General features: G+C 40.2%; 451 protein-coding genes, 2 tRNA genes, 1 other RNA gene, 15 pseudogenes and 5 riboswitches (2 of these 474 running past the window's edge). Of the genes and pseudogenes, 227 read left to right on the top strand and 242 right to left on the bottom strand.

The features are described from left to right. The 9 genes from B0185_RS02525 to B0185_RS02485 all read left to right on the top strand — a co-directional run. Positions 1-19, top strand: the 3' portion of a protein-coding gene (locus B0185_RS02525) for a phage tail-collar fiber domain-containing protein (protein ID WP_005705568.1). It extends 1,271 nt beyond the left edge of the window; only the last 19 of its 1,290 coding nucleotides appear in the window; its start codon lies beyond the left edge, outside the window; it ends in the stop codon at positions 17-19. Positions 20-21: 2 nt separating this feature from the next. Continuing rightward, positions 22-390, top strand: a complete 369-nt coding sequence (locus B0185_RS02520; protein ID WP_005705573.1) for a hypothetical protein — start codon at positions 22-24, stop codon at positions 388-390. Between the two features lie 8 nt (positions 391-398). Beyond that, positions 399-746, top strand: a complete 348-nt coding sequence (locus B0185_RS02515) for a hypothetical protein (RefSeq protein ID WP_005705537.1) — start codon at positions 399-401, stop codon at positions 744-746. Next, the gene (locus tag B0185_RS02510; protein ID WP_005705446.1) at positions 706-1,014 is read left to right on the top strand and encodes a hypothetical protein; all 309 of its coding nucleotides are present in this window, start codon (positions 706-708) and stop codon (positions 1,012-1,014) included. The genes B0185_RS02515 and B0185_RS02510 overlap by 41 nt, the downstream gene beginning before the upstream one ends. Positions 1,015-1,019: 5 nt before the next feature. Then, positions 1,020-1,868 carry a hypothetical protein gene (locus B0185_RS02505; protein WP_005705566.1) on the top strand — a complete coding sequence of 283 codons (849 nt, stop codon included), beginning with the start codon at positions 1,020-1,022 and terminating at the stop codon, positions 1,866-1,868. Between the two features lie 31 nt (positions 1,869-1,899). Then, on the top strand, positions 1,900-2,628 hold the full coding sequence (locus tag B0185_RS02500; RefSeq protein WP_147286455.1) for a hypothetical protein: 729 nt from the start codon (positions 1,900-1,902) through the stop codon (positions 2,626-2,628). Further along, positions 2,609-3,229 (top strand): baseplate complex protein, encoded by a 621-nt coding sequence (locus B0185_RS02495; RefSeq protein ID WP_005705491.1) that lies wholly within the window; start codon positions 2,609-2,611, stop codon positions 3,227-3,229. The genes B0185_RS02500 and B0185_RS02495 overlap by 20 nt, the downstream gene beginning before the upstream one ends. 1 nt (position 3,230) lies before the next feature. Beyond that, a complete protein-coding gene (locus B0185_RS02490) occupies positions 3,231-4,832 on the top strand; it encodes a hypothetical protein (RefSeq protein ID WP_005705518.1) in 1,602 nt (533 codons plus the stop codon). 297 nt (positions 4,833-5,129) lie between these two features. Further along, positions 5,130-5,345, top strand: a complete 216-nt coding sequence (locus tag B0185_RS02485; protein ID WP_005705469.1) for a hypothetical protein — start codon at positions 5,130-5,132, stop codon at positions 5,343-5,345. A 457-nt stretch (positions 5,346-5,802) separates the two neighbouring features. Here the strand turns inward: B0185_RS02485 and moaE are convergent, their stop codons facing one another. The 4 genes from moaE to moaA form a co-directional block, all read right to left on the bottom strand. Beyond that, entirely contained in the window at positions 5,803-6,258 is a 456-nt protein-coding gene (gene moaE / locus B0185_RS02480; RefSeq protein ID WP_005705529.1) for a molybdopterin synthase catalytic subunit MoaE, read from the bottom strand. A 1-nt stretch (position 6,259) separates the two neighbouring features. After that, positions 6,260-6,505 (bottom strand): molybdopterin synthase sulfur carrier subunit, encoded by a 246-nt coding sequence (gene moaD / locus B0185_RS02475; protein WP_005705581.1) that lies wholly within the window; start codon positions 6,503-6,505, stop codon positions 6,260-6,262. Between the two features lie 9 nt (positions 6,506-6,514). After that, complete coding sequence (gene moaC, locus B0185_RS02470; protein ID WP_005705570.1) at positions 6,515-6,991, bottom strand: cyclic pyranopterin monophosphate synthase MoaC; 477 nt, start codon at positions 6,989-6,991, stop codon at positions 6,515-6,517. Positions 6,992-7,058: 67 nt separating this feature from the next. After that, on the bottom strand, positions 7,059-8,096 hold the full coding sequence (gene moaA / locus B0185_RS02465; protein ID WP_005705572.1) for a GTP 3',8-cyclase MoaA: 1,038 nt from the start codon (positions 8,094-8,096) through the stop codon (positions 7,059-7,061). Beyond that, a riboswitch (molybdenum cofactor riboswitch) is annotated at positions 8,089-8,235 on the bottom strand. (Overlaps the previous gene by 8 nt.) Positions 8,236-8,395: 160 nt before the next feature. Between moaA and B0185_RS02460 the strand changes: the two genes are divergently transcribed. The 8 genes from B0185_RS02460 to B0185_RS02425 all read left to right on the top strand — a co-directional run bounded on the left by B0185_RS02460 (position 8,396) and on the right by B0185_RS02425 (position 15,654). After that, the gene (locus B0185_RS02460; protein ID WP_005705502.1) at positions 8,396-8,794 is read left to right on the top strand and encodes a DUF423 domain-containing protein; all 399 of its coding nucleotides are present in this window, start codon (positions 8,396-8,398) and stop codon (positions 8,792-8,794) included. Further along, on the top strand, positions 8,794-9,879 hold the full coding sequence (rlmM, locus tag B0185_RS02455; protein WP_005705464.1) for a 23S rRNA (cytidine(2498)-2'-O)-methyltransferase RlmM: 1,086 nt from the start codon (positions 8,794-8,796) through the stop codon (positions 9,877-9,879). The genes B0185_RS02460 and rlmM overlap by 1 nt, the downstream gene beginning before the upstream one ends. 105 nt (positions 9,880-9,984) lie before the next feature. Beyond that, positions 9,985-10,794 carry a 4-hydroxy-tetrahydrodipicolinate reductase gene (gene dapB, locus B0185_RS02450; RefSeq protein ID WP_005705564.1) on the top strand — a complete coding sequence of 270 codons (810 nt, stop codon included), beginning with the start codon at positions 9,985-9,987 and terminating at the stop codon, positions 10,792-10,794. 174 nt (positions 10,795-10,968) lie between these two features. After that, the gene (locus B0185_RS02445; RefSeq protein ID WP_005705578.1) at positions 10,969-12,105 is read left to right on the top strand and encodes a methionine biosynthesis PLP-dependent protein; all 1,137 of its coding nucleotides are present in this window, start codon (positions 10,969-10,971) and stop codon (positions 12,103-12,105) included. A 151-nt stretch (positions 12,106-12,256) separates the two neighbouring features. Next, positions 12,257-13,138 (top strand): metal ABC transporter substrate-binding protein, encoded by an 882-nt coding sequence (locus tag B0185_RS02440; protein WP_005705588.1) that lies wholly within the window; start codon positions 12,257-12,259, stop codon positions 13,136-13,138. A gap of 18 nt (positions 13,139-13,156) precedes the next feature. Next, positions 13,157-13,939 carry a metal ABC transporter ATP-binding protein gene (locus B0185_RS02435; RefSeq protein ID WP_005705484.1) on the top strand — a complete coding sequence of 261 codons (783 nt, stop codon included), beginning with the start codon at positions 13,157-13,159 and terminating at the stop codon, positions 13,937-13,939. A 3-nt stretch (positions 13,940-13,942) separates the two neighbouring features. Then, on the top strand, positions 13,943-14,827 hold the full coding sequence (locus B0185_RS02430; RefSeq protein WP_005705511.1) for a metal ABC transporter permease: 885 nt from the start codon (positions 13,943-13,945) through the stop codon (positions 14,825-14,827). Next, positions 14,827-15,654, top strand: a complete 828-nt coding sequence (locus tag B0185_RS02425; protein WP_100208011.1) for a metal ABC transporter permease — start codon at positions 14,827-14,829, stop codon at positions 15,652-15,654. The genes B0185_RS02430 and B0185_RS02425 overlap by 1 nt, the downstream gene beginning before the upstream one ends. Before the next feature lie 71 nt (positions 15,655-15,725). Here B0185_RS02425 and B0185_RS02420 read toward each other — a convergent pair whose 3' ends face one another. The 3 genes from B0185_RS02420 to B0185_RS02410 are packed head-to-tail and all read right to left on the bottom strand — an operon-like array spanning position 15,726 to position 18,473. After that, on the bottom strand, positions 15,726-16,469 hold the full coding sequence (locus B0185_RS02420; RefSeq protein ID WP_005705486.1) for an ABC transporter permease: 744 nt from the start codon (positions 16,467-16,469) through the stop codon (positions 15,726-15,728). 11 nt (positions 16,470-16,480) lie between these two features. Beyond that, positions 16,481-17,656, bottom strand: a complete 1,176-nt coding sequence (locus B0185_RS02415; protein ID WP_005705488.1) for an ABC transporter substrate-binding protein — start codon at positions 17,654-17,656, stop codon at positions 16,481-16,483. Positions 17,657-17,681: 25 nt separating this feature from the next. After that, on the bottom strand, positions 17,682-18,473 hold the full coding sequence (locus tag B0185_RS02410; RefSeq protein WP_005705567.1) for an ABC transporter ATP-binding protein: 792 nt from the start codon (positions 18,471-18,473) through the stop codon (positions 17,682-17,684). A 210-nt stretch (positions 18,474-18,683) separates the two neighbouring features. Here B0185_RS02410 and B0185_RS02405 point away from each other — a divergent pair, with 210 nt between their 5' ends. Both B0185_RS02405 and B0185_RS02400 read left to right on the top strand, forming a co-directional pair. Next, entirely contained in the window at positions 18,684-19,760 is a 1,077-nt protein-coding gene (locus B0185_RS02405; RefSeq protein ID WP_005705477.1) for an acyl-CoA dehydrogenase family protein, read from the top strand. A 255-nt stretch (positions 19,761-20,015) separates the two neighbouring features. Then, a pseudogene (locus B0185_RS02400) lies at positions 20,016-20,336 on the top strand (threonine/serine exporter family protein); the annotation flags it as partial. A gap of 210 nt (positions 20,337-20,546) precedes the next feature. On the opposite strand, the gene glnS reads toward B0185_RS02400, so the two are convergent. Beyond that, positions 20,547-22,217 carry a glutamine--tRNA ligase gene (gene glnS, locus B0185_RS02395; RefSeq protein ID WP_005705522.1) on the bottom strand — a complete coding sequence of 557 codons (1,671 nt, stop codon included), beginning with the start codon at positions 22,215-22,217 and terminating at the stop codon, positions 20,547-20,549. A 247-nt stretch (positions 22,218-22,464) separates the two neighbouring features. Here glnS and B0185_RS02390 point away from each other — a divergent pair. The 10 genes and pseudogenes from B0185_RS02390 to B0185_RS02345 all read left to right on the top strand — a co-directional run bounded on the left by B0185_RS02390 (position 22,465) and on the right by B0185_RS02345 (position 38,853). After that, positions 22,465-22,541, top strand: a tRNA-Met gene (locus B0185_RS02390). A gap of 193 nt (positions 22,542-22,734) precedes the next feature. Continuing rightward, complete coding sequence (gene rimP / locus B0185_RS02385) at positions 22,735-23,196, top strand: ribosome maturation factor RimP (protein WP_005705444.1); 462 nt, start codon at positions 22,735-22,737, stop codon at positions 23,194-23,196. A 30-nt stretch (positions 23,197-23,226) separates the two neighbouring features. Beyond that, positions 23,227-24,723 (top strand): transcription termination factor NusA, encoded by a 1,497-nt coding sequence (gene nusA, locus B0185_RS02380; RefSeq protein WP_005705551.1) that lies wholly within the window; start codon positions 23,227-23,229, stop codon positions 24,721-24,723. A 21-nt stretch (positions 24,724-24,744) separates the two neighbouring features. Continuing rightward, positions 24,745-27,297 (top strand): translation initiation factor IF-2, encoded by a 2,553-nt coding sequence (gene infB, locus B0185_RS02375; RefSeq protein WP_005705514.1) that lies wholly within the window; start codon positions 24,745-24,747, stop codon positions 27,295-27,297. Between the two features lie 521 nt (positions 27,298-27,818). Further along, positions 27,819-30,455 carry a site-specific DNA-methyltransferase gene (locus B0185_RS02370; RefSeq protein ID WP_232610040.1) on the top strand — a complete coding sequence of 879 codons (2,637 nt, stop codon included), beginning with the start codon at positions 27,819-27,821 and terminating at the stop codon, positions 30,453-30,455. A gap of 139 nt (positions 30,456-30,594) precedes the next feature. Next, positions 30,595-33,888, top strand: coding sequence for a DEAD/DEAH box helicase family protein (locus B0185_RS02365; protein WP_005705530.1), 3,294 nt, complete (start codon positions 30,595-30,597; stop codon positions 33,886-33,888). Further along, a pseudogene (locus tag B0185_RS02360) lies at positions 33,885-36,354 on the top strand (SNF2-related protein). Before B0185_RS02365 ends, B0185_RS02360 begins: the two are co-directional and overlap by 4 nt. Before the next feature lie 85 nt (positions 36,355-36,439). After that, the gene (gene rbfA / locus B0185_RS02355) at positions 36,440-36,820 is read left to right on the top strand and encodes a 30S ribosome-binding factor RbfA (protein WP_005705552.1); all 381 of its coding nucleotides are present in this window, start codon (positions 36,440-36,442) and stop codon (positions 36,818-36,820) included. 2 nt (positions 36,821-36,822) lie between these two features. Further along, a complete protein-coding gene (gene truB / locus B0185_RS02350; protein ID WP_005705546.1) occupies positions 36,823-37,740 on the top strand; it encodes a tRNA pseudouridine(55) synthase TruB in 918 nt (305 codons plus the stop codon). Positions 37,741-37,776: 36 nt separating this feature from the next. After that, positions 37,777-38,853: a lytic murein transglycosylase gene (locus B0185_RS02345; protein WP_005705592.1), complete on the top strand. Its 1,077-nt coding sequence runs from the start codon at positions 37,777-37,779 to the stop codon at positions 38,851-38,853. A gap of 59 nt (positions 38,854-38,912) precedes the next feature. Here the strand turns inward: B0185_RS02345 and dld are convergent, their stop codons facing one another. The 3 genes from dld to B0185_RS02330 form a co-directional block, all read right to left on the bottom strand. Beyond that, a complete protein-coding gene (gene dld / locus B0185_RS02340; protein ID WP_005705452.1) occupies positions 38,913-40,607 on the bottom strand; it encodes a D-lactate dehydrogenase in 1,695 nt (564 codons plus the stop codon). A gap of 177 nt (positions 40,608-40,784) precedes the next feature. Beyond that, positions 40,785-42,923: a phosphate acetyltransferase gene (gene pta, locus B0185_RS02335; RefSeq protein WP_005705590.1), complete on the bottom strand. Its 2,139-nt coding sequence runs from the start codon at positions 42,921-42,923 to the stop codon at positions 40,785-40,787. A gap of 57 nt (positions 42,924-42,980) precedes the next feature. Then, a complete protein-coding gene (locus B0185_RS02330; RefSeq protein WP_005705523.1) occupies positions 42,981-44,189 on the bottom strand; it encodes an acetate kinase in 1,209 nt (402 codons plus the stop codon). Between the two features lie 306 nt (positions 44,190-44,495). Here B0185_RS02330 and B0185_RS02325 point away from each other — a divergent pair, with 306 nt between their 5' ends. Continuing rightward, positions 44,496-44,786 (top strand): hypothetical protein, encoded by a 291-nt coding sequence (locus B0185_RS02325; protein WP_039862948.1) that lies wholly within the window; start codon positions 44,496-44,498, stop codon positions 44,784-44,786. A gap of 117 nt (positions 44,787-44,903) precedes the next feature. Here the strand turns inward: B0185_RS02325 and B0185_RS10255 are convergent, their stop codons facing one another. Next, complete coding sequence (locus B0185_RS10255; RefSeq protein ID WP_039862950.1) at positions 44,904-45,086, bottom strand: hypothetical protein; 183 nt, start codon at positions 45,084-45,086, stop codon at positions 44,904-44,906. 154 nt (positions 45,087-45,240) lie between these two features. Between B0185_RS10255 and B0185_RS02315 the strand changes: the two genes are divergently transcribed. From B0185_RS02315 to B0185_RS02290, 6 genes are all read left to right on the top strand, one after another. Next, on the top strand, positions 45,241-46,386 hold the full coding sequence (locus tag B0185_RS02315; RefSeq protein ID WP_005705532.1) for a phage/plasmid replication domain-containing protein: 1,146 nt from the start codon (positions 45,241-45,243) through the stop codon (positions 46,384-46,386). Between the two features lies 1 nt (position 46,387). Then, the gene (locus B0185_RS02310) at positions 46,388-46,567 is read left to right on the top strand and encodes a hypothetical protein (protein ID WP_005705466.1); all 180 of its coding nucleotides are present in this window, start codon (positions 46,388-46,390) and stop codon (positions 46,565-46,567) included. Between the two features lie 5 nt (positions 46,568-46,572). After that, positions 46,573-46,905, top strand: coding sequence for a DNA-binding protein (locus B0185_RS02305; RefSeq protein WP_005705579.1), 333 nt, complete (start codon positions 46,573-46,575; stop codon positions 46,903-46,905). Positions 46,906-47,161: 256 nt separating this feature from the next. Further along, positions 47,162-47,653 (top strand): rRNA maturation RNase YbeY, encoded by a 492-nt coding sequence (gene ybeY / locus B0185_RS02300; RefSeq protein ID WP_005705487.1) that lies wholly within the window; start codon positions 47,162-47,164, stop codon positions 47,651-47,653. Positions 47,654-47,665: 12 nt separating this feature from the next. After that, positions 47,666-49,588: a tRNA(Met) cytidine acetyltransferase TmcA domain-containing protein gene (locus B0185_RS02295; RefSeq protein ID WP_005705557.1), complete on the top strand. Its 1,923-nt coding sequence runs from the start codon at positions 47,666-47,668 to the stop codon at positions 49,586-49,588. Positions 49,589-49,668: 80 nt separating this feature from the next. Beyond that, positions 49,669-50,865, top strand: coding sequence for an amino acid aminotransferase (locus tag B0185_RS02290; RefSeq protein ID WP_005705479.1), 1,197 nt, complete (start codon positions 49,669-49,671; stop codon positions 50,863-50,865). A 55-nt stretch (positions 50,866-50,920) separates the two neighbouring features. Here B0185_RS02290 and B0185_RS02285 read toward each other — a convergent pair whose 3' ends face one another. From B0185_RS02285 to B0185_RS02215, 15 genes are all read right to left on the bottom strand, one after another. Further along, complete coding sequence (locus B0185_RS02285) at positions 50,921-53,098, bottom strand: transglycosylase SLT domain-containing protein (RefSeq protein WP_005705453.1); 2,178 nt, start codon at positions 53,096-53,098, stop codon at positions 50,921-50,923. Between the two features lie 91 nt (positions 53,099-53,189). Then, positions 53,190-53,732, bottom strand: a complete 543-nt coding sequence (hpt, locus tag B0185_RS02280; RefSeq protein WP_005705584.1) for a hypoxanthine phosphoribosyltransferase — start codon at positions 53,730-53,732, stop codon at positions 53,190-53,192. An 83-nt stretch (positions 53,733-53,815) separates the two neighbouring features. After that, on the bottom strand, positions 53,816-55,102 hold the full coding sequence (gene pepP / locus B0185_RS02275; RefSeq protein WP_005705503.1) for a Xaa-Pro aminopeptidase: 1,287 nt from the start codon (positions 55,100-55,102) through the stop codon (positions 53,816-53,818). Positions 55,103-55,121: 19 nt separating this feature from the next. Next, positions 55,122-55,571 (bottom strand): transcriptional regulator NrdR, encoded by a 450-nt coding sequence (nrdR, locus tag B0185_RS02270; RefSeq protein WP_005705531.1) that lies wholly within the window; start codon positions 55,569-55,571, stop codon positions 55,122-55,124. A gap of 266 nt (positions 55,572-55,837) precedes the next feature. Next, entirely contained in the window at positions 55,838-56,353 is a 516-nt protein-coding gene (locus B0185_RS02265; RefSeq protein ID WP_039862970.1) for an NlpC/P60 family protein, read from the bottom strand. Between the two features lie 55 nt (positions 56,354-56,408). Then, complete coding sequence (locus tag B0185_RS02260) at positions 56,409-56,702, bottom strand: integration host factor subunit alpha (protein WP_005705559.1); 294 nt, start codon at positions 56,700-56,702, stop codon at positions 56,409-56,411. Between the two features lie 18 nt (positions 56,703-56,720). Further along, the gene (pheT, locus tag B0185_RS02255; protein WP_005705473.1) at positions 56,721-59,108 is read right to left on the bottom strand and encodes a phenylalanine--tRNA ligase subunit beta; all 2,388 of its coding nucleotides are present in this window, start codon (positions 59,106-59,108) and stop codon (positions 56,721-56,723) included. 174 nt (positions 59,109-59,282) lie between these two features. Beyond that, positions 59,283-60,266, bottom strand: coding sequence for a phenylalanine--tRNA ligase subunit alpha (gene pheS, locus B0185_RS02250; RefSeq protein WP_005705521.1), 984 nt, complete (start codon positions 60,264-60,266; stop codon positions 59,283-59,285). Positions 60,267-60,480: 214 nt separating this feature from the next. Then, positions 60,481-61,140 (bottom strand): HEPN domain-containing protein, encoded by a 660-nt coding sequence (locus B0185_RS02245; RefSeq protein ID WP_005705540.1) that lies wholly within the window; start codon positions 61,138-61,140, stop codon positions 60,481-60,483. A 105-nt stretch (positions 61,141-61,245) separates the two neighbouring features. After that, positions 61,246-61,527, bottom strand: a complete 282-nt coding sequence (locus B0185_RS02240) for a YkgJ family cysteine cluster protein (protein ID WP_005705497.1) — start codon at positions 61,525-61,527, stop codon at positions 61,246-61,248. Next, positions 61,521-63,044 (bottom strand): GTPase, encoded by a 1,524-nt coding sequence (locus B0185_RS02235; protein WP_005705538.1) that lies wholly within the window; start codon positions 63,042-63,044, stop codon positions 61,521-61,523. Before B0185_RS02235 ends, B0185_RS02240 begins: the two co-directional genes overlap by 7 nt. 9 nt (positions 63,045-63,053) lie before the next feature. Continuing rightward, on the bottom strand, positions 63,054-64,778 hold the full coding sequence (locus tag B0185_RS02230) for a dynamin family protein (protein ID WP_005705574.1): 1,725 nt from the start codon (positions 64,776-64,778) through the stop codon (positions 63,054-63,056). Between the two features lie 8 nt (positions 64,779-64,786). After that, positions 64,787-65,221: a hypothetical protein gene (locus B0185_RS02225; protein WP_005705560.1), complete on the bottom strand. Its 435-nt coding sequence runs from the start codon at positions 65,219-65,221 to the stop codon at positions 64,787-64,789. 17 nt (positions 65,222-65,238) lie between these two features. Continuing rightward, on the bottom strand, positions 65,239-66,048 hold the full coding sequence (locus B0185_RS02220; protein ID WP_005705525.1) for a GTPase: 810 nt from the start codon (positions 66,046-66,048) through the stop codon (positions 65,239-65,241). Between the two features lie 32 nt (positions 66,049-66,080). After that, a complete protein-coding gene (locus tag B0185_RS02215; protein ID WP_005705524.1) occupies positions 66,081-66,884 on the bottom strand; it encodes a WYL domain-containing protein in 804 nt (267 codons plus the stop codon). A gap of 384 nt (positions 66,885-67,268) precedes the next feature. On the opposite strand from B0185_RS02215, the gene B0185_RS02210 reads away from it, so the two are divergent. Further along, on the top strand, positions 67,269-67,922 hold the full coding sequence (locus B0185_RS02210) for an NAD(P)H-dependent oxidoreductase (protein WP_005705455.1): 654 nt from the start codon (positions 67,269-67,271) through the stop codon (positions 67,920-67,922). A 47-nt stretch (positions 67,923-67,969) separates the two neighbouring features. Here B0185_RS02210 and B0185_RS02205 read toward each other — a convergent pair whose 3' ends face one another. Together B0185_RS02205 and B0185_RS02200 are read right to left on the bottom strand one after the other, a co-directional pair. Beyond that, complete coding sequence (locus tag B0185_RS02205) at positions 67,970-68,386, bottom strand: ClpXP protease specificity-enhancing factor (protein WP_005705515.1); 417 nt, start codon at positions 68,384-68,386, stop codon at positions 67,970-67,972. Then, positions 68,386-69,030, bottom strand: coding sequence for a glutathione S-transferase N-terminal domain-containing protein (locus tag B0185_RS02200; protein WP_005705513.1), 645 nt, complete (start codon positions 69,028-69,030; stop codon positions 68,386-68,388). Before B0185_RS02200 ends, B0185_RS02205 begins: the two co-directional genes overlap by 1 nt. Before the next feature lie 203 nt (positions 69,031-69,233). Between B0185_RS02200 and purE the strand changes: the two genes are divergently transcribed. The 3 genes from purE to purK are packed head-to-tail and all read left to right on the top strand — an operon-like array spanning position 69,234 to position 71,827. Beyond that, the gene (purE, locus tag B0185_RS02195) at positions 69,234-69,731 is read left to right on the top strand and encodes a 5-(carboxyamino)imidazole ribonucleotide mutase (RefSeq protein WP_005705548.1); all 498 of its coding nucleotides are present in this window, start codon (positions 69,234-69,236) and stop codon (positions 69,729-69,731) included. Between the two features lie 2 nt (positions 69,732-69,733). Continuing rightward, positions 69,734-70,699: an asparaginase gene (locus tag B0185_RS02190; RefSeq protein ID WP_005705443.1), complete on the top strand. Its 966-nt coding sequence runs from the start codon at positions 69,734-69,736 to the stop codon at positions 70,697-70,699. A 21-nt stretch (positions 70,700-70,720) separates the two neighbouring features. Then, entirely contained in the window at positions 70,721-71,827 is a 1,107-nt protein-coding gene (gene purK / locus B0185_RS02185; protein WP_005705565.1) for a 5-(carboxyamino)imidazole ribonucleotide synthase, read from the top strand. Positions 71,828-71,856: 29 nt separating this feature from the next. On the opposite strand, the gene tsaB is transcribed toward purK, so the two are convergent. The 5 genes from tsaB to rnd all read right to left on the bottom strand — a co-directional run bounded on the left by tsaB (position 71,857) and on the right by rnd (position 78,560). Further along, positions 71,857-72,552 carry a tRNA (adenosine(37)-N6)-threonylcarbamoyltransferase complex dimerization subunit type 1 TsaB gene (gene tsaB, locus B0185_RS02180; protein ID WP_005705478.1) on the bottom strand — a complete coding sequence of 232 codons (696 nt, stop codon included), beginning with the start codon at positions 72,550-72,552 and terminating at the stop codon, positions 71,857-71,859. Positions 72,553-72,646: 94 nt separating this feature from the next. Beyond that, on the bottom strand, positions 72,647-73,729 hold the full coding sequence (gene aroG, locus B0185_RS02175) for a 3-deoxy-7-phosphoheptulonate synthase AroG (protein ID WP_005705571.1): 1,083 nt from the start codon (positions 73,727-73,729) through the stop codon (positions 72,647-72,649). A gap of 224 nt (positions 73,730-73,953) precedes the next feature. Beyond that, positions 73,954-76,929 carry a DNA translocase FtsK gene (locus B0185_RS02170; protein ID WP_005705510.1) on the bottom strand — a complete coding sequence of 992 codons (2,976 nt, stop codon included), beginning with the start codon at positions 76,927-76,929 and terminating at the stop codon, positions 73,954-73,956. A gap of 14 nt (positions 76,930-76,943) precedes the next feature. Next, positions 76,944-77,426, bottom strand: a complete 483-nt coding sequence (lrp, locus tag B0185_RS02165; RefSeq protein ID WP_005705549.1) for a leucine-responsive transcriptional regulator Lrp — start codon at positions 77,424-77,426, stop codon at positions 76,944-76,946. 15 nt (positions 77,427-77,441) lie between these two features. Further along, a complete protein-coding gene (gene rnd / locus B0185_RS02160; RefSeq protein WP_005705541.1) occupies positions 77,442-78,560 on the bottom strand; it encodes a ribonuclease D in 1,119 nt (372 codons plus the stop codon). Between the two features lie 153 nt (positions 78,561-78,713). Between rnd and B0185_RS02155 the strand changes: the two genes are divergently transcribed. Both B0185_RS02155 and bioD read left to right on the top strand, forming a co-directional pair. Continuing rightward, the gene (locus tag B0185_RS02155; protein WP_005705544.1) at positions 78,714-79,916 is read left to right on the top strand and encodes an ROK family protein; all 1,203 of its coding nucleotides are present in this window, start codon (positions 78,714-78,716) and stop codon (positions 79,914-79,916) included. A 103-nt stretch (positions 79,917-80,019) separates the two neighbouring features. Further along, on the top strand, positions 80,020-80,739 hold the full coding sequence (gene bioD / locus B0185_RS02150; protein WP_005705475.1) for a dethiobiotin synthase: 720 nt from the start codon (positions 80,020-80,022) through the stop codon (positions 80,737-80,739). A 98-nt stretch (positions 80,740-80,837) separates the two neighbouring features. Here bioD and B0185_RS02145 read toward each other — a convergent pair whose 3' ends face one another. Both B0185_RS02145 and glnE read right to left on the bottom strand, forming a co-directional pair. Beyond that, the gene (locus B0185_RS02145) at positions 80,838-81,215 is read right to left on the bottom strand and encodes a YacL family protein (RefSeq protein WP_005705561.1); all 378 of its coding nucleotides are present in this window, start codon (positions 81,213-81,215) and stop codon (positions 80,838-80,840) included. A gap of 59 nt (positions 81,216-81,274) precedes the next feature. Next, positions 81,275-84,136, bottom strand: a complete 2,862-nt coding sequence (gene glnE, locus B0185_RS02140) for a bifunctional [glutamate--ammonia ligase]-adenylyl-L-tyrosine phosphorylase/[glutamate--ammonia-ligase] adenylyltransferase (RefSeq protein WP_005705554.1) — start codon at positions 84,134-84,136, stop codon at positions 81,275-81,277. A 201-nt stretch (positions 84,137-84,337) separates the two neighbouring features. On the opposite strand from glnE, the gene rpsO reads away from it, so the two are divergent. Both rpsO and B0185_RS02130 read left to right on the top strand, forming a co-directional pair. Then, on the top strand, positions 84,338-84,607 hold the full coding sequence (gene rpsO, locus B0185_RS02135; RefSeq protein ID WP_039851642.1) for a 30S ribosomal protein S15: 270 nt from the start codon (positions 84,338-84,340) through the stop codon (positions 84,605-84,607). A 71-nt stretch (positions 84,608-84,678) separates the two neighbouring features. Then, positions 84,679-85,533: a DUF808 domain-containing protein gene (locus tag B0185_RS02130; protein ID WP_005705465.1), complete on the top strand. Its 855-nt coding sequence runs from the start codon at positions 84,679-84,681 to the stop codon at positions 85,531-85,533. A gap of 144 nt (positions 85,534-85,677) precedes the next feature. Here B0185_RS02130 and yciH read toward each other — a convergent pair whose 3' ends face one another. The 8 genes from yciH to B0185_RS02090 all read right to left on the bottom strand — a co-directional run bounded on the left by yciH (position 85,678) and on the right by B0185_RS02090 (position 92,212). Further along, a complete protein-coding gene (yciH, locus tag B0185_RS02125; RefSeq protein WP_005705527.1) occupies positions 85,678-85,989 on the bottom strand; it encodes a stress response translation initiation inhibitor YciH in 312 nt (103 codons plus the stop codon). A 73-nt stretch (positions 85,990-86,062) separates the two neighbouring features. After that, positions 86,063-86,755 carry an orotidine-5'-phosphate decarboxylase gene (pyrF, locus tag B0185_RS02120; RefSeq protein ID WP_005705509.1) on the bottom strand — a complete coding sequence of 231 codons (693 nt, stop codon included), beginning with the start codon at positions 86,753-86,755 and terminating at the stop codon, positions 86,063-86,065. A gap of 11 nt (positions 86,756-86,766) precedes the next feature. After that, positions 86,767-87,963, bottom strand: a complete 1,197-nt coding sequence (gene lapB / locus B0185_RS02115; protein ID WP_005705493.1) for a lipopolysaccharide assembly protein LapB — start codon at positions 87,961-87,963, stop codon at positions 86,767-86,769. Next, entirely contained in the window at positions 87,963-88,250 is a 288-nt protein-coding gene (locus B0185_RS02110; RefSeq protein WP_005705517.1) for a LapA family protein, read from the bottom strand. The genes lapB and B0185_RS02110 overlap by 1 nt, the downstream gene beginning before the upstream one ends. An 18-nt stretch (positions 88,251-88,268) precedes the next feature. Further along, positions 88,269-88,550, bottom strand: a complete 282-nt coding sequence (locus B0185_RS02105; protein WP_005705501.1) for an HU family DNA-binding protein — start codon at positions 88,548-88,550, stop codon at positions 88,269-88,271. A 129-nt stretch (positions 88,551-88,679) separates the two neighbouring features. Beyond that, positions 88,680-90,344 carry a 30S ribosomal protein S1 gene (gene rpsA / locus B0185_RS02100; RefSeq protein WP_005705476.1) on the bottom strand — a complete coding sequence of 555 codons (1,665 nt, stop codon included), beginning with the start codon at positions 90,342-90,344 and terminating at the stop codon, positions 88,680-88,682. Positions 90,345-90,440: 96 nt separating this feature from the next. After that, entirely contained in the window at positions 90,441-91,112 is a 672-nt protein-coding gene (gene cmk / locus B0185_RS02095; protein WP_005705471.1) for a (d)CMP kinase, read from the bottom strand. Positions 91,113-91,138: 26 nt separating this feature from the next. Continuing rightward, positions 91,139-92,212 carry a trypsin-like peptidase domain-containing protein gene (locus tag B0185_RS02090; RefSeq protein WP_005705547.1) on the bottom strand — a complete coding sequence of 358 codons (1,074 nt, stop codon included), beginning with the start codon at positions 92,210-92,212 and terminating at the stop codon, positions 91,139-91,141. 166 nt (positions 92,213-92,378) lie between these two features. Here B0185_RS02090 and mazG point away from each other — a divergent pair, with 166 nt between their 5' ends. From mazG to B0185_RS02070, 4 genes and pseudogenes are all read left to right on the top strand, one after another. Continuing rightward, the gene (gene mazG, locus B0185_RS02085) at positions 92,379-93,182 is read left to right on the top strand and encodes a nucleoside triphosphate pyrophosphohydrolase (protein ID WP_005705558.1); all 804 of its coding nucleotides are present in this window, start codon (positions 92,379-92,381) and stop codon (positions 93,180-93,182) included. An 80-nt stretch (positions 93,183-93,262) separates the two neighbouring features. Further along, positions 93,263-93,997 (top strand): response regulator, encoded by a 735-nt coding sequence (locus tag B0185_RS02080; RefSeq protein ID WP_005705589.1) that lies wholly within the window; start codon positions 93,263-93,265, stop codon positions 93,995-93,997. A 53-nt stretch (positions 93,998-94,050) separates the two neighbouring features. Further along, complete coding sequence (gene cpxA, locus B0185_RS02075) at positions 94,051-95,454, top strand: envelope stress sensor histidine kinase CpxA (protein ID WP_005705562.1); 1,404 nt, start codon at positions 94,051-94,053, stop codon at positions 95,452-95,454. A 109-nt stretch (positions 95,455-95,563) separates the two neighbouring features. Continuing rightward, a pseudogene (locus tag B0185_RS02070) lies at positions 95,564-97,485 on the top strand (MacB family efflux pump subunit). 48 nt (positions 97,486-97,533) lie between these two features. On the opposite strand, the gene pmbA reads toward B0185_RS02070, so the two are convergent. Further along, positions 97,534-98,883: a metalloprotease PmbA gene (gene pmbA / locus B0185_RS02065; RefSeq protein WP_005705499.1), complete on the bottom strand. Its 1,350-nt coding sequence runs from the start codon at positions 98,881-98,883 to the stop codon at positions 97,534-97,536. A gap of 100 nt (positions 98,884-98,983) precedes the next feature. Here pmbA and yjgA point away from each other — a divergent pair, with 100 nt between their 5' ends. Together yjgA and B0185_RS02055 are read left to right on the top strand one after the other, a co-directional pair. After that, positions 98,984-99,514: a ribosome biogenesis factor YjgA gene (gene yjgA, locus B0185_RS02060; RefSeq protein WP_005705459.1), complete on the top strand. Its 531-nt coding sequence runs from the start codon at positions 98,984-98,986 to the stop codon at positions 99,512-99,514. Continuing rightward, positions 99,514-99,888 carry a SirB2 family protein gene (locus B0185_RS02055; protein ID WP_005705519.1) on the top strand — a complete coding sequence of 125 codons (375 nt, stop codon included), beginning with the start codon at positions 99,514-99,516 and terminating at the stop codon, positions 99,886-99,888. The genes yjgA and B0185_RS02055 overlap by 1 nt, the downstream gene beginning before the upstream one ends. Before the next feature lie 34 nt (positions 99,889-99,922). Here B0185_RS02055 and B0185_RS02050 read toward each other — a convergent pair whose 3' ends face one another. From B0185_RS02050 to B0185_RS02035, 4 genes are all read right to left on the bottom strand, one after another. Continuing rightward, on the bottom strand, positions 99,923-100,516 hold the full coding sequence (locus tag B0185_RS02050) for an SGNH/GDSL hydrolase family protein (RefSeq protein WP_005705555.1): 594 nt from the start codon (positions 100,514-100,516) through the stop codon (positions 99,923-99,925). Between the two features lie 181 nt (positions 100,517-100,697). Beyond that, positions 100,698-105,215, bottom strand: coding sequence for a S6 family peptidase (locus B0185_RS02045; protein ID WP_005705508.1), 4,518 nt, complete (start codon positions 105,213-105,215; stop codon positions 100,698-100,700). A 44-nt stretch (positions 105,216-105,259) separates the two neighbouring features. Further along, positions 105,260-107,866: an aminopeptidase N gene (gene pepN, locus B0185_RS02040; protein ID WP_005705569.1), complete on the bottom strand. Its 2,607-nt coding sequence runs from the start codon at positions 107,864-107,866 to the stop codon at positions 105,260-105,262. Between the two features lie 31 nt (positions 107,867-107,897). Then, positions 107,898-108,842 (bottom strand): Kdo(2)-lipid IV(A) acyltransferase, encoded by a 945-nt coding sequence (locus B0185_RS02035; protein ID WP_005705577.1) that lies wholly within the window; start codon positions 108,840-108,842, stop codon positions 107,898-107,900. A gap of 170 nt (positions 108,843-109,012) precedes the next feature. Between B0185_RS02035 and hpf the strand changes: the two genes are divergently transcribed. Continuing rightward, positions 109,013-109,297: a ribosome hibernation-promoting factor, HPF/YfiA family gene (gene hpf / locus B0185_RS02030; protein WP_005705542.1), complete on the top strand. Its 285-nt coding sequence runs from the start codon at positions 109,013-109,015 to the stop codon at positions 109,295-109,297. A gap of 70 nt (positions 109,298-109,367) precedes the next feature. Here the strand turns inward: hpf and truA are convergent, their stop codons facing one another. Continuing rightward, a complete protein-coding gene (gene truA, locus B0185_RS02025; protein WP_005705587.1) occupies positions 109,368-110,153 on the bottom strand; it encodes a tRNA pseudouridine(38-40) synthase TruA in 786 nt (261 codons plus the stop codon). 6 nt (positions 110,154-110,159) lie between these two features. Then, positions 110,160-110,834, bottom strand: a complete 675-nt coding sequence (folE, locus tag B0185_RS02020; protein ID WP_005705485.1) for a GTP cyclohydrolase I FolE — start codon at positions 110,832-110,834, stop codon at positions 110,160-110,162. Positions 110,835-110,933: 99 nt separating this feature from the next. Between folE and B0185_RS02015 the strand changes: the two genes are divergently transcribed. Beyond that, entirely contained in the window at positions 110,934-111,638 is a 705-nt protein-coding gene (locus B0185_RS02015; RefSeq protein WP_039862956.1) for a 3-deoxy-D-manno-octulosonic acid kinase, read from the top strand. Positions 111,639-111,667: 29 nt separating this feature from the next. Here the strand turns inward: B0185_RS02015 and B0185_RS02010 are convergent, their stop codons facing one another. The 18 genes from B0185_RS02010 to glmU form a co-directional block, all read right to left on the bottom strand. Beyond that, positions 111,668-112,354 carry an LrgB family protein gene (locus tag B0185_RS02010; RefSeq protein ID WP_005705534.1) on the bottom strand — a complete coding sequence of 229 codons (687 nt, stop codon included), beginning with the start codon at positions 112,352-112,354 and terminating at the stop codon, positions 111,668-111,670. A gap of 8 nt (positions 112,355-112,362) precedes the next feature. Beyond that, positions 112,363-112,674 carry a CidA/LrgA family protein gene (locus B0185_RS02005; RefSeq protein WP_370447475.1) on the bottom strand — a complete coding sequence of 104 codons (312 nt, stop codon included), beginning with the start codon at positions 112,672-112,674 and terminating at the stop codon, positions 112,363-112,365. 176 nt (positions 112,675-112,850) lie between these two features. After that, positions 112,851-114,773: a DNA repair helicase YoaA gene (yoaA, locus tag B0185_RS02000; protein ID WP_005705449.1), complete on the bottom strand. Its 1,923-nt coding sequence runs from the start codon at positions 114,771-114,773 to the stop codon at positions 112,851-112,853. Positions 114,774-114,859: 86 nt separating this feature from the next. Next, on the bottom strand, positions 114,860-115,657 hold the full coding sequence (locus B0185_RS01995; protein WP_005705545.1) for an ABC transporter ATP-binding protein: 798 nt from the start codon (positions 115,655-115,657) through the stop codon (positions 114,860-114,862). 2 nt (positions 115,658-115,659) lie between these two features. After that, a complete protein-coding gene (locus tag B0185_RS01990) occupies positions 115,660-116,592 on the bottom strand; it encodes an ABC transporter permease (RefSeq protein ID WP_005705553.1) in 933 nt (310 codons plus the stop codon). Between the two features lie 261 nt (positions 116,593-116,853). Further along, the gene (locus B0185_RS01985; protein WP_005705536.1) at positions 116,854-119,514 is read right to left on the bottom strand and encodes a lactoferrin/transferrin family TonB-dependent receptor; all 2,661 of its coding nucleotides are present in this window, start codon (positions 119,512-119,514) and stop codon (positions 116,854-116,856) included. A 19-nt stretch (positions 119,515-119,533) separates the two neighbouring features. Then, positions 119,534-121,348 carry a transferrin-binding protein-like solute binding protein gene (locus tag B0185_RS01980; protein ID WP_050855293.1) on the bottom strand — a complete coding sequence of 605 codons (1,815 nt, stop codon included), beginning with the start codon at positions 121,346-121,348 and terminating at the stop codon, positions 119,534-119,536. Positions 121,349-121,842: 494 nt separating this feature from the next. Then, positions 121,843-122,313 (bottom strand): hypothetical protein, encoded by a 471-nt coding sequence (locus B0185_RS01970; protein WP_005705495.1) that lies wholly within the window; start codon positions 122,311-122,313, stop codon positions 121,843-121,845. A gap of 4 nt (positions 122,314-122,317) precedes the next feature. Further along, positions 122,318-122,836 carry a hemerythrin domain-containing protein gene (locus B0185_RS01965; protein WP_005705498.1) on the bottom strand — a complete coding sequence of 173 codons (519 nt, stop codon included), beginning with the start codon at positions 122,834-122,836 and terminating at the stop codon, positions 122,318-122,320. 1 nt (position 122,837) lies between these two features. Then, positions 122,838-123,620, bottom strand: coding sequence for a zinc ABC transporter permease subunit ZnuB (gene znuB / locus B0185_RS01960; RefSeq protein WP_039862977.1), 783 nt, complete (start codon positions 123,618-123,620; stop codon positions 122,838-122,840). Between the two features lie 68 nt (positions 123,621-123,688). After that, a complete protein-coding gene (locus B0185_RS01955; RefSeq protein ID WP_005705457.1) occupies positions 123,689-125,026 on the bottom strand; it encodes a replication-associated recombination protein A in 1,338 nt (445 codons plus the stop codon). Positions 125,027-125,037: 11 nt separating this feature from the next. Further along, a complete protein-coding gene (mreD, locus tag B0185_RS01950; protein WP_005705445.1) occupies positions 125,038-125,526 on the bottom strand; it encodes a rod shape-determining protein MreD in 489 nt (162 codons plus the stop codon). Next, positions 125,526-126,590 (bottom strand): rod shape-determining protein MreC, encoded by a 1,065-nt coding sequence (gene mreC, locus B0185_RS01945; RefSeq protein WP_005705583.1) that lies wholly within the window; start codon positions 126,588-126,590, stop codon positions 125,526-125,528. Before mreC ends, mreD begins: the two co-directional genes overlap by 1 nt. A gap of 90 nt (positions 126,591-126,680) precedes the next feature. Continuing rightward, positions 126,681-127,733: a rod shape-determining protein gene (locus tag B0185_RS01940; protein ID WP_005705490.1), complete on the bottom strand. Its 1,053-nt coding sequence runs from the start codon at positions 127,731-127,733 to the stop codon at positions 126,681-126,683. A gap of 135 nt (positions 127,734-127,868) precedes the next feature. Then, positions 127,869-128,495: a LysE/ArgO family amino acid transporter gene (locus B0185_RS01935; RefSeq protein WP_005705481.1), complete on the bottom strand. Its 627-nt coding sequence runs from the start codon at positions 128,493-128,495 to the stop codon at positions 127,869-127,871. An 80-nt stretch (positions 128,496-128,575) separates the two neighbouring features. Beyond that, a complete protein-coding gene (locus B0185_RS01930; protein ID WP_005705467.1) occupies positions 128,576-130,567 on the bottom strand; it encodes an exoribonuclease II in 1,992 nt (663 codons plus the stop codon). A 74-nt stretch (positions 130,568-130,641) separates the two neighbouring features. Then, the gene (gene fabI, locus B0185_RS01925) at positions 130,642-131,430 is read right to left on the bottom strand and encodes an enoyl-ACP reductase FabI (RefSeq protein WP_005705539.1); all 789 of its coding nucleotides are present in this window, start codon (positions 131,428-131,430) and stop codon (positions 130,642-130,644) included. 58 nt (positions 131,431-131,488) lie between these two features. Beyond that, positions 131,489-132,856 (bottom strand): bifunctional UDP-N-acetylglucosamine diphosphorylase/glucosamine-1-phosphate N-acetyltransferase GlmU, encoded by a 1,368-nt coding sequence (gene glmU / locus B0185_RS01920; protein ID WP_005705458.1) that lies wholly within the window; start codon positions 132,854-132,856, stop codon positions 131,489-131,491. Between the two features lie 237 nt (positions 132,857-133,093). Here glmU and B0185_RS01915 point away from each other — a divergent pair. Further along, positions 133,094-133,526 (top strand): annotated as a pseudogene (locus tag B0185_RS01915) (IS1595 family transposase); the annotation flags it as partial. A 28-nt stretch (positions 133,527-133,554) separates the two neighbouring features. On the opposite strand, the gene B0185_RS01910 reads toward B0185_RS01915, so the two are convergent. Continuing rightward, positions 133,555-134,628 (bottom strand): leucine-rich repeat domain-containing protein, encoded by a 1,074-nt coding sequence (locus B0185_RS01910; protein WP_005705451.1) that lies wholly within the window; start codon positions 134,626-134,628, stop codon positions 133,555-133,557. Positions 134,629-134,810: 182 nt separating this feature from the next. Next, positions 134,811-135,599, bottom strand: coding sequence for a DNA adenine methylase (locus B0185_RS01905; RefSeq protein WP_078208073.1), 789 nt, complete (start codon positions 135,597-135,599; stop codon positions 134,811-134,813). Positions 135,600-135,843: 244 nt separating this feature from the next. Here B0185_RS01905 and B0185_RS01900 point away from each other — a divergent pair, with 244 nt between their 5' ends. Both B0185_RS01900 and B0185_RS01895 read left to right on the top strand, forming a co-directional pair. Next, entirely contained in the window at positions 135,844-136,017 is a 174-nt protein-coding gene (locus B0185_RS01900; RefSeq protein WP_005706378.1) for a YoaH family protein, read from the top strand. Further along, a complete protein-coding gene (locus B0185_RS01895; protein ID WP_005706377.1) occupies positions 136,014-136,484 on the top strand; it encodes a hypothetical protein in 471 nt (156 codons plus the stop codon). Before B0185_RS01900 ends, B0185_RS01895 begins: the two co-directional genes overlap by 4 nt. 218 nt (positions 136,485-136,702) lie before the next feature. Here B0185_RS01895 and fghA read toward each other — a convergent pair whose 3' ends face one another. Beyond that, positions 136,703-137,530: an S-formylglutathione hydrolase gene (fghA, locus tag B0185_RS01890; RefSeq protein ID WP_005706383.1), complete on the bottom strand. Its 828-nt coding sequence runs from the start codon at positions 137,528-137,530 to the stop codon at positions 136,703-136,705. 8 nt (positions 137,531-137,538) lie between these two features. Then, complete coding sequence (locus B0185_RS01885) at positions 137,539-138,675, bottom strand: S-(hydroxymethyl)glutathione dehydrogenase/class III alcohol dehydrogenase (RefSeq protein WP_005706384.1); 1,137 nt, start codon at positions 138,673-138,675, stop codon at positions 137,539-137,541. Positions 138,676-138,796: 121 nt separating this feature from the next. On the opposite strand from B0185_RS01885, the gene B0185_RS01880 reads away from it, so the two are divergent. Beyond that, a complete protein-coding gene (locus tag B0185_RS01880; RefSeq protein ID WP_005706375.1) occupies positions 138,797-139,204 on the top strand; it encodes a MerR family transcriptional regulator in 408 nt (135 codons plus the stop codon). Between the two features lie 102 nt (positions 139,205-139,306). Here B0185_RS01880 and B0185_RS01875 read toward each other — a convergent pair whose 3' ends face one another. Further along, entirely contained in the window at positions 139,307-140,020 is a 714-nt protein-coding gene (locus tag B0185_RS01875; RefSeq protein ID WP_005706379.1) for a UTRA domain-containing protein, read from the bottom strand. A 206-nt stretch (positions 140,021-140,226) separates the two neighbouring features. Between B0185_RS01875 and glgP the strand changes: the two genes are divergently transcribed. The 5 genes and pseudogenes from glgP to B0185_RS10105 form a co-directional block, all read left to right on the top strand. Continuing rightward, positions 140,227-142,494, top strand: a complete 2,268-nt coding sequence (gene glgP / locus B0185_RS01870; protein ID WP_005706380.1) for a glycogen/starch/alpha-glucan family phosphorylase — start codon at positions 140,227-140,229, stop codon at positions 142,492-142,494. A 9-nt stretch (positions 142,495-142,503) separates the two neighbouring features. After that, a complete protein-coding gene (locus tag B0185_RS01865) occupies positions 142,504-143,295 on the top strand; it encodes an endonuclease/exonuclease/phosphatase family protein (RefSeq protein WP_005706374.1) in 792 nt (263 codons plus the stop codon). Between the two features lie 9 nt (positions 143,296-143,304). Next, on the top strand, positions 143,305-144,969 hold the full coding sequence (locus B0185_RS01860) for a PTS transporter subunit IIBC (protein WP_005706381.1): 1,665 nt from the start codon (positions 143,305-143,307) through the stop codon (positions 144,967-144,969). An 87-nt stretch (positions 144,970-145,056) separates the two neighbouring features. Then, positions 145,057-145,290, top strand: a complete 234-nt coding sequence (locus B0185_RS10450) for an IS3 family transposase (protein ID WP_005706376.1) — start codon at positions 145,057-145,059, stop codon at positions 145,288-145,290. Positions 145,291-145,307: 17 nt separating this feature from the next. Then, positions 145,308-145,774, top strand: a pseudogene (locus B0185_RS10105) (IS3 family transposase); the annotation flags it as partial. Between the two features lie 107 nt (positions 145,775-145,881). On the opposite strand, the gene mepA reads toward B0185_RS10105, so the two are convergent. The 6 genes from mepA to B0185_RS01820 form a co-directional block, all read right to left on the bottom strand. Continuing rightward, a complete protein-coding gene (gene mepA / locus B0185_RS01845; protein WP_005706755.1) occupies positions 145,882-146,709 on the bottom strand; it encodes a penicillin-insensitive murein endopeptidase in 828 nt (275 codons plus the stop codon). Between the two features lie 121 nt (positions 146,710-146,830). Continuing rightward, positions 146,831-147,592, bottom strand: a complete 762-nt coding sequence (locus B0185_RS01840; protein WP_005706752.1) for a Zn-ribbon-containing protein — start codon at positions 147,590-147,592, stop codon at positions 146,831-146,833. Further along, positions 147,592-148,485 (bottom strand): cation diffusion facilitator family transporter, encoded by an 894-nt coding sequence (locus B0185_RS01835; protein ID WP_039863285.1) that lies wholly within the window; start codon positions 148,483-148,485, stop codon positions 147,592-147,594. The genes B0185_RS01840 and B0185_RS01835 overlap by 1 nt, the downstream gene beginning before the upstream one ends. 68 nt (positions 148,486-148,553) lie before the next feature. Continuing rightward, a complete protein-coding gene (gene frr / locus B0185_RS01830) occupies positions 148,554-149,111 on the bottom strand; it encodes a ribosome recycling factor (RefSeq protein WP_005706753.1) in 558 nt (185 codons plus the stop codon). Between the two features lie 45 nt (positions 149,112-149,156). Continuing rightward, entirely contained in the window at positions 149,157-149,870 is a 714-nt protein-coding gene (gene pyrH / locus B0185_RS01825) for a UMP kinase (protein ID WP_005706757.1), read from the bottom strand. Positions 149,871-150,094: 224 nt separating this feature from the next. Continuing rightward, a complete protein-coding gene (locus B0185_RS01820; protein WP_005706750.1) occupies positions 150,095-151,021 on the bottom strand; it encodes a hypothetical protein in 927 nt (308 codons plus the stop codon). 63 nt (positions 151,022-151,084) lie between these two features. Here B0185_RS01820 and B0185_RS01815 point away from each other — a divergent pair, with 63 nt between their 5' ends. Further along, entirely contained in the window at positions 151,085-151,843 is a 759-nt protein-coding gene (locus B0185_RS01815; RefSeq protein ID WP_078208072.1) for an IS3 family transposase, read from the top strand. Positions 151,844-151,879: 36 nt separating this feature from the next. Here the strand turns inward: B0185_RS01815 and B0185_RS01810 are convergent. Next, positions 151,880-152,119 (bottom strand): annotated as a pseudogene (locus B0185_RS01810) (hypothetical protein); the annotation flags it as partial. A gap of 76 nt (positions 152,120-152,195) precedes the next feature. Here B0185_RS01810 and B0185_RS01805 point away from each other — a divergent pair. Both B0185_RS01805 and B0185_RS01800 read left to right on the top strand, forming a co-directional pair. Then, complete coding sequence (locus B0185_RS01805) at positions 152,196-152,486, top strand: BrnT family toxin (protein ID WP_005705812.1); 291 nt, start codon at positions 152,196-152,198, stop codon at positions 152,484-152,486. Continuing rightward, positions 152,483-152,698, top strand: a complete 216-nt coding sequence (locus tag B0185_RS01800) for a BrnA antitoxin family protein (RefSeq protein ID WP_005705669.1) — start codon at positions 152,483-152,485, stop codon at positions 152,696-152,698. Before B0185_RS01805 ends, B0185_RS01800 begins: the two co-directional genes overlap by 4 nt. 42 nt (positions 152,699-152,740) lie before the next feature. Here B0185_RS01800 and B0185_RS01795 read toward each other — a convergent pair whose 3' ends face one another. Beyond that, positions 152,741-153,307 carry a tail assembly protein gene (locus B0185_RS01795; protein WP_005705652.1) on the bottom strand — a complete coding sequence of 189 codons (567 nt, stop codon included), beginning with the start codon at positions 153,305-153,307 and terminating at the stop codon, positions 152,741-152,743. 88 nt (positions 153,308-153,395) lie between these two features. On the opposite strand from B0185_RS01795, the gene B0185_RS01790 reads away from it, so the two are divergent. Then, complete coding sequence (locus B0185_RS01790; protein ID WP_005705805.1) at positions 153,396-153,755, top strand: type II toxin-antitoxin system RelE/ParE family toxin; 360 nt, start codon at positions 153,396-153,398, stop codon at positions 153,753-153,755. A gap of 1 nt (position 153,756) precedes the next feature. Next, complete coding sequence (locus B0185_RS01785) at positions 153,757-154,065, top strand: helix-turn-helix domain-containing protein (protein ID WP_005705848.1); 309 nt, start codon at positions 153,757-153,759, stop codon at positions 154,063-154,065. On the opposite strand, the gene B0185_RS01780 is transcribed toward B0185_RS01785, so the two are convergent. The 25 genes from B0185_RS01780 to B0185_RS01670 form a co-directional block, all read right to left on the bottom strand. Then, positions 154,062-154,805: a C40 family peptidase gene (locus tag B0185_RS01780; RefSeq protein ID WP_039863041.1), complete on the bottom strand. Its 744-nt coding sequence runs from the start codon at positions 154,803-154,805 to the stop codon at positions 154,062-154,064. The genes B0185_RS01785 and B0185_RS01780 overlap by 4 nt on opposite strands. 58 nt (positions 154,806-154,863) lie before the next feature. Then, a complete protein-coding gene (locus B0185_RS01775) occupies positions 154,864-155,622 on the bottom strand; it encodes a hypothetical protein (protein ID WP_005705809.1) in 759 nt (252 codons plus the stop codon). Next, entirely contained in the window at positions 155,623-155,853 is a 231-nt protein-coding gene (locus B0185_RS01770) for a hypothetical protein (protein ID WP_005705685.1), read from the bottom strand. It abuts the gene before it with no gap. Between the two features lie 120 nt (positions 155,854-155,973). After that, positions 155,974-156,687: a phage minor tail protein L gene (locus tag B0185_RS01765; RefSeq protein WP_005705787.1), complete on the bottom strand. Its 714-nt coding sequence runs from the start codon at positions 156,685-156,687 to the stop codon at positions 155,974-155,976. Next, positions 156,684-157,010, bottom strand: a complete 327-nt coding sequence (locus B0185_RS01760) for a phage tail protein (protein WP_005705626.1) — start codon at positions 157,008-157,010, stop codon at positions 156,684-156,686. The genes B0185_RS01765 and B0185_RS01760 overlap by 4 nt, the downstream gene beginning before the upstream one ends. Next, complete coding sequence (locus tag B0185_RS01755) at positions 157,010-157,312, bottom strand: phage tail assembly chaperone (RefSeq protein WP_314739795.1); 303 nt, start codon at positions 157,310-157,312, stop codon at positions 157,010-157,012. The genes B0185_RS01760 and B0185_RS01755 overlap by 1 nt, the downstream gene beginning before the upstream one ends. A gap of 38 nt (positions 157,313-157,350) precedes the next feature. Further along, positions 157,351-157,752, bottom strand: a complete 402-nt coding sequence (locus B0185_RS01750; protein ID WP_005705631.1) for a hypothetical protein — start codon at positions 157,750-157,752, stop codon at positions 157,351-157,353. A gap of 53 nt (positions 157,753-157,805) precedes the next feature. Then, the gene (locus B0185_RS01745; RefSeq protein WP_005705634.1) at positions 157,806-158,819 is read right to left on the bottom strand and encodes a phage tail tube protein; all 1,014 of its coding nucleotides are present in this window, start codon (positions 158,817-158,819) and stop codon (positions 157,806-157,808) included. A gap of 2 nt (positions 158,820-158,821) precedes the next feature. Then, positions 158,822-159,220, bottom strand: a complete 399-nt coding sequence (locus tag B0185_RS01740) for a phage tail terminator-like protein (RefSeq protein WP_005705727.1) — start codon at positions 159,218-159,220, stop codon at positions 158,822-158,824. 8 nt (positions 159,221-159,228) lie between these two features. Next, a complete protein-coding gene (locus B0185_RS10325; protein ID WP_232610046.1) occupies positions 159,229-159,465 on the bottom strand; it encodes a hypothetical protein in 237 nt (78 codons plus the stop codon). Next, a complete protein-coding gene (locus B0185_RS10320; RefSeq protein ID WP_005705781.1) occupies positions 159,383-159,625 on the bottom strand; it encodes an HK97 gp10 family phage protein in 243 nt (80 codons plus the stop codon). The genes B0185_RS10325 and B0185_RS10320 overlap by 83 nt, the downstream gene beginning before the upstream one ends. Beyond that, the gene (locus B0185_RS01730; protein ID WP_005705651.1) at positions 159,618-159,977 is read right to left on the bottom strand and encodes a hypothetical protein; all 360 of its coding nucleotides are present in this window, start codon (positions 159,975-159,977) and stop codon (positions 159,618-159,620) included. The genes B0185_RS10320 and B0185_RS01730 overlap by 8 nt, the downstream gene beginning before the upstream one ends. Continuing rightward, on the bottom strand, positions 159,977-160,414 hold the full coding sequence (locus tag B0185_RS01725; protein ID WP_005705789.1) for a DnaT-like ssDNA-binding protein: 438 nt from the start codon (positions 160,412-160,414) through the stop codon (positions 159,977-159,979). Before B0185_RS01725 ends, B0185_RS01730 begins: the two co-directional genes overlap by 1 nt. A gap of 14 nt (positions 160,415-160,428) precedes the next feature. Then, on the bottom strand, positions 160,429-160,575 hold the full coding sequence (locus B0185_RS10200) for a hypothetical protein (RefSeq protein WP_005705846.1): 147 nt from the start codon (positions 160,573-160,575) through the stop codon (positions 160,429-160,431). 84 nt (positions 160,576-160,659) lie between these two features. Then, positions 160,660-161,610: a major capsid protein gene (locus B0185_RS01720; protein ID WP_005705714.1), complete on the bottom strand. Its 951-nt coding sequence runs from the start codon at positions 161,608-161,610 to the stop codon at positions 160,660-160,662. Positions 161,611-161,675: 65 nt separating this feature from the next. Continuing rightward, on the bottom strand, positions 161,676-162,416 hold the full coding sequence (locus tag B0185_RS01715) for a DUF6651 domain-containing protein (RefSeq protein ID WP_232610044.1): 741 nt from the start codon (positions 162,414-162,416) through the stop codon (positions 161,676-161,678). Between the two features lie 97 nt (positions 162,417-162,513). Continuing rightward, on the bottom strand, positions 162,514-162,933 hold the full coding sequence (locus B0185_RS01710) for an HD domain-containing protein (protein WP_005705703.1): 420 nt from the start codon (positions 162,931-162,933) through the stop codon (positions 162,514-162,516). Continuing rightward, positions 162,933-163,151, bottom strand: a complete 219-nt coding sequence (locus B0185_RS01705; protein WP_005705827.1) for a hypothetical protein — start codon at positions 163,149-163,151, stop codon at positions 162,933-162,935. The genes B0185_RS01710 and B0185_RS01705 overlap by 1 nt, the downstream gene beginning before the upstream one ends. Further along, a complete protein-coding gene (locus B0185_RS01700; protein ID WP_005705786.1) occupies positions 163,151-164,008 on the bottom strand; it encodes a DUF2513 domain-containing protein in 858 nt (285 codons plus the stop codon). Before B0185_RS01700 ends, B0185_RS01705 begins: the two co-directional genes overlap by 1 nt. Before the next feature lie 50 nt (positions 164,009-164,058). Then, positions 164,059-164,418 (bottom strand): hypothetical protein, encoded by a 360-nt coding sequence (locus B0185_RS01695; RefSeq protein ID WP_005705602.1) that lies wholly within the window; start codon positions 164,416-164,418, stop codon positions 164,059-164,061. Then, a complete protein-coding gene (locus B0185_RS01690) occupies positions 164,403-165,797 on the bottom strand; it encodes a minor capsid protein (protein WP_005705860.1) in 1,395 nt (464 codons plus the stop codon). Before B0185_RS01690 ends, B0185_RS01695 begins: the two co-directional genes overlap by 16 nt. Beyond that, complete coding sequence (locus B0185_RS01685; protein ID WP_005705700.1) at positions 165,763-167,151, bottom strand: DUF4055 domain-containing protein; 1,389 nt, start codon at positions 167,149-167,151, stop codon at positions 165,763-165,765. The genes B0185_RS01690 and B0185_RS01685 overlap by 35 nt, the downstream gene beginning before the upstream one ends. A gap of 9 nt (positions 167,152-167,160) precedes the next feature. Then, positions 167,161-168,432, bottom strand: coding sequence for a PBSX family phage terminase large subunit (locus B0185_RS01680; RefSeq protein ID WP_039862991.1), 1,272 nt, complete (start codon positions 168,430-168,432; stop codon positions 167,161-167,163). Then, the gene (locus tag B0185_RS01675) at positions 168,392-168,796 is read right to left on the bottom strand and encodes a hypothetical protein (protein ID WP_005705660.1); all 405 of its coding nucleotides are present in this window, start codon (positions 168,794-168,796) and stop codon (positions 168,392-168,394) included. The genes B0185_RS01680 and B0185_RS01675 overlap by 41 nt, the downstream gene beginning before the upstream one ends. After that, a complete protein-coding gene (locus tag B0185_RS01670; protein WP_005705763.1) occupies positions 168,789-169,220 on the bottom strand; it encodes an ASCH domain-containing protein in 432 nt (143 codons plus the stop codon). The genes B0185_RS01675 and B0185_RS01670 overlap by 8 nt, the downstream gene beginning before the upstream one ends. A gap of 143 nt (positions 169,221-169,363) precedes the next feature. Here B0185_RS01670 and B0185_RS01665 point away from each other — a divergent pair, with 143 nt between their 5' ends. From B0185_RS01665 to B0185_RS01655, 3 genes are read left to right on the top strand one after another with little or no spacing between them, the layout of a single operon-like run. Further along, the gene (locus tag B0185_RS01665) at positions 169,364-169,759 is read left to right on the top strand and encodes a hypothetical protein (RefSeq protein ID WP_005705606.1); all 396 of its coding nucleotides are present in this window, start codon (positions 169,364-169,366) and stop codon (positions 169,757-169,759) included. Continuing rightward, entirely contained in the window at positions 169,747-169,983 is a 237-nt protein-coding gene (locus B0185_RS10410) for an HTH domain-containing protein (protein ID WP_039862992.1), read from the top strand. The genes B0185_RS01665 and B0185_RS10410 overlap by 13 nt, the downstream gene beginning before the upstream one ends. A 1-nt stretch (position 169,984) precedes the next feature. Then, on the top strand, positions 169,985-170,242 hold the full coding sequence (locus tag B0185_RS01655; protein WP_005705748.1) for a hypothetical protein: 258 nt from the start codon (positions 169,985-169,987) through the stop codon (positions 170,240-170,242). A gap of 24 nt (positions 170,243-170,266) precedes the next feature. Here B0185_RS01655 and B0185_RS10405 read toward each other — a convergent pair whose 3' ends face one another. The 8 genes from B0185_RS10405 to B0185_RS10250 form a co-directional block, all read right to left on the bottom strand. Beyond that, the gene (locus tag B0185_RS10405; RefSeq protein ID WP_005705605.1) at positions 170,267-170,392 is read right to left on the bottom strand and encodes a hypothetical protein; all 126 of its coding nucleotides are present in this window, start codon (positions 170,390-170,392) and stop codon (positions 170,267-170,269) included. A 184-nt stretch (positions 170,393-170,576) separates the two neighbouring features. Further along, entirely contained in the window at positions 170,577-170,801 is a 225-nt protein-coding gene (lysC, locus tag B0185_RS10445) for an Rz1-like lysis system protein LysC (protein ID WP_419471355.1), read from the bottom strand. After that, positions 170,755-171,096 (bottom strand): DUF2570 family protein, encoded by a 342-nt coding sequence (locus B0185_RS01645; protein ID WP_005705840.1) that lies wholly within the window; start codon positions 171,094-171,096, stop codon positions 170,755-170,757. The genes lysC and B0185_RS01645 overlap by 47 nt, the downstream gene beginning before the upstream one ends. After that, positions 171,069-171,623: a lysozyme gene (locus tag B0185_RS01640; RefSeq protein ID WP_005705704.1), complete on the bottom strand. Its 555-nt coding sequence runs from the start codon at positions 171,621-171,623 to the stop codon at positions 171,069-171,071. The genes B0185_RS01645 and B0185_RS01640 overlap by 28 nt, the downstream gene beginning before the upstream one ends. Further along, a complete protein-coding gene (locus tag B0185_RS01635; RefSeq protein ID WP_005705820.1) occupies positions 171,610-171,855 on the bottom strand; it encodes a hypothetical protein in 246 nt (81 codons plus the stop codon). Before B0185_RS01635 ends, B0185_RS01640 begins: the two co-directional genes overlap by 14 nt. Before the next feature lie 141 nt (positions 171,856-171,996). Beyond that, positions 171,997-172,386 (bottom strand): hypothetical protein, encoded by a 390-nt coding sequence (locus B0185_RS01630; protein WP_005705737.1) that lies wholly within the window; start codon positions 172,384-172,386, stop codon positions 171,997-171,999. After that, entirely contained in the window at positions 172,379-172,957 is a 579-nt protein-coding gene (locus tag B0185_RS01625) for a recombination protein NinG (RefSeq protein ID WP_005705657.1), read from the bottom strand. Before B0185_RS01625 ends, B0185_RS01630 begins: the two co-directional genes overlap by 8 nt. Next, positions 172,950-173,114, bottom strand: a complete 165-nt coding sequence (locus tag B0185_RS10250; protein ID WP_005705635.1) for a hypothetical protein — start codon at positions 173,112-173,114, stop codon at positions 172,950-172,952. Before B0185_RS10250 ends, B0185_RS01625 begins: the two co-directional genes overlap by 8 nt. A gap of 100 nt (positions 173,115-173,214) precedes the next feature. Here B0185_RS10250 and B0185_RS10095 point away from each other — a divergent pair, with 100 nt between their 5' ends. The 5 genes from B0185_RS10095 to B0185_RS01600 all read left to right on the top strand — a co-directional run bounded on the left by B0185_RS10095 (position 173,215) and on the right by B0185_RS01600 (position 175,558). Then, on the top strand, positions 173,215-173,388 hold the full coding sequence (locus B0185_RS10095) for an mRNA interferase (protein WP_100208013.1): 174 nt from the start codon (positions 173,215-173,217) through the stop codon (positions 173,386-173,388). 59 nt (positions 173,389-173,447) lie between these two features. After that, the gene (locus tag B0185_RS01620) at positions 173,448-173,882 is read left to right on the top strand and encodes a type II toxin-antitoxin system HicB family antitoxin (protein ID WP_005705607.1); all 435 of its coding nucleotides are present in this window, start codon (positions 173,448-173,450) and stop codon (positions 173,880-173,882) included. A gap of 97 nt (positions 173,883-173,979) precedes the next feature. Further along, a complete protein-coding gene (locus B0185_RS01615; protein ID WP_005705597.1) occupies positions 173,980-174,285 on the top strand; it encodes a type II toxin-antitoxin system RelE/ParE family toxin in 306 nt (101 codons plus the stop codon). A 15-nt stretch (positions 174,286-174,300) separates the two neighbouring features. Continuing rightward, positions 174,301-174,624, top strand: a complete 324-nt coding sequence (locus B0185_RS01610; RefSeq protein WP_100208016.1) for a HigA family addiction module antitoxin — start codon at positions 174,301-174,303, stop codon at positions 174,622-174,624. Positions 174,625-174,925: 301 nt separating this feature from the next. Further along, positions 174,926-175,558 carry a BRO-N domain-containing protein gene (locus B0185_RS01600; protein WP_005705858.1) on the top strand — a complete coding sequence of 211 codons (633 nt, stop codon included), beginning with the start codon at positions 174,926-174,928 and terminating at the stop codon, positions 175,556-175,558. A 28-nt stretch (positions 175,559-175,586) separates the two neighbouring features. Here B0185_RS01600 and B0185_RS01595 read toward each other — a convergent pair whose 3' ends face one another. The 5 genes from B0185_RS01595 to B0185_RS01575 all read right to left on the bottom strand — a co-directional run bounded on the left by B0185_RS01595 (position 175,587) and on the right by B0185_RS01575 (position 178,653). Further along, positions 175,587-176,039, bottom strand: a complete 453-nt coding sequence (locus B0185_RS01595) for a DUF1367 family protein (protein ID WP_005705767.1) — start codon at positions 176,037-176,039, stop codon at positions 175,587-175,589. Next, positions 176,039-176,881: an ATP-binding protein gene (locus B0185_RS01590; protein WP_005705766.1), complete on the bottom strand. Its 843-nt coding sequence runs from the start codon at positions 176,879-176,881 to the stop codon at positions 176,039-176,041. The genes B0185_RS01595 and B0185_RS01590 overlap by 1 nt, the downstream gene beginning before the upstream one ends. Further along, the gene (locus tag B0185_RS10310) at positions 176,878-177,657 is read right to left on the bottom strand and encodes a helix-turn-helix domain-containing protein (protein ID WP_005705855.1); all 780 of its coding nucleotides are present in this window, start codon (positions 177,655-177,657) and stop codon (positions 176,878-176,880) included. The genes B0185_RS01590 and B0185_RS10310 overlap by 4 nt, the downstream gene beginning before the upstream one ends. Next, on the bottom strand, positions 177,654-178,400 hold the full coding sequence (locus tag B0185_RS01580; RefSeq protein ID WP_005705770.1) for a Rha family transcriptional regulator: 747 nt from the start codon (positions 178,398-178,400) through the stop codon (positions 177,654-177,656). Before B0185_RS01580 ends, B0185_RS10310 begins: the two co-directional genes overlap by 4 nt. A gap of 67 nt (positions 178,401-178,467) precedes the next feature. Next, on the bottom strand, positions 178,468-178,653 hold the full coding sequence (locus B0185_RS01575; RefSeq protein WP_005705808.1) for a Cro/CI family transcriptional regulator: 186 nt from the start codon (positions 178,651-178,653) through the stop codon (positions 178,468-178,470). A gap of 118 nt (positions 178,654-178,771) precedes the next feature. On the opposite strand from B0185_RS01575, the gene B0185_RS01570 reads away from it, so the two are divergent. From B0185_RS01570 to B0185_RS01560, 3 genes are all read left to right on the top strand, one after another. Further along, the gene (locus tag B0185_RS01570) at positions 178,772-179,428 is read left to right on the top strand and encodes a LexA family protein (RefSeq protein ID WP_005705604.1); all 657 of its coding nucleotides are present in this window, start codon (positions 178,772-178,774) and stop codon (positions 179,426-179,428) included. Between the two features lie 9 nt (positions 179,429-179,437). Further along, a complete protein-coding gene (locus tag B0185_RS01565) occupies positions 179,438-179,827 on the top strand; it encodes a hypothetical protein (protein WP_005705731.1) in 390 nt (129 codons plus the stop codon). Positions 179,828-179,960: 133 nt separating this feature from the next. Further along, on the top strand, positions 179,961-180,671 hold the full coding sequence (locus B0185_RS01560) for an Abi family protein (protein WP_005705625.1): 711 nt from the start codon (positions 179,961-179,963) through the stop codon (positions 180,669-180,671). Positions 180,672-180,709: 38 nt separating this feature from the next. On the opposite strand, the gene B0185_RS01555 is transcribed toward B0185_RS01560, so the two are convergent. Continuing rightward, entirely contained in the window at positions 180,710-181,306 is a 597-nt protein-coding gene (locus B0185_RS01555; protein ID WP_005705756.1) for a type VI secretion system-associated protein TagO, read from the bottom strand. Positions 181,307-181,549: 243 nt separating this feature from the next. Between B0185_RS01555 and B0185_RS01550 the strand changes: the two genes are divergently transcribed. From B0185_RS01550 to B0185_RS01470, 21 genes are all read left to right on the top strand, one after another. Continuing rightward, positions 181,550-181,732: a hypothetical protein gene (locus B0185_RS01550; protein WP_005705847.1), complete on the top strand. Its 183-nt coding sequence runs from the start codon at positions 181,550-181,552 to the stop codon at positions 181,730-181,732. Further along, positions 181,729-181,854 (top strand): hypothetical protein, encoded by a 126-nt coding sequence (locus B0185_RS10400; protein ID WP_256595140.1) that lies wholly within the window; start codon positions 181,729-181,731, stop codon positions 181,852-181,854. The genes B0185_RS01550 and B0185_RS10400 overlap by 4 nt, the downstream gene beginning before the upstream one ends. A gap of 709 nt (positions 181,855-182,563) precedes the next feature. Then, positions 182,564-182,758 (top strand): hypothetical protein, encoded by a 195-nt coding sequence (locus B0185_RS01545; protein WP_005705822.1) that lies wholly within the window; start codon positions 182,564-182,566, stop codon positions 182,756-182,758. Positions 182,759-182,854: 96 nt separating this feature from the next. After that, entirely contained in the window at positions 182,855-183,058 is a 204-nt protein-coding gene (locus tag B0185_RS01540) for a hypothetical protein (protein ID WP_005705715.1), read from the top strand. Beyond that, positions 183,048-183,482, top strand: a complete 435-nt coding sequence (locus tag B0185_RS01535) for a hypothetical protein (protein ID WP_005705659.1) — start codon at positions 183,048-183,050, stop codon at positions 183,480-183,482. The genes B0185_RS01540 and B0185_RS01535 overlap by 11 nt, the downstream gene beginning before the upstream one ends. A gap of 352 nt (positions 183,483-183,834) precedes the next feature. Continuing rightward, the gene (locus B0185_RS01530; RefSeq protein WP_005705776.1) at positions 183,835-184,467 is read left to right on the top strand and encodes a P22AR C-terminal domain-containing protein; all 633 of its coding nucleotides are present in this window, start codon (positions 183,835-183,837) and stop codon (positions 184,465-184,467) included. A gap of 115 nt (positions 184,468-184,582) precedes the next feature. Continuing rightward, positions 184,583-184,729 (top strand): hypothetical protein, encoded by a 147-nt coding sequence (locus B0185_RS10245; RefSeq protein WP_005705718.1) that lies wholly within the window; start codon positions 184,583-184,585, stop codon positions 184,727-184,729. A gap of 243 nt (positions 184,730-184,972) precedes the next feature. Further along, entirely contained in the window at positions 184,973-185,203 is a 231-nt protein-coding gene (locus tag B0185_RS01525) for a hypothetical protein (protein ID WP_143413713.1), read from the top strand. A gap of 97 nt (positions 185,204-185,300) precedes the next feature. Continuing rightward, the gene (locus B0185_RS01520; RefSeq protein ID WP_005705620.1) at positions 185,301-186,242 is read left to right on the top strand and encodes a recombinase RecT; all 942 of its coding nucleotides are present in this window, start codon (positions 185,301-185,303) and stop codon (positions 186,240-186,242) included. Beyond that, positions 186,214-186,885 (top strand): translocation protein TolB precursor, encoded by a 672-nt coding sequence (locus tag B0185_RS01515; RefSeq protein ID WP_039862998.1) that lies wholly within the window; start codon positions 186,214-186,216, stop codon positions 186,883-186,885. Before B0185_RS01520 ends, B0185_RS01515 begins: the two co-directional genes overlap by 29 nt. Next, complete coding sequence (locus tag B0185_RS01510; RefSeq protein WP_005705824.1) at positions 186,886-187,272, top strand: AP2/ERF family transcription factor; 387 nt, start codon at positions 186,886-186,888, stop codon at positions 187,270-187,272. Between the two features lie 148 nt (positions 187,273-187,420). Then, positions 187,421-187,672 (top strand): hypothetical protein, encoded by a 252-nt coding sequence (locus B0185_RS01505; RefSeq protein WP_005705804.1) that lies wholly within the window; start codon positions 187,421-187,423, stop codon positions 187,670-187,672. An 88-nt stretch (positions 187,673-187,760) separates the two neighbouring features. Next, complete coding sequence (locus B0185_RS10435) at positions 187,761-187,928, top strand: hypothetical protein (RefSeq protein WP_005705732.1); 168 nt, start codon at positions 187,761-187,763, stop codon at positions 187,926-187,928. Positions 187,929-187,946: 18 nt separating this feature from the next. Beyond that, positions 187,947-188,222, top strand: coding sequence for a hypothetical protein (locus tag B0185_RS10430; RefSeq protein ID WP_332834996.1), 276 nt, complete (start codon positions 187,947-187,949; stop codon positions 188,220-188,222). Beyond that, entirely contained in the window at positions 188,140-189,036 is an 897-nt protein-coding gene (locus B0185_RS01495) for a recombination-associated protein RdgC (protein ID WP_039863000.1), read from the top strand. Before B0185_RS10430 ends, B0185_RS01495 begins: the two co-directional genes overlap by 83 nt. Further along, on the top strand, positions 189,033-189,242 hold the full coding sequence (locus B0185_RS01490; RefSeq protein ID WP_039863001.1) for a DUF551 domain-containing protein: 210 nt from the start codon (positions 189,033-189,035) through the stop codon (positions 189,240-189,242). Before B0185_RS01495 ends, B0185_RS01490 begins: the two co-directional genes overlap by 4 nt. A gap of 312 nt (positions 189,243-189,554) precedes the next feature. Continuing rightward, positions 189,555-190,397 (top strand): phage antirepressor N-terminal domain-containing protein, encoded by an 843-nt coding sequence (locus tag B0185_RS01485; protein ID WP_005705653.1) that lies wholly within the window; start codon positions 189,555-189,557, stop codon positions 190,395-190,397. Between the two features lie 68 nt (positions 190,398-190,465). Further along, positions 190,466-190,591 (top strand): hypothetical protein, encoded by a 126-nt coding sequence (locus tag B0185_RS10395; protein WP_005705830.1) that lies wholly within the window; start codon positions 190,466-190,468, stop codon positions 190,589-190,591. A 160-nt stretch (positions 190,592-190,751) separates the two neighbouring features. Then, positions 190,752-191,075: a hypothetical protein gene (locus tag B0185_RS01480; protein WP_005705665.1), complete on the top strand. Its 324-nt coding sequence runs from the start codon at positions 190,752-190,754 to the stop codon at positions 191,073-191,075. Continuing rightward, positions 191,065-191,259 (top strand): hypothetical protein, encoded by a 195-nt coding sequence (locus B0185_RS01475; RefSeq protein ID WP_039863003.1) that lies wholly within the window; start codon positions 191,065-191,067, stop codon positions 191,257-191,259. The genes B0185_RS01480 and B0185_RS01475 overlap by 11 nt, the downstream gene beginning before the upstream one ends. A gap of 45 nt (positions 191,260-191,304) precedes the next feature. After that, positions 191,305-191,613, top strand: coding sequence for a hypothetical protein (locus B0185_RS01470; protein ID WP_005705663.1), 309 nt, complete (start codon positions 191,305-191,307; stop codon positions 191,611-191,613). On the opposite strand, the gene B0185_RS01465 is transcribed toward B0185_RS01470, so the two are convergent. The 8 genes from B0185_RS01465 to B0185_RS01430 all read right to left on the bottom strand — a co-directional run bounded on the left by B0185_RS01465 (position 191,610) and on the right by B0185_RS01430 (position 198,771). Beyond that, complete coding sequence (locus tag B0185_RS01465) at positions 191,610-192,608, bottom strand: tyrosine-type recombinase/integrase (RefSeq protein WP_005705769.1); 999 nt, start codon at positions 192,606-192,608, stop codon at positions 191,610-191,612. The genes B0185_RS01470 and B0185_RS01465 overlap by 4 nt on opposite strands. A gap of 200 nt (positions 192,609-192,808) precedes the next feature. Continuing rightward, positions 192,809-192,894 (bottom strand) — tRNA-Leu (locus B0185_RS01460). 12 nt (positions 192,895-192,906) lie between these two features. Continuing rightward, entirely contained in the window at positions 192,907-193,236 is a 330-nt protein-coding gene (gene secG, locus B0185_RS01455) for a preprotein translocase subunit SecG (RefSeq protein WP_005705740.1), read from the bottom strand. Positions 193,237-193,341: 105 nt separating this feature from the next. Then, the gene (locus B0185_RS01450; RefSeq protein ID WP_005705826.1) at positions 193,342-195,276 is read right to left on the bottom strand and encodes a DNA topoisomerase III; all 1,935 of its coding nucleotides are present in this window, start codon (positions 195,274-195,276) and stop codon (positions 193,342-193,344) included. 31 nt (positions 195,277-195,307) lie between these two features. Further along, entirely contained in the window at positions 195,308-195,616 is a 309-nt protein-coding gene (locus B0185_RS01445) for a YcgL domain-containing protein (protein WP_005705719.1), read from the bottom strand. Position 195,617: 1 nt separating this feature from the next. Then, a complete protein-coding gene (locus tag B0185_RS01440) occupies positions 195,618-197,084 on the bottom strand; it encodes a replicative DNA helicase (protein WP_005705818.1) in 1,467 nt (488 codons plus the stop codon). 17 nt (positions 197,085-197,101) lie between these two features. Further along, entirely contained in the window at positions 197,102-198,109 is a 1,008-nt protein-coding gene (epmB, locus tag B0185_RS01435) for an EF-P beta-lysylation protein EpmB (protein ID WP_005705684.1), read from the bottom strand. A 59-nt stretch (positions 198,110-198,168) separates the two neighbouring features. Continuing rightward, the gene (locus tag B0185_RS01430; protein ID WP_005705836.1) at positions 198,169-198,771 is read right to left on the bottom strand and encodes a hypothetical protein; all 603 of its coding nucleotides are present in this window, start codon (positions 198,769-198,771) and stop codon (positions 198,169-198,171) included. Between the two features lie 145 nt (positions 198,772-198,916). Between B0185_RS01430 and efp the strand changes: the two genes are divergently transcribed. Then, the gene (gene efp, locus B0185_RS01425) at positions 198,917-199,483 is read left to right on the top strand and encodes an elongation factor P (RefSeq protein WP_005705817.1); all 567 of its coding nucleotides are present in this window, start codon (positions 198,917-198,919) and stop codon (positions 199,481-199,483) included. 388 nt (positions 199,484-199,871) lie between these two features. Next, the gene (locus B0185_RS01420) at positions 199,872-200,921 is read left to right on the top strand and encodes an ABC transporter substrate-binding protein (RefSeq protein ID WP_005705849.1); all 1,050 of its coding nucleotides are present in this window, start codon (positions 199,872-199,874) and stop codon (positions 200,919-200,921) included. 49 nt (positions 200,922-200,970) lie between these two features. Here the strand turns inward: B0185_RS01420 and B0185_RS01415 are convergent, their stop codons facing one another. From B0185_RS01415 to glpX, 3 genes are all read right to left on the bottom strand, one after another. Then, complete coding sequence (locus B0185_RS01415; RefSeq protein ID WP_005705795.1) at positions 200,971-202,014, bottom strand: ATP-binding cassette domain-containing protein; 1,044 nt, start codon at positions 202,012-202,014, stop codon at positions 200,971-200,973. Position 202,015: 1 nt separating this feature from the next. Continuing rightward, the gene (locus B0185_RS01410) at positions 202,016-204,001 is read right to left on the bottom strand and encodes an ABC transporter permease (protein WP_005705760.1); all 1,986 of its coding nucleotides are present in this window, start codon (positions 203,999-204,001) and stop codon (positions 202,016-202,018) included. A 192-nt stretch (positions 204,002-204,193) separates the two neighbouring features. Beyond that, complete coding sequence (gene glpX / locus B0185_RS01405; protein ID WP_005705702.1) at positions 204,194-205,189, bottom strand: class II fructose-bisphosphatase; 996 nt, start codon at positions 205,187-205,189, stop codon at positions 204,194-204,196. A 193-nt stretch (positions 205,190-205,382) separates the two neighbouring features. On the opposite strand from glpX, the gene zapB reads away from it, so the two are divergent. Continuing rightward, on the top strand, positions 205,383-205,601 hold the full coding sequence (gene zapB / locus B0185_RS01400) for a cell division protein ZapB (protein WP_005705723.1): 219 nt from the start codon (positions 205,383-205,385) through the stop codon (positions 205,599-205,601). Between the two features lie 64 nt (positions 205,602-205,665). After that, positions 205,666-206,247 (top strand): thymidine kinase, encoded by a 582-nt coding sequence (locus B0185_RS01395; RefSeq protein WP_005705612.1) that lies wholly within the window; start codon positions 205,666-205,668, stop codon positions 206,245-206,247. Between the two features lie 54 nt (positions 206,248-206,301). On the opposite strand, the gene uvrA is transcribed toward B0185_RS01395, so the two are convergent. After that, complete coding sequence (gene uvrA, locus B0185_RS01390) at positions 206,302-209,130, bottom strand: excinuclease ABC subunit UvrA (protein ID WP_005705678.1); 2,829 nt, start codon at positions 209,128-209,130, stop codon at positions 206,302-206,304. 148 nt (positions 209,131-209,278) lie between these two features. Here uvrA and B0185_RS01385 point away from each other — a divergent pair, with 148 nt between their 5' ends. Then, the gene (locus B0185_RS01385) at positions 209,279-209,824 is read left to right on the top strand and encodes a single-stranded DNA-binding protein (RefSeq protein WP_005705802.1); all 546 of its coding nucleotides are present in this window, start codon (positions 209,279-209,281) and stop codon (positions 209,822-209,824) included. Between the two features lie 28 nt (positions 209,825-209,852). Further along, positions 209,853-210,062 (top strand): TOBE domain-containing protein, encoded by a 210-nt coding sequence (locus B0185_RS01380; RefSeq protein WP_005705596.1) that lies wholly within the window; start codon positions 209,853-209,855, stop codon positions 210,060-210,062. Positions 210,063-210,371: 309 nt separating this feature from the next. Here the strand turns inward: B0185_RS01380 and apaH are convergent, their stop codons facing one another. The 5 genes from apaH to pnp all read right to left on the bottom strand — a co-directional run bounded on the left by apaH (position 210,372) and on the right by pnp (position 216,937). Continuing rightward, positions 210,372-211,187 carry a bis(5'-nucleosyl)-tetraphosphatase (symmetrical) ApaH gene (gene apaH / locus B0185_RS01375; RefSeq protein ID WP_005705791.1) on the bottom strand — a complete coding sequence of 272 codons (816 nt, stop codon included), beginning with the start codon at positions 211,185-211,187 and terminating at the stop codon, positions 210,372-210,374. 1 nt (position 211,188) lies between these two features. Next, positions 211,189-211,722: a tRNA adenosine(34) deaminase TadA gene (tadA, locus tag B0185_RS01370; RefSeq protein WP_005705828.1), complete on the bottom strand. Its 534-nt coding sequence runs from the start codon at positions 211,720-211,722 to the stop codon at positions 211,189-211,191. 78 nt (positions 211,723-211,800) lie between these two features. Continuing rightward, a complete protein-coding gene (locus tag B0185_RS01365) occupies positions 211,801-213,600 on the bottom strand; it encodes a DEAD/DEAH box helicase (RefSeq protein WP_005705743.1) in 1,800 nt (599 codons plus the stop codon). A gap of 178 nt (positions 213,601-213,778) precedes the next feature. Next, positions 213,779-214,711, bottom strand: a complete 933-nt coding sequence (nlpI, locus tag B0185_RS01360; RefSeq protein ID WP_005705616.1) for a lipoprotein NlpI — start codon at positions 214,709-214,711, stop codon at positions 213,779-213,781. 102 nt (positions 214,712-214,813) lie between these two features. Further along, positions 214,814-216,937 carry a polyribonucleotide nucleotidyltransferase gene (pnp, locus tag B0185_RS01355; RefSeq protein ID WP_005705697.1) on the bottom strand — a complete coding sequence of 708 codons (2,124 nt, stop codon included), beginning with the start codon at positions 216,935-216,937 and terminating at the stop codon, positions 214,814-214,816. Between the two features lie 301 nt (positions 216,938-217,238). Here pnp and parC point away from each other — a divergent pair, with 301 nt between their 5' ends. Then, positions 217,239-219,479 (top strand): DNA topoisomerase IV subunit A, encoded by a 2,241-nt coding sequence (parC, locus tag B0185_RS01350; protein ID WP_005705668.1) that lies wholly within the window; start codon positions 217,239-217,241, stop codon positions 219,477-219,479. 53 nt (positions 219,480-219,532) lie between these two features. Here parC and B0185_RS01345 read toward each other — a convergent pair whose 3' ends face one another. After that, the gene (locus B0185_RS01345) at positions 219,533-221,815 is read right to left on the bottom strand and encodes a TonB-dependent hemoglobin/transferrin/lactoferrin family receptor (RefSeq protein ID WP_005705807.1); all 2,283 of its coding nucleotides are present in this window, start codon (positions 221,813-221,815) and stop codon (positions 219,533-219,535) included. Between the two features lie 143 nt (positions 221,816-221,958). Here B0185_RS01345 and B0185_RS01340 point away from each other — a divergent pair, with 143 nt between their 5' ends. Genes B0185_RS01340 through hutZ form a run of 3 tightly spaced genes read left to right on the top strand, consistent with a single transcriptional unit; the run spans position 221,959 to position 223,931 of the window. Further along, complete coding sequence (locus B0185_RS01340; RefSeq protein WP_005705691.1) at positions 221,959-222,870, top strand: transferrin-binding protein-like solute binding protein; 912 nt, start codon at positions 221,959-221,961, stop codon at positions 222,868-222,870. 21 nt (positions 222,871-222,891) lie between these two features. Then, positions 222,892-223,386 (top strand): heme utilization cystosolic carrier protein HutX, encoded by a 495-nt coding sequence (hutX, locus tag B0185_RS01335; RefSeq protein ID WP_005705856.1) that lies wholly within the window; start codon positions 222,892-222,894, stop codon positions 223,384-223,386. A gap of 23 nt (positions 223,387-223,409) precedes the next feature. Beyond that, positions 223,410-223,931 carry a heme utilization protein HutZ gene (hutZ, locus tag B0185_RS01330; RefSeq protein WP_005705750.1) on the top strand — a complete coding sequence of 174 codons (522 nt, stop codon included), beginning with the start codon at positions 223,410-223,412 and terminating at the stop codon, positions 223,929-223,931. Positions 223,932-224,038: 107 nt separating this feature from the next. Here the strand turns inward: hutZ and B0185_RS01325 are convergent, their stop codons facing one another. From B0185_RS01325 to B0185_RS01295, 7 genes are all read right to left on the bottom strand, one after another. Next, positions 224,039-224,842 carry a MetQ/NlpA family ABC transporter substrate-binding protein gene (locus tag B0185_RS01325; RefSeq protein WP_005705722.1) on the bottom strand — a complete coding sequence of 268 codons (804 nt, stop codon included), beginning with the start codon at positions 224,840-224,842 and terminating at the stop codon, positions 224,039-224,041. 90 nt (positions 224,843-224,932) lie between these two features. Continuing rightward, entirely contained in the window at positions 224,933-225,763 is an 831-nt protein-coding gene (locus B0185_RS01320) for a MetQ/NlpA family lipoprotein (protein WP_005705823.1), read from the bottom strand. 41 nt (positions 225,764-225,804) lie between these two features. After that, positions 225,805-226,482 (bottom strand): methionine ABC transporter permease, encoded by a 678-nt coding sequence (locus B0185_RS01315; RefSeq protein WP_005705603.1) that lies wholly within the window; start codon positions 226,480-226,482, stop codon positions 225,805-225,807. Beyond that, positions 226,472-227,509, bottom strand: a complete 1,038-nt coding sequence (gene metN, locus B0185_RS01310; protein ID WP_005705854.1) for a methionine ABC transporter ATP-binding protein MetN — start codon at positions 227,507-227,509, stop codon at positions 226,472-226,474. Before metN ends, B0185_RS01315 begins: the two co-directional genes overlap by 11 nt. Before the next feature lie 214 nt (positions 227,510-227,723). Further along, a complete protein-coding gene (locus B0185_RS01305; RefSeq protein WP_005705647.1) occupies positions 227,724-230,843 on the bottom strand; it encodes an efflux RND transporter permease subunit in 3,120 nt (1,039 codons plus the stop codon). 12 nt (positions 230,844-230,855) lie between these two features. Further along, on the bottom strand, positions 230,856-232,061 hold the full coding sequence (locus B0185_RS01300; protein WP_005705609.1) for an efflux RND transporter periplasmic adaptor subunit: 1,206 nt from the start codon (positions 232,059-232,061) through the stop codon (positions 230,856-230,858). A gap of 36 nt (positions 232,062-232,097) precedes the next feature. Then, complete coding sequence (locus B0185_RS01295; RefSeq protein ID WP_005705707.1) at positions 232,098-232,739, bottom strand: TetR/AcrR family transcriptional regulator; 642 nt, start codon at positions 232,737-232,739, stop codon at positions 232,098-232,100. Positions 232,740-232,854: 115 nt separating this feature from the next. Here B0185_RS01295 and B0185_RS01290 point away from each other — a divergent pair, with 115 nt between their 5' ends. Together B0185_RS01290 and B0185_RS01285 are read left to right on the top strand one after the other, a co-directional pair. Beyond that, positions 232,855-233,076: a YejL family protein gene (locus B0185_RS01290; protein WP_005705632.1), complete on the top strand. Its 222-nt coding sequence runs from the start codon at positions 232,855-232,857 to the stop codon at positions 233,074-233,076. A 3-nt stretch (positions 233,077-233,079) separates the two neighbouring features. Further along, positions 233,080-234,792, top strand: coding sequence for a DUF3413 domain-containing protein (locus B0185_RS01285; RefSeq protein ID WP_005705797.1), 1,713 nt, complete (start codon positions 233,080-233,082; stop codon positions 234,790-234,792). 49 nt (positions 234,793-234,841) lie between these two features. Here B0185_RS01285 and dcd read toward each other — a convergent pair whose 3' ends face one another. Further along, positions 234,842-235,423: a dCTP deaminase gene (dcd, locus tag B0185_RS01280; protein ID WP_005705661.1), complete on the bottom strand. Its 582-nt coding sequence runs from the start codon at positions 235,421-235,423 to the stop codon at positions 234,842-234,844. A gap of 1 nt (position 235,424) precedes the next feature. After that, positions 235,425-236,078, bottom strand: coding sequence for a uridine kinase (gene udk / locus B0185_RS01275; protein WP_005705799.1), 654 nt, complete (start codon positions 236,076-236,078; stop codon positions 235,425-235,427). Positions 236,079-236,243: 165 nt separating this feature from the next. Between udk and msbA the strand changes: the two genes are divergently transcribed. Next, on the top strand, positions 236,244-237,992 hold the full coding sequence (gene msbA / locus B0185_RS01270; RefSeq protein WP_005705650.1) for a lipid A ABC transporter ATP-binding protein/permease MsbA: 1,749 nt from the start codon (positions 236,244-236,246) through the stop codon (positions 237,990-237,992). 464 nt (positions 237,993-238,456) lie between these two features. Here msbA and purH read toward each other — a convergent pair whose 3' ends face one another. After that, positions 238,457-240,046, bottom strand: coding sequence for a bifunctional phosphoribosylaminoimidazolecarboxamide formyltransferase/IMP cyclohydrolase (gene purH, locus B0185_RS01265; protein ID WP_005705752.1), 1,590 nt, complete (start codon positions 240,044-240,046; stop codon positions 238,457-238,459). A 131-nt stretch (positions 240,047-240,177) separates the two neighbouring features. On the opposite strand from purH, the gene B0185_RS01260 reads away from it, so the two are divergent. After that, positions 240,178-240,447, top strand: a complete 270-nt coding sequence (locus tag B0185_RS01260; protein ID WP_005705736.1) for a GNAT family N-acetyltransferase — start codon at positions 240,178-240,180, stop codon at positions 240,445-240,447. Between the two features lie 58 nt (positions 240,448-240,505). Here the strand turns inward: B0185_RS01260 and rplT are convergent, their stop codons facing one another. The 3 genes from rplT to infC form a co-directional block, all read right to left on the bottom strand. Further along, positions 240,506-240,859 carry a 50S ribosomal protein L20 gene (rplT, locus tag B0185_RS01255; RefSeq protein WP_005596075.1) on the bottom strand — a complete coding sequence of 118 codons (354 nt, stop codon included), beginning with the start codon at positions 240,857-240,859 and terminating at the stop codon, positions 240,506-240,508. Positions 240,860-240,923: 64 nt separating this feature from the next. Then, entirely contained in the window at positions 240,924-241,121 is a 198-nt protein-coding gene (gene rpmI / locus B0185_RS01250) for a 50S ribosomal protein L35 (protein ID WP_005596065.1), read from the bottom strand. A gap of 289 nt (positions 241,122-241,410) precedes the next feature. After that, positions 241,411-241,953, bottom strand: coding sequence for a translation initiation factor IF-3 (infC, locus tag B0185_RS01240; RefSeq protein WP_078208069.1), 543 nt, complete (start codon positions 241,951-241,953; stop codon positions 241,411-241,413). Positions 241,954-242,162: 209 nt separating this feature from the next. On the opposite strand from infC, the gene B0185_RS01235 reads away from it, so the two are divergent. Both B0185_RS01235 and recB read left to right on the top strand, forming a co-directional pair. Then, positions 242,163-243,554 (top strand): MATE family efflux transporter, encoded by a 1,392-nt coding sequence (locus tag B0185_RS01235; protein WP_005705792.1) that lies wholly within the window; start codon positions 242,163-242,165, stop codon positions 243,552-243,554. A 3-nt stretch (positions 243,555-243,557) separates the two neighbouring features. Then, complete coding sequence (gene recB / locus B0185_RS01230; protein ID WP_005705733.1) at positions 243,558-247,196, top strand: exodeoxyribonuclease V subunit beta; 3,639 nt, start codon at positions 243,558-243,560, stop codon at positions 247,194-247,196. Here recB and fdhD read toward each other — a convergent pair. Next, positions 247,189-248,001, bottom strand: coding sequence for a formate dehydrogenase accessory sulfurtransferase FdhD (gene fdhD, locus B0185_RS01225; protein WP_005705598.1), 813 nt, complete (start codon positions 247,999-248,001; stop codon positions 247,189-247,191). The genes recB and fdhD overlap by 8 nt on opposite strands. Positions 248,002-248,266: 265 nt before the next feature. On the opposite strand from fdhD, the gene fdnG reads away from it, so the two are divergent. From fdnG to fdhE, 4 genes are all read left to right on the top strand, one after another. After that, positions 248,267-251,344 carry a formate dehydrogenase-N subunit alpha gene (gene fdnG, locus B0185_RS01220; RefSeq protein ID WP_078208068.1) on the top strand — a complete coding sequence of 1,026 codons (3,078 nt, stop codon included), beginning with the start codon at positions 248,267-248,269 and terminating at the stop codon, positions 251,342-251,344. After that, on the top strand, positions 251,344-252,267 hold the full coding sequence (fdxH, locus tag B0185_RS01215; protein WP_005705636.1) for a formate dehydrogenase subunit beta: 924 nt from the start codon (positions 251,344-251,346) through the stop codon (positions 252,265-252,267). The genes fdnG and fdxH overlap by 1 nt, the downstream gene beginning before the upstream one ends. Beyond that, positions 252,260-252,940: a formate dehydrogenase subunit gamma gene (locus B0185_RS01210; RefSeq protein ID WP_005705615.1), complete on the top strand. Its 681-nt coding sequence runs from the start codon at positions 252,260-252,262 to the stop codon at positions 252,938-252,940. The genes fdxH and B0185_RS01210 overlap by 8 nt, the downstream gene beginning before the upstream one ends. 68 nt (positions 252,941-253,008) lie before the next feature. Further along, positions 253,009-253,920: a formate dehydrogenase accessory protein FdhE gene (gene fdhE, locus B0185_RS01205; protein ID WP_005705745.1), complete on the top strand. Its 912-nt coding sequence runs from the start codon at positions 253,009-253,011 to the stop codon at positions 253,918-253,920. Positions 253,921-253,953: 33 nt separating this feature from the next. On the opposite strand, the gene folC is transcribed toward fdhE, so the two are convergent. Together folC and accD are read right to left on the bottom strand one after the other, a co-directional pair. After that, positions 253,954-255,246 (bottom strand): bifunctional tetrahydrofolate synthase/dihydrofolate synthase, encoded by a 1,293-nt coding sequence (folC, locus tag B0185_RS01200; RefSeq protein WP_005705677.1) that lies wholly within the window; start codon positions 255,244-255,246, stop codon positions 253,954-253,956. 59 nt (positions 255,247-255,305) lie between these two features. Then, the gene (gene accD / locus B0185_RS01195; protein ID WP_005705852.1) at positions 255,306-256,193 is read right to left on the bottom strand and encodes an acetyl-CoA carboxylase, carboxyltransferase subunit beta; all 888 of its coding nucleotides are present in this window, start codon (positions 256,191-256,193) and stop codon (positions 255,306-255,308) included. A gap of 352 nt (positions 256,194-256,545) precedes the next feature. Here accD and B0185_RS01190 point away from each other — a divergent pair, with 352 nt between their 5' ends. From B0185_RS01190 to B0185_RS01175, 4 genes are all read left to right on the top strand, one after another. Continuing rightward, positions 256,546-259,074, top strand: coding sequence for a type I restriction-modification system subunit M (locus B0185_RS01190; RefSeq protein ID WP_005705774.1), 2,529 nt, complete (start codon positions 256,546-256,548; stop codon positions 259,072-259,074). 255 nt (positions 259,075-259,329) lie between these two features. Beyond that, the gene (locus B0185_RS01185) at positions 259,330-260,568 is read left to right on the top strand and encodes a restriction endonuclease subunit S (RefSeq protein WP_078208083.1); all 1,239 of its coding nucleotides are present in this window, start codon (positions 259,330-259,332) and stop codon (positions 260,566-260,568) included. Positions 260,569-260,763: 195 nt separating this feature from the next. After that, positions 260,764-261,339 carry a restriction endonuclease subunit S gene (locus B0185_RS01180; protein WP_100208015.1) on the top strand — a complete coding sequence of 192 codons (576 nt, stop codon included), beginning with the start codon at positions 260,764-260,766 and terminating at the stop codon, positions 261,337-261,339. A gap of 149 nt (positions 261,340-261,488) precedes the next feature. Then, positions 261,489-264,506 (top strand): type I restriction endonuclease subunit R, encoded by a 3,018-nt coding sequence (locus B0185_RS01175; RefSeq protein ID WP_005705801.1) that lies wholly within the window; start codon positions 261,489-261,491, stop codon positions 264,504-264,506. A 54-nt stretch (positions 264,507-264,560) separates the two neighbouring features. Here the strand turns inward: B0185_RS01175 and B0185_RS01170 are convergent, their stop codons facing one another. The 11 genes and pseudogenes from B0185_RS01170 to B0185_RS01125 form a co-directional block, all read right to left on the bottom strand. Beyond that, entirely contained in the window at positions 264,561-265,490 is a 930-nt protein-coding gene (locus B0185_RS01170; protein WP_005705717.1) for a site-specific integrase, read from the bottom strand. 126 nt (positions 265,491-265,616) lie between these two features. Beyond that, positions 265,617-266,090 (bottom strand): N-acetylneuraminate anomerase, encoded by a 474-nt coding sequence (gene nanQ / locus B0185_RS01165; protein WP_005705821.1) that lies wholly within the window; start codon positions 266,088-266,090, stop codon positions 265,617-265,619. Positions 266,091-266,151: 61 nt separating this feature from the next. Further along, positions 266,152-267,297 carry an N-acetylglucosamine-6-phosphate deacetylase gene (nagA, locus tag B0185_RS01160; protein ID WP_005705643.1) on the bottom strand — a complete coding sequence of 382 codons (1,146 nt, stop codon included), beginning with the start codon at positions 267,295-267,297 and terminating at the stop codon, positions 266,152-266,154. A 123-nt stretch (positions 267,298-267,420) separates the two neighbouring features. After that, positions 267,421-268,233, bottom strand: a complete 813-nt coding sequence (gene nagB, locus B0185_RS01155) for a glucosamine-6-phosphate deaminase (protein ID WP_005705710.1) — start codon at positions 268,231-268,233, stop codon at positions 267,421-267,423. Between the two features lie 147 nt (positions 268,234-268,380). After that, the gene (nanA, locus tag B0185_RS01150) at positions 268,381-269,262 is read right to left on the bottom strand and encodes an N-acetylneuraminate lyase (protein ID WP_005705654.1); all 882 of its coding nucleotides are present in this window, start codon (positions 269,260-269,262) and stop codon (positions 268,381-268,383) included. Positions 269,263-269,279: 17 nt separating this feature from the next. Next, positions 269,280-270,146, bottom strand: a complete 867-nt coding sequence (locus B0185_RS01145) for a MurR/RpiR family transcriptional regulator (protein ID WP_005705670.1) — start codon at positions 270,144-270,146, stop codon at positions 269,280-269,282. 16 nt (positions 270,147-270,162) lie between these two features. Continuing rightward, entirely contained in the window at positions 270,163-271,062 is a 900-nt protein-coding gene (locus B0185_RS01140; protein WP_005705627.1) for an N-acetylmannosamine kinase, read from the bottom strand. 11 nt (positions 271,063-271,073) lie between these two features. Further along, positions 271,074-271,763, bottom strand: a complete 690-nt coding sequence (locus B0185_RS01135) for a putative N-acetylmannosamine-6-phosphate 2-epimerase (protein ID WP_005705673.1) — start codon at positions 271,761-271,763, stop codon at positions 271,074-271,076. Between the two features lie 201 nt (positions 271,764-271,964). Next, positions 271,965-272,150 (bottom strand): annotated as a pseudogene (locus B0185_RS10390) (IS3 family transposase); the annotation flags it as partial. Then, a pseudogene (locus B0185_RS10280) lies at positions 272,129-272,245 on the bottom strand (transposase); the annotation flags it as partial. The pseudogenes B0185_RS10280 and B0185_RS10390, both read right to left, overlap by 22 nt. A gap of 52 nt (positions 272,246-272,297) precedes the next feature. After that, positions 272,298-273,323 (bottom strand): TrmH family RNA methyltransferase, encoded by a 1,026-nt coding sequence (locus tag B0185_RS01125; RefSeq protein ID WP_039863059.1) that lies wholly within the window; start codon positions 273,321-273,323, stop codon positions 272,298-272,300. 242 nt (positions 273,324-273,565) lie between these two features. Here B0185_RS01125 and rpoE point away from each other — a divergent pair, with 242 nt between their 5' ends. From rpoE to pdxY, 9 genes are all read left to right on the top strand, one after another. Then, complete coding sequence (gene rpoE, locus B0185_RS01120) at positions 273,566-274,141, top strand: RNA polymerase sigma factor RpoE (RefSeq protein ID WP_078208066.1); 576 nt, start codon at positions 273,566-273,568, stop codon at positions 274,139-274,141. A 52-nt stretch (positions 274,142-274,193) separates the two neighbouring features. Beyond that, entirely contained in the window at positions 274,194-274,781 is a 588-nt protein-coding gene (locus B0185_RS01115) for a sigma-E factor negative regulatory protein (protein ID WP_005705794.1), read from the top strand. 174 nt (positions 274,782-274,955) lie between these two features. Next, positions 274,956-275,900 (top strand): MucB/RseB C-terminal domain-containing protein, encoded by a 945-nt coding sequence (locus tag B0185_RS01110; protein WP_005705693.1) that lies wholly within the window; start codon positions 274,956-274,958, stop codon positions 275,898-275,900. 10 nt (positions 275,901-275,910) lie between these two features. Further along, positions 275,911-276,360 (top strand): SoxR reducing system RseC family protein, encoded by a 450-nt coding sequence (locus B0185_RS01105; protein WP_005705629.1) that lies wholly within the window; start codon positions 275,911-275,913, stop codon positions 276,358-276,360. A 6-nt stretch (positions 276,361-276,366) separates the two neighbouring features. Further along, positions 276,367-278,055, top strand: coding sequence for a long-chain-fatty-acid--CoA ligase FadD (fadD, locus tag B0185_RS01100; protein WP_005705725.1), 1,689 nt, complete (start codon positions 276,367-276,369; stop codon positions 278,053-278,055). Positions 278,056-278,079: 24 nt separating this feature from the next. Next, entirely contained in the window at positions 278,080-278,706 is a 627-nt protein-coding gene (gene upp / locus B0185_RS01095; protein ID WP_005705829.1) for a uracil phosphoribosyltransferase, read from the top strand. An 88-nt stretch (positions 278,707-278,794) separates the two neighbouring features. Beyond that, positions 278,795-280,813 carry an excinuclease ABC subunit UvrB gene (gene uvrB, locus B0185_RS01090; RefSeq protein WP_005705716.1) on the top strand — a complete coding sequence of 673 codons (2,019 nt, stop codon included), beginning with the start codon at positions 278,795-278,797 and terminating at the stop codon, positions 280,811-280,813. A gap of 153 nt (positions 280,814-280,966) precedes the next feature. Continuing rightward, positions 280,967-281,185, top strand: coding sequence for a hypothetical protein (locus B0185_RS01085; RefSeq protein WP_005705613.1), 219 nt, complete (start codon positions 280,967-280,969; stop codon positions 281,183-281,185). 413 nt (positions 281,186-281,598) lie between these two features. After that, a complete protein-coding gene (gene pdxY / locus B0185_RS01080) occupies positions 281,599-282,462 on the top strand; it encodes a pyridoxal kinase PdxY (RefSeq protein ID WP_005705751.1) in 864 nt (287 codons plus the stop codon). A 63-nt stretch (positions 282,463-282,525) separates the two neighbouring features. Here pdxY and kdsB read toward each other — a convergent pair whose 3' ends face one another. The 4 genes from kdsB to glpE form a co-directional block, all read right to left on the bottom strand. Continuing rightward, positions 282,526-283,278, bottom strand: a complete 753-nt coding sequence (kdsB, locus tag B0185_RS01075; RefSeq protein WP_005705837.1) for a 3-deoxy-manno-octulosonate cytidylyltransferase — start codon at positions 283,276-283,278, stop codon at positions 282,526-282,528. A 3-nt stretch (positions 283,279-283,281) separates the two neighbouring features. Further along, entirely contained in the window at positions 283,282-284,235 is a 954-nt protein-coding gene (gene trxB / locus B0185_RS01070; RefSeq protein WP_005705649.1) for a thioredoxin-disulfide reductase, read from the bottom strand. A 76-nt stretch (positions 284,236-284,311) separates the two neighbouring features. Next, a complete protein-coding gene (locus tag B0185_RS01065) occupies positions 284,312-285,157 on the bottom strand; it encodes a co-chaperone YbbN (protein ID WP_039863060.1) in 846 nt (281 codons plus the stop codon). A gap of 48 nt (positions 285,158-285,205) precedes the next feature. Further along, entirely contained in the window at positions 285,206-285,529 is a 324-nt protein-coding gene (gene glpE / locus B0185_RS01060) for a thiosulfate sulfurtransferase GlpE (protein WP_005705682.1), read from the bottom strand. 162 nt (positions 285,530-285,691) lie between these two features. On the opposite strand from glpE, the pseudogene exbB reads away from it, so the two are divergent. From exbB to B0185_RS01045, 3 genes and pseudogenes are all read left to right on the top strand, one after another. Then, positions 285,692-286,140: pseudogene (exbB, locus tag B0185_RS01055) on the top strand (TonB-system energizer ExbB). A 30-nt stretch (positions 286,141-286,170) separates the two neighbouring features. Next, on the top strand, positions 286,171-286,557 hold the full coding sequence (gene exbD, locus B0185_RS01050) for a TonB system transport protein ExbD (protein ID WP_005705711.1): 387 nt from the start codon (positions 286,171-286,173) through the stop codon (positions 286,555-286,557). Between the two features lie 6 nt (positions 286,558-286,563). Beyond that, positions 286,564-287,400 carry an energy transducer TonB family protein gene (locus B0185_RS01045; RefSeq protein ID WP_005705762.1) on the top strand — a complete coding sequence of 279 codons (837 nt, stop codon included), beginning with the start codon at positions 286,564-286,566 and terminating at the stop codon, positions 287,398-287,400. Between the two features lie 116 nt (positions 287,401-287,516). Here B0185_RS01045 and pckA read toward each other — a convergent pair whose 3' ends face one another. Then, positions 287,517-289,127: a phosphoenolpyruvate carboxykinase (ATP) gene (gene pckA / locus B0185_RS01040; RefSeq protein ID WP_005705667.1), complete on the bottom strand. Its 1,611-nt coding sequence runs from the start codon at positions 289,125-289,127 to the stop codon at positions 287,517-287,519. Between the two features lie 231 nt (positions 289,128-289,358). Between pckA and ftsB the strand changes: the two genes are divergently transcribed. The 3 genes from ftsB to ispF are packed head-to-tail and all read left to right on the top strand — an operon-like array spanning position 289,359 to position 290,819. Then, on the top strand, positions 289,359-289,640 hold the full coding sequence (gene ftsB / locus B0185_RS01035) for a cell division protein FtsB (protein WP_005705645.1): 282 nt from the start codon (positions 289,359-289,361) through the stop codon (positions 289,638-289,640). 1 nt (position 289,641) lies between these two features. Beyond that, positions 289,642-290,319 (top strand): 2-C-methyl-D-erythritol 4-phosphate cytidylyltransferase, encoded by a 678-nt coding sequence (gene ispD, locus B0185_RS01030; RefSeq protein WP_005705844.1) that lies wholly within the window; start codon positions 289,642-289,644, stop codon positions 290,317-290,319. Between the two features lie 23 nt (positions 290,320-290,342). After that, positions 290,343-290,819, top strand: a complete 477-nt coding sequence (gene ispF, locus B0185_RS01025; RefSeq protein ID WP_005705800.1) for a 2-C-methyl-D-erythritol 2,4-cyclodiphosphate synthase — start codon at positions 290,343-290,345, stop codon at positions 290,817-290,819. Positions 290,820-290,998: 179 nt separating this feature from the next. On the opposite strand, the gene fis is transcribed toward ispF, so the two are convergent. The 3 genes from fis to sixA all read right to left on the bottom strand — a co-directional run bounded on the left by fis (position 290,999) and on the right by sixA (position 292,956). After that, positions 290,999-291,292, bottom strand: a complete 294-nt coding sequence (gene fis, locus B0185_RS01020; protein ID WP_005705819.1) for a DNA-binding transcriptional regulator Fis — start codon at positions 291,290-291,292, stop codon at positions 290,999-291,001. 13 nt (positions 291,293-291,305) lie between these two features. Next, on the bottom strand, positions 291,306-292,271 hold the full coding sequence (gene dusB / locus B0185_RS01015) for a tRNA dihydrouridine synthase DusB (RefSeq protein WP_005705773.1): 966 nt from the start codon (positions 292,269-292,271) through the stop codon (positions 291,306-291,308). A 196-nt stretch (positions 292,272-292,467) separates the two neighbouring features. Beyond that, the gene (gene sixA, locus B0185_RS01010; protein ID WP_005705600.1) at positions 292,468-292,956 is read right to left on the bottom strand and encodes a phosphohistidine phosphatase SixA; all 489 of its coding nucleotides are present in this window, start codon (positions 292,954-292,956) and stop codon (positions 292,468-292,470) included. A 125-nt stretch (positions 292,957-293,081) separates the two neighbouring features. Between sixA and pyk the strand changes: the two genes are divergently transcribed. Both pyk and ffs read left to right on the top strand, forming a co-directional pair. Continuing rightward, positions 293,082-294,521, top strand: a complete 1,440-nt coding sequence (pyk, locus tag B0185_RS01005; RefSeq protein WP_005705779.1) for a pyruvate kinase — start codon at positions 293,082-293,084, stop codon at positions 294,519-294,521. Positions 294,522-294,760: 239 nt separating this feature from the next. Further along, an RNA gene (gene ffs, locus B0185_RS01000) (signal recognition particle sRNA small type) lies at positions 294,761-294,858 on the top strand. A 13-nt stretch (positions 294,859-294,871) separates the two neighbouring features. Here ffs and B0185_RS00995 read toward each other — a convergent pair. After that, positions 294,872-296,853: pseudogene (locus B0185_RS00995) on the bottom strand (LTA synthase family protein). 148 nt (positions 296,854-297,001) lie between these two features. On the opposite strand from B0185_RS00995, the gene xseB reads away from it, so the two are divergent. Both xseB and ispA read left to right on the top strand, forming a co-directional pair. Then, the gene (xseB, locus tag B0185_RS00990; protein WP_005705698.1) at positions 297,002-297,223 is read left to right on the top strand and encodes an exodeoxyribonuclease VII small subunit; all 222 of its coding nucleotides are present in this window, start codon (positions 297,002-297,004) and stop codon (positions 297,221-297,223) included. A 1-nt stretch (position 297,224) separates the two neighbouring features. Next, complete coding sequence (gene ispA, locus B0185_RS00985) at positions 297,225-298,118, top strand: (2E,6E)-farnesyl diphosphate synthase (protein WP_005705768.1); 894 nt, start codon at positions 297,225-297,227, stop codon at positions 298,116-298,118. Between the two features lie 35 nt (positions 298,119-298,153). Here the strand turns inward: ispA and recQ are convergent, their stop codons facing one another. The 4 genes from recQ to B0185_RS00965 all read right to left on the bottom strand — a co-directional run bounded on the left by recQ (position 298,154) and on the right by B0185_RS00965 (position 302,339). Further along, complete coding sequence (gene recQ / locus B0185_RS00980) at positions 298,154-299,959, bottom strand: ATP-dependent DNA helicase RecQ (protein WP_005705706.1); 1,806 nt, start codon at positions 299,957-299,959, stop codon at positions 298,154-298,156. Between the two features lie 158 nt (positions 299,960-300,117). Further along, complete coding sequence (gene cyaY / locus B0185_RS00975; RefSeq protein WP_005705676.1) at positions 300,118-300,426, bottom strand: iron donor protein CyaY; 309 nt, start codon at positions 300,424-300,426, stop codon at positions 300,118-300,120. 46 nt (positions 300,427-300,472) lie between these two features. Continuing rightward, positions 300,473-301,501, bottom strand: a complete 1,029-nt coding sequence (tsaD, locus tag B0185_RS00970; protein WP_005705619.1) for a tRNA (adenosine(37)-N6)-threonylcarbamoyltransferase complex transferase subunit TsaD — start codon at positions 301,499-301,501, stop codon at positions 300,473-300,475. A gap of 64 nt (positions 301,502-301,565) precedes the next feature. Further along, positions 301,566-302,339 (bottom strand): outer membrane protein assembly factor BamD, encoded by a 774-nt coding sequence (locus tag B0185_RS00965; RefSeq protein ID WP_005705785.1) that lies wholly within the window; start codon positions 302,337-302,339, stop codon positions 301,566-301,568. Positions 302,340-302,497: 158 nt separating this feature from the next. On the opposite strand from B0185_RS00965, the gene rluD reads away from it, so the two are divergent. Beyond that, the gene (gene rluD, locus B0185_RS00960) at positions 302,498-303,475 is read left to right on the top strand and encodes a 23S rRNA pseudouridine(1911/1915/1917) synthase RluD (RefSeq protein ID WP_005705843.1); all 978 of its coding nucleotides are present in this window, start codon (positions 302,498-302,500) and stop codon (positions 303,473-303,475) included. 108 nt (positions 303,476-303,583) lie between these two features. On the opposite strand, the gene B0185_RS00955 is transcribed toward rluD, so the two are convergent. After that, positions 303,584-304,129 carry a carboxymuconolactone decarboxylase family protein gene (locus B0185_RS00955; protein WP_005705834.1) on the bottom strand — a complete coding sequence of 182 codons (546 nt, stop codon included), beginning with the start codon at positions 304,127-304,129 and terminating at the stop codon, positions 303,584-303,586. A 169-nt stretch (positions 304,130-304,298) separates the two neighbouring features. Here B0185_RS00955 and ycaO point away from each other — a divergent pair, with 169 nt between their 5' ends. From ycaO to B0185_RS00915, 8 genes are all read left to right on the top strand, one after another. Beyond that, positions 304,299-306,062: a 30S ribosomal protein S12 methylthiotransferase accessory factor YcaO gene (ycaO, locus tag B0185_RS00950; RefSeq protein ID WP_005705778.1), complete on the top strand. Its 1,764-nt coding sequence runs from the start codon at positions 304,299-304,301 to the stop codon at positions 306,060-306,062. A gap of 221 nt (positions 306,063-306,283) precedes the next feature. Further along, positions 306,284-306,724: an HvfX family Cu-binding RiPP maturation protein gene (locus tag B0185_RS00945; protein ID WP_080349510.1), complete on the top strand. Its 441-nt coding sequence runs from the start codon at positions 306,284-306,286 to the stop codon at positions 306,722-306,724. Positions 306,725-306,758: 34 nt separating this feature from the next. Further along, complete coding sequence (gene hvfA / locus B0185_RS00940; RefSeq protein WP_005705726.1) at positions 306,759-307,046, top strand: oxazolone/thioamide-modified RiPP metallophore HvfA; 288 nt, start codon at positions 306,759-306,761, stop codon at positions 307,044-307,046. Between the two features lie 77 nt (positions 307,047-307,123). Next, positions 307,124-308,044 (top strand): HvfB family MNIO-type RiPP peptide maturase, encoded by a 921-nt coding sequence (locus tag B0185_RS00935; RefSeq protein WP_005705672.1) that lies wholly within the window; start codon positions 307,124-307,126, stop codon positions 308,042-308,044. Beyond that, positions 308,034-308,750, top strand: a complete 717-nt coding sequence (locus tag B0185_RS00930) for an HvfC family RiPP maturation protein (protein WP_005705863.1) — start codon at positions 308,034-308,036, stop codon at positions 308,748-308,750. Before B0185_RS00935 ends, B0185_RS00930 begins: the two co-directional genes overlap by 11 nt. Before the next feature lie 195 nt (positions 308,751-308,945). Then, the gene (gene cmoB, locus B0185_RS00925; RefSeq protein WP_005705788.1) at positions 308,946-309,908 is read left to right on the top strand and encodes a tRNA 5-methoxyuridine(34)/uridine 5-oxyacetic acid(34) synthase CmoB; all 963 of its coding nucleotides are present in this window, start codon (positions 308,946-308,948) and stop codon (positions 309,906-309,908) included. A 45-nt stretch (positions 309,909-309,953) separates the two neighbouring features. Continuing rightward, complete coding sequence (gene aroA / locus B0185_RS00920; RefSeq protein ID WP_005705857.1) at positions 309,954-311,258, top strand: 3-phosphoshikimate 1-carboxyvinyltransferase; 1,305 nt, start codon at positions 309,954-309,956, stop codon at positions 311,256-311,258. Positions 311,259-311,412: 154 nt separating this feature from the next. Continuing rightward, positions 311,413-312,018, top strand: coding sequence for a TIGR04211 family SH3 domain-containing protein (locus B0185_RS00915; RefSeq protein ID WP_005705754.1), 606 nt, complete (start codon positions 311,413-311,415; stop codon positions 312,016-312,018). A gap of 37 nt (positions 312,019-312,055) precedes the next feature. Here B0185_RS00915 and B0185_RS00910 read toward each other — a convergent pair whose 3' ends face one another. Beyond that, positions 312,056-312,982, bottom strand: a complete 927-nt coding sequence (locus B0185_RS00910) for a Slam-dependent surface lipoprotein (RefSeq protein ID WP_005705831.1) — start codon at positions 312,980-312,982, stop codon at positions 312,056-312,058. A gap of 127 nt (positions 312,983-313,109) precedes the next feature. Between B0185_RS00910 and B0185_RS00905 the strand changes: the two genes are divergently transcribed. Continuing rightward, positions 313,110-313,475 (top strand): helix-turn-helix domain-containing protein, encoded by a 366-nt coding sequence (locus tag B0185_RS00905; RefSeq protein ID WP_005705666.1) that lies wholly within the window; start codon positions 313,110-313,112, stop codon positions 313,473-313,475. Between the two features lie 124 nt (positions 313,476-313,599). Here the strand turns inward: B0185_RS00905 and B0185_RS00900 are convergent, their stop codons facing one another. Further along, a complete protein-coding gene (locus tag B0185_RS00900; protein WP_005705633.1) occupies positions 313,600-314,757 on the bottom strand; it encodes a chorismate mutase in 1,158 nt (385 codons plus the stop codon). A gap of 114 nt (positions 314,758-314,871) precedes the next feature. Beyond that, on the bottom strand, positions 314,872-316,182 hold the full coding sequence (gene argA / locus B0185_RS00895; RefSeq protein ID WP_005705694.1) for an amino-acid N-acetyltransferase: 1,311 nt from the start codon (positions 316,180-316,182) through the stop codon (positions 314,872-314,874). 192 nt (positions 316,183-316,374) lie between these two features. Here argA and dapA point away from each other — a divergent pair, with 192 nt between their 5' ends. The 3 genes from dapA to dxs all read left to right on the top strand — a co-directional run bounded on the left by dapA (position 316,375) and on the right by dxs (position 320,121). Next, a complete protein-coding gene (gene dapA, locus B0185_RS00890) occupies positions 316,375-317,265 on the top strand; it encodes a 4-hydroxy-tetrahydrodipicolinate synthase (RefSeq protein WP_005705675.1) in 891 nt (296 codons plus the stop codon). A gap of 132 nt (positions 317,266-317,397) precedes the next feature. Further along, the gene (suhB, locus tag B0185_RS00885; RefSeq protein WP_039863033.1) at positions 317,398-318,207 is read left to right on the top strand and encodes an inositol-1-monophosphatase; all 810 of its coding nucleotides are present in this window, start codon (positions 317,398-317,400) and stop codon (positions 318,205-318,207) included. Between the two features lie 60 nt (positions 318,208-318,267). Beyond that, the gene (dxs, locus tag B0185_RS00880; protein WP_005705705.1) at positions 318,268-320,121 is read left to right on the top strand and encodes a 1-deoxy-D-xylulose-5-phosphate synthase; all 1,854 of its coding nucleotides are present in this window, start codon (positions 318,268-318,270) and stop codon (positions 320,119-320,121) included. Positions 320,122-320,186: 65 nt separating this feature from the next. On the opposite strand, the gene B0185_RS00875 is transcribed toward dxs, so the two are convergent. The 6 genes from B0185_RS00875 to B0185_RS00850 all read right to left on the bottom strand — a co-directional run bounded on the left by B0185_RS00875 (position 320,187) and on the right by B0185_RS00850 (position 328,392). Continuing rightward, the gene (locus tag B0185_RS00875; protein WP_005705680.1) at positions 320,187-321,011 is read right to left on the bottom strand and encodes a 5'-nucleotidase, lipoprotein e(P4) family; all 825 of its coding nucleotides are present in this window, start codon (positions 321,009-321,011) and stop codon (positions 320,187-320,189) included. A 110-nt stretch (positions 321,012-321,121) separates the two neighbouring features. Then, on the bottom strand, positions 321,122-322,750 hold the full coding sequence (locus B0185_RS00870; protein ID WP_005705810.1) for an FAD-binding protein: 1,629 nt from the start codon (positions 322,748-322,750) through the stop codon (positions 321,122-321,124). Between the two features lie 146 nt (positions 322,751-322,896). Further along, positions 322,897-323,706 carry an ABC transporter ATP-binding protein gene (locus B0185_RS00865; RefSeq protein ID WP_005705671.1) on the bottom strand — a complete coding sequence of 270 codons (810 nt, stop codon included), beginning with the start codon at positions 323,704-323,706 and terminating at the stop codon, positions 322,897-322,899. Between the two features lies 1 nt (position 323,707). Then, positions 323,708-325,693 (bottom strand): dipeptide/oligopeptide/nickel ABC transporter permease/ATP-binding protein, encoded by a 1,986-nt coding sequence (locus B0185_RS00860; RefSeq protein WP_005705644.1) that lies wholly within the window; start codon positions 325,691-325,693, stop codon positions 323,708-323,710. Continuing rightward, complete coding sequence (locus B0185_RS00855) at positions 325,693-326,646, bottom strand: ABC transporter permease (RefSeq protein WP_005705614.1); 954 nt, start codon at positions 326,644-326,646, stop codon at positions 325,693-325,695. The genes B0185_RS00860 and B0185_RS00855 overlap by 1 nt, the downstream gene beginning before the upstream one ends. 147 nt (positions 326,647-326,793) lie before the next feature. Beyond that, on the bottom strand, positions 326,794-328,392 hold the full coding sequence (locus tag B0185_RS00850) for an ABC transporter substrate-binding protein (protein WP_005705739.1): 1,599 nt from the start codon (positions 328,390-328,392) through the stop codon (positions 326,794-326,796). Between the two features lie 338 nt (positions 328,393-328,730). On the opposite strand from B0185_RS00850, the gene nagE reads away from it, so the two are divergent. Then, positions 328,731-330,197 (top strand): N-acetylglucosamine-specific PTS transporter subunit IIBC, encoded by a 1,467-nt coding sequence (gene nagE / locus B0185_RS00845; protein ID WP_005705623.1) that lies wholly within the window; start codon positions 328,731-328,733, stop codon positions 330,195-330,197. Positions 330,198-330,521: 324 nt separating this feature from the next. On the opposite strand, the gene tdeA is transcribed toward nagE, so the two are convergent. From tdeA to gpt, 3 genes are all read right to left on the bottom strand, one after another. Beyond that, positions 330,522-331,910, bottom strand: a complete 1,389-nt coding sequence (gene tdeA, locus B0185_RS00840; RefSeq protein ID WP_005705775.1) for a toxin/drug exporter TdeA — start codon at positions 331,908-331,910, stop codon at positions 330,522-330,524. Positions 331,911-331,987: 77 nt separating this feature from the next. Then, complete coding sequence (gene gmk / locus B0185_RS00835) at positions 331,988-332,611, bottom strand: guanylate kinase (RefSeq protein WP_005705813.1); 624 nt, start codon at positions 332,609-332,611, stop codon at positions 331,988-331,990. An 81-nt stretch (positions 332,612-332,692) separates the two neighbouring features. Next, on the bottom strand, positions 332,693-333,166 hold the full coding sequence (gene gpt / locus B0185_RS00830; protein ID WP_005705687.1) for a xanthine phosphoribosyltransferase: 474 nt from the start codon (positions 333,164-333,166) through the stop codon (positions 332,693-332,695). Positions 333,167-333,356: 190 nt separating this feature from the next. On the opposite strand from gpt, the gene B0185_RS00825 reads away from it, so the two are divergent. From B0185_RS00825 to rho, 6 genes are all read left to right on the top strand, one after another. Continuing rightward, a complete protein-coding gene (locus tag B0185_RS00825; protein ID WP_005705814.1) occupies positions 333,357-334,802 on the top strand; it encodes an aminoacyl-histidine dipeptidase in 1,446 nt (481 codons plus the stop codon). A 103-nt stretch (positions 334,803-334,905) separates the two neighbouring features. Continuing rightward, positions 334,906-335,490 carry a LemA family protein gene (locus B0185_RS00820; RefSeq protein ID WP_005705839.1) on the top strand — a complete coding sequence of 195 codons (585 nt, stop codon included), beginning with the start codon at positions 334,906-334,908 and terminating at the stop codon, positions 335,488-335,490. 73 nt (positions 335,491-335,563) lie between these two features. Then, complete coding sequence (locus tag B0185_RS00815) at positions 335,564-336,013, top strand: TPM domain-containing protein (protein ID WP_005705686.1); 450 nt, start codon at positions 335,564-335,566, stop codon at positions 336,011-336,013. Continuing rightward, on the top strand, positions 336,010-336,813 hold the full coding sequence (locus B0185_RS00810; protein WP_005705771.1) for a TPM domain-containing protein: 804 nt from the start codon (positions 336,010-336,012) through the stop codon (positions 336,811-336,813). The genes B0185_RS00815 and B0185_RS00810 overlap by 4 nt, the downstream gene beginning before the upstream one ends. A gap of 62 nt (positions 336,814-336,875) precedes the next feature. Then, complete coding sequence (locus B0185_RS00805) at positions 336,876-337,433, top strand: YtfJ family protein (RefSeq protein WP_005705696.1); 558 nt, start codon at positions 336,876-336,878, stop codon at positions 337,431-337,433. Between the two features lie 398 nt (positions 337,434-337,831). Next, positions 337,832-339,094 carry a transcription termination factor Rho gene (gene rho / locus B0185_RS00800; RefSeq protein WP_005705735.1) on the top strand — a complete coding sequence of 421 codons (1,263 nt, stop codon included), beginning with the start codon at positions 337,832-337,834 and terminating at the stop codon, positions 339,092-339,094. Positions 339,095-339,150: 56 nt separating this feature from the next. Here the strand turns inward: rho and metF are convergent, their stop codons facing one another. Beyond that, positions 339,151-340,029, bottom strand: coding sequence for a methylenetetrahydrofolate reductase (metF, locus tag B0185_RS00795; RefSeq protein ID WP_005705608.1), 879 nt, complete (start codon positions 340,027-340,029; stop codon positions 339,151-339,153). Between the two features lie 240 nt (positions 340,030-340,269). Here metF and citD point away from each other — a divergent pair, with 240 nt between their 5' ends. The 7 genes from citD to rplY all read left to right on the top strand — a co-directional run bounded on the left by citD (position 340,270) and on the right by rplY (position 347,741). Beyond that, a complete protein-coding gene (gene citD, locus B0185_RS00790; RefSeq protein ID WP_005705747.1) occupies positions 340,270-340,557 on the top strand; it encodes a citrate lyase acyl carrier protein in 288 nt (95 codons plus the stop codon). A gap of 8 nt (positions 340,558-340,565) precedes the next feature. Continuing rightward, positions 340,566-341,441: a citrate (pro-3S)-lyase subunit beta gene (gene citE, locus B0185_RS00785; RefSeq protein WP_172461634.1), complete on the top strand. Its 876-nt coding sequence runs from the start codon at positions 340,566-340,568 to the stop codon at positions 341,439-341,441. Positions 341,442-341,453: 12 nt separating this feature from the next. Then, positions 341,454-342,956, top strand: coding sequence for a citrate lyase subunit alpha (citF, locus tag B0185_RS00780; RefSeq protein ID WP_005705758.1), 1,503 nt, complete (start codon positions 341,454-341,456; stop codon positions 342,954-342,956). Between the two features lie 20 nt (positions 342,957-342,976). After that, on the top strand, positions 342,977-344,365 hold the full coding sequence (citG, locus tag B0185_RS00775) for a triphosphoribosyl-dephospho-CoA synthase CitG (protein WP_039863061.1): 1,389 nt from the start codon (positions 342,977-342,979) through the stop codon (positions 344,363-344,365). Positions 344,366-344,392: 27 nt separating this feature from the next. Next, a complete protein-coding gene (locus tag B0185_RS00770) occupies positions 344,393-345,844 on the top strand; it encodes an anion permease (protein WP_005705621.1) in 1,452 nt (483 codons plus the stop codon). A 152-nt stretch (positions 345,845-345,996) separates the two neighbouring features. Then, on the top strand, positions 345,997-347,265 hold the full coding sequence (locus tag B0185_RS00765) for a malic enzyme (RefSeq protein WP_005705841.1): 1,269 nt from the start codon (positions 345,997-345,999) through the stop codon (positions 347,263-347,265). 188 nt (positions 347,266-347,453) lie between these two features. Continuing rightward, on the top strand, positions 347,454-347,741 hold the full coding sequence (rplY, locus tag B0185_RS00760) for a 50S ribosomal protein L25 (protein WP_005705838.1): 288 nt from the start codon (positions 347,454-347,456) through the stop codon (positions 347,739-347,741). A 337-nt stretch (positions 347,742-348,078) separates the two neighbouring features. On the opposite strand, the gene B0185_RS00755 is transcribed toward rplY, so the two are convergent. The 3 genes and pseudogenes from B0185_RS00755 to B0185_RS00750 form a co-directional block, all read right to left on the bottom strand. Beyond that, a complete protein-coding gene (locus B0185_RS00755; protein ID WP_005705683.1) occupies positions 348,079-349,104 on the bottom strand; it encodes a phage integrase in 1,026 nt (341 codons plus the stop codon). Between the two features lie 58 nt (positions 349,105-349,162). Next, positions 349,163-349,336, bottom strand: a complete 174-nt coding sequence (locus B0185_RS10195) for a hypothetical protein (RefSeq protein ID WP_005705832.1) — start codon at positions 349,334-349,336, stop codon at positions 349,163-349,165. A gap of 290 nt (positions 349,337-349,626) precedes the next feature. Next, positions 349,627-350,414: pseudogene (locus B0185_RS00750) on the bottom strand (hypothetical protein). A gap of 244 nt (positions 350,415-350,658) precedes the next feature. After that, a riboswitch (TPP riboswitch) is annotated at positions 350,659-350,747 on the top strand. 129 nt (positions 350,748-350,876) lie between these two features. Here B0185_RS00750 and thiM point away from each other — a divergent pair. The 7 genes from thiM (at position 350,877) to B0185_RS00715 (ending at position 355,904) form a co-directional block, all read left to right on the top strand. Next, positions 350,877-351,668 (top strand): hydroxyethylthiazole kinase, encoded by a 792-nt coding sequence (thiM, locus tag B0185_RS00745; protein WP_005705919.1) that lies wholly within the window; start codon positions 350,877-350,879, stop codon positions 351,666-351,668. Next, on the top strand, positions 351,661-352,470 hold the full coding sequence (thiD, locus tag B0185_RS00740) for a bifunctional hydroxymethylpyrimidine kinase/phosphomethylpyrimidine kinase (protein ID WP_005705923.1): 810 nt from the start codon (positions 351,661-351,663) through the stop codon (positions 352,468-352,470). Before thiM ends, thiD begins: the two co-directional genes overlap by 8 nt. A gap of 10 nt (positions 352,471-352,480) precedes the next feature. Then, positions 352,481-353,161 (top strand): thiamine phosphate synthase, encoded by a 681-nt coding sequence (gene thiE / locus B0185_RS00735; protein WP_005705892.1) that lies wholly within the window; start codon positions 352,481-352,483, stop codon positions 353,159-353,161. Beyond that, complete coding sequence (locus B0185_RS00730) at positions 353,145-354,452, top strand: MFS transporter (RefSeq protein ID WP_005705887.1); 1,308 nt, start codon at positions 353,145-353,147, stop codon at positions 354,450-354,452. Before thiE ends, B0185_RS00730 begins: the two co-directional genes overlap by 17 nt. Positions 354,453-354,523: 71 nt before the next feature. After that, a complete protein-coding gene (gene rdgB / locus B0185_RS00725) occupies positions 354,524-355,126 on the top strand; it encodes an RdgB/HAM1 family non-canonical purine NTP pyrophosphatase (protein ID WP_005705908.1) in 603 nt (200 codons plus the stop codon). After that, complete coding sequence (locus B0185_RS00720) at positions 355,123-355,443, top strand: YbjQ family protein (protein WP_005705916.1); 321 nt, start codon at positions 355,123-355,125, stop codon at positions 355,441-355,443. Before rdgB ends, B0185_RS00720 begins: the two co-directional genes overlap by 4 nt. 5 nt (positions 355,444-355,448) lie before the next feature. Further along, positions 355,449-355,904, top strand: coding sequence for a YcgN family cysteine cluster protein (locus B0185_RS00715; protein WP_039863074.1), 456 nt, complete (start codon positions 355,449-355,451; stop codon positions 355,902-355,904). A 39-nt stretch (positions 355,905-355,943) separates the two neighbouring features. Here the strand turns inward: B0185_RS00715 and sucD are convergent, their stop codons facing one another. Beyond that, on the bottom strand, positions 355,944-356,813 hold the full coding sequence (gene sucD, locus B0185_RS00710; RefSeq protein WP_005705890.1) for a succinate--CoA ligase subunit alpha: 870 nt from the start codon (positions 356,811-356,813) through the stop codon (positions 355,944-355,946). Between the two features lie 26 nt (positions 356,814-356,839). Next, positions 356,840-358,006, bottom strand: a complete 1,167-nt coding sequence (gene sucC, locus B0185_RS00705; RefSeq protein WP_005705899.1) for an ADP-forming succinate--CoA ligase subunit beta — start codon at positions 358,004-358,006, stop codon at positions 356,840-356,842. Positions 358,007-358,168: 162 nt separating this feature from the next. Here sucC and pepB point away from each other — a divergent pair, with 162 nt between their 5' ends. The 3 genes from pepB (at position 358,169) to B0185_RS00690 (ending at position 361,616) form a co-directional block, all read left to right on the top strand. Beyond that, positions 358,169-359,464: an aminopeptidase PepB gene (pepB, locus tag B0185_RS00700; RefSeq protein ID WP_039863077.1), complete on the top strand. Its 1,296-nt coding sequence runs from the start codon at positions 358,169-358,171 to the stop codon at positions 359,462-359,464. An 8-nt stretch (positions 359,465-359,472) separates the two neighbouring features. After that, a complete protein-coding gene (gene greB, locus B0185_RS00695; protein ID WP_005705891.1) occupies positions 359,473-359,961 on the top strand; it encodes a transcription elongation factor GreB in 489 nt (162 codons plus the stop codon). Between the two features lie 161 nt (positions 359,962-360,122). Next, complete coding sequence (locus B0185_RS00690) at positions 360,123-361,616, top strand: PTS transporter subunit EIIC (protein ID WP_005705872.1); 1,494 nt, start codon at positions 360,123-360,125, stop codon at positions 361,614-361,616. Between the two features lie 64 nt (positions 361,617-361,680). Here the strand turns inward: B0185_RS00690 and priA are convergent, their stop codons facing one another. Together priA and gyrA are read right to left on the bottom strand one after the other, a co-directional pair. Beyond that, positions 361,681-363,894 (bottom strand): primosomal protein N', encoded by a 2,214-nt coding sequence (gene priA / locus B0185_RS00685; protein ID WP_005705881.1) that lies wholly within the window; start codon positions 363,892-363,894, stop codon positions 361,681-361,683. Positions 363,895-363,950: 56 nt separating this feature from the next. After that, positions 363,951-366,638 carry a DNA topoisomerase (ATP-hydrolyzing) subunit A gene (gene gyrA, locus B0185_RS00680; protein ID WP_005705922.1) on the bottom strand — a complete coding sequence of 896 codons (2,688 nt, stop codon included), beginning with the start codon at positions 366,636-366,638 and terminating at the stop codon, positions 363,951-363,953. Positions 366,639-367,098: 460 nt separating this feature from the next. On the opposite strand from gyrA, the gene galT reads away from it, so the two are divergent. The 7 genes from galT to cysS all read left to right on the top strand — a co-directional run bounded on the left by galT (position 367,099) and on the right by cysS (position 376,084). After that, positions 367,099-368,151, top strand: coding sequence for a galactose-1-phosphate uridylyltransferase (gene galT / locus B0185_RS00675; protein WP_005705912.1), 1,053 nt, complete (start codon positions 367,099-367,101; stop codon positions 368,149-368,151). 11 nt (positions 368,152-368,162) lie between these two features. Then, positions 368,163-369,320: a galactokinase gene (galK, locus tag B0185_RS00670; RefSeq protein WP_005705915.1), complete on the top strand. Its 1,158-nt coding sequence runs from the start codon at positions 368,163-368,165 to the stop codon at positions 369,318-369,320. Between the two features lie 248 nt (positions 369,321-369,568). Continuing rightward, positions 369,569-370,537 carry a galactose-1-epimerase gene (locus tag B0185_RS00665; protein ID WP_005705876.1) on the top strand — a complete coding sequence of 323 codons (969 nt, stop codon included), beginning with the start codon at positions 369,569-369,571 and terminating at the stop codon, positions 370,535-370,537. Positions 370,538-370,931: 394 nt separating this feature from the next. Beyond that, entirely contained in the window at positions 370,932-371,693 is a 762-nt protein-coding gene (gene udp / locus B0185_RS00660) for a uridine phosphorylase (protein ID WP_005705880.1), read from the top strand. A 123-nt stretch (positions 371,694-371,816) separates the two neighbouring features. Continuing rightward, a complete protein-coding gene (metC, locus tag B0185_RS00655) occupies positions 371,817-373,013 on the top strand; it encodes a cystathionine beta-lyase (protein ID WP_005705903.1) in 1,197 nt (398 codons plus the stop codon). A gap of 134 nt (positions 373,014-373,147) precedes the next feature. Further along, a complete protein-coding gene (locus B0185_RS00650; protein ID WP_005705911.1) occupies positions 373,148-374,539 on the top strand; it encodes a DASS family sodium-coupled anion symporter in 1,392 nt (463 codons plus the stop codon). A 165-nt stretch (positions 374,540-374,704) separates the two neighbouring features. Beyond that, positions 374,705-376,084, top strand: a complete 1,380-nt coding sequence (cysS, locus tag B0185_RS00645) for a cysteine--tRNA ligase (RefSeq protein ID WP_005705904.1) — start codon at positions 374,705-374,707, stop codon at positions 376,082-376,084. On the opposite strand, the gene B0185_RS10275 is transcribed toward cysS, so the two are convergent. From B0185_RS10275 to B0185_RS00620, 6 genes are all read right to left on the bottom strand, one after another. After that, positions 376,065-376,241 carry a hypothetical protein gene (locus B0185_RS10275; protein WP_005705914.1) on the bottom strand — a complete coding sequence of 59 codons (177 nt, stop codon included), beginning with the start codon at positions 376,239-376,241 and terminating at the stop codon, positions 376,065-376,067. The genes cysS and B0185_RS10275 overlap by 20 nt on opposite strands. A 223-nt stretch (positions 376,242-376,464) precedes the next feature. After that, entirely contained in the window at positions 376,465-377,652 is a 1,188-nt protein-coding gene (locus tag B0185_RS00640; protein WP_005705879.1) for an aspartate aminotransferase family protein, read from the bottom strand. Between the two features lie 199 nt (positions 377,653-377,851). Further along, positions 377,852-378,706, bottom strand: coding sequence for an acetylglutamate kinase (argB, locus tag B0185_RS00635; RefSeq protein WP_005705893.1), 855 nt, complete (start codon positions 378,704-378,706; stop codon positions 377,852-377,854). Between the two features lie 8 nt (positions 378,707-378,714). After that, a complete protein-coding gene (gene argC, locus B0185_RS00630) occupies positions 378,715-379,656 on the bottom strand; it encodes an N-acetyl-gamma-glutamyl-phosphate reductase (protein ID WP_005705921.1) in 942 nt (313 codons plus the stop codon). A gap of 144 nt (positions 379,657-379,800) precedes the next feature. Then, the gene (deoD, locus tag B0185_RS00625) at positions 379,801-380,517 is read right to left on the bottom strand and encodes a purine-nucleoside phosphorylase (protein WP_005705910.1); all 717 of its coding nucleotides are present in this window, start codon (positions 380,515-380,517) and stop codon (positions 379,801-379,803) included. 126 nt (positions 380,518-380,643) lie between these two features. Further along, entirely contained in the window at positions 380,644-381,906 is a 1,263-nt protein-coding gene (locus B0185_RS00620; RefSeq protein ID WP_005705909.1) for a NupC/NupG family nucleoside CNT transporter, read from the bottom strand. Positions 381,907-382,137: 231 nt separating this feature from the next. Between B0185_RS00620 and yczE the strand changes: the two genes are divergently transcribed. Both yczE and msrA read left to right on the top strand, forming a co-directional pair. Then, complete coding sequence (yczE, locus tag B0185_RS00615) at positions 382,138-382,782, top strand: membrane protein YczE (RefSeq protein WP_005705918.1); 645 nt, start codon at positions 382,138-382,140, stop codon at positions 382,780-382,782. 51 nt (positions 382,783-382,833) lie between these two features. After that, positions 382,834-383,343, top strand: coding sequence for a peptide-methionine (S)-S-oxide reductase MsrA (gene msrA, locus B0185_RS00610; RefSeq protein WP_005705873.1), 510 nt, complete (start codon positions 382,834-382,836; stop codon positions 383,341-383,343). Between the two features lie 48 nt (positions 383,344-383,391). On the opposite strand, the gene ybaK is transcribed toward msrA, so the two are convergent. Continuing rightward, complete coding sequence (gene ybaK / locus B0185_RS00605) at positions 383,392-383,865, bottom strand: Cys-tRNA(Pro)/Cys-tRNA(Cys) deacylase YbaK (RefSeq protein ID WP_005705897.1); 474 nt, start codon at positions 383,863-383,865, stop codon at positions 383,392-383,394. Positions 383,866-383,932: 67 nt separating this feature from the next. On the opposite strand from ybaK, the gene B0185_RS00600 reads away from it, so the two are divergent. The 3 genes from B0185_RS00600 to B0185_RS00590 all read left to right on the top strand — a co-directional run bounded on the left by B0185_RS00600 (position 383,933) and on the right by B0185_RS00590 (position 388,198). Then, entirely contained in the window at positions 383,933-384,919 is a 987-nt protein-coding gene (locus B0185_RS00600) for an oxidoreductase (protein WP_005705869.1), read from the top strand. Between the two features lie 14 nt (positions 384,920-384,933). After that, positions 384,934-386,229 (top strand): NCS2 family permease, encoded by a 1,296-nt coding sequence (locus B0185_RS00595; RefSeq protein ID WP_005705906.1) that lies wholly within the window; start codon positions 384,934-384,936, stop codon positions 386,227-386,229. Between the two features lie 389 nt (positions 386,230-386,618). After that, positions 386,619-386,731, top strand: a riboswitch (glycine riboswitch). Positions 386,732-386,833: 102 nt separating this feature from the next. Beyond that, positions 386,834-388,198, top strand: coding sequence for an alanine/glycine:cation symporter family protein (locus B0185_RS00590; RefSeq protein WP_005705920.1), 1,365 nt, complete (start codon positions 386,834-386,836; stop codon positions 388,196-388,198). A 128-nt stretch (positions 388,199-388,326) separates the two neighbouring features. On the opposite strand, the gene B0185_RS00585 is transcribed toward B0185_RS00590, so the two are convergent. Further along, positions 388,327-389,100, bottom strand: a complete 774-nt coding sequence (locus B0185_RS00585; RefSeq protein ID WP_269771020.1) for a Nif3-like dinuclear metal center hexameric protein — start codon at positions 389,098-389,100, stop codon at positions 388,327-388,329. An 87-nt stretch (positions 389,101-389,187) separates the two neighbouring features. Continuing rightward, positions 389,188-389,697, bottom strand: coding sequence for a primosomal replication protein PriC (priC, locus tag B0185_RS00580; RefSeq protein WP_005705886.1), 510 nt, complete (start codon positions 389,695-389,697; stop codon positions 389,188-389,190). A 447-nt stretch (positions 389,698-390,144) separates the two neighbouring features. On the opposite strand from priC, the gene B0185_RS00575 reads away from it, so the two are divergent. From B0185_RS00575 to B0185_RS00555, 6 genes and pseudogenes are all read left to right on the top strand, one after another. After that, positions 390,145-391,230, top strand: coding sequence for a porin (locus B0185_RS00575; RefSeq protein WP_005705870.1), 1,086 nt, complete (start codon positions 390,145-390,147; stop codon positions 391,228-391,230). A 98-nt stretch (positions 391,231-391,328) separates the two neighbouring features. After that, positions 391,329-391,454: pseudogene (locus B0185_RS10075) on the top strand (IS3 family transposase); the annotation flags it as partial. Positions 391,455-391,587: 133 nt separating this feature from the next. Next, positions 391,588-393,423 (top strand): excinuclease ABC subunit UvrC, encoded by a 1,836-nt coding sequence (gene uvrC, locus B0185_RS00570; RefSeq protein ID WP_005705901.1) that lies wholly within the window; start codon positions 391,588-391,590, stop codon positions 393,421-393,423. Positions 393,424-393,470: 47 nt separating this feature from the next. Beyond that, on the top strand, positions 393,471-394,436 hold the full coding sequence (gene menC / locus B0185_RS00565) for an o-succinylbenzoate synthase (RefSeq protein WP_005705913.1): 966 nt from the start codon (positions 393,471-393,473) through the stop codon (positions 394,434-394,436). 42 nt (positions 394,437-394,478) lie between these two features. Then, a complete protein-coding gene (rsuA, locus tag B0185_RS00560) occupies positions 394,479-395,171 on the top strand; it encodes a 16S rRNA pseudouridine(516) synthase RsuA (protein ID WP_005705878.1) in 693 nt (230 codons plus the stop codon). Further along, positions 395,171-396,361, top strand: coding sequence for a Bcr/CflA family multidrug efflux MFS transporter (locus B0185_RS00555; RefSeq protein ID WP_005705898.1), 1,191 nt, complete (start codon positions 395,171-395,173; stop codon positions 396,359-396,361). The genes rsuA and B0185_RS00555 overlap by 1 nt, the downstream gene beginning before the upstream one ends. A gap of 102 nt (positions 396,362-396,463) precedes the next feature. Here the strand turns inward: B0185_RS00555 and msrB are convergent, their stop codons facing one another. Then, the gene (msrB, locus tag B0185_RS00550; protein WP_005705885.1) at positions 396,464-396,859 is read right to left on the bottom strand and encodes a peptide-methionine (R)-S-oxide reductase MsrB; all 396 of its coding nucleotides are present in this window, start codon (positions 396,857-396,859) and stop codon (positions 396,464-396,466) included. Between the two features lie 226 nt (positions 396,860-397,085). Between msrB and gap the strand changes: the two genes are divergently transcribed. The 3 genes from gap to B0185_RS00535 all read left to right on the top strand — a co-directional run bounded on the left by gap (position 397,086) and on the right by B0185_RS00535 (position 399,628). Beyond that, complete coding sequence (gene gap / locus B0185_RS00545; protein ID WP_005705874.1) at positions 397,086-398,090, top strand: type I glyceraldehyde-3-phosphate dehydrogenase; 1,005 nt, start codon at positions 397,086-397,088, stop codon at positions 398,088-398,090. Positions 398,091-398,450: 360 nt separating this feature from the next. Then, positions 398,451-398,825: a transposase gene (locus B0185_RS00540; RefSeq protein ID WP_005705882.1), complete on the top strand. Its 375-nt coding sequence runs from the start codon at positions 398,451-398,453 to the stop codon at positions 398,823-398,825. Beyond that, entirely contained in the window at positions 398,822-399,628 is an 807-nt protein-coding gene (locus B0185_RS00535; RefSeq protein ID WP_158077816.1) for an IS3 family transposase, read from the top strand. The genes B0185_RS00540 and B0185_RS00535 overlap by 4 nt, the downstream gene beginning before the upstream one ends. A gap of 37 nt (positions 399,629-399,665) precedes the next feature. Here the strand turns inward: B0185_RS00535 and B0185_RS10070 are convergent, their stop codons facing one another. The 8 genes and pseudogenes from B0185_RS10070 to B0185_RS00500 all read right to left on the bottom strand — a co-directional run bounded on the left by B0185_RS10070 (position 399,666) and on the right by B0185_RS00500 (position 406,226). Next, complete coding sequence (locus B0185_RS10070; RefSeq protein ID WP_005707003.1) at positions 399,666-399,824, bottom strand: hypothetical protein; 159 nt, start codon at positions 399,822-399,824, stop codon at positions 399,666-399,668. A 238-nt stretch (positions 399,825-400,062) separates the two neighbouring features. Then, positions 400,063-400,613 (bottom strand): annotated as a pseudogene (locus B0185_RS00530) (tetratricopeptide repeat protein). A 303-nt stretch (positions 400,614-400,916) separates the two neighbouring features. Continuing rightward, positions 400,917-401,564, bottom strand: a complete 648-nt coding sequence (gene tenA / locus B0185_RS00525; protein WP_005659923.1) for a thiaminase II — start codon at positions 401,562-401,564, stop codon at positions 400,917-400,919. A 9-nt stretch (positions 401,565-401,573) separates the two neighbouring features. Then, positions 401,574-402,518, bottom strand: a complete 945-nt coding sequence (locus B0185_RS00520) for an ABC transporter substrate-binding protein (RefSeq protein WP_005656350.1) — start codon at positions 402,516-402,518, stop codon at positions 401,574-401,576. Positions 402,519-402,539: 21 nt separating this feature from the next. Next, on the bottom strand, positions 402,540-403,277 hold the full coding sequence (locus B0185_RS00515) for an ABC transporter permease (RefSeq protein ID WP_005656346.1): 738 nt from the start codon (positions 403,275-403,277) through the stop codon (positions 402,540-402,542). Beyond that, complete coding sequence (locus tag B0185_RS00510) at positions 403,277-403,996, bottom strand: ABC transporter ATP-binding protein (RefSeq protein ID WP_005656344.1); 720 nt, start codon at positions 403,994-403,996, stop codon at positions 403,277-403,279. Before B0185_RS00510 ends, B0185_RS00515 begins: the two co-directional genes overlap by 1 nt. Positions 403,997-404,069: 73 nt before the next feature. Next, positions 404,070-404,158, bottom strand: a riboswitch (TPP riboswitch). Positions 404,159-404,304: 146 nt separating this feature from the next. Continuing rightward, positions 404,305-405,387, bottom strand: a complete 1,083-nt coding sequence (leuB, locus tag B0185_RS00505; protein WP_005707379.1) for a 3-isopropylmalate dehydrogenase — start codon at positions 405,385-405,387, stop codon at positions 404,305-404,307. A 95-nt stretch (positions 405,388-405,482) separates the two neighbouring features. Continuing rightward, on the bottom strand, positions 405,483-406,226 hold the full coding sequence (locus B0185_RS00500) for a YdcF family protein (protein WP_005707365.1): 744 nt from the start codon (positions 406,224-406,226) through the stop codon (positions 405,483-405,485). A gap of 141 nt (positions 406,227-406,367) precedes the next feature. On the opposite strand from B0185_RS00500, the gene B0185_RS00495 reads away from it, so the two are divergent. The 7 genes from B0185_RS00495 (at position 406,368) to B0185_RS00465 (ending at position 414,056) form a co-directional block, all read left to right on the top strand. Next, positions 406,368-407,339 carry a polysaccharide pyruvyl transferase family protein gene (locus B0185_RS00495; RefSeq protein ID WP_005707296.1) on the top strand — a complete coding sequence of 324 codons (972 nt, stop codon included), beginning with the start codon at positions 406,368-406,370 and terminating at the stop codon, positions 407,337-407,339. 46 nt (positions 407,340-407,385) lie between these two features. Beyond that, entirely contained in the window at positions 407,386-408,519 is a 1,134-nt protein-coding gene (locus B0185_RS00490; protein WP_005707294.1) for a lipopolysaccharide biosynthesis protein, read from the top strand. A 1-nt stretch (position 408,520) separates the two neighbouring features. Next, positions 408,521-409,291 carry a glycosyltransferase family 25 protein gene (locus B0185_RS00485; protein WP_005707334.1) on the top strand — a complete coding sequence of 257 codons (771 nt, stop codon included), beginning with the start codon at positions 408,521-408,523 and terminating at the stop codon, positions 409,289-409,291. After that, a complete protein-coding gene (locus B0185_RS00480; RefSeq protein ID WP_005707321.1) occupies positions 409,291-410,493 on the top strand; it encodes a hypothetical protein in 1,203 nt (400 codons plus the stop codon). The genes B0185_RS00485 and B0185_RS00480 overlap by 1 nt, the downstream gene beginning before the upstream one ends. Further along, positions 410,486-411,367 (top strand): glycosyltransferase family 2 protein, encoded by an 882-nt coding sequence (locus B0185_RS00475; protein ID WP_005707279.1) that lies wholly within the window; start codon positions 410,486-410,488, stop codon positions 411,365-411,367. Before B0185_RS00480 ends, B0185_RS00475 begins: the two co-directional genes overlap by 8 nt. Continuing rightward, positions 411,367-412,167: a glycosyltransferase family 2 protein gene (locus tag B0185_RS00470; protein ID WP_005707268.1), complete on the top strand. Its 801-nt coding sequence runs from the start codon at positions 411,367-411,369 to the stop codon at positions 412,165-412,167. Before B0185_RS00475 ends, B0185_RS00470 begins: the two co-directional genes overlap by 1 nt. A gap of 113 nt (positions 412,168-412,280) precedes the next feature. Next, positions 412,281-414,056 carry an AMP-dependent synthetase/ligase gene (locus tag B0185_RS00465; RefSeq protein ID WP_005707353.1) on the top strand — a complete coding sequence of 592 codons (1,776 nt, stop codon included), beginning with the start codon at positions 412,281-412,283 and terminating at the stop codon, positions 414,054-414,056. A gap of 225 nt (positions 414,057-414,281) precedes the next feature. Here the strand turns inward: B0185_RS00465 and thrS are convergent, their stop codons facing one another. The 3 genes from thrS to rapA all read right to left on the bottom strand — a co-directional run bounded on the left by thrS (position 414,282) and on the right by rapA (position 420,007). Beyond that, positions 414,282-416,213 (bottom strand): threonine--tRNA ligase, encoded by a 1,932-nt coding sequence (thrS, locus tag B0185_RS00460; protein ID WP_005707277.1) that lies wholly within the window; start codon positions 416,211-416,213, stop codon positions 414,282-414,284. Positions 416,214-416,426: 213 nt separating this feature from the next. After that, complete coding sequence (gene rluA, locus B0185_RS00455; RefSeq protein ID WP_005707293.1) at positions 416,427-417,095, bottom strand: bifunctional tRNA pseudouridine(32) synthase/23S rRNA pseudouridine(746) synthase RluA; 669 nt, start codon at positions 417,093-417,095, stop codon at positions 416,427-416,429. Positions 417,096-417,097: 2 nt separating this feature from the next. Next, complete coding sequence (rapA, locus tag B0185_RS00450; RefSeq protein WP_005707320.1) at positions 417,098-420,007, bottom strand: RNA polymerase-associated protein RapA; 2,910 nt, start codon at positions 420,005-420,007, stop codon at positions 417,098-417,100. Between the two features lie 150 nt (positions 420,008-420,157). On the opposite strand from rapA, the gene yefM reads away from it, so the two are divergent. Genes yefM through rlmD form a run of 3 tightly spaced genes read left to right on the top strand, consistent with a single transcriptional unit; the run spans position 420,158 to position 422,008 of the window. Beyond that, positions 420,158-420,409 carry a YoeB-YefM toxin-antitoxin system antitoxin YefM gene (gene yefM / locus B0185_RS00445; RefSeq protein WP_005707332.1) on the top strand — a complete coding sequence of 84 codons (252 nt, stop codon included), beginning with the start codon at positions 420,158-420,160 and terminating at the stop codon, positions 420,407-420,409. Beyond that, positions 420,406-420,660 (top strand): Txe/YoeB family addiction module toxin, encoded by a 255-nt coding sequence (locus B0185_RS00440; RefSeq protein WP_005707339.1) that lies wholly within the window; start codon positions 420,406-420,408, stop codon positions 420,658-420,660. The genes yefM and B0185_RS00440 overlap by 4 nt, the downstream gene beginning before the upstream one ends. 13 nt (positions 420,661-420,673) lie before the next feature. Then, entirely contained in the window at positions 420,674-422,008 is a 1,335-nt protein-coding gene (gene rlmD / locus B0185_RS00435; RefSeq protein ID WP_039863408.1) for a 23S rRNA (uracil(1939)-C(5))-methyltransferase RlmD, read from the top strand. Between the two features lies 1 nt (position 422,009). Here the strand turns inward: rlmD and B0185_RS00430 are convergent, their stop codons facing one another. Further along, complete coding sequence (locus B0185_RS00430; protein WP_039863409.1) at positions 422,010-422,900, bottom strand: ATP-grasp domain-containing protein; 891 nt, start codon at positions 422,898-422,900, stop codon at positions 422,010-422,012. A gap of 14 nt (positions 422,901-422,914) precedes the next feature. Next, entirely contained in the window at positions 422,915-424,294 is a 1,380-nt protein-coding gene (gene radA / locus B0185_RS00425; protein ID WP_005707288.1) for a DNA repair protein RadA, read from the bottom strand. A 191-nt stretch (positions 424,295-424,485) separates the two neighbouring features. Between radA and B0185_RS00420 the strand changes: the two genes are divergently transcribed. From B0185_RS00420 to yacG, 6 genes are all read left to right on the top strand, one after another. Beyond that, positions 424,486-424,953 (top strand): pilin, encoded by a 468-nt coding sequence (locus tag B0185_RS00420; RefSeq protein ID WP_005707325.1) that lies wholly within the window; start codon positions 424,486-424,488, stop codon positions 424,951-424,953. Positions 424,954-425,020: 67 nt separating this feature from the next. Continuing rightward, the gene (locus B0185_RS00415; RefSeq protein WP_005707356.1) at positions 425,021-426,406 is read left to right on the top strand and encodes a GspE/PulE family protein; all 1,386 of its coding nucleotides are present in this window, start codon (positions 425,021-425,023) and stop codon (positions 426,404-426,406) included. Beyond that, entirely contained in the window at positions 426,399-427,595 is a 1,197-nt protein-coding gene (locus tag B0185_RS00410) for a type II secretion system F family protein (RefSeq protein ID WP_005707359.1), read from the top strand. The genes B0185_RS00415 and B0185_RS00410 overlap by 8 nt, the downstream gene beginning before the upstream one ends. Positions 427,596-427,601: 6 nt before the next feature. Beyond that, complete coding sequence (locus B0185_RS00405) at positions 427,602-428,246, top strand: A24 family peptidase (protein ID WP_005707389.1); 645 nt, start codon at positions 427,602-427,604, stop codon at positions 428,244-428,246. A gap of 20 nt (positions 428,247-428,266) precedes the next feature. Continuing rightward, entirely contained in the window at positions 428,267-428,893 is a 627-nt protein-coding gene (gene coaE / locus B0185_RS00400; RefSeq protein ID WP_005707349.1) for a dephospho-CoA kinase, read from the top strand. After that, positions 428,881-429,066, top strand: coding sequence for a DNA gyrase inhibitor YacG (gene yacG, locus B0185_RS00395; RefSeq protein ID WP_005707322.1), 186 nt, complete (start codon positions 428,881-428,883; stop codon positions 429,064-429,066). Before coaE ends, yacG begins: the two co-directional genes overlap by 13 nt. Before the next feature lie 109 nt (positions 429,067-429,175). Here the strand turns inward: yacG and clpB are convergent, their stop codons facing one another. Next, positions 429,176-431,749, bottom strand: coding sequence for an ATP-dependent chaperone ClpB (gene clpB / locus B0185_RS00390; protein ID WP_005707373.1), 2,574 nt, complete (start codon positions 431,747-431,749; stop codon positions 429,176-429,178). Positions 431,750-432,076: 327 nt separating this feature from the next. Between clpB and B0185_RS10065 the strand changes: the two are divergent. After that, positions 432,077-432,187, top strand: a pseudogene (locus B0185_RS10065) (OmpW family protein); the annotation flags it as partial. Positions 432,188-432,626: 439 nt separating this feature from the next. Here the strand turns inward: B0185_RS10065 and bamE are convergent. Genes bamE through greA form a run of 3 tightly spaced genes read right to left on the bottom strand, consistent with a single transcriptional unit; the run spans position 432,627 to position 434,584 of the window. Next, positions 432,627-432,986, bottom strand: a complete 360-nt coding sequence (gene bamE / locus B0185_RS00385; RefSeq protein WP_005707282.1) for an outer membrane protein assembly factor BamE — start codon at positions 432,984-432,986, stop codon at positions 432,627-432,629. 58 nt (positions 432,987-433,044) lie between these two features. Then, a complete protein-coding gene (yejK, locus tag B0185_RS00380; RefSeq protein ID WP_005707363.1) occupies positions 433,045-434,049 on the bottom strand; it encodes a nucleoid-associated protein YejK in 1,005 nt (334 codons plus the stop codon). A 58-nt stretch (positions 434,050-434,107) separates the two neighbouring features. Next, a complete protein-coding gene (gene greA / locus B0185_RS00375; protein ID WP_005707342.1) occupies positions 434,108-434,584 on the bottom strand; it encodes a transcription elongation factor GreA in 477 nt (158 codons plus the stop codon). A gap of 238 nt (positions 434,585-434,822) precedes the next feature. On the opposite strand from greA, the gene hemA reads away from it, so the two are divergent. Next, entirely contained in the window at positions 434,823-436,124 is a 1,302-nt protein-coding gene (gene hemA, locus B0185_RS00370) for a glutamyl-tRNA reductase (protein ID WP_005707384.1), read from the top strand. Between the two features lie 38 nt (positions 436,125-436,162). Here hemA and rnt read toward each other — a convergent pair whose 3' ends face one another. Then, a complete protein-coding gene (gene rnt / locus B0185_RS00365; RefSeq protein WP_078208080.1) occupies positions 436,163-436,822 on the bottom strand; it encodes a ribonuclease T in 660 nt (219 codons plus the stop codon). 65 nt (positions 436,823-436,887) lie between these two features. Next, a complete protein-coding gene (gene gloA / locus B0185_RS00360; RefSeq protein WP_039863410.1) occupies positions 436,888-437,295 on the bottom strand; it encodes a lactoylglutathione lyase in 408 nt (135 codons plus the stop codon). Positions 437,296-437,376: 81 nt separating this feature from the next. Between gloA and B0185_RS00355 the strand changes: the two genes are divergently transcribed. Genes B0185_RS00355 through B0185_RS00345 form a run of 3 tightly spaced genes read left to right on the top strand, consistent with a single transcriptional unit; the run spans position 437,377 to position 441,134 of the window. After that, entirely contained in the window at positions 437,377-438,198 is an 822-nt protein-coding gene (locus B0185_RS00355; RefSeq protein ID WP_005707327.1) for a hypothetical protein, read from the top strand. Between the two features lie 12 nt (positions 438,199-438,210). Then, complete coding sequence (locus B0185_RS00350; protein ID WP_005707370.1) at positions 438,211-440,940, top strand: intermembrane phospholipid transport protein YdbH family protein; 2,730 nt, start codon at positions 438,211-438,213, stop codon at positions 440,938-440,940. Then, positions 440,937-441,134, top strand: coding sequence for a YnbE family lipoprotein (locus B0185_RS00345; RefSeq protein WP_005707364.1), 198 nt, complete (start codon positions 440,937-440,939; stop codon positions 441,132-441,134). Before B0185_RS00350 ends, B0185_RS00345 begins: the two co-directional genes overlap by 4 nt. 33 nt (positions 441,135-441,167) lie before the next feature. Here B0185_RS00345 and ribH read toward each other — a convergent pair whose 3' ends face one another. The 11 genes from ribH to B0185_RS00290 form a co-directional block, all read right to left on the bottom strand. Continuing rightward, entirely contained in the window at positions 441,168-441,629 is a 462-nt protein-coding gene (gene ribH, locus B0185_RS00340; RefSeq protein WP_005707357.1) for a 6,7-dimethyl-8-ribityllumazine synthase, read from the bottom strand. Positions 441,630-441,778: 149 nt separating this feature from the next. Continuing rightward, positions 441,779-442,978 carry a bifunctional 3,4-dihydroxy-2-butanone-4-phosphate synthase/GTP cyclohydrolase II gene (locus B0185_RS00335; RefSeq protein WP_005707311.1) on the bottom strand — a complete coding sequence of 400 codons (1,200 nt, stop codon included), beginning with the start codon at positions 442,976-442,978 and terminating at the stop codon, positions 441,779-441,781. Between the two features lie 26 nt (positions 442,979-443,004). Next, positions 443,005-443,547 carry a cysteine hydrolase family protein gene (locus tag B0185_RS00330; RefSeq protein WP_005707386.1) on the bottom strand — a complete coding sequence of 181 codons (543 nt, stop codon included), beginning with the start codon at positions 443,545-443,547 and terminating at the stop codon, positions 443,005-443,007. Positions 443,548-443,556: 9 nt separating this feature from the next. Further along, complete coding sequence (gene ribE, locus B0185_RS00325; protein WP_005707374.1) at positions 443,557-444,204, bottom strand: riboflavin synthase; 648 nt, start codon at positions 444,202-444,204, stop codon at positions 443,557-443,559. Further along, positions 444,204-445,289 carry a bifunctional diaminohydroxyphosphoribosylaminopyrimidine deaminase/5-amino-6-(5-phosphoribosylamino)uracil reductase RibD gene (gene ribD, locus B0185_RS00320; RefSeq protein WP_005707290.1) on the bottom strand — a complete coding sequence of 362 codons (1,086 nt, stop codon included), beginning with the start codon at positions 445,287-445,289 and terminating at the stop codon, positions 444,204-444,206. The genes ribE and ribD overlap by 1 nt, the downstream gene beginning before the upstream one ends. Positions 445,290-445,471: 182 nt before the next feature. Next, positions 445,472-445,595: riboswitch (FMN riboswitch) on the bottom strand. Between the two features lie 169 nt (positions 445,596-445,764). After that, positions 445,765-446,865 carry a histidinol-phosphate transaminase gene (gene hisC / locus B0185_RS00315; protein WP_005707361.1) on the bottom strand — a complete coding sequence of 367 codons (1,101 nt, stop codon included), beginning with the start codon at positions 446,863-446,865 and terminating at the stop codon, positions 445,765-445,767. A gap of 87 nt (positions 446,866-446,952) precedes the next feature. After that, positions 446,953-447,987, bottom strand: coding sequence for a peptide ABC transporter ATP-binding protein (locus B0185_RS00310; protein ID WP_005707274.1), 1,035 nt, complete (start codon positions 447,985-447,987; stop codon positions 446,953-446,955). Between the two features lie 20 nt (positions 447,988-448,007). After that, positions 448,008-448,916: an ABC transporter permease subunit gene (locus B0185_RS00305; protein ID WP_005707362.1), complete on the bottom strand. Its 909-nt coding sequence runs from the start codon at positions 448,914-448,916 to the stop codon at positions 448,008-448,010. Beyond that, positions 448,913-449,875: an ABC transporter permease subunit gene (locus tag B0185_RS00300; RefSeq protein WP_005707318.1), complete on the bottom strand. Its 963-nt coding sequence runs from the start codon at positions 449,873-449,875 to the stop codon at positions 448,913-448,915. Before B0185_RS00300 ends, B0185_RS00305 begins: the two co-directional genes overlap by 4 nt. Before the next feature lie 12 nt (positions 449,876-449,887). Beyond that, positions 449,888-451,570, bottom strand: a complete 1,683-nt coding sequence (locus B0185_RS00295; RefSeq protein WP_005707336.1) for an ABC transporter substrate-binding protein — start codon at positions 451,568-451,570, stop codon at positions 449,888-449,890. A gap of 8 nt (positions 451,571-451,578) precedes the next feature. After that, a complete protein-coding gene (locus tag B0185_RS00290) occupies positions 451,579-452,538 on the bottom strand; it encodes a sigma 54-interacting transcriptional regulator (RefSeq protein ID WP_005707323.1) in 960 nt (319 codons plus the stop codon). A 194-nt stretch (positions 452,539-452,732) separates the two neighbouring features. On the opposite strand from B0185_RS00290, the gene lpcA reads away from it, so the two are divergent. From lpcA to B0185_RS00270, 4 genes are all read left to right on the top strand, one after another. After that, complete coding sequence (lpcA, locus tag B0185_RS00285) at positions 452,733-453,317, top strand: D-sedoheptulose 7-phosphate isomerase (protein ID WP_005707372.1); 585 nt, start codon at positions 452,733-452,735, stop codon at positions 453,315-453,317. Between the two features lie 220 nt (positions 453,318-453,537). Then, on the top strand, positions 453,538-454,407 hold the full coding sequence (locus B0185_RS00280) for a DMT family transporter (protein ID WP_005707340.1): 870 nt from the start codon (positions 453,538-453,540) through the stop codon (positions 454,405-454,407). A 6-nt stretch (positions 454,408-454,413) separates the two neighbouring features. After that, positions 454,414-456,258 carry an ATP-binding protein gene (locus B0185_RS00275; protein ID WP_005707381.1) on the top strand — a complete coding sequence of 615 codons (1,845 nt, stop codon included), beginning with the start codon at positions 454,414-454,416 and terminating at the stop codon, positions 456,256-456,258. Positions 456,259-456,487: 229 nt separating this feature from the next. Further along, positions 456,488-456,979, top strand: coding sequence for a dihydrofolate reductase (locus B0185_RS00270; protein ID WP_005707354.1), 492 nt, complete (start codon positions 456,488-456,490; stop codon positions 456,977-456,979). Positions 456,980-457,016: 37 nt separating this feature from the next. On the opposite strand, the gene trpCF is transcribed toward B0185_RS00270, so the two are convergent. Continuing rightward, positions 457,017-458,429: a bifunctional indole-3-glycerol-phosphate synthase TrpC/phosphoribosylanthranilate isomerase TrpF gene (trpCF, locus tag B0185_RS00265; protein WP_005707366.1), complete on the bottom strand. Its 1,413-nt coding sequence runs from the start codon at positions 458,427-458,429 to the stop codon at positions 457,017-457,019. Positions 458,430-458,545: 116 nt separating this feature from the next. Here trpCF and B0185_RS00260 point away from each other — a divergent pair, with 116 nt between their 5' ends. Continuing rightward, on the top strand, positions 458,546-458,857 hold the full coding sequence (locus B0185_RS00260) for a YqcC family protein (protein ID WP_039863411.1): 312 nt from the start codon (positions 458,546-458,548) through the stop codon (positions 458,855-458,857). 1 nt (position 458,858) lies between these two features. After that, complete coding sequence (gene truC, locus B0185_RS00255; RefSeq protein ID WP_005707341.1) at positions 458,859-459,584, top strand: tRNA pseudouridine(65) synthase TruC; 726 nt, start codon at positions 458,859-458,861, stop codon at positions 459,582-459,584. A 302-nt stretch (positions 459,585-459,886) separates the two neighbouring features. Here truC and B0185_RS00250 read toward each other — a convergent pair whose 3' ends face one another. Then, positions 459,887-460,591: a phage integrase Arm DNA-binding domain-containing protein gene (locus B0185_RS00250; protein ID WP_005707358.1), complete on the bottom strand. Its 705-nt coding sequence runs from the start codon at positions 460,589-460,591 to the stop codon at positions 459,887-459,889. Positions 460,592-460,765: 174 nt separating this feature from the next. Between B0185_RS00250 and B0185_RS00245 the strand changes: the two are divergent. Continuing rightward, a pseudogene (locus tag B0185_RS00245) lies at positions 460,766-461,373 on the top strand (basic amino acid/polyamine antiporter); it runs 788 nt beyond the window's last position.

Genomic DNA, 461,373 nt, shown 5'->3' with positions numbered 1-461,373 from the left:
TTGTTTAGTGAGGATTTAAAGATGACAACAACCAACCAACTACCACAACTCAACATCTCACTCTATCAAGGCGATGACGAAACGGCAATCATTGAAGTGATTGATGAGCGGGGAAAATATGCGGATTTTAACGGCTACCGTATTGATGCAGATTGTTACGATGTTATAACAGACGAGCTTGTTTGGCATCTTTCAAGCAAAACAGGCGAGATAACCACGGCAAAAGGCAGAATCTTCATCCATATACCGCATCATTACACCGAGAAAGCAGATTGGGAGAAATTAGCGTTTGACTTACAGCTAACCGACCCCAACGGCAAAATTAAAACGATTGCTCAAGGTGTGTTTAGCCTTGAGAACGATATTACCCAGGCTTACGGGCAGAATTAGGAGGAAAGATGGAAAAACTATATTCACGCCCTAGCTTCACGGCAACCAACGGCACGAGTAGCGAGCATCATTGCGACTGTGAACAACCGATCCCGAAAAATGTCGGGAAATGCCCAGAACGTAATAAGTTCAGAGTGCAGTTAAAAGGCAATCAGGGCTTAACGGGTGCGGATGGCTTGAGTGCTTATCAGTTAGCTGTGAAAGCAGGCTTTACAGGCACAGAATCAGAATGGCTGATGAGCCTTGAGCCGCCTCAATTGGCAGACTTGCCAGCGTATATTACGCAATTATTCCGTGTTGAAGAAGGAGCACAAAATGACACAACCGACAGAGAACGCACAAGCGACCAACATTAAAAAAGCCTTTGAAATCGTGGTTGCTGAAATCAAAGCGTTAAAATTAAAAGTGGGCAATAACATTACCGAATTGGGCGAAAAAATTACCGCTTTAGGCAGCCGATTAACGCAAGCAGAAGCCAACCACACAGCACTTGAGCAACGTGTGCAAGCCAACGAAGGCGGCATTACCACGCTTAAAGCAACCGATCAAGAAATCAAAGATTTCTTAGGCACAACAAGCGGTAATGACCTTGCAGCCGTGATGGCTAAATTAAATGAGGAGTAATAAGTATGACAAAGAAGATGACAAATGTTGAAGCATTAACATTGTTAGCGGAGAAAACCGTTGAAAGCACAAAAGCGATTAAATCATTAACAGAGGTTATAGGGCAATTATCCAATAAGCCGACCACGGAAACGAATCAAACCGCACAGATTAAAGATGGCGTTTGGTGGGTGGATGGTGTCAATACTGAAATCCCTGTGATGGGCGATAAGTCTGTTGTTTGCTTTGATGTGATGATCGGCACGGGTGAAGTTCGTGAGAAAGACAAAGTGAAATTTGAGCAGGGTGATATTATACAGGACGGCAACCAGGTGGAAGCCTCTGTTGATGTGGGCAAAGCTTATGCTGGTTGGAAGACTAAAGACGGGAAAACGGTTTCTGAAGAAGGCATCTTAACATTCAGTGGGTATGAATCAAGTGCGGTTAAAGTCGAATTATGGAATTATCAGCCTATTCAAGCAAAAGCTTATAAGAACACAAGAATCGTAGATTGGAAAAAAATCGTTAAAATTACCGATGTAACCTTCACAAGAGAAGGCAATATTTTGCGTGATTTCATGATTTCGGGGGAATTGGAAAATGGTCGAAGCATTTCTAGACTAATTAATAGTGATTATGAAGCTATGCAGTTGAGACTTATGAAAACTGATGAAAATGAAGAACACGAATTCATTGACTCAAGCTACCCTGCAGAACCAAATCGCAGAATTTGGGTAAATGGTGATGAAACACAAGCCCCTGGCGTGTTAGATCTTGAAAAGGTTGCTGAAAACATAGGGGGCACACCGAAGAAAATGGAAATCGGCATTGCCATTAATAATGGGGAATATAAAGCGTTTACTTTCAATTTGTAGAATGAATATGTGGCAAAGATGTAATTTACAATTGCCGACAACAAACACAAGAGGCGGTAACGCCTCTTTTTTGTTATCTGGCACTAAAATCGCCGTGCATAACTGGACACACGGCAAACAAGAGGCATCGGGGAAATACCTTTCCCCCGAAAATGCGGCGAAGGTGATTGCGGCAAAATTTGGCGATTATGCCGACCCTTTTCGCCCTAAAGAGACGGTGCAAGTGGTGGGCGTGTTGGTGACCACAACCACGGCGGAGATTTTCATTGAGCAATTGGCACAGCTTGCCCATATTCTGGATTATAGCGAAGTGAAGCAGGCGTTAAGCTATGCCAAAGCCTATGAAAACCTGCAGACCACGAAAATGGTGAAAATGCCCGTAGTTAGCTCGCCCGCATTCGGTGCTGTGAGCGATTTAACCCCCACAATTGGGCGAATGATGGAACAGACACTTGGGCGAATGATGGACAGTCTTCACACCGATGTGCTTGATCCGTTCGCCCTGATTACCCAATTACAAGCGGTGAAAAAAGCCCGTGAACAAGCCAATGCCGACTTTTTGCAAAAGGTCAGCGAAATGCGACCGCTTGAGATATGGGCATTTCAAGCACAAGGGCAGTTAGATGTGATTGCACAGAATTTACAACAGAATATCCCCACGGCTGAGAATGTTTACAGTTTTTTAATGTTTTTCGTGGGGGAAAATTTGAGTGGGCTACAACAACTTTTGAGGGCAACAGATGAGCATAACAACAGGTAGCGAAATCAGAAAACAGAATGAGAAAGACAACTTGCCAGCCATTCAGTTGGCATTAAACGGTCAGCCGATTTACTTACGGGAGTTTCGGGCGAATGTCAGCGTAAACCGTGAAAACGAGGATATGAGCGGGCAGAAATCCACGACTAAAAAAGCCGAAAAAGGTGTGAAAAGCAAAACGCTTTCGGTGACGGGGGTGATTCCTTACCGTAATGCAGATTGGCTGAAAACCTTGTTTAAACTTGCCGAAGCCGAGGGTAAGGGCGGACAGGTAAAATACCGCATCAGCAATATTACCGCACAGGCGGTGAATATGCGTGAAGGGGTGTTTGATGGCGAAGTTTCCGCACAAGAGCAAGATGTGATGGGCTGGCGTGTGTCGTTTAGTTTGAAAGAGGTTAACTCTGTAGCCGAGAAAACCGCAAACCGTCAGGCGAAGCCGAAAACGAAAAAGCAAGTAGATAGCAAGGCGAAAAGCACGGGGGCAGGTGCAAGCGGTGGAAATGCGGGCACAAGTAGCAATGCTGGCGTTACGCAAGACACAGGGGCAACACGTTCAGGCTTTGATATTTGGTTAGAGAAAACAGGCGTAGTAGGTCAATAAGATGCGGATTCTTAAAAATGTGATTTTAGACGGCAACCCCGTGCATTTTGTTGATGAGCGGTTAGTGCTGGAGCTTTCCAACAGCGGGCGGGGCTTTATTACCGTGGAAACGACAGCCCCTTGCGTAGGGAAATTAGTCGAATTTGAATTAGGCACAGAAGAGGACTATTACACCTGGTTCACAGGATTTGTGGAAAATGAGCATACGGCACAAAATGGCTACAAGCGGTTATTCGTTCGTGAACGGGTAGCAATTTTTGAGCGAGATTTTTACTATTCTGCACGCCATTGCACGCTGGCTGATGTTTGTACTGAATTAAGCCGTCGTAGCGGGCTGAATTTCCGTTACCCTGATAAACCTTACTCAACGACCCCGATCCCGAATTTCACCCATTCGGGCAACGGCTATCAGATGTTGAATAATTTAGGGCGGTTGTTCAATATTCCCGATTATGTTTGGCAACAGGATAACGACGGGGGCGTATTTGTGGGCAGTTGGCAAGATTCACAATGGGCAGAGTTTGAAATTGAGCTAGACCACCGTGAAACCCTCGGGCAGAGTGCTACTGCGGTGCAGATTGCGATTGATGCAGAAATTCGCCCGGGTACGGTAATCAATGGCAAACGGGTGCATAAAATCACGCTAGAGGGTGAAAATTATTTGCTGGAATGGCAAGACTTAAACCAAGCGGGCAAGCCAAAACAGAAAAGCCCAGAACGCAGAGCAATGGAGCGGGAATTCCCAGAATTGGCAGGTGGTTATCACTTGCCGAAAATGGCAAAAGTGATCGGAATTGCCGACCCCTCCCAAGCGGGTGATGTATCCGACCCATTCCGTCCAAAATATGCGGTTGATGTGCAACTGTTAGACGAAGACGGCAACGAGGCGGGCAGCGTGCCCATTTATTCGGCGGTGCCTTTGCCCGTGACCTCTACCGCTTCACAGGGTGGGGATTTCGCCTTTCCAGAAGTCGGCACGGTGGTAGAACTTGGCTTTGTAAACGGCAGACCCGATCAGCCGATTGTGCGAAATTTCTACCCACAGGGCAAAACCTTGCCGAATGTGCAACAAGGCGAAATGCTCAGACAGCAACGCCCCGAGGTATTTGAACGCACTGATAGCGCAGGGAATATGCACAAAGAGACCGATCAGACGATTAGCGAGAAATCTTACCACCGCACAATTAAAACCGACAGCGAGCAGAAAGAGATTGGGCAAGCGGTCAAAACTGTAGAAGGCAACGCCAAAACTACGGTAGGCGGGAAGAAAACCACGCACGTGTTAGGTGATAGCGAATGCGTGACGGCAGGCAATACGGTGCAAGGCACAGGCGGGGATTTTACTCAACGTGTGCAAGGTGTTGCCTCACTTATCGCTAAAGGGAAGTTAGAGCAGAAAGGGCAGACCGTGTGGACGGGCTCAGAGGGTGTGAACGGTTGGGCTATTCTAGAAGAATTATTGCAGATTGTAGCAGATATGGGACAAACACTGGCAAGCCATACGCACAGGGGTTCGCCTCCTCCAGACCAACAAGGACAGGCACGAAGTCAAGCCCAACGGGCAAATAATGCAAAGGCGAGGTTGTCGCCAATTGTGGCATAGGTGCGACAAAACAAAACCGTAAATACGAAAATATTTACGGTTTTTTTGTAAAAATTGCTTGTTTCATTTATATCATATGATATAATAGCAACCATCTAGCAAGGTGCTAGAAACAAGAAAGCCCCGACTTGTTCAGCTACGGGGCAATCATAAAAGGGAACAGAAAGATGAAAGCGTATCAAATCATCATTCTCGTTGTTCTGCTTTTAGTAAGTCAATACGCTTACTAGAGTAAACAAAAGCCTAGCGAGTTCGCATCTCGCTAGGTGTTCCCAAATATAAAACAAAGGTAAAAAGATGTCAAATTCAAATACAGAGCATAGCAAACAATTAAGAGCCAAAACGGCTGCAGAATGGCGAAGAAAGCAAAAAGAGGAAGGGGGCAAGAAACAGATCTCAATGTTAGCTGATGCAGAAGAGGTTGAAGAATTCAAAGCATTATGCGAACAGATGGGATTGTCTAAACCTAAAGCGTTAAAAGCCTTGATGGATTTCTACAAGAATAATCAATAAAAATAAAAGCCGTGAGGTTTACCCCCTTGCGGTTTTTTCTTTTAGCTGTGTGTCGCTTGCCTTCGTTCGCTGTTTGCCCTTTGCTATTCCTTTGCTCGCTGCACTCTTAACCATTCCCACGTAAAGAAACCACGCCCACGTAAAAGGGACGTAAAACGCACTCCCCTCCACGCGAAATTTATTGCGTTTTTTTACAGTATTTCAGCTAATTTACAGCTCAAAAAGTTGTTAAAGCCTTGCGGGGCTTGGTGGCGTGAAACGGATCAAAATCGTAAAAATTGAAACGAATTACACACTTTTACACGTAAAGGCGATCAAAAAATAAGGCTTGATATTTCTCAAGCCTTATATTGCAACGTTAGCCGTTATTTTTCGTGGGATTTTTGGCTATTGTAATTTTACAAACAAAGCCGATCACCAAAAACAAAACAGCCACCAAACAGCCACCACTAAAATTCTATTTCCATTTTTCAGCTGCTTGCTGATCGCTCTCACGCCCTTCAATCCAGCGTTCGCCGTGTGTTGTGGTTTCTCTTTTCCAGAACGGAGCTTTGGTTTTTAGGTAGTCCATAATAAATTCGTTGGCAGCGTAAGCGTTGCCGCGGTGAGCAGAACTCACACCTACAAGCACGATTTCATCGCCTGTGTAAAGTTGTCCGATGCGATGAATTACTGCAATGCGTTGTAATTCCCAACGGCTACGGGCTTCTTCGACAATTTCGTGCAAGGCTTTTTCGGTCATAGCAGGGTAGTGTTCCAGATATAAGCCTGACACATCATCGCCTAAATTCATTTCTCGCACTTTACCGACAAAAATGGTACTTGCCCCAACTGAGTGGTGTTCGCTAAGCCAGTGGTAAACTTCGTTTTGATCGAAAGGTTCAGTTTGTACTTTTACGAGTGTGCTGTTCATTTTAGCCTCCAGTCACAGGCGGAAAGAATGCCACTTCATCACCCTCTTTGATTTTAGCTGAAAGCGGGGCAATACTTTGATTAATAGCGACTAATAATTTACCTGCTTTTAAGGCTAATGCCCATTTGCCGCCTTGTTCAGCTAAGTGATGTCGTAATGCTTCTGCGGTCTCAAATCGTGCTTCGACTTCTAATTTATCTACGCCTACCAATTCACGAGTTTGGGCGAAAAAAAGTATGGTAATCATCTGTTTCTCCTATTTCGCGACAAAATTGCCCGATTTTCCGCCACTTTTACTGAGTAAGCGAACTTGCTCAATTACCATATCTTTTTGCACCGCTTTGCACATATCGTAAATGGTCAGTGCTGCTACGCTTGCCGCGGTTAAAGCCTCCATTTCTACGCCTGTTTTGCCTGTGAGTTTGCAAAGCGATTCAATACGAACTTGGTTGGTTTCGGGTAAGGCTTCAAGTGAAATTTCCACTTTCGAAAGCATTAGTGGATGGCAGAGCGGAATTAAATCCCAAGTGCATTTTGCTGCTTGAATGCCTGCAATGCGAGCCGTGGCAAAAACATCGCCTTTATGGTGGTTGCCAGAAATAATCATTTGTAATGTTTCAGGGTTCATTCGGATAAAGGCTTCAGCACGAGCTTCACGCACGGTTTCTTGCTTCATTGAAACATCGACCATATTGGCTTCGCCGTTTTGATTGATATGAGTAAATTGTGTCATAGTAAGAATTTTATTTAAAAATAATATAGCTGTTGTAAGGGCGTAGCAACACGTTCCTACAAGGGAATCAACCGCCAATCGAGGCTAAATTATTGCGAATGCCACTATCGCCAATGTGCAAATAGTGATGTTCTCGCTTGCCTTGCAAGGCAGATTTTAAACGCATTTCAAGCTGTAATTTTTGCTCATCAGATTGCAATAAATCGCGAATATCCACGCCTTCCTCGCCAAATAAACAGAGGTGCAATTTGCCTGTCGCAGAAACGCGTAGGCGGTTACAGCTGGCACAAAATGATTTTTCATAAGGCATAATCAAACCGATTTCGCCCATATAATCGGGATGCGATAATACTTTCGCTGGCCCATCAGAAAGCGATTTTGGTTGTAATGCCCAACCTTCTTGTAAAAGGCGTTGTAGTATAGATTGCCCAGAAAGATGCTGCGTTTTGAAAAAATGATCCATCTCGCCCGTTTCCATCAGTTCGATAAATCGCATTTGAATGGGTTGATGCTTGATCCAAGCAAGGAATTTGTCCAACTCTGGCAGAGTATATTGCTTCATCAGCACCGCATTCACTTTGACTTTTTTGTAGCCTACGGCAAAGGCTTTATTGATCCCTGTTAAGATTGATTGCAACTTGTTTTCGCCGGTAATCAGTTGGAATTGACGAGGATCGAGGCTATCTACGCTCACATTAATGTCGGTGATGCCTGCTTCTCGCCAAAAGGAAACATCCTTTTCCATACGGTAACCGTTAGTGGTTAGTGCTACTTTGCGGATGCCTTGTGTTTGGGCGATAGTATGGGCAATTTCGAGGAAATCTTTGCGTAAGGTTGGTTCGCCGCCTGTAATGCGGATTTTTTCTGTGCCAAGTGATGCAAACGCATTCGCCACCCGTTGAATTTCAGAGAGTGTTAAAAACGTTTGTTTATGAGCAGGGGGCTGGTAGCCATCAGGTAAACAGTAGGTACAACGAAAATTACAGACATCCGTAATTGAAAGTCGCAGATAGGTATATTGACGCTGGAAGCGATCAACTAAGCCAGAAATCACATTTTCGCCGTCATTACCTACATTTTTAATAGGAATAATCGGACTTTGCATAAAAAAGACACCTTTCTAAACACGAGTGGCTCGTTCATTTCTTTGCGAACCATTGAGCAATTTCTTGCTACTGGCGAGTTTGCCATATCCAATATTAGGTATAGAACTTAGGCAAGCAAGCTCGGAGTCATAAAAAATATAAAAGTAAAAATTAGCCGTATTCTAATAGAGTTGAGAAATAATGCAATAGCCACAAGCGGTAGGTTTTGAAAAGTTTTTTGCAAAAGGTAGATTCGCAAAGAAAAAGCGTTTTATAATACGGACGTTTATTGGTTTAACAAAAACTTAACGAGAACCCGATGAAAAACAAATTTTTAGCTTTTAGTGCCTTTAGTGGCTTTTTCTGTGTCGCACTGGGTGCGTTTGCCGCTCATAGCTTACAAAATGTGCTTGAATCCAAAGAACTTGCTTGGATTCAAACAGGCATTCAATATCAAGTTTTCCACACACTCGCCTTGCTTGCATTAGGCTTATTCCAAATTGCAAATCAAGTGCAAAATCCGCCCGCTTGTCGTGCCAAAGCTTTCAACATTATTGGCGGAAGTTGGATTTTAGGCATTTTGCTTTTCAGCGGTAGCCTTTACAGCCTTGCATTTACTGGCGTAAAAGGTTTGGCGTGGTCAACCCCGATTGGCGGTATTTTCTTTATGATCGGTTGGGCGGCTCTTTTTTACATTAGCGTGAGAACTCGAAAATAATGAACAAACTTGCGTTATATTGCCGTGCTGGCTTTGAAAAAGAGATGGCGGGCGAAATTACCGAAAAAGCGGCGGAATTAGGCGTGTTTGGTTTCGCCAATTTAAAAGAGAATAGCGGTTATGTGATCTTTGAATGCTATCAAGCAGGCGATGCTGACAGGTTAGCACGTGAACTAAAATTTAACCAACTCATTTTCGCCCGCCAAATGATTGTTGTGGGCGATTTGTTGCAGAACTTACCCGAAAATGACCGCATTTCTCCCATTCTTGAGCAATATCAGGCGTTAAACCCTCGCAACAGTAGCGATATTTTTGTGGAAACGCCAGACACAAACGAAGCGAAAGAGCTTTTGACTTTCTGTCGAAAATTTACTGTGCCGTTGCGTAATCAGCTTAAAAAACAGGGCTGGTTAGGGAAATTGGAACAGGCAAAGGGTAGTGTGAGCTTGCATATTCTGTTTATACGTTCGGGTTGTTGTTATGTGGGCTATGCCTATAATGATAACCGTTCACCGTTTTTTATGGGTATTCCGCGTTTAAAATTCCCTGCTGATGCACCAAGCCGTTCCACCCTGAAATTAGAAGAAGCGATCTTAACTTTTGTGCCACAAGCAGAAGAGAAAAAACGCTTTACTGAAGAGATGACGGGCATCGATTTAGGTGCTTGCCCAGGTGGTTGGACGTATCAGCTTGTCAAGCGAGGCTTGTTTGTTTATGCCGTCGATCACGGGAAAATGGCGGCAAGCCTGCACGATACGGGGCGGATTGAGCATTGTGCCGAAGATGGCTTTAAATTCCAACCACCAAAACGCAAGCAAATTGATTGGCTGGTGTGCGATATGGTGGAACAGCCAATACGTATCAGCAAATTGATGGCGAAATGGCTAGTGAATGGTTGGTGTCGTGAGACGATTTTCAACCTTAAATTGCCGATGAAAAAACGTTATCAAGAAGTGCAACTTTGCTTGAATTACTTGGAAGAAGAGCTCACCAAACAAGGGTTCTGGTTTAAGATTCAGGCGAAGCATCTTTACCACGATCGTGAGGAAATTACGGTACACGTGGCGGTTTTAGGCAAAAAATAGAGACAGTTTTACAAAACAAGCGGGCGATTTTTCACAATGTTTTGCAAAATTTCTGTAAAATTCGACCGCTTACTCGCACTTTCAAAACAATAAAAGGAAGCAAATATGACATTAAAAATCGGGATCGTCGGTGCTGGCGGTCGAATGGGTCGTAATTTAATTCAGGCGGTTCACCAATTTGAGGGGGTTGAACTGACTGCAGCTTTTGAGCGTGCAGGTTCATCACTCATCGGTGCAGATGCGGGCGAATTAGTTGGCTTGGGCAATTTAGGCGTGGCAATTAAAGCCACATTGGCAGAAAACCCAAATTTTGACTTACTCATTGATTTTACCCGTCCAGAAGGCACGTTGGAACATATCGCCTTTTGTGTGGCGAATCATAAGAAAATGGTAATCGGCACGACAGGTTTTGATGATGCTGGCAAGCAAGCTATCAAAGCCGCTGCAGAAAAAATCAGTATCGTATTTGCCTCTAACTACAGCGTTGGCGTGAACTTGGTATTCAAACTGTTAGAAAAAGCAGCAAAAGTGATGGGCGATTATTGCGATATTGAAGTGATTGAAGCACATCACCGCCATAAAGTTGACGCACCATCTGGCACAGCGTTATCTATGGGCGAACATATTGCGAAAACGTTAGGACGTGATTTAAAAACTCACGGCGTGTTTGAACGCAACGGCATTACAGGCGAACGTAAACGTGATGAAATCGGCTTTGCAACTATTCGTGCAGGCGATGTGGTGGGTGAGCATTCTGTCTGGTTTGCTGATGAGGGTGAACGTGTGGAAATTGCCCACAAAGCATCTAGCCGTATGACTTTCGCCAACGGTGCCGTGCGTGCTGCAAAATGGCTTGAAAGCAAACAAAATGGTCTGTTTGATATGACGGACGTGTTAGATTTAAATAATTTGTAAGAATTTATTGTAAACGCAATGATGTTGATGCGTTAAAGAAAGTCCCTCTCTTTTGTAAAGAGGGGTTAGAGGAGATTTAGGTGATATTAGAAGTTCCTCTGACCGAATTAACACCGCATCAAATCTCCCCCAGCCCCTCTTTTCTAAAGAGGGGAGCTATATAGGAAATATAAAATGACCAAATTCAACAATATCGAAACCACTTTAGTGCAACTGGGCAATCGTACTGACCCTAGAACAGGTGCCGTGGCAACACCTATTATTTTATCGACCGCTTACGGACGTGATGGCTTGGGCGAATCAACAGGCTTTGACTACACTCGAACCAAAAACCCAACTCGTGCCGTGTTAGAGCAGGGGATTGCTGATTTAGAAGGCGGTGATGCAGGTTTTGCAACCGCTTCAGGTATGGCGGCGATTCAGCTGATTATGTCGTTATTCAAATCGCCAGATGAATGGATTATTTCTAGCGATGTTTACGGTGGCACTTACCGCTTGTTAGATTTTTGCTATAAAAACAATCACACCGTAAAACCTGTGTATGTGAACACCGCAGACGTGGCGGCGATTGAAGCGGCGATCACACCAAACACCAAAGCAATCTTCATCGAAACCCCATCAAATCCGTTAATGGAAGAGTGTGATGTGGACGAGATCTCAAAAGTGGCGAAAAAACATAACTTGATTTTGATCGTCGATAACACCTTCTTAACCCCTGTGTTATTTCGCCCAATTGAACACGGTGCAGACATCGTGATTCACAGTGCGACCAAATACCTTTCAGGGCATAACGATGTGTTGGCAGGTTTAATTGTGGCAAAAGATTCTGAAGCAACCAAAAACGAAGCAGGTCAGAACCTGAGTGAACGTTTGTACTATATCCAAAACGGGGCTGGTGCAGTGCTTTCGCCATTTGATTCTTATCTTGCTGTGCGTGGTTTGAAAACACTTGCGTTGCGTATGGAACGTCACCAATCTAACGCGACTGAATTGGCGAAATTTTTAGCAGATCAGCCAGAAATTGAGAGCGTGCTGTATTCAGGCAAGAGCGGTATGCTTTCTTTCCGTCTGCAAAAAGAAGAGTGGGTGCCGAAATTCTTGAAAGCGATTCAGTTGATTACCTTTGCCGAAAGTTTAGGCGGCACGGAAAGTTTCATTACTTACCCTGCAACCCAAACGCATATGGATATTCCTGAACATGAGCGTATTGCACGCGGGATTACGAACACCTTGTTGCGTTTCTCAGTAGGGCTTGAGCATATCGATGATTTAAAAGCAGATCTTCGACAAGCCTTCAATCAATTGAAATAATATGTAAAAGCGTATTTCTTTGAATATTAAAAAGAAGTACGCTTTTTTCACATAATAAATTAAATTGATAAGATAAGAAATCATTTGCATTTAAATATAATCGGATTAGAATATCCTTGCCAATTAACCATATTTTTAAAAGGAGAATCAGATGAAAAAGTTTTTGGCTGTATTAAGTGCTGTGGCACTTTCAATGGGTTCAGTTTATGCAAAACCGCTTAAAGTGGTAACTACATTTACTGTTATTCAAGATATTGCACAAAACGTAGCAGGGGACTCTGCTGTTGTTGAGTCAATTACCAAACCTGGTGCGGAAATTCACGAATATCAACCAACCCCGCAAGATATTGTGAAAGCACAATCTGCAGATTTGATTTTATGGAATGGGATGAACCTTGAAATGTGGTTTGAACGTTTCTTTACTAATATCAAAGATAAGCCTGCCGTTGTGGTAACAGAAGGCATTGAGCCGATGTCTATCTTTGAAGGTCCTTACAAAGATAAACCAAATCCGCACGCTTGGATGTCGCCAAAAAATGCGTTGGTATATATCGAAAATATCCGCAAAGCGTTGGTGAAATACGATCCTGAAAATGCAGAAAAATATAATGCAAATGCGAAAGCCTATGCGGATAAAATTATGGCATTAGACCAACCGCTACGCGAACGTTTAGCGAAAGTGCCTGAAGGTCAACGTTGGTTAGTAACCAGTGAAGGGGCATTTAGCTATTTAACTCGTGATTATGGCTTCAAAGAGCTTTATCTCTGGGCAATTAACTCAGATGAACAAGGCACACCAAAACAAATTCGTAAAGTGATTGACGGTGTTCGTAAACATCATATTCCTGTTGTATTTAGTGAAAGTACTGTTTCTGACAAACCTGCAAAACAAGTAGCGAAAGAAACAGGAGCAAAATACGGCGGCGTGCTTTATGTTGACTCACTTTCAACCAAAGATGGTCCTGTTCCAACTTATATTGACTTATTAAAAGTCACTGTTGGTACCGTCGCAGATGGATTTGACCGTAAATAGAAGGAATAAATAACCAAAATGAATACTCCTCAGACTTCACTCATCGTAAAAGATGTTAGCGTGCGTTATAACAACGGGCACATAGCGTTACACGATGTCACCTTTTCTCTTGAGAAAAGCACCATTTGTGCCTTATTAGGTGTGAATGGCAGTGGTAAATCAACGTTATTTAAGAGCATTATGGGGTTAATTAACCCGAAAGGCTCAATTGAATTATGTGGTTTATCTGTGAAACAAGCACTTAAGCAAAACTTAATTGCTTATGTACCACAAAGTGAAGAAGTAGACTGGCAATTCCCCGTTTCTGTGTATGACGTGGTAATGATGGGGCGTTATGGTTATATGAACTTTTTGCGTATTCCTTCTGCAAAAGACAAACAAAAAGTCCAAGAGGCGATGGAGCGAGTGAGTATTGCTCATCTTGCTGATCGCCAAATTGGTGAACTTTCGGGCGGTCAGAAAAAGCGGGTTTTTCTGGCGCGCTCGCTTGCTCAAGAGAGCAAAATTATTCTATTAGATGAGCCGTTCACAGGTGTGGATGTGAAAACAGAAAATGCGATTATTGAGCTACTTAAACAGCTTCGTGATAGCGGGCATCTCATTTTAGTTTCTACTCATAATTTAAGCACTGTGCCAAGTTTCTGTGATCAAGCAGTAATGATTAACCGTACCGTGCTGGCAACAGGTTCTATTGAACAAACCTTTACACCAGAAAATTTAGAACGAGTGTTTGGTGGTGTGTTGCGTTATCAATTCCAAACTTCATATTTTAATCAAAATCAAAGTCAAAAAGCGGAGTAGAGTATGTTGGAATTATTACTCGAACCCTTTAGTTACGACTATATGTTTAAGGCTATTGCTCTAAGCGGTGTGATTGGGGCAGTGTGTGCGTTTCTTTCTTCCTATTTAATGCTCAAAGGTTGGTCATTGATTGGCGATGCGTTATCGCACGCAGTTGTACCAGGTGTTGCTCTGGCGTATGCTTTTTCTCTACCTTATGCGATGGGTGCTTTTTTCTCTGGATTTTTTGCTGCGCTTGCGATTCTTGCTGTGAAATCAATAACTAAACTCAAAGAAGATGCGGTAATTGGCTTTATTTTTACCACCTTTTTTGCCTTGGGCTTATTTATTATTTCCATTCATCCAACTTCGGTAGACGTGCAGTCGATCATTCTCGGCAATATTTTGGGTATTGCAGATGAAGATGTAAACCAAGTATTGATTATTCTGGGCGTCACTATCGTGCTTTTACTCTTTTATTGGAAAGATCTCTTGTTGGTTTTTTTTGATGAAGTACAAGCCAAAGCAGTTGGGATTTCACCGCTTAAGTTAAAAATCATCTTTTTTAGTTTGCTCAGTGCTTGTGTGGTGACTGCATTGCAAAGCGTAGGGGCGATTTTAGTGATCTCCATGGTGGTTACTCCAGGGGCGACAGCCTATCTTCTAACAGATCGCTTCGGTAAATTGTTGATTATCTCATCACTATTAGGCGGTATTACCAGCGTTGTTGGGGCTTATGTCAGCTATTACATTGATGGTGCAACAGGTGGTTGTATTGTCGCATTGCAAACGTTGATTTTCTTAATCGCATTTTTCTTCTCGCCAAAATATGGCTTGATTCCACGACGATTTGCAAATCAATCCGCAAAAACCATCGCTTGTGAAGCAGGTCAAGGGGGCAGTCTATGATGAATGCGATTTATCAATGGTTTGCTGAACCGCTTGCGTTTCCTTTTATGCAACAGGCGTTGATTATCGGGCTGGTTGTAGCGATTATCTGTGCGACGTTATCTTGCTATTTAGTGCTAAAAGGCTGGTCTTTGATGGGCGATGCGATTTCCCACGCGGTGTTACCCGGGATTGTACTTGCTTATATGCTCTCTATCCCGCTCGCAATTGGCGCGTTTTTCTCTGGTGTTTTCTGTACTATTGCCGTAGGCTATTTGAAAACAAATAGCCGAATTAAAGAAGATGCTGTGATGGGCATAGTGTTCTCAGGGATGTTTGCTATCGGTTTGGTCATGTTTACCAAAGTAGAAAGCAACCAGCATTTGATGCATATTTTATTTGGCGACTTGCTCGGCATCACAGCCCACGAGTTCTATCAAAGCTTGATTATTTCCGCCTTTGTGTTCCTTGTGATTGTGCTCAAACGTCGTGATTTCTTGCTTTATTGCTTCGATACAATGCACGCCCGTACAGTGGGTTTAAACACTACATTCTTGCATTACAGCTTGTTGGTATTATTAGCGTTAGTCATCATTAGTGCTATGCAAGTAGTTGGCGTAATTTTGGTAGTCGCTATGCTTATTACCCCTGGGATTACGGGCTATATTCTTACCAAACGTTTCGAACGAATGATGCTCATCGCAATTTTAACCTCAGTAAACAGCGTTTTTTGGGGCATTTTCCTCAGTTTCCATTTTGATGCCGCAACAGGACCTTTCATTGTGCTCATCCAAGCGGTCGTTTTCTTAACGGCATTAGCAGTGGTGCAGTTGAAGTTGAGGAAGTAGGAATAATTATGTAATTTCTTCGTTTATCTACTCCCCTCTTTGCTAAAGAGGGGGATTATTAACTGGAAAAGTTATTTTCCCCCTTTCACCAATGCCCATCTAATTAAGCTATCTAGTCCCCAGCCGATTAAGCCAATAATGACCACAACTGCCATCAATTCGGAGTAGGCGAGGCGATCTCGGGTATCAAGGATAAAATAGCCTAGCCCTTCATTCACGCCAAGCATTTCACACGGTACGAGAATAACCCACGCAATGCCCATTGAAACACGTAAGCCTGTGAGAACGTATCCTGCAATGGCTGGGACGACAATTTTGCAGAGTGTCTCTTGTTTAGAGGCAGAGAGTGAGCGGGCAAGTAAAAGCCATTGCGGATCGATGCTTTTCACACCTGCACTGGTGGAGATGATCAGCGACCAAACGGAAGCGAAGGCGAGTAGAAAATAGATTGGCAAGTCGCCTACACCGAGTAGCATCACGATAATTGGCATCCAAGAAAGTGGGGAGATCATTCGTAGCAGTTGAAACGCGGGCGTGCACCACATTTCTAGTTTTTTGGAGAAGCCTAGCAATAAACCGATAGGTACGCCGATAATAAGGGAAAAGCTTAATCCGACGAAAATGCGTTGTAGGCTAGCGAATAGATGCGGGAAAATTTCGCCCGAGCTAATAAGCCAGATAAAGCTATCAAGTGTAGGCAGAGGGGCGAGTGTGCTGGCAAGCGAGATGCGTTGTGAAAGCCAATATGAACTAAGTTGCCAGATAATTAGTAGGGAGAGTAGTCCACCTGCACCAAGTAATGTTTTTTGTTTCATTGTTGTTCCTTTTATACATCAATTTCTTCAACACGCTCAAAACCATTTTGTAATCCAAAAACGGTTAGATAATCACCTTGTTCTAAGGATTTTTTCACAAATTGAGGGGCATTCAATTCACGTGCAACCTGCGTTGGATTGAGTTCAGCAAGAAAACCGTTATTGCCCGCTAATTTCGTGGTTTGTAAAAATTCAACCAACTTTTCCATATAAGAATCAAACGGATAAGGCTGGAAGCCAATGCGTTGTTGATGCCCGTGCGTGTGCCACTCAGGGTGTTTTACCGCACCGCGAGCCAGATATTCCGCCCATTGCTGTTCGCTAGGGGCGAGCACTTTTTCCAAAACCTCTTGGCTGTGCGGTGTGTAGCCATTACCACGTGCAAGAGTTTTTGCTACCTCAAGCGGTTGATTTACACAGAAAACTTGCGATTCGGTTAGGGCATTCACGACTTTTTGTGTCCATTCTGGGCGTTCTGTCACATCTTGTTCGTGCATCATCGTTAAGCAGCAAGCGTGATCTCGCCAAACATCAGCACTAAATCGCAAAATTTTTCCAACGCCTTTGGCTTCTGCCAATGCGTTAAAAGGTTCAGCAACAATAAATCCAGCAATCACGCCGTTTGCTAAGGCAGTTACCATATCAGAAGGTGACATTACTATTAATTTCACTTCGTTTTCTTTCGGTTTTTTAGTGGTTACACTTAGATTATTTGCTTGCAACAGCTGTTGCACCACAATATTATGGATAGAATACCAGAACGGAATAGCAACAGTTTTTCCATCAAGATCAGAAATTCGTTCAATCTGTGGTTGCACGGTAAGAGCGGAACCTGCCAAGTGATTCCACATAACCGCTTTCACAGGTGCATTTGCGGCATATTTTAGCCAGAGCGACATCGGTGAAAGTAGATGGACGAGATTCACTTCACCACTTAAAAAAGCTTCGACCAGTTGCGACCAACTGCGAAATATTATAGGTTTTTCGGCTTTGATGCCCTGTTTCTCAAACAATTTTTGAGCGTGAGCGACAAGCAGAGGAGTGGCATCCGTAATCGGTAAATAGCCAATGCGGACAGGTTGTTCGGGCTGATTAGTTCGTTTTAGCTCTTGTGCCTGCAAAAGCGGTGCACTTCCTGCAAAGCTAAACAGACTGAGAAGTTTTAGAAAATCGCGACGACTGTTCATTTTTTATTCCTCGTTTATTATTTTACTAAATCACAAATTCAACAGTTTGCTCTTGTTTTTTATTATTTTCGTTTCGTTGTAACGTTTTTAGAATGTCAATACGAATTTCATTAAGCAGTAATAAATTCTCGCGTGGATAAGAGCTGACAATATCCCAACGCCCAACAATATTGGCAGGGCGGTTACCAAGCAGAATAACCTGATCAGCAATCGCTAGGGCTTCGTCAATATCGTGGGTAATCATCACCACGCTGGTATGATGGCGGTCGATAATCTCTCGTGTCATCAGTTGCATTTGTTGGCGAATAATGGGATCAAGTGCTGAGAAAGGTTCATCCATCAAAATTAACTTGGGCTGACGAGCTATCGCACGGGCTAAATTTACCCGTTGTGCCATTCCGCCAGAAAGTTCGTGTGGCATCGCATTGATGGCATGCGTTAAGCCAACTTCTGCAATGGCATTGTCTACCTTTTGCGAAATTTCAGCTTTATTTGACCGCTTGTGGCAGGTGAAATCTAAACCAAAGGCAACGTTCTGCTGTACATTAAGCCAAGGCAAGAGATTGGCAGATTGAAACACAAAACTCACTTCGGGTTGCGGTTCGGTAATCGATTTATCGAAGAGCATAATTTTCCCAGCAAGTGGTTTATCTAACCCTGCAATAACGCGGAGTAGGGAAGATTTTCCTATGCCACTTGGGCCAAGAATGCAAGTTAGCGATTTTTCAGGCACATCAAAAGAGACATCTTGTAAAATTACATTGGTTTGATCATTTTTGCGGTAGCCTAAGGCGATATTATTAACAGTAAGAGCCATATCATTTGTTAAAAAGTTGTTGTAGATGGCGTTACAATAAAAGATAAGTGCTTATGAGGGAAATATCCTTGCTTAATCCTTTATAATTTTTTGTTCTAATAGTTTTCAGAACAAAAATGAATAATAAGTAGGTTTTTATTATTTCTCAATCGTTTGCTTTTTGTCTAATATCGCTCCAACTTCATTTTTTAACGACTAAAGGGGCATTTTATGGCTAAATATCTATCAACTGAATTTGTTGAATGGTTAAACCAACACGCAGCAGAGATTGATCAATCAAATCAATATGCTGATGAGTTATTTAAACGAGTGGCACAAGAGGGTATTTTTAAAATTGGTGTGCCTGAAGTATTGGGTGGTAAAGGTGGTTCATTCCAGCAAGCGATTGAAGCGGTGCGTGAAATTTCGACTTATTCCTTAACGGCAGGTTTTATCTCTTGGGGGCATCGTACCTTAATCCAAAATTTATTAAGTAGCAAAAATAGCTTGCCGCGTGAACGTTGGCTGGATGATTTATTAAATGGAGAATTATCAGGTGGCACGGGCTTATCAAATGCAGTGAAATTTCTTTCAGGCATTGAAGAATTACAAGTAACAATTGTAGAAGAAAGCGGAAAACGCTATTTACAAGGTCGCTTGCCGTGGATTACCAATCTGAAAGAGAGCGGATTTATCACAATTTTTGCTGCAGAATATGCAGATAGAAGCAAACCACCTGTGATTATTGTATTACCGTATAACGCAAATGGTGTGACCCGCACGAAAGAATTATCGCTTGTAGCACTACAAGGCAGTAATACGGTGGCGATAGAGTTAAATCACGTGGAGCTCGATCCTGATTGGATCATCGCAGAAAATGCGGGGGAATATTTAGCCCAAGTGCGCCCAACTTTCCTAGGACTGCAATGTGCAATGGCATTTGGTTTGGCAGCACGTAGCCTTGCGGAAGTGAAAAAATCACTGGATTACGTGGATAATCGTTCTGTGCTAAAACCAGAATATGATGAACAGGTACAAAAGTTAGCTAATTTAGAGCACCGTTTAGCGGAAGGATTAAATCAATCCAATTTCTTTATCGACAATCCAAAAGCCTTATTTGATGTACGTATTGAAATTGTAGATGTGGTTGCCTCAAGTTTATTGCTTGAATTACAGGCTTCTGGCGGTCGTGGCTACTTGCAAAATGCAGGTTCAGACTTTATCCGTCGTTGGCGCGAAGGGGCATTTTTGCCTGTAGTGACACCGAGTGTGTTGCAACTAAAAACCATTTTGCAGGCAGCGAAATAAAGTTATTGCAAATTCTAATAAAAAATCAACCGCTTGTAGCAGAGACGCTACAAGCGGTTTGTTTTTGGGAATTTTTTGCGATTATATCAATTTTCTTATCTTTTGACCTAGATCATAACTTAAGTTCATTTTCTAATCACATTGAAGCATTAGGATTATAATTCGGGCAGTTTGATTTTTGTGCGAGGTTCAATATGGAACAGGAACATCAACGGGCGGTAACAAGGGCGTGTGTTCAAGCGGCGTTATTGTTGTTTACTGCAAATTCATATTCCTATTGTCTTTGCTACTTTTTTTGCTACTTGCGTGATTGGCTTTATTGGTGTGCATTTATCTCACCGTTATTTAGCACATCCAAAAGCATTTACTGTTGCGGCAATTATTCCGATGATTCCTGGAGTATATGCCTATAAGGCAATGATTGGGATGGTGCAGCTTCATCATTTCGGCTTCTCTGAAATTAGGTTTGAAAATGCGATTAGTGCATTTTTGAATACCACATTTATTCTGGGGGCTATTGTATTTGGATTGGCATTGCCGGGTTTGTTGTTTTATCGGGAGAGACCTGTGGTGTGATATTAGCGTAGGGACGGGTTATCCCCGCCCAACTTTTTACTACATTCCGATTGTACTCCATTAAATAACCAAGCTCCATCAGGTTGTTTTATAGCGAGATAGCGTCCAATATGTGTTTCTTGATTTGTTGTAAGACATTTGGCGGGGTAGGGCATTCCTATATAAAATAAAAGGGCTAATATGATTAGCCCTATGTAATTTATCGTCTAATTAAAACGCTACACTCTCTTTTAAACTTACAGTTAAGTTGAAGATTAAATGTTCTGGGTGGCTATCTTTGCTATCTAAGCAGTAGTAGCCTTCGCGTTCGAATTGGTAACCTTGTTCTGCTTTTGCGTTTGCTAAACTTGGTTCAACAAAACCGTGTTTTACTACTAAAGAATTTGGGTTTAAGACGCTTTCGATCTCTTCTTCCGCACCGGGATTCGGTACAGTGAATAAGCGATCGTATAAACGGAATTCTGCAGGTTTGGCGTGTATTGCAGAAACCCAGTGGATTACACCTTTCACTTTACGACCGTCTGCAGGGTTTTTACCCAAGGTTTCAGGATCGTATGTGCAATAAATGGTAGTAATTTTACCGCTTGCATCTTTTTCTACTCGTTCTGCTTTGATCACATAAGCATTACGTAAACGCACTTCTTTACCTAATACTAAGCGTTTGTATTGTTTGTTTGCTTCTTCACGGAAGTCAGCCTCGTCAATGTAAAGCTCCTTCGTGAAAGGCAATTCGCGAGAGCCTAATTCTTCGCGGTTTGGATGATTTGGTGCTTTTAACCACTCTTCGCCTTCGAAGTTTTCAATCACTACTTTAACAGGATTAATTACAGCCATTGCACGTGGTGCATTTTCGTTTAAATCTTCACGAATGCAGGCTTCAAGGGCAGAGTATTCCACCACGTTATCTTGTTTGGTTACACCAATACGACGACAGAATTCACGAATAGATGCTGGTGTATAACCGCGGCGGCGTAAACCAGAAATGGTTGGCATACGCGGATCGTTCCAACCATCTACAATTCCGTCGTTTACTAATTTCAATAATTTACGTTTAGAAGTTAAAGTACCTTCTAAATTTAAACGTGAGAATTCGTACTGATGCGGTAATGGGCGTTCAATACTGATATTGTCTAACACCCAGTCATATAAACGACGGTTGTCTTGGAATTCTAATGTACATAATGAGTGAGTAATACGCTCAATTGCATCTGAAATACAGTGCGTGAAATCGTACATCGGATAAATGCACCATTTATCGCCTGTTTGATGGTGGCTGGCAAATTTAATGCGATATAACACAGGGTCACGCATTACCATAAATGGCGAAGCCATATCAATTTTTGCACGCAAGCTCGCTTTACCTTCTTCAAACTCACCGTTTTTCATTTTCTCGAATAAGGTTAAGTTCTCTTCCACAGAGCGGTCACGATATGGGCTGTTTTTACCTGCTTCGGTTAATGTACCGCGATATTCACGCATTTCTTCTGGTGAAAGCTCATCTACATATGCCAAGCCTTTTTTGATAAGCTCAATCGCATAGCCGTAAAGTTGGTCAAAATAATCTGAGGCATAACGCGGCTCACCTTCCCATTTAAAGCCTAACCATTCAACGTCAGCTTTAATAGAATCAACATATTCCACATCTTCTTTTACTGGGTTGGTGTCGTCAAAACGTAAGTTACATAAACCTTTGTAATCTTCGGCAATACCGAAGTTTAAGCAGATTGATTTGGCGTGACCAATATGTAAATAGCCATTTGGCTCAGGCGGGAAACGGGTGTGAACGCTAGTGTGTTTACCCGATGCTAAATCTTCATCAATAATATGGGTAATAAAATTCGCACGAACATCATTTTCTTGCGTTAAAATTTCTTCGCTCATAGTTCTCTCTGTTTTTATCTTATTAAAAGGGGAATTATAATTAACGTAGGGATGAGGTTTATCCGCACCCAAAAGCAATAATAATTTTCATCGGGAGGGGATAAACCCCTCCCCTACGATAGTACATATACCATATACTGTTAATCTTATGCATTTTACACTTTATTTGTTATGAATTAAAGGTGCAGATAATTTTCAAAAACCATTTGACATCTCCCGTCAAAGGTCTATAATACGCCTCATCAGACGCGGGGTGGAGCAGCTTGGTAGCTCGTCGGGCTCATAACCCGAAGGTCGTTGGTTCAAATCCAGCCCCCGCAACCAGTTTTATCGGCTCACATTCCTGATAAGGTTTGTGAGCTTTGTTTTATGTATATTTACAATCTATTTATTTGCGAAATATTACATAAAACAAACCGCTTGTATTGCTTGCATTTCAAAGAATATAGGTGGCGGATACAATTTATTCGTATCATAAGGGCTGGTTAAGCCCTTTTTTTACATCTGGAGAAAACCTTTGGCTACTTTAGAGCAGAAATTAGAAGAGCTAACTATGGACACCATCGAATCTATGGGCTGTGAGTTAGTGGGCATTGAATGCCAACGTGCAGGACGTTATTTAACCGTCCGTTTATTTATTGATAAAGAAGGTGGCGTAACAATTGATGATTGTAGCGATGTTAGCCGCCAAGTGAGTGCGATTTTAGATGTTGAAGATCCTATTACAGACAAATATAACCTTGAAGTATCTTCGCCTGGTTTAGATCGTCCATTATTCACATTAGCTCATTATGAGCGTTTTGTAGGGCGTGATGTAGTGATTCATTTACGCATTCCAATGTTTGACCGTCGTAAATGGCAAGGCAAATTAGAGAGCGTTGAAGGTGATTTAATTACCTTAATTGTAGATAATGAGCCACGTCAGTTCGCATTTGGCAATATTCAAAAGGCAAATTTAGTGCCCGTATTTGATTTTTAACCCATTATTGATAACTGAAAGAGAAATCCAATGAGTAAAGAGATTCTTTTAGCCGCTGAAGCGGTATCAAACGAGAAACAATTACCAAAAGAAGCGATTTTCGAAGCTTTGGAAACCGCTTTAACTATTGCAACGAAAAAAGGTAGCGATTTAGATATTGATGTGCGTGTGGTGGTTGATCGTAAAACAGGTGCATTCCAAACTTTTCGTCGTTGGTTAGTGGTAGAAGAAGTGCACAATATGACACGTGAAATTAGCTTAGAAGCAGCACAATTCGACAATCCTGAAATCCAATTAGGCGATGCGGTTGAAGATGAAGTGGAATCTATTGAATTCGGTCGCGTGGCAATTCAAACCTTCGGTCAAGTGGTAAAAACGAAAATCCGCGAAGCAGAGAAGAGCAAAATCATTGATGAGTTTCGCCCAGATGAAGGCAAAATCATCAGTGCAACCGTGAAGAAAGTGACTCGCGATAACATATTCCTTGAGCTTCAAGGTAAAACCGAAGATATTAAAGGCGAAGCGGTAATTGTGCGTGAAGATATGCTTCCGCGTGAAAACTTCCGACCAGGCGACCGTGTACGTGGCGTGTTATATGCAATTAAACCTGAATCTAAAGGCCCTCAAATCTTTATGACACGTTCAAAATCTGTGATGTTAGAAGAGTTATTCAAACTGGAAGTGCCAGAAATTGGTGAACAAGTCATCGAAATTAAAGGTGCTGCACGTGATCCTGGTTCACGTGCGAAAATTGCCGTGAAATCACATGATAAACGTATCGACCCAGTTGGTGCTTGCGTAGGTATGCACGGTTCACGCGTTCAAGCAATCAGCAATGAGCTTGGCGGTGAGCGTGTGGATATTGTGCTTTGGGATGATAATCCAGCACAATTCGTGATCAATGCAATGGCGCCAGCAGATGTGAGCTCAATCACAATTAATGATGAAACTCATTCTATGGACATTGCGGTTGAAGCGAAGAACTTGGCACAGGCGATTGGTCGTAATGGTCAAAACGTACGCTTAGCGACCCAATTAACAGGCTGGACATTAAACGTAATGACGGTTGAAGAGCTTGATAAGAAAGCACAAGAAGAAGATGGTAAAGTAATTAACCTTTTAACTTCTGCATTAGAAATTGATGATGAATTCGCACAAGTGTTAATTGATGAAGGCTTTACTTCTTTAGAAGCGATTGCCTATGTGCCAGTTGATGCCTTAACAGCAATTGATGGCTTGGAAGATGAAGACTTAGTCGAAGAGTTACAAGCTCGTGCGAAAAATGCAATCACTAAGAAAGCCCTTGAAGAAGAAGCCGCTTTAAAACAAGCTCAAATCGATGAGAAATTATTAAACCTTGATGGTATGGAACGCCATATCGCATTCAGATTAGCAGAAAAAGGCATTACCAACCTTGAAGAATTAGCTGAACAAGGCACAGACGAATTAGCAGATATTGAAGAATTATCTGAAGAGAAAGCAGGCGAATTGATTATGGCTGCTCGTCAAATTTGTTGGTTTAGCTAATCACATTGCGAGGAATTTATAATGACAGAAAAAACTGAGAAAAAAACGCTTTCATTAGGCGGTGCTCGTAAAACGAGTAAAGCAAATGCGACGACTACAGGCGGTAAAACTAAAGCCGTTGAAGTAAAAGAGAAAAAAGCACCTATTGATGCGAAAGCACTAAAAGAGAAAGCAGAGCAAGAAGCTAAATTAGCTTTAGAAAAAGCAGCAAAAGAAAAAGAAGCAGCAGAGAAAGCAGCTCGTGAGGCAGAGGAAAAAGCGAAAGCTGAAGCCGATGCAAAAGCAGCCGAGGAGGCGAAAAAAGCCGAAGAAGCTAGAGCTGCGAAAAAACCTGCTGCACCTGTAATGCCAAATAAAGTGGCAAAACCAGCTCAACCAAAAGTGGAAACACCAAAACAAGAGAAAGCGGTTGATCCTGGAAAAGAAGCGAAGAAAAAGGAAGAAGCTGAGCTTCGTCGTAAGCAAGAAGAGTTAGCTCGTCAAAAAGCAGAAATGGATGCAAAACGTGCGGCAGAAAACGCACGCCGTTTAGCAGAAATTGAACGTGAAGAAGCGGGAGATAACAATAACGAAGACTTCGAAGATGAACGCTTTACTTCAAGCTATGCGCGTGATGCAGAGCGTGATAACGACCGCCGTAGTGAAGGTGGTAATCGTCGTGGTGGTAAGAATGGCGTAGTGAAAGCGAAAAAAGGCCGTGAAGACGACAAAAACGAACGCAGTGCAGATCGCCGTAACCAACGTGATCAAAAAGGTAAAGGGAAAGGCAAAAAAGGTGCCGCATTGCAACAAGCCTTTACTAAACCTGCTCAAGTGATGAAAGCGGATGTTGTGATCGGCGAAACTATTACCGTTGCAGAACTTGCGAATAAAATGGCAGTGAAAGCAACAGAAATCATCAAAACTCTGATGAAAATGGGTGAGATGGTAACCATTAACCAAGTGATCGACCAAGAAACCGCACAATTAGTAGCGGAAGAAATGGGGCACAAAGTGATTCTTCGCAAAGAAAATGAATTAGAAGAATCGGTAATGAGCGATCGCGATACCGATGCTGAGTTAGTGACTCGAGCACCAGTGGTTACCATTATGGGACACGTAGACCACGGTAAAACATCACTACTTGACTACATCCGTAAAGCGAAAGTGGCAGCAGGTGAAGCGGGCGGTATTACTCAGCACATCGGTGCATACCACGTCGAAACCAACGACGGTAAGATGATTACCTTCTTAGATACTCCAGGACACGCAGCGTTTACCTCAATGCGTGCACGTGGTGCGAAAGCAACAGATATCGTGGTGCTTGTAGTTGCAGCAGACGATGGCGTGATGCCACAAACTATCGAAGCGATCCAACACGCGAAAGCGGCGGGTGCACCTTTAGTGGTTGCGGTGAACAAAATTGATAAACCAGAAGCAAACCCAGACCGCGTAGAACAAGAATTACTCCAATATGAAGTAATTTCTGAAAAATTCGGTGGCGATGTGCAATTCGTACCAGTTTCTGCAAAAAAAGGAACAGGTATTGATGAATTATTAGACGCTATCGTATTGCAATCTGAAGTGCTTGAATTAACTGCCGTGAAAGACGGTATGGCAAGCGGTGTGGTGATCGAATCTTACTTAGACAAAGGTCGCGGTCCTGTGGCAACCATCTTGGTTCAATCGGGTACCTTACACAAAGGTGACATCGTACTTTGCGGTTTTGAATATGGTCGTGTACGTGCAATGCGTGATGAAAATGGCAAAGAAGTGGACGAAGCTGGTCCTTCATTACCAGTGGAAGTATTAGGTCTTTCAGGCGTACCAGCTGCGGGTGATGAAGCAACCGTAGTGCGTGATGAGAAAAAAGCACGTGAAGTCGCGTTATACCGTCAAGGTAAATTCCGTGAAGTGAAATTGGCTCGTCAGCAAAAAGCGAAACTTGAAAATATGTTTAGTAATATGACTGAAGGCGATGTGTCTGAATTGAACGTGATTGTGAAAGCAGACGTACAAGGCTCGGTAGAAGCGATTGTTCAAGCATTAAATGAGCTTTCAACCGAAGAGGTTCGCGTGAAAGTAGTGGGGTCAGGTGTAGGTGGTATTACCGAAACAGACGCCACTTTAGCGGCAGCATCAAATGCAATTATCGTCGGCTTTAACGTGCGTGCAGATGCAACAGCACGTCGTGTGATTGAAAACGAAAATATCGATTTACGTTACTACTCAATCATTTACGAATTGTTAAACGAAATCAAAGCAGCGATGAGTGGTATGCTTCAACCTGAATTCAAACAAGAAATCATCGGCTTGGCTGAAGTACGTGATGTGTTCCGTCATCCGAAATTCGGTGCAATCGCTGGTTGTATGGTAACCGAAGGTGTGGTGAAACGTAACAACCCAATCCGCGTATTGCGTGACAACGTGGTTATTTTTGAAGGTGAGTTAGAATCGCTCCGCCGTTTCAAAGACGATGTGTCTGAAGTTCGTAACGGTATGGAATGTGGTATCGGCGTGAAAAACTACAACGATGTAAAAGTTGGCGACCAAATCGAGGTATTCGAAGTGGTTGAGGTTAAACGTTCGATTTAATCGGTAGGGTGTGTGGAATAACATTCCACGCACGTAAGTTAAATAATTTCCGTGCGTGAATTCTTGGTTCACATACCCTACAAGCGGTTTAATTTTGCAAATTTTTGCGAAATGAGACCGCTTTTTTTATGGATATATAACCTATTGATTTCACAAGAAAAAACACCTAATTTCATCAGAAATAACTTGACAGATAGATTTTAAAAGGACAAAAATATGCCTCACCTCACCTTGCACAACTTATATCTAAACTCAAGGAAATTTTTCAAATTAATCAACCGGAATTAGATTTCGGGATCTATCGCATCCTCAATTCTCGTGCAACAGAGATTGCCTCTTTTCTAGAAACCACACTTCCGCAAAAAATTCAAACCGCACTGGCGGGCAATACCGAGCAAGAAACTGCCGTTTATAACCACCTTTTCACCTTCTTTTCCCGCTATTACGACAACGGCGATTTTATCAGCCAACGCCGCTATAAAGGCGACACTTACGCCATTCCCTATGCTGGCGAAGAAGTGATGTTGCACTGGGCAAATAAAGACCAGTACTACACCAAATCAGGCGAAAGTTTCAGTAATTATGCTTTCACATTAGAAAACGGCAAAAAAGTACAATTCCGCCTAGTGGAAGCGGATACTGCAAAAGATAACCGCAAGGATAATGAACAAGCTCGAGTATTTGCCTTAATTGAACCTCAAATTAAAACCGAAACGGATGAAAATGGAGATGAAATTCAAACGGATATTTTACCGTTTGATATCCAAGGCGATTTACTTACTCTTCGTTTTGAATACAAAGCGGTAAATAAAAAAGAAAAACAATCGGATTACATCACGCAAGCGGTGGAAAAAATCCAAAACTTTGCAATTTCCGATGAATTTCAAGGTATTTTCAACGCAATGCCAACGGAGAAAAATAAAAATCGTACGCTGCTTGAAAAATATCTCACTGACTACACCGCGAAAAATACCGCCGATTATTTTATTCACAAAAATCTCGGAAAATTTTTAAATCAAGAGTTGGATTTTTATATCAAAAATGAAGTGATGAACTTGGACAATATTCAAGACAGCACTGATTTTTCACATATTGAGCAAAACCTCCAGACGATTAAAACGATAAAAACGGTAGCAAAAGAAATTATCGCCTTTCTTGCTCAATTAGAAGATTTCCAAAAGAAATTGTGGCTGAAAAAGAAATTTGTGGCAGGCTGCTATTATTTGATTACACTCGATCATTTAAATGAAGCTCAAATACAGGCTGCATTAGATAACCCAAAACAAACCGCGCAATGGCAAGCTTTGTTTCATGTGAATACAAGCGATCTCAATACGGCAGAACTTTGCAAAAACTATCCGTATTTGGTGGTGGATACGTCCTTGTTTGAGCCGAAATTCCAAGCTGATGTATTGAGAGAAATAGAACATTTGGATGATAAAACTAACGGATTACTCATTCATTCCGATAATTTTCAAGCCCTGAATTTATTGCAAGAAAGATATAAAGAACAGGTGAAATGTATTTATATTGATCCGCCGTATAACACTAATGCATCAGAAATTATCTATAAAAATGGATATAAGCATTCTAGTTGGTTGAGTTTGATTCATAGCCGATTGGAATTATGTCATAAGTTACAATCAAATAATGGGATTATTTCTGTTGCGATTGATGACTACGAAGTAACAAAACTAGTTGAGTGTATGAACACTATATATGGACAAGATAATCAATTAGGTATTGTTGCGGTAAGAATAAATCCAAAAGGAAGAATGACTACAAGAAAAGTTAGCTTAGTTCATGAATATTCTATTTTTTATGGAAAAAGTGAATTATCAATAATTCAAAAACTTCCAGAAAACCCAGAAGATAAAACACATAATTATAAGAAAGATGAAAATGGAGAATGGTATTTGCCAGTTAATTTAAGAAAGCAAGGCGTTGATAGTGATGCTAAAAAATCAGATGGTAGCTATTACGATCGTTTTTATCCTATCTATTTTTGCCCTAAAACAAAGAAGGTATCAACAAAAGAAATTTTAGATATTCAAATTTTACCAATAGATAATAGTGGACAAGAGCGTATTTGGAGACGATCAAAAGATGTTATTGATGATATGTTTAACTCTGGTGATATTTGGGTAAACGAAACTTCAAATGGTTATCAAGTTTATTTTAAATTTAAAGGTGGTCTGTCAGGGAAAATGGTTCAAAGCATTTGGTATGACTCTAAATATTCAGCTAGCGATTATGGAACTAAAATTTTAGATAATACTATTGGAGTAAGAGAGCTGTTTTCCTATCCTAAATCTCCATTTACTGTAATTGATAATATTCGTTCTATTTCATCAGAAAATACAGGAATTGTGCTTGATTTCTTCGCAGGCTCTGGCACAACCGCCCATGCAGTGATCAATCTTAACCGAGAAGACAAAGGCAACCGCAAATATATCTTGGTAGAACAAGGTGAGTATTTTGACAGCGTACTTAAACCACGCGTGCAAAAAGTGATTTTTGCTAAAGAGTGGAAAGACGGCAAACCGCAAGCAGACAATGGGGTATTTGGTGGTGTGTCACAAATCGTCAAAGTGCTAAAACTGGAAAGCTACGAAGATACGCTCAACAATTTGGAATTGCGTAAACCAATACAAGATTTGGCGGATATGGGGTTATCGGAGACGGTACAAAACGACTATTTATTGTACTATATGCTAGACGTAGAAAGTCGTGATTCACTGCTTAACACGCAACATTTTACCAAACCGTTTGACTATCAACTCAACATCGCCACCACATCCGCAGGGGCGTATGAAGCGAAAACCATTGATTTGGTGGAAACCTTTAACTATTTGATTGGCTTGCGAGTAAGCGAAATCAACGATAAACGTGAAAATGGCTTAGTCATGGTGCAAGGCATAAATACAAGCGGTGAAAAAACGTTAGTGATTTGGCGTGATTGTGAAAAATATGATTACGACAAGCTCAATCGTTATTTGGACAGCCGAGATATTAACCCACAAGATAGCGAATTTGAGGTGGTTTACATCAACGGCGACCATAATGTGCCAACCGTTTTCACTGACAGCGATGATAGCGTGAAAACGCTTAAAGTGCGGTCGATTGAAGCAGAGTTTTTGAGCAGAATGTTTGGGTGACAAATCTCCCCTCCCCCTCTTTACTAAAGAGGGGAATAAGCTGGTAGAAAATTGGCGATCGTTATTCTTCATCAAGATCGCCTCCCTCTTTTGTAAAGAGGGCTGGGGGAGATTTAAAACAATGTCAAAAGGATAAAAAATGAAACGCACTTTCCACGATAACTTAATTCTAAATCGCTATTTGTTGTCGCTGTTTAACCAAGACAATTTAGAAAAATTCAAGCAACGCTTGGGTGACGATCGCTTTGAAGGCATTGATAACGACGGGCAAACAAAATTTTTCCACGAACTCACTGGTGGGCAGTTATTTCAAAGCGATTTGATTTCGGAAAACGATTTACGCCGTTATGATTTAAATATTGTCAGACATTGGCAACAAATTACTGAGCATCGTAATAACGCTGAAGGATATATTTTAAAACTAAAATACTTCCAATATCTTTCTTTGTTATTTACTGAAATTTATTTGGATTTTTATTTTAATCGTCCAAATGAACTGTTAAATCAATTAAATGAACAGCTGGTTTCGCTCAAAGAGAACGATAACGCTTTTCCTGATTTTGATTTATATGAATTAAGTGACTTAAATAAATTAGCGTTTTGGAATGCGACAGGCAGTGGTAAAACGTTGCTAATGCACGTCAATATTCTGCAATATCAGCATTATCAAAAAAACAAAGACTTAACGGTGTTTGTGATTACGCCTAATGAAGGACTTTCAGAGCAACATTTAGCGGAATTTACCGCTTCAAGCTTGCCAGCAAGTCTTTTTGATAAAAATAAGCCTTTTCAAGGGACAGGCTTGTTTAATGATATTCAGATTATGGATATTAACAAACTGGCAGATAAAGATGGCGAACTGACAGTAGCGGTCGATCGCTTTTTGGATTTAAATAAATTAGTGCTGGTGGATGAAGGACATCGTGGCTCTTCGGGCGATCAATGGATTGCTCGCCGTCAAAAATTGATTGGTGATGGTTTTGCCTTTGAATATTCTGCGACGTTTGGGCAAGCAGTGAAAGACGGCAAAACGGTGAAAGACTGTTTGTTTGATGTTCAGAAAAAGATCGGTAAAGCAAATGGTATAAGCAAGAAAACAGACGTACAAAAAATTCCGACTAGCTTTGTGGATAAACAAGAGGCCAAACAAAAAGCGGTATTTGAAACTTATGCTAAATGCGTGCTGTTTGACTATTCTTACAAGTTTTTCTATGCCGATGGCTATGGAAAAGAGTTTTCCATTTTAAATATGAAAGCGGATGATTACGGTGTTGCCGATAATGATCGTAAATATTTTTTGGCAAGTTTGCTTTCGTTTTATCAGCAACTTTATTTATTTGCAAAAAATCAGGAAAAATTAGTCGCTTACAATCTGCATAAACCGCTGTGGGTATTTGTGGGTAATACGGTAAATGCTGAAAATAGTGATATTTGGGCAGTCGTAGAACAGTTAGCCTATTTTTTAAATGGCAAAAATCGTTCGCAAATTTTAGCGTGGTTAAACGATTTGCTGTGTGATGAACCACTGTTACTGGATAGCAAAGGCAATGCGATCTTCCGCCATCGTTTTTTGCCGCTAGCAAATTTTAAAGGTGATTTAAATGCCCTTTATAGCGATATTCTGAAAACCTTATTTAACACAGAAAGTGCCTCACATCTCTATTTGCATAATATTAAAAAAGCCTCGGGCGAAGTGGCACTAAAAGTGGGCAATAACGATTATTTTGCGTTGATTAACGTAGGTGATAGCAGTGAATTGCTTAAAAGTGCAGTGGAATTAGAGAATGTATCGGTTGAACAAGACGAATTTTCAGACGGCTTGTTTGGTAAAATCAATCAAGACAGTTCAACACTCAATTTACTGATTGGTTCTCGAAAATTTACCGAAGGTTGGTCTAGCTGGCGAGTTTCAACGATGGGCTTGTTGAATATGGGCAGAGGGGAAGGCTCGCAAATTATTCAACTTTTTGGACGTGGCGTACGTTTGAAAGGACGTAATTTTTCACTACGAAGAACGCCGATAAACGAAATGCCGAAAGGTTTGGGGTTAGATAAATTAGAAACGCTCAATATTTTCGGTATTAAAGCCGATTATATGGCGAAATTCCGCGAATACTTACAAGATGAAGGCATTCAATCACCTGATGAAGTGCTGCAATTGGATTTTCCTGTGCAGAAAAAACTGCCAGCTAATGTCGCATTGAAAACCTTACGATTAAAAGATGGCTATAAAGACAACCAAAAAATGGGCTTTAAACGCCAAGAAATGGTGCAGCTTTATGAACTGCCTAAATTTGCCCAGGGTAAAATCAAGCCGATTTTAGCGGTGTTGGATCTGTATCCAAGATTAGAGGCGTTAAGTTCTAAAGCGATTCGTCAAAGCGATCATGATGCGCGCCAAAGCAATAAATTCAAGCGAGAAATTTTTGCCTTATTCGATTGGGACAAACTTTATTTAGCATTACAGCAATACAAGATGGAACGCACTTGGTCAAATTTGCGTGTTAGCCGTGATGGATTGCGTAAATTTGTCGAAAGTCGAGAGGATTGGTATTTGCTCTATGTGCCAGATTCAGCGATGGAGATTCGTTGTTTTGCCGATGTTCAAACGCAACAGGATATTTTGCTCCAGCTGTTGAAAGAATATACCGACCAATTTTACCGCCGTTTGAAAGCCGCCTATGAACAGCAATTTATGGAAACAACGATTGTGACCGAAGAAAACGGTTCATTCTTTGACGAATACAAAATGTTGTTTTGTGAGGAAGAAAATGTTCCTTATGAGCGTGAACAAGCGGTTAAAAAAATCGAAGAATTGGCTGATTTAATTCGAGATAAGAAAATTGAGCAGGCGATGAATTGGCAATCCCCACTGGCCGAATTTAAGGCGATTTGTTTTAATAGCCATTTGTTTTATCCTCTTATTTCCTTTGATAAATCAACAGGTTTGCCGATAAAGATTTCCCCGTTACTATTTGACGCAGAAAGTGAAGTGAAATTTATCCATGATTTAATGATTGCCGAAAAATCAGGTGAATTGGCGACATGGCTTGGCGGTAAATCGCTTTATTTAATGCGCAATGCCGCTCGTAAAGACAAGGGCTTAGGTTTTGCCTTAGCAGGCAATTTTTATCCTGACTTTTTACTGTGGGTGGTGGATCACGCAAACGGTAAGCAATGGCTGAACTTTGTTGATCCGAAAAGCATTATCAGGATGGACTTACACGATCCAAAATTAGGTCTCTATAAAGAAGTGAAAGAATTAGAAACCAAAATAGCGGATCCGAATTTGGTGCTAAATAGTTTTATTTTGTCGATTACCAAATTGAAAGATTGGGTCAATATGGAATTAACCGCAGAAGAGCTTGCCGAACGACACATTTTATTTATGGAAAACAATTATTTACAGCAAATGTTTGAGAAAATGCAATGATGAATATCACACCTTATCACGCCCGTTATTTTGCTAATGAAATCACGTGCCGCCGAACAGATGAGAACCGTTTATCGCAATCACTATTTGATGCAAAGGTAGATTTAAATCCCCATCAAATTGATGCGGCATTGTTTGCACTTAAAAATCCGCTACAAGAAGGTGTTTTACTTGCTGATGAAGTTGGCTTAGGAAAAACCATTGAAGCGGGCTTAGTAATTTGCCAAATGTGGGCAGAGCGGAAACGCAAACTGCTGATTGTGTGCCCTGCGATTTTACGGAAACAGTGGGCAAATGAACTAGCCGAGAAATTTAATTTGCCGACATTGGTCGTTGATAAAGCGGTGGTGATGGCAGAAATGCGGCAAAAGAGCGGTTCAAAATTGCTTCATTTTTGCAAAAACCATCTAGAACAACAGGTGATGATCGTTTCGCACCAATATGCTACCAAAGAGATGGCGACCTTTAAGCAATTTGATTGGGATTTGGTGGTGATTGATGAAGCACACAAAATGCGTAACGCCTACAAAACCGATAACAAAATGGGTAAGGCAATGCGTCAAGCCTTTGGCGGCAAGCGGAAATTGTTGCTGACGGCAACACCATTGCAAAATTCATTGATGGAGCTTTATGGCTTATCAACATTATTAGATGAGCATTTATTCGGCGATAAAAAATTCTTCCAAAAAGAGTTTGTGCGAAAAGGGAATTTAAGCGAGCTGAAAAGCCGCATGGCGAAGTTTATTAAGCGGACGTTGCGGAAAAATGTGTTGGAATATGTGCGTTATACGGAGCGGAAAACCATCACTCAGGAATTTATGCCGAGTGATACGGAACAACAACTTTATGAGGCGATTTCCGATTTTCTACATAAAGAGACGATTTACGCTTTGCCGAAACAGCACAAACATTTGACAGCATTGATTTTGCGTAAATTGTTGGCTTCCAGTCCACAGGCGGTGCTCGGCACTTTGCGTGCGATTTTAGACCGCTTGTTATCGTTGAAAAATACAGGCGAGCTTTCTTCTGAACTTGCTGTCGTTGATGAATTATTAGCTGATGAAAGCGTAAACGATGAGGATTTAGATGCTGACGAAGAAACGCCAGAAACGGGCGACACGTTAAATCTCAATGCGTTAGATAAAGAGATTCGCGAAATTGAAGGCTTTATTCGCTTAGCAGAAAGTTTAGTCGGCGACAGTAAACTCAATGCGTTATTAAAAGCCTTGCAAACAGGCTTTGGCGAAATGGCGAAACTGGGGGCAGCACAAAAGGCGATTATTTTTACGGAATCAGTTCGCACGCAGCATTATTTGTATGATTTTTTGCTAAAAAATGGCTATGCCGATCAGGTGGTCATGTTTAGTGGGACGAATAACGATGCACAATCTACCCAAATTTACCATGATTGGTTAGTCCGCAATGCGGGGACGGAAAAAGTAACAGGGTCTGTTGATGTAGATAAACGTTCCTCCTTGATTGCGTATTTCAGCGAAAATGCACAGATTATGATTGCTACGGAAGCTGCGAGCGAAGGGGTGAACTTGCAGTTCTGTTCGCTGTTGAAAAAGTGATGGCACGGGAGCGGTTAAGTGCGATGGAGCAGTGGTTCTGGGGGGTAACACAATTTGCGTTGGCGGATAAAGCCACTTTTAACCATTCCGATTGGTATTTCTTGCTGAATGATTCGCCTGTGGGTGGGGTTTCGCTCGGGCGTTATTTGTTGCCGAAGAAAAACCGTTCTCAACAGATTGCAGGGCAAGAATATCGCCTTCATCAACCGTTGGGGCAATATTGTGTTCAGACGGCACTCAATGCCCAAACGCCTGATGCGGCTTTGGTGTTCGATTATGCTCATTATCCTGAAAAAATCAGTTTGTTAGAACGTTATCAAGGGCAATCTGGCTGGCTGAAATTAGATAAAATTTGCGTCACATCTCCTGTGGAAAAACAAGATGCGTTGGTGTTTAGTATTTGTGATCAAAATGGAAATGCGATTACCGATAGCGAATTTAGCCAACGTCTGTTTTCTCTTTCTGCAAAAGTGCAAAGTTTGACAGAAAATCCACCGCTTGCTTTTGCAGATTTAATCTATCAACAAATTGGGCATGCGAAGCAACAGATTCAGGTGAAAAATGATGCTTTATTGAAAACGGAAATGTTGCGTATTCAGGCTTGGGCAAAAGATCAAATGCAAGCAGCGGAAGATTTGATTTTAGAGATTAAAGAGGAAATGCGAGCAAAAGAACGTGAGTTAGTGACGGAAAATGACTTAGCTCGCCAAATTAATTTGCAAGAATCCATTTCTAAATTACGCAAACAGCTTCGCAAAGCACGCAATGAGCTTGATGATGTGCAAGATGAAATTCAAGATGAGGAAATGAGCCTGCTGAAGCATTACGTGCTAAAACGCAGCAAACGATGGAAGAAGAGAAAGTCTTTTTGATTCAATGGCGGATTGTCTAACGTAGTGGTTGCTGTGATTTTTCGTGCTAATTTCCGTAAATTCCAGTAAAATGTCGCACTTTTACGATTTTATAGGATAAAGATAATGAGCAGAGAATTTAAACGTAGTGACCGTGTTGCCCAAGAGTTAAAAAAAGAGGTGGCAGTGATTTTACAACGAGAAGTAAAAGATCCACGTATCGGTATGGTAACGGTATCGGATGTGGAAGTGTCGCGTGATTTGGCATATGCCAAAATTTTTGTCACTTTCTTATTTGATAACGATCAAGAAGCGATTAATCAAGGTATGAAAGGTTTGGAGAAAGCTAGCCCATATATCCGTTCTTTAGTGGGTAAGGCGATGCGTTTGCGTATTGTGCCAGAGTTACGCTTTATTTACGATGAATCGTTGGTGGAAGGGATGCGTATGTCTAACCTCGTTTCTAACGTCATTCGTGAAGACGAAGCCAAGCATAAAGAGGGCTAACTGTGTCTAGACCGCGTAAAAAAGGGCGTGATGTACACGGTGTGTTCTTGCTTGATAAACCGCAGGGGGTTTCGAGCAATGATATCATGCAGAAGGTCAAGCGTCTGTTTCGTGCCAACAAAGCAGGACATACGGGTGCATTAGATCCTCTTGCTACGGGGATGTTACCGATCTGTTTGGGCGAGGCGACTAAGTTTTCGCAGTTCTTGCTAGATTCAGATAAACGTTATTTTGTAACGGCGAAACTGGGCGAACGCACCGATACTTCCGATGCCGAAGGGCAGGTGGTGGAAACCCGTGAAGTGAATATGCTTGAAGCGGATATTTTGGCTGCATTGCCGCAATTCCGTGGCGATATTTTGCAAGTGCCGACGATGTTTTCGGCATTAAAACATAATGGTAAACCGCTGTATGAATATGCACGCCAAGGCATTACCGTAGAGCGTGAGGCTCGTCCGATTACTATTTTTGAGCTGAAATTTGTTGAATATCAAGCCCCTTATTTGTCGCTTGAAGTGCATTGTTCAAAAGGGACTTATATCCGCACATTGGTGGATGATTTGGGCGAAGTGCTGGGTTGTGGTGCACATGTATCCGTACTACGCCGTTTGGCGGTGGCAGATTATCCTGTTAAAGAAATGATGCCAATTGAAGAATTACAATTATTGGCGGAGAGTTTTCCACAACAAGAATTAGACCGCTTGTTATTACCAATGGATACTGCAGTGGCAAGTTTGGCAGCATTAAATCTGACGGAATCGCAAACTAAAGCGGTTAAATTTGGTCAAAGAGTGAAGTTTGAAAATAGTGAGCAAATTTATGGACTTGTGCGACTTTTTTCAAATACACAACAATTTTTGGGCGTGGCGGAAATTACCTCAGATAATGTGATTCGCCCTAATCGTATGATCAATATTTAACTTGAGAAAAAAATGAGATTGAAGAAAGTTTGTGTGATGCCGCTAACGCTTCTTACACTGGCGTTGGTAAGTTGTTCAACGAATAAACATAATGTGCATTACGAACCGTTAGTGATGGATGCAACGTATTCAAAAGCACGTACGTTGAATAATTTTAATGACTATGTGCAGTTCCTCAAACAAAAAGCGGCGGGTGCAGGCGTTCCTGAGCAACTTCTTAATCAGCAAGGATTGATCAACTACAATGCTCGTGTGGTACAGTTAGATCAGGAACAAGCTGCTCGCAAGCACAATCCTAATACGCCACCTCCACCACCTAACCCCAATGGTGTAACGAATTATCTCAACAAAGTGCTTACCCAAACCAAAGTAAATATGGCGGTAGAGCGTTGGTATGACTACCATTTGCCACTGGCTAAAGCAAGCAAGAAATTTGGTGTACAGAAAGAGTACATTTTAGCATTATGGGGAATGGAGAGCAGTTTCGGAAATTATCAAGGCAATTTCGATGTGCTTTCAGTATTAGCGACACTAGCATTTGATGGACGTCGCGAGAAATTATTCACCCAAGAGTTTGTTAATGCGATGAAGATGTTGGATAACGGCATGCTTAAACGCTCGGAAATGAAAGGCTCTTGGGCAGGTGCGATGGGGCAAACTCAATTTATGCCAACCGCTTATTTAGCTTATGCAGCCGATGGCGATAATGATGGTAAAAAAGATATTTGGAACAATGAATATGATGCTTTTGCTTCTATTGCTTCTTATCTTTCGACCGTTGGCTGGGATAATCAATTACCTTGGGGCGTAGAGGTAAAATTCAATAATTCTATTGATCTCTCTTTCTCAGGGCTTGAGGAAAATAAAGCTAAAAATCTAGGAGAGTGGCAGGCTTGGGGTGTTTATCTTGCTTACCCGACTGACCAAGAGATTGAAAAGCTAGATAAGATGAAAAATACTAATCTCTGGCTCATTCGCCCTGATAAAGAAGCGGGTAGAGCATTTTTAGTGACTAACAACTTTCGCACTCTGATGGATTGGAATCGTTCAAATAATTTCGGTGTCAGCATTGGAAAATTTGCGGATCGAATTTTGGTGGGTGTGGGGCAGTAATGAGATAAGGATGAGTAAAAAAGCGGTCAAATTCGACCGCTTATTTGTAATTGAGAAGATTATTCCGCCCAATATTTTTTCTTCGTGGTTTTACCAATACCAGGGTTGAAACTGTTAGTTGGATCTAAGGCTTTATAGAATTTTTTAAGCGTTGGTTTAGCTTCGTATAAATGCCCTACGTTATGTTCGGCAGGGTATTGTGCACCACGCTTGTCGAGCAATTTCAACATTTTGTGTTCTAACTCTTCACAATCGTAACCTTTTTTTACTATGTAATCTTGGTGGAAAACGTGGCACATAAAGTGTCCGTAGTAAAGTTTATGGCTGATTTTGTTATCAATTTCTGGCGGTAACACTTCGAACCAATCTTGGTCATTACGGCGTAAAGCTACATCTAAGGCAACAATATCTTCTACTTCTTTTTCGTGAATCGCACGGTAGCGAATTGCCGCACTAGCTACCGCAAAACGGTGGAGCATCGCCGCTTGAGTTTCGACTGCGTTACACTCAAAATAACCACCTTTTGTATTATCCGCAAAGTAAGATTTTAAGTATTCACGAGCCTCTTGTACGCCTTTACCACCCATTTTTACAATAAGATGATGTTCATATTTATCGCGATAATCCCACAAACTTTTCGGCAAGTGTTCTGGAATAAATTTAGAGACAGTTTGCATAAATTTATCGCTTAAATGTTGTGGTAAGAACGCAAATTTTTTGCCAATACGATCCACGTTTGCTTTTAAGGCAAAGAGTTTCGGTAGCCAATGTGTCCCGAATTTTTTAATGACCCAGAAGGTATCTTTGCCATATTTTGCAGCGATGTCGAATGCCTCACGATGGATATATTCGCCTGAAATTGGCAAAACTTCAAAATTCGCTAACATATGGCGACGAATATCGTTTAATACGGATGTTTGATTGGTGCCGATATAGAAAACAGCGGTCTCTTTTTCAAGTTGGAAGGTATCTAAACGTACAGCAAAAATGGCAAGTTTACCCGCACTGCCTGAAGCTTCGTAGTGGCGAGCTGGGTCTGCATTGAAGCGAGCAGGGGAGTCCTCATCGACTTGGCGAACGTGGTTGCAGTAGTGATTGTCGTGTCCACGTCCACAATCTTGTTGGATATCTTTAACCTGATAACGTTTTTCTTGTAGGTTAGTTAAGATTTCTTCTGGTGTTTCGCCTAAATCAATGCCTAAATGGTTTTTTAGTTCTAACTCGCCTTTTTCATTGAGCTGAGCGAAAAGTGCCATTTCTGTATAAGCAGGTCCGCGTTGGACTAGAGCTCCCCCTGAGTTGTTACAAATCCCGCCGATAACAGAAGCACCGATGCAAGATGATCCGATAACGGAGTGTGGTTCACGACCAAATGGTTTAAGTTGATTTTCTAATTCGTTGAGGGTAGAGCCTGGCAAGCAGACGACTTGGGAAGCATTGTTGATGAGTTGAATGCCATCAATTCGCATTGCATTGATGATGACAATATCTCGGTCGTAATTATTGCCGTCCGGTGTAGAGCCGCCTGTCAAGCCTGTATTTGCCGCTTGGTTGATAACAATAACGTCATGTTCAACGCAAGCTTTTACGATATTCCAAAATTCAAGTAGCGTAGCAGGGCGAACCACAGCAATGGCATTCCCCGTACCAAATCGGTAACCACTTCGATAAGCTTCTGTTTTCGTTGGGTCAGTAATAATATGATGAGCACCGACGATGTCGGTAAGTTGTGAAATGAGTTGTTGAACAGACATTTTGTTATCCTCTTGTGATAAGAATTAACAACATCATAACAGAATAATTCTTATTTGGATAAGGATATTTTAGGTTGCAAGCGGTGTTTTTTTAGAATTTTTTTGCATATAAAAACAGCCCCAAAGGGGCTGAATTATACCTAACCTAGGGTAACTTAGTTACCTAGGAAAAAACAATTAAGCTTGTGTTGCTTGAATTGCAGTTAATGCGATAGTGTAAACGATATCGTCTACTAATGCACCTCGAGATAAGTCGTTTACTGGTTTACGCATACCTTGAAGCATAGGGCCGATTGAAACGAGATCTGCAGAGCGTTGTACCGCTTTATAAGTAGTGTTCCCTGTATTCAAGTCTGGGAATACAAACACAGTTGCTTTACCTGCCACTGGTGAGTTAGGTGCTTTAGAGCGAGCCACATCTTCCATTACTGCTGCGTCATATTGTAATGGACCATCAATGATTAAGTCTGGGCGTTTTTCTTTCGCAATACGAGTTGCTTCTTTCACTTTCTCAACGTCTGCACCAGAACCAGATGTACCTGTAGAGTAAGAGATCATCGCAACACGCGGGTCGATACCAAAGGCTTTCGCAGAATCAGCTGATTGGATTGCGATTTCTGCTAATTGTTCTGCATTTGGATCTGGGTTTACCGCACAGTCGCCATACACCAATACTTGGTCTGGTAATAACATAAAGAAGATAGAAGAAACAATTGAGCTACCTGGTGCAGTTTTGATGATCTGCATTGGTGGGCGAATGGTATTCGCTGTAGTGTGAACCGCACCTGATACTAAACCATCTACTTCATTTGCTTCTAACATCATTGTACCTAATACAACGGTATCTTCTAATTGCTCACGAGCTGACTCTTCAGTCATACCTTTTGCTTTACGTAACTCAACTAAACGAGCTACATAGTTTTCACGTACATCGGCTGGGTTGATGATAGTAATGCCTTTACCTAAGGTTACGCCTTGAGCTTCAGCCACGCGTTGAACATCCGTTGGATTCGCAAGTAAGATACATTCTGCGATACCACGTTCTGCACATAATGCAGCAGCTTTAATTGTACGAGGTTCATCACCTTCTGGTAATACGATACGTTTTTTCGCTGAACGTGCAAATTCAGTTAATTGATAACGGAATGCAGCTGGAGATAAACGACGTGCACGGGTTGCACCTCTCGCAACTTCTTCAATAAAGCTAGCATTTAATGAAGCTGCTACGTATTCTTTAATTTCATTGATACGCTCTTTGTCATCAGCAGGTACTTCTAAGCTGAAGCTTTGGAGGTTGAGAGCTGTTTGCCAAGTGTTGCTTTCAACGCGGAATACTGGCACACCTGTTTCGAATGCTTGTTGGCAAAGTTTTGCGATGTTATTTTCGATTTTGTAACCACCAGTTAATAAGATTGCACCGATTTCTACACCATTCATTACCGCTAATGATGCTGCAACTAATACTTCAGGACGGTCTGCAGAAGTTACTAATAAATTGCCCGCTTTGAAGTGATCTACCATATGTGGAAGGCTACGAGCACAGAAACTTACACCGCGAATACGACGAGTATTTAATTCGCCTTCGTTGATGATTGAAGCGTGTAAGTGTTTTGCAAGGTCGATAGCACGGGTTGCGATTAAATCAGCTTTCCATTCAATACAGCCAAGTAGTTGGATTGGGCTTTTTTCGAATAATGCTTCAACTTCAGCCACATTTTGAGTGCTGTGTTGGAAAGAGTCGAAGATTTCAGTTAAATCAGGGCGAGTACGACCTGATTCATCCACAGGTGCGTTGAATTTGTTGATTACCACCCCTAAAAGATTAGGGTTGTGACGGCCACCAAATTCTGATGCAGCTGCTTCAACACGTTCTTTTAATTGTGTTGGTTTGTCTGAGCCTGGAGCAGCTACTAATACGATTTCTGCATCTAATGCTTGAGCTACTTCGTAGTTTACGCTATTAGCATAAGCATTTTTACGTGTTGGAATTAAACCTTCTACCACGATCACTTCATTATTTTTTGATAATGCTTGGTGACGTTCTACGATTTTCTCTAATAATACATCCGTTTGATTTTGACCGATTAGCGTTTCTGCTTCGCTTAACATAAACGGTTCGCCAACTTCAATTGTGCGGGTTGCTTTGATAATTGAAGTAGAGCGGTCTAAGGTATCTTCGCCTGTGATTGGTTGTGCAATTGGTTTTAAGAAACCCACTTTGGTACCTTTTTGTTCAAGAGCATGAACAAGACCTAAGGTCACACTTGTTAAACCTACACCAGTAGTAGTAGGGATTAAGATAATTGTTCTAGACATTTTATTTCTTCCAAGTTGATATAAAAATGAAAGGGCAGAGTAGTCTGCCCTTAGAGATTATAGTGCTAATTCAGCAGTATCTTGTGCAATCACTAATTCTTCATTGGTTGGAATAACCATTGCTTTGAATGCAGAATCGTCAGTTGTAATCACACCTTCTTTACCGAAGCGTGCTGCAAGGTTGCGTTCATTATCTAATTTTACACCGAATAATTTTAGGTGATTTAATGTTAATTCACGAACGTGTGCAGAGTTTTCACCGATACCACCTGTAAATGCGATAGCATCTAAGTGAGAGTCTCCTAAGATTGCCATATATGCACCGATGTATTTCGCTAAACGGTAGCTGTAAACGTCTAATGCACGTTTTGCTTCTGGTTTAGACGCATCATCGTAGTTGTCTTCCGCATAACGGCAGTCACTAGTTACTTCAGTTAAACCTAAAAGACCTGATTTTTTCACTAAGGTATCTTCGATTTGCTCCATTGACATACCTAAGTTTTTATATAGATAGAATACGATTGCAGGGTCGATGTCACCACAACGTGTTCCCATTACTAAACCTTCTAATGGTGTTAAGCCCATTGAGGTATCAATACATTTACCATTACGAACCACAGAAACAGAACCACCGTTACCTAAGTGGCATACGATAACATTTGTTTGGTCAACTGGTTTGCCAACACGCTCAGCCACTTCACGAGAAATGAATAAATGGCTTGTTCCATGTGCTCCATAGCGACGAACACCGTGTTCTTTATATAAAGAGTATGGAAGTGCATATAAGAATGCTTCTTCAGGCATGGTTTGGTGGAATGCTGTGTCGAATACAGCAACGTTTTTCTCTTTTAATTCAGGGAAGATACGGAATGCTTCTTTGATACCGATTAGGTGAGCAGGGTTGTGAAGTGGTGCGAATTGGATTGCTTCTTCAATACCTTTAACAACATCATCATTGATCACTACAGATGAAGTGAATTTCTCACCACCGTGAACGATACGGTGACCGATAGCACCAATGCTTGCTTTTAATTCTTCTGATAATAACTCATTAGCGATGAAGTTTAATGCTTCGCTGTGTGCAGCACCTGCACCTAATTCTGCATTACCTTTTTCTCCGTGTAATTTCCATTTGATGCGTGCATCTTCTAAATGGAATGCTTCTGCTAAACCAGATAATTTTTCATCACCTGTTTTAGGATCTAAGATAGCGAATTTTAAAGATGAGCTACCACAGTTAAGGATAAGAATTAAATTTTTAGACATGTCAAATACCTTAGTTTTTCGTTTTAAGAAAGATAAATTAGACACGCAAAGCGTGAACTATGGAGTATAGAATATCACGTTTCATTAGATGAATTAAAGCGTAAATGCAAAAAATTTGATTTAGGTTAGTAAAATGTGATTAAAGAGTTAAATAAACAATAAATTAACATATTTTTTACACTTTATTTAATTTCGCATAATAGCCTAAAGGTTATGTTGAATTTGAGGGCTGTATACTTTTCAAACAGCCCGAAAATTTACACATAACCTTTTGTTATGCGAAGTTTTGTAAAGTAAGTTTATAAAATGGCTGATATAACTTTATCCCACATCACACCCAAGCATTTTTATGAGACTGTAAAGCTACTTAAAATGAACGAACATAAAATTTACTTATCTGTTAATTCGATTGAAGTCCGTTTTGATTACAGTGAAACCGAAAGCAGAGCAGTAACTTCTAAAAGATTTGAACAGCTTGAGCATTTTATGCATTTTTTGGAAGATTTAGTAAATTCAGATGTTCCTATAGATTTAGACGAATTCATAAAAATGTATCGTAAAAATCCTGGCGTAAGGTACTTTTCTAAGCGGCGTTAATCTGGTTAAAAAACGCTCATAGAAGTTCGGGAGTTCTATTACATCCGAACTTTGGTGCAATATTCTGCACTTTTTTCAGTTTTTAGGGCTGGACCTTGGTATCAAACTTGATACTTTTTACTTCAATTTTTTCTGTATATAGTTCATATAATCTTCATCAGTTATATGTTCTAGTCCTTTTTTGATCAGTATTTTTAATACTTCCGTATCTTTTAAGCTTGTTCTTGTCAAGATTACAGCTTTGACGGTCTCGTCTTGTACTTTTTTCCAAGTTAGTTCATCTATGTGTTTAGATGGCATGATTTTCTCCTTTCGTTGTTCTTCTAAGTGTGATCTGTGTCGAGAATTTTAAACATTTCTTAGAAAAATAGAAATTTTATTATTGATATCTAATATTCTTATAAATTAGTATTTCATTAATTTATCATTTCTAAGTTTCTAAGTTTATTTTGCTATGTTTATTGATTGGTTAAGTATTGAACAAAATTTCGGGTTTGAAATATCCGATTCTGTGCTTGCTTCGCTTTTCGATTTTGGAATGATTGGCATTCATTTAGATACAGGCGAATTACAAACAGGGATTAGAACAGGGAAGTATAGACACAAGGGCAGTTACTGTGATGAAGTATCTATTCGTATTTCTGGTTCAGTAATTAGAATGGAAGGCAACCCAAGTAGATGGGGTAAAAGTGAGAATCTATTTGGTTTTACTTCCATTGATGCTTGCGTAGGTTGTTTTAACAATATTCTCGCATCTCTTAAATTGCCTACATTTACAAGATGTACGGAGCTCTTTCATAGACAAACAAAGGAAAATGAACGAGCTGTAACATTTTCTAACGGGGCCATTATTAAACGCCTCGACATCACAACGAATAAGGCAGTAGGGAAGGGTAACGAACGCACTTTCTTAAAAGCCCTTTCACAAATGCGTTATCGTAATTCAATCGGCAGATTACATACTAACGGCTGTACGGCTGACTGGTTAAGCCAAAAAGGTAACGCGAACCTTATTTATCCATCCTGTTATATCAAACATGAAGAGCTAAAACTTCATTCTTACGACAAAATCAAAAATAAGTTTGGTGAGCTGTCGGAGGAATTTCAGTATTACAAAAAAGTTTATGAATACTGCAAAGAACATGGCGTAGTCCGCTTTGAACAGAAATTAAAATCCCGTTTTTTACAAAAGGAAGGTTTATGTTATTGGGGTTTAAGTGATTTTTCAAAGCTAGAGCCATTACAAGAGGAATTTATCAATATGCATAAAAAACTAAGCGTAAGCAAAATTGAGCTAAATACTATTGCAGAGCAGTTAGTTAATAAAGGCATTGTAGATACGTTACGTAAAGCAAATGTAACAGCATTCTATGCGATGAAATGGGCAAGTGGCGAAGAATTAGGATTAGCAGAACGGCAATTTAAAACGCATAGAGCTAGATTAAGAAAAATCGGTATAGATATTGCTAACCCTTGCGATGTAGAAAAATTCCAAGCGGTACAAGTTATCAGCTGCGAACAGATCTTTGTAAGACCGTTTAAAGCCCCTGATTTCTACCGTTTCCCAAGTAACTTACCATCATTACGTTTAGTAGCATAACATGGACAATCAAGAATATTTAAAAATTGCAGTAACAGCAATCAGATCACGCTTTCAAATGTTAGACCTCATGCTATCAAATGAGCTTACCCAACCAAGCAAAGAAGGCTTGCAAAGCGTGGTAAATCTAACAGAAATGGATTTAAACGTTATTAAATCAATCATTGAAAATAAGGAGTAATGATAATGCGTACAGGCTTTTATGTTGTTGGTAAATTGTTAGGTTACAAAAATAACGCCTTTACCAATCGTGATACAGGCGAAATCAAAGAACGTCATACAATGGGGATTCAAATGCAAGATCCTGACGGCTACGGCGGTTACAACACCACAACACAAGATTTAAAAATTGATGACCGTGCAGTAAATGAAGTATTAAAACGCACAATCGAACAGAATAAAGGAAAATTAGTAATGGTGCTAGTTTATCCACGTGAATGGGCTATGGAGGGTGGACGAAAAGGGATCACATATAACTTTGACGAAAACTCAACAATTGAAGTGATTGAAGGAAAATAATTCTTTATATATCAATAGTTTACATATTCACAATTTCGCATAATGTAGATTATGTTAAATATATTATAGAAGTAATAAAAATAACTATACTCCATACGTTTTTATAACCTCTCCTCTATAAAGAAAAAAGAAAAAAACTGACTTGCACATCTGCCTAAAATCTTGATTTTTACCGTTTTCTCTAATTGCCTTAAGAAATTTTACAAATAGTGATAAAATCACGAAAATTCTCTCTCACAATATTAGGAAAATAAAGATGACTACCCCATTTATTGATCTGCAAATTGCCAGCGAAAACCAAGAAGGTTTACCAACGGTTGAGCAGTTTACCCACTGGGTGCAAACTGCCCTTGCTTTCGAAGCTCAAACTGATAATTTCTCTGAAACGGAAATGACTATCCGCATTGTAGATGAAGAAGAAAGCCACCATTTGAACCTCACTTATCGTGGTAAAGATAAACCAACCAACGTACTCTCTTTCCCATTTGAAGTGCCTGATGAAGTAGAGCTTGCCTTATTAGGCGATTTAGTTATCTGCCGCCAAGTAGTTGAACGTGAAGCCGAAGAGCAACAAATTAGCCTTGAATCACATTGGGCTCACTTAGCAATACATGGTACGTTACATTTGCTTGGCTATGATCACATTGTGGATGCAGAAGCTGAAGAAATGGAAGGATTAGAAACGGAGGTTATGCAAAAACTTGGTTTTGACGATCCTTATCTTTCTGAAAAAACGATTGGAGAATAATTAGCAAGCTGTATGCGTAAACTGGTTATTCTTACTCAAATCCCTTCTTGGCTATACGATAATTTTAGAAAAATCGTTACAACGCATCGAAATAATGTTATTCAAGAAGGGATTTTCTTGCCTCATTTTTTAAATACCCAAACAAAATATCAATTCATTCCTTTTTCTAATGCCAAAAGCTTGCTCGGTTCAGAACACCCTTTCGCTTTTTATTTTACAGGCACAGACTCTCTTCATTTCAATCTGGATGCTTTTGCTATTTTAGCGGGTACTATTGAACAACAAGGCTGTTTATATTTAATTTGCCCAAATTGGAATAAAATTGAAACCGTCACCGATTATAATACGTTACGTTGGAACGAAAATCACGCTATCCCCTGCCCTACTTTTTTCCAACATTTTAAAAGATTAGTAGAACATTTTAATTTTTATGTCAAAAATACATTAACGCTAAATGATTTACCAAGTGCTCAAAACAGAACGACATTTTACAAACTGACAGCTACAAATTTAACAAAAGAACAGCAAAACATTTTCCAAAATCTACCGCTTGCAAGTGAAGATATCCATCTGATCACCGCACCGCGTGGACGAGGAAAATCCACCCTTGCTGGAAAATTAGCTGAGCAAATTGCACAAGAATACAATGTCGTAATTACCGCTCGAAGTCGCTCAGCATTGACTAATTTCTGGAAAATTTCAGATGAAGCACAAGTGACATTTTTCTCCCCTGATACGTTATTGCAGAAAGTAAAAGAACAATCGATTTCTCCTCATCAATGGCTTTTTATTGATGAGGCGGCAAGTCTACCCTTGCCATTCTTGCATCAATTTTGTCACTATTTTGACAAGATTGTTTTAACGACAACAACGCATAATTATGAAGGTACGGGCAGAGGTTTTTCGCTGAAATTCTTACCTCAACTTCACCGAAAAGTAAAACATTGGCAATTAACCGAGCCACTTCGCTGGAAAGTAAATGATCCTCTTGAAGCCTTTGTAAATACGCTGTTGCTACTAGATGAAGATCTTTCATCTGATTTGCAGAATGTAAGGTCCTACAATCCCCACTACTCTTCAACTCTAATGAGTTTAGATGAGAAAAAAGCCTTTTATACCCTGCTCGCACAAGCACATTATAAAACGACACCGACAGATCTACGCCGTCTGTTTGATGGTGGTAATCAGCAATTTTTCCGAGTATTACATCATCATAGGCTACTTGGTGGCATTTGGGCGATAAATGAAGGTGGTTTAAAGCCAGAACTCTCTCAAGCGATTTGGCGAGGAGAACGTCGCCCGCAGGGTAGCCTAGTAGCACAATATCTTTGCTTTCAAGCCAATTTACCCGAAGCATGCAAACTCAATTCAGTGAGAATTTCGCGGATTGCTATCTCTCCAAAGTTACAAAACCAAGGCATTGGCAAGCGGTTAATTTCTGAGTTTATTTTGCACATCCGCCAACAAAAACACCCGCTTGTGGATTTTGTATCGGTAAGTTTTGGGATGTCAGGTGAATTATTGCACTTTTGGCAACAAGCAGGCTTTAAGTTAGTTCAAATAACACCGAATAAAGAGGCTAGCAGCGGTTACCCAAGTGCAATGATGCTCTACCCTTTAACGCAACAGGGTAACATTTTTTGTAAAAAAGCAGAACAACGTTTCCAAGCAGATCAAGCGGTGATTTTTGGAAAAGAAAATGCAGATTTTGCTTTTAGAAAGGAAGATCTTCAAAACTTAAACGGATTTGTCAATCATCAACGAACGTTAACCGCTTGTTATGCAAGCCTCAAGCGGTTGTATTTGTCTGATACTTTGCAATTCGCCGAGCTTGCTGAGATTTTATCAAGCCCTTGGAATGCAAAATATAGTAAATCACAAATTGAGCAATGGCGGAAAATTGTTCAACAAAAAATATTCTATGCAAACGTTTAATTTCACTTGCAAAAATACCTATTTAGTTTTATAAATCAAACACTCTAACTTTTGATCAAACACAACTTGAGAGGTAAGAAATGTCAATGTTTAACCATATCCAAGCAGCTCCAGCAGACCCCATTTTAGGCTTAGGTGAAGCATTCAAAGCAGATACCAGAGAAGGTAAAATCAACTTAGGGATCGGCGTTTATATGAATGCGGAAGGCAAAACAACGATCGTTAAAGCGGTAAAAGAAGCCGAACGCCAATTATTAGCCAATGAAACAACTAAAAATTACTTAACCATTGACGGTGTGCAAGCTTACAACGCCTACACGCAAAAATTGCTTTTCGGTGAAAATGCGGAAGTAATTACCTCAGGTCGTGCAAAAACAGCACAAAGTTTAGGGGGCACAGGCGCATTACGCATTGCTGCTGAATTTATCAAACGCCATACTTCTGCCAAAAACGTTTGGATTTCAAACCCAACTTGGCCAAACCACAATGCGATTGTAAACGCTGTGGGTTTAACCGTAAAACATTACCGCTATTATAACGAAGCAACAAAACGTTTAGACTGGGATAATTTAATCGCCGATTTAAGCCAAGCAGAAGCAGGCGATGTCGTGTTATTCCACGGCTGCTGCCATAATCCAACAGGAATTGATCCAACCCACGAACAGTGGGAGCAACTTGCGAAAATGTCGGCTGAAAAAGGTTGGTTACCTCTATTCGACTTCGCGTATCAAGGCTTCGCAAATGGTTTAGAGGAAGACACCTACGGATTGCGTGCTTTCGTGAAAAATCACCGCGAATTATTAGTCGCAAGTTCTTATTCGAAAAACTTTGGTTTATACAACGAACGTGTAGGTGCTTTCACACTGATTGCAGACAATGCCGAAGTGGCAAATAAAGCCTTCACGCAAATTAAAGCGATTATCCGCACGCTCTACTCTAACCCATCATCGCACGGGGCAAGTGCAGTGGCAACTGTATTAAGCAACCCAGAATTAAAAGCCTCTTGGGAAGCAGAATTAACTGAAATGCGTAACCGCATCAAATCAATGCGTAGCCGTTTGGTGGAATTATTAAAAGAGAAAGGCACAACTCAAGACTTCTCATTTATCAACGAGCAAAACGGGATGTTTTCTTTCAGTGGTTTAACCTCAGAACAAGTCGATAAACTCCGCGAAGATTTTGCTATCTACGCCGTTCGTTCAGGACGTATTAACGTGGCAGGTATCGTTGATAGCAACATTGAAAAATTAGCAGAAGCGATTGTGAAGGTGTTGTAAGGTAAGTTTTAAAGGAATATGAAAAAGCCAGCAACCGCTGGCTTCTCTCTAGCGTTTAATATTTCCGTTCAATCTCTTCAGGATTAAACATCTTCCGCTTTTCTACTCCTTGCAATAACTGGTAGTAGTAATCATAAGTTAATACATTTTGCACATAGCCTCGAGTTTCCAAAAATGGAATAGATGCGATAAACTCATCCATTGCCAATCGCCCGCCTGCACGTTCTAACCAACGAGTAACACGGCTTGTACCTGCGTTATAGGCGGAAGCAATCAGAATACGGTTTTGTGGATACTTCTCATTTAATTCTGCCAAATGTGCAGTGCCGAGCATGATATTGCGGAAAGGCTCGATTAAATCACGTTCTCCAGTGTAAATTAATTCATTCCCTTTCGCTGTATTACTTGCTGTGCTTGGTAACATCTGCATTAAACCGATCGCATTGGCGTGTGAGCGTGCTTGTGGGTTCCACGCACTTTCTTGGCGAGAAATTGCCATTGCAAAAGTTTGCGTTATTGGTTTTCCTTGCAAATTCATCGCAAACCAATCGGCATAAGCATTCGGCAAGCGAAGCGGAATGTAATCCCACGCTTTGGCTTGAATGGTGCCTTCCACCGCTAAGTCATACCAATTTTGTGCTAAAGCAAACTGGCTCAACGCTAATTTTTCCTCAAAATTGACCACTTGTAACAGCTCAATCCAAGCCGTTTTAGCCTGTGCCATACGGTTCAATTCACGTAGTTCGGCAATGCGTTCAAGCGGTTGTTTCCATTGTAATTTTTGCAAATCTGTCAGTGGTGCAACCGTTGGCATTTCAACTTGGTAGGCTTGTCCTAATTGCTCGGCGGATAACATTGGATAGAAACCTCGCTCTTTAGCTAATGCAGCCAACACCTTTTGTTGTTCTTCTTTTGGTAAGGTCTTTGCCTGCCAATAACGCCATTCCGCCTTATTTTTCCCTTCATCGCTAAGTAATGCTAGCCAAGGTTTGAGATCGCTTTGTTGCCAAATTGCCATTCGTAAACGACGCTCAGTGAGATTATCCGCCTTAAGTTCCTTCAATTGTGTATCTCGCCACAGTTGGAAACTCGGATCTGAATGGTCAAACAGACGGCTAATAAAACCGATTTTCCAATCCCGAATTTCATCTGCTGACAGTTGCCATTTATCCGCCCATTGCTGATAAAGTGCAAAACTTGGGTTTGGCATTTGCTCACTTAAAGTGTTTATCCATTTTGGGAAAACGGCTAGCACAATTCGTTTGTTTTCAGCGGTAAGCGGTTGATTTTCGATAAAATTCTGCAAGCTGTTTGGATTGTTCTGTAATGCTTGAACCGCAGTTAACCAAGTTTGCAATTCAGGATCTTGAGTTTGAGTGAGCAAATTTACTAAACCTTGTTTTGCTTCTAAATGGAAAAAATTGACCGCTTTCTGTTTGATTTTCTCAGACGTTCGTAAGTTTTGATCTCGCCAATAAGCCTCAATTCCTGCACATTCTAATGGCAATTGTCCGTTTGTCTTCCAATAATTCGGCTCTACATTGCTTGGTGTCATCCAAAAATCATTATTTTCAGGGTTATTGCCTTGCCAAAACTGATCAAATTTTGTCAGTAATTTACTCATCTCCTCTGAATTTGGCTCTGCGGTTTGATTAGCTTGAGCTGCTTCAGGATTGACTTGTAACTGCTCGGCTAACAATTGAAATTGAGCAGAAAACAGGCGACATTGATTAAGTACGCTTGTTGTACTTACCGTTCGTCCATAAGCCAACAATTCTGCCCATTTTTGTTGTTGATAAAGCGTTTCAAACGGGCGTTGTGCAAGCTGATTACGTTTCGCGATGTTCGGATATTGTGTAATAAACTGCTGCAATTCCTCATCAGTCAGTATGTTTGCCTTAATTTTGGCTCTTACCAATGCCCATTGAGCATCTTCATATAATGGATATCCAACTAAAGTCATCTGAAGTTGCTGAACCAATGCCAAAATATTTGGCGATAAATTCTTTTGTTGTTCACTGGCTTTAAGTAATCCTTCAAGTTGTAGAAAATTATTACGTTGCATCAGCCTTGTTCGTTGCTCGGATTGTTGAGCCTGCTTCCAACCTTTTTCCCAATCCGCAATATTGATAGTCGCGATATTTTGTATTTCAGTTGAAGAGTGAGGTTTGGGATTATTTGCCCAAACCAAGGAGGTTGCCAAGCAAAGGGCAAGATAGCTTTTTTTCCACATTTTATCTCTTTCCTTAAAAATAATTTCTTTTCTTTGAATACAAAAAACGCTTGAAGTTGCAAGCCTCAAGCGTTTTCTTTGGTAGAACAGATTACTCGTCAATAACCACTTTACCAATATAATCTAAATTGCGGTAATGCTGTGCGTAATCGATGCCAAAGCCAACCACAAATTCATCAGGAATAGTGAATCCAACCCATTCTACAGGCACTTCTACTTCTCGGCGAGATGGTTTGTCTAAAAGAGTACAAATAGCAATTGAACGTGGCTCACGAAGTTTTAAAATTTCACGCACTTTATTAAGCGTAAAGCCTGTATCAATAATATCTTCCACGATTAATACATCTTTACCTTGAATTTCGCTGTCTAAGTCTTTTAAGATTTTGACATCACGACTTGATTCTGTGCTTAATCCATAGCTAGAAGCGGTTAAAAAATCTACTTCAACAGGTAAGTCGAGATAACGAACTAAATCTGCCATAAACATAAAAGAACCGCGCAATAAACCGACAACCACCAAGTTTTGGCAATGCTCAAACTGTTGATAATGACGGTTAATTTCTTGTGCCAACTCTTTTACGCGAGATTGAATATCTTCACGAGAGATTAGCGTTTCAATGTGATGTTTTTTCATAAAATGCTCTCTTTAAAAATTTTTGCTACTCTAGCAAAATTCAATTCATTTTACTAGCTGTTTGCAAACGTTTGCAATTTTATTTAGGCTGCAGACATTATCTCTTCAATATCCTCAATCTCTTTCGGGCAACCGCTGGTCAGGTTTTTGTTTCCGTACTCGGTCATCAGTAAATTATCTTCAATACGAATACCAATGCCTTTATATTGCTCTGGCACATCTGCATCACTGGCGATATATAAACCAGGTTCGACAGTAATTACCATACCGATTTCTAATGGGCGACTACGTTCGTTACTGTAATCGCCAACATCGTGTACATCTAAACCAAGCCAATGACCTAAACCGTGCATATAAAATTGGCGGCACGCTTTTTGTTCAATCAAGGTGTGTACATCACCTTTTAAAATACCGAGTGCGACCAAGCCTTCAGTAAAAATTTCTATCACACGATCATTTACGATTTTTATGGAATTATTCGGCACTAACAGCTTAATTGCCTCTTTTTGGGCTTTTAAAACCAATTCATAAATCGCTTTTTGTGGTTCGCTAAATTTTCCATTTACAGGGAAAGTGCGGGTAATATCACCTGCGTAATAAGCAAACTCTGCCCCTGCATCAATTAACAACAAATCGCCCTCTTTCATTACCGCACTATTCTCATCATAGTGAAGTACACACGCATTTTCACCGCTTGCAACAATCGAATTATAAGAAGGAAAACGTGCTCCAAAGCGGTTAAATTCGTGCTGAATTTCGCCCTCAATTTCCATTTCGTAGCGATTTGGACGCGTTTGTTTCATTGCACGAATATGAGCTAATGCTGAAATATGGCAAGCCTGTTGAATAAGTGCAATTTCCGCGGTTGATTTAATTAAACGCATCTCTGAAAGCATTGGTCGCCAGTCAATCACTTCTTTAAACTGAGCAGAAACAACCTTATCACCCCACGCTTGATACCCTTGGGCATAGTAGCAAGCGGTCAAATTTTGTGTTTTTTCTGCAAAAGTTTTATCAAGATGTTCAATTTCAAACGCAGCATCAACCTTTAAGGTTTCTGGTGCAGCTTCTACACCTAAGCGACGACCTGTCCAAATCTCTTTTTCGCGATCTTTTTTGCGTAAGAAAATGGTACTTTCATATTCTCCATCTCGCTTAATTAACAACAACGCTGACTCTGGCTCCGCAAAACCCGTGAGATACCAGAAATAGCTATCTGGACGGAAGTGGTAATTGCAGTCGTTATTACGGCGTTTTTCGGTTTCTGTAAAAATAATAAAGGCGGAATTGTCTTGCATTTGAGCAAAAACTTTTTTGCGGCGGATAATGAATTCTTCTCGTGGAAGTTCAGCAAGATAGGCGAGATCCATAGTTCCTCTCTTAGCCCTATTAGGCTTTTAACTGTTCAATTTCTTTAATAAATTCGTCAATATCTTCAAAACTGAGATAGACAGAAGCAAAGCGGATATAAGCCACTTTATCCAACTCTTTTAATGCATTCATTGCTAACGTACCTACCAATTTACTTGGCACTTCACGTTCGCCAGTGGCTCGCAGTTGCATAATAATCTGGTTAATAGCACGCTCTTGGTCATCAGTACTCACTGGACGCTTTTCCAATGCTTTGACTAAACTAATACGTAATTTATTGACATCAAAAGGCTCGCGGTTACCATTATTTTTTACAATATAAGGAATAAAAAACTCAGCTGACTCAAAAGTGGTAAAGCGCTCTTTACAACTTGTACATTTACGACGACGGCGAATTTGATAACCATCTTCCGCCAAGCGCGAATCAATCACTTTAGTCTCTTCTTTACTACAAAATGGACAACGCATAATTCTCTCTCATGTTCTAAAATGTGTTTTTATTTAGTATAAAAACATTCAAATAAATAAAAAAAGCCCCTTGAAAGGGGCTACTCGGAAAGCAAATTTATGAAATAGGTTGTTGAACACAACTCTAGTTTTTGTTGCTTGCAAAGATACTCGAAAATTTTTGCTTTTTCAAACGCATTTTACAAAAACAGAAAACCAATGTTTAAATTTGTGATCGAGTTCAAATTTTTACCTTTAACTCGATCATTTTTTAATCAAATTAAACACTATAAACGGCGTGCTTGCCAATAAGCTTTTGTCCAAAATGGCGTATTCATACTGGAATAAATGACCCCACCTTTGGTTGAGGCGTGTAAGAATTGTCCGTTTTTTACATAAACTCCGACGTGCTTACCATTTGGTCCTCGCCCCGTATTGAAGAAAACCAAATCGCCCGTTCTGATTTCGTGTTTCTCGATTTTTCTACCCACCTTCGCTTGATCAACCGTCATTCTTGGCAAATCAATGCCAAACAAGTCTCTAAACGTGATTTGCATAAAACCAGAACAATCAACCCCGCTACGAGAATTTCCACCTAGCTTATAACGTGTGCCTTTCCAAGCTTGTTGATGCTCGCTTAAATTCTCCATGACCATAATGGGATCACCTAAGCTGGTTTTATGTGTGCGATAAATTTTATTTGCTTGCGATTGAGATGATGGACCTGAAGAACAAGCAGTCAAAATGGCTGCTAAACTTAGCATCATCGCTTTCGATAAATTTTTTTTAAAAAATGCTTTCATAGCTCCGCCCAATGAAATGCCCAAAAACATTTGAGCACCTTTTAGTTTTGGCTCTCTACTTACTCTTTTTTGCTGAACTTACACGATCACGCATTTTTTGTCCCGCTTTGAAAACTACCACACGACGAGCAGAAATCGTCACACTTTCACCCGTTTTCGGATTGCGACCTGGACGTGCTTTTTTCTCACGTAAGGTAAAATTACCAAAACCAGATAGTTTTACCTCTTCACCTGAGGCCAATGTTTTTCTAATTTCGTCAAAAAATTGATCAATAAACAATTTTGCGGCTTGTTTGTCAAATCCTTTTGCCATCAATGCTTCCGCAAGTTCAACTTTAGTGAGAGCCATAGAATATCCTTTTACGAATTAGTCACGAAGTACTGCATTAAAGCGTTTTGCAAGTGTTGCTAACACAGCTTGCATTACCGCGTTAATTTCGTCTTCTTCTAAGGTTTTTTCGGTATCTTGAATCGTTAAGCTAATCGCTAAACTTTTCTTACCTTCTGCAAGATTTTTGCCTTGGTAAACGTCAAATAAATTCACGCCAACCAATTTTTCCCCACCTGCTTTACGACAAGTTTCAAGCACTTCACCCGCTGCAACAGTTTCATCAACTACTACCGCAATGTCTCGATTATTCGCAGGGAATTTAGAAATCTCTTTTGCGGCTGGCACAGGGCGTTCTGAAATTGCTGAAGCTAATAATTCAAACACTACAGGTTTGCCTCTAATGCCCAGTTTTTGCACTATTGAAGGATGAACCGTACCAATAAAGCCGATTTCTTTACCATCAAGCATAATTGCAGCCGATTGACCTGGGTGTAAGGCTGGGAATGGTTTTGCTACAAATTGCAGATCTTGACGTACCGCTGTTAAAGAAAGCACGCGCTCTAAATCGCCTTTTAAGTCGAAGAAATCTACCGCTTCAGCTTTATTTTCCCAATGGATTGCACGTTTATCGCCTACGATTGCTGCTGCAAATACAGGTTCTTGACGCACGCCTAATTCTGCATTTACATCAGGAATAAAACGTAATCCTGCTTCAAAAATACGCACTCGGTTTTGTTGGCGGTTTTGGTTGTAAACGATCGTTTCAAGCAAGCCCGTTAAGAGCGACACTCGCATTGCCGACATTTCGCTTGAAATTGGGTTCGGCAGAATTAACGCTTCTTGATCTGGATGTAAAAGCTGTTGGATTTTCGGGTCAACGAAGCTATAAGTAATCACTTCTTGATAATCGCTATCTACTAACGCCGTACGCACACGAATGGCCTCCAATAATTTCTCTGGCATGCCTTTCATTTTAAGGTGTGCCAGTGGTGAATTATTTGGAATGTTGTTGTAGCCATAAATACGCGCCACTTCTTCGATCAAATCTTCTTCAATTTCAATATCAAAACGCCAGCTTGGGGAAACCGCTGTCCAAGTGTTATTCGCGAAGGTAACATTCAAGCCTAAGCGAGTGAGAATATCGGTCACGATTTCATCTTCGATATGGTGTCCGATCACCGCATCTAATTTGCTACGGCGTAGGCTCACGGTTTGACGAGTTGGTAAATGTTCTTTTGCAACGGCTTCCACAATTTCACCCGCTTCACCGCCACAAATTTCTAATAATAACGCGGTTGCACGTTCCATTGCTTGACGTGTTAATTCAGGATCAACCCCTCGCTCAAAGCGATGTGAAGCATCGGTGTGTAAGCCGTATTGACGTGCACGTCCCGTAATCGCAAGTGGTGCAAAGAATGCGGCTTCTAATACCACATCTTTGGTTTCTTCATTCACGCCACTGGCTTCACCGCCGAAAATTCCCGCCAGTGCTAATGCGCCTTTGCTATCAGCAATTACAAGTGTATTCGACTGTAATTTTGCCGTTGTGCCGTCTAATAACACTAATTCTTCGTCTGCTTTCGCCATACGTACTTGAATTGCACCATCAATTTTAGCCGCATCAAAAGCGTGCATTGGCTGACCTAACTCAAGCAAGCTCAAGTTTGTGATGTCTACAATTGGATCGATAGAACGAATACCACAACGGCGTAATTTTTCCTGTAACCATAATGGCGATGCAGCCTTCACGTTCACGTTTTTTACCACACGAGCTAAATAACGTGGGCAAGCCTCTGGGGCTTGTAATTTAACTGCCACTTTATCGGCAATGGTTGCAGGCACAGCTTCAATTGCTGGTGCTTTCACTTCTGCACGGTTAATTACGCCCACTTCACGTGCAATACCTGCAATGCTTAAGCAGTCTGCTCGGTTTGGTGTTAAGCTAATTTCGATTGCCACATCGTTTAAGTTTAAGTATTCACGGAAATCTGTGCCGATTGGTGCATCTGCTGGTAATTCAATAATACCACTATGATCTTCTTTAATCCCTAATTCAGAGAACGAGCAAAGCATCCCTTCCGATGGCTGACCGCGTAATTTGGTTTTTTTAATTTTGAAATCACCAGGTAGCACCGCGCCTTCTGTCGCACACGCTACTTTTAAGCCTAAACGGCAATTTGGTGCACCACACACGATATCTAATAAACGTTCACCGCCCACGTTCACTTTTGTTACGCGTAATTTATCTGCATCAGGGTGTTGTGCACATTCCACTACTTCACCAATCACCACACCTGTGAACACACCTGCCACAGGCTCTACACCATCTACTTCTAAACCTAACATCGTAATTTGGTCGCACAGCTGTTCCGTTGAAATCGCAGGGTTTACCCACTCACGCAACCAAGATTCATTGAATTTCATTTTATATCCTTTCCAATTTTGTAAAATCTTTGCGGAATTTTACCGCTTGTATATGATAAACATCGTTATCAAATCTCCCCTACCCCCTCTTTTCTAAAGAAGGGGATCAGATAATCTGAAATTTCAGATCCCCTCTTTGAAAAAGAAGGATTGGGGGGAGGTTTTAGTGAAGCGTTATTTAAACTGTTTCAAGAAACGCAGATCGTTCTCAAAGAATGAACGTAAATCAGTCACGTTATAGCGTAACATTGTTAAACGTTCCACGCCCATACCAACGGCAAAACCGCTGTATTCTTCAGGGTCAATCCCTACGTTACGCAACACATTCGGGTGAACCATACCGCAACCTAATACTTCCAACCATTTACCATTTTGACGCATCACATCCACTTCGGCTGAAGGCTCTGTGAATGGGAAGAATGACGGACGGAAACGCACTTGTAAATCTTCTTCAAAAAACGCTTTTAAGAAATCATGGATTAAACCTTTTAACTCGGTAAAGTTCGCTTTTTTATCTACATAAAGCAATTCGATTTGGTGGAACATTGGCGTATGAGTTTGGTCGTAGTCGTTACGATAAACACGACCAGGTGCCACAATGCGAAGTGGTGGTTGGACTTTTTCCATCGTACGGATTTGCACGCCAGAAGTTTGGGTGCGTAATAGACGGTTTGCATCAAACCAGAAAGTATCGTGATCAGCACGTGCTGGGTGGTGTGCAGGAATGTTTAACGCATCAAAATTATAGTAATCGCTTTCTACTTCAGGGCCGTTCGCCACGGTAAAACCTAATTCAGAGAAGAACTTGACCACACGCTCAATCGTAATGGAAACAGGGTGTAAACCGCCTAACTCGGTTTTACGACCAGGTAAAGAAACATCAATGCTTTCGTTCGCTAATTTTGCGTTTAACTCTGCCGTTTCTAACGCTGCTTTTTTCGCATTTAACGCATTTTGTGCAATTTGTTTTGCATCATTGATTTTTTGCCCTACCGCAGGACGCTCTTCTGCAGGCACATCACGCAAGCCTTGCATTAACGATGTGAAATGTCCTTTTTTGCCAAAATATTCTACTTTTAATGCTTCAAGTGCAGCCACATCTGAAGCTGCATTCACCGCTTCAACTGCTTGTGCTACCAAACTTTCTAAGTTTTGCATTCTATCCTCTAAAATTGCTGATGAAAAATTGTAGAGATAATAATACTTTGCAGGCGGAATGTAAACGTGAAGATAAGTTCAGGCAAAAAATTTTCCTTTTAAATCAAGGGTTCTTTGCGTTTAAGCGAACCTTCAAGCGGCCAGCTTTTTAACAAAATTTGTAAATGCTAAAAGAAAAAAGTCGATAGAGTTAAATACTCTACCGACTCTATTGTTATTGTTGAACATAAGGATAATACGGCTTACCCCAAGTAGGCTCATCATCATTACGCAGCATAATTTTCACCATCGCAGGCACAAATAAGGAAAGCAATGCACAGGCATCTTCCAATTGCTTGCGGTTCGCACTGCTATCATAAGTTGAACCTCCATGGATAAGCTGATTTCTGAGCGTATATAAATGCCCAAAGACAACTTCTAACACCTCTGCTGTTTCTTGCTCTTCAAATGCAAAATTCGCTTTTTTCTTTGCAGCCGCAAACATTATTTTCCACTCTTTGCCTGCTAGCAAGCCATTATGTGCATCCCAAAATGGCTGAAATGTGTAAGGCGTATCCAACAATGTTCTTACTGCACCGGGAAATTCATCCCAAATAATCCCATAAAGCAAACGTTCGGTATCCAATTCGCAAAGGCGTGTAATAAACTGGTGAAACACCTTACGCTCAACCTCTTCTTTGTTTAACTCATCAGCATACGCTGCATTAAAAGCAATCCAAAGGGCAATAAATTTGAAATCCAAATTTTCTTCTTCATTGGCTTTTTTCAGCCAACTTAACGTACGGTGCATTTTTAAGCGAAAGTTATCATTAAAATCAGCACGATTTTCTTTATAATAAGCGGTCAGATTTTCGAGTTGTTCTGCAAGTAACATAATAGGCTCCGATATAGTCAAAATTGAGCTATTATGGTATAGATTGGCAAGTTTGTAAATTTTAAAAGCAAGCCGACCACTTGGGTCGGTTTTTGTGGTGTGATTTTATAGCTTTTGGCAGATTTCTAAATTAAGTTTAACAAATTCTTCCCATTCATAGATTTCTTTTAAATAGGTTTGATAATACTGCTCTACTCGACAAACAAGTGGTCGATTTTCGTAGATTAAACATAATTTAGTGTTCTCATCAAAATGGTAACAAGTGCCATCGCCGCGATCTAAAAATTTTGTTTGCTCACTTTTATCTACGTTTTGACAGCATTTGCCGCAGGCTGTGCAGGGGAAAGGCGAAAGTATTTTTTCGCCTTTTAAACTTGAAATTACCATTGAATTGCCAACATTGCTGTTTGGCTTTGAGTAACAGTTTTCAATGCGTCATCTAAAGCACTATTTTCCGACTTTAATGAATCAAGCTGTTGTTGAATTTCGTCAATTTGCTGATCAAAGAATGGATTAATTGCTTCTCCCACAGCTTGATAAGCATCATTGATAAAATCAGTAGTTATATTTTCAACCGCTTGATTTAATTCAAGTATTGCTCTACGTTGCTGAGCATTTCTTTCTTCCTCTTCTTTTTGTGATGAGTAAATATCCCAGATTGCCGAGGCAACTTGCAACACAACCGCAGCTTTCCCAGCCCAACTACCTAAAGTTTTTTCCCAGCGTCCTTTCAATGGTGGAATTTTTAGTTTACGACCGATAAGCAATCCTTCTTTAAGCATATTTTGATCCGTCAATAAATTTTTCCCCATATCTTTCATTTTATCTGCAAGGGCATTGCTAGGTACTAAATCGCCTGTAGGTACAGAATAATTAGTACTAAAACTAAAATTAAAATCTGACAATCCTTTTTGCATTGTTTGTTCAATCGATGAACTCATTTTTTGAAAAATATGGCTCATTTCAGATTGTACCTGAGATTCACTACTACAATTTTGTAATATTGTAGAGATTGCTTCTCTATTTGATGTAGATTGCATGCGAATAGCATCAGAAACACGATTAAAAATGATATTCTTACGTTCATTTAATTCATTTTTCTGATCAATCAATTCTCTTGCTTTTTCTTGATCTTGAGCCGATTTTAAACTCGTGATCTTTTCAAGCAATGGAGAATACCAACGTTCATTAACAAAGTTCTTAAAGCCATTAAAACGTTGGCGTTCGCTATTTTGTTGTGCAGTCCAAGCATTAAAACGTTCAATAAATTCACTATAGCAGGAATGTACTAATAATGGTTCTTTATTAAGTTCTTTGCCTTTCAATGCAGTTCGTAAATTCATAGGCAAAATTTCGACTTCACCTAATTTATCCAAATTAACTTGATGATTTGGAGCAAATTTTACTAGAAGATCTCGAATGTGCTGGGCAGCTTGATATTTATCTTCTTCATTACTTAACTGATTGTTTAACACAATAAAGATTTTTTTATCTTTGCGTAATAAATCGAATAAACGATCATAAACATCTTTTGAGTCCATGTCGCCATCGCGAATAACAAAGAGAATAACAGAACAGCGACTTAATTGTTCAAGAGTTACATCTTCATGTTGGATTGGTGCATTCACACCTGGCGTATCCAGTAATATGTAGTCTCCCCAAGAATAACGATCCACTTTATCGGTTTTGGGAATATCCGCAACAGGTGCAACCTCTTTACCCGAAAGCACATTAATTAATGTACTTTTACCGGCATTATATGCCCCATAAAGCATAATATTTAATACGCTGTTATCCATTTCTTTCTGAATTTCGCTTAACGAGGCAGAGGAAAATTGATATGAATTTGCTATTTGTTTAGTTTGCGTTACCAACTCAAATACTTGTGAATATTGATTCGCCATATAAATTCCTTATCTTTGAAATTCTTTAATAAGTTTATTTACTTCGCTTTCTAAGTGGTTACAGGTTTCTTGAAGCGGTTGAATTTGAGCAATAATACTATTTAGCTGACGATCTACGGTTTGTTTAATACCATTTGAAATCTGCTCTTTTAAACTTTTTTCCATTTGCTCGGTATCAACTCCAACAATTTCGGTAACAGTTTCAATATCAATCATTGCAGAACCTGCAGCACCACCAAGGAAACCACCAAGCAATCCTCCTACAACGCCACCAATCGCTGTACCAACACCTGGTAAAATCGCCGTTCCAATAGCCGCACCAGCAGCCCCCCCACCAGCTGCTCCACCTGCTTGTGCTAATGATTTTTTACTCGCACCACGTTCTTGTTGATAAGTAATTTTTCGATCTTCAAAATCTTTAATGCTAGAACTATCAAGCTGTACAGAAATTTGACTTAATGAAGAAACAAAACCCTCTAAACGCTTAGCAATTTCTTGACCAAGAGCCTGTGAAATAAGGCTATTTATATCTTGTACAATCGCATTCTTATCCCGTGATTTTCTATGTTTATTCACTATTTCATAAGTATGGTTATGTGCATTACCTTCTACAAGATCGGTAATCATTTTTCGATCTTTTTCTAACTTACTAAGTACATTCTCTGTTTGAATAGAAATTGATGAAATCTGCGTTTTAATTTCACTATTTAAAAATGAAAGTACATTTTTATTGATAAAATTCTCAATTTGTTTATTCGCCTTTCCACCTTTATAATTTGCAGCTTTCTTCACGAGTTCTGCCATTTCATTAAATAAACGAGCAAAACCAGCTTTATTTAAATCTTGATGAGATTTAAAAGTATAAACTGAAATAGAAATAGGTTTTCTCGTCTCTTTTATTTTTATTGTACCTTCGCTTTTCTGCTTTTGTTCAAGACGTCCATACACATCCTTTTCTTGTAACTTGCGATTATCAGGTGTTTTATCTTTAACAACAGCAATAATATCCTGAGCAACTTCATCCCAATCTTCCTCTGTTTCATCAGATCGAGTAATTACAGGTAATAATGGCTTACCTTTTTCAAGTTCATACTTAAGCTCATCTAACTCTTGAACTTGCCCTGGAGAGCTTGAAGGTGTAAGCCATAACACAGCATCGGCACTATCCACAAATTGCTTAGTTAAATTTCCGTTTTTCTCCTCGGTGGAATGTAATCCTGGAGAATCTAACAATACAAAGTATTTGCCTAATTCTACACCTTGAATTTGAGCTGTAGTTTCAGTAAAGCCTTCAGCAAAATCGCCCTCAATAGTTACTATCTTATTATCTTTTAATGCAAAGCGGCGAATATGATCGTTAGGGAAAAGAGAGCGATACAAGTCTACGACTTGATTACTAAAAGAACTTTTTCCTGCATTGACTTTACCAAATACTAAGAAAATAATTTTATCTTCAAAAGTTTTCGATAAATTTTGCATTGGTGAAGTTGCGACAATTTTTTTATCCCATTCGGTAAATTTAACTTTTAAACTATTTGTCAATTCGGCAATTAATGCTGTTAACTGATGTTCATTTGTTAATGCTTTATTATCGAAATGACTTGAATTGCTTAATAAATTTTTGATGTACTCAACCTTTTGCTTTAACTCACCTTCTTTTTGATGGTTTTTATTCATTTTACTTGCAAATTGGTTAAGCTCATCAAAAAATTGTTTTAATGAGCCTTGTTGCATACTAACCTCTACAATCCTAATTGAAATTTACGTAATCCATGAAGTTTATTAGTAAGATCTTCTATCTTTTGTTGATCTTGCTTTTCATCCCAAATCTCTAAAATTTGTCTTTTAGCATCATCTACACCAATGTTCTTGATTATAGAAATAATTCTAGAGTCAAAACTATTAACGCCATATTCATTACATAAACTATTCAAACGATTAAGAATAGCCTCTTCTTTTGCTTTTTGAGCGGCTTCTTGACGTTGTTTTTCTATTTCTCTAGCACGTCTAGCTTCTGCCTCGCGTTTTTCAGCTTGTTCTTTTTCTAATCGAGCTCTCTCTTCCTCTCTGCGGCGACGCGCTCTACGCTCCTCTTCCTCTCTATCATCACTAATTGATTTTGCAACTGCGCCTGCGATGCCTACAACTGCTGCACCAATAATCCAAGGTAATGCCATAATTTAGTCCCTCTCTGTTAGATTGATTTTAAAATTTGATCAAGTTGATGTGAAAATGCTTGGCGTTTTGCTTTTCTCTCATTTTTTATTAATGAGATCTCGCTATTTATTTCTGAAATACGATTATTTAATAAACCATCTAATTCAGTTTTAAGTTTATTTATTTCAGTTTCTCGTTGTTTCTGTACCGTTTTTGTTAAACCTAAAATCTTTTGATTTAATTCAGGTATTCCACTTCGCTCCATTAATTGGGGTTGTTGTTTCTCTATACCAGTTAGATAACGTTTCGCAGATACCAAAATTGGTTCGAATAGAGGTACTTGCTCTCTAATACGCTTAACAGCCTGCACTTGCTGTTCTGCATTTGTTTCATCGATTTGGGTAAGTACCAATAATTTATTATCATTTTTAGAGGTATTTAATAGACGTTTAATGTGTTCAACTTCCTCCTTATCTAACTCACCTGCTTTCAATGTATGAATAATTAACACAATATCCGCAGAAACAAAGACCCCTTTATTTGCTTCGAAATCATCTATTCCGTGAACATCAGCACCTAGTCCTGGCGTATCAAGCCACGCTAAATTATTCTTTTGATCTAAGAATACTTTATTAACTTGCGTTTCTCGTTTATCAGATGCTTTAAAATAATTATTTTGATTGATTAAAGCATTGAGCAATGTGCTCTTGCCGTGGTTATATTTACCAAAGACCGCAACACAAGGTTTATCACTTGTCGATGTCAAGTGAATATACCGCTCAATTTTTTCCCGATAATTTGGGAATTGATTAATGAATGCTTGAGTTTCTTTCTTGCTAAAAGCCATTTTTATTTTCCTTATTAAAGAGTAGATAAAATTTATTTAAATTTGGTTATATATTGCTGCAAACTAACAATTATCTTCTCTTGCAACTCTGCAGGACTCACAATCGTCAAATGCGGAATCCAATACTGAACTACTGGCACAATATCCAGCTCGTTTACATTCTTGCAAGAAAGCAATAACTCACCGTTTTCGAGTTTTCGAACCAGATCTTGATTTGGCAATAGATTTCGACGTGTAAAATACGGTGCTGCAAAACTTGACACTTTAATCACGACTTCACTAAGCTGATTGCCGTGCGAAATGCTATCATTAGTTTTAATCTCTTCGATAAATTGTTGGTTTGGTTCGAAAGTTTCATTTAACGTTTTGAGCATTCGCATTTGGGTGAAACAGAAGGTCTTTTTCTTGCCTTCGTCTGTACCGATGAGATACCACACGCCGTTTTTATTAATCAGGCTGTAAGGTGCAATTTTGTAAAACTTTCCTTCTTTTTGACCGCTTTTAGTGTAGTTAAAATCGATCATTTTATGGTCGTCAATCGCTTTTTTCAGCAAGTCGAATTCTTTTTTAAGTTGGCTAATATCTTCATATTGCACACCTTTCACTTGCACGCTTTCGGTAAGCTTTTCTTGGTAAAACTCGCGGTTAATTTTGTAATACCGCGGCCCTTTTTCTTCCCAATCGAGGAAATCAAGGCGTTCATTAAAATCGCGTTGTAATGTGCGTAGCGACATTCCGAATTTTTCTGCCATTTTTTGTAAATCAACCCGTTCACCTTCATTCAAAATAAATAGAATTTCGACAAACCGTTGCTTTGAGCTTATACTGTTTTTCATTAGATTCTCCTATTTGATGAGGCGAATTATAAGAATGCAGAACGACAAAGTTTGTCGTGTTGGAATTTATTTAAAAATTTTGACAAGAAAAAAGCCATAAAATTGACATATTGGCAATACGTCAATTTTATGGCTTTTATTTGGAAAGCAAAAAATAAAGGACTACAATCCTGATTGATTAATTGATTGATTGATTGATTGATTGATTGATTGATTGATTGAGCAGCATTATATCTTCCGAGGTTTCATATGCAAATGAATAAAGTCTATCGAATTTATGATACAACTTCAATAAACAAGCGGTTAAAATTCGGGAATTTTTTGCAAATCAACAATATGCGTGTATGATACAGCTACTCTTTTGGTAATAAAGGAATTGATACAATGAACAAACAACAAGTTTTAGACGCTTTTCATTTTCGTGCAGCGTGCCGTGCTTACGATCCTACACGCAAAATTAGCCGTGAAGATATGAATTATATTTTAGAACTCGGTCGCCTTTCGCCAAGTTCGGTAGGTTCTGAACCGTGGAAATTTTTGGTACTACAAAATGTGACAATTCGAGAGAAAATCGCACCTGTTTCGTGGGGCATTAAACACCCAATGAATGAAATGAGCCATTTAGTCGTGATTTTAGCGAAGAAAAATGCCCGTTTTGATAGCGAGTTTTTCTGCACTTCGCTAGAAAAACGTGGCCTAACGCCTGAGCAGATGAGTGCAACCATTGCTCGTTATAAAACTTTCCAAACTGATGATATTCAAATCTTAGAAAGTGAGCGTACTTTATTTGATTGGTGTAGTAAACAGACCTATATTGCATTGGGTAATATGATGACAGGGGCAGCACTGATTGGCATTGATTCCTGTCCAATTGAAGGATTTAGTTACTCTGAAGTGAATCGTATTCTAGCCGAAGAGGGCTTGTTCGATCCGAATGAATGGGGTGTTTCTTGTATGGTTACTTTTGGTTATCGTGCCAAAGAGATTAAGAAGAAATATCGCAAGCCTACTGAAGAAGTGATTGAGTGGGTTGAGTAAGGAAATTGTACAGAAAAGCGGTCAAAAATGACCGCTTTTTTACTTATTTATTTTACCAACTTCAAATGTGTTGGTTTTTTCTTCACGATTTTTTTCGGTTTCTCTTCTTCCGATTTTTTAGCAGTACGAGCAAGATAACTTTCTTCGCTGTAATATTCTTCCTCTTGGAACATTGTGCCGTCGCCTGTTTCTTGAGCATAAAGTGCTTCAGCTGCACCAAATGGAACGTACAAATCGCGAATCATTCCTTGAAATCTCGCACTAAATGAAATGCCTTCATCATCTACCACATAATTACCAATGGAACGTGGCGAAATGTTTAAGATGATTTTTCCATCGCGGATAAACTCAATCGGTACATCCACATCAGGATAATCGCAATTAACCAACAAATAAGGAGTGTTGTTGTTATCGCAAATCCAACTGTAATAAGCGTAATAAATATAAGGGCGTAATGGTTTCATTAATCTTTATCATCCATTAAATGTTTAGGGGCTGCACCGCCCACAGATTGCATAAAACTATCGCGCTTAAATACACGGTTCATATAGTTTTTCACAGGTTTTGCTGCAGGACCAGTAAACTCTACGCCTAAGTTAATCATACGCCAGAGTAATGGGGCAATATAACAATCAGCTAAACCAAACTCTTCGCTCATAAAATAAGGCATCGCATCAAAAACAGGGGCTAATGCTAAAATTTCTTCACGAAGTTGAGCTAATGCTTTTTTACCTTGGGCTGAAGCAGGATCTTTATTTACGATATCAATTAAAGAGTACCAATCTTGTTCAATACGGAACATGGTTAAACGGCATTTCGCACGTAAAACGGGATAAACAGGTAAAAGTGGCGGATGAGGAAAACGCTCATCAAGATATTCCATAATGATGCGAGAATTGAATAATACTAAATCGCGATCAACCAATGTCGGCACGCTACCGTATGGGTTTACTTCCATTAAATCTTCCGAAATAGCATCTGGCGTGATATTTTCAATTTCATAAGGCACAGCTTTTTCTGCTAGCACGATGCGAACTTGGTGGCTATAAATATCACTTTTTTCTGAAAATAAGGTGGTTACCGAACGTTTATTTGCACTACTCGTCATTTATCTTTCTCCAATAATTCAAGCTCATTAAATCTGCTAAAAATAGTAGCGTATTATAGCATAACAGCTTGATAAAATCACAGGTTTTATTTTTTGTACTTTTTGGGGAAAGGACGATAAAATCTCACCGCTTGAAAAAGCAAAGCAACCGTTTGCTTTTTGTGGTATCCTACGAAAACTTTTAATTCAAATAGAGAAAAAATATGACTAATAAAGCTGAAATTGCCATTGTTATGGGCTCTAAAAGTGACTGGGCAACGATGAGCGAAGCAACCCAAATTTTAGACCAATTTTCATTACCTTATCACGTTGAAGTGGTTTCTGCTCATCGTACGCCAGATAAACTGTTCACTTTTGCGGAAAATGCAGAAAAAAATGGCTATAAAGTGATTATTGCAGGTGCAGGTGGTGCGGCTCATTTACCAGGAATGATTGCAGCGAAAACGATTGTACCTGTGCTTGGTGTGCCAGTAAAAAGCTCTACGCTAAGTGGGGTTGATAGCCTCTACTCTATCGTGCAAATGCCAAAAGGCATTCCTGTTGGCACGCTAGCAATTGGCCCTGCTGGTGCCGCTAATGCGGGTTTATTAGCTGCTCAAATTTTAGCTGCATTTAATCCTGAACTTGCTCAAAAACTCCACGCTTTTCGCCAAGCTCAAACTGAGCTCGTGCTAAATAATCCTGATCCACGAGCGGAATAAATATGGCAAAACGATTACTGATTTTACACACTGGCGGTACGATTTCAATGAAAGAAGGCGAAAATGGTAAAGTATCGCCTTCAGCTCGTAATCCATTGTTAGATGCGTTAGAACGCCTTAATCACCCTGCTGAATTACATCAAGAATCTATTTTTAACGTGCCTTCTCCACACATCACGCTCGATCACTGGCTTGTACTAAAATATCGTATTGAAAAAGCAGCCAATGAAGAACATTTCGACGGCATCGTGATTACTCACGGTACAGACACGCTTGAAGAAACAGCTTATTTCCTTGATTTAGCCCTCAATATCAACGTGCCGATCGCTATTACTGGTGCAATGCGCTCAAGCAATGAACTCGGTTCAGACGGGTTAATTAACTTGCAAAGTGCTATTTTGGTGGCATTAAGCAAGGATTCGAAAGGCAAAGGCGTATTGGTGGTCATGAATGATGAAGTCCATCATGCAAAATTTGTGACCAAAACGCACACCACGAATGTGGCAACGTTCCAAACACCTACTTTTGGACCTTGCGGATTGATTACTAAAAACAACGTAATCTATTTCCAAAAATTAACCGCTTACGAAAGTTTCCCAGTACAAAAAATTACCAAAAATAATATTCAATTAGTTAAAGCCTATGCGGGAATGGATAGCTTTTTACTTGAGCAGCTTGCCCATCACGGCTGCGATGGCGTGGTTATTGAAGCACTTGGAGCGGGAAATCTTCCACCAACTTCACTTAAAGGCGTGCACGCATTACTTGAGGCGAATATCCCCGTTGTACTCGTATCACGAGCTTTCCACGGTGTAACTCAAGATGTATACGACTATCTTGGTGGAGGTAAAGAACTCAAGCAACAAGGGGTGATTTTTACTACAGGTTTAAGCGGACAAAAAGCACGCATTAAATTGTTGGTTTTACTCAACCAACAACGCGAAAAACCACTTTCTCACTATTTTTAACTCTGATTTAGGTTCACTATTATGAAAAAAATGATGCAAACTCAAAGCACAATCTACCCTCCTATTTATGTGCTTGGCAACGGACAATTAGGCAGAATGCTACGTTACGCGGGGGCACCACTGGATATTGATGTTATCCCTCTCGCCTTTGATGCACCTGTCTTTGAACTGGCAGAAAACGGCATTATTACCGCAGAAATCGAACGTTGGACAGATACACCGCTGACGCAACTGCTTAGCAATCACAAAAACTTCGTGAACCTCAATGTGTTTGGGCGATTAGCCGATCGTTTCACGCAAAAATCATTACTTGATCAGCTTCATCTTTCTACTTCGCCTTGGCAATTACTAGAAAACCCTAATCAATGGGAGCAAATTTTCAAAAATATTGGTGAAAAAGTCGTGGTTAAGCGACGTACTGGTGGCTATGACGGACGAGGGCAATGGATTGTCACCAAAGAAAATATCGAACAAATCACGCCAGATCTGTTTGGTGAAGTGATTGCGGAGAAATTTATTCCGTTCGATGGCGAAATTTCGATTGTTGGAGCAAGATTTAGAGATGGTTCAACCCGTTTCTACCCTATTACTCATAACCTACAACAAAATGGTATTTTGCGTTACAGCGTGTCAGATGTCACGCTGCCTAAACAAGTCATTTTCCAACAACAAGCCGAACAAATGCTCGGCAACATTATGCAAGAACTAGAATATATCGGCGTAATGGCAATGGAATGTTTTGTAGTAGGTGATAAATTACTCATCAACGAACTGGCTCCACGCGTTCATAATAGTGGACATTGGACGCAACTAGGCTGTTCAATTTCTCAATTCGAATTACATTTAAGAGCATTATTAAATCTCCCAACGCCAGAACTCAAAACCACCGCTCCAAGTGTAATGGTAAATCTCATCGGTATTGAGCATAATAATGAATGGCTAAATCTACCATTCTCACAAGTACATTGGTATGGCAAAGAAGTACGTGTAGGACGTAAAGTCGGACATATTAATCTTACCCATCCTGATAAAGCAGAGCTAACAAAATTACTCGAACAACTCCGTCCAAATTTGACAGAAGATTTTAACTCTGGATTGGATTGGGTTATTGAAAAATTGAGTGGATAAAAAAGAGCAGGCAAATGCCTGCTTTCTTATTACTGCTTATGCGGCAACTTCTTCCAAGTGACTTCATTACGTAAATAAACAGGTTCGATTTCATCAACCGATTTTACATTCCCTTTCTCAATTTCTTGTTTGGCTAAAGCAAGCATATATTTTGCTGAAGGCAAGGTAATTTCACTGATTACAAGCAGTAGATTTTGCTCAGCAAATTGCGGATAAGCAGCCCAACCTGTACCCACCACGGTAATCTTTTCGTCATCTAATTGAAACTGCTCTAACGCACGTTCTGGCGAGCAAACTTGCTCTTTTACTTTCTCCATCCAACCGTTTTCAGTACGAATTAATTGCGAAAAATAGACCTCATTCATTCTGGCATCAATCAAGGCAATCACTTCTGTTGCACCTAGCTCTTGATAAGCCTGCTCTGCCATTGTGGTCAGATTTGAAATCGGCACAACATCAAGTTCTGCACCCAGTGCCAGACCTTGAGCTACCCCCACGCCTACACGTACGCCTGTAAAACTGCCAGGGCCTCGACCGAAGACTAAATAATCCAACTCTTTGATAGAAAGATGAGCATTTTTTAATAAACCATCTACCATCGGTAAAATGCGTTGCGTGTGCGTTCTTGGGCTAAGTTCATCTTCAAAAGTGATGTCGCCTTGATGCAACAAAGCCACCGAACAAGCTTCAGTGGCAGTATCTAAAGCGAGAATGGTATGATTCATTCTAAACTCTCTAATTTGTACGTAGAAGCAAGGTTTATCCCTGCCCTTATAAAATGAAAATAGGACGGGGGATAAACTCCGCCCCTACGATTGATTATTTTTGATGTTTACGACGACGTTCTTCAACTGCTTCTGCTAAAGCGAATAGTGCTTTTTCGCTATCTTCCCAGCCGATGCACCCGTCGGTGATGCTTTGTCCGTAAACTAAATCTTCAAGCGTTTGTCCTGATTTCAGATCTTGGCGACCTTCGACTAAATGACTTTCGATCATCACGCCTGAAATTAAATCTGAACCGCCAGCAATTTGTTTGCAAACATCTTCACATACATCCATTTGACGCTTAAACTGCTTACTGCTGTTCGCGTGGCTGAAATCCACCATTACGTGTGGGCGATGACCTGATTTTTCGATCTCTGCACACACTGTCGCAACTGATTCTGCATCGTAATTTGTGCCTTTATCACCACCTCGTAAAATGATGTGGCAATCTGGATTACCTTCAGTCGATACGATTGCCGAATGACCAAATTTGGTTACGGATAAGAAATGGTGTGGCGATTCTGCTGATGCAATTGCATCTAATGCAATTTTTACGCTGCCATTGGTACCATTTTTGAAACCTACTGCACAAGATAAACCAGAGGCTAATTCACGATGTACTTGTGATTCTGTCGTACGAGCACCAATTGCCCCCCAACTCATAAAGTCTGCCATATATTGTGGCGTGATCATATCCAAAAATTCACCCGCTGCTGGCACACCTAAATCGTTAATATCTGAAAGCACTTTACGACCTAAACGTAAACCATCGTTTAATGCGTAAGTTTCATTCAAATATGGGTCATTGATTAAGCCTTTCCAGCCCACAGTGGTACGTGGTTTTTCGAAATATACACGCATCACCACTTCAAGATTTTGGTTAATTTTTGGATTTGCACGCATGGCTTTAATTCGATTAGCATACTCAAGTGCAGCTTTTGGATCGTGGATCGAGCAAGGCCCAATCACCACTAATAAGCGATCATCTGCACCGTGAATAATTCTGTGAATTGCTTGGCGTGTTTTTTCCACTGTTTCTGCTGCAAAATCGCTTGCAGGAAAACGCTCTAATAAAGCAATCGGTGGTAAAAGTTGTTCAATATTTTTAATACGAAGATCGTCATTTTTATAAGACATTGTGTTTCTCTCTTGTTGTGTTATGAGTAAGTGGCTATAAAGGTAGTAGAATCAAATTAAAATGTCAAACGGTTTGTACTATTAAAGTAGTACAAAATTACTTTGATCAATAAAATTTATACAAATGATGGATAGATATTCATTGAAAGCAATAAACAAGCGGTGATTTTCGCAAGATCTTTTGCAAAATACTCAGCAAAAATCGCCGCTTATTTCTACTAACGTTAAATAATTTCACGCTTACCGCGTTTATCTGGTGAGGACAAAATCCCCTCGCGTTCCATCTGGTCTAAAATACGTGCTGCACGGTTAAAACCTAAACGAAGATGACGTTGCAAACCACTAGCCGAAGTAATGCCTGTTTCTTGTACAAAAGCAACTACCTCATCAAAACGCTCATCTAAATCGCCACTACCGCCCGTCTCTCCTACCTCTTCATCGGCAGGCGACTCCAAAATACTCTCAATATATTCTGGCTTGCCTCGTGCTTTCCAATTATCCGCCACATTCACGACATCATCATCGCTCATATAAGCCCCATGCACACGAACCAACTCCGGATTGCCTGCTTTGGAATAAAGCATATCGCCTCGACCTAGCAAATTTTCCGCACCAATGCTATCTAAAATAGTGCGAGAATCGTAAGGGCTTGCCACCGTAAACGCAATACGGCTTGGAATATTCGCTTTAATCACGCCTGTAATGACATCGGTTGATGGGCGTTGCGTTGCCAAAATCAGATGGATACCAATTGCACGTGCTTTTTGTGAAATACGCATAATGTATTCTTCCACCTCTTTGCCTGCAGTCATCATAAGATCAGCAAACTCATCCACCACCAAAACAATGTAACTGAGTTTGCCCAACGCAGGCGGCATTTTATCCATTGAACCGCCCTCTTTCCAACTTGGATCCGCAATTGGCATTCCCATTGCTTCAGCTTCATCAATTTTATTATTGTAGCCTGTAATATTACGCACATTTAAATGAGTCAGTAAGGTGTAGCGACGCTCCATCTCATCCACAGCCCAACGCAAGGCATTTGCCGCTTTTTTCATATCGGTTACCACTGGCGTTAGCAAGTGCGGAATATCGTTATACACCGAAAGTTCAACCTGTTTCGGATCAATCATAATCAAGCGAACTTGTTCAGGTGTGAGCTTATAAAGCAAGCTCAAAATCATCGTATTAATCCCAACCGATTTACCACCGCCCGTTTGCCCTGCCACAAGTAAATGTGGAGTGTCCACCATATCCATAATCACAGGTTTATTCGCCAAATCTTTACCCAAAATCATCGGCAATTTGGCTTGGGTATAACGGAATTCATCGCTTGCGATCAAATCTCGCAACCACACAATTTCACGATGCGGATTCGGCACTTCAATCCCCATATAAGGCTTACCTGGCACCACATCGGTAATCCGAATAGTAGACATCATTTCGCGGGCTAAATCACTCGCCAACGAGGTAATTTTCGCTGCCTTTACGCCCACTGCGGGTTTAATCTCATAACGGGTAACCACAGGACCCACTAATACATCCTCAACCGTCGCTTTCACGCCATAATTTGCCAATGCAGTTTCAATGCGGCGAGATGTTGCAATAATTTCGCCCTCGGTCATCTGCTGACCGCTTGGATGATGCTCTTCCAACAAATCCAATGTGGGTAAGGGGGTCGTCGGTTTTTCTAATTTTTTACTCCCTTGCAACAACGGATGAATTAAGGTTTCACCGTAGCCTCCTCTGGGATAGTCGGGGGTTTTATGCCCTTCCGCACCCACGGCTGCTTTTAACGGTGTAGTGAATTTTGACGGTGTAGGTTCAGTACGAATTTGCACATTGGTTGGCAAGTCCGTTTCAAAATAGCTTGAACCTTCCGTAATCTTATTAAAAGTATGCTCTAAGCCTACCGCTTTTGCTCGAGCCTCAAGTTCTGCTAAACGCTGGCGTTCCATTTCCGCAAACTCACGTTCACGAATCGCATCAAAATCTTCATCTTGCTCTTCGCTTTCTTCCGTCTCCGCCATCACTTTAATCACAGGTGACGATTGCATAAAATGCGGCATTTCAGGCTCAAATGCCACTTGCTCAGCCATATCAAGTTCAGGATCTTCATTTACTAAACGCACGCTAATTTGGGGTTGAGCGGTCGGATTTGCGAGATTTTCTGCAAAATCCACCGCTTGTTCTACTCTCTCCGCTTGTGGTTCAATCGGATTTAAACGCACTTTGGGTAGTTCAACATTCAACCCAATCTTATTTTCGGTTTGGGCTGGCAGTACTTCCGTTTCAATCTCAGGTAAATTAATTTTCGGCAGTGGAAGCTCTGTATGAATATCGGCAGGATTAAACAGATGCATCTCCGCTGTTTCCACAACCATCGTTGGTTTCATTTCAGAAGAAGGCTCAGCGGAAGCTTTTTCAATAGAAGATTGATGTAGCCCACTGATATTGGGGCGTTTAAATATTGTAAGATCTGTTAACTGTTCATCTATCGAAATGACAGTGTCTACACGCTCGTCTGTTGGTTCTTCAGCTGCAAGCGGTAAATTTTCATTACCCAATTGCAAATCATCTTCGGTTGGCTTAACTTCGGCTACGGATTTAACTTGCAGAGGTTTTTCTTCCGCTGTGGTATCTTTTGCATTTACCCAATCATAGAAATGAATTAATAATGGAATAAGCGTTTGACCTGAGCAAAAATAGAACCCGATTGCGGTCAGTAGCATTGCCACAAATAAACTACCGAATTGTCCAATATGCTCACTCATCAAGCCTTGACTCATCGCCCCTACAAAACCGCCCGCCAGATAATTCGGCGAGTTCGATAAAATCGTATTCGCTAAGCCTGCTAAACCAATCATCAGCATAAAGAAGCTCAAACTACGGAGCAAAATGCCTTTCAAGGTTGCATTTGCTGCCCCTTGTGTGAGTAACATATAAGCAGAAAATCCTGTTAAACTAAACGGCAAGAGAAAGGCGACTTTGCCAAAAAAAGCATAAAGCAAATCGATCACCCACGCCCCAAACATACCCGTTTTGTTTAATGGCTCGCTGGTAGCGGTACTCGCCACCGACCACGCATTATCTAACGGGCTATAGCTTGCCCACGCGAGAATAAGATAAATCCCAAACAAGCCACAAAAGGCAAAAAGAAAATTAAAGGCAGTTTCTTTTCCTTTAAGTCGTCTAATCACAATGTTTCCTTTTTTTATTTAAGCAATAAATAATTTGTCTGTTTCACTTCTTCCATTACCACATAAGTGCGAGTATCGTTCACACCAGGTAAACGTAACAGCGTTGTACCAAGTAATTTACGATAAGCCGCCATATCGGCAACTCTCGTTTTGAGTAAATAGTCGAAATCGCCCGAAACTAAATGGCACTCTTGGATTTCATCTAGCTGCTGCACCGCTTGGTTAAATTCCTCAAATACATCAGGCTTACCACGCACTAGCGTAATTTCCACAATAACTAAAAGCGGTGCTTCCAGCAGTTCAGGGTTCAACAAGGCACGATAGCCCATAATCACGTTCTGTTTTTCTAAACGTTTAACCCGTTCAAGACAAGGCGTTGGCGAAAGCCCTACTCGTTTAGAAAGTTCGATGTTAGAAATTTTGCCATTGCGTTGAAGTTCGTTCAGGATTTTTAAATCAATTGCATCTAATGCACGGGGTAATTTTTTTGCTTCCATAATGTTTATCTCATTTTAATTAAATACATTCACCAATTGCTCGCCATATTCTTTTCGCCAACCGCATAATAACTCTGGCAAACGATCAGAAGATCGCCCTTTGATATGCCAACTAAATAGCTGATTTAACTGACGCTTGCTTGCCACCAGTTCAGCAGGCAGATCAAGCGGTCGAATTTCGGCAAGCTTTTGCTGCAAGGCTTTTAAGCTATATTTGTAATTAGGCTCATCCACTAAACGTACAATTTTGGCAGGATGAAGCTCCGTAGGGGTATTCAAGCCTTGCTCTACTAAACGTAAGATTTTTTTGCCATGTCTACGTACTTCATTCGGGTGCATAAAATCTAACAATTGCGAAGGATTTTTTGGCAAAATACGAGCAATTTCATATAAATTCGATTCTTTTACCACAAAATTCAAAGCTAAATTGCGACTTTGTGCCTCTTCCGCCCGCCATTTTGCCAGTAATTTTAACACAGCTAGCTGCTGCGGTTCTAACCGCCACGCATTTGAAATTTTGATGTAAGCTTTGTCTAAATCTTCCTCGCATTCACGCTTCGTTAAAAAAGCGGAACACTCTTCATTCACGGCATTTTGCCAATTTGTTTGAGCCAATTCTGCCTGCATTTTCTGATAAATCGGCAATAAATACCACACATCCGCCGCGGCATATTGCAACTGGGTTTCGCTTAATGGACGCACAAGCCAATCTGTACGCGAAGCTCCTTTGTCGAGCTCAACATCTAAATAATGCAACACCAATTTTGCAAAACCAACGGATGTGCCTAAATTTAAGAAAGTTGCCATTACTTGCGTATCTACCAACGGTGTAGGCAATTGGTTAAAAGCACATTCAAACACTTCCAAATCTTCACTGCAAGCATGTAATACTTTGGCAACGTCTTGATCGGCAAGTAACGCAACAAAAGGACTGAAATCTTTAATCGTCGTTGGATCAATCAAACTGACTTGCTTGCCATCAAATAGCTGAATTAGTCCCAGTTTCGGGTAAAAAGTTCGCTCACGGATAAATTCCGTATCCAACGCTACTACAGGTACTTGGCGGGCACTTTGACAAACTTCAGCTAATTGCTGCTCATTTTCCACCCAAAGGTAGTGAATTGATGAATTCATTTCGGCTTTTCTCGTGATTTTCTTTAAATTTAAAAATAAATATGTGAACTAGATCACATTATGCGTATAAATTGGTTGTACTTCTACAAAATTCCCGCAAAATATAAAAACAAATGGAGCAAATAAAAAATAAATTATGGAGAACGTCAATTAATGATTACTGGCAATAAAATTCAAAATATAGGCAATATTTACCGTCTAACCGAACAGTTTGAACTCATTTCTCGTACCGATCTTGCTAAACTCTCAGGGCTTGCCCCCGCTTCAATTACCAACATTACAAAACTGTTGATTGATAAACAATTTATTTTAGAACGTAGCGTGCAAGATTGTAACTCTCGCGGCAGACCAGCAGTCGGGCTTTCTGTTTCTACTTTTTTCTGGAAACAGCTCTGCCTCACGATTTTTGCAGACCATCTTACCATTTCGCTTTGTAAATTAGATGGCTCAGTCATTCACCGCCAAGATTATACCTTTTCTTTAAGCGATTATCCTAACTTAGATGAGATTATTGCCGAAAACTTGCAAACTTTCCGTCAAAATCAACCGCTTAATGATGCACAAATTCTCGCACTTTCCATTGCTGTCGTTGGACGCATTAACGCTGAGAAAAACACCATTGTTCAACTTGGACAGCATTCGTTGAAATGTCGCATCGTAGAGAAATTACAAGTGGTTTATTCTCAACCAATTTTGCTCAATGAGCATTTCCACCTCTGGTTATTAGCAGAATCTACGCTAGGTAGTTTAATTGGCGATGATAATGTGATCTTCTTACAAATTGACGATGCCATCCGTCTCAGCATTCTGTTGCGAGGTGCATTATTACACGAGCAAAATATGAATGTAGATCATATGCTAATGCCTCGTTTTAGTGCATTAAGTGATGAGATTTACCCTGAATTAGACAGCATCGAACGCTATCAACTCAACAATCAAGCAAGTTTACAGGCGTTAATTCAATTGATCGACAAACATCTACCCAAAAACTGCGAGATGGATGACGAGCATTTGAAAGAGACAAAAATCACCCATTTCTGCGAACAAGTGGAAGCAAAAAATCCAACAGCACTGGCTATTTTAGAGCATATTAGTAGCAATTTAGCCTATATGTTAATGAATTTAGTCAATATTTTCTCTACCGAAAAAATTTTGTTTGATTCTCCACTGCTACGCATTAAAGCCCCTCTCTTTGAGCAAATCACACAAAAATTGAATGAAAAAATGATCAATCGCGATCTCAATGTGCAATTAGTGACAAGCCATTTTGATAAAAACTGCACTTTGATCCCGTGTGCAATGATAAAACAGGGAATTTATGAAGGAAGTTTGATCAAGAACATAATCCCTGATTAAAAAATTCGATAGACTAAAGGGTATTCATCCGGTGGGTCTTAAGCCCACCATTTTCTATTTTATTTCTTGGTGAATTAAAAACCAGCTAACCAAAGGATACCCTATGCCCTCTTTATTTATTACAGGCACAGACACCGACGTGGGCAAAACGATTGTAACCCGTGCATTATTGCAAGTTTTGACCGCAAATAATATCGTGGCTGTGCCTTATAAACCAATCGCTTGTGGGGGAGCAGAAGAATTACCCACAGAGCCAAATTTAGATGACTATGCAAGCGAAGATAATAGCGATGTTGTCACGCTTTTAAACAGCACTGCAGTGCCTGTTGGCTATCGTGAAATCAACAGCTACACCTTTATTCATTCTAGCACCCCTGTTTTTGCTGCCCTTGATGCAGTTCGAAATATTCACGTGGAAAAATTGGATGTTGATCTCGCACGCTTACAAAATAGCTACCACAATATTTTAGTGGAAGGCACTTACGGCTGGCTTACTCCGATTAACAAAGATTTGAGTTTTGCTGACTGGGTACAAAAAAATAATATGCCTGTGATTTTAGTTGTCGGCATCAAAGAAGGCTGTGCCAACCACGCTTTACTGACCGCTCAAGCAATTAAAGATAGCGGCGTTCCGCTTTTAGGTTGGGTCGCAAACCGCATCAACCCTGGATTACGACACTATATGGAATTAATTAAAATGCTTAAGCAAAAAATCCACGCCCCGCTTCTCGGACAAATTCCCTATATCGGGCATCCAGAACAGAAGGATCTGTCACAGTACATTCAACATCCTGAAACATTGTTAGCGTTTTTCAAGGAATAATAAAAAGAGCGTTTTAAATGATCAGCATCCCAAAAGGTTGGGCTAAATTTCTCACTGATTAAAGATTAGATCAAGCTAAACGCTCTTTTTTATTTTCCTTAATGATAGGTCTTCATAAATTTGTGATACGCTTTCAAAAAGGCTTCAAAATCATCTAGCCCGCAAAAGGCGATGCTCTCTTCGTTATAGAAATTAAAGCCCTCTTCCATCAGAGATTCATCAAAATCATCTTCTAAATTATTCGCCTTCACCATCACTTCATCGTTAGTGAAATAGAGGCTGTATTCCTTACCTTCAAATACAAATTCATACTGATTTGGATAAACTACTCTGCAACGTTCAATTTCAGTTAAAATAGCATCTAAAGCTTTATGATCGCCTGCGATTTCATTGTTTAGCCAACGGGCAAATGCTTCGTAATCCATTGAGCAACGGGCAATCACACCGTGCATCGTATGGGTAAATTGATATTCCATCTTTCCTCCGTTTAAAATTGGCTTATTATACGCTACTTATCTACTTCAAGCGGTTGTTTTTACTGAAAAATTTGCGACCATATTTCCCCGACAAAATCCCGTTCTGCTTCAAATTCACTCATCGGTACGCAACTTGGTTGGCGTAATAAATTCAAGTGATGAATACGGTTTCGCATTGCCGTGTAACAATGTTTGAGCTGTTCACCTGCTGGTTCAGTTAAAATGCCGTACGCCATTGCCGTGTCGAAAATGCGGACATTATCCGACCAAACCGCCATTTCTGGCGAGGTTTCTGCATTTGCTAACACTAAATATTGGGCGATAAATTCAATATCAGTAATGCCACCTTTGTCGGTTTTTAAGTTAAATTCGACCGCTTGCGGTTGGGTTAAATGCTGATACATTTTGGCTCTCATTCCTGTAATTTCTGCTTTAAGCGTCACCTTATCACGTTTTTGTGCTAAAGTTGATTGACGAATTTGATCAAATTCAGCTTTTAGATTTTCTGTACCATACACGCATCTTGCTCGCACAAGTGCTTGGCTTTCCCACGTCCACGCCTCGTTTTTCTGGTAGAAATCGTAGGCATTGAAAGTACTGACTAAAAGCCCTGCTTCGCCTGATGGTCGCAACCGCATATCCACTTCGTATAACACACCTGCACTGGTGTTGAGGTTAAAAATAGAGTTAATTTTTTGAGCTAATTTCAAGTAAAACTGATGGCTAGAGACCGATTTCCGTCCGCCAACTGTTTCACTATTTTCAGGGGCATTGTGTAGGAAAACCAAGTCTAAATCGGAATTGTAGCCCAACTCAATACCGCCCAATTTTCCGTAGCCAATCACCGCAAAACCTTTTTCATTTTCGCCCAAATACTCTGGTACGCCAAACCGTTGGCTCATAGCTTTCCACGCCATATTTACTACCGCTCCGATAATCGCTTCGGCAAGGTACGTGAGATGGTCGCTAATTTTCATTACAGGCAACACGCCCATAATATCAGCTGAGGCGATACGTAAAATCTGGCTCTGTTTGAATTGTCGCAACGCATCAATCAACGCCTCTTCGTCCTCTTCAGGAATACGAACCAAATAGTCGTTCAATGCAGGCTCATAATCACGGAAATCAATCACCTGCGTAAGCCCTTTATTGCTCATCAATTCATCCAATAACATTGGATAACGGGCAATCTGCTCGGCAATCATAATCGACTGACCACAAAGTGTAATCAGCTGTGGCAAGATCTTCTCTTTTTCCGTAAGGAGCTCCAAATAGGTAGTTCGGGTCGTGATTTTATCCAAAATCTTGAGCAATCGAGGCAGTAAAATTAGATAATTCGGTTGGCTGAAAATCTTATCAAGCATTTTCGGCAACAAGACTCTCAGCACTTCACGCCCACGCACGCCAATCGGTTTACGGCTCCAATCTTGTAGCGTTGTGGTAAGCCAGCGGAAAATCTCCGCATAATCCGCATCTTGCACAGCATACTCTTTCAGCACGCTTACCAAATCTTCTTCGCTCATTTCTAGATGCAAAATATCTCGCCATAAGGTAATTTGCTCGTTTACAAGCGGTGGATTTTCTTCTTCATCTTTCCCAATCAGTGCATTAAACACCGCCCGCACTTTTTCCTGATATTGCCCCAACACCTGCAAGAAATCCGCCCAATTTTGGATCGCGTGCTCTAGCCACATTTCTCCTTGTTCAGTTTCAATCAAATATTTCTGCGTAGCTAACATCAGGCATTGCTGAGCTTGTTCATCCGTTGGCAAGGTTTGGGTTTGCTTATCATCAATCGCCTGTAACACATTCTCCACTTGGCGGAAGAATAGGTATGCGGTACGTAAATCTGTTACTTGTTCTATAGTCAGTAAATTTAGCTCTGCCAAGCGAGGTAACACAGTCAATAGACTGCGTTCTTGCAAGATTTTATCGCGACCACCTCGCATCATTTGAAAGGTTTGCACGATAAATTCGACTTCACGAATGCCACCTGCACCCAGCTTGATGTTATCTATCAGATTACGACGAACCACCTCACGGCTGATTTTCTCTTTCATTTCTCGTAGCGATTGGATCGCACTAAAATCCAAGTAGCGGCGATAAACGAATGGGCGTAACATCTGCTTTAAATAGCGATGGTTGAGATTGCTCAAATCTTCACCCAAGATTTTCGCTTTAATCATCGCATAACGTTCCCAATCTCGCCCCTGCTCTTGGTAATAGTCTTCCATTGAGGCAAAACTAAGCACTAATGCTCCGCTATCGCCAAACGGGCGCAACCGCATATCGGTACGATATGCAAAGCCCTCGGCAGTTATTTCATCTAATGTCCGAATTAAACGCTGCCCAAGTCTGGTAAAAAACTTGCTATTTTCGACCGCTTTCCGCCCACCCACGGTTTCGCCTGCATCAGGGTAGACAAAAATCAGGTCAATATCTGACGAGAAATTTAGCTCCCGTCCGCCCAATTTTCCCATTCCTAAAATCAGCAACTCTTGTGGCTCATTCAGACTATTCATTGGCACGCCATATTCCGCACAGCAACGCTGATAGAGCCAATCACGAGCCTGTAAAATAATCGCCTCCGCCAAATCAGAAAGGGCTTGAAAAACAAACTCAACGCTGGCTAATTTGTTCGATTGAATAAAGCTAAGTGTTGCCATTTCACGATGGCGAAACAATCGAAGTTCCTTGCCTAATTGCGCCTCATCTTGCACATTTTGCAGCACTTGATCTAAACGCTCAGTATAATGTGTGCAATCTTGTGGACTAGGCAAATGTTCAAACCATTGATTTAATAATTCAGGCTGAGATAAAAGCGTGCGTTTTACAAAACTAGACATTGAAATCGCATTCATAAGCGGTAGATTTTCTGCGATTTTTTGCGAAAGTGCTGGAGGGAATAGGGATAGTGGCATAAAAGCTCCGAGATTTGGTCAAATTCGATGCTTAATTTACTGCTTGTAAAACAAAATCGCAACGCTTACTTTCTTACTCTTCTAGTTAATTTAGACTTGCATTGTTAGACATTTCACATTAGAATGTGTACCTCTTATCATAGCTGAGTTAGAGATCGGCTATTGATGTATGTTCAACCCTTAACAAAAAGGAAAATTAAGATGTCTCTAAGCGTAGAAGCAAAAGCACAAATCGTTGCTGAATTTGGTCGTGATGCAAAAGATACTGGTTCTTCAGAAGTTCAAATTGCATTATTAACTGCTCAAATCAACCATTTACAAGCTCACTTTGCTACACACAAAAAAGATCACCACGGTCGTCGCGGTTTATTACGTATGGTTTCACGTCGTCGTAAATTATTAGACTACTTAAAACGTACTGATCTTGCTAAATATTCAGAAATCATTGCACGTTTAGGTTTACGTCGCTAATTTCCGAAATTTGGAATTTGAAGACCGAGCAATTTTGCTCGGTTTTTTTATAAATTTATTTAAGGAATACTATGGCTTTTAGCTCTCTCTTTACCTTATTAGATGATATTGCTGCTGTATTGGACGATGTTTCTATTATGACTAAAATAGCAGCAAAGAAAACTACTGGCGTGATTGGCGATGATTTAGCCTTAAATGCAAACCAAGTCAGCGGGAAAAATATCTTACCTGAACAAGAATTACCGATTGTTTGGGCGGTTGCAAAAGGTTCGATTCTTAACAAGGCGATTTTAATTCCACTTGCTCTTCTGCTATCTATCTATTTACCGCAAGCCATCACAGTATTATTGATAATTGGCGGTGTTTATCTTTGTTTCGAAGGCGTGGAAAAATTATTGCATAAATTCTTACACGCAGAAAGTGCCGAAGACGAAAATAGCGTTTCAAAAGAAGATAAAATCAAAGGGGCAATCCGTACTGATTTTATTCTTTCAGCTGAAATTATTATCATCGCCCTCGGAGTATTACAAGAAAGTAATACAATAACCAAAATCCTTTCACTTTCTGCGGTTGGAATCGGTATTACTGTATTTGTTTATGGCTTTGTGGGTTTAATCGTGAAACTTGATGACATCGGTTTATGGTTGATGAAAAAGAAAGGCTCGTTATCGCAATTCATAGGACGCAGCTTACTCTTTATTATGCCGTGGTTTATGAAATCATTATCTATGATTGGCACCATTGCTATGTTTTTGGTCGGTGGCAGTATTTTCTCGCATAACGTACCTGCAATTCATCACTGGATAGAACATTTTATGGTTCCAGCATCATTCTCTTCTGTCATTGATTTTGTGATTGGAATTATCATTGGCACTATCGCTTGTGCGGTAATTTTACCTACGATGAAGTTGTTCAGTAAGAAATAGAAAATTAGATAGACTTTATACATACCCAACTAATCCCATAATAGTGAAATGGTTAAGTCTCAAAAACCGTTTGTAGCTTTCACTACAAGCGGTTAAATTTCGGCTAAATTTTACATTTAGCTTTTTAATATTTTCAGGCTAACATCAACCTCCAGCTAATTTCACCTTAAAACCTTTCTGCTCTAAAACTTGCTTGAGTAACTCTCGGTTATCGCCTTGAATTTCGATTGTACCGTTTTTGACTGAACCACCTACGCCGCTACGTTTTTTTAATTCTGCAGCAAGGAGTTTTAATTCGGTATCTTCTAAATCCAAACCTGTAATAATGCAAACGCCTTTGCCTTTTCGACCGCTTGTTTGGCGTTGAATACGAACGATGCCATCACCCTTTGGGCTTTCTTCTTTGGTCTTTTCTGGCTTAATTCTACCTGTCTCTGTTGAATAAACTAATGTCATAATAATTCCTATAAATAGCTCAGATAAAAATCCCCTCAAACGAGGGGATAAATAAGTTTTTGATTATGCGAAATTACGCAATACTTGCGTTAATTCTTTTAAGTACCGCAAGCGGATCTTCTGCTTGTGTGATTGGACGACCGATTACAAGGAAATCTGAGCCTGTTTCAATTGCTTGTTTTGGAGTCATTACACGGCGTTGGTCACCAAAATCACTTCCTTCAGGACGAATACCTGGAGTCACAAGTTTGAAATCTTTACCACAGTGAGTACGTAATACTTCTACTTCTTGTGGCGAACAAACTACGCCATCACAACCCGCACGTTGAGCCAGGTGAGCAAGACGAATTACTTGCTCCATTGGTGAAGCATTGATGCCGATTTGTAACAAATCTAAATCTTCCATACTAGTTAATACAGTTACTGCAATCAATAATGGTGCATCTTTACCGTACGGTTCAAGAATTTTACGAGCTTGTTCCATCATCGCTAAACCACCTGATGCGTGAAGATCAACCATCCATACACCTAAATCTGCTGCCGAACGTACAGCACGAGCTACAGTGTTTGGAATATCATGATATTTTAAATCTAAGAACACATCAAACTTACGTTCGTGGAGTTGTTTTACAAAATTTGTGCCAAGCGTAGTAAACATTTCTTTGCCCACTTTAAGGCGACAAAGCGAAGGATCAACCTGCTCCACAAAATTCAGTGCTTCACGCTCTGTTTCATAGTCAAGTGCAACGATAACTTTATTATTCATAAAAACTCCAATTAATGGGATTGTGGTTCAATACTGTGTATAGCTTTAATCGTTTCCCAGTGACGACAAGATGGGCAATACCAACTTAAACGGTAACTCTGGTAGCCACAATTTGAACAACGATACTTAAAACTTTTTCTAATCTGCTCGCCTACCATATTATATAGCAAAATCAGACTCTCTTTACCACTGCCCTCTTCCGCTTCGTTAATTTGGTAATAAATAAAACGATGGAAAGTGAGCATATTCGGGAATTGGCGTAACTGTTGATATAACTTGGATTGTGCAGCAATTTTACCATCTTTTTCATCAATAAACTGCGTTAATGCTAAATCAACGTTTGGGTTCTGTTTTACCTGATTTGCTTTAATTAAAAAGAGCTCATAGCCAGAGAGATCATTTAATGTTAAATAACAATGTTTAATCTTATCTAGTACTTCACCAATATAATCTACATTTTGACTAAGCACCGCTTCGTAATAATCTGCGGCTAAACGAAATTGCTTATTCTCTAGGTGAAATTCTCCTAACAACATAGAAGCTCTAGAACAACTTGGCAAATGAAATAATGCTTTATTTAAGGCATCTAAGAAAGCTTTTTGATCATCATTTTTTACTGCTTGAGCATATTCACAATAATAATGAGCTAGAGGTTTTTTGTCTGTGTCAGGAGAAATTTGCAGTAATTTTTCCGAAACATTTATTGCTTTTTTCCACTCTTTGGTTTTTTGATATATGACCATTAATTGTGTAAGAGAATTTACTGCAAAATCAGGCTCATCAAGCAATAAAATATAGTAATTTTCTGCACGATCATAAAAACCTGCCGCTAAAAAATCTTTAGCAAGTTGCTGCTTTGCTAATAATTTCTGCTCAATAGAATAATCTGGACTGGAATCTATGGCTTGATGGATTCGTAAAGCACGATCAACTTCGCCACGTGAACGGAATAAATTACCTAATGTTAATTCTGCTTCGAATTGTGATTCTTGAGAAATTTGATTTTCAGACTCTTGCTTTTGCAACATTGAAAGAAAAAGATCGACCGCTTTTTCTTGTTGATTAGATAATAAGAAATTTAATCCCGTTACATAATCACGGGAAAATTGATTTTGAACAGTCTCTTGATCCTTTTTAGCACTTCTCCGCCCCATATACCAACCATAGAGAGCTGCAACTGGAAGTAAAAGGAACAATAATTCAAGCATTATTCAGCCTTAGGCGAGGTCAGTTCTGTAATTTGCTGAGATTGACGTTTCACACGGCGGTTTAATGCAATATTTTGCAATTTGATTTTAAGGTAGAAAATACCTGTGATTAACCAACCTAAAATTAATCCAAATCCAAACAAGATGGCAACAAGAGTAGATAAGCGTAATTCGCTTTGTGCAATAACATAGTTGAATGTGATGAGCTGATCGTTATTCGCTCCAATAGTAATGCCAACTAAAATTACCGCTACTGCAATCACAAAACCTAAAATATACTTAATCATCTCTACCCTCATTAAAAATTAGACTAAATCCACACACTCTTTAAGTTTTTTTCCTGCTTTGAAATATGCCACTGTTTTGGCTTCAAGTGTAACACTCTCCCCATTTTTAGGATTACGAGCAACACGTTCTTCTCTATCACGAATGGAAAAACTACCAAATCCTCGAATTTCAATACGCTTCCCCATTGCTAATGCAGAAACAATTTCTTCTAAAATTTCATTAGCCCCCTCTTCGATTAAATTAGAAGGAATTAATGGATTAAGTGTTGTTAAGTTAGCCACTAATTCTGACTTAGTCATATTTTCTATCCTATGAACTAATTATATTTAAATATCCTTCCTTTACTTAAATATAATCAGACAATATAACATCATAATAAGCGGATATGCTTAAACACATACCCGCCTTAATTACACTAGAAGCGTGAATTATTCACCTTTAGCTTGAGCAAACGCTGCTGCCATTGCACTTGGTACTTCAACTTCTTGTTTATTCACTTGAGCAATTGCTGCTGATTCTTCAGCTTCAGCTTTTGCACGAACAGATAAGTTAATTACACGCGCTTTACGATCAACGCCTGTGAATTTCGCTTCAATTACATCACCTACAGAGATTACTGAAGTGATATCTTCTACGCGGTCAAGTGTTGCTTCGTTTGCACGGATGAAACCTTCAACGCCACCTTCTAATTCAACAGAAACACCTTTAGCATCTACTGCTGTTACTTTACCTGCAACGATTGCACCTTTTTTGGTTGAATCGATGAAGTTAGTGAATGGATCTGAGTTTAATTGTTTGATACCTAAAGAGATACGCTCTTTTACTGCATCAACTTGTAAAACGACCGCTTCTACTTCGTCACCTTTTTTGTAGTTACGAACTGCTTCTTCACCTTGAACATCCCAAGAGATGTCAGATAAGTGTACTAAACCGTCAATACCACCTTCTAAACCGATGAAGATACCGAAGTCTGTGATTGATTTGATTTTACCTGAAACTTTATCACCTTTGTTGTGAGTTTCAGCGAAGTGTTCCCATGGGTTAGCTTTGCATTGTTTTAAACCTAATGAGATACGACGACGTTCTTCATCTACTTCAAGTACCATTACTTCAACCACATCACCGACGCTTACTACTTTAGATGGGTGGATATTTTTGTTTGTCCAATCCATTTCTGAAACGTGAACTAAACCTTCAACACCGTCTAAAATTTCAACGAAGCAACCATAGTCTGTTAAGTTAGTTACTTTACCAGTTAATTTGCTGTTTACTGGGTGGTTCTGTGCAATTGCACCCCATGGATCTTGACCTAATTGTTTTAAGCCTAATGATACACGAGTTTTCTCTTTGTCAAATTTAAGAACTTTAACAGTTACTTCTTGACCTACTGTAACCACTTCACTTGGGTGTTTAACACGTTTCCATGCCATATCAGTGATATGTAATAAACCATCAACGCCACCTAAATCTACGAATGCACCGTAGTCAGTTAAGTTCTTAACGATACCTTTAACTTCTGAACCTTCAACTAAGTTCGCTAATACTTCTTCACGATCAGCTGAATTAGTTGTTTCGATTACTGCACGACGTGATACAACCACATTGTTACGTTTTTGGTCTAACTTGATCACTTTAAGTTCTAAAGTTTGACCTTCAAGATTTAAAGAATCACGAACTGGGCGAACATCTACTAATGAACCTGGTAAGAATGCACGAACACCGTTTAATTCAACAGTGAAACCGCCTTTCACTTTACCATTTACGTAACCTGTAACAGTTGCTTGTTCTTCAAATGCTTTTTCTAATGCAATCCAAGCTTCGTTACGTTTTGCATCACCACGAGAAACAACTGTTTCACCGAAACCGTCGTCTGTTGCTTTTAATACAACATCAACTTGATCGCCAACTTGAACTTCTAATTCACCTTGTGCGTTCGTGAATTCTGATGCTTCGATACGTGATTCAGATTTGAAACCAGTATCAACGATTACATAACCTTTTTCGATAGCGACTACGGTACCATTAACAACAGAACCTAAACGAGCTTCGTTTGAAAAGAATTCTTCAAGTAGTTGAGCAAAATTTTCTGACATAATTTTCTTCTTAAATAAAAATGAACTTCCACTTAACATCATGTTAAATGGGGTTAGTAATAAAAGTAAAACAATCCGTGTTTTACTCAGGAAAAATTAAAAACCTTTGGAAGAAATATATTCCAAGGCTTGATTAATAACTTCACTAATCGACAAATGCGTTGAGTCCAATACTAACGCATCTTTCGCTGGAACGAGAGGTGCAACCGCTCGATTTCTGTCACGATAATCACGCTCTCTAATTTCATCTAAAATTTCATCAAAGTTAGCATTAAATCCTTTGAATTGCAACTGTTTTACACGTCTTTTTGCACGTTCTTCTGCACTAGCATCTAAAAAAAGCTTAATTTGAGCTTCTGGAAAAACTATTGTGCCCATATCTCGTCCGTCCGCTACCAAACCTTTTGAGCTTGCAAAATCACGTTGGCGTTGTAACAATGCTTCTCGCACTTTTGGGAAAGCTGCTACTTTAGAAGCATTCTGACCCGCTTCAGCAGTACGAATTTGGTCACCCACATTTTCGCCATCTAAAATTACATTCACCTCTCCATTATTAGGCACAAATTGCACATTCAAATTTCGCCCAATTTCCGCTACCGCATTTTCATCTTCTAAATTCACTTGTTTTTTTAGTGCATCTAATGCCGTAATACGATAAATCGCCCCAGAATCTAAAAAATCAAAGCCTAATTTTTCGGCTAAAGCGTAGCAAAGTGTTCCTTTACCCGCCCCACTCGGACCATCCACAGTAATAATTACATTTTTCATCATCATTGCCTTTTTAACTTTTTAAATTATTCATCAACGGGTTGATACTCAGGAAACTCACCCACTACTACATTAAATTCTAGCTCTTTACCTTGTCGAAGTAATAATACTCTCACTTTCGTATTTGGGCTAATATTTCCCAAAGCTTCCATCATTTGCGAAGCCGAAACAGCCTCAATATTATCAATTTTTAAAATGATATCACCCACATGGATGCCAGCCTTTTCAGCAGGACCATTCGGATTCACGCCTGTAATCAAAACGCCCTTTTCTACTCCCATTTGTTGAGCACTAAAGAAAATATCGCTTCGCACGCCAAAGTAGCCACGAATAACGCGCCCATCTTTGATGATTTTATTCATAATTTCGACCGCTTGACTGATTGGGATAGCAAAATTCAAGCCTTCTGCAATTGAATCTGAGCCTGTCACACTAAGTTCACGAATTTCCCCACTATTTTTCAGGCTAATCGTATTGATTCCAATCAACTCACCTACAGTGTTGATCAGCGCCCCACCTGAATTTCCTTTACTAATCGGTGCATCAGTTTGAATAAAGTTCTGTCTTGTGCGGTCAGAAATCGTATTCCGCCCTTTAGCACTAATAATACCTTGAGTAACACTCTGCCCTAAATTATAAGGATTACCAATTGCCAACACTACGTCCCCTACTTTGGATTCTCGTTGAGGATTTTGAGGAATAGTAGGTAATTTTCCGCCATCGATTTTCAGTACCGCCAAATCAGTTAATACATCGAATCCAACCAAGGTTGCCGAATAGCCTTTACCCGATTGCAAATAAACATCAATTTGATAGCCATCTTTAATGACATGGTTATTGGTTAATACATAACCGTTTTCTGTCATAATCACGCCCGAACCTAAATTCAATCGAGAGCCGTTGCTGCTAGATTGATCTAAAATCTGCGTATAAATATTTACCACGGCAGGCGAAGCTTTTTGTACGGCTTCCGAATAGCTAAAAACATCAGGCTGAAATACACTCAATTGTTTTACTTGTTTTCCAACCCAAGGAAAAAGCAAAATCAGCCCTGCAAAACAGAGCCCAAATATCACCGCTTGTATGAATTTCTTTAGCATTTATTCTTCTCATCTAATTTCACTTGTTTTTCTTTAGTATATCATTTTCTTTTCCTAAAAAAAGAATCCATTTTTATTTCCGCATTTAAAGTTGATATATTTTCTGTTTTAGGCACATTATGCTAAAATTGATAAAAATCATCCAAATATATTATGATTTGTACTTATGAAAATAGAAAATTATCAACAGCCAACTATGTTTCAATTTTTAAACCTCGTAGCTCAACTTCGCAATCCTAAAGGAGGCTGCCCCTGGGATCTTGCCCAAAACTTCAATACGATGCTTCCGCATTTATTAGAAGAAACCTATGAAGTTGCAGAAGCAATTCATACGCAAGATCGCACCGCTTTACGTGAAGAATTAGGCGATTTGCTCCTTCAAGTTGTTTTCCTCAGTCAACTAGCTAAAGAAGAGGGATCTTTTGATTTTAATGATGTGCTGACTGATATTCATAATAAGCTGATTTATCGCCATCCACACGTTTTTGGCGATAAAAAAGCGGCAAACAGCGAAGAAGCATTAAAAACGTGGGAAGAACAAAAAGCGAATGATGAGAAGCATCAAGCTCATAATTCAATTTTAGATGATTTACCTTTCGCCTTACCTGCACTGACACGAGCATATAAATTACAAAAACGTTGTGCTAAAGTGGGGTTTGACTGGGATAACCCACAATCAGTCTTTCATAAAGTTGAAGAAGAATTACAAGAAGTCTGGAACGAAATGGTACAATCGCCCGTTCAAGCCGAGAAATTAGAAGAAGAACTAGGTGATTTATTATTTGTTAGCACTAACCTTTGTCGCCATTATGGCATTGATGCCGAGAGCTGTTTACGTAAAGCCAATGCTAAATTTGAACGCCGTTTTCGTGGCGTGGAACAATTGGTTAAATCTCAACAAAAACAAGTTTCAGATTGTAGCTTAAATGAATTAGATGTATTGTGGAATGAAATCAAATCTTGCGAATAATTTTACAATTTAATATAAAGTTATACATTATTCGCCGAATTTAAATGGATAAACGCTGAAATATACAAAAGGTGATAATTATGCCTGAAATTTTGCTTGTCGATGATGATTTAGAACTGACAGAACTCTTAGCAGAATTACTTTTACTAGAAGGATTCAACGTAACCGTTGTCCATAACGGTCAGGAAGCTCTTTCGCTTTTAAAAACCCAATCTTTTGATCTGATGTTGTTAGATATTATGATGCCAGTATTAAATGGTACAGAAACACTCAAACAACTGCGTAAGACTTCAAATATGCCCGTACTAATGCTGAGTGCTCGAGATGATGATATTGATCGTGTCCTTGGGTTAGAATTAGGTGCTGATGATTATTTACCTAAACCATTTAATGATCGTGAATTGGTCGCACGTATTAAAGCGATTTTACGCCGTTCTACATCTTCGCTTACTCCACAACCAATTACACAGCCAATTAAAACAAACAATAGTCCAGAAGAACATAAAGGAAAACCACTTTCCTTTAATGGGATAGAATTACATTCAGGTCGTCAACAAGCTATTTATAACGGACGGGATTTAGAACTAACTGGAACAGAGTTTTCATTACTCCAAATTCTTATTCAGAATCCAGGTGTCATTCTGTCTCGTGAACTATTAAATCTTGAAATTCTAGGAAAAACATTAAACCCTTATGATCGTGCTATTGATATGCATATATCTAATTTACGTAAGAAATTACCTGAGCGTGAAGATAATTTACCGTGGTTTAAGACTTTACGTGGGCGTGGCTACTTACTAGTAACAGGAAAATAATTATTTTCCCTCGCTAAATCATTACTAGCGAGGGTTCTTATTTGAGAGATTATATGCCAAAAAAATCCGTTTTCTTATTTCCATTAGTTAATAATTACCTATTTTTTCAACTTTTTTTCTACTTCAGTGGCATTTTTATTTTCATTCTATTTCTAACTTTTTTTCTTTCTAGTCTTGACGACCGAAAATTAATTCCTCTTGTTGAAAATGATATTACTTTTCTTAATAACGAAATTGCTAAACTTAAACATCGCTATAACTTTGATGAGGTTTTTGAAAAAGATCTTTCCATTCACACGCCTAGTGGCTTAGAGCTGATTTTAGTTGACCAACAAACAAATATTGTAAGTGGAATGGAACAATCTAATATTCGCCCTCTACTTTCATTCTTATATCAAACTGAAGACAATAGTGTTCCAATGGCTCGTAGCTTTGATGATTTACGTATTAATGGGCCATTTTTATTAGGCACAGAACACCGTACATATAAAGCCTACTTTCTATACCAAATTCAAGCACAAAAAGAGTGGTTAAACAACCTATATGACAACCCCATTCAAATAATTATTTTCTTAATTATTTTGGTGCTTCCAACAATTTTTATCTTATCTTGGATCATTACTCGACCATTAAAAAATCTCCGAATCACTGCGAATGCTGTTGCTCGTGGTTCACTGATAATCGATCCTAAGATTGAATCTCTAGGAATTAAAGAATTTAGAGAAGTTGGTCGTAGTTTAAATTATATGATTCGTTCATTGCAAACTTCAAATAACCATCAACAACAATTACTTTCAGATATTTCACATGAACTTAAAACACCATTAGCACGCTTACAACTTGCCACTGCTATTTTAAAAAAGAAAAATGGCGAAACAAAAGAAACAGAGCGAATTGAAAATGAAATTCAGAAAATGAATAGCATGGTGCTTGATTTACTCTCACTTTCTCGCTTGGAATTAAATCAACATATTTCCCGAAAACTCTTTCAAGCCGAAGATATATGGAAAAATATATTAGAAGATACTCGCTTTGAAATCGAACAATATGGTTTGAAATTATTTATCGAAGATCAGATTAAAAATAAAGAACTTTATACGTTAAATGGCAATGTCAACTTATTATCAAGTGCACTAGAAAATATTATTCGTAATGCACAAAAATATGCAAAAAGTATCATAAAAGTCCAAATATCCATTACTCAAGAGCAAGAGCAGGATCTTCTATTTATTGTAGTAGATGATGATGGCGAAGGCGTACCAGATCACGAATTAGAACATATTTTCCGGCCGTTCTATCGTGTTGATGAAGCACGAGCAAGACAAACAGGGGGAACAGGATTAGGCTTAACAATCGTAGCTAATGCGGTTCAACAACACCAAGGTAAAGTCAGGGCAATAAAAAGTGAGTTAGGTGGTTTACGTGTCGAAATTCGCCTACCGCTCTGGATAGAATAAGCTGAACTTATTGCTTTTTTGTTAGTCGAATAAGCAAGTTTTTCTCTATTTTTGACCGCTTGTGGCAACTCACAAGCGGTTAATTTTTCCTAAATTTTTACAAACACTTATGAACGTAATCGAAATTGAACAGCTCAACAAATACTTTGGCGAAGGTGAAAACCGAGCACACATTTTAAAAGATGTGAATGTTAGTATTCAGCAAGGCGATTTTGTGGCGATTATCGGAGCCTCAGGTTCAGGTAAATCACGCTAATGAATATTATTGGCTGCCTTGATACTGCAAGTTCTGGTATTTGTCGCATTGCAGGCAAAGAAACCAAATTAATGACTACGGATGAACTTTCAGAACTCCGCCAACGTAAATTCGGCTTTATCTTCCAACGCTACAATCTCTTGAGTTCCTTAAATGCGAATGAAAATGTTGCTCTGCCAGCTATCTATGCAGGAATGGAAAGTACTGCCCGTAAAGCACGAGCCAACCAGCTGTTAGACAAACTTGGGCTTGCAGATAAAACTGAAAATCGGCCAAATCAACTTTCAGGCGGACAACAGCAACGGGTAAGTATTGCCCGTGCATTGATGAATGGCGGTGAGATTATTCTTGCTGATGAACCTACGGGGGCACTGGATTCGCATAGTGGTCAAGTTGTGCTTGGCATTTTACAAGATCTACATAAAGAAGGGCACACCATTATTATGGTAACTCACGATCCTAAAATTGCCGCAACCGCAAGCCGTGTGATTGAAATCAAAGATGGGCAAATCATTCGAGATGAACGCCAACGACCTTATGCCGTAGAACCGCAACCAACTTCTCCCCCGCATAAAAAACCTCGCTTTTTTGATCAACTGGCTGAATCGTTCCAAATGGCAATTAGTGCTATTTTCGCTCATAAATTACGTGCACTATTAACGATGTTGGGGATTATCATTGGTATTACGTCTGTTATTTCCGTAGTGGCATTAGGGCGTGGGTCACAAGAGCAGATTTTATCCAACATCAATAATCTCGGTACTAATACAATGACGATCATGAATGGTACAGGCTTTGGTGACCGACGAGCTAATCTGACTAAAAACCTTACGATTAGCGATGCAGTGATGCTAGGTAAACAGAATTTCGTGGATAGTACGACTCCTTCTAGTTCATTTAGCACAACATTGATTTATGGCAATACGAATGTAACAGGCTCCGTAAATGGCGTAGGCGAGCAATATGCCGACGTACGAGGCATTAAAATGCTCTCAGGGCGTTTTTTCAGTGAAGAAGAAGTGAACGAAACGGCTCAAGTGGTAGTGATTGATGCCCACACACAGAAAGATCTTGGATTACCTTCACCTGTTGAAGGTAAAATTATTCTGGTTGGTAAAAAGCCGCTTCGCATTATCGGCTTGGCGGAAGAGTCTAACAATATGAACCAAACCAGTCTGAAGCTCTGGACACCTTACACAACGCTAATGCAACGTATTTCTGGCGAGAAGTCTATTGACTCGCTCACTGTCAAAATTAAAGATAATGTGGAAAGTCAGACGGCTGAGAAAAGCATTACCGAGTTGCTTACAGCTAAACACGGCAAAAAAGATTTCTTTATTATGAACTCAGACACCATCAAACAAACCATTACCAGCACCACTAACACAATGACGCTACTGATCTCCTCGATTGCGTTGATTTCGCTTATTGTGGGTGGGATCGGTGTGATGAATATAATGTTAGTTTCAGTGACCGAACGCACGAAAGAAATTGGCGTGCGGATGGCGATTGGGGCGAAACAGAGTAACATTCTACAACAATTCTTGATTGAAGCGATGCTAATCTGCTTACTTGGTGGTGTAATTGGTATTCTTTTTGCCGTTGCCATTATCACAGCATTTAACACACTTGGCAGCGATTTTAAAATGGTGCTCTCGCCTGAATCCGTTATACTTGCCGTATTCTGCTCTACCTTAATCGGCGTAGTGTTCGGTTATATGCCAGCCAAAAACGCCTCGAAGTTAAATCCGATTACAGCGTTATCTCAAGAATAATATGTACAAGCGGTCAAATTTGACCGCTTATTTACGATTATGAAATCACTACTCCCCCGAAATCTTCATTTTTTCAATCAAAATCGAGCCAGTTTGGATATTGGAGCGATGCTCCACATCATCAGCTACCGCAACGATATTGTTAAACATCTCTTGCAATTGACCTGCGACAGTAATTTCTGCTACAGGGTATTGAATTTTACCCTTTTCTACCCAAAAACCTGCAGCCCCACGCGAATATTCGCCTGTAACTGGGTTAATTGCCGAACCTAAGAATTCAGTTAAAAGCAAGCCTGTATCCATCTCTTTTAAAAGAGTATCCAAGCCACCTGCACGATTTGGTTTCACGAGCCAGTTATGAATACCGCCTGCGTGCCCTGTGCTTTTCAACCCCATTTTACGGGCTGAATAACTGGTCATTAAATAGGTTTGTAACACGCCATCAGTAATGATTTCACGGTCTTGCGTTATCACACCTTCGCTGTCAAATGCAGTTGAAGCAAGCTGACGTAAAAGATGTGGACGTTCGGAAATTTCGAACCAATCAGGTAGCACTTGTTTTCCTAAATGGTCAAGTAAAAAGCTTGATTTGCGATACAAAGCACCACCACTAATCGCCCCTGCTAAATGCCCAATTAATCCTGTTGCCACATCGTTGTAGTAAATTACAGGCACTTCACACGTTTTGATCTTTTGCGGATTAAGGCGATCAACCGCTTTAAATGCCGCTTGCTGCCCTACCCATTGTGGAGCTTGTAACTTATCAAACTCACGTGAAATGGTGTATTCATAATCACGTTCTAGCTGTTCGCCATGAGCAGCAATCACGCTACACGAAAGCGAATAACGGCTGGAAAGGTTACTTTGCAACATTCCATGCGTATTGCCATACACGCGAACGCCACTGTGTGAATTGAAAGTTGCTCCTTCGCTATTGACGATTTGTTCATCGGCATTAAGTGCTGCATTTTCGGTTTCAATCGCTAAGGCTAATGCTTGGTCTACCGATAAATCTGCTTGATGATAAAGCTCTAAATCAGGAGCATCAAATGCCATTAATTCTTTATCTGCCAAGCCTGCACAATCATCTTCTGAGGTATGTTTTGCAATGGCTAAAGCAGATTCGACCGCTTGTTGAATTGATTTTGATTGTAAATCTGATGTGGAAGCATTGCCCTTACGTTTACCTAAATAGACAGAGATACCGAGTGAGCCATCGTTGTTAAATTCAATATTTTCCACCTGCTCCAAACGGCTAGAAACTGAAAGCCCTGCTACTTTGGTTACGCCAACTTCGGCTTCTGCCCCTGCTTTTTTCGCAAAATTTAAGGCAAATTCGACCGCTTGACGAAGTTCTTGCTCTTGAGTTTGTAATTCTTGTTTAGTAATAAAGGACATAGTTTTACCTTATTATGAATGGAATAAGGTATATTCTACCTGAAAATTTTGATAAAATAACGCCATTTTAACTGCTCGAACGAGCGATAATGGAGAGGTAATGGCTAAAAAACGTCATAATGAAATCGACTGGACAGATGAAGAAGAGGAAATCATCTGGGTCAGTAAAAGTGAAATTAAACGAGATTCGGAACAATTGAAGAAATTAGGTGCGGAGTTAATTGAACTTAGCCCGCAGAATTTAGCGAAAATTCCTCTTGATGAGGATTTAAAAGAGGCAGTTCGCCAAGCACAAAGCTTCAAATTGGAAGCTCGTCGCCGTCAAATCCAATTTATCGGCAAACTACTCCGCAACCGTGATCCTGAGCCAATTCAAGATGCATTGAATAAAGTAAAAAATCGGCACAACCAACAACAGGCATTATTACATAAACTGGAACTTGTGCGTGATCAACTGATTGCAATGGGTGATAATGCGTTAAATCATTTAATGAACGAATATTCGCATTTAGATCGTCAACATTTACGTAATTTGATACGTATTGCTCAAAAAGAAAAAGAAACGAATAAACCGCCTAAAGCGTATCGTGATATTTACCAATACTTAAAAACTGAAATTGCGGAGGCATAATGCTTGATATTTTACCAAAACTTATTCACAGCCACGCAGGCTTTGCTTATTTAAGCCTGATTTTGCTTTTAACTCGAGGGGCGTTGAGTGCAAGAAAAGTCGACTGGCGACAATATAAAATATTAAAAATCTCCCCGCATATTATCGACACCTTGTTGTTATTAAGCGGTGCAACGGTGGTTTATACTTATACTTCTGAAGGCATTTACACTTTTTCTGAATTAAGTTGGTTACTTGGAAAATTTTTATTTATTGTGCTTTATGTGATTTTTTCCACAAAAGCCTTTAAGAAAAACCAACCTTATTCCATCAAATTCTATCTGCTTTCAGTCGTGAGTTTTATGCTCGCTATGTTTATTGCAGCACATCATTAAAAGAAAGGCGTGGAAGAAAATTCACGCCTTCATCTTACAAATAAGTTTCTAAAATCTCTCTTAAAATTGCATACCCTTTCTCGTTATAATGCAATCCATCTATAGTCAAACAGCGATCCAAATTTCCCTCATTATCCAAGAACTTTTCATAAGTTGGAATAAAGGTTAAAGGTGCGGGACAATGAGCTTTGAAATAAGTATTCATTGCCTGAATGTCTGTATTAGCTACGGTTTCAATATGGTTTACTGGGGTTGCTTCTAATAAGAAATACCGTGTATTAGGCACTGCAAACGGTTCTGTTTCTTGGATAATTTGTGAAATCCAATCCAAAACTTGCTGTGGCGAATAATTGGGTTCTTTCACAATATCGTTTACACCCAAAAAGATAAACACTGTTTTACCTAGATGTTGAATATGTTTTGGCTTGGCAATCACATCTAAATATTGCCGTGTACTCGTGCCAGAAAGCCCTAAATTCGCCACACTCAGCCCTTTTAATGTTAGAGTTTTCTCAAAACCTTCCCACATATCAAACAAAGAATGTCCAATTAACGTGACATTAGCTCGTTTTTTAAACTCAACTTGTTTGGTTTTATAACGATTGAAAATATCTTGATCGTTCAGCATAACTCTCTCCTGAGAAATAGGAATATACACCCAATTATTATAATGCATCTAGCGTATTGCTCTAGAACGAAATTCCAATTTTGTGAGCGGGGTCACAGTTTAGACAAATTACTTACTAAATTTTACCGCTTGTAAAAAATAAAACCCAGTCGAAACTGGGTTTTAATTAAAAATGAGAGATCTACCAAGTAAAGCCTACTTTCACAGCCCCAAATTTCTGCGGAGCAACATCAGAGCCTTTTAGCATACCGATATGGGTGCTGATATTCCATCTATGGAATTGGGCACTTAAGCCAACTTCATGAGTAAAATATCGTCCGAATTGTTGCTTCATTACTACATTATTTACGCTTAATGCACCATCAATCGCTAATTTATGTTGCGTTGCATCATAGTAGTTTATTGTGAAACTTGGCGTTACTTTCACACCGTTAATATCGAAGGTTTTATCCAACAACACGCCTACACGATAAGTGGTTAAACGCAAAGCTTTGCTGGCGATTTTCGCTTCAGAGAGATTATAAGTTACTCCAGATAAACGGTAATAACGTACACCAATAGAGGGTTGCACGTTTAACCAACCACTGAGATCCCAATTTGCTCCTAAGTTTCCACCTACATTAAAAATATTGCGGTGAAATACGTTATCCTTACCGTCAAATGTTACTGTATTGCGACTACGACCATAACCTAAGTCAACACTTGCAAAAATACCGTTCTCCCAGTTACCTTTCGTAAATGCATTTACTGATGTAAAACGATGTTTACCAGAAACATTCTCATTAAACTCATTATTTGCACGAGAATGAGAAAGTACTGCACCAATTTTTACATTATCTGACACATCTTGAGCAACACCAATTTGGGTGAGCGTCATTGTCTGTTTATAAGGACGATAATAATCAGAACGATAAGTCTGTTTAGTTGATTCTGTATTCATCCACACATTTGATGGATCTCCGCTCGATAAATGGCGATCTAAATTACGCCCTATTTGCAATGCCCCATTTACATTAGCTGAAAGCTCAGATAATGCCGTGTTTGAATAACGGCTGATCAACTGTGATTGAACTGGTATGGACACTGTTCCTGATTGCGTGCTTAAAAATTGTTGAATTTCTTGCTCAGTTTGGTAAGCCTTATTAAGGCTATCTAATAATGCTAATACCGACTCATTTAAGGAAGACTGTGCAATATCCTTCTCACCTTGGTTACCTTGAGCATTAGCTAATGCTTGTTGAGCCAACTCTATACGTTCAATACTTGCATCAATTTCCTCTTCAAATAAAGTAACATTACCTTCATTCGCTACTTTAGCCACTTTCCGACATATATCAGAAGATAAATTCTGGGCTTCGCAAAGCTGTTGAGCTCGAGCTATACTACTAGCCAAACCAGCCTGTAAACGATTCATTTCCTCCAATACATTATCTTGGCGAGATTCAATTGAATGCAAATCTGTTTTTGTTTGATTGACTAGATTCAATAACTTTTGAACTTCCTGTTGGCTACGTTTCTCTTGCTCACTCAAGCCACGATATTCATTGCGTTGTCTTTCTAATAAAACCTTTAATTGAGTAAATTGTTTATATAGTCTACCACGTTTAATAAAACGAATACGGGCTGTTCGATTATACTCTGAAGTAGCTTGGTTGTAGCTATTAGTTGTATTGTGAATCTCCTCTAATAGACGACTTGCACGATTCTGATCTATTTTATTCACACCTTCCGCTTGTGTATATGATCTTTCTAAACGTGCTAATTCATGCTCCTTATCTACTAAAGCTTGATGTACAACATTAAACTCACGCTGGCTATTTGCTACTAGCTCCGAATTACTGCCAAAATGTAATTCAGCATCACGCAATGGATTATATAAACGGTAATCATTGTTGAAGTTAGCTAAAATATAGCGATACGCACCTAAATCCACGAAACCATTTTCCAAAGCAAAATGTGCATTTTGACGATGCTGGTTAGGATGATTCAGTTTTACCAAACTTAATGGAGCCACATTTTTCGGCTCTTCCCCTGTATTTTTCAGTGATAATAAATAATTCCCAGAGGCTAATCCATTGACAACCACATTATCACCGCGGCTTTCCGCTAGATTCGCTAAGAAACGAAAATGCCCATTACCTGTTAATTGCCCATCCACCACTAACTGATTGAATTTCACCCATCCTTTGTAAGTAGAACTCATCTCATCATATAAACTATTGAGCGTTATCTGGCTATTAGGTGCAAGAAATAAATTTCCAACCACACTATTATTATTTAACGTCCATTCACTATGTGGTAACAAATTAACTTGTGTTTCTGCACCTACTGAATTAATACGCCCCATTAAATGAGCTTTGCCTAAACTAAACTGGCTTTGATGTTCTAATGAAACATCACCATATACACTTGTTACAGGTACGCTATTAAATACAGTTTGAGAAATAACGGCCTTTTCTGAACATTTTGTTGTACCACTATAACTTTCTCGGATACATTCATCAGATTTACCTTGTGCAAATCCAAGTTGAATTTGAGCTTGATGGCGTGCATTAAAGTTACCTTCTAATACACTAACATTACGACTGCTTTCAAGTATCGCATTGCCTGCCACATCAAATTCATTTGCCTTGAATTGACGATTAATCCAATTTCCTTCTTCAATAACTTCTTTTTTATTAAGATGGTCATAGGCGTGAGGAACCGGAACACCTGATAATAGTAATTTCCCGTTTTCTACATAAATATTACCATTAAGATTCGTTCCTCCTGTCAAAGACAAAATACTGTTTGCAACTTGAGGACGATAAGCAATTGATAATCTTCCATTGTGATATCGCTGATCAGTTTCACCCAAAAATCCGCTATACGTATCTAGATGTTTTCGGGCATTAGCTTCTGCTAATACTCTCTGAATAACCTCAGATTTATTATTTCCTAAAAATTCCCAGTCATTTGTGGTTTCCATATCCCAAGGGAAATAGGCTCTAGGATTTTTTCCTTCTTTTAAACGAAAATAATCTAATCGGTTATTCCTATAGTTATTTTTGTATTCATAAATTGCTAATGATGTCGTTGGGTGTTGCCCCCAATTTACCCATTCAATATCTTGTTGAGCAAAATTATCACGCCCAATAATGTTAATTTCGGCTGCTTGGGTACGGCTATTATTAACAATTCTTGCACCATCATCCGAATTTTGAATTCTGTGGAAAGTAAGATTGTGACCATTTACATCTAAACGTCCACCACGAAAACCGAAGTAGATATTATCAGGGTTCACTTGTTTATCGTTCGCTAAAACTACCGTGCCACGTCCACTAGTAATCCCCACTTGGTTAAAGGCTTGTTGCTGACCATTTAAAGATTTTTGGTTAAGAACAACTGTGCCCTCGCCTACACTAATATCCCCTAAATTTTTGCCTTGACCATCGACATAAAGCGTACCTGTACCGAGTTTTGACAAGCGGTCATTTTTAGGATTTTTTACACGCCAATTAACCGTTTTATTGCCATTAACTACAACCCCAGCCCCAAGCCAAGTCACATCATTACTATCAGTTCTAACTATCGCATTTTGGTTAAAATGCAAGGCACCTGCACCTTGGTTAATACTCTCTTTTAACACAAGAGTTGAACCATCACGTCCAGTAAAATGCACCGTTTTTCCATTATCTAAAGACGGACGTTGGCGATTTTCATCTTTAGACGCCACATTTACATTTGTAACAGGAATTTCGACCGCTTGATTACCACTTTGTAGTACGCTCTTACCCACACCTCGATTTTGCCATGAGTAAGTTGAGCCGTTTAGGCTTACTGTCATTTCATCATTTTCAAATGCACGATGAATAGAATCAGGCTGTATAATTGTATAAATATTATTTTTACCATCATAGCCATTGAAGGTAGAAAGTACGCCCGCTAATACCCAACGCTGCTCTTTAGCATCATAAGCAAGTAAAGCCGATCCACTATCACCTGGTAAGCCATAGGTACCCAACGTTTCATAAAGATCACCACTAAATAATACCCAATTATCCATTGAACTATTTGGTTTAAGTGGGGTACCTCCTGTAAGATAATTATAAGCGGAAGTAAGAGATGTCTTTTCTTTACCATCTTTACTACGTAAATATTGACGCCCAGATCCCACTCGTACAAAATACGGGTAACGCTCTTTATCTAAAAACGCACCATTTTTCGGTCCTGTTTTTCTATTGTTATCAAAAGCGATATTATTCAATGGAATTGGGGTAACTTCAGTAACCAGTTTATGCAAACGAGGGGAATGGAAGTCGTATTTATCGTGATTATTGCGATCAGTAATCAAATAATCAAAGTGATGGCTATCTGGATTATTACTATTTTCACCAAATTGCACAGAGCCATAGCCACCATTGTGTTTAACACTAGCGATATATTGAGGATTAAACAAGGTTGCTACACCACTTACTCGGCTAGCTACGTGTAAATCTGGCATTGGTAAATTCGGTAACATTGTACCTACTGATTTACCTTGTTTATCAAAGATAGGAATATTTTTTGCTCCAATAAAGAATTGTCCTTTATTCTCAGCAAAATCGCGGAAATATTGATAGTCCACATCATTGCGAACCATTGAGGCTTGCGTCCCTGCACACATCACAGCAACATTTAACGCAATAAAAGTTGGACGAAAAATGTTTGATTTAGACATAAGAAAACCCTCAGAATCTGGCTATTACTGAGGGCTATTGTAAATTATTGTAAAGATTTGTCAATTTTCTCAAACAAATCACGGGCTAAATTATCAAGCCCTTTCAGGCGTTCTAAACCACGACGCATCAAGGTTTGACGTTGCCCATCATAACGAGAAAGTTTGATCAACGGCTCAATCAAGCGTGAAGCTACTTGTGGGTTGCTATCATTAAGTTTAATCAACATATCCACCAAGAAGCGATAACCTGAGCCATCAATGTTGTGGAAGGCTTTAGGATTCTGGCTAGCAAATGCTCCCACGACTGCACGCACGCGATTTGGGTTGTTGAAATTGAAACTTCTATGATTTAACAAGCCTTGAACGACATTCAATACATCTTCATCAGGACGAGTTGCTTGCAATGCAAACCATTTATCCATTACTAAGCCATCTTGATACCATTGTGCTTCAAAGTCAGCTAACAATTCATCTCGGCACTCTAATTCTGCTTTGGTTGCAGCAGAAAGTGCCGCAAGCGTATCAGTCATATTATTCGCTTGATCGTAGTGAGTTTTAACCAATTTCTCACCTAAATCAGTAAAGGCAAGGTAAGACAAACAGACATTACGCAATGCACGTTTTGCGATATCTTGTTCGCAAACACGATATGTACCGCATTTATTCGCATTGTAAAGTTTGTATAAACGGTCTTCAAAATAAGCCGCAATTGACTCAATGAGGAACTCACGTACTTTCGCAATACCCACAGGATCAATCGTATCGAATAACTCGGCAAAATCGGTTTCTTTCGGCATCGTCACCATTAATGCGGTAAGTTGCGGATCTTCCACATTATCAAGCAACATCTCAATCGCAGAACCAAACTCGTGCGAGAATTGCATCATTCCGCCTTGTTGCAAGCGGGTTAAATTCTCTTTTAATTCGCCATTAAAGAGCAATTGAATCGCATCCCAACGTACAAAATCGTTTTTCGCAAATTTCAGTAAACTAATCAATTGAGATTTGCTATAGCTGAAATCTAACTTCACGGGGGCAGAAAAATTGCACAATAACGCAGGCACTGGCTGCGTTTTCACGCCAAAAAACTCAAACGTTTGTTGGCTTTCAGTCACATTTAACACATCCGACATTTCCGCAGCTTCGCTTCTTAGCGGTAAATTTTGACCGCTTGTCGGATCAATCAATGCCACTTTAAGCGGAATATGCAAGCTGAGTTTTTCGACTTGGTCTGCTGTTGCTGGCGTATGTTGGCTTACGTGTAAGCGATAAACTTGACGAGCTTCATCATATTCATCAGTTACCGTTAAAATTGGCGTACCTGATTGGCTATACCAGCGGCGGAATTGGGCTAAATCCACGCCAGAAGCACGTTCCATTGCAGAAACAAAATCTTCACACGTCGCTGCTGTACCATCGTTTTCTGCCACATAAAGTTGCATTCCTTTTTGGAATTTCTCTTCACCTAAAAGCGTATGAATCATTCTAATAACTTCCGCCCCTTTCTCGTAAACGGTCACAGTATAGAAGTTGTTCATCTCAATCACTTTTTCAGGGCGAATTGGGTGTGCCATTGGGCTCGCATCTTCGGCAAATTGTACGGTACGTAACAAACGCACATCTTCAATACGTTTTGCGGGGCGAGACCACAAGTCAGAGGTAAATTCTTGATCGCGGAATACGGTTAAGCCCTCTTTTAAACTTAACTGGAACCAATCTCGACAAGTAATGCGGTTACCCGTCCAATTATGGAAATATTCGTGTGCAATAACACTTTCGATATTGATGTAATCTTCATCAGTTGCGGTTTCTGGTTTTGCTAATACGAACTTAGAGTTAAAGACATTCAAGCCCTTATTCTCCATTGCACCCATATTGAAGAAATCAACTGCGACGATCATATAGATATCCAAATCGTATTCTAAACCGAAACGATCTTCATCCCATTTCATCGCACGTTTTAAACTTTCCATCGCCCAGCCTGCACGGTCTAAGTTACCTTTATCAACATAGATCTCAAGTGCCACTTCACGCCCGCTTTTGGTAACAAATTTATCTTGCAATAAATCAAAATCACCTGCCACCAACGCAAACAGATAGCTTGGTTTAAAGAACGGATCTTCCCACTCTACCCAATGGCGACCGTCCGCTAATTTACCTTGTGCAATGCGGTTACCGTTCGACAGTAAGAACGGATATTTTTCCTTGCTAGCGGTAATTTTTGTACGATATTTTGCAAGTACATCTGGTCTGTCTAGCATATAAGTAATTTGACGGAAACCTTCCGCTTCGCACTGAGTACAAATTCCATCACCCGACTGATACAAGCCCTGCAATGAAGTGTTTTGTGCTGGATTTAAGGCAGTTTCAATCTGCAATTGGAATTTATCCGCTTGCTCTGCTACATTCACCGTTAATGATTCCTCATCTCGTTCAAACTCAACGTGTTCTTGCCCATTCAGTTTTAACGAGAGAAAATCAAAACTATGCCCATCTAATTTCAGATGAGTAGCTCCTTCAGTTTTACGCTCAACATTGAGCACAGAAGTCACAAATGTTCTGTCTGCATCAAGTTGAATATCTAAATAAATCTCCGTGATCGTGAAATCAGGAGCACGATAGTCCTTACGGAATTTTGCTTTTGGTTGCATATATTGTCCTTTCATTTATTAAATCAACCACTTACGCTTCATATAGATTGAGATCACTCTCATTCAGTCGTGTTTTAAACCGACGGTGCAACCACATATATTGTTCGGTTGCATTGAGAATTTCGCCTTCTACTACTTTATTCATTTTAGTTGCAGTTTGAACATCATCTTCACAATCTGAAAAATCAACTGCTGGGCTGATTTTTACAGTATAACCCGAAAAATCCTCATTTCGTATTGGCGAAAATGGCACAACCTTTGTTTGTGGAGCAGATTTTAAAAGCATTCTTGTTCCTGCTGTCGTGCAAGCTTCTTTTACCGCAAAAAAGGGAACAAATACGCTGTTTTTTCGACCGTAATCGTGATCTGGGGCATACCAAATGGTTTCTCCAGCTTTTAATGCTTTAATCATTCCACGTAAATCGCTACGATTGAGCATTGCTTTATTTGAGCGAATTCTACCCCGAAATTGGATCCAATCAAGTAATGGATTATCATTAGGGCGATAAACGCCTATCCCTTGATGATGTAATCCAACAATTCTTGCACCTAGTTCGAGTGTTAAAAAATGCACACCGACGAAAAGAATCCCTGTATTTTTAGGTACATTTTTTAAATGCTCTATGCCTTCCACTTTCGACCATTTTAAAATACGTTTATCTGACCAGAACCACGCCATTCCTGTTTCAATAATTGCCATTCCAACGGATTCAATGTTTTTCGCTAAAATTTGTTCAATTTGCTCTTGAGGATAATCAGGAAAGCACAATTCAAGATTACGTTTAGCGATACAAATACGACGTTTTCCAAAGCCAAGTTTGGCAAATAGTTTACCTAATCCTTTACCTAAAAATACCAATACGGGGTAAGGCAGTGCTAAAATAAGCTTAAAAATACCAAGCCCAAACCATAAGCCCCAATATCGAGGTTTTAAGAAAGCAGACTGAAAAGGAGGAAGTTGTTTGTTTTCTATCATAGATTATGTATGTTGATTTCTGTAGTGCTAAATTATAGCCAAAAGACAATAAAAAATGTTAAGTTGATCACAAATTTGAAATTTAATGAAAAATTATTCTTGAAAGGTTGGAGCAAAAGGCATATTTTAAAACCATCAAGAACAACTAAACTAACGAAGAGGAAAACGTTATGTCACTCAATATCTCTAGCAAACAAATGGACATTACCCCTGCAATCCGTACTCATATTGAGGAGCGTTTAGCGAAATTCGATAAATTTCAACTCCAATTGATTAACCCACATTTCATTATTATTAAACAGCCTAATAGCTATGAAGTGGATGCAACCATTGGTTCGCCTCTAGGTGATTTAGTTGCTAAAGCAGAAAATGAAGATCTGTATAATGCAATCAATGATCTTACGAAAAAATTAGAAGCTCAACTCATTAAATTGAAAGAGAAAAAAGAGCACTAATCTTTAATCGATAAAATAAAATACAAAAGCCAAGTGGCAAAATAAAATGCCATTTGGCTTTTTTGTATCTTTACTCTGGTAAAAATAACGGCCCTAGTGCAGTTTTAGGAATACCAAAATGCTCAGGATAATGCACATCGACCAAATATAAGCCTTCTGCTTTTGCCGTTGGCGCAGCTAACTTGCGATCTTTTTGTTCAAGCAACCACTTAATCCATTCGATAGGCTGAGCCCCTTTACCCACCTCAATCAAACTGCCTACAATATTACGCACCATATGATGCACAAAAGCATTCGCTTGAATATCCACGATAATATAATTTCCCATTCGAGATACATTGAGATGATGAATATTTCGCCAAGGCGTATGTGACTGACATTTGGCTGCACGGAAAGACGAAAAATCATTTTCACCCAATAAAAATTGCCCAGCTTCGTGCATTTTTTCGTGCTCAAGGTCACAGTGATAATGGGAAACACCGTGCGGTAAAATCGCAGAACGTAGTTTGCGACTTAAGATAATATAACGATAACGACGAGCAATTGCACTAAAACGTGCATGAAAATCTTCAGGTACATCCACCGCCCACTTCACCGAAATATCATCAGGCAGATGTGCATTTGTACCGAAACACCAACTTTCTAAAGGACGTTGCACCTCAGTTTCGAAATGCACGACTTGCCCCGTACCGTGCACACCAGAGTCCGTTCTTCCTGCACAAAAAACTTCAATCGGAGAATTCGCAATAACGGATAATGCCTCCTCTAGTTTTTGTTGTACGCTTAATACACTCTCTTGACGCTGCCAACCAAAATATTGGCTGCCATCATACTCAATCCCTAACGCGATTTTCATTTGAGTTTATTTTTTAATTAATGTTAAAAATTCTTTGCGAACATCACGATCGTCTAAAAAAACACCGCCAAAGGCCGATGTTACTGTATAGCTGTTCGTATCTTTCACACCACGACATTTCACGCAGAAATGGGTTGCTTTTACATACACCGCCACATCTTCGGTTTCCAAAATCGTCTGAAAGGCAGTTAAAATCTGCTCAGTAAAACGCTCTTGCACTTGCGGACGTTGTGCAAAAAATTGCACCACACGATTGATTTTTGATAACCCGATCACCCATTTTTTCGGATAATATGCCACAGCCACTTTACCATCAATGGTCACAAAATGGTGTTCACAGGTAGACGTCAAAGTAATATCATCCACCAACACCATTTCGCTCACCTTCATACGGTTCTCAATGTTAGTAATTTTCGGGAAAGTTGCATAATCCAAACCACTGAAAATTTCATCAACATACATCTTCGCTAAACGATTTGGTGTTTCTTCAAGGCTATCATCTTGCAAATCCAAACCAAGCAATTCCAATACTGAACGCATATGATCTTGAATTTCAGCACGACGGCTGTCTTTATCTTTGGTGTGTGGCACAGTGGGGGTTTCAATACCTTTGGCAAGCAACGCATTACGCACTTTCTGTGCTTCGTCTGAAAGACCTAAAATAGGTGAGATCGTTGTCATTTGGTTTCCTCTCAATTTAAGGTGGGAATTCTAACAAATTGACATCGAAAAAAATAGCTCTAAAATCTAGGGAATTGATTTAATAGCCTTATTCTTCCTATGTTTTACTACCGTTTTAACGCAAACCTAGTTCCAAAGAATCAACAAAATTTGATCAAACAACTATTCACTTGCAAAAATTTTGAAAAATCAGACCGCTTGCTCGGTTTTTCCAAAGGGCGAGGTATTACATGGTTTTTAAATACTCAAGCGGAATTAGGAGTAAACTGCGTTCTGCGTCATTATCGAAGAGGCGGATTATTTGGCAAAATCATCAAAGACCACTACTTTTTCAACGGTATTGAACACACACGAGCTTTTCAAGAATTTAACTTGCTAGAAAAAATGCACGCTTGGGGGCTTCCTGTTCCTCGCCCAATTGCTATTCAAATTGAGAAAAAGTATTGCTGTTACCGTGCCGATATTATGATCGAAAAAGTTGAAAACACACGTGATTTAAGTCAGATTTTGCGAGAGAGAACACTGACTGATGAACAATATCAGCAAATCGGAAAACTTATCCGACAACTGCACAATCATCAAGTGCACCATACAGATCTTAATATTCACAATATTTTACAAGATACAAGCGGTCAATTTTGGCTTATCGATTTTGACAAGTGCTATATTCAGCAAGGCGATACCTGGAAACAACACAATTTAGACCGCTTGTTAAGATCGTTTCACAAAGAGCAAAACCGACTAAATATTCACTTTAGTGAACAAAATTGGCAGGCTTTGATGAATGGGTATCAAAAAGCATAAAAGATAGATACCCCATCTTTTACTCTCTACTAATAGAAAAGCCATATAGCTAATTTATACATCATTGGAGCAAAAATAGAAGAAAGTACACCGCAAGCCACTAGTGCGATTGAGCTATAACTCCCTGTTTTTACACTGTATTCCATACAACGCCCTGTACCTAATGCGTGGGAAACTGATCCCATCGTTAAACCGATTGCACGTACATTTCGTACGCCCAACCAATGTAAAATAGAGAAACCAAAAACAGAACCCAATAAACCTGCAATCATTACACCCACAGCAGTAATCGCAGAGCTTCCGCCGATTTGTCCTGCAATCGCAATCGCAATCGGTGTTGAAACGGATTTAGGAATAATAGTCGCTAAAATATCTTGATGTGCCCCCAGAATTACAGCAAAGAATACCCCTGTGAACATTGCTACAAAGGTACTAAAAAGTAATACTGCCACAATAGGCTTCCATTTTTTGCGAATTTGTGGGAGCTGTTCATAAAAGGGTAAAGCTAAAGCAACAACCGAAACACCAAGTAAATTATTTAGTGGGAAATTACCTTGATAGTAAAAATGATAGGGAATATCCAAAAAATAGAGCAATGTCACCACAATCACCAACGCAATCAGGAATGGATTTAGCACGCTGGAACGCAGTTTTCTACTGATTTGTTGCCCTGCAAGAAAAGCAAAAATGGTTAGGAGAGAAAAGAGATAAATCATAGCTGCCTCTATTTATATCGATGGAACATTTTTTGTGCGAATAAACCAATTAACACTAACGATAAAGTAGTGCTAAGGATATTAGCGAGCAGGAATGAGACTGCGTGCGAATATAACACATCCACGTGTTCAATAATTTCTGCACAGACAGGAATGAAAAATACGGTCATATAACGTGTTAATGGACGAGCACTCGGCGTAACCCACTCCACTTTAACCACACCAATCACAAGGCAAGCGAAGAGTAATAACATTCCCCAGATGCTATCTGAAATACCTATTGGAATTAAGTAGGCAATCAGCTTTCCTAGATAAAGCATTCCAAAGAGCAAAGCAAGTGAGAGTAAAAGGCGAATGACTTTGAAAATCACAGTTCCTCCTAAAAACAAGCGGTATCATTTCACTTACTTTTTGCAAATCACAATCGAATTTTTTTATGATTTGTAAAAAATAAGCCAAATTATACCGCTTTAGAAGTAAGAAAATTTGATTTAGCTTAAAGTTCTTTCAAAAAATCTACCACTTTCCCTAAATCCCTTGTGCGTTTTGAGGGCGGTAAACTCTTGAGGAAGGTTGCACCATAGTTACGCATGACCAAACGGTTATCACAAATAATCACTACCCCGCGGTCAGTAACGTCGCGAATCAATCGACCAACCCCCTGTTTTAAGGTAATAACTGCTTCGGGAATTTGAATATCGTTAAACGGATCACCTCCTTGTAAACGGCAATCTTCCATTCTAGCTTTAAATAGCGGTTCATCAGGCGAGGTAAACGGCAGTTTATCGATGATCACCAAAGACAAATCATCGCCTCGCACATCAATGCCTTCCCAGAAACTTTGAGTAGCCACCAGCACAGAGTGCTCTTCTTTGACAAATTTCTCAAGCAGTTTTGCTTTGCTAGTTTCGCCTTGCAGTAATACATTCAGGTTGGTATGCTCACGCAAATAATCGGCAAATCCTCGCATCATATAATAAGAAGTGCAAAGTAAAAAACAACGCCCTTTGTTGGCTTCAATCACAGGCTTAAGCATTTCACCAAGCGTTGTCAGCGTATGCGATTTATTGCTATCCGGCAGATAACGAGGCACGCAAAGCAGCGATTGTTGTTCATAATTAAACGGGCTTTGCAACACCAGTTGTTCTGCATTTGAAATACCTAAACGATAGCAAAAATGGTCGAAACTTCCGCCAACTTCAAGCGTTGCAGAAGTAAAAACCCAGCCCGATTGCAATGTTTTCATCTGTTCACTGAATTTATCTGCCACTGTTAATGGAGTAATATGTAAGCCAAATGAACGCCCATTAGCTTCATACCAGTAACAATAGCCTGTTACTGTCGTATCGCCAAATTTTTTGAGCAAAATTTTCACTTCGGCAAGGCGCTCAAACATTTTATCAAGCATTTCTGAACGACTAAGCGATTTTTTGATGACTTCACTCAAGAAATCGATATTTTCACTGATTTTGGTTAAGCCATTTACCACTTTTTGATCGGTAAAGAGTTCACGTAAATTGCCACGAACTTGCCCATCTGTTCCCATTAAAAGACGAAAATCTTGTACCGTTTTCTGCAAATGATCGGCTGCTTTACCAAGCTGTGCTAAATCTTTTAACTCCGAGCGGTAAACGATGTTGCAATCTTTGCAAAGATCAAACAGCAAGCGAGACGTTAGCGATTGTCCAAAATATTGGCTGGCAATATCAGGCAGCTGATGCGCTTCATCAAAAATAACCAACTCAGCTTCAGGAATCAACTCACCGAAGCCTGTTTCTTTCACTGCCATATCCGCACAAAAAAGGTGATGATTGACAACTACAATATCCGCATCCATCGCTTTTTTGCGTGCTTGCACCACGTGGCAATCTTTATAATTCGGGCAGTCTGAACCTAAACAGCTTTCTGTTGTGCTAACCAATTGCGGTAAAATCGGGCTATCTTCGGCAATCGTCGTACATTCACTTAAATCGCCCGTTTTAGTGGATTGATGCCATTTTCGCACTTTTGAAAGATCATTAAGCACCGCACGATCGCCTGCCACTCCCATCGCAATCAGCTGATCTAAACGTTCTAAACAGAGGTAATTCGCACGCCCTTTCAGTAAGGCGACCTTGCCTTTATATTTCAAAGCTTTTTGAATGGTAGGTAAATCGCGATTAAACAACTGATCTTGTAAGTTTTTTGAGCCTGTAGAAACAATCGTTTTCTTGCCCGAAAGCAAGGCAGGCACTAAATAGGCAAAGGTTTTTCCTGTGCCTGTCCCAGCCTCTACCACCGCAGGAGTTGCAAATTTTACTGCTCTTCCGACCGCTTGTGCCATTTCAAGCTGGGCAGCCCGTGGGCGAAAACCTTGAATATTGGTACTTAACCAGCCATCTTTACTGAAAGCATGGTCAATTTTGTCTGTGTATTTCATCGTATTTATCTAGATCACAAAAGGGCGTGTTCAACACGCCCCTACGCTAAGAGCAACACAGTTGCTACAATTTTTTAATCAGTAAATTAAACGCCCAACAGCAATCCATCATCCGCTAATTGTTCGTGGCGGTTTTGTTGGAAAAGTTGCAACAGATCGGGCACATCCATTTGTTTACGCTTTTCACCAGACACATCAAACGCAACTTGCCCTTGATGCAACATCACAGTGCGATCCCCATATTCTAGTGCTTGTTTCATTGAATGAGTTACCATCAAAGTGGTTAGTTTCTGTTCTCGAACAATTTTATCAGTCAGTTGCATCACAAAATCGGTTGTTTTTGGGTCAAGTGCTGCGGTGTGTTCGTCCAGCAAAAGAATGCTTGAGGGTTGAAGCGAAGCCATCAATAGGCTCACGGCTTGCCGCTGACCACCCGATAAACGCCCCATTCGGTCAGTTAAGCGGTTCTCTAAGCCTAAACCTAACAGAGCCAATTTTTCACGGAAAATTTCACGTTGTTGGCGTTTAATGGCAAATGAAAAACCACGTTTTTGCCCGCGTTGATAAGCTAGTGCCATATTCTCTTCAATGGTAAGATCTTCGCACGTACCCGCCATTGGGTCTTGAAACACGCGAGCAACACGATTCGCACGTTGCCAGCTGCTACTTTGATTCACATTTTGACCTTGAATTAAAATCTCACCGCTATCCACCGAACAATCGCCACTAATCGCATTCAGCATAGTAGACTTCCCCGCTCCGTTGCTACCAATAACGGAAACAAATTCGCCTTGCCCAACTGTTAATGACAAGCCTTTTAATACTGAATTTTCAATTGCCGTGCCTTTATTGAAGGTAATGAATACATTTTTTAGCTCAATCATCATTACCCCCGTTTTGCCAAAAAGCGTTGTTTTAATTTTGGTAATACTAACACAAAAACGACCAAAAGTGCGGTGATTAAATTCAGATCTTGCGGCCCAAAACCAATCGAATTTAACGCCTCATTATTCAAGGCTAATGCAATAAAACCACGATACAACACTGAACCAATTAACACTGCAGTGGTTAGCCAGATAATACGTTTTGCTGAGAATAATGCTTCGCCGATAATGACCGCCGCCAAGCCAATTACAATTGTACCCACGCCGATAGAAATATCCACTCCACCATTGCTTTGTACATACAATGCTCCAGCTAAAGCAATCAAGCCGTTAGAAATTGCCATCCCTAAAATGGTCATTTTATTGATGTTAATCCCTTGTGCTTTTGCCATTCGGGTATTGGTGCCTGTCGCTCTTACAGCCAAGCCGATTTGAGTTGAGAAGAAAAGGTCAAATAAAATTTTGGCAATAATCACCACAAAAAACGCCATCAACAAACGCACTAATGCAAGTTGCACATCATCTTCAATTGGCATCACATCATAAATTGTCGCTTCGCCAAGCAAGGCAAGATTTGGCATTCCCATAATGCGTAGATTGATGGAATAAAGGGCAATCATCATTAAAATACTGGAAAGCAATTTTTCGATTTTAAAGCCAATGTAAAGGCTTGCCGTAATCACACCTGCCAATGCACCTGCGAATGTGCCCAAAAGTGTCGCAATCCAAGGATTTAGACCTTGCAAGATACAAACCACACAAACTGCTCCGCCTAAAGGAAAGGAGCCATCCGCCGTTAAATCAGGGAAATCTAAAATTTTATAAGAAATCAACACGCCCAAAGCAACAAGAGCATAAATCAAACCAAGCTCCAACGCTCCAATCCAAGCGATATTGCTTAAAAACTGCTGAAGAAAGTGAACGAAAATATCCATTGTAAAATTATTTTGCAAATTACACTACTAAACTAGTACGGTGATTTTAAGGGATTTCACAGAAATTTGCAATTTTTCTCGCAAATTTAGCCTCTTTTAGCCCTAAAAAGTATAATTTTTTTACAATCAGTATGATTGTTACAATGAAACGATTAGATTGATTCTCTTGTAAAGGCAGAAGTTATTCCCTTTCAAAACCATTAAAAACAATCATTTTCAAATAAAATAAAACCTGCACAGTAAAGGCAGGTTTTATACAATTTAGAACTTCATTTCTAACGTCATCGTATAGTTACGACCAGGAGCAGCATAACGAGTATAGTTACCTACATTTTGGTGTTGATTAACAGCACCTTGTGCAGTTTGTCTTATCGCCTCCCAAGTTACATAACGATAATTGAATACATTATATACGCCCAAACGTAATAGCATATATTTATTCAGAGAAACATAACCTGAAAGATCTAAAGTGTGCCAAGCACGGGTACGTTTATTTGTTGCTTTAATCTCTTTAGTATTTTCGCCTAATAATTTATTTCCGACTAATTCTTGAGAAGATTTTGCTTTAGATTGCGTAAACATTGCATTTATTCCCCAACTATTGCTAGGGTGATCATAACCTAACCCAATCACATATCGACTAGGCTGAATCGCATCAAAGAGAGAATTATTCACGGATGCAAGAGCAGGATTGACTTGTTTATCTTTTACTTTTAAACGATTATAAGCAAAGGTAGAATAAAATCCATAAGGAATTTTTTGCCAGATCCCATTCCAATCTAGTTGTGCGGTAATGTTTACACCAACAAGTTTTACATTCTGTGCATTATGGTAGCCATAGTTCCCCTTACCTTTACCATCAGTACCCAGCTCTTCTGCGAAAGCAATTAAGTTTTTATACGCATTATTAAAATAGCTTGCTTCAATATTCCCAAAGTTACCTTTAAACGAGATACCAAATTCTTGATTACGAGAGGTTTCAGGTTTAAATTTACCAACATAAACATCGCTTCCACCATAACGCCAACCATACATCTCTGAAAAACTTGGATTTCTGAATCCTGTCGAAATACGATATGAGAAATCTACCCAATCTGTTGGTTTAACAACAATACCACTATTCCAAGAGAAATTTTTAAATTGTCCTGTACTAATTTGGGATTCATTGGCTTTGGTTCGATAAACATCGTAACGAACGCCTATACCTAAATCAATATATTTCCCTAATGACATATTGTCTCGAGCTGCAACATAATAGTTTTTGCCTGATATTTTTCTAATATTGCATGCCCGATAGTTAGAAGATGCACCACTATAATCACAAAAATCCTGTCCTGCGAGATACGCTTTAGGACTCGGGTAAAAATAAGGCTTGTCTTTATACCCATTTCTACCTTTTTCATAAATACTACTTGCTGAAGCAATGACACGCTGAGTCAAATAATCTTTATGTTGAAGTGTTGAATTAAAATTATCAAAACCAAGATTAAACGCAATCTGATGAGTAATCTGATCAGTTGTTACTTTTTTCTCTAGATCAAGCTGAATCAAATTATGTTTTTCTTTATAAACATGTCGGTCTGAATGATAGAACGAGAATGGTTTTGTCAGTTCAGGCCTACACGTTTTGCTAGGATTTGGATAAGTACTACAATGAGTATGCTGTAGATAACTATCAAGATCAATAGACTGTTGGTTAACACTTAACTTCGCTTTATCTAGCAAACCTTCCTTAGTTGGATGCGTATAAACATACTCAATACCCAAACGTTGTTTTTGATGATGTTCGTCAAAAAAAAGACCGCTTGCATAATTTAAGCCTCGCCCATCTCCAGTATGTTGATACTCTCCGTAGTTATTACCATGATAAAATGGTGCATTATCATCAGAACGTGCCACATTTGTGCTTAAATAAGCAGGCATTGTCATATCTCGTATATCAAATTTTTGTTTAGTGTGTTCAAAAATACCACCAAGATAATGACTTTCAGAAAAATGATATCCCCCTCTTAAAAACCAAGAGTCACTTTGATATTGCATCGGATTAGGTTTAATTCGATTCGCACCCGTGTAATCAGATGCATTCGCGGTTTCTTGTTGCGAGCTAATAATAGCTGGCATTTTGGCATTATTTTTACATTGTTCGTAATCAGAACACTCATCTTGTAAAACAAAATAAGAATTCTGTTCGGAAGGTTTTGCAACAAGGCGATGATAGTGATGCACACCTTTTAAGGCATCTTTATGCACTTGTGTTTCTGATCCATTACGATAAGTATAAATCGCCACACCTTCTACTTTCTCATTTTTTCCTGCCATAGCCAAAGAATGTGTGAACCCTTTATTCTTACTTGAATAAGCATTTTTAGTACGCACACCCCAGCTATCTCCCTCTTCAAGCACATCCTCTGCAGATTTGCTTTGGAAAGTCACAGAACCCGCTAACGCACCATTTCCATATTCTGAAGAACTTGATCCTTTACTGATTTCAACATCTTTAATATTTTCATATTCAATTTCATTTATAGCACCTGTTCCAGCATATCCAGAACTTGCTACAAGAGGGCTTTGTGCTACATAAGATTGTGTTTGAGGTAAACCATCTACAAGTAAAGCGACCCGGTTTCTATCCATTCCTCGAATTGAATAGCCAGAACTTGCTCCTCTTCCTTGTTCTACTACTGAAATACCAGGATCATAACGAGTAAGATCGCGAATATTAAGCACCTGTTCCCAATTCATTGTTTCCGTGGTCTTAACAATTTTACCTAGCCCCGTTACTTCATTATCTTTACGCGTTTTTATTTTCTTTGAGATAACATTTACAGTATCTAATGTTATGGATCCCGTTTCTTCTGCTAAAGCATAACTAGAGAATAAAAGGCAAGTCATTACATTTAAACAAAATTTTGGTGTATTCATTTTCTTTATTCCTTAAAACTTATTGAGCTGTCACTTCAACTTGACGTTTGGCTCCAAATACAACAGCAGCTTTGGCTTTGTTACTATCATCTAGTGTGTTAGCACTAAATGCCCCCCCTAATTCAGATCCTTTTGCTCCATAAAATGCCCCTTTTACCTCAGTATTAATACGAACTTTTGTAGAATCTAGCGTATTTTTAGTATCGAGTGCAAAGCCATCACCCTTTGTTGAAGCCATACCACTAAAACTATTTCCATCTAATTTACCGTTAATATCAAAAACAGTATTAAGGCTACCTGCTTTTTTCAATTCGCCAGTCAGGGTTTTATTATCAAAATTCACCGTAAACTCAGCTATATCTCCGGTACTCTTATTTGTTGCAGAAGCTGTGTAAGAGGTTTCCCCATTAGTGATATAACCATCCCAAGTACCACGATAAAATGCTGGTCCTTTTAAAGCCTCAATTTCTTTAGTCGAACTTCTCTGCCCTATAAGGAATTGATGATACTGCTTACGTTCTTTATTATCTTTATCATAGTAAAGACCAAATTTTACGCTATTCAGATTTTGGCAGCAAACAACTGTCTCTATCGTTTTCTCAGCTGTGTTCTCTTTTACGTGGTGTTCTGATGTTGTTGTAAAGGCAGAAGTTGTTGAATCGCTGGCTAAAAGAGGAAGACGTTGGTTGCCAACCACTAGATAATTTACCTCACCAAATGTAGTGGTATCTTTTATGTTAAAATCGTCTCCAACATTCCCATTTCCTACTGCAGAAAAGGAAATTTGTTTTGCATCAAACTGTGTTTCGGCTGTTAATGATTCATCATTTCGTTTTGCACTAAATACAGTGAAGACTCGCTTGTCATCTGTCAAAAATTTTCCACCTAACTCCTCACCATGAGGGCCATAAAATCCTCCTTCTAACGCATCTTTTGCATCAGAAGTAAATGGATAATCTTGACTTATTTTATCGGTAGCGACAGCATTTCCAATAAAACGATTACCGTGAAGCGTTGCGTTTAAATCATAAACTTTTTCTTTTTTAGCTGACGAATTTGCAAGCGTTTGACGTTTATTTCGATATAACTGCCCAGTTAATGTTTTATTGCCAAAGTTAACGTCAAACTCACTGCTTAAACCAAAATCAGTTGAATTAGGATCAACCGCATCATTTTTATTCGTTAGCAAATCATCAATATCATTTGGCACAGCACTTCTCTTATTGCCTGCCTGACTTCCAAGTAATGGATAAGTTCTACCATTTTTAACATTCGTAATAAAGTCCCAAGTCCCTTTATAATGAGCATTACCCTCTACTGGTAACGCTCTTGATGGGTTTTCACCAAAATAAAATGCATAGCCATAAAAACCAGATAAAAAACGTTTATTAGGTATATCTCTTTCTCTCCAGCTATCATTGTAATAAACTCCTGAACGAACATATTTCAAAAGCCGAGTAAAATAAGGACTGGATCCATCATTACTATCCACAATAGAGCCATCAGCTGTTGATGCTGCGACTCTTGCTTTTATCATATTGAAGTCTAACGTTTCATATTCTTCTTCTGAAAAAAGATTCTCCTTTCCACTGCGATCAAATAAATTATGTGCTTTTAATTTCATTGCGGTACCTAATGTTGGGCTTTGCAATGCAGAAAGATTCTTACTTGGCACAGGTGTCAATTGAGACTCTTCATCTTTAAATTGTTTTTTACTTGGTGTAGGGGAATCTTTTGACACCGTATCGACATCAAAAGATCCTCCGCCACTTGAACACGCATTTAATAAGAAAGGGGAAGTAATAAAAAACCATTTTTTGTTAAAACACATCATCTACGATACCTCGCTTTATAAAAAAGATAATGAGAATCATTATAGTTCAATTTTGATTATTATGGAATATTAATTTACCTCATTTTTCTAGAGTAATTAAATTTAAAAGATATTATCTAGAATCTTCTAGATTTAAAATTGGCTTTTCTATAGGGATAATTGAAGAGATTTTGATCATTCATTCTATATTTGAAAGGAGACTATTTTTTGTCCAAACGAGGTAGAGCCTGTAGTTTTAAAAAGAATAACGAGGGGAATATTTCCTTTTTTTCTAAGATAAAAATATTCTCCTCATCGCACAATAATTCAATATCTCGCACACTTTCTTGACGAAGAAGAAGAATAACGTGACAAGGTCTCACATAAGTCCTGCTCTTTTTTTTAAAGAACAATAGTGGCATTGGACAAAGATATTCCGTTAAATCTAATTGGTAGTTTCGCATAATTCTGGCAAAAAATAACCGCTTCATCTGGAGCGATCAAGCGGCCGGGTTCTATTCCTTTTCAGTTAATGTCGTTTTATCACTAAATACAATCAATCTTGCCACTTTATATACTTCAATTTTTTCTTGGGTATTTAAAAAAGCAGGACGATATTTTTCTTCAATTTTCGCAAAAGGAATTTGTAAATTGAGAGACAATGACTGTTTAGGCTGTAAGGTATTTTCTAGATCTAACTGCATATCTTGACTATAAACGACTTGGCGATTATGAACATAAACACTGATCCATTGAATGTTAGCCATAGGTTTATCCGTATTATTCGTAATCTTATATTTAAATTGAGATAATGCCTGCCCATTTTGATCAATAATCATCTCTCGTTCTTGTGTTGTAATCGTCAAAGCATTTTGCATAGAATATGAGGCTTGATTTTCTTTTACTTCACTCTTTTTAGGTGCTGCAATAGCAAAAGAAACATTAAAAATAAATGTTGATAAGGCTATCCAGTTTAATAATTTCATTTAATTACCCTTTTATTTTTCTGCGTTCTGCCATTACTTGCCCTATTTCCGCTAATTTTTCTTGAGAGAGATATTCCTTTCCTAATTCAAATAATGGCTCCTCAAGTGGAATATGCAAATCATAGCCCGAAATAAACCGCTTGATTAACGCCTCATCCACAGAATTTCGTTTATCCTCTAATAATTCTTTCAATTGAATCGCCAGTGCATCCCAACTCTGATGCAAATGAATATGCTGACTTTCCAGTGCATCAATCTGTTCTTGCGCTTGGGGATAAACAGCCACCAATGCAGGGAAGAAATCCCGTTCTTCGTCCTCATGATGCAACGGTGCAGAAACGTTAAAGTAGGTCAAAATCTGTTGTACATCATTTTTTACCGCCTGATTCACACCATGCTCAGCCAAATAAGCAGGTAAAATTTGTAACTGCTTGCAAAAGCGTTTTACCTTACTATGACAAGCATAAAGCATATCAACTGGCTCTGCCCAAGTTGCGAATTGTTGTGGTTCAAATTGTTGCATATTATGCCTCTTTTTTAAATAAACTTAACAAAAACAATGCCCCCGCACACACTACTACTGATGGTCCTGCAGGGGTATCTTTAATCCCTGAAAATAGCAGTCCGAGAGAGACCGCAATAATACTAAAAACAGTGGCATAAATAACCATTGCTTCTGGTGTGCGAGCGAAACGTCTTGCCGTTGCCGAGGGAATAATTAAAAGTGAAGTAATAATTAACGCCCCAACAAATTTCATACTCAAGGCAATTGTTAATGCGGTAAGTAGCATCAGTAATAATCGCACACGAGCAACATTCAATCCTTCAACTTGTGCCAATTCTGGGCTAATGGTAATAGAAAGTAGTTTAGACCAGAAGAAGGCTAAAATTCCACCAATCACAATGACACCAATGCCGATAAAAATAACATCGTTAAAGTTGATCGCCAAAAGATCACCAAAGAGGTAAGACATTAAATCTACACGGACATTATCAAGCAAACTAATCGTAATCACCCCAAGTGAAAGGCTACAATGGGCGATAATACCGAGAACGGTATCAACTGAGTAGTTGGTTTTGTGCTCAAGCCAGACTAAAGCCATTGCGAGAATAACTGTCATCACGATCACAGCAATATAAGGATCAACCTCAAGGAAGATACCAAGTGCCACGCCAAGCAGTGCCGAGTGAGAAAGCGTATCACCAAAATACGCCATTTTCCGCCAAACAACAAAAGCACCAAGCGGTGCGGTAATCAGTGAGAGTAATAAGCCTGCAAGCCAGGCAGGAAGTAAAATATCAAGCATAATGTTACAGGCGGTCAAATTTGCAAATATTTCTGCAAATCCCACCGCTTTTCTCTATTTATATTGGACTATCTATATCGTTTCTGTGGACTTTGAGCATCTTGAGCCTTCAGCCACGCCATTTTTTCTTTGATCTGTTTTTCCATTCCACGCTCAGTTGGAAAATAGAATGCTGTATCTTTCAACTCAGGTGGGAAATAATTTTCACCTGCGGCATAAGCGTTCAATTCATTGTGAGCATAACGATACTCATCGCCATAACCCAGTGATTTCATCAACTGCGTTGGTGCGTTACGTAAATGCTCTGGCACATCATAATCTTTCTCCTCTTTTGCCAAACGTTTTGCCTCATTGAACGCCGTATAAACTGCATTGCTTTTTGGGGCAACAGCCAAATAAATGACCGCTTGTGCAATAGCTCGCTCGCCTTCATAAGCTCCTACTCTGGTATAGCAATCCCAAGCATTAATCGCAATTTGCATCGCACGTGGATCAGCATTCCCAATATCTTCAGAGGCAATGGCTAATAATCGGCGTGCAACATAAAGTGGGTCACAGCCTGCAGTTAAAATGCGGGCATACCAATATAATGCACCATCAGGCGAAGAGCCTCGAATAGATTTATGCAAGGCTGAAATCAGATCGTAATAGCGATCACCGCCTTTATCAAAACGGGCTTGTCGTTCGCCTAGAATTTCTGTTAACAAGGATTTATTGAGTAACTTGCCTTTTGCGGTTGTTTCCGCCATATCCGACATTAACTCTAAGCAATTCAACGCATAACGTGCATCACCATTCACATAATCGGCAAGTAAATCAAGTACTTCATCTTCAAGCACAAAAGTCTCGTTGCCCAAACCTCGCTCTTTATCGGTCAAAGCTTGCTCTAATACGCTTAAAATATCTTGCTTTTGAAGTGGTTTGAGAATGTAAATTCGAGCCCGAGAAAGCAATGCATTATTTAATTCAAAGGATGGATTTTCGGTTGTTGCACCAATAAAAATAATTGTGCCATCTTCAATATGGGGCAAAAACGCATCTTGTTGGCTTTTGTTAAAACGATGCACTTCGTCCACAAACAGTACCGTTCTTCTACCTGTTTGCTGATTTAATTTTGCTTTATCAATGGCTTCGCGGATCTCTTTAATACCAGACGTTACTGCTGAAAGACGCTCTACTTCTGCATTCAAATGATGTGCAATAATCTCTGCTAATGTGGTTTTACCCGTGCCAGGGGGCCCCCAGAAGATCATTGAATGTGCCCGTTGCATTGAAATCGCTTTTTGCAAAGGCTTACCTTCAGCAATTAAGTGCGTTTGCCCGCGATACTCTGCCAGTGTACGAGGTCGCATTCGGGCAGAAAGTGGTCGAAAATCTTCGGCAAAATCAAAAGAGAAAGTGCTCATTTTTCCCTCCTCTAACGTAAACGTAATTGACGACGAATTTGTCTCATGAGCAAGAAGACCCAAGGCCAGAGAATACCGCTAATTACTGCTCCGATAATTTCTTGACTATTGAAAGTAGCAGAATGCAACAGTGTACCAATTAAATAGATAAAAATGCGAATGGCAATAATATAAGCGATTACAATTATACCTTGTAACCAAAGAGAGAGATTTCGCAAAATAAGATGGTATTTTGCAACAAAATAGAGCGCTATAGAAAGCACAAGTGCGTGAACACCAAGCACTGAACCTAAAATCAAATCCCAAATGATACCAGCTACAAAAGCCGTACCTACACTAACTTTATCAGGCAATGCTAATGCCCAATAAATCAACACAAGAATAAGCCAAGAAGGGCGAAAACCTTGCAAACCAACAGGCCAAGGCATAATTTCTAAAATCAGGGCGACCACAAAAATAAACGCCAACACAATAATTTGGAAAAGTGGATGCTGTCGCATTATTCTGCTCCCTGTTCAGTATGGTGTTCTTGATCTTGCACGGGTTCTGGTTGGGCTGCAGGGTTATCCGAAGCTTCATCTGTTTGATCAAGAACCTCTAGTTTCTCTTCTGCTTTATCCTCAACCTGCTCTTTCTTATTTGTTAAATTACGCAATCGATCAATTGGGCTAACGCTACGGCGACGCTCTTCAACCACCTCTCGTACTTCTTGAGGTGAGAGCGCTTGAGCTTTTCGCATTTCATCGTTAATTGGCCACAATAAAAGCAAATAACGCAAGCGATCTAAAGAGGCAAGCGGTTTGGCAATAATGCGAGCAAATTGGCTTTTAGTATCGTTGGTAACGCTTTCCACAATGGCTACGGGATAGCCTTCAGGAAAGCGGCTACCTAAGCCCGAAGTAACAAGTACATCGCCTTTCACAATATCAGTCGAACGAGGCAGATTATCGATAACAAGCTCGTCATTATGCCCCGTGCCATTTGCAATGCCTCGCACATCGTTACGTAATACCTGCACAGGTACGGCGTGCGTGATGTCGGTAATTAGCAACACTCGACTTATATTTTCACCTACCGAGATCACCTGTCCTACAACACCTCGCTCATCAATCACAGCCTGCCCAACATAAGCACCTGTTTTTTGCCCTTGATTGATAACTACTTGCTGGCGATAAGCATCCATCTCTGAGGTTAAAACTTCAGTGATTTTCTTATATTCATCTTGACGTAATGGTGAGCCTAACAGCAAACGCAGACGTTGGTTTTCAACTTTTAACTGATCGAGTAACAACAAATCGGCATTTTTCTCGCGAAGTTGCTCTTTTAACACTCGGTTCTCAAGCTGCAATTTGTTAGTATCAATAAAATTATCACTGATGCCATCTAATACAGAGCGAGGTGTATTGGCAAAATAATACAAGCCACTGACTGCGGTTTCGAGCATATTACGGATTTGAATCATCGCACTGCTTCGACCATCTAATGTAATCAGCATGATTGAAATACAAATTGCAAAGAAGAGGCGAACCCCTAAAGAGGGGGCTTTCGCAAAAATTGGCTTCATAGAGTTGCTAATAAAATGAAAAGAGTTGGGGTTAAATAGAAAATGGACATAAGCTGATGTCCATTTCTATTTTTGAATAATTAGCCGATATTACTCATCATGGCTGAAAACATCGCCACCGTGCATATCGATCATATCTAATGCTTTACCGCCACCACGAGCCACACAAGTTAAAGGCTCTTCAGCTGTAACCACCATTACGCCCGTGCTATCTGATAAAAAGCGGTCTAAATTTCTTAATAAAGCACCACCACCAGTTAATACCATACCACGTTCGAAAATGTCAGCTGCTAATTCTGGTGGGCATTGTTCTAACACAGCTTTTACTGCATCTACAATTCCTGTTAATGGCTGTTCGATTGCTTCTAACACATGTTTTGAATTTAAAGTGAACGTACGAGGAGCTCCTTCTGCAAGGTTATGACCGTGTACTTCCATCTCTACAATATCATCATCATTTTCAATTTTCGCTGTTGCGATCTCTTTTTTGATACGTTCTGCGGTAGCTTCACCAATCGCCGAACCGAAATGACGGCGCACATAAGCAACAATCGCTTCATCTAATTTATCACCACCGATGCGCACAGAGCTTGAATACACAATACCATTTAATGAAAGCACAGCCACTTCGGTTGTACCACCACCAATATCAATAACCATCGAACCTGTTGCTTCATGAACTGGCAATCCAGCACCAATAGCTGCAGCCATTGGCTCTTCAATTAAGTAAACTTCGCGAGCACCTGCACCAATTGCAGACTCTTTAATTGCACGGCGTTCAACCTGCGTTGCACCTGCTGGCACACACACTAACACACGAGGGCTTGGACGCATAAAATTATTGCTATGCACCTGTTTAATAAAATGCTGCAACATTTTTTCTGTTACAAAAAAATCAGCAATTACACCATCTTTCATCGGACGAATCGCCATAATACTTTTTGGCGTACGACCAAGCATCAATTTTGCATCTGAACCAACAGCGGCAATACTTTTTAACGATCCCATTCTATCCTGACGCACCGCCACTACAGAAGGTTCATCAAGCACAATACCCTGCCCTTTTACATAAACTAACGTATTTGCTGTACCAAGATCGATTGATAAATCGTTAGAAAATAATCCAAGAAATTTTTTAAACATAAAAAGAAATCCGTTATTTATTGTTATTCACGCACCACCGACCGCTCCAAAGCGATCCAAAAATTGCCGTATAATATAGCAAAAAATAGGCATTTATTTCAACGAATAATTTGGACGTTTTAAGATAAACTTTACTTAAAGTTGCATTATTAAACGCCAAGCATACATGACAAGACTTGCTGCAATCACAAACATTATCACACCCGTAATAAAATCTAGTATCTGCCAAGTACGGCGTTTAGCAAGGTAAGGAGCAAAAAATCCCGCTCCATAACCTATCCCAAAAAACCAAATGAATGAGCAACTTAATGCTCCAAATAAAAAAGCAATTTTCTCGCTGAAAGCGAGTTTTCCTCCAATCGCACCTAAAATCGCTACCGTATCAATATAAACGTGCGGATTTAAAAACGTAACCGCAAAAGTAACCATCAAGATACGTTTTAAACTTGTTATATTTTCACTACTCTGCGTTAAAGCTCCATCTGCTTTAAATATATTTAGAAAAGATCGACTTCCATACGTAAAAAGAAAAACAGCTCCAAGAATAGCTAGAAGCAAGCTCACAACAGGTAATCGACTAATCAATTCTCCAAGCCCTAATACACCAACCGTCATCAAAAACACATCGCCTAGAAAACAAATTAATGCAACAGCAAAAACGTGCTGTTTTAAAATGCCTTGCTTAAGTAAAAAAGCATTTTGTGCCCCAATGGAAACAATCAAACCGAAGCAAACAATTAGACCTTGAATAAAAAACTCCATTATACTCTCCAAAAAATAAGCGGTTCATTTTCGTAAAACTCTTACAAAAATCAACCGCTTGTATATTTTAAATCAACTTATTACTCAACTACTTGCCCTACAATTGAGCGGGTATCTAATCGTACTTCGGTGAGTTTTACTCTCACTTTCTGCCCGATTTGGTAAGCTTTCTCCCCTTTAATGTAAATCGCTAATTCCTCAGGGCGGAAATCCATTTCAGTTTTCTCATCGTGAAGTGTTGAAAATGGCACGAAAATAGAAGCCCCGTTGTCAATTACTTTTGCACGTAAGCCACCACGTGAAACATCTGCAAGTTCGCACTCAAATTCGACCGCTTGTTCCACCATCGGATGTAAGTAGCGAGCGTATAACCAATCGGCAATATCACGCTCGACCATTCGATTTTGCTTACGTGCTTCTTGCAAGCGGTCTAAAATACTCTGCTCAACGCAATTGATCTCTTTGCCTGCCAACACTTGCTTAATTAAACGGTGGTTTACCATATCGCCATATTTACGGATTGGCGAGGTCCAAGTCGCGTAATGGCTGATTCCCAAGCCAAAGTGCGGAGCAACTTCCGCTTTAAATTCTGCAAAAGTGAGATAACGGCGCAAACGTAGCTCCAAGAAGTTTTCTGGGAACTCACGCACATCACGTTGCATTGCACAGTATCCTTCTAATGTTGCCAATTTTTCTGCAGAATAACGATCATTAAGCTCAGCAAGTTGATCCTCTGCTGTGGTCTCATCAGTTAAAGTATTTAACAAGAAGGTTCTAACGGCTTCCATATTTTTTGGTTCAAACCCTGCATGGGTGTTGAATACACCCGTTTTGGCGTGATTTGCCAAGAATTGTGCAGCACAGATGTTAGCAATAATCATCGACTCTTCAATGATTTGGTTGGCGATACGACGGAAGTCAAGGTGAATTTCACGCACAGAACCATCTTCATTTAGCTCAAATGAATAATCGCCTTGCTCATTGAACATCAAGGCATTTTCTTTACGCCAGTTAATGCGAGCCTGCGTGAATTGATGCAACCAGTCAATCTGCTGTTTCACGTGTTCATTTTCAGGCTGCCACGCATTTTCAACGCCTTCTAAATAGTCTGAAACATGGTCATAGACCAATTTTGCTTTGCTCTCCACCCAAGCTGAAACAAACTCCACTTCTTTGTTAATATTGCCCGCTAAATCGGTTTCGATATAACCCACCAACGCTGGGCGTTTCGCATTAGGCACAAGCGAACAAAGGTCATCCGATAATTCACGCGGTAACATTGGAATGTTAAAACCAGGTAAGTAGTTGGTAAAACAACGTTGGCGAGCCGCTTTTTCAATCGCTGAATCTTCTGGAATATACGCTGTTGGATCGGCAATAGCTACCACCAAACGCCAGCCCGTTTGTGTACCATTCTCTTCAATTGGCTTGATAAACAAAGCATCGTCCATATCTTGCGTACTTTCGCTGTCAATGGTGGTGAAATAAAGATCGGTTAAATCTTGACGTGTTAATTCATCATTTAAACTATAACGTTTCTCGGTTGCCACAGGCTCACGCGGTTGTTCGTGGCGAGCCAACGTTACCCACCACGGGGCGAAATTATCGCTTTCGTGGCAAATAAATTGCGTCACTTGAGCAAAGAAAAAGCGATCATCACGCAATGGGTGGGTTTTAAGTTGTGCCACAACCCAATCACCGTTTTCCAATTTTTCTTTTACACTTTTGTGTGTATTGGCTGAAATGATATTTTTAATGCTTGGATGATCCACTACAAGCTGTAATTTACCCTCGCGATTGTAGCGAACTTGAGCAATAAAGCGGTCTAACATTGGTTCAATTAAGCTATCAATTTCTACTGAAGCCTTATCACCCTCACGTTTTACCACCGCTTTTACAGTATCACCGTGCATCACTTTTTTCATTTCCGTAGGCGGAATAAAAAAGCTCTCTTTTTCGCATTCTAAAAAGCCGTAAGATTTATCGGTCGCTTTAACGCGTCCTTCTGCATATTCTTTATTAGCTTCCATTTGCTGTTTTAATTGAGTCAAAAGGGGATTGTTTGAAAACATAATTCTCTCTTAATAAAAAGCCCACCCTGTACAAGGGCGGGCAAAAATGGTTAATTTTAGTTCAACTTAGGCAATTATTCCGCACTAATATCACCCATTGCCACGATGCTAAAACCTGCATCTACGTGAACCACTTCACCTGTGATACCACCAGCTAAGTCTGAACATAAGAATGCAGCTGAGTTACCCACATCTTCAATCGTTACAGTACGGCGTAAAGGAGCTGTTTTCTCAAAATTAGACAACATTTTTTTGAAGTCTTTAATACCAGAAGCTGCTAAAGTACGGATTGGACCTGCAGAAATCGCATTTACACGAATACTTTCTTTACCTAAATCTGCTGCCATTACGCGTGTGCTTGCTTCTAATGACGCTTTTGCTAAACACATTACGTTGTAGTTAGGAATTGCACGCTCAGCACCTAAGTATGAAAGGGTTAATAATGCTGAGTTAGGGTTTAAGAATGGGCGAGCCGCTTGTGCCATTGCCACAAAGCTGTATGCACTGATGTCATGTGCAATGCGGAAACCTTCACGCGTTGCTGCTGCCACATAGTCGCCATCTAATTGGTCTGCTGGTGCAAAACCAATTGAGTGAACGAAACCGTCAAATTTTTCCCAACGTTGGCTTAATTGTGCGAAACAATCTGTGATGTTTTGATCTTCTGACACGTCCATCGGTAAAATGATGTCTGAACCGAACTCTTTTGCGAACTCTTCTACACGACCTTTTAATTTATCGTTTAAATAAGTGAACGCAAGTTCTGCCCCTTCACGGTGCATCGCTTGTGCAATACCGTATGCGATTGAACGATTGCTTGCTAAACCTGTAATTAAAATGCGTTTACCAGTTAAAAAACCCATAATTTTTCCTCTTTAAAAAATTTTGCAAATTATATAGAAAATTCGACCGCTTGGGGGATTATTTCTGTTTGGTCGGACGTTTCCAACCTTGAATATGTTTTTGTGCCACACGGGTAATCACTAATTCGCCTTCACCCACGTTTTTGGTGATGGTTGCACCGGCACCAATGGTTGCACCTTTGGCAATTTCAACAGGGGCAACTAATTGGCTGTCTGAACCAACGAATACATCATCGCCGATGATGGTTTTAAATTTGTTTGCACCATCGTAGTTGCAAGTAATCACACCAGCACCTACATTTACATTGCTACCAATTTCTGCATCGCCAATGTAAGTTAAGTGGTTCACTTTTGAGCCTTTGCCGACGATCGCTTTTTTGATCTCCACGAAGTTGCCCACGTGTGCTTCTTCGGCTAACTCTGCCCCTGGGCGTAAGCGTGAGAATGGACCAATCGCTGATTTCGCACCCACCACAGAATCTTCCAACACAGAATAAGGTTTGATTTCCACGTTATCGCCAATTACTACGTTTTTCAGCACACAACCTGCACCGATTTTCACGTTGTTACCCAGTTTCACCGAGCCTTCTAAAATCACGTTCACATCAATGGTTACATCTTTGCCGTGTTCAATCGTTCCGCGAATATCAAAACGGTTTGGATCAAGTAAAGTCACACCTGCAAGCATCAATTTTTCAGCTTGTTTTTTCTGATAGAAACGTTCTAATGCAGCTAGTTGCAAACGATTATTTGCACCTTCTACTTCCATATATTCTGTAGCTTGAACAGCCTGCACTTGGAAGCCCTCTGCATTTGCCATTGCAATCACATCGGTAATGTAATACTCACCTTGTGCGTTGTTATTATTTAAATTGCCCAACCATTTTTTGAAACTCGCACCGCTTGCCACCATCACGCCTGTATTCACTTCTTGGATTTTCAGCTGCTCTTCATTGGCATCTTTTTGCTCCACAATCGCGACCACAGAACCATTTTCGCGAATAATACGACCGTAGCCCGTCGGGTTGTCTAATTTCACCGTTAAAAGTGCGATCCCATTTTCAGGTTTTGCTGCAATTAAGCGTTCTAATGTTTCTTTTTGGATTAACGGCGCATCGCCATAAAGCATTAACACATTTTCATCATCAGCAAAGAAAGGGGCGGCTTGTTGCATTGCGTGTCCTGTGCCAAGCTGTTCTGCTTGGAAAACCCAATTCACAGGTTCGTAAGCTAAACGATCTTTTAATAAATCAGCACCATGACCGTAGATTAAGTTGATTTGGCGTGCATCAAGTTGTTTGACCGTATCAATAACGTGTTTTACCATCGGCTTGCCCGCAATTGGGTGTAATACTTTTGGTAAATCAGAATACATACGCGTACCTTTGCCCGCAGCTAAAATCACCACGCTTAATGGTTGTGTCATAAAAACATCCCTTTTAAAAGAAAAAATTAGGCATATTCTATCAGAAAATAGAGCCCTACGACAGTAGGCAAAATAATCTTATAAATCACATAATTACATACATAAACTTCATTTTCAAAACATTTTCTCCCTACTTAATGGGTAAACGGAAAATTCAAATACGTCTCAAAAAACTACTTTTCCTTTACAAAATTAAACTAGAGACTGTACTAAATAACGACTAAAAATCCTATTTAGGGTACTCGGAAAGGTAAACGTCGTTGCGGCGCCGTGGGAAAAATCGCGGTATTTGGGCTTCTCAAACGAAATGGCAACGTTTATAGCATCGTCGTCCCTAATGCGCAATCAGAGACATTATTGCCAATTATCCGAGAGAAAGTTAAGCCTGATAGCATACGGATACCTTTCGTAGTTATGATGTGCTTGATATCAGTGAATTTAGCCATTTTCGCCTCAATTACAGCACGCATTTTGCTGAAAATCATAACCATATAAACGGAATTGAGAATTTTTGAAATCAAGCAAAACGCCATTTGCGGAAGTTTAATGACATTCCCAAGAGTATTTTGAGCTATATTTAAAGGAATGTGAATGGCGTTTTAACAATAGTGAATTAAGGGGTGTTTGGTCTAGTTATCTAGTACAGTCCCAAAATGATTTATTAAAGTAAGTATGGGGCGGAGTAACGCCCCATATTTTTAATGGTCAGAGATAATTTTGCATTTTGGAAGCCGTTTTTTCAACCATTTTATATCATTTTTACTAATTAGGTTACCTGAAATATCTAAATTAGTTAAATTTTTTAGCTTGGCTAAATAAGATATATCATGAATTTTATTTTTACTTAAAATTAAATACTCAAGTTTAGTTAGTTTATCCAATGGTGAGATATCATAGATTAAATGACCTCTAAGACTTAAGAAAGTTAAATTTTTAAGTTCCTGTAAAGATTTAATAGAGGTGATACCTTTAATTCCTCTTTTTTTAGGATAGAAATAATTTTCTGGGTTATTATCTAAATTTAGTTTTATCAATTTTTTCATTGTACTTAAGCTGGATATGTCAGTAATATTGTTATTACGAAGATCTAACTCTTTTAAATTTACTAAGCAATGATTTTTATCGAATAATTTTTCTATTCTATTAGCGTTGCAATTTAAATATTCTAACTTGCTAAGTATACTTAATGGTGATAGATCATTAATATGGTTACAGGAACCATCTATATAGGTTAATTGTTTTAGATTCGCTAATGGTGAAACATCTTTTACCCAATTTCGATAAAAGTTTAGATTTTTCAATTTCTTTAGGTTTTTTAGAGGGGAAAGATCTCTCACCCTATTCTCTGAGAAATTGAGATATTTTAAATGAATAAGAAAAGAGAGCGGAGAAATATCTTTCTCTTTAAGTTTGGAATCTGGAATATCATAGGGATAGTATTCAGGAATCTCTGTTATAATATTTATTTTGACTAAATAATTAATATAATTAATCGGGTTGTCTCTAATATCATAAAATTTATCCGAGAAACATAATTCTTTAGAATTATTTTCTTTTTTAAAAAATCCGTCCCAGCGTTTAGTTAAAATGCGTTCTTTTTCTTTTAATTCATCTCCTATAGATGAGGAGTCATATAATAAATCATGCAACTCTCTATCAATATTATCTTCTACACAATTTATAAATAGTTCTTTCCATTTTTTATCAAGATCATTCCACCAAGCAAGTTTAGCTTTCTTTGTTCTAGGCGTAGTTTGTAAGTTTTTGTTCATAAAATTTTCTCATCTAGGATATATCTGGCATAGTATAGCAGTGTTTTGTCAAACTTATACGACATGATTTGTCGCTGTACCATTTTTCTTTTATTACGTGGTTGGTTTTAAAATTGGTGGTGTAAGCTCACAAAATAAAATGCAAAAACCCTCTTTAAATTGGCTTTAAAGAGGGTTTAAATTTAGAACTTATAAATCATATTATCTTCATAAATCCCATCTTTGGAAGCAGATGCTTTAACCACAATTCGCTCATATCCCTCAAACGCCTGCCAATTATCTGTCTTGCTCTCCTGCATATAGTCTAGATAGCGAATAAACTCACTTTTCGTGCTGCTGAAGAAGATATAAGGCGGTTTGGTGAGGTTGATTAGGCGTAAAAAATCAATCAAATCAAAGTAAGTAGATTGCTTATAACTTTCTTGATGCGTGCATAAGTAAGGCGGATCAAGCAATAATAACACTTTTTCTTGGATCTGATAGCGTGGAATCAGTTTATGAAATGACTCGCTGACAATCTCAATGCCATCTAAATAGCCATCAGCCGTGAGGTAATCACTTTGGCGAACACAGTTCCAGAAATCTTTAGCAAATAATGCCTCAAAACTACCAACTTGCTGACCTGAAAATAGCAACCAAGAAGCCAAGCAATTTAGGTCTTTATAACCCTTGAAATTGTTGATTTTATTGATAATTTCAGCCTTAACTTCCTTGCTTAAACGTCCATTTTTTGGTACAATACCGTGTAAGTGATTAAAGATAATTTGGCGTAATCGGTTGATGTCGTCAATGTGCTTTAATCGCTCGGTGTAGCCATCAAAATCGTTATAAATCACAGTTGCTTTTGGTTTGAGCTGTTTTGCTGTATGACTTAATAAACCACTACTACCAAATACGTCCACAATCGTCCAACCTTCACCCTCTCCATCAATGTGTTTGTCTAACACGGTTTTGACGTGCTTGAGAAACATGCGTTTCTGACCTATAAATGGCAATGGTGCAGCTTTAAATGTTGTTTGTTTGTCGTTATTATTCCTTTTCTAATTTATTCAGACAAACGGGCTGAATAAATATGAGTGGTTAACAAATGAGTTTCGGAAAAAATGGAAAGGTTTCGGAAATGAGATAAATTTGAGATGTGTAAGTGATTGAATTATAATAACAAATATTTACATTACTATTTGTGTATTTTTATTAGACAAAAAGAGAAACAAAATGGATAATGCATTACTTTCATTAACGCATGAGCAACAACAAGAAGCGGTTGAAAAAATCCAGAAACTTGCACAACAAGGCATCAGTATGGGACAAGCAATTCAAATTGTCGCGAATCAGTTAAGAGAAAAATATCAACAGAATCAATTAGATAAAACGGAGAAAATTAAATGAAAAAAATGATGATTGCAACACTAGCACTTGTTTCTGCAACTGCAATAGCAGCACCTAAAACAGAAACCAAAGTTGCAGATCCTACTAATGGTCAGCCTGCAGTAGTTTTAAACGTATATGATTTTAGCTCAAAATCTCCGCGTCCTGTAAAAGGTAATAAAATTTCTCACAGCAAAAATCAACGACTTTGTTGGAGCTCCCTCAATGTACCGTTAACAGGTAGAATGCGCGTTGCAGAAGCATTTTATGCACCTGCACCAACCAATTTCGCCTCTGAAGGAATGAGTGTTACCGCATCAGAAGACAAAAAAAGTTTCTTAGTTGTTGGTGATGTTATTGCAAAAGATAAAGAAAATATCACTCGTTGTTGGAAATTTGATAAATCAGATCCAATTGGTAAATATGAAATGGAAGTACAAATAGGTAACTACGTATTTAAAAATATTTCATTTGAAGTTGTAAAATAATATATAAGCATCAGATAAAAATCTGCCCTCAAAAGTTGAACTCAGCAATCAACTAATTAAGGTGCAGATTTTTTGCATAGCCGATATCTGGATAAAAACCTTCTCTCTATTCCAACCTTGCTAGCACACTACTACAGTTACAGTCATATTTTTAGATACTTATTTGTCAATTAACCGTACCTGCTCATCGAAAAGCTTTGGAAACAGCTACCGTTTAGTTACTTCAAAAATGCTACATGATAGGCAATATGCTCACCAATAAAACTGGCGATGAAGTAATAGCTATGATCGTAGCCTTTGTGGAAGCGCACATCGACCGGTTGATTTGCCGTACGACAGGTTTCGATAAAATCTTCGGTACGCAATTGTGTCGGCAAAAATTCATCTTCCAAGCCCTGATCAATACGCATACCTTGCACTTTATAGCCTTGTTGAATAAGCGAGCTGGCATCATATTGCTGCCATTTTTCACGATCTTCCCCTAAATAAGCAATAAAGGCCTTTTCTCCCCAAGGCACAAGGCTTGGCGACAAAATAGGCGAAAAGGCAGAAACACTTTGATAACGTTCTTGGTTTCTCAGTGCTAATACCAATGCACCGTGTCCACCCATTGAATGTCCCATAATAGAACGTTTGCCGTTGGTAGGGAAATTTACTTCAATCAGACCTGGCAATTCGTTCAAGATATAATCATACATCCGATAATTCGTCGCCCAAGGCTGCTCGGTCGCATTAAGATAAAAACCCGCACCTTGCCCTAAATCGTAAGCTGCATCGTTCGGCACTTGCTCTCCACGCGGGCTGGTATCGGGGGCAACCACAATTACTTGATGTTCTGCCGCATAACGCTGAAAGCCCGATTTAGTAATGAAATTTTGTTCTGTACAAGTTAAGCCTGAAAGCCAATAAATTACGCCAAGCGGTCGATTTTCTGGATTATTTGGCAAATAGACGGCAAATTTCATTTCGCATTGCAACATTTGGGCATTATGCGCCCAAACTTGCTGTAAACCGCCAAAAATTTGATGTTGTTCAATCAGTTTCATAACGTACCTTAGTAATGAATAACAGTGCGGATCGATTTACCTTCGTGCATTAACTCAAAGGCCTCATTGATTTGATCGAGTGGCATTGTGTGAGTCACAAACGGTTCTAACTGGATGTCGCCTTTCATTGAATCTTCCACCATTTTCGGCAGTTCAGAGCGGCCTTTCACACCGCCAAATGCCGTGCCTTTCCAAACTCGGCCTGTTACCAATTGGAACGGACGCGTTGAAATTTCTTGTCCTGCACCCGCTACGCCGATGATAATGGATTGTCCCCAACCACGGTGTGCACTTTCTAATGCTTGACGCATTACGTTTACATTACCGATACATTCAAAGGTATGGTCAATGCCCCATTTATTAATATCTAACAACACATCTTTGATTGGTTTATCGTAATCGTTCGGATTTAAACAATCCGTTGCACCAAACTGTTTTGCCAACTCGAATTTTGCAGGATTAGTATCAATAGCGATAATGCGACCCGCTTTGGCTTGACGCGCACCTTGCACCACAGCCAAACCAATCGCGCCCAAGCCAAACACGGCAACAGAGTCGCCTTCTTGCACTTTTGCTGTGTTATGTACCGCACCAATACCTGTGGTAACGCCACAGCCAAGTAAACATACTTGTTCGTGGTTCGCTTCTGGGTTGATTTTTGCCAGTGATACTTCGGCAACAACTGAGTATTCACTGAAGGTTGAACAGCCCATATAGTGATAGATCGGCTGACCTTGATAAGAAAAACGCGTCGTGCCATCTGGCATTAAACCTTTACCTTGTGTATCACGCACTGAGACGCATAAGTTGGTTTTACCTGAACGACAAAACTCACATTCGCCACATTCAGCGGTGTAAAGCGGAATAACGTGATCGCCTGGTTTTACGCTTAACACACCTTCGCCAATCGCGACAACCACACCCGCACCTTCGTGTCCTAGCACCACAGGGAATACCCCTTCAGGATCGCTTCCTGATAACGTAAACGCATCGGTGTGGCACACGCCCGTGTGAGTATTGCGGATTAACACTTCGCCTTTGCGAGGCATTTCTACATCGATTTCCACAATTTGTAAGGGTTGATTTGGGGCGAATGCCACCGCTGCACGAGATTTGATGGTTGAGTTGATTTGTTTAATTTCCATTGTTTTTCCTCTTAATTCATTGACAAAGTTGCCTTGCCTAAGCAAGATAGCAACAGTTTACACTTTAGAGTTCACTCTAAAGCAAGTGTTTTTTACCATTTTTGTTTAGAGAGAAGAAAAAATGACTTACACCACCGCTAAAGCTGCTGAAAAAATCGGTATCTCCGCCTACACCTTACGCTTTTATGACAAAGAAGGCTTGTTACCTAATGTCGGACGTGATGAATACGGTAATCGCCGTTTTACCGATAACGATTTGCAATGGTTGAGTTTATTGCAATGCTTGAAGAATACGGGAATGAGCTTAAAAGACATCAAACGCTTCGCTGAGTGTACTATTCTTGGCGACGATACTATTGAAGAACGCCTTTCCTTATTTGAAAATCAAACAGAAAATGTGAAGTGTCAAATTGCCGAATTAAAACGCTATTTAGACTTACTAGAATATAAGTTAGCATTTTATCAAAAAGCGAAAGCATTAGGCTCGGTGGAAGCCGTGAATTTACCGCAGATTCCTGAAACAGTCTAAAAGAGGATAAGTGCTCAAATCACGGTATTGGAAGGAATTTTGAAAGAGAGATTTGCAAAATCTAGCTAAAAATAAACCGCTATTTCGAGCGGTTTTTTAGGGCTAAACATAGCGTTTTGCCGTTGAAGCAAAGGTAATTTTATCTGGGCGATAACTAATACTGCCGTATTGAAATGGACGACCATCAGCTAAATAAGTTGTGCTGGTAACACTAACCACCATATCATATTCACCTAAATCCATTTTCTCTTTTTCTTCATCATTAGCATAACGGAAGCTAATTTCCCGTTGAGAATAGCTAATTTTCAAGCCAAGTTCATTTTCTAAATAGCGATAGATAGATTGTTCAGCAATTTCACGGCTAATAAAAGGCACAATCCGTCGATCAAAATAAGAAATCTCATATTCCACAGCTTCGCCATCTATTTCACGATGGCGACTTATACGGTAAAAGTCTATTTGATCATTTACATTAAAGATCCGCATAAGTGTCTCTTCGCCTTGCACAATATATAAGCTAGAAAGGAGCGTTTTCACTTGATGGGTAAATTTATGGTTTAGCTCACTCATCGTTTTAAGTTCAGAAAGCGGTTGTAATTTTAATAAATCACGCTCTAAAATAATGGAATTTCTGCCTTGTTGTTTCTGAATATAGCCATCCATTTCAAGCAAAGACAATGCCTTGCGAATGGTATCCTTAGAAAAACCATAGCTTTGCATCAGCTCATTTTCGCTCGGTAATTCTTGATTAGGTGCTAAAAGTCCTTGGCTAATCTGGGTTTTAATTTCACTATAAACTTGCTTATATTTACTCATTTTTACCCTTTCTTTTATGCTTACTCTATTCGTTATTCCTTTATATGTTTTATAGCATACCATAAAACCAGATAAGTTATACGTAAAAACGTGATCCACATCACAATTTCATATAAAAAAACTGACTTTTACGTAAAAGTAATTGATTGAGAATCAGTTTAGAGTAAAATGCACCACAATTCTTAATTTTAAAAAGGAACATTACAATGACCCAATTTAGTACCTTCGTACAAACCACTACTCATAAAACATTAGAACAACTTAGTGATCGTGAAATTTACGTTCAATTATTAAATTACGTCAAAGAAATTTCTGCGGATAAGCCAAAAAATACCGCAAAACGCAAGGTTTACTACATTTCAGCGGAGTTTTTAATTGGTAAATTATTATCAAATAACTTAATTAACCTTGGAATTTATCAAGAGATCAAAGTCGAATTAGCTGAAGCGGGGAAATCATTAAGCCATATTGAAGATATTGAACCCGAGCCGTCTTTAGGAAATGGTGGCTTAGGTCGTTTAGCCTCTTGCTTTATTGATTCGATGTCCACTTTAGGTTTGAACGCAGAAGGCGTGGGCTTAAATTATCACTGCGGTTTATTTAAACAAGTATTTAAAAAGAATGAACAGCACGCAGAGCCAAATAATTGGATTGAAGAGAATTCTTGGTTAATTCCAACAGAAATCAGCTATGAAGTGCCGTTCAAACACTTTACTTTAACCTCTAAATTAGATCGTATAGATATTTTAGGCTATAAAAAGGAGAGCAAAAACTATCTGAATTTATTCGATATTCAAGCCTTAAATTATAATCTTATTGAAACTGGCATCGAATTTGATAAAACCAGAATTAAAGAAAATCTGACGTTATTCCTTTACCCAGATGATTCTGATAAAAATGGCGAGTTATTACGTATTTATCAACAATACTTTATGGTATCGAATGCAGCACAATTGTTAATTGATGAAGCGATTGAACGTGGCAGTAATTTACACGATTTAGCAGATTATGCTTATGTGCAAATTAATGATACGCACCCTTCAATGGTGATTCCTGAATTAATTCGTTTATTAACCAAAAAACATCATTTGAAATTTGATGAAGCGGTAGAAATTGTCCGTAATATGGTGGGTTATACCAACCACACAATTCTTGCAGAAGCCTTAGAAAAATGGCCGTTAGCTTATTTAAATGAAGTGGTTCCGCACCTTGTGGTAATTATTAAAAAATTAGATCAATTAATTCGCAAAGCCTATAAAGACCCTGCGGTGCAAATTATTGATGAACACAAACGTGTGCATATGGCACATATGGATATTCACTTCTCTAATTCGGTGAATGGCGTAGCAGCATTGCATACCGAAATTTTAAAAAATTCAGAATTAAAATCATTCTATGCAATTTATCCTGAAAAATTCAATAATAAAACTAATGGGATTACGTTCCGTCGTTGGTTAGAATTTTCAAACCAAGAATTAGCTGCTTATATTAAAGCATTAATTGGCGAAGGTTATTTGCACGATGCTACAGAGTTAGAAAAATTATTAGCATTTAAAAATGATAAAGCGGTGCATCAAAAATTAGCGGAAATTAAATTTAATAATAAACTCGCATTGAAAAAATACCTGAAAGAAAATAAAGGTATTGAATTAGACGAACATTCTATTATTGATACGCAAATTAAACGCTTCCACGAATATAAACGTCAGCAAATGAATGCACTTTATGTGATTCATAAATATCTTGAAATTAAAGCGGGCAAATTACCAAAACGTAAAATCACAGTGATTTTTGGCGGTAAAGCAGCGCCTGCCTATATTATTGCTCAAGATATTATTCACTTAATTCTTTGTTTATCAGAATTGATTAATAACGATCCTGAAGTAAATCAATATTTAAATGTATTCCTAGTGGAAAACTATAACGTGAGCGTGGCAGAAAAATTAATTCCTGCCACCGATATCTCAGAGCAAATTTCCCTTGCCTCAAAAGAAGCATCTGGTACGGGCAATATGAAATTTATGCTAAACGGTGCATTAACTCTTGGCACAATGGACGGGGCGAACGTGGAAATCGCGGAATTAGCGGGGGCGGAAAACATTTACACCTTCGGTAAAGATTCAGAAAGCATCATCAAGCTTTATGAAACTGCAGGCTATGTGTCAAAAAATTACTACGAAGCGGACAAAAACATTCAACAAGCGGTTGATTTTATTCTGAATCCTGCAATTGTGAAATTAGGCAACGAAACGCGCTTAACTCGTCTTTACAACGAATTGTTGAATAAAGACTGGTTTATGACCTTAATCGACTTCGATGCTTATATAAAAGCGAAAGAGCAAATTCTTGCTGATTATGAAGACCAAGATAGATGGAACGAAAAAGTGGTACAAAACATTGCCAAAGCAGGTTTCTTCTCATCCGACCGAACCATTGCGCAATACAACGCTGACATCTGGCACTGTGAGGGCTAAGAGGAAGGTATGAAATTACTGACCCTCAACGTACACGCTTGGTTAGAAGATAACCAAGCGGAAAAAATCGACATTCTTGCCGATACCATTGTGGAAAAAGGCTATGATGTAATTGCATTGCAGGAGGTAAATCAATTGATGGCATCTCCTGCCATTTCGCGGGAATTGAAAGCAGATAACTACGGTGTCATTTTACTCAATAAAATCAACCAAAGTGAAGAGCAAAAATACTCACTTTTTTGGAGTAACTCGCACATCGGTTACGACAAATATGACGAAGGCATCGCCTTTTTAACCCGCTTACCTGTGTACGAAGTTGATCCGTTTTATTGCAGCCAGCATCAACGCCTTGATTCCATCCTTTCTCGCAAAATTCTCGGCTTAACCGTGGAATATCAAGGCAAGCGGATTGATTGCTACTCTTGCCACATCAATTTGCCAAACTGCGAAGGCGAAAATCAGCTCGACAACATTCGTAACATTGTCGAACGCAGCCAAAGCGGCAATCTCAAAATTTTGATGGGTGATTTCAACACCGATGCCATTGGCGATTTGCAATCTTACCAACAAATTCAATCGCTTGGTTTGCTTGATACCTTTGAACTTGCCGAGCAAAAAGACCGCGGTGTGACGGTAGAAAAAGCGATTGATGGTTGGAAAGGACATAACCAAGAGAAGCGATTAGATTATATTTTTTTAAATCAAGCCCAAAGGGTTTTATCCAGTCAGGTGATTTTTAATAACAAAAATAAACCGATTGTATCCGACCATTTTGGTGTAGAAGTTGAGCTTTTATTGTAGGAGATATAAATGAAAAAACTGCTCAGTTTTGAATTTTGGCAAAAATTCGGCAAATGCCTAATGGTGGTGATTGCCGTTATGCCTGCCGCAGGTTTAATGGTTAGTATCGGTAACTCATTGCCGTTAATTAGCGATGCCCATTGGCTCGCGATGGTGGGAAACATTATTGCCCAAATTGGTTGGGGGATTATTGGTAATCTTCACTTGCTTTTTGCGCTAGCCATTGGTGGTAGCTGGGCGAATGAACGTGCAGGCGGTGCATTCGCGGCTGGCTTAGCGTTTATCTTGATTAACTTAATCACGGGTAATTTCTTTGGTGTGAAATTGGAAATGTTAAGCGATCCAGCTGCACACGTTAGCACCATATTCGCAGGCGAGATTCCAGTTGCACATTACTTCGTAAATATTCTCGGACAACCCGCTTTAAATATGGGCGTATTCGTTGGGATTATTGCGGGTTTTGTGGGTGCAACCACGTTCAACAACTACTACAACTTCCGTAAATTGCCAGAAGTGCTTACTTTCTTCAATGGTAAACGTTTCGTGCCTTTTGTGGTGATTTTCCGCTCTGTGATTGTGGCGATTTTCTTAGCCTTATTCTGGCCAATCGTACAAACAGGAATCAATCATTTCGGCGAATGGATTGCCAATTCACAAAGCTCGGCACCAATTCTTGCACCATTTGTGTACGGCACGTTAGAGCGTCTTTTATTGCCATTCGGCTTGCACCATATGCTCACCATCCCAATGAACTACACTTCATTAGGGGGCACTTATGAATTCTTAACCGGTGCACAAGCGGGCAAACAAGTATTCGGTCAAGACCCATTATGGCTCGCATGGATTTCTGACCTCATCAACTTAAAAGATTCAGGCGATATTGTGCAATACAACGAATTACTTAATAATGTAACTCCAGCTCGCTTTAAAGTGGGTCAAATGATCGGCTCAAGCGGTATTTTAATGGGCTTAACCCTTGCGATGTACATCAATGTCGATGCTGACAAGAAAAAAGTGTACAAAGGGATCTTCCTATCTTCTGCCCTTGCAGTGTTCTTAACTGGCGTAACCGAGCCAATCGAATATATGTTTATGTTTGTGGCACTTCCGCTTTACCTTGTGTATGCAGTAATACAAGGTGCAGCGTTTGCGATGGCAGATATTGTGGACTTACGCGTGCATTCATTCGGTAACATCGAGTTCTTAACCCGTACGCCTATGGCAATTAAAGCGGGCATCGGAATGGATTTAGTGAACTTCATCTGGGTTTCAATCTTATTCGCTGTAGTGATGTTCTTTATCGCCAATTTTATGATTAAGAAATTTAACCTTGCCACCGCAGGCCGCAACGGCAACTATGATGCAAAAAATGCAGACGAAGCACCATTAGACGAGAAAAAAGTGGCAAACGCCAGTGAACAAGTGGTGAAAATCATCAACTTACTGGGAGGCAAAGATAACATCTCGAATGTCGATGCTTGTATGACCCGCTTACGTATCACCGTTCATAACCCAGAATTAGTGGGCAAAGAAGCGGAATGGAAACAAGTTGGTGCAATGGGCTTTATTGCCAAAGGCACAGGCATCCAAGCGATTTACGGACCAAAAGCAGATGTATTGAAATCGGATATTCAAGATTTGCTTTCATCAGGAGCGGAAATTCCTAAACAGTAAGAGAAGTCTCTTAAAGAAATCTCCATTGAATTGATCTGCGCCCCAAAAGTTGAACTAAACAACCAACTCACTAAGGTGCAGATTTTTATGACTAAATACAATCAACTTTTCAAACAACAAGTCGTGAATTTCTATTTCGAACATCACGAAAATCTTGCTTTCACATTAAAGCATTTCAACTTAGCGGCAAAAACCGTTAGATGTTGGATTGTACAATACAAATATTCAGGCACTCATGGATTAGCGGTATTACACCGCAAAAGAATTTACTCTCCTGAATTTAAACATAGTGTTGTTCAAACCATTCTCTCCGGCAGATAGGTGAACAAGGCAAAATTGCACCGAACCTGTTACAACAGGATTTTAGTGCGAGTAAACCGAATGAGAAGTGGCTGACTGATATTACCGAATTTAGCGTGAAAGATGAAAAGTGCTATTTTCCCCAATTTTAGATTGCTTTAATAATGAACTGATTGCTTATGGATTAAGTCGTCACCCAAATGGCATGTTAGTGCAAGAAATGCTGTTACAAGCGGTTAAAAAATTGCCGAGCTATCAACGCTTATTAGCGAAAAATAGGATTTCTCAAAGTATGTCTCGAAAAGGGAATTGTTTGGATAATGCGGCAATGGAAAGCTTTTTTGGGCGAATGAAAACGGAGTGCTTTCACGGAAAATCGTTTACTAGCATTGATGAACTTGAAAAGGTTATCAATGATTATGTGCGGTACTATAATGAAGAACGAATCCAATTAAAATTAAAAGGACTGAGTCCGATACAATATCGAAAGCAGTCCTTTAAATAACAGTCTAACTTTTGGGGGTCAGATCAAAGGCTTTTCTATTTCAATTGATTTCCGGGTATTTCATTTTTATTAAGGTAAAATTGACGGTACCAAACTGATATAGTAGCCTACTCTAACCCCTGTGAAGAAAGAATCATCTGGCACTGATAAGATGTGGCAGGTAAGACTTTTGATTTGGGTGTGCTTGATTTTGGTGCTGGTTCGAACCACGAATACAATTCAGCCCCACAGCCATCACCTGCAGGTAAAGCGGCTTGATTTTCACAATTTTTTGCATCTTGCGGGCAGCTTAAACGCACGTGAATGTGCGAATCATGCCCATACCAAGGGCGGATTTTTTGTAACCACGCACGATCTACTTTTTCCATGTTACACAATTTTACTTTAATTGCAGGGTTTACAAAAATACGGTTCACTCTGCTATCTTGTGCGGCTAATTTAATTAAGTTGAACTGGCCTGGCGTCCAAACTCGTTCATCGACAATCTGTCTATCTCGATCAACCATCAATGTTGCTAAACCAGCTGGGTCACGTGCTGTTTCATCGTCCATCGGTCCAAAACGTAACCAAATATCTGCATCTAACCCTGTTTGGTGGCTAGCATGCCCTGCAGAAAAACGCCCACCTGCTGGCATTCCCATATCACCAATTAAAATTGGTGGAAGTCCCGAAGCTTTTGTTCGCTGTCCTAATTTGGTAAGGTAATCTAAAAGTTGTGGATGCCCGTAATAGCGATTTTTTATCGAACGAATGACTTGATAGCCTTCGCCCTTTAATGCCAACGGTTGAGCACCGATAATACAGCCGTTGCTATAGCCACCGATAGATTGCGGTTGCCCAGAAATAGGTTTGCGAATTTTTTCCCATTGGGTTGCCATTGTACTGCCTGAAAGAAAGGCAAGGCTTACGATAAATACATTTTTTGCTAGTTTCATTTTGTTTCCTATATACCTAGGGATTCCCCCCTTAGACTACGTATAAATAAGCCCTTATAGGGCTCCAATTCTTTATAACTTCCCAGATTCGTAGAGTGTGATTTATAAGTAAGCATATACCTTACAACAACTCCCAACTCAAATTGGAAATCAAACGACATGGTTTACATTGAAAATAGAATATCTCGTGCAATGGCTTAGCTAATTTCCAATCCCTACCACAGCAAGGGCATGTGCGATGATGTTCGACTTGTTCATCATTGCCTAAACGGTAGAGATAATAATAGACAGGTACGCCCACTTCTTGTTCAATCTGACGAGCAAGTGCCATACCTTGTTGGCTCAGTTTGCTCTGATATTCGCTAATTTCAGCAAGAGCCGGTTGCTCTAATGCACCGCCATTCATCTGTAGCTGATCGCACGCTTGCCAACTCTCTTGCCATTTAATTACCGCCTGTGCAAGCGGTGGATTTTGTTGTAAAAGTTGATAAAGTGGTGCAGGTTTTAAGCTATTACCCGATTTAATCGGAGAGCAGCTATCCAAATACGTGGTATAGAGTATCAAAAATTCAGGCTGTTCATCACGGCTGGTTTCATCTGCTTGATAATCCTGCCCGATGATTTCAAAACCTGCAAATTCTACGCCAATTTCGCCCGCTTGTTGGAACGCCTCATTCACCCATTCATTGTTCCATTTCGGCAATAGGCTTTCTTGTTCAGGAATCGGCACTCTCGCCTCGAAATGATCTTGATGATAAGTTACTCCAAATTCACGTCCAATAATTTGCCCATTGTAACGCCACTGATTGATGATTTGAGAAATAACAGTAACAGGATCGGTTTCAAAATTTGCATAATTAAAATAAGCAACGGCTTGATACATTAGGCTTTTTCCCTTTCTTGTTGCACTACTGAAGTCGGCTCTTGATGGATAATCACTTCCGACATCGGAAATGCTTCCAAAATTTTCTGCTCAAGGCTATCAGCAATATCGTGCGCCTCTAACAGAGTAAGATGATCTGCCAATTCCAAATGCATCTGAATAAAACGTACCGCACCTGAGCGACGAGTCAGAATATCATGTATACCAATAATGTTTGGATGTTTGGTTGCGATCATTACAATTTGCTCAATTTCTTCAGGTGGCAATGCAATATCTAACAGAATATTGACCGCTTCCCAAAGCATTTTCAAGGCATTAAAAGCGATATAAAGGGCAATTAAAATGGCGAAAATCGCATCAGCATAAATCAAGCCAAATAAGTTGAGCACCATCGCAATCAGAATAGCTACGTTCATCAACAAATCGGTTTGGTAATGCAGAGAATCCGCTTCAATGGCAGGGCTTTGTGTGAGCTTTACCACTTTTTTCTGATAAATAACCAACGCTGCGGTCACAATAATAGAGACGATACTGACTAAAATCCCCAGTTGAGAATCTTCAATCAGTTGCGGATTAGTCAGTTTGTGGAAGCCTTGCAGTAAAATGAAAATCGCTGAACCGCTAATAAACGCACTTTGAGCAATCGCCGCAAGCGATTCTGCTTTGCCATGCCCAAAAGCGTGATTTTCATCGGCAGGTTGCAAGGCAAATTTCAACACGAACATACTCACCAGTGAGGCAAATAAATCCAACACAGAGTCGGTCATCGCCGCCAACATCGTAATTGAACCTGTTTTCCACCAAACAAAGGCTTTTAATAAAATAAGAAAACACGCCACCGCAATCGCAAACATAGCAGCGCGTCTCACCAAGACTGCGTATTGTTTTTCCATCGTTAAAATTAAATAACGTTAAAATAAAAAAGTGGGCGTTAAACCCACTTTTCCTTCCTAAGATTTGATTAGAAATCTAACAATTCTTTCTCTTTATCGCCCAACACTTCATCTACTTTCTTGATGAAACCATCTGTAATTTTTTGAATTTCATCTTGTGCTTTGCGCTCTTCATCTTCGCTGATTTCTTTATCTTTTAACAAGGCTTTGATTTGATCGTTCGCATCACGACGCACGTTACGGATCGCAATTTTGCCTTGCTCGCCTTCACCTTTTACAATTTTAATTAAATCACGACGACGCTCTTCTGTTAATGGAGGCAGTGGAACGCGGATTGTTGTGCCCGCTGAAGATGGGTTTAAACCTAAGTCAGAGGTTAAAATCGCTTTTTCTACTGCAGAGATTAAAGAACGGTCGAATACGTTTACCGCTAAAGTACGAGCATCTTCTGCAACCACGTTTGCTAATTGACGAAGTGGCGTTGCCGCACCGTAATATTCCACTTGAATGCCATCTAAGAGGCTTGGTTGTGCACGACCTGTGCGGATTTTAGAAATGTGGCTTTTTAACGCTTCTAAGCTTTTTTCCATACGCTGTTGCGTATCTTTTTTGATTTCGTTGATCATCTATTTTTCCTTCGATTGAATAAATTTAAAACAGCTAAATTAAAATTAAGAAATGGTTGTACCTTCAGTGGTTCCCGTAATTACTTCACGTAACGCACCTGCTTTCCCCATATTAAACACACGAATTTGCATACCGTGGTCACGTGCAAGCGTAAATGCAGCTAAGTCCATAACTTGTAACTCTTTGTCGATCACTTCAGCATAAGTCAATTGATTATATAACACTGCATCAGCAAATTTTGCAGGATCTTTATCATACACGCCATCCACTTTTGTCGCTTTTAACACTACATCCGCTTCAATTTCGATACCACGTAAGCAAGCCGCTGAATCTGTTGTAAAGAATGGGCTACCTGTTCCCGCAGAGAAAATCACTACACGACCTTCACGCAACATTTTAATCGCTTCAGACCAGTTGTAGGTATCGCAAATCCCGTTTAATTGGAATGCAGACATCAACTTCGCATTGACATCCGCACGATGCAACGCATCACGCATCGCCAATCCATTCATTACGGTTGCAAGCATCCCCATATGATCGCCGACTACACGGTTCATCCCCGCTTTCGCTAATTTTGCACCACGGAATAAATTACCGCCACCGATTACGACACCAACTTCCACACCCATTTCGATTAGTTCTTTAATCTCAAGTGCCATACGATCCAAAATCGAAGGATCAATACCGAAGCCCTCGTCGCCTTGCAAAGCCTCACCACTTAATTTTAATAAAATGCGTTTATAAATCGGTTTGCTCATTTTAATTGCCTCTGTTTGAAGTGAAAACAAAAATCGCAGTATTATAAAATAAAATTATCTCATTTTATAGCAATAAAATTTCTATTTTAAAATCAATTCATTACAATCTTTTTATTTCTTCCATTTCCGAACCCTCACCTATTTTTCCGAAACTCACTTTTTAACCACTCATATTTATTCAGACAAACGGGCTGAATATTCACCCCGTTTTCAACGACTGCTTATTACTGATGAACTTCCGCCCATTTGAAATTTTCGACTTCTTTTGAAAGCTCAAAGCCCTCTTTAGTCGTAATGTCTAAGCGAATTTTCGTCTCGTCTATACCAAAACCTCGTCCTCTTGGTGGGTTTGTAATACAGTTTGGATCAGCTTCATCTACCTCTGCCATAAAGTCGGTGGCTTCACTGTATGCAATACCTGCATTGGTATCAATCGTTACAAATTCACTCGTCTGCCCGTTGACATCTTCCTCAAATGCCGTTACTTTCAACTTATCTCGACCATATTCAAGGTAACGTTCCTCAGGCATACCGTTAGCATTTGTGCCTTTTAATTTAATTGCCTCAATTCTCCCATCTGATTGATTTTGCTCAATAGAAAGCTCGTCAAGATGAGCCAACACCACACCTTTAATTTTAGGTGTTTCATTTTGTAGGGTAATTGTTTTAGAAAAATTGTTATAGTAGGTAGTAAATTCAATATAATCAATATCTTCAGGCATATGGTAATCTTCGCTAGGTTTTTCGCCATTTTGGCTGAAGAATACATTACTGCCCTCACTAGGATATGAGCTATCAAGAACAGAGCTACCTCCATCGCTATAATACTGACGAACTTGTACATAATCTGTCTCTTGGTTTAAATAGCGTGAAATCTTTTTGCCATTTTCCAACACTCCGTGTAGTTTTAACTCGCTAAGTGTGTTGTTTTCAAATTTATATGTAAAGTCTGTTACAGACACAAAACGATTTAAATCAACTGCTTTCACACGGTTGTATAAAACAGAAGTGGCTTTTACTGGCGACGTTAATGTTAATTGCACCACATCTCCTTGCTTATAACTACGGTGTACTTTCAACAGCCCTTCTTCATTGACTTTTACGCCATTAACTTCCCAGCCTGCATATTGCTTACCTACTTGAATAACCAAATCGGTATTGCTCGTGTCTACAACATAATCTCCACTTACTAATTTCGCTTCATCTTCGGGATAATGGATTGCAGACTTTACTATAAAGAGATTAAGCGAGATTATCACGAGGTAAAAGAGGCTATCTTATCGCTGTATAAAAAGAACAGAAAACGAGATGGTTATCGCCCCATGACGTGTAAATTATGTCAAATGGGTTTTAATTTGAATCATAAAACAGTGTTAAAGCTGATGAACGAGTTAGGTATTCATTCCATTTTACGCAAGAAAAGACATGGAAAACGAGGAAAAACATCGCATATTGCCCCGAATTTACTGAATCGTGATTTTACCGCAACGGCACTCAATCAAAAATGGGTAACGGATGTAACGGAATTTCATGTTGGGCAAGAAAAGCTTTATTTTTCACCGTTGATGGACTTGGCTAACCGAGAAATTATTGCCTATAACTTTGCAACACGCCCGAAGTTTTCATTGGTAAAAAAGATGTTAGCACAAGGGCTTAGTCGGCTTAAACCGACAGAATGTCCGATTATTCATAGCGACCAAGGTGTATTGTATGGTACGGCGGAATGGGGGAAAATGTTGGAGGGTAAAGCGGTGCAAAGTATGAGTCGCCGAGGAAATTGCTACGATAATGCAGTGATTGAGAGCTTTTTTGCGATATTAAAATCAGAGTGTTTTTACTCACAAACTTATCATTCAATTGCTGAATTACAGGCTGAAATTGAAGAATATTTAGTGTATTACAACCAAAAACGAATTAAACTTGGTTTCAATGGATTGAGCCCAGTACAATACAGAGCTCAATATTTAAGTTAACTAATTGTCCAACTTTTGGGGGGCAGATCAGCCTTGCATGACCTCTTGGGTTTGTGTCCCTTCACGCCCTTCAATTTCCACGTTTTTGAAATAGTACGAACCGTCTTTGGCTTCAATCGGAGTTTTATCTAAATAGACCGATTTTAACCCGTCTACTAAACCTTCAATTTCCCCTTCTGAAAGCACTTCCACAATTTTAATACGTTGTTTACTGCGTCCACTCTCTTTTGCCTCAACGGGCGTATGTGCTTTTTTCTTTTTGCGGAATAGTCCCATAATTTGCCTGCTTTTAACTTTACTTTCTAGAATAGAGATTTATAATGTATTTACATTATATTTATAGGTTTGGTATATGTTTGAGCTTGACGGTTTTGAATGGGACAGTAATAAAGCAGAGATTAACATCCGAAAACACGGTGTAACCTTTGAAGAAGCTACCACCGTTTTCTATGATGATTTTGCCTTATTTATGCCAGACCCAGAGCACTCTTTTGATGAAGAACGCTTTTTACTGCTCGGATTGAGTGAAAAAAATCGAACTTTAGTAGTTGTTCATTGTGAACGTGATCAAAATATTCGCATTATTTCAGCCAGACGAGCAACGTTACGAGAGACAAAACAATATCAGGAGCAAATACGATGAAAGAAGAATATGATTTCAGCCACGCGGTGCGTAATCCTTATGCCGCAAAACTTAAAGCGAAAAAGGTTATCACGATTCGCCTTGATGACGAGTCTGTCGATTATTTCAAATCACTCTCCGCCGAAATAGGGATTCCTTATCAAACGCTTATTAACTCTTACCTCAAAGATTGTGCGATCAACCATCGTAGACCCAACTTAAACTGGGCATAAAATAACCCGAAGTATAAGAATGCTTCGGGTTATTTTTTTCTCTTACACCACATCAAAGGTCTCAATCCCTTGCGAGATAATCAACGACCCCACCAAAATTCGCCCGTAAGCCAGTGGCATAGCTTGCCCTTGTGCGACCCGATTTTGTAGCCCGCTGAATGCCGTCGAAGATTTTTTCTCTTGCTCATTGAAACTCCCCATACTCGGCGTTTTAGTCAGCATTTGTGCCACCCCACCTAGCAACATAGATGCCCCCATTCCGCCTAACATCATTGCCGTTTGTGAAGCGATAATCCCTCCCACAGGACCGAGTAACACCGCCGCACCAATCAAAGCAACGCCCGCAATCACGCCAAATACACCACCACGTTTCGCCCCTTTTAACACTGGGGTAAAATGCACCGTCATTCCCGCTCTCAAGCGGTAATGCAAGCCTTTTTCTAAATATTGCGAACCAATACGGACTTTATACATCCCTTTTTGCATCATGTGACGCAGTCCTTTTAGTTGGCTCATCAAGGCTTTTAACGCCTCTGCCACCGTTTGGCAATCCAGCTGAAAATCCGTGCCAAAACGCTTGAGTGAGCCGTAAAATTTAATCTTGATCATATATCTCCTTAGATATAATTTGTATCTTATTGAAAATATAATCTATACATTATAAAATAAGATAAAACTTACCCAATAAAACCACAAAATGAAAAAACAATCTCAATGGACGGTAATCGCTACTGAACGATTTAATCTCTGGCTGCTTGAGCAAACCGAAGATGTTCGTCAATCGGTGTTTGCATCGCTCAATAACTTGAAAATGTATGGTTACCAGCTTTCACGTCCTTATGCTGACACGATAAAAGGCTCAAAATATCCGAATATGAAAGAACTTCGCATTCAGCATAAAGGCAAGCCGTTGCGAGCGTTTTTCGCTTTCGACCCACTTAGACAAGCTATTGTGCTCTGTGCGGGGGATAAAAGTAACGACAAACAATTTTATGAGCGAATGATTAAAATCGCCGATGCAGAATTTACCGACTACTTACAAAGTTTGGAGCAATAAGATGAAAAAAATGTACACCCTTGAAGAGATGATTGCCCGTGAAACACCTGAGTCTCAACAAAAAATCAAAGAGATGTCCGATGAACTGATTTTAGAAACAGGGCTTGCGATGATTCGTGAAAACCTAGCATTGTCGCAAAAAGAGATGGCTCAAGCCGTAGGTGTATCTCAATCCGCGATTGCTCAGATTGAACAGCGTGGCAATGATGTTAAACTCTCTACACTTAAACGCTACATTGAGAAAATGGGCGGTGAACTCAGCCTTGCCGTCAAAATGCCAACAGGTTACAGCCAGATTTTTCCAATTTAACCTAAAATGCCGAGCGGAATGGAAAAATCCAACTGTTCAGCATTGTGGTGTCGCCAAATCGAGTGCGTATGTTTGAGCCAGTAGCCATCGTATAAATCTCGCTTGCTAAGCCGTTTGGGGCTGTGGTGCAATACTTGCTGTTCTCCTAAGTAAATGCCCGCGTGATTCGGCACGTTCGCCCCTACCTGCATCAAAATCACATCGCCAATTTGCAAAGTTTCCTGAGCATCTAACCGCTTGAAACCTTGCCCTTCGAGATTATCTAAGTAAAGATTTTGCCCGTTGTGCCACCACTCATCGGGGCGATTGAACTCGTCCATATCTAAACCCGCTAAAAAGTAGAAATCTTTAAACAGCGTGTAGCAATCGGTTTTGCCGTGCTCAAAGGTTCTGCCAACAAGCGGGTCAATTTTCGGGAAACGTTGCAATTTACCCTCACAGACTAACAGCCAATCGCAATCGGTGTGGGCGAACATCTGACGGTCGGCAAGCGATAACACAGGTTCGCCGTTCGGGTGTGAATGGACAATCGCCTCAATCCACCCCAATTTTTCCGCCTCGATTTGCTCCTCAGGCGAAATCTCAAAGAAATTGAGCGGATCGGCTGCCACGTTTTCACAAGGTAAAAAGGTGGGTTTGCTTGTCTGATAACTTAAAATAACAAAACCGCAGGCTTCATTCGGCTCTGCGGTTTGGCAATAGTAAAGAATTTCAAATTTTAATTTATAAGGAATTTTCATCTTGGCTTCCAATAAAAAGCCCATCTAGGAAAACCTAAATGGGCGATAAAATTGATGGTTATTCTGTTTTTTCTGCATTTATACGTTCAAAGTCATCAAAATACTTCATATCAAACAGTGATATTGATTCAATTTCTGATACTCTAATCACATTTCGAAAATATTTCAAATTTAACTTATCTTCACTTTCAGTATGAGAAATATTGTATTTTTGATAAACTGATAAATAATTACAATCAAAAATAATGTTTAATTGATCTTTATGCCTATATCCACTCAAATAAGGAATAATCACAATATTTTCTAAGTCTGCTGAAGAGAACTGTGTACCATCAACAATACCAACATATACTTTTTTCGATTTTAGCGAGACCTTTACTGGAATTTGAGAATTCATCGCAGAGAAAAGTAAATTAACAATATTATTGGCACTACTCATCTCTTGATAAATTTGACTAGTATCTAATTTTTTCTGGTTAAGTTCTGTTCGACAAGCTAAAAGAGCACCTAGTGTAATCAGTAAATAGTAAACTTTAATCTCTAAAATATCCGTGATTAAATAATCTTCTAGAGAAAACCGTTGATAATGGAAGCCTAAATAGATAGGAACATTTAAGAGAACTGAAACAATATAAAGGAATCCAAATACAACCAATGTAAAAATGATTCCTCTAATAACAAATTTAACACCATGAGAACCTAATAAAACATAAGATTCCCAACCACTACTCCGCTTTAATTTAAAGCGCTCAGGAAGATAATTGCTCGAATAATAATATCCGAGAATTAAAATGAGCATCACAATTAATATTGCCACTTAATGTTTTTCCACCGTGATTTTTTCAAGTGATTTCATATGTTTTTTAATATTATTTCTGACTTGCTCATCATTATAATTTAAAGAAACATTCCCATTTCTATGAAATACTAATGGACCATTCTCTACTGTTTCAGGAAGGATTTCTGATGGAAATAATCTTACATAGATTTTATTAACTAAGTCATTAGTCTTTTTTATTACAAAGTTGCTTGTGAATTTTTTCATCATTAACTCCTAAGATATCAAAAGCTCATCACTAAGATGAGCTTCCTTGCTATATGGTGTATGTTAAACTACTTTTGACAAGCATACAACATAAGTTATGTGATCTTATTCACAAATCTCACCTTACCCCAATTTATTGACTCCAATAAACCCACCATAATTGAGGGTGTTATGACGTAGCTGACAACCCCGCAAGCACCCTGAGCATTTATCTTTTTTGGGGTCGGTGGTCGGTTGGTCTTTTTCATCTGCAACAGGTCTGCCCGTATAACCGCATTCGGTTGAGCGATACACCCACGGGCACGTGACTAAAATCGTTCGCTTGTTAATCAAGGCATTATCAGTTTCGGTCGGCAACGCCAGCGTAAAGGTCGCCATATCTTGCGTGAGCGTGGTTAATTGCTCAATCAGGTAATAACTGACTCGCTCTTGCTGTGGATCGGCATTGCGATTACCCGCTTTAAAGTTTGCGGCATCTAAAAATTGGGCATACACTTGCCGTCTGCGTACAATCGCACCTAAGCATTGCTCGAAGTTGTTCGAGAGTGCAGTCACAAAGCCATCAAAATTGACGACCGTGAGCGTGGGTCGATTGCTCGCCCCCTGTCCTGACATTTCAAAGCCTTCTGCCTTGATGCCAAAGGGCGTATAGCGGTTGCCTTGCCAAATAATCGGCTGAGTGAGTTCATTCGTGCCCGCATAAAAACGGAACAGCTCGCCACGATTGCCATCCTTGCCCGTAAGCTGTCGCATATCGACTTCGAATAAGTCAAGCAACGCTGTTTGTTCGAGCTTTGCCAGTTCAAGCTGAAATGTTGGAGTGATATTTGCGGTCATGAAACGACCTCCTCAAACTCGCCAGTCAGTTGCCAATAGCTTTGTTGGTAGGTAATTTGATGCTCTTTACATTTATATTTCCCCTGTTGACCAAAAGGTGGCGTCCAGAGAAAGGCTTGATAGCCGCCGTGGCGAGTGAGGAAATCATCAATCTGCTTGATCTTGGCAATATTGCCGCTAAAAGTTAGGCTAAAGGTGGCTCGATTATGGTTCAACCCTTGCGGGCGAGATTGGGTATAGCCATCGCCAAAATCAACTTCACTCAATTTCGGGCTTTGCTTTTTGCTCGCTTGATAATCAGGACTAAAATTTAAGGTTTCCATCAATGCTCCATTTGCGTGTTGAGATAAATTAAATCCAATTGCTTAATCACATCAATTTCCCAACTGTCGAGCTTCATTTTATAGAGCCTGCCCCACGCCTCTATTTCCGTAAAAGTCAGCGGGTTCAAGCTCATTCCGCACTGTCTCGCCGTGGAAAGTTGTTGGAAATAACCCAATAAATAAGCCACCGCATCGTTCGGTGGCTCATTTTCAAGCTCGACGGGCATTTCACCTGTCTGCTCATATAGCGAGAGTAAATGTGCCCGTAAGGTCGCTTTACTCTCTTTGGGATGTTTATCCAGCTCAAACTCTTTTTGGGCATAACGCAGCAGGTCGTCAATTAAGCCGTCAAGAACTTTCCCAAATCGTTGGAATGCTCAAGGATTTGGTCAATCATCCAATCGCATTCACTCAATACTATACGGGCATTCTCTTCGCTAAAGGCAAGCGGTTTACCTTCCCACTCTAAACCGTCCCAATTCTCTAAGCGGCTTAAGGCAAGCTCTAAGGTTTCTGTGCGTAATTCATCTAAACCTTTTAATTGAGGCTTGCGACTTTTGGCATTTTCAATTTCACGCAATTGCTCTTTTTTCAGTTTTTTCTGCAAGTAGGCAAATGCCTTGTCTGATTTTGCCGACACCACACTGATTTTTACCCCCAATTCATCACTCGTTTCAGGATGAAGCAAGTTAAAGGTAAAGGTTTCTGCTAAAGCTGATTTTGATAAGTTTTTTAAGTCCATAAAATTTCCTTATGTTGCAAAAAAACGGTCAACATTGACCGCTTGTAAAGGTATTAAGCCAACGTATCTTGCACAATCATTGTCGTAGCCACTTTTACGCGGTCATCAATCGTGCTGGCTGCATCCCACACCCCTGGGAAGGCATCAAAATTGAGTGTTTGCATTAAGTTTTTTGCCCCGTCGTCAATTTCAGAAGAGGTGACTTTAATCGCTGGCAGAATAATCGCCATGTAATCGCTGTTGTTCGCGGTTTCTGCATCCATACGCAAGGCAAGTGAAAGGTTAGTGCCAAGACGTACCGCATCAATCATCGCTTTATTTTGCAGATACATGGTAAACGAACCACTGACGGCAACGGTGCCAATGAACACATCGGGAGCATAAGTCGCCCCTAGCACGGCTTCACTGGATGCATTCAAATCAATATCGAGCTTAAACGAGGTAATCAGTGCCATTTGTTGTTTATTCACTTGTAGCGAACCTTTCACGCCCGCTAATTTACCTGATTGAGCGATATTCGGTGGGTTTGTAAAATATTGCGTTGCACTTTCTTCACCACGTTGCCCTAAAAAGGTGACGGTAACAGAGGCAATGCCATTCGGCTCCACTTCCAGTGATAATTTTGATACACGGCAACCAAGATATTGACGGGATAAACCAATATCTTTAAACCAATCTTCAATCGTGAAGCTGTCGGTGGTGTGTGCCATTTGTGGTACAACTAAAATCTTGCCGTTTTTCTCACCTTGCCCGTTTGCGGTTTTCTTGATAATCGGCGGTTTCGCTTCAGCACCAAAAGCACCCCGTAAAGCAGCCGCAAATGCCCACGCCCATTGCCCTGCGGCAAGTTCACCTTTTACATCGCCTTCGACTTTTTCAAACCCGACAATCGAAGCCGCACGTTGCATATCGTCGCGAATTTCTCCAGACTGGAATGACTCAAAATTAACGTTAAGTGAAGTTTCAATGCGAGGCAATAATTTCGCACTATTTTTGGCAGGTTTCGTGCCGAAGGTGGTTTCTTTAGACAGTGCCACCGAACGCTGTGTCCCTTGTGAGTTTGCCATAATTAGTTCTCCAATTCGTAGGCGGTAAAATGGATGGTGATCGGCAATGCAAGGCTATTGCCTGATAAAAAAAGCCCACCGATTTGCGGTGGGTGATGAATAATCAGCTGAATGTGGGGTTCAACCACACTCAAGCCGTAGAAATGTTGGCGTAGCTGACTCGCTCTCTGCTCAATCGCTTTGGTGCCTTGCCCGTTGTCAAAAAATAAAGTGAGCTGCAAAAAGCCTGTTTCTGTCGCAAGCGGTTTATCGGAAATCGTACTGGTCTTTGCTGTATTGACCGTTAAATAGACCGCTTGATAAGGCAGTTTAGGCTCTGTTTTCACGCCTTCCCAAGCGGTCGGAAAAGCATCCAATTTTGCTAAATGACTTTCTAAAATGCGTCGGATTTGCGGTTTCATTGCCTACCTCACAGCGTTGAATGTTGAGCATAATACGCATTGATTTCATCCACGGAAATGCGAATCATCCCTTGAGGGGCTTGCACAGAATAACCGCGTTGTGTCTTCCCTGTTTTGGAAGGGCTAGGATATAACCCATACTCCAGCATCGGGGCGTAAGGTTTATCCGTCGCAATCACTATCGTATCGGACAACTGAGCCTGAGCAATGGCGATTTGGCTGCCATCGTAATCTCGGTACAGCATTCAAGGCAACCGTCCACGAACGTCGCAACGCACCACTATCAACAGGGGTTTTCTTCTGTACCTTGTTGAGGGTATCTAACGCAATTTTGCGAAAGCCTTGTGTTTGAGCCAATAATGCGGAATCCACAAAATTCCCTACCGTGGCACTAAATCTACCCATAACGTCTTCCTTGTGCTTGATAATAAATCGCTTGTTGTGCAGGACGAATCGGCTGCACCCGAATCACTTGCCACTTTTCGCCATTGACCGACACAATGTCGTTCACATCCGCTTTTTCAGTGAGTAACATCAACACATCGCCCACTTGAACATCAGCATGCGTGGTCTGACGGCTAAAATCATAGGCAAGCGTATCAAATAAACAGGATGCCGATACACGGCGTTTTGATTGGCTCACTTCGCCCGTCTCGGGGTTATATTTGCCCGTTTTTACTTGTGAAATCACACAAGGGCTGCCAAACTGGCGAATAAGCTTGGTCGATACTTGCTGTAAGTTTTGATAAAGTTGCATTAGCCACGCTCCAATTTCACTACGCCAAAGCTACTGCGATCTAACCAAGCGACTAACAGTTGTCGCACATAATCAAAGCGGTTACTGCTATCGGCAATCGTTGCACGGTTGTCATAATTGACCGATAAACTGCCGACTTTCACGCTGGTCATCTTCTGCTCTGCGTTTTGGTTGAGATTTTCTTGTAATGCCAGTTCACACACGGCATAGATAATAGCGGTAGGGATTTTTAACGATTCAAATCCTTTACGCGGAAATTGGCGTAGCTGCATTGGGTCGGCTTTTTCGCCCATAAAGCGGTAATTCACATCTAAGAAATCTGACGCACTCACCAAGCGGCGAGCCTTTTCCTCTTCGTCTAACGCGGCCCACGCCGCTTTGCTCATTCGCAAATTGTGATACGCATTGGCTTCTTCTACGGAAAGATAAGCGGTCATTTTTGCTCCTTAACTTACCACCATTTGATCGCGGCAATTAAATTCGCCATCGCAAAGGTAAAAGCAATAAATAAAACAGCCCAAACAAGGACTTTAATTTGCGTATGCTCTAAATACATTTTCAGCATTTTACGCACCTCTTTAATTAAGATATAATTCACGGGTTATTCCTTCTTGTGTTGGAAGTTGGAATGAAAGAAGCCCCGTGTAATTCTCTGTTACACGGGGCTTCGCTTTTGTAGCGATTACTTGGTTTTCACCAACACGCCTGCAGTATCTTTCAATGAAGTTGCGGTTTTACGCCAGTTGGCTGAAGCCCCTAATTTAGTATCATCAGGCGATTTCCCGCCTGCAGTCATATCCCACTCATAACCGAGAATACCTAAGTTATAAGTCCATTCTGCTTGATAAACGGCTGCGATATTTTCACCGCCTAATTTCGGTTGCATTTCGCTGTTGAAATCGTTGTTACCGCTCACCATCACCGCATTTTCTTGTAAACCTAGCGTGTTATAAGCCGCACCAGTGCTATCCACTAATGCAGGGCTGTCTGTAACCACAAACAAGCGACCAAACGGATCACGCATCACACTCACGTTATCGTAAGTAAACAAGCGTTCTGCGTTGGTTAAGGCATTGTCGTACAAGGTGTGTAAGGTGGTTGAATGCACAATCCACGCTTTTAATGCACTAGAGCGGTCGCCAAATAACGCCGCTGCTTTGTTGAGTGTGCGGAAATTCGGGGCATTTTTCTTGTCGTCTAACACGGCTGTAGTTTGACCGCCAATCGCAGCAACCGCCCCTAAAATTGCGGTGTTTAACATATCCGCTAAACGGGCTTTTGCTAATTGCTGACCGATTTCTACCGCCGCAAGCTCAGGGTTTTGTAATACCCAACGATATTGTTGCGGTTCGTACTCAATCGGGTGCGTACCTGCAGCCACTTTTACTGCGACATTGAGTAATTGCTCTAAGCGTTTCGCTTGCACCGTACCACTGCCATACGCATTACGACGACGCACTAAGCCTTGAATCGCTTTAAAGCTCGCACGAATATCAAAATCCCCTTGCGTGGGGGCGTTTTGCAAGGTAATCACGCCACCTGAGGCTTGATTGAATTTTTCAATATCCTGATCGACGGTTTCAGTTAACGCTAAATGCGTTTGTTTGTTGAAGACTTGTAAGTCAAAAGCCATAATAAGCTCCTATGTTATGGTGCGATTGCACCGTAAATAAAAAAGGTGCAATCTCTTGCACCCGATTATGAATGTTGTTGCATATACGCAATTTTTTCTGCGTCAGTTTTACATTCGGTAAGGGATTTCGGGGCATTGCCACCGCCTGTTCCTGTGCCTGCACCTGAACCTGATGTGCCTGATGGTTTTAAAATCGCATCTTTATTTGGATACGCCCCGACTAACGCCTCTAATGCTTCCTCAAAATCGGCTTTTTCACCTGGGCGTGAACGGCTGTAAATTTCATTGCCATCGGCGAACTTCGCCACCACTTTACCTTCATCTGAAATACTGAAATGCTTACCAAAGAACGCTTGCACCACATCAGAAGGTAAATTTAAATGTTCTGCCGCATATTTAGAGCGAGCAAACGAACCACCAATGAGTTCTGCGTGCAATTGCGATTGCAGTTTTTCAGCGTGAGATTTGGATTCTGCCAGTTGTTCATCAAAGGTTTTACGCATTTCTGCTTTCACCTTTTCCACTTCGCCCGCATCAATCAGCTTTTTATCATCGAGATTTTTCACCGTTTCCAAGGCTTTGATAGCGGCTTTCGGATCGTCAATCCCCTCAAAGGCTTTCAATTTGGCTTCCACCGCCTCTTTTGCCTCGCGATATTGTTTCGCTTCGCCGTTTAATTCTGCGATTTTGACGGTTGCTTTATTCGCATCAAAGGGAATTTCCTTTCCATCTGCGTGAACATACACAGGCATTCCGTCTTTCACCACCACATTGTTGTTTTCATCAAGTTTAAGTTTCATTGTCATCATGGATTTCCTTCCAGTTTAGTGAGAGTTGCCTTTTCCAAGGCGTAAAAAAACCGCCTGTAACTTTCGCTACAAGCGGTTGATAATGTTTGTTAGGTTAAGATAATAAAAATGCCATGGCTGCTAAATATTTTTCTTTACGGAGAATATCTTCTTCTTTGATTCTAGGCAATCGAGAAAGATCGGCATTATGCTGTAAGTCTGCTAATTTAACTGAACGTGCTAAAGCATTTTGCTTAACTCTAATTAAATAATCTTGGTAGTCTTCACCTTTACGTTTTGATATAGCCAAGATGGCATTTGCGATCACATTACCAAATTGTTCTTGAATTTCATCAATGCTAATCGCCGTGTCTTCCACGCTATCGTGCAACCAAGCAACAGCACGCATTTCATCTGTTGAATTGTCTAAATGCTCTACAACAAATTCCAAATGCTCTATATATGGCTTACCAGCTTTATCTTTCTGACCGTAATGCAAATATCTTGCCAATACTTCAGCTTTTTCTGCCCACATTAATGCACCTTGATAAATTGAATGGCTTCTTTTTCACTAATTTCACGATAAGCATCAAAATCGCTAACTAAGATTTTATCCGCCCAAAACGAACCAAACTTTTTATCCCAATCTTCTTTATGAGGTTCATAGGTCGCAAATGAAAGTAAATTATTACCCATACCACGAATCAATTTTTGCTGATTGTCATCTAACTGAGCTAAGTAGTATTGATACATTATTTTACTCCTTTGATTTTTTGAATATCTTTTGGCATAACTAATTTAGCACTTAATTTCTGCATTTCAATATACAATTTTTCTTTTTCTTCTTGCTCGGTATTTGGGTCGCGAAAACGTTCATAAAGCTGATGTAATTCACCATTTTTTAACGCAAAACTTTCACTTGTATGATATTGCATCTCGAAAATTACATTATCTTTCTTTACAAGAGTAGTGATGAATGTATTAATGCCTTTATAAACAGTACCGTCCTTCCAAGTGTTTTTAACAATAATTGTTTTATACCCTTGTTTTTCTAAAGCGGATTGCATTTCCCTATATTGTGTTACAAAATTTTCAGGCGAGAATATTGCTGTATAGCGAATAACATCTTTAATGTTATCTATTGCTTGTTGTTCAGAAATCCCTGCTGTCATTTCCGTTTCTATTTTACGCTTCAACGAATCCATTGATTTTAAGCGATATTCAAGTCCAGCGACCTCACCATCTACAGAAGCGATAATAGTTGTCACAGCTTTTGTGATTTTGGGTTCTATTTCAACCGCTTGCTGATATTTTTTTATTACATCCATAGGATTATATTCTTGCGCTAAGTTAGATAAAGTATCGTTACGGATTTTATCGAGAAATTCGTGCCCTTGCCAAGTCAGCCCCGTGACATAAAAATCAAACTGCCCAATCGAAGAGCTATCCATTCCTTCGATTAAGCCTGCTTGATGCAGTAATTTAAAATGGTAAGCGACAGTTACACGATCAAAGCCTTGAATCTGATCGGACATCAAAAAATCTTCAGGAACAGCCTTTTCTTCCAGTTTAAGCAGAATGCGACGGATTAAATCCCAATTGCGTTTCATTGGATTGCCTTTATTTTCTTACCTTCGCTCGAATACGCTCAATCATCTTCTCAGCGGTGACTAAATTTAGCCAATATTTCTTTTATTTGTTCAATAACCTCTACTTTTTCTTGTTGAGTAATATTATCACTTACAAACTCAAGTAAATTCCAAAGGTTACCTAACATTTCATAAGTTTCAGAATTGTACTCTATATCATTATCTTCGATTTCAACAATCCATTCAGCTAAATTAGTAGTAAGAATAAAGAATAAATTATCATCAGCATTAATAAACATAAAATCAAAGCGTGCGTGATAATCCTGACGTTCTGCTGGTAACAATGGAAAAACAGCTAATAAGTCATTATCATTTTTAGCAACTGAAAATTTTTCTATTGCATTAATTAAAGAGGCTAAATCTTTATCCATTCATCTTTTCCTTCTATCTTACCTTTCTTAAAAAAGGAAATTATTTGCCCATCTTTATTTGATTGAATCACTGCGACTTTTAAAACTTCATCAAAAATAACGAAACGCCCGTTACGAGAATCAATATAGTTAGGCTTGTTATTCTTAACAAATTCAATAGCCTCTTCAAGTGAAAGCCCTGTTTTTGCTAATCTATCTCCAAATCTACTTAACCCGTGGTAGTCAATAATAATCCCTTCTTTCGCAAAAGCATAGTAAATACTTTCCGTTTTCGCTTTAAATTCATCGCTCCAATGAGTTCGTCTTATTGCTCTAATCGCTTCGGGTATATTGGAAAGCTCATCTAACTCCCTCAACGTCAACGCCCTGCCAGATTGGTCTAACATATCCGAAAACGTAATTACACCACGTTGCCATAAATCGGCTTTACCTTTACCCAGAATCTGCTCTTTCTCTTCAGCTGTTTTACTGTTGAGCCAACTCTCATAGTTAACCCGCTCATCGACCTGCCCATTCATTGAAGCACGGGTGCTGGTGGGTATTTCTTGCATTCCTTGCACGCCTAATTCTTCCCAGCTCTTGGTCACAAGCTGAAGAATGCTGCGACAACGTGGGTGCAACGGTGGGCGTTTGTAGGGAATGTTATGCCCGATTGGCTTTTTGTCTAAATCCCATCGCTTGCCATCACGCACTTGGCAAACGGTAGAAGTCCGCATATCCAAGGTAGAAAGATGCTCTTCACCTTGCAGAATATCAAGATTGGCATCACGCAAGGCTTCGTGAGCTGTATCAGCCACTTTTGCCACTGCGGTAATGACTAAAGTCTCTGCGGTACGACGGCTAACGCTCATTAACTCACGCACTTCGGTAGCAAGTTGTCCGTTTTGTTTGCCTTCTGCTACACCAGAGCGGATAATCCCCTCAAATTTAAAGGCTAAATCGGCACGCTGTTTATTCCACCATGCTTCTAACGGTTGCCCTTCAATCACGGCAACGTTTTTAATCGCTTTAATCCGTTCTTTTGGTACATCATTAAACAAATCAAAGCCGATTTCATCGTTATAAAGCTGGCTGATTTTGGCTGCTTCAAGCGATAAAAAACCGCTTAACTCGTCTTGCGTGTAAGCGGTCGTTTCTTGATACGTTTTTGCAATTTCCGTTTGCAGTTCGGTGAGCAGTTTATCCAGTTTTTTAGCGGGCAAGGCTTCGATACCGATAGCACTGATGCGGTTAATCAGCAATTTTTGCAGTGCATTTAACCGCTTGTACACCTGTTGTCGCAAGTGGGCATCATAGCGAAAATGCAAGATTTTGCGGTCAGTTAAAGCATGAGCAATGCGTTGTCTAAGTGTTTGTTTCTGATGTTTCTTCGAGGTCAAAATGCATTCCCTCCGACTGCAGGCGTTCTTGCTCTGTATCCCATTCTAAGCCGTCTGCCAATAAGCCACGGCGTTTGGCTTCGTCAAAGGTGGATTGATTCGAAATCACGCCCGCATTACGCAACTGAATCACACTTGCCATTGAAGCAGCAGGGTCAAGGTCGTTTTCAATGTTGCCCGAAATCTGCACGTTACCCACTTGCTCTTTGACAATGCCAAGCCAATGCCCTGTATATTCCAAGGCTAAATCAATCGCATCTTCAAAACGATTAGCAAGCAATCGTAATTGGGAAATTTCTTTACCTGCTTCATCGCGGGCTTGGCTGTCGGTCATTGCTAAGGCGGTTTTGGTCAGCAACTTCGCCCCTGCAGTTTTCATTTGCTCTTCTAAGTCTTTCAGGCTTGCCATTCCTGCTTCAATCGCTTGTCCAGAGTGTTCGACAAATTGCATTGAGCTGCCTGTTGGAAGATGAACCGCACTTCCACCAATCACAAGTTTATTCACCTCTTCATTAGAAAAAACGGCTAACAATGGCACGCGGGCGGTATTGGTGATGTTGTCCTGATCAGATTGGCTAGACCAATGCTTGATATTCAAATACGCCAACTCCATTAAAGGCGGCTCAATAGCATTAGTGAGTTCATTACGCTTGGTGATAAACGGCACAACAGGCACAAAATCAAGCGGTCGATTTTGTGCCGTCAGTTGCAATTCCGATTCAAAACGAAATTCACCCTCTGCTTCGCTAAATTTCCGCACTTTGCCGATTTCATACACATAAACGTGCTTCACGGTTTTCACGCCAAATTCGCCATCCTCAACCTGTTCATTGACAACATAGCGAAATTGAGTAATTGCTTGTTTACCATTGACTCGTGCAGTTTTAATGCCCAGCACTTGATGCGGTTTAATATGCACCCAATAAGGACGGGCATTTAAGGCTTTCTCTTCCGCACGGCTTTTCACCGCTTCAACACGCGCGAAATCAATCAAAGCAAAAGAGCAACCATACGCCAAGGCGGAATAAAACCAGCGAGAAGCAAACACATCAAGGTTATTGCCGACTAAATCCACATCATCAAAAAGGGCTTGTACTGTTTCTGTTACATCGGCAACGTCAATCGGGTTGAAGAACACACGCCCTGTCATTTGCGAAAGGGTTTCCGACAAAGCAGGATAAAGCGTTGAACGCTCAAGGCGTTTGCGGTAACTATCGGGCTCTTCCATTTCCATTTGGAAAAGGTAGGTTTGTGCGGCTTTTCGCATTGTTGCCGTGCCACCGAGTAAATCATCAATGATTTTGGTTTTCTTGGTTAATTCCACCATTTCAGCGGTGGGAAGATGAACTGACATAGTGAATCCTTAATAGAGTTTGAGGGCGGTTTGTTTGAGCACATCACGTCTAATTGGGGCAAAGCACATTACAAGTGCATCCGCTTTATTCGGCGACGGAATGCCACGCTTACGCATATCTTTCTTACTTTCTACCCGTACTTTGCCGTTATTATCGTAATCTACGCGAGGGCGAGAGAGTTCTGCTTTTAAATAGTCCAAGTCAGGTATATCGCTACTGAGTGAAATCATTTCATCAACGGGATAAACATCACCATATTTGATCGCACGATAGGTCTTATAAAAACGGTCTCGTAATTGCCACCATGCTTGTGCTTTAATATTGGCGAACATATCGCCGTTTTTCTTGCCTTGTGTGTAAAAGGAATCAGGGTTAAACACCGCAGCACCCGCATTAAAACCGATACAGTTGATCTGATTCGTCTCAATTTCTCGGTATTTTGCTTTCACACCTGCCCCCACACCGATAGAGTCGAAAACAATCTCATCTGCTTGCCATTCCACTGCTTTTGAATGGGTGCGTAATGCGGATTTAATCACATCTTCGCCCCGCCACTCCTCTAAACCAAGCACCACAGAACCGTGTGCAAAACAGATAGCATTCGCATCAGCCCCATCATCGGCAACGTCAAAGCCCACAATTTTTCGACCGCTTGCGGTAAAGTTCAAACGTTTGTGAGCATCAACAGCACATTCAATCCAAACAGGCTTAATAATTGCCAAATCACTGTCTGCAACAGGCTCGCCAAGCCAAATATGACGGTAAAGCTCAAAATCTCGCTCTTTGCAGCTTTCCATCTCAAGCCGCAATGTTTCGGGAAAGTAGGGGTTTTCAGTAAAATTGACCTTCTGGATAAAGGCATTATGTGGAGGGTTAATCACAAACCGTTGGTAAGTTGGATCAAGCAAGTTTTTCGGGTTAAACGTAATCCAAATTTCAGAACCCTCTTTACGAATAGTTGGGATCAAGATATTCCAACTTTCATCAGAGACGTTTTCGGCTTCTTCAATCCAAACTAAATCAATCCCCTCAAGTGATTTAATTTTGTTCGGGTTATTTTTGATGCCATAAAACATAAATTCAGCACCCGTTTTCAAGCAATAAATCGCATTGCGTTGTACTTCAAAATCAGCCAAATAACCTAAATCTTCGATCGTGTCCGCAATCAACTTAATCACCGAATCACTCATCGAATTTTGCAACTCACGCCCACCATAAAGCACCTTATAGCGAAATGGGCTAATTAGCGGTTGTAGTATCGGATTTAGTTTCTGTCGCATCGCCAAATAACTCCGATAGTGATGGTAGTTTTTGTTCTTTTTTTACTTCAATTTCAAGTTGATTACCTTCTTTCCAACCGCCTTGTGTTTTTAAGTAAAAAATCTGAGCAGTAATATTGCCTTCACGAGCTTGTTGAATGAGAGATTTTGCAACCGTACCGATCGCATTTGTTCGCCCTTTTTTATAGCGTACCGAAACCTCTTCTTGTCGTTCCATAATACGATGAAATGTAGTTCTACCAATGCAGAAATAATCTGCTATCTGGTCTAAAGTAAGAAATGATGCTAATGCTTCTACTTGAGCAAGTTGATCATCATTTAAAACCGTTGCAGGACGACCACCTTTATTTTTCTTATCAGCCATCAGAACCTCGCTTCAATCCTTGCAATGCAGCTGCACTTACCCAACTTTCGTGAGCAGGAATTTTCATACTTTTGAGCAATTCTCGCTTTTCTTTTTCGTCTTTACACACCACAACAAAATAGAACTCCGCAGAGTTAGCCTCTTTTAATTTTTCCGTACTCTCTTTACGGTGAGCCTTAATCTCGTCGAGGGATGCTTTCGTCTCTTTAACTTCTGGATCATCTTCAAACAACTCACTGAAACGACTATCTCCATCAAATAATAAATCAACATCCAAACGGTCAAAACCCATATCATCAAACGAAACACCAAGCTCTAAATTGATTTCCGCTAATAAATCAGTTTGCCAACTTCTTACCTCTATCGTTTTCTCACCATTAGCGATTAAATGTGCCCAAGGTTGTCTTACAGATAACGCTTTCATATTTTTACCTTATATTAAAAATTTGAGATTATTTTAGCAAAAAATGTTTGCAATGACAACATAAAGTACTATAATAGCCACATCAACAAGCAATAGGGCTTGTTAGATATTCACACGCTAACTTATCAAATAAGGAAAAGATTATGTCAGTAATGATTTTAAGCAACAACCACATCAATGCCATTGTTCAATATGCAGAATACTGCAAACTAGGCTTTTGGTTCAAAAATAACTATTATCAAATCAACAATAAAAATGATGCTGCAGAAATCGCAAAACGCTTAATGAATGCAAACATCAAATCATATAACAGAAGATATAATGACAACGCATTGTTGATTGAAAAGTTTAAATTCGGCTTTAATTATAAATACTGGCTTACTGGCATTGCACTTTATAAAATCTGCGATGCTTACGCATATAACACCTGTGAAATGCCACTCTGGGACGGCTCAATAGAAAAAGCATTCATTGAAGCAGTTAAAAAAGAGGCACTTCAACGATCTGAAGAGTACAACCAAGCACAATGGACAATTTAAAACCCAACGCAGAAATCTACCACAACCCTAGCCGCGAATATATTTCGCGGCTTTTGACCGAGCTTCAACAACACATGTCTACATCACAAATTGCCAAACGGCTCGGCGTTAATCGCAGTACAATATACAATTACCTACGTGAAGAAACAGATCAACGCTTTACGCCTTGCCCATACGCAGTACAGTTTACTCTAGAAGTGCTCTTAAAAAGCTTAAAGGATTAAAATGGACAATTTAAAACCCAACGCAAAAGAATTTTATAACCCTAGCCCTGAATATATTTCGGGGCTTATTGCTATCATTCAAAATAAAACAGGTTTCTCACTCGCAAAAATTGACTATATGCTCGGTTTAAGTCGCGGAACATTAAGAAATTATATGCGTGACCCACAAACAGATGAACGCTATCGTCCACATCCTTATACCGTTCAATTCACCCTTGAAGAACTAATTAAAAACTTGCAAGCAGAAAAATCAGAATAAGCCCTTATTGGGCTTTTTTCTTACCTACCACCAACGAATTGCAGTAATAATGCTTGGCAATGCCCAAGCCATACCAAAGACGAACGCAAGAATAACGACACAATAAGCGAATTTGCGGGCTTTTTCCGAGCGGTCGATTATTTCTAACATTTTGCGTATCTCCTCAAATATGTTAAAATTCATTCAAATTTATATCCTCTTAGGTAGAGTAAGTGGATATGAAAAAACCCCGAAAGTTCGCACCTTTCGCAGGGTTTATTACATTTGTTGGGTTAATAAATTTTCATCAATGTCTGATCGGGCTATTTAGTCCTAACAAATAGACAAACTGAAATTATTTTAAATTGCTGCGGCTAATCTCAATCCATTTACGAATATTATCCACCTGGGCCGCACACAAATCCCGCTCGCTCATTACTACAACCAGGTAATCTATTGCATCTCCGTAAGTCTCGCCTGTAAACGCTGTTTGCGTGCAAGGAATTAAATAGGCTTGTGGTGGTGCTAAGTACTCAGTCTTTATTGTTACTCTTTGACTGCAGCTGCTCAATAGCAGCACGAGGCATAGGCACACGAGCACACGGCTCTTTAACCAAAATCGTTTTAATGCTTTCACGTTTTACCTCTGCTTGTTTGCGTAACTCAATTGTCATCACTTGCTGATGTCTGACCGCTTCAATCTCTTGTTCCAGTTGAATGGTGAGATTGGCATTCGCTTGTTCTTGCTCAACAATCGTTTGGGCTTGTGTGAGGTTTTCGGCTCTTAAGTGTAATACCGTCTGATGCTGACCCCATAACCCAACACACAAGCCCAAAATCACTGCGGTTAACGCGACGTTAAATCGGCTAAACATAGTGCTTTCTCTTTCTCACGGCGTGCAGCTAAACCAGGTAGCTTACGCCCGCCAGCATAGACCCAACGAGGAAACTCATTGCACGCTTGCTTGTAATTGCCTGTTTGTAAATGCTTAAACATCGTGGACCTACTTACTGCACCGCAACCTACATTAAAGGTAATCGACACTGCAGCATCAAATACCGATTGTGGTAGCTGTTTACCATTGCCATATTTATTCACACATTGCTCGGCAATCACAACATCGTTCTTCCAACGCTCGGCAATTTCCAAATCAGAATATCTGTGTTTTGGATCGATTTTCTCACCGCTTGCTGCTGTTGAACCAATCCCCACCGTAAGTACATCCGCTAGGCATTGATACGGGTCTCGTCTACACCCTTCTGCATCGCCAATAATTTCCAAACCTTGCTTAGAGGTGCGAATTTCACCGCCAAAATTGGCAAACAATAACGGAATAATCGCCCCCACAGAACAGACACCCGTGCCGAATCCTAAAGCGGTTCTTGTTTTAGGTAACTTCATCATCTAACCCCTTTCTTAAGCAAGCCATTCTAACTTGGTGCAATTCTTCTTTTCGCTCATCTTCGCGTTTTAACATTCTGCCTTCAGCACATTTTGAATACGCATTCACCACCGCTGTGATAATACCAATTGTGATACTGAGCAACATCAGGTTATTCTGATCGCCCAACCACGCAAGCAGCCCAGAAAAACCCGACCAAAGATAACTTTGATTTCCTGGGTCTTTAAACATTGATTTCATACTCCACCCCGTTTTCGAGGCAATAAAAAAGCCCCGACTGGAAAACCAATCAGGGCTGTAAAATTCATTTATTGCGTTTACGCTTGCTAATATCGCAAGATATTACAAATATATACTTTATCGTTAACGGCGTCAATCACTTATTTTGAAATTCACGCCCTTTGCAACTAAAAAGCCACTTACCATATGCTTTGAGTATCGAATATAACTACAATAAGTGCCGTACTTAATCCGATACTTCAAATCACGCACCGCATCGTTATCTTCCATACGAGCTACAAATTTATGATCTAATACCAACGCATAATCTGGCTTATGCTTCTTTAGCCATCGCATAAACTCATCAATCAACAAATACACCTCATCGGAAGGCGTGTCCAAATAGCGAGGAACATAAGACATAGGCACAAACGGAATAGAAGGTGTAACGCACGGATATTCAGTTCCAATTCGACACTTTGCCCAATTTTTCCCCCACGCTTGCAAAATTTCCTCAATCGTTAAATTTTCACAACTACGCATCCTGCTTCAACCCCCTTACCTTTGCCCGATACACCTTAATCAGTTCTTTGATTTCCTCCACCGACAACTTCAATGGGGGATGGTCTTTGCGTTCTAAGAATTCCACCCGTTCCAGCCCGATTTTCTCAATCAGCCCCAAACGATATTCCAAAATGTTCCCGATTAAATGATTGTTGCAAGCGGAACATTGTTTGTGAACATTATCCTCATTAAACCGCAATTCAGGACACGCTCCCACGCTGCGATAATGCCCTGCGTGATATTGCCCTTCGTGATAGCGACCACATGAAATACACGGCAAATCTTTATCTCGTAGCCGAATAAACTCATTAAACGCCTTTTGAGCTTCCTTCAGCCAATCAGAGCGACTTTTCAACGCCTCTTTTCTCGCTCGTATTCTTCGCCCTGCTTCCAAGCAGTCAGCTTTTTCAAGTTTTTTGCGTTTTTCTTCCGCTTTCCGCTTGCTGTATGCAATTGCACACTTCATCGAGCAAACCTGCTGCGTAGACTGCTTTTTAATGTAATACGCCCCGCACTCATTACATTTATGCTGTTTGGGTGGTTTATTCATTGATAATTTCCTCTTCCTTCCACTGCATCCCACAGCGGAACCCCGTGCATTCAAACGGCTTGATTTTGTCAATTTCCGATTTCTCGCTAAATTCCCGCCAATCTTTCAACACCGCACCGCAAGCGGGGCAACGGTACGGATCGTTATTGTTGTTCATTTTTTCCCCTTAAAGATTTACTTAAAAGTATAAATAACACTTGAATTTTTATACTTATGCGTATAAAATGACCCCATCTTAAACAAACACAGGAGATTAAGTGAAACCCAGACAATTTCTGAAATACTTGCAAAGTCAAGGTGTGGAAATCCAACAAGGCACGAAGCATTACCGCTTATACCGAAATGGCAAAAACACACAACTAACAAGAAGCTCAAAAGATATTGCCGATGCAACGGTCAGCAAAATCAAAAAGCAGTTAGAAATTGAATAATCCCAAGCCCTCGAAAGGGGGCTTATTTAGGCACTTAATCACCAAACACGGAGAAAATAATGCGTTATTACCCAGCAACCCTCGAACAACTCGAAGAAAATGGCAAAACTTACTATCTTGGTTCATTTCAATTTAGTGAAAATAGCTTTGCCAACGTACAAGGCGATACAGAAGCTGAAGCCATTGCCGAATTAGAATCAAGCCTCATTGGTGCAGTGGAATTTGCGATCAAAGATGAAGAAATCTTCCCTGAACCTAGAAAGCCCCAAAAAGGCGAAATCCTTGTTTTAATGCCTACGCTGGTTGAAGCCAAAATGCTCATCAACAACGAACGCGTAAAGCGTAAACTAAGCAAAACAGAACTCGGCAAACTCGCAGGCTTTTCCCCTGCAGAAATGCAACGCTTGCTTAACCCGTGGTATAAAAGCGGCATTGATAAGCTCGACCGCTTAGCTCAAGCCCTTAACTTGACCTTTAACTTAACCCTTAACTAGGTATGGAAAAATAATTTGTCACTTTTACCTCCTGCATAATTGCATTGTGCAATCGTTTAATATAAAATGTTGTTATCTACAACCACAATGAAAAACTATGATTAACCTAACCGCCTCACATTTTCGTGATGATTATCTCTACCGCTTTTACCAATTTGGCGAAAGTCACAGTAAAATTCCTGCGAACCTAACCAATGTGCTTGCTCGCAAATTGGATATGATCAACGCAGCCGAAAACATCAACGATTTACGAGTGCCACCAGCTAACCACCTTGAACTACTCGAACCGAAAGAGAATAAAATCTATTCCATTCGAGTGAATAAACAGTACCGTCTGATTTTCAAATTTGAAAACGGCACACTGTCCGATTTATTTTTAGATCCGCATACATACGCACTATAAGGACGAACAATGAACATTACAGAACGCAAACCAACCAGTGTAGGCGAAATCCTACTAGAAGAATTTTTAGAACCACTTAACTTAAAAGTAGGCGATTTAGCTCAAATTCTTGACGTACATCGCAACACCGCCAGCAGCCTAATCAATAACAACACTCGCATTAGCTTAGAAATGGCGGTTAAACTCTCGAAAGCGTTCAGTACCAGCCCTGAATTTTGGCTGAACCTACAAACTGCCGTGGATTTATGGGAACTCAACCACAACAAACGCTTTCAGCAAACATTAGCGAACGTGCGAGTAGCGAATCAATGGCAAGCAATGCCAGCTTTTGCAATGTAAATCCCCCTACGCTTGACAAGCTCCTCGTTCAAGCGTAGGATATTTCTCACAGGGTCTCAAAAGCCCTTATAAAGCACGGTTATTCACCCCGTCAGCGTGATTTTTTTGTGCCTGCGATTTAGTGATCTAAGCGCTTACCATTACTTAGCTCATTACAAGCGGTCAAAAAATACAAATTATTTTCAATGGTCGAGAGTGTGAGGAATACAACACCGCAAGGGAATAACTCCGCTCGATGCTTTACGAGTTTTGAGCTCTTGACCGCCCAATTATTGGGATTTCCCTCAAAAGGAATAAAGCGATGACTACTCAAGTTCAATTCTCAACATTCAATTTCCACAATTTTCCCGTTCGTACAATTACTGATCCAAAAGGCGAAATCTGGTTTTGCGGCACAGATGTTTGCAACATTCTCGGTTATCAAAACTCAAGAAAAGCATTGCAAGATCACTGTAAAGAAGCTGGTGTAACGAAACGTTACACCCCTACCACAAGCGGAAATCAAGAAATTACATTCATCAACGAACCCAATCTTTACCGCTTAATCATCAAATCTCGCAAACCTGAAGCAGAACGATTTGAAGCGTGGGTCTTTGAAGAAGTCCTCCCCCAAATTCGCAAAACAGGCAGCTATTCGCAAAACGTGGAAGAAATCAGACCGCTTGAAATCACGCTCAAAGTACAAATGCTTGATAACCTCTACTATATGGCAAAAAACGCAAGCGAACTTTGTCACCAATACCGCAAGATGATGAACGACATCATCAACGCATTAAACATCGAATACTTCCGACCATCGAAACCTGATTACAAATATCAGTTGGTCTCAGATATGCAATTCGCCCTTGATGATGTAGAAGTTATCCTAAAAACGCATACACGAGAGCAAACCGTAAAAAACATCGAACTCGCTAAACTACGCCGCTCATTCTAACCACACCGCCCTACGGGGCGGTTTTTGTTTAATAAAAAAACGCATACAAGCGGTCTAAAATCCGCTCATCATTGCAACCTTTGAAAATATTTTGCATTGCCGCATTGATTAACGCGGAATAACACCGCTCAAATTCGTCTTGTTCCATATTGCCGTAAGAGAGTGATTGAGCTTCCACCCGCATTCGCCCGTCAATCGTATAACTCGCCACCTTGTAGCCCGCTAGCACCGTCAGATTTTTGCGGAAGGTGTCGAATTGAGTACGTTCATCAAAATATCGCCATTCGGTTTTATCCGCTGCCCAATGGTCAAAACAGAACTTGAAGAAAGCGAATACCTTGCGATGAAAAGCAGGATTGCGAACCTGTTTAATCTCCACTTGGTACTGCTCCCCCGTCTTGAACTTCATCAAGGCTTCGGCTTGCATATCATCCAGCGGAGCAAGCATTCCACCTGCCATTTTGAGCATTTCAAGTTGCATTATTTTCTGTAACTCTCCCAATCAAACGCAATCATTGCACCGCCACCTTCTCGCATACGGTCAACAATTCGCTCGCCCACATACGCCCCAAGTTCTTGTTGTGATAGGTTGCTGATTAAAATTGTCGGTTTCATCGCTTCGTAACGCTCATTGATGATTTCAAACAAAATGATTTTTTCCGCTTCGCTCCCGAACTGCACCCCAATTTCATCAATCACCAGCAAATTAGGAACAATGTAGGTTCGCATCACTTGCTCTTCGCTCTCTTCTGCGTTTTTGTTCCACGAGGATTTCACTTTACGGGCAATACGTAACGCCGTGGTAAGCAAGGCTTCGTCTTGGTATTGCTCGATTACGTGATTGATAATCGCACAAGCTAAATGGTTCTTACCCGTACCAGGTTTCCCGCATAAAATCAGCCCACCACCTTTCGCCTTACGCTCTTGCCACTTGTTCGCATAGGCTTGGCAGAATCGTTTTGCTTTAGCATTCGCCTCCGTCTGCTCGTAGTTCTCAAAGCTCGCTTTCTCAAAACGTTTTGGCACGCCAGAGTGATATTTCAAATCAGCAATCAAGCCCACTTGCACCCGTGCTTTCCGCTCCGCTTCACGCTGTTTTAACCGAGCAATCTCGCCTTGCAAGCATTGCGGGCAGTCGGTTCTGGTTGTCCGTTCAATCGCATCAAATCGGCGTACCCATTGGCGATAATGACCGTGATGTTCACAGCTTGCCACCGATTCTGATGTCACACAGCCATCCAACGGTTTAAAACCTTGCGTTGCTGCTTGCAAACGTACCTCAAGGTTTTTGAGGTCCTCTTGGAATTTTTCTTCAGGGGTCATACCCAGTCCTTAGCCCAATCAGGCGTGTCTGTCGTGCCATAATCTCGCTCTGCAAAGCCAACGTGGGCATTTGGCTTGGTGGAAGCGGTCGAATGTTGTGGCGATGTTGCAATCGATGGGTATTCATCCAACCAACGCCAGTTGTTCAGGTATGTGGTCGGGTGTAGCTTGTCAAAGCCAAACTGGTGCAATGCTAACCGCTTGCGAATATCGTCCACCAGCATCTGCGTAAAGTCCTCCAACGTGGTCGGATATTTAGCCTGATGGCTCTCGTAGGCAGATTTAAAACTCTTCAGGGATTTTTGCTTGTTCACCTTCGTCATCCCTGCTTGCCAAAATTGTTCGAAGTGCACCTCGAAATTTTGCACCGTTCGCACAATATTATTTTGGTTAATTGACTGGTTAATAGAGTGATTGGTTATGGGTGAAATATTTTCACTAGGGGGTAGTGAACCATTTTCACTAGGGGGTGAAATTCGTTCACTAGGGGGTGCAATATTTTCACTCCCCTTTTCAAGGTGCAAAATGTACAAATTCGAACTTGAACCGTCCTGATTTTTGCGTGATTTTTTCTCCACCAATCCCATTTTGATAAGTGCATCGATGTGTGAAATCACAGAACGACGACTTACCTCGCAATGATCTGCAATATGCTGATAACTTGGAAAGCATTCACCTTTATCATTCGCATTGTCCGCTAATTTCAGCAACACCAATTTACGAGTAGGATTGCCCACTTTTAATTTCATTGCCTGAGCGGTTAATAACATACTCATAATCCCACCGCCTTATCTTGTGTAAATTCACCGTTCCAATTGGATTTCATTGTTAATTTCTGTTGCGTGTACCACTTATAAATTTTGGCTGCCCCTTTTTGTAGCAACACAGGGCGATAAGTGAAAAACGGCTCTTTGCCGTGTGGCGAAATAGGCACAGGCTCTTCCGTCATATAGCGATCACGTGCGTAAGAAGTCACCCGCCAATCATTATTGCCATCTTTGTAAAGCCATTTCACCTGCTGTAAATGATCGTTAATTTTCTGAGAATTCACGCCATTCAAGCCTTTCGCAAATTGCGGTGCAGTGATGCCATTGCGGAAATAACTTTCCATCGAGGTAATCTGTGTTGATTGTTGCTGGTTCTCGAGCAATAACGCCTGTTTTTGTTCTTCCAAATCTGCTGCCAAACGCAAGGCTTCCGCAAAAGTCTGCGGTAATTGCACCGCTTGTTTTGCTTCTAACTCTTGCCAGCGATCAACAACAGCGGCGGTAAACTCAGGAGATAAGCGAGCGACAACAACAAAAGTATCTCGCTTGTTTAATTCGTAATAATCAAACCATTGATTTCTATACTCAAATTTTAGCGGCTCAATTTGAGCGACTAAATTTTGCTCAATTAAATCACGAATAACGCGTAATACGTTTTTATGCTCTTTATGTGTAAGCCCCGCAATCTCACGACTACTCATCGTTAAGCTTGCATTTTTTTCTGTAATCGGTAATAATTCTGTCACTTTCATTAAAGATTTATTCCTGTATAGAACCCGTGTTACTGCACGGGTTTTTTATTTGCCTAAAATCCACCGCTTATTTTTGTGGGCGGTAAAGTGAGTGCTGAACTTTCAACTGCCCTTTTGTAATCTCTTGCAAGCGATACGCATTCTTTTCTGGAATAATTGTTCCCCATTGCGAAACAGCAGAAACACTAATCCCTAACGCTGTAGCGACTTTTTCTAGCGTTCCAAAGTATTCAATGACTTCTGGTTTATACATTTCGTTGATCTCTTATAAATAAAATTTAAGCATTCTTAAATTTACTATTAAAGACAACTTAAGTCAAGAAGTGTTAAGATAACTTAACAAAACAACCACCAGTAAAAGGGAATTTGTTATGAGTACTCAAACGATTGGCGAAAGAATTAGACTTCGTAGAAAAGAATTAAAATTAACCCAGAAAGATGTTTCCTCTGCGATCAAAGGCGTGTCAAACGTAGCTGTATCACAATGGGAAAGTAACACCACAAAACCCAATGCTGAAAACATTCTTGATCTTGCATTAGTTTTACGTTGTGATGTTAGTTGGCTTTTACGTGGTGAGGGAGAATCCAATATCGCACCTGCTGATATTGGAATGAATAAAGTCCCTCTCATTAGCTACGTTCAAGCGGGCGTATGGACAGGTGTTGAGGAACTCAGAGAAACTTGTGGGGATTACGATTATATCCTGACTGATTTAAATGTCTCAGAAAACGCCTTCGCCCTTCAGATTGTGGGGGATTCGATGGAGCCTGATTTTATTGAAGGTGATGTCGTGATTATCGATCCGCAAGAACAACCGCTTGCAGGCGAATTTGTGGTTGCAGTCAATAAAGAATATCACGCCACCTTTAAAAAATACCGACCACTTGAAGATATCGATCAATATGGCAGACGACATTTTGAATTAGTGGCGCTGAATCCAGACTATCATAAACTTTCAAGCCGTAAGCAAGAGATCCGCATTATTGGCACAATGGTAGAGCACCGTATTTATCGTAGAAAGAGATAGGAAGCTGAAATGAGTAATAAAAGAACAGAGCAAATTAAAAAACTTTTAATTTCAGCTCAACAATCAAATAGCCCAAAAGAGCAATTATTAAATGATGTGGCAGAAGGTAAAATTCGGCTATTATCAGCAAAAGATATTTACCAACGCTTGAATTTATCAGAAGATGAATTTACGAATTTAGTCAGAAATAACGATCCGACTTATTCGCCAACACAGCAGAGCAGGATAGACGACTTAACAGACATTTTAAACCGCCAAGTATTTGAAGCAAGAAAGAATATTATCAAATTAGACAACCGCCACCAATATAGTTTTCCTGCCCCTGATTTATATATCGTAGGCAAAGCAAGATGGACGGAAGACACATTAAAGCAATGGCTTTTACAAGGAGCAAAATGAAAAATGGCGAGATTTCTCTCGCCACTTTCAGTTAGGGACTGAAACCCTAACCGCCCTTTACAAAGGTTAGTGGCTCATACTGTCCACGCCTTCGGACCATTGTCAGTGCCAATATAATACAATAAGGTAGCGTATGTTACAAGAACATATTCAGCATATATCTCCAAGCCGTCTTTCGACTTACTTAAATCATTTTTATTTAGGCGATCAAACAAAATTAGCGGAAGCTGTGGTACTTTATACTGCAATACAGCACCGTTCAGGCATTTTCTTTTCGCTCATTCAAGAAATTGAAGTTGCAACACGCAATGCAATGGCGGATTGTTTGCGAACCATAGCCCCCAATAATGATTTAGCTGCCTATTTCTATTTTTTAGCTAATGACAACAAAAGCCCTTTAAATAAAAAAGCAAAAGGCTTACTTAAAAATAGTATGGCAAAAACCAAAAATGAAAATGATATTATTGCCAATATCACTTTTGGCTTTTGGGTTAATTTACTTGATGTAAAAAACGCAACATTAAGAACTGCATTTCGCCAATTATTCCCAAAAGCTTTTCCTAATTTTCAGACAATGTATTTAGAATTAAAACAAGTGTGCACATTCCGCAATGACTTATTTCATCAAGATAAGGCGTGGAATAGAAAACGAGTGAAAAAAATTGAATATATCTTAATGGATTATGTGCGAACTTATCAACATTTTGAAGCTATTTTAGGCAAAATAGCCCCTGTTCGTTTAGCCTTACGGAATAAAGCTGCTCTCAATAATTATTATAATCAACTCAATTTTGACTTAGAGGTATTTAATTCAGAATTAGTGTGGTTGCTACAACATATCTAATCAACAAAAAAGCTACGTATCTACGTAGCTCTTTTTACTTAAAAATGTTTCCACTCTAAACCCTGTGTATCAAAGGTAAATTGCCCTTTGCCATAATTGTAGAAACTCCCTTCCACAATCAGCTTTTTAGATTTTTTCAATTTATCCACAAAGGTTTTCATCGCTTTGGGGCTTTCAATAAATAGCGTACTGTTATCGCCACTATCAGAACCAACCACACGATAGCTTTCTAATTTACCGCCATCAAATTTTACCGTAATTTTACAACTCTCAATCATACAACCATTAAATTGCCCATTTACAGAAAAAATCACATCATTGCCATATTTAGGGTCTTTGCGTAAGGTCAAATCCATTGACGAACCATTATAGGGAAAGCCAAAATCAATGGTATTGCTAGAAATCAACACTGCAGTATGCGTTGTTGCATTCCTCAGTTCATCTTTTGCCTGTTCGTATTTCCATTGAGAATTTTCTTCTTTTGCCTCATCGGCTTTATTCTCTTTTTCCACAAAAACACTATCGTAGCATTCAAGACGTTTCGTATTATCTTCAACCTTGGCACAGCTTTCGCCTGTTTCTGTCGCAAAAGCAATGGCAGGGAAAAGGCATAAAGTAGTAAACAATTTTTTCATAAGTCCTCCATAAGTTTTTCTATTCTTACAAAAATAGTGATTTCAATCAGTGATCAAGCTCACAAATCCAAATAACCACCCAATAATCGAACAAAAATTAAGCAATTAAAAATATCTAACTATTTGAGATTTAAGTATTCTTAAAAATAAAGTTAATTTATCTTAAATTTTACCTTGACATGAAATTTAAGTTTTCTTAAACTAAGCCCATCAAAACAAATCACCTTAATAAGGAATAATCAAATGAACATCAATAGCCAATCAAATGAAAACACAATGACTACCTTAGCAGATGCAATCATCGCAGGAATGACCAAATACCAACACGCACAACCAATGCCAGAAGCCGAATTAAACGCTTTAGATGTAAGAGTGCAACAAGAAACAGGTTTTAGCTTAAATGACCTATTCAGTGCTACAACATGAGCAACATCACTTACATGAACATCGGCAAAGATTTTGACAAATTCGCAGCACACCTTGCCGATGCAGAAAAAGAAGGTTTATTAGCCTACTACGCAGAAGAATTTGTAGAGATGATTCACTAACCAATGCCTCTACGGAGGCGTTATTTAAAACGGCTTTAACAGAGAGTGAGGGAAAGGTTCATCAATGAGGCAAAGCCTACAACGACCAACCTGCCCCGAAACGAATGGAAGACTAAAGCTGTTTTAAATAATCAACTTAATGCTCTTTAACAATTTAAACACGCATATCGCCAAACCAACGATGAAAGTAACGCTCGGCAGACTGATTGAGTTAGTGTAAGGTCAATTCGCACAATCAGCCAACGGGTTCTAAGTAGCAACGGCAAAGACCGCCTACTGCCTTAGCCAGCGAGAAACGGAGAACGTGCAACGATATGCCGCGTAGGATTACAAGTTACAGCAGCCGTCTTGGACGAGCGAAGCACAATAAGACCTACGCATTCTATGAAGATTTTCTGCTGAAATGCAGAAAAGGGGGCAATGATTTAGCCACAAAGCCCACACTCTCTTTGAAGAGCTTACCTAATCGGGGTGGCACCCCAACCGTTTGAAGGCTACTCCGCCCCAAGCCGCAGGGCACAAAATAATGCGGCACCTTTAGACTCTAGGTTTCACCCTTTGCAGAAAAGGGTAAGTCAAGGTTGATATAGCATAAGACTGGGTGCAACTCCCACTAGAGCCACCATTTAAAACAGCATACGTAAGACGTGTGTTTTTTTAATGTTTGGCACGCTGTGTGCTGTTTTAAATGGTAAACAAGGAGCAACTTATGATAGGTTACGAAGATTACAACGCATTAGGCTTACCGCCTGAATATGCAATGCAAGACCGCATTGAGCGAATGGAAAATAAAGTGCTTAAAAGGCTGAAATCATCAGGTTTAGGCATCTTAGCCGACAAGCTGATAGATACAGAAGTATGGCATAACGCCATTGATGCGATGATTGAGGCGGAGCGGGTTTAACCAATACCCAAAGTATTATTTACATTGACATCACGCCTTGTAGTTTTATAATGCAACGTAGGTTTTAAAGAAATCTTTCAACAAAAGGTAATCAATATGAAAATGACAAAGCATAAATGTGTTGCCAATCTTCTTATTGGTTTTGGCTCAATTTTGAACATCGCCCCTGTTGTTGCCGTATCTCCAACCGTTGCGACAAACGGGCAGGCAGAGGCAAATAAATTGATTCGTGCATCTTGGGAGCGTGTAGGCGAAAGCTTGAAACAAGCTCGCAGAATGGAAACTCAAAATGAGCAATAAACTCAAGCCGATAAAACATCAAGACATTATCGAAGCAGTAAAACGAAATCCAACTATCTTGGAAGAGCCAGAAATTCAAGCTGTAATGGTTCATCAGCAAAAAGTACATTCTGGTCCGCTTCCTGCTGCTGAAGATATTGGCTTATATAATCAAGCTATCCCTAACGGTGGAGACCGCTTGATGAAAATGGCTGAAAAATCATTAGATATTGCAGATGAAACACAAATGGCTGAAATCGAAATGCGTAAAGAAGAGCAACGCATTCAAAAACGAGGTCAATTATTGGCTTTTGGCGTTGTAGGGCTCTTTACAGGATTATCCGCTTATCTCGCTTATTTAGGTGATACCACCTCAGCAGCACTATTGATGGGTGCAGGGTTAGTAAGTATTGTCGGTGCTTTCCTGTATTCCAACAAAAAATAACTCAACCTGCCCCGAAAATTCGGGGCTTTTTATTGACAACCGCCCCTACTTCAGATTAAGATACCCCCACTTTCAACAGAAAGACGGGAATTGGCGTTCCTGAATCATACGGGCGGTTAGAAAGACAGTCGCTCAAAGCGGCTTTTTTTATAGCCGAAAATCAGAAAATCAAACCTTTCAAAGGGCGATCCGAATCGGATACCCCTTTCAAAAGTTGTCAATGATGGACTGATTGAGAGGGTCGAAAGACCCGCCGTTTCTCGTATGACGGTACGCCAATCTTGATCAGTTCATCACCAGTAATTGGCGTTACTCGTGATGAGTTTTTTAAACTTAATACGAGAAAATCAAAATGACAACTCTAACTTTTCAAAACACTACTCTTTCGGTTATCAATCAACACAACCAAATTTACATCACAGCAAGCGATCTTGGTTTAGCTTTAGAATACGCAAATCCATTGAGGGCAATCTCAAAACTCTACAATAGCAACGCAGACGAATTTACCGCAGAAATGACCGCACTTATCGAAATGCCTACCGCAGGCGGTATTCAAAAAGTGCGTATCTTCTCGCTTCGTGGTGCACACCTGATTACCATGTTCGCCCGCACCAAAGTCGCCAAAGACTTCCGCAAATGGGTACTCGATATTTTAGATCGTGAAGTTTCGCAAAAAACGAAAGAAATCCAACCGCTTGTCGAACGCAAATACACCTTTGAATTTACCGAATACGAACTCGAACAGCTCGTCTGGTTATGGTGCTCCCACAGCCAAATGAACACCCTACTCGGTCAACTCGAAAAACCGCTTGAGGCAATTGGCTCACGTTTCAGTGCAATGACTTACAGCCACCACCACGAATACAAACGACACTACCTCGAGACCAAAGACATCATCGCACGCCTCGTCGAACCGTTCCAACAATCCGAACGCCTAAACTGGACACGTGCTATCAGCCTCATTGAACGAGCAGTTATTAAGTAATCCTTAAATACTCCCACCGCCTCACCCCACTCAAGACCTTAAAAAGGTGTGGGGCGGTTTTTTGCATCCTAAATTTAAGCTTTTGATGAAATTTCCACCGAAAGAGGAAAGAAAAATGAACGCACAACAAGCCCTTAAAAAATACCAAATCGCTTTGAAGTTAGCCCAAAGAAACTACCAAAGCAATCCCACCTACGCCCGCAGACTCGAAATCTACGAGCTAGAAGAATTAGTTAAACACGCCCAGAAATGGGTGCATTGAGGAGAGAAAAATGCAAACCTTGCTTAAAGTCCTGACAGGCATTTTCTTCGCCCTGCTTTTTTGTGCAGTCTTAAGTCTTGGGGGTTGCCTCGACAGCCAACCTGAGCCCGTGATTCCCCAAAACATCCCCGCTTGCCATCTGTGTGAATTTAGGAGCCCCGCATGATTGACGCCACCTGTGAAATCACCCATCGAAACGGAGGGCGTTATTGGTACGCACGGGTTCGATACAACGGCATCATAGTGTACAACTCCAATCTCAAAAGTAAAGAAGCCGCAATAGTAAATCTTGCCCGTGAAATCGAAAGACGAAACGCCCTCGACGGCTTTCGTTTCAAGCAACCACTTGAAATGCCGCAATCCAGAAAAACGCCCGAAACAGGCGTGATTGCCAAACGACCACCACCACTCCCAAAATGGGATAACACTTGTTATTCGGTCAATCCGATAACGGGCGAACGCAAACCATTGTAAGAATTTAACTGCTTGCTTTCCCTTAAACTTAATCAGCTTGATAGTATTAGTAAAATTGTAACGGGCAAGCGGTTAATCCAATTAAAAGGAAATTAAAATGACAAACCAGCTTCAACAAACCAAACCGCAACAAGACAAATTCCCGATTAAAACCTTGTTTGAAAGCCCCGCGGTAAAACAAAAACTACAAGACTTGCTTAATAAGAATGCAGCAAGTTTCACAACTAGCGTACTTCAAATTGTGAATAGCAACTCAATGCTGCGTAATGCCGATCCGATGAGCGTATTTAACGCCGCTTGTATGGCAGCCACTTTGCAGTTACCGATTCAAAATGGTTTAGGCTTTGCCTACATCGTGCCTTATAAAGGGCAAGCTCAATTCCAACTAGGTTATAAAGGTTTAATCCAACTGGCCCAGCGTTCTGGGCAGTTTAAGCGATTGGTTGCTGTGCCTGTGTATGAAAAGCAACTTATCGAAGAAGACCCGATCAACGGCTATGTGTTCGACTGGAAACAAAAGCCAGAACCGACAGAAAAGCCAATTGGCTACTACGCTTATTTCCAACTGGTTAATAGCTTTACCGCTGAATTGTATATGACCGCTCAAGAAGTAGATCAGCACGCACAACGCTATTCGCAAACTTACCGCACCTACCTTGAAAAACAAAAACAAGGTAAATGGGCGACGAGTGTATGGGCAGACAACTTCGAAGCGATGGCATTGAAAACGGTGATGAAGCTCCTGCTTTCCAAACAAGCACCGCTTTCTGTTGAAATGCAACAAGCTGTGTTAGCCGATCAAGCGGTCGTAAAAAATGTGGATAACGCAGAATTTGACTACCCTGATAATCAAGTGGAAGAAGCGGATTTTGTAGCGTTGAATGTATCGGATGAGCAATTTGAAAACTTCAAACAAACCATTCAAAACAAAGAAACCACGCTCCAAGAGCTTTGTGATAACGGCTACGAATTCAGCAAAGAACAGTTCCAAATTTTAGAGGCAATGGAAAATGCAGCACCTGTATCAAATGAAAGCTAGATGCTCAATGCTACATCGCTTAATCGGCGAACCGAAAACGAAAGCCGACCGCGAAGCGGGTAAAATTACCGACACAGCAAAATCTGCCGTGCGAGAAATTGCCAAGCTCGACCTCTTCGGCTGGCAACAATTTGAAGGTAATAAGTTCACCGAAAAAGGCTTAATGCTAGAAAATGAAGCGATCAAACTTAGCGGCTTAAAACGTGGCTTACCGTTGAAAAAGAACATCGAAAGACGGGAAAACGATTGGATTACAGGCGAGTGCGATATTTATGTGCCCACCCGTAAGCTGATTATCGACACCAAATGTTCATTTGATATTGGTACACACCCATTCTTTGCTGATGAAGCGGAAGACAAAGCCAAAAAAGCAGGCTACGACATTCAAATGCAAGGCTATATGTGGCTCTGGGATTGTGAAGAGGCACAAATTGATTTCGTGCTTTTCCCTACGCCAGAAGAGCTATTAGGTTATGGACAATCAGCAGAGCGTTATATTGATTTAGTTGAGCAAATCCCCCAAAACCAACGCATCACCACCGTTACCATCAAGCGAGACGAACAAATCATCGCCAAAATCCAAGACCGTGTGAGTGCTGCTAAAACCTATTATGATGAATTGATTAAGCAGATGGTGAGTTAAATGAATTTGACAGCAAGCGAACAAAAAGCCTTAAACCGAATCGGTATAGCAGGCTTTAGAGGTGTAAGAGCAAGTGGACAAGCAAAAAAGCCTTGGCTTGCAGAGTTCACTCATAAAGGGAAAACCTATTATGGGGGATGTTACGAATCTGCAAGAGAAGCCGCAATAGCTTACGATAATCTAGTCATAAAAGTTGTAGGAGATAAAGCCATTACGAATAAAAAATTAGGTTTATTCGAAGAAAATGAAATAGAAAAGACTGATTTAAGTGATTATTTATTAGAAATCGCAGGAGAATTTATTTCATATTTGGATAAAAGAAAGTCTAAAACAGGTAAATTTCTTGAGTTTTCTAAAGCTAAATTAAGAAAAAAAAATATCACTTAAAGAAGTATGGCAAATCCTTTTATATCTGGAAGAGAAAGGATTAGCCCTGTTAAGCAATAAGCAACAACAACCTAACCTCATTGTAGTTCGCTTTATCAGTAAACCATTAAAACAATATATCGAACAGCAGAAACAAAAGGAAACGACTATGGAAAAAGTAACCGATTTAACTCAATTGCCGATTGAATCTTTAAAAATGTTAGCAAAACAAGCGGAAGAATTAGCAAGAACAAAAGAGCAAGAAGGAGTTGAAAAAGATGCTTTGCGTAAAACGCTTAACCCTCTTATCTTAAATGCAGTGCAAGCAAAAGGAAAATATGAACGCAAGCTAAATGAATTGCTAGATATTTCAACTGAACTTGATAATGCCTTAAATGCATTAAAAGATGCGTTAAAATAACAATAATTAACAAAAGAGCCCTCACGCGAGGGCTTTTTTTACCCAAAGGAAATATTCTCATATTAAAAGCATACAAGGAGAATTAAAAATGACACAGAAAAAATATGAATTACTTCAAAACGACACTCTCACTACGCCAAACGGAAAAACACTCTACCGCATTAAATCCCTTATTAATTTTGGTGTAGTTGTAGCTGGCTCTCTGGGTGGCTATATCGAAAAAGAAGATAACCTAACTCATACTGGCAATGCTTGAGTGTATGGTGATGCTCAGGTGTCTGACAATGCTCTGGTGTCTGACAATACTCGGGTGTGTAGCAAGAAAGATCTTGTTTGGTTTTCAAATGTAGGGACTGAATATGGTACGCTGACCGTTTTTAAAACGAAAGAAGGTAAATTATTTGCTTCACGCGGTTGTTTTAAAGGCACGGTTGATAAATTTCTTGAAAAATCTGCGGAAGTTCACGATGAACGAATCAAACGAGAATATCGACTACTCATTGAAGTTGCAAAATCTCGCCTTCTTGGAGAAAGCTATGTACCTACTTAAATTCACATCCTGTGAAAAATCCGATTATTCACACTTTGGTTGGATTGAACCGCTACACAATTCAGGTTTATTAGCTCATCAAGCAAGCGGTCATATTTTGCTTGTTTCTTGTAAAGAAGAGAAGAATCTTCCTGCTTATGTAATTAAGCGGGAAACCGAAAAACGCATTATGGAACTGGAAGAGAAAGAAGATCGTAAATTACAGAAAATCGAAAAGCTGACAATCAAAGATGGTGTGGTAAGTAAATTGTTCTCTCAAGCCTTCAACAAGTTCACACACACCGCCATTTGGATTGATACTAGAAAGAACTTGATTTTTGTGGATAGTTCCAGTGCGAAAAGAGCTGAAGATGCTCTCGCTTTATTGCGTACATCACTCGGTAGCTTGCCTGTTGTGCCGCTGAGTTTTAATGCTGATATTAGTGCCATTATGACCGATTGGCTGAACAATGAACCGCCTGAATGGGCTACGCTGCTTGAGGATTGCAAACTTAAGGATTTCAACATTGATAATGAAATTACATTTAAACGCCAATTATTGGAAGTTGAAGAAGTCCTCAATTTAATTGGAGCGGGCAATCTTGTAATTAGCTTAGCCCTTCAGCGTGAAAACCACTTGAATTTTACGCTGAATGCAGACGGCACGTTGAGCAAATTAAAATTCGATGATGTTGTTTTAGAGCAGAACGATGATATTTCAAACGAAGAGGCCCACCAACGCCTTGACGCAGATTTCCTAATAATGACAAGTGAGTTGTCGCAGTTGTTTGAGTTATTGGAAAAAGAATTTAATGGTATTAAGGAACGACTATGAGCAAAGAAAATAACGGTTGGATTAGTGCGAAAACCCAACCAGTCCCTTCTGACGGCTATTTTTTAGCTTGTACTAATAAAAAGGACATAAAGATTTTATTTCGAACATCTGAATATGAATGCCTTGTTAAACATAATTCTCTTTATACAGTAGATGTGAAAGATATCACCCACTGGCAACCACTCCCAGAATCGCCAAGAGATTAAACAGATTGAAGAGGAAATGAAAAGAGGGGCGTTTTATTTGCTTAACCATTAACAACACCGCCAAAATCGGATTATGATTACCGCACTATCTATTTCAGTCGGTTATTAAACGCTCCGATCAAAAAGTGTTTTTTTTGTACCTAAATTTTGCAAATGCTTATATTTAAGCATTTAGTAAAATCAATGATCGGGTCGAGAGAGCCTAATACAATACCTACGGGAAATAAGTTCCGCCGTCTGAAATCGGTAGTTGAAGCCCGATCAACCATACTAAAGTTGATCAATTACTAACTAAAATTTCAGGTACAAAAAATGTCAAATCAAATCTCTACTCAAACTATTTCATTCAACAATCAATCTTTAGTTACATTCAAGCAAGACGGTGTCCATTACACTGCAATGAAACCGATTTGCGAAAATATCGGTTTAGCGTGGGAAGCTCAATTAGCCCGTATTAAGCGTGATGATATTTTAAATTCAACTATGATCGTGATGATCATAGTTGCAGAAGACGGTAAAAACCGCGAAATGGTCTGCCTACCCATCGAATACTTAAACGGCTGGTTATTCGGCATCGACGTAAACCGTTGCAAACCCGAAATTCGTGAAACCTTAATCAAATACAAAAAAGAGTGCTATCAAGCATTGCACGACTACTGGTTTAAAGGAAAAGCCGAACGCACGATTAACCCAGAACAACAGCAAGCGATCCAAGAGGCAGTCGTGAAAGCTCATCACCGAACAGGAATGAGTTACGCAGAAATCTATCGCCAACTTAAAAGTCTGTTTAAAGTGGGCAAATACGACCAACTCAAACCCTCACAATTTGAAGGTGCTATCAACTTTCTAGCCACACTCGGCAACAGCTACGCCCCGATTGACCGAATGGATAATCTGGAGCTAACCGAACAAGAATGGCTCGACTGGCAGAACTTCTACTACGCCGTCACAAGATTTTCCGAAAGCGTAGAAACCCTAATGCACGCATTACGCCCATTCCGTAGTCATCAGCAAAACAGCGTAGAATTTAACTTGGAAGTGGTTCAGCGATATATTCGCACCACCAACCCAGCCGTCAGAAAAATTAACGACCGCTTGCAATCGGACACTACAACGAATCCGCAACCTCAGTCGCAGTATTTAAATAAACCTTAAATACTCAACCGACCTCACCTGAAATAACGTGAGGCAGTTTCCCATACCCAAAATTTGAGGAACGCACCATGACCGAAAAACAACTCCGCCTACAAATCAAATGGTACTGGCACAACTTCGCCCAAACAGGCAACATCGAATACTGGTACAAAGGCTACAACGCCTTTAACCAACTCGCAAAAATAATTCTATAACCCAACGCCCTTAGTTTTAAGGGCGTCACAAAGCGTGCAAATGTGCTTTGTTCAGCTTTCCCTACTGGGCATTCCCGCAGAAATTCAACACGCTAACCCCTTCACAGGTGAAGTAATGGATTGTTACTTTACCCCGTTTTATTACTTACAAGGAGCTTAAATGCCCAAATACCAACTCACTCTTACCGAAAAACAAATGGGGGATGTTGGCGAAGATTTCAGAGCATATCGAGCTTGGCGACGAGAAAAGAAAAAATCTAATGCTGAACGGTCGTTAGCTAAATTAGATGAGTATGGTATTAGCTATCAAACGAAGAACTATACGCATTACATTATCACACACAACGGCAAAACGTTGGATTACTATCCATCGACTGGTTTATGGTGGGATAGAGTGAATAAAAAACAACGCAGAGGAATACGACAACTACTTAATCATTTAGAGATTAAGCGGGTTGAAGAGGAAATGGAAAATGAAAATTGAAGCAACATTATTTTGTGAATACTTAAAGTCCGCTATTTCGTTAACCGAAAAAATCGGATACAACAGAAACGAACTGATTTACGCTAGTATTGCTGAAGATGGAGCAAGATTAGAAATTAGAGTAGTCGCTCAAAGCTCTGACACATTATTACGCTTCACTTTCCCCTGTCCTGTATCAAACTAACCCAACGCCCTTAGTTTTAAGGGCGTTATTATTTGGAGGGAAATAATGGAACAAATAGAAAAACAAGAACTTGATGAACAACCAATCAGCAACAACCAGCTTTTTGCCAAACTTTGTGAGGTTGAAAAACTGCTCATTACGCCAAAAGTAGAAAAAGGCTTATGGACAATTCAAGATATTGCAGATTATATGGGATTTTCTTACGGACACGTTTTTAAAAACATTATTCCCGATCCACGTTTCCCTGCACCTGTCGATATTGAAAGCCGAACCAACAAAGACCCGAAAAAACTCTTTGTAAGCGAGGAAGTAAAGGCTTTTTTTACCCGCCACAAACGGAAAAAATACACCTAATCCAACAACCCCGCCACATCACTCATATCTGGGGCATAATAGGTATTCAGCAAAATCTTAATATCTCTATGCCCTGATATTTTGGCAAGCATCATCACATCAACTTTTTTTGCTAAATGAGATAATGCCTCTCTTCTCGTATCGTGAAAATGCAAATCCTCATCAGCTAGCCCTGCCAACTCTTTCATTTTGCGGAAAATTGTATCGTGCGAACCTGATTTAACCTGAAATACGGTAGGGTTTCCCTCGTTTTTCACACTTTCCAAATGTTTTAAAATTTTCACCGCCATTGACGAAAGCGGAATAGTCCTAGCAAACCCGTTCTTTGTTTTCGGTAAAAAGGCGGTGGATTTCTCAAAATTCACATCCTCCCACGTCAAATTACAGATTTCGCCTGCTCGCATTGCCGTTTCAATCGCAAACAGAACAGAAGCTCCTACACGGCTAATCATTGTTTCAGATGGTTTCTCGAAATCAAAGCCAGATACAAACAACAAACGGTCGATTTCTTCCTGCGAATAACGCCTTGTGCGTGGTGGTGGCTCTTGAGGCTTTTCCACCAAGGAAAGCAGATTGTTTTTCAAGTATTCCCATTTAATAGCTTGAGTAACTACCGCTGATAAACTTACCCGTTCACGCAACACGCTTAATACCGACACTTCGGTCAAACGTTTTTCCTGCCATTTTTCAAAGTCCGCTTTACTCAACTCTTCTAACAATACTGCACCTAAAGGTGTTTTTACAATCCGATTTAACCGCAACGCCTCCGATCTTGCCCCACCTTTACTCGGTGTTACCTCTTCCACATACTTATCAATCAACTCAGCAAAAGTCATTTTAGGCACAGGCGAATATTCCCCCGCATCAATCTGGCTCTCAATAAACAAAGCCCATTTTGTCGCTTCTATTTTGGTAGAAAAAGTAGCAGATTTACGAATACCTTTCTTCGCAATTTCTACCCTCCAACTTTCTCCACGCTTTCTAATCGTAGCCATTACAAACCTCCCCTTGGCGTAATTGATGGCGTAATGCAAGTATAAAACAGAACAAAATGGAAATAAATAGAACAAATAAGGTACAAAATAATAAATATAAAAACAGTGGATATTAGATCAAATAGTTAAGATAAGTGATTGATTTAGAAAGGATTTTAGATAATAAAAAAGCCTAGTTTTATGGCTAGGCTTTTTATAGTTGGTGCTCTGGGCGAGACTCGAACTCGCACATCCTATGGACACTACCCCCTCAAGATAGCGTGTCTACCAATTCCACCACCAGAGCAAAATTTGTATTTTATTGCGGAATATCGTTATTTTGTGTTTTGACTTCCACTGGCTGTGTAATGTTTTGTTTTACATCACTTAAGTCATCAAATTGACTTGTTGGTTTAGTTTGATGTGTATTGATATTTCCAATAATCAAGCTAATAGCAAAGAAAACTATTGCCAATACTGCTGTTGTTCTTGATAAGAAATTTGCAGAACCAGCTGAACCAAATACTGTTCCTGCTGCACCAGCACCAAATGATGCCCCTGCGTCTGCCCCCTTACCTTGTTGCATTAAGATAAAACCAACTAATGCAATCGCAACAACAATATAAATAACTGTAAGAATATTTAACATTGATACTTCTCTAAATTCTGACGCTAATGAATTGCGATGGCGTAAATATTACTAATTATTCGAATGCTTTGCAATAAGAAATTTCACATTGAATTGCCATTTGTTCTATTTTTCAACACTTTGCATTTTTTTATTAAAATTCGACCGCTTGTTGTTAGTTTTAGCATATTGATAACGCACAGGTTGTGGAATTTTACCTAAATTTTGCAATTTATCTCGTTCCGTATACAGTAATGTTGGCAATTGCGTAACTAATTCATGTATAAATTGCTGGTAGCTTGCTTGTTTTTTACTGATATCTGTCAATTGCATTTCCCAATATGCGGTCATATCAGGAAGTGTTGCCGTTTCAGGCAAGGCGGATATCAAAATCCGCCCAGCTTCCGTGCTATGAATATTTCTCCCGCGTTTAATCAGAAAACCGCGTTTAAACAGCAATTCGATAATGCTGGCACGTGTTGCTTCAGTGCCCAAGCCATCCGTTTCACGCAGCACTTTTTTAAGCCGCTTATCTTGTACAAAACGGGCGATTCCCGTCATTGCAGAAAGCAAAGTCGCATCTGTAAAATAGCGAGGTGGTTGCGTTTTTTTACTCACAATCTCACCGCTATCACAATGCAAAACTTGCCCTTTTTTCACCACAGGCAGAAGTGGCAACATTACTTCATCGCTATCTTCTCTGCCAAGCAAACTTTTCCAGCCTGCAGTTAATAGACTTCGTGATGAAGCACTGAATTTTCCACCTGCAATTTCAAGCTGAATCTGCCCTTTGCGATATTCAGCATCCGGGCAAAATTGCATCAAATATTGGCGTGCAATTAGTTGATAAATCCGTTTTTCATTTTCGGTCAGTTGCACATTGCCTTGTCGAGCAGTCGGAATAATTGCATGGTGAGCCTCAACCTTTTTATCATTCCAACAACGATTGCGAATATTGGGTTCAACAGCTTCGGGTTTCTCCGCATATTCAGGCAGATGATGGGCAATGGCTTCCATCACTTTAAAACGATCGTTATAATGCTCATTCGGTAAATATCGGTTGTCCGAACGAGGATAGGTAATCAACTTATGTGTTTCATACAGTTTTTGACAAATATCTAATACCGCTTGAGCCGATAATCCAAAGCGGCGAGCGGCATCAATTTGTAGCACCGAAAGCGAATAAGGCAGCGGAGCGGTTTCCGTTTCGATTTTATCTTGATAATCGGTGACGGTCGCAGGCTGGTCGGTAATACGTTTAACCACATTTTCCGCTAAACTGCGGGAAAGCACTCGTCCATCTTCGTCTTGATAATCTTCACAGGCTTTGCTTGGCTGCCATTGGGCTTGGAAAGTCTCATTTGTTTCAGGCACACAAACACTCGCCATCACCTCGAAATAATCTTTTGGCTCAAAATTTTCGATCTCAAGATCGCGTCGCACAATCAGCCCCAAAACTGGCGTTTGTACTCGCCCAACAGAGAGCACTCCTTTATAGCCCGCCTCTCTACCTTGCAGTGTGTAGGCGCGGGTCATATTGATCCCATAAAGCCAATCTGCTCGCGCACGGGCAAGCGCCGAAGTGGCAAGCGGTATAAAATCACGGTTATTTTGCAATTTTTCAATTGCTTTTTTTACCGCATTCGGGTTGAGATCACTAACCAAACAGCGTTGGATCTGACTACGCTTTTCTAGCGGAACATTAAGATAGCTAAACACTTCATCTACCAACAGCTGCCCTTCGCGATCTGGGTCTCCCGCGTTCACAAGAATATCTGCTTTTTTAACTAATTTTTCGACCGCTTGCAGTTGCTTTAAAGTTTCTTTTTTCGGCACGAGTTTCCATTGCGTAGGCACAATAGGCAGATGCTCCATCCGCCACATTTTGAACCGTTCATCATACGCATCAGGTTCAGCCTGCTCCAATAAATGACCGATACACCAAGTTACGACATCATTGTCACCACATTGAATATAACCATCACCTCGTTGATGCGGTTTAGGCAACACATCAGCAATGGCTCGGGCAAGACTGGGTTTTTCTGCAAGAAATAATCTCAAAACTGTTTTTCCGTGTTTTTATATTCGTGTATTAGCGATAAGTCTGGGTTCTTTCCGCCAAAAACGCCTTCAATAAATTCTCTGGCGGTGGTGGCATTTGTAAATAAAAACCTTGTTGCTCAATGGCTTGTAAAACATCATTGTTTTTCACCCGCTTGAGCGGCTTTTCGCCAACAAGATTAAACAACATGACAAATTGCGGCTTACCGAATTGTTGCATTAAGGCTTCAGGCACTGCATCAAATTGGTCTCGTTTTGCAACATAGAGGAACATTCCGTCTTTACGAGGGCTACGATAAATCGCACATAAATTCGCTTTGCTCATTTTATCCTCGATCATCTTAATCTTCTCCATTCCAATCGGCACCGCCCGTATAATTATCAAAGCGGGAGAATTGCCCTTGGAAGGTTAAACGCACTTTACCAATCGGCCCATTACGCTGTTTACCAATGATAATTTCAGCAATACCTTTATGCTCAGAATTGTCGTTATACACCTCATCACGGTAAATAAACATAATTAAGTCTGCATCTTGTTCAATCGAGCCTGATTCACGTAAATCCGAATTCACAGGACGTTTATCAGCTCGTTGTTCCAAACTACGGTTAAGCTGAGAAAGTGCGACCACAGGCACTTGCAACTCTTTTGCTAATGCTTTGAGGGAACGAGAAATCTCTGCAATTTCAAGGGTTCGGTTATCAGAGAACGCTGGTGCACGCATTAACTGCAAGTAGTCCACCATAATCAAGCTCAAGCCGCCATTCTCTTTATAGACACGTCTTGCACGAGAGCGAACTTCAGTTGGGGTTAAGCCTGAACTGTCATCAATAAAGATATTTTTGCGATCTTGCAAAATTGAAATCGTCGTCGATAGTTTCGCCCAATCTTCATCATCGTGCAGCTGGCCTGTACGAATTTTAGTCTGATCTACACGAGAAAGCGAGGCAAGCATACGCATCATAATTTGATCGCGAGGCATCTCAAGACTGAAAATCAGCACTGGTTTAGCAGGCTTTTTCTTCGGATTTCCATACTCATCTAAATCGTTAAGATCCTCAACATCTGATAACGCCACATTTTCACACAAATTCATCGCAAAGGTGGTTTTACCCATTGATGGGCGGGCAGCGATAATAATTAAGTCTGATGGCTGAAGACCTGCAGTTTTTTTGTTGAGATCGATAAAGCCTGTGGTCACACCTGTTAAACCACCGTTGTGGCGATTTTTCGAGAGCAATTCAATTTTTGAAAGTGTCGTCATCAACACATCATCAATATTTTGCGGCCCCTCATTGGCACTATTGCGTTTTTCAGCAATTTCAAAAACGATGCGTTCGGCTTCATCCAGCACCTCTTTTGAATCTCGACCTTTGGTATGATATGCCATTTCTGCTATTTGATTACTTGCACTAATTACACTACGTAAATCAGAACGATCGCGAACGATATCCGCATATGCCAGTATGTTCGCCGCACTTGGCGTATTTTTTGAGAGTTCGGCTAAATAAGCAAATCCACCCACATCTTGAGCTATACCCTTATCTTTCAGAGCTTGCTCTAAGGTAATGATATCAATCGGGCTATTGGCTCGCACCAAGGATTCCATTTGCTCAAAAATAACACGATGGGCATGGGTGTAAAAATCGTTTGCTTGAATACGCTCAACCACATTATCCCATTGATCGTTGCTGAGCATAATCCCGCCCAATACAGCTTGTTCCGCCTCAATTGAATGGGGAGCAATATTGATCTGTTCAACTTGTTTATCTTGTTTTTTTTCGTTTGATCGTGGATTGTAATCAGCCATAATTTCCTGCTTTTTAATTATCCCATCAAGGTTTTATTGGGTTCTCTCGCTATTTCTCGCACCAATTTCGGCACTAAATAACCTGAACTGATTTTTTGCAATGCTTGATAAATTTCAAAGGCTTGCTCATCTGGCAACCAGAAATGACTTGCCCCCTCAACCTTATCTAATAGATGCAAATAATAAGGTAAAACACCAACAGAAAAAAGTTTGTCGCTCAAGGCTTTTAAAATTTGTGCGTTATCATTGATGCCTTTAAGTAACACCGATTGATTCAGCAAAGTAACATCAACTCGTTTTAAATCTGCCAGTTTTTCAGCCAAAATATCATCAATCTCATTAGCGTGGTTGATGTGTGAAACCAGTACAATATTTAAGCGAGATGCTTGTAATCGTTGGCAAAATGTGTCAGTGATTCGGTTTGGAATAACCACATGAAAACGGCTGTGAATACGCAAGGTTTTAATATGCGGAATTGCCTCTAATCGAGTCAGCAACCAATCAAGTTCTTCATCTTTTGCCATCAGCGGATCACCGCCCGACAAAATAATCTCTTCCAGTTCAGTATGCTGTTCAATATACGCCAAACTCTCATGCCAAACTTGCTTACTACTTTTGACTTCGTGGTAAGGAAAATGACGGCGGAAGCAGTAGCGGCAATTCACTGCACAGCTATTTTTTAGCATAAATAACAAGCGATTATGATATTTATGCAAAATATTCGGGGCGGGGCTATGCTGCTCTTCAAGCGGATCTCGGGTAAATTCTGCCACTTGCAGAAACTCTTGTTCAGCCGACATTACTTGCAAAAACAGTGGATCTTGCGGGTTGCCTTTCTCCATTCGTTCGGCAAAACTTTTTGGCACACGCAGTGGAAACAGTTTACGTGCTAAAATCGCCTGTTCAAAATCAGCAGGATTAAGCTCAAGAAAAGTCAGCAATTTAACAGGCTCATTAAAAGCCTCGGCTAAATCTGTTAGCCATTGCGGTTTGGTTTGAACGGTATGAATTGAAATTGATTGCATAGCAATAAATAAGTAAAACGGGCGTGCTTAACACGCCCTAATATCGGAGTTTTTTGATTTTATGGCACTAAACGGCATTCAAGTGGGCTGCCATTTGATTTGACCATCACGACGGGGGACGCCTGTACGGTTTGTCCTGCCAATGCAGGGATTAAATATTGCACACCTTCAATGCAGTAACGACGATAACCATCTGTTTTTTCGATTAAGAATGGATCGATTTGACCGCCAATGCTCTTAAATTGGGCTACTTGCACATTTGCAACTTCCGCTGTTTTTTCTACCGCTTGTGCAGCACTCGCAGTTGGTTGAGCAGCTTGTTGAGTAGTTTGATTCGCTTGTGCCGCTGATGGTGTGAGCATTTCACTTAACACATAACCTGCTGCTGCCCCTGTTGCAAAACTCGCTAAACGGCTACCACCAGCTTGCTGTGCTTGAGCCTGCGGCTGAGCACTTTGAGCAGAACGCGTGTTATCAAAAGTTGCATCGTGTTGTGTTTGTTGCTGCGTATTTGTTTTTTGTTGTGAATTCATTTTCATTGGCTGAGCGGGTGCACTAATGGTGCGGCCAGAAACAGAACGAGAAGAACGCATCCCTTTTGCTTCCACAACAGATGCCACAGATAATGCTAAAATCGTTGAAAGAGTGATAAGTTTTTTCATTTTCCATCCTTTTTGAAAGAGTTTCGAATTATACCGTAAAAAAATTTAGAGATCTTTGAATATTTGCGGTATTATATGGGTCTTTTTGAGAAACCCAATAGTGGGCGACTTAATTTTGTTAATTTTTGTAAACATTGAGGAAACCATGGCTAACTATAGCACTACTGATTTCAAACCAGGTTTAAAATTTATCCAGGATGGCGAACCTTGCGTAATCGTTGAAAATGAATTCGTAAAACCAGGTAAAGGTCAAGCATTTACTCGTACTAAAATTCGTAAATTGATCTCTGGCAAAGTTTTAGAAATCAACTTCAAATCTGGCTCAACCGTTGAAGCGGCTGACGTTGTTGATTATAACTACACCTACTCATACAAAGACGAAGATTTCTGGTACTTTATGCACCCAGAAACATTCGAACAAATTTCTGTTGATGCAAAAGCATTAGGCGACAACGACAAATGGTTAGTAGACCAAGCAGAATGTATCATCACTTTATGGAATGGCTCTGCAATCTCTGTGACGCCACCAAACTTCGTAGAATTAGAAGTAACTGACACAGATCCAGGCTTAAAAGGGGATACAGCAGGTACCGGCGGTAAACCAGCAACATTAAGCACTGGTGCTGTTGTTCGTGTTCCATTATTCGTTCAAATCGGTGAAGTAATCCGCGTTGACACTCGTTCAGGCGAATATGTTTCACGTGTAAAATAATCTCATATAAGATGAAAACGGCTAGATGATAAAATCTAGCCTTTTTTTATATCATTTTTATGGATTCAAAGAAAAAGATTTATCAGTGGTACTATAACGAAGACCAGAATGTGAGCCTTCAGCACCATTTAAATAAATATTTTTTGATTGAGAACAAGCAGCAATAGAGAAAATGCTCATCAATAAAAAGATGTTTTTTTCATAGTGTTACCCTTTAACGTTAAAATAGGGTTGTCATTATAAAGACTTCTATCTTCTTTGTAAAAATAGGATTCAAAGAAAAAGTGGTCAAACAAGTAATATTTATATTGGGAAGAATATTGACAACCTATCCCTATACTATGATAAAGTCCAAATTGCTTTTTAACACAACATCAAGGAGATAAAAATGCAACAAAAACTAAAAAAACTCGCCTACTCACTAGGTCTAGCCACAACAGCATTACTTGCTTCTCATAATGCACAAGCAGAAGGACGCTTAACCATTTATTGCACAGTGCAAAATGCATTGTGTGAAGATGTAGCAAAACGTTTCTCAGAAAAATATGATGTACAAACCTCATTTACGCAAATGAGTACTGGTACAATTTTAGGCAAATTAAAAGCAGAAAAATCGAATCCGCAAGCCGATGTTTGGTATGGCGGCACAATTGAACCCCATTTCCAAGCGGCTGAATTAGGCTTATTAGAAGCATATCGCCCGAAAAATCAAGCAAACATTTTGCCACAATTCCAAAAATTGATGGCATCGGACAAAGGAAACTATACTTCGGCAACCTATATGCTAGTACTTGGCTTAGGGATAAATAGCGAAAAACTGAAAGCATTAGGGTTAGAAATGCCGAAAAAATGGGAAGATTTACTCAATCCTAAACTCGCTGGCGAAGTGCAAATCCCAGATCCTCGCTCATCTGGCACAACCTATACGATTATGGCTACCCTTATCTCACTTTGGGGGGAAGAAAAAACCTTTGATTATCTCAAAAAATTAAATGCCAACATTTCACAATATCCGAAAAGCAACCTAGTAACATCTAATCTTGTGCGTGGCGAAGTAGCAGAAAGCATTGGTTTTACACACGCCTACATTACTGAAAAAGAAAAAGGCAATCCAATTGAATATGTAATTCCAGAAGGTAAAGTGGGCTACGCATTAGGCGGAACAAGTATCGTGAAAAATGCACGCAATCTAGATAATGCTAAACTCTTTACAGACTTTGTACTTACCAAAGAGATCCAAGAATTGCCTTGGCGCAAGCATCATCTTTACCAATTACCATCCGTTATAGGTGCTGAGGTTTCACCATTGATGCCAAATGTGAAGCAATTAGATTTTGTGGAATACGATTTCGATAAATTTGGCTCAAGCGAAGAAGGAAAATATCTAATCAACAAATGGATAGAAGATGTAAAATTAGGCGATAAACTCGTAAAATAATCACAGAGACCAAATACAAGGCATTAGATATTTCTAATGCTTTGTATTCCTAAGACTCTCTTACTAAAAACATCCCTTCCCTCTGAAAAATCAAGCCATATTGTTTAATATTTGCATCATACTCTGCAATATCTGCATAAACGATAAGCGGTTGATTTTGCCAGAGAATTTGCAACTCCCAATAGCCTCCCATGTAAACTGCATTGTGTACTTCACCGATATGTTCGGCATTTGTAAGATCTTGCGATAATTTCACCGCTTCTGGGCGGATACCAAGTATGTATAGTCCATCCGCTTGCGGAAATTGATCTTCATCAACAACTAAAAGATGTTCGCCGATTTTAAGCTGATTTCCCTGTTTTTCAGCGGGCAATAAATTCACTTCACCCATAAATTTTGCCATAAACGCATTTTGAGGTTGGCGATAAAGCACTTGTGGCGAGCCTTGTTGCACGATTTCGCCTTTATTCATCACAATCACCTCATCCGAAACCGCAAAGGCTTCCGCTTGATCGTGTGTGACATAAAGGGCGGTGATGTTAAGTTTTTGCTGAAGATGGCGAATATTTTCCCGCATCACTCGGCGAAGATTAGCATCGAGATTACTCAAAGGTTCATCAAAGAGTAGCACTTTCGGTTTTAAAATCAATGAGCGTGCTAATGCCACACGTTGCTGTTGACCGCCTGAAAGTTGGTCGATCATTCGTGCTTCCAAGCCTGATAATTCCACTAAGGCGAGTGCTTCTGCGACTCTCACCTCCCTTTCTTCTTTTCCAAAACCCTGCATTTTCAGGCTATAACCCACGTTTTCCGCGACGGTTAAATGAGGAAATAAGGCGTAAGATTGGAACACTATACCGATATCGCGATCTTGTGGTGCAGCTTGAGTAATTTCGCGATTTTCCAAGAAAATTTGACCGCTTGTCGGCAGATCTAAGCCTGCGATTAGGCGAAGAATGGTGGTTTTGCCACAACCTGATGGACCAAGCAAGGTCGTCATTGAGCCTTGTTTTAAATGTAAATTAAAGCCTTTGATAACGTCGGTATTGCCGAACGATTTATGGATATTTTCTAATCTCAAATAACCTTGCATTTCACAAACCTTTACGATCTATTAATTTATTAAAGCCCAAAATTACGAGCATCATTACTACTATAAGTGTCGAGCCATATGCAACCGCCATTCCATAATCGCCATCTTCTACACGGTTTAAAATATAGGCAGTCGCCACTTGTGTATTCGGCGTAACCAAGAAGATGATCGCACTCATTGTAGTCATGGAACGAACAAAACTCGTCACCAATGCTGAAAGCAACGCTGGGCGAAGCAGTGGCAAAATAATAAACAGAAACGTTTTAAACGAGCTGACTTTAAGCGATTGTGATGCCTGTTCCAGATTTACATCAATTTGTGCTAGCCCTGCTATGGCGGAACGCATCCCAATTGGCATATTTCGCGTCACCATGGAGAGCACGATAATCACTGCTGATCCCGTGAGGTAAATCGGTGCATCATTGAATGCCATTACATAAGAAACGCCTGCTACCGTGCCTGGAATCGCAAAGCAAAGCAAAGCGATAAATTCAAAAAAGGATTTGCCTTTGAACTGTACGCGTATAGTTAAATAAGCAATCAGCACGCCAAGCAGTGCCGTAATAGGCGCAGCACAAAGTGCAAAAATCAGCGTATGAATCAGCGATGGAAAACCCCCAAAATCCAAGCCTTGCCCAAATAAACGGAGATAATGTTCGAGTGTAAAGCTGTGATTCACGCCCCAATTGACTACAAAACTGCCGAAGAAAATCGAACCGTACAAAATCGCATTAAAGGTAATCCAAACGAGCAAAATGCAAGAAATCAACCATTTTAGACCGCTTGAGAGCGGTACACGGCTGACCTGATTGCCTTTGCCCGCTAAGGTTGTATAAGAGCGTTTACCAAGCCATTGATATTGAATGAAAAAACTCGCTAATGAAAAGGCAAGCAAAATCACGCCCATCGTGCTTGCGGTGGTGTAATTAGGTTGTGAGCCCACGATATAGAAGTAGATTTGGCTTGCTAATACATCATAATTTCCGCCTAAAACAAATGGCGTGCTGAAATCGGAAAGTGATTGGATGAAAGTAATCAAAAAGGCATTCGCCAAAGCAGGTTTCAACAGCGGAAACAAAATATAGCGGAAAGTTTGGCTTGCTGAGCTTTTGAGGCTATAACTTGCCTCTTCCAAATTGGCAGGAATAAATCGCAACGCGCCTTCAATAATCATAAACGCCATTGGTGTAAGAGCAAGTGTGTGCGACAGTAAAATGCCGTTAAAGCCATAAAGCCAGTTTTTACTGATACTGAAATGTTCAACTAAAAAATGGGTGATCGTGCCATTTCTCCCCATCAATAGCACCACACCAAGCCCAACAACAAAAGGCGGGGTCACAATCGGCAAGATTGAGAATAACTTACTGATAAATTTCATTTTTTTCGCAATGCGAGTTGTGTAAAGAGCAAAGCAAAGCCCAAAGAAGGTGGAAAGTAAACCAACGCTTGCCGAAACGCTAATAGATTGCCAAATCACCTTGAACAAATGCGGTTGTTGAAAGGTTCTAAGTGCTTCATCTAGCGAAAATGTATCGTCTATATAGATAATTGCACTAAAAATCGAAAACATCGGGAAGAGAACGAAGGCACAAAGTACAATCAAGCTAGCAAGTAACGCACCGATAATAAAACGATCGCCCCGTAAAATGCCAAGCTTTGCGATGTTTTCAGTTAACAAAATAAAAATGGAGAGAAATAAAAAAAGTGTTGCATATCCAAAACTGGTTGCAGTGAGTTTGGCTGAGAGAAAAATCATCCCTAAAAAGGCGACTAAAAAGCCGATTTTTGCTTTTGGAACTTTAAAAAATAAAATTGACAATAGAGGCAAAAACCAGAGCCACGTGATATTGACGCTACGCCAGCCTACTGCAGCCAAAATTTCTTTTGAGGTGGAATCAAAAAGCCCATAGTGCAACGCCTGTGATGGAAACATGAGAAAGGCAAGCAAGGGTAAAATCAACCAAAATCGGGATTGGGTAGAAAACATCGGTATTAACGTTATATTTGCACAAAGAGAAAGCGGTTAAATTTCTTTAAAATTTTGCGAATTCTAACAGAAATTTAACCGATTGAGTAAGTTAGTTAGATGAGTATTATACTCTAAATCTACTTAAACTATATTAAACCTTAAATTTCTTAATCCCTAACAAGAATATTTAAAAATAACCTCCAAAATAAATTAATCGTCCATACGTGAAACATCATGTAACGATTCTACTCGTCGGATAGTGTGAGAACGACCACGGATTAACAGCGTTTCAGTAAATAGCATACTGCCTTTGCGATGAACACCTTTAAGCAAATCACCTGTAGTAATGCCCGTAGCGGCAAAAAGCACATTATCATCTTTCACGATCTCTTCTATTTTCAGCACTTGATTAACAAGCACTTGCATTTCCGCACAACGTGCAATCTCTTTTTCCGCTGCAAGCATATTTTCTGGCGTATTGCCTTTTACTTGATTGCGAGGAATCAGTCTGCCTTGAATCTCTCCCCCCAATGCTTGAACTGCCGCTCCTGTTACTACACCTTCTGGTGCACCTCCAATGCCGTAAACAAGGTCGATTTCGCTATCTGGTAAACAACATTGCACTGATGCAGCCACATCTCCATCAGGAATAGCAATCACACGCACGCCCAACTCTTGCACTTTTTTGATAATTTCATCGTGGCGAGGTTTAGAAAGAATCGCTACCGTCATTTGTGAAAGCAATTTGCCTTTTTTCGACGCTACACGGCGAATATTTTGTTCAAGCGGTAGATTTAGGTCAATCATTCCCTTCGCTTCGCTGTCTACCACTAATTTTTCCATATACATATCAGGTGCACGTAAGAAAGTGTTTTTTCCGCCTACAGCAAGAACCGCAATCGCCCCCGCCTGCCCCATTGCCGTCATTCGAGTACCATCAATTGGATCGACTGCAATAGCGACCTCTTCATCTTGTGGTTCAGAACGCCCTACTTTTTCACCAATATAGAGCATCGGTGCCTCATCAATTTCGCCTTCACCAATGACAATCTCACCGCGAATTTCCATTTTATTAAGCAGTGCACGCATTGCTTTTACTGCCGCATCGTCCGCCGCATTTTTATTACCCCGCCCAATCCAGTTAAATGCAGCCAGGGCGGCTGCTTCAGTCACACGAGAGAATTCAAAAGCAATTGAACGTTTCATATTAATTTTCCTCAAGTTAAACACCAAAATCAACCGCTATTCTACCAATTCGCAAACGATTTCGTTATAAAAATTTAGGAAATTTGACTCAAACAAACAAATTTCCAAAAAGTCGCGAACTTTTCAATGAAATCAATATCTTAATGATGTATACTATTTCAAAATTATCCATTTAATTTCAGAGGTAAATCTTATGTCATTAACAATTCTTGATGAATTAGAAGCAAAAATTAAACAAGCTGTTGAAACTATCCAATTACTTCAATTAGAAATTGAAGAATTAAAAGAGAAAAATGAAACAGCGAAGAAAGAAAATGAAACGTTACGCCAAGAACACGAACAATTAAAAGCTGAACAGCAAAATTTCCAAGATCGTTTACGTTCACTTTTAGGTCAAATCGAAAACGTTTAATCTTCAATCCCAACGGCTAATATTCAATTAGCCGTTTCTTTTTCGTGCTACATTTCCAATTCTTATGGCAAAACTTTATTTCTACTACTCTTCAATGAATGCGGGAAAATCCACCACGCTACTTCAATCATCTTATAACTATCAAGAACGCGGAATGAATACACTTATATACACCGCTGCCATTGACGACCGTTATGGAGTTGGTAAAGTAACTTCTCGTATCGGTATTTCTCAAGATGCTAATTTATTTAATCAAAATACACAACTTTTTGATGAAATCAAGCAAGCTCATCAATCAAAATCCTTACATTGTATTTTGGTTGATGAAGCTCAGTTTCTCACTAAAGCCCAAGTTTATCAACTTACCGATGTAGTAGATAAACTAAATATTCCCGTGCTTTGTTATGGTTTACGTACAGATTTTCAAGCCGAACTTTTTGAAGGCAGCCATTACTTACTTGCTTGGGCAGACGAATTAGAAGAACTAAAAACCATCTGCGATTGCGGTCGAAAAGCTCACTTTGTGATTAGAATGAATGAGAAAGGTGAAGCGGTAAAAGATGGCGTTCAAATCCAAATTGGTGGCAACGATACTTATCTTTCTGTTTGCCGTAAGCATTATAAAGAAAGACTAGGTTTGCTGTAACCTAAAAAAAGCATAGAAAACAAGAAATAATTTGTTCTCTATGCCTATTTTATTTTATCCCTTCGCTAAAATCTCTTTTAAAAATCTTGCTGTATGAGATTTTTTATCTTTAGCTACTTGCTCTGGCGTGCCTGTAACAATAATTTGCCCACCACCAGCCCCCCCTTCAGGGCCTAAATCTACAATCCAGTCTGCAGTTTTGATCACATCTAAATTATGCTCAATCACCACAATGGTATTACCTTGATCACGCAGTTTATGTAGAACAGAAAGAAGCTGTTTAATATCGGCAAAATGCAAGCCTGTTGTGGGTTCATCTAAAATATAAAGCGTTTTGCCTGTATCGCGTTTGGAAAGCTCAGTTGCTAATTTCACACGCTGAGCTTCACCGCCCGAAAGCGTGGTTGAAGATTGCCCTAAGCGGATATAAGAGAGCCCCACATCCATTAAGGTTTGCAATTTACGTGCAATGGCTGGAATTGCATCAAAGAACTCACGGGCTTCTTCTACCGTCATATCCAACACTTGATGGATCGTTTTGCCTTTATAACGAATTTCTAGCGTTTCACGGTTATAGCGCTTCCCTTTACAATGGTCGCAAGGCACATATACATCAGGCAAAAAGTGCATTTCCACTTTGATCACGCCATCGCCTTGGCACGCCTCACAGCGCCCGCCACGCACGTTAAAGCTAAAACGCCCTACGTTATAACCACGTGCACGTGCCTCTTGCGTGCCCGCAAAAAGCTCGCGAATTGGGGTGAATAAGCCCGTGTAAGTCGCAGGGTTTGAACGCGGAGTTCGCCCAATCGGACTTTGGTCGATATCGATGACTTTATCGAAATGTGCCAATCCTTCAATGCTGTCGTAAGGTGCAACATCAGTACGTTCCGCTCGGTTTAACGCATTTTGAGCTAACGGGAATAAGGTGTCGTTAATCAAGGTTGATTTGCCTGAACCTGAAACGCCTGTAATACAAGTAAACAAGCCTACAGGCACATCCAACTGCACTCCTTTAAGGTTATTACCTCTCGCCCCTTTTAAAGTCAGTACCTTACTTTCATCATAAGGCATACGTTTTGCGGGAATTTCAATTTTCTGTTTGCCTGATAAGAATTGCCCCGTAAGCGACTCTTCCACCTGCATAATTTCTTCTGCTGTTCCCTGTGCGATCACATTACCGCCGTGTACGCCTGCACCCGGCCCAATATCCACGATATGATCAGCAGCACGAATTGCATCCTCATCATGTTCAACCACAATCACCGTATTGCCTAAATTACGCAGATGAATCAATGTGTTTAACAAACGTTCGTTGTCGCGTTGATGCAAACCGATGGAAGGTTCATCCAACACATACATCACGCCCACTAAGCCTGCACCAATTTGGCTTGCTAAACGGATACGCTGTGCCTCACCACCCGAAAGCGTTTCTGCTGAACGAGAAAGGGAGAGATAATTCAAGCCTACATTGACAAGGAAGGATAAACGCTCACGAATTTCTTTCAGAATTTTCTCCGCAATTTTGGCTCGCTGACCTGAAAGCTCAAGTGCTTCAAAAAATTCCAATGCTTCACCAATTGATTTCTCTGCCACCATTGGCAAATTAGTTTTATCTAAGAAAACGTAGCGAGCCTCGCGGCGTAAGCGTGAACCACTACAGTCTAAACACGGGCGATTGTTGATATATTTCGCCAACTCTTCCCGTACCGCATTCGATTCGGTCTCTTTATAACGGCGAGCCATATTGTTTAACACACCCTCAAATGCGTGCTTGCGTTTAATCTTATCGCCTCGATCGTTCACATAAACAAACTCAATTTCCTCTTTCGAGCCATTCAAAATGATGTTTTGGAATTTCTTGCTTAACTGGCTAAACGGAGCTTCTATATCAAAACCGTAATGATCCGATACCGATTTCAATAAACCAAAATAGTAGAAACTTCTGCGATCCCAGCCCTTAATTGCACCGCTTGCAAGCGATACATCAGGATTTTGCACCACTTTATTGGAGTCAAAAAACTGCTCTACGCCCAAGCCATCACAAGTTGGACATGCACCCGCAGGGTTGTTGAATGAGAACAAGCGAGGCTCTAGCTCGTGCAACGAATAACCACAATGCGGACAAGCAAAGGAAGAAGAGAAAATTAATTCTTCCGCATTAGGATCGTCCATATCCGCAATCACTGCGGTTGAGCCAGATAAATCTAATGCCGTTTCAAATGATTCCGCCAAACGCGTTTTAATATCTTCACGCACTTTAAAACGATCTACCACCACTTCAATAGTGTGCTTTTTCTGTAATTCTAACTTCGGTGGATCAGACAAATCGCAAATTTCGCCATCAATACGGGCTCGAATGTAACCATTAGCGGTCAAATTTTCTAAAAGTTTTACATGCTCGCCTTTGCGATCTTTCACCACTGGTGCAAGCAACATCAAGCGTTTACCTTCGGGCTCTTCCAAGACACGATCGACCATTTGTGAAATGGTTTGAGCTGTAAGCGGAATATCATGATCAGGGCAACGCGGTTCGCCCACACGAGCAAATAATAAACGCAGATAATCGTGAATTTCAGTGACCGTACCCACTGTTGAACGAGGGTTGTGAGAAGTCGATTTCTGCTCAATGGAAATCGCAGGCGAAAGCCCTTCAATATGATCCACATCGGGCTTTTCCATCAAAGAGAGAAATTGGCGGGCATAGGCAGAAAGGCTCTCTACATAGCGACGTTGCCCTTCAGCATAGAGCGTATCAAATGCCAAAGAAGACTTGCCCGAACCAGACAAGCCAGTAATAACGATAAATTTATCTCGCGGTAAAATCAGGTTGATATTTTTTAGGTTATGGGTTCTCGCCCCACGAATGTCGATTTGCTTCATACGATCCCTTAAAAGTATGGGTGGGAATGTTTCCACATTATATACTAAAAATAACGCTGTACAAAATATCAGTTTATTCTAGCTTTTTTCTTTTAAAGCGGTTAAAATGCTACTCAATTTTACTAATATGAAAAGCTTAGAGGATTTTATGGCTGGAGTAAATAAAGTAATTATCGTGGGCAATTTAGGCAACGATCCTGAAATGCGCACCATGCCAAATGGTGAAGCAGTGGCAAACATTAGCGTCGCAACCAGTGAAAGCTGGACAGATAAAAACACAGGCGAACGCCGTGAAGTGACTGAATGGCACCGTATAGTGTTATATCGCCGCCAAGCAGAAGTGGCAGGTCAATACCTTCGCAAAGGTTCGAAAGTGTATGTAGAAGGTCGTTTACGTACCCGTAAATGGCAAGACCAAAATGGTCAAGATCGCTACACAACTGAAATCCAAGGTGATGTGCTACAAATGTTAGACAGCCGTAATAGTCAAGGTAGTGATTTTGGTGGTAACACTGGTGGCTGGAATCAATCTAACAACCAAAGTGGTAACTGGAACCAAGCACCAGCATCAAATAACTACAACCAAGGTAATAGTTACAATAACAACTATTCACAAACATCACCAAAACCTGCGGCGAAACCAGTACAAGCTGAACCACCAATGGATAATTTTGATGATGATATTCCGTTTTAATCAATAAACAACACATTAAGGATATTTCATGAAAATTAGTGCAAGAAACCAATTAAAAGGTAAAGTTGTTTCAATTGAAACAGGTTCTGTAAATGCCATCGTACATATTGATATTGGTGGTGGTAATGTGATTTCTTCAACTATTTCTATCTCTGCGGTAAAGGAACTCGACTTAGAAGTAGGTAAAGAAGCTTATGCTATCATTAAAGCAACATCTGTAATGGTTGGCGTAGAATAACCCTTTGCTTAATACTACAAAAAACCTCGCAGTCTAAATGATTTGCGAGGTTTTCTTTTTGTTTAAATAAGCAACTGAATTGGCATAGTAGATAAAATTATTACTCAAAACCACCTAAAAATTGATACCTGAACATCATTATAAATAATGACCTTTTTATCGTTATGCTGGTATTTTATTACCAATGGATTTAAACATAAATAAAGTCATTTCATATCATCTTTTGTGATTACTTATCTGTGAAAACGATACTGAGCTTTAACAAACTCAGCAACTGCTTGTATTACTATGCAATGAAATACTCTAATGCTAAGAACCTAACCGTACTTGCGTAAAAACCTGCTTATCTTCCCACCTCACCATCGTGAGATGATTGCCCCACGCACAGCCTGTATCTAACGCATAAATATTTGGACGAGCACATTTTCCCATTAGACTTGCCCAATGCCCAAAGATAATATTTTGCTGTTTAAATAAAGGATTATCCAATTCAAACCACGCTTTTAATTCGGCTGGAGCATCTTCAATTGGCAATTTGCAAGTAAAATCTAACCGCTTGTCTAAGTAGCAGAAACGCATTCGAGTAAATACATTAACAATATAACGCCAGCGATCAATGCCCTGTAAATTGTTATCCCAATGATCAGGGTGATTCTCGTACATTTGAGCGATGTAATTAGCATAATTTTCGCTCTTTAACAAAGCTTCCGCTTCTCTTGCACACTGAGTTGCCGTAGATAAGTCCCATTCTGGGCTAATGCCTGCATGCACAAGCAGAAAGCCATACTTTGGGTGTTGCACCATAAGCGGTTGATTTCTGAGCCAATTTTGCAATTCATCACGATCTGGTGCCTTAAAAATCGGTTCAACTTTATCCGAAGGCTTAACCCGTTTTATGCCTAACAAGGTAGAAAGAAGATGCAAATCGTGGTTACCTAGCACAGTTTGTGCTTTTTCGCCTAAATTTTTTACGAAACGTAAACAAGCTAACGAATCATCACCACGAGCAACTAAATCACCCGTGAGCCAAATTTCATCTTGTTTTTCATCAAACTGGGCTTTTTCTAACAGCATTTGAAACTCTTTGAAACAGCCATGTAAGTCGCCTACGATATAAGTTGCCATATTATTCTTCCTTCTTCGTTTCTTTTGCTCGCTTCTGCTCTAACCGTCTTTTTTTAAAAAATGTACTCATTTTCTGGCTACATCTTTCTCGAAGTAACCCGCCTCGAATTTCAAGCAAGTGGTTCATTTTGAAATCTTCAAACAGATGAAAACGGGAGCCAATAGCACCTGTTTTATAGTCATTTGCCCCAAACACTAATCGCCCAATACGGCTATGCAGAATCGCACCTGCACACATCGTGCATGGTTCTAGTGTAACATAAAGTGTACAATCAAGCAGACGGTAATTTTGTAAAGATTGCCCTGCTTCACGAATCGCTAACATTTCTGCGTGAGCAGTGGGATCATTAAGCAAAATAGATTGATTCCAGCCTTCGCCAATTTTATTGCCCTCTTTATCAACTAACACCGCTCCAACGGGAATTTCGCCTATGGCTTCGGCTTTATCAGCAAGGTCCAAGGCATATTCTAACCAAAATTTGTCTTGTTCGGAATAATCTAGCGTACAGCTATTTTGAGTGGATTGAATGAACATAGTTAAAAATCTGTGTCATCTGGTTACAAAAACAGCCCCAATGGGGCTGTTTCAATGTGTATAGACTAAGGCTATAAATTAACGACGACCACGATCGTTAAAACGTTTCTCTTTAAAACCGCCTTTTTTGCGGTCGTTAAAACCACGATCACGACGTCGATCATTACGTTCACCACGGCCTCGTCCTTCAAACGGTTGGCTGTTTGCACCATCAACAGGACCTAACAGCGACATCTGCATTTGCTTGTTCAACACGCGTGCTTTTTGGGCAAAGTGTTGCACCAAGTGGTTTGGCATACCTTGCGGAAGCTCGATGGTTGAATAAGTATCGTGCAATTTAATGTGGCCAATGAAACGGCTACTAATATCCCCTTCGTTGGCAATTGCCCCCACGATATGACGCACTTCTACGCCATCTTCACGACCTAATTCGATACGATATAAATCCATCGCTACGCCTGTGCCTTCGCGTTGTTCGCGTCCACTGCGGCGATCATCACGGCGATCACCACGTTCATTGCGGTCACGGCGACCACGTTCGCGACTTGGTTTAACCACTGGATCTGGAGGAAGAATCAGTTTTTGTTTTTCTTGAAGTAACATCATCATTGCAGCAGCAAGTTCTTCGTGATCTTGATCTCCAGTAAATAAATCTTCCAATAATGCACGATATTTTTCTAAATCATGGTGCTCTAATTGTGATTCAATACGTGCTTTGAATTTCTCACGGCGCTTTGCCATTAGAATTTCGTGGTTTGGAATCGCCACTTCATCTATTGGTTTCTTGATAAGATGCTCAATGTTGCGTAATAAACGACGCTCACGTGGTTCAACAAATAACAATGCACGACCAGAACGACCTGCACGACCTGTACGACCAATACGGTGTACGTAAGATTCTGCATCAAGCGGAATATCGTAGTTTACCACAAGGCTGATGCGTTCAATGTCGATACCACGTGCAGCTACGTCTGTTGCCACTAAAATATCTAAACGACCTGATTTTAGTTTATCTAAAGTCTGCTCACGGGCTTGTTGGGTCATATCACCGTTTAACGCTGCAGTGCGATAGCCGTTGCGTTCGCAAAGTTCCGTAATATCGATAGTGCCTGTTTTGGTGCGAGTAAAAATAATCGCTGCATCAAACTCCTCCACTTCTAAGAAACGTAGTAATGCATCATTTTTACGGAAACCGTTTACCATCCAATAGCTTTGAGTAATGTCTGGTGCTGAACGCTGAGTCGCTTTGATTTTCACTTCTTGCGGATCGTTCATAAAGCGTTTGGTAATACGGCGAATTGGCTCAGGCATTGTCGCAGAGAATAGTGCCGTTTGGTGCTGTTCTGGTAATTCTGCCATCACCGTTTCAACATCATCAATAAAGCCCATACGCAACATTTCGTCCGCTTCATCTAATACGATGAATTTAAGTTGTGAAAGATTTAATGTACCGCGATTGATATGGTCAAGAATACGACCTGGTGTGCCCACCACTACTTGTGAGCCTTGTTTTAACGCACGAAGTTGAATGTCGTAACGTTGTCCACCATAAACGGTCACAACACGAACACCTTTCATATTTTTAGTAAATTGCTCACACGCGTCTGCTACTTGAATCGCAAGTTCGCGAGTTGGTGCCATCACTAACATTTGTGGATGGCGAGCTTCAGGATCAATTTGTGCAAGAAGAGGAAGAGAGAACGCTGCCGTTTTACCACTGCCTGTTTGTGCCATACCTAGTACATCGCGACCATTTAATAAATGTGGAATACACTCTTGTTGGATCGGCGATGGGGTCACAAAACCCATATCGTTTACAGCATCAAGGATAGATTGTGGTAAGCCTAAATCGGCAAAAGTCATTGTTGTTTCAGTCATAAAATTCCAAATAAAAAGGAAGTTCCTTCAATCAATTTGAAGAAACGAGTCAAAATAATATTGTTGAGCTTTAGGCAAGAAAAATAAATAGAAAGCAAACCAATGCTTTTTATAACTTGTCATTTGAGTATAGCAGTTAAATTTGCATAATTTTTTGCAAATTCGACCGCTTGCGTCCCTAATTATCCCCAACAACGGTGGGTGTTTGAACATTATTGATGCTTTCGTTATTACGAAGCTGTGAGAGTTCAAACAAGGCAAAACGATACTCAACAAAGTTAAACACTTGATTTGCTAAAGCAAGACGGAAGAGACTGATTGCCTCATCTTTTTGATTCAATTTGAGTTTTTGTTTTGCTAAATAAAAGTAAGTTTCGGTAAGCATTTCCGCATAAGCTGCCGTATTTGGCTGAGCTTGTGTTTCCATTTTCTTCCGAAGTTGTTTCAATGAGATATTACCTAAAAAATAATCCACCACATTTTTACCCCAAAATTCATCAGAGATTTTTTTAGCACGAGCAATTAAATTATTTTTTGCTTCTTGTGGAGTTAACTCCAACTCATTGAAATAAAGCCATAAAACACGGTATGGGTCAGCGGGATTTTCATTATAAAAATGCAATAAATCACGCTGAGCTTCTGAATATCGGCCGCTGTAATAAAATGCTAAACCTCGGTTGAGGTAGGTATAAGCATAATCAGGATCTAAATCTAACACCGCATTGAAGGCATCAACCGAGCTATCGTAATCATCTTCTAACAACAGATATAAACCCATATAGTTATAGGCAGCTGTCATTTTCTGATTAAGCGAAATGGCTTGGTTGAAATCATAACGTGCAAGCGACCACAATCCCAAGCTATCGTAAATCACACCCCGCTCAAAATAGAGATCTGCACGGTCATCGTCCGTTAATTTTGCTTCTTGCAACACTTGGGTTAAACGTACAATCATCACTTCTTGATCAAAACGAAGTTGCGGATTTAACTCAGCTAACGCCAATTTATCTGTTGAAATCATTTCTGATGAACGGTTAGCACAACCTGCCAGAAATAAAATAATAAATAAACCGAGTGAAAAAAAACGAAAAATTTTAGTCTGTTGTAACATAAGTAATAAACAGCCTTAAAGTCACTACCCTAGAAAATAAGCCCTAGAAAATAGCTAAAAATGATCAACCCCTTGTTGCCAAGAGGTTGATCGATAAGCTGGTTATTCAGCTTGTTCTTCAACTTGAATTGCAACTTCCGCTTCTGCGTTGTTTACATCTTTCATTGTTAAACGAATGCGGTTTTGACGGTCAATTTCAACCACTTTTACCATCACTTCCTGTCCTACTGAAAGGTAATCTGCAACACGTTCAACACGTTCATCTGTGATCTGTGAAATGTGAACCAGACCTTCTTTGCCGCCTAGAATCGAAACAAATGCACCGAAATCAACCACTCGAGTCACTTTACCTTTATAAATTGCATTCACTTCCACTTCTGCCACAATTTCTTCGATACGAGCCATAACAGTTTTCGCTGCATTGTTGTCCGTTGCTGCAATTTTTACTGTACCATCGTCGTCAATGTCGATTGATGTGCCAGTTTCTTCAGTTAATGCACGAATAGTTGCACCACCTTTACCAATCACATCTTTGATTTTCTTCGGATCAATTTTCATTGTATGAATACGCGGTGCGTAGTCTGAAATATCCGCACGCGGAGCTGGAATTGCCTGTTCCATCACGTTTAAGATGTGCATACGTGCACCTTTCGCTTGGTTCAATGCAATTTGCATAATTTCAGGGGTAATACCTTCAATTTTGATGTCCATTTGAAGTGCAGTCACACCTTCACGTGTACCCGCCACTTTAAAGTCCATATCGCCTAAATGATCCTCATCACCTAAAATATCTGAAAGCACTACAAATTTCTCTTCTTCTTTTACCAAGCCCATTGCGATACCTGCAACTGCTGCTTTAATTGGCACACCCGCATCCATTAACGCAAGAGAAGCACCACACACAGATGCCATCGAAGATGAACCGTTAGATTCTGTGATTTCAGACACCACACGCACCACATACGGGAACTCTTCAGCACTTGGCATTACCGCTAACACACCTCGTTTTGCTAAACGACCGTGACCGATTTCACGACGTTTTGGCGAACCGATACGACCTGTTTCACCCACTGAGTATGGAGGGAAGTTGTAGTGGAATAAGAAGCGGTCTGATTTCTCGCCGGTTAATTCATCAATGATTTGTGCGTCGCGTTCTGTACCTAAAGTTGCCACTGCTAATGCTTGAGTTTCGCCACGAGTAAAGATTGCTGAACCGTGAGTGCGTGGTAATACGCCTGTGCAGATATCTAATGCACGCACGGTATCAACGGTACGACCATCAATACGAGGTTCGCCTGCAATGATACGGCTACGTACGATTTGGCTTTCCAATGCAGTAATAATATCAATAATTGCACCTTCAGAAAGGGTTTCATCTTCTACGGTTAAAGTAGCAATTACTTCTGCTTTGATAGTGTCGATTTGTTCGTAACGTGCTTGTTTTTCAGTGATACGATAAGCATCACCGATACGGCTTTCTGCCAACGCTTTCACTTTGTTGATCAAATCTGTATTTGGCTCTGGTGCAACCCAATCCCAGCGTGGTTTGCCTGCTTCTTTTACGAATTCTTTGATGTTCTCAATCACCACTTGTTGTTGTTGATGACCGAATACCACCGCTGAAAGCATTTGCTCTTCCGTTAAAATATCCGCTTCAGATTCCACCATTAACACCGCTTTGTCTGTACCTGCCACAACTAAGTCTAAACGGCTTAATTTTTGTTCTGAAGTGGTTGGGTTTAATACGAATTGATCGTTAATGAAGCCAACGCGAGCTGCACCGATAGGCCCATTGAAAGGTACGCCAGAAAGTGAAAGTGCTGCTGATGCACCAATCATTGCGACTAAGTCTGGGCTGATTTGAGGGTTAACAGAAACAACTGTTGCAATCACTTGAATTTCGTTGAAAAAACCTTCAGGAAAAAGTGGGCGAACTGGGCGGTCGATTAAACGAGCTACTAATGTTTCGCCTTCAGATGGACGACCTTCACGTTTGAAAAAACCACCAGGGATACGACCCGCTGCGTAAGTGCGCTCTTGGTAATCAACGGTTAAAGGGAAGAAATCTTGACCTTCTTTAACCTCTTTTTTTGCCACAACAGTCACGAAAACTGTTGTATCATCCATACTTGCCATTACTGCCGCCGTTGCTTGGCGTGCAATTGCACCTGTTTCTAAGGTCACAGTATGCTGACCATATTTAAATTGTCTTACAATTGGAGTCATAACTAAATCCTTCAAATAAAATTAAAATTTAGTTTTATTTCTTACAAATTGCGACTAGCAAAAACAATCTCGCAAGATCACTTTTGATAGCCGCCTCTACAAATTCGAAATAAAACGCTCGTAGTATACCCCTTTTTTCTTACAAAATCGCCTACTATTTTTGCTTTTTACAAAATTCACCGCAAATCGCCCTGTTTCTTGCAAATTTCTGCCCAAATTCGGCCGCTTGGCTTTTTATAATGGACAAATATCCACAAATCATAGAAAATAAAACGTTTTTGTTAAAAATATAAGCAAGATTATGAGCAATACCATTATCAATTACGAAGGCGTTGAACAAATGCCAATTAAGCGTTTTACCGAAGACGCTTACCTCAATTATTCAATGTATGTGATTATGGACAGAGCATTGCCGTTTATTGGCGATGGCTTAAAACCTGTACAACGTCGCATTATCTATGCTATGTCTGAGCTAGGCTTAAATGCCAATGCAAAATATGCCAAAGCCGCTCGCACGGTGGGTGATGTGTTAGGTAAATTCCACCCGCACGGTGACTCTGCTTGTTATGGTGCAATGGTGGGAATGGCACAAGATTTTACCTTCCGCTACCCGCTAATTGATGGTCAAGGAAACTGGGGTAGCTTAGAAGACGATGCCGCAGCATATCGTTATACTGAAGCACGCTTAACAAAATTTTCGTCCGTTTTACTTTCTGAAATTGATCAAGGTACGGTAGATTTCAAACCGAATTTTGACGGTTCAAAAATCGAACCTGTTACCTTCCCTTCTCGCTTGCCACATATTTTATTAAATGGCTCAACAGGGATTGCCGTTGGGATGGCAACCGACATTCCTCCTCACAATATTAATGAATTGGCGGATGCCTGTGTGATGTTGTTGGATAATCCAAATGCAACATTAACGGATATTTTAAGTGTAGTGCAAGGCCCTGACTACCCAACGCTAGCAGAAATTATCACACCAAAATCTGAGATAGTAAAAATCTACGAACAAGGACGTGGTTCAATCAAAGCTCGTGCAGTTTGGCAAAAAGAAGATGGCAAAATTGTAATTAACGCACTGCCATATCAAACCTCACCATCAAAAATCATTGAGCAAATTGCTGCTCAAATGAAGAACAAAAAACTGCCAATGGTAGATGATGTTCGCGATGAATCAAATCACGAGAACCCGATTCGGATCGTGATTATCCCTCGCTCAAATCGTATTGATTTTAATGCATTGATGGATCATCTATTTGCAACAACAGAGCTAGAAAAAAGCTTCCGTATCAATATGAATATGATTGGTTTAGATGGAAAACCTGCAGTGAAAAATCTGCACACTATTCTGACCGAATGGCTGAGCTTCCGCCGTGCAACGGTCACCCGTCGTCTAAATTACCGATTAGATAAAATTTTAGACCGCTTGCATATCATTGAGGGGTTAATCATTGCGTTTTTAAGCATTAACGAAGTAATTGAAATTATCCGCAATGAAGATGAGCCTAAAGCCACGTTAATGGCTCGTTTTGGGTTAAGCGAAATTCAAGCCGATGCGATTTTAAACCTACGCTTACGTAACTTAGCCAAACTGGAAGAAACCACGCTTAAAGCAGAACAAAATGCACTAGAAAAAGAGCGAGATGAATTACAAGTTCTATTAGGTTCAGAACGTCGCTTAAATACACTTATTAAAAAAGAAATTCAAACTGATGCAAAAACATTCGCTTCACCACGCAGTTCAATTTTTGTAGAGCGTGCGGAAGCAAAAGCGATTTCAGAGGCTGATCTCACACCAACTGAAGATGTTACCGTCATTTTATCGGAAAAAGGTTGGGTACGTTGTGCGAAAGGGCACGACATTGACGTAAAAGGCTTAGCATACCGTGCAGGCGACCAATATCTGGCTCACGCTCACGGTCGTAGCAATCAACCTGTAGTGTTCTTAGATAGCACGGGACGAGCTTATACGATTGACCCAATCTCACTACCCTCTGCACGCTCACAAGGCGAGCCACTTACAAGTAAGATTACCTTGCCAGAAGGTGCAGAAATTCAGCAAGTCTTAATGGGACAACCTACCGAAAATGTCCTGATGGCATCCAACTCAGGCTATGGTTTCCTTTGTACTTTTGAAGATTTAATCTCTCGTAACAAGGCGGGTAAAGCGGTCATTTCTTTAACAGAAAATGCAAAAACGCTCCCACCACAACTTGTCTCGCTGGAAGAAAAATGCTCTCTTGTAGCGATCAGTAATGTAGGTAGAATGTTAGTATTCCCATTAAGCGAACTACCGACTCTTTCCAAAGGCAAAGGAAACAAAATTATCAATATTTCAGCCCAAGCAGCAAAAGCTGGCGAAGAATATTTGGCTCATTTATTATTACTTAAACCAAATCAATCGCTTGTGTTTGTTTCAGGCAAACGCAAAATCACCCTAAAACCTGCCGATATTGAGAAATACCGCGGAGAACGAGCGAGAAAAGGCACTCAAGTGAGAGGTCTAAACGAACACTCTATCATTGAAATTTTAGACTAGAACGAAAAATCCCACGCAAAACGTGGGATTTTTTACTTCTAATGATTTACAAACTAGAAACGAATTTCAACCGCTCCTGCAAAATTGCGACCTGGGGCATAGAAACGTTCTAAGCCTTTGCGTTGTGGGTCAACGGCATTGGTTGTGCTGAATTGGTTGATGCCACGTAATACGTCCCAAGTATGGTATTTACGGTTTAGAATATTGTAGATACCTGCACGTAAAATAACGTGTTTGTTCACTTTATAGAAACCATATACGTCAAATAACGTTGCTGAACCATTGAGATATGGATACGTTTTCACTTCTTTTCTTAATGAAGAATAATCGATAATTTGTGCATCTTTAGCCTTTTTCGCACCTAAATAGGTTGCTCTTGCATTTAAGCCCCAACGGTCTTCAGGATCTTCATAACCAAAACCTAAAATTACTTTAATTGGTTGAATAGAAAGCATGCTTGCTTCAGTGCCTTTTAAGCGACCTTTCGAATAACCTAAATTCGCCAAAAATTTCCAGCCTTCAGGAATAAAAGATACAACTTGATCTAGATTCGTTTTAGTCGTTAATTCCACACCTGATACAGTTGCCCGATCAATATTGATGGCTTGTTGAGCAAGCGTTGTATAAAATGCAGCCCCACTTCTGGAATCTTCGAAATAGTAAGGGTTAATCTTTTCAAACACAGATTCTTGTTCAGTTAAGAAATCTTTATAACGGCTATGGTACAGGTTTAAATTATATGAACCCAAACGATGCTCTGCCTGAATATGAATCGAATTATTGAGTGCTTGTTCCGCTTTTAATTTTGGATTTGGGAACCAATTTCCTGCTGGGTGATTAAAGGAAAAATACATTTCTGAAGCAGTTGGTACTCGATAACCTGTTGAAATATTGTAGCCCACTTTCCAAGTTTCATTGAGTTGTGCGTCAAGTCCTAATGAGCCGCTTACACTTTGGAATGTGTTAGAAGCGGGTTTTGCAGAGCAAGCTCGGCACGTTGCTTTTAAATCTTGGGGTACAAGTTGCTCCCAGTCATAACGTACACCTAACTGGCTAGATAAAATATCATTCCAAGTGACATTATCTTGTAGTTGTGCCATAAAAGAGCGTGTTCTTACTGGGTGCTGGATACTTTCTTCAGTTCGTTCTCCAGTATAAAAAGTTTTGTTATTTTCATTTTCAAAATCTTTTTGTGAAACTGAGGTTCTTACTGTGAATTGGTGTGTGCCCCATAAAATTTCCCAAGGCATAGAATCAGCACGTAACGAAGCCCGTTTGAACTTGTTTTTCATATTCGTGGTTTGAATTTCATTTGCGTTTCTTTCAGGTTTCAACGGTTTTGGCCAATAAGGTACAGAAAAATCATATTGCTGATCCCCTTTCGTATTTTCAGAACCAATGTCAGTTTGTTGCAAATCGATATCTGCTTTAATGTAGCTTAACAAGCGGTTATTTTCTGGAAAATATTCGTAAGCAAGGTTACTGTTATAACGCTTCCCAAAATCTCTGACTTCACGCCATGAACTTTGTGTCAAGCTGTAAGACTCTTCATCCACCCAATTGTTATCACGTTGAGCATTAAACGAGAGGCTTACTTTATGCGATGGCGTAATAAAATAGCCAAATTTTGCTAAATAACTACGGTTTTTGTGTGTGGCAGGATCAGGCACACCACGTTCACGCCCCCGAATAGCCTCACCAGTGCCATTGCTTTTCATCTCGTGACCATCACGATAAGAATAGAGCAATGCCATATCAAATTTTTCATCTTTATAGCCTACCCCTGCCGTATGTGTCCATTCACGGTTTTTGCTTGCATAACTATTTTTCAGCAATACACCCCAGTTGTTTTCAGGGAAAACAATATCATCCGCCCCCAGTGTACGATAGTTAACTGAACCACCTAATGAACCACTGCCCGAATTAAACGAATCCGAGCCTCGCATAATATCAATGCCTTGCACTAATTCGGGATCGATAGCTAAACGTGAGCTGTTGAAGTTTCCGTAACGAGCATAAAGTGAATTTTCTTCAGAATCAGGCAGATTTACGCCATCGACACTAATCCCAACACGGTTGCCCTCAACACCTCGCATTGAGAAACCTTTTGTACGACGCCCGTTATCGCTAATCCCCACATCGGTTGTATAACGTACTAAATCGTGGTTATTTGCGATTAATTCTTCTTGAATTGCTTTACGCGTTTTTTTGATTTGTGTTGCTTGAGTTTGAGTTCCATCCACGTGGACAGTGCCTAATGTCGCCTCTTCAGCATAACTATTTAATGCCACCGCAACACAGATTGCACCTAATGAAAGGGCAAATTGACGAGCCATATTTTCACCTAAAATGTAAAAAAGATATAAATTCAGTTTACGAAAATTTAATAAGTTTTACAAGACTATTGAAAATCATTTTTGTTTAGTTTAATCTATTTAAAGTTTTCTTCTACACTAATCACATAAAATAGGTCACTATTATGAATAAATTTAAATTTACTTTACTTACTGTATCTTGTGCTACTTTTCTAACCGCTTGTTCTTCAAGTTCTGGTGGAGCAGATAACTCTGAACAAATCCGCCAATCAGAAACAACCTTAACTAAAAAATTGGTTGAGCTAAATAAAAAAACAGCTGAAGAGCAAAAAGCACGTGAAGAAACAGAAAAACGTTTGAAAGAATTAGAAAATGGAAGTGCAGATGAAAAAGCACGAATTCCTGTTAGCGATCAAATTTTTGGTGGAAGAACAGGGGTTATGACAGATCTTATTTCTGGGGCTGTAATGGAGAATAGCACAATTGGACGCCCTCTTTCTCACGATATCTCGACGCTTGCTGTAGTAGATGGCAATAAGATCATTACGATTCCAAGCATTATTAAAACTGCAGGCGAACTTGACCCTTGGACTTATGAAGAATATGAAGATCCTTATAACTTGAGAAAAGATGGACAAACAATCCAAAGTAATAGCAATCTCAAATCAACCGCTTTCGGTGTTCATGTAGATAATTATACTGGTAAACAATATCTTTATGTTCAAGGTAATCCGACTGATGTAAAACAAATTCCGACAGCAGGAAAAGCAGAATATTTAGGTGGTGCGGTTTATTTGAAAGATGGTGCAAATAATGAACGTGCGAAAATGACAGCAACCGCAGACTTTGATAAAAAAACTGTAGCAATTAAGATCGATCAAAACCGAAATGCAGTACCTGAAATGAACTTCGGTGGCAAAATTACAGGCAACAGTTTTGCTGGTGAAGTAAATGGTGTTAAAACTCAAGGTGGTTTCTTCGGTGAAAATGCTAAGGAACTTTCTGGGGTATTTACTAATGATGCCGATAAATCACGCGGTGTATTTGGTGCAATCAAACAAGATGCAGCTCAATAAGCGGTAGGATTTTATTGAAAAATGACAAATCTCACAGAAAAGATCATCGCTTATATTGCGGAAAATCCACAGGCGATCACACTGGATATGGCAGCCCATTTTGGGCTGCCTGAAGGTAAAATTTTGGTGGCACTGCCAGAACAATTTGTGCGTGTGTTTGAGGCAAATCGTGCCGAAGAAATTTTTGCCCAAATCGCCCAATGGGGCACGTTTACCACTATTATTGAAAAATGCGGTTCGATCTTTGAAATTAAAGATCGTTTCCCCGAAGGTATTGTAGGACGTGGCTACTACAATCTGAATATGAAAGGCGATCAAGGTGCGTTGCACGGGCATTTGAAATTAGATGGCATTGCTCAAATTGCTTTTGTTAGCTTACCTTTCCGTGGTAAAGAGAGCTACAACATCGCCTTTATTGCTCACAACGGTGAGACCATTTTTAAAGTATATTTAGGGCGTGATGAGCAACGCCAACTTTTCCCTGAACAAGTGGAAAAATTCAATGCCTTTCGATAGGGATTTTTATTAAGGAGAAAACAATGACAGCTCGTCAAGAAGTACTACAGAACCGCTTAGGACCACAAATTCAAGAGTTGAAGGAACAATGCCGTACGATTATGTTGGCAACCTTAGATGAAGAAGGCAACCCAAACGTAAGTTATGCACCGTTTGTGATTCATAATGGCAAATATGTGGTGTTAATTTCAGAAATCGCCCGCCACGCCCGCAATCTGCAAAAAGTACACAAAGTATCGTTAATGTTGATTGAAGATGAGAATTTAAGCCGTCAAATTTTTGCCCGCAAGCGGTTAAGTTTTGATGCAATTTCGCAAGTGATTGATAAACTTTCAGAAGAAGGTCAAGCTTGTTTAGCCGAACTTAAAGCTCGTCACGGCGATTTAATTGATGAGTTAGCACAAAATGCTGACTTTAAACTCTTCGGCTTCACACCAAGCCAAGGCCTATTCGTTAAAGGGTTCGGTCAAGCCTTCCAAGTGAGCCCATCTGATTTAGTGGATGTGGTGCATTTGGAGATTGGACATATTAAAGAAGAAAATTAGAACTTAATTTAGTAAGACAAAAGAGTTGCTAATGTTTATTTTTCAAATATTAGCAACTCTTTTTATTTAAATGGTTTTTAAATCCATCATCACTAAAACGCCAATAATTACCAACCTTTCACTACACCGCCGTTAAATAATTTTAACGCTTCTTGGAATACCTCTTCGGTTTGGAAGGCTTTTACGAAGGTTTGCAAACGTGGGTCGTCTTTATTGTCTTCACGACTAACCACTAAGTTTACATATGGAGAATCTTTTGATTCCACAATAATGCCATCTTTTTCTGGGCTTAAACCTGCTTGACCTGCATAAGTGTTGTTGATAACCGCTAAATCTACATCATCTAATGAACGGGTTAATAACACCGTATCTACTTGTTTAATCTGAATGTTTTTCGGATTTTCGATAATGTCATTCTCAGTGGAGAATAAATTTTTCGGATCTTTTAATTTAATTAAACCATGAGCTTGAAGTAATAATAACGCACGACCTGTATTACTCGGGTTATTTGGAATTGCTACAATTGCACCGTCTTTTAGCTCACCTAAGTTTTTGATTTTTCTAGAATAAGCAGCAATTGGCCATAATAGAGTATTGCCGATTACAGCCATTTTATAGCCACGGTCTTTACTTTCTTGCTCTAAATAAGGCACTGTTTGGAATGCGTTAGCATCTAAATCTTTTTTATCTAATGCAGCATTTGGTTGAGTATATTCCGTAAATTGCACTAACTGTACATCTAAGCCATATTTTTCTTTAGCCACTTTCACGGCTACTTCAGTCATTTGTGCTTCAGGACCTGTCATCACGCCGACTTTTAATGGCTCTTGTGCCGCTGTTTTTTCTTCTTTACAAGCAGTTAATGCTAATGCAGAAACCAGTACTACACCTAATAATTTTGTTAATTTCATGTTAAATCCTTAATTCGAGGGAAAAATTAGCGGTTAAATTTTGCAAAACCTCAACAAAATTCAACCGCTTGAGTGATATTAATCGGTAAATTACCAGCCTTTTACTACACCATCTTTGAAGTGTTTTTGTGCTTCTTGGAACACTTCTTCAGTTTGGTATGCTTTCACAAAGTTTTTCACATTGTCGCTGTCTTTGTTATCTTTACGTGCCACGATGATGTTTACGTATGGAGAATCTTTATCTTCCACAAACACGCCATCATTTGCACTTAAACCTACTTGACCTGCGTAAGTGTTGTTTACTACAGCTAAATCTACATCATCCAACGCTTTTGCTGCCACTGAAGTATCTACTTCTTGAATTTTTAAGTTTTTCGGATTTTCAACAATGTCAATCGCTGTTGAGAATAGGTTTGTGTTGTCTTTTAATTTGATTAAGCCTTGTTTTTCTAACAAGATTAACGCACGTGCAAGGTTACTTGGATCATTTGGTACGGCAACCACTGCACCATCTTGTAATTCGCTGACTGATTTAATTTTTTTAGAATAACCTGCTAATGGATACACAAAAGTGTTACCCACGATTTCAAGGTTATCTAAACCTTTAGATGCAGTATCTTTATCTAAATAAGGCTTGTGCTGGAATGCGTTTGCATCTAAATCACCTTTGCTCACTGCTGTGTTCGGTAATGCGTAGTCGTTAAATAAAACGAACTCCACATCTAAGCCATATTTTTCTTTGGCGATTTGAGCGGCTTTTTCTGCCACTGTGTGTTCAGGGCCAGACATTACACCTACTTTGATTTTTTGAGTAGGTTGAGCTGCTGGAGCTTGAGCAGTTTCTGCTTTTTTCTCTTCGTTACAAGCGGTTAAAGCTAATGCTGAAACGAATGCAACACTTAATACTTTTTTAAAGTTCATAAATACCTCATAGAGATGTTGTGTTAAATAATAAATTGATCTTAGCGATGGTCATATTTCTTCGCTAAATGATCGCCTAGTTTTTGAGAAACCATTACAATCGCGACAATAATGACCGTTGCAATCCATTTCACATACACCATATTACGGTGTTCGCCGTAGCTGATAGCCAAGTTACCTAAACCACCACCGCCAACAGCACCAGCCATTGCTGAATAACCAATTAACGCTACAAGCGTTAATGTGATGCCGTTGATTAAAATGGGTAAAGATTCTGGCAAATAGAAGCGGGTGACTACCTGCCAATTTGTTGCCCCCATTGCTTTTGCTGCTTCGGTTAAACCCGCTGGAATTTCGAGTAACGCATTGGCGGTTAAACGTGCAAAAAATGGAATGGCAGATACACTTAATGGCACGATAGCGGCCGTTGTGCCTAATGTTGTGCCGACAATTAAACGGGTAAAAGGCAACAACACAATTAACAAAATAATAAACGGCACAGAACGACCGATATTGATAATAATATCTAAAATCTGGTGTGCACGTTGGTTCTCTAAAATCTCGCCTTTACCTGTTAAAAAAGCAAAAAAACCAATCGGCAAGCCAATCACAACAGAGAGCAATGTTGCAACAAAGCCCATATAAATGGTTTCTACCGTTGATGAAGCCACGAGTTGCCACATCTGCGGAGTAAGTTCATTGAGAAAATCATTCCACATAACCTAGCACCTCAACTTTTACATTATTATCAATTAAATAAAATCTTGCTTCTGAAATCGCCTCTTCTTCGCCTGTAACTTCTGCAATCACAAAGCCAAATTTCACGCCACCTGCATAATCAATTTGCGACATCAAAATGCTAAAATCAATGCCGAAACGTTTTGATGCGTGTGAGAGTAATGGTGCATCAACGGAGCGCCCTGTAAATTCAAACTTAATAATCGGTTTGTTTTTCTCTGAAGTTGGCTGGGCAGAAAGCTGTTCCATATACTCTGGCGGAAGCTCAATATGGAAAGTCGATTGAATAAATTTCTGAGCCAATGCGGTTTTCGGATTAGAGAAAATCTCACTTACTGAACCCGTTTCAATCAGCTGCCCTTTATCAATTACCGCCACACGATCACAAATGCGTTTGACCACTTCCATTTCGTGGGTAATCAACAAAATAGTTAAGCCTAAACGTTTATTGATGTCTTTTAAAAGCTGTAGGATCGACTGCGTGGTTGCAGGATCTAATGCACTGGTTGCTTCATCGCAAAGCAACACTTTCGGATTAGAAGCTAACGCACGAGCAATAGCGACACGCTGTTTTTGACCGCCAGATAAATTGCTTGGGTAAACATCTTTACGCTCGGTTAAACCGACTAACTCAAGCAATTCATTCACTTTTTTCTCTACTTGATCTTTCGGCGTATTATTCAAACGCAATGGTAACGCTACGTTCTCAAATACGGTTTGCGAAGAAAGCAAATTAAAATGCTGGAAAATCATTGCGATGTTACGACGAGCTAAAATCAGATCTTTATCCGACATTGCGGTTAGATCCTGCCCACCGACAATCACTTGCCCAATCGTTGGACGTTCTAATAAATTCACGCAACGAATCAACGTACTCTTTCCTGCACCAGAAGCCCCAATCACACCGTAAATCGTGCCTTGCGGAACTTCAAGGTTTACATTGTCAAGGGCAGTAATTTTTTTGCCCTTCACATCAAACTGCTTGCTGATATTTTTCAGCTCAATCATAAAGCTATCCACACACTTGTTAAAATATTTCGGTTATTTTAGACGTCTAGAATGCTATGTCAATTCACCTTGCTTATTTTTTTATTCAAAAATGGAATAATTTAAGCTATTTTGATAAATTTATTCTTTGTCCCAATAAAATATATAAAAAAATGCACTTACCAAAGCTAATGCCTAGATAAGCACATTTCATTATTCAATCAACTCATTACGCTTAATTTGCAGAATGTTCTAATTTTTCGACCGCTTGTGTCTCATATTTTTCTTCATCAAATTCGCGGTGTGGTTTGTGTTCTTGACCTAAGAAGGTGTAGATTACAGGTAACACGAATAAGGTGAAGAGTGTACCGATACTCAAACCTGCCACGATCACAATACCAATACTGAAGCGTGCAATTGCACCTGCACCAGAAGCTAACAATAACGGAATTAAACCTGCCACCATCGCGGCCGTTGTCATCATAATCGGACGTAAACGAATAGTTGCTGCGTGAACAATTGCCTCAAAACGAGATAAACCATTGTTTAACTGCTCTTCTTTTGCGACTTCACACATTAAGATACCGTGTTTGGTGATTAAGCCGACTAAAGTTACCAACCCCACCTGAGAGTAAATATTCAAGGTTGCCCCTGCCACTTTGGCAATACCTAATACATTAAGCACTAATAACGCACCACTCACGGCTAACGGTACAGATACCAAGATTACCATTGGGTCACGCCAAGATTCGAACTGAATCGCTAATACCAAGTAAATAATAACAACCGCTAAGCCAAAGGTCATTACCATTGCATTACCTTCTTGTACATATTGGCGCGCTTCTGATTTAAAATCGTATTGATAGCCTTGTGGAAGCGTGCGGTCTAATTCTGCTTTCGCCCAGTTTACTGCATCACCAATTGAACCTGACACAACACCGCCAATCGTTGCTGAGTTTAGCTGACTCATACGTGGTAATGAAGATGGTTCTGTGGTCAGCTCTAAGCTTACGATTGAGCTTAATGGCACAGCTTCACCGTTTGCAGCTGTTACGTAATATTTCGTTAAATCTTCTGGATTTAAACGATCTTTTCGAACCGCTTGTGATACGATCGGATATGCACGGGAATCAATATCGACACGGGTAATAATCGCACCAGAAAGATAAGCCCCAAGCGTGTTACTTACCTGTTGCATCGTGATGCCGTAAGCCCCCATTTTTTCACGGTCGAACTTCCATTTCATCGTCACTGTATCAAATTTCAAATCTAAGTTTGCAAAGAAGAATTGACCCGATGATTGTGCTTTTTTCAGGAATTCACCCGCCACATCGGCTAACTTGGTGTAGTTATCCGCTGTAGTAATGACCAATGAGAACGGTAAACCACTTTCACCTGTGGAAATTTCAGGGAAGGCGATAGCATTGATGTCCATTGGAACAACATTTTTTGCAATCGCGGCTACATCTTTTGAAATTTCTGCTCGTTCACGAGTACGCTCACTCCAATCTTTTAATGAGATGATAGAGAGGGCACTGTTCGAACCATTAAAGCCTGAAATCGTCATCATTGCAGAGACTTCTGGAATTTCAGCAACTTCTTTGTTGAATTTCTCTGTTGCCGCTTGGGTGTAATCTAAGTTGGTATTTGATGGACCACTACCGATACCCACGATAAAGCCACGGTCTTCGGTTGGAGCCACTTCGCTTGAAAGTGAGCCTAAAAGGGTTGGTAAGGTACCAAAAATCACTACCGCAAACACCACGATAGCCCAACGCACCGCCATAACTCCACGTAACATATTGGTGTAGCACGAGGTCATTTTATCCAACATACCATTGATGCACTTCGCAAAACGACTTTCGTGTTCTTCGTTGTGTTCTTTTAACACGCGGCTCGACATCATTGGAGAAAGCGTTAATGCTGCAATCCCTGAAATGAATACTGCACCCGCAAGGGTTAAGGCGAACTCTTTGAAAAGTGAACCTGTTACCCCTTCCATCAATGCCATTGGGGAATATACCGCCCCAAGGGTGATGGTCATTGAGATAACAGGGATTGCAATTTCACGCGTACCGATAATCGCTGCATCAAATGACGATTTGCCCTCTTTCACGTGACGTTCTACGTTCTCAAGTACGACGATCGCATCGTCCACTACCAAACCGATCGCAAGAATTAACGCCAATAAGGTTAATAGGTTGATTGAGAAACCAAACATTTGTAGGAAGAACAATACCCCGATAAGTGAAATTGGAATCGTGATAATTGGTACAATCATTGCACGCAATGATCCTAAGAATAGGATAATTACTACTAATACGATAACCGTTGCTTCAATAATTGTTTTATAAACTTCATTGATAGAGCTATTAATAGCAATCGTTTTGTCGTATAGAATCTGACCGTTAATTGTTTCAGGTAAATTTTTCTGCATTTGTGCAAATACAGGATAAATATCTTTAGCCACAGTGATGGAGTTTGCTGTAGTTGCAGCAGAAACACCTAAAACGACCGCTTCTTTACCATCAGCCACCGTACGAGAAGCATCTTGGTATTTGTCGAGTTCAACCGTTGCAATATCTTTTAACTTGATGGTTTTACCATCTGACGTGGTTGAAATCGTCACGTTCTCAAGTTCTGAAACAGATGGCGTGCTTGATTCTACTTTGTTTTTATAAACTGTGTAGTAGCCATTCGCATTACCTGCGGCAGTGTTCAAGTTGTTTGCCGTTAAAGCCGCTAACACTTGTGCACCAGAGAGGTTATTCCCCGCCATTTTGTCAGGATCTAACCAAATGCGTAAACCAAAGGTCGTCGCACCGAAAATATCAACACTTGATACCCCATTTACCGTAAAGAATTGCGGTTTAACCACTCGGTTAATATAGTCGGTAATTTGGGCTGTATTTAACTCATCAGAGACAAATCGGATATACATCAACGCATCGTTTGAACCTGATGAAACGCTGATTGATGGATCATCAATCCCGCTCGGAAGATTAGAACGAATTGCACTCACTTTCGAAGAAATATCCGCCAATGCCAATTGTGGGTTGGTGTTCAATTTCATTTTGATCGTGGTAGTTGAAGTGCTTGGTCCACTTGATGAAGTCACATAATCGATGTTATCTGCCTGTGCAACCGCTTCTTCAATTTGGGAAGTTACAAGTGCTTGCATCAAACTTGCATCCGCACCTGAGTAGTTCACACTCACGGTTACCGTTGAGATAGTCATCTCTGGGTATTCTCGCACCTGTAACTTATTGATAGATTGCAAGCCAAGAATCGTAATCAGCAAGCTAATACACACCGCAAGTACAGGGCGTTTAATAAATAGATCGGTAAATTTCATTGATTGCCTCAATTAAAGTTTACTACTTTTCGCAGGTACGGTTACACCAACAGCTTCTTGATCAGAAACAATGATAAGCGAATGGTTATTTAAACGCTGGAAACCGCCCGTTACGATAACATCACCCGCTTTCACGCCTTTCGCTAATTGTGCGTAGATACCGTTACGGTCTTTGGTTCTTACTTCCACTTGTTTCGCACGATACATTTTATTTGCATCTAATTTCGGATTTTGCTCTGCCATTTTGCTTACAAGTGCTTTATCTTCATCTGAAAGTTGCTCAAGCACATAAACGGTTTCGCCATACATCGTGTAAGTAACCGCAATTTGTGGCACCACGATTTGTGCTTTTTCGGTTGGCAACGCCACATTTAAACGCACAAACATACCAGAAAGCAATTTGTTACCACCTTCAGTAATCACCGCTTCAACGTTAATTAAACCGGTATTGCGATCAACTGCCGGGTCGATTGCTACAATTTCCGCTGGGAAGGTTTGCCCCACTAACGCATCCACTTCTACAGTCACTTTTTGCCCCACAAAAATATTCTCAACATCGGTTTGAGGAAGCGTGAAACGCACTTTCATTGAACTTTGATCTTCAACACGCACGATTTCTGTACCTGTTGTGATGTATTGACCTACGTTCACATTCACGATACCCGCAAAACCGCTAAATGGAGCATAAATTTTACGGCGTGCAATTGAAGCTTTTAATGACTCAATATTTGCTATTAATTGATTATAGGTTGCTTGAGCACTGTCTAATTCTGCTTTTGAGGCACTGTTAGAAGCCACCAAGTTACGATAACGATCTAACGTAAGTTTTGCGTTCGGTAATTGTGCTTGAGACGCTTTCAAAGTTGCCACTTCAACGGTATCATCAAGCTCCACCAATAAATCACCTTTATTGACACGCTGACCTGATTTCACGTTCACACTTTTCACCGTACCAGAAGACTCCGAACTTAACATCGCTCCTTGGTTCGGACGAACATAACCTACCGCTGAAAGATAAGGCGTCCATTCACGAGGTTGTACCTGCATTGCGGTGATTTCACTCACCGTTTCAGGCATATTCGCTGCGGCTTCCGCTTTCTTGCCTGCGATAAAACGTTGCATTCCTGCCACGCCTGCAAAAGCAACAAGCACAACCAATAGCGTTACTACAATAAGAAACTTTCTGCCACGAGAAGGCTTTTGGTTTTCTGTTGTCATGTTTTCTCCAATATATTTAAATAAAAAATAAACGATTTACACCGTAATTGCTTTCCAAGAACACAATAGCATTTGTTCTATTGTCTCCTTCGAATACTCTTTTTGCGTCAATTGCTGTAAATAAGCAATTTCCACCACAATACCAATGCCCAAAACGTGTAATAATTCCGCTGGCATTTGAGCGATGATGCCCTGCTCCTGCCCATCTCGCACAAATTTATTCCAGATAAAATCATCATCGTGAATCAGTCGCTCAATAATTTCATTGAATCCAAGCATTGCTTGGTATTGCGATAAATTCGTTGCGACCGTTGGGTTATCTCGCAAAAATGCCAACTTGTTTTCAAACATCTTGCGGTAACGATTAAACAGTGTGTCAGTTTCATCATAGCCATCTTGCACATAATGCGTAAAACGGTCACATAAATCATAAGCCAGCTTATTTAATAAATCGTCTTTGGTCTTAAAATACAAATAGAGCGTTCCTAAGGCTAGGTTCGCTCTGGTTGCAATTTTTCGCATAGAAAGGTTTTGAATGCCAATCTCTGCGATGAGTATTTCAGTCACGGAAAGAATTTGGCGAGCCATCTCATCTTTTGATGAACTTTGCACTTCGTTTTTTTGTATTTCCGTTTTCTGCATTTCACTCTCCACTTTCCAAAATGAACAGTTGTTCATTCTATATATTTCCACTTCTTTTTGCAAAGAAAAATATATTTTCGACCGCTTATTTCTCTCTATTTTGCTAAAAATATGCTAGTATTTGCCCAATTATTCACTCAAGAAAATCAACATGGCTGTAAAATCCAAATATCAAAACAATCAATTCGATACCTTATTACAAGACTTATTTATCGTATTAGAACAACACAAAGCACCTGCTGACTTATCGCTTATGGTGCTTGGCAATATGGTTACCAACATCATCCAAAACCGCGTGCAAGATGAACAACAGCGTGAACGCCTTGCTGAGGCTTTTGCCAATTCGTTAAAACTCTCTTTAAAAGCAAAATAACCTATGCTTAATCGCCTACGTCAATTATTTCCAACCAACACGTTACAATACCGAGAGCAAACCTCACAGCGTATTACGTGGGGGCATTGGTTTGCACTTTTTAATATTGTCGTAGCAATTTTAATTGCCTCTCGTTATGCTTTTAATGCCGACTGGCCGAATACGCTAGTCGGTAAACTCTACTTTTTCGTCAGCCTTTTCGGGCATTTCAGCTTCGTTGTTTTTTCCTTTTATCTACTCTGCCTTTTCCCACTTAGTTTTTTAATCCGCAATGAGCGCGGTTTCCGTGGCTTTTCGGTCATTTTTGCTACCATTGGGCAAACGTTACTCTTGGTCGATACCGAAATCTTTAAGCAATTCTATCTGCATTTATCACCGCTTGTTTGGGACTTATTAGTGAATCCAGATAACGGCGAACTCTCACGCCAATGGCAATTGCTGTTCGTGCCAATGCCACTGCTTTTACTTGCAGAAATGCTCTACTCCCGTTGGTGTTGGCAAAAATTACGTAGTTTCAACCGCCAAACTTGGGGTAAATATGTTGCGATGTTTTTCTTGAGTTGCTTTATCGCGACCCACCTGATTTATGCGTGGGCAGATATGAGCATTAACCGCCCAATTACTTCACAAAAGGCAAATTACCCGCTTTCCTACCCGATGACAGCGCGTAGTTTCTTAGAGAAACACGGCTTAGTGGATATGGAAAAAATGGAGCAAACCATTGAGCAAACAGGACGTTTAGATACTTTCTACTTGGACTATCCAAAACAAATGCTTCAAATGACCAAAACGCCTGAAGTAAATGTGTTGTTGATTAACGTCTCAGGCTTAACCAATCAAGCCATTGATGGGGAACAAATGCCGTTTGTTCGCAAAATAGCAGAAAAATCCTACCGCTTTATGCACCACTATGCGAGTGGCGATACGCCAATGGCAAGCACATTGGGGATTTTCTACGGACTAAGCGGGAGATACATTGATGCTGTATTGAACGAAAAAACCAGCTCACCGCTTATGACAGCCTTTAAAAAATATGGCTATCAATTCGGCTTATTCTCTGCAAACAATTTTGCTGAACCGCTCTATCGCCGAGCATTATTTGCAAATATGCCTTTAATCAAAACGGAAGATAATGAACAAGCACTGAATGCGTGGCAAACGTGGCTGACAAAACAGGAAGCAAATAAGCCATTCTTTAGCTATTTACAATTAGATATGACCTCTAAAAACCAGATTAATCAGCAAATTGAAACAATCTGGCAACAGCTTGAAAACAAAGATCTAATGGGTAGAACATTGGTGATACTCACTGCCGATTTAGCTAACGCAGAGAAAATGAAAAACAGCTTCTCAGCAGAACGATTAGAAGTGCCATTGATGTTCTATTGGCAAGGCGAAGGGCAATTATACAACCAGCTTTCTAGCCATTTAGACATTATGCCAACGCTCTTTAGCCAGTTCTTTGGTGTGCTTAATCCTGCGAATGATTACACCCAAGGCATCGATTTATCTAAACCAAACAACCGCCTTTGGGTGCTGGCTTCCAACCACCAATGGAATGTTGCCATTATGTCAGATGGCGAACAATTCCACTTAGATCGCCGCGGGCAAGTTGAAAACTTCAACGCAGAAGGTGTCCAAATTAAAAGCGAAAAACCACCGCTTGCCCTGTTCTTACAGATGATTAAATTAAGTAATCAGTTTGTGAATAAATAAAAAATGCGTAGGGTATTAAATCCTACGCATTTTTCTTTTATCTAAAAGATTAATCTTGATGAATCCGACTTGACACCGCACTTTGTTGATTTTTATATTTTGCATCTTTTCGGGCATTATATGGTTTAGCGGCATGTCCGCTTAATACCTCAAAACTTAATGCACCGATTGCCATATTAGGGCGAAGTGCAAGCGGTAATTTTCCTGCATTGAAAAACTCAAGTACGATACGCCCTTCCCAACCTGGGTCAATGCGGTGAGCGGTCACGTGAACCATTAAGCCAAGGCGTGCCAAGGAAGAGCGACCATCTAACCAACCAACGATATTAGAAGGCAATTTTACCGATTCAAGAGTAACTGATAATGCTAACTCACCTGGATGAAGGAAAAAGGCTTCATCATCACCGATAATAATTTCCTCACTCATTACACGCTCAAGTTGAGCGGTTACCGCTTCGCGAGGACCGCTTACATCAATATAAGGGGTTGAGTGTTCACGGAAAATACGGAATGAGTTGCCTAAGCGAACATCAACGGTCGCTCCAGAAATTTTATCATTCGCAGGTCGTGGCGTGATTTCAATCAAGCCTTCATCTAAATAACGCTCAATGTCAGTATCACACAGACGCATCTTATTTTTTCCCTAATAGTTGCTGAATTTGAGCTTTTAAAATATTGATTGCACTACGATTTTTCCCACCTTTTGGCACGATAATATCCGCATATTGTTTAGACGGTTCAATAAATTGTAAGAACATTGGTCGAACCGTTTTGCGATATTGAGCGATTACGGATTCCATGGTTCTACCACGTTCTACCATATCACGTTGTAAACGGCGGATAAAACAGATATCTAGCGGTGCATCTACGAAAATAGACACATTGATTTCGTTACGAATCTCTTCATCGGTAAGTAATAAGATACCTTCAAGAATGATGATTTTTTTCGCATCAAAGCGAGTGGTGGTTGTTTTGCGGTTATGTTCCGCATAGTCATATTCAGGAATATCGATAGATTTGCCTTGTTTTAATAGGCGTAGATGTTCAACTAATAAGTGGTGGTCCATTGAGTTGGGATGATCGTAGTTCGTTTTAACGCGCTCATCCATAGTGAGATGACTTTGATCTTTATAGTACGCATCTTCAGAAATAATGCCGATATCATCTGAGCCGAGCTCTTCTTTTAATTCTTTATAAATGGTTGAAGCAATTAAACTTTTGCCAGAAGCCGAAGCCCCTGCGATGGCGATGACAATACATGCTTGGTTTTCAGTAATTACAGACATTTTCTTTTCTCTATATATCAAAATAAAATTCGGGCAATTATACCCCAAACAGTAAAGCGAGGAAAGGTAAGAGAAAAAGGCAAATTTGTCAAAATAGGTGGCTTATTTGGTGAAAATGTAAATTCAGAGTACAATACGTCCTATTTTCCTTACTAATAGAGAATTATGCAAGAAAAAGATCTTTCAACATTTAAGACGTTTAAGCGTTTGTTCCCAACGATTAGCCAATATAAATGGGGCTTAATTGTCGGAGCTGTAGCATTGGTGCTCAATGCTTTGGTCGACTCAGGGCTGATTTATCTGCTTAAACCGTTACTGGATGAGGGCTTTGGTCAAGCAGATCACGGCTTTTTAAAATTGATGGCGGTGTTAGTGGTGCTGTTCATCCTTGTGCGTGGTATCACAAACTATATTGCGAGTTATTGCTTGGCGTGGGTGTCAGGCAAAGTAGTGATGACGCTTCGCCGCAATATTTTCCAGCATTTGATGTATATGCCTGTGAGCTATTTTGACCAAAATCCTGTTGGTCGCTCACTTTCACGTGTCACTTATGATACGGAAATGGTAGCGAATTCGTCTTCACACGTATTGGTTACGATTGTGCGTGAAGGCGTTTATTTGATCTCACTCTTTGTGGTGATGATCTATACTAGCTGGCAACTTTCGGTTGTACTTTTCGTGCTTGCACCAATTATTGGTATGTTAATTGCTATTGTTTCTCGCCGTTTCCGTCAATTAAGCCGTAATATTCAAAGCTCGATGGGTGATTTGACCGTAACAACAGAACAGATGCTCAAGGGGCACAAAGAAGTCATCTCTTTCGGTGGTCAACAAGTCGAAAAAGAACGTTTTGAACGTGTAAGTAACGATATGCGTGTGAAAGGAATGAAAGTGATCTCTGCCGATGGGATTTCTGATGGTCTAGTGCAGCTTATTGCCTCTTTTGCTCTATCGGCGGTGCTCTATCTTTCGACGGTAAAAGGCTTGGATATTGAGGATTTAACTGCAGGTTCATTCACGGTGGTATTCTCTTCAATGATGGCAATGTTGCGTCCGCTGAAATCACTTACTAATGTCAATTCTCAGTTCCAACGCGGAATGGCTGCGTGTCAAACCTTATTTGGATTTTTAGATTTACCGACAGAAGAAGATAAAGGCAAGATTGAAATTAAGCGTGCTAAAGGCGATGTTGAGTTTAAAAATGTCTCTTTCACTTATGAAGGCAAAGAGAACCCAGCATTAAATCAGGTTTCATTTAGCATTCCTAAAGGTAAAACTGTAGCGTTAGTTGGACGTTCTGGCTCGGGTAAATCAACCATTGCCAACCTTTTAACTCGGTTTTATAACATTGATTCGGGAGAGATTTTGCTTGATGGGGTAAATGTTCAAGATTACACGCTAGCGAATTTACGTGAACAATGTTCAATTGTCTCGCAACAAGTGCATCTGTTTAATGACACGATTGCTAATAACATTGCCTATGCGGCAACAGATAAATTCTCGCGTGAAGAGATTATTCAAGCAGCAAAAGCAGCACATGCAATGGAATTTATCGAGAAATTAGATGATGGTTTAGATACTGTTATCGGTGAAAATGGGGCAAGTTTATCAGGCGGACAACGCCAGCGTTTAGCAATTGCTCGTGCTTTATTGCGTAATTCGCCTGTATTGGTGTTGGATGAAGCAACTTCGGCACTAGATACCGAGTCAGAGCGTGCAATTCAATCTGCCTTGGCAGAACTACAAAAAGACAAAACAGTGCTTGTGATTGCACACCGTTTATCAACAATTGAAAAAGCAGATGAAATTTTGGTAGTCGATCAAGGTAAGATTGTCGAACGTGGCTCGCATAGTGAACTGATGGCACTTGATGGTGCTTATAAACAGCTTCATAAATTACAATTTGGGGCGTAATTAAAGCATAATAGACATAAAGCGTTGCTAATATTTTCAAAATATTAGCAGCCCTTTTTATTTAAAAAGGCTTTATCAATATATCTTTGAAAGATGCTAATCGAACTATTTTATGACAAACTGTGAATAATGTGTTTTAGTTTGTTGCTAATTTACTCTATTTTTAACATGCAAGGGACAGGATTTATCCTCCCCCAGAATAATATGAAGTAATCCCGCTATATTTTGAATTTTGGTTGTCAGCCTTGTTTATTACATAACGAGGATTTTTTATGTTCATCACTTAAGCTTTTTTATTCCATACGCATAGCCTATGCTTTCTTATAGCCAAACGTTGTCCATCTATAATAAAAAACGATAAGAATCCAAACAGTCAAATTTACAATTTATTTTGTAATGTAAAATAGGTTAAGAATTTGACTGCTTGGTTTATGCATGATGTTAAACGTTTCGCATTTTAGGGATTAATGACGGAAATGTCTCATTCCTGTTAATACCATCGCCATACCGTGTTCATCTGCTGCATCAATCACTTCCTGATCACGCATTGAACCACCTGGGTGGATTACGCAAGTAATGCCCACTTTCGCTGCTGCATCAATACCATCACGGAATGGGAAGAACGCATCTGATGCCATCACACAACCTGCTACTTGCAAACCTTCGTCTTCAGCTTTAATGCCTGCGATTTTCGCAGAGTAAACACGGCTCATTTGACCTGCACCAATACCGATGGTTTGTCCGTTTTTCGCATACACAATCGCATTCGATTTCACATATTTCGCAACCTTCCAGCAGAAGAGTAAGTCTTCAAGTTCTGCTTGAGTCGGTTGGCGTTTAGAAACCACTTTCAAATCTTCAATAGCAACAGAACCTTGATCTGCTTCTTGCACCAATAAACCACCATTTACACGTTTGAAATCTAAGCGTTTTTGCGGTTGACTAAATTCGCCACATTCTAATACACGTACGTTTTTCTTTTTCACTAGAGCTTCTTTTGCTTCTGCTGAAACGGTTGGTGCGATGATCACTTCCACGAATTGACGATCTGCAATGGTTTGTGCTGTAATGCCATCTAACTCACGATTGAAGGCAATAATGCCTCCGAATGCGGATGTTGGATCGGTTTGATAAGCATGATCATAGGCTTCTAAAATATTTTCGCCTAATGCCACCCCACACGGATTCGCGTGTTTCACTATTACACAAGCTGGTTGCTCAAACTCTTTTACGCATTCAAGGGCGGCATCTGTGTCAGCAATGTTGTTGTAAGAAAGGGCTTTACCTTGTAATTGTTTCGCAGTAGAAACCGATGCCTCTTTCACTTCATTTTCCACATAGAATGCTGCATTTTGGTGAGCGTTTTCACCATAACGCATCGTTTGCTTACGTACAAAATTGAGGTTTAACGTACGCGGGAATTGACCGCAAACTTGGGTTAAATCTTCCTCTTCCGCTCCTTGATAAGGTGGCACTTTTTGCCCGAAGTAGTTGGCAATCATATTGTCATATTGTGCAGTATGTTCAAAAGCTTTAATGGCAAGGTTAAAGCGAGTAGCTAAGGTAAGGTTATTTTCATTTTGATCCATTTCTGCCAAAATCGCATCGAAATCGCCATTATTCACCACAATCGCTACATCTTTATGGTTTTTCGCCGCAGAACGCACCATTGTGGGGCCTCCAATGTCGATATTTTCCACTGCATCTTCCAACGTACAATCAGGTTTTACCACGGTTGCCGCGAATGGGTAAAGGTTCACCACCACCATATCAATGCATTCAATGCCGTGTTGGTGCATCACTTCATCATCTGTACCACGGCGACCTAAAATCCCACCGTGTACTTTTGGGTGAAGGGTTTTTACGCGACCGTCCATCATTTCTGGGAAACCAGTGTAGTCTGATACTTCAGTCACGGGCAAGCCTGCATCAGCAAGTAATTTTGCCGTTCCGCCCGTTGAAAGCAATTTCACACCACGAGCTACGAGCCCTTGTGCAAATTCCACGATGCCTTTTTTATCAGACACACTTAATAACGCTTGTTGAATCGCCATTTTGAGTTCCCTTTAATATAGATTAAAATAAAAAAATCGGGCAAGATTATAAAGCAAACGTTTGCTTTTTTCATTAGCAAGCGGTGAAATTCTGCAAATTTTTTACAAGATGAAATTTTTAGGAGTAGGCTATGCAAATTATTCATAACGAAGAACAGGGCGAATTTAGTTATCTTGAAGGCGAAGTAAAAATGGGCAAATTACGCTATCGTTATATTAAAGATGATGTGATCGATGTTTTCACTACAAAAGTGGATGAAGCCTTTCAGGGCAAAGGAATTGCGGGGAAACTCTATTCTGCAGTAATTGAGTTCGCTAAACAAAATCAGCTTAAAATTAAGCCAAGTTGTAGTTATATTGATATTAAAATGCAACGAAATGATCCTGATTTAATTGCATAAATATTAGATGAAAAAAGGGCACCTAAAGGTGCCCTCAATTTTTATCTAAACTTTAGCATTAAAGTGCAGATTTTGCTTTTTCAACTAATGCAGCGAATGCTACTTTGTCGAATACAGCGATGTCAGCTAAAATCTTACGGTCAATTTCAACAGAAGCTTTTTTCAAGCCATTGATGAATTTGCTGTAAGATAAACCGTTTTGACGTGCTGCAGCGTTGATACGAGCAATCCATAATTGGCGGAATTGACGTTTACGTTGACGGCGGTCACGGTATGCATATTGACCAGCTTTAATTACTGCTTGGAACGCAACACGATAAACACGTGAACGCGCACCATAATAACCTTTAGCAGCCTTAAGAACTTTCTTATGGCGTGCTCTTGCAATAACACCACGTTTTACACGAGCCATTATTTAATCTCCTAATGTATATTTAAAAACTAAAATTCACTAAAGTACATCTTCACGCAAACGCTTATGCGTATGGTAAACACGCTACTACTAATACTTGGTCTGCTTTCGCTACCATTGATTTGTGGCGTAAGTGACGTTTACGTTTAGTGGTTTTCTTAGTCAAAATATGACGTAAGTGAGATTGTTTACGTTTGAAACCGCCTGAAGCTGTTTTCTTGAAACGCTTAGCAGCACCACGTACTGTTTTAATTTTAGGCATTGTTTTAAAAACTCCGCATTGTTTTGTTAATCATTAGTAATTAGGCGAGCATTATTACTAATGCTGCTTGTTAAGCACTAATTACATCTCAAGCAATAAATATATTGCATTATTTAAAAGCGACTCAGGCTGCGTAGTGTGCCTGTTGTCATCTTTGTCTTCTAGCAAAAGAAAACGGGCAGATTCTACTGAAATATTGCTCGTTTTGCAAGCGGTAATTTTTGAAATAAAAAATGCAAGCCCATATTCTCTGTCAGCTTGCATTCATTTAATTCATCGGAATTAGAAATTATTTTTTCTTAGGTGCAATAACCATTACTGCTTGACGACCTTCTAATTTACCTGGTGCAGATTCTACTGCTGCAATTTCAGCCGTATCTTGTTTTACACGCTCTAATACATCTAAACCGATGTCTTGGTGAGCCATTTCACGACCACGGAAACGCACGGTAATTTTGACTTTATCACCATCCTCTAAGAAACGTACGATACTACGTAATTTAACTTGGTAGTCGCCCTCATCTGTACCTGGACGGAATTTAATTTCCTTCACTTGAACGACTTTCTGTTTTTTCTTCTGCTCTTTTGCCGCTTTTTCTTTCTCATAAATGAACTTACCGTAGTTCATAATACGACAAACTGGCGGTTCAGCATTTGGGCTGATTTCTACTAAGTCTAACTCAGCTTCTTCTGCTCTCGCCAAAGCATCTTGAATTGACACGATACCAACTTGCTCGCCATTTTCATCAGTTAAGCGAACCTCCTTCACGCCACGGATTTCTTCGTTAAGACGGTGAGCGCGATTTGACTGAACACGTTTTACAGGTTTAATAGTATTATTCCTCTAGTTAGTTTATATGTAAGCTGCATCAAAGCAGGTTTTGTTTAAATCGTTTGCCTTTTAAGATAAAAACGGGCGGAATTCTAGCGGATCTAAATTGATTATGCAATAGTCAATCGATTGAGGCACGAAAACTTCTGACAAAAATAGTATTTAAGCATAAGGCTCGCTATAATAAGCCGTTCTAATTTGAGGTTTTTATGAATTTACAGTGGCAAAAATATCCGCATAACGCGAGAAAACTTTTTAAACTTACTATCCCCATTTTTATCTCCCAACTTTCCGCCTCAGGTATGGGACTCGCTGATATTGTAATGGCAGGCTTAGTCAGCGATGATGATGTTTCTGCTATTGCAGTCAGCAACTCAATTTACTTTCCACTGTTCCTTTTTGTGCTCGGCTTACTCAATGCGATTACGCCAACCGTTTCTTATTTGAATGGTTCGAATCAACGCCACTTTATTGCTCACCAAGTGCGACAAGGCTTTTGGCTTGTGCTGACTATGTCTATTCCACTGATTTTGATTTTCTGCAATAGCCATCTGATTTTGGACTATATGCATACGCCCGAATCGTTTTCGAGCAAATCACAGCAATATTTGATGATTATGGCAATCGGCATCGTGCCCGCCCTGCTTGCCATCAATCTTCGCTGTATGAATGACGGCTTGTCGAACCCAAAACCTGCGATGATTATTACCTTCTTTGGCTTGCTACTGAATATTCCGCTTAACTACATCTTTATTTTTGGTAAATTTGGCTTGCCTGAAATGGGTTCCGTTGGCTGTGGTATTGCGACTGCCATTGTGAACTGGGTGATGTTCTTGATGATGTTCTATTACTGCTACACCAACAAATCGCAACGCGATATTGGCTTATTTAGTAAATGGATGGAAATGCCAAGCGGTCAAACTTTGCTAAAAATTTGCAAACTTGGTTTACCCATCGGTTTTGCGACTTTCACCGAAGTGATGCTGTTCTCCACTTCAGCACTCTTCCTTTCACCATTAGGTGCACAGGTCGTGGCAAGCCATCAAGCCGCATTACAAACCAGCTCGCTCTTTTTTATGATCCCAATGTCATTTAGCATCGCAACCACCATTGTGATTGGGCAAACGTTAGGGCAAAAACGCCTTGATGATGCAAAAGTATTAAGCTATCACGCCCTGCTAACAGGTTTTATGTTTGCCTGCCTTGCGGCGGTTGTGATTGTGCTATTAGATAAATACATCCCGCTTGCATTCACGCGTGATCCGCTTTCGATCTCTATTGCTGCGAACTTGCTTTTGTTTGCTGCGGTATACCAAATCCCGGATGCACTCCAAGCAGTGGCTAATGGCGTATTACGTGGTTACAAATACACACAACCGATCTTATATGTGACAATTTTTTGCTATTGGATTGTTGGAATGCCGCTCGGTTATATTTTGTCCAGAACGGAGCTTATCGTTGAACCAATGGCAGCCCAAGGTTTCTGGCTAACTTTCTGCATTAGCTTGAGCTTTGCAAGCGGTCTATTAATTTGGCAAATTAGCAAAATTCAGAAAGTGCCGCACGAAGTGTTAATTCAGAAATTGGAACGGATAAAATAATCTATGCAAACGCTCAACCCTCTCACACTTCCGCTTAACTGTGCCAGCCTGATTGAAGCCTCGGCTGGCACGGGCAAAACACATACAATCAAAAACCTCTATCTTCGTTTATTACTGGGCATCAGCCACGATGGTGAACCACTAGAACCATTAACAGTTGAACAAATCTTAGTAGTAACTTTTACCAAAGCGGCAACTGAAGAACTTAAAGACCGTATCCGCCAAAATATTCAAGATTGCTACGCCTATTTTTCGGCAAAACTCACCGAGCAAGCGGTGAAAAATGATGATTTTTTTGCAGAACTTTTCGAGAAAGTCGAAAAGAAAGAGGAAGCGTTGCTCCGCTTGCGAATTGCCGAACGAGAGATTGATTTGGCGAGTGTGTTTACCATTCACAGCTTCTGCCAAAAGATGCTCTATCAATTTGCATTCGATTCGGGTATCAGTTTTGAGTTTGAACTGCAAAAAAACGAACAGCAATTGCTTGAACGCCTTGCCCAAGAAGTTTGGCGTGAGCAGTTCTACCCGATGAATTTGAGCGAAACAAGCATTGTTGCGGATGAGCTTAAAACACCACAAGACGCATTGGATGCGGTGCGAACTTATCTGACAGAAACTTTGCCTGAGTTAAACGACGATCAACAAGGCATTAACCAACCTTTTGCCGAGCATTTAAAAGCCTATCAACAATTATTGACAGAAGTTCGCCAATATTGGCGTGCCAACCGTGAGGAAATTGTAAGCCCAATCATCAATGAACTGGATAAAAAATATAAAACTGGCGTGAAAAAAGCATTAAATCGCCGCTCATATCAAATGCGTTATCTGGAAAATTGGTTAAAATCGGTAGACGAGTGGGCAGAAAGTGAAGCCATTTATTTCCCCGCAGAGCATTTTTCACGCTTTTGCCAAACAAGCCTTATTGAAAAAGCAGAAGAGGGAGCAGAACCCCTAACATCAACGCATTTCGCAACCAATCAAGCATTTTTGACCGCTTATCAAAGCCAATTTGAAGCAAAACAGAAATCAGTCTTGCTTTATCAATTTTTAATGCGTTTGCGGGAAAAATTGGCTGCTTATAAAGCCACACACCCTGAAAAAAGTTTTGATGACTTGCTGATTATGCTTAATCAGGCGTTGAAAAACACACGAGGAAAACAGCTCGCAAGCCAAATTCGTCAACAATATCCGTTTGCGATGATTGACGAATTTCAAGACACCGACCAAACTCAATACGAAATCTTTAGCCAAATCTATATGGCAGAAGAGGCTCAAAATCAGGGTTTTATTATGATTGGCGATCCAAAACAGTCGATCTATAAATTCCGTGGAGCAGATATTTTTACCTATTTGAAGGCCTCGGAGCAAGCGGATGAAAAACGTACCTTAGATAAAAACTGGCGTTCTTTGCCGAAGGTTGTTGAAGCAGTAAATCAGATTTTTACCTTCCCAGAAAATAGCGGAAACCATCCGTTTTTATATCAAGGCATTCCATTTCAAGCGGTAAAAGCCAAAACGCCAGAGGCAGAATTAATCGGTAGTGAAAATGTGGTTTGCTATTTGCAGCCTGAATTTAAAGAAAATGAAGCGGCTGAGCATTGTGCCGATCAAATTCAAAAGCAATTGATGGCAATGCAAGCGGACGAAATTTATCTACAAAATGTCCAAAGTGGAGAGAAAAGTGGCTTTGAGGCGAAAGATATTGCGATTTTGGTGCGAAGCAATAATCAAGCTAAATTGATGAAACTCGCCTTAGCTAAACGAGGTTTGAAATCCGTTTTTCTCTCTGAGCGTAGCCGTGTTTATGAGAGTGAAGTTGCACCAGAATTAGCGTGGGTATTAAAAGCCTGCTTAAATCCGTATCAACAGAAAACCTTGCTTTGTGCCTTGGGTTCGAGCTTGTGGGGCTTAACTGCACAAGAGATTTATCAGCTTAAAAATGATGAGCAGCAATGGGAAAACTATGTCGATAAATTCGTTCATTATCAACAGATTTGGCAATCGCAAGGTGTGCTACCGATGTTACATCAACTCTTCTTGCAAGAAGGTGTGGTCGAACGATTGAAAGCCCGAGTAAATGCAGATCGTTTATTAACCGACCTATTCCACCTTGCAGAAATTTTACAATCGGCAATGCAAGAGGTGGAAAACGAGAGTGCGTTAGTGCGTTGGTATGAACAGACGTTAAACGATGCCGAGAATGGTGACGATACCCACACTTTACGTTTAGAAAGCGAAGAGGCGTTGATTAAAATCGTGACTATTCACGGCTCAAAAGGGTTGCAGTATCCTGTCGTTTGGCTGCCGTTTATTGGTAAAAACAGCACCAGCGTAAAAGCATTTGCTCTTTCTATTTACCACGATGAGAATGCTCAAAAGCAATGGGATTTTGGCGGAAGAGAGGAAGCCATCCAACAGCTCAAAAACCAAGCAGAATATGCGGAAGATCTACGTTTGCTTTACGTTGCTTTAACCCGTGCTGAGTCGCAACTTAACTTGATTTTGCCAACTCAATTTGGCAAAGGTTGGAATAGTATTCACTATTTGCTTAGCAATGGCGAAATCGGTTTAACGGGTACTGAAACCAGCAGTAGCACAGAAACCTATTTTGCAGAGAAAGGATTAAATTGCACGTTACAAACGCTTGCAGAAAGTGCCGAAGAACATTTTTGGTCGCCAGAGCAAGAAACGGCAGAATTATTACAAGTGCGTGAATTTAACCACACAATCCCGACAGTTCAAGGACAGATCACGAGTTTTAGTGCTTTAAGCAACTATAACGATTGGGCATTAGAAAGCCACAATAAGGCTCAAACAGATTACTTCACCGAAATCAACGATTTTGCACAAGATTACGATAATCAGACCGCTTACAGCGAGCCATTAGTTGAGGTAGGCATAGAACAAGCGGGCGATTTTGTGGAAGAAACTGCAAATAGTTTAAACGCTTACCAGTTCCCGCATAGCACCAAAGTAGGGAACATTTTGCACCGTTTTATGGAGCATTGCGACTTCCAACAAGCAGTTAAAATTGAAGATATTTTGCCAATTTGCGAACAGCTCAATTTAGGTGAAGAGTGGCAAGCACCCGTGCAACACTGGATAGAACAAGTCCGCACTACACCATTTGCGGAGAATTTAGCATTAAGCGATCTTGCCAATGAATATCGCTTAAATGAATGGCAATTCTTCTTATGCCTAAAAAATGAAGAGGGCTTACGCAAACTCAATCAGCTATTACAAGAACAGAGTGAATTGGCTCGTCAATTACCACCATTGCGATTACCGCAACTTTCAGGCTATGTGCGCGGTTTTATTGACTGTATTGCCAAAGCGAATGGCAAATTTTATGTAATTGATTATAAATCGAACTTCTTAGGCTATTTGCCGCAAGATTACCGCCAAACACGCCTTGCGAAAACAATAGGACAATACCGCTACGATTTACAATACTTGCTCTACACCCTCGCGGTACATCGTTATCTACGTGCTCGCCTAGGTGAGAGTTACGACTACGACCGAGATTTTGGCGGCGTTGCTTATTTATTCTTACGTGGAATGAATGGCGAGCCGAATAGCGGCGTGTATTTTGATAAACCTAGCAAGGCATTGATTGACGGAATGGATTTGTTGTTTAGTTAAGATTTAAGCGATTAACACCCGAATAAACCGTCGCTTTGCCTTTGCGGGTAAAGCCGAGTAAGCTAAATCCATTTTCTTGTGCCATTTTGGCTGCCATTTCAGTGGTAGCGGAAATGGCACATAGCATTTCTATTCCTGCTGCAACGCATTTTTGTACCATTTCAAAACTGGCTCGACTTGTTACAAACACAAAGCCAAGAGGTTCATTGTTTGCAACATACCAACCAATGAGTTTATCTAAGGCAACGTGTCTACCAACATCTTCTCGAATGGCAAGTAATTCGCCTTCTGGGCTAAAAAATGCGGCTGCATGGCTTGCACCTGTTTCTTTGGAAAGCTGTTGTACTTGTTCTAATTGCTCAAGTGCGTGATTAAAAATAAGTGGGTTGATGTTTGATAAGCGGTCAGATTTTTTAGCTAAATTACAACTCTGTTTAATTTGTTCTAATTGTTCTACACCACAAATGCCACAACCTGTTCTGCCTGTCATTGAGCGGCGTTTTTCTTTTAATTCAACAAAACGACGGGTGCTAATTTCTAATTGAACCTCTATGCCATCACATTGCGTAATAATATCTATGCCGTAAATTTCTGACTTGTTAGAAATAATACCTTCCGAAAGTGAAAAGCCAATCGCAAAATCTTCTAAATTATTTGGCGTACACATCATCACTGCGTGAGAAATGCCGTTATACACTAAAGCAACAGGTATTTCACGAATAAGACTATCTTCACACGGATATACTGTTATGGATTGATCCGCTATATTTAAACGAGTAGCATTTATTTTATGTGAGACTTTCATATATTTTCAAAATATTTAAACTTGCGTAAACAATAATTATTCTCAATAACATTAATTTAATAATTAAATAAATTAAATTTTAAATAGATCAAAGAATAATTAGATTTATTAAATTTACTAAACTTTGGGTATGGTTTATTATATCCAAAGGTAAAATAATTGTTAAAGATTACAGTCAATAAAATTGATTTGTATATAACTATATATTTTACAGTTTAAACACCACATTAGCAAAGTCGTTAATGTTATTACTTAGGAGTGATTTATGCAGGTCTCAAGACGTAAGTTTTTCAAGATCTGTGCAGGTGGTATGGCAGGGACTTCTGCTGCAATGCTTGGTTTTGCACCAAGTGAAGCGTTAGCAGCCCCTCGCGAGTACAAGCTTTTACGAGCTAAAGAAACTCGCCAATCCTGTACTTATTGTGCCGTAGGCTGCGGTATGTTGATGTATAGCCTCGGTGATGGAGCAATGAATTCACGTGGTAAATTATTCCACGTGGAAGGTGACCCAGACCATCCAGTTAGCCGTGGGGCATTATGTCCAAAAGGTGCAGGGGTGTTGGATTATGTAAATAGTCCAAATCGTCTTCAATATCCAGAATATCGTGCACCTGGTTCTGATAAGTGGGAACGCATTTCTTGGCACGACGCCATTCATAAAGTTGCGAAATTATTAAAAGAAGACCGTGATGCCAACTGGGAAACCACCAATGCGGAAGGTACGCCAGTTAATCGTTGGGCAACAACAGGTTTCTTGACAGCTTCTGCTGCAAGTAATGAAACGGCACTTTTAACCCAAAAATTTGGTCGTGCCTTTGGTATGTTGGTTTTAGATAACCAAGCGAGTACCTGACACGGACCTACGGTAGCAAGTCTTGCTCCTAGTTTCGGTCGCGGTGCGATGACCAACCATTGGGTTGATATTAAAAATGCGGACGTTGTGGTAGTAATGGGCGGTAACGCTGCTGAAGCTCACCCTGTTGGCTTCCGTTGGGCTATTGAAGCGAAAAAACAAAATGGTGCGAAGTTAATGGTGGTTGATCCACGTTTTAACCGTACGGCTTCTGTGGCAGATTTCTATTCTGCAATTCGTTCAGGTACAGATATTACACTTTTATTAGGTGTGATTAAGTATCTTTTAGATAACGATAAAATTCAACATGAATATGTAAAACATTACACCAATGCAAGCTTCTTAATTCACGAAGGCTTTGGTTTTGAAGATGGCTTATTCACAGGCTATAACCCAGAAACTCGTTCTTATGATAAATCAACATGGTCTTATCAATTAGACGAAAATGGTCAGCCAAAACGTGATATGACACTTCAAGATCCGCGTTGTGTTATTAATCTTCTGAAAAAACACGTTGAACGTTATACCCCAGAAATGGTGGAACGTATTTGTGGCACAAAACAAAAAGCGTTCCAAGAATTTGCAGAAACCATTGCGTCAACGGCTGATCCAAAACGTACAACGACATTCTTGTACGCATTAGGTTGGACACAGCACACAGTTGGTACGCAAAACATTCGTTCAATGGCAATGATCCAGTTACTTTTAGGTAATATTGGGATGTCTGGCGGTGGTGTAAACGCATTGCGTGGTCACTCAAACGTACAAGGTACAACAGATATGGGCTTATTCCCATCTATGTTACCAGGCTATATTCCATTACCAATTGAAACAGATACTACTTTAGATGCTTTCCTAAAACGTATTACACCAAAAACAACGGTGGATGGTCAGACAAACTACTGGCAAAACACCCCGAAATTTATGGTGAGTATGCTTAAAGCCTTCTATGGCGAGAATGCAACTAAAGATAACGAATTCGGCTACCACAATTTACCGAAACAATATAAGAAAAAAATGGATCATATGAGATTTATCGAATTGATGGATCAAGGCAAAATCAATGGTTATATCTGCCAAGGTTATAACCCATTAGCCTCTTATCCAGATAAGAATAAAATCTCAAGTGCGTTACGTAAATTAAAATTCTTAATTATTTGCGATCCATTAGCAACAGATACCTCAGAATTCTGGCAACATCATGGCGAATACAACGATGTAAACCCAGCTGATATTCAAACTGAGGTTATCCGTTTACCAACCATCTGTTTTGCTGAAGAAGATGGCTCAATTGCGAACTCTGGCCGTTGGTTACAATGGCACTGGAAAGCAGCTGAACCACCAAAAGAAGCAAAACCAGATGTAGATATTTTAGCGGAAATCCGTGAAGTGATGCTTGAAATGTATCATGAAGAAAAAGCTCAAGGTAAAACGCCAGTTTCACTTGAAACTATTGAAGCCATGACTTGGAATTACAAAAATCCATTAGAACCGAAATCGGAAGAGCTTGCTAAAGAGAATAATGGTTATGCACTAGAAGATCTTTATGATGCAAGCGGTAAATTAATTGCGAAAAAAGGCGAATTGCTTTCAAGCTTTGCTCAACTTCGCGATGATGGTTCAACTTCATCAGCGATTTGGATCTACACTGGCCAATGGACAGAAAAAGGTAACCAAATGGCGAACCGCGATAACAGCGATCCATCTGGTTTAGGTAATACATTAGGTTGGGCATTCTCATGGCCTCTTAACCGTCGTGTACTTTATAATCGAGCCTCTGCAGACTTATCAGGTAAACCGTGGAACCCGAAACGCCAGCTTGTAAAATGGAATGGCAAAAACTGGAACTACATTGATGTGGCAGACTTCGGTACTGCACCACCAAATAGTAATGTAACGCCATTCATTATGAATAATGAAGGTGTGAGCCGTCTATTTGCATTAAATAAACTGACAGAAGGTCCGTTCCCTGAACACTATGAACCGATTGAAACACCAATTGGTACGAACCCACTTCACCCTAATGTGGTTTCAAATCCAACGGTTCGTATTTTAGAGAGCGACAAAGATCGTTTCGGCGATGCAAGTCAGTTCCCTTATGTGGGTACAACTTACCGCTTAACTGAGCACTTCCACTTCTGGACCAAACAATCTAACCTCAATATGATTGCTCAGCCAGAACCGTTTGTGGAAATTAGTGAAGAGTTGGCAAAAGAGAAAGGCATTGAAAATGGTGATGTAGTAAAAGTAACTTCAAAACGTGGTTATATTAAAACTAAAGCCGTTGTAACAAAACGTGTTCGTTCAATTGATGCTGATGGTAAACGTATTCACACTGTGGGTATTCCAATCCATGGCGGCTTTGCAACAGTAGGCAAAAAATCATTCTTAGCCAATACGCTCACTGGACGTGTAGGTGATGCAAATACGCAAACACCAGAATATAAAACGTTCCTTGTAAACATTGAAAAAGTAACGGAGGCAGTATAATGTCAGGTGTACAAGATCAAAACATTATTAAAATTTCTGCTACGTCCTTTGTTACCCCACCACCTCAATCTCGTGATCACGTGGTGGAGGTCGCAAAACTTATTGATGTTTCAACCTGTATCGGCTGTAAAGCTTGTCAGGTAGGTTGTTCAGAATGGAACGACATCCGTGCACCGCAAGAAGATTGCGTGGGAGTTTATGATAACCCTCGTGATCTGAATGCAAAACAATGGACGGTCATGAAGTTCAATGAAGTGGAAGAAAACGACCGCTTGGAATGGTTAATCCGTAAAGATGGTTGTATGCACTGCGCCGAACCAGGCTGTTTGAAAGCCTGCCCATCACCGGGTGCGATCATTCAATATGCAAACGGTATCGTGGATTTCCAATCTGATAAATGTATCGGTTGTGGTTACTGTATTGCAGGTTGTCCATTCAATATTCCACGTATGAATGATGAAGATAACCGTGTGTACAAATGTACCCTTTGTGTGGATCGCGTGAATGTAGGTCAAGAACCAGCTTGCGTAAAAACCTGCCCAACAGGTGCAATCCGCTTTGGTTCGAAAGATGAGATGCTTCACTACGCAGAAACACGAGTGAAAGATCTGAAATCTCGCGGCTATCCAAATGCAGGCATTTATAACCCTGAAGGTGTGGGCGGAACACACGTAATGTACGTGTTGCACCACGCAGATAAACCTGAGCTTTATTCTGGCTTGCCGAAAGATCCGAAAGTTGATGTGACGGTTGAGCTTTGGAAAGATGTGCTTAAACCAGTTGCAGCGATTGCAATGGGCGGCTTAGCACTTGCTGAGGTTGCTCACTATGTAACCGTTGGACCAAACGTTGAAGAAGATGTGGAAGATCACCACGAACACGCAGAAGGTGAACATCAAGAAAAAGGAGGCAAAGATGAGTAAAAAAGTGGAAATCACGAATGATACCCGTATTATTCGCCACAAACCTGTTGCTCGAGTGAGCCACTGGTTCTTGGTTATTTCATTCTTTATGACAATGTTCACAGGGGTTGCGTTCTTCTTCCCAGATTTTGCATGGCTAACCGAAATTCTTGGTACGCCACAATTAGCTCGTGCAATCCACCCATTCACGGGGATTGTGATGTTTATTGCCTTTATCATTATGGCGTTGATTTACTGGGATCATAACATTCCAGAAAAAAATGACCTAAAATGGGCAATGAACGTACACGAAGTGTTAAAAGGGAATGAGCATGCAGTGGCTTACAATGGTAAATATAACTTTGGTCAAAAAATGTTATTCTGGACATTAAATTTGGCAATGTTTACCTTGTTAATCACTGGAATTATTATGTGGCGAAAATATTTCTCACATAATTTCTCAATCCAAACCTTACGAATTGCTATTTTGCTTCACTCAGCAAGTGCCTTTGCGTTATTTACAGGGATTCTCGTTCATATGTATATGGCGTTCTGGGTCAAAGGTTCAATCACAGGAATGGTTGAAGGCTGGGTTACCGTCCGTTGGGCGAAAAAACACCACCCGAAATGGTATAACGAGGAAGTGAAACCTGAGCTCGAAAAAGAGCTGGCTGAACAAGCAAGTAAAGGCTAATTTCCAAACCAAAGTGCGGTATAATTACCGCACTTTTTGTTTATTCTCTTCTCATTTAAGGACACAAAATGAGTATCCGAATTTTACCTGATACTGAAATCAAACAAGCGGCAAGTTCTTTTGAACATCCACCGCTTTTATTTGCTAACCCGAAAAACTTATATGCCCGTCGTGCGAAACGCTTACGCCAATTGGCAGAACATAACCCATTCAAAGATTATCTTGAATTTGCAGCAAACTTGGTTGAAGTGCAATTAGATCTTCTTGAAAGCCAGCCAATTGCAAATGAACAAGAAAAATTGACTGCTTGTATTACTCAAACACAAGGTAATAAACCGCTGAACGCCAAAAATTTTCCACGCTCAAACGAATGGCAGAAACTTTTGCTCGCACTCATTGAAAAATTCAAACCTTACGCTAATGAAACTACCTTACCGACATTGGAATGGTTAGAAAAGGCGGCATCTTCTGAGCTAGAAAAATTAGCAACAGACTTGCTTAATGAGCATTATGAACAAGTAGGAGCAGATAAAGCGGTCTTTTTATGGGCGGCACTTTCACTTTATTGGGTGCAACTCACTCAACAACTGCCACGCAATACCATGACCGAAGTAGGTGAACGCCATACCTGCCCTGTATGCGATGCAGCACCTGTGGCAAGCATGATTCATTTTGGCAGTGAACAAGGTTTACGCTATATGCACTGTTCGCTTTGTGAAAGCGAATGGAATATGACCCGTTCACAATGCTCAACCTGCGATCAAAGTGGCAAATTAGATTACTGGAGTTTTGATAATGTCGATGCAGGCGTGAAAGCTGAAAGCTGTGGTGATTGTGGAAGTTACTTAAAAGTAATGTACCAAGAAAAAGATGCCTATGTTGAACCTGTAGCAGATGATCTTGCCACCATTTTGCTTGATGCTGAAATGGAGCAAAAAGAGTTTGCTAAAAGCGGATTAAATCCGTTTCTTTTTCCTTAATATGTTGAAGCGGGGTTTATCCCCGCTCTAAGTTTATTTTTCTAAAAATAACACAAAATCCGCTACGGTATGGAATGAGCCAAAGACTAAAATAATATCTTGTTCTTCGGCTTGTTCAAATAATATTGGAGCAATCGCATCTACATTCTCATACACACAAGCGGTTGCATTTGGTAATACATTTACCAATTTATCAAACACGGCTTGACCACTCTGTCCCCGCCAACAATCTAAGCCAACACAATGCCATTCGTCAATAACCTCTCTTAATGGCTGAACAATGCCCGAAAGTCCCTTATCTTCCAAACAGCTGAAAATCGCAAAAATTTTTGCTTTTTTAACCGCTTGCAAGCGTTCGGCAAGATAGCGTGCGGCGTGAGGATTATGCCCCACATCAATAATTACTTGTGCTTTTGGTTTTTGTCCTGAGAAATGAGCAAAATCTGCGGCTTGCAATTGTTGGAAACGCCCTGTCATTTGAGCTTCTTGCAAAGTCTCACGAATCACTTGTTCACTCACATTAAATGGTGTTTTTAGTAATGTAGCAATTGCCGAACCTGCATTTGGAATAGGAATGAGCGGCATTGGCAAGGCATTAAATTGTTGCGTTTTCGATTGCCAATAAAATGTTCCATCGTTCACTTCATATTGCCAATCGACATTACGTTGGAATTTTTGAGCATTCAGATCTTGTGCGATCGCTAAGATTGATTGTGGACAATCAGGCTCACCAATGATCACAGGAATATTCGCACGGAAAATGCCCGCTTTTTCTCTACCAATATCTTCGCGGTTATTACCTAAAAATGCTACGTGATCAATATCAATCGAGGTGATCACAGCAAGATTAGGATCAACAATATTTGTCGCATCTAATCGCCCACCTAGCCCTACTTCTAAAATTACTACATCCAACTTGGCATCTTTAAAAAGTTTCAATGCTGAGAGTGTGCTGAACTCAAAATAGGTCAAAGAAGCGGTCTTGTTCTGATCGATTTCTGTAAAACTATCAATATGTGCTTGATCGTCTAACAATTGTCCGTTAATTCGCACGCGTTCATTATAACGAAGAAGATGCGGAGAGGAATATACGCCCACTTTCAAGCCAAGTTTCATCAGTGCGACTTCCAGGAAACGGCAAGTCGAGCCTTTACCGTTCGTACCTGCCACAGTAATAACATAAGGGGCAGGATGAAGTAAATCCAAATTTGAAGCGACCGATTTAATACGATCCAAGCCCATATCAATCGCTTTAAAATGCCCGTGTTCTAAATAATCTAACCACGTTTGCAGATTATCTGCACGGGTTGGTGTTTGTGAGTTCATTTCATTTCTTCCATAAAGAAAAATCCCTGTAAACAGGGATTTATATCATTTTCTATTTGCTACTCTTCAATAATCAATTCTACTGTTTTAAACGGTGTAGGTTGATGTGTCAATTTAGCACAAATTCGACCAAGTGTATCACGCATCTCTTTTCTGTGTACGATCATATCAATCGCACCATGTTTCAGTAGAAATTCTGCACGTTGGAAACCTTCAGGCAATTTCTCACGAACAGTTTGCTCAATAACTCGAGGGCCAGCAAAGCCAATTAACGCTTTCGGTTCGGCAATGTTTAAATCACCTAACATCGCTAAACTGGCTGAAACACCGCCTAAAGTTGGATCAGTTAATACAGAAATAAACGGTACTCCTTGCTCTTTCATTTTAGCTAAAATCGCACTGGTTTTCGCCATTTGCATTAACGAGAACAATGCCTCTTGCATACGTGCACCGCCCGATGCGGAAAAACAGATAAATGGGATACGTTCTGCCAATGCTTTTTCTGCAGCCTGCACAAATTTTGCACCCACCACAGAACCCATAGAACCGCCCATAAATTCAAAGTTGAAAGAAGCTGTTACCACTGGCATTCCGTGTAGCGTACCTGCTAACACAATAAATGAATCTTTTTCACCAGTCTCTTTTTGTGCAGCAGATAAACGATCTTTATATTTTTTAAGATCTTTAAACTTCAACACATCTTGCGGTTCAAGCTCTGCTGCGATTTCTTGTGTAGAACCTTCATCTAATAAATTCAATAAACGCGTACGTGCGTTAATACGCATATGATGATCGCATTTCGGGCAAACTTGCATATTGCGTTTTAATTCTTCGCTATAAAGCACCTGATCACAGCTTGTACATTTTGTCCAAACTCCCTCTGGTACTTTCGACTTTCCTGTATTTGAAGAAGAGTCACGCCCCAAAATTCTATCTAACCAACTCATTTTTAAACCTTCTGTTGTTATGTTTAAAATAAAAAATCGCAATATTATGTAGTAGTTGAAAAATCAAACGATTAATCTGATTCTCTTAGAACAACTCTGCCACTACAGGCAAGAACGATACTATTTATATAAAAATGACTTTGTGTAACTGCTACATAATACCGAAAAATCGGTTTATTAAAGCACAAAATGCGATTTTTTAAAAGAGAGAGATGCATTATCCAAAGACATCAAACCAGATAAACTCTCGCTGTTTACAAACGAGAGTTGAATATCCTATTAAAATTACTTCTATTTCAAATATTTTTCGGTATCATTGACACTATTTCTTTACACAAACGATAGTAAGACAATGAACAAACAACAACTTGCCGCAACCCTTTGGGCTTCCGCAAATGACTTACGCGGGAAAATGGACGCTTCTGAATATAAAAACTACATTCTTGGTTTTCTTTTCTATAAATTCCTGTCAGAACATCTTGAAAATTATCTCATTAAAAATGAGGTAACGTTTGCTGATCTTGATGACGATTCCATTGAAACCATCAAAGAAGATTTAGGTTATTTTATTGCGGAAACTGATTTATATCGCACCTGGATAGCAAATATTGCAGAACGTAAGTGGAAACTGTCACATGTTACCGATGCCATTAACCACTTCAATGAGAATCTTTACGAAACTCAACGTGAAGATTTTGAAGGCGTATTCGCAGATGTGATTTTAACATCAGAAAAACTCGGTAAAGATCTAAGTGATAAAGAAATTGCTATCCGAAAACTGATAGAACTACTGAATAAAATCAACATCACTGGCAATCGTGAATATGATGTGTTTGGCTATATTTACGAATATTTAATCGCACAATTTGCTATGGCTTCAGGCAAAAAAGCGGGTGAATTCTACACACCACATCAAGTTTCTCGCATTATGGCGGCGATTGTTGCCGATGAATTACGTCCAAAAGAACAATCTGCTGTATACGACCCAACCTGTGGTTCAGGCTCGTTATTGCTTACCGTAAGCGATGCGGTAAACCACTACGAACACAAAGATAACATTCAATTCTTCGGGCAAGAAAACAATTCCACCACTTACAACATTGCCCGAATGAACTTACTGATGCGCGGCGTAAAACCTGCCAATATGATTTTACGTAATGCCGACACGCTCAAAACCGACTGGCCTTATGGTGAAGTTAATGGCGAAGATAATCCGTTATTTGTGGATTGCGTGGTGGCAAACCCGCCTTATTCCGCCAAATGGAACAGCGAACGTGCTGATAAAGACACCCGTTTTAAAGATTACGGCATTGCACCTGCCACCAAAGCAGACTACGCCTTTTTGCTCCACTCGCTTTACCATCTAAAACAAGACGGCATTATGGCAATCGTATTGCCACATGGCGTATTGTTCCGTGGTAATGAAGAAGAAAAAATCCGAACCAAATTACTCCAACGTCGCCAAATTGATGCCATTATCGGCTTGCCAGCAGGTATTTTCACCAACACAGGCATTCCAACCATTGTGATGATTCTGCGTAAACAGCCGAAGCATAACAATGTGCTATTTATTGATGCCTCGCAAGGTTTCCGTAAAGAGAAAAACAGCAATGTGTTGCGTGAACGCGACATTAAGAAAATTCTTGATACTTACCGTAAGCGTGAAGAAATTGCAGGTTTTAGCCACTTAGCAGATTTAGCGGAAATTGAAGCAAATCAGTTCAACTTAAATATTCCGCGTTACATCACACCAGCATCGAAAAACGAGAGCCAAAATATTGATGCACACCTAAACGGTGGTATTCCGAATGAGGATATTGATCAATTTACTGAATTTTGGCATGCCTTCCCGGCTTTGAAAAACAAGCTTTTTAGCCCCTTGCGTACAGGTTTTTCACGTTTAAATGTACCTGCAAATGACATTTTTAGCACCATTGAACAAGATGCTGATTACCAAGCCTTTATTGCAAAAATGCACGCCAATATTGAGCAATGGAAAGCGGAGGCAAGTTCGGCAATATTAGGGGATGAGGCAATAAAAAGCGGTAAAATTTTACCGACATTTGACGAATTGGAAACCAAGTTATTCCAACAGTTTGCTATTTCTGAATTCACCGACCCTTATGAAGCCTATCAGCTTTTTGTGGATACGTGGAATGAGACCATCGCGAGCGATTTAGAACAACTCGCTGAAAATAGTGGCTTTGATTACGCCCGCACACTCGTGCCAAATATGGTAGCAAAAGGCAAAGACGAAGAAGTGCAAGATGGCTTGAAAGGGGCAATTTTACCGAAAGATTTAATTGCTGAACGTTTCTTTACCACTGAAAAAGCACAACTTGAACAATTCAAACAAACTGCAAGTGAGAACGAAGAAACGATTAATGAGCATCAAAGCGAGCTCACCAATGGCGTGGAAAATGAAGAGGATTTAACCGCACTTGAAGCTATCATTAAAACCGCCAAAACCAATGCGAAAAAAGCTACCTCAGCATTAGCCGATTGGGCGACACAAACAGGTGCAGAGTGGGAACAAAGCGAATTGCAAGAAAAAATCGACCGCTTGCACACCATTCAAATCGCCAACCAAGCGATTAAACAAGCGAAAGATCAGCTTAAAAAAGCTGAGCCGATTTTTGATGCTCAAGTGGAGGCGAAATATGCGGAATTATCTTTAACCGATATTCGTCAATTATTAGCACAAAAGTGGTTGGTGTCGTTAGTGACAGAGTTGGAAAACATTACCCACAGCCATTCCAAAGCGGTTGCGAATCAGCTTAAAGCGTTAGATGAGCGTTATAAAGAAACGCTTGCCGAAATTCAAACCCAGCGTAAAGAGGCAGAAGATGCATTCTGGGCGATGGCGAAGTTGTTGGGGTAGAAATAAGAACTGCCACGTACGTTAGCAGAGGTGGCAGTCATTAGGCATTATTTGAAGCAGTGTAGGAACATTGTCAATGTATTGGGCAAAATAAATTGATAAATATGATTCAAAAATATATGTAGATTATATGAAAATCATTGGGCGGGGATAAACCCCGCCCCTACGAAATTGAAGCATCCAATATATCTCGTAAACCAAATAATGCCCGTAGGGGCGGGGTTTATCCCCGCCCGGATCGGAGAAAATAAAAAAATGACAGAACATAAAAAATTACAACCCGAGATAAGATTTGCTGGATTTACTGATGATTGGGAACAGCGAAAGTTAAATGAAATATCAATAAAAGTTATTGATAAAAATGTAAATAATGAATTTTGGGAAACATTCACAAATTCCGCTGAGTTAGGTGTAATTTCGCAAAGAGACTTTTTTGATAAGGATATTTCAAATTCAGAGAATATTAATAATTACTACATTGTTAAAAATAATGATTTTATCTATAACCCTAGAATTTCTAATTTTGCACCAGTCGGACCGATAAGACGAAATAAATTAGGCAGAACAGGTGTGATGTCGCCACTTTATTATGTATTTAGAACATCTGGAGTTGATCATCGTTTCTTAGAAACATTCTTTGAAACAACAAAATGGCATGATTACATGAAGTTAAATGGAGATACTGGAGCAAGAGCAGATCGATTATCAATAAAGGATAGTCTTTTTGAAAAAATGCCTATTATGTTCCCCTCACTTGAAGAACAAACCCAAATCGGCAACTTCTTCAAACAGCTTGACGACACTATCGCTCTTCATCAAAGAACGTTAGAAAAGTACCAAAAATTGAAGATTTCGTACTTAGAAAAGATGTTTCCAAAGGAAAATGAGCTATATCCAGAGCTTCGTTTCCCTAATTTTACGGACGCTTGGGAACAGCGAAAGTTAAATGAAATATCAATAAAAGTTATTGATAAAAATGTAAATAATGAATTTTGGGAAACATTCACAAATTCCGCTGAGTTAGGTGTAATTTCGCAAAGAGACTTTTTTGATAAGGATATTTCAAATTCAGAGAATATTAATAATTACTACATTGTTAAAAATAATGATTTTATCTATAACCCTAGAATTTCTAATTTTGCACCAGTCGGACCGATAAGACGAAATAAATTAGGCAGAACAGGTGTGATGTCGCCACTTTATTATGTATTTAGAACATCTGGAGTTGATCATCGTTTCTTAGAAACATTCTTTGAAACAACAAAATGGCATGATTACATGAAGTTAAATGGAGATACTGGAGCAAGAGCAGATCGATTATCAATAAAGGATAGTCTTTTTGAAAAAATGCCTATTATGTTCCCCTCACTTGAAGAACAAACCCAAATCGGCAACTTCTTCAAACAGCTTGACGACACTATCGCTCTTCATCAACGAGAAGTGGAAAAATACAAAAAAATTAAACAATCTTATTTAGAAAAGATGTTTATTTAATCGAAAATATAAATTTAAAGTAATAATAGCGGTTATATTTTGATATAGATTTGCAAAATCTCTGTTAAAAATAACCGCTCTTTTTTATCTGTTGGGTTGATTTTGTTTTTGGCAAGAGAAAGTGTGATTTAAACTTATTTTTGTCTATGTTAACGGTATGAGAGAGGATTGTAATCTATTGATTTTTAAAGATTAATTTTCCTGCCTTTTATATTCAATACAATAACTTGGGAACAGCGAAAGTTGGGGGAATGCTTTAATGAAAGAACTGAAAGATCCTCAATAGGCGAATTAATATCTGTTACAATGAATTCTGGAGTTATTAAAGCTAGTGACTTAGATAGAAAAGATAACTCTAGTAAAGATAAATCAAATTATAAGAAAGTTGAGATTGGAGATATTGCATATAACTCAATGAGAATGTGGCAAGGCTCTAGTGGAGAATCAACATTTAGAGGTATTTTAAGTCCTGCATATACAGTTTTAATACCAAATAAAGATATTTCATCAACATTTTTTTCATACTATTTCAAATTAGAACGTATGTTAGAAATTTTTAAAGTGAACTCTCAAGGATTAACATCTGATACTTGGAATTTGAAATATCCAACGATTGCTAAAATAGTGGTCTCTGTTCCTACACTAAAAGAACAAATCCAAATCGGTAACTTCTTCAAACAACTTGACGACACTATCGCTCTTCATCAGAAAGAACTTGCAAAATATCAGCAGATTAAAGCCGCTTGTTTGGAAAAAATGTTCGTGGAATGATACAATTTTGGAGGATGGGCAGGGATAAACCCCGCCCCTATGGATATATATTCGCACGTATAAAACTTATATAAATAATGACCCCTCGTAGGGGCGGGGTTTATTCTCGCCCTTTTAACATCAATAAATATTTTTAAACAGGATCTCCCATGCAAAAATCCCTATCCGAACTCGCCTTTGAAAAGGAAATCATTAAATCCCTTGACGATAACGGTTGGCATTATCGTCCTGATTTAAGCCACGGCACAGAAGAAAAATTATTATCCAACTGGCGTGAAGTTTTAAATCGGCAAAATGTGGAACGTTTAAAAGATACGCCTCTCACCGATGAAGAGTTTGAACAAATAAAATCGCAAGTTTTTGCAATAAATTCACCGCTTGAGGCAGCACGTTTTCTGTCCACTGGGCAGGTAATCATCAGTCGCGAAATTAATGGGCAAAAAAGTGATTTAATTTTGGAATGTTTTTGGTCTCACGATGTCGCTGGCGGGAAAAATAGTTATGAAGTAGTCAATCAGATTACGCGTAAGAAAAACCGTGCTACAGGGCAAGATCATCGTTTTGATGTGACACTTCTCATTTCTGGGATTCCTGTGATTCATTTGGAATTAAAGCGTGAAGGTGTTTCTATTGAACAAGCCTATTGGCAAATTCGTGATTATATGGGCAATGGCGATTTTGGCGGATTTTATTCATTAGTGCAGATTTTTGGGATTTTAAACGGCAGTGAATCGCGTTATTTTGCTCGCCCAACGGATTACCGTAGTTTTAATTACACTTTCTGTTTTGGCTGGGCAGATGAGAAAACTAATCAGCCGATTCAAGAAAGTAGCCAATTTATTAAGCACGCATTGCGTGTGCCGATGGGGCATAAATTGATGTCGCTTTACACCATCGCTGATAAGCCTAAAGGCATTTTGAAGGTGTTGCGTTCTTACCAAATTTACGCAGTGGAAAATATTTTGGCTCGTTTGCATAAATCGCAATTTAATGGTTCAGCACAAGATATTTTAGGCGGTTATATTTGGCATACCACAGGTTCAGGCAAAACAATGACGTCATTTAAAACAGCTGAATTAGCAAGCCAATTAGTCAATGTGGATAAAGTTGTTTTTCTGGCAGATCGTAATGAATTAGTGAAGCAAACGGTAACAGAATATTCGGGCTTCGTTGATGATGAAGAGGAAATTACTGCGACAAAAAATTCAGGCAAATTATTAACCGCACTTTTAGATCCGCATCAGAAGTTGATTGTAACCAGCATTCAAAAAATGGCGATTGTGGCAGAAAAAGGCAAACAGAAAAAACTAGAAAACACGAATATTGTGTTTATTGTAGACGAGGCACACCGTTCTACCGCAGGTGAAATGCTGATTCGCATTCGCGAAAATTATCCAACAGCGGTATGGTTTGGTTTTACCGGCACGCCAATTTTTGATGATAACAATAAAGGCACCAAAACCGCGGATCTATTTGGCAATCCGTTGCATGTTTATTCTGTCGCAGACGGAATTTTTGATAAAAACGTGTTGGGCTTTGATGTGCGAAAAAATTACCCGATTCCACTTTGCACACTGCGTAATGGGGTAGCGAAATGGAAAGATCCTTCAATGGGTGAAGTCTATCGTGATTATTTAGATAAGAAAAAAGTGAGCGATTTGGAAATCGAACAAGAGCTATCCAAATCACTCTATGAAAAAGAAAAATGGGTGCAGCAGGTTTCTAGCTACATTTTAGATTGTTGGGAACAAAATTCTTACAACCGCCAATTTTCTGCCATGCTGGCGGTAAATGATATTAAATCCGCAAACCGCTATTTTAAGGTGTTAAAAGATAATCCGTTGGGACTAAAAATTGCGGTGATTTATGATCCGAATGGCGAATATAACGAGGGTAGTTTTGAAGATATCTCAGATTTAGAAAACGCGATTATTCATTATAATCAACAGTTTGGCACGCATTTTGGTTTAGAAAGTGTTCCGCAATATAAAGAGGATTTAATGCGTCGTTTGGCTCGCCGTGATGAATTTAAGAAAATCACCACCGAAAATCACGATCAGCAATTAGATTTGGTCATTGTAGTTTGGCAGTTATTAACCGGCTTTGATGCCCCTTATTTGAATACACTCTATCTGGATAAAGTGTTAGATTACGCCAATTTAATTCAAGCATTTTCACGCACTAATCGCGTGCTGAATGAACAAAAACCTTACGGTATTATTGAATATTTTAGAAGCCCGATTTTAATGAGTGAAAACATTGAAAAGGCATTCAAACTCTATTCCAATAAAAATGCGTCAGGGGCATTTTTTGTGCCGAGTAAAGAGGAAAACATAGTGAAAATTAACCGTACTTTTGAAGAAATAAGTCAGCTTTTCCCTGAAAAAGTGGATACTTCAAGCGGTGAAATTCTGCCAAATTTTTACCAATTGCCAGAAGATGAAGAAAGCCAAAAGCAATTTGCAAAATTCTTCAATGAGTTTGAAAAAACGATGATTGCACTTCGACAACAAGGCTTTGCCTGGGATAACCCAAAAGAAACAAAGAAAGTGATCTTTTCAGAATCACAATATCGTGAATTGCAGGCACGCTATGCAGATTTAGACAAAATTAACCGCGAACCAGGTGTGAAAAAAGCGAAATTTGAGATTGATCCTAATCTGGTTTCAGGCACATCGACAATGATTGATGAAGATTATTTGATGAAATTAATCAATGAATTAGCTCAAGCCGAAACAAAAAGAGCCGAGGAAATTCAAGAGCGAATTGAACCGCTCTTTAATCAATTGCGTGAAAATGACCGTTTGCATGCAGATCAGATCGTCGATGATGTGAAAACAGGTAAGCTTGCCAAAGTGGATAGCTTCTTTGCTACCCTTGACCAATACCGAATGCGTGCAGAACACAACCAAATTCAGAATTTTATTAGCCAATTCGGGTTAGATCGTGAATGTTTCGGTAAGTTACAGGCGCATCACGTATTAGGCAAAGATGACTGGAAAGATTTTGGTTTGCTAGATAATTTAGTAAAAACCGCTGATATGGATTTGGTGACAGCACAATTTAGCCAAGAAAAATCCGACGAAAAACCTAATGCGTTGAAACTGAAAGGCTATTTACGTGACAAAATCAAAACGGAAATTGAACGGATTATTTTGGCGAGATAAGGTTAAATCAATATAAGGGCGAGGTTTATCCCCGCCCTGTTGCATCACAAAATATCAACACAATCCTGCCAAATGCCGCATCACAATATCCGTATCTTGGTTTTCCAATTCTTGAATAATATGCAAATAGGTATGTTGGGTTGTCGTCATACTGGAATGCCCTAATCGCCGAGCCACACTAGCAATGGAGACCCCAGCAAAAAGCAGAAGAGAGGCATGTGTATGACGCAAACCGTGAATAGTGATAGTGGAAATGTTTGCTTTCTTACAAAGTCTTGCCAATATTCCGTTTATCGTAGAGTTATAAATTGGCATATCACAGGGGAAGATCGGTTTATTAGTTGGCAATTCTTTAATAAGTTGAGAAAATTGAATCACCGTTTGCCAATCAAGTTGAATTTTTCGTACCGAAGAACGATTTTTTGTCGGTGAAAAGCCGCCTTTTTCTTTATAATTCCACGTTTTATTCACTTGCAAAGTTTGATGAGAAAAATCAAAATCTTCTGGTGTAATCGCAAGGGCTTCAGAAAATCGCATACCCGTTTTTGCCACTAACAATATAAACCAATCCCAATTCAATGTTTGCTCTAGTTTCAAATGATTAAGTAAGGCTTGCAATTCAAACTGATTGAGATATTTGATCTTTTTATTTTTAGGTGCTTTGCCTTTTATGATTGCTTTACGTGTAGGATCGGAGTCAATTAACCCCTCATCAACAGCATCTAAAATTGCCCCTTTTAGCTGATGATGAAAATCCATCGTCGTTTGACGTTCGTGTTCAAGTGCATAATCATTTAAGAGCTTTTGATAGCTAATGCGAGTAAGATCACCAATCCGCAATTTAGGGGCAAGAATTTCTAGCCAATGCAATGTTGCGTGGTATTTTTTCATCGTTACTGTGCGAATTGCACCTTCTTTATAAGTCGCAATCCAATCAGCAAAATAATGAGAAAAAAGTTGTTGGGTAAGTAATGTTTTTTTCATAACTAAATCCTTTGTTGAATAGCCCGAATTGGGCAGATTAGTTATAGAAGAAATTTTTTATTTTGAGTAAAAAAGAAAAGGTAAACAATCATAGACTGTTTACCTTTCTTTATTTTCTAATACAGATTACAGTGCATCGAAAGGCACTTTCACCACCAATTTTTTTACCGTTTGGCACTTACCATTAACGGCATTACCTGGTTTATGCGGTTCATAAGGTAAGAAGATCGCAAACATATTAGGTTTTAATACCACTTCATTTTTACCTTCTAACACTTCGGTTAAAGTGAGTTGGTAATCATCTTCACCACGATATTCATCATATTGAGCTAAATCAGGTTGAGCAACGCTATACTCAATCATCTCTTCGCCTGAAATCACAAGTTGGATGTCAATAAATCTGCGGTGCATTTCTGCTTTTTTGGTTTCTGGCAGCACGGTGTCAAATGACATTACGTTCATTTTAATGCCATCGATCAGCTCTTGAGATCCCTCTTCTAAATTCGCTAAATCTAAGGTTTTTAATTTTTCACAGCATTTTACAAACACTGCTGGAAGTGATTTTGCGTAATCTGCTCGAGATAAATCACCGTATAACATAGTAAATCCTCTTTCTTTTGTAAATCGTTCGTCAAAATTGCCCGCTTGTGAGTTTACACTTTTAGTTCGCCTTCCACTTACCATTTACTACGGTGCCAATGACGTTGTAATCTGGGCTAAATACCGCCAAGTTCGCGACTTTGCCTTTTTCAACCGAACCTAAACGATCATCTACACCAATCGCACGGGCTGGGTAAAGATTACTCATTCGAATCGCTTCCGCAAGTGGAATTTCGACATATTCTACCGCATTTTTGATAGATTCCATCATTGTAATGGAAGCCCCTGCAATTGTACCATTCGCATCGAAACAACGCCCTTCTTTGATGTAAATCGTTTTACCCACGAAGGTAAAACTTTCTAATTCTGGTGGAGCACCTGCTGCGGCAAGTGAGTCGGTTACGATGCAAAGTTTATCGCCTTTGACTTTTTTGTCTATACGAACATTACCATAATTCACGTGAATACCATCAACAATAATGCCTGTGTAAACATCACTGTCTAGCACAGCACCCACTACGCCCATTGCTCGACCAGAACTGATTGGCGACATTGCGTTGTGTAAGTGAGTCGCAAAACTTGCCCCTTTATGGAATGCCGCTTTTGCTACTTCATAGGTTGCATTCGAATGCCCTACCGAAACGATAATCCCCGCTTCCACAAAATCAGGCGTGTAATTGATGGTTGGGTTTTCAGCTGCAATGGTTACTTTGGTAATTACATCCGCATTTTTGCAAAAGAATTCTTTCATTTCAGAGGAAATTTCACGGATATATTCAGGGCGATGCACGCCTTTTTTTTCTACGCTAAGATAAGGCCCTTCAATATGTAAACCAAGAGCTTGATTTTTATGGCGATTAAGATATTCACGCATTACGCCTACTGCCATTTTGATGCTTTCATCAGGAGCAGTAATAAAGGTTGGGAGGAAGCTGGTACAGCCCGATTTCAAGTTGGTCGCCTGCATAATTTCGAGCGTTTCAACGGTGGTTTGGTCGTTAAACATCACCCCGCCACAGCCGTTTAATTGTAAATCAATAAAGCCTGCGGTTAAATTATTGCCTTGTAAATCAATGGTTTTGATGTCCTCTTCTAGTTCAGTTTGCGGGATCACTGCTTCAATAGTTTCGCCATCAATTACTACCGCATAATCTCGTAGAATTTCGTATTTAGTGTAGATCACACTGTTGGTTAATGCGTATCTCATATTCTGTTCCTAATATCAACATCAGTTTAACGCTCTTAAACGTAGGGGTAATTTGCCCTCGTGATTGTTTGTGATTATAGGGCGAATGTAATTCGACCCTACATAAAGATGAAGAATAGATCTCTATTTATCCTGATAATCCGTACCTGCTACTGCACCTTCTAATTCGGTAAAGTATTTCACGGTTTTCACTTTTAGCTCTTGTTGTGCTGGCTCATCACAGACTAGCAAGAAATGACGGTGCATTTGTAAGGCACTCACCGTCCATAAATGGTTTACACTACCTTCCACCGCCGCTTGTACAGCAAGTGCTTTTTGATGACCTGTCGCTAAAATCATCACTTCTTCTGCGTCTAATAATGTACCCACGCCAATTGTAAGTGCATATTTTGGCACTTTGTTCACGTCGTTATCAAAGAAACGAGAGTTCGCAATTAAGGTATCTTGCGTTAAGGTTTTAATACGAGTACGGGAGCTTAATGATGAGGCAGGCTCGTTGAATGCGATGTGTCCATCCACACCAACCCCGCCCATAAAAAGATGAATTTTGCCGTAAGATTTAATTTTTTCCTCATAGCGACGGCATTCTGCATTATGATCATCAGTATTGCCGTTTAAGATATTGATATTTTCAGGCAGAATATCAATGTGATTGAAGAAGTTGTTATACATAAAGCTGTGATAGCTTTCTGGGTGTTCCACAGGCAAACCCACGTATTCGTCCATATTGAAAGTAACAACGTGCTTGAAGCTCACTTTGCCTGCTTGATGAAGTCGGATAAGTTCTTGGTAAGTTTTTAATGGAGTACCACCAGTGGGTAAACCCAATACGAAAGGTCGTTCGGTAGTCGGTTTGAAATCATTGATACGATTTACGATATGTTGTGCTGCCCATCGGCTTACTTGTTGTTCTGTTTGTAACGGAATAAAACGCATATTAGCCTTCCTTTATTATTAGCCGCAAATCAATAATCCTATTCATATCGTAGGGTGGGCTTTACCCTACCAATCTTATTGGATATATGGTGGGCTAAAGCCCACCCTACGGCAAAGGATCATGATAAGTGCAGTAATTTTCTATCTTTATGACAAAAATTTCGCTTTCAATTCTTTTGCTTTTGCAACTTGTTCTTCTGTTGCTTTTGATGTCATTGGCTCACGGCAATAACCTGCTTCCACACCTTCTAATTTAAGCAATTCTTTGATGGTTAAATATAAACCATTCGCTAAAATACCTTCGATTAAATCATTGGTTACGTGTTGGATTTCTAAGGCTTCTTTGAGTTTACCCGCTTTAGTTAATTCAAAGATTTGACGAGCACGTACACCGTTTACGTTAAAGGTTGAACCAATTGCACCATCTACACCAAGTGATGCTGCTGGTAACATCATTTCATCAAAACCTGCCCAAATTAAGTGGTTTGGATAAGCTTTTTTCAAGCGTTCTAATAAATAGAAATCGCCTGCAGTAAATTTCACGCCTAATACTTTCGGGTTTTTGTAAAGCTCACCGAATTGTTCTATACCCATATTCACGCCTGTTAAGAACGGAATGGAGTACACAATCATATTATTGCCCGTTTCAGCGATGATGGTGTCGTAATAGTGTTTGATTTCAGGGAAGCTGAATTTGTAGTAGAACGGCGTTACCGCGGATAAGCTATCGTAGCCTAATTCTGTGGCATATTTCCCTAATTCCACCGCTTCTTTTAGGTTTACGCTACCGACTTGTGCGATTAACGCAATTTGATCTTTCGCTTCATCTTTCGCAATACGGAAAATTTCTTTTTTCTCTTCGGTTGAAAGCATAAAGTTTTCGCCCGTTGAACCGCCCACATATAAGCCGTCCACTTTCATTTTGTCGATGTTGTGGCGAATAATTTGGCGTAAACCTTTTTCATTGATTGTGCCATCTTCGTTGAATGACACTAATAATGCACTGAAAATACCTTTTAAATCACGCATAATATTCTCCTAAATTTTTACTTTACACGTTGTTCAAGAATGACATTGAGGGTTTTTTGCTTAATTTTAGCAGCCTGTTCTTCTTCACTCTGCACCAATAAAGCGTAAATTAAATCTAATACAAAAAGTTGGGCGATTTTGGTTCTAATCGAATCGCCTTGTAATTTGCCTTGTTTATTGCCGTTGGCAAGCACATAATCGGCATATTCGGTCACAGGCGAACGCAAACTGTGCGTAATCGCGACAGTCTTTGCTCCATTCTGTTGAGCAATTTTTAATGCGTGTGCGGTTTCTTGCGAATAACCTGAATGGCTAATGCCGATCGCCACATCATTCTCTTTCAACAACGCAGCTTGCATATACATAAAGTGGTTATTACCCGTTGCATCCACAGGAATGCCAATTCGCATCAATTTATTTTTGGCATCTTCTGCTGTTACACCCGAAGATCCCGCACCAAAAATAAATACTCGCCCTGCTTTTTTAATCTCACCTACCACGCTATCAAGCTGTTTTAAATCCAACAGATTGATGGTTTCATTCACTACGCTTGTAATGGAAGCTTGTAATTTTTGTGCAATAGTAAAAGTATTGTCTGATGCTAAAATATCAGTATCTAACATCATCTCATCTTGGCTCTCTTTTGTTGCCAATTCGATGGATAACTCCAATTTAAAGTCGCTAAATCCTTTAAATCCAACGGTTCGACAAAAACGTACTAAAGTTGCCTCTCCTACATCCAAATGTTTAGCAATTTCAGAAAGCGGACTTTGCACGACTAAATCAGGTGAAAGTAAAATCGTATCTGCAATTTTTTTCTCTGATTTTGTTAAGCTATGATAGAGCGAACTAATGGTGCTCAATACACTAGATGTTTTTGTCATCGTTTTCTCTCCCCTGTTAATTGTGCGAAATAGGCTCTTTCAAAAATAACACGTCTTTCACCCAATATGCGGCACCTACTAAGCCCGCATCTTGCCCAAATTTTGCCGCTTCTAATTCACAACGATATACAGCAGGCACTTCTTGTAAAAAGCGTTCTACTAAAGGCAAATAACCCTCTGCTAAACCAACACTACCGCCAATCACGATTTTTTGAATATCTAACCCGATAACTAAATCCGCCACCAAATTTGCAATCGTTTTTGCAGAACGTTCAACTAATTCAACCGCTTGCGGATCTTGTTTTCTAAAGCGTTCAAACACTTCTTTAGGATCGCAAGGATTTTCCCATTTTGAAGAAACTGCCTCAATCGCACGCCCTGCTGCAATCGCCTCAACGCAACCTCGTCTGCCACAGCCACACACAGATCCATTCGGATCAGCCAACATATGCCCAATATGCCCCGCAATACCGTGAGAGCCTGTCTGCAAGGATTGGCTTAACACAATGCCTCCGCCAACACCTGTTGAAACGGTAATAAATGCGAAGTTCGACACTTGTTCAGGATTCTGCAATTGATATTCTGCGTAAGTCGCTGCTTGTGCATCATTTAACAAGCCAATCGGCTTATCGGTATGTTTTGCAATGCTTGCTTTAAGCGGAAATTCCGCCAAACCGCCCAAATTCTTTGGATTTAATGCGGTTAATACACCATTATTGATAATGCCTGTTGAAGCAACTGCCACATAATCGAACTGCCCTGCATAATCGGCAAGCAGTTTCGCTAACGCTTGGTGCATTCCCTCTACCACATTTTCATGCGGCGTATGAATTTGCTGACGTTGCTCAATTTCGCCATTTTTTACAATCGCTGCAGCAATTTTCGTCCCGCCAATGTCTAGTGCTAAACATCGCATAGTTTTGTCCTTTATTTTCTTGCTGATTTAATTGCTGTTGCAAACCAACTTACAATATGTTCCAAACGAGTTAATGCAGAACCCACGGTCACACAATCTGCACCAATTTCAATCGCCACTTTCGCAAGCTCTGGCGTGTTGTAACGACCTTCCGCCATCACAAAACAGCCTGCGGATTTCAAATCACGCACTAGTTGATAATCTGGTTCTTCAGGCACTTCGCCCCCTGTGTAACCTGACATCGTACTGCCGATAATATCAAAACCAAGTTCTTTACAATATAAGCCTTCTTCTAAATTTGAACAGTCTGCCATTGCTAAACAGCCCATCTCATGAATTTTTTTCACTGCACTGGCAATATCAACAGGACGAGGGCGGCTCGTCCCATCTACCGCAATAATATCCGCTCCTGCATTGGCTAAATCTTCAATATCTTGTAAGAATGGAGTAATACGCACGGGGCTATCAGGCAAATCGCGTTTTACAATCCCGATAATCGGAATATTCACAAAAGGACGGGTTGCTTTAAGATTATCTACCCCTTCAATACGCAAGCCAGACGCACCGCCTACCACAGAAGCCTGTGCCATAGCAGAAACGATTTCAGGTTTATCCATCGGGCCATCATCGACAGGTTGGCAAGAAGAAATAAGACCATATTGAATTTGAGAAAGCACTTCTTGATGAGATAATTTCGACATATAAAACTCCTTGAGATAAGAACCATTTTGGAATAAGGAATGCCTAAAATTTTGATTTCCCGTATTATATGAAAAGAAAACTCCATTTTAAATAGATTTTTGAAGTGGATTTTTAAAAGTGTGATCTAGGTCTCATTTTTGAGGAAGGAAAGGTAAGAAATGGAGTAAAATGATCTGCCCCCAAAAAGTTGGACAGGTTAGTTAACTTAAATATTGAGCTCGGTATTGCACTGGGCTCAATCCTTTTAAACCAAGTTTAATTCTTTTTTGGTTGTAATACACTAAATATTCTTCAATATCAGCCTGTAATTCAGCGATTGAATGATAAGTCCGTGAGTAAAAACACTCTGATTTTAATATTGCAAAAAAGCTTTCAAGAGAGCATGAGAAATTTGATGAAGTTTAGCCACCTCACGGATACTATAATCCTGTTCGGTGACAAGTTTGATAATTTTCAAACGAAATTGATAAGAGTAGGACATAATCTGCACCTCAAATTAGGTGTCCAGGTTTTGGGGTGCAGATCATACTTTTCTATAACACTTGGCTCATATACCACTGATTCAACAACACCCCGGTATTTACCGCAACATTCAATCCGCTTGCAAGAGGGTTATTTACAGAAAGTTGCACGGTAGTATCTTCGCTGTATTCAATATGGTTGGAAACAACTTCGCTTAATACAAACACCACTTTTTTCGCTAATTTTACTTTCGCAAGCGATAGGGCTTGTTTGTGGCGGGTGAGGTGCACGATTTGATAGCCCGCTTGGCGTAATTGTTGCAGGGCGATCTGTTTATTTTTAGTTTCAAGTGTATGGACGAATTCCAAACCACCTTCGGCAACGCGAGCTGCAGAGCTTGAGTTTAAACATTCGCCATTTTCGCTAATAATACCTTTCACACCGTAGAAAGCACAGGTGCGGACGATACCACCGATATTTTGGGCGTTGTTTACGCCATCTAATAACACAAGGCAATCTTGAGCGTGTTCTAATTGCAAGTAGCCTTCCAAGCTGTAAGTGCGGTTTTTCTTCACAAGCAAGCAAACATCGCCGTGATGCTCTGAGCTTGTTACTTTTTCCATCTCTTCGCGAGAAACGATGTGATAAGCTTTTTTGTGTTCAGCAAGATAGCTCAACATATCGCCTAATTTTTTCGCACCCTCTACCGTTGCCCAAAGGCGAACAATTGAAGTTGGGCGTTGTGCGAATAGGGTTAAACAGCTATTTTCGCCATAAATTTTCATCTCTTCTGCACGGTTTTTCTTGATTTTTTCTGGTGCTCTAGGCGAAAGCGGCCCTGTTTTTTTCTCTTTTTGAAAAAAAGCAGATTGTTTCACATTAATTGTTACCTGCCCTTGCCCGTTGGCTTTGCGTGCTTCGGTTGGGTAAATGTTTTCTGGCGTGATACGCTGATTTTGGCGAGAAAGCGACAGCTTGCCTTTTGGTGATCTTTGCAGGCGATCAGTTGAACATTCTTGAGATCGTTCATTACGTTTAAAACTTTTTTCTTCAGCAGTTTTGAATTTTGGCGTGCGTTCATTAAATACCGGTTTCATCATTGGTTTCCATATAAGAGATAAAATTTGCCGAATTATAGCAAAGTTAGCCCAAATACACTGATATATTTTGATCTTTTACCGATATTCAGTAAAATCGTTCCCCTTTAAATTTTCATAAAAATTCACGTTTTGAAAATTTTTTACACTTTTTTGAACTATTGCCAAAAACGATACACTAAAACGGTGAAAGAGATGGCGATGATTAAAATAAATCGATTATATATTTAGGAGTCCGCAAATTGAGCGAACAAATCACCGACCAAGAATTAGTTGAAAAAGCACAACAAGGTGATAAAAAAGCATTTAACTTATTGGTAGTCCGCTATCAAAACCGCGTAGCTGGTTTACTTACTCGTTATGTTTCCCGTGATGATATTCCTGACATTGTGCAAGAATCTTTCATCAAGGCTTATCGCTCTTTAGCTTCATTTAGAGGCGAAAGTGCATTTTATACTTGGCTTTATCGCATTGCGGTAAACACGGCAAAAAATCATTTAACTGCATTAGGTCGCAGACCGCCAAAAGAAGATATTTTGGCAGAAGATGCGGAAAGTTATGATGCTGGCACGCAGTTGCGTGAAACGGACACCCCTGAAAATTTAGTTTTATCGAATGAGTTAAAACGGGTAGTGTTTGAAACAATTGAGAATCTGCCTGAAGAATTAAAAATGGCAATCACGCTTCGTGAAATCGAGGGGTTAAGTTATGAAGAGATTGCTGAAGTGATGAGTTGCCCTGTCGGTACAGTACGTTCGCGTATTTTCCGTGCAAGGGAAGCGATTGATGCCAAAATTCAACCGCTTATGGCAGCCTAACCCTTTTTTAGTGTTGAAAAACACATCTATTTCAAGTTAATTGGAGTTTTTTATGCAACAAAAAGAGACCTTGTCAGCTTATATGGACGGGCAAGCGAATGGCATAGAGTTTGCCGATACGCTCACAAACAGCCCTGAATTAAAAGCAAAATGGGCAAGCTATCATACGATTCGCAACGTGATGCAAGGCGAAGAGGTGTTACTCGGTGCAGATTTCTCTGCCAAAATGGAAGCCTTGCTTGAGAACGAAACCATCGAATCTGCACAAGAGAAACCTCGTGGTTTAGTGCTGAAGCTTAAACGTTGGGCAACCCCAATTATGCAAGCTGGGATTGCGGCATCTGTTTGCTTAGTTGCACTTGTAGGTGTGAATATGATGAACAGCACAGACGAAGTAGCTCAAACAGAACCTGCGTTGCAAACAATACCATTTAGCAACGCGGTGCAAGCGGTAAGTTACAACGCACCAAGCAATGATTTAGTTACCCCAGAAAAACTTGAGCAACAACAACGCCGTTTAGATTCATTATTGCAAAATTATGAAATCCAACGCCGTACTCAAAATGTGACTTTAACCGATGAAGAAAAAGCGAAAACGCAAACCTCTTCAACCACAACAGAAAAACATTTACAAAAATAATTCAGGTAATAAATAAATTCTGCCACTCATATATACTTATATGAGTGGCTTTATTTTTGCCCAATTGTGTTGCTTAATTATCTGCAAGCGGTAACTTTTTGCGATTTTTTTACAAATTTTTGGTAAAATTCTACCGCTTATGCCTCAATGTTTATAAGAATGAAAAAGGCTAATATGAAAAAATTTATTTTATTCTGTCTCACATTTCTTTTTGTTCTGCCTGTGAAAGCAGAACTGACTCATCCAATTGATCTGCTCAATGCAATGATGGAAGCACATAAAAATCGCAACTATGAACTCCATTATATTCTCCAACACAGTGATAATATCAAATCGATGAAATATCATCACGCACTGGAAAATAATCACGAATTTGCTCAGCTATTAAGCCTTGATAACGCTTACGAAACTATCTTGCTACGCAATAATGCAATTAGCTATTTAGGCTTTAATTTCACCCCATTTAGTTTAAAAGGCACAAAAATTTTAGATGCCTTACCTGCGGTTTTTCACGCCAATTTTAACGAGCTAAACCATTACGATTTCGTGCCATTGGGTAAATCACGCGTGGCAGATCGTATCGCGAATGTAATTAAAATCGTGCCTTCCGACGACACTCGTTTTAGTTACACACTTTGGATTGATGAACAAAATTATCTATTGCTTAAAAGTGAACTGTTCGATAATCAAAACACACTGTTAGAACAATTTAGAGTGATTGAACAACGCGTAAATGACCAGTTCGACAACCTGATCCCGCAACTGAAAACGATGCTATTGCCGCCTGTGAATACGCAAAACAGTTTGGTAAATACACCGCTTGCATGGCAGGTGAATTGGTTACCTGTTGGCTTTAAACCTATCTCCAGTTCTCGCCAAGTCATTCCCGTTGGACAGGGGCAAGAAGAGGTCGAAAGCCAACTTTTTAGCGATGGGCTCTCAACCTTTACAGTCTATCTGCGTTCGCAAGGTGATGAAGCGTTCAACAACCAATTCGCTCGCCAAGAAAAATTGATTTTGTTCACCCATGTACTTGGTAATCGTGAAGTGGTGGTAATTGGTGATATTCCAATGAGCGTGGCAGAACGCATCGCACAAAGTGTAGTATTTCAACAATAAGGAGTGCAATATGATGATTGAAAAAGCCACGGTACTGAGCTACGAAAACGGCAAAGCCTTAGTGCAATGTTATGCCAAAAGTGGCTGCGGCGGTTGTGCTGCACAAAATCATTGTGGAAGTAAAGCTTTATCAGGCTTATCTGGCGAGAAAACTGCACCACGCTTTGAAATTAAAGTTGACCAAGCCTTAAAAGCAGGCGATCAAATTCAGCTTGGTTTGGCAGAAAATACGCTTTTAATGAGCGTGTTTTGGGTTTATTGCGTGCCTTTAATAGTACTTATTGGATCAACACTCCTTTTTTCTGCTCTTTTTAGCAACGAACTTCTGGTTGCAAGTGGTGTAATTTTTTTAACCGCTTGCAGCTTTTGGGCGGTGAAACTGGTTACTGCCTATCAACCATTAACAAAATTTACCCCGATTTTCCTAGGCAAATCTAGCACTTTCGGGGCAGGAGACTAAACAACAATGGAAAAAATTTGGTTTGATAATTACCCACCTAACGCAGAAAAAACGATTGATGTAACGAAATATGAATCTCTCGTAGAGATGTTTGAAGCAGCCGTAAAACGCCATCCTGATATGCCTGCTTATATCAATATGGGGCAAGTTTTAACCTTCCGCAAATTAGAAGAACGTAGCCGTGCTTTTGCTGCTTACTTACAAAATGAATTGCGTTTAGAAAAAGGTGATCGAGTCGCATTAATGATGCCAAACCTGTTGCAATACCCGATTGCCTTATTCGGTGCATTGCGTGCAGGTTTAGTGATCGTAAACGTTAATCCACTTTACACACCACGCGAATTAGAACACCAACTCAACGACAGCGGTGCGAAAGCGATTGTCATCGTCTCTAACTTTGCCGCCACACTCGAAAAAGTGGTCTTCAATACCCAAGTAGAGCATGTGATTTTAACCCGTATGGGCGATCAGCTCTCGTTTGGAAAACGCACGCTAGTGAATTTTGTGGTGAAATACATCAAAAAACTCGTGCCAAAATATAAGTTACCACACGCAGTAAGTTTCCGCGAAGCCTTGAGTATCGGCAAACAGCGTCAATATGTAAAACCGAATTTAGAGAGTAGTGACCTTGCTTTCTTACAATATACAGGTGGCACAACAGGCGTAGCAAAAGGTGCAATGCTCACACACGCCAATATGGTTGCCAATGTATTCCAAGCCAAATGGGTAGCAGAGCCATTATTAAAAGATGCTAAAGTTCGGGTGGCTGCCATCCCGTTACCAATGTACCACGTGTTTGCCTTGTCGGTAAACTGCCTACTCTTTATCGAATTAGGCGTAACAGGCTTATTGATTACCAACCCGCGTGATATTCCTGGTTTTATCAAAGAGCTGAAAAAACAGCGTATTGTGGCACTTTGTGGCGTGAACACGCTGTTCAATGCCCTCCTGAATAATGAACATTTCAAAGAGGTAGACTTCTCGGCACTGCGTTTAAGCGTTGGAGGCGGAGCAGCTATTCAAGGAGCTGTGGCAAAACGCTGGTTTGAAACCACAGGTTGTCACATTATTGAAGGCTATGGGATGACTGAATGTTCACCATTGATCGCTGCTTCTCGTTGGGATTCCACCGAACACACAGGCTCCATTGGCGTGCCTGTGCCGAATACGGATATTCGCATTATGGACGACACAGGCAATGAGATGCCAATAGGTGAACGTGGAGAACTTTGGGTAAAAGGTCCTCAAGTGATGAAAGGCTACTGGAACCGCCCAGAAGATACCGCGGAAGTCTTGCACAACGGCTGGATGGCAACAGGTGATATTGTCGAGATGGGGCAAGATCTCAACTTACGCATCGTCGATCGCAAAAAAGATATGATTATCGTGTCAGGCTTTAATGTCTACCCAAACGAGATCGAAGATGTGGTTGCACATAACCCGAAAGTGAATGAAGTGGTTGCCGTCGGCGTGCCCCACCCTGTTTCTGGCGAAATTATCAAAATTTTTGTCACCAAAAAAGATGAAAGTTTAACCCGTGAAGAGTTGCGTTCTTACTGTCGCCAATTCCTCACAGGTTATAAAATCCCGAAAGAGATTGAATTCAGGGATGAATTACCAAAAACCAACGTGGGTAAAATCTTACGTCGCGTGCTTCGTGATGAAGAAATTGCCAAGTTAAATATCAAATCCTAGCCAAATCCAGAAAGGAGAATGAAGATGAAAATTGTTGAAGTAAAACACCCGCTTGTACGCCATAAATTAGGCTTGATGCGTGCTGCTGAAATCAGCACTAAAGATTTCCGCCAACTTGCTACTGAAGTTGGCAGCCTTTTAACTTATGAAGCGACTAAAGATTTAGAAACAGAAAAAGTAGAAATAGATGGTTGGTGCGGTAAAGTAGAAGTTGATCGTATTAAAGGTAAAAAAGTGACCGTGGTGCCAATTTTACGTGCAGGTTTAGGCATGATGGATGGCGTACTAGAACACATCCCAAGTGCACGTATCAGCGTGGTGGGTATCTACCGTGATGAGGAAACTTTAAAACCTGTACCATACTTCAAAAAATTGGCAAACGATGTAGAAGAACGCTTAGCTATTGTGGTTGACCCAATGTTAGCCACAGGTGGATCAATGATCGCAACCCTTGACCTACTTAAAAATGCGGGTTGTAAACACATTAAAGTGTTAGTGCTTGTTGCAGCGCCTGAAGGTATTGAAGCCTTAAAAGCAAGCCATCCTGACATCGAACTTTACACGGCATCAATCGACAGCCACTTAAACGAACACGGCTACATCGTGCCTGGTTTAGGGGATGCGGGTGATAAGATTTTTGGGACGAAATAATTTGCATTAAAAAGCAACCAAAATGGGGGCTAGAACCTTATAATAAGGCTCTAGCCTTTTTACATAGAATAACGCATCAAGGAACATTATGAGCAAACAAGGCAAACCTTTTATTCTGCATAGTCCATTCAAACCCTCTGGCGATCAGCCTTCTGCGATTGCCAAATTAACCGAAGGGCTAAATGATGGCTTGGCACATCAAACTCTATTGGGGGTAACAGGTTCGGGTAAAACCTTTACCATTGCCAACGTAATTGCCCAGTTGAACCGCCCCGCAATGTTGCTTGCACCGAATAAAACCCTTGCCGCTCAACTTTATGCGGAAATGAAAGCCTTTTTCCCCGAAAATGCGGTGGAATATTTCGTTTCTTACTACGATTATTACCAGCCAGAAGCTTATGTCCCAAGCAGCGATACTTTTATCGAAAAAGATGCTTCGATCAACGAACAGATTGAGCAAATGCGACTTTCTGCAACCAAATCTTTCCTTGAACGTCGCGACACTATTGTAGTGGCTTCCGTTTCCGCTATTTACGGCTTAGGAGATGTAGGAGCTTATATGCAGATGATGCTGCATCTACAAGTGGGCGATATTATCGACCAACGCACCATTCTTTCCCGACTTGCTGAGTTGCAATATACCCGTAACGATCAAGCCTTCCAGCGTTCAACCTTCCGTGTTCGCGGTGAGGTGATTGATATTTTCCCTGCGGAATCAGACGAGGTCGCTTTACGCGTGGAGCTGTTTGACGACGAGATTGAAAATCTTTCCCTGTTCGATCCGCTCACTGGGCATAGTTTGGGGCGTGTGCCACGTTACACCATCTACCCGAAAACGCACTATGTAACGCCTCGAGAACGCATTTTAGAAGCGATTGAGCAGATCAAAGTAGAGTTAGTGGAACGTCGCGAATATTTCATCAAAGAGAATAAATTGCTGGAAGAGCAACGCATTACCCAGCGCACCCAGTTTGATATCGAAATGATGAATGAACTCGGTTATTGCTCGGGTATTGAAAACTACTCCCGCTATCTCTCGGGTAGAAAAGAGGGCGAACCACCCCCGACCTTATTTGATTATATGCCAGCGGACGGCATTTTGGTGATTGATGAATCGCACGTTACTGTGCCACAAATTGGCGGTATGTATCGTGGCGACCGAGCACGAAAAGAAACGCTCGTGCAATACGGTTTTCGTCTACCTTCAGCATTGGATAACCGCCCGCTCAAATTTGAAGAGTTTGAACAGCTTTCTCCACAAACTATTTACGTTTCTGCGACTCCTGGGGCTTATGAATTAGAGAAAAATCCTGATGTGGTGGATCAAGTGGTACGCCCAACGGGCTTACTTGATCCGATTATCGAAGTGCGCCCAGTAACAACCCAAGTAGACGATTTACTTTCCGAAATTCATAAGCGAGTGGCGGTCGATGAGCGGGTGTTAGTCACCACTCTCACCAAAAAAATGGCGGAAGATTTAACCGATTATTTGGACGAACACGGCGTACGTGTGCGTTATTTACATAGTGACATCGACACCGTCGAGCGGGTGGAAATTATCCACGATTTGCGAATGGGGATGTTCGATGTGCTAGTTGGGATCAACTTATTACGAGAAGGCTTAGATATGCCAGAAGTCTCGCTGGTGGCGATTTTAGATGCCGACAAAGAGGGCTTCTTGCGTTCCGAACGTTCGCTTATCCAAACCATCGGACGTGCCGCACGTAACCTCAACGGCAAAGCGATTCTTTACGGTGATCGCATCACCAATTCAATGCAAAAAGCGATTACCGAAACCGAACGCCGCCGAGAGAAACAGATGAAATACAACGAAGAACGCAGCATCGTCCCACAAGCGTTAAACAAAAAAGTGGGAGAACTGCTCGACATCGGTCAAACCGACAAACCAAAACGTGGCAAAAAATCTGCAAAAGTTTCCGAAAATTCTACCGCTTCCTACACACCAAAATCACGTAAGGAATTAGAAAAAGAACTTAAACAGCTAGAACAACAAATGCGAGATTTTGCGAAGGATCTGGAATTTGAAAAAGCGGCTGCTGTGAGGGATAAGATTCAGCAGATTAAGACGTATTTATTGGAGATTTAATATATAAGTCTCAAAGGCGTTTTATTTTTGAGAATTATTTTCACCAAAGTGTGATATACATCACTTTTTATCTGAAAAAGCTAGGGTAATATGTAATTGCTCTCTTATAAAAAAGAGCAAATGCAATATGGATTGTCATAAAAGAGATTTATTATGAAAACGTTAAATACACTAGAAGTTGCATTGGTTAGTGGTGGAATGTCTAATGCTGCTTGGATGGTTATGGGTTGGGTATTAGGTGAAATTATATATAATCCTATAAGTGCCGCAGCAAAAGATCATTATGGGGGATTAAATCAAGGTTTAGTAAATAACTTCAAACATGATCCAAGCTCAGTTTACCATCGCTTTAATTCTAATGGAGATTTATAATTAAATAACTAGATAGCAGCATATATTTATATGCTGCTATGTTAATATAAAAGGAGTTTATATGAAGAATATAAAAGCTAAAGTAGTTTATGTTCTTGCAGTAGGTGCTATATTTTCATTTTCTTCTTCTTTTATTTATCCATTAATTCCTATTGAAATAAATAAATATATAATGGATTTTATGTTGGGTATTATTATACTAATAGTAACTCGCATGCTTAGAATTAAACTCTGATCTCTGGCTGATGCTAAGAGTCTTATATTTTATTCGCAAGCGGTCACTTCCTTCGAAAATTTTGCGAAACAGCTAGGGAATCCGACCGCTTTTCATTTCTAAAACAGATGAAATTTTGCTCCAAGCATGCTATTGTCCTAGATCTATGCAAACAATATCGTTCTTAAAGGAGAAAATAATGAAAAACGTATTGTCTATTCAATCGCACGTTGTGTATGGTTATGCAGGCAATAAAGCCGCGGTGTTTCCGATGCAGTTGCTTGGGGTGGATGTTTGGGCGTTGAACACGGTGCAATTTTCCAACCACACTCAATATGGCAAATGGAAAGGAATGGTGATTCCAAAAGAGCAAATTGGCGAAATCACGCAGGGGATTGATGATATTGATGCTCTACACGAATGCGATGCGATCTTATCAGGCTATATTGGGGCTGCAGAGCAAGGTGCGGAAATCTTGAAAGCGGTTGAAAAAATCAAAGCGAAAAATCCAAAAGCAGTGTATTTTTGCGATCCTGTGATGGGGCATCCTGACAAAGGTTGTATTGTTGCTCCTGGTGTGGCGGAATTTTTACGTGATGAAGCAATGGCAAAAGCCGATTTAATTGCCCCGAACTTGGTAGAATTGCGAGAGCTTACAGGCTTACCTGTAGAAAACTTTGCTCAAGCAGTTGACGCAACGAAAGCGATTTTAGCGAAAGGGCCAAAACGCGTATTGGTAAAACACTTAAGTAAAGTTGGGCAAGATCCTAACCAGTTTGAGATGTTACTCGCAACTGAGGCGGGAATTTGGCATATCAGTCGACCATTGCACGAATTTGTTGGTCGTGATCCTGTAGGCGTAGGCGATTTAACAAGCGGTCTATTTTTAGCAAACTTGCTCAATGGTAAATCAGATTTAGAGGCGTTTGAGCATACGGCAAATGCGGTAAATGATGTGATGAGTGTTACGCAACAAAGCGGAAAATATGAACTGCAAATTATTGCGGCAAGAGAGTGGATTGTGAATCCGAAAAGTCAGTATCGTGCAGTAAAAATTAGTTAATAAATAAAGGCGAACACTATATAAAGTTCGCCTTCACTTTATCTATTATATTTCATGGGGTAATTAAGAAAGAATTTGCCTTACTCTTTCCAAATCCTCAAGTGTATCCACACCCACTTGCGGTGCTTCTTTCGCAAGTTCTACGTGAATTTTTTCACCATACCATAACGCTCGAAGTTGCTCTAATGATTCCAATTTTTCTAGCACCGTAGATTGCCAGCGGATATATTGGTTCACAAATTTTGCTCGATAAGCATAGATGCCGATATGACGCAGATATGGCTGGCTTGCGATAAAAGCGTCATTACAATCTGCGAAATGATCACGAGCAAATGGAATGGCGGCACGTGAGAAATAAAGTGCCATTCCTTTTTGATCGGTTACTACTTTTACGCAGTTTGGATTAAATAACTCTTCTTTGGTCTCTAATTTCACCGCAAGAGTAGCCATATTGACTTGGTTTTCTGCTAGGTTTTGAGCAACTTGTTGAATAATTACAGGCGGAATAAGAGGCTCATCACCTTGCACATTTACAATGATTTCATCGTCAGCAATCGCCATTTTTTCAATCACTTCTGCCAAGCGTTCAGTGCCTGAATTATGCTCAGTTGATGTCATACAGACTTCTGCACCAAATGTTTTTGCCACTTGTTCGATCTCTTCGTGATCGGTTGCAATAATGACACGATTTGCACCCGCTTGTTGGGCTTTTTCCCACACGTGTTGGATCATGGGTTTGCCAGCAATGTCTGCTAGTGGCTTGCGAGGTAAGCGACTAGAGGCATAGCGGGCAGGAATAATCACGGTAAAGCTCATTTTTTATCCTTCTTGAGCATCTAAGAAACGTTCTGCATCAAGGGCAGCCATACAGCCTGTGCCTGCAGAAGTAATAGCTTGGCGGTAGTTGTGATCCATCACATCACCTGCTGCAAAAACCCCTTTCACAGAAGTCGCTGTTGCATTACCTTCTAAGCCTGATTTCACTTTGATGTAGCCATTATCAAGTTCTAACTGTCCTTCAAAAATCGCTGTATTTGGTGCGTGACCAATTGCCACAAAGAAGCCATCAACGTTAATCTCTTCGGTTGAGCCATCTTTAGTTGAAACTAATTGCACACCTGTTACGCCTGCATTATCGCCCAATACTTCTTGCACGGTACGATCGGTATGTAGAATAATTTTTCCCTCTTCTACGCGTTTTGCTAAACGACCAAGCAAGATTTTTTCAGCACGGAAGCTATCACGGCGATGAACTAAATGTACTTCACTAGCGATATTGGCTAAATATAGTGCCTCTTCCACTGCGGTATTACCGCCACCAATCACCGCCACGGGTTTGTTGCGATAGAAGAAACCATCACAAGTTGCACAAGCAGAAACGCCTCTGCCTTTGAAAGCTTCTTCTGAAGGTAAGCCAAGATATTTGGCTGACGCACCTGTTGCAATAATTAACGCATCACAAGTAAAGGTATGAATGTCGCCTTTCAGAGTAAATGGGCGTTTAGAAAGATCAACGGTGTGAATATGGTCAAACACAATTTCAGTGTTAAATTTTTCCGCATGTTTGAGCATTTTATCCATTAAGCCTGTGCCCGTGGTATGTTCATATTCACCAGGCCAGTTTTCAATTTCATCGGTGGTGGTAAGCTGTCCGCCTTGTTGCATCCCTGTCACTAATACGGGGTTTAAATTCGCACGAGCAGCATAAACTGCAGCGGTATAGCCCGCAGGACCTGAGCCTAAAATTAATAATTTAGTATGTTTGGTTGTCATTTTTTGTCCTTAAAGTCTGTTTGATTTCTGGGGCTAATATAATTAGCCCCTACAGATAAATTGATATAATAAATGCTTAATAAAGCAACGAATAAAGCTGTCGTCTAAATTTCGGTACAATTGGATCATTACCCAATGCAGATAAAATCGCTAAAAATTGCGTTTTTAATTCGCCATTAGCAACCGAAAGATCAGCTTTCAACCAATCAAACAATAATGTTAATGCTTCTTCATTTTTGCCTGCTTGATGTAATTGGTTCGCCAGTTTAATCGCAACTTCAGGCGTTTTATTGCTTGCATAATCGGCTTGAAGTTGTTGTAACTCTGGCGATTCTGCCGCTTGTTCTAATAACTCAATTTGCGACTGCAATCCTTGCCAACGGCTATCTCTATCTTGAATAGGAATTGCTTTTAAGATCTCTTTTGCCTCTTCTACTTTTTTCATCACGATGTAAGTTTCAGCATAAAGCAAGGCGAAATCGCTGTTTTTCTTATCTGATAATTCCCACGCTGATTTTAGGAGGGGCAAGGCTTCCGCATAACGCTCATCTTGTAATAATTCTAAGGCTTGATTGAATTTTAAATCTTGCTCTTTTGGCAAAATATTAGCTAAACGAATGCGCAACTCTTGCTCACTTACCGCACCTTGAATCATATCGACAGGTTGCCCATCGGCAAACAGATACATCGTTGGAATGGTTTGAATACGAAATTGCAATGCCAACTCACGCTGCTCATCGCAATTCACCATTGCCAATAAAAACTGCTTCGGATGCTCATCTGCAAGACGGCGAAGCAGAGAATCCGTCTCAATAGATGCCACTTCACGCGGTGAAACAAAGTTAAACACCACAGGCATTTGAGAGGCGACTGCCCAAACTTCGCTAAAATTACTTTCGTTTACGTTAATGATGTAATCCATAAAATTTACTTTTGCTGTTTGTTGAGGAATACTCAACATATTGGGGTATTAATATGCCGTTTCAATAGGCAAGCCCGCATGTACCCAGCCATCAAAGCCACCTTTTACGCTATACACTTCTTCAAAGCCTTGCTCAACCAAAAACTGTGCAGTATTACGACTACTCACGCCATGATAACACATGATAATCAACGGCTCGTCATAATCTACTTCGTCTAATAGACGCCCATAGCTTTCATTGGTTAAATGAAACGCATCTTGAGCGTGACTATAGGTATAACGACGAGCATCACGAATATCGCAGAGCGTACCACCTTGATTTTCAACTAATTCAAACGCCTGTTCTGGCGTAATTTCAGTAAAGGTTTCCATATTAGCCTCAATAAAAATAATTAAAATATACCACAGAATAAGGATAAGAATTCCTATTATTTCAATTTATTTTAAGTTGAATTTTCGAAAATACGGCGTATAATTAAGAACAATTTTCAACTGCAACAAAAACCCCTTTATATTTTAAGGATTGAGGAATTTATGGATCAACTATTTCAATTTCTACAACACTATATTGACTACATCATTTTAGGCTTACTATCACTGATGAGTGTTATACTGGTTTGGAAAATCATCGAACGTATTATGTTTTACAAAAGCTTAGATGTGAAAAGCTACCAAACTCAAGAGGATCTCGAAATTGACCTCACAACTAATCTCACCACCATTTCAACTATCGGTGCAAATGCACCTTATATCGGCTTATTAGGTACGGTAATCGGTATTCTTCTGACTTTCTACGAATTGGGGCACTCAGGTGGTGACATTGTGCAGCTTCAATAATGGTGCATTTATCACTCGCATTAAAAGCAACTGCTGCTGGTATTTTAGTTGCGATTCCTGCGATGATGTTCTACAGCGGTTTCAACCGTAAAGTGGACGAAAACAAATTAAAATGGCAAGCATTGCACGCTCGTAAAGTGGCTTAACAAGCGGTCAAAAAATTTACGAGGTTTACCATGAAAAAATTTGATGAAATTAACATCATTCCTTTCATTGATATTATGTTGGTGTTGCTGGCCATTGTGTTAGTTACTGCCTCATTTATTTCACAAGGGAAAATTCAGGTTAATGTGCCGAAAGCAAGCACTACACAAACTGTAAAAGCAGATGATTTAGCGAAACTGGTGACCATTACTGCTGAGAACCAATTCTTCTTTAATGACCAGCCTGTTGATACCGAACAGCTAAAAAATGAAATCGGCACTTGGGCGAAAGACCAAAAAGTCACGCTGAAAGTGGATGGTGCGGTACGTTTTGATAAATTCGTCGAGCTTACGGATTTATTAGCTGCGAGCGAAATCAAAAATGTTGCAATTATGACTCGTAAGGATAACGGCAAGTAGGGCGATATGAATAAACGAAATTCTCGCATCGGCTTGGCAGGTTCTATCGTCTTTCATACTGTGATCGTCAGTACGATTTTAATTGCAACCAAGCAAACCGTGCTTAGCGAGCAGATTGATGATATGCAAGAAGTCAGTAGCATTTCAATGGAAATGTTAGCGGGTGTAGCTGAACAACCACAAGTTGCCGTTGCACCAGATATCGATGAAACAGCGAAAGAAGAAGAGGCAAAACCTGAAGAAAAGACCGAGGAAAAAATAGAAGAGCCTAAACCTGAACCGATAGTAGAGCCCGAACCTATTAAAAAAGTGGTTAAAAAAGAGAAACCTAAAGAACCACCTAAACCTAAAGAACCTCCAAAAGAGAAACCGAAAAAAGTAGAAAAACCAATCAAAGCATTGGAAAAAGGCAAAGAAGTTAAGCAAGGTATTGTAGCAAAAGCACAACCGAATATTCCTCAAAGCCAATCATTGAAAGAAGGCGTTGGGAATGGTAGCCAAAATAGCAATGTAGCGAAAGGAAATGGTAGTAGTACGGGAAATGGCTCAGCATCTGGCACTGAGATTAATGCCTATAAATCAGCTTTACAGCGTGCTTTACAACGCCAAGCAAATAATGCTTACCCAACACGTGAACGAATGATGCGAAAAATGGGGACGGTAACAGTTAGCTTTACCGTTTCTCCAACAGGGCAATTAACAAACGTGAGCGTGGTTAGCTCTTCAGGTAATAGTAACTTAGATGCAGCTGCGGTAAAAGCTGCTCAATCTACGAAAACATCACCACCACCAGAAGGTTTCCCGAATCATGTGACTGTACCAGTGAAATTTTCGATTGAGTAATGTCTAATAGAATATCATATAGATAAAAACAAAGTGGGTAAGAACCGTTATTCTTACCCACTACTTTTTTACAACAAGAAAAAGCTAGACTTTACGCCTAGCTTTTTTATCAGAGATTATAATTTCGGACCAGCCGCAACTAATGATTTACCTTCATCATTGGTTGTGTATTTTACAAAGTTTTTCACGAAACGACCCGCCAGATCTTCTGCTTTAGCTTGCCATTGTGCTTTATCTTCGTAAGTGTTGCGAGGGTCTAAAATATGGGTATCTACGCCTGGTAAAGTTTTTGGAATGGCCAAGTTGAATATTGGTAATTCACCCATTTCTGCTTTTTCGATTGAGCCATCTAAAATCGCATCAATGATACCACGAGTATCTTTAATAGAGATACGTTTACCTGTGCCGTTCCAACCAGTGTTTACTAAGTAAGCCTCCGCACCAGATTCTTCCATACGTTTCACTAATACTTCCGCATATTTGGTTGGGTGAAGGGTTAAGAATGCCGCACCGAAACACGCAGAGAAAGTTGGTGTTGGTTCAGTAATACCACGTTCTGTACCCGCTAATTTTGCGGTGAAGCCAGATAAGAAGTAGTATTTAGTCTGTTCTGGCGTGAGTTTAGATACTGGAGGTAACACACCGAAGGCATCAGCAGTTAAGAAAATCACTTTTTTTGCATGCCCCGCTTTTGATACAGGTTCCACAATGTTATCAATGTGATAGATTGGATAAGACACACGGGTGTTTTCTGTTTTTGATTTATCAGCAAAATCGATAGAACCATCTTCACGTACAACCACGTTTTCTAATAACGCATCGCGACGGATTGCACGGTAAATATCTGGTTCATTTTCTTCGCTAAGGTTGATGGTTTTAGCGTAGCAACCACCTTCAAAGTTGAATACACCTTCATCGTCCCAACCGTGTTCATCGTCACCAATAAGTTTACGTTTTGGATCAGTTGAAAGCGTGGTTTTACCTGTACCAGATAAACCGAAGAATACAGCGACATCACCATCATTACCTACGTTTGCAGAGCAGTGCATTGCAGCAATATCTTTAAGTGGTAAGAGGAAATTCATCATTGAGAACATCCCTTTTTTCATTTCACCACCGTACCAAGTACCACCGATAAGTTGTACTGCTTCAGTTAGGTTAAACGCCACAAAGTTTTCAGAATTTAAGCCTTGTTCTTTCCAGTTTGGATTGGTTACTTTTGAACCATTCATTACCACGAAATCTGGCTTGAAGTCTTTGAGCTGTTCTTCTGTTGGGCGAATGAACATATTTTTTACAAAGTGAGCTTGCCACGCTACTTCCGTAATAATACGAACGGCAATGTGATGGCGAGGGCTTGCACCACAGAAACCATCAATCACGAATAAGCGTTTGTTTGAAAGCTCGTGAGTGACTAACTCTTTCAAACTTTGCCACGTGGTTTGGCTCATTGGTTTGTTGTCATTTTTTACTTCATCGGTTGTCCACCAAATATGATCTTTGGTAGTTTCATCGTAGACGATATATTTATCTTTCGGTGAACGACCTGTAAAAATCCCTGTATCTACTGCAACGGCACCTAAATTCGTCAAGCAACCTTTCTCATAATCTTCTAAATTTGGGTTCATCTCTTCTTCAAAGAGTTGCTCGTAACTTGGGTTATGCACAATTTCTTTGACGTTAGTAATGCCGAGTTCTGCAAGTTCTTGTTCGATACGATTTAACATAAATCACCTCACTCCAATGTGTGTATTTAAGAATTAGGGCAATTCTACCCCGTTCTGATTAAAAAAAATGCCAACTACTTCACATTTTTGAAAAAAGTGAAAAAAATTGAAGAAGATTTGAAGTTTTTACTCCGTTTACATGAATGACTTTTCTGACAATAACAAACTTTTCCATTTTTTGTAAAAAGACGGTAAAATTCTACCGCTTTTTAAATAAGGAACAAGAAAAAGATGCGTGTATTAGTTGGTTTTTTAGCATTTCTGCTGATTTTCTTTCAATATAATTTCTGGTTTGGTGAGAATGGGTGGAATGATTATCGAGATGCCTCAGCAAGTCTAGAAGAAGTCAAAAAAGAGAATGGGCGCTTGGCAATGCGTAATGGTTTAATTGAAGCGGAAATTTACGATTTAAAACACGGTGTGAACGCCTTAGAAGAGCGTGCCCGTACAGAACACGAAATGGTGAAATCAGATGAAGTGTTTTACCGTATTATTCCTAAAAATGGGAAGTAAAATGAGCAGACAAATTTTTGCAATTATTCCTGCATCAGGCGTAGGTAGCCGAATGAAAGCCAATATGCCAAAACAATACCTAAAATTGCTTGGTAAAACAATTTTAGAGCACACGCTTTCTATTTTCTTAGTTCATCCACAGGTTGAAAAAGTTATGGTTGCTGTTTCAAAAGAAGATCAGTACTATCCTGAGATACTCTTATTACAAGATCCAAAAGTCGAGGTCGTTTTTGGTGGGGAAACCCGTGCAGATTCAGTATTCAATGCATTGCAAGAAGTGCCAGAAAACGCATGGGCATTGGTACACGATGCCGCACGCCCTTGCTTAAAGCGGTCTGATTTAGATAAACTTTTGCAAATTGAAGATGAACAAGGTGGCATCCTTGCTACCCCTGCTATTGATACGATAAAGCGTACCCAAGATGCCAAAACGATTTCACATACTGAAGATCGTTCAACCTTATGGCACGCATTAACTCCGCAATTTTTCCCTGCTCAGAGATTGAAAAAAGCATTATCTGAGGCATTTGCTGCAAATGCGGTAGTGACTGATGAAGCTTCTGCCATGGAGTTTCTCGGTTTCCATCCACAATTGGTTGCGGGCAGAGCTGATAATATCAAAATTACCCGCCCCGAAGATTTAGCGTTAGCGGAATTTTATTTAACAAGAAACGATTAAGATAGATTTAAGAGGATTACAAAATGATTCGAATTGGACATGGTTTTGATGTGCACGCTTTCGGACAAGATCGTCCATTGATGATTTGTGGCATAGCAGTGCCTTATCACACAGGTTTTATTGCCCATAGTGATGGCGATGTAGCGTTACACGCCTTAACAGATGCGTTATTGGGAGCTGTCGCATTAGGTGATATTGGCAAACTTTTCCCTGATACCGATATGCAATACAAAAATGCCGACAGCCGTAAATTATTGATTGAAGCTTATCGCCGTGTGCGGGAACAAGGTTATAAAGTAGGTAATGTAGATGTGACGATTATTGCACAAGCCCCGAAAATGCGACCTTATATCGACCAAATGCGTCAAACTATTGCTGATGATTTACAATGCGATGTAATGCAAGTGAATGTCAAAGCAACAACAACTGAAAAGCTAGGGTTTACAGGACGAGGCGAAGGGATTGCATGTGAAGCAGTAGTGCTTTTGACTAAAATCTAATAAGCAAAATTGCGGTATTATGTAGTGGCTTCATAAAGCTGAATTTACGATTCATGAGTCTGTCTAAGGATAAGTAATTCCATCTTTAAAATGCAAAAAACCAACTATTTTTTCCTACATACCTAAAAAAACCTCATATCTTTTAAAATATGAGGTTTTTATTTAAATGTAGTTAGGAATTAACCCATACCGTATTTTTTTAATTTTTTGCGTAATGTACCACGGTTAATACCAAGCATAGTTGCGGCACGAGTTTGATTACCGCGTGTATATTGCATCACCATATCAAGCATTGGATGCTCAACTTCAGATAATACTAATTCGTATAATTCTGTTGGATCTTCATTGTTTAATTGTGCTAAATAATTCTTTAATGCTGCTTTTACGTTATCGCGTAGTGGTTTTACTACTTGTTGAGCTTGTGCATTTAGCATCGTAACCGTTAATGGGTTGTTTACTGGTTGTTCGATCATTTCCTTTATCCACTTAATCTAAGAGATCTTCTACAAAACTTTCTAATGCATTGAGTTGTGCTTTCGTACTCTCTAATGCATTAAAAGCACGCTTAAAAGTTGAGTTTGGTGCTAAATTTTCTATATACCAACCGACATGTTTCCGAGCAATTCGATATCCTTTTTCTTCACCATAGAACTGATGAAGATCTTGGATATGTCGCAACATAAAGCGACATTTTTCTTCCGTTGGTAATATAGCATAATAACCATTCTCTAAAAAATCATTCACTTCCTTGAATATCCAAGGGCGACCATAAGCTCCTCTGCCAATCATTACAGCATCTGCACCCGTGTAATCAAGCACAAATTTCGCTTTCTCAGCAGAAGTAATATCCCCATTGGCAATAATTGGAATAGAAACTGCATTTTTGACCGCTTTAATGCTTTCATATTCTGCTTCTCCGTTGAATAAACAACTTCGTGTACGTCCATGAAGCGTTAAAGCCTGAATTCCCGCTTGCTCTGCAATTTGGGCAATTTCTACGCAATTTCGATTCTCAAGATCCCAACCTGTTCGAATTTTTAAAGTAACAGGTACATCCACAGCATTAACCACAGTATTTAAAATATCAGCGACTAAATCTGGCTCACGTAAAAGGGCAGAACCTGCCATTTTTTTGTTTACCTTTTTAGCTGGGCATCCCATATTGATATCAATAATTTCAGCACCATAGCTCACGTTTACCTTTGCTGCTTCTGCCATTTCAATAGGATCAGCTCCTGCAATTTGTACAGCATTAATTCCAATTTCTCGGTGATGAGCTAAACGCAGTTTAGACTTTTCGGTATGCCATACATCAGGGTTAGTTGACATCATTTCAGAGAAGGTAAGCCCAGCACCAAGCTGGCTACATAAACGGCGAAATGGTTGGTCAGTGACTCCTGCCATTGGTGCGAGGAAAATACGGTTTTTAAATTCATATTGTCCAATTCGCATGATTTCTCCGCACTCTTCTTAAAATATCAACGAAAAAAGATGCAATTCCATACTGCATCTTTTTATAATTTTGCTTAATTGTTATTCAACATTAGCAATCAAGGGAGCGTATCATACTCATTTTTCACGCGTTTGAGAAGAGTAATTTTTAAACAATTTAATAAAAAAGGTGAAAAAATCTGCTTGATTTTTTTGTTTAAGCCATTTTCTCTTGTAAAAGCACGCCTTTCAGCCCATTCCAATTGATTTCAGCTATCACAGCAGGGTAAAAATGTACGCTTTGTTGATATTGTGTGAATATTTGGACTAAATCAAATACAAGAGGTAAATGTGAAACAATAAGCACTTGATTTGCTCCCTCTTCATTTAAAAATGCCAAATAATCTTGGATCATATCAGGCGAACCATTTGGTGTAATCTCATCCCATTCCTCAGTAATATTTGCAAAATGTTGGGAAAAACCAACCGCTTCCATGCCTTGTGTGAGTGCTGTAAGTGTTTGCTGAGCTCGAACATAAGGGCTTACTAAGATTTTATCGAACTGAATATTTCGCGAAATACATTGTTCACTCAACCATTTGCCTTGTAAAAACGCTGCATTTTTGCCCTTTTCTGTTAAGGTTCTTTCGCTATCGGTTGGTGCATCAAAGCCTGCTTCGCCGTGGCGCATAATCCAGATGTTCATAAGCTGTTTCCTATTTTTGTATTTCAAGAATTATATTTTAGGCGTATAATACCCGCCGTTTTGTATGGTTATTGCTGTATCAAGAAAATTTTTTAAAATCTAACTTTCAATAATTGGAGTAATCAATGTCTCGAAAATTAAGAAGAACCAAAATTGTTACCACATTAGGTCCTGCAACTGACCGTGGCAATACTTTGGAAAAAATTATTGCAGCAGGTGCGAATATGATTCGTATGAACTTTTCTCATGGTGTTCCAGAAGATCACATTGAACGTGCAAATAAAGTACGTGAAATTGCGGCTAAATTAGGGAAAACCGTGGCAATTTTAGGCGATTTACAAGGCCCTAAAATCCGCGTTTCTACGTTTAAAGATGGCAAAATCTTCTTAAATATCGGTGATAAATTCACTTTAGACGCAGATTTGCCACGTGGTGAAGGTCACCAAGATGCAGTAGGTTTAGACTATAAAAACTTACCAAACGATGTCGTGCCAGGCGATATTCTTTTATTAGACGATGGTAACGTTCAATTAAAAGTATTAGAAGTCGAAGGCGTGAAAGTTCACACTGAAGTGACAGTTGGCGGCCCTTTATCAAACAACAAAGGGATCAACAAATTAGGTGGCGGCTTATCTGCTCCAGCATTAACTGAAAAAGATAAGAACGACATCAAATTAGCCGCGAAAATCGGTGTGGATTACTTAGCAGTATCATTCCCTCAATCAAGTGCAGACTTAAACTATGCACGTCAATTAGCACAAGAAGCAGGCTTAGATGCGAAAATCGTGGCGAAAGTAGAACGTGCAGAAACTGTTGCAACAGAAGAAGCGATGGACGACATCATCTTAGGTGCAGACGTGATTATGGTGGCACGTGGTGACTTAGGTGTTGAAATTGGCGATGCAGCATTAGTTGGTGTGCAAAAACGTTTAATCCGTCGTTCACGTAAATTAAACCGCGTAGTGATTACTGCAACCCAAATGATGGAGTCCATGATCAAAAAACCAATGCCAACCCGTGCAGAGGTAATGGACGTTGCGAACGCAGTATTAGATGGTACTGATGCAGTAATGCTTTCAGGCGAAACGGCAAACGGTGATTATCCAGTTGAAACGGTAAAATCAATGGCTGAGGTGTGTTTAGGTGCAGAAACAATGCCAAGCATCAACATTTCTCGTCACCGTATGGAAGGCACATTCACGCACGTTGATGAGGCAGCGGCAATGTCTGCAATGTACACTGCAAACCACTTAGAAGGCGTTTCTGCAATTATCGCATTAACTCATTCAGGTGAAACTGCTAAATTAATGAGTCGCATCAGTTCAGGTTTGCCAATTTTTGCATTATCGCGTAATCCACGTGCATTAAATCGTACAGCGTTATATCGTGGTGTAACACCTGTATTCTACGATGAAGAGAGCCGTACCATTGATGGTGCAAAAAAAGCATTAGCATTATTAAAAGAGCAAGGCTACTTATTATCGGGCGATTTAGTGTTATTAACTCATGGTGATGAGTTAAAAGAAGGTGGCACCAATACTTGCCGTATTTTAAAAGTTGAATAATCCCTGATAAGATAAATAAAAGACCCGTTTTGTGATGAGCTGCATCTTAAGAGTTGGACTAAGCAACCAGCTAATTAAGATGCAGATTTTTTATAACTAAATATCGCTAGCTTTTCGGCATATAGAACTAAATAAGTCTAACTTTTTGGGGGAAGTTCGATTTCTCTACTTGCCTTTATTTTTTTAAATCCCTATAATAACAACTCTTATGTTCGCAAGAGCATAATCCAATGGGGGTGTTATTGGTTCCTCGCAACGGTGTTCAGCTTACTTGGTCAGGTTCGGAAGAAAGCAGCCTGAGTTGAAATTTCTGTGTGCCGAGGGGTGCTGGTAACACCCCCACCTTTTTTCTATTTACCTGCCTCTTTTTTCTCTTCTTTTGGTAAACGATATAACTGATGTTTATATAAATAGCTTGGTAGCAAGGCTTGGGCTAATGCATCTTTTTTCGCTTCATCATCCACCTCTTTTGGCAGTAATTTTTCATTCGCTTTGTCATATTCAAAGCTCTCAATTGGCGTATTTGGACGCATTACAATCACATTATTGTTTGCTTTTAATACCGCTTGTGTCGCATCATATTGCATAATCGCACGATTTGGCTCAACGTTTTGGGTTAAGTCATAGCCTATCATTGGGTTTTCGCTGCTAATTCCCGCCACAGAAAGCAAGGTTGCAGGCATATCTAACTGGCTGACCAAGCGATTATCGCGTCTTGGTTCAATATGACTACCTAGCAATAACGCAGGAATATGGAAATGACGAATCGGCACTAAATCATCACCTGCTGCACGCGAGTCGTGGTCGGCAATAATTAAGAAGATGGTGTCATTCCAATAGTTCGATTTTTTCGCTAATTCGAAGAAATGCCCTATCGCATAATCGGCATATTTTGCGGCATTATTACGTGTCTGTTTTGGCTGTTCATACAAATCAATTTTACCATCTGGGAACTCAAACGGATCGTGGTTACTTGAGCTAAACACGAGGCTAAAGAACGGTTTGCCTTCATTGTGTAATTGAGTAAAAGTCTCGTTTGCTTTGTCGAATAAGTCTTCATCGCTTACGCCCCAAGTCGCTTTAAATTTGGGATTAGCGTAATCATTTTCATCAATGATACGAGTGAAACCATTGCCGTAGAAAAAGCTTGCCATGTTGTCGAAATGTTTTTCTCCGCCATAAATGAACGAGGTATCGTAACCTTGACGACGCAATAATTCTGCAATACTAAAGAAGTTATTTTGGCTTTTCGTGAGTTTCACGACCGCACGAGCTGGTGTTGGCAAGAAACCAGTGGTTGTTGCTTCAATGCCACGCACAGAACGCGTACCCGTTGCATATAGGTTTTCAAACAACCATCCCTCTTTGGCTAATTTATCTAAGTTTGGAGTTAATGGTTTGCCGCCAAGCGTGCCGACAAATTGTGCACCAAGGCTCTCTTGAAGCAAAATTATGATATTTTTCGGTTTACCCGTGTAACTTGCTTGGTTGTAAGTCAGTGTCGGAATTTCGCTTGAAATGTAATCTGAATCTGGACGACCACGCAATTTTTTCACACGTTCGAACATCTCTTCATCCGACATTTTGCCATATTGCTCCGCTGATTTTTCTTCATCTTTCAGCTGTTGCACCGCATAAAGCACAGAGTAGCCAGAGTTTAATACAAGAGAGTTTACGAGCGGATCGCTTGAAAATGCAACCATTGCTGGATTAATCCCACGGTGAGCAAAACTTGAACGCCCACCGACAAACACCAATGTTGCCACAAGCAAGGCAACAAGCGGTCGAATTTTCCAACTCATTTGTAAACTACGGGCAGAAACATTTTTCACCGCCCAACCTGCCAATTTCCAATAAGCAAAAATTGCCAATACCATCACAACAAGGCTGATAATCACCGTGGTTAAATGCCCGTGAATAAGCATCGTAAACACTTCTTTTGATAAGTCAGATATTCAATAAACAAGCGGTTCGGACGCAAATCAAAGGTTTCGATAAAGTTAGGCGTTGCTACTTCCATAAACAGAATGAATACGGAGCCTACAGTAAGCCAGATGCGTAAAACTGCTTGCCAAATTTTGCCAATTACATTGTTACTAAGCAATAGTACGCTAAATAAAGCAGGTAAACCAAATAGCCAGCAAAGGGCTGATACATCAATTCGAAAGCCTTGCAATATTAGTTGCGACCAGCCATCTACCGCATTTACTCTTTCTGCTTGCCATAAACCAAGAGAAAGTCGAGAAAGTGAGAACACGATTAAATTAATAACCACAAAAATAAAAAGTGGGAAAAGAAGCGAATGTCCTTTTCTTGGTGTTGATTGCTTCATAGCAATTCCTTAGTATGAAATGAAAATCCATCACATTTTATGCTATTCATTTTATAAACAACAGTAGCATGCGAAAATAAAAGCCATTTGCAAAAACAGACATAGAACGGTAAACTTTGTTCACACTTTATTAACGAGAGAAAGATAAATGGCTAAGAAACCAACACCCAATTTTGAAACAACATTACAAGAGTTAGAAAGCATTGTAACGCATTTAGAATCAGGCGACTTATCGCTTGAAGATGCTTTAAATGAATTTGAAACTGCGGTTAAACTGGTGCAACAAGGACAAGAATACTTGCAAAAAGCAGAACAACGCATTCAAATTCTTCTTAACAAAACACCTGAAGCTGAACTCACCGATTACTAATATGACTTACTCTCTCTCAACCGATCTTGCTGAAATCCAGCAACGCATTAACCACTATCTTTCTACTCAGCTTGAAATGCTTAAAACTACACAAGCACCGCTTGCCAATGCGATGGTTCACGCAGTCTTACTTGGTGGGAAACGTGTTCGCCCATTTTTAATGTATGCAACAGGAAGAATGTTGGGCGTAGACCTCACAAAAATTGATGCTTCAGCAGGGGCGATGGAGTCTATCCACGCTTATTCATTGGTGCACGATGATTTACCCGCCATGGATGATGATATGTTAAGACGCGGTAAACCAACTTGTCATATTGCCTTTGATGAAGCCACCGCAATTTTAGCGGGCGATGCATTGCAAAGTTTTGCCTTTGAACTGATTGCAGACGATGAACATCTTCCCCCTTTGCAAAAAATTCGCCAAATTCAATCGCTTGCAAAAGCCGCTGGGGCAAAAGGAATGTGCTTGGGGCAAAATTTAGATTTGCTTGCGGAAAACAAAGCAGTTTCATTAGAAGAGTTAGAATTTATTCATCGTAATAAAACAGGGGCGTTAATTGAAGCATCTGTGTTAATGGGTTTTAACCTTTCTGATTATGCGGAAGATAGACGTATTGAAATGCAGCTTCAACGCTATGCCCAAGCGATTGGCTTAGCTTTCCAAGTGCAAGACGATATTTTAGACGTCATTGGTGAAACAGATAAAATCGGCAAAACCGCAGGGGCTGATGAGCAACACAATAAAAGCACCTATCCAAAACTATTAGGATTAGAAGGTGCACAGCAAAAAGCCGAAGGACTTTATCAAATCGCACTTGATGCCTTAAGTGAGTTAAATTTTGATACTACAGCATTAAAAGAGTTGGCGAATTTTATTATTCATCGCGATATTTAAAAGAAAAGCATATAGATGTTCTATATGCTTAGACTCTACCGCCTAGCCGCTAAATGTGACTGAATTAAGTTCATAAAAGCATCGCCAAAACGTTCTAATTTTCGCTCACCCACACCGTTAATATCTAACATTTCCACTTTTGTGGTTGGCGTGAACTGTGCCATTTCTTCGAGAGTGGCATCGTTGAACACTACGTAAGGCGGGATGTTTTCTTTGTCGGCAATCTGTTTGCGTAAGAAACGCAAGCGAGCAAATAAATCTTTGTCGTAGCGGATGCTTGCCTGTTTTTGACTGTATGCAGAAGCCGAGAAAGTTAAGCGTGGCGTAGCCAGCTCCAACTTCACTTCTGAACGTAATACAGGACGTGCCTCTTCGGTAAGTTGCAAGGCTGAATTATTCACAATGTTTTGTTTAATTAAGCCTAAATGAATCAACTGGCGAATCACGCTTACCCAATAATCTTGGCTTTGCTCTTTTCCGATCCCATAAACACTGAGTTGATCGTGTCCGTATTGGCGAATTTTTTGATGATTTAACCCTCTCAGTACAGCGATAACGTGGTGCATTCCGAAGGTTTGCCCTGTACGATAAATTACCGACATCACTTTTTGTGCATCAATCAGTCCATCGTATTTACGTGGGGGATCAAGGCAAATATCGCAGTTTTTACAAGGTTCTCGGCGGGATTCGCCAAAATAGTTGAGCAAAACCAAGCGGCGACAAGTTTGTGATTCAGCAAATGCACCAACGGCTTGTAATTTGTGTTGTTTAATATCGCGTTGTTCGCTTTCTGGTTCTTCCAACAGCATTTTTTGCAGCCACGCATAATCGGCTGGGTCGTAAAACATCACCGCTTGCGAAGGCAAATCATCACGTCCAGCACGTCCTGTTTCTTGATAGTAAGATTCGATACTTCTTGGCAGGTCAAAATGTACCACAAAACGCACGTTAGATTTGTTGATCCCCATACCAAAAGCAACCGTTGCAACCACCACTTGAATGTTATCACGCTGAAAGGCATTTTGTACGGTTTCACGTTGTTGAACGCTCATTCCTGCGTGATAGCCCATGACAGAAATGTTTCTCGCACTCAATTTTTCCGTAATCTCTTCCACTTTTTTGCGACTATTGCAATATACAATGCCACTCTTGCCTTTTTGCCCCGCAATAAACTTGGCAAGTTGTTCCATCGGTTTAAATTTTTCTTGTACGGTGTAGCGAATGTTTGGACGGTCAAAACTACCCAAATAAGTATGGGGTTCATTCAAACGCAAATGCAACAAAATATCCGCACGAGTTGTTGGATCAGCTGTCGCTGTGAGTGCCATAAGCGGTATATTTGGGAAAGTATTTCGCAAATTGCCCAAAAGGGTATATTCAGGGCGGAAATCATGCCCCCATTGTGACACACAATGAGCTTCATCAACGGCAATAAAGCTGATTTTGCAATGTGAAATAAAGTGATAGAAACCTTGGGTCATCACTTTTTCAGGCGAAAGATAGAGCAGTTTCAACTGACCAGATAAGGCTTTTTGCTCAATTACACGCTGTTCCTCTAAGGTTTGAGAGGAGTTAAGATAACCCGCTTCAATACCATTGGTGAGCAGCTGATCAACCTGATCTTTCATTAAAGAAATAAGAGGCGAAATCACCAGCGTAATACCTTCCAAGCAGAGGGAAGGCACTTGGTAACACAACGATTTTCCACCGCCTGTGGTCATAATGACGAGTGTGTCCTTGCCAGCAAGCGTAGCCTCAATTACTTCTTGCTGACCTTGACGAAATTGCTGATAACCGAATACGTTTTGTAGTATGGTTTGTGGAGTGGAATGTGGTTGCATTGGATAATAAGAATGGTGTTATATTCATTTCTCTCGCTCGCTTGAGAGAGACAAACGGAAATTACGTTAAGCAATTTGCATCAGAAAGAGGACAAACGGTCAATTTTATATTATATGTTGGCAAATTCCCCTCTCCCATAAGCGAGCGAGTAGAAGTATTAGAAAAAGCTCACTTCTTCCCCATGTCTTGCAAAGGCTTCTTCTAGATGCTGCCAGAATGAACGCCCTTCCGTTGTTTTCCATTCACCATCAAGATATTTGAAGTGGAAACCACCTAATTTGCTGGCAAGCCAAAGTTCTAGCATCGCTTCTTGCTTATTAATGATAATTTGTGAGTCATCATCGAATGTTAAAGTGCAAACCGCACCTTGAATTTCGGTATCAACAGATAAACCTTCATCATCAATTTTTTCTTCGATTTCGTCCCAAGTTTGTTCAACAAGTTGATGAAATTGTGCTAAGTTCATTTTTTATTCCTTTATGTTTTGCAAAATTTTCTGAAAATCTGACCGCTTACAAACTTGGTAATTCCGTCATTGCCCAGCGGGGTTTTACACTCACACTTAAATCGGTTTGCTCACCATATTTTAAGCGAAGGAAGCCTGTGTAAGCGATCATCGCACCGTTGTCAGTACAGAATTGTGGTCGAGGGTAGTAAACCTCTCCGCCAAGGGATTTCATCATTTCAGCTAAATCAGCACGCAGTTGTTTATTTGCACTTACACCGCCTGCCATCACTAAGCGTTTATAGCCTGTTTGTTGTAATGCACGTTTGCATTTGATGAGGATAGTATCTACCACAGCTTGTTGGAAAGCGTGGGCAATGTCGCAGCGAGTTTGCTCGTCTAATTTACCGTTCTCATCTAAATTGGCATTGATGGTGTTCGCGGCAAACGTTTTTAAGCCCGAAAAGCTGAAATCTAAGCCTGGGCGATCCGTCATTGGGCGTGGGAAAACAAAGCGATTTGGCGTGCCTTGTTCCGCTAATTTTGAAACCGCAACACCAGCAGGGTAATCTAACCCAAGCAGTTTGCCTGTTTTGTCAAAGGCTTCGCCTGCAGCATCGTCAATAGATTCGCCAAGCAATTCATATTGACCTACGCCATCCACTTTCACTAATTGCGTATGCCCACCCGAAATAAGCAGTGCGACAAAAGGAAACTCTGGTGGAGTTTCTTCTAACATTGGGACGAGTAGATGCCCTTCCATATGATGCACGCCCAATGCGGGGACATTCCACGCATAGGCAAGCGAACGAGCAATAGTTGCCCCCACTAATAACGCCCCAACTAAGCCAGGGCCTGCGGTATAAGCAACGCCATCAATATCGCAAGCGGTCAAATTTGCTTCTTTTAATGCAGCTTCAATCAATGGCACGGTTTTGCGGATATGATCGCGTGAAGCCAATTCTGGCACAACGCCGCCGTAGTCTGCGTGCATCTCAATTTGGCTGTAAAGTTGATTGGCGATTAATCCTTTTTCTTCATCATAAATGGCAACGCCTGTTTCATCACAAGAAGTTTCAATGCCGAGAATTTTCATACTATGCTTTAAATACTAAAAAAGCCACAGAAGCATTGAACTGCTGTGGCAAAATAAAATGAAATTAGAACTGTTCGCCGTAAGCTGGTTTAGTTACGTTTGGATATTCTTTACCTTTATTCGCTTCAATCAAGGCATCTACTTTTTGAGCAGAATCATTCAAACCCATTTGTTCAAAGGCTTTTTTCATATAAGGTAACGCTTCAGCAGTGGCTTTTGTATCAGGATAGAAACGCATCATTTCTTCCACGCGGTTGCTCATTGCAACATAAGCATCACGTTTGTCATAGAATTTTACTACTTCAAGTTCGTGTTCTGCCATACGATTTAGCAAATAGCCCATCCATTGTTGTGCTTCAGGTGCATATTTGCTGTTTGGGAAATCACGTACGATGGTCTGGAAACTACCGTAAGCGTTACGCACAGCATCAATCGAGCGAGAAGCACGGTTTATACCAAAGAAATCCTGAATAAAATTGTCGCTTAAACGAGCATTTGAAAGTGCTGCTAGGTAGAAGACATAATCTGTATGAGCACTATTTGGGTAAGCACGCACAAAACGTTCTGCAATATCTAATGCTTTGTAATATTCACCCACTTTATATTGTGCATAAATCAAACTCAATTGTGTTTGTTCGCCAAATTGAGTATTTCCTTTTCCACCAATCGCATCTAAATAGCGGATTGCTGAGTTATAATCGCCATCTTGTAAGTAGATTTGACCTTTACTGTAAAGGTCTTGAGCAGATGCTTCTTCGAGCTCTTTGTTTGAGTTTGAACAACCCACAATGAGTAAACCAGCTAACATAAGCGAAGCAAGAGAAGTAAATTTACGCATAATAATTACCTTAAAGAGATAAAAAGTGTCTAAGATCAAAAGTTAATGTACAATACTTGCTATAGACCAAAGGCACTTCATTAAGTTCGTACGAATTGCCTTATTTTATAACACGCTCACAAATAAGCAATAGATATAGATTAAATAGGAATAGACAAATGGCTCAACAGATGACACTAACTGCAGAAGTTTCTGCCGATTTATTAGGAGCAAGGCTTGATCAAGCACTTGCTCAACTTTTCCCCGATTATTCACGTTCACGCCTTAAAGTTTGGATTGAAAACGATTTAGTAAAAGTAAATAGCAAAGTAGTCAATAAAGCACGTGAAAAAGTTTTTGGTGGCGAACTGATTGAAGTATTGGCAGAAATTGAAGAGGAAGTGCGTTTTGAGCCACAAAATATCCCACTTAATATTGTGTATGAAGATGACGATATTATTGTGATCAACAAACCGAAAGATTTAGTCGTACACCCAGGTGCGGGTAATCCAGATGGCACAGTATTAAATGCACTACTTTACCACTATCCATCGATTGCAGAAGTGCCACGTGCGGGTATCGTACACCGTTTAGACAAAGATACAACGGGTTTAATGGTAGTCGCGAAAAATATCCCTGCTCAAACTCACTTAGTAACTGCATTACAAAAACGCCAAATTACCCGTGAATATGAAGCTGTTGCGAGTGGCATTATGACCCAAGGTGGTAAGGTTGATGAGCCAATGGCTCGCCACCCAACCAAACGCACCGCAATGGCAGTACATCCAATGGGTAAACCTGCAGTCACGCATTACCGCATTATGGAGCGTTTCCGCAACTATACTCGTTTGCGTTTACGCTTGGAAACAGGGCGTACACACCAAATCCGTGTACATATGGCACACATTGCCCACCCGCTTTTAGGAGACCAACTTTACGGCGGTCGTCCTCGCCCACCTAAAGGTGCAAGTGAAGAATTTTTAGCAGTATTACGTTCATTTCAACGCCAAGCCTTACACGCCACGATGTTACGTTTAGAGCATCCTATCACAGGTGAACTCATGGAATGGCACGCCCCATTGCCTGATGATTTTGTGGAGCTTATCCAAGCCTTAAAAGACGATTATACGTTGTATAAGGATCAGTTGGATTATTAAAAGCTCCCTACTCTTTTCTTTATTGGAATAACAAACAACATTTATATAATCGAAGATAAAAAGCGGCAGATTTACCTGCCGTTAACTTCACTCAAATATTATTATCAATTAAGCGAATGGTTGTAATTCAGGATTGATAGGTGTTTCCGCAAGATTATTCACATAATTACAGAGTGTTGCTAAACTTACCCCTAACACAACATCAATCGCTTGTTCTTGCGTATAGCCTGCCGCAAAGAATGCATTTAATTGTGCTTCTGTTAATTTTGCTTTTTGTAACATTACTGCAAGCGTAAAACGTGCTAAAGTATCTAATTTGCTGTCACTTTCAATACGAGCTGTTGCTCGAATTTGGTTTACTAACTCTTCTTCTAGCTTCAACACTTTTAATGCGATCTTGGTATGACCCGCTACACAGAATCCACAACCATTAACCACTGCTGCGGTAATTTGCACGACTTCACGTTCTGTTGCAGTTAAGCTATTACGACCATTGATCCCACCTACAGTACGATAAGTTTCTAATGCAGTAGGTGCGTTGGCTAATACGCCAATTAAATTTGGAATAAAACCGTTTGCGTTTTTGACCGCAGTTAATGCTTCTTTTGCAGCTTCTGGTGCAGTTTCAATAGTATGAATTTGAAATTTAGACATTGTGTTCTCCTAAATAAATATAAATAGATGTATTTCGTGTGAGAAATAATACGAGGGTTTCGTAACAAATAAAAAGAAATAAAATGCACTTTATAGATTAAAAAGTTATAACTAGCGATCAAATTTTGCTAGAATACCGCAATTTTAACGACATTTGATAAGGTACTTTATGTCTGAACAAACTTTTATTACAGGTAAAGATGCAGCCCTTGAAGATAGCATCTCTACCTTCCAACACAAACTAAAAACCCTTGGCTTTAACATTGAAGAAGCTTCTTGGTTAAACCCTGTGCCAAATGTCTGGTCGGTGCATATTCGTGATGCAGACTGCCCACAATGTTTCTCAAACGGTAAGGGTGCGAGTAAAAAAGCGGCACTTGCTTCTGCATTAGGTGAGTATTTTGAGCGTTTATCGACCAATTATTTCTGGGCTGATTTCTATTTAGGGCAAGAGATAGCAAACGGTGATTTCGTGCATTATCCATCTGAAAAATGGTTCCCGATTGAAGATGAAGCTTTGCCACCAATAGAGATGATGGACGATTTCTTATGGGAATACTTTGACCCGAATGGCGAACTCACGCCAGAACTGTTAGTCGATTTACAATCAGGTAACTACGATCGCGGCATTGTGGCTTTGCCTTACGTTCGCCAATCAGACAACCAAACGGTTTACATTCCACAAAGCATTATCGGCAACTTGTTCGTCTCAAACGGTATGTCTGCGGGCAACACTAAAAACGAAGCCCGTGTGCAAGGCTTATCTGAAGTGTTCGAGCGTTTTGTGAAAAACCGCATTATCGCAGAAGCGATCAGCTTGCCTGAAATTCCGCAATCGGTGATCGATAGCTATCCAACCATCAAAGCCTCCATTGAAAAATTAGAGCAAGAAGGCTTCCCAATCCTTTGCTACGATGCCTCATTAGGCGGTGAGTTCCCTGTGATTTGCGTGATTTTGCTTAGCCCGCAAAACGGCACTTGCTTCGCTTCATTCGGTGCACATCCGAACTTCCAAGTGGCGTTCGAGCGCACCGTAACTGAGCTTTTACAAGGTCGTAGCTTAAAAGATTTAGACGTATTCTCACCACCTTCTTTCAATAATGAAGATGTTGCCGATCACGCTAATCTTGAAACCCATTTCATCGACTCAAGCGGTCTAATTTCGTGGGATCTTTTCAAAAAAGAGGCGGACTACCCGTTCGTTCACTGGGATTTCTCAGGCACAACCGAGCAAGAATTCCATAATTTAATAGCAATCTTCAACAAATACGAACAGCCTGTTTACATTATGGATTATGAGCATTTAGGCGTTTACGCTTGCCGTATCCTTGCCCCTGGTATGTCGAACATCTACCCAAGCGATGACTTAATTTATGCCAACAACAATATGGGGATGGATTGGCGAGAAATTCTGTTAGATCTACCGCATTTCCACCACGATGCGGAAACGTACCAAGAATTATTGGACGAATTAGATGAACAAGGCATCGACGATTTAACCCGTGTCCGTGAGTTTATCGGTATCGTTGCCGAGAAAGGTTCAGCAATGCAAACCTTACGTATTGGCGAGCTGAAATCTATGCTTCACTTAGCTCTAGGCAATTTAGAACAAGCGTTAGACTGGGCAAACTGGACGGCAAATATGAACGCTTCCGTCTTCACTGCAGAACGCAACAACTACTACCGCTGCTTAATTCAAACCATCGAATTATTCCTCGATGAAAACCGCAAGCCTGAACAATATCGTGCAGTTTTTGAGAAAATGTACGGTAAACAAGCGGTTGAATTTGCATGGAATGCTGCAAATGGTGGTAATCCGTTCTATGGCTTAACTGCTTCTGATGAAGCTTTAGAAAATATGCCAGCTCACCAAAAACTCTTGGACGCTTATCGCAAATTACAACGTGCAAAAATCACTCCAATTACACGTTAATTATTAAAAGATAAAAGGGGGCGAAGATCATTAGAATCTTTGCCCTTAATGTTATCTGCATTTTTGCAAAAAATAATATTTTCGATTTTTTGAAAAAAAGTGTAAGAAAAAAGGCTTATCTCCGACTAATAGAATAACTGGGAAATATTTCCTAGCATAATGAACTAAATAATTTCATAAAATAGGTAATCAATAAGAGGAAAAAGATGAAAGATTGTAAGATGCAAGGTATCAGTAGCGGCGTGAGTTTATTGATTTTACGCTTTTTTCTTGCGTGGGAGTTTTTAGAGGCAGGGTTAGAAAAATGGAATGGTCAAAATTGGTTTACTGAAATACAAGATCGTTTTCCTTTTCCGTTTAATCTTATTCCTGCTGATATTAATTGGCACGTTGCAATGGGGTCGGAATTAATTCTCCCCTTCTTGCTAATATTCGGGGTACTAACTCGTTTTAGTGCATTAGGTTTAACGATTTTAATCTCTGTTGCGTGGTATAGTATTCACGCTGATTCAGGTTATAACGTTTGTGATAACGGTTATAAATTACCTTTAATTTATGTGGTAACTTTATTAATCTTAATTACTCAGGGAGCAGGGAAACTCTCTTTAGACACGCTTATTAAGAAGGTTTATCCAACTAAAAGCTGGTTGAAATTCCTCTAACTATATATTCAATATCAAACTCTAGGAGACTCAAATGAAAAAATTATCTACTTTAGCCGCATTAGCAGGAGCATTAACGATGACAGTAGCTACTGTTGCACATGCTGAATCAAAATCAAGCAGTACAGATAAAGCTGCAACCCCTTGTGTGGGTGATAAATGTGTGAAAACAAAAGCTGCAGAAGGTAAATGCGGTGAAGGCAAATGTGGTGCAAACAAAACGAAAGCCGCAGAAGGTAAATGTGGTGAAGGTAAATGCGGTGCGAGCAAACCAAAAGCTGCAGAAGGTAAATGTGGTGAGGGTAAATGCGGTTCTAAATAATCGTATTTAAATCTAGATGCCATACATAACACTGGTGTAAATTTACACCAGTGTTGTATTAAAAGGAGTAAATAATTATGTTACAAGGTGCAGGATTAGGGTATCGTCGAGATTTAGCAGATGATTTTTTGAATTTATCATCAAATAATGCGATTCAGTTTATGGAAGTTGCTCCAGAAAATTGGGTAAAAATGGGGGGGGCTGCTCGTTATAAATTTGATCAGGCTGCTGAAAGATATCCACTTGCGGTACACGGACTATCACTTTCATTAGGCGGGCAAGCACCTCTTGATCGCGAGTTATTAAAAAATACTAAAGCATTAATGACTCAATATAATTCGACATTTTTTTCTGAACATCTGAGTTATTGTGAATGTGAAGGGCATTTATATGATTTATTACCTATGCCATTTACAGAAGAAGCTGTAAAACACGTAGCACAGAGAATCCAATATGTGCAAGATTTTTTAGGATTACAAATTTCATTAGAAAACACCTCTTATTATTTACACTCTCCCACCAGCACAATGAATGAAGTAGAATTTTTAAATGCTATTGCACAAGAAGCGGATTGCGGTATTCATTTAGATGTAAATAATATTTATGTAAATGGCGTCAATCACGGTTTACTTGATCCTTATGTTTTTTTAGATCAAGTAGATGTGAAACGTGTCAATTACATTCATATTGCCGGACACGACGAAGAACATTCTGCGGCACAAGTTGTGGAGGATTTAGAAGGAGAATCATTTAATAAAATAAAAGGGGCATATCGCCATTTACCCGAGTTATTAATTGATACGCACGGTGAGGCAGTAAAAGGTACTGTGTGGGATTTATTAGAATATGCCTATCAACGACTACCCGTCATTCCGCCAACATTATTAGAGCGTGATTTCAACTTCCCTCCATTTGCAGAACTTTATGCTGAAGTTGAACATATTGCACAACTACAGCAAAAATATGCTCAAAAAGAGGTAATATCCTATGCAGCCTAAACCTTCGCTTATTGAAACACAAAAAGCACTTGCCACAGCCGTTCGATTGGCTCATGCTCAACCTCTAAATGGTTATGCTCCGAATCGCCTCGCTGTTTATGCTCGCTTAGTTCGAAATAACATCTTTGGTTTTATTGACCGTTGTTTTGTTGAAGCACCTAAACACGTTTCTGCTGAGAGTTGGTCTCAGACGAAAGAAACGTTTGTATTAACAGGAAAATCACATTCGCCTTATTTTCAAGATATTGCTGGAGAATTTCTCTTATTTTGCCAAGAAAAAGAGCGTTTTGATGCCAATATACTGGCATTGATGGATTTTGAAAATACACAATTACTTGCAGAAGTTTCTTTAGCAAAAGTACCTGAAAAATTTGAGTGGAATAAGCATAGCGTAATGCAGTTATCTGATGCAGCTTATTTAAAAAGCTATGAAGTCGATTTTTTATCAAGCGATTTTAAACAATTTGATGAAAACCCTATGCAAGCTGTTATATGGCGGGATAGCGATTTTAATATTCTGCAACAACGCTTATCTGAACTTGACTTTTGGCTATTAAGTTATATACAAGAACAACCTTCGTCTTTAGAAGAGGTATTATCTGCCTTAAATACCGTAGTTGAAGATAGCACCCCCTTAATTCCATTATTGGAAAACACTTGGGTGAATTGGATTAATGCTGAAGTGCTTTATCCTAAAGAGGGATAAATTTTGTTCAGAAAAACATATCCCAATATTAGATAGGTGAAAAAGATATCTTTTTCACCTAATTTTTATTAGGTGCAATAGCTTATCACGACTTAACGTCATTTCCTCCTAGAACTTACTTACAAGCGGTAATTTTTTTAGCTTTTCTAACAAAGTTTGTTAAAATGCCTTATTCTTTTTTACGCTTGATTCTCTATGATAGACTTCCGTCCTTTTTATAAACAAATTGCCACCACGAACCTCTCTGCGTGGCTTGAAACCCTTCCCGCACAGCTCAAAGCATGGGAAAAAACCACCCATGGTGACTATGCCAAATGGGCAAAAATTGTCGATTTTATGCCAAATTCGACCGCTTGCATTAACTTGAAAGATAAAGTGGAATCCATTCCAACCGAACCGCTTTCAGCAGGTGAAACCCAACGCATTACCCATCACTTAAAACAGCTGATGCCATGGCGAAAAGGCCCGTATCACCTACACGGAATCCATATCGATACCGAATGGCATTCTGATTTTAAATGGGATCGCGTGCTCCCACACCTTGCACCGCTAAAAGATCGCACGATTTTAGATGTAGGTTGTGGCAGTGGTTATCATATGTGGCGAATGGTGGGCGAAGGGGCAAAAATGGTAGTGGGAATTGATCCAACTGAGCTGTTCCTTTGCCAATTTGAAGTCGTACGGAAATTGCTTGGTAATGATCGCCGTGCAAATTTGATTCCACTTGGTATTGAACAAATGCAACCACTTGCTGCCTTTGATACGGTATTTTCAATGGGCGTGTTGTATCACCGTAAATCGCCGCTTGATCATCTTTCACAGCTCAAAGCCCAACTGGTCAAAGGTGGAGAATTGGTACTAGAAACGCTGATCATTGATGGCGATATGAACACTTGCCTTGTGCCTGCCGACCGCTATGCGAAAATGAAAAACGTTTATTTCATTCCGTCCGTACCATGCTTAATTAACTGGTTGGAAAAAGTGGGGTTTAAAAATGTGAGATGTGTCGATCAAGCTGTTACCACGCTTGAAGAACAACGAAGAACAGATTGGCTTGAAAATGAAAGTTTGGTCGATTTCTTAGATCCAACCGACCACAGCAAGACTATCGAAGGTTTACCCGCTCCAAAACGTGCAGTGATTTTGGCGAATGCTTAGTTTATAATCTTGATACTTAAAAATAACAAACACAACGGAATCTTTATGACACAATTAGAACGAATCACGCTACAGCCTATCACCCGTGTGGAAGGCGAAATCAATTTACCAGGCTCAAAAAGCCTTTCAAATCGTGCTTTGCTGCTCGCAGCCCTCGCACACGGCACAACTCAAGTAACTAACTTGCTCAATAGCGACGACATCCGCCATATGCTCAATGCTTTAAAGGCATTGGGTGTAAGCTATCAACTTTCCGATGATAAAACCACCTGCACAATCGAAGGCGTAGGTGGAGCTTTTAATTGGCAAAATGGCTTATCGCTCTTTTTAGGAAATGCAGGCACAGCAATGCGTCCGTTAACCGCTGCACTTTGTTTAAAAGGAAAACACGATGCAGAAGTGATTTTAACAGGCGAACCGCGTATGAAAGAACGTCCAATTCAGCACTTAGTTGATGCACTACAACAAGTGGGGGCTGATGTACGTTATTTAGAAAATATCGGCTACCCGCCAATTGCAATCCGCAATAAAGGTTTGCAAGGTGGCAAAGTGAAAATTGATGGTTCGATTTCTAGTCAATTCTTAACCGCGTTATTGATGGCTGCTCCACTTGCAGAGGGTGATATGGAGATTGAAATTATTGGTGATCTGGTTTCAAAACCTTACATAGACATCACGCTTGCGATGATGAAAGATTTTGGCGTAACCGTTGAAAACCAACACTACCAAACCTTCTTAGTAAAAGGCAATCAGCGTTATGTTTCGCCTGAAAAATACTTAGTCGAAGGCGATGCGTCTTCTGCGTCTTATTTTTTAGCAGCGGGGGCGATTAAAGGTAATATAAAAGTTACCGGCATTGGTAAAAATTCTATTCAAGGCGACCGCTTGTTTGCTGATGTGTTAGAGAAAATGGGGGCAAAAATCACTTGGGGCGACGATTTTATCCAAGCAGAACAGGGAGATTTACACAGGATTGATATGGATATGAATCATATTCCCGATGCTGCAATGACCATTGCTACCACGGCTCTGTTTGCTCAAGGCGAAACCGTGATCCGTAATATCTACAACTGGCGTGTGAAAGAAACTGACCGCTTAACTGCAATGACAACCGAACTACGTAAAATAGGGGCGGAAGTGGAAGAAGGAGAAGATTTTATCCGAATTCAACCGCTTGCATTGGAGCATTTCAAACACGCGGAAATCTCAACCTATAACGACCACCGTATGGCGATGTGTTTCTCACTCATTGCGTTATCTAATACGCCAGTAACGATTTTAGATCCAAAATGCACCGCAAAAACATTCCCTACCTATTTTGCGGAATTGGAGAAGTTATCAATCAGATAACAAAGAAAGAGGAATAACCTCTTTAGGTTATTCCCTTTTAGTAAATACAAAGTTTATAAATCCCCAGACTTTTCCCTAAATTATTTATAAACTATTTTTGATAAAAAGAGTCAGTAAAAGTAGCTTATAAATAATATGATCATTAGGACTTATTATGTCAAAAAAATTAAAAACATTTCTTCTTGCCTCTTTATTATTAACTTCTTCTTTACCTGTTTTTTCGACTGATTATATTACTGAAAATCTAAGCACTTATATGCGTAAAGGTGCGGGAGATCAATACAAAATCTCAGGTTCAATCCAAGCAGGTGAAAAAATTACTCTCTTAGATCGTAAAGACCGATTTGTACTTATTCGTGATAGCCGTAACCGTGAAGGTTGGGTTTTAGCCTCCGAAATCTCACAAACTGCAAGCCCTAAGGAGCTAATTCCCCAATTACAACAACAAGTACAAGATCTTAGTGGAAGGTTAAGCCGTATTGATAACGACTGGCAACAACGTACAATCGAAATGCAGAGACGTAGTAATGCCGCAGAAAAACAAACAAGTGATTTGCTTGCCGAAAATGCACAATTAAAACGTGAAATTGAGGTACTAAAAAATAAGAATCGCAGTCTAGAAACAATGCAAGATAGCGAAAAACGGGCAATAGCCATTCAATATTTTATCTATGGTGGAGTTGTTCTCATTGCTGGTTTAATCTTAGGACTACTGATGCCATATATCCTGCCTCGTCGTAAACGTAATGGATGGGCTTAAAATAAATAAAGGGAGCATCTGCTCCCTTTATTTTAGGCTATTTTACCTGTTCAGCACTAAAACTGGTATTTAAGTCTTTTAACTCTTCTGAAAATGTTGCTTTACCCGCAACCTCTTCTGCTCTTGGTCCGTAGAATTTACCTTCATACTCGCCTTTTCGAGTCATCAAAATATGATTCTCTCCTGCAACGGCTTCACCTTTAAATCCATTACCTTGAATATCAGCCTCTTTTAGCGAAATATTTCGACGAAATAAACCATCAATTTTTAGTTCACCTTTAATTTTTTTATTTTCAAAATCTGCTATTAGCTCTGTCTCCCCAATATTTTTAACTTGAGCTGTCACATTATCGTAACGGCTTGCATTACCTTTATAAGTAACTATACCACTTTTAGGAATACTAGACTCTGGTGTTTCACTACCAAAATAGAAAATATCACGCTCTGGATTTTGCGTAGCATTATAAAGAGAAACGATCGCTTTAGATAAGCTAGAGCCTGTTAAACCACCTATTGCTCCAACTTTATCTGCTAATTTAAGTACTGTATTTCCTACAATAATTTTACCTAGTCCACTATCTTTTGATTTCATTAATGCTCCATTAAAAGAATATGCTCGATTATGACCAGATAACTGTGCAATTTCTTTACCATTTTGATCTAAGACAGGTTCTTTATTAATTTCGCCTTTTATAAAATCATTTTTATTCAAAGAAACACCTGTATTATTTAGCTTAGTTTCATCGGGTTTTGGCATAGTCGTAACTGGTGTTGACTGATTTGATGTAGTGCCTTGAGTTTGTTTAGACGGAGCAGCTTCGTGTGTCGCAGGTTTGTTTGAGGATGAATTATTTATAGTCGGTGTTTGTGTAGCTGTAGGTATTGAAATGGAAGGTTTGCCACCACTAGAACCACAAGCGGTTAATATTAATGATAAAGCAATGGCTAAAGATGTTTTTTTCATTATGAGTTCCTCAGGAGTTGGATTAAAAATTGTTGAAATGATATACTCGCTCAAATTTAAAAACCATTAACTAAATGTATGAAAAAACATACTTTTAGTTATGAATATTTTACTTAGAGAATCTAGTATGGAAATCCACGATAAAATTCGAGTCATGAGAGAAATCAACCAATGGTCACAAGAAGAAATGGCTGAAAAGCTTGAAATGTCGCCAGCAGGTTATGCAAAAATTGAGCACGGGAAAACGAATCTAACAGTTGATAAACTTAAGCAAATTGCTCAAATATTTCATATTGATATTGTGGAATTAATCTCTTCTCAAGATAAATCTTTTTTCTTTACCATTGGAGACCATTCAAATAATGGTTGTTCTTTTGGTTCAAATAGTATTCTAGCGATGGAAAATGAGAAACTTAAATTATTATTAGATGCAAAAGAGAATGAAATTATTGCATTAAAAGAGATCATTGAATTGCTTAAAACAAAAAAATAAAGTGATTAATATTATTTCAACATAGGGCAGAGTTTTCTCTGCCCTAAATCACTATATAAGATATATCATAGCGTAGTAAATAAGTAATATGCTTTATTTATACACCTATTACTAGTCAATTTTTCTAAATTTTTACTGGCTCAATAATCTCGCTTGGATAACAGCCTAGCACTTTTAAGAAACTGGTTACTTCTTTTAAGGCTTCCAATGCTTTCTGCGTGTTTTCGTTGTGCATATTGGCTTCAAGCTCAACATAGAACATCTCTTCCCACGGCTTGCCATAGATTGGGCGAGATTCTAATTTCAGCATACGAATGCCAAACTGTTTGAATACGACTAACGCATCGACTAAAGCACCTGCTTGTTGTGTCGTCGTCATCAATAGCAACGTTTTAGTTTGCACTTGTGGAGAAACTTTTACCGCCTCTTTTGCCACTACAATAAAGCGAGTAATGTTATTCACTTGGTTAGCGATTTCCGATTTAATACTGCTTAAGCCGTAAAGTTTACCGCCATCCTCATTGCCAATAGCCGCCACATTTGGTTTATTTAAACGTGCGACCATCTGCATTGCGTGTGAGCTACTTTCGCAATATTTGATATGCACGCGGTCAAGGCTTTGAATAAATTGGCTACATTGCTGAGCAGGTTGTGAATGCGTGTAAATAGTGTCAATTTCGGCTAAATCCACGTTGCCATTTACCAACAAGCAATGTTTGATTGGATAAGCCAATTCACTCACTAACGCCAGTTCCGTATGTTGTAATAAGTCATAAACTTCATTGATTGAGCCTGAAGTCGTATTTTCCAGCGGTAACACACCAAAATCAGCTTCGCCTTTTTCTACTTTGGCAAAAATCTCACCAAATGAGGCACAATTCAGCTCTACTAAATTGCCTTGGTATTTCTTCGCAAATTGACGAGCCGCCATATTTGAATAAGAACCACGCATCCCTAAAAAGGCAATTGAAAGGCTCTCTTCTTTTTGCTCATTCAATTTATTTTGTAGGTAATTTTGTTGCGTCAGAACAGAGTCTTCAATAATGCGTTGGAAAATTTGGGTTACATATTGCGGATCAAGCTGGTAATTTTCAGACTCAGCAAAATTTACAAGCTCTTGTAAAAGCTCCTTTTCGCGAACAACATCGCGAAGTGGCTTTTGCGTAATCTCTTTGCTACGCACTACATCAAACGCCAATCGATGACGTTCTGATAATAGCTTTAAAATATGGCGGTCAAGACTGGTAATTTGTGTACGGATATTGGTTAGGTCTAGGGACATAATTTTTCTCATAATCTCATAAAAATAATTGGATTATAATGATTTCAGCGTTAAAGAAAAGTAACAAATAAAGATAAAACCAGCAAAGACAAATTCAGTTTCCCCATGTCCATTTTATACAATATTCAACACTAATACCCGCGATTTCCGTTGATGATCATAATGTTCACGTTTATACGCAGGCAAATCTTCTGTGCCTTTAATTTCAAACCCCCGTTCTTGAAACCATTGTGTTGTGCGAGTAGTGAGCACAAAGAGTTTTTCAATGCCCATTTGAATAGCACGGCGTTTAATCGCTTCTAATAATACATCGCCACGGGAAGAATCACGGTAGTCTGGATGCACAGCCACACACGCCATTTCTGCCATTTTTTCGTTTAAATAAGGGTTCAAAGCCGCACAAGCAATCACAATACCATCACGCTCAATAATGGTATAACGGCTGATTTCAACTTCCAATTGCTCACGCGAACGTTTTACCAAAATACCTTGCTCTTCAAGCGGTCGAATTAGGTTAAGCAAACCTGGGATGTCATGCGAAGTTGCAATACGGATATGTTCTGAGCTCTCTTCGGAAAGCTGCGTACCGATACCATCACGAGAGAAAAGTTCTTGCAAGAGCGAGCCATCTTCTTTGTAGCTCAACAGGTGCGAACGCTTGATGCCTGCGTACGAAGCTTCAATTGCAGCTTGTAAAAAACGTGCAGCGGAATTGTGGTAATCGCCATTTTCAATAAATTTATTGAGGTAGCGTTTTGCTTCCCGTGGATGAATGTCAGAAATTACTTCACCCTTTTCATCCAGCAAACCTTGCTCACCACAAAAGCCAATCAACTTATCCGCTTTGAGTTTAATTGCCACTTGAGTCGCAATTTCTTCAAAGGGTAGATTAAACATCTCACCCGTAACAGAGGGTGCAATCGGTCCAATGACAACAATGGCATCTTGCTCTAGCTGTTGCTGAATGCTTTTAACATTGATGCGACGAATTTTACCACTTAAGCCGAAATCAACTCCATCAATTACGCCAAGAGGTTGAGCCAGAATCGCGTTACTGCTGACCACATTTAGTACGGGAGAGTTTGGCAGACGAAGTGAGAGTTTGGAGAAAATATCATAATGCAAACCGCCTACTGCTTGCTTAACGCATTCCAGCGAACTAGGATCTGTCACACGAATATGGTTGTGGTAGTGCGACAAGCGATTGTTTTTTGCCAATAATTCGTCAATTTGCAGACGCCCACCAAATACAATTACTAACTTGATGCCAAGGCTATGTAATAGACTCACATCATTGGCAATACTCACAAAATTGGAATGGGCAATTGCGTTGCCGTCTAGCATAATGACGAACGTTTTTCCTCTATGCATATTCACATAGGGTGTGGATTGTCTAAACCATTGGACTAATTCAGTATTACGCATAAAGATTTCCTCTCAAATTTTATGAGTAGTTATACATTAAACTGCATATTTATGCAAATTTAACGAATTTAAAATCAAACTCAACAAACTCGAAAATAAATTCTCTATTTTTGAAAAAAAAACTTGCATATTTTTAAGTATTTTTGCAATCTATGAAAGCAAGCCAATCATAATAAAAACAGGAGTCGAATTATGGCAATGCCTTTATTTCACGGTAGTATTGTAGCACTGATTACCCCAATGACACACGGTGAGGTGAACTACGAAGAATTAAAAAAATTAGTAGAATATCACGTTCAAGCTGGTACGCACGGGATTGTTTCAGTAGGTACAACGGGAGAATCTACTACGTTAAGCATCGATGAAAATGTGAAAGTGATTAAGAAAACCGTTGAATTTGCTGATGGTCGTATTCCTATTATTGCAGGCACAGGCTCAAATGCGACAAGTGAAGCAGTCACAATGACGAAATTACTTGCAAACAGTGGCGTTGCGGGTTGTTTGAGCGTTGTACCTTATTACAACAAACCAACCCAAGAAGGGATGTATCAACATTATAAAGCGATTGCTGAATCAACTGATTTACCGCAAATTTTATATAATGTGCCAGGTCGTACAGGCAGCGATTTAAAACCTGAAACTATTGGTCGCTTGTCAAAAATTGAAAATATTGTTGGCGTAAAAGAAGCTACAGGCGACTTAAGTCGATTACCGCTCATTAAAGAATTAGCTGGTAAGGATTTCATTTTCTTAAGCGGTGATGATGCAACAGGTTTAGCGTCAATGAAATTAGGCGGTCAAGGTGTTATTTCTGTAACCAATAACGTGGCAGCTGCTGATATGGCGAAAATGTGTGAGTTAGCTTTAGCGGGCAAATTTGAAGAAGCAGAGACGATTAACCAACGCTTAAATGTACTACACCACGATTTATTTGTGGAAGCAAACCCAATTCCTGTGAAATGGGCAGCTTATAAATTAGGCTTAGTGAGTGAACCAAACTTACGTTTGCCATTAACGACTCTCTCTGAAGAAGCTCAACCAAAAGTGTTAGCAGCTTTAAAACAAGCGGGTTTAATTGCATAATTTTAGTAAGGCGGGCTTTAGTCCGCCATTTTTGTAAATTTTCCGTTAAAAACCACCGCTTTTCATTCCTCTCCCGCTTTTTTTATACTATAATTCGCCATCTTTCTTCGTTCTTTAAAATCTGGTGGAAATATGAATCCAATGTTAAACATTGCTATTCGTGCAGCACGAAAAGCAGGCAATATTATTGCAAAAGGTTATGAGCAAGCACCTCAAGATACTGAGGTGGCTCGTAAAGGCTCAAATGACTATGTAACTGAAATTGATAAAGCCGCAGAAGCAGCAATTATCGAAGTTATCAAAAAATCTTATCCTGATCACGCTATCGTTGCGGAAGAGTCAGGCATTGTTGAAGGTAAAGATAACAGCGTGCAATGGGTGATTGATCCATTAGATGGCACAACTAACTTCGTAAAACGTTTACCGCATTTCTGTGTTTCTATTGCTGTTCGCGAGAATGGTCGCACAACGGTTGGCGTAGTTTACGATCCTATCCGTAATGAACTTTTCACTGGCGTACGCGGTGAAGGGGCAAAATTAAATGAATTCCGTTTACGTGTTGATACAAGCCGTCGTGATTTAAACGGCACCGTGCTTGCAACTGGTTTCCCATTCAAAAATCCAAAACATCGTCCTGCACATTTAAATATGCTCGAAGGCTTAATGAACAATGGCGTAGCAGATTTCCGCCGTACAGGTTCAGCAGCGTTAGATTTAGCTTATGTTGCAGCAAACCGTGTCGATGGTTTCTTTGAAATCGGCTTAAAACCTTGGGATTGTGCTGCTGGTGAGCTGATCGCTCGTGAAGCGGGTGCAATCGTAACCAACTTTGTGGGTGGCACAGATTACTTAAAATCAGGCAACCTTGTTGTTGGTCAAGCTCGTGTTGTGAAAGAGATTTTAAGCACCATTCAACCTGTATTAACAGAAGATCTTAAATAAGCCAGATAAGCGGTCGAAAGCCGTTTCATCTTTACATTACGCCCACATGGATTATCTTTTATGCAAAAATCATACCCTTTGCTAAGCCAAATCAATTCGCCTGAAGATTTGCGTTTGCTAAATAAAGATCAATTACAACCGCTTGCAGACGAATTGCGTGCTTATTTGCTTGAATGTGTAAGCCAGTCAAGCGGGCATTTAGCGTCAGGGTTGGGCGTGGTTGAACTTACTGTTGCCTTGCATTATGTTTATCAAACGCCGTTTGATCAGCTCATTTGGGACGTAGGCCATCAAGCTTATCCGCATAAAATCCTTACAGGTCGCCGTGACCAAATCAAAACCATCCGCCAAAAAGATGGTATCCACCCTTTCCCTTGGCGTGAAGAGAGCATTTACGATGTATTAAGCGTAGGGCACTCTTCTACTTCGATCAGTGCGGGCTTAGGTATTGCGGTAGCAGCAGAAAAAGAGAACGCAGGGCGTAAAACCGTTTGTGTGATTGGAGATGGTGCAATTACCGCAGGAATGGCATTTGAAGCCTTAAACCATGCGGGTGCATTACATACTGATATGTTAGTTATCTTAAACGATAACGAGATGTCGATTTCCGAAAACGTGGGGGCGTTAAACAACCACCTCGCACGCATTTTCTCAGGTTCGCTTTATACTACCATGCGTGATGGCAGTAAGAAAATTCTGGATAAAGTGCCGACCATTAAAAACTTTATGAAGAAAAGCGAAGAGCATATGAAGGGCGTGATTTTCTCGCCTGAAAGTACGCTGTTCGAAGAACTTGGCTTCAATTACATTGGTCCAATTGACGGGCATAACATTGATGACTTGGTGAAAACGCTGGAAAATATGCGTGACCTAAAAGGTCCACAATTCTTGCACATTCGTACCAAAAAAGGCAAAGGGTATGAGCCTGCAGAAAACGACCCAATCGGTTTCCATGGCGTGCCAAAATTCGATCCTGAAAGCGGAAAATTACCAAAAACGAAAACCATCCCAACCTATTCGGATATTTTCGGTAATTGGTTATGTGAAATTGCAGAGCAAGATCCGAAACTTATCGGCATTACCCCTGCTATGCGTGAAGGCTCTGGAATGGTGGAATTTTCTAAACGCTTCCCAGAGCAATATTTTGATGTAGCCATTGCAGAACAACACGCGGTTACTTTTGCAACAGGACTTGCGATTGCAGGCTTTAAACCTGTTGTGGCAATTTATTCTAGCTTCTTACAACGTGCTTACGATCAGTTAATTCACGATGTGGCAATTCAAAATCTCCCTGTCATTTTTGCGATTGACCGTGCGGGCATCGTGGGGGCGGATGGGCAAACCCACCAAGGAGCGTTCGACTTAAGCTTTATGCGTTGCATTCCAAATATGACGATTATGACGCCATCAGATGAAAATGAAATGCGTCAAATGCTATTTACCGCTTATTCAATGAATACGCCAACAGCAGTGCGTTACCCACGTGGCAATGCTCAAGGTGTAGCATTACAGCCAATGCAAACGTTGGAGGTAGGTAAAGGTCGTCTGATTCGAGAAGGTAAAAAAGTTGCGATTTTAAACTTTGGTACAATGTTGCACGAAGCCCAAATCGTTGCAGAGCATAACGACTACACCCTTGCTGATATGCGTTTTGTAAAACCAATTGATGGCGATCTAATTACACAACTTGCAGATTCACACGATTTATTAGTAACCATTGAAGAAAACGCTATTCAAGGCGGTGCAGGCAGTACGGTAAATGAATATTTGCAATCGTTCAACAAAATTAAACCGCTTGCAATGCTCGGTATTCCAGACCATTTCATTCCACAAGCAACACAACCAGAAGCTTATGCAGAAATTGGGTTGAATGCGGAAGGGATTGAACAGAAAATTCAGGCATTGTTGAGATGAATCCCATAAAAAACGGCTTAATAGTTTAAATATTAAGCCGTTTTTTTATATTTCATTAGCGAAAACTACTTACCATCCCAAGCCTGGATTGCATCTAAGCGAGCTTTGATTTTGCTTTGAGCATCGCCTTTAAAATAGCCTTTGGCTAAACCACCTTCCCAGCCACCGTAGTTAGGGTTAGGTAATACGATGTAAGTTTTACCAAATTTTTCTTGGTTTTCTTTTACAAATGCGCTGCGTTCTGCATTTAATTTACCGTACACTGTATCACCAAAGTCATCTAAGTTATCGCCTACATAAAGGACGATTTCATAGCCTTGTTTTTCAATTTCAGCAAAACGAGCAGCTTTCGCTGATTTATCTTTTTTCAAGTAAAGCACTGACTCATCCACACCTTCAAAGCCTAAACGTTTCATATCGTCAATTGTACCCGCTTTTTCGGAGCTATCTTTACGGTTGGTTACATAGAACATTTTACCTTTGTGTGAATTAACGTAGTTGTTAAATTCCACCGAACCAGGAACTGCACGAGATTGTCGAGCATCAACCCAGCGTGTCCAATCTTTACCATCAAAACCTTTATTATTTTGAACTTGCCAGCCAGCGTATGGGCTGTTGTCTAGCATCGTTTCGTCTAAATCTACTACCACCGCTTTTTTCTTACCTTTAGTCACTTTCGCGTGATCAAAGGCAGTTTTAGCCGTGTTATAAGCTTGGTAGGCAAGCGCTTTATATTCGCCCGAATCTTGCATCCAGTTAATGCCCATTACTGCTTGTTGTTGCAATTGAGCTTCCGCGTGTGCTTTTGCATCCATTTGATTATGTGCACAACCTGTTAAGACTAATGCAGATAACGTCGCTAATACACTTACTTTTAAAGTCATTTTCATATTTTTTTCCTTCTGAAATTAAATGACAAATTAGACAAATCAAGAGGAACTATATTTTCACGGGAATTTGCCAATGTTCCAAGTAGAAATGTTTGAATTTGTGATTTAGATCACATTTTTCCTTGATAATCCGCCCGATAATGAGCCCCTCTGCTCTCCTTTCGCACTAACATCGCTCTCACCACTTCTTGAGCGGTTTTCAAACTGTAAAAAATTTCAATACCTTGAAAATCAGCACTCGAGATTGGATCAAACGCTTGCTCCAAGCGGGCTAATTTTTCTTGTAATTTACAAAGATTCTCTTCAGTACGATAAACATTGGCAAATTTAGTCATTGCTTGGCGAATTTCACTGAGCACTTGCGAAGCTGTGAGCGAGTTATCTGCATTTTTATTGTGTAAACGGTTTAATGCCTGTTCTGCAAAATTTTTGGCATTTTCAACCGCTTGTTCGTCTATCGTTGCATCTTGGCAAGCGGTTAAATCTCGCTCAATTTTTGCCATTGCACGTTTGGCAAACACTAAACTTCCGCCCACAGAATTACCGCCCAAGCGGTTCGCTCCTTCAATGCAAGAAGAGACTTCGCCCACTGCAAACAAGCCTTGCACCGCACTTTCTGCGTTAGTGTTAATTTCAATGCCTCCGTTGCAGCTGTGGGCGAATGGTGCAATCGACACGCGATCAGTTAATAAATCGATCCCCGCATCGGCTTTCAGCCAATCTAAATAAATGCGGTAAAACTCCGTTTGGTCTTGATAAAGTGTTGGAGAATAGTGCAAATAAACGCCCTGTTCTTCCGGATGTTCAAGCAAATATTGCATAATGCGTAGATCGAATTTTACGCAGTCAAAATCGACCGAGAATGGTGCATAGGCACTACGTTCTGCAACCATTTGAGCAAATTCTTCTGCCGATAAATCAGGAAATAATGAGTTGCCATTTTTATCCGTTACCGCAGTACAATATTTCAGCGTATGTTCACCAAACAGCACTTTGTATTTTGGAGCAATAAACGAAGGAATAAACTGAATAAACTCTAAATTGGTTAACTTCGCCCCCGCTTGCAAGGCAAGAAAATGAGTAGAACCAATCACATCAGCGGGATAAAGATTATCTTTATAAAGCCCTGCAATGCCACCACTGGCAAGAATAATGGCGGAAGTGTGCACGTAAAAATAAACAATTTCTCGACCGCTCTTTTCTGGGTTTTGGTAAGCAAAAACTGCCCCCACTACACGGTGATTTTCAGTTGCGATATGTACAAGGCTAGCATTTTCAAACAACGTCGTCGTATTTTGTCGAGCAATAATCGCCTCTGCATTTTTACGTGCTTTTTGCCATTCGTTAATCAGATAAATCGGGCGAGGATATTCGGCAAAACAAGCGGGGCGGTTATCGTTACGTTTCCACGGACAGAAACCAATTTCATTCAATAATTCAACCGCCTGCGGTGAATCTTCAATATAGGCTTTGACGATTTCAGGATTGTTCATCCCTTGTGCAACACGTTCAATATCTTGCTGGAACAAGGCTTTATCACGCTCATCGCCTGTCACTTGAATGCCAAGGCTTGCTTTCAGTGGAAAAAAACTTGCCCCAGAACCAAGTTGGGTTTTAGTGATAAGAATGTGATTGATACTTTTTTTGTGGGCTTCAACGGAACAGCTCAAGCCACCAATGCCTGAGCCTACGATAAGGAGATCGGTTTTAAGGGTTTGGGTAATTTGGATGTTGGGCATTATAGATTTATCCTCTTATCTAGCCCCCGCTTTGCTAAAGAGGGGGTATTCTTTAAACATCAACATCTTGAAAAAACTCAGGCGAGTTTCCTCGCCTGTTATTCACTCTGAAGAGCGGTCAAATTTGCAAAAACTTTTGCAATCAATTACAACAATGATGGTGCTGCACCGAGCAATTTTTTGGTGTAGTCAATCGTTGGGTTTTCAAAAATTTCTGCAGTAGTACCTGTTTCCATAATTTTACCTCCGTTCATTACCACAATGCGGTCAGATACTTGGCGGACAGTTTGGATATCGTGCGAGATAAACACCATGGCAAGGTTGAGTTCTTTTTTCAAGTCTGCCAATAAGTTTAGTACTTGAGCACGAACAGAAACATCGAGTGCGGACGTCGGTTCATCTGCCACTATCAGGCTTGGATTTAACGCCAAGGCACGAGCGATCGCCACACGTTGTTTCTGACCGCCAGATAAGCGCGTTGGCTCAACCGCTGCGGCAGAACGTGGAAGCCCTACGCGTGAAAGCAGTTCATACACACGTTTTTCTCGCTCGTGCGGTTGCAGAATATTATGAATATCCATCGGATCTTTCAAAATATCCAACACTTTCATCCGTGGGTTTAACGCGGTGGCTGGGTCTTGGAAAATCACAGAGACTTGGCGACCAAAACGTTTGCGCGCTTCTGAGCTACCATATTCCATTTGTAAGCCGTTAAATTTTACCGTGCCTGAAGTCGGTTTTAAAAGACCGATCATCACATTCGCCAGGGTTGATTTACCGCAACCAGATTCGCCTACCAAACCGATGGTTTCGCCTGCTTTAATGCCTAAAGAAACGTTATTCACGGCAGTAAATTTTTTGCGATTAAACAACGAGCCATCGCGAGAAGGAAATTGCACCACAATGTTCTCTAAGTCGATGATGTTTTGTTCTTTGATTACTTTGATACTGCTCATCTTATGCCTCACTTGCGACTTTAGTTTCCGCTGCTTTGCCTGCTAGATGCGAAGCCCATAGGTGTTGTGCATCGCCTTCGATTGGCGTTAATACGAGTTTTTGGTTCGGGTCAGCTTCTGGGCGTAATGAACGGCTTGCGAAGCGGTCGCCAGTGGCGAAGTCATATGGAGATGGTACGCTACCAGGAATTTGGTATAAGCGTTCCGCACGCACTTCAGTTGAAAGCACAGAACCTAATAAACCTTGGGTATATTCGTGGGTTGGATGTGCCAATAAGGATGATGTCGGCGCAGTTTCCACGACTTGACCTGCATACATTACGGTGATGGAGTGTGCAAGTTGTGCGACTAAGGCTAAATCGTGGCTCACGAATACCATCGCAAAGCCGAGTTTTTCACGCAATTCGTTGAGCAATTTCACTACTTCTGCTTGAACAGTTACGTCTAATGCAGTGGTTGGTTCGTCTGCAATTAAGAGTTTCGGTTCGCGGGTTAATGCCATTGCGATTACCACTCGTTGGCGTTGTCCACCAGATAATTCGTGCGGATAGCGATTCAACACTTTACTTGGATCTAAGTGTACCCATTCCAACAATTTTTCAGCCGTATGTTTGCTACCACGTTTAATCAGTTGGTTCATTTGATCTTTGATACGCATTGATGGGTTTAATGCACTCAAAGAATCTTGGTAAATCATCGCGATTTCTGTACCGCGTAGATCCGCTAAATGGTTTGAATTTAACAAGCTATGTTGTTTGCCACTGCGGTCGGTGAAAAGAATTTCGCCCGTGATTTTCGCAGTTTTCGGCAATAAGCCCATAATGGAGAACGCCGTAATTGATTTACCACAACCAGATTCGCCCACCAATCCCATCGTTTCACCTTCGTTTACAGTGAAACTAATATTATCCACAAGAGGAATGTCGCCATAACGATTTGGGAAATGAATCGACAAGTTTTTCACTTGTAAAATTGATTTCGCATTGCTGTTAAGTTGCATACGGTCAGTGCGAGTAACTTCTTTATCGTGTAAGCGTAAGAGATAGCGTTTCAGTGCTAAACCTTCGCCCAATGCTTCTTGCACGTCAGTTGATAAACGTTCATCTGATTTGTGTTCAGATTTTTTTCCTGCTTTCAAACGTGGGTTCACTAATGCATCAGTTAAGCCTTCTGCAAGAATATTTAACGCTAATACGGTAAGTAAAATCATTACGCCCGCAAAGGTTGTTGCCCACCACGCACCGTTTAACACGATATTACGACCTTCCGACAACACGTTACCCCAAGATGGATGTGGTGGTTGTACGCCTGCACCTAAGAAAGAGAGTGAGGCTTCAAACACAATCGCATCTGCTACCATTACGGTTGCGAAAACCAATACAGGTGCCGCAGTGTTGCGAACTACGTGTTTGAGTAAGATGTAAGTGCGGCTACCGCCAATTACACGCTCTGCACGCACATAGTCTTCATCCCATTGAGAGACCACGTTTGCACGCACTACACGAGCAAGTTGTGGGGTGTAAACCACGGCGATGGTGAAGATAATCACTGGCACTGTGTTACCGAATGTAGCAAGTAATACAGCCGCTAATGCGATACCTGGGAATGCCATCAAGATATCCATCAATCGCATAATGATCTCATTACCCCAGCGGTCTGCGGTTGCAGCGGTTGCTCCGAGAATGCCCCCAAAGAGAATCGCACAACCTACTGCACCTAAACCGATAAAGAGTGATGTTTGTGCACCATAAACGATACGAGAGAAAATATCGCGACCCAAGCGGTCTGTTCCGAATAAGAAATCACCACTTGGTGGACGCATACGGGCAATTGCCGCTAATGGATCGTGCGTTGCGACCACTGGTGCAAAAACTGCCACTAATGCCACTAAAACTAAGAAAACTAAAGCGATTTTTGAAGCGGGTGAGAGTGCTTTGAAACGTGCTCCGCCCATCGCTAAACGCTGTGCTAAACCTTGACGAAACATTATAGACTCCGAATTTTAGGGTTGATTAGAACATACAAGACATCCACGATGATATTCACAATCACGAATGTAAATGCGATAGTTAATACCACACCTTGCACCAAGTTTAAGTCGTGGTTCACGATACCATTGAAGATCAATTTACCCATACCCGGTAAGTCGAAGATTTGTTCGATAACCACTGCACCACCTAATAAATAGCCTACGCGTAAACCAAGCACAGTCACAGGCGTAATTAAGGCGTTGCGTAACACGTTATAGCGAATCACGGTCGGATATGGCACACCGTTACCAATTGCAGTACGCACATAGTCTTTATCCATTTCTTCAACCATTGTAGTACGTACCACACGGATTAAAGACGCACATACAGGCACTGCTAATGCTAGTGAAGGTAAGATCATTGATTGCACATAACCGCTTGGATCTTCACCAAATGGCACAAAACCACCAGATGGTAGCCAGTCAAGTTCAAGCGAGAACCATTGAATAAGTAAAATACCGAGCCAGAAAGATGGCGTTGCGACTGCCGCCACAGAGATTAAACGAATCACTTGGTCTACCCAGCTGTCACGATAAAGTGCCGCTAACACACCAAGTGTAAATGAAACCACCGCAGCAAATACCACACCAATTAAAGTAAGTTGGAGGGTAATTGGGAACGATTTTGCAATCATATCGCTAATTGGAAGCTCTGGCGGCATTGTCATCCCGAAATCAAAGAAGAATAAATTGCCGAGAAAGCGGAAATATTGTACAAAAAGTGGATCATTTAAGCCGTGGCTTTCACGATAAAGTTCTTTTGCCGCTTCTGATGCACTTTCACCCAATGCAACAGTCGCTGGATCGCCAGGAGTAAATTGAAGTACCACAAATACAAGTGCGGTTACTCCCAAAATCATCACGGGCAATGCCATCAATCGGCGGAAAAGTAAGCGAAGTATAATTTCCATGTTGTCCCCTGTTATCACTGCGAATATAGAAAATATATGGCAGAGTTGTGTTTAAGAATAGAATGTGGATTGTTTATTTTCCTCTCCCACAAGGGGAGAGAGTGAATTAACAACCCAACATTTTAAAGAGCGGTTGATTTTGCCGAATTATTTACGACCAACACCTAAGAAAGATACCCCTGTTGTTGCCAATGGTTGATAACCTTCAAGTTTACTTTCATCCCACGCAGATGGAAGTTTGCGGTGAACGATTGGATAAAGTGGTACTTCAGCTGCAATAAGGTCGAATGCTTCTTTCCAAAGTTTGCGTGCTTCTTCGTGGTTTGCCGCACGTACAGCACCATCTAAGAAACCTTGAAGTTTCGCAAATTCAGGCGTATTGCTCCAACGGAAACGGCGTTTTGGCCATACATCACCACGATACCACCAGCTTAGTAATAAATCTAAGTCGTCACCGAATACAGATGGATCCCCGGGTGCGATACCCACACTGAATGAGCCCACATCTACGTTGTTTGCATAGAATGCTCCAGATTGTAAGTGTTGAAGCGTCACTTTCACGCCTGGGATTTTATTCCAAGATTCTAAAATTAACGGTGCACACTCTTTCACCCAGTCGTGGTCAGTTGAAAGTAATTCAAATTTGAGCTCAGTTAGCCCAGCTTCTTTTAACAATGCTACCGCTTTTTCTGGATTATATTCATATTGCGTTGCCGCTTTCATATAATCTGGGTGAGTGCTTTGTACATAGCAGGTTGAGGCTTCTGCATTGCCATCGAACACGAAGTCTACTAATTTTTGTCTGTCTAAACCGTAGTGTAATGCTTGACGTACTTTTGGATTGTCAAACGGCGCTTTTTCGCAGTTAAACATTAAGAATAACAAGCCGAATGATTGCACTGATTTAACGGTTTGTTTTTTCGATTTCAAGCGTGGAATGTCAAGATATGGCACACTTTCCATCGCTTGTGTACGTTTAGATTCTTGTGCAGTAACACGTGCTGCTGCATCAGATAACAAGAACCAAGACATTTTTTCCACTAATGCTGGATATTTACCGTTATAAGGCTCATAAGCTTCAAAGACGATTTTGTCATCTTTGACAGCTGAAACGAATTTATACGGGCCAGAACCGATTGGGTGAGCATCAAATTTGGATTGACCTACCGCTTCAATCACGTGTTTCGGTACAATTTTCACAATGGTTAAGCGTTTAGCAAATAACGCAAATGGATATTTGAGTTTGAACTCAACGGTTTTATCATCCACTGCTTTCACGCTCTCAACGAAATCAATAAACATCACGAATAAAGATTTATTCGCAGGATCCATAATACGATTGTATGAATACACCACATCTTCTACGGTAACTGGTTTACCATCGTGGAAGGTTGCCCCTTCACGAATCGTTACACGCCAAGTGGTATCATCAATTTGTTCTGGCTCTTTCGCTGCTAATGCAAGATAAGGCTCGCGAGTTGCAGGGTGTAAATCCACCAAGCCTTCAAAAATATGCAAGTTCGCTGCAAATGGTGAAGCACCACTTGATGTCATTGGGTCAAAACCAGTTGAAAGCGGGTATGCAATCCCTGCTTCAATGGTTTTACCTTTAATACCACTTGCCACTGCATTTGGCACAAATGTACCTAATGAACCACTAAAGGCAAAACCTGCAGTAACACCCGCTGCAACTTTAAGGAAATGACGACGAGACTCATTATTGAGGGAAGAACAATATTTAGTCATATTAGACTCCTTGTGTGTGATGAAAAACTCATTCTTTTAAAATGAAGTGAAGCAATCACTTTTTAAAATAAAATGATTTGGTTAAATCATATTTTCTTACGGGATCTCTGTCAATAAAGCAAAACGGTTAAATTTCTATTCTGTGATCAATGTCACACTCTTTTTATTTCTACCCTTTTAGGAATTTTTACAATATAAAATAAAATGTTTTTAGAGTATTACACCATTTTAGTAAATTAAATATAGTGATCAACTTCACAAAGTTATATCATTATTCTTGCTATTTTTAATACAAAACCAGTATTCTTTATCTACATTCAAAACAAAAGGAGCTTCTTATGAGTATTCTCAGCTATGCACAAAAAATTGGGCAAGCCTTAATGGTGCCTGTAGCAGCTTTACCAGCCGCTGCGATGTTGATGGGGATTGGTTATTGGGCGGATCCTGAGGGTTGGGGAGCAAATAGCCAACTTGCAGCCTTACTGATAAAATCAGGCGGGGCAATTATTGATAATATGGGCTTATTATTTGCTGTTGGAGTGGCATTTGGGCTTTCTAAAGACAAACACGGCTCCGCAGCACTTTCAGGTTTAGTCGGCTACTATGTAGTGACTACTCTACTCTCTCCTGCAAGCGTGGCTCAATTACAACATATTGATGCCAGCCAGGTGTCCGCTGCATTTGGTAAAATTAACAACCAATTTATCGGGATTTTAATCGGGGTGATTTCTGCTGAACTTTACAACCGCTTCTATCAAGTAGAATTACCAAAAGCGCTATCCTTCTTTAGCGGCAAACGTTTAGTGCCGATCATTGTTTCTTTCGTAATGATGCTTGTCTCTTTCATCTTACTTTACGTATGGCCACATATTTTCAACACTCTCGTTGCATTTGGTGAATCCATCAAAGATTTAGGTGCATTCGGTGCAGCAATCTACGGCTTTTTCAACCGCTTGTTAATCCCTGTTGGCTTACACCATGCATTAAACTCTGTATTCTGGTTTGATGTGGCAGGCATTAACGATATTCCAAACTTCTTAGGTGGTGCAAAATCTTTAGCAGAAGGTACTGCGACGGTCGGTGTGACAGGTATGTACCAAGCTGGTTTCTTCCCAATGATGATGTTCGGCTTGCCAGGTGCAGCCCTTGCTATTTACCACTGTGCGAAACCAAGCCAAAAAGCAAAAGTTGCCTCTATTATGTTAGCTGGTGCATTAGCTTCTTTCTTTACAGGTATCACCGAACCGCTTGAATTTTCCTTTATGTTCGTTGCACCTGTGCTATATTTGATCCACGCAATCTTAACAGGTATCTCCGTTTTCATTGCAGCAACCATGCAATGGATCGCAGGCTTTGGCTTTAGTGCGGGTTTAGTGGATATGGTGCTTTCATCAGGTAACCCTCTTGCCGTGAACTGGTATATGCTTATCCTACAAGGCTTAGTTTTCTTTGTAATTTACTACTTCGTATTCCGTTTTGCGATTAAAACATTCAACCTCAAAACATTAGGTCGTGAAGAAGAAAAAGAGGAAACCGAAGTAGTTCCTCAAGGACAAACAAATCAATCACGAGAAGAAAGAGCAGTTCAATTTATTGATGCACTCGGTGGCGCAGGAAACTTCAAAACTGTAGATGCTTGTATCACTCGCTTACGTTTAACCCTCGTTGATCACAACAACATTAACGAAGTCAAACTCAAAACCCTAGGCTCAAAAGGCAACGTTAAAATTGGAAATGATGGATTGCAAGTGATTTTAGGCCCAGAAGCGGAATTAGTTGCAGAAGCAATTAAAGCGAAACTTTAATTTCTATCACTAATAATAAAAACATAGTTTGATCTGCACCCCAAAAGTTGGACTAAACACCCACTAACTAAGGTGCAGATTTTTGATGACCAAATACAATTTTCTTTTTAAATTACTTACCTGAATTTAAACTGAACGTAATACAAGCGGTTAAAAATGGGCAATGTTCTGCAGAAACTGCCTGTTTATACTTTAGCATTGCTCATTCAGGGGAAACTAAAAGGACTGAGCCCTGTGAATAACAGAACTCAGTCCTTGAACTACATAAGTCTAACTTTTTGGAGGCAAATCAAAACTATGCCTTTTGCTTTATCCGTCTTCTTTCTAACGACTATATTTCCCCGCCATCGCTTGATACACTAAATTTTCATTTATTAAAATAGTATATTTTTGATTTAACAAAGAAATTTGTGAACTCAGCTCGGTATTCATCGCACTAATCCAATCGCGGAATTCTGCTACACCTTGGTTGTAACGGTTTTGGTAGTAAGTGCTGATCTTACGGTTTTTCTCGTAAGTTTGCTCTAATAAACCGAAACTGCTACGTGACTGGTTGTAAGTGTAGTAATAACTGTCAATTTCATTTAATGCAGTGGTAATCGTTTGTTCGTAGTTCATACGAGCGGTAGTGTAATCTGCTTCAGAGATTTTCACGTTATTTTTCACACGATTCCAATCTAAGAATGGCAGATCGAATGAGAACACGCCGTTTGCAATTGGGTTATCTGCCACATTTGATGCTGAACGTGCACTACCCGAGATTGCTCCACCTAAGGTTAAAGTTGGGAACCAGCTTTTTTCGGTTGCTGTTAAGGTTTTAAACGCACTTTGTAAACGATTTAAACGCATCGCCACATCTGGACGGTTTGCAATGGCGGAAACGGGTACATTAGTATCTACACCTTGTAATTTCACGTTAAGAATGTTTGGATAACGAGATGGAAGCGGTTGATTTGGCTGAAGATTTAGCAAATTACGCATCGTTTGTTCAGCGGTTTTTAAACTTGTTGCTAAGCCAACCACGCTATTACGAGCACTTAGGGTCGCTTGTTGAGCCTGCTCTACCGCTAATGGGTCGATTGCCCCCACTTTCAATTTATTGTTTAAGATATTGCTGATTTGCTCATAGTTTTTGATGGTGCGGTTTGTTACCGCAATCGCATCTTTGTAGTAAGCAATTTGGTAATAAGTTGCCACCACAGAGTTAATCAATGAAAGGCGAGCCGCTTTTAAGTCTTCTTGTGTCGCTTTATGTTCCCACTCTGCCGCACTTGCACTGTCTGCTAAACGACGCCATAAGTCGATAGTGTAGCTTAAGTTAAAGCTTGCGGTATTATTTACCGTTGAAGTGCCAACAGAATTGGTATTGTTACTTGATCCAACACCTTTTGATGCCGATGATGAAGCTGAACCGCTAAAAGTTGGTACAAGGTTTGCTCCCACTAAATTTGCATTATAAAGGGCACGATTTACTGCAATGGCACTTTTTGCAAGATCTAAGTTATTTTTAATCGCTTGTTCCACTAATTCATTCAGTTGTAGATCGTTATAACCGTGCCACCATTGTTCATCAACAGAGAATTGTTTAGTAATATATTGGTAATTTTGATAGGTTTGTTTTGCTTGGTCTAGGCTGCCATCATTGCTCATATTTGAACATGCAGAGAGGGCTAAACCGAGCACGACGGCAAAAGTTAATTTGGATAATTTCATTCGGTTTCCTTAATTGTAGGATGGGCTTTAGCCNNGGCTAAAGCCCATCCTACAGATCGTATATAGCTATACAATGATTACTTCGCCAAAAGCTGTTCAATCAACGCTTTATGACGAATTTCTTGAGAAGCTAATTTCAAGCGTTCGGCAGTTAAAATCGCTTTAAGTTCCGACAAAGCCTGTTGGAAATCATCGTTTACAATCACATAATCAAACTCGCTGTAATGGCTCATTTCTGATTCCGCTTCCGCCATACGTTTTGCGATGGTTTCTTCTGAGTCTTGACCACGTCCTACTAAACGTTTTTTTAACTCTTCGCGTGAAGGTGGCAGAATGAAGATGGTTTTCACATTCGGTACTTTTTGGCGAATTTGTCTTGCCCCTTGCCAGTCGATGTCTAAAAACACATCCACACCTTGCTCAAGTGATTTTTCAATCATTGGTAAAGATGTGCCGTAATAGTTGCCGAAGACCTCTGCCCATTCAAGGAAGTGATCTTTCTCAATCAGTGCCTCAAATTCAGCGTGAGTAGTGAAATAATAATGCACGCCATCTTCTTCCGCTGGGCGAGGATTACGGGTGGTGTGAGAAATCGATAAACGTACTTCGTTGCGAGGTAAATCGGCAAGTAACGCATTGATTAGAGAGGACTTTCCTGCACCGCTTGGGGCAGATAAAATATATAAATTACCTAAACTCATAACAACCTCAAGAGGAAATCAGATAAAGGGTGTAAAAAGAGAAAATGGGTAACGAATCCACTTCATTACCCATTTTGATGATTATTTTTTCGCAAGAGGTGGAACGAATTGGATGCCTAAATCCCAAGGCTGTTCAATCCAAGTTTCTTGAGGAATATCAATGACATAATCGTCTACTAACGGTGCACCTGCTGGTTTTGCGAATACGGTCACAAATTTCGCTTTTGGATACATTCTGCGAATTTCGCGAGCGGTGTTACCCGTATCAACTAAGTCGTCCACAACGATGAAACCTTCGCCATCCGTTTGTGCTGCGTGTAATACTTTTAACGCACCTTGGTTATCGTGATCGTAGCTTGCAATACATACAGTTTCAACGTGGCGAATGCCCAATTCACGTGCTAGCACTGCCGCTGGGAATAAACCGCCACGGCTTACGGCAATAATGCCTTTCCATTGTGAAGCAGGTAATAAACGCTCTGCCAATTTGCGTGCGTGCATATGGAACATATCCCACGTCACAACATATTTTTCATTTGTGTATTTTTCGCTCATAACTAGATCCCAAAATATAAAAAATCGACGAATTGAGGTTTCGCCGAATAAAAAAATTGCGTTATTCTAACCTAAAAATGACATTCGTGCTATTATTTCCCGCACATTCTTTCTCGCTTTTGAACATAAATATTTTACAAGCGGTAGAATTTTCTCGATATTTAACAGAAATAAACAAATGAGGTGTTATATGTCTGAAATTGCTTCTTTAAATCCACAAGCACTTTGGCAATGGTTCGATAAAATTTGTGCTATTCCCCACCCTTCTTATCACGAAGAGCAAATTGCTAATTTCATTGTAGATTGGGCAAAATCTCAATCCCTTTTCGTTGAGCGTGATGATGCAGGTAATATTTTAATTCGTAAACCCGCCACAAAAGGTATGGAAAATCGCCAAACTCTCGCCCTGCAAGCACACTTAGATATGGTGCCACAAGCCAACGCAAGCACAGTGCACGATTTTTTGAAAGATCCGATCCAACCTTACCAAGATGGCGAATGGGTCAAAGCTAAAGGCACAACCCTTGGTGCGGATAACGGCATCGGTTTAGCCTCTTGCCTTGCTGTGCTTTCTTCAACTGATTTAGCTCACCCAGAAATCGAGGTGCTTCTCACAATGAGCGAAGAAGTAGGAATGGAAGGAGCATTAGGCTTGCGTCCAAACTGGCTAACATCTAACATAATGATCAACACCGATACCGAAGATAACGGTGAAATTTATATCGGTTGTGCAGGTGGCGAAAACGTAGAAATCCACTTGCCTATTGAGTTTGAAAAAGCAGAAGGTCAAGCAGTGCAAATCACGCTGAAAGGCTTACGCGGTGGGCATTCTGGCTGCGATATTCACACCAACCGTGTGAATGCCATCAAGCTATTAATGCGAATCCTCTCAGATCTTTACCAAATAGAAGCCTTCCAACTGGTAAATATTGCGGGCGGTTCAGTACGCAATGCGATTCCACGAGAAGCTCACGCTACCCTTTTGGTTAAAGATGTGGCAAAAATTACCGCTTGCATTGAGCAACTACAAGCAAAATTCCAATCAGAATATCACTTAGCAGAACCGAATTTAACACTGGTTGCGGAAGCTACAAATTCAGCCGAAAAAGCCTTTACTGCAAAAGCAACCCAAACCGTATTGCAGTTCTTAACGCTGTTGCCAAACGGCGTGATCCGCAATAGTGATACGGTAAAAAACGTGGTGGAAACCTCACTCAGTATTGGCGTGCTTTCACTTCAAAATGAGCAATTAGTAGGCACGATTTTATCTCGTTCATTAGTTGAACACGGCAAAGAAGAAGTGCGTAGTCGCTTAAATGCCTTAGTACAATTAACAGGAGCAACGGTCGAATATTCAGGCAATTACCCTGGTTGGGAACCAGCACCAAATTCTGAAATTACGGCTCTCACGAAAAAAATCTATGACGAAGTGTTAGGCTATGAAGCTCAAATCAAAGTCATTCACGCAGGCTTAGAATGTGGCTTAATCAAAGAGGTATATCCAAATATGGATTTAGTCTCTATCGGGCCAACCATCCGCAACGCACATTCGCCAGATGAAAAAGTGCATATTCCGGCAGTACAGATTTATTGGGAATTGCTCACCAAATTATTGGCGAATGCACCGCAAAAATAAGGCAAAAAATCACCGCTTGTAAAGCTAGGTAATTTTTGTTGCCTTTTGGGGATTGTGCTATACAATCCCCATTTTCTTAACCAACTTTTACAAGGATAACTCAATGAAGAAAATTTTATGGATCGTACTCATCGCAATCGTAGGTTTAGGCGGCTACTCTATGACTAAATATAATGACTTAATGCGTGCCGAAGAAGATATTAACTCTGTTTGGGGTAACGTAGAATCTGCTTACCAACGCCGTGCGGATCTCATTCCAAACTTAGTCAATGCAGTAAAAGGGCAAGCGAATTTTGAGAAAGAGACACTAACCGCGGTAATGGATGCTCGCTCAAAAGCAACAGCGGTAACGATTAATCCAAACACCGCAACCGAAGATGAAATGGCGAAATTCCAAGCCGCTCAACAAGATGTAAACTCATCACTTTCACGTTTATTGGTGACGGTTGAGAAATATCCAGAATTGAAAGCTCACGAAGGTTTTTTAAACTTACAAGCTCAGCTTGAAGGCACAGAAAACCGCATCAATACTGAACGTAATAACTTCAATGCGGCAGTGAAAGAATACAACAAACAAGTACGTGAAATGCCAACCAAAATTGCAGCAATGATTATGGGCTTTAAAGCTAAACCACAATTTAAAGCCGAAGCGGGTGCAGAAAAAGCACCTGTGGTGAATTTTAATTAGTTTCCATTAGCGTAGGGCGTGTGCAACACGCCCTTACAAAAACAAATGATTGCTACAATACAAGGATTTTGCAATGCCCTCAATTCCTTTCTTCTCCAAAAAACTGCCCATTAGTACCAAACAAATCGAACAAGCTATTGCCCATTTAGAAACACAGACCTCCGCTGAATTACGTGTAGTAGTTGAGCGTAAAAACACGAGCAAATTCGATGCGATTGCTCGTGCCGAACAGCTTTTTGATGAGCTAAATATGCGAGAAACGCAAGATCATAATGGTGTGCTAATCTACCTTGCTTTTAAACCACATCATTTAGCGGTGATTGGCGATCAAGGTATTGACGAAAAAGTGGGGAAAGAGTTTTGGCAAGCGGTTTATGAAGCAATGAAAAAACAACTTCAATTAGGCAATTACACCCAAGCAATTTGCGATGGCATTGCTCAAATTGAAGAACAACTCGCCCGTTATTTCCCCTATCAAGCCAATGATGTGAATGAACTCCCAAATGAGGTGGTGATTAAATGATTAGCAAATTTTCTCAACATTTTTACCGCTTGTTTGGGCTATTTTTATTGTTTTTTAACTTAAACAGCTGGGCGGTTGATTATCCTAAAGCACCCGATCCGTTCTATTATGTGAATGATTACACCAACACACTCAGCCCTCAAGAATGGCGAACACTGGAAAATGCGTTGATTGAAAACCGCAATAAAACCAGCTCTCAAATTATTGTGGCGATTATCCCCACCACGCAAGGCGAAGAGATTGCTCAATATGCGACCAATTTATTCAACAAATGGGGCATTGGTCGAACCAAACATAACGAGAATAATGGTGTATTATTACTCGTTGCCAAAAATGACCGTAAACTCTTTATCGCAACAGGGCGAGGTATTGAAGGGGCACTGCCTGATGCAACGGTTTCAACCATTATTCGCCATAACATCACGCCTTATTTCAAACAAGAGCGTTATGCGGAAGGCATTGCCAACGGATTATCGGCAGTTATGGCAGCCATCAATGGTGAATACGCTGCTTACGACAGCTATGGCGAAGAACAACAACCGTTCGATGACATTAACGGGCTACTCTTTTTCTTAGGAGTGGGGTTGGTGATTTTTGTTATTTTCTATCCGCGTGGCAATAGCCGTTATGTTAGCCCAAGCACACTAGACCAATTAGGTCGAGAAATGATGCGAGCATCTCGCAGCAATAACGGATTTGGCGGCGGATTCAGTGGTAGCTTTGGTGGCGGAAGCCGTGGTAGCGGTGACAGCTTTGGTGGCGGATCTTCTGGCGGCGGCGGTGCTGGCGGAAGTTGGTAAATTCTCCCCCTCTTCCTCAAAGGGAGAGAGTAATAATACACTTTAACAACGAAGGAATTAATATGAAAAAATCCCTTTTCACACTTTTAACAAGTGCAATCTTATTAGGTAATACTGCTTTAGCACACAATCTCAAATTAGAACAATCTTTACCGCAAGTAAGCGTCTCAGATGAAGGTGAAATCGTATTGAAAGGCAAAGAAGTAGCATTTCAACCATGGAAATCGACCGCGTTAAATGGCAAAGTTCGCATTGTGCATCACTTAGCAGGCAGAAGTGCAGCCAAAGAGAAAAACCAAGCAGTCATTGATGCAATTAAAGCGGCTCACTTTAACCCAACCCAATATCAAACCACGACGATTATCAATGCTGATGATGCTATTGTAGGCACGGGTTTATTTGTTAAAAGCAGTGCAGAAAATGGCAAAAAAGAGAACCCTCATAGCCAAGTGGTGTTAGACGATAAAAGCTCTGTTAAAAACGAATGGGGTTTAAAAGGCAAAGAGAGTGCGGTTATTGTGTTGGATAAATCAGGCAAAGTGAAGTTTGTGAAGGAAGGTAAACTTTCGAGTGAGGAAATTCAGACTGTTATTGGTTTAGTCAAAAATTTAGTGCAATAATTGGTTTGCCCCGATAGATATTCTATTGTTCTGCACCCCAAAATCTGGACTAAACAACCAACTCACTAAGGTGCAGATTTTTTATGACCAAATACAATTTTCTTTTCAAACAATAAGTCATCAAATTTTATCTTCAAAATGGTAAAAACCGTTCACTCACCCGCAGGTATTTTCAATTTGCTGAAACAACATGAGAACGTTGGATTAACCAATTTAATCATAGTGGATTGGGAGTTTTTGTATGAAAATAGCGATAAAAGCGGTCTAAAATCAGAAAGAGTTTGCAATTTTTCACAACTTGGCGTATTCTTCTTATGTCAAATTTATAGCAGGAAGCTATATCTCCCACAGTAATATGATATCCAATCCTCATTATTTTTAACTTATCAAAAATTCCTATGCATCTTACTCAATTAAAAAATACCCCCGTTTCGGAGCTTGTCGAAATGGGTGAAAACCAAATGGGTTTAGAAAATTTAGCCCGTTTACGCAAGCAAGATATTGTTTTCGCCATCCTTAAACAACATGCAAAAAGTGGCGAAGATATTTTTGGTCAAGGCGTGTTAGAAATCTTGCCAGATGGTTTTGGTTTCTTACGTTCAGCTGATAGCTCTTATTTGGCTGGTCCTGATGATATTTATGTTTCGCCAAGCCAAATCCGCCGTTTTAATTTACAAACGGGGGATAAAATAGAGGGAAAAATCCGCCCACCTAAAGAAGGCGAGCGCTATTTTGCTCTACTTAAAGTTGATCTTGTTAATGACGACAAACCAGAAGTTTCTCGCAGTAAAATCCTTTTCGAAAACTTAACCCCTCTTCACGCCAACTCTCGTTTACGTATGGAACGTGGTAATGGCTCAACCGAAGATTTAACCGCTCGTATCTTAGATTTAGCCGCACCCATTGGTAAAGGTCAGCGTGCGTTGATCGTAGCACCGCCAAAAGCGGGTAAAACCGTTCTTCTGCAAAATATTGCACAAAGCATCACGCACAATTACCCAGAATGTGAGTTAATTGTGTTATTGATTGATGAACGCCCTGAAGAGGTAACTGAAATGCAACGTACCGTGCGTGGCGAAGTGATTGCTTCAACCTTTGATGAACCTGCAACACGCCATGTTCAAGTTGCCGAAATGGTAATTGAGAAAGCAAAACGTGCGGTTGAACACAAAAAAGATGTGGTGATTTTATTAGACTCTATCACACGTCTTGCTCGTGCTTACAATACCGTGACCCCTGTTTCAGGTAAAATTTTATCAGGTGGTGTAGATGCTAACGCTTTACACCGTCCAAAACGTTTCTTCGGTGCAGCACGTAATGTTGAAGAGGGCGGTAGCTTAACTATTATCGCAACAGCTCTTGTGGATACAGGATCGAAAATGGACGAGGTTATTTTCGAAGAGTTTAAGGGAACGGGTAATATGGAACTGCATCTTTCTCGTAAAATTGCAGAACGTCGTATCTTCCCAGCAATTGAATTTAACCGTTCTGGCACACGTAAAGATGACCTATTGATGAGTCCTGAAGAGCACCAAAAAACCTGGATGTTACGTAAAGTGCTTAACCCAATGGGTGAAGTTGAGGCAATTGAATGGTTAATTGATAAACTCAGTGTTGCAAAAACTAACGAAGAGTTTTTTGAAATTATGAAACGTTCATAGATAATAGGGGTGGGGATGTTATCCCCGCCCCTGATCATTTCTATTTTAAGAGCTTTCTAAGGTCTTACCCCTAAAGTATGACAAATCGCGTAGGTTAATTCTGAGCGGTTGAGGGTGTAGAAGTGGAAATCTTTTACGCCCTCTTTTGATAATACACGAACCATATCCATTGCGATGCTTGCAGCAACAAGGTTGCGTGTGGTTGGGTCATCATCCAAACCATCATACATTCTGTACATCCAATTTGGGATTTTTACGTTGGTAATTTTCGCCATTTTTTGAAGTTGTTTGAAGTTAGTCACAGGTAAAATTCCTGGTACGATTTCAACATCAATACCTACATTCACACAGCGGTCGCGAAAGCGGAGGTAGCTGTCGATATCAAAAAAGAACTGGCTGATTGCACGGTTAGCACCTGCATCCACCTTGCGTTTTAAGTTAATTAAATCTGCTTGTGCCGATTTTGCTTCAGGGTGAACTTCAGGGTAAGCGGCAACAGAAATATCAAAATCTGCCACTTCTTTTAATAGAGCCACTAAATCGGATGCATAAAAAGGTTTTTTCGCGTAGCCTTTGGGTTCATCACCGCGTAAAGCTACGATATTACGGATACCGTTATCCCAATAATCTTTGGCAATCTGGCGTAACTCGTCAGGCGTTGCGTCAATCCCCGTTAAATGCGGTGCAGCGATGAGCCCTGTTTCTTGTTGAATACTTTTTACGATGCTATGTGTGCGATCACGCTCGCCTGAGTTTGCCCCATAAGTAACGGAGACGAATTTCGGTTTAAGTGGTGCAAGACGAGAAATAGAATCCCACAGTAAATTTTCCATTTTTTCATTTTTAGGTGGAAAAAATTCAAAAGAGACGTTAATTTTTCCGTTTAAATCTGCGATGTTTTGGTTTAAGTGATCGATGTCTGTTGCAAAGCTCATAGCTACCTCGGTTATTCTGTAAAATCGAAATTAATTTCACTTTAAATGGATTAATTTATTAAAGCAAGCTCATATTTTTAGGATTTAATATGAAATCTATTCATACAAAATATTTTTTTTGATATACATCAAGAGTACCCATTTATTATTAGATTTTTGATAAAAAATCAGTAGAATGCTCAGGAATTATTTTTTCACTGAAATAAACCACTTTTGTTAATTTGAAATAAGGAACGCATTATGCAGATAACCAAAGCTGCCGTAGCTGGCACATTAGAATCTAGCGATGCACAAGTGCGAATTGCACCGGCTAATACGCTTGAAATTGAACTTAATAGTTCGGTAGATAAACAATTTGGCGACGACATTCTTGCCACTATTCACGATGTGTTAAAACAGTTTGAAGTCTCAAACGCCCAAGTGATCGTGGAAGATAAAGGGGCATTAGATTGCGTGCTTCGTGCAAGATTAAAAGCCGCATTATTACGTGCAACCGATGAGCAAATTAACTGGGAGAAAGTGCTATGAGCCAACCAATTAAATTAAGAAGAAGTATGTTGTTTGTGCCAGGTTCAAATGCTGCGATGATCAGCAATACTTTCATTTATAAACCTGACGCTATTATGTTCGACCTTGAAGATGCGGTGGCGTTAAAAGAGAAAGATTCCGCACGTATCTTAGTCGCTCACGCCTTACAACACCCACTTTATCAAGAGATTGAAACCGTTGTGCGTGTAAACCCATTAGATTCTGAATTTGGTTTAGCTGACTTAAATGCCGTTGTGCGTGCAGGCGTTGATGTGGTGCGTATGCCAAAAACGGAAACCGCACAAGATGTAATTGATATGGATCACGAAATCACTGAAATCGAAAAAGTGTGCGGTCGTAAAGTGGGATCAACCAAAATGTTGGCGGCAATTGAATCGCCATTAGGCATTACCCAAGCAAACCAAATTGCGACGGCTTCTAACCGTTTAATCGGTATCGCATTAGGGGCAGAAGACTATGTGCGTAACTTAAAAACTGAGCGTTCTCCAGAAGGTATTGAGTTATTATTCGCTCGTTGCTCAATTCTCCAAGCTGCTCGTGCTGCAGGCATTCAAGCATTCGATACGGTTTACTCAAATGCAAACAACGAAGAAGGTTTCTTAGCAGAAGCAGCGTTAATCAAGCAATTAGGCTTTGATGGTAAATCGTTAATTAACCCTCGCCAAATTGAGTTACTTCACAACTTATTCGCACCAACACAAAAAGATGTGGATCAAGCAAGACGCATTATTGACGCAGCAGAAGAAGCTGAACGTAACGGTTTAGGTGTCGTTTCATTAAACGGTAAAATGATTGATGCACCAATTATTGACCGTGCGAAACTCGTTCTTGAACGTGCAAAATCTGGTATCCGTGAAGAGTAAGGGGAATAAAAAATGACAACTCGTGAACAACGTATCGAAAAATTCAATGCAGGTCGCCCAGTTTATCAAGCGGTGCCAAAAGCAGAATCTCTTGCACGTACAGCAAAAGACCGCAAAATTTGCGATAGTCTTGAAGATGCTATCCGCCGTTCAGGCTTAAAAGATGGAATGACCGTTTCATTCCACCACGCTTTCCGTGGCGGTGATTTCGTAGTAAATATGGTGATGAACAAAATTGCGGAAATGGGCTTTAAAAACTTAACCTTAGCTTCAAGCTCGTTAATCGACAGCCATTTTCCAATTGTTGAGCATATCAAAAATGGTGTAGTCACCAAAATTTACTCATCAGGTTTACGCGGTCAATTAGCGGATGAAATCTCAAAAGGTATTTTGGCTGAGCCCGTAAACATCCATTCTCACGGTGGTCGTGTTCACTTAGTAAAATCAGGGGAGTTGAAAATCGACGTTGCCTTTTTAGGTGTGCCTTGCTGTGATAAATTCGGTAATGCCAACGGTTTCACAGGCAAAAGCAAATGTGGTTCATTAGGTTATGCACGTGTTGATGCGGAATATGCGAACAAAGTGGTGTTATTAACGGAAGAATTTGCTGAATATCCGCACCATCCAATCAGTATTGCTCAAGACCAAGTGGATTTAATCGTTCAAGTTGATGCCGTTGGCGATCCGAAAAAAATCGGTGGCGGGGCAACTCGTATGACTACAAACCCACGTGAATTGTTGATCGCACGTAAATGTGCAGAAGTGATCTTCGGTTCAGGCTATTTCAAAGATGGTTTCTCATTACAAACAGGTTCAGGCGGTGCAGCTCTTGCGGTAACACGTTTCTTAGAAGATAAAATGGTACGTGATGGTGTGACAGCAGACTTCGCATTAGGTGGTATCACAGCAAGTATGGTTGCCTTGCACGAAAAAGGTTTGATTAAGAAACTGATCGACGTGCAAAGTTTTGACTCTGTCGCGGCAGAATCTCTTGCTCGTAACCCAAATCACATTGAAGTATCTGCAAACCAATACGCAAACTACAGCTCAAAAGGGGCTTCTGTTGAGCGTTTAGATGTGGTAATCCTTTCAGCACTTGAAATCGATACCAAATTTAACGTGAACGTATTAACAGGTTCTGATGGTGTGATTCGTGGTGCATCAGGTGGTCACTGTGATACTGCCTCTTCTGCTCAGGTGGCAATTATTGTTGCACCGTTAGTACGTGGTCGTATCCCAACTGTAGTGGAAAACGTCATTACTTGCGTGACACCAGGGGAAAATATCGACATTTTAGTAACCGATCACGGTGTAGCGGTGAATCCAAAACGCCCAGATTTAATCGAAGCATTAACCAATGCGGGTATTCAATTGTTCACGATTGAACAACTTTGCGAACGTGCATATAGCATTACAGGTAAACCGAAAGAGATCGAATTTACCGATAAACCTGTTGCAGTCGTGCGCTACCGTGATGGTTCTGTGATCGATACTGTATATCAAGTAAAAGCGTAATTTTACGTATGACAAGCGGTATGATTTTCAGTAAATTTCGCAAAACGTTTTCATTGAGAGGGCAAACCATTTCTCTCGAGCAGCTGTTAGATGCTCGAGAGAGTCGTGCCAACTTACAGCAACAATGCCTTGAGCAATATGGCGAAACGTTGCTTTCGCTGACGTTGTTAGCCGTAGGTGGCGTGAAAAAGAATGCGTTACTTGATGAAATTTTTGCAAAAGCTTTAGAAAATCTAACCGCTTTATTTCAAACATTGGGCGTGGAAATTACCGCCCAATTTATTCGCCCGTTAGAAACAGGGCATGAAGCATTATTTGTACTGCCTATTGATGCCACATTATTAAAACAAGCTGCAATGCAATTGGAAGACAGTTCTCCACTTGCACGCCTTTGGGATATTGATGTGATTAACCGTAATGGCAAATTATTAAGCCGTGCGGATTTTGATTTTCCGCCACGTCCTTGCTTGGTATGCAATGATAACGCCAAAAGCTGTGCTCGTTCTCGTAAGCATAGTTTTGATGAAATTTTTGCAGAAATGCAACGCCGCGTGCAAGCGGTGGATTTTGCCGAGCAAATTGCAGAATTTGCTTATCAAGCATTAGTGAGTGAAGCTCGTCTTTCTCCCAAGCCTGGTTTAGTAGATAGTATAAATAATGGTTCGCACCGTGATATGAATTTACAGACCTTTGAGCGAAGTGCATTGGCGTTGAAGCCGTTTTTTGCTCGCTTTGTATTGGAAGGAGTGAAAACTGCAGAGCAGCCAAGTTCGCAAATTTTAGCTCAAGTTCGACCGCTTGGTTTACAAGCTGAAAAAGCAATGTTGCAAGCAACCCATAATGTGAATACGCATAAAGGGGCGATTTTTGCCTTTGGGTTAGTTTGTACGGCGATTGGGCGTTTGTATCAACAAAATAAACAGACAGAAAGCGTTGCGTTAATTTGCGAAACGGTGGCGGAATTGGCTAAAGGATTGTGTGCGGAATTGCAAAATATTACAAAAAATCAACCGCTTACCGCAGGCGTGCAATTGTTCCAACAATATGGTTTAACGGGGGCAAGAGGCGAGGCGGAGAGTGGTTTTGAACTGGTTCGCCAAACGATAGATTTCCTTGCAAATATAGAGGTAAATTCCCTTGAGCATCAATGGTTAATCGCTCTGGTTTATTTAATGCGGTTTAACCCCGATACAAATGTAGTGTATCGTGGTGGAATGGACGGACTTGTTTTTGTTCAGCAAGCAGCGGAAAATCTGCTTAAAAACCAAGCGGTATTATTGAACGAAAAGGCGTTAAAAACCGAATTAAGCCAATTGGATCAGGCTTGCATTGCGAAAAACCTCAGCTCAGGTGGCAGTGCGGATTTATTGGCATTACTGATTTTTTTTAAACATTACCTTAATCTTTAACTTTCAATCTTTTATAGAGGTGAACTTATGGCTTTATCTAAAGCTCAGAAAACCGCGGTGTTGCTTGCAATTCCCGTGATCTTCTTCTTGTTGCCTGCACCAGAGGGGCTGTCTCTGATTGCGTGGCGTTTATTAGGTATCTATATTGCAACTATAGTTGGTTTGGTGATCAAACCATTCGGCGAGCCAGTCTTATTATTGGCAGCAGTTGCCGCATCTGCCGCAACCATTGGTAATACAGAAGGGGCAAAAGAGCTTGTGAAAGTGAGCCAAACACTTTCAGGTTATCAATCAGGTACAACTTGGTTAATTTTCACTGCGTTTACATTAAGTTCTGCATTTGTGATTACAGGTTTAGGTAAACGTATTGCATACCATATGATTAACTGGTTCGGTAGCACCACATTACGTATCGGTTATGTGAGTATGTTCTTGGATTTATTATTATCTCCTGCAACACCATCAAATACAGCACGTGCAGGTGGTATTGTTTTCCCAATTATGAACAGTGTGGCGGTAGCATTAGGTTCAGATCCCGAAAAATCACCTAAATTAGCGGGTCGTTATTTAATGATGAACGTGTATATGTCGGTAAAAACCACCTCATACATTTTCTTAACTGCAATGGCACCAAACGCATTAGCACTTGAGCTAATGTCGCCAATTTTAGGCATCAAATTAAACTGGGTAGAGTGGTTCTTAGCCGCTTCTGTACCAGGTTTATTATGTTTATTCATTATTCCGTTTATCTGTTATATCATTGCAAAACCTGAATTAAAACAAGTAGATAACAAAGCGATTGCGAAAAAAGGCTTGGAAGAGTTAGGTCCAATGTCTTTCCGAGAAAAATCATTAGCGGTGTTATTCGTGCTAGCACTATTTGGTTGGATTTTCGCCGATTTCTTACACGTAAATGCAACAACCATTGCGTTAATCACCATGGTGCTTTGCATTGTATTAAGCATCGTATCTTGGGATGATGTGCGTAAAAACAAAGCCGGTTGGGATACCTTAATTTGGTACGGTGGTATCATCGGTATGTCAAGCATCTTAGATAAAGCAGGTTTCTTTACGTGGTTAGCAAAAACCCTTGAAAACTATCTTCAATTTGAAGGTCAAGGTGGATTAGCGTTAATCATTATCTTAATTTTAAGTGTATCTGTACGTTACTTGTTTGCATCAGGCGGTGCTTATGTTGCTGCGATGGTGCCAGTATTCGCAACAGTAGGTAAAGTGGCGGGTGCACCAGTTGAATTATTAGCGTTAGGCTTATTATTCTCTAACTCTTACGGTGGTTCTGTAACGCACTACGGTGGTGGTCCAGGTCCAATCACATTTGGTGCGGGTTACAACGACATCAAATCTTGGTGGATTGCAGGTGCAGTGGTTGCATTCGGTAGCTTAATCATTCACGCAACTTTAGGTCTTGCGTGGTGGGAATACCTTTTCAGTGCAGGCATTTTACCTTCAGTAAACTAATTATTTCTTAATCAACTAGCGGTGGAATTTTGTAAAAATTTTGCAAAACCTCACCGCTTTTTGTTATCTTATATATCATATTTAACTTATCTTTCTTAATTTGATAAAAACCTCTACATTCATCCCCTAACACAATAAAATAAGGACATAATATGAGCGATTTAAAACAAGAAGCCCTTGATTTTCACGAATTTCCAATCCCAGGTAAAATCTCTGTGACACCAACTAAAAACCTTGCAACTCAGCACGATTTAGCTCTTGCATATTCACCTGGCGTGGCAGAGCCTTGCTTAGAAATTGAAAAAGATCCTGCCACAGCAAGCCGTTATACTGCTCGGGGTAACTTAGTGGCTGTTATCTCAAATGGTACAGCGGTATTAGGATTGGGCAACATTGGGGCATTGGCATCAAAACCTGTTATGGAAGGTAAAGGCGTCCTTTTCAAAAAATTTGCAGGCATTGATGTTTTCGATATCGAAATCAACGAAACCAATCCTGAAAAATTAGTTGATATTATCGCTTCTCTTGAGCCGACCTTTGGTGGGATTAACCTTGAGGATATTAAAGCACCAGAGTGTTTCTACATCGAAAAAACATTACGTGAACGTATGGGCATCCCTGTTTTCCACGATGACCAACACGGCACAGCAATTATCGTGGGGGCTGCTGCATTAAATGGCTTACAAGTAGTGGGCAAAAAAATTGATGAAGTGCGTTTAGTAGTAAATGGTGCGGGTGCATCAGCTATTGCGTGTACCAACTTGCTTCGCTCATTAGGCTTCAAGAAAGAGAACATCACAATGTGTGACTCGAAAGGGGTGATCTTCCAAGGTCGTGGCGATAAAATGGATGAGACTAAACAGTTCTATGCTATCGAAGATAATGGTTGGCGTACCCTTGCAGATGCAATTAAAGGTGCAGATGTGTTCTTAGGTTGCTCAAAAGCAGGGGCATTAAGCCAAGAGATGATCAAAACGATGGCAGATACTCCGTTAATTCTTGCACTTGCAAATCCAGTGCCAGAAACAACTCCGCACGATGCGAAAGCAGTACGTCCAGATGCGGTTGTATGTACTGGTCGTTCAGACTATCCAAACCAAGTAAACAACGTGCTTTGCTTCCCATTCTTATTCCGTGGTGCGTTAGATGTTGGGGCAACCGCAATCAACGAAGAAATGAAAATGGCAGCCGCTCACGCCATCGCAGATTTAGCGAAAGAGCCTGTACCACTTGAAGTGATTTCAAACTACGGCCACTTATCATTCGGTGCGGATTATTTAATCCCAACGCCATTTGATCCGCGTTTAATCGTGCAGGTATCATCAGCGGTTGCAAAAGCTGCAATGGAAAGCGGAGTCGCAACGCGTCCAATTACCGATTGGAATGCTTATGCAGAAAGATTGAAAAAATTGACCGCTTAATCTGAATTTTGCAAAAGAGATAGCCGAAAAGCTATCTCTTTTCTTCATTTTCAGGCTTGGCATTTAGACGGAAAGTGTGTAAAATACGTCCCGACTTTTTGTCAATTATTCATGAAAATAGCTGGGTCGCCTGCTATTTTTTATTTTTAACGGAATGAAAATTCCATTTATTTAAAGAGAATTACACTATGTCATTCAAATTTGAAGCTGAAGTTCGTACAGCGCAAGGTAAGGGTGCGAGCCGCCGCCTGCGTCATGCTGGTCAAGTTCCTGCAATCATCTACGGTGGTAATGCAGAACCTGTATCAATCGTTTTAAACCACGATAACGTAAACAACGCACAAGTTCACGATGCGTTCTACAACGAAGTATTAACTATCGTTGTAGCTGGCAAAGAAGAAAAAGTGAAAGTACAAGCAATTCAGCGTCACCCAACTAAACCAAAATTAGTTCACTTGGACTTCAAACGTGCATAATGCGTAAAAAATCTAGTTAAATCAATAAGTTAACTAGAAAATCTTTTCCGAAACTATTAGCAATTTCTCTGATTTTTTACCTAATAAAATCAATATTTTGCGAAATAGTTTCGGAAATTTTTTTGGCATATAGTAAGCACACCTTTTAAAAACAAAAACGCCTTGCGTTTTACCGCAAGGCGTTGATTTTCAAATGGTTTTAAAGTATCTAACTTTGCTTTAGATATTAGCCTTTGTATTTCCTTAATGCCTTGTAAATCAATAAGTGCTGATTTATAAAGAGATTTTAAAGGTAAATAACAAGAAATAAAGGGAAATAGAAAAAGCTGATCGCCACTTAATCGCCACCGTTTTGGCGATTTTCTAGTGGGTTGAATGTTAATGCACTTTCTAGATGAGATGGGGCAAAATGTGAGTAAACCATCGTCATTTGTATGTCGGAATGACCGAGTATTTGTTTTAGCACCAATATATTTCCACCGTTCATCATAAAGTGTGAGGCAAAGCTATGCCGTAGCACGTGGGTGAGCTGGTTTTCTGGTAGCTCAATGTTTGCCATTTTTATTGCTTGTCTAAATGCAAAAGGAGTTGCTTCTTTGAAGAGATGTCCTTGTTTTTTAGGAAGTTCATCATAAAGTGCTTTTGATATTGGTACGGTTCTGTTTTTTCCACCTTTGGTTTTGATAAAAGTGACTTTATGCGGAATCAGTTGTGATGATTTCATATTTACCGCTTCCGACCATCTTGCACCAGTAGCAAGACAAAGTTTTACAACGAGCAATAAATCGTTGTTGATTTTTGCACAGGCGTTAAGTAAACGGTCGATTTCTGGCCCGCGTAAGAAAATCAGTTCTTTTTCCCGAAATTGTTTTAAGCCATTGAGTGGATTTTCGCCTTTGAATTTACCAAAGCGTTTGAGTTCATTGAACATAGCTTTAAAAATAGAATGTTCAAAGTTGATTGTACTTTCTTTTACTTGAGTACGATGTTTGGTATTTTTGAAAACAATTTCACCGTTTAACCGTTTTTTTCGGTAATCAGCAAACATTTCAACGGTAAAATCTTTAGCATAAATATCGCCAAAGGCTTGTGCCATTAAGGATAATTTTTCTCGATACATATCGCCCCTTGCAAGGGTTTGACCGTGTAGGTCATACCAGAGTTGCACCAGTTCTGATAGGCGCATCGGTTCTTCGTGTGTTTGAGTGGTAATGAGCTTGTAAAGCGGTGAATTTTCTTGTTTGATGGCGTTGTAATAGCGTAGTGCTTCGCTTTTGCTCTCAAACCATTTTCTTTTGCGTTTACCTTCAATGTAGGCTTCTGCTAGCCATTTTCCCTTTGTTTCGTCTTTGCGTACTGCCATGATTGCCTCCTAAAACTTTCCAAACCGATCTCGTTGCATATATAACTGCTCAAACCGCTTATTGGCCATATTCATCCCTTTTTCGCACTTTGCGGAAGGCGTTTTCGATGCGGATTTTGTGAAAGTGAACGGTTCGCCACGCATCACTAATGATCAAGGCTTCACAGGTTGCCATTCCGTAGTATCTGCCCGTGCGGAGGCTTAATTCATCCTCTTCGGTGGTGACAATCAATTCTCCTTTGATGAGGTTTACATCTTCAATGCCTCAAGCTGATTGATGTCGTCAACCGCTTCCTGTGGCAGGATTGCCGTATGGGTGAAAAGTGGGAGGGTTAAGAGGAGGTAGAGGGATTTTTTCATAAGAATTTCCTTATTACATATAGTAAAAAGCCCTCGTGGGATGTGAGCTAGCAAAAATTTTTGCATAGTTTCGCAAATTATTTTGCATAGATAATCTCCAAAACCCTATGCAAAATAAAATGCAAAAACCCTCTTTAAATTGGCTTTAAAGAGGGGTTAAATTTAGAACTTATAAATCATATTATCTTCATAAATTCCATCTTTGGAAGCAGATGCTTTAACCACAATTCGCTCATATCCCTCAAACGCCTGCCAATTATCTGTCTTGCTCTCCTGCATATAGTCCAGATAACGAATGAACTTACTTTTCGTACTGCTGAAGAAGATATAAGGCGGTTTGGTGAGGTTGATTAGGCGTAAAAAATCAATCAAATCAAAGTAAGTCGCTTGCTTATAACTTTCTTGACGCGTGCATAAGTAAGGCGGATCAAGCAATAACAACACCTTTTCTTAGATCTAATAGCGTGGAATCAGTTTATGAAATGACTCGCTGACAATCTCAATGCCATTTAAATAGCCATCAGCCGTGAGGTAATCACTTTGGCGAATACAGTTCTAGAAATCTTTAGCAAATAATGCCTCAAAACTACCAACTTGCTGACCTGAAAATAGCAACCAAGAAGCCAAGCAATTTAGGTCTTTATAACCATTAAATTATTGATTTTATTGATAATTTTCGCTTTGATTTCTTTGCTTAACCGCCCATTTTTTGGTATAATGCCATGTAAGTTATCAAAAATAATTTGGCGTAATCGGTTGATGTCGTCAATGTGCTTTAATCGCTCGGTGTAGCCATCAAAATCGTTATAAATCACAGTTGCTTTTGGTTTGAGCTGTTTTGCTGTATGGCTTAATAAACCACTACCACCAAATACGTCCACAATCGTCCAACCTTCACCCTCTCCATCAATATATTTGTCTAACACAACTTTGACATACTTGAGAAACATGCGTTTCTGACCTACAAATGGCAATGATGCAGCTTTAAATGTTGTTTGTTATTATCCCTTTTCTCATTTATTCAGACAAACGGGCTGAATAAATATGAGTGGTTAAAAAATGAGTTTAGGAAAAAATGGGAGGGCTTCGGAAATGAGATAAAATTGAGGTGTGTAAGTGTTTGATTTTATAGGGAAATTCAGAGCCAATATAATTGTTCTTTATTTTTCTTAAAAAGAAGCGTAAACTTCATCCAATTTTTAGTCGGGGTGCCGAAAGGCTGAGATGATACCCGTGAACCTGAAACAGTTAGCACTGACGTAGGAAACTAATATGCCACATATTCAACCTTTCTCTATCACGATTTTATCGTGTTTATTTTCCCAATTTTCTACATTTTATTACACCCGCTAATTGCTCACTGTGAATAGCGGGCGTTTTTGTTTATTTTATATTCAATACAAGGAATGCTTATGCAATCAATTTATCTCGCCAAAATCCGTGAGCAGAATCCGCTCATTCATAACATCACCAACATTGTGGCAGCGAATTTTAGTGCCAATGGCTTGTTGGCATTGGGGGCTTCGCCATTGATGTCGGCAAATATCGAAGAAATGCAGGAAGTGCCGAAAATCAGTCAAGCGTTAGTCATTAATATCGGTACGCTGATTGGCAAGGAGCGGGAGGCGATGTTGTTGGCGGGTAAAACCGCGAATGCGGTTGGGATTCCTGTGGTGTTAGATCCTGTGGGGGTGGGGGCAACCAGTTATCGCCGTGAGACCATTCGTGAGCTGTTAGCCGAGGTAAAATTTGCCCTGATTCGTGGCAATGCGGGCGAACTGGCTGCGATTGCAGGTGAGGAATGGCAGGCAAAAGGTGTAGATGCAGGGCTGGGCGAAGTGGATTTAAAAGCCGTTGCCGAGAAAGTAGCTCAACGCTATGGCTGTACGGTGTTGATTAGTGGGGCGGTGGATATTGTCAGCGATGGCACACAAACGGCGACCATTCACAACGGCACGCCATTGTTCCCGAAAGTCACGGCTTCGGGCTGTTTATTGAGTGCCGTGTGTGCTGCATTTTTAGCGGTAAGTGAAGGAAATTATTTTTCTGCAACATTAGAAGCCTGTGTAGCATACACCATTGCTGGCGAGCGTGCGGCACAAAGCTTAACCACACAAGTGGGGCAATTCCAAATCCGTTTGTTGGACGAACTTGCTGCCCTTTCCCCGGAAACCATTAGACAAAGAGGGCGTATTAATGAGTAACGTGAAACAAGTTTTAACTATCGCAGGGTCAGATAGTGGCGGTGGTGCAGGCATTCAAGCGGATCTCAAAACCTTCCAAATGCAAGGCGTGTTTGGTACTTCAGTAATTACGGCAGTTACGGCACAAAATACTCTTGGTGTGTTTGATATTCACACGATTCCGCTGCCAACCATTACCGCCCAGCTGCAAGCGGTCAAAAATGACTTCCAAATTGCAAGTTGCAAAATCGGTATGTTGGGCAATGCAGAAATTATTGAATGCGTCGCAGATTTTCTTGCTGATAAACCATTCGGCATGTTAGTGCTAGACCCTGTGATGATCGCCAAAGGCGGTGCACCGTTATTACAACAGCAAGCGGTAAGTGCGTTAAGCCAAAAATTGTTGCCGTTGGCGGACGTGATTACACCAAACATTCCCGAAGCGGAAGCGTTAACGGGGATTGCGATTGTGGACGACACCAGTATTCAACAAGCCGCAAAAGCGTTGCAAAAACAGGGGGCGAAGAATGTGATTATTAAGGGCGGACATTCGCTCAATTCGCAAAGTGAGCTGTGCCAAGATTGGGTTTTACTTGCAGATGGTCGTCATTTTACTTTGAAAAGCCCCCGTTTCAACACGCCGCATACACACGGTACGGGCTGTACCTTTTCCGCCTGTTTAACCGCAGAGTTGGCAAAAGGCGAACCGTTGCAAAGTGCGGTGAAAACAGCGAAAGATTTTATTACCGCTGCGATTTCTCACCCGTTGAATATCGGGCATGGACACGGGCCGACAAATCATTGGGCTTACAGTCACCTTTAAGGATTGAAAGATGAAAAATATTCAAAAAATCTTACCGCTTTACTTTGTGGCAGGCACGCAAGATTGCCGTCATTTGGGCGAGAACTTATCAGAAAATTTATTATTCGTGCTAAAACAAGCGTTAGAAGGCGGGATTACCTGCTTTCAATTTCGGGATAAAGGCAAATTTTCGTTAGAACATACGCCCTCAGCACAAAAGGCATTGGCGATGAGTTGTCGTGATTTGTGCCGTGAATATGGTGTACCGTTTATTGTGGACGACAACGTTGATTTGGCGTTGGAAATCGAGGCGGATGGCATTCACGTTGGGCAAAGCGATATGCCCGTTGCGGAGATTCGAGCTAAAACAGATAAACCGCTGATTATTGGTTGGTCGGTGAATCGTTTAGATGAGGCGAATATTGGGGAAAATTTAGCGGAAATTGATTATTTTGGAATTGGCCCGATTTTTCCAACGCAATCGAAAGAGAATCCGAAGCCAACACTAGGAATGGCGTTTATTCAAACTCTGCGAAATGCGGGCATAACGAAACCGCTTGTGGCAATTGGTGGAGTGAAGTTAGCTCATGTTAAAACCTTACGAGAATTTGGGGCAGACGGTGTGGCAGTAATTACAGCCATCAGTCACGCAAAAAATGTTAAAACAGCAACAAAAGCATTACGGGAGGCAAGCGATGAATACGCAAAATAGTTTAAAACAGGTCGCGACAGCGACAATGGTCGGCACCGCAATTGAGTATTTCGATAACTATATTTACGCAATGGCTGCGGTATTGGTATTTAACCATCAATTCTTCCATGCCGCAGATCCACTTTCAGGGCAGATTGCCGCCCTTTCCACTTTAGCACTCACTTTTATTGCTCGTCCTTTGGGAGCAATATTGTTCGGGCATTTCGGTGACCGTTTCGGGCGGAAAAATACTTTTGTGATGAGCTTACTGTTGATGGGCGTTTCCACTGTGGTTATCGGTTTGTTGCCAACTTATGACAGCATCGGTATTTGGGCGACAATTTTGCTCTGTTTATGCCGTATTGGGCAAGGTATCGGTTTAGGCGGCGAGTGGGGCGGTGCTGCACTAGTTGCGGTCGAAAATGCCCCTGAAGGTAAACGCGGTTGGTATGGTACTTTCCCACAACTGGGTGCACCGCTTGGCTTGTTGTTGGCAAATGGCGTATTCTTAGGCATTACGGCAATTTTCGGACAAGAAGCTATGGCGGAATGGGCGTGGCGGATTCCATTTTTATCTTCTCTGATTTTGGTCGCTATTGGCTTGTATGTGCGTCTAAAACTGACTGAAGCCCCGATTTTTCTCGCCGCACTCAATAAACCGCAGCCAAAACGCTTACCAATGTTGGAAGTCATCACTACTCATTTCAAGCCGTTTTTCTTAGGAATGTTGGTTTGTATTGCCGGCTATGTGCTGTTCTACATTATGATTGCCTTTAGCCAAATTTATGCAAAATCTGCCCCAACAGTATCAGAAGCAGGCTATGCGATGGGATTGGGATTTTCCCCGCAAATTTTTACCGCTTTATTGATGGCAAGTGCGGTTTCTTTGGCAATAACCATTGCCGCTTCGGGCAAATATATCGACAAAGTTGGTCGTCGCATTTGGCTGATTTGGACAACTGTTGGCGTTGCGATTTTCGGCTTAGCTTTGCCATTCTTCCTTGAAAACGGCACTACCGCCAGCCTATTTTGGTTCTTGTTTATCGGAATGGGACTTATCGGTATGGGATACGGCCCACTTGCTAGCTTCTTGCCTGAGCTTTTCCCAACTCACGCCCGCTATTCAGGTGCATCGCTCACTTACAACATCGCAGGCTTGTTTGGCGCAAGTGTTGCGGCAATCATTGCCTTACCGCTGAATGCACAATACGGGCTAAAAGGTGTCGGGATTTATTTAACCCTAAACGCTGTATTGAGCTTGGTTGGGTTGTGGTTTATGGAGGAGACAAGAGATAAAGGCTTAACGCATTAAACAGTAAAGACAATCCCTTTTCTTTTGGGTTTTAGGCTATAATACGCTAAATCTTTTAGAAGGAATCCAAAATGCAAAAAATAAAAGTCGTCCTTGCAACGGGCAACCAAGGCAAAGTAAAAGAGATGGCAGATGTATTGGCACAATTCGGTTTTGATGTGGTGGCTCAATCTGAATTTGGCATCCAAAGCCCAGAAGAAACAGGCTTAACCTTTGTTGAAAATGCGTTATTAAAAGCCCGTTATGCGGCAAAAATCACGGGGTTACCCACCATTGCTGACGATTCTGGCTTATCGGTTAAAGCCTTAAATGGTGCACCTGGTTTATATTCTGCACGTTATGCGGGTGAAGAGGGAAACGATGAGGCGAATCGTCAAAAATTGTTGCGTGAAATGGCATCCGTGCCGGCTCAAGACCGCCAAGCTAAATTTGTCAGCTGTATCGTCTTTTTAAATTACGAAACCGACCCCACTCCGAAAATTGCAATTGGCGAATGTTTTGGGGAAATCTTAACCGAAGAACGCGGCACAAACGGCTTTGGTTATGATTCGCTCTTCTTCTATCCACCGAAAAATTGCAGTTTTGCTGAATTAGAAACAGCGGAGAAGAAAAAAATCTCGCATCGTGCCATTGCTCTGGCTCAATTAAAAGCACAATTTGAGGACTCAAAATGATCATCACAACAACGCCCACGATTGAAGGAAAACGTATTAAAGAATATAAGGGCTTAGTGTTTGGCGAAGTGGTTTCTGGTGCGAATTTTATTCGTGATTTCTTCGCTAGCATTACCGATGTGATTGGCGGGCGTTCAGGTGTTTATGAAAGCAAACTGAACAAATCGCGCCAAGAGGCTTTAGATGAGTTAGCAGAAGAAGCACGTAAGGTAGGGGCGAATGCCGTGGTGGGGGTCTCGCTTGAATATCAATCTATGGGCGGCGATAAGAGTATGTTTATCGTGGTTGCAACAGGCACGGCAGTTGTCGCGGAATAGGGGGGATTTTGCAAAAAAATACCGAAATTGAACCGTTTTTCTGGCAGAAAAAGTCGCTACTTGAAATGAACGATGCCGAGTGGGAAGCGTTGTGTGATGGCTGCGGGAAATGTTGTTATCGTAAATATATTCAAGGGCGAGGCAAGCGTGAACGCCTTTATTATACCCGTGTGGCGTGTAATCTTTTAAATGTGAATACGGGGCGTTGTATGCACTATGCTAATCGCTTTAAGCGAGAGCCAGATTGTACTAAACTAACTAAGAAAAATCTGCCCGATTTTGGCTGGCTACCGAAAACCTGTGCTTATCGTTTACTTTATGAAGGGAAGTCTCTGTTTGATTGGCACCCGCTGATTTCTCACGATCCTGAATCAGTGAAAAAAGCAAATATTCTCATTCCCGAAGGTATCCATGAAAAAGAGGTGATTGATTGGTTTGAGTTTGTGATTGATGAGGTTTAATCTTATAAGAGGGAGTTTAGACTCCCTCTCTGATTCTCTTTAGCCTAAGCGAGCTCTCAACGCCTTACCTATTTCCGCTAAACTTCTTACACAAGTAACACCTGCTGCTTCTAAGGCTTGGAACTTCTCTTCTGCTGTGCCTTTACCACCGCTGATGATTGCACCCGCGTGCCCCATTCGTTTGCCTTTTGGTGCGGTTGCACCTGCAATATAGCTTACCACGGGTTTGGTCACGTGTGCTTTTATAAATTGAGCCGCTTCTTCTTCCGCAGAACCGCCAATTTCGCCAATCATCACTATAGCTTCGGTTTCTGGATCATCTTGGAACAGACGTAAAATATCAATAAAACTGGAACCTGGAATCGGGTCGCCACCAATGCCTACGCAAGTGGATTGCCCAAAGCCTTCGTCTGTCGTCTGTTTAACCGCTTCATAGGTCAGCGTGCCCGAACGCGATACAATACCAATTTTGCCTTTTTTATGAATACTGGCAGGCATAATCCCCATTTTGCATTCATCAGGCGTAATAATTCCAGGGCAATTTGGGCCAATCATTCGCACGTCTGTCTCGTTTAATTTTTGTTTAATGACAAGCATATCCAGCGTTGGAATACCTTCGGTAATACACACAATCAGCTGAATACCTGCATCAATAGCCTCTAAAATCGCATCTTTACAACCGCTGGCAGGTACGTAAATAATGGTTGCAGTTGCCCCTGTTTTTTCAACTGCTTCTCGCACCGTATTAAACACAGGCAAACCTAAATGTGTTGTGCCACCTTTATTTGGTGAAACGCCTCCAACTAATTGCGTGCCGTAGGCTAAAGCCTGCTCGCTGTGAAATGTGCCTTGACTGCCCGTGAAACCTTGGCAAATCACTCTGGTATTTTTATCAATTAAAATCGCCATTTTCTATCCTTTCTCTTTTTTAGTCTTTACGCTTGATTTGCAAAATTCACGGCAGAAATCGCCGCTTGTGTTAAGGTTTCAGCAACCGTTAGATTCAGCCTGCTTTTTGCTAAAATGGCTCTGCCTTGCTCCGCATTCGTACCTTCTAAACGCACCACTACAGGCACGTTTACGCCCACTTCATTTACCGCAGAAATAATCCCCTCGGCAATTAGATCACAACGTACAATGCCGCCAAAAATATTAACAAGCACTGCTTTTACTTGGCTGTCGGATAAAATCAATTTAAATGCTTCAGCAACACGTTCTTTAGTTGCACCACCGCCCACATCAAGGAAATTCGCAGGTTCGCCACCTTGTAATTTGATCATATCCATGGTTCCCATCGCAAGCCCTGCACCATTTACCATACAGCCGATATTGCCTTTCAGAGCGACGTAATTCAATTCCCATTGAGAAGCATAGGCTTCACGAGGATCTTCTTGGCTCTCATCTTCAAGTGCTTTCAGTTCAGGGTGACGATAAAGAGCATTGTTGTCAATAACCGCTTTAGCATCTAAACAGATGAGGTTTTGCTGTTTGGTCACCACCAACGGATTCACTTCAAGCAAAGCAAGATCTTTTTCAAGGAATAATTTAGCAAGATTCAGGAAAATCGCGGTAAATTGTTTGATTTCTGTCCCTTTCAAACCAAGCTTAAACGCAAGTTCACGTGCTTGGAAGGGTTGAGCGTTAGTGAGAGGATCGAGGCTAATTTTATGGATAAGCTCAGGCGTATTTCTAGCGATCTCTTCAATCTCCATTCCGCCCGCACTGGATGCCATAAACACCACTTTTTGCGAGCTACGGCCAATCACCGCCCCAAGATAAAGTTCACGCTCAATCTCGCAAGTTTCTTCCACATAAATGGTATTTACGGGTAAGCCTTTGCTATCGGTTTGGAAGGTCACCATTCTTTTGCCTAACCATTGTTCCGCAAACTGGCGAGCTTGCTCGGCATTTTTTACTAACTTCACCCCACCTGCTTTACCTCGTCCTCCTGCGTGGATTTGGCATTTCACGGCAAAAATATTACCGTTTAGCTGGCTGAGAGCTTGCTCTGTTTCTTCAATAGAATGGCAGGCAATGCCACGATTGATAGGTAACCCGTATTGGCTAAAGAGTTGTTTTGCTTGATATTCGTGCAAATTCATATGCTTTTTTCCTGTATAGAGTAGGATTGTGTTTGAGATATTTTAGAAAGAATGGCTTGAGATTACCCGAAAATGAAGGAAAAATGAATAGGAACATTTAACAAATTCTTGTTAAAATTCGACCGCTTCATTCAATTTACAGAATAAGGAATAATTATGTCAATGCAAATCACCCTGTTAAATATGCCCGCATCTGAAAAGTGGGGCAAAAAAGCCATTCTTTCTGCCAATGAAAATGGAATGACGATTCATCTTAACGAGAAATCTGCGAGCGAAGCATTTATCACTATTCAGCAAGCCGCTCGTAAAATTAAAAATCAAGGCATTTTATCGGTAACGCTTGCAGGCAAGGGCTGGGATTTAGAACAATGCTGGGCATTTCATCAAGGATACGTCAGCGTGAAAAATGCCGGCACAGTACAATATCCCAATTTGGGCGAAGCACAAGCTGAATTTGATGCACGCCTTGAGTGCACCACATTTACACGCTCGATCATCAATAAGCCGTCTGACCAATTAACACCTGTACAATTAGCTGAACAAGCGGTCGAGTTTGTTACTCAACAAGCGGTTAAAAAAGGCTTGAATTCTGCAATTTCTGCGGAAATTATTTTAGGCGAAGATTTAAAAAAACAAGGTTATTCAGGCATTTGGACAGTAGGCAAAGGTTCTGAAAATCCACCCGCTTTCTTGGCGTTAGACTTCAACCCAACAGGCAAGGCAGATGAGCCTGTATTAGCCTGTTTAGTCGGCAAAGGCATCACCTTTGACACAGGCGGTTATAGCTTAAAACCAAGTGACTCAATGTCTACAATGCGTACCGATATGGGCGGTGCGGCAATGCTTACAGGTGCATTAGGTTTAGCGATTGCACAAGGCTTGCAAAAACGCGTGAAGCTCTATCTCTGCTGTGCGGAAAATATGGTTAGCCATAACGCCTTTAAATTGGGCGATATTATTACCTATCGTAATGGTGTTACAGCTGAAGTTTTAAACACCGATGCGGAAGGTCGTTTGGTGTTAGCTGATGGTTTAATTGAGGCAAGCAAGCAAAATGCACAGTTGATTTTAGATGCAGCAACACTCACAGGTGCTGCAAAAGTGGCGGTGGGGAATGATTATCACAGTGTGCTTTCAATGGATGAAAACTGGATTTCAGCATTATTCACTGCCGCAAAAAATCAAAATGAACCTTTCTGGCGTTTGCCATTTGAGCCGTTCCATCGAACACAAATTAGCTCAAACTTTGCGGATATTGCTAACATTGGTTCTGTGCCTGTTGGAGCGGGTGCAAGCACAGCTTGTGCATTTCTCTCTTATTTTGTGGAAAATTATCAACAAAATTGGTTACATATTGATGCTTCCGCTACCTTCCGTAAGACCGCAAGTGATTTATGGGCAGCGGGTGCAACAGGGCTTGGTGTAAGAACAGTAGCAAATTTATTGCTTAGTGCTTAGGAAAAAGAATGGCAAAATCAAATTATATTACCCGCTCAGGCTGGCAGATGTTAGACCAAGAGCTGAAATTCTTATGGAAAGAAGAACGCCCGAAAGTGACCCAAGCCGTTTCTGATGCAGCTGCCCTTGGCGACCGCAGCGAAAATGCAGAATACATCTACGGCAAACGTCGTTTGCGTGAAATCGACCGCCGCGTGCGTTTTCTTTCCAAGCGGTTAGAAGTGCTACAAATCGTCGATTACCATCCGCAACAAGAGGGCAAAGTCTTTTTTGGTGCTTGGGTGGAATTAGAAAACGAAGCGGGTGAGATTGCAGAATATCGCATCGTGGGATGCGATGAATTTGACCCTGCGAAAAACTGGATTTCGATTGATTCACCCGTTGCCCGAGCTTTAATTGGTAAACAGGAAGATGATGAAATTACCGTCCAAACGCCAACGGGTAAAGTGATGTGGTTTATTAACCGTATTTGGTACGAAAAAGCGGGATTATATTGATGTAGTAAGAGGTGAATTTTCTGCAAAGTTTTGCAAGAAATTCACCGCTTGTTTTTTATAAAATGTGATCTTCATCACATTTTTTCACGACGAGTTGGAGTAATATTCCCTTAAAGTACTAAATTTATTAAGGAAATAAACATACATGCTAGGAGGCAAATATGTTTAAACAACTTCAACAAGTCGGCAAGGCATTTATGTTGCCGATTGCCATTCTTCCTGCCGCAGGTTTATTACTCGGTATTGGTGGGGCTTTATCGAACAAAGCGACGGTGCAGGCGTATCCCATTTTGGATAATTCATTGTTGCAAGGCATTTTCCAAATTATGTCGGCAGCGGGTTCGGTGGTGTTTGGTAACCTTGCCTTATTACTTTGCATTGGGCTAGGGATTGGCTTGGCAAAACGTGATAAAGGCGTGGCAGCCTTAGCAACGGTGGTTGGTTATTTGATTATGACAGGCACAATTGCCGCTCTTATTCCGCTCTTCTCACCTGAAACGAAAAGTATTGACACGGGTGTAATCGGCGCACTCGTGATGGGATTGATTACTGTTAAACTTCACAATAAATATCACAATATTCAATTACCGCAAATTTTGGGCTTCTTTGGTGGTTCACGTTTTGTACCCATTGTGACTGCATTTTCAGCTATTTTTGTAGGGGCGATCTTCTTCCTCATTTGGCCGACATTCCAAAATTGGTTAGTTTCAGCAGGTGAACATATTGCCTCAATGGGTGCCGTCGGCACTTTCTTCTACGGTTTCTTAATGCGTTTATGTGGAGCGGTTGGCTTACACCATATGATCTACCCATTATTCTGGTACACCGAATTAGGTGGTACAGAAATGGTCAATGGCGAAATGTTTGTTGGTGCTCAAAAAATCTTCTTTGCTCAACTAGCCGATCCTAACCATCAAGGTTTATTCACAGAGGGAACCCGTTTCTTCGCTGGTCGTTTTGATACGATGATGTTTGGTTTACCAGCATCTTGTTTAGCAATGTATCACTGCGTGCCAAAAGCACGTCGTAAAGCAATTGGTGGTTTATTCTTAGGTGCAGCTCTAACCTCATTCATTACAGGGATCACCGAACCGATTGAGTTTATGTTCCTCTTCGTCGCACCATGGCTTTATGTATTCCACGCCTTCTTAGATGGAGTTTCTTTCTATATCGCAGATATTCTCAATATCTCTATCGGTAACACCTTCTCAGGTGGTTTTATCGACTTCTTGCTATTCGGTATCTTGCAAGGCAATGCGAACACTAACTGGATTGAAGTGGTGATTGTAGGCGTATTCTGGGCTGCACTTTACTACTTCAGTTTCCGCTTCTTAATTACCAAATTCAATGTAATGACGCCAGGTCGCGGTGAAGAGCAAGAAGAAGTAATAGAGCAACAAACTTCATCTTTAACAGAGAACGCTCACGAAATCATTAAAGCCTTAGGCAATGCAGAGAATATCGAAAATGTGGATGCATGTATTACACGCTTACGTGTTGCAGTAAAAGATGTGAAATTAGTCAATAAAGCTCGCTTAAAAGCATTGGGGGCTATTGATGTGCTAGAAGTTGGTGGAGGCATCCAAGCGGTTTACGGTGCAAAAGCCGTGCTTTATAAAAGCGAAGTGAACCAAATTTTGGGGTGTGAGGATTGACGTGTCAGCAAATTCGAATTTTAGATAATGAATGGAATGGCGAGGTTAACTCGCCATTTTGTTGCTAACTAATGTCTTGCGGATCAATATCCATCGCTAGCTTAATTGAGCTTGGTACTGTTATTTGTTCCTTTTCAGCATCAAACATATTCAGCAATTTTTGCAAAGCCATTCGGGATGGGTGTTGAATAAGCAGTAACCAACGGTAATAGCCAGCTTTTTTCGCAAGCGGTGCAGCAAAAGGTGGGCGAATTTGCAAGTCTTGCAAGGCTAAATCATTTGCTTTTTGGGCAAAGAAATTTGCCATCTCTTGCAAAAATTGTACCGCTTGTTCGCTGTTTTTGCTCGTCGCTTTAAACAGCACTTGCGAGGAGAATGGCGGAAGCATCATCAATTGACGCATTTTTAGTGCTTCTCCTGCAAAAGCTTCGTAACCCTTTTCCACTAAATTTTTTAGCAAAGGATGGTCTGGATAATGTGTTTGTAAAACGACTTCCCCCTGTTTTTCAGCTCGCCCTGCCCTCCCTGAAACTTGTAAATAAAGTTGGGCTAAACGCTCTTCGGCTCTAAAATCAGTTGAAAACAGTGCTGAATCCACGTTGATAATCGCCACCAAAGTCACATTCGGAAAGTGATGCCCTTTTGCAAGCATCTGTGTGCCAATCAAAATCTGGCTTTTGCCCTCACGAATATCGTTGAGATGCGTTTCTAATGCTCCTTTGCGAGCGGTTGAATCGCGATCGATACGGCTAATTTTATAATCGGGGAATTGTTCGCTAAGTACTTGTTCAAGCTGTTCCGTGCCTAAGCCAGTTGTTACTAAATTGGTTGAACCGCAATGACCACATTGGCGAGGAATAATCCGTTGCGAAGAGCAGTGATGACAACGCAACACACGTTGTTTTTGGTGGTACGTGTAGGGTTTATCGCATGCTTCACACTGGCATATCCAACCACATTCGTGGCAGAGCAACACAGGGGCGAAACCGCGGCGGTTCAAAAATAGCATCACTTGGTTGCCTTTGTCTAAATGAGATTTCATTTTAGCAAATAGCTGCTCTGAAAGCCCTGCTGTCACTCGTTGTGTTTTTAAGTCAATGATCTGTTGCTTGACCGGCTCTGCATTACCCGCTCTAGCGGTTAAAGTAAGCTCAGTAAACTTACCTTTCTGTACATTTTGCACGCTTTCTAAACTTGGTGTGGCTGAACCTAAAATAATTGGAATCGCAAGATTTTTTGCTCGAATGACCGCTAAATCACGAGCGTGATAACGCCAGCCTTCTTGCTGTTTGAACGAGCTATCGTGTTCTTCATCAATAATAATTAAGCCCAGATTTTGGAATTGAGTGAAAAGTGCTGAGCGCGTGCCAATCACAATTGCACTCTCACCATTTCTTGCACGAAGCCACGCATTCAGGCGTTCAGTCTCATTCATATTGGAATGCAGCACATCCATTTCTACATTAAAACGAGCTTTAAAACGCTGAATAGTTTGCGGTGTTAAACCAATTTCAGGCACCAGCACAAGTACCTGCTCGCCACGATTAAGTGCACTTTCAATTGTCTGCAAATAGATTTCAGTTTTTCCAGAACCTGTCACACCATTGAGCAAAAAAGTTTCAAACCCGTTGCGAATACTCAAACGGCTGACGACTAAAGTCTGTTGCTTATTCAATACCAAGCGATTTGAGCTATTCACAAGAGGTCGATTTCCCAATTTTTCTTGCCAAGATTGGGGAATAAATAGCATATCGACTTTTTCGATGAAGCCTTTTTCAATCAATCCTTTCCACGCGGAGGGGCTACAAGCGGTCGGTTTTTCAAACAAATTTGCCAATTGTGCCAATTCATTTAGCAAATCTTGCTGCTTTTTCGCCCGCTTAAGCTCACCTAATTCAAGAGCGGAATATCCGAGTTCAGAGACAATAAAATAGTCTGGCTGAGTACGCTCGGTTGAATCACCTTGACGAAGTTTTACAGGTAACGCACTAGTCAATACTTCTCCAATTGGAGCGTGGTAATAGCTCGAAGCCCAGTTGAGTAGTTTAAATATCTCTTCATCAAAAATTGGTTCTAAATCTAACACTGCTTTGATGGGTTTAAGTTTTTCGACAGGAATGTCACTTGTTTCAGGAAAATCAATCACAATGCCGACTTTGGTTTGTGAACCAAAAGGCACGCTGACTCTCGCTCCTTTTGTCACAGAGAAAAAATCAGGCAAAAGGTAGTCGAAATAGCGATTTAACGGTACGGGTAAAGCAACGCGGATTAGTTTCATAGCTATATATAAAAATAAACCCTGTACTAAACAGGGTTTGTAACTTATTTAAAAAATTACTCTTCAGTCGTCTCAGAACGGTTTTCTGTTTCTGTTCCCTCTGAGTGTTCAATTTCATCGTCCTCTTCAGGCTCACAAATACGTTCAAGACTCACGACTTGCTCATCTTCTGCGGTACGAATAATGCGAACACCTTGCGTATTACGACCAACCAGGCTTACTTCTGAAACACGAGTGCGAACTAATGTGCCTGCATCGGTAATCAACATAATTTGGTCAGTTTCTTCTACTTGAACGGCTGCAACTACTTTGCCGTTACGTTCGTTCACTTTAATTGAAACTACGCCTTTGGTTGCACGTGATTTCACAGGGTATTCCACAAGCACCGTACGTTTACCATAGCCGTTTTGTGTGACGGTTAATATATCGCCTTCAGCGCGTGGAATGACGAGTGAAACGACTTTATCAGTGTTGAGGTTGATGCTTTCATCGTTCTCTTCGCTTTCGATATCAACGATTTCCGCTTCTTCCACGTCATCACTGATTTCTTTGGTTGCCAGTTTAATGCCGCGAACACCTGTTGCAGCTCGCCCCATTGCACGTACCGCTTTTTCTTCGAAACGAACCACACGACCTTGTGCAGAGAACAACATAATTTCGCTTTCGCCGTTGGTAATATCAACACCGATAAGTTCATCGCCATCACGCAGTGTTAGTGCAATGAGACCGTTCGCACGCACATTGCTAAATGCATCTAATGCGACTTTCTTCACTACGCCACTTGCGGTTGCCATAAAGACGAATTTATCTGCCGAGAATTCGCCATTTGGAATTGGTAAAATCGCTGTAATACGCTCATTTTCTTCTTTCACAAGCGGTAGAATATTCACAATTGGTGTACCACGTGCCCCACGGCTAGCTTGTGGTAATTGATACACCTTCAATTGATATAAACGACCACGGCTTGAGAAGCAAAGGATAGTGTCGTGGGTATTTGCCACCAATAATTTCTCGATGAAGTCATCTTCTTTCATCTTCGTGGCTGATTTACCTTTACCGCCACGGCGTTGTGCTTCATAGTCTGAAAGTGGTTGATATTTCACATAACCTGCGTGAGAAAGTGTGACTACGACATCTTCTTGGGCGATTAAGTCTTCAATATTAATATCACCTGATGCAGCAGTTATTTCAGTACGACGCTCATCTCCGAAAGAGGATTTTACCGTTTCGAGTTCTTCACGGATCACTTCCATTAAGCGTTCAGCGTTGTTTAGAATGTGTAATAATTCTGCAATTTCAGTGAGTAATTCTTTGTATTCATCAACGATTTTTTCGTGCTCTAAACCAGTTAAACGATGTAAGCGTAACTCTAAAATCGCACGTGCTTGTACTTCTGATAAGTAATATTCACCATCACGCACGCCTAAATGTTCAGGGAGATCTTCAGGGCGAGATGCATCCCCACCTACTGCATCCAACATTGCTGTAACATTACCTAACGCCCAAGAACGAGAAAGCAAGCCTTCACGTGCTTCATCTGCTGTTTTAGAGTGGCGGATTAACTCAATAACGGGATCGATATTTGCTAATGCAATTGCCAAGCCTTCTAAGATATGTGCTCTTTCGCGTGCTTTACGAAGTTCAAAAATAGTACGACGTGTAACTACTTCACGGCGGTGTTTGATAAAGGCAGCAATGATCTGCTTTAGGTTCAACACTTTTGGCTGACCGTTGTCTAGTGCGACCATATTGATACCAAAAGTCACCTGCATTTGGGTAAGTGCATAAAGGTGATTTAGTACTACTTCAGCTACTGCATCAGATTTCACTTTAATCTCAATTTTAATGCCTGAGCGTTGTGATAAATCCTTAACCTCTGAAATACCAGTAATTTTCTTTTCGTCTGAAAGTTCTTCAATTTTTTTTACTAAGTCAGCTTTATTGACTTGGTAAGGTAGTTCTGAAACGATGATTGTTTCAGCTCCTTTTGCACTCGTTTCAATGGTTGCTTTTGCTCGCACGTAAACTTTACCACGACCTGTATGGTAAGCATCTACAATTCCTTTACGACCATTGATTAATGCTCCTGTTGGGAAATCAGGACCTGGAATGTATTGCATTAACTCATCAATCGAAATTTCTTCATTTTCGATATAGGCTAAGCAGCCATCTAATACTTCATTTAAATTGTGTGGTGGAATGTTGGTCGCCATACCAACCGCAATCCCTGATGAACCATTCACTAATAACGCAGGAATTTTGGTTGGAAGCACGTCGGGGATCATCTCTTTGCCATCATAGTTTGGCGAGAAATCGACAGTTTCTTTATCTAAATCAGTGAGCAATTCCTGAGTGATTTTTTGCATACGCACTTCGGTATAACGCATAGCAGCGGCTGCGTCGCCATCAATTGAACCAAAGTTACCTTGCCCATCGACTAACATATAACGAAGTGAGAATGGCTGTGCCATACGCACAATAGTGTCATACACTGCGGAGTCACCGTGTGGGTGGTATTTACCGATTACATCCCCCACAACACGAGCTGATTTTACGTGTGGGCGGTTAAATGTGTTGCTATTTCTATCCATTGAGAATAACACACGACGGTGAACGGGTTTTAATCCATCACGTACATCTGGCAATGCACGTCCAACAATTACGGACATAGCATAGTCGAGATAAGACGTTTTAAGTTCGTCTTCGATACTGACGGGGGTAATATCTTTGGCTAATTCGCTCATTGAAATTTCCTAATCATATTTAAAAAAGAATGTCTTAAATCATAAGGCTAAAATTGAGCAAGATTATAGCATAAAAAGCTGATAAAAGAGCGATTTTATTCCGTGTATCTTCCCTTACAACATGAATTAATCAACTAGCCTCTTTACAATCAACAGGCATTCAATCGGATAAATTTCTGTATTTTTGTGATTTTCTATCAAACTTATTTCTAGTGGTGGAGTAGCACGGTAGTCAGTGGTGGTAAAAATAAATTTGCCATGCCGACCATATTATCATAATCCACTACCGAGACATCTTTGGGAATCCACAAAGGGAGAGAGGAATACCGAGCAAAATGAAGTGTAAATCTCATTTTTTGTAAGTTTTCCTCTAAATTTAATCGCTTATTGTGAAGTTCGTCACATATTTTTTTTTATAAATCTTCTATACTTCCTCCAAAAATTCTCTAGGGATATGATTATGAGTGAACAATTTGTTTTAAACGACCATCCGCATCGCCGTTTCAACCCGTTAAAAAATCAATGGATTTTAGTCTCGCCACATCGTGCAAAACGTCCATGGCAAGGGCAACAAGAAGAAATGGTCGCTGATAATAAACCGAGTTACGATCCAACTTGCTATCTTTGCCCGGGCAATAAACGCATTACAGGTGAGCAAAATCCGCAATATACCCAACCTTTTGTGTTCAAAAACGATTTCTCTGCATTGCTTGCAGACACACCAGCACCAGAGAAAAATGATGATCCACTGTTCCAAATTTCGCATACACAAGGTGAAAGCCGTGTGATCTGTTTTTCTCCAGACCATAGCAAAACCTTACCTCAACTTAACGTGCCAGAAATTGAGCAAGTGATCCAAGTATGGCAACAACAGGTTCGCGAGCTTAAACAGCGCTACCAATGGGTACAAATTTTTGAGAACAAAGGCTCAATGATGGGCTGTTCAAACCCGCATCCGCACGGTCAAATCTGGGCAAGTAATTTTTTACCGAATGAAATTACGATTGAAGATGAATGCCAAGCGGAATATTTCAAAAAACAGGGCTCACCATTGCTAGTTGATTACGCGAAACGTGAATTAGAAAAACGCGAACGTATTGTCGCTGAAACTGAAGATTGGATTGCAGTTGTGCCTTATTGGGCAGCTTGGCCGTTTGAAACTTTGCTATTACCAAAAGCAAAACAATTCAAATCGATTGAAGATTTAAACCAAGCGGAACGTGAAGATTTAGCATTGGCGTTGAAAAAATTAACGACACGTTACGATAACTTATTTAACATCAGCTTCCCATATTCTATGGGCTTCCATTTTGCTCCATTTAATGGTGAAGAAAACGCTCACTGGCAGTTGCACGCTCATTTCTATCCGCCACTTTTACGTTCAGCAACCGTGCGTAAATTTATGGTGGGCTATGAAATGATGGCAGAAAGCCAACGCGATTTAACCCCAGAACAAGCAGCAGAACGTTTAAATGCAGTAAGCGATAGCGTTCACTATAAAGATAAAAAATAAGGAGATAGCCAATGACCCCACAACAACTTTCTCAACAAAAATTCACTGAGCATTATGGCTATAACGCAGAACAAACTGTTTTCGCACCAGGTCGCGTAAATATTATTGGCGAGCATACTGATTACAACGATGGCTTTGTCATGCCTTGTGCGATCAACTACGGAATGGCGGTCAGCTTCGCAAAACGCAACGATAGTATTTGGCGTGTGTATGCGATTGATATTAACGAACAAGACGAATTCGATTTAAGCCAAGATTTTACCCAAAGCGAACACAAATGGGCAAATTATGTGCGTGGCGTGGTGAAATATGTGCAAGAACAATGCCCAGAATTTAAACAAGGGGCGGATTTAGTGATGACCAGCGATGTGCCGATGTCATCAGGCTTAAGTTCTTCTGCCGCACTTGAGATTTCTATCGGCAAAACCTGTCAAGTGTTAGGCAACTTACCGCTTTCGCTTGCTCAAATTGCCCTTATCGGACAAAAAGCAGAGAATAAATTTGTGGGTGCAAACTGCGGTAATATGGATCAACTTACCTCTGCATTAGGGCACAAAGACCACTTAATTATGATTGACTGCCGCAGCCTTGAGATTACCCCAACGCCTGTGCCGCACGGCTATTCCATTGCGATTATCAACTCTAACGTGAAACACGATTTAGTCACAGGTGAATACAACAGCCGTCGTCAAGAATGCGAACAAGCGGCTAAATTCTTTGGCGTAAAAGCTCTTCGAGATGTAACGCCTGAGCAATTCCACGCACGCGAAAATGAGTTAAAAGCTGAAAGCGAATTGGCTTATAAACGTGCAAAACACGTGGTTTATGAAGATCAACGCGTGTTGGATGCAGTTGCAGCCTTAAAAGCGAATGATATGGTGAAACTTGGTCAATTGATGGGCGAATCACACGATTCAATGCGTGATGATTTTGAAATTACCATTCCTGAAATTGACTACTTGGTAGAACTCGCACAAGTTGCGATTGGCAAAAACGGTGGTGCTCGTATGACGGGCGGCGGCTTTGGCGGTTGTATCGTCTGCCTTGTGCCAAATGAGAAAGTGGAGGCGTTACGCCAATTGATTGCCGACAACTACGAAAAACAAACAGGCATTAAAGAAACCTTCTATCTCTGCACTGCGGGTGATGGAGTGAGAGTGGTTTCATAAACTAAAATAAAATAATTTTTCCGTTTTTTCTTCTGCCAAATCTCTCCTACTCCTCTTTGTCAAAGAGGGGGGAAATCTTAGGAGATTTTTAGATTATCTTTCTATACCACTAAATGTATATGAGGCTGTATCTCTTTTTTTACTAAAGAATCCCCCTCTTTAGCAAAGAGGGGTAGGGGAGATTTGACAGTACTTATTTACGGAGAAATTAGTATATACAGCCTTTATTCTTTGAAAAGAAGTTCTCTATGAAAACCTTTACCCTCGAAAACAATCATCTCAAAATTACCCTTTCCAACTTTGGTGCTTCTTGGCTCTCTTGCGTTGTCAAACACCCAAAAGGTGATCGCGAAGTGTTAGTTACAACTACACCAGAACGTTGGGCAGAGCAGTCTGCTTATTTTGGTGCAACCGTTGGACGTTATGCGAACCGCATCGCAAATGGTAAATATGAACTGAATGGTAAAGTGTACCAACTGGCGAAAAATAATGGAGAGAACAATCTGCACGGCGGCGTGAAAGGGGCGAGTTTTGTGGAATGGCAAGTGCTAGAACAGAGCCCGCAAGCGGTTAAATTTGGTTACACTTTTGCAGATGGCGAAGAGGGATTTGGCGGAGAAGTAAAAGCAACGGTAACTTATCGTCTAACTGATAATCAGCTTGAAGTCTATTTTGATGCACTAAGCGACCAAGCAACCCCACTTTGCTTAACCAATCACGCCTATTTTAACTTAGATGGCAGCACCACCATTCACCATCATAGCTTGCAAATCAACGCATCGCACTATTTACCCGTTGGCGAGAATGGCATTCCAAACGGCTTATTAAAAGCAGTAGACAGCACCAGTTTTGACTTCCGCCAACCTAAAGCGATTGAGGAAGATTTGCTTGCCGATACAGACCAACGTGTGGTACGAGGCTACGATCACGCCTTTTTAATTGCAAAAGAAAACCAAAATTTCACCGCTTGTTTAAGTGTGGAAGACTTGCAATTACGCCTTGAAACGTCAATGCCAGCGGTGCAACTTTACACAGGTAACTGGCTTGCTGGGCAGCCTCGTGGCGAGAGTGATGCTTGTGAAGATTATGCAGGCGTAGCGTTAGAACCCGAGTTTTTCCCAGACAGCCCAAATCACCCAGAACTTGCAGCATTTGGTGGGATTTCGCAAGCAAACGAGCCGTATCACCATAGTGTTTATTATCGGTTTGTTTACTAAATTTCTTGCTTAATTTTTCGTAGGGACGGGGGTTATCCTCGTCCAATTAAACGTAGGCATAGAGAAGGACAAGCATAAAGCCGATCCCTACAACAATATTTGGTGAAATAGATTTTCTTATGGCTTTACCGTATTACTCCCAAGACTCAAACACGTCTCACATCAAAACCACACCTATTTTATTCCGCATTAATCTCTGCAAACCACGAGTTCATGTGAGCAGTCGCCTTATTTTACGCTTTTCAACAGCGATTCGGATTTCAACTATTATGAAAATAATCACTATTTGCTATTTTTATTTTGTTTTGGCTTAAAAACTTGTTTTACCTCAAAATGTTTAATGAAAAGATGTGTTAAACTTTACTTAAACAGGACAAAAGGAAAGGAGAAAAAAATGTCTGAAGTTTTCCATTTAGGTTTAACCAAGCCGATGTTAAAAGGGGCAACGCTTGCGATTATTCCAGGTGATCCTGCGCGTAGCGAACGTATCGCCAAACAATTAGCAAATCCAGAATTCTTGGCAAGTCATCGCGAATTTAACTCGTGGTTAGGTTTTATTGGTGACCAAGCTGTTGTGGTTTGCTCAACAGGGATTGGCGGACCATCTACCTCAATCTGTGTTGAAGAGCTTGCTCAACTTGGTATCCGCACCTTCTTGCGTGTGGGCACAACTGGGGCAATCCAACCGCATATTGAAGTGGGGAATTTGTTAGTGACCACAGGTTCAGTTCGTTTAGACGGTGCAAGCCAACATTTCGCACCACTTGCTTACCCAGCAGTTGCCGATTTTGAATGTACGACTGCACTTTATCAAGCAGCCCAAAAACAAGGCGTGAAAACTTTTGTAGGAATAACTGCTTCATCGGATACTTTCTACCCAGGGCAAGAACGTTACGACACCTATACAGGCAAAGTGTGTGCTCAATTTAGAGGTACACTCAAAGAGTGGCAGGATTTACATGTCATGAACTATGAAATGGAATCCGCAACGCTGCTTACAATGTGTTCAGCATTAGGTTTACGTGCAGGGATGGTTGCAGGCGTAATTGTAAACCGCACACAACAAGAGATTCCAAATGAAGCTACAATGAAAGCAACTGAAGAAGCAGCGGTTGCTACGGTAGTAGAAGCAGCGAGAATTTTGCTTGCTCAATAATACATTTTCCTAAGCTAGAGCCACGCATTGCGTGGCTTATTTCTATAATTAGAAAAGCCTTGTCAAAGATTGTAAAATCGCTCTAAAATCTTACCGCTTATTTTGCATTTTACAGGAAATTATATGTCAGACACTTTATTCTCAAATTTAGAAACTAAACTTGTCCATGCAGGGCGTAAACCTCGCTATACACAAGGCTCGGTGAATACTGTCGTTCAACGTGCTTCATCACTTGTTTTTCCAACTGTTGCTGATAAAAAACACGCAACCAAAAACCGTTACAAAGGTGAGTTATTTTATGGTCGCCGCGGTACGTTGACTCACTTCGCCCTCCAAGACGCGATGTGCGAACTTGAAGGCGGAGCAGGTTGTTATCTCTATCCTTGTGGGGCGGCAGCGGTAACTAATGCGATTTTAGCTTTTGTAGCACAAAGCGATCATGTATTGATGACGGGGGCAGCATATGAACCCACCCAGGATTTCTGCAATGTGATTTTAAAAAACATGGGCGTGGCGACGACTTATTACGATCCAATGATTGGCGAGGGGATTCGTGAGCTCATTCAGCCAAACACAAAGGTGCTTTTCTTAGAAAGTCCTAGCTCACTTACGATGGAAGTGCCTGATATTCCAACTCTCGTGCGAGTGGCTCGTGAAGTGAATCCTGAAATCGTGATTATGATTGATAACACTTGGGGCGGTGGCGTGTTGTTCCCTGCACTTTCACACGGGATCGATATTTCTATTCAAGCAGGTACTAAATATTTAGTTGGGCATTCAGATGTAATGATTGGTACGGCAGTTTCTAACGAACGTTGTTGGGATCAACTTCGAGAACGCTCTTATTTAATGGGGCAAATGGTGGATGCGGATTCGGCTTATATGACGGCTCGTGGTTTACGTACATTGGGAATTCGCTTAAAAGAACATGGTGAACGCTCGCTTCAAATTGCCGAGTGGTTAGCTCAACGCCCAGAAGTAAAAGCGGTGTTCCATCCTGCGTTGCCTAGTTGCCCTGGTCACGAATTTTTCAAGCGTGATTTTAGCGGTGCAAGCGGTCTTTTTTCGTTTGAACTTCACCAAAAACTAAGCGATGAGCAGTTGGCAAACTTCCTTGACCATTTTGAACTCTTTACGATGGCATACTCTTGGGGCGGTTTTGAATCACTTATTTTGGCAAATCAACCAGCGGAAATCGCACGTATTCGTCCTGGTATTGAACGTAAATTAACTGGCACATTGATTCGTATTCATGTCGGTTTAGAAGCAGTGGAAGACTTAATTGCCGATTTAGAAAAAGGGTTTGAACGCTTAAAATAAATTTCCCACCTAATTAGATCTAAAATGTAATAATTTTGTGACTTACTTCACAATTTTATTACATTTTGTTTTTTTCTACTTCAGTTTATGTATATATTAAGTCATCTTTTTGCTATTTAGCTGTGGGGGACTTTATGGATACTAATCTAAGCTCAATTAAAAAAGTAAACACTCGTAATAATCTGATTTTTATTGCTGATGTGGTACTCTTTTTTATTCTTTTGAATACTTTACCTTTTACACCTGAAGCCAATAAAAGTTTGGCGTTGCTCGTGTTTATTGCGATTTTATGGCTTACTGAAGCACTTAACGTAACAGTAACGGCATTGCTTGTGCCTATTCTAGGTATTTTGCTTGGCTTGGTGAAATCTAAAGAGGCTCTTGCCGCTTTCGCTGATCCAACCATCTTCTTATTCTTTGGTGGCTTTGCACTCGCAACTGCACTTCATATTCAAAATTTGGATCGCTTGATTGCCAATAAAATCATGGCAATGTCGCATGGAAAGCTCTCTGTGGCTGCGATTTACCTCTTTTCTGTTACTGCATTCCTTTCAATGTGGATGAGCAATACAGCAACTGCAGCAATGATGTTACCGCTTGCAATGGGAATTTTAAGCAAACTCGACTCGAAACGCGATCACAACACTTATGTTTTCGTGCTGCTTGGTATTGCTTATAGTGCAAGTATTGGCGGTATGGGTACACTTGTTGGTAGCCCTCCAAATGGGATTGTCGCAACGCAATTAGGCGTTTCATTTGCAGAATGGATGAAATATGGTTTGCCAATTATGCTGATTTTAATGCCATTGATGATAGGCGTGCTTTATGTCGTTTTTCGCCCTCGTTTTGATGTTAAATTTGAACAATCTTTCGAGAAAATTGAGCTAACGCCAACTCGCATCTTAACCTTAATTATTTTCGCATTAACAGCAACTGGTTGGATTTTTAGCTCAAAAATTAATCCAGCACTTTCAAGTTTACTTGGATTACAAGGCAAAATTGCAAGTTTCGATACCATTATTGCTTTAATTTCTACAGCGGTTATTTGTATCACTCGCATAGCAACGTGGAAACAAATTCAAGAAGGTACAGAATGGGGCGTGTTATTCCTCTTCGGGGGCGGCTTAACCTTAAGTGCGATTTTAGGGCATACTGGTGCAAGCAAAATTATGGCAGATGGTATTGTATCCTTTATTGAAGGCGGTCATTATTACATCATTGGTTTAATTGTAGCAACCTTCATTATCTTCTTGACTGAGTTTACCTCAAATACCGCTAGTGCGGCATTGCTTGTGCCAATTTTTATCTCAATCGCTGAGGCCTTAAATATTCAATCGCTTGGCTTAGCATTGATTATCGGTTTAGGTGCATCTTGTGCCTTTATGTTGCCAGTTGCCACTCCACCAAATGCGATCGTATTCGGTACGGGAATGATCAAACAGACTGAGATGGTTAAGGCTGGTTTTGGGCTTAATATTATCTGTGTGTTTGTGATTGGCACAATTGGGTATTTATTCTGGTTCTAATCTTTTCGAATACGCGTATTCAACCAACTTTTTAAGAGGATTTTGCAAAAAATCCTCTTATTTTTACCGCTTATTTGCTACACTTCCTACCGTTTACAAACGGTAAGCGGTTGATTTTACTTTGCCGTTTGCAATTCCTTTCTTTATGTCATCAACGAGGATCTTATGCTCAAAATTTACAATACGCTAAAACGTGAAAAAGAAGAATTTAAACCGATTAATCCCAACCAAGTTGGGATGTATGTCTGTGGTGTAACGGTTTACGATCTTTGTCATTTTGGGCACGGTCGTACCTTTGTCTCTTTTGATGTGATCGCACGCTATCTTCGCTATTCTGGCTATAACTTGCATTATGTACGTAACATTACCGATGTGGATGATAAAATCATCAAACGTGCGATTGAAAATAATGAAACTTGCGATCAGCTAGTTGATCGAATGATTGCCGAAATGCACAAAGATTTTGATGCGTTAAACATTCTTCGCCCAGATGTTGAGCCACGTGCAACCCATCATATTCCTGAAATTATTGCGATGGTGGAAAAGCTTATCGCCAACGGTCATGCCTATGTGGCAGCAGATGGCGATGTGATGTTTGATGTGGAATCTTTCCCGAAATATGGGGCTCTTTCTCGCCAAAATTTAGACCAGCTCCAAGCAGGTGCACGTGTGGAAATTAAATCCGTGAAGAAAAATCCGATGGATTTCGTGCTTTGGAAAATGTCGAAAGAGAATGAACCAAGTTGGGAAAGCCCTTGGGGCAAAGGTCGCCCTGGTTGGCATATCGAATGTTCTGCAATGAACAGTAAAGAACTGGGTGAACATTTTGATATTCACGGCGGAGGTTCAGATTTAATGTTCCCTCACCACGAAAACGAAATCGCCCAATCTTGCTGTGCTCATCACGGCGATTATGTGAATTACTGGCTACATACGGGTATGCTCACAATTGATAGAGAGAAGATGTCAAAATCGCTCGGTAACTTCTTTAGCATTCGTTATATGCTTGATTTATACGATGCTGAAAGCCTACGTTATTTCTTCTTAACAGCACATTATCGCAGCTTGCTTGATTACAGCATTGATAACTTAAATTTAGCACGTTCGGCACTAGAACGTTTATACACGGCATTGCGTGGGTGCGATCTAACGGTTCCTGCAAAGGGCGGAGAGCAATATGTTGAAGCGTTCAAAATCGCAATGGATGATGATTTCAACACACCAGGAGCATTAGCCGTTTTATTCGAAATCGCTCGTGAAGTGAATAAACTTAAAACAGAAGATGCCGAAACAGCGAATGGTTTAGCAGTTTGCTTAAAAGAGTTGGCGGGAGTGCTTGGTTTATTAGAGCAAGATCCAGAAACCTTCTTAAAAGGGGGGGCGAATGATGATGAAGCAGCGGAAATCGAAGCTTTAATCAAACAACGTAATGAAGCGAAAGCAGCGAAAAATTGGGCTATAGCGGATGAAGTACGTGATAAATTAAAAGCAATGAATATCGTACTTGAAGATACGCCAAATGGGACTACGTGGCGTAAGGCTTAAGAACCTTGTATTTCGTTTTTTCATTGAATTGCTCGGGCACGGCTTTGGGGTGTTGTGGCGACTGTGATGCCACTTTTTCCCAATAAAATTGGCTTGTGCCCACCAATAAAAGCTCGAAAATGCGCCAGTCGATTAAACGTTTGGAAATCAGAACCAAAGCGAGTTCTTACGTTTTTCTATCGGAGCGTTTTCTGTATTGACGTGTTTTGCGTTTACAATGGATTTGAACGGTAAAGATTGTTAAAATTATCGCCATTAAAACCACTCATATAACAGGCATCGCAACTATTTTGTCTACTATGCCTGTTAATTACATCTGTATTAATAAGGCGTATAAATTTAAAAATCTCTACGCCCTAAAATAATAAATAGGTCAAGTATTACGCTTCTAACACCTCTTTCAAGAGTGCAATCCCTTTCTCAATCTGTTCATCGTTGATAATCAACGGCGGTAATAAGCGTAACTTGGTTTTAGCCGTTAGGAAAAGCACGCCTTTTTCGATACATTTTGCAACAATATCCGCAGCTTTTGTGCCTTCTTCAAACTCTACACCAATCATCAAGCCTAAGCCTGAAACGGATTTTACTTTTGGCAATGCTGCTAATGCTTTTTGCAATTTTTCGCCTTTGCGTTTGATTTCAGCTAAAAATGCATCATCAATTTTCGCAAGCACCGCATTCGCTCCTGCACAACTTACAGGGTTTGCCCCGAAAGTGGAGCCGTGATCGCTCTTGCCAAGTGTATCTTGCACTTTCTCGCCCAATACAAACGCCCCGATAGGTAAGCCACCGCCCAAGCCTTTGGCAAGCGTAATGATATCTGGTGTTAAACCAAATTGTTGGTAGGCAAACATTGTGCCCGTACGGCCAATCCCCGTTTGCACTTCATCAATAATCAACAGCACATCATATTGATGACAGAGAGCTTGTACGCCTTGCAAATATTCGTGATCTAACGAGCAAACTCCACCTTCACCTTGCACGACTTCCAAAATAATGGCACACACATCTTTTTGTCCTAAACGCGTTTCAAGTGCTCGTAGTTCATTGGCTGGCGTGTGATCGAAACCTTTGGTGAATGGGAAAAAATGTTGGTGGAATACCTCTTGTCCTGTAGCAGAAAGGGTTGAAATGGTGCGTCCATGAAAAGAATTGACTAGCGTTAAAACGGTTGCACGATCTTTTCCATATTTATCGTGGCTATATTTACGTGCAGTTTTGATCGCCCCTTCGTTCGCTTCTGCACCAGAGTTGGCAAAGAAGACACGTTTTAGACCGCTTGCTTCTGCCAATTTTTTAGCTAAACGAGAAGAAGGCTCGGTGAAGAATAAGTTTGAAGTGTGGGCAAGTGAGCTTGCTTGGTGTACAACCGCTTTTAGCCAATCTTCATCTGCCCAACCAAGGCTGTTTACGCCGATACCGCTGGTAAAGTCTAAATATTCGTTGCCTTCAAAATCCCACACTTGGCAGCCTTTGCCGTGTGAGAGTGCAAGGTTAAATCTGCCGTAAGTTTGGGCGATGTAATCGCTGTCTAATTGTTTTATTTCATTGCTGGTTGTGTTTGTCATTGTGTTTTTTCCTTTAAAATTTCACCGCTTATTTATAGCTCCCCTCTTTAGCAAAGAGGGGCTGGGGGAGATTTGGCAGAAGGTATTACCGAAGAAAGCGGTTAATTTTTCGATAATGTTTGCAAAATTAAGCTACATAGAGGAAATCGATATCGCAATCAAATCTCCCCTAACCCCTCTTTTCTAAAGAAGGGGATTTTTACGCATAAAACCTTGTGCTGTTGCCTTTGTCGCTCAACATTTCAAGCAAAATGGCGTGTTCTACTCGCCCGTCAATAATTGAAGCCTCTTTGCCACCTGCTTGGATAAAATCCATACAGCAAGCAATTTTCGGGATCATTCCGCCTGCGATAATGCCCTCATCAATGAGGGCGTGTATGTCTTCGACATTCACTTCGGGAATGAGCGTACTCTCATCAAAACGATCACGTAATAACCCTGCAATATCAGTCATACTCACTAATTTTTCCGCTTTCAATGCCATTGCAATTTCACTTGCGGCGGTGTCGGCATTGATATTATAAATTTGACCGCTTGTATCTACACCGACCGTTGAAATCACGGGAATCAGGTTGGCGTTCAGTGCCAGTTCCAACAACTGAGTATTCACTTTGGTGATATTGCCCACAAAGCCGTAATCCACATCCGCTTGCAATTTCTCGCACTCAATCATTGCACCGTCTGCCCCGCATAGCCCCACGCCTTTGCCTTTAAGCAAAGCAACAAGGCTTTTATTCACTTTTCCTGCCAACATTTGTAGCACCACGTCGATGGTTTCTTTATCGGTAACACGTAATCCGTTGATAAATTGCGGTTCCTTGCCGAGTAACTTAATACCTTGAGAAATTTCAGGGCCACCGCCGTGTACCAGTACGATTTTTACACCTAATTGATTGAGTAATAAAATATCTTTCATTACTGCTTGTTTGAGCATTTCATTGATCATCGCATTGCCGCCATATTTCACCACGAGGGTTTTACCTTGCCATTTTGCGAGGTAAGCGGTCGATTTTTCTAATAGATTTGCGAATTGGATAATCTCTTCTGTTTGCATATTTTTCCTTAAAGTTCAAGCCCAGCGGTTTCTTCACGCCCAAGCATAATATTCATACATTGCACCGCTGCCCCCGATGCACCTTTACCCAAATTATCAAAGCGAGCAACCAATAACAGCTGAGTCTCGTTACCATAAACAAAAATTTCGAGGTTATCTTTACCGCTTAATTGGTTCGACGCAAGCATATTATCCTCTGGCATTTCTGCATAATTATGCACACCAATCAGTTTAGAATCTTGATAATAATCCGCCAATAATTTTGCAACATCTTCGCCATTTTTGACCGCTTGTAAGGCAATGATTGGTACAGGTACGCTAACCAACATTCCGCTATAATAGTCTGCCACCACAGGAGTAAAAATTGGTGGTTGGCTCGCCCCTGTCATCACTTGCATTTCAGGCAAGTGTTTGTGCTTTAAGCTCAAGCCATACACGCGCGGGGCATCATATTTTTCAGCACGCTTTGCATCTGCATATTCCGCAATCATCCCTTTACCACCACCCGAATAGCCTGTTAAAGAGTGGCAAGAAAGTGGGTAATCTTCAGGCAAAATACCTTTTTCAATCAATGGGCGAACCAAAGCAATATAGCCTGTCGCGTGGCAACCTGGCACAGCAACGCGGTTCGCATTTTTGAGTTTTTCACGCTGCCCTGAAAGTTCTGCAAACCCATAAACCCAATCAGGATTAACCCGATGAGCCGTTGAAGTATCGCAAATACGAGCGTTCACAGGCACGTGAGCGACAAGCTCTTTTGAGGCTTTATCTGGCAAGCAAAGAAAAGTTAAATCCGCCTCAGCTACTTTTGCCACACGAGCATTCAAATCTTTGCGTTGTTCCTCTGGTAAGGTCAGTAATTCAATATCGTCCGCTTGTCCTAAGCGATCGAAAATGCGTAAACCTGTTGTGCCGACAGCACCATCGACGAAAATTTTGTATTTGCTCATATTGGCTTCCTGTTTTTTTGAATTTTGGGTAGTTTATACTGAATTGAATTTCATCACAATAAAATTGCATAATTATGCAAAATATTGAGTAAATAGCAGATATAAAAATCCCCCAAACTTTCGTTTGAGGGATAATTCAATCAATTATTGTTGGTCACCAATTAACACAGATTCTAATGCGATTTCAATCATACCGTTAAAGGTTAATTGACGTTCTTCTGCACTAGTCACTTCGTGCGTACGAATGTGGTCAGATACTGTACAAATTGCTAATGCTTTTGCACCGTATTCAGCAGCTACCGCATACACGCCAGCCGCTTCCATTTCAACACCTACGATGCCGTATTTTTCCATCAAGTCGAACATTTCAACGTCTGGTGTGTAGAATAAATCAGCACTAAATAAGTTACCCACTTTCACTTCGATACCTTTTTGTTTTGCCGCTTCAACCGCTGCCATAGTCATACCAAAGTCTGCGATTGGTGCGAAGTCGTTATCTTTGAAACGGATACGGTTTACTTTTGAGTCTGTGCAAGCTCCTAAACCGATTACTACATCATAAACGTGTACATCTGGGCGTACTGCACCACAAGTACCAACACGGATAATTTTTTTTACGCCGTATTCGGTGATTAACTCTTTGGTGTAGATAGATGCTGAAGGAATTCCCATACCGTGTCCCATTACAGAGATGCGGCGACCTTTGTAAGTACCTGTGTAACCAAACATGTTACGAACGTCAGTCACTAATTTCGCATCGTCTAAGAATTTTTCTGCAATGTATTTAGCACGAAGTGGGTCACCTGGCATAATTACAACATCAGCAAAAGCACCTTCAGGAGCATTAATATGTGGAGTCATTTTTCTTTCCTCTTTATATATAAAAACATTCTCAAGTGAGAATTGATGAAAACTTAAGCAAACGTTTTCGGTTGCTATAAAGTATAACACCACGTTAACCGTGGTGTTATGTAGATTAAATTTTGATTATGCGATCGAACCGCCTAAACCGATAAATAAGCCTGCAATGGTTGCACTCATTAAGTTAGCCAATGAACCGGCAATAACCGCCTTGATACCAAGACGAGCAATATCACCACGACGATTTGGTGCCATACCACCTAAACCACCAATTAAGATTGCAATTGAACTGAAGTTTGCAAAACCACACAATGCAAAGGTAATAATTGCTTTAGTTTTATCGGTTAGCATTACAGGAGCTTCAGGAGATAAGTATTTAGTAAACTCTAAATAACCGACGAATTCGTTGATTGCTAATTTCGTACCAATCATTTGACCTGCAATGTGTGCTTCTTCCCATGGTACACCGATTACCCATGCAAGCGGTCGGAAAATGTAGCCGAAAAGCATACCTAATGAAAGCTCTGGCATACCAATCCAACCACCGATACCGCCTAAGATACCGTTTAATAATGCGATTAATGCGACGAATGCGATTAACATTGCACCAACGTTTAATGCAAGTTGCATACCTGCACCTGCACCCGCAGCAGCAGCATCAAGGATATTCGCAGGTTGTTCCATTTCAACCTTCGCCATGTCATCGTTAAATGATTCAGTTTGTGGTACTAAAATTTTTGCAAATAATAAACCTGCTGGTGCTGCCATAAATGATGCTGCAATTAAGTAGGTTAATGGCACACCCATACCTGCATAACCTGCCATTACAGAACCTGCAATAGAAGCAAGACCACCTGCCATTACTGCAAATAACTCAGATTCAGTCATTTTGCTGATGTAAGGTTTTACGATCAAAGGTGCTTCAGTTTGACCTACGAAAATGTTAGCCGCTGCAGACATAGATTCTGCTTTTGAAGTGCCTAATAATTTTTGTAAGCCGCCACCAATAATTTTGATGATCCATTGCATTACGCCAATGTAATAAAGAAGAGAGATTAATGCAGAGAAGAATACGATTGAAGGGAGAACACGAACTGCGAAAATAAAACCATCACCGCCCATTACTTCGAAAATTTTATCGCTTGCTAAGCCACCAAATACGAATTTAATACCTTCAAAGCCATAACCGATTACGTTATTTACGCCATCAGCCAATGCTTGTAATACATGGCGGCCTGCGGGAACGTAAAGAATTAATGCACCAAGCCCAACTTGTAAACCCAACGCACCTAATACAGTTCGATAATTAATTGCTTTTTTATTTGAAGAAAGTAAAAAGGCAATTAAAAGCAATACAACAATACCTAAAAGGCTGTTTAAAGCGTCCATAAAAACCTCAAAAAAGTGAAATATTAATCGTTTTTTACTTAAAAAAACGAAGTGGTAAAAAAGTTTGGTTACTATAACGACTTTTTAAAAAAAAATCTTCTGATTTTTATCAAACTTTTATGCTATTGATTAAAAAATCTTAATTATTTTTTATTCCGAAATATTATAAAAATACAATTTGTTTATGCTATATTATTTTCAACGACTAAAACAATTTTATCGCTACACATTATGTCGAAAAAAACGCCTATTCCACTTATGCCTTGGGCAGCCAAGCATCAATGGCAAATCGAACCTACCAATTTGCTGATTATCTCTATTGCTATGGCAATTATGGGCATTGGCGAAGGCTTGCTTGTTTCTGCTAAATTAGGTAATGCACCTTGGACGGTGCTTTCGCAAGGTTTAGCCTTACAAACAGGAATGTCCATTGGTTGGGCAATTGCATTAATTAGTGTGATTGTTCTCCTATTTTGGATCCCTTTCAAACTTAAATTTGGTTTAGGGACGATTCTCAACGTACTCATCATCTCCTTTTTTATCGATCAAACAACCAAATGGGTAGAACCGCCTGAACTCTTATCTACTCGTATTTTTTATATGATCTTCGGTATTATCATCTTCAGCATTGGTACAGCTTTCTATCTTTCCTGCAAATTAGGCACTGGTCCTCGTGATGGGTTAATGGTAGGTATTTGCCAAAAATATGGTTGGAATGTAGGTCGTGTTCGGACAGCTATTGAAATTAGTGTTTGCTGTTTCGGCATTTTTATGGGGGGAACCTTTGGCATCAGCACGATCCTTTTTGCTTTAACCGTTGGTTGGATTATTCAGGGCACTTATTTACTATTGGAAAGACGATTTTCAGTTCTATAATACAAGGTACATTTTTCTATTCATTACAAACAAAAGAATAACGAGGGATTTATGTCAAATATTCGTGAAATTTATTTAGCGGGTGGCTGCTTTTGGGGAACTGAAGCCTTTATGCAACGTATTAACGGTGTGATTGATGCTCAATCAGGCTATGCCAATGGCAGCACCGAAAATCCAAGCTATCAAGATGTATGCTCAGGAAGTGGACATGCAGAAGTGGTAAAAGTAACTTATGATGCGAATAAAATTAGCCTTGAAACTTTGCTAGATTACTATTTTAAAGTGATTGATCCAATCAGTATCAATCAACAAGGCGAAGATAAAGGTATTCAATATCGCACGGGCATTTATTACAGCAATTTAGCCGATAAAGATGTGGTTACTCAGGCTTTAAATTCACTGCAAGCACAATATAATCAGCCACTTGCTGTTGAAAATAAACCGCTTGAGCACTATTTCCCTGCGGAAGAGTATCATCAAGATTATTTAGATAAAAATCCAAATGGCTATTGCCACATTGATATTCAATTGATGAATGAGATTTTGAATAATCAAAAATAAGAAGAGAGGTGGAATGATGACTGATTTTTCCGCCTCCAACATTTTCGTTTAATCTCTAATCTCCATAAACTTCGCATCCAACACTTTCGCTAAATCTTGTGGGGCGAGTTCTACGTCTAAACCACGTTTTCCGCCTGAAACAAACATTGTTGCAAACAGCGTTGCCGATTCATCGATCACCGTAGGTAAACGTTTTTTCTGCCCAAGTGGACTAATACCCCCAAGCAGATAGCCTGTTATTTTTTGTGCGATTTCTTTATCTGCCATTTCTACTTTTTTTACGCCTAAGGCGTGAGCCGCTTTTTTCAAATTTAACGTGCTTGAAACGGGCACAACCATCACAGCAAGTTTCTTCTGATCGCCATTTTCTGCCACTAACAACGTTTTAAACGTCTGATTTGCATCAATGCCTAATTTTTCGACCGCTTCTTGCCCAAAATTCGTGTTATTCGGATCGTGTTCGTATGGGTGTAGTTGGAAAGCAATTTTCTGTTTTTTCAAAAGATTTACCGCTGGTGTCATCACTCGCTCCTTGAAATTAGGTTATAATCATGCTTTATACACTTTAAATGCAAATAAGGAAGATAAAATGTCTCAAATTTATCTCGCCATTGCCGCTGATTTTACCCTAGCTGAAAAATTACTTGAAGCATTAGAAAACAGTAATTTGACCTTTGATAAAGTTTCTGCGGTTGAAATCGAACCTTTTGGCGAAGAGCAAAACCTCCGTTTCGGCACGAAAGCCGTTGAGCAATTTGAATTAGATAATCTTGATTGGTCGCAATTTACCCATGTGTTATTTGCTGCCCCAATGGCTCAAGCAGAAACCTTAGCAAAAGCCGCTCAAGCGGGCTGTATTATTCTCGATCTGTTTGGCATTACCTCGCTGATTGGTAATGTGCCAGTGATTGTGCCAAATGTGAATAATGAAGCCCTCATTAACCTTCGTGAACACAACATTGTGGCATTGGCTAATCCGCAAATTTCGCAATTAGTGCTTGCATTACAACCGATTTTAGATCAACAACTTAGCCAGATTTTCGTGACTTCACTTCTGCCATCAGCCTATTTTGGTGAAGAAAAAGTGAAAGAATTAGCAGGGCAAACCGCACGTTTATTAAACGGTATCCCGTTTGATGAAAATGCAGAACGCATTGCCTTTGATGTTGTGCCTGCAAATGTACAAGGCAAAGAAAAACAACTGCCATTCTCTCGTGTGTTTGAATTGCAACTCGCAAAAGTTTTGCCAAATTTAACCGCTTTCGTGACTTTCCACTCAGTACAAGTGCCTGTGTTCTATGGCGTATCACAAATGGTTTCCGTCCAGTCTGAATATGAATTAGATGTGGAAGCATTAAGTGCCGATTGGGAAAACAATGCTTGGATTCATTTCAGCGAAAATGAAGTACAAACGCCGGTGAAAAATGGTGAAAATGAAGAGCAAAATGCATTGCAAATCAGCCAGTTACTTGCAAAAGAGGAAAATGCTTTGCAATTCTGGTCTGTTGCCGATGAACAAAAATTTAGCCTTGCATTTTTAGCGGTTGAATTATTGGCATTGGTGTTAGATTACTAATTGAGGCAAAGAGAATGCTAGAAAAATTATTCGCATTAAAAGAGAAAGGCAGTAATGCTAAAACTGAAGTGATTGCGGGGATTACCACTTTCTTCACGATGGTTTATATCGTGTTTGTGAACCCATCGATCTTAGGCATTACAGGAATGGATACGCAAGTGGTATTCGTAACCACCTGTTTAATTGCAGCGTTCGGTACGATTGCCATGGGATTATTCAGTAATCTTCCAATCGCACTTGCACCCGCGATGGGCTTGAATGCCTTTTTTGCGTTTGTTGTCGTGCAAAAATTGGGTTACTCGTGGCAAGTCGGGATGGGGGCAATTTTCTTAGGCTCGGTCGGCTTATTCTTGCTTACCTTGCTTAAAATTCGCTACTGGTTTATGGCATCAATTCCGCACGGTTTGCGTGTTGGGATTGGTGCGGGTATCGGCTTGTTTATTGCTTTAATCGGCTTTAAAAATATGGGCATTGTTGTGCCGAATGCTGATACCTTAGTTGCTTTGGGCGATTTGCACGATCCAAAAGTCTTGTTAGGTGTGCTCGGTTTCTTTGTGATTGTGATTTTATCCGCCAAAGGCATTCATTCAGGCGTATTAATTTCCATCGCACTCATCACAGGGCTTGCCTTGATTTTCGATCCTGCAGTAGCTTTCCACGGTATTGTTTCTATGCCACCAAGTTTAGATTCTGTTGTTGGGCAAGTGGATGTTGCTGGTGCGTTTGATTTAGGTTTATTTGGTATCATTTTCTCATTTTTACTTGTTAACCTTTTTGATAGCTCAGGCACGCTAATTGCAGTAACGACCAAAGCAGGCTTTGCTGATAAACAAGGGCGTTTTCCTCGGATGAAACAAGCACTTTTTGTAGATAGCACTGCAGCAATGGCAGGCTCGTTAATGGGCACATCGGCGGTTAGTACTTACATTGAAAGCGGTTCAGGCGTATCAGTTGGTGGTCGAACAGGCTTAACGGCGGTTGTGATTGGCGTGCTCTTCTTGCTGACCATTTTCTTCTCTCCACTGGCAAGTGTTGTGCCTGCTTATGCAACCGCTGGAGCATTGGTGTTTGTGGGCATTTTAATGGCTTCAAGCCTGATTGAAGTGAAATGGGATGACTTAACCGAAGCCACCCCTGCATTCATCACTACTGCGATGATGCCATTTACTTACTCAATTACGGAAGGCATTGCTTTCGGATTTATCAGCTATTGCGTAATGAAGGCTTGTACAGGCAGATTTAAAGAGATCAACCCTTCTGTTGCAGTAGTATCGATCTTGTTTTTGATTAAATTTGTTTGGGTTGGATAACCGATTTACTATCAATGTAATTTCTTCGCTAATTAAAACTGCCAAATCTCCCCTACCCCTCTTTGCTAAAGAGGGGGATTTTTTATAAAAATAGAATAATTGGCTCATACATATTTTAGTGGTTTGGAAAGAGAATATTGAAATTCCCAGAGAGAAAATCCCCTCTTTAGCAAAGAGGGGTAGGGGAGATTTGGCAGAAGTGAATTAATCTCATATTTAATTAGACATAATATTAAATTATTTACTTGACTGAAAAAATTGAATTGCTAGAATTCTGGCATTCTTTTTCATAAAGAACTGTTCGGATGAAGGTAGCTGGAGAGAAATGAATTAACATTTCACCGACGAGGTAAAATCTTTCAGGTGCACATTGTGCGAGGACTGTTACTGGACGAACCCTTGGAGAGATCCAATCTGCAATGCAGAAAATGGACGCCGAAGGCGAAAATGCTTAACGCCCGTTAAGTGTGAAACGCTCAGGCAAAAGGACAGGGGAGAAAAGTTATTCCATAAACAAGCGGTAGCATTTTGCCATTTTTTGCAAAAAACGACCGCTTGCTTTCGCTTTTCTTTCCTTGTAAGTAAAATTTACGAGGAACATCAAATGTCAATTGACACTATTCTTAACCAAATTAGCAGTTTTATCTGGGGAGCACCGTTATTGATTTTGCTCTCTGGTGTAGGTGTTTATTTCACGCTTAGCCTTAAGGGTATTCAAATCACGCAACTTTTCCGTGCGTTCGTCTATATGTTTAAGCCTGAAAAAGGGCAAGGACAAACAGGCGATATTTCCGCATTTGCCGCACTGTCTACCGCATTAGCGGCAACTATTGGTACGGGTAACATTGTGGGTGTAGCAACAGCAATTCATTCGGGCGGGCCTGGTGCACTCTTTTGGATGTGGCTGATTGCATTATTCGGTATGGCAACCAAATATGCTGAAGGCTTGCTCGCTATCAAATTCCGCGGACGTGATCGCTCTGGTTTCGTTGCTGGTGGACCGATGTATTACATCGAAATGGGGATGGGTAAAAAGTGGAAATGGCTTGCTAAAGCATTCGCCTTCTTTGGTGTTTTAGTGGCTTTGCTTGGCATCGGAACATTCCCACAAGTGAACGGAATTACTCACGCATTACAATCCACTTTTGATATTCCTGTTGTACTTACCGCCGTTGTGCTTACGTTAATTGTTATTGCTATTGTTTTTGGCGGCGTTAAACGTATCTCAAAAATCGCAAGCGTCGTGGTGCCATTTATGGCGATTGCTTATGTGATTGCCGCTGCGAGTGTGTTAGTGCTTAATGCAGAGAAAATTCCAGAAGCGATTAAATTGATTGTTTATGCGGCATTTAATCCAGAAGCCGCGTTAGGAGGAGCATTTGGCTTTACCGTAATGCAAGCCATCCAATTGGGTGTTGCTCGTGGTATTTTCTCGAATGAGTCGGGTTTAGGTTCTGCTCCCATTGCAGCAGCTGCGGCTCAAACTAAAGAACCTGTGCGTCAAGGCTTAATTTCAATGACAGGCACGTTCTTGGACACGATTCTTGTCTGTACGATGACAGGACTTGTGATTGTGATTACAGGGGCTTGGACACAAGGTGTACAAGGTGCAGAGCTGACCAATCTTGCCTTTAATCAAGGGTTAGAGAGCAACGTTGGTTCATTTATTGTGACTATCGGTTTAGTGTTCTTCGCATTCACGACTATTTTAGGTTGGTGTTATTACGGCGAGCGTTGTTTTGTTTACTTAACGAAAGGTCGCACTAAAGGGATTAAATTCTACCGCTTGTTATTTGTGGTGTTAATTGCTTCTGCACCATTCTTGGAATTGCAAACTATCTGGACGATTGCCGACATTGTAAATGGTTTAATGGCATTTCCAAACTTAATCGCATTGATTGCATTGCGTAAAGTGATTATTGGTGAAACAAAAGCGTATTTTGCGAGCTTGAAGGCGGGTAAGATTTAAAAAGAGAAAGAAGCAGAATGATGTCGCAGTTGCACCAGTAAACCATTATCTTGATGCTCTTGTGAATGGGGCGTTTATCTCTGCCTCGAAGTATCAAAGGCGGATTTAAATCCGCCTTATATTTGGCATTAAGCTGGATTATCAATATCCACAAAAGTAACATCAAGTTGATAGGTTTTTGCTAACCACTCACCAAGTGCTTTTACGCCATCACGTTCGGTTGCGTGGTGCCCTGCGGCAAAGAAATAAATGCCTTGTTCACGAGCGGAGTGTGTGGTTTGTTCCGAGATTTCCCCTGTAATAAAAGCATCAATGCCTTTGTTTGCTGCAAGATCAATGTAGCCTTGCCCCCCACCTGTGCAAATTGCCACAGTTTTAATCAATTTATGCGGATAATCTGCAATAAATTCATCACATAAGATAGGCTGACGATTTAATGTCTTTTCAATACGTTTTGCCATTTCTTGAGCAGAAATTGGTGTCTCAAGCTCGCCATAAACAGGAATCGAATTAGGTTTATCTTCTAATCCCATTAAATTACGCACACCAAGATGATTAGCTAATTGAGCGTTATTACCAAGTTCTGGATGAATATCAAGTGGGAGGTGATAACTAAATAGATTGATGTCGTTTACAAGCAGCTGTTTAATACGTTTGCCTTTCATACCACGAATACAAGGTGTTTCGCTTTTCCAAAAATAGCCGTGATGAACTAAAATAGCATCGGCATTTAATTCAATTGCTTTTTCAATCAATGGAAGTGTGGCGGTTACGCCTGTGACGATTTTCTGAATCTGCTTACGCCCTTCAACTTGCAAACCGTTTGGTGCATAGTCAGAAATTTGCTTTGCATTCAATTTTGTATCTAAAATCTGTTCAAGTTCAATATTGGTTAACATAATAAATCCTTAGTTTAGTGTCTGTTTTGAGTATAGCAGATTTTCGTTTTTCTGGTATCTTGTGCAACTGTAACATAATGCCGCATTTTTCTATTCTTCCGCGAGTTGCTCAATGGCAGTTAAACACTTTATCTTGCGAAATTCCGTCTCTTGAATTTGTTGCTGATAGAGTATAACTTCTTCTTTATTTGCCCGATTTTCCGCTTGATATTGTTTTTCAGTAAGCCAACAAATTTTCTCATTTAAAGCTCGTAACGCTTTGCGGTATTCTACTAATCTTTTTTCTTTAGGGAGAGAATGCACATTACGGGGCGGGCGATAGGGAGAGATAAAACGTTCAACTTTTTTTGTTTTTCGAATTTTTTGGATCGCTTTTTGCAGAGCATCAATTTGATCTAGCAGTTTTTTGGCATAAATTTCCGCATAAGCCACTTCGGTTTGTTGCTGTAATCGCTGAGCAGTTTGGCGGATTTCTCCAATAAAAAAGGCAACAGAAGCCTCTGATTTCGTAAAAAAATGCTCTGAAATAACCGCTTGTTCGTTTTTAAACGGTATAAATGGATGAATATTTTGCTCAAATTTTTCAATAAATGATTGCATAAGAAAGCGTAAAAAAAGAATTTTGGCTATTATAACTTGCTTTCTTTTGGATTCAATCCTCCAGAAATAGCCAATGAACTCAACTAAATGCCAAAAATGTGAAGTAGTTCACAAAATATTTTTTATTTTTCATTGAACTTTATTTTAATTTTAAAATTAATTAAAAATGCTTTATTTATCAATTGGTTAGGTGTTTGTTTTATTCTGGAGTAGAATGTAAAAAAGGTTCAATAAAAACTCCATTTTTTTGTAAATTATTGATTTTAAAGGGTAAAAGTTTATTTTGGAATCATTATTGAACTATTGACAGTCTGTCCACTTTTTGCCATTATGCGTTTGCACAAACATTTCCCGTATATCGGTTTGAAATGTTTGCCGTTTTTAGAATGGTTCTTTAGTCATAAAGGACGTATTATTAAAACAAACCTTATAAGATAGGTGGTCATTATGAAAAAAACATTAGTTGCATTAACAGTGGCAGCATTTGCAGCTTCTTCTGCTCACGCAGTAACCGTATTAGATGCAAATGGTACAAAAGTAGATTTTGATGGTTCATTACGTTTGGCTTTGGGTAAAACTAAAGAAACAACAACAGATTTAAAAAGTAATAAGGTAGAGAAAACGTCAGAATCAGCATTAAAAAATGATGGTTCACGTTTTCGTGTAAAAGTAAAACACACCTTAGCACAAGATTTCTACGGATTAGCTGGTTTAGAGTTACGTTTCCTTCCAGGTACTTCTCGTGATGAGTTTGGGAATGTTTATGCACATCGAGCTTTTGCAGGTTTAGGTAGCAAACAATACGGTGAATTGACTTTCGGTCGCCGTACAACCATTGCAGATGATTTAATCCAAACAAATGACTATGATTTTGGACTTGTTTCAACAAGTGGCTATATTCCTAGCTCAGGCACAGGTGTAGTGCGTTATGACTATAAGGGAGTGGAAGGGTTAACATTAAGTGCAAACTACAACTTTGGTCAAAATGAAACTGAAAAACAACGTCCAGTAAAACCAGCTGCTCTTAAAAATGCTTATGCAGCAGGGGCTTTATTTGCACAAGATAACTTCGATGTTCGTTTTGCTTACGGTCATTCTAACTATGAAACAGGTTCAGTGAAAACCCTTCGTAGAGATGGTTACTTAGCTTCTGCAAGTTACCAATTAGGTGATTTAACTTTAATCAGTGACTTTGGTTATGCTCATGAGAAAAATGAAGCGACTGCAGCAAAAACTAATAAATTCTATGTAGCACCAGGTTTTGAGTATCAAGTTGTTCCAGCTTCTAAAGTATATGGTAACTACTTCTATCAGCGTTCAGCAACTAAAAAGAATGATGTAAATACTTCTAAAGCTAAAAAACATGGTTTCTTACTTGGTGTTGACTACAAATTCCACAAACAAGTAGTGGCATTCGTAGAAGGTGCATATTCTCGCACTAAATCATTGGATGCAAATGCTCAAGGTGTTTATAGTCCTAAAAATAAAGTGGTTGAGAAATCAATCGGCACAGGTTTACGTGTATACTGGTAATCTTTAGATTATTAAAATCTAACAGGACCCTCAATTAGAAATGATCTGCACCCCAAAAGTTGGATTAAATAACCAACTGACTAAGGTGCAGATTTTTTATGACTACATATAACACACTTTTCAAACAACAATTCATCGAATTTTATCTTCAAAATGGTAAAAATCGTTCACTTACCCGTAAATATTTTCAACTTGCCGAAACAACATTAGAACGTTGGATCAGCTAATTTAATCATAGCGGAATCGCTGCCAAGTCTAACTTTTTGGGGCAGAACATATCGGAGCTATTTTATATCGCCAAAAATCCCGCTAAAATGACCGCTTTTAACGATCTTTCAATTGCAAAATGAGGAGAAAATGAGCGAATTTGATGCCAAAGCGTTTTTAGCTAATGTGCCACATCTGCCTGGGGTCTATCGGATGTATGATAGCAAAGGAACAATTATCTATGTGGGCAAGGCGAAAGATTTGAAAAAACGTTTGTCGAGCTATTTTCGCACCAACCTCGCCAGCCGAAAAACGGAAGCATTAGTTTCACAAATTGCCCATATTGAAACCACCATTACCCATTCTGAAACAGAAGCCCTGTTGCTGGAACATAATTACATCAAGGAAAATCAGCCTCGCTACAATGTATTGCTCCGCGATGATAAATCTTACCCTTATATTTTGCTTACCAAACATAAGCATCCGAGATTAGCGAGTTTCCGTGGCAGTAAAAAAATTGCAGGCGAATATTTCGGCCCTTATCCGAATGCAGGTGCAGTGCGAGAAACGTTGAATTTACTGCAAAAAATTTTCCCGATTCGACAATGTGAAGATAATTTCTACAAAAACCGCTTCCGCCCTTGCTTACAATATCAAATTGGGCGTTGTCTTGCTCCGTGCGTGGAAGGGTATTATTCGCAGCAGGAATACGATCAACAGGTGCAGCTTGTTCGTTTGTTTTTACAGGGCAAAGATAGCCAAGTGGTTGAACATTTAATCGGCAAAATGGAAAAGGCTGCGGAAGATCTGGATTTTGAAGTGGCAGCACGTTTTCGCGATCAAATCCAACAGGTGCGAGCGGTCACGGAGAAACAATTTGTGTCTAACGAACGTTTAGACGATTTGGATATTATCTCCATCGCTTATCAGCACGGCATTGCTTGCGTGCATATTTTATTTGTGCGTCAGGGTAAGATTTTAGGAAATCGAAGTTACTTCCCGAAAGTGCCAAGCCATACCGAATTTGAAGAGCTGAGTGATACCTTTATCGGGCAATTTTATTTGCAGATGAACCAGCATCGCACCATTCCGAACCAGATTATTATTGATCATAAAGTAAGTGAAGCGAAAGCATTGGAAGAAGTGCTGTCTGAGCAAGCAGGGCATAAAGTGAGCATTGCGGCAAATGTGCGTGGTGAAAAAAGTCGTTATCTTGCCTTGGCAAAAACCAACGCCCAAGCGGCACTGACACTGCAATTACAACAAGATGCTCACATTAAAACCCGCTACGAAGCCTTACAAGCGGTGCTTTCTTTGCCGAAAATTGCAAGAATGGAGTGCTTTGATATTAGCCATACAATGGGCAATCAAACTGTTGCCTCTTGCGTAGTGTTTGATGAAAATGGGCCACTTAAATCCGATTACCGTCGCTTTAATATTGAAGGTATCACAGGCGGAGACGATTACGCTGCAATGGAACAAGCCTTGCTGAAACGTTATGATAAGCCACTTGAGCCAGAGAAAATCCCAGATATTATTTTTATTGATGGTGGCAAAGGGCAACTAAACCGTGCATTGGAAACTTTTGCCAATTTGAAGGTGTCGTGGGATAAATCAAAACCGCTTTTAATTGGTGTGGCAAAAGGTGTTGAACGTAAAGCGGGTTTGGAAACCTTGTTGATTAGTAAGTGGGATAAGGAAATTCATCTCCCGCCCGACAGCCCCGCATTGCATTTAATTCAGCACATTCGCGATGAATCGCACAACCACGCCATTACAGGACACCGCAAAAAACGCCAAAAAGCCTTTACCGAAAGCGGATTAGAAGCCATTGTGGGCGTTGGAGCCAAACGCCGCCAAGCGTTGTTAAAATATTTAGGCGGCATACAAGGTGTGAAATCGGCAACGTTGGAAGAAATAGAATCTGTACCAGGGATTTCCAAAGCCTTGGCGGAAGTGATTTTTGATACGTTGCAGAATGGGTAAATTACACTCATTTCTCTGTAAATAGTAGATATTCACAAGTTTATCAAATGAAAATAAAACTCTATCACTACACCATCCCTTGTCGCACTGGTGTCGTGCTTCGCAAACAGCCTTTAACCGAGCGGCAAGGCTTGATTATTCGCCTAGAGAAAAATGGCAAAATCGGCTGGGGAGAAATCGCCCCACTACCGACTTTTAGCCGTGAAACCTTGTCAGAATGTGAAGCCCAAGTTCGCCAATGGTTTGAAAATCCAACTGACTTGATGGATAACTTCGCCCCTTCTGTTGCCTTTGGCATCAGCTGTGCATTGGCAGAATTAAACGGAACATTACAGCCCGAAGGCGATTTTCGCTCTGCGATTTTATGCGATGGTGATGTTGCAAAATTTTCAGCAAAATTAACCGCTTGTCAGGCTCATTTAGGCAAAATCAAAATCGGGTTTAATGCGGAGAAAGAGGGAGAGCTTGCCAATTTGTTGCTTATGCAGTTCCCTGATTTACAACTCAGATTAGATGCAAATCGTGCTTTCTCGCTCGAACAAGCGGTAAAATTTGCCGAGAAAATTGCAAAGCCACTGCGATCTCGCATTCAATTTATTGAAGAACCTTGCCAAACACCCGCCCTTTCCCGCCAATTTGCAGAGATGACGGGCATCCATATTGCATGGGATGAAAGTGTACGTGAACCTCATTTTTTAGTAAAAGACGAACCTAATTTGACCGCTATAGTGATTAAACCAACATTAACGGGTTCGCTTGAAAAATGCGTTTCACTCATTCAACAAGCCCATTCACAAGGGATAAGTGTGGTAATTAGCTCCAGCATTGAAAGCAGTTTGGGCTTAACGAAGTTGGCTCGTATTGCTAAACAATATACGCCTGACATGGTGGCAGGGTTGGATACGTTACATTTGATGCAGTGGCAATTGTTACGACAATGGCAAGGATCAGATTTGCCTTTAATAGATGAAAACAGCGAATTTTTGCGTTTAATTTTAGAAAGTGAAGATTAAGGCGTATAATAAATTCAATTGAAATAAAAATAAGAGAACAGAATGCGTTTAGATAAATTTATTGCGGAAAACACAGGCTTAACCCGCTCACAGGCGGCGAAGGTGTTGAAAAACGGTTTAGTGACTGTGAATGATGAAATTGTGAAAAGTGGTTCGGTTAAAATTACCAAACAAGATCAGATTTGCTACGAGGGTGAGCCACTTGAGTGGATGGAAGAAGGGCAATATTTTATGCTCTACAAACCACAGGGCTATATTTGTTCGAATGATGATGGTGAATATCCAACCGTTTATCAATTTTTTGATTATCCGTTGATGACGAAACTACACACTGCTGGGCGTTTGGATGTTGATACTACAGGTTTGGTGCTTTTAACCGATGATGGTAAATGGTCGCACCGTGCTACTTCTCCGAAGCATCATTGTGAGAAAACCTATTTGGTCACATTGGCTGATCCTGTTGAAGATTTTTATGCTGAAAAATTAGCAGAGGGAATTTTATTACGTGGCGAGAAAGAACCGTGCTTGCCTGCTCAATTGGAAATTATTGATGACTATAACGTAAACTTAACCATCAGCGAAGGGCGTTACCATCAAGTAAAACGAATGTTTGCCGCCTTGGGCAATAAGGTAGAAGCCTTGCACCGTTGGCGAATTGGCGATGTGGTTTTAGATGAAACATTAGAAGAAGGTGAATTCCGCCCGCTTACAGACGAAGAAATTGGGAGTTTTTAATGAGTGAGAAAAAACCGCATCCGTGTTTTTTTATTATTTTAGGAATGATGGCAATGCTTCCACCGCTTGCCATTGATATGTATTTACCGTCATTTTTAGATATTGCGAGAGATTTAGCTGTTTCCCAAGAAAAGGTGCAAACCACCTTAGCGGTCTTTACCTTTGGCTTTGCAGTCGGTCAGCTTTTCTGGGGGCCTGTTGCCGATAGCCTTGGGCGTAAACCGATTATTTTGATTGGTTTGGCAGGTGCAGCATTAGCTGCCTATTTTTTAACGCAAGTAGAAGATATTAATACCTTCTATTTTTTACGTTTAACCCAAGGCTTGTTTGGAGCTGCACCTGCTGTGGTACTTGGGGCGTTGGTTCGAGATTTGTTTGAGCGTAACCGCTTTGCACAAATGATGTCTGTAATTATGATTATTACCTTGCTTGCCCCGCTCGTTGCCCCTGTATTGGGCGGTTATATTGCTAAATATCTGCATTGGCACTCTATTTTCTATACGCTGGTTGCAATGGGGATTGCTTGTGTAGTGTTGGTGGCGTGGAAAATCCCAGAAACGTTAGTGCCTGAAAAACGCCAACCAATAAATTTTAAACAGGTTCTCATCAACTATGCAAAACTGCTTTCGCATAAACCAACTTTGGGTTATGTGATTGTAGGCGGGCTTACTTTTGCTGGGATGTTTTGTTTCTTAACTTCTGGCTCGTTGGTTTACATTGGAATCTACGGTGTTTCGCAAGAGCACTTTGGCTACTTCTTTATGCTCAATATGGTGGTGATGATTTCCATGACGGCAATTAACGGTAAGTTAGTCACTAAACTTGGCTCTGAAACCATGCTCCGAATTGGTTTAATCACCATGTTAACAGCAGGTATTTGGTTGGCGATTGTGGCAACCTTTGAATTGAATTTCTGGTTAATGGTGGTAGCTGTGCCGTTCTATGTCGGGATGCTTTCAACCGTCGGCAGTAATGCAACGGCAGCGGTGTTAGATAAATTTCCGCAAATGGCAGGCACGGCAAATGCGGTTGCTGGTACGATGCGATTTGGTATTGGCTCTCTTGTTGGTGCATTGCTTTCACAAATTGCGGTTACCAGTTCAAAACCAATGCTTTATGCAATGGCACTTTGTGTCGTCTTGGCGTCAGTGATCTATTATGTTTGCTGTATGAAACCAGGTAAAAGATAGAAACAATCTCCATAAAATTACTAAAAAGCGGGGGCATTCCCCGCGTCTAAGTTGAAAAGGAATCGACCTATAGGCTTTGGATAATTCATTTTGGAAAAATGATCAACCGTCAACGTCCTCTCCTGTTTCATCCCATTTGAAATTGAGAGCAACAGAATTTAAGCAAAAACGTAAGCCTGTTGGTTCTGGACCATCATGAAATACGTGTCCTAAATGCGAATCGCACGTACCACAACGAATTTCTGTACGATGACGACCCAGGCTGTAATCGTCTAAATAACGCAGAGCATTATCTGATATTGCTTCATAAAAACTTGGCCAACCACAACCAGCATCAAATTTAGTATCGGAACGGAAAAGGGCATTATGGCATCTTACACAACGATATGTTCCTATCCGATCCTCATTTAAAAATTTTCCTGTAAAAGGTAACTCTGTACCCGCATTAATCAATACATCTATTTGCTCATCAGAAAGCTCGTCTATATCTTTAATCATTGGTTATCTCCTCAAAAACTTATTTCAGATTCTACAATTTTTTATCTAAAAAGTGTGAGAAATCTGAAAATTTTGACATAGATCATATAAAAATAATCTGATATATTGAGAACCATTCTTTTTTGTTGTCAAAACAACGAGATGGTGTGTTATAATCCAACTGTCTTGATACCTCTTTGAGGTGAGAGAACAAATTTGTTTAACTTTAATATAGGTGTAAAATCTTATGGCAATTAAAATTGGTATTAACGGCTTCGGTCGTATCGGTCGTATCGTATTCCGTGCAGCTCAACTTCGTGATGATATCGAAGTTGTAGGTATCAACGACTTAATCGACGTTGATTACATGGCTTACATGTTAAAATACGATTCAACTCACGGTCGTTTCAACGGTACTGTTGAAGTTAAAGATGGTCAATTAGTTGTAAACGGCAAAACAATCCGTGTAACTTCTGAGCGTGATCCAGCTAACTTAAAATGGGACGAAATCGGTGTTGATATTGCAGTTGAAGCAACAGGTTTATTCTTAACGGATGAAACTGCTCGTAAACACATCACAGCAGGTGCGAAAAAAGTTGTATTAACTGGTCCATCTAAAGATGCTACACCTATGTTCGTTAACGGTGTAAACTTCAACGAATATGCGGGTCAAGACATCGTTTCTAACGCTTCATGTACAACAAACTGCTTAGCACCATTAGCTAAAGTAATCCACGCTAAATTCGGTATTAAAGAAGGTTTAATGACAACCGTTCACGCAACTACAGCAACTCAAAAAACTGTAGATGGTCCTTCAGCAAAAGACTGGCGTGGTGGTCGTGGAGCTTCACAAAACATCATTCCTTCATCAACAGGTGCAGCGAAAGCAGTAGGTAAAGTATTACCAGCATTAAACGGTAAATTAACTGGTATGGCATTCCGTGTTCCTACAGCAAACGTTTCTGTTGTTGACTTAACTGTAAACTTAGAAAAACCAGCAACTTACGCTGAAATCTGTGCAGAAATTAAACGTGCCTCAGAAAATGAAATGAAAGGCGTTTTAGGTTACACAGAAGATGCTGTAGTATCAACAGATTTCAACGGTGCTGTGGAAACTTCTGTATTTGATGCGGCTGCAGGTATCGCATTAACAGATACTTTCGTTAAATTAGTATCTTGGTACGATAACGAAACTGGTTACTCAAACAAAGTATTAGACTTAGTAGCTCACGTTTACAATTATAAAGGCTAATATCTAAAGTAAAATTAAACACTTTAAAAGTCTTTTAAAATCAACGTCTTGCAGTAAAATGCAAGGCGTTTTTGTTTTTCTAGTGGCGATTAAGTGGAGACTATAAATTTTTCTATAAGGTAAAAAAATGAGTAATAACCTTTTCAGAAATTACAGAAAACAACATCGCAACAAGGTTAGAAAACACGCTAAAACACTTAGAACCGCATTTAAAAATCCAAAAGCAACTTGATGCGATTGTGCCTTCTTCGATTCGTGAAATAACAGAACAACAAAAACGCTGGAGCGAATTAAGCGGTGCACCTCTTTTTGATCTGCCCCCCCAAAAAAAACCTGAACACCTAATTTGAGGTGCAGATTATGTCCTACTCTTATCAATTTCGTTTGAAAATTATCAAACTCGTCATCGAACAGGATTATGGTATCCGTGAGGTGGCTAAACTTCATCAAATTTCCCACGCTCTCGTCATTTATTGGCTAAAAGCATTTCGAGAAAGAGGGCTTGATGGCGTAAAATCGCCTTATACAAACCTTCAAACACCGAAAATAGTGAAGCCAAAGATGAAAAAGAAAGATATTGAAATTCCAGAAACCACAGACTTTTCACCTAAAGCGTTTAAAAAGCTGCAGCGAGAGCTCGCCTTGGCTCGTGCGGAGATTGCTTACCTAAAGGAGTTGGAGGCGCTCGACCGTCAAAAACAACGACAGAAAAAAGAAAAATCATTGAAAGATTGAAGCCAAACCACGCGTTAAATGATTTACTTCTTGTGGCTAAAATGCCTCGCTCAAGCTTTTACTATAAAGAGATTAAGCGAGATTATCACAAGGTAAAAGAGGCTATCTTATCGCTGTATAAAAAGAACAGAAAACGAGATGGTTATCGCCCCATGACGTGTAAATTACGCCAAATAGGTTTTAATTTGAATCATAAAACGGTGTTAAAGCTGATGAACGAGTTAGGTATTCATTCCATTTTACGCCAAAAAAGACATGGAAAACGTGGAAAAACATCGCATATTGCCCCAAATTTACTGAATCGTGATTTTACCGCAACGGCACTCAATCAAAAATGGGTAACGGATGTGACGGAATTTCATGTCGGGCAAGAAAAGCTTTATTTTTCACCGTTGATGGACTTAGCTAACCGAGAAATTATTGCCTATAACTTTTCAACACGCCCCAAATTTTCATTGGTGAAAAAGATGTTAGCACAAGGGCTTAGTCGGCTTAAACCGACAGAATGCCCGATTATTCATAGCGACCAAGGCGTATTGTATGGCACGGCGGAATGGGGGAAAATGTTGGAGGGTAAAGCGGTGCAAAGTATGAGCCGCCGAGGAAATTGCTACGATAATGCGGTGATTGAGAGCTTTTTTGCGATATTAAAATCAGAGTGTTTTTACTCACGGACTTATCATTCAATTGCTGAATTACAGGCTGAAATTGAAGAATATTTAGTGTATTACAACCAAAAACGAATTAAACTTGGTTTCAAAGGATTGAACCCAGTGCAATACCGAGCTCAATATTTAAGTTAACTAACTGTCCAACTTTTTGGGGGCAGATCATGGGCAATTATTTCTCTTGTTCTTTTTCGTTTAACTCTCGATATTTATCACACCCTTCTTGGCTGCGTAAATCGCAGGCATCACCAAAATATGTTTTCGCTTTAGCTTTATCTTTTTCCAACTCGCCTAGCTTGATTAACACTTTCGGATCTTTACTTAATACCAACTCTTCTTTAATTGCTTCAATTTTTTCTTGAAGATCGGGCTGTTTTGGCTAATCAAAAACACACTAAGACAAGGCGAAAATATGCTTGCTAATCCTGGCTGCCAATTATGCTTTGAACCATGATGGGGAACTTGCTAGCAATAAACCCAATAAAAGGCTGGGGCGTCTCCCATTTGAATACGCCCACTTGAAAATAACCCTTGCCCTACATTCCAAAATTCGCATTGTAAAGTTGGCATTAGAGTTCCCCTCTATTTAACTTACCATAATATTCGCAACCTTCTTGATCGCCATTATCACAAGCCTTGCCAAACCATTCTTTGGCTAAAGCTTTATTTCGTTGAACACCTTTTCCCAAAATATATAAGAATCCTAATAGAACTTGAGCATTTGCATTCCCCTGCTCCGCTACTTTGCGATACCATTTCACCGCTTCAAAATAATCTTGTTTGACGCCTTTTCCGTTATCATACATATTGCCCAAATTAAATTGAGCCTTTGCATTCCCCTGCTCCGCCGCTTGACGATACCATTTCACCGCTTCAAAATAATCTTGTTTGATGCCTTGTCCGTTATCATACATATTGCCCAAATTAAATTGAGCATCTGCATCCCCCTGCTCAGCCAAAGGTAACCAAAGTTTAAAGGCAGTTTGATAATCGCCCCTTTTGTAGCTTCAAAACCTTGTTGGAATTGCTGTTCTGGCGTATCCGCCCAAGCGGTGGATTGAAAAGAAAATACAGAAGCACCGAAAAGTGCGGTGGTAAGAAGTGTTTTTGTGAATCGCATAGAAATTGTCCATTTATTAACCAATCATTCATCTCTCTAAACATGTTTATTGTTTAGCAATATGTTTTGTTAGTATCTCTGTAAAGAGATACTAACAGGCAGTATACTGCCTCGCGAAAGGTTAAAAATTGAACTAAAAGAAAGGTAATCAGAAGGAAAAAACAAGCGGTCAGATTATTCTCACGTGTTGCAAATGGTGAGAGAAATTTGACCGCTTGACTAAGGTTCTACTCTGTTATCTTTATTTTGATGAATAACTGCTTTTTTTCGGATCGCTATTTTGCTGATCCTAGCAAAATGTACCTAAGCCAAATCCAACCCCATTTGCCAAAACGCAATTTCCATTCTAGTTGCAGTGGTGAAAATCTGTTGAATCTCGGCAAGTTGGCTTGGGTTTAGTGGTTTGCAAAGTGCGGTAAGAAAATCAACGGTTTCTTGGGCGGCTTGTTGAAATTCCTCACTCGCATAGGTATCAATCCACGTTTGATAAGGGTTGTTCGGTAAGCGAGGATAATGCTGAGTAATGTAACGAGCAACTTGAGCGTAACCCAAAGCACAAGGGGTTACAGCTGCATAAAGCTCAGCCAAACTGCCCGTCATGCCACAATCAAGCAAATAGCGAGTATAAGCAATGCAAGCGGCACTTTCTTGAGTAGCAAAAATCTCTTGCTCACTAATTCCCCACTCACGGCAATAATTTAAATGTAGTTGAATTTCTTGGCAAAGAATCTCTAAGGTTTTACGAGGTGTTTCCATTTCAGCGAAATTTTTTGCCTTGAATACACCTAAGGCAAAGGCTCGGCTGTAATGAAAAAGATAGAGATAATCCTGCTTCAAATAATGCTGAAAACAAGCTTTTGGTAGCGTACCTTTTGCGAGCTGTTGCACAAATTCGTGTTCAATATATTGTTGCCAATAAGGCTGAGCTTGTTGAATGAGTTGTTCAATCATCTTTTTTCCTTATTCAATTTCTACCGCATATTCTTTCAACGCTAAGGCTTTTGGAATTAAGCCTTTTTGTTGCATAAATTCTGCCATTTGTTGATAACGTTTAGCGTCTAATTGGCGAGGTTTATTGGCTAAGAAAGGGAGCGTGTCTTTCCACGCCAGTTGGTTTAATGGCGTGTTGAGTTCGTTCGGTTTATAGCTGACAAAGGCTTGCCACGCTTCATTAGGGTGAGCTTGTAGATAGTCGGTGGCTTGTTCAAGTGCGGTCAAAAATGCCGATGTTTTTTTATCTGTTACGCTGTTTTTATTAGCAACTAAAATCAACTCATCATAAGCAGGCACGCCATATTGTTCAGGGAAGAATGCGATACCTTCTTGCTTTTCTAAAGCAAGCTGATTGAGTTCAAAATTACGAAATGCACCAATCACAGCATCCACTTGTCCAGTTAAAAGAGAGGGCGAAAGCGACCAATTTACATTCACTAATTCCACATCTTTATTGCTTAAACCAATAGAATGAAGCATTGTATCAAGTAATCCATCTTCAAAACCGCTGACAGAATACCCCACTTTTTTACCTTTTAAATCAGCAAGGCTTTTCAAATTGCTCTTTTTTAGTACCACTACGCTATTTAATGGATTTGAAATCAGTGAACCCACCCGCACTAAAGGCAAGCCTTCTGCCACTTGTTGATAAAGCTGAGGCTGATAACTCACGGCTAAATCAACTTTTCCTGCCGCCGCTAATTTCGGCGGTAATGCAGGATCAGCAGGTTCGATAATTTCAACCTCAAGGTTATTTTTCTCAAAAAAGCCTTTTTGTTGAGCCACAATGATGGCTGCATGATCGGGGTTTACATACCAATCTAGCATTACGCTGATTTTCTCTTTTGCAAAGCTAGGAAGCGTGAGCATTAGCCCCATTACAAAGCTGAAATAACGGATGATTGTCTTCATTTTTTCTCCTTTAATGAAAAGTTAAACAGACCAAATAAAACGGTGTAATAGCCAATCAATGCTGAAATATAAACAGAGTGAAATTGACACTAAAATCAGTAAGGCGGCAAACATTAAATCGACTTGCATTCTGGCATTGGCGTGAATCATCAAATACCCCAAGCCTTCAGATGAACCTACCCATTCACCTACCACCGCACCAATCGGGGCGACCGAAACGGCAATTCGCAAGCCCGAAGCAAAAGCAGGCAAAGCCGCAGGTAATCGCACTTTAAGCAATAAACGCAAGGGGGAAATGTTAAAGGTTTTCGCCAAATCGAGCCACGCTTGTGGGGTGTTGCGTAGTCCATCATAACAAGCTGCCGTGACGGGGAAGTAGATAATCAGCACTGACATCACAATTTTGGATGCCATTCCATAGCCAAACCACAACACCAACAACGGCGCAATAGCAAACACGGGAATCGCTTGCGAAATGACCAAAATCGGCAATAACACGGCAGAAATTTGACGAAAAAATGAGAGCAACAACGCCGAAATCAACCCAAATAGAAAGCCTAACAACAGCCCTAAGCAGATTTCTAACAACGTGACTTGCGTATGCTGCCAAAGCAGTTCAGCGTGTGTGAATAACTGCTGCCCGACAGCTTGTGGTGAGGGAAAAATGTAGTGTGGGAAGCTGCCCAAGGTTGCGACCATTTGCCAGATCATCAACAACACGCCAACAATTAAAAGCGGTTTAAGTAGGCGAATTTTCATTATTCGCCCCCTAATTCCCGCAATAATTGTTGCTGCAACGCCCATAAATTGGCTTGATGCAACTCACGCGGGGCGTTACCTTCTGGCAAAATTACCTCCGATAATGCTGTTTGATGAGATTCAGGCGAACGCAACACAAAAATACGCTGACTTAGCCGTAATGCCTCTTGCGGATCGTGGGTCACGAGCAGCACTGATTTATCTTCGAGCAGTTCAAAGGCTAAATCTTGAAGTTGATGGCGACTGATGGCATCAAGAGCGGAAAAAGGCTCATCAAGCAAAATCAAATCCGCCTCTTGCATTAAGGTGCGTGCCAAGGCAACCCGCTGTTTTTGCCCGCCCGAAAGCTGCGAACAAGGCTTGTGCCAATGTGCTGCCATTCCCACTTTTTCAAGCAACATTGTAGCTTTTTCAGTGGTTTTTGCAGATTTTCGCCCAAATAAGACCGCTTGCAACTGCACGTTATCGACAATTGATAGCCACGGATAAAGTGTCTCTTTTTGAGGCAACCACGCAATACGAATTTTCGGTTCAAATAGGATTTTCCCCTGCACCACACCTTGTGTTTCAATGCCCGCTAGTAGTCGCAAAAGTGTCGATTTTCCCACGCCTGAACTGCCCAACAAGCTTACCCATTCGTTTGGCAACAGGGTTAAATTAAGATGCTCAAATAACGTTTGTTCATTAAAGGCAAGACTCAAATCTTGAATACGCACCATCGTTCACCTCAACAATCAAAGAGAACGGGCGAGCAAGACGAAATGATGAAAAATAGGATGAAAAGAGAATGGATTTTTTGACATATTAGTTTCCTACGTCAGTGCTAACTGTTTCAGGTTCACGGGTATCATCTCAGCCTTTCGGCACCCCGACTAAAAATTGTTGGTAAGTTTACGCTTGTTTGGTAGAAAAAACAAGCGGTCAACTTCTTCTCACGTTTTGCAAAATAGTGAGGGAATTTAACCGCTTAGATTCTTAAAGAAGCGTTGACTTTAACAAATCGCGTTTAATGTGATGAATGACAAAACTACGCCAAGATATTCTTCGCAATCACATCACCCATTTCGCTGGTGGAAATTGGGGCAGTGTTGTCTGCTAAATCGCCAGTGCGGTAGCCGTCAGCGAGGGCTTTTTGGATTGCTTGTTCAATCGCATCAGCCGCCTCGTTGAGGTTGAAGCTATAACGCAGCATCATTGCCGCAGAAAGAATTTGTGCGATTGGATTGGCGATGTTTTTGCCTGCGATATCTGGTGCAGAACCGCCAGCTGGCTCATATAAACCGAAACCATCTTCGTTGAGACTGGCAGATGGGAGCATCCCCATTGAGCCTGTAATCATCGCTGCTTCATCGGAAATAATATCACCGAAGATGTTTGAGCAAAGTAAGATGTCGAACGACTCTGGTGCTTTGATAAGCTGCATTGTGGCATTGTCAATATACATATGCTCAAGGGTCACTTCTGGGAACTCTGTTGCCACTTCGTTTACCGTTTCACGCCATAAAATTGAGCTTTGTAACACGTTTGCTTTGTCGATTGAAGTAACGTGTTTTCTGCGTTTCATTGCAGATTCAAATGCCACACGTGCAATGCGTTCAATTTCATATTTGTAATAGACTTCAGTGTCGAATGCTTTGGTTTGTGCACCTTCGCCTTCACGACCTTTTGGCTGACCGAAGTAGATACCGCCTGTTAATTCACGCACGACCACCATATCGAACCCTTTTGCAGCGATGTCTGCACGCAATGGGCAGAATTTTTCTAAGCCTTGATAAAGTGCTGCTGGGCGGAGGTTGCAGAATAGTTTGAAATGTTTGCGAAGTGGTAATAATGAACCACGCTCTGGTTGTTCATCTGGCGGTAAATGTGTCCATTTCGGGCCACCTACTGAACCGAATAAAATAGCGTCCGCTTCTTCACAGCCTTTTAAAGTGTTCTCTGGTAAGGCTTTACCTTGGGCATCAATTGCCGCACCGCCAATGTTGAAGTGGTTGAAATTCAATTTAAAACCAAATTTTTGTTGTGTCGCTTCAAGCACTTTAATCGCTTGTGCCATAATTTCAGGACCAATTCCGTCCCCTGCTAACACTGCAATGTTGTAAGTTTGCATAAAATCCTCTGTTGTTATCAATAAAATAAGGGGTATTCTACCCAAATATGGTTTAATTCAAAAGTGGCTTTCTTTTATTATTTCTCTTTCCAATATTATTTCTCTTTCCAATACCCCAACCACTCTTTAAGCAACTGCATCATATTATCCATTGCGCCCGATTGCGGGACGAAATACATAAAATTGATATATTCCCAAGGCGTTTTGCCATAGCCTACGCCAGCTGGCAGCACCTCAAAACCTTGCTGTTCATAAAGCATTTTTGCTCGTTTCATATGCCAGTTTTGGGTGACTAAAATAATTTTATTGATGCCTTCTTTTTCAAGCATTTGCTTGGTGTAGAGCGCATTTTCTTTGGTGGTTTTTGCTTCACTCTCTTCCCATCTGGTTGGTACATCAAAGAATTGTTGGAACTCTTTGGCAATCACTTTTGCTTCTGAATTACCGTTTGGTGATCTGCCTGTGGCTAAAATCGGCAAGCCTGTTTCGTTGTGTAAAAACGCAGCATAACGCATTCGTTCCAGTTCGTTATTGGTCACCGTAATATTTCCATACAACTCTGTGCTATCGCGCAAACCACCACCAAGCACGACTATCGCTTGTGCTTGGTGGTAATCTTGTAGCGTGAGTTTATTCTCTTCAATCAAAGAATTGCTGAGCATCGTTGCCATAAAAGGCGTGCTGAAAAGATAGAGCATCGCAATGCCAAAAATAGTCAGAAAGCGGCTTATTTTCTTGTAATGCAAGCGGTTTAAAATGAGCGAAAAAATCCAAATCACCGCAATGTTAAAGGGAGGGAGGGCAATTGCGGTTAGAATTTTAGTTAGATAAAAAAACATAGACACCTCAAAAAGATTTTTGCGTATTTTGCGTGAATTATTGCTAAAATGCACCATTATTTTGAGAGTTTTTAGAACGCTTTTGCGTGAGCGTGGTCTTATCCTCGCTCATTTTTTTATTTTACTTTTTGAGAGATTACGATGAATCAAGTGCTTTTGGCATTAAAACAACAATTAAAACAGATTGAAGAAAAAATTATTGATAAAAATGATGTGCTTTATTTTGACTATCCGCTACATCAAAATGTCGGGGATCTATTGATTTACGCAGGCACGGAACAATTTTTCAAGGATTACCAAATCAACATTCGCTTACGTCGCTGTTTGCAAGCTTTTAACTTAGAGGAAGTGCGTAAATTCGTGCATCCAAACACAACAATTTTATGCCACGGTGGCGGTAACTTTGGCGATCTTTATCCAAGCATTCAAAAAATGCGTGAAGATTTGGTGCAAGCTTTTCCAAATAATCGTATTATTTTGTTGCCACAAACAGCACATTTTTCAAATGAAGCTGCGATGAAAAAATCAGCATCTATTTTTTCTCAACATAAAGATTTGCATCTTTTTTCTCGTGATACAAATACTTTTGAGATGATGAAAGCACATTTTTCACCTAATGTCGCATTATCGCCTGATATGGCTCATCAGCTTTATGGCACATTACCACAAAAAGAAGAAACTTCTGGTAAGAATACACTTTATTTCTTACGTAAAGATATTGAAAAGAGCCATATTGAATCGGAAATTCAAGCGACATTACCTGATTTAAATAATGTTAAAGATTGGGATGATCTTTTATTACCTTCTGATATGAAATTTGAATTATGGTGTAGCCGTTTTTCTGTTTTAGCGAATAAATTTAATTTAGGTTTTGTAAAAGATAAAATTAATGATGTGTGGTATCGTCATTCAATGGATGTTATTACCCGTTGTCAAAATATCTTTTTAAACTACGATAATATTATTACAAGTCGTTTACACGGACATATTTTTGCTTGTCTTTTAGGTATCCAAAACGAAGTTTGTGATAATTCTTATGGAAAAAATTCTGGGTATTACAACCAATGGACAAAAGATATTTCTTTTGCAAAATTATATGAACACAAATCGTAATCTAATTCATCTCATTATTGTTACCCTATTAGGTATGGGATTAACAATGGTAAGTACACTGATACTTGCCCGATTATTATCAGTTGATGATCGCGGAGCTCACCAACTCTTTATTACATCTGTATCTTATGCGGTAACTTTTGCAACGGGCGGGGCAGGCTTCTCATTTGCTCTTTCAATGCGAAATCAACAATATTGGGGATGGCGAAAATATTTTATCGCATTCCTATTATTAGCCTTAATTGCCTCTACAATCGCAACAACATTTTTTAATATCACAACATTTCATCTCTTATTTGTTATCAATGTTTTATTAACAGCTATTATTACCATTACGCTAGAAAAAAGTAAAATTGATGAAAGCCTAAAAATTTATCGTGCAATCAATCTTCAGCAACCGATATTTTTAGTGCTTGTTTATGGAACGGCTTATTTATTTGGGGGTGAGCAACCTCTTGAGGTTGTTATTTATCTTTTAACTTTATATAGCATTATTCAATCTATTACTTGCTTATTTTATTTACATAAAATAGAAAGTAAATTCAAAAAGAAAGAAAATATACAACCGATAGAGCGTAAATTTTTCTTAAAAACGTGGATTAAACAGAATTTATATCAAACCTTTGGTGCAACTACTGCAAGTATTGATAAATTTTTAATTGTTGCTCTGCTAGGTCATTATACTTTGGGACTTTATACTGTTTGTATTACATTTGATTCATTAGTTACAAAATTTATTAATATGCTTACTGATTACTATTATTCAGGTTTATTAAATAACTTAAATAGATTAAAAACAGTATTGGCAATTATTGCTTTGATGAGTTTAGGTGCTATTATTCTTGTCCCTCTTTTAGCAGAACCCGTGATTAAGTTCTTTTTTAGTGCTAAATATATAGAGGTTGCACCAGTCCTTATTTTCTTTGTTATCAACTCTATTATTGCAGGCTTATCTTGGCTATTTTCACAAAATATGCTCATTCAAGGAAAACAAGTTCTATTATTTATTAGTCAGATTATTTCCATTGCAGTCTTTGTGAGTTTATTCTACCTATTCAAAGGGCATCAATTATATGGCGTAGCCTATGCCTTGTTAGGGGCAAGTTTTACGAGACTGATCATCTCAACTATTTATTATTTTAAATATCCTATCGAAAAGTATAAAATTCTAGGCAAATAAAATGAAAAAATATTTAATTTCATTAGAGAAAGATGTAAAAAGACGAGAACTATTTTTCGCTCAACCTGACACCTCTGATTTTGAAATCTTTCGTGCTATCAACACAATGGCGTTAGAAGAAACAGAGTTACAGAATAGATTTAACTTTGAGAAATTTAAACAACGCTATCACCGCCTAGTCACTAAGGGGGAAATTGGTTGTACATTAAGCCATTTAGCTGTTTATCAACTGATTACAGAAGATCAAACTATCAATGCTGGCGATTATGTTTTAGTATGTGAAGATGATGCACTCTTCGCTGCAAATTTTCAGCAAAATTTAACCGCTTTATTACAGCAAAATCTACAAGCGGATATTGTTTTAGTTGGACAATCAAAAATCCCTACTTTTAATGATGTAGAACTAAAAATTAACTATCCAAGTACATTTAAATGCTGGCAAAAACGAATTGAAAATACAGGCTACACTTACTCTTATCCTTACAAAAATTATTTTGCAGGCACAGTAGCTTATTTAATTAAAAAATCTGCAGCATTACGTTTTCTTGCAGAGTTAAAAACTCATAAGCCATATTGGTTAGCGGACGATTTTATTCTATTTGGACAAGATTTTAATTTAGATATTTTTGTTATTCGCCCGTTAATGGTTATTGAAAACCCGAATCTTGCGAGTAATTTAGAAGACTTACGTGGTTCATTAAAAAATAATCTATTTAAAAAATTATTAAAACTACCGCTTAAAAAAGCGTTAGCCATTAAGAGAAATTTATAATGAGTGCTTTAGTAAGTCTTTTTTATTTATACGATCCGTGGTTTTTACATTTTATCCGAATGGGGCTAATAACAGGCTCCATCGCACTGCTATTTTTAGCCTATAAATGGTGCAATAAAAGCCAAAAAAGCGTGGTTATTCCTAAAGATAGCCTGATTGCTTGTATCGCATTGCTAATTATTTCTGCGATTCCGCTCATTATTAACGGTACGAAAGAAATAGGCGTATTAAGTATGTATGCCAAATCGTTGTTTGTGTTTATCTTGGGGATGACGATTTATAACCTGTTCTACCAACACGAAAATGGTAAATCGCAACTTATCCGCGACTTAAAAATTGGTATTGGCGTGCAAGCATTTATTGGATTTTTTGCTTTGGTTGGCGTGCCATTTATGATTGATTTTGCGATTAATACAAACTCCTATATGGGCGGTCATTTAGCACGTTTTATTGGTTCAGAGCAGGAATATCGGCTCTATAATTTAACCTCCGCAGCATTTTTCCCGCTTAGCGTATTTTATGTGCTATTACTACATTTTCTGCTTGCTTATCACGCGAAAACTCAAGTACTAAATCCAATCTGGCTCTTCTTGCTTTTATGTATCGGGCTGATTGCGGGGCGATTATTTTTAACCTTTTCATTAGTAAGTTGCTTGCTTTATTTCCGCTGGCGTTATCTACCCGCATTACTTGCATTTGTTGCATTAGTGCTCTATTTGGCTTATTTCCATGCGGAAAATCGCTATGTTGAACACGCACTCGAACCCGTTATTAACCTGATTAACGGCGGAGAACGACTAAGTTCTTCAACCGATACTCTTATGAACAAACATCTTTTTATGCCAACAAATAAACAGCTCTTAATGGGCGATGGCTTATATTATCAACCGAATGGCTGGAGTTATTACGGTGGCTCTGATTCTGGTTTTATTCGCCAAGCTTTATATGGCGGCATTGGTTATATGTTAGCTTGCTTTGCTTTCACCGCTTATTTTGTAAAAAGAGTGGCTGATAACTGGTTCAACGGCAGTTGGTTGTTTATTTTATCAACATTAGGCTTAATGACCATCTGGAACATTAAAGCAGATACTTACGCTTATCCAAGCGTAATGTTTGGCTTGCTGATGTTCCTCTCCCTATTTGGTACAAGCGGTAAAAATTTTATTATTTATTGCAAGAAAAAAGAGGAAGAAAATGTTTAGTATTATTGTCCCTTCCTATAATCGCAACACGGAAGTGCTTGAATTACTTGGGAGTTTAAAGGCCCAAACGGTTTATAATTTTGAAGTGATTATTGTTGATGACTGCTCACTACAAACTGTGGTTATTGAGCCAAACTATCCTTTTGAAGTGAAGGTTTTTCGAAACGAAATAAATCAAGGGGCAGCTGGTAGCCGTAATGTTGGTGCACAACTTGCTTCACAAGAGTGGCTCTTATTTTTAGATGACGATGACCGCTTTGCCAATAATAAATGCGAAGTGATTAGCCAATATATTGAACAACATCCACAAGTAAATTTTATTTACCATTCTGCCAAGTGTGAAATGGTAAATGAAAAATTCCAATATTTTACTAATCCAATTGAGCCAAATAAAATCAATTTAGATAATATTTTATTAGCCAATAAATTGGGCGGAATGCCAATGATGGGGATTAAAAAATCCTTTTTCATCGCCTTGGAAGGATTAAATTCAGAATTAAAATCATTGGAAGATTATGAATTTGCATTAAAAGTAGCAGATAGCCCCAATTTAAAAGCAGGATTTATCAATCAACCTTTGAGTATTTGTTACTTCCATACTAAACGCTCAAGTGTTTCAACCAATACGGAGAACACCGAAAAGGCGATTGAATATATTGAGCATAAATATGTCAAAACAGAAAAGCAAAAACAAAACTTTGCCATTAACTCACTTTATATTCTCTCTTATATTTATGCGATGAATTTATCTCGCAAGGCGGCAAATTATTATTTTAAAATTTTTAAACGTAGCCATAATATAAAGCATTTTGCTATTGCAATTATTAGCTTTATTTCGCCTAAATTAGCAATCAATATGAAAAGGTTTTTCTAATGGAATTTTCAGTATTAATGTCTCTTTATATTAAAGAGAATCCACAATATCTTAAAGAATGTTTTGAAAGTTTAAAAAATCAAACCCTACCCGCAACCGAAATAGTCGTATTATTTGATGGTGCTGTAACAACTGAATTAGAGGCAATTGTGACCGAATATGAGGCGATTTTGCCAATAAAAGCGGTGAAATTCCCTCAGAATCGTGGTTTAGGTAAAACACTTAATGATGGCTTAAATTATTGTCGCCACGAATGGGTTTTCCGTATGGATACCGACGATATTTGCGTGCCAGAACGTTTTGAAAAACAAGCAAAATTTATTCAACAGCATCCAGATGTCATTATGCTCGGGGGGCAAATTGCTGAATTTGGTGAAAATATCAATGACATTGTGGCTTATCGTAACGTGCCCACCTCGCAGGAGGAGATTGTGCGTTTTACCCGCTTACGTTGCCCGTTCAACCATATGACCGTGGCTTATAAAAAATCGAAAGTGCTTGAATGTGGTGGTTATCAAGGTTTGCAAGAAGATTACACGCTTTGGATTAAAATGCTGGCAACAGGCTTAAATGTAGCAAATTTATCAGATATTTTAGTTTATGCTCGCGTGGGAAATGGAATGGTAGGTCGCCGTCGTGGTTGGAAACAGTTCCAATACGAATGGGAGCTTTATAGACTCAAAAACCAAGTCAAAATCCAAAGTCCCATTTCAGGGATTGCAATCTTCTTTATGCGTGCAATTCCAAGAATTTTGCCGTTAAGTTTGCTTCAGAGAGTTTATAAACTCCTAAGAAAATAATCTAATACCTTTTCTATTTTTCAGCTTACAGTTGTTCTCTTTTTCTGGATTTCCAGTTTCAAATCCAGTATATTAGCGAACAATTGTTAGCTGAAATATTAAGGTATTATTAGATGTCTGCTTTAGATTTTCATTTTGTTAACCGTCTTCGTTTTCAAGCAAAAAATTTCGCAAATTGCACCGCTTTACGTTTCCAAGAACAAGGAAAATGGTGCAATATGGAATGGTCAACCTTTCAACAAGAGATTGATAACATCTCGCTTGCTTTAATTGCTCAAGGTATTGAAATTCAAGATAAAATTGGCATTTTTGCTCACAATATGCCACGCTGGAGCATTGCCGATTTTGGGGCAATGCAAGCACGTGTTGTGACCGTGCCAATTTACGCCACCAACACGCCTCCCCAAGTTGAATATATTATCAACGATGCTGATATTAGAATTCTCTTTGTGGGCGAACAAGCTCAAATGGATTGTGCTATTCAAATAGCGAACAACTGTACACAATTAATCAAAATTGTGGCAATGAAATCAAGTATCAATCTTCATAATCATCCTCTCGCTTGCCATTGGGAAAACTTCATTCAAGTTGACAAAAATATGATCGTACTTGAAGCTCGTCTTGCATCGAAACGTTTGGATGATCTCTTTACGCTGATTTATACCTCTGGTACAACGGGCGATCCAAAAGGTGTGATGTTGGATTATGCAAATTTGGCTCATCAGCTTCAATCGCATGATCAGGCTCTCAATATTAGCGAGCAAGATATTTCACTCTCATTTTTACCGCTTTCACATATTTTCGAACGTGCTTGGGTTGCCTATATTTTCCATCGTGGGACAACTAACTGCTATTTAGAAAATACCGACCAAATTCGTCAAGCACTGGTTGAAACCAAACCTACGGTGATGTGTGCTGTACCTCGATTCTATGAAAAAATTTATGCTGCAGTGTTAGATAAGGTTGAAAAAGCACCATTTATCCGCAGAACGCTTTTCCATTGGGCGATACAAGCGGGCGAAAAACATTATCAATCTGCCAAACCTTCTCGCTGGTTAAAATGGCAACATAAATGGGCAGACAAACTTGTGCTTTCAAAACTACGTGCCTTATTAGGTGGACAAGTACGAATGATGCCTTGTGGCGGAGCGAAATTAGAACCTACCATCGGTAAGTTTTTCCATAGCTTAGGCGTAAATGTCAAATTAGGCTATGGAATGACTGAAACCACCGCAACCGTTTCTTGCTGGGAAGATCACGGTTTCAACCCTAATTCCATTGGTAAATTAATGCCAAATACGGAAGTGAAAATTGGCGAAAACAACGAAATTTTAGTCCGTGGCGGAATGGTAATGCGAGGCTATTATAAAAAGCCTGAAGAAACCGCTAATGCCTTTACTGAAGATGGTTTCTTAAAAACAGGCGATGCGGGCGAGATAGATGAGCACGGCAATTTGCACATTACCGACCGTATTAAAGAGTTAATGAAAACTTCAAATGGCAAATATATCGCACCACAATATATCGAAGGAAAAATTGGCAAAGATAAATTTATTGAGCAAATTGCGATTATTGCTGATGCGAAAAAATATGTTTCAGCCTTGATTGTGCCATGCTTTGATAGCCTTGAAGAGTATGCGAAGCAGTTGAATATTAAATATCAGGATAGATTAGAGCTGATTAAACACGCTGAGATTATCCAAATGTTCGAAAAACGCTTACATGAAATACAAAAAGAGCTGGCAAGTTTTGAGCAAGTAAAGAAATTTACTCTGTTGCCTCAAGCCTTTACCCAAGCAATGGAAGAAATTACTCCAACGCTAAAATTACGCCGTAAGGTGATTATGCAGCGTTATCGAGAGCAGATTGAGAAAATGTATGTTGCATAAAAATTGGTATAGTAGACACCATTGTTAGTAAAAAGTAAAAAAAATGACATTTACCGTCGTTTGTATACTTGATTTATAAAACATGAGGATTTTTAAATAAAAACAGTTGCTGATGTTTTGAACAATAAACATCAGCAACTGTTTGTCTATATGATATAGTTTTCAACTATTTTGTCAACTATGCCTTTTTATGGATGACTAGTTATATCTAAATATAACTTCTGGCTATTCTTCGCTTAACAATTTAAGCTCACGGCCACGAACTTGGTTTTTCAAGATTTCAGCAAATTCTTCTACTTTGAATGTACCTAAATCTGCCCCTTTACGGGTACGTACAGCAATTTTTCCTTCAGCGATTTCTTTATCACCACACACGAGCATATATGGTACGCGGCGTAAGGTGTGTTCACGGATTTTGAAACCCACTTTTTCGTTACGCAGGTCTGCTTTCACGCGTAGGCCTGCATCTGAAAGGGTTTTCACTACTTGTTGAACGTAGTCCGCTTGGCTGTCAGTAATGTTCATCACCACTGCTTGCGTTGGAGCTAACCAGGCTGGGAAGAAACCAGCATATTCTTCAGTAATGATACCGATGAAACGTTCGATTGAGCCTAAAATTGCACGGTGGATCATTACAGGCGTGCGACGACTATTGTCTTCCGCCACATAAGAAGCATCTAAACGACCTGGAAGAGCAAAGTCTAATTGCACCGTACCACATTGCCATTCACGACCTAAGCAGTCACGCAAGGCGAACTCAATTTTCGGTCCATAGAATGCACCTTCACCTTCTTGAATTTCATATTCTAAACCGTTGTGGGCAAGTGCTGCGGCTAAACCTGCTTCAGCACGATCCCACATTTCATCTGAACCGATGCGGTTTTCAGGGCGAGTAGAGAGTTTTACAGCAATGTTGGTAAAGCCGAAAGTGCTGTAAATGTCGTAAACCATACGAATACAGCTGGTTACTTCAGATTCGATTTGATCTTCGGTACAGAAAATGTGGGCATCATCCTGGGTGAAGCCACGCACACGCATCAAGCCGTGTAAAGAACCTGATGGCTCGTTACGGTGGCAAGAACCAAATTCTGCCATACGAATTGGTAAGTCGCGGTAAGATTTCAAACCTTGGTTGAAGATTTGAACGTGACCAGGGCAGTTCATTGGTTTAATCGCATATTCACGGTTTTCAGATTGCGTTGTGAACATTAAATCAGCGTAATTTTGCCAGTGACCTGTTCTTTCCCACAATACACGATCCATCATAAACGGACCTTTTACCTCTTGGTAATCGTACTCTTTTAATTTGGTACGTACGAAGGTTTCAAGTTCACGGAAAATTGTCCAACCGTCATTATGCCAGAATACCATACCAGGTGCTTCTTCTTGCATATGGTATAAGTCTAACGCTTTACCGATTTTACGGTGGTCACGTTTTGCTGCTTCTTCTAAGCGTTGTAAATATTCGGCTAATTGTTTTTTATCAGCCCAAGCTGTGCCGTAAATACGTTGCAGCATTTTATTTTTGCTGTCGCCACGCCAGTAAGCCCCCGCCACTTTTTGAAGTTTGAAGTGGTGGCAGAAACGCATATTTGGCACATGCGGACCACGGCACATATCAATATATTCTTGGTGATGATATAACGCAGGCGTTGCTGTGCGTTCGATGTTCTCATCTAAAATTGCCATTTTGTATGGCTCGCGACGTTGCTCGAAGGTGTCGCGTGCTTCTTGCCAGCTCACACGTTTTTTCACTACATCATAGTTGGTTTTTGCCAACTCAAGCATACGTTTTTCAATCGCATCAATATCTTCTTGGGTTAAAGAGCGATCTAAATCCACGTCGTAATAGAAGCCGTTTTCAATCGTTGGACCGATTGCCATTTTCACATCTGGAAATAATTGTTTGATGGCGTGACCTAACAAGTGAGCACAAGAGTGGCGGATAATTTCTAAACCGTCTTCATCTTTTGCAGTAATGATTTCTAATGTTGCATCTTGATCGATAATATCGCACGCATCACGGCGTTCACCGTTTACACGACCCGCGATAGTCGCTTTGGCAAGACCCGTACCGATAGATTGAGCAACCTCTAAAACAGAAATAGGATTGTCAAATTGGCGTTGTGAGCCATCTGGTAAAGTAATAATTGGCATTTTTTTATCCTTACAGTGGTAACCCATACGACAGGCTACTTGTTAAATTTGAAAAAATTTCGAAAGAAAAAACCGCTTGCAAGCGGTCAATTTATTAGTCTGATTTGCAATGCGCATTATTTCCCGTACTAATGGGGAATAAGAGCGAGGGTATTTTAGCATAAAGATGACAAAAAATAATCTTTCCTATTTAAGCTATTTTTATCATATAAATCAAAATTCAGCCTCTGCCATAAACGTCAGTCTCTCTCCCGTTATTGGGTGAGTAATCGTTAAACTCTCAGCGTGCAAGCAAAGTCTTGGAGCAAGGCTTTTGGCTAATGGGTTGGCATAGAACTTATCGCCTAGAATAGGATGTCCTAATGCCAAAGAATGCACTCTCAACTGGTGAGAACGCCCTGTAATAGGAGTGAGTTTTACTCTTGTGGTATTGTTTGGCAAATGAGCTAACACCTCATATTGGGTTATCGCTTTTTTACCTCGCTCGTAACAGATTTTTTGACGTGGGCGATTTTCCCAGTCGCAAATCAACGGGAAATTCATCTCGCCTGTATCACCCACTTTCTCGCCCAATTTTCCCCATAACAACGCAATATAGTGCTTTTTCGGCTCACGTTCGCGAAATTGACGTTTCAGTTCTTTTTCTGCTGATTTACTTAATGCAAATAATAAAATACCGCTTGTCGCCATATCCAAACGGTGAGCGGGTTCAGTAAAGCCATATTTTTTCTGTACGCGAGTCATCGCACTGTCAAAATATTCAGGGCGATTACCAGGAACAGAAAGCAACCCGCTTGGTTTGTTAATCACTAAAATATGATTATCGCGGTAAACCTCATCTAAAAAGGGCTCAAGCGGTGGATGATATTCAATAAGTGCCATAATTATTCCTGATTACTCACAATCACTCGTAAACTATCCAATCGCCAATTTGCCAGTTCAAGATGTGCAAGTGTTTCATTCAATTGCTGTTCAAGAGCTTGGATCTCATCATCACGGATATTCTTATTCACCGATTTCAACGCCTCCAAGCGGTGTAATTCGGCTTGTAATTTACTATTCGCCTCTACTTTCGCTTGAGCAATAATGCCTGGTGCTTGTTCCATCACTTTTTGCTCGCTCAGCTTAATCAATTTTTCAATATTACGACGTGCCATTTTCACAATTTGGTTTGCCATTTGACGGTTGACAGGCTTAAGCTGTTTTTCTAAACCATTAAACGACACTTGTACTGCCAAGTTATTACCCTTCACATCCAACAACACACGAATTGGTGTTGGCGGTAAGAAACGCGTAAGATTCAAGCCTTTTGGTGCCTGCGTTTCCACCACAAAAATAGTTTCGAGCAACAAGGTGCCCGCTGGCAAATTTTTATTAATCAACAACGATACCGCTGATTTACCAATATCGCCAGAGGTAATCAAATCAATACCGTTACGGATCATCGGATGATCCCACGTTAAGAATTCAAGCTCTTCACGCATTAACGCTAATTGACGATTAAAAGTTACCGTATTCCCCTCTTCCGAAAGTCCAGGAAAATCAGGTACCAGCATATGCCCTGTTGGGCGGATTACAATACTCTGCTCGCCTAAATCCTCTTGTTCCACACCAATCACATCAAACAAATTCAAGGCAAAATTTACCAATTGTGGCTGATTATCTTGCTTACCAATTTCCTCGGCTAACTGTTGGGCTTGTTCACCACCATTGGAATTAAGTTCCAGCAATCGATCGCGTCCACGCTCTAGTTCAGCTTTCAAGGCTTTTTGGCGTTTATTGGTTTTTGCAATTAATTCTGCAAATCCGTCCGCTTGTGAGTTGAGGAAATAGCCCCCTAAGGCTTCACCAAATTCACGGTAAAGTGCCGTGCCCATCGGACAAGTTTCTTCAAAAGCATTCAAACCTTGGTGATACCAATCAGCAAGTACCGATTGTGCAGAATTTTCGAAACAAGGCACATGAATTTTGATGTCATTTTTCTGACCGATTCGGTCTAAACGCCCGATACTTTGTTCCAATAAGTCAGGGTTATCTGGCAAACCAAATAGCACTAAATTGCTAGCAAATTGGAAGTTTCGCCCTTCCGAGCCAATGCTAGAACTAATAAGCACCTGTGCCCCCTCTTCTTGTTGTGCAAAGTAAGCAGAGGCTTTATCACGTTCCACAATCGACATTTTCTCGTGGAATACCGCTGAGCGAATTGCCTCTTTTTCACGTAAAATTTGCTCAAGTGCAATTGCCGTTTCTGCATGTTTACAAATCACTAAGATTTTCTCATCGCGGTGATTTTTCAGGAAAGTGATCAACCATTCCACACGCGGGTCAAACTCTGTCCAACGTGCATTTGGATTGAAACGTTGGAACAAACTCTCTGGGTAAAGACGATCGCTCATCTGTAACGCCCCCATTGTGCCCATCACTTTTAACGCATTCGCATATTGGTTCGGTAATTCAAGGCTAATTTGATAATATTCTCGACGAGGGAAGCCTTTCACGCCTTGGCGTGTATTACGGAACAATACGCGGCTTGTGCCGTGACGGTCAATCAACTCTTTAATGAGTTCTTGGCGAACTTGCAAGCGATCAGATTCTGCCGATTTTTTGCTATTGATAATCTTAAACATCGGCTCGGTGTCTTCTTCGCTCAATAATTCTGTAATAGCATTCTGCTCCGTATCGCTTAACAGCTTGTCATTCAATAAAGTCGCCACTGCGTCTGCCACAGGTTGATACGCATTTTGTTCTTGTTCAAAGGCAGAATAATCATAAAAACGATCGGAATCTAACAAAGCGAGGCGAGCAAAATGACTCTCTTGCCCAAGCTGTTCAGGCGTCGCTGTAAGCAGTAAGACAGACGGAATCTGTTTTGCCAGTTTTTCCACCAATTGATAGGCAACCGAAGGTGCATCTTCTGACCACTCAAGGTGATGTGCCTCATCGACAATCAACATATCCCACTCGCATTCCAACACTTGTTTGGCTCGATTTGGCATAGCTTCTAGCCAATCGATGGAAGCAATCACCATCGATTCACTCTCAAATGGATTTTCGCTTGCATCGTTGCCATCTTCGTCCGCTTTGTCGAAATCCGCACAACGCTCTTCATCAAACAGCGAAAAACGCAAGTTGAAACGACGAAGCATTTCCACCAGCCACTGATGTTGCAAGCTTTCAGGCACAAGCACTAACACACGTTCAGCACGTCCTGCAAAAATTTGTTGTTGTAAAATCATCCCTGCTTCGATGGTTTTCCCTAAACCTACTTCATCAGCAAGTAATACACGTGGCGAGAGACGTTGCCCCACTTCTTTGGCAATATGCAATTGATGCGGAATCAGACTGGCACGAATGCCTCGCAAACCGCGCAACGGAGATTGGAACTGTGCTTGTTGATGCTGCAAAGCTCGATAGCGGAGCGAAAAACGATCTGAACGGTCAATCTGTGCCGAAAATAAACGGTCTTGCGGGCGGCTAAAACTAACTTTGTGATCAAGCAACATTTCAGGCAAAACGCTTTCTTCTTGGTTATCCGTTCGTTTGCCTAAATAAAACGCCACACCTTGATTATCCATCACTTGTGTCACCTGCATTTTCCAACCTTCTTGAGCGGTAATCACATCCCCCACTTGGAACTGAACGCGGGTAAGCGGTGCATTTGAAACCGCATAAATTCGCTCATCTTCCGCAGCAGGGAATTGAATAGTCACCGTGCGGTTATCTACATTTGAAACTAAACCTAAACCTAAATTATTTTCGGATTCGCTAATCCATCTTTGCCCAACGACAAACATTTTCGCCTCTTTTTTTCTGTATTCATTAAGGCAATATTTTAGCAAATTTAAGCTTTGCATTCACGCAGAGAAAAGCAATCAGAGCCTGATATTGCATTCTCTAAGCGACAAATGTACAATCTTTTGTACAACTTTTCTGAAGGAATTTATATGCAAGCTATTTCTTATTCACAAGCCCGTCAAACTTTAGCCAAAACAATGACTTCAGTCGTGGAAAATTATGAACCTGTGCTAATCACTCGCACTACGGGCGAAGATTGTGTGCTTATTTCTCTAGCACATTATCGTTCACTAGAGGAAACTGCTTATTTGCTTCGTTCGCCTGCCAATGCTCAACACTTACTTTCAGCCATTGAGCAACTTCACCAAAATGAAGGGCAAGAGAGGGAATTGATTGAATGAAATTGACCTTTGCCGACACCGCTTGGGAAGATTATTTATATTGGCAAGCCACCGACAAAAAACAACTAAAACGCACCAATAATCTCATCAAGGATATTCAACGAACGCCTTTTGAAGGTATAGGAAAACCTGAATCATTGAAGTTTCATTTAAGTGGTTTTTGGTCTCGTCGAATTGATGAAAAACACAGGCTGGTTTATGCCGTAACTGATGAAGCAATTTTAATTGCTTCTTGTCGTTATCATTACTAATTTATTCTATTTTATGGCTCTTTTTTATACTCCTAATACTGCAAAGCACTCTGCAAAAATATCCCCAAAATCTACCACTCGTCAAACGGTAAAAATTCAATCTTTAGATTATCAAGGTTTAGGGGTGGCAAAACTCAATGGCAAAACCTGGTTTATTGAAAATGCCTTGCCCGATGAAGAGGTAGAAATTCAAACGCTGGAAGAAAAGCGTCAATATGGGCGAGCGAAAGCGGTCAAAATATTGGAAAAATCTGCAAAACGTCAAACACCTTTTTGCCAATATTATGCCAAGTGTGGCGGCTGTCAAATGCAACACATCGACCTTGAATTGCAACGCAAGGCAAAGCAAAAAGCACTATTTCATCGCCTGCAAAAATTGCAAGCTACACCTATTGATTTTCAACCTATGATTGTTGGAAGCGACAAATATTACCGCCGCCGAGCTCGATTGAGCATTACTCAACAAAAAAATGAGTGGGTGATGGGCTTTAGGCTACAAAATTCTAACCAAATCATACCGCTTGAACGTTGCGATATTTTAGAGAAACCACTTGCCGATTTACTGCCGAAACTGCAACAGCTTGTGGTGATGTGGCAAAACAAAAAATTGCTTGGGCATATTGAGCTCGTGCTTGCTGATAATGGCATTGCAATGTTTTTACGCCACTTAGGCGAAATTAATGAGAAAAACCGCACAACGCTGCTTCAATTCGCAGAAAAGGAACAACTTTCTTTATTTATAATGATGGAAGAGAATCAGCTGGAACACTGGTTTGGCGAGCTTCCTTACTATCAAATCAATGGCTTAACGCTTCATTTCGGGATTCGTGATTTTATTCAGGTAAACCGTGAATTAAATCAAAAAATGGTTGAAACCGCCTTGGATTGGCTTGATATCCAATCGCAAGATCGCATTTTAGATCTCTTCTGCGGAATGGGAAATTTCACGCTACCGATCGCGCAAAAAGCGAATTATGCTGTGGGCGTAGAAGGTGTCGAAGAAATGGTTAATCAAGCAAAAGCGAACGCCAAAACAAACAACTTAAGTAATGTTGAATTTTTCCAAACCAACCTGGATGAACGCTTCGCCGATCAACCTTGGGCAACAGAACCGTTCAATAAAGTATTATTAGATCCTGCTCGCAACGGTGCTCTATTTGCCTTAGAGCACTTATGCGAACTCAATCCTGAGCGTATTGTTTATGTCTCTTGCAATCCTGCCACTTTGGTTCGAGATGCCGAAAAACTGATTCAAGCGGGCTATAAATTAGCAAAATCGGCAATGATTGATATGTTTCCGCATACAGGTCATTTGGAATCGGTGTCAATGTTTGTAAAACATTCATAAGCTATATGCCTAGCAAATAATCGACCATCATCCCCGCAATATCTTTGCCAGAAACTGTTTCAATCCCTTCCAAACCAGGGCTCGCATTCACTTCTAGAATCATCGGGCCTTGCTTGGAGCGGATTAAATCAACGCCTGCAACATCTAATCCAATGGCTTTTGTTGCTTGAATAGCAATCTGCTTTTCTTCCTCTGTCAGTTCAATGCTTTCAGCTTTGCCACCTTGGTGTAAATTTGCACGAAAATCCCCATTCCCTGCTATGCGTTGCATACTTGCGACTACTTGATCACCAATAACAAAAGCACGAATATCTTGCCCTCGGGTTTCGACTATAAAATCTTGTACTAAGGCTTTTTCACCCACTTGCTTTAGCATTTTTAACTTATTTAAGGCTGTGCTTGTCTCCTCATATAATTCTACACCAGTACCTTGCATACCGACTAATGTCTTAAGTACGACTGCAGGAAAATGCAAAGCCAATTGTGAAGAGCTTTCAACTAATTCGCCAATGTAACTTGTTGAAGGAATAGGCAAACCGTAAGCTGCGAGCAATTGCAAACTTTGCCATTTGTCTCGAGCTAATCGGAAAGCTTGGGCACTATTTAGTACCTTTGTTTTTTTGATTTCAAAATGCTGCAACACATAACAGCCCATCTCTGTGCTTGTTGCTCCGAAACGAGGAAGCACAGCGTGATATTCATCAAGCTGTAACTCTTGTTCGGACGTCTGATAGAATAATCTAGCGGTCGATTTTCCTCCAACATTTGCAAGTTTAAGTAACATTCGATTGGGATCGAGTATATTGAGGGAAATACCACGCTGTTCGCACGCAGTTTTAATCCGTTGGCAGCTATATAAACGTGGCTCACGGCAAAGCATTAACCATTTAATAGAGGAATTCACCATTACAAATTGCCTAAAATATCTAACGCATCACTGAGTTTTTTCACGCCAAAAACTTCCATTCCCTTAATCGATTTTTTAGGCATATTCCCAAAAGGCACAATGGCACGCTTGAAACCGTGTTTAGCAGCCTCAGAAATACGTTCTTGACCACTTGGCACAGGACGAATTTCGCCTGCTAAGCCCACTTCGCCAAATATCACGAGATCTTGCGGAAGTGGTCGGTTTCTAAAGCTAGAAATTAAGGCGAGAATTAAGGCTAAGTCTGCACTAGTTTCTGTCACTTTTACGCCGCCCACTACGTTGACAAATACATCTTGGTCTGACATTTGCAATCCACCGTGGCGGTGTAAAACAGCAAGCAATAGTGATAAGCGATTGTGATCTAAACCCACAGCAACACGGCGCGGGTTGGCAAGCATTGAATGATCGACTAAGGCTTGAATTTCTACCAAGAGCGGGCGAGTTCCTTCCCAAAGCACAACCACAGAACTGCCTGAAACCAACTCATCGCTACGGCTTAAAAAGATTGCAGATGGGTTTTTGACTTCACGAAGTCCTTGTTCTGTCATCGCAAACACACCTAGCTCATTTACGGCACCAAAACGGTTTTTTTGGCTGCGCAAAGTACGATAGCGAGAGTCCGATTCGCCTTCTAACAAGAGTGAAGCATCAATCGCGTGCTCTAAAACTTTAGGTCCAGCAAGCGTACCATCTTTGGTTACGTGCCCCACCATAATAATTGCCACTTGGCGGGTTTTCGCATAGCGTGTGAGGAATGAAGCACATTCACGCACTTGAGAAACCGAACCTGGTGAAGATTGAATATCTGAAAGGTGCATCACTTGAATAGAGTCAATCACCATAATTTGGGGTTTTTCTTGATCGGCAATGTTACAAATATGCTCAACCGAGGTTTCAGAAAGCATTTTGAGGTGCTCTGTTGGTAAACCTAAACGGTTAGCACGCATTGCGACTTGTTGGAGCGATTCCTCGCCTGTCACATATAGCGTCGGAATTTCTTTAGATAATCCGCACATCACTTGGAGTAGCAACGTGCTTTTCCCCGCACCAGGGTGACCACCAATCAGAATAGCAGAACCTGGCACAACTCCACCACCAAGCACGCGATCGAGTTCGTTAAATCCACTGCTAAAGCGCGGTACTTCTTGCAAGCTAATCTCAGAGAGTGCTTGCACTTTGCCAGAAGTTTCGCCCGCATAGCCACTAAAACGGTCGTTTTTTTTACTTTCTTTAGCAGAAACTAAACGAATTTCGCTGATAGTGTTCCACGCATAGCACTCTTTACATTGCCCCATCCACTTAGAGTATTCTGCGCCACAATCGCTACACACATAAGCCGTTTTTGGTGTCTTTGCCATATTAAACCTTAATTTTAAACTGAAAAATTGACGAAATACTAGCAAAAAATACTGAATAAATAAACACTGAAATTTTTATTTTTTCGAGCACGCTCGAAAATTTAAACATTGATACTCGCCAAAACAGAAAAAATCCGCAAACTTTAAGGGCGTGAATAACACGCATATTGATTTAAAAGGAAATTTAACGAATGAAATCTTTAACAAAAAAGCCTCTTTTTCTTAAGCCTACAAAGGCATTTACCTTGATTGAATTGATGATTGTGATTGCCATCATTGCCATTCTAGCGACCATTGCGATCCCTTCTTATACCACTTATACGCAAAAAGCAGCTCTCTCTGAGCTACTAAGGGCTTCTGCTTCGTATAAATCCGATGTAGAGGTTTGTATTTACAACACTGGTGAGGTAACGAATTGTTCAGGCGGTTCAAATGGTGTACAAGCAAACAAAGCCTCAAGTGACGAAACCAAATACTTGAAATCTGTTTCTGTTGCGAGCGGGGTAATTACGGTAGCAGGTAAAGGCAATATTGATGGATTTGGCTATACTATGACGCCAACCTTTAGCTCCAATACGATTAGTTGGAAAACGACTTGTACGGGTTCTGATATAAGTTTATTCCCTGCAAATTTCTGCTCTACAAGCTCAACAAACTAATAGAAGCATTCTCAAGCGGTCAATTTTGACCGCTCTTTTGCTAATAAATCACTTATAACAAAAAACTATGACTTACACTGTTTGCGATTTAAACACTCAAAATATTTTTGAAATCTCTGAGCACCAATGGCAGAAAAATTGCGAAGAGAAAACGATTCTTTTACGTTATTTAGCCATTCCCGTGAAAGAAGATAAAGAGAAATTATGGCTTGCTATTGATGATTTGAATAATCTGACCGCTTATGAGATCTTTTCCTTTATTGCTCATAAAGAGATTGAGCCCATTTTAATTTCTACTGAGGAATTAAAATACCTATTAAATGAGCTTTCGCCTAAAAAAGATATTATTTATGAAACAACGGAAATTATTTATTCGGAAAACAACCAGCAAGTAGAATTAGACCATACTGATCCAGTAATTCATCTGCTAGATGAATTATTTAATGATTGTCTACAGAAAAATGTTTCCGATATTCATTTAGAACCACAGAAAAATAGATTTATGATCCGCTTGCGGATTGATGGCGTTTTGCATATTTATAAAACGCTATCTCTGAATTTATCTAGTCGAATTATTTCCAGATTAAAAATTCTCGCAAAATTGGATATTAGCGAAACTCGTTTACCGCAAGATGGACAATTCCACTTTAAAACAACAATTTCTGATACTTTAGATTTTCGTGTTTCTACATTGCCAACTCATTTTGGTGAAAAAATAGTACTGCGTTTGCAAAAAAATAAACCTATTAATTTAGATTTTTTAGAACTCGGATTTAATCAAAACCAGAAAACAATTTTATTAGATGCATTAAATCAACCACAAGGTTTAATATTGGTGACAGGTCCAACAGGTAGCGGAAAAAGTATTACATTATATAGTGCACTTAGTTATTTAAATCAGAGTGAAAAACATATTCTAACAGCTGAAGATCCAATAGAAATAGAAATTGAAGGCATCATTCAAACGCAAGTTGATCGTGGTATTGGGTTAGATTTCAGCCAATTATTACGCACCTTTTTACGCCAAGATCCCGATATTATTATGTTTGGTGAAATTCGAGATGAAGAAAGTGCTCAAATGGCACTTCGAGCCTCACAAACAGGGCATTTAGTGCTTTCAACGCTTCACACTAACGATGCACTATCAGCGGTGGAACGACTTTTGCAACTTGGAATTAAAGAGTTTGAACTAAGAAACAGTTTGCAATTAGTCATTGCTCAACGTTTAGTTAGGAAAATCTGCACATATTGTCAAAGTCATGGCTGTGAACATTGCTATCAGGGTTACAAAGGACGAATTGGTGTGTATCAATTACTTTCAAAAAATGGAAAAGAATTTGAAAAATCGACCGCTTATTTAGATTTTTCTACTTTAGCGGAAAGTGCAATGCAAAAATATCAAGAAAATAAAACTAATTTATCAGAAATACAACGAGTATTAGGCTATGTTTAAGGTATATGAGTTTCATTGGAAAGCGGTAAATCGTTTTCAGAAAAAACAAAAAGGAAAATTATTAGCTAGAAATCAAGAAGAATTAGAACAAAAGCTAATAAAAAAAGGATTCCAACAAATTAAAATTAGTCGGAATTTTATTTTACCTAAAAATCCAAAATCGGAAGAGGTGACTCAACTTATTTCTCAACTTGCTTTACTAATTAACGCAAAACTTCCCTTAAAACAAGCGTTATCAATCATTTTAGAAAATACACAAAATATAAAACTCTATTTATGGATTGAAGAAATAATACGTTCAGTTGAGTTAGGTTATTCTTTTTCAACATCATTAGAAAATTTAAATCGCTATTTAGATAACCAGGAAATTCAGCTTATCAAAATGGGGGAGATGAGTGGAAAATTAGGAACAATACTTGAAAATATAGCTAAATCCAGATCTGAAAGTGAGAAATTATTTTCGAAAGTAAAGAAGATTATGTTTTATCCTGTAATGGTATTAGTTATTGCTTTAACTCTTTCAATTGGAATGTTAGTACTCATTGTGCCTAAATTTGCAGAATTATATAGTGCGAAAGATAAAACATTGCCTTTTATCACTGAAGCACTCTTTTTTCTCTCTAATTTATTAATTGATAATTATATATTTATACTTTTTTTATTTGTGCTGAGTGGCTGTTTTTTCTCTTTTTTAGATAAAAAAACAACAATAATTAAAAAGTTTAAATACTATATTTTAAGTAATTTTCCTGTGTTTAAAAATATCATAGGTCAATCCCGTATTATTTATTTCACTCAAAATATAGCCTTAATGTTAAATGCTAGCCTTCGATTAGATCTTATTTTAGAAACTTTTCTATCAAATAAACAGGCAGATCCCATTTTACAACAAGAGTGTCAGTCGGTATTAACACTGATTAAACAAGGTTACGCTTTTTCCGAGTGTTTAAATACAGATGTATTTGAAAGCCAAACTGTACAGATGTTATCTGTTGGTGAAAGAAGCGGAAAATTGGCTGAAATGAGTGAATATGTTAGCCAAATCTATAAAAAGAAATTAGATGATCAGCTTGATATTCTATCGCAGTTGCTTGAACCTGCATTAATGGTGATTCTTGGTGGTATTGTTGGCACTATTATTGTTGGGCTTTATTTACCTATTTTTGATATGGGATCTTTAGTTGAATAAAATAAAATGGATTTAGTAAAATTTTTTGAATTTTTAACCGCTATATTATTCGCTTTCTGGTTTAGAAGAGAAATTCCTCTTTTTGCCAAGCGAATCAACCAACAAACTTATGATGAATTTTATTCTCTAGTGGATTTTCAGCTAGATTATCATAATTTTGAAAAACAATCTAATTTAAAAGTAAAACAAAGTAAATTATCTATTCTGTTTTTCTTTATTTTTCCTTTAGTTACTTGGTTAAGTCAAGATTATCTTATTTCAGTAGTAATTATTATTTTATGTTTTCTTACTGTATTGGATATCCTTTATTATCTTACTGATATTCGATATTTAGCCATTTTATTTTTACTTACGCTATACAGTGGTAATCTAGAAACATTTTATTTTACAGTCTTTTTTTTTATTTTAATTCACTTTTTTTCTATTTTCACTTTCCAGAAGGAAGGCTTTGGGTTGGGAGACAGTTTATTGTTAATTGCTTTATCACCTCTTTTTATGTTAGAGCAGATGTTACAACTTGTGCTTATCGCCTCAGTGCTAGGGATAACATACTACCTAGCAGAACGACGCATTACTTCACAAAAACGTCAAAAATTGCCTTTTATTCCGTTTATTAGTGTGGCGACTTTTATTATAATTTACCTCAACTAATCATAAATTGAGGATAAAAAATGCCTTATGTTGTTGGGTTAACGGGCGGAATTGGAAGTGGAAAAAGCACCATGGGCGATCTGTTTTTAGCTCTTGGCGTGCCTGTGATTGATGCCGATATTATTGCCCGTCAAGTCGTTGAAAAAGGCTCACCATTATTAGCAGAATTAAGTAATCACTTTGGTACTGATGTTCTAACAGAACAAGGGGAATTAAATCGAGCTAAATTACGCGAAATTATTTTCTCTCACCCTGATGAAAAAGCCTGGCTTAATCAATTGCTTCATCCTGCTATTAGAAATGAAATGCTTGCTCAAGTAGAACGATGCCTGCAGCCTTATGTGATTTTAATGGTACCATTATTGATTGAAAATAATTTGACCCATTTGTGTAATCGTATTTTAGTTGTAGATGTGCTGCCTGAAACACAAATAGAAAGAGCTATAAAACGCGATAACCATAAAGCAGAGATAATTAGAAATATTATAGCATCACAAGTTTCTAGAGAAAAAAGATTAAGTTATGCTGATGATATTATTGATAATAATAAACCGCTTGAACAAAGTTTAGAAAAAATAAAAATGCAAATAAATGAACTTCACCAAATTTATCTGAAAAAAGCAGAGGAAAAGCAATGTCAGAATTAGTTGTAGAATGCCCAACTTGTCAAAAAAAAGTAGAATGGAAAGCCGAAAATAAATATCGCCCATTTTGTAGTGAGCGTTGTAAACTCATTGATTTTGGTGAATGGGCTAATGAAGAAAAACGCATTGTAGGTGTTGAATATGATATTTTTTCTGAAGATTTAGAGAAATATTAAAAACTCTGCTAATAAAGTAGACATATATTTCTGTATGCTTATACTTAGATATAACCAATCACTCATAAAAAGTAAAATGGAGCAAAATAATTTGCTCCATTTTTATTCCCTATTGATTTTCGATCACCAAATTTTCATCTTGGTAATCCACCACAACAGGGCGGTTTGGTAATAATTTACCGCCAAGGATTTGTTGAGCAAGTGGATTTTCAAGCTCTTGTTGGATTGCACGTTTAAGTGGACGTGCACCGAACAATGGATCAAATCCAGCTTTGCCAATGTGATCGATAGCTGCATCAGTAATGGTTACTTCATAACCACGTTCAGCAATACGTTTAATCAAGCGTTCTAATTGAATGCGGGCGATTGAACGAATGTGTTCTTGACCAAGTGAATGGAACACAACGGTTTCATCAATACGGTTAATGAACTCTGGGCGGAAGTGTTGGCTTACCACCGACATCACTACTTCTTTCAATTCACCATAGGTTGCCTCTGGCATTTCTTGAATGAGGTGTGAGCCTAAGTTTGAAGTCATAATCACCACGGTATTGCGGAAATCCACGGTTCTGCCTTGTCCATCGGTTAATCGTCCATCATCTAACACTTGCAGTAAGATGTTGAACACGTCTGGATGGGCTTTTTCCACTTCGTCTAATAACACGACAGAGTATGGACGACGGCGTACGGCTTCAGTTAAGTAACCGCCTTCTTCATAGCCAACATAACCTGGAGATGCACCGACCAAGCGAGAGACGCTGTGTTTTTCCATAAATTCTGACATATCAATGCGTACCATCGCATCAGGATCATCGAATAAGAAATTCGCTAAGGTTTTGCAAAGTTCGGTTTTACCTACCCCTGTTGGTCCTAAGAACAAGAATGAACCAATCGGTTTGTTCGGGTCTGATAAACCTGCACGGCTACGGCGAATGGCATTCGAGACCGCTTCCACCGCTTCATTTTGTCCAATCACTCGCGCGTGCAACACGCTTTCCATACGAAGTAATTTGTCTTTTTCGCCTTCCATCATTTTGGACACTGGAATACCTGTTGCTTTAGAAAGGACTTCTGCAATTTCTTCGTCTGTGACTTTTGTGCGCAGTAAGTGGTTTTCGCCGCCTTCTTCTTCCCGTTTTACCGCCTCTTGAAGTTGTTTTTCAAGGGCTGGAATTTTACCGTATTGTAACTCAGACATTTTTTCTAAGTTGTTTTCACGGCGTGCTTGTTCCATCGCAATGCGAGCGTTTTCTAGCTCAGTTTTAATGTGTTGTGTGCCAAGTAAAGCTGATTTTTCAGCTTTCCAAACTTCTTCCAACTCGGAATATTCACGCTCTTTAGCGGTCAATTCTTCATCTAATTTTGCAAGGCGTTGGCGGCTCGCTTCATCTTCTTCTTTTTGTAACGCTTGGCGTTCCAATTTTAATTGAATAATACGGCGTTCCAATTTATCTAGTGGTTCTGGTTTAGAATCAATTTCCATACGTAAGCTAGATGCCGCTTCATCAATTAAGTCGATGGCTTTATCTGGCAATTGACGGTCGCTGATATAACGGTGTGAAAGCACAGCTGCCGCTACAATTGCAGGGTCGGTAATTTGAACGTGATGATGGATTTCATAACGCTCTTTTAAACCACGCAAAATTGCAATCGTATCTTCAACACTTGGTTCATCAACTAATACTTTTTGGAAACGACGTTCTAATGCCGCGTCTTTTTCAATATACTGGCGATATTCGTCTAAGGTTGTCGCCCCAACACAGTGCAATTCACCGCGAGCAAGAGAAGGTTTGAGCAAGTTGCCTGCATCCATTGCACCATCGGTTTTACCTGCTCCAACCATTGTGTGAATTTCATCAATAAAGAGGATTACCTGTCCTTCTTCTTTCGCCAATTCGTTTAACACAGCTTTTAAACGTTCTTCAAATTCACCGCGATATTTCGCACCAGCAATCAATGCTCCCATATCAAGGGAAAGTACGCGTTTGTTTTTCAACCCTTCAGGCACTTCACCGTTTACAATACGTTGTGCTAAACCTTCTACAATCGCAGTTTTACCCACCCCTGGTTCACCAATTAACACCGGGTTATTTTTAGTTCGGCGTTGTAGTACTTGCACTGCACGGCGGATCTCTTCATCACGACCAATCACAGGGTCTAATTTGCCTGCTTTGGCACGTTCAGTTAGGTCAATAGTATATTTTTGTAATGCTTGTCTGGTTTCTTCTGCGTTTTGATTATTCACGGTTTCTCCTCCACGAATTTGGCTAATTGCTTGTGTAATTTTTTCTTTTGTTAAGCCAAATTTTTTCAATAATTTTCCTAAATCGCCACTGTCTTCAATGGCAGCAAGCACGAACAATTCAGATGAAATAAAGCTATCGCCGAATTGTTGTGATAATTTATCTGCTTGATTTAATAAGCGAATAGTTTGTTGCGAAAGTTGTGTTGTGCCACCCTGAACTTGTGGTAAGCGGTCTAAAATTGCGGATAATTCACTTTCTAACTGTTTTGGTTGAACGTTTAATGCAGTAAAAAGTGGAGCAATTGAACCATCTGCTTGTTTTAATAAAGCGTAAAGTAAATGGGCTGGTTCAATGTATCCGTTATCTTTGCCGACGGCTAAAGACTGAGCTTCAGCTAAGGCTTCTTGTAATTTTGTTGTGAATTTTTCAAAGTTCATATTCTTTCCTCTTTCTTTGAATTTGTACCCGTTTCACATTAGCGTGAAACTTTAGCACTACACTAAATGGAGCTTGACAAATGAATTTCAAGAGAAAAATGTGAACTAGATCACTTTTTTTGCGTTTATTTTCTTTTTATGCTAGCAAATGTTAAGAAGTTGATCATTATCAAGAAATTTTATTCTTAAATCGTTAGACTAGCACATATTACCCCTTAAGGGGTATGGATTATAATAAAAACAAATAACCAGAAGGGACTTTATAATGAAAAAAACAGCATTAGCACTTATGTTAGGTGGGGTATTATTAGCAGGAACAGCTACAGCGATTCGGCAGCTCGCCCTCATATCGGTGCAGGATTGAACTATACTCGTTTCTACCATGCAAGATCAGTTCACCCAGCGGTCACTAATTTACAAGTGAAAAAACATTCATTTTGATTCAAAATCCAAAGAAGAACACAAATCAAGAGCGGTCAATTTTAAGCGGAATTTTACAAACCAAACGGAGGCTCATTTCTTTGAGCTTCCGTTTTCCCTATATTACTTTCGGAAACGTCAAAATCTCTTCTGGCAAGCGTAAGCCTGAGATTTCAATCACCATAACTCTTTGCTGAATTGCATTAATTCTTCGGTGGTAAACTTCACCGCATCGCCCCTAAGTTATCTATTAAGTAATACCTTGACGGTCATGATCATGTGCTTGGCAACGATGTGCTTTTTACTTTTTCCTACTGTGATAATTTAGATTGTGGTAACGAGAATTTTGCGGGCAGTGTTATAAATATAAAATAAAAATTAACCTCGTTAAATAAAATTTAAACGAGGTTTTATCATTTAGAATGTATTATTCCGAAACAAAGTTATTCATGGAAATTTATTCTACTTTTTCTTCAACAATTTTTTGATCTTTAATATTATCTAATTTGATATCTTTTACAAAACCTTTGTTATCAAAATAAACAAGTAATGTGCGGCGGATTGGATCATTATGCCCTTCACGCTTGATAAAAACATAATCCCAACGATTTTGAGCAAAAACATCGCGAAGTAGTGGCGTACCAAGTAAATATTGAACTTGCTCTTGATTCATTCCTACTTTTAATTGGTCAATTTTATCTTGCTCTAAATAGTTACCTTGTGGAACATCAATGCGATAGACCACTTTATTAACCGTTGAACACGCTGTGATCCCCATTGCAACGAAAGCAATGGCTAAAAGAGATTTCATTTTCATATCTATACCCTAAATTAAAATTATTACAAATCATACCGAAATTATTCGGAAAAAACTATTACTTATTGCGTTCAAGCTGATCACGTAAGTTAGCGGGTAATCCTTTGATTGTTAAAGTATCATTTAGTTCATCCCAAATTAAACGCGTACCTAATAATTCCGCATTAAAACTGATCGTTACGCCCTTTCCTGAGCCTGAATATTTGGTTAAGCCTTTTAACGCATTTCGAACGGGGGGAATTGATTCTTCCAAACAGTACTCTTTCTCTTGAGTAAATTGAGCAAAATTTAATTCATTTAAGGTTGGTAAAGATTCAGAAAGCTCGTTGATCGCAATCTCTTCCCCTTGATTGATTTGTCCTTTACAATATTCAAACGCTTGTTTTTTAACTTCTCGAGTTTGCGATGCAGAAAGTTCACCTTGCTCGCAAAAATCATTTACCGCTTGCAATAAGGTTTGGTTTTGCACCTGTGGGTTTAGTCCCTCTTCGGCACTTAAAAAATCCATAAAGAAATCGGCAACTTTACGCCCTACTCGCCCTTTAATAAAGGTAAGATAACGGTTTGAAGTGGCATTAATACGGAGTTCCGTCAAGTTAATGCGGCAAGCAATATCGTATTGAGTAATGTCCAAATATTGTGTGCTTTTTACCTCTAAATGCTCATCTACCAAAATAGAAGAGCGACTATCTATTAACGCAATAAAGAGATAATCAGTCGCTAAAAAATTATATCGACAGAGAATAAAGGTACCGCCAGAAGCAAAAGGATATTTTACCAATTCAGTCGCTAACATATTGGCAGATTGATGGCTAAATAGCAGAAAATCTGTCTCTTTTTCCAAAAAACGATTAAGCTGTTGTGCAAATACAGATTCACTCTTGAACACGCCATAACCCTTCGCTTTGTTCTGATACGCTTGGTGTAATTGCAACATCATTTGCTCGGCAGCAGGGCCAATTGGCAGTAATTCCTCGCGTAACACCGTTTTGAGTTCAACATTCTCGCCTTCTACCTGATGTTGAATTTGGTGTAAAACAATTTCTTCTAAATTTATACTCATATTTTTATTGTGTTAGATATAAAAATGGGATTAAAACAATTTAATCCCTGAAATAATGTTAAATATATTCTACTTCTATAATATCAAACTCAACCTTACCACCTGGGGTTGTAATAGTTACCGAGTCATCCACTTCTTTGCCAACTAAACCACGAGCGATAGGCGAATTAACTGAAATTAAACCTTCTTTAATATTTGCTTCATCATCGCCTACGATGCGATAAGTGACTTCTTCATCGGTTTCAACATTAGTTAATGTTACCGTTGCACCAAAAATGACTTTGCCATTATTTTGCATTTTGGTCACATCAATAATTTGGGCACTGCCTAATTTTCCTTCGATTTCTTGAATACGACCTTCACAGAATCCTTGCTGTTCGCGAGCAGCGTGATATTCCGCATTTTCTTTTAAATCACCATGTTCGCGGGCTTCAGCAATGGCAGCAATAATTTGTGGACGGCGTACATTTTTGAGGAAATCTAACTCTTCTCGTAGTTGCTCTGCACCACGTACCGTCATTGGAATTTGTTTCATGCTCTACCTCTTAGCATTTCTCATAAAATAAAGGTGTTATTATTCAATTTCTTGGCAAAAATAGCAATAGGCGATTGCAAGAGGTCAATTTTTTGCCTCAGCCTACTACTTATTAAGAGGTAATTAACTTGTGGTAAATCAAACCAATCTCTGTAATTATTTGCACCACTTTCGTCTATTCGCTAGAATGGGCGAAATTTTCTTTTATTTTTTATTGTGGGACACATTGTAGGTAAGAATGACTATTCTAGCATTAGGCATTAACCATAAAACTGCTTCAGTGAATTTGCGTGGAAAGGTAGCGTTTGATGAACAAAAACGCCAACTTGCTTTAATGCAGGTTCAACAACAGAATTTGGCTGAGAGCGTAGTTATTCTTTCCACTTGTAACCGAACCGAACTCTATTTCCACAATTCTGAAATTACCCCTCAAGAAGAGAACGAAGAGAACCAGGCGTGGCGTGAACGTTGCTTTGAATGGTTTGCTAACATTCATCAGCTTGAACATACCGAACTTCGCGAATGTCTCTATTTCAAACAAAATATGCAAGCCGCACAGCATTTAATGCGAGTCGCTTGTGGCTTAGACTCGCTCATTTTAGGTGAGCCGCAAATTTTAGGGCAAGTAAAACAAGCCTATCACGCTAGCGAAGATTTTTACCAAGCAAAAGGTGGGATTTCTACAAAACTTTCCCGATTGTTCCAACGTACATTTGCAACCGCAAAACGCGTACGAACCGAGACAGACATTGGTGCAAGTGCTGTTTCTGTCGCTTATGCTGCCTGTGGTTTGGCTCGCCAAATTTTCGATAATTTCGGCAAATTACGCTTTTTATTAGTCGGAGCGGGAGAAACAATTGAACTTGTGGCACGTTATTTAATCCAGCACGGTGCGAAAAATATAATGATAGCTAACCGTACGGCTCAACGTGCGGAACAGCTTTCAGAAAAGCTTGAAACGCCGATGCAGATTTTATCGCTAAGTGCATTGCAAATTGGTTTGAATCAGGCTGATGTGGTCATTAGCTCAACGGGTAGCCCAGATACGCTGATTACACAATCGATGGTAAAAGAGGCACAAAAAAATCGCCAATTCGCTCCAATGCTTTTGATTGATATTGCCGTGCCGCGTGATATTGATGAAAAAGCGGGCGATGTAGATGCGGTTTATTCTTATAGCGTAGATGATTTACAAAATATTATTCAACGAAATCTTGCCCAACGCCAACAAGCGGCAGAGCAAGCGGCTGAAATTGTCGATGAAGAGTGCAAAGCCTTTTTTGAATGGTTAAAACAACAACAATCAAGTGACTTAATCAAACGTTATCGCCAAGATGCGGAAGCATTACGCCAAGAGCTACTTGCAAAAGCGATTCAAGATTTAACTTTAGGGCGAGACAGCGAAAAAGTACTTCATGATTTAAGCTATAAATTAACTAATCACCTCCTTCACGCCCCAACACAAGCCTTACAAGAGATGGCAAAAAAAGGTAATTCACAAGGGTTGCAGAGTTTTTCGAGAGCATTGAAATTGTCCTAGATACAAAGAGGAGATAAAGTAACTTATCTCCTTTTGCTCTAATCATGGCTAATTGATGCTACTTTTGTAGTAGGAAACCCACCTAAATCCTTCAATCTATTGACCATTTTACAAAACAACTCAGTGGTTTTTTCAGTGTCATATAACGCTGAATGTGCCTGCTTGCCATCGAAGCTAATTTGTGCTTCTTTACATGCTTTAACTAAAACAGTTTGCCCATACATAAAACCTGCAAGTGTTGCGGTATCAAACATCGCAAACGGATGGAATGGGTCGCGTTTGGCGTTAATACGTTTAACTGCCGCTTGCAAAAATCCTTGGTCAAACGCAGCATTGTGTGCCACGATTACCGCCCTCTGACAACCTTGCTCTTTCATTGCTTTACGAACCATTTTAAACATTTCAGGAATAGCAATTACCTCTGGCACAGCACCACGTTCAGGATTATCAATATCAATACCATTTACCTTTAGAGATTCAGGATTAATATTTGCACCTTCAAAAGGTTGAATATGGTAGTGACATTTTTGATCTTCGACTAAATAGCCGTTTTCATCCATTTTTACTGTTATTGCGGCAAGTTCTAACAGTGCATCTGTTTGTGCATTGAGCCCTGCAGTTTCAACATCAATAATTACGGGTAAATAGCCCCGGAAACGGTTTTTAATTAAATTGTAATCAGTCATTTGTTCCATAATGCACATCATATAAAAACTAAAAAAGGCACAAGCGAACTTGTGCCTCATTATTCATTATTAAAAAATTAATTTCCTAATGCATCTTGAGTTTGTTTATTTTCGATAAACTCAATTTTGTAACCATCTGGATCTTCTGCAAATGCAATCACGGTTTTACCACCTAAAACAGGGCCAGGTTCACGAGTGATTTTCCCTCCCGCCACGCGAATAGACTCAATGGTTTCATAAATGTTATCTACGCCTAGTGCAATATGTCCATAAGCCGTGCCTAAGTCGTAGCTTTCTACACCCCAGTTATAAGTCAATTCAATTTCAGCACTTTCAGGATCATTTTCATAACCAACAAATGCTAACGTATATTTATATTCCGTATTTTCACTCGTACGGAGTAATTTCATCCCTAATACTTCTGTATAGAATTTAATTGAACGTTCTAAGTCACCTACACGTAACATAGTATGTAAAATTTTCATCATATTAACCCCCTTAATCATTAAAAAAGCTTGAGTATTATGGCATAATTTCAGTATAAAGTCATTTTTAAAATTTATGCTATGTCTCACGATCACAATTCTCAAAAAAAATATGAAATTGCAATACACGCATTACTCCCGCTGGTGACAATGCTTTTTGTACAAATGTTGCTAAATTACACCACAGCTCCTGCCAATATGATTTTTATCTCACCTTATTTATTGGCATTTTTGGTAGCCATTGTTATCAGTATTTTTGTGCTTTGGAAAGGACAAATCTGCCCAGGGCAAGCGGGGCGATTGCTTTTTGTCTTTAAATTTTTCCTCATTTTTGCAGTGGGAAATCTAGCCTATTCGATTGCCTTCACGCCTAAACACATCCCTATGGCGATGGTATCAATTGCCGCTATTCTCATTTCGTTAATCTATTGGAATGTCAGCAATACCGAACGTCTAGCCAATGCAGTCGCTTACGGTTGTTTTACCATTTGTGGCTTGGCGATTGTGCAATATTTAGTAATTTATTGGGTAGAAATCCCTTCTTTATTCAACGGCATTCGTGCCAATAATTTTGCTCAATTATTGCTGGGCATTTTATTGGCGGGTTGGTATTTAATGCTTGCCAAAAGCCGTTTAGACGGTTTCTTTAAGTTACTCGTGCAACTTGCCCTGCTTATGCTCATTTTGAACTATGTTTGGGTTGCTTTTGTACTTTATCAACAGCTTCAAATGATGCCTGAAATGTCTCTTGTGCCTTATCTTATCTACTTCGGCATTCAGTTTGTGATTTTTGCGATTTTAGCTTGGTTACTACTTGGTAAAGGCGATAAGCAGATCAAAAATCCGCTTGGCTGGTCAGCTGCACTTGCCTTGGCGATGCTGTATCCCTTCACCAATATTTAACCGCTTGTGACAATGTTAAAACGCCTAGCAATTGGTTTGATGGCAATGATGGCTCTGCTCATGGTGAGTGGAGCACTTTTCATTTCTAGCCCTGTTTTTTTCAGCTCCGTGAATCGTTTTATGCCTGAAGGTTGGACAATTCAGCGCCTCGAACGAAATTTTTCACTGGAAAACCAATCAGTGCTGTTGCCCGCTTTTTCGGTGAATTTTCAAACTTGCTCGGTGGTAGAGATCGCCCCGATTCAATTCCATTGGCTATCGCCTAAAATGGTTTCAAGCGAAAAAGTCACGCTTGACTATCAATGCTTGCGGGATTTACCCTCTTCAGAAAGTCAAACCCGCGAATTTTCGCTTGCTCCTATTTTGGCGTTAATGCCAGAGATGATGCTAGAAGTGAACCAAATTGCGTGGAAAAATCTCCCCGAAACACTTTTGCCTAGAATTAAACAATTGCTTACTGAACCCGCTCAACTTAAAGCAAGCTATTTAAACGGCACGTTATCCGCAGAACTCGATCAGCAAGCGGTCAAATTCGACGGAAAACTTGCCGATCTCGTTTTTACGGGCAACCTGTCTTACCAGCCAAGTGAAACAGAAAAACACAATCTCTTTTTTACCACTCAACTTAATGAAAACTTACTTGATTTACCTAGCAAGTTTGAGGGCGATTATCACTGGGCTTATCCATCGAATTTCGTTGAAGATCCAATTTTGAGAGAAGGCAGCGCTCTATTAAATTGGTCACCCAACGAAGAAAATGCCTTGGTTGGCACAGCACAAGTCAGCTTTGAAAAAGAACCGAAAAACACCCTTAACTTGCCATTTAAATTCGATTTTAAATCGCTTTACGTTTATCAGGGGAAATTCAACTGGGAATGGCTGCCTGATTTTCCGCTCAACGGCTCAACTACCGCCACTTTTACGCCAAAATCGATTATGCAAGGCAAGATTTTTCCGCTTGAAACCGAATTTCGTTTAAACCTGTTCTCACACGATAAAAATACGCTTAGCCTTGCAACGACGAAAGGCATTATCAAAGATCAAGAGACTTTTGAGTTACCTTTCACGCTGTCTGGCAATGTAAAATATAACAGTTTTATTCTTACTAGCCTTTCAACCATTTATGCAAATGAAAAGGGGATGAGATTCTCGCCGAAGTCAGTCTTTAATATCATTAGCGGTAAAGAGCGTTTTATTACTATTAACGAACTCAAGATTCCACTTGGCGATATTGAGTTTAACCGCTATGGCGTGACTGGGCGTTTTCAAGCCAATTTTAAAGGTGAAACACCTGATTTTAGGGGGATTGAACTCAATTTAGACGGTTCTGCAAAAAATTTTAAAATGGGCTTTTTAGACTATTTTGATGATTTTAACGGCAAGCAGAATGGGCAAGATATCTGGCAATGGCAGCTCAATGGCAAAGCACATTTGAACGCATTAAACAGCCAAATTGACTTGCAGGGTCGCGGGCAGTGGCACGCAGATTTAGTGCAAATTGATCAGTTAGATGGTCTATTGGCGGATGTCAAGAAACCCTCAATGGTACTAGAAAAAACGCAACTATCATTGAATAAACCGATCAAATTTAATACTGAAAAATGGACGTTAGACGGAGAGGCTAAACTTAAAAGCCCCGCATTGCGTTTTGATTATGGTGGAAAACTCACCAACACGGAGGCAATGTTAAATATTAATGGCGAAATTGAGAAACTCAATTTTAAAGGCAAGTTACAAGCGGGCAAAATTGGGCCAATTTTTGTTAATGGGCATCGAGAGTTAACTGAACAGACACAAAGCAGTCTTTTCCACGGCAAACTGACTTGGAAAGCACAGCCTGCTGATGTGTTTCAGCCACTCATTCCTGAGCATACGGATTGGATTATCAAAAATGGAACAGTGTCTGGCAATACGGTGTTTAGCACAAAACCAACAGGCGGCATCAATGCAAGCGGTCAAATTTCGATAAAAAATGGCGGTATTTCGATGCCGAAAGGCGAGATTAACGGCATTGAGTTTACCTTGCCTTATCAACTTAACGATACGCAACTAAAATTTGGGCGGAACAAACCAATTGCAGTCAATATTGATGAAGTGAATGTTGGCTTGCCAATTCGTAATATTCGCGTGAATGTATCGGGCTATTATCCTTACAGCCGAAATCAACCGCTCAATTTAAATAAGCTCACAATGAATTTGTTAGATGGCGAATTGAAAGTGGAATCTTTTGCTCTGCCACAAGGCAAACCCGCATATCTGGAGTTAGAACATATTCGTTTTGAATCAATTTTAGAGGTAGCACAATACCAACAGATTGATTTACGCGGACGGGCAAGTGCTCGCTTGCCTTTCTGGCTAAATGGCTTACCTTGCTATATCTGCAATGGCGAACTTCAGCAAGAATCACCTTCAACGCTTAAAATGTCTAAAGAGATTATGGATGCAATTACAAAAAGTAGCGGATATTCCGAGCAGATTCTGGTCTATTTATTAAATGATACAACCATTAACGAACTCAAAAGTCGCCTTCATTTAACAAAATCGGGCGATTTAACACTCAAATCCCAACTAAAAATGAAGTTAAATCAACAAGCAAATGCCCGCTTGAATTTTAATTACAATCATAAAGAAAACTTGTTTCAGCTCTGGCATTTGATCAATACAGGTTCTTATGTGGAACAGGATATTGAAAATCGCCTTTATCAGAAACTAGATAATCAGAAATTGGATAACCTAAAATGAGAATATTTACCCTAATTGCATTTGCAAGCATTCCGCTTTTTTTAACCGCTTGCACCCCCAAAATTCAACTGGAGACCCCCAAAGAAGGGATTACCATCAATATGAATGTAGTAGTGGATCATAAAATTGAAGTGAAGATGGACGAGAGATCGAGAGCGATAATTAGCTCAGTTGAGGATAAAGAAAGTAAATAAGCCTTGTTAGAGATAAACAAGGCTTATATTTGATTAAAGTGCTCTTAACACATTTACCATTTCTACCGCACCTAAAGCACATTCAGCCCCTTTATTGCCTGCTTTTGTGCCTGCACGCTCAATCGCTTGCTCAATGCTTTCAGTGGTTAATACGCCAAACATTACTGGCACGCCAGTTTGTAATGCCACTGCACCAATGCCTTTTGCTGCTTCGTTACAAACGTAGTCGTAGTGAGTAGTTGAGCCACGGATTACTGTACCTAAACAGATTACCGCATCGTATTTGCCGCTTTCTGCCATTTTTTTCGCCACCAGTGGAATTTCAAACGCACCTGGCACCCACACGGTGTCGATGTCTTCTTCTGCAGCACCGTGACGCACTAGTGCATCTATCGCACCGCTTAATAATTTGTCATTGATGAAATCGTTGAAACGAGCCGTTACAATACCGAATTTAATGCCCGTTGCCACTAAGTTGCCTGTAATTTTTGCCATTTAGAAGTTCCTTGTTGAAATAAAAATTAAACTATTTTTAGAATACGTGAATTGGAGAATCCACACCTCACTTTGTAAAATATATCGGAAACTATACCGCTTGCGTGCATGAATTTTTTAAACTCATACCCCCTACATTTTTTCGCTCATTAAAAATTAAACATATGTCCCATTTTGACTTGTTTAACCTTCAAATAATCAATATCGTTTTTATTCGGTTCTACGATAATTGGTTCACGAGCGACAATGTTCATCCCTTGCTCTTTTAGACCTTCGATTTTCGCTGGATTATTAGTTAATAAGCGAAGAGATTTTACGCCAAGATTCTGTAGCATTTGTGCACCAATATAGTATTCTCGCTCATCTTCTTTAAAACCTAATGCCACATTCGCTTCAACCGTGTCCATACCTTTATCTTGCAATTCGTAGGCTCGCAGTTTGTTGATTAAACCAATGCCTCGTCCTTCTTGGCGAAGATAAAGTACCACGCCTCGCCCTTCTTTTTCGATTTGGGTCATAGCTGCAGCGAATTGTTGCCCGCAATCGCAGCGTTGTGAGCCAAACGCATCGCCAGTTAAACATTCTGAGTGAATGCGGGTAAGCACGTTTTCTCCATCGGCAATATCGCCTTTCACCAAGGCAACATGTTCTTTGCCCGAAATAATTTCCACAAAGCTATGTGCTATAAATTCGCCATATTTGGTTGGCATTTTTACCACAGAAACTTGTTTGACCAAACAGTCGTGTTTACGGCGATATTCTTGCAGCTGGGCAATGGTAATAAATGGCATATTGTGTTTAGTTGCGAATTTTTGCAGATCAGGCATTGTCATCATTGTGCCATCTTCAGCCATAATTTCGCAGCATAAGCCCGCAGGTTTTAGCCCCGCTAAACGTGCTAAATCTACAGTCGCCTCGGTGTGACCATTGCGAACCAATACGCCTCCATCTTTCGCAATAAGCGGGAACATATGCCCAGGACGACGAAAATCGGTCGCTTTCGCATTATCGTCCATCATTTTTAACACGGTTAATGAACGATCAAAGGCAGAAATGCCTGTGCCAGTATCAATGTGGTCAATTGCCACTGTGAAAGCAGTTTCGTGATTGTCGGTATTTTTGGTCACCATCGGGTGCAAGTCTAATTTGTTGGCTAATTCTTGCGAAATTGGCATACAAATCAAGCCCTTACCGTGCGTTGCCATAAAGTTGATATTTTCAGGTGTTGCAAACTCTGCCGCACAGATAAAATCGCCTTCATTTTCGCGATCTTCATCATCTGTTACTAAAATAATTTTACCTTCAGCTATCGCTTTGAGGGCTTCTTCTACGGTTGAAAATTGGAACATAATCTTTCTCTCTTTTTAATCTAGCGTTAAACCACGCTATCAATCAATTCTTGGGTGGATAAAATCAACGCAAATTCTTCGTTTAATGTTGCAATGTTGATTTTATGAACTTGATCAGCATAAATTTCTTCACCATCTGGCATTTTTAATGGGAAGGAAGCGGTCGCATTTTCAATCAGTTTTACCAAAAAGCCGTAATTGGCTGCCGTTCTGGTCGTGGTAGAAACACAATGCGGTAAAGTTAACCCCGCAATCGCCAACTCCGTAATGCCTTGGTTTTTCAAATAATCTAGCAACGCCGTGCCAATAAATGCACTATTTACCTTTTTCTGAAAAACAGGTTCATTGGCTAATGGTTCAAACCCAGCTTGAAATGCCTGCGTTTCACCTTGATAAAACAGCGAATTTGGGTTATCTGAAACGTGCTGAATATGAATAATCTTTCGTTTTTTTACACGAAAATGTTGCAACAATCGCAACATATTTTGCTCTGCATTCGGATTGTTCCGCTTACCCCATTTAGGGTCGAAAAAGGCATTTTGCACATCAATCAACATCAAGGCTTGCATTTTGTTTCCTTAAAACCCTGCATTTTTTAGAAAATCGACCGTTAATTGGCGTGGTGGATTTTCAGGTTCTTTTTTCAGTAAAAACTGCTCAATATATTTGCCGACAATATCGTTTTCCAAGTTCACAAGGCTGCCGATTTTTTTCGTGCCTAAATTGGTCTCTGCAATGGTGTGCGGAATAATTGACACGCGGAATGAAGTTTCATCGGTATCCACCACCGTAAGGCTGATGCCATCAATGGTAATCGAGCCTTTTTCGATAATATAACGCATCAATTTGGGGGCAGCTTTAATGCGATACCACGTCGAATTATGTGCAGGTTTAATTTCCACCACTTCGCCTGTGCCGTCAATATGCCCTGAAACGATATGTCCACCAAAACGTCCATTTGCTGCCATCGCGCGCTCTAAATTCACAGGACTGCTCGGTTTTAGCTCGCCAAGTGAAGTGCGTTTTAAAGTTTCCGACATTACGTCTGCGGTAAATTGGTTTTCCGTAAATGAAGTGACGGTTAAACACACACCGTTTACCGCGATACTGTCGCCTAAATGCACGTCTTGAAGCACTTTGCTGGCTTGAATAGTCACGACCGCAAATTCGCCTTGTTTGTTGATTTGCGTAATTTTTCCCACTTCTTCGATAATGCCTGTAAACATCATTCCACCTCATAATCAATCAAAATATCTTCCCCAACCATTTCCATTGAAACTAGCTTCAACTTCACGGCTTGGGATAAATCACCAATACCTTCTCCACCAATCGGCGTTTTCGCCTGTTTACCGCCGACCAATTTCGGGGCGATGTAACAATGCACACGGTTTACCACACCACTTTCTAAAGCGCTGAAATTAAGGATGGAACCGCCTTCAATCAAAAGACTGTCGATCTGCATTTCGCCGAGCTTTTGCAAAAGATCGTCTAAATCCACCCGCTTGTTTCTGGCTTTGCAAACCATCACATCCACTCCAAGCGGTCGATATTGCTCAATCTTTTGCAAATCCTCACAAACTGTCGCAATTACTGTACGGTATTCCTTGGCGGTTTGCACTAATTGGCAATCTAGCGGAGTGCGTAATTGGCTATCGCACACTATGCGAACAGGCTGTTTCGCATTCGGTATTCGGGCATTCAGCATCGGATTATCGGCTAACACGGTTTCCACACCGACCATAATCGCACTATATTGGTGGCGGGTTTGTTGCACTTTGGTACGAGCCGTTTCGCCTGTAATCCATTTGGATTCGCCCGTACTGGTTGCGATTTTGCCATCAGCCGTCATCGCATATTTCAACAATACATAAGGGCGCTTGGTTTGAATATAGTGGAAAAAAATTGGGTTAAGTTTATCGCACTCTTCACGCATAAAATCTTCTACCACTTCTATGCCTGCTGCACGCAATTGTTTAGCCCCTTTGCCAGAGACCAACGGATTTGGATCACGAGAGCCGATAAAGACTTTTTTAATGCCATGTTCAATCAATAAATCAGAACAAGGTGGTGTGCGACCATGATGACAACAAGGCTCAAGGGTCACATAAGCTGTCGCACCACTAAGGTCAGTATCACTATTTAAAATCGCATTTCGCTCAGCGTGCCAGCCCCCGATTTTTTCGTGGTAGCCTTCGGCAACAATTTTACCATTTTTGACAATCACACACCCCACCAGTGGGTTTGGACTTGTCCAGCCTCTGCCCTGTTCGGCAAGGCTGATGGCTCGTTGCATATAGTTTGCGTCAGTCATATATTCTAATTTTATAAAATAGATTTCTAAGGGGTGTTACATACCCCCTCTTTATTCAAGGCTGGATTAGGCGTGTACAACACGTCCAAAAATGCTAGATAGAAATGAAAAAACCTCGAAATCTTTCGATCTCAAGGCTTGCAAAAAAGACATAGAAAACCACCGCTTACACGGGTTATTTTTACGCTCTTCTTCCATCCAGACTATACTGTCGGTACTGGAATTTCACCAGTTCCTGCTAAGTGTTTTGCTTAGCTCGCGGACTTTACCGCCGATCGGGAATTTCACCCTGCCCTGAAGATTTATAAATTGCTAAGAATTTTGCTCGCCTTTTCTCCAAATGTCAAGGTTTTGCGATTATACATTCGACTATTGGTTTAATAAATAACACAATCGCCTTTAGCAGTTTAACCGCAATATTTAAAAATAAACATTAGCAACAATTTAGCCCATTATACAGACCAAAAGCCTATGATCATTTCAAATTTAACACTTTTACCAATGCCTCAAACAAGCGATCATTTTCTGCAGGTAATCCGATACTAATTCGCAAATGATTTGGCATGCCATAACCTGCAATTGGGCGAACAATTACCCCTTCACGTAATAAAGCATCATAAATTGGTTGAGCGACTTGTTTGAAATCGATAGTAATGAAATTCCCTTTTGATGGGATATATTCCAAACCATATTGCTGACAGAACGCCTCATAACGTTGCATTTCCAAGCGGTTGTTTTCTGCTACCTTTTCGACAAATGCATCATCATTCATTACAGCAACGGCAGAAGCTAATGCGAGGCTATTGCAGTTAAATGGCTGGCGAACACGGTTAAGTAAATCCGCAATTTCAGGGTTTGATACTGCATAACCGATTCGCAAGCCTGCTAATCCATACGCTTTAGAAAGTGAGCGAGAAATAATCAAGTTCGGATATTTTTGTAATAATCCAAAGGAATCCACCCGCTCTTCTGTCTTAGTGAATTCGGTATAGGCTTCATCTAGTACTATAATGATATGACTTGGTACTTTCTCTAAGAAAGCATCAATTTCCTCTTCAGTTAAGAAATTACCTGTTGGGTTATTTGGATTCGCAATAAAAATAAGCTTGGTTTTATCATTGATGGCTGCTTCAAAAGCATTCAAATCATGTCCCCAATTTTTAGCAGGAATTTCACGTGCTACAGCGTTAATCGCTTTAGTAACAAGCGGGTAAACAATGAACGCATATTGCGAATAGATAATCTCATCACACTCGCTAGCAAAGGTATGGGCTAAAAGTTCAAGCAAGTCATTCGAACCATTGCCAAGAGTGATTTGATTAGGTTGCACGCCAAATTTTTTCGATACCGCGGCTTTAAGCTCAAAACCATTAGCATCTGGATAACGAGTAAGTTGGTCAAGTTGGTTAATAATCGCCTGTTTCGCACTTTCTGGAAAGCCAAACGGGTTTTCATTAGAAGCTAATTTGATGATATTGGTAATACCCAGTTCACGTTCCAACTCTTCTATTGGCTTACCTGCTTGATATGGAGAAAGGGATTTCACGCCTTCGTTTGCGATGTTGATGTATTGCATTTTATGTCCTTAATTATTAAGTTATTTTATGAGATATGAAACTTGTAGTTTAGCCTAATTTTTATAATATACAATTAGAGCGAGTATTTATTCCCTCTCCGCCACCACAACAGGCTCAAACTCAGCCTTTCGATTTACGTTTACTTCTCTAAAGTTAATCGGGAAATAGCAAGCAAATTCGCGTTGTTTAAACTTTTTAAGCGGTGGTTTTTGAATACATTTTTTCTGAGCAAAAGGGCAACGTGGCCCTAAACGACAGCCGATTGGCATCTCTTGTAGCATAGGAATACTGCCTTTGAGCGTGTTCAAATGGCTTTTGCTCACAAGCGGGTGCGAGAAATCAGGAATACTGTTGAGCAACGCTGATGTATAAGGATGTAAAGGCTTAGTAAGAATATCCTCTTTATCGCCAATTTCTACCGTCTGTCCGCAATAGAGCACGTTAAACGAATCTACCCACGGAGCGATATTTTTCATATCGCTGCTCACCAGCAAAATAGAGGTGCCTAGGTTTTTATTCATACTGGAAAGCAAGCGGTAGATTTGTAGCTGCGTTGTTGCTTCCATCGTATTGGTCGGCTCGTCTGCCACCAATAATCGCGGCTGGTTGGCAATTGCCATTGCAATCATGACTTTTTGTGCTTCACCTTCGGTAATATCACTTGGGTAGCTTCGCATAATATCTTTATGATCGCGAATTCCCACACGGTGCAGCAGCTCAATCGCTCTTTTCTTTTTCCAACCAAACCATTGCCACCATTTACCTTTAAATTGCACGGTTTTAATCAATTGTTTGCCGATCGTTTCACTCGGATCTAAGCTTAACAACGCATCTTGAAAGACCATTGAAATCTGCTCACCCACCACTTTTCGGCGTTGTGTCACTGGTAGTTTGAGCAATTCAATATCATTAAAACGGAAGCGATCTGCAGTAACAAGCCACTCATCTTTGAGTACACCACAAATCACTTTGGCTATCAAACTTTTACCCGACCCCGATTCGCCCACCAAGCCACACACCTCACCTTCATCCAAGGTAAGGTTGATATTATCTACCATTTTAACGCGTCCGTTTGGTGTGTTGATCTCAATGCTGAGATGTCGAATATCTAAAAGTGCCATTCACTACCATCCATACACGATTAAAAATAGGAAGATGCTCGATGTTTTTTAAGCACACGGATCAAGCTGTTACTTAACAAGGTAATAATCAAAATGCTAAAGGTAATCGCAAGCCCTGGCAACACAATCGTCCACGGAGCGATGTAAACCAATTCAGCTGAATCACGGAGCATTACGCCCCACTCTGGCGTACCGCTTTTTGCCCCAAGGGCGATAAAACTCAATGCGGTAATGTCCAAAATACTAAAGATAAAATAGACTGAAATTTCTTTAATTGCCACTACAGTTAAATTAGGCAAAATCACCTCGCGAATAAGCGTTTTTTTGTTCGCACCGTCTAAGCGTAAAGTGACCGCATATTCTCGTTTTAGCTCCAATTGGGTTACCTGATAAATACGGTGGATAAAGTGCGGCAAAAGTGCCAAGAAAATCGCGAACATTGCATTTTGCAAGCTGGTTTCCATTAGTGCTGCGATAATAATCGTAATCAGCAATACGGGAATGAACGAGAAAATATCGAATAAATGACTTAGAAACGACATCGATCTTCCTTGGTTTAAGCCTACAAAAACACCAATAATACTGCCAATAACGCCAATCGCAAGACAAACCAACAGAGAAGCTCCAACCGTATAATAAAAACCTGCAATAATACGACTGAAAATATCTCGCCCTAAGTCATCTGTGCCAAAAAAGTGGCGAATTTGACCGCTTGCATCCCACGAAGGCGGTTGCAATTCCAACCCGACAAATTGTTGCTCGTAGTGATAAGGTGCGATAAATGCCCCGCCAAATACTAACACTAACAAGGCAAGAAAAAGATAGAGGCTGATAAGTGCGATTTTATCTTCGCGAAAGCTCTGCCAAAATGAACGGAAAGAGTGACTTTCGCGGAAATATTCTGGTTCTTTATTTTGTGTTGCGATCATTTCGTGTACCAATCCTTTTTCTGTGAGGGATCTAACAGCGTTTTGAGAAAACTGGTAAAGAGATCTATCAAAAGTACAAATCCGCCAATGACCACCACGCCTGCGGAAATCGCATTGTAATCTTGTTCCGCTAAAGCGTTAATCAGCCAGCGTCCAATGCCGCCCCAGCTAAAGATATTTTCAATCAACATGCCAAAGGCAAAAATTACCGTAAAATGGCGAGCAATAGTTGGAATGAGTGCAGGTAAGGAGTTACCAAGCACATGACTACGGAAGATGCGAAACGCTGACCAACCTCGTGTTTGTGCCACTTTGATATAGTTCTGTTTCATCACATAATTTGCTCGTTCTTGAGTGAATCGCATTACTTCCAAAATGGAAGGAATACCGAGCACTAGCGTTGGTAAAATTAGGTGATGTAAAGCACTCTGTATCATTTTAAGCTGATGAGGCGAATCAGTTGAGAGAATATCCAGGATACGGAAGCCTGTAAGCGGTTGAATTGCATAAATTGGATGCAAATCACCGACGGCGGCAATTTCCCAACGGTTGATGGAAGCACTATAAAGTAGCAACAACGCCAGCCAAAACACGGGCACTGAAAAGCTTAATGAACCCAACCAAGTCATCACTTTACCTAGCGTACTTTTTTGAATATACGCCACCCAAAAGCCAAGCGGTAAGCCAATTAACAGCGAAAGTAACAAAGCTGCCACGCACAACGTGATGGTTGCAGGAAACACGCTCAACACCTGCACCGTTAAAGGCTCGCCATTGATGTAACTAATTCCTAAATCTGCTTGTAATAAGCTTGCCACATAACGGAAATAACCCGTCATCACACCAATACCGTTGAGCGAGTTTAACGGATCGCGAAGCAAAATGTTGTAGCTGATCATTGAAAGGATGATAAGCGTAATCAGCGTTAATAAAAATTTTCGTAAGAGAGCAATAAGCATTGTTTTATCACTTTATTTATGATGTTTTTTTAACCGAATCTCCGACAATTTCACTTGCCCCATCGCGTTAATCGCAATGCTGCTCACGCTATCGCTTACCAACAATAAGCGTTTGGCATTCACAAGCGGTAAAATTGGCAGCTCTTGTTGCAAAATGGACTGACTGAGATGGTAGAGCATATTTTGTGTTGCTTTACTTGACGTGGTTTTAGCCAGGTTAATCAACAAATCAAAATAAGGGTTACACCAGTTTGCTAAATTGGTCACATCATGTTTAGCATCACAGGATAAAATCGGTTTTAAAAAGCCATTTAAGTCTGCATTATTAGCAAGCCACCCCGTTAAAATCAGATCGTAATCTGCCTTGCCATTTGCCAGTTGTTGTGCAATATAGGCTTGATTAACAGGAATGAGCGTGGTGAGAATCCCTTTTTGTGCAAGGTCGAAACGCAGCATTTCCGCCATTTTCATCGGATGCAAATTAAACACCCGCTTTTCATCGACCACCCAAAATTTGAGTGGTTTTTGCAAATAAGGAAGTGCGTGGCTAGTCGCGTAATCAAAAGGCACTTTACCGTATGGATCTTGCCATAACACTTCGGGTAACACTTGATCAGCGACGTGGGCTGTGCCAAAAAATAAGCTTCCAACCAAACGGTGGCGATCAACAGCTTGAACAATGGCTTGACGAAGCGTGATATTTTGCATCACTGAGCTTTGCATATTAAATGCTAAAAATGCCAAATTTGCTCCATCAGTTTCAATGTGCTGCTCGGTTGGAATTTGCGAAAGCTGGCTTGGTTCTGGAAACACGACCACATCACACTCCTTATTCAAAAATTTTGCTAATCTGCCTGTACCGTCAGAGGAAAAGTCGACCACTATATTTTCAATATGTGCTTTTTTCCCCCAATATTTTTGGTGTGGTTGCAGGCGGATATAATCCGATTGAGTCAGGCTAGTAAGCTGATACGGACCTGTTCCAACAGGCAAAAGATCAAGCTGAGGCAAGTTCTCGTCCGCATTAAGTTGCAAAGCATATTCTTTGGATAAAATTACTGCATATTGGCTCGCCAAGTGCGATAACAACGCCTGATCAGGCTCGGTAAGTGTGATTTGCACCGTGTGAGCATTAATGTCTTTTATTTGAGCAATTTTTTGCTTCAATGCAATGCTCTCAAAATAGGGATAATGCGCCAAATTCGCCTTGGTACGATATGCCATTGCTTGAGCGTGGTGAAATTCACCACTTCCGCTACTTTCACGGTTTAAGGCAGGTAAATCGCCCACGATACCCATCATTCGATTCAGCGAAAAAATTACATCTTCCGCATTGAATTTGCGGGTGGGCGTGAACCAGCGAGTATTGTGAAACGACACATTTTTGCGTAAATACAACGTGATTGTCAGCCCATCCGAACTAACATTGTAATGTTCGACGAGCATTGGTTTTAGCTGATTAGTTTTTGGATCAAGTTCAAATAGCTTATCGTAGAGCTGATCGGTCACCACATTTACGTTTGCCCCCATATCTGCCTGTTGTGGATTGAGCGAAAAGCTAGAGGCATTCGTGCAATAAATCAAACTGCTATCACGCAACTCATCTGGAATACTAGGTGCGGAATAAGCGGTCGAATTTATCCCAAGAATTGCAAAACTACAGAGAAATTGTACCGCTTGTACAAAAGATTTCATAACCCATCCTATTTGCTATTGATTCCATATGCTCGCAATTTATTAGCAATGGCAGTGTGTGAAATGCCAAGCCGTTGGGCGAGTTTCCGAGTGCTCGGATATTCAGCATAAAATTTGCGTAATAGCTCGGCTTCATATTGAGCCATCATTTCATCTAGTGTGCCTGTTTCGGGAAAATAAGTTACGATTTCAGTTGAACTTAACATCGTATTGGGTAAATTGAGATCTTTAACAGATAAACGATAGCTATGTGCTAAAGTACAAGCTCGGTAAAGCACATTGTGCAACTCACGCAGATTACCTGCCCAGCTATAGCGAGAAAGGGTATTTAAAAAGATACGATCATACTCCAATGTAGAGACACCAAGCTGGTTACTGATTTCGCTAACAAAATGCTCTACCAATAACGGTAAATCGTCCAAGCGTTCACGCAATGGCGGTAACTTAAGAGTGAGCACGTTTAAGCGGTAATATAAATCCTTTCGCACTTTGCCCTCCACCACCAACTGATTAAGTGGTTTTTGGCTAGTACAAATCACCCGAACATCCACTTTTCGCTCTTGATCTTCGCCTACACGACGAAATGAACCATCGTTCAAAAAACGTAACAGCTTCGCCTGCATTTCAAGCGAAAGCTCCGACACGGCATCAAGCAACACTGTGCCGCCATTCGCATATTCAAAAAAGCCTACACTCTCATTTTTCACTCCTCGATGACCAAACATCTCCGTTTCAGCTTCCTCTTCAGGTAACCCCGCACAATTCACTGCAATGAATTTTTGTTCTGCACGATGACTAAATTGATGGCAAGCTTTAGCAATTAAGTCTTTGCCCGTACCCGTTTCCCCCTCAATCAATAAAGGGGCATTCAGCAAGGCGAATTTTTTGGCTTGTTCGATTGCCTGTTGCATATTAGAAGATTGGGTTAAGATTTGGTCAAATGGCGTAGTGTTCTGAGTTGCGTTCATAGTGAAATCCTCAAAATTGATGGAAAGATAATACCCTGAAAATCTATTTTTGGAAAGTTTTGTTTACAGCCTAAAATAATTTAATCTACTCTTTTTATGTTTACATTCCCCAGACAATCTTCTAGACTTTGCACGCTTATTTACCTAACAAGCGGTGAATTTTTGCCGTTTTGTTGCATTTTCAAGGAATTTCTATGTATTTAGATCAAATTAAAGCAGAATTACAAGAAGCTGCCGATGTGCTTGATAAATTTATGCACGATGAGAAAAACATTCAGCTTATTCAAGATGCGGCATTGTTAATTTCAAATAGCTTCAAACAAGGTGGTAAAGTACTTTCTTGTGGTAACGGTGGTTCACACTGTGATGCAATGCACTTTGCAGAAGAATTAACTGGACGTTACCGCGAAAATCGCCCAGGTTATCCAGCCATTGCGATTTCAGACGTAAGTCATTTAAGCTGTGTCAGTAACGATTTCGGTTATGAATATGTGTTCTCTCGCTATATTGAAGCGGTCGGTCAAAAAGGCGATGTGCTTTTCGGTTTATCGACTTCAGGCAACTCTAAAAACGTCTTAAATGCAATCAAAGCCGCCAAAGAGAAAGGGATGAAAGTGATTGCAATGACAGGTAAAGATGGTGGTCAAATGGCTGGTCTTGCGGATGTAGAAATCCGTGTGCCACACTTCCGTTATGCAGACCGCACGCAAGAAATCCATATTAAAGTCATCCACATTTTAATGATGTTGATTGAGTTTGAGATGGCGAAAGAAGCGTAAGATTTTCCTTAACAAACTGAGATTGTAAAAAATCTACACATTTTAGGAGAGCATAATTCATAGAATATTAATGAGTTATGCTTTTTCTTTAGAAAAAATATTGCAGAAAATAAATTACAAAAAATATGACAGATCCGACCGCTTAACTCACTTTTTTCATAAAAAATAGATTAAAATCGCAAAATTCAATTTTATAGAAATTAACGAAAAAGGAGATTTTATGTTATTTCTTATCCTTGCCGTATTTTGTAGCGTTGCAGTTTCAGTGCTATTAAAAGTGGCTCGCTCTAAACAAATTGTGATTGAACAGGCAATTGCCTTTAACTATATTACGGCAATTTCACTTTGCTATTTCTTACTTCAACCTGATTTCAAAGGCTTAGGATTCACAGAATTTTTCCTTGAAAGCGAAGCACAACCGATTTTCCTTTCATTGGGTATATTGTTACCTTCTGTGTTTGTGTTTATGTCCAAGGCAGTCGAATACGCTGGGATTGTTCGTGCAGATGCTGCACAGCGTTTAGCGTTATTCTTGCAAATCATTGCTGCCGTTTTCCTCTTTCATGAAGAGTTAAGCCATTTACGCATTGTGGGCGTGGTCATTGCTTTCCTTGCGTTATTCTGCTTACTTTCTAAACCCACTAAAGAGATGGGCAACGCAGGCAAAGCGGTGCTTTTCTTAGGGTTAGTTTGGCTGGGTTACGGCACAATCGGCATTTTATTCAAACAGATCGCGAAAATGGGTGGGGCATTCCCAACTACGCTCTTTATCTCGTTTGTACTCGCAGGTGCGATTATGTTTATCTATCTCATGCTTAAACGCACACAATGGAACGTGCCAAGTTTCTTAGGCGGCATTTTGCTAGGCGTGTTGAACTTCTTTAATATTCTTTTCTACATCAAAGCACACCAACATATGAGCGACAGCCCAACCATCGTATTTGCAGGAATGGATCTCGGTGTCATCTGTTTAGGTGCACTCACAGGGGCATTTATCTTTAAAGAGAAAATCAGCAAGTTGAATGCTGTTGGTATTGGCTTGGGCGTGATTGCAATTTTATGTATGTACGCAGAGAAATTGTTTGGTTAATACATAATGGGTATCTTCAAAAAGTGTAGCGAAAACTACGTAAACTGGGTTATTAAGCTTGGCAAAATTCGTTCGGCTATTTTGGGTTTTGTCGTGCTTGCTGTTTCGGCTATTTTGCTACAATTTTTTCTTGATTATCTATTTCTAGGCGAGGTACTCGCCATTGATATTCTTCGTTCGGTACTCTTTGGGCTGATCTCAGCCCCTTTTGTGCTCTATTTTTTCAACGTTATCGTGGAAAAATTAGAAAAATCACGGATTAAATTAGAACAAAATGTGTTTGAATTAGGGCGTTTACGTGAGCAAGATTTTGTGCTGAATAAACGTCTTGAAAAGAATAGCCAAGATAAAACGCAGTTGATGGCAACCATTAGCCACGAGCTTCGTACACCGCTAAACGGCATCATTGGGCTTAGCCGTATTTTACTTGATGGAGGATTGAACGCTGAGCAACAGAGGGAGTATCTAAAAACGATCAATATGAGTGCGATGTCGCTGAGCAATATTTTTAGCGATATTATTGACCTCGAAAAAATCGACAGTAAACGCATTGAGTTGTTTAACAAGCCTGTTGAAATGATGCAAATCATCCATGATATCAACCATTTTGCTCAGTTGATGGCGGGTAAGAAAGCGATTCAATTTGAGTTGAATTATGCAAAAAACTTGCCTGAATTTATTTTGACTGACAATGCTCGCCTCAGCCAAATTCTTTGGAATTTGCTCAGCAATGCAGTGAAATTTACCCCTGAAGGTGGCTCAATTCGCTTAAATATTGAAAGCCACTCGCCCGAATATTTGCAATTTAGTGTGCAAGATACAGGATTTGGCATTGCAGCGAGCGAGCAAGAAAAGATCTTCCAGATGTTCTACCAATCGGAAAATTCTAACGGATACAAAGCACAAGGCAGTGGGATTGGCTTAGCGGTTTCAAAACAGATTGCCCAGTTAATGCAAGGCGATCTTACCGTACAGAGTGAGTTGGGCAAGGGCTCAACGTTTACACTTTTCATCAAAGCGGAAGAAGTGGTGAACGATCTGCAAATTCAAACTGCCGATTTAGGCTTGGAGGTTTTGCTAGTTGAAGATGTGGAAGTGAATGTTATCGTTGCTAAAACGATGCTTGAAAAATTTGGATGTAAAGTAGATGTCGCAATGACACGAGCAGAAGCTTTCCAAAAATTTGAGCACAATAGCTATGATTTAATTTTACTTGATATTCAACTGCCAGATACAACAGGCACTGCAATTGCACAAGAGTTACTTCGCCGTTATAAAGCTGAAGAGCTTGATTACTTGCCTCTGATGATCGCTTTAACGGCCAATATTATGCAGACCAAAGCTGATTACCAACAGCAAGGCATGGATGATGTGCTCCGCAAGCCCCTTTCATTGGAATCACTTTCAACCTGCTTGCACGAACATTTTGGCGATATGATTTTGCCAATTACTGCCGAAAATCCACCGCTTGTTGATGTCCCTTCTTTACCTTATAACCCACAAATGGTTCAGGAGCTGTTAAGTGTAATGGGAAAACAAGGTGTTTTAGATAATCTTGTGCTATTCGAGCAATTGATACCTAACTATTTAAAAGAACTGAACGATAATTTTGCTCGTTGGCAACAAGATAATTCATCAGAAAATCGTAAAAAAGTGGCGGATCAAGCACATAAAATCAAAGGGGCATTTGCTTCTGTGGGGCTAAATCGCTTACAAGAAATTGCCCAGTTAGCACAAACTGATGATGGGGAGCACTGGGAGAATCAGATAGAAAATTGGATAAAGCAAATCCAGAAAGAGTGGAAAGATAATTTACAAGAATTGAAATGGACAATTGAAAAAAACGATTGATTTCTTTGCTTATTTTTACTACCAAATCACCCATTCCTTCTTTTTAAAGAGGGGATTTTATCGTAGTACATTTAAATTTTATCTTTTTACTTCAACACCTAAAAATGAAAATGAGCCAGATAAATTTTATTTCATAAAGAATAATTCCCCTCTTTAGCAAAAAAAGGTAGGGAAAATTTTGCAGAATAGAATCCAACCTCATATATAAATGTTTACATCAGAGAAAAATATGAAAACCAGTATTATTGTTGCACGAACTCTAAACCACGTTATCGGTAAAGATAACACTATGCCGTGGCATTTACCTGTTGATTTAGCGTGGTTCCGTCAAAATACCATCGGTAAGCCCGTGATTATGGGACGAAAAACCTACGAATCTATCGGAAGATTACTGCCAAAACGCCCGAATATTATTCTTTCTCGTTCAGGCTTTGAGGCTGAAGGAGCTTATTCTGCTTCTAACCTTGCACAAGCGATGGAATTAGCCAAAACATTTGCAAATGTAGATGAAATTATGATTATTGGTGGCGGAGAGTTGTTCAAGCAAGCCTTGCCCCAAGCGGATACGCTCTATCTCACGGAAATTCAAGCCAACATCGAGGGGGACACATTTTTTGAATTTAATGCGGAGAACTGGGCATTGCAATCAGAACAATATTCAGATATTGATATGCAAAATCCATATCAATGTCGGTTTATGATTTGGAAGAAAGTGGATTAGCCAAATACAAGAAAGCCCCAACCTAGGGGCTTTATTTTCAACCTTTTTTTATCTTCTCAAAACAAGCGGTCAATTTCGTAAAATCTTTTACACCTTTACTACTTTCCACGCCTGAATTTAAATCTACCCCCAAACAGCCTTGTTGAAGTGCCTGTTCAATATTCTCTGGACTAATACCGCCAGCGAGTAACGATTTTACTTTAATGTTTTCTGGAATAAGCGACCAATCAAAAACCTTGCCCGTGCCGCCTTGTTGATTGCCTGATTTGCTGTCGAGCACAAAACGGTCGATTTGCGAGTTATCATCAATGACCACATTGTCGGCATTCAAATCAATAGAAATTGCTTTCCAAATTTGGATTGTGCCTGCCAGACGCTGATGTAGTTCGTTGATGTAATCTTCATCTTCATTTCCGTGCAGTTGCACTGCAAAGAGTTCTAATTGTTTTGCTATTTTTTCGACAAAATCGACCGCTTGATTTTGGAATACACCTACATAGCGAAGGGGAGCATTCACGACCAACTCTTGAGCTTGACGAAGCGAGAGTTGGCGTGGTGAACCTTCGGCAAAAATTAACCCACCATAAAGCCCGCCCAATTCATACACAGCTTTGACATCTTGCGGTCGGGTTAATCCACACACTTTGTTTTCGCCAAAAATAATCGCACGCACTGCATTGTTCAAATCCTCACTTCCCATCAAACTACTACCGATTAAAAAAGCATGCGCATAAGGCTGAATTTGTTGCACTTGGCGGTGGTTGTACACGCCAGATTCAGAGATTAAACGAACGTCAGCAGGAATGCGGTCGCGGTATTTTTCCACCAAACGCACAATGCGGTTCATATCAATGGTGAGTGTGTGTAAATAGCGGTTGTTCACGCCAATGATTTTTGCCCCTAGTGTTAAGGCTCTTTCGAACTCTTCTTCTGTGCTAGTTTCCGTCAGCACGCCCATTCCCAATGAGTGAGCAAGATTGGCAAGCTCAGTGTAAGTAGCATCATCAACCACAGAGAGCATCAATAAAATCGCATCTGCATTAAAATAGCGAGCAAGGTAAACTTGATATGCCGAGATCATAAAATCTTTGCATAAAATCGGCTGTGTAGTTTGCTGTTTAACTTGGTTGATGTAGCGAAAATCACCTTGGAAATATTGTTCATCGGTAAGTACTGAAATGGCAGAGGCGTAGTGTTTATAGATATTTGCGATCGCATCTAAATCGAACTCGGCACGGATTAATCCTTTAGATGGTGAAGCTTTTTTGCATTCCAAAATATAAGCGGGCTGATTGTGTGAACCTTTTGCTAATTCAGCATAAAAATGGCGATCGCTTGGTTTGATATGTGGAAGAATTTGCTCAAGGGATAATTCTTTTTGTTTATTTTCTACCCAAATTGCTTTATCTTGCACAATTTTTTGAAGAATAGTTGGTTGGTTGGTTTGCATATTTACCTTCTGTTGCTCGTCTTAATTGGATTTTTACAAAAAGTTTACTCTAAGCTGTCTAAAATAGGAAGAAAATAGACTAAAATACTATTATTTAATGCAATAGATTTTTGATGATGAAAACCAAAATTAGACAACATTTAACCGATTTACAAATCGCAATGCGAACCCACGAAGTTTGGGAAACTACTCCGCCTTCTGCGGAAGCTTTAGCAAATCCGCAGCCTTTCTGTATTGAAACGCTCACACCAACGCAATGGCTACAATGGATTTTTATCCCACGTATGCATGCCCTATTAGATAGCAATGCGGACTTACCACGCAATTTTTCCATTACGCCTTATTTAGAAGAAGCCTTAAAAGAAGAGGGCTACTTAAAGGCAATTCACTCACCCGTCTTGCAAATTGAGTTGCTGTTAAAAGATTGATATGGAATTAGAGATTTTATATCGCGATGAGGAGCTAATTGCGATTAACAAGCCTGCAGGAATGTTGGTGCATCGAAGTTGGTTAGACAAAGCCGAAACGGTATTTGCGATGCAAACCTTGCGGGATCAAATTGGTCAGCACGTTTTCCCTCTGCACCGTTTAGATCGCCCTACTTCGGGCGTGTTGCTGTTTGCCTTGAATAGCGAAATGGCGAAAATAATGTGTGAATTATTTGAAAATCATCAAATGGAAAAAGGTTATTTGGCGGTGGTTCGAGGTTATTTGCAAGGACAAGCGAGAGTGGACTATCCGCTCAAAGTGATTTTAGATAAAGTGGCGGATAAATTTTCTCAAGAAAAGGAAGCACAAGAAGCGATAACCGACTATCAAGGTTTAGCAACGGTGGAAATGCCATATCCTGTGGGTAAACATCAAACCGCACGTTATTCATTGGTCGAACTTTTCCCGCAAACAGGGCGAAAACATCAGCTAAGACGCCACTTGAAGCATCTTTTTCACCCGATTATGGGGGATACTAAATATGGCGATTTGCATCAAAACCGTGCCTTAGGCGAACATTCTGGCGTAAACCGACTGATGTTACATTCTCATTTTTTGCATTTTATTCACCCAAAAACTTCGCAAAAAATTACCATAAAAGCACCGCTTGATGAACAATGGAAAATGCTTTTTCAGTTCTTTGATTGGAATTTTCCTGATTTTTAATTAGACAAAAAAAACAAAGATCTAGTAATACCAACGGAGTAGAGCCGTTTTCCGTTCCGAAACTATTGCGTATTTTAGCGTTTTTTGTAGTAGAAAAATCAATAAGTTACAAAATAGTTTCGGAACACTTTTTCTGATTTTAGTTGCATAATGATTCTATTTTTTTAAGTAGTAGTTCTGGGTAATATGTAATACACCATTATAAATATGGGAACGGTGTATTTTGCAGATGTCGATAGGACGTTGTCCGATGAGGTACATAATCTGCAAAATATCTTGCATTTGTCCATCAGCACACTCTATCAATTTCTCCAGTAGGTAATCTTCAATGTAAACATCTCTGAATTTAACTGGATATTTTTTACGCCTTGTGATGGGCTGGTTAACTTGGTATATCCCCATTCACGGGCTTTGTTCCAAATGTGGCTCAATAATCCTACTTCGTTGTTGGCTGAAGGTGGGTTGTTTTTTCTCCATTGTAGATACTGACTGATGTGTTTTGGCTCGATTTTTTCTAAGGCAACAGGTGGATTACCGAAAAATCGGCAAAGCCATTTAATAGCGGTGTGATTAGCAAGTTGTGTGCTTTTGCTTTTTGTGGGCACGACTTCCAATTCATACCGTTTAGCGACATCAATAAATAGCACGATTTCAGAAACTTGGTGGGATGCCATGTTGAGCTTGGCGGCTTCAAGGACGGCGTGATATTTATCTGAACCGAGTGATTTTTCTTTGCCATTAGCAAGGATGTAGTAAAAGTATTCGACAATTTGACCGCTTGCCCGTTTGCGTCTGCGACAGAGTAGGTTTGGGGGCAAGCCTTGGTTTTGTCTTTTGTGGTGTAATACCGCTAATCCATGAGTGCCTGAATATTTGTATTGTGCAATCCAACATCTAACGCTTTTTGCCGCTAAGTTGAAATGCTTCAATGTGAAAGCAAGGTTTTCGTGATGTTCGAAATAGAAATTCACGACTTGTTGTTTGAAAAGTTGATTGTATTTATTCATAAAAAATCTGCACCTTAGTGAGTTGATTGTTTAGTCCAACTTTTGGGGTGCAGATCAAATATCTAAGAGCCGTTGATAATTCATTTCATTTTTTATGATTAGAGGATTTCCTCTTTTTGTGATAGATTATGCAAATTTTTTGAATAATTAACAAAATAAATAAAAGGGCATTTTATGTCAAAAAGCAAAATCGGGTTAGTATCACTTACTGCACTAGTGCTGAGTTCAATGATTGGTTCGGGTATTTTTAGCCTACCACAAAATATGGCTGCAGTTGCAAGTGCGGAAGCTTTGCTCACAGGTTGGGCTATCACAGGTTTGGGGATTCTTTTCCTTGGACTCTCTTTTTTCTTTCTCTCCCGATTGCGTCCTGATTTAGATGGCGGTATTTATACCTATGCCCGTGAAGGCTTTGGCGATTTTATCGGCGGACTTGCAGCATGGGGCTACTGGCTCTGTACATCTATTGGCAGCGTAAGTTATCTTGTTGTAGCATTTAGTGGCTTTGGACTCTTTTTGGATAGCGAGCAATTTACTCTCTTTGGAGATGGCACTTCGCTGATGTCGATTTTATCTGCCTCTTTGGTAGTGTGGTTGATCCATATTTTGATCGCAAAGGGCGTAAAAGAAGCCGCCTATGTGAATTTGATTGCAACGATCGTTAAAGTACTTCCATTAATTGTTTTTATTGTATTAGCGATAATCTTTTTCTCTCCAACTCAATTTATGCAAGATTTCCACGGCGAAAGTTTGCAAATGCCGCTATTAGATCAAATCAAAAG

This window comes from Haemophilus parahaemolyticus (assembly GCF_002015035.1).
GTDB classification, from domain to species: domain Bacteria; phylum Pseudomonadota; class Gammaproteobacteria; order Enterobacterales; family Pasteurellaceae; genus Haemophilus_A; species Haemophilus_A parahaemolyticus.
Note: the sequence above shows the minus strand (reverse complement) of the source record. Positions and strands in the feature narration are given on the sequence as shown.

Bases quoted from the DNA above. Each gene is read 5' to 3' on its own strand.
- B0185_RS02345 (WP_005705592.1), top strand. From the start codon at position 37,777: ATGCCGCTAACGCTTCTTACACTGGCGTTGGTAAGTTGTTCAACGAAT.
- pnp (WP_005705697.1), bottom strand. From the start codon at position 216,937: ATGACTCCAATTGTAAGACAATTTAAATATGGTCAGCATACTGTGACC.
- nlpI (WP_005705616.1), bottom strand. From the start codon at position 214,711: ATGTTACAACAGACTAAAATTTTTCGTTTTTTTTCACTCGGTTTATTT.
- B0185_RS01980 (WP_050855293.1), bottom strand. From the start codon at position 121,348: ATGATGTGTTTTAACAAAAAATGGTTTTTTATTACTTCCCCTTTCTTA.
- B0185_RS00815 (WP_005705686.1), top strand. From the start codon at position 335,564: ATGCCCTCAATTCCTTTCTTCTCCAAAAAACTGCCCATTAGTACCAAA.
- B0185_RS02090 (WP_005705547.1), bottom strand. From the start codon at position 92,212: ATGCTAAAGAAATTCATACAAGCGGTGATATTTGGGCTCTGTTTTGCA.
- truC (WP_005707341.1), top strand. From the start codon at position 458,859: ATGGAATTAGAGATTTTATATCGCGATGAGGAGCTAATTGCGATTAAC.
- B0185_RS02330 (WP_005705523.1), bottom strand. From the start codon at position 44,189: ATGTCTAAAAATTTAATTCTTATCCTTAACTGTGGTAGCTCATCTTTA.
- B0185_RS02225 (WP_005705560.1), bottom strand. From the start codon at position 65,221: ATGGCATTACCTTGGATTATTGGTGCAGCAGTTGTAGGCATCGCAGGC.
- dapA (WP_005705675.1), top strand. From the start codon at position 316,375: ATGGCAATGCCTTTATTTCACGGTAGTATTGTAGCACTGATTACCCCA.
- B0185_RS02430 (WP_005705511.1), top strand. From the start codon at position 13,943: ATGTTGGAATTATTACTCGAACCCTTTAGTTACGACTATATGTTTAAG.
- B0185_RS02365 (WP_005705530.1), top strand. From the start codon at position 30,595: ATGAAACGCACTTTCCACGATAACTTAATTCTAAATCGCTATTTGTTG.
- B0185_RS00350 (WP_005707370.1), top strand. From the start codon at position 438,211: ATGTTAAAACGCCTAGCAATTGGTTTGATGGCAATGATGGCTCTGCTC.
- B0185_RS00870 (WP_005705810.1), bottom strand. From the start codon at position 322,750: ATGCCCAACATCCAAATTACCCAAACCCTTAAAACCGATCTCCTTATC.
- B0185_RS00410 (WP_005707359.1), top strand. From the start codon at position 426,399: ATGTTTAAGGTATATGAGTTTCATTGGAAAGCGGTAAATCGTTTTCAG.
- B0185_RS01380 (WP_005705596.1), top strand. From the start codon at position 209,853: ATGAAAATTAGTGCAAGAAACCAATTAAAAGGTAAAGTTGTTTCAATT.
- B0185_RS10400 (WP_256595140.1), top strand. From the start codon at position 181,729: ATGAGCAACATCACTTACATGAACATCGGCAAAGATTTTGACAAATTC.
- recQ (WP_005705706.1), bottom strand. From the start codon at position 299,959: ATGCAACCACATTCCACTCCACAAACCATACTACAAAACGTATTCGGT.
- yejK (WP_005707363.1), bottom strand. From the start codon at position 434,049: ATGAGTATAAATTTAGAAGAAATTGTTTTACACCAAATTCAACATCAG.
- B0185_RS01685 (WP_005705700.1), bottom strand. From the start codon at position 167,151: ATGTCAGTTCATCTTCCCACCGCTGAAATGGTGGAATTAACCAAGAAA.
- ispF (WP_005705800.1), top strand. From the start codon at position 290,343: ATGATTCGAATTGGACATGGTTTTGATGTGCACGCTTTCGGACAAGAT.
- B0185_RS00470 (WP_005707268.1), top strand. From the start codon at position 411,367: ATGGAATTTTCAGTATTAATGTCTCTTTATATTAAAGAGAATCCACAA.
- rsuA (WP_005705878.1), top strand. From the start codon at position 394,479: ATGCGTTTAGATAAATTTATTGCGGAAAACACAGGCTTAACCCGCTCA.
- tsaD (WP_005705619.1), bottom strand. From the start codon at position 301,501: ATGAAAATTCTCGGCATTGAAACTTCTTGTGATGAAACAGGCGTTGCC.
- B0185_RS01210 (WP_005705615.1), top strand. From the start codon at position 252,260: ATGAGTAAAAAAGTGGAAATCACGAATGATACCCGTATTATTCGCCAC.
- B0185_RS02240 (WP_005705497.1), bottom strand. From the start codon at position 61,527: ATGGTAATTTCAAGTTTAAAAGGCGAAAAAATACTTTCGCCTTTCCCC.
- B0185_RS01530 (WP_005705776.1), top strand. From the start codon at position 183,835: ATGACAACTCTAACTTTTCAAAACACTACTCTTTCGGTTATCAATCAA.
- B0185_RS00860 (WP_005705644.1), bottom strand. From the start codon at position 325,693: ATGTTTCGTCAAGGTTTAGCACAGCGTTTAGCGATGGGCGGAGCACGT.
- fis (WP_005705819.1), bottom strand. From the start codon at position 291,292: ATGATCGAACAACCAGTAAACAACCCATTAACGGTTACGATGCTAAAT.
- B0185_RS00865 (WP_005705671.1), bottom strand. From the start codon at position 323,706: ATGAGCAGTATCAAAGTAATCAAAGAACAAAACATCATCGACTTAGAG.
- B0185_RS01185 (WP_078208083.1), top strand. From the start codon at position 259,330: ATGACAGAACATAAAAAATTACAACCCGAGATAAGATTTGCTGGATTT.
- B0185_RS01600 (WP_005705858.1), top strand. From the start codon at position 174,926: ATGACTACTCAAGTTCAATTCTCAACATTCAATTTCCACAATTTTCCC.
- gmk (WP_005705813.1), bottom strand. From the start codon at position 332,611: ATGAGTTTAGGTAATTTATATATTTTATCTGCCCCAAGCGGTGCAGGA.
- yefM (WP_005707332.1), top strand. From the start codon at position 420,158: ATGCAAGCTATTTCTTATTCACAAGCCCGTCAAACTTTAGCCAAAACA.
- B0185_RS02215 (WP_005705524.1), bottom strand. From the start codon at position 66,884: ATGAAAAACAGTATAAGCTCAAAGCAACGGTTTGTCGAAATTCTATTT.
- B0185_RS00280 (WP_005707340.1), top strand. From the start codon at position 453,538: ATGTTATTTCTTATCCTTGCCGTATTTTGTAGCGTTGCAGTTTCAGTG.
- ispA (WP_005705768.1), top strand. From the start codon at position 297,225: ATGACTTACTCTCTCTCAACCGATCTTGCTGAAATCCAGCAACGCATT.
- B0185_RS02370 (WP_232610040.1), top strand. From the start codon at position 27,819: ATGTTGCACTGGGCAAATAAAGACCAGTACTACACCAAATCAGGCGAA.
- B0185_RS01320 (WP_005705823.1), bottom strand. From the start codon at position 225,763: ATGAACTTTAAAAAAGTATTAAGTGTTGCATTCGTTTCAGCATTAGCT.
- B0185_RS01175 (WP_005705801.1), top strand. From the start codon at position 261,489: ATGCAAAAATCCCTATCCGAACTCGCCTTTGAAAAGGAAATCATTAAA.
- cysS (WP_005705904.1), top strand. From the start codon at position 374,705: ATGCTCAAAATTTACAATACGCTAAAACGTGAAAAAGAAGAATTTAAA.
- B0185_RS01785 (WP_005705848.1), top strand. From the start codon at position 153,757: ATGAAAAAAATGTACACCCTTGAAGAGATGATTGCCCGTGAAACACCT.
- B0185_RS01760 (WP_005705626.1), bottom strand. From the start codon at position 157,010: ATGGAAACCTTAAATTTTAGTCCTGATTATCAAGCGAGCAAAAAGCAA.
- B0185_RS01520 (WP_005705620.1), top strand. From the start codon at position 185,301: ATGACAAACCAGCTTCAACAAACCAAACCGCAACAAGACAAATTCCCG.
- fdhD (WP_005705598.1), bottom strand. From the start codon at position 248,001: ATGAAAGTCTCACATAAAATAAATGCTACTCGTTTAAATATAGCGGAT.
- moaD (WP_005705581.1), bottom strand. From the start codon at position 6,505: ATGATTACCATACTTTTTTTCGCCCAAACTCGTGAATTGGTAGGCGTA.
- B0185_RS01580 (WP_005705770.1), bottom strand. From the start codon at position 178,400: ATGAAAGTGACAGAATTATTACCGATTACAGAAAAAAATGCAAGCTTA.
- B0185_RS00485 (WP_005707334.1), top strand. From the start codon at position 408,521: ATGAAAAAATATTTAATTTCATTAGAGAAAGATGTAAAAAGACGAGAA.
- B0185_RS01385 (WP_005705802.1), top strand. From the start codon at position 209,279: ATGGCTGGAGTAAATAAAGTAATTATCGTGGGCAATTTAGGCAACGAT.
- leuB (WP_005707379.1), bottom strand. From the start codon at position 405,387: ATGCAAACTTACAACATTGCAGTGTTAGCAGGGGACGGAATTGGTCCT.
- B0185_RS01645 (WP_005705840.1), bottom strand. From the start codon at position 171,096: ATGTTTAGCCGATTTAACGTCGCGTTAACCGCAGTGATTTTGGGCTTG.
- B0185_RS02305 (WP_005705579.1), top strand. From the start codon at position 46,573: ATGCGTACAGGCTTTTATGTTGTTGGTAAATTGTTAGGTTACAAAAAT.
- B0185_RS00300 (WP_005707318.1), bottom strand. From the start codon at position 449,875: ATGCTTATTGCTCTCTTACGAAAATTTTTATTAACGCTGATTACGCTT.
- upp (WP_005705829.1), top strand. From the start codon at position 278,080: ATGAAAATTGTTGAAGTAAAACACCCGCTTGTACGCCATAAATTAGGC.
- B0185_RS00850 (WP_005705739.1), bottom strand. From the start codon at position 328,392: ATGACTAAATATTGTTCTTCCCTCAATAATGAGTCTCGTCGTCATTTC.
- B0185_RS00690 (WP_005705872.1), top strand. From the start codon at position 360,123: ATGTTTAAACAACTTCAACAAGTCGGCAAGGCATTTATGTTGCCGATT.
- B0185_RS01515 (WP_039862998.1), top strand. From the start codon at position 186,214: ATGCAGCACCTGTATCAAATGAAAGCTAGATGCTCAATGCTACATCGC.
- yoaA (WP_005705449.1), bottom strand. From the start codon at position 114,773: ATGAAATACACAGACAAAATTGACCATGCTTTCAGTAAAGATGGCTGG.
- B0185_RS10320 (WP_005705781.1), bottom strand. From the start codon at position 159,625: ATGGGTAGATTTAGTGCCACGGTAGGGAATTTTGTGGATTCCGCATTA.
- B0185_RS01315 (WP_005705603.1), bottom strand. From the start codon at position 226,482: ATGTGGAATGATTTTCTCAATGAACTTACTCCGCAGATGTGGCAACTC.
- thiM (WP_005705919.1), top strand. From the start codon at position 350,877: ATGCAATCAATTTATCTCGCCAAAATCCGTGAGCAGAATCCGCTCATT.
- ybaK (WP_005705897.1), bottom strand. From the start codon at position 383,865: ATGACACCAGCGGTAAATCTTTTGAAAAAACAGAAAATTGCTTTCCAA.
- B0185_RS00500 (WP_005707365.1), bottom strand. From the start codon at position 406,226: ATGTTTTTTTATCTAACTAAAATTCTAACCGCAATTGCCCTCCCTCCC.
- radA (WP_005707288.1), bottom strand. From the start codon at position 424,294: ATGGCAAAGACACCAAAAACGGCTTATGTGTGTAGCGATTGTGGCGCA.
- B0185_RS01490 (WP_039863001.1), top strand. From the start codon at position 189,033: ATGAGCAAAGAAAATAACGGTTGGATTAGTGCGAAAACCCAACCAGTC.
- secG (WP_005705740.1), bottom strand. From the start codon at position 193,236: ATGTTAAATATTCTTACAGTTATTTATATTGTTGTTGCGATTGCATTA.
- B0185_RS01305 (WP_005705647.1), bottom strand. From the start codon at position 230,843: ATGAAATTTACCGATCTATTTATTAAACGCCCTGTACTTGCGGTGTGT.
- rplY (WP_005705838.1), top strand. From the start codon at position 347,454: ATGTCATTCAAATTTGAAGCTGAAGTTCGTACAGCGCAAGGTAAGGGT.
- thiD (WP_005705923.1), top strand. From the start codon at position 351,661: ATGAGTAACGTGAAACAAGTTTTAACTATCGCAGGGTCAGATAGTGGC.
- B0185_RS01940 (WP_005705490.1), bottom strand. From the start codon at position 127,733: ATGTTTAAAAAATTTCTTGGATTATTTTCTAACGATTTATCAATCGAT.
- B0185_RS00825 (WP_005705814.1), top strand. From the start codon at position 333,357: ATGTCTGAAATTGCTTCTTTAAATCCACAAGCACTTTGGCAATGGTTC.
- B0185_RS00910 (WP_005705831.1), bottom strand. From the start codon at position 312,982: ATGAAAAAAACATCTTTAGCCATTGCTTTATCATTAATATTAACCGCT.
- argC (WP_005705921.1), bottom strand. From the start codon at position 379,656: ATGAGCAAATACAAAATTTTCGTCGATGGTGCTGTCGGCACAACAGGT.
- B0185_RS01145 (WP_005705670.1), bottom strand. From the start codon at position 270,146: ATGACAAAAACATCTAGTGTATTGAGCACCATTAGTTCGCTCTATCAT.
- cpxA (WP_005705562.1), top strand. From the start codon at position 94,051: ATGCCAAAAAAATCCGTTTTCTTATTTCCATTAGTTAATAATTACCTA.
- B0185_RS01085 (WP_005705613.1), top strand. From the start codon at position 280,967: ATGAAAACGTTAAATACACTAGAAGTTGCATTGGTTAGTGGTGGAATG.
- B0185_RS10450 (WP_005706376.1), top strand. From the start codon at position 145,057: ATGACTAAATACAATCAACTTTTCAAACAACAAGTCGTGAATTTCTAT.
- B0185_RS01365 (WP_005705743.1), bottom strand. From the start codon at position 213,600: ATGACTGAAACAACAATGACTTTTGCCGATTTAGGCTTACCACAATCT.
- B0185_RS02230 (WP_005705574.1), bottom strand. From the start codon at position 64,778: ATGCAACAAGGCTCATTAAAACAATTTTTTGATGAGCTTAACCAATTT.
- ybeY (WP_005705487.1), top strand. From the start codon at position 47,162: ATGACTACCCCATTTATTGATCTGCAAATTGCCAGCGAAAACCAAGAA.
- B0185_RS02210 (WP_005705455.1), top strand. From the start codon at position 67,269: ATGAACAAACAACAAGTTTTAGACGCTTTTCATTTTCGTGCAGCGTGC.
- aroA (WP_005705857.1), top strand. From the start codon at position 309,954: ATGACACAATTAGAACGAATCACGCTACAGCCTATCACCCGTGTGGAA.
- B0185_RS02050 (WP_005705555.1), bottom strand. From the start codon at position 100,516: ATGCTGAACGATCAAGATATTTTCAATCGTTATAAAACCAAACAAGTT.
- B0185_RS01115 (WP_005705794.1), top strand. From the start codon at position 274,194: ATGCAACAAAAAGAGACCTTGTCAGCTTATATGGACGGGCAAGCGAAT.
- hemA (WP_005707384.1), top strand. From the start codon at position 434,823: ATGACTATTCTAGCATTAGGCATTAACCATAAAACTGCTTCAGTGAAT.
- B0185_RS00805 (WP_005705696.1), top strand. From the start codon at position 336,876: ATGAAAAAATCCCTTTTCACACTTTTAACAAGTGCAATCTTATTAGGT.
- B0185_RS00765 (WP_005705841.1), top strand. From the start codon at position 345,997: ATGAGCGATTTAAAACAAGAAGCCCTTGATTTTCACGAATTTCCAATC.
- sixA (WP_005705600.1), bottom strand. From the start codon at position 292,956: ATGAACATCTGGATTATGCGCCACGGCGAAGCAGGCTTTGATGCACCA.
- epmB (WP_005705684.1), bottom strand. From the start codon at position 198,109: ATGCAATCAATTTCAATTCATACCGTTCAAACCAAACCGCAATGGCTA.
- rpsA (WP_005705476.1), bottom strand. From the start codon at position 90,344: ATGTCAGAAAATTTTGCTCAACTACTTGAAGAATTCTTTTCAAACGAA.
- B0185_RS01300 (WP_005705609.1), bottom strand. From the start codon at position 232,061: ATGACAACAGAAAACCAAAAGCCTTCTCGTGGCAGAAAGTTTCTTATT.
- B0185_RS01575 (WP_005705808.1), bottom strand. From the start codon at position 178,653: ATGTATAAACCAGAAGTCATTGAATACTTTGGAACGCTAGAAAAAGTC.
- B0185_RS02035 (WP_005705577.1), bottom strand. From the start codon at position 108,842: ATGATAGAAAACAAACAACTTCCTCCTTTTCAGTCTGCTTTCTTAAAA.
- B0185_RS10255 (WP_039862950.1), bottom strand. From the start codon at position 45,086: ATGCCATCTAAACACATAGATGAACTAACTTGGAAAAAAGTACAAGAC.
- B0185_RS01675 (WP_005705660.1), bottom strand. From the start codon at position 168,796: ATGGCTGATAAGAAAAATAAAGGTGGTCGTCCTGCAACGGTTTTAAAT.
- metC (WP_005705903.1), top strand. From the start codon at position 371,817: ATGTCAGACACTTTATTCTCAAATTTAGAAACTAAACTTGTCCATGCA.
- pheS (WP_005705521.1), bottom strand. From the start codon at position 60,266: ATGCAAAACTTAGAAAGTTTGGTAGCACAAGCAGTTGAAGCGGTGAAT.
- B0185_RS01990 (WP_005705553.1), bottom strand. From the start codon at position 116,592: ATGGATATTTTCGTTCACTTTCTTCAGCAGTTTTTAAGCAATATCGCT.
- rnd (WP_005705541.1), bottom strand. From the start codon at position 78,560: ATGAATTCATCAATTCACTACCTTTGGGTGGAAAATGAGCAGCAATTA.
- B0185_RS00465 (WP_005707353.1), top strand. From the start codon at position 412,281: ATGTCTGCTTTAGATTTTCATTTTGTTAACCGTCTTCGTTTTCAAGCA.
- B0185_RS01900 (WP_005706378.1), top strand. From the start codon at position 135,844: ATGGATAATGCATTACTTTCATTAACGCATGAGCAACAACAAGAAGCG.
- glnS (WP_005705522.1), bottom strand. From the start codon at position 22,217: ATGAGCGAAGAAATTTTAACGCAAGAAAATGATGTTCGTGCGAATTTT.
- B0185_RS01345 (WP_005705807.1), bottom strand. From the start codon at position 221,815: ATGGCTCGTCAATTTGCCCTTTCATTAGGTGCAATCTGTGTTGCGGTG.
- B0185_RS00900 (WP_005705633.1), bottom strand. From the start codon at position 314,757: ATGTCCCTAGACCTAACCAATATCCGTACACAAATTACCAGTCTTGAC.
- B0185_RS00490 (WP_005707294.1), top strand. From the start codon at position 407,386: ATGGTAAGTACACTGATACTTGCCCGATTATTATCAGTTGATGATCGC.
- B0185_RS01235 (WP_005705792.1), top strand. From the start codon at position 242,163: ATGAATTTACAGTGGCAAAAATATCCGCATAACGCGAGAAAACTTTTT.
- B0185_RS02285 (WP_005705453.1), bottom strand. From the start codon at position 53,098: ATGTGGAAAAAAAGCTATCTTGCCCTTTGCTTGGCAACCTCCTTGGTT.
- B0185_RS02440 (WP_005705588.1), top strand. From the start codon at position 12,257: ATGAAAAAGTTTTTGGCTGTATTAAGTGCTGTGGCACTTTCAATGGGT.
- thrS (WP_005707277.1), bottom strand. From the start codon at position 416,213: ATGCCAATTATTACTTTACCAGATGGCTCACAACGCCAATTTGACAAT.
- glpE (WP_005705682.1), bottom strand. From the start codon at position 285,529: ATGGAAACCTTTACTGAAATTACGCCAGAACAGGCGTTTGAATTAGTT.
- B0185_RS01110 (WP_005705693.1), top strand. From the start codon at position 274,956: ATGAAAAAATTTATTTTATTCTGTCTCACATTTCTTTTTGTTCTGCCT.
- B0185_RS01875 (WP_005706379.1), bottom strand. From the start codon at position 140,020: ATGAGTAAATATAAGCAAGTTTATAGTGAAATTAAAACCCAGATTAGC.
- B0185_RS00405 (WP_005707389.1), top strand. From the start codon at position 427,602: ATGGATTTAGTAAAATTTTTTGAATTTTTAACCGCTATATTATTCGCT.
- B0185_RS02235 (WP_005705538.1), bottom strand. From the start codon at position 63,044: ATGGCGAATCAATATTCACAAGTATTTGAGTTGGTAACGCAAACTAAA.
- B0185_RS01680 (WP_039862991.1), bottom strand. From the start codon at position 168,432: ATGCGACAGAAACTAAATCCGATACTACAACCGCTAATTAGCCCATTT.
- B0185_RS02290 (WP_005705479.1), top strand. From the start codon at position 49,669: ATGTCAATGTTTAACCATATCCAAGCAGCTCCAGCAGACCCCATTTTA.
- B0185_RS02485 (WP_005705469.1), top strand. From the start codon at position 5,130: ATGTCAAATTCAAATACAGAGCATAGCAAACAATTAAGAGCCAAAACG.
- B0185_RS01745 (WP_005705634.1), bottom strand. From the start codon at position 158,819: ATGGCAAACTCACAAGGGACACAGCGTTCGGTGGCACTGTCTAAAGAA.
- B0185_RS01955 (WP_005705457.1), bottom strand. From the start codon at position 125,026: ATGAGCACTTTCTCTTTTGATTTTGCCGAAGATTTTCGACCACTTTCT.
- B0185_RS02420 (WP_005705486.1), bottom strand. From the start codon at position 16,469: ATGAAACAAAAAACATTACTTGGTGCAGGTGGACTACTCTCCCTACTA.
- argA (WP_005705694.1), bottom strand. From the start codon at position 316,182: ATGCGTAATACTGAATTAGTCCAATGGTTTAGACAATCCACACCCTAT.
- glgP (WP_005706380.1), top strand. From the start codon at position 140,227: ATGACCCAATTTAGTACCTTCGTACAAACCACTACTCATAAAACATTA.
- B0185_RS02145 (WP_005705561.1), bottom strand. From the start codon at position 81,215: ATGGAATATCAATTTACCCATACGATGCACGGTGTGATTGCCCGTTGC.
- hvfA (WP_005705726.1), top strand. From the start codon at position 306,759: ATGAAAAAATTATCTACTTTAGCCGCATTAGCAGGAGCATTAACGATG.
- B0185_RS02415 (WP_005705488.1), bottom strand. From the start codon at position 17,656: ATGAACAGTCGTCGCGATTTTCTAAAACTTCTCAGTCTGTTTAGCTTT.
- B0185_RS01445 (WP_005705719.1), bottom strand. From the start codon at position 195,616: ATGATCGAGGATAAAATGAGCAAAGCGAATTTATGTGCGATTTATCGT.
- B0185_RS00915 (WP_005705754.1), top strand. From the start codon at position 311,413: ATGTCAAAAAAATTAAAAACATTTCTTCTTGCCTCTTTATTATTAACT.
- pyrH (WP_005706757.1), bottom strand. From the start codon at position 149,870: ATGAGCAAACCGATTTATAAACGCATTTTATTAAAATTAAGTGGTGAG.
- B0185_RS02015 (WP_039862956.1), top strand. From the start codon at position 110,934: ATGTTTTACTACCGTTTTAACGCAAACCTAGTTCCAAAGAATCAACAA.
- B0185_RS10410 (WP_039862992.1), top strand. From the start codon at position 169,747: ATGGACAATTTAAAACCCAACGCAGAAATCTACCACAACCCTAGCCGC.
- B0185_RS00640 (WP_005705879.1), bottom strand. From the start codon at position 377,652: ATGACAAACACAACCAGCAATGAAATAAAACAATTAGACAGCGATTAC.
- frr (WP_005706753.1), bottom strand. From the start codon at position 149,111: ATGATCAACGAAATCAAAAAAGATACGCAACAGCGTATGGAAAAAAGC.
- B0185_RS00440 (WP_005707339.1), top strand. From the start codon at position 420,406: ATGAAATTGACCTTTGCCGACACCGCTTGGGAAGATTATTTATATTGG.
- B0185_RS01065 (WP_039863060.1), bottom strand. From the start codon at position 285,157: ATGGATTACATCATTAACGTAAACGAAAGTAATTTTAGCGAAGTTTGG.
- B0185_RS01340 (WP_005705691.1), top strand. From the start codon at position 221,959: ATGAATAAATTTAAATTTACTTTACTTACTGTATCTTGTGCTACTTTT.
- lrp (WP_005705549.1), bottom strand. From the start codon at position 77,426: ATGGAAGCAAAAAAATTACCCCGTGCATTAGATGCAATTGATTTAAAA.
- infB (WP_005705514.1), top strand. From the start codon at position 24,745: ATGACAGAAAAAACTGAGAAAAAAACGCTTTCATTAGGCGGTGCTCGT.
- B0185_RS01765 (WP_005705787.1), bottom strand. From the start codon at position 156,687: ATGACCGCAAATATCACTCCAACATTTCAGCTTGAACTGGCAAAGCTC.
- uvrC (WP_005705901.1), top strand. From the start codon at position 391,588: ATGAGCGAATTTGATGCCAAAGCGTTTTTAGCTAATGTGCCACATCTG.
- dld (WP_005705452.1), bottom strand. From the start codon at position 40,607: ATGTCTGTTCAACAACTCATTTCACAACTTACCGACATCGTCGGTGCT.
- menC (WP_005705913.1), top strand. From the start codon at position 393,471: ATGAAAATAAAACTCTATCACTACACCATCCCTTGTCGCACTGGTGTC.
- xseB (WP_005705698.1), top strand. From the start codon at position 297,002: ATGGCTAAGAAACCAACACCCAATTTTGAAACAACATTACAAGAGTTA.
- hisC (WP_005707361.1), bottom strand. From the start codon at position 446,865: ATGCAATACATCAACATCGCAAACGAAGGCGTGAAATCCCTTTCTCCA.
- B0185_RS01970 (WP_005705495.1), bottom strand. From the start codon at position 122,313: ATGAAATTATTAAACTGGATAGCCTTATCAACATTTATTTTTAATGTT.
- mazG (WP_005705558.1), top strand. From the start codon at position 92,379: ATGAAAATAGAAAATTATCAACAGCCAACTATGTTTCAATTTTTAAAC.
- B0185_RS02245 (WP_005705540.1), bottom strand. From the start codon at position 61,140: ATGTTACTTGCAGAACAACTCGAAAATCTGACCGCTTATTATAAAGAA.
- B0185_RS00820 (WP_005705839.1), top strand. From the start codon at position 334,906: ATGAAGAAAATTTTATGGATCGTACTCATCGCAATCGTAGGTTTAGGC.
- kdsB (WP_005705837.1), bottom strand. From the start codon at position 283,278: ATGAGCTTTACCGTGATTATTCCTGCCCGCTATGCCTCTAGTCGCTTA.
- B0185_RS01140 (WP_005705627.1), bottom strand. From the start codon at position 271,062: ATGCGATGTTTAGCACTAGACATTGGCGGGACGAAAATTGCTGCAGCG.
- yjgA (WP_005705459.1), top strand. From the start codon at position 98,984: ATGGCTAAAAAACGTCATAATGAAATCGACTGGACAGATGAAGAAGAG.
- tadA (WP_005705828.1), bottom strand. From the start codon at position 211,722: ATGTTCATTCAATCCACTCAAAATAGCTGTACGCTAGATTATTCCGAA.
- B0185_RS10250 (WP_005705635.1), bottom strand. From the start codon at position 173,114: ATGAACAACAATAACGATCCGTACCGTTGCCCCGCTTGCGGTGCGGTG.
- B0185_RS02405 (WP_005705477.1), top strand. From the start codon at position 18,684: ATGGCTAAATATCTATCAACTGAATTTGTTGAATGGTTAAACCAACAC.
- apaH (WP_005705791.1), bottom strand. From the start codon at position 211,187: ATGGCAACTTATATCGTAGGCGACTTACATGGCTGTTTCAAAGAGTTT.
- B0185_RS01125 (WP_039863059.1), bottom strand. From the start codon at position 273,323: ATGAAACCGGTATTTAATGAACGCACGCCAAAATTCAAAACTGCTGAA.
- B0185_RS01750 (WP_005705631.1), bottom strand. From the start codon at position 157,752: ATGGACTTAAAAAACTTATCAAAATCAGCTTTAGCAGAAACCTTTACC.
- hpt (WP_005705584.1), bottom strand. From the start codon at position 53,732: ATGAAAAAACATCACATTGAAACGCTAATCTCTCGTGAAGATATTCAA.
- B0185_RS01260 (WP_005705736.1), top strand. From the start codon at position 240,178: ATGCAAATTATTCATAACGAAGAACAGGGCGAATTTAGTTATCTTGAA.
- B0185_RS01105 (WP_005705629.1), top strand. From the start codon at position 275,911: ATGATGATTGAAAAAGCCACGGTACTGAGCTACGAAAACGGCAAAGCC.
- fdhE (WP_005705745.1), top strand. From the start codon at position 253,009: ATGAGTATCCGAATTTTACCTGATACTGAAATCAAACAAGCGGCAAGT.
- B0185_RS01540 (WP_005705715.1), top strand. From the start codon at position 182,855: ATGAAAATGACAAAGCATAAATGTGTTGCCAATCTTCTTATTGGTTTT.
- B0185_RS02080 (WP_005705589.1), top strand. From the start codon at position 93,263: ATGCCTGAAATTTTGCTTGTCGATGATGATTTAGAACTGACAGAACTC.
- nanQ (WP_005705821.1), bottom strand. From the start codon at position 266,090: ATGTTATACGGTGATTTATCTCGAGCAGATTACGCAAAATCACTTCCA.
- udp (WP_005705880.1), top strand. From the start codon at position 370,932: ATGTCTGAAGTTTTCCATTTAGGTTTAACCAAGCCGATGTTAAAAGGG.
- B0185_RS01480 (WP_005705665.1), top strand. From the start codon at position 190,752: ATGCCCAAATACCAACTCACTCTTACCGAAAAACAAATGGGGGATGTT.
- citF (WP_005705758.1), top strand. From the start codon at position 341,454: ATGACAACTCGTGAACAACGTATCGAAAAATTCAATGCAGGTCGCCCA.
- B0185_RS02190 (WP_005705443.1), top strand. From the start codon at position 69,734: ATGGCAAAACGATTACTGATTTTACACACTGGCGGTACGATTTCAATG.
- B0185_RS01555 (WP_005705756.1), bottom strand. From the start codon at position 181,306: ATGAAAAAATTGTTTACTACTTTATGCCTTTTCCCTGCCATTGCTTTT.
- B0185_RS02490 (WP_005705518.1), top strand. From the start codon at position 3,231: ATGCGGATTCTTAAAAATGTGATTTTAGACGGCAACCCCGTGCATTTT.
- B0185_RS01395 (WP_005705612.1), top strand. From the start codon at position 205,666: ATGGCAAAACTTTATTTCTACTACTCTTCAATGAATGCGGGAAAATCC.
- metN (WP_005705854.1), bottom strand. From the start codon at position 227,509: ATGATTGAGCTGAAAAATATCAGCAAGCAGTTTGATGTGAAGGGCAAA.
- B0185_RS01910 (WP_005705451.1), bottom strand. From the start codon at position 134,628: ATGAACAAAAACTTACAAACTACGCCTAGAACAAAGAAAGCTAAACTT.
- B0185_RS00590 (WP_005705920.1), top strand. From the start codon at position 386,834: ATGTCAATTGACACTATTCTTAACCAAATTAGCAGTTTTATCTGGGGA.
- B0185_RS00510 (WP_005656344.1), bottom strand. From the start codon at position 403,996: ATGGTGCGTATTCAAGATTTGAGTCTTGCCTTTAATGAACAAACGTTA.
- B0185_RS01285 (WP_005705797.1), top strand. From the start codon at position 233,080: ATGCTTAATCGCCTACGTCAATTATTTCCAACCAACACGTTACAATAC.
- B0185_RS00330 (WP_005707386.1), bottom strand. From the start codon at position 443,547: ATGCAAGCCTTGATGTTGATTGATGTGCAAAATGCCTTTTTCGACCCT.
- B0185_RS01635 (WP_005705820.1), bottom strand. From the start codon at position 171,855: ATGTTTAAAGACCCAGGAAATCAAAGTTATCTTTGGTCGGGTTTTTCT.
- B0185_RS01795 (WP_005705652.1), bottom strand. From the start codon at position 153,307: ATGATCAAGATTAAATTTTACGGCTCACTCAAGCGTTTTGGCACGGAT.
- nagA (WP_005705643.1), bottom strand. From the start codon at position 267,297: ATGAGATACGCATTAACCAACAGTGTGATCTACACTAAATACGAAATT.
- dapB (WP_005705564.1), top strand. From the start codon at position 9,985: ATGACATTAAAAATCGGGATCGTCGGTGCTGGCGGTCGAATGGGTCGT.
- B0185_RS01410 (WP_005705760.1), bottom strand. From the start codon at position 204,001: ATGTTTTCTACCCAATCCCGATTTTGGTTGATTTTACCCTTGCTTGCC.
- B0185_RS01790 (WP_005705805.1), top strand. From the start codon at position 153,396: ATGAAAAAACAATCTCAATGGACGGTAATCGCTACTGAACGATTTAAT.
- exbD (WP_005705711.1), top strand. From the start codon at position 286,171: ATGAAAAAATTTGATGAAATTAACATCATTCCTTTCATTGATATTATG.
- B0185_RS02310 (WP_005705466.1), top strand. From the start codon at position 46,388: ATGGACAATCAAGAATATTTAAAAATTGCAGTAACAGCAATCAGATCA.
- dusB (WP_005705773.1), bottom strand. From the start codon at position 292,271: ATGCGAATTGGACAATATGAATTTAAAAACCGTATTTTCCTCGCACCA.
- folE (WP_005705485.1), bottom strand. From the start codon at position 110,834: ATGACAACGATCTCACCTATTTTAGGTCTTTCAGACGAAGCACAGAAA.
- parC (WP_005705668.1), top strand. From the start codon at position 217,239: ATGAGCAATACCATTATCAATTACGAAGGCGTTGAACAAATGCCAATT.
- rdgB (WP_005705908.1), top strand. From the start codon at position 354,524: ATGCAAAAAATAAAAGTCGTCCTTGCAACGGGCAACCAAGGCAAAGTA.
- cmoB (WP_005705788.1), top strand. From the start codon at position 308,946: ATGATAGACTTCCGTCCTTTTTATAAACAAATTGCCACCACGAACCTC.
- B0185_RS01965 (WP_005705498.1), bottom strand. From the start codon at position 122,836: ATGCAACAATTTGAACCACAACAATTCGCAACTTGGGCAGAGCCAGTT.
- B0185_RS02205 (WP_005705515.1), bottom strand. From the start codon at position 68,386: ATGAAACCATTACGCCCTTATATTTATTACGCTTATTACAGTTGGATT.
- B0185_RS01550 (WP_005705847.1), top strand. From the start codon at position 181,550: ATGAACATCAATAGCCAATCAAATGAAAACACAATGACTACCTTAGCA.
- B0185_RS00620 (WP_005705909.1), bottom strand. From the start codon at position 381,906: ATGGACGCTTTAAACAGCCTTTTAGGTATTGTTGTATTGCTTTTAATT.
- B0185_RS02410 (WP_005705567.1), bottom strand. From the start codon at position 18,473: ATGGCTCTTACTGTTAATAATATCGCCTTAGGCTACCGCAAAAATGAT.
- cmk (WP_005705471.1), bottom strand. From the start codon at position 91,112: ATGAAAAATGTAATTATTACTGTGGATGGTCCGAGTGGGGCGGGTAAA.
- pepB (WP_039863077.1), top strand. From the start codon at position 358,169: ATGCAAATCACCCTGTTAAATATGCCCGCATCTGAAAAGTGGGGCAAA.
- B0185_RS00515 (WP_005656346.1), bottom strand. From the start codon at position 403,277: ATGAAAATTCGCCTACTTAAACCGCTTTTAATTGTTGGCGTGTTGTTG.
- B0185_RS01805 (WP_005705812.1), top strand. From the start codon at position 152,196: ATGTTTGAGCTTGACGGTTTTGAATGGGACAGTAATAAAGCAGAGATT.
- fadD (WP_005705725.1), top strand. From the start codon at position 276,367: ATGGAAAAAATTTGGTTTGATAATTACCCACCTAACGCAGAAAAAACG.
- B0185_RS02510 (WP_005705446.1), top strand. From the start codon at position 706: ATGACACAACCGACAGAGAACGCACAAGCGACCAACATTAAAAAAGCC.
- B0185_RS00770 (WP_005705621.1), top strand. From the start codon at position 344,393: ATGGCTTTATCTAAAGCTCAGAAAACCGCGGTGTTGCTTGCAATTCCC.
- B0185_RS02110 (WP_005705517.1), bottom strand. From the start codon at position 88,250: ATGATTAAGTATATTTTAGGTTTTGTGATTGCAGTAGCGGTAATTTTA.
- rluA (WP_005707293.1), bottom strand. From the start codon at position 417,095: ATGGCACTTATTGAATATCATCCACCGCTTGAGCCCTTTTTAGATGAG.
- moaE (WP_005705529.1), bottom strand. From the start codon at position 6,258: ATGAACAGCACACTCGTAAAAGTACAAACTGAACCTTTCGATCAAAAC.
- B0185_RS02105 (WP_005705501.1), bottom strand. From the start codon at position 88,550: ATGACTAAGTCAGAATTAGTGGCTAACTTAACAACACTTAATCCATTA.
- rbfA (WP_005705552.1), top strand. From the start codon at position 36,440: ATGAGCAGAGAATTTAAACGTAGTGACCGTGTTGCCCAAGAGTTAAAA.
- pepN (WP_005705569.1), bottom strand. From the start codon at position 107,866: ATGCAACCAAAAGCAAAATTCCGTAAGGACTATCGTGCTCCTGATTTC.
- citG (WP_039863061.1), top strand. From the start codon at position 342,977: ATGATTTTCAGTAAATTTCGCAAAACGTTTTCATTGAGAGGGCAAACC.
- nagB (WP_005705710.1), bottom strand. From the start codon at position 268,233: ATGCGTTTTATTCCGTTACAAACAGAACAACAAGTAAGCCGATGGGCA.
- argB (WP_005705893.1), bottom strand. From the start codon at position 378,706: ATGCAAACAGAAGAGATTATCCAATTCGCAAATCTATTAGAAAAATCG.
- B0185_RS01045 (WP_005705762.1), top strand. From the start codon at position 286,564: ATGAATAAACGAAATTCTCGCATCGGCTTGGCAGGTTCTATCGTCTTT.
- B0185_RS01710 (WP_005705703.1), bottom strand. From the start codon at position 162,933: ATGTGGGCAGAAAAAGCTGAAGTATTGGCAAGATATTTGCATTACGGT.
- fghA (WP_005706383.1), bottom strand. From the start codon at position 137,530: ATGAAACTGATTGAACAACATCAAATTTTTGGCGGTTTACAGCAAGTT.
- pckA (WP_005705667.1), bottom strand. From the start codon at position 289,127: ATGTTAAATCGTATCGAACAAGAACTTGCAGAACTCGGCATTACTAAC.
- ribD (WP_005707290.1), bottom strand. From the start codon at position 445,289: ATGACTGACGCAAACTATATGCAACGAGCCATCAGCCTTGCCGAACAG.
- B0185_RS01705 (WP_005705827.1), bottom strand. From the start codon at position 163,151: ATGTATCAATACTACTTAGCTCAGTTAGATGACAATCAGCAAAAATTG.
- aroG (WP_005705571.1), bottom strand. From the start codon at position 73,729: ATGTCTTATAAAAATGACGATCTTCGTATTAAAAATATTGAACAACTT.
- nrdR (WP_005705531.1), bottom strand. From the start codon at position 55,571: ATGCGTTGTCCATTTTGTAGTAAAGAAGAGACTAAAGTGATTGATTCG.
- B0185_RS00650 (WP_005705911.1), top strand. From the start codon at position 373,148: ATGGATACTAATCTAAGCTCAATTAAAAAAGTAAACACTCGTAATAAT.
- yciH (WP_005705527.1), bottom strand. From the start codon at position 85,989: ATGACATTAGTTTATTCAACAGAGACAGGTAGAATTAAGCCAGAAAAG.
- B0185_RS00270 (WP_005707354.1), top strand. From the start codon at position 456,488: ATGAAAACCAGTATTATTGTTGCACGAACTCTAAACCACGTTATCGGT.
- B0185_RS01770 (WP_005705685.1), bottom strand. From the start codon at position 155,853: ATGATGAAAAAATTCACAAGCAACTTTGTAATAAAAAAGACTAATGAC.
- cyaY (WP_005705676.1), bottom strand. From the start codon at position 300,426: ATGAACTTAGCACAATTTCATCAACTTGTTGAACAAACTTGGGACGAA.
- gloA (WP_039863410.1), bottom strand. From the start codon at position 437,295: ATGAAAATTTTACATACTATGTTACGTGTAGGTGACTTAGAACGTTCA.
- B0185_RS02130 (WP_005705465.1), top strand. From the start codon at position 84,679: ATGGCTTTTAGCTCTCTCTTTACCTTATTAGATGATATTGCTGCTGTA.
- B0185_RS01780 (WP_039863041.1), bottom strand. From the start codon at position 154,805: ATGAAAATTCCTTATAAATTAAAATTTGAAATTCTTTACTATTGCCAA.
- B0185_RS01655 (WP_005705748.1), top strand. From the start codon at position 169,985: ATGGACAATTTAAAACCCAACGCAAAAGAATTTTATAACCCTAGCCCT.
- B0185_RS02295 (WP_005705557.1), top strand. From the start codon at position 47,666: ATGCGTAAACTGGTTATTCTTACTCAAATCCCTTCTTGGCTATACGAT.
- B0185_RS00905 (WP_005705666.1), top strand. From the start codon at position 313,110: ATGGAAATCCACGATAAAATTCGAGTCATGAGAGAAATCAACCAATGG.
- B0185_RS01415 (WP_005705795.1), bottom strand. From the start codon at position 202,014: ATGCAAGGTTATTTGAGATTAGAAAATATCCATAAATCGTTCGGCAAT.
- B0185_RS01725 (WP_005705789.1), bottom strand. From the start codon at position 160,414: ATGACCGCTTATCTTTCCGTAGAAGAAGCCAATGCGTATCACAATTTG.
- B0185_RS00935 (WP_005705672.1), top strand. From the start codon at position 307,124: ATGTTACAAGGTGCAGGATTAGGGTATCGTCGAGATTTAGCAGATGAT.
- B0185_RS01985 (WP_005705536.1), bottom strand. From the start codon at position 119,514: ATGAATACACCAAAATTTTGTTTAAATGTAATGACTTGCCTTTTATTC.
- B0185_RS00595 (WP_005705906.1), top strand. From the start codon at position 384,934: ATGCTAGAAAAATTATTCGCATTAAAAGAGAAAGGCAGTAATGCTAAA.
- glnE (WP_005705554.1), bottom strand. From the start codon at position 84,136: ATGCCACTATCCCTATTCCCTCCAGCACTTTCGCAAAAAATCGCAGAA.
- hpf (WP_005705542.1), top strand. From the start codon at position 109,013: ATGTCACTCAATATCTCTAGCAAACAAATGGACATTACCCCTGCAATC.
- B0185_RS01505 (WP_005705804.1), top strand. From the start codon at position 187,421: ATGGAAAAAGTAACCGATTTAACTCAATTGCCGATTGAATCTTTAAAA.
- suhB (WP_039863033.1), top strand. From the start codon at position 317,398: ATGAATCCAATGTTAAACATTGCTATTCGTGCAGCACGAAAAGCAGGC.
- B0185_RS01465 (WP_005705769.1), bottom strand. From the start codon at position 192,608: ATGGCTACGATTAGAAAGCGTGGAGAAAGTTGGAGGGTAGAAATTGCG.
- dcd (WP_005705661.1), bottom strand. From the start codon at position 235,423: ATGCGTCTGTGTGATACTGACATTGAGCGTTATTTAGATGAAGGCTTG.
- clpB (WP_005707373.1), bottom strand. From the start codon at position 431,749: ATGAACTTTGAAAAATTCACAACAAAATTACAAGAAGCCTTAGCTGAA.
- B0185_RS01860 (WP_005706381.1), top strand. From the start codon at position 143,305: ATGAAAAAACTGCTCAGTTTTGAATTTTGGCAAAAATTCGGCAAATGC.
- B0185_RS01930 (WP_005705467.1), bottom strand. From the start codon at position 130,567: ATGTTTTCAAACAATCCCCTTTTGACTCAATTAAAACAGCAAATGGAA.
- ribE (WP_005707374.1), bottom strand. From the start codon at position 444,204: ATGTTTACAGGCATTATCGAAGAAGTGGGAAAAATTACGCAAATCAAC.
- rpsO (WP_039851642.1), top strand. From the start codon at position 84,338: ATGTCTCTAAGCGTAGAAGCAAAAGCACAAATCGTTGCTGAATTTGGT.
- B0185_RS01715 (WP_232610044.1), bottom strand. From the start codon at position 162,416: ATGACAATGAAACTTAAACTTGATGAAAACAACAATGTGGTGGTGAAA.
- B0185_RS10310 (WP_005705855.1), bottom strand. From the start codon at position 177,657: ATGAGTATGTTATTAACCGCTCAGGCAATGAAATTAAAAGTGGGCAAT.
- nanA (WP_005705654.1), bottom strand. From the start codon at position 269,262: ATGCGTGATTTAAAAGGTATTTTCAGTGCATTATTAGTGTCATTCAAC.
- B0185_RS02425 (WP_100208011.1), top strand. From the start codon at position 14,827: ATGAATGCGATTTATCAATGGTTTGCTGAACCGCTTGCGTTTCCTTTT.
- rluD (WP_005705843.1), top strand. From the start codon at position 302,498: ATGGCTCAACAGATGACACTAACTGCAGAAGTTTCTGCCGATTTATTA.
- B0185_RS02460 (WP_005705502.1), top strand. From the start codon at position 8,396: ATGAAAAACAAATTTTTAGCTTTTAGTGCCTTTAGTGGCTTTTTCTGT.
- B0185_RS01595 (WP_005705767.1), bottom strand. From the start codon at position 176,039: ATGCAACTTGAAATGCTCAAAATGGCAGGTGGAATGCTTGCTCCGCTG.
- B0185_RS00475 (WP_005707279.1), top strand. From the start codon at position 410,486: ATGTTTAGTATTATTGTCCCTTCCTATAATCGCAACACGGAAGTGCTT.
- B0185_RS02010 (WP_005705534.1), bottom strand. From the start codon at position 112,354: ATGATTTATCTCTTTTCTCTCCTAACCATTTTTGCTTTTCTTGCAGGG.
- rplT (WP_005596075.1), bottom strand. From the start codon at position 240,859: ATGGCTCGTGTAAAACGTGGTGTTATTGCAAGAGCACGCCATAAGAAA.
- B0185_RS00575 (WP_005705870.1), top strand. From the start codon at position 390,145: ATGAAAAAAACATTAGTTGCATTAACAGTGGCAGCATTTGCAGCTTCT.
- znuB (WP_039862977.1), bottom strand. From the start codon at position 123,620: ATGCTTGATATTTTACTTCCTGCCTGGCTTGCAGGCTTATTACTCTCA.
- B0185_RS10435 (WP_005705732.1), top strand. From the start codon at position 187,761: ATGACACAGAAAAAATATGAATTACTTCAAAACGACACTCTCACTACG.
- B0185_RS00250 (WP_005707358.1), bottom strand. From the start codon at position 460,591: ATGAATAAATACAATCAACTTTTCAAACAACAAGTCGTGAATTTCTAT.
- priC (WP_005705886.1), bottom strand. From the start codon at position 389,697: ATGCAATCATTTATTGAAAAATTTGAGCAAAATATTCATCCATTTATA.
- greB (WP_005705891.1), top strand. From the start codon at position 359,473: ATGGCAAAATCAAATTATATTACCCGCTCAGGCTGGCAGATGTTAGAC.
- B0185_RS00955 (WP_005705834.1), bottom strand. From the start codon at position 304,129: ATGTCTAAATTTCAAATTCATACTATTGAAACTGCACCAGAAGCTGCA.
- B0185_RS00275 (WP_005707381.1), top strand. From the start codon at position 454,414: ATGGGTATCTTCAAAAAGTGTAGCGAAAACTACGTAAACTGGGTTATT.
- purH (WP_005705752.1), bottom strand. From the start codon at position 240,046: ATGGCGATTCAACAAGCGTTATTAAGTGTGTCTGATAAAAAAGGCATC.
- rpmI (WP_005596065.1), bottom strand. From the start codon at position 241,121: ATGCCTAAAATTAAAACAGTACGTGGTGCTGCTAAGCGTTTCAAGAAA.
- B0185_RS00480 (WP_005707321.1), top strand. From the start codon at position 409,291: ATGAGTGCTTTAGTAAGTCTTTTTTATTTATACGATCCGTGGTTTTTA.
- ribH (WP_005707357.1), bottom strand. From the start codon at position 441,629: ATGGCAAAAATTACAGGCAACTTAGTGGCAACGGGCATTAAATTCGGT.
- truA (WP_005705587.1), bottom strand. From the start codon at position 110,153: ATGAAAATCGCGTTAGGGATTGAGTATGATGGCAGCCAATATTTTGGT.
- B0185_RS02445 (WP_005705578.1), top strand. From the start codon at position 10,969: ATGACCAAATTCAACAATATCGAAACCACTTTAGTGCAACTGGGCAAT.
- zapB (WP_005705723.1), top strand. From the start codon at position 205,383: ATGTCATTAACAATTCTTGATGAATTAGAAGCAAAAATTAAACAAGCT.
- moaA (WP_005705572.1), bottom strand. From the start codon at position 8,096: ATGCAAAGTCCGATTATTCCTATTAAAAATGTAGGTAATGACGGCGAA.
- B0185_RS01670 (WP_005705763.1), bottom strand. From the start codon at position 169,220: ATGAAAGCGTTATCTGTAAGACAACCTTGGGCACATTTAATCGCTAAT.
- B0185_RS00665 (WP_005705876.1), top strand. From the start codon at position 369,569: ATGAAAACCTTTACCCTCGAAAACAATCATCTCAAAATTACCCTTTCC.
- B0185_RS01420 (WP_005705849.1), top strand. From the start codon at position 199,872: ATGCAACAAAAACTAAAAAAACTCGCCTACTCACTAGGTCTAGCCACA.
- hutZ (WP_005705750.1), top strand. From the start codon at position 223,410: ATGACAGCTCGTCAAGAAGTACTACAGAACCGCTTAGGACCACAAATT.
- B0185_RS00730 (WP_005705887.1), top strand. From the start codon at position 353,145: ATGAATACGCAAAATAGTTTAAAACAGGTCGCGACAGCGACAATGGTC.
- B0185_RS01895 (WP_005706377.1), top strand. From the start codon at position 136,014: ATGAAAAAAATGATGATTGCAACACTAGCACTTGTTTCTGCAACTGCA.
- B0185_RS02520 (WP_005705573.1), top strand. From the start codon at position 22: ATGACAACAACCAACCAACTACCACAACTCAACATCTCACTCTATCAA.
- B0185_RS02055 (WP_005705519.1), top strand. From the start codon at position 99,514: ATGCTTGATATTTTACCAAAACTTATTCACAGCCACGCAGGCTTTGCT.
- B0185_RS00855 (WP_005705614.1), bottom strand. From the start codon at position 326,646: ATGGAAATTATACTTCGCTTACTTTTCCGCCGATTGATGGCATTGCCC.
- B0185_RS00930 (WP_005705863.1), top strand. From the start codon at position 308,034: ATGCAGCCTAAACCTTCGCTTATTGAAACACAAAAAGCACTTGCCACA.
- B0185_RS00345 (WP_005707364.1), top strand. From the start codon at position 440,937: ATGAGAATATTTACCCTAATTGCATTTGCAAGCATTCCGCTTTTTTTA.
- uvrA (WP_005705678.1), bottom strand. From the start codon at position 209,130: ATGAAGCAAATCGACATTCGTGGGGCGAGAACCCATAACCTAAAAAAT.
- B0185_RS01590 (WP_005705766.1), bottom strand. From the start codon at position 176,881: ATGACCCCTGAAGAAAAATTCCAAGAGGACCTCAAAAACCTTGAGGTA.
- pepP (WP_005705503.1), bottom strand. From the start codon at position 55,102: ATGGATCTCGCCTATCTTGCTGAACTTCCACGAGAAGAATTCATTATC.
- B0185_RS01800 (WP_005705669.1), top strand. From the start codon at position 152,483: ATGAAAGAAGAATATGATTTCAGCCACGCGGTGCGTAATCCTTATGCC.
- B0185_RS01720 (WP_005705714.1), bottom strand. From the start codon at position 161,610: ATGGCTTTTGACTTACAAGTCTTCAACAAACAAACGCATTTAGCGTTA.
- B0185_RS01325 (WP_005705722.1), bottom strand. From the start codon at position 224,842: ATGAAATTAACAAAATTATTAGGTGTAGTACTGGTTTCTGCATTAGCA.
- mepA (WP_005706755.1), bottom strand. From the start codon at position 146,709: ATGAAACTAGCAAAAAATGTATTTATCGTAAGCCTTGCCTTTCTTTCA.
- B0185_RS00260 (WP_039863411.1), top strand. From the start codon at position 458,546: ATGAAAACCAAAATTAGACAACATTTAACCGATTTACAAATCGCAATG.
- msrA (WP_005705873.1), top strand. From the start codon at position 382,834: ATGTCAAATATTCGTGAAATTTATTTAGCGGGTGGCTGCTTTTGGGGA.
- B0185_RS02315 (WP_005705532.1), top strand. From the start codon at position 45,241: ATGTTTATTGATTGGTTAAGTATTGAACAAAATTTCGGGTTTGAAATA.
- msrB (WP_005705885.1), bottom strand. From the start codon at position 396,859: ATGATTAAAGATATAGACGAGCTTTCTGATGAGCAAATAGATGTATTG.
- rho (WP_005705735.1), top strand. From the start codon at position 337,832: ATGCATCTTACTCAATTAAAAAATACCCCCGTTTCGGAGCTTGTCGAA.
- mreD (WP_005705445.1), bottom strand. From the start codon at position 125,526: ATGCGACAGCATCCACTTTTCCAAATTATTGTGTTGGCGTTTATTTTT.
- uvrB (WP_005705716.1), top strand. From the start codon at position 278,795: ATGAGCAAACAAGGCAAACCTTTTATTCTGCATAGTCCATTCAAACCC.
- B0185_RS00945 (WP_080349510.1), top strand. From the start codon at position 306,284: ATGCAAGGTATCAGTAGCGGCGTGAGTTTATTGATTTTACGCTTTTTT.
- B0185_RS02325 (WP_039862948.1), top strand. From the start codon at position 44,496: ATGGCTGATATAACTTTATCCCACATCACACCCAAGCATTTTTATGAG.
- B0185_RS02155 (WP_005705544.1), top strand. From the start codon at position 78,714: ATGATTACTGGCAATAAAATTCAAAATATAGGCAATATTTACCGTCTA.
- udk (WP_005705799.1), bottom strand. From the start codon at position 236,078: ATGTCTGTAATTACTGAAAACCAAGCATGTATTGTCATCGCCATCGCA.
- pyrF (WP_005705509.1), bottom strand. From the start codon at position 86,755: ATGAATAATAAAGTTATCGTTGCACTTGACTATGAAACAGAGCGTGAA.
- B0185_RS00520 (WP_005656350.1), bottom strand. From the start codon at position 402,518: ATGAAGACAATCATCCGTTATTTCAGCTTTGTAATGGGGCTAATGCTC.
- B0185_RS00755 (WP_005705683.1), bottom strand. From the start codon at position 349,104: ATGGCAGTACGCAAAGACGAAACAAAGGGAAAATGGCTAGCAGAAGCC.
- rlmM (WP_005705464.1), top strand. From the start codon at position 8,794: ATGAACAAACTTGCGTTATATTGCCGTGCTGGCTTTGAAAAAGAGATG.
- purE (WP_005705548.1), top strand. From the start codon at position 69,234: ATGACTAATAAAGCTGAAATTGCCATTGTTATGGGCTCTAAAAGTGAC.
- B0185_RS01885 (WP_005706384.1), bottom strand. From the start codon at position 138,675: ATGGAAATTAAACAAATCAACTCAACCATCAAATCTCGTGCAGCGGTG.
- B0185_RS02260 (WP_005705559.1), bottom strand. From the start codon at position 56,702: ATGGCTCTCACTAAAGTTGAACTTGCGGAAGCATTGATGGCAAAAGGA.
- thiE (WP_005705892.1), top strand. From the start codon at position 352,481: ATGAAAAATATTCAAAAAATCTTACCGCTTTACTTTGTGGCAGGCACG.
- gap (WP_005705874.1), top strand. From the start codon at position 397,086: ATGGCAATTAAAATTGGTATTAACGGCTTCGGTCGTATCGGTCGTATC.
- B0185_RS10245 (WP_005705718.1), top strand. From the start codon at position 184,583: ATGAACGCACAACAAGCCCTTAAAAAATACCAAATCGCTTTGAAGTTA.
- B0185_RS01615 (WP_005705597.1), top strand. From the start codon at position 173,980: ATGATTAACCTAACCGCCTCACATTTTCGTGATGATTATCTCTACCGC.
- B0185_RS00540 (WP_005705882.1), top strand. From the start codon at position 398,451: ATGTCCTACTCTTATCAATTTCGTTTGAAAATTATCAAACTCGTCATC.
- B0185_RS00810 (WP_005705771.1), top strand. From the start codon at position 336,010: ATGATTAGCAAATTTTCTCAACATTTTTACCGCTTGTTTGGGCTATTT.
- B0185_RS00295 (WP_005707336.1), bottom strand. From the start codon at position 451,570: ATGAAATCTTTTGTACAAGCGGTACAATTTCTCTGTAGTTTTGCAATT.
- coaE (WP_005707349.1), top strand. From the start codon at position 428,267: ATGCCTTATGTTGTTGGGTTAACGGGCGGAATTGGAAGTGGAAAAAGC.
- sucD (WP_005705890.1), bottom strand. From the start codon at position 356,813: ATGGCGATTTTAATTGATAAAAATACCAGAGTGATTTGCCAAGGTTTC.
- trxB (WP_005705649.1), bottom strand. From the start codon at position 284,235: ATGACAACCAAACATACTAAATTATTAATTTTAGGCTCAGGTCCTGCG.
- tsaB (WP_005705478.1), bottom strand. From the start codon at position 72,552: ATGAATCATACCATTCTCGCTTTAGATACTGCCACTGAAGCTTGTTCG.
- moaC (WP_005705570.1), bottom strand. From the start codon at position 6,991: ATGACACAATTTACTCATATCAATCAAAACGGCGAAGCCAATATGGTC.
- B0185_RS02505 (WP_005705566.1), top strand. From the start codon at position 1,020: ATGACAAAGAAGATGACAAATGTTGAAGCATTAACATTGTTAGCGGAG.
- B0185_RS00495 (WP_005707296.1), top strand. From the start codon at position 406,368: ATGAATCAAGTGCTTTTGGCATTAAAACAACAATTAAAACAGATTGAA.
- citD (WP_005705747.1), top strand. From the start codon at position 340,270: ATGCAGATAACCAAAGCTGCCGTAGCTGGCACATTAGAATCTAGCGAT.
- B0185_RS01565 (WP_005705731.1), top strand. From the start codon at position 179,438: ATGAGTAATAAAAGAACAGAGCAAATTAAAAAACTTTTAATTTCAGCT.
- accD (WP_005705852.1), bottom strand. From the start codon at position 256,193: ATGAGTTGGTTAGATAGAATTTTGGGGCGTGACTCTTCTTCAAATACA.
- B0185_RS01640 (WP_005705704.1), bottom strand. From the start codon at position 171,623: ATGAAGTTACCTAAAACAAGAACCGCTTTAGGATTCGGCACGGGTGTC.
- rapA (WP_005707320.1), bottom strand. From the start codon at position 420,007: ATGTTTGTCGTTGGGCAAAGATGGATTAGCGAATCCGAAAATAATTTA.
- sucC (WP_005705899.1), bottom strand. From the start codon at position 358,006: ATGAATTTGCACGAATATCAAGCAAAACAACTCTTTAGCCAATACGGG.
- B0185_RS00305 (WP_005707362.1), bottom strand. From the start codon at position 448,916: ATGATCGCAACACAAAATAAAGAACCAGAATATTTCCGCGAAAGTCAC.
- metF (WP_005705608.1), bottom strand. From the start codon at position 340,029: ATGAGCTTTGCAACAGACATCGATCACTTAAACCAAAACATCGCAGAT.
- galK (WP_005705915.1), top strand. From the start codon at position 368,163: ATGACCCCACAACAACTTTCTCAACAAAAATTCACTGAGCATTATGGC.
- B0185_RS01700 (WP_005705786.1), bottom strand. From the start codon at position 164,008: ATGAAACGCAATTGGGATTTAATCCGTCGCATTCTGCTTAAACTGGAA.
- B0185_RS00600 (WP_005705869.1), top strand. From the start codon at position 383,933: ATGTCTCAAATTTATCTCGCCATTGCCGCTGATTTTACCCTAGCTGAA.
- tdeA (WP_005705775.1), bottom strand. From the start codon at position 331,910: ATGAAATTATCCAAATTAACTTTTGCCGTCGTGCTCGGTTTAGCCCTC.
- B0185_RS00555 (WP_005705898.1), top strand. From the start codon at position 395,171: ATGAGTGAGAAAAAACCGCATCCGTGTTTTTTTATTATTTTAGGAATG.
- pmbA (WP_005705499.1), bottom strand. From the start codon at position 98,883: ATGTCCTTTATTACTAAACAAGAATTACAAACTCAAGAGCAAGAACTT.
- B0185_RS01560 (WP_005705625.1), top strand. From the start codon at position 179,961: ATGTTACAAGAACATATTCAGCATATATCTCCAAGCCGTCTTTCGACT.
- fabI (WP_005705539.1), bottom strand. From the start codon at position 131,430: ATGGGTTTTTTAACTGGTAAACGCATTTTAATTACAGGTTTAGCAAGC.
- B0185_RS02045 (WP_005705508.1), bottom strand. From the start codon at position 105,215: ATGTCTAAATCAAACATTTTTCGTCCAACTTTTATTGCGTTAAATGTT.
- B0185_RS01905 (WP_078208073.1), bottom strand. From the start codon at position 135,599: ATGTTTCTCAAGCACGTCAAAACCGTGTTAGACAAACACATTGATGGA.
- bioD (WP_005705475.1), top strand. From the start codon at position 80,020: ATGCCCTCTTTATTTATTACAGGCACAGACACCGACGTGGGCAAAACG.
- B0185_RS02265 (WP_039862970.1), bottom strand. From the start codon at position 56,353: ATGAAAGCATTTTTTAAAAAAAATTTATCGAAAGCGATGATGCTAAGT.
- B0185_RS10405 (WP_005705605.1), bottom strand. From the start codon at position 170,392: ATGTTAGAAATAATCGACCGCTCGGAAAAAGCCCGCAAATTCGCTTAT.
- B0185_RS01995 (WP_005705545.1), bottom strand. From the start codon at position 115,657: ATGATTGAGCTAAAAAATGTATTCATTACCTTCAATAAAGGCACGGCA.
- B0185_RS01815 (WP_078208072.1), top strand. From the start codon at position 151,085: ATGGATTGCAGACTTTACTATAAAGAGATTAAGCGAGATTATCACGAG.
- pta (WP_005705590.1), bottom strand. From the start codon at position 42,923: ATGTCTAGAACAATTATCTTAATCCCTACTACTACTGGTGTAGGTTTA.
- pdxY (WP_005705751.1), top strand. From the start codon at position 281,599: ATGAAAAACGTATTGTCTATTCAATCGCACGTTGTGTATGGTTATGCA.
- greA (WP_005707342.1), bottom strand. From the start codon at position 434,584: ATGAAACAAATTCCAATGACGGTACGTGGTGCAGAGCAACTACGAGAA.
- B0185_RS00415 (WP_005707356.1), top strand. From the start codon at position 425,021: ATGACTTACACTGTTTGCGATTTAAACACTCAAAATATTTTTGAAATC.
- ispD (WP_005705844.1), top strand. From the start codon at position 289,642: ATGAGCAGACAAATTTTTGCAATTATTCCTGCATCAGGCGTAGGTAGC.
- efp (WP_005705817.1), top strand. From the start codon at position 198,917: ATGGCTAACTATAGCACTACTGATTTCAAACCAGGTTTAAAATTTATC.
- deoD (WP_005705910.1), bottom strand. From the start codon at position 380,517: ATGACTCCACATATTAATGCTCCTGAAGGTGCTTTTGCTGATGTTGTA.
- B0185_RS01295 (WP_005705707.1), bottom strand. From the start codon at position 232,739: ATGAACAACTGTTCATTTTGGAAAGTGGAGAGTGAAATGCAGAAAACG.
- B0185_RS01630 (WP_005705737.1), bottom strand. From the start codon at position 172,386: ATGCGTAGTTGTGAAAATTTAACGATTGAGGAAATTTTGCAAGCGTGG.
- B0185_RS00335 (WP_005707311.1), bottom strand. From the start codon at position 442,978: ATGTTCCAATTTTCAACCGTAGAAGAAGCCCTCAAAGCGATAGCTGAA.
- ycaO (WP_005705778.1), top strand. From the start codon at position 304,299: ATGTCTGAACAAACTTTTATTACAGGTAAAGATGCAGCCCTTGAAGAT.
- nagE (WP_005705623.1), top strand. From the start codon at position 328,731: ATGAGTATTCTCAGCTATGCACAAAAAATTGGGCAAGCCTTAATGGTG.
- glpX (WP_005705702.1), bottom strand. From the start codon at position 205,189: ATGAAACGTTCAATTGCTTTTGAATTCTCTCGTGTGACTGAAGCAGCC.
- B0185_RS01135 (WP_005705673.1), bottom strand. From the start codon at position 271,763: ATGTCGAAATTATCTCATCAAGAAGTGCTTTCTCAAATTCAATATGGT.
- B0185_RS01620 (WP_005705607.1), top strand. From the start codon at position 173,448: ATGCGTTATTACCCAGCAACCCTCGAACAACTCGAAGAAAATGGCAAA.
- mreC (WP_005705583.1), bottom strand. From the start codon at position 126,590: ATGAAGCCAATTTTTGCGAAAGCCCCCTCTTTAGGGGTTCGCCTCTTC.
- B0185_RS01190 (WP_005705774.1), top strand. From the start codon at position 256,546: ATGAACAAACAACAACTTGCCGCAACCCTTTGGGCTTCCGCAAATGAC.
- tenA (WP_005659923.1), bottom strand. From the start codon at position 401,564: ATGATTGAACAACTCATTCAACAAGCTCAGCCTTATTGGCAACAATAT.
- gyrA (WP_005705922.1), bottom strand. From the start codon at position 366,638: ATGAGCGAATTAGCCAAAGATATTACCCCCGTCAGTATCGAAGACGAA.
- B0185_RS00875 (WP_005705680.1), bottom strand. From the start codon at position 321,011: ATGAAAATGACTTTAAAAGTAAGTGTATTAGCGACGTTATCTGCATTA.
- B0185_RS02515 (WP_005705537.1), top strand. From the start codon at position 399: ATGGAAAAACTATATTCACGCCCTAGCTTCACGGCAACCAACGGCACG.
- lpcA (WP_005707372.1), top strand. From the start codon at position 452,733: ATGTATTTAGATCAAATTAAAGCAGAATTACAAGAAGCTGCCGATGTG.
- B0185_RS02005 (WP_370447475.1), bottom strand. From the start codon at position 112,674: ATGCTTTATCTAGGAAAGCTGATTGCCTACTTAATTCCAATAGGTATT.
- B0185_RS01840 (WP_005706752.1), bottom strand. From the start codon at position 147,592: ATGTATCAAGCCGTTGCTTATTTTAATTATGCAAATTTTGAAACCGAT.
- B0185_RS01535 (WP_005705659.1), top strand. From the start codon at position 183,048: ATGAGCAATAAACTCAAGCCGATAAAACATCAAGACATTATCGAAGCA.
- B0185_RS01430 (WP_005705836.1), bottom strand. From the start codon at position 198,771: ATGAAAAAACTTATCACTCTTTCAACGATTTTAGCATTATCTGTGGCA.
- hutX (WP_005705856.1), top strand. From the start codon at position 222,892: ATGACAAATCTCACAGAAAAGATCATCGCTTATATTGCGGAAAATCCA.
- gpt (WP_005705687.1), bottom strand. From the start codon at position 333,166: ATGAGCGAAAAATACACAAATGAAAAATATGTTGTGACGTGGGATATG.
- B0185_RS01865 (WP_005706374.1), top strand. From the start codon at position 142,504: ATGAAATTACTGACCCTCAACGTACACGCTTGGTTAGAAGATAACCAA.
- pheT (WP_005705473.1), bottom strand. From the start codon at position 59,108: ATGAAATTCAATGAATCTTGGTTGCGTGAGTGGGTAAACCCTGCGATT.
- B0185_RS02495 (WP_005705491.1), top strand. From the start codon at position 2,609: ATGAGCATAACAACAGGTAGCGAAATCAGAAAACAGAATGAGAAAGAC.
- B0185_RS01695 (WP_005705602.1), bottom strand. From the start codon at position 164,418: ATGGATAAAGATTTAGCCTCTTTAATTAATGCAATAGAAAAATTTTCA.
- B0185_RS01665 (WP_005705606.1), top strand. From the start codon at position 169,364: ATGTCAGTAATGATTTTAAGCAACAACCACATCAATGCCATTGTTCAA.
- B0185_RS01625 (WP_005705657.1), bottom strand. From the start codon at position 172,957: ATGAATAAACCACCCAAACAGCATAAATGTAATGAGTGCGGGGCGTAT.
- B0185_RS01935 (WP_005705481.1), bottom strand. From the start codon at position 128,495: ATGGAGTTTTTTATTCAAGGTCTAATTGTTTGCTTCGGTTTGATTGTT.
- B0185_RS10395 (WP_005705830.1), top strand. From the start codon at position 190,466: ATGACCGAAAAACAACTCCGCCTACAAATCAAATGGTACTGGCACAAC.
- B0185_RS01510 (WP_005705824.1), top strand. From the start codon at position 186,886: ATGAATTTGACAGCAAGCGAACAAAAAGCCTTAAACCGAATCGGTATA.
- yacG (WP_005707322.1), top strand. From the start codon at position 428,881: ATGTCAGAATTAGTTGTAGAATGCCCAACTTGTCAAAAAAAAGTAGAA.
- purK (WP_005705565.1), top strand. From the start codon at position 70,721: ATGAAAAAAATGATGCAAACTCAAAGCACAATCTACCCTCCTATTTAT.
- recB (WP_005705733.1), top strand. From the start codon at position 243,558: ATGCAAACGCTCAACCCTCTCACACTTCCGCTTAACTGTGCCAGCCTG.
- B0185_RS01570 (WP_005705604.1), top strand. From the start codon at position 178,772: ATGAGTACTCAAACGATTGGCGAAAGAATTAGACTTCGTAGAAAAGAA.
- B0185_RS02200 (WP_005705513.1), bottom strand. From the start codon at position 69,030: ATGACGAGTAGTGCAAATAAACGTTCGGTAACCACCTTATTTTCAGAA.
- B0185_RS01485 (WP_005705653.1), top strand. From the start codon at position 189,555: ATGTCAAATCAAATCTCTACTCAAACTATTTCATTCAACAATCAATCT.
- fdxH (WP_005705636.1), top strand. From the start codon at position 251,344: ATGTCAGGTGTACAAGATCAAAACATTATTAAAATTTCTGCTACGTCC.
- B0185_RS01440 (WP_005705818.1), bottom strand. From the start codon at position 197,084: ATGGCTGATTACAATCCACGATCAAACGAAAAAAAACAAGATAAACAA.
- B0185_RS01290 (WP_005705632.1), top strand. From the start codon at position 232,855: ATGGCTGTAAAATCCAAATATCAAAACAATCAATTCGATACCTTATTA.
- msbA (WP_005705650.1), top strand. From the start codon at position 236,244: ATGCAAGAAAAAGATCTTTCAACATTTAAGACGTTTAAGCGTTTGTTC.
- glmU (WP_005705458.1), bottom strand. From the start codon at position 132,856: ATGACACAACCATTAAGCGTGGTGATTTTAGCTGCGGGCAAAGGTACG.
- B0185_RS10325 (WP_232610046.1), bottom strand. From the start codon at position 159,465: ATGCTGTACCGAGATTACGATGGCAGCCAAATCGCCATTGCTCAGGCT.
- nusA (WP_005705551.1), top strand. From the start codon at position 23,227: ATGAGTAAAGAGATTCTTTTAGCCGCTGAAGCGGTATCAAACGAGAAA.
- B0185_RS01730 (WP_005705651.1), bottom strand. From the start codon at position 159,977: ATGCAACTTTATCAAAACTTACAGCAAGTATCGACCAAGCTTATTCGC.
- B0185_RS01170 (WP_005705717.1), bottom strand. From the start codon at position 265,490: ATGAAAAAAACATTACTTACCCAACAACTTTTTTCTCATTATTTTGCT.
- B0185_RS01475 (WP_039863003.1), top strand. From the start codon at position 191,065: ATGAAAATTGAAGCAACATTATTTTGTGAATACTTAAAGTCCGCTATT.
- B0185_RS01470 (WP_005705663.1), top strand. From the start codon at position 191,305: ATGGAACAAATAGAAAAACAAGAACTTGATGAACAACCAATCAGCAAC.
- trpCF (WP_005707366.1), bottom strand. From the start codon at position 458,429: ATGCAAACCAACCAACCAACTATTCTTCAAAAAATTGTGCAAGATAAA.
- B0185_RS02220 (WP_005705525.1), bottom strand. From the start codon at position 66,048: ATGGCTTTTAGCAAGAAAGAAACTCAAGCATTCATTAATCAATTCCCA.
- B0185_RS00355 (WP_005707327.1), top strand. From the start codon at position 437,377: ATGTCTCACGATCACAATTCTCAAAAAAAATATGAAATTGCAATACAC.
- B0185_RS01740 (WP_005705727.1), bottom strand. From the start codon at position 159,220: ATGAAACCGCAAATCCGACGCATTTTAGAAAGTCATTTAGCAAAATTG.
- B0185_RS00290 (WP_005707323.1), bottom strand. From the start codon at position 452,538: ATGAACGCAACTCAGAACACTACGCCATTTGACCAAATCTTAACCCAA.
- galT (WP_005705912.1), top strand. From the start codon at position 367,099: ATGAGTGAACAATTTGTTTTAAACGACCATCCGCATCGCCGTTTCAAC.
- rlmD (WP_039863408.1), top strand. From the start codon at position 420,674: ATGGCTCTTTTTTATACTCCTAATACTGCAAAGCACTCTGCAAAAATA.
- B0185_RS01545 (WP_005705822.1), top strand. From the start codon at position 182,564: ATGATAGGTTACGAAGATTACAACGCATTAGGCTTACCGCCTGAATAT.
- B0185_RS00420 (WP_005707325.1), top strand. From the start codon at position 424,486: ATGAAATCTTTAACAAAAAAGCCTCTTTTTCTTAAGCCTACAAAGGCA.
- bamE (WP_005707282.1), bottom strand. From the start codon at position 432,986: ATGAAAATGAAATCTCTTTTAGCCATTGCTTTCGTTGCAATGGGGATC.
- lapB (WP_005705493.1), bottom strand. From the start codon at position 87,963: ATGCTTGAATTATTGTTCCTTTTACTTCCAGTTGCAGCTCTCTATGGT.
- pyk (WP_005705779.1), top strand. From the start codon at position 293,082: ATGTCTCGAAAATTAAGAAGAACCAAAATTGTTACCACATTAGGTCCT.
- dxs (WP_005705705.1), top strand. From the start codon at position 318,268: ATGCAAAAATCATACCCTTTGCTAAGCCAAATCAATTCGCCTGAAGAT.
- B0185_RS00965 (WP_005705785.1), bottom strand. From the start codon at position 302,339: ATGCGTAAATTTACTTCTCTTGCTTCGCTTATGTTAGCTGGTTTACTC.
- yczE (WP_005705918.1), top strand. From the start codon at position 382,138: ATGTCGAAAAAAACGCCTATTCCACTTATGCCTTGGGCAGCCAAGCAT.
- B0185_RS02435 (WP_005705484.1), top strand. From the start codon at position 13,157: ATGAATACTCCTCAGACTTCACTCATCGTAAAAGATGTTAGCGTGCGT.
- ftsB (WP_005705645.1), top strand. From the start codon at position 289,359: ATGCGTGTATTAGTTGGTTTTTTAGCATTTCTGCTGATTTTCTTTCAA.
- B0185_RS01880 (WP_005706375.1), top strand. From the start codon at position 138,797: ATGACTTACACCACCGCTAAAGCTGCTGAAAAAATCGGTATCTCCGCC.
- B0185_RS01495 (WP_039863000.1), top strand. From the start codon at position 188,140: ATGAACGAATCAAACGAGAATATCGACTACTCATTGAAGTTGCAAAAT.
- B0185_RS01835 (WP_039863285.1), bottom strand. From the start codon at position 148,485: ATGGAAAAACAATACGCAGTCTTGGTGAGACGCGCTGCTATGTTTGCG.
- folC (WP_005705677.1), bottom strand. From the start codon at position 255,246: ATGAACTCACAAACACCAACCCGTGCAGATAATCTGCAAACGTGGTTA.
- priA (WP_005705881.1), bottom strand. From the start codon at position 363,894: ATGAAACTAATCCGCGTTGCTTTACCCGTACCGTTAAATCGCTATTTC.
- B0185_RS00720 (WP_005705916.1), top strand. From the start codon at position 355,123: ATGATCATCACAACAACGCCCACGATTGAAGGAAAACGTATTAAAGAA.
- B0185_RS00310 (WP_005707274.1), bottom strand. From the start codon at position 447,987: ATGGCACTTTTAGATATTCGACATCTCAGCATTGAGATCAACACACCA.